Below are 374,948 nucleotides of genomic sequence, written 5' to 3' on the forward strand. Positions count from 1 at the left end.
TATTTAACTTAGTTGTTAATTGAGATACATGACAGATCAAATTAGCTCGACGTTTGCTGCATTGGCTGATCCGACCCGGCGGGCGATTCTTGCTCGGCTGGCGATGGGAGAGACCTCGGTTACGGAGATTGCGGCTCCGTTCGAGATGAGTATGCCGGCGATCTCACGGCACCTGAAGGTGCTGGAGAAGGCTGGGTTGATCACGCGCGGACGAGAGGCGCAGTGGCGGCCCTGCAAGCTGAAGGCGGAGCCTTTGAAGCAGGCGTCGGACTGGCTGGAGGAGTACCGCAACTTCTGGGAGCAGAGTTTCGATCGATTGGACGAGTATCTGAAGACCCTACAGAAAAAGGAGAAGCGAGATGCCGGAAAGAAGAATGGGAGTGGTAGAAAAAAGCGCTGAGCGGGAAGCTGCGGGGCGGGGACTGGAAGACGCCTCTGAGCGGGAGATTGTGTTGTCGCGTGTGTTCGACGCGCCGCGCGAGATGGTGTGGGAGGCCTGGACGGATCCGAAGCAGGTTGCGTTGTGGTGGGGGCCGAAGGGCTTTACGACCACGATCGAAGAGATGGATGTGCGGCCGGGCGGCGTGTGGAAGCAGGTGATGCATGGTCCTGATGGCGCAGATTATCCGAACAAATGTGTGTTCCTGGACGTAGTGCCGTATGAGCGGCTGGCGTACACGTTGCGCGGCGGCAGAGCGGGCTCGCCAGAGGTGCAGTTTGAAAAAGCGGTGATCTTTGAAGACAACGGAGAAGACGACGGGGGAGGAACGCGGGTGACGATGCGTCTAACCTTTGCCTCGGTTGAGGCTCGGGATCAGAATGTGCGTGACTACGGCTCGATTGAGGGCGCCAAGCAGGCCTTCGAAAGGCTGGCGGAGTATTTGGCGGGCCGGTTTGCGGGACGACAGTGACGGCATAGATACAGGGCTTTGAAAACACAGGGAGGAATTCGATGAGCACAGCGACGGTATCTCAAACGGTGAGAGCTCAACAGGAGCTGCAGATTACACGGGTCTTCGACGCGCCACGCGAGCTGGTGTGGAAGGCGTGGACTGATCCGGATCAGATGAAACTGTGGTTTGGGCCGCGGGACTTTGTGGCTCGCAACCTGACGGCGGAGGCGCGGCCGGGCGGGAGGTGGCGTAACTGTCTGCATAGCGACGGCTTTGATACGGGAGACGGGGAGAAGCGGAGGCTGGATCTGTGGCAGGGCGGGGAATACCTGGAGCTGGTTGAGCCGGAGAGGCTGGTCTTCACGTTTCACTGGGAGGAGGGCACGGGTCTTCCGGAGCACGATACTGTGATTTCGATCACGTTTGAGGAAAAAAATGGGCAGACGACGATGAACTTCCACCAGACTTTCTTCGTAACTGAAGAAGATCGCGATGGGCATATGAAGGGCTGGAATAGCAGCTTCGATAAGCTCAATGATCTTTTGCGCGAGGTGAGTTATGGCGGTTGAAGGAGGAGTCATGGAAGCGGGGCTGCTTGAGGTCTGTCTTACGCGGAGAGTGGCGGCCCCGCCGGAGCTGGTGTTTGCGGCGTGGATCGATCGGGAGCAACTGGCGAAGTGGTGGGGGCCGAAGTGCTTCACCAACCGGGTGTACCAGGTGGATGCACGGGTCGGCGGCGCGATTTTGATCGATATGCAATCGCCGGAGGGAGTGGTGTATCCGATGACGGGGCGGTTTGTGACGATCGATCGGCCGCACAGGCTGGTGTTTGTGACGGCGGCGATTGATGAGCATGGCAAGCCGATGTTCGAGGTGAAGAACACGGTGACCTTTACCGCAGCGCGCGGCGGAACGGAGATCTCGCTGGTCGCTCGGGTGATCAAGACCACGTCTGCTGCTGCGCCGAAGCACCTTGCGGGAATGTCGGAGGGCTGGTGTCAGAGCCTGGATCGTCTGTCGGATCTGGTTGTGTTGGTTTAGCTGGGTTTGGTGGGTGTGACGAGCTTCAGACTTCTCTTAGAATGCGTGTGTAGTTAGGCGCGTTTGAAGGGAGGGCTGGGGCTCCTCTTTGTTTGCGATTCGGGGTTTGTTGCTCAGGGTTTGTGTTCAGGCTGCGAGGGCGGCGTCCAGGGTTGGGTCGATGGGAAGAATGGCGTCGGTGCAGGTTATCTTGAGGACGTCGAGGACGCGTTCGGTGGGGGCGACGAGTCGAAGTTCGCCGCTATGGGTCTTCATCTTGCCGTAGAGGATCATGAGGAGACCGAGTCCGGCGCTGTCGAGGAACTCGACGCCTGAGAGTTCGAGGATGAGTTTGTGGACGCCTTTGTCGGCGACGTCGGTGATTCTGGATTCGACCTCGCGCAGGCGCAGGCCGAGGGTCATGCGTCCGGTGAGACGGAAGACGGCGGTCTTTGTGTCGGCGCGGTCCAGCTCGGCTTCGAGGATCATGTGGTGGGTGTCTCCTAAGTGCTTGCAAGCATATCGCAGGTTCGATTGCAGGCTTTTGCGCAGGGATTTAGACGCGGAGGCTGTTTGCGTCAGGCGTGAGCTTCAGGGTCTTCAAAAGGAGAGAGTGTGGGTTGCGCCTGGGTCTTCGATGGGAGTGAAACCCATTCTTTCGTAGAGGCGTGCTGCGCTGGCGTTTTCGGCGCGGAGACGTACGTGGCGGAAGCTCTTTTGGGCTTGTTCGACGAGGGTGGAGACGAGGGCTCGGCCTACTCCCTGGTTGCGCCATGCGGAGCGGACATAGACGCGACGGATGCGGCCTGTGTGTGGTTCGGGGGTGAAGGGGTCGATGGTGAGCCCGCCGACTGCGACGAGTTGGCCGTGGTCGAGGTGACCGCAGAGGACTTCGCCTGTAGCCTGGAAGCGATTAGCTCCGCTGGCCCACTCGTCAACGAGGGTGTCGATGAAGCCGTAGCCGTCTTTTCTTGCTTCGGCGTGTAGCTCTTCCAGGCCTGCTATGGGTAGCTTGATTTTTTGAATCAGGATCATTTGGTGATTGTAAGAGCGAGGATTGGTGCTGGTTTTAGGTGTTGTGCTTTTGCGTGAATGACGAAAGAGCAGGCAACGGCAAAGGCAAATACAACGGCAAAAGCAAATACGGGGGTCTCTCCACTGCGCTGTTCGCGATGAGGCTGTGAACAGCTTCGGTCGAGATGACGCTGCTCAAGAGACTTAGGCAGTATCGACCTGTAGAGCTGTGGCAAAAGCCGTCCGCTCCGGACGAAATGACAGATCTTCGGTCGTACTCTATGTCGATACTGCCTAGGTTTGCATCTGTTTTGCGATGCGCTCGATGGCGTGGTGGGCGGAGAGGACTGCGCCCTCCTGCCAGGCGACGAGGTGAGAGAGGTAGTCTCCAGCGAAGTAGGTCTTGCCCTCAGGTTTTTCAAGCTGTGCGTAGGCCGGGGCGCTGCTGGGGAGGAAGTTGTTCGCGAGGCAGCCGAGGGAGTATGGGATCCTGGACCATGCGACGTAGATCGGTTTGGTGAGCAGGTGGGAGCGGCCTGGGTGAAGGGTCTCAACAGCCTGACGGGAGGCTTCGAACTTTGCTTCGATGGTGGGGAGTGCGCCGAAGGGTGAGGGCTTGCCGGTGGCAGGGCCGCCTAAGCCGCCTATGATCTCCTGCTCGGAGCCGAAGCCAGCGACCAGGACGCCAGTGGGGGAGAAGAGTTTGTCGGTGGGGTACCAGACGAGGTCGACCTTGTCTTTGAGGAAGGAGATGCCGCCGTAGATGTTGTTCTCTTTCTCCCAGAAGCGCGGAGACTGCCAGGCGATTTTATAGAGCGGGACCATTTGCATGCCTGTGAATGCCTGTTGGGTTTCGGGCGAGAAGTTGTTCTTCGTTTTGGCGAGGATTGGCAGGGGCAGGGTGCAGATGCAGAAGTCGGCGGTGATGGTTTGGGGTGTGCCGGATCTGGTGTAGGCGACGGTGACGCTTTGGTCGGACGTGGTGATCTCGACGACGGGAGATTCGTAGTGGATGATGTCGCCGAGAGATTTTGCGAAGCCGTATGCGATGCGATCCATGCCGCCGATGGGTTGGAACATGGTGGCCTGCCAGTCGATCTGCTCTTCGTAGAACTCGCCGGTGGACATGTCGGCGGCGAGGAGCTCGGAGAAGTTGAGTGGCTTGTGCAGAACGGATTTGGCAGGGCCTGCGCCAGGGCCTGTGATGAAGCCTGCGCGGGTGGTGCCGGTGTAGCGGCCATCCTCGCCGAGGTCGCCGAAGTTTTCGAGGAAGTCGCGGAGGCGCCCGATGTCTTCTTTGGAGAGCTCGTGGTCGAGGGTGTGTTGGTTGATGGCTTTGGTGAGGAGCTCGGCGAGGTAGCCGCGGGTGTCGTAGACGACCTGGCGCTGCTGGACGGGTTCGCCGTGGTTGAGCTTGGGAGATTGCATGAGGGCGGAGCGGGAGGAGTTGACTTCGACTTCGAGGGGGACGCCGAGTTCGTGACAGTAGCCGAGGATGTGGGTATGGATGGAGGGGATGCGTGCGGGGCCAGCGTTGAGATAGCCGCCGTCCTGCCAGTCGCAGGTTTGCGTGGTGCCGTCGGTGAACTCGACTTTGGTGCCTTCGCGGACGGTCCAATTGCGTCCTCCGGGGCGATTGCGGGCTTCGAGGATGGTGCAGTCGAAGCCGGCTTTGCGGAGCTCGTAGGCGGCGGTCATGCCGGCGATGCCTGCGCCGAGGATGATGACTTTTTTGCCTTTGCCGAAGTCGGCGGCGAGTTGCGGAAGTGGAGACTGGCCGACGGCGGGCATGAGGCCGAGCGCCTGCATGGTGGTGAATGCGGCGGAGTAGCCGCCGATCTGGGCGATGCGCTGAAGGAAGACACGTCGGGTCAGGCTCATTACGATGGCTCCGAGGGCTCTTGAGTTGGGAGGGACTTTTTTCAGTTTGAGGGGCAGGAGTGATCTTTGCAAGAGGAAAGATGAGTGATGGTGGGACGGAATGATGGCGGTGAGACTGTTTCTTGCTGCGGTCCTTGCTCCGATTGCGACGATAGAGGCTGACGCGCGATTGGTGATGGCACTCTCTGCGTGCCGCACGCTATCAAAAGCGATGTAAGTTTGCAGGATTTGGAACCATGCGTGGTACGGGCGGTGGAAAACGGGGGTCGTGCGTTGGGCAGGGAGATGGGAGAATTAAACAACTTTCAAGGAGTCCTGCTGCCATGTCGAATCTGCCCAACGATCCTCACGATCCCAACGGTCTTAATGGTCCTCACGATCTCCGTATTCACTATCACGATGAGATACCGCATGGCGCGAGGATCAAGGTGATCGGCGTGGGTGGTGGCGGGAACAACGCTGTGAATCGAATGATTGCGGCGAATGTGGTGGGAGTGGAGTTTATTGCGGCGAATACGGATGTGCAGGCGCTGCAGGTTTCGAATGCTCCGGTGAAGCTGCAGCTGGGCGTGAAGCTGACGAGTGGGCTGGGCGCGGGTGCGAATCCGGATGTGGGACGGCGCGCTGCGCTTGAAGATTCGGACAAGATCATTGAGGCGCTTGAGGGCGCGGATATGGTGTTTGTGACCGCGGGGCTGGGTGGCGGGACGGGGACCGGGGCTGCTCCGGTGATTGCGAGCCTGGCGAGTGAGATGGGAGCGCTGACGGTGGCGGTGGTGACGCGGCCGTTTGCGTTTGAAGGCAAGCGGCGGATGCAGCAGGCAGAGCGCGGGATGCAGGAGCTGCTGGAGTCGGTCGATACCGTGATCGTGATTCCGAATGAGAAGCTGCTGGCGGTGGCGAAGGATGCTGGATTTTTTGAGAGCTTCCGGATTGCGGATGATGTGCTGCGGCAGGGCGTGCAGGGGATCTCGGACATCATTACGATTCCTGGCGTGATCAATCGCGACTTCGCCGACGTGAAGACGACGATGGCGGGGATGGGCTATGCGGTGATGGGGACGGGTGTGCGGTCTGGCGCGAATCGTGCGGTGGAGGCTGCGATGGCTGCGATGGCTTCGCCGCTGCTGGAGGCGGGAGCGATCGATGGGGCGCGGGGGATTCTGATCAACATCACGGGGTCGAGCAGCTTGAAGCTGAGCGAGGTGAATGAGGCTTCGAGCATCATTCAGAATGCGGCGCATGAGGATGCGAACATCATCTTCGGTGCGGTGCAGGATGAGTCGATGGGTGACGAGGTGAAGATCACCGTGATTGCGACGGGCTTCAAGCAGCAGGAGATGCCGCAGCGGCGGGAGCGCATGCTGGCCGAGGCGACGCTGCCGACGATGCGGTATGACGTGCCGATACAGCCTCGTGTGGTGTCTCCTCGACCTGCGGGTACGAGATTTGCCAGTGAGATGGAGCCGGCAAAGGAGACGGCCCGGCCGGTGCATGAGCACGAGGTGAAGGAGCCGGTTGTGAAGATGGAGACGGGTGCTTCGGCGGAGTTGGTTCCGGTGCCGGCGTCGGTGTTTGATGACGACTTTTTCCGGGCTCCTGCAGCTCGCGGGGAGAGAGCGGCTGAGGTGAATCGGGTGGAGGTTGGGCATGTTGAGCGGGCGAGAGATACTCACTTTTCGGCGCCGGTGCGAGTCCAACAGGAGGATGTGCGCAGTGTGACGGGCGATGCGGGGGAGTCCTCGGTTCGGATTCCGGCGTTTGGGAGCGCGGCTGTGGCGGCTGCGGATCCTGCGGAGCCGGATGAGCTTGATATTCCTGCGTTTCTGCGACGCGGGAACTGACAGTACCACTGATTTCGTGGGGAGTAGCACGAATGGGGGACAGTGCTATTTTAGGAATTAGTGTTGAATTAGTGTTTTATTAGATGAATTGTGGATCGATGGCAGTTCGATTGCAGTCAAATCAATAAGAGGGATCCGCCTGTGTCGAGATCATTAAAGGTTTTTGGCGCACTCCTCTTCGGCCTGGTTCTTGGTGCTGGAGTGGGTGCTAACGCTGCGACGACTACAACTGGGAAGACCAGACGGCACTCCGCTGGGACGGCTCGAGTTGCGACTACGGTAAAGGCTCGTTCGGGGGCTTCGCACGCGGGGTCGGCACACTCGGGTTCTACTTCCAGGGGTACGGCGCACGTCATTGCAACGCATGGGGTTGTGAGGCGTCATCGAGGAGCCCGGCCGACTCTGGCTGTGCGGCGGACACGGTATCAGGAACACTTTTCGGCGAGTTCGTATGCCGACAATCTGACGCTGGGCGATGTGGTGGACGGCGAGGATCCTCTGGTTCGCGCGGCGGCGATTGAGGCGCTGGGCAATATGAATGGCACGGCGATCGCGATCGATCCTTCTACGGGACGGATTCTGGCGATGGTGAACCAGAAGCTGGCGCTGTCGAGGGGGGCTGAACCCTGCTCGACGATCAAGCTGACGGTGGCCTTGGCGGCGCTCGAGGAGGGGATCGTTCGCAACGACACTCCGGTGAACCTGGGCGGGCGCTATCACATGACCATGACAGATGCTCTGGCGCACTCGAATAACCTTTATTTTGAGACGCTTGGACGGCAGCTTGGGTTTGAGCGGGTGAAGCACTATGCCAATGAGTTTGGGCTTGGCGAGCTGGCTGGTTATCATATTCAGGGCGAGCAGCTGGGGACTTATCCGGATGAGGTGCTACCGGCGTCGTTGGGTGGAGTGGGGAGGATGTGCTCGTTTGGTGAGAGCGTTTCGATGACTCCGCTGCAGCTGGGGGCGTTGGTTTCGGCGATTGCGAATGGCGGAACGCTTTATTATCTGCAACATCCTGAAACTGCGGTGGATGTGGCTACGTTTGAGCCTAAGGTGAAGCGGGTTTTGGATATTGCTCCGCTGATTCCTGAGATTTCGGTTGGAATGGAGGGAGCGGTGCAGTATGGAACGGCACGGTCTCTGCGGGCTAACTTCAGCCAGTTTCCGGTGATGGGCAAGACGGGGACCTGCTCGAATAATGGCACTCGATTCGGGTGGTTTGGGTCGTTTGCGGATACTCCCAAGGGCCGGATTGTTACTGTGTTTTTTCTCGAAGGCGGACGTCCTACCTTTGGGCCTAAGGCTGCTGAGTTGACCGGGGAGTTTTACCGGGCGCTGTGGAATAAGGATTATTTTTTGCAGAAGCAGACGGTTGAAAGCAGCGGTGTTATGGGCGGTTCTGAGTAGGGGTTGTGGCGGAACGTGGTGAAAAAGCGCTGGTAAGAACGTGGTGGCAGCTTGGTGTTTTGGTGGTGAAAGCGTGGTGTTTGGCAGCGTCTTTTTGCATTGCTAAAAAAGTGCCACTTTTTTTGGATTTATTTTCATATTCGTCCCCTTTTTGGGGCTGAATCTTTCCTTCAATTTGTGAGCTGAATCTTTCATCCTTTTTTTGGAGTTGAATTCTGATTGGCCCGACTTCCCTGAGGTTGGGCTTTGCTGTTCGTCTTCCTGTTTGGATGGGGTGAAAGAGGGGGTGGGGGCGTCTTGGCTTCGGCGGGAGAATCGCGTAGAAGGGAAAGATGAAGATTCTTACGGCGACGGAGATGCAGGCGGTGGATCAGTGGACTGCTGCTGAGTTTGGGGTTTCGCTGGATAGGTTGATGGAAGCGGCCGGGGGCGCGGTGGGGCAGTTCTGTCTGCGGCAGTATCCGGCGGCGATGAGGGTGGTGGCGTTGTGCGGGCGGGGGAACAACGGCGGGGATGGTTTTGTTGCGGCGCGGGTGCTGGCGCAGGCGGGCCGTTCGGTTCGTGTGGTGCTGCTGGGACGGGCGGATGAGGTGAAGGGAGAGGCCGCTCCGGCGCTCAAGAGGCTGCGGGAGGAGTTTTCGTCTGTTGCGGTGGATGAGGTGGTGGATGAGGCTGGGTTGGCGGCTTGCTCAGGCGCGGTGAACGAGGCGGAGCTGTTGCTGGATGCGGTGGTGGGGACGGGATTCAAGCCTCCGCTGCGTGGGCTTGCGGCTTTGTTGCGGGAGATGGTGGAGAAACTGGCGACGCCGGTGGTGGCGGTGGATCTGCCTTCGGGGTGGGATGCGAATTCGATGGCGCAGACGGCGGAGGGGGCGTTTCGGGCTGACGCTGTGGTGACGTTTACCGCGCCGAAGATCGCGCATGTGTTTGGTCATCTGACGCGCAATGAGAGGACCGGCGGAGTGTTTGGGCCGGTGGTGGTTGCGGGGATCGGGTCGCCTGAGGATGCGGTGGTTTCGGCGAGCGGGTTTACCTGGGCGGGTTCGTCGAAGTCGGTGGCGGAGAGGCCGCGGGATGTGAACTCGAATAAGGGAAGGTTCGGGCATGTGCTGGTGGTGGGGGGGAGCTACGGGAAGGCGGGGGCTCCGGCGATGGCGTCGCTGGCGTGTCTGCGGAGTGGGGCGGGACTGGTGACGGCTGCGGTGCCGAAGAGCATTCTGGATACGGTGACTCGGATTGCGCCGGAGTTGATGATGGTGCCGCTGGCGGAGGGGACCAAGGGTGCGGTTTCGTTCAAGAATCTGGATGGCGCGAAGCTGGATGCGCTGGTGACGAAGATCTCGGTGGTGGCGGTGGGGCCGGGGCTGTCGACCGAGGGGGATGCGCCGGCGTTTGCGCGGCAGATCGTGGAGAAGACGATGGTGCCGGTGGTGATCGATGCGGATGCGCTGAATGCTTTCGAGGGAAAGACGGATCTGCTGAATGGCGAGGGGCGGGTGATGGTGCTGACGCCGCATCCGGGAGAGATGGCCCGGCTGGCGGGGATGACGGTGAAAGAGGTGGAGGCGGATCGGGTTGGCCTGGCGCGGAGGTTTGCGACGAAGCATAAGCTGACGCTGGTGCTGAAGGGGTGGCGAACGCTGATTGCGCATCCGGATGGCTCGATTGCGGTGAATACGAGTGGGAATCCGGCGATGGCGAAGGGTGGGAGCGGGGATATTCTGACGGGGATTGTGGCGGCGATGCTGGCGCAGTTTCCTGGCGATGTGGCTCGCGCGGTGGAGGCGGCGGTTTATCTGCATGGGCTGGCGGCGGACTTTGCGGCGCATGCGATGGACGAGCATACTGTACTTGCAACCGATACGGTTACACATCTTTCGGATGCGTTTCGCTATCGGCTGACGGATGCGGATGGGCTGGTCTGGATCTGCGGGTTGCGGGGTCGTTGATTCTCGATGTGAGATAATTTTCGCCGGTCAAAGTTGGTTTTTTTAGGGTCAGTTGAAACGGCAGAAGCAAGACGAGTGCGGGGGCTTCGACTGCGTTGTTCACAAAAGCGTGAGCAACTTCGCTTAGGATGAGAACGTATTTTTTTGCGATGCTGGGGTGGGTGACAGCGTATTTTGCACGGATACCGATGTGGATTTGGCGGTGACTCATGATGCTGGCAAATGTTCTGACGTTCGTGTTGATCGTGCTCACGGGTGCGGCGTCGTCGGTACCGGCGGTAGAGAACGTGATTCACGTGGACGTGGAGGGCTTGCGCAGCAGTAAGGGGCAGGTGATGTGTGCCCTCTATTCGTCGGCGGAAGGCTTTCCTAAGAACGGCGACAAAGCTCTGGCCCATACGAGTTCCCCGGTTTCAAATGGTAATGGGGTGTGTGATTTCAGAGGCATCCTGCCGGGCAGGTATGCGATTGCGGTTTACCACGATGAAAACTCCAACGGCAGACTGGACACCAATTTTGTAGGTATGCCGCGGGAAGGAGTGGGAGCTTCTAACAATGCAAAGGGGCACTTTGGACCGCCAAAGTTCGATGACGCCGCATTCGGCTTCACAGGCGGCCGCGTGGAGCTGAAGATTGCTGTGACCTACCTTTAGGACGACCTCCTGATAACGGTATTTGCTGGCCGAGTGGTTCGGCTTCCCCAAGAAAGGCCACGGAGGTGAGAGCTGCATGTGGAACTTCAAGTCGCTTTGAGCGGTTTCAGGTCTATACTTTCGCCGTGGTGCGGAGGGTTCGGATGCGTGTTCGGTCGTTGAGGCTGCTCCCTTTGGTTGTGTTGTTGGTGGTGGTTGCGCTGGTTGTGCCTTCTTTTGTGCTTGCTCAGAGTGCGATCAATCCGGCGCCTCCGGTGGTTCACATACAGGATGGCGGAACGAGTGGGAGGATGGAGAGTATCTTCATCCCGCCGCTGACGGGTGCTCCGTTCAGCATGATGCTGGTGACGGAGTGGTCGCGACCTCTGGGAAATGGAGGCTCGTTCACGCTGGTCAACAAGAGACGGATTGTGCGGGATGGACGAGGGCGGATCTACCAGGAACGCTGGCTGCTGGTGCCGAAGGGGAGCAAGATCGAGTCGCGCATGGACGTCATTCAGATCACCGATCCGAAGGAGCACACGTGGTTGAACTGCGGCGTCGATGAAAAAATCTGCGAGGTGCGGCCCTACGGGTTGGTGCCGGACATGGTCTACAAGCTGGCGATGGGGACTAGTGGGCCGTTGCCGGACGGGCAGGGGTTTCGTCAACATGACGATCTGGGGCTTAGCAATTCGAACGGAGTGGACACGATCGGGTATCGGGAGACGACGACGCTGAACCCTGGGGTGCTGGGGAACGATCTGCCGATGGTGAGCACGCGGGAGTTCTGGTACTCGGCCAAGCTTGGCATCAACCTGATCTCGAAGGTCGACGATCCGTCGAGCGGGAGGCAATCGTTCTCGGCGACGGAGTTGACTACGTCGGAGCCGGATCCGAGGTACTTTGTGGTGCCTGAGGGGTACAAGGTGGTGGATCGGCGGAAGGGGGAGGAGAAGCCAAATTAGCAGGTTCCCTCTGGTGAGAAGATGATGGGAGAGGGCGAGCGCGTGAGTTTGGAGTTGCGGGAGAAGAAGCGGTTCAAGACGCGGAGTGAGGCGGGGACGCTGGCGATGGGGGAGCGGGTGGCGGAGATGTTGCTGCCGGCGCCGAAGATGTTTGTGCTGCGGGGGGATCTGGGGGCGGGGAAGACGACGCTGGTGAAGGGGATCGCCGCGGCGCTGGGGGCGGCGGCAGAGGACGATGTGACGAGTCCCACTTTTACGCTGGTGCATGAGTATGCGGGGAAGAAGGTGCGGCTGTTTCATCTGGATCTTTATCGGCTGGAGACGGAGCGGGAGTTGTTGACGCTGGGGCTGGAGGAGATGGCGGAGGAGCCGGATGCGCTGGTGCTGGTGGAGTGGGGGGAGAAGTTTCCGAGCGTGGTGGCGCGGGCGGATGGGGAGATTGCGATTGAACATGCGGGTGGGGATGAGCGGATGTTTTATGTTCGGGTGAAGGCGTAGGGATGTGGTTTACTGGGTGAGTTTTGGATTGGAGGCCGGACGAGGCGTACTGCGATTGGTTTGTTTGAAGTCGTTTTGCGGATTTGGATTAGTGAGGATTTGTAACTAACGAGAGGTCTGCATGCGTAGAGTTTTGAGGATTGTGTTGGCAGTATGTGTGATTGCGGGAGTGGCGCACGGAAGCATGGGTTTTGCGATGCAGGAACATGCTCCGCAAGCGCAACAGGATGCGGTGCAGCTTGCGGCTCGTGAGGCGGAAGCGTGGCTGGCGAAGATGGATGGCGGCAAGTATGCGGAGTGCTGGACGGAGGCTTCGGAGGTGGTGAAGAACGCGGTCACGATGGAGAAGTTTGAGTCTTCGATGAAGACGGTGCGTGAGCCGATGGGAAAGCTGGAGAGCAGGAAGCTGCAGAGTGCGTCGTATACGACGTTGCTGCCGGGAGTTCCGCCTGGGGAGTATGTGGTGATTCTGTACGAGACGAGTTTTGAGCATAAGGCTACGGCGCAGGAGACGATGATCATGACCCGCGAGAAGGATAAGATCTGGCGGGTGGCTGGGTACTACATCAAGTAGGTTTGGAGTTAACGACTTTTCTGTCGTGACCTCTTGGGTGCCAGGGTCTGTCGTGTATTTTGGCTATTGCTCGGTGAGACTACGACGTAAAGGCGCCATCGTCCTTGCTGCGATGCGATAAAAGGCGTGGATGTTTTGAGCCGATGAAAATTCACAAACCTGTGCAATCCAGCGTCTGGTCCGGCGCGTTCTGAAGATGTCGGAACCGCCAGGATCTGCTGTCTCGCCTTTGCTCGCAGGCATCTCTACCCTTCCCGATTCCGGTCGACCGGGCCCTCGTTCAATTCACGTTCAATTTCAAAAACTGAAGTTTGGCAGGTAGCAGTGTGTTTGATGGCCCGGGGAGGGCCAGCTTATGAGTGGAATCAATGTTGGTAAATCGGCAGCGGGTCTGCTGCCACGTCGTTCCTTTGTCACCCGGGCTGGGCTCTTTGGCCTGTCCGCAACCGCAGCGGCGTTTCTTCCGGGTACCACGCTTCATGCAGCGACTCCTGGTCTGGACAATCAGAGTGGCGATACGGCGCAGGAGATCTTTACTGCGGCTTTGATTGCCGAGGATCTGGCATCGACGTTCTATTACAACGGTCTGGTGGGTCCGGTGATTATGGATCCGAACCTTGCCGGACCGGGCGGAACGGCCACGCACGTGGTGGCGGCCGGAAACCTGGGCAACGTTGAATACTTTCGCGCTGCGTTGAGCGAAGAGATTCAGCATGCCGACCTGCTTCGGTCTCTGATTGGGAAGACGGTTTCGACGACCGATCCGGTGCAGACGTTTTATTTTCCGACGGGAACGTTCGATACGCTTGCTCCCTTTATCGCTGTTTTGAATGCCCTGGAGAATGCTTTTATTGCTGCGTACCTACTGGCTACGATCGAGTTTGCCCAGATGGCGTCTGATACGAGAGGTGGTCTGGTGATTGAGCGTGATGCCAGCGGAGCTGCTTATACGGCGCGGGACCTGGAGTACTTTGCGCAGGTGGCTGCCTCGATCATGGGAGTGGAGGCGGAGCATCGCGTGCTGGGCAGGGTTGTGATGAATCAGAATCCGGCTAACAATACGAACTACGAACGTACAGACCTACTGACTGCGGTCTATAACGGGAAGAGGTCTGCGGTGGTTGCCCTGACGCCGTTCTTGGCGCCTGGTGAAGGGTTGACGGCGTATTCGTTGCAAACGGCGCTGACAAACGCACCGAGCGTTTATAAGAATGTACCTGGTGGACCGCCAAAGCCGCCTTCTTACCCTGCGGGACACTGATCGCGGTTCTGTTTGATGATTGATTACAGATGGGGTGCGGCTTCGGCCGTGCCCTGTTTTGTTTTTTTGGTCGAGGCGTGACGAAGTGGTCGCGCCTCCCTATGTTTCGTTTCTTCGGTTGTTTAATTTCTGCGGTAGCGGATAGTGTTTTCTTCTTTGCCGGGGCCTTCGAGGGTGAAGCCGCAGTGCTCGAGGATGCGGATGGAGCCGGTGAGGTGGGGAAAGGTGTGGGCGAAGATTCTGTTTGCGGAGCCGGTGGTTTCGATCCAGTGGATCATGGCTTTGGTCGCTTCGAGGGCGTAGCCGTGGAGACGGAACTCGGGGAGGATGGCGTAGCCGATCTCGGCGGCGTGGGGATCGTCGGGCCAGCGGAAGCCGCCGACAGAGCCGATGAGGGTTGCGGGTTGGATGGCGGTGGCTGGGAGGAGGATGTAGCGGTGCCAGCCGATGTCGGTTGGGTCTTCGGCGAAGCGCTGCTGGAGGAGTTGGAGGACGTGCGGCTCCCAGTCGGCGTGGGGCCACTCGGAGGTGATGCGGCAGTGGAGGATTTCGCCTAGTTTGCCGTCGGAGTTTTGCTCGGAGGTGAGGGACTCGGGGGTGATGGGGACTAGTTGGAGGCGGGGCGTTGTGATGTTGGGTGTGGCTTTGTTTGACGATGGGCCTGATGCTGGCATTGGAGTTTCTCCTGAACGATCTTGCGTGGCTGGATGGCATGGGATGGCGCTGCCCGGGGGGGCCGAGGCGTCGCTGCAGCTCGCTGGATGGTTCAGGCAATCATAGGCAGGAACAGCGTATCACTTGATTTGGTGGATTGGCTTAGGAGTCAGAGTGGCGGAGCGGCCGGTTAGGCGGTAGATGGCGCACTCCTCGTCGCCGGTGGAGCCGTACTCTTTTTGCTGGGCGATGGCGGCGAGGTCGGCGGCGTGGTCTTCGGGGGACATGGCTACGGGGCCAAGGAAGAGGCGGGTGAAGGCGGGGAGGCGGTCGAGGACGGCGCGGCACTCGGAGTTGACGTAGAGGAGGTCGAAGGCTGGAGCGGGGGTGCCGCGGCGGGGGGTGAACTGGGCTTCGATGCGGCGGAGGAGGAGCTTGAGGACGGGGGCTTCGAAGGGATGGAAGAGGAAGGCTAGGGTGGGAGTTCGGGGGAAGTCGAAGGTGAGGGCGTCTTGCTCGAGGAGGCGAATGGGCGCTAGGGGTGGGGCGGTGGAGTCGGCGGCGTTGGTGGCGCGCCAGTGTTCGAGGTTGAGTTGGGCGGTGTCGGCCAGGGTGGGGTTGAGCTCGATGCCGATGATTTGGTGGAAGGGGAGTTCGCTGGCGACGAGCATGGCGCGGCCTTTGCCGGCACCGATGTCGACGAAGGAGTAGTGGTGGATGGGATGGGGCGGGTTGGTGTCGCGCCAGAGGTTGATGAGGGTGCGGAGGATGCTGGGGGCGACGCCGTAGTAGGCGGTGACGTGGGCGTCGTTGGGGTGGCCGGTGGTGAGGTTGCCGGCGGCGATGAGGCCGCTGGTTTCGACGCCGTGGATCTGGTCGAAGGGATGCTGCGGTGGAGTGGGCGCGGGCATGACAAGCGGGGACTTTGATTTGCGTGGGGGCATGGTTTAGCGGATCTGGACCAGGTGCGGGTTGCCGTCGAGGCCAAGGGTCTTGCGGCCGGCGGGAGTGATGTTGAGGGGGGACCAGATGGGCGTGTCGAGGAGGGTGATAGTGGTGCGGCTGATAGCTTCGAGACCAGCGAGGCGGTTGGAGATCTGTGCGCTGAGTTGGGCGATGGCGGCTTCTTCGGTTTGGGTGGGAGTGACGGAGATTTCTATGATGTGTTTTTGCGGGACGCCTGGGATGGTTGCGCCGGGAGCTTCGACGTCGGGGGTGATGGCGATGGAGTGGATGAGGCCGAGGTCGACGATGTTGCAGGGCAGGACGGGGTCGTAGCAGTCGCGGAGAGCTTGGAGGATGTCGGTCTGGGTGAGCATCTGTTTCGATGATAGCGTTCCCCTGGATAGTGGGTCAGATTGAACTCCAGGGCAACCAGGGTTACCTATAAACCCGTTTTCAGGGGAGTTTCTGCGGCAGAGCTTGTCTAGTCGTCTTCGCCGAGGGAGTTAGTGGCGCGATTCCGGAGAAATCGAAAAAGCCATACGGAAAACAGACACTAACGCAACAACTGCCATCCATGCGTATGCCCAGCCAGTCGCTATGGTGAGCTTGTCCTGCCAAAACACAGAGTAGCCAAACCCCGTCATGAAGACTGAGGCACACAGCGCGAAGACTTTAATCCTACGTGTATCGCAGCCGACGGCGCTCATGAAGCCCCAAGACATCGCGGCAAACAAGGCCGCTCCGAGACCTGGAACGAGAACCCTTTCGCCGACGCTCAAGCTCATGGAGACGATCCTACACTCCGTGCTGTTCCCCGAAAGTCGGCTTTTCGGCAACACCGAAATGGAACTTGCAATGCACTAACGGGGGGCTATCTCTGAACCGTTGTTTCACGTCTCGAGTTCAGCCACCAGTACAGCGGAAGACTGAATGCCATGCCTCCCAACAGCGATAGCAAAATAAACCAGTACCACCTGATGGGTCCGATGGGACGCACTGCAAACAAGTAGGCAAGAACTCCCATAGCAAGAAAGGCGTCAAGCATGAAGGATGAAGCTAGTAGATTGTGGGCAACTCCGCCGCAACCGTTTGGGTCGTGAAGCCATGCGGAGAGAAACATATTGTTCGGAACCACTAGCCCGAAGAGAGCGACCGCAAGTAGTAGCCACCGCTGGTTCATTGATTTCTTGACCTCCCGTTTCGCGATTGCCCTACCTTCCCCCATCTGGCATTGCCTGTCAAACCCTTATTGCCGTGAAACGGCGTATGGGTGCTGGGTCCCCGAAAGTCCAGTTATCGGCAACTTCGGTCCTTCACTCTAAACCGCCCTACTTCCGTTCCCTGTGCGCACCCTGCGGAGATACGAGTTGAAGTGCTAGAGTGGCGGGATGAAGATAGTGAAGAGTGGTGAAAGAGGAAGCAGGAAGGGGCCGGGGGAGTGGTTTACCGGCGATGTTTGGGTGGATGGGATTGTGGAGGCGGCTGCGCCCTCGCGGTTGCAGGCGGCTCGGGTGACGTTTTCTCCGGGGGCGCGGACGGCTTGGCATACGCATCCGGTGGTGCAGGTGCTCGAGGTGATTTCTGGTTTGGGCTGGGTGCAGTTGGAGGGGCAGGCTGCGCAGGTGATTCAGCCTGGAGATGTGGTGGTGATTGAGGCGGGGGAGAATCATTGGCATGGCGCACAGGCTGGGCGCACGATGGTGCATCTGGCGATGCAGCAGGCGGATGATTCGGGAAGTACGGTTGCTTGGGGCGCTAAGGTGACCGACGAGGAGTATGCTGCGGCGGGGTGATTGGTGCCCGTTGGTAATTGCAAACTGTCCTGCCGGACGGGCCCACTGCGCGTGGGGCGGTCACTTCGTGACTTGTATACCTTGTCGGAGTTTTCGGAGTGACTTAGTTTTTTCGTTCGACTAGATATTGGGCTAGCGATTTGAGGGGGGCGGCGGCGGTGCCGAAGGGGGCTAGCGCGGCGAAGGCGTCGGCGATGAGCTCTTCGGCGTCGTGGAGGGATTGGTCGATGCCGAAGACGGCGGGCCAGGTGGCTTTGATGCTGGCGGTGTCTTTGCCTGCGGTCTTGCCGAGCTCCTCGGAGCTTTGCGTCATGTCGAGGACGTCGTCGACGATCTGGAAGGCCAGGCCGGCCTTTTCGCCGAAGGTGCGGAGGCGTGCGGTGGTGTCGGCATAGGGAGCGTAGGCGGTACGGCCTGGTTTCGGTCCGATGAAGTTTTCGTCACGAGAGTAGCTGCTGGTCGAGCGATGACGCAGGCTCAGGCCATAGAGACCGCCGGAGACGATGCTGGCGGTGATGAGAGCGCCAGTCTTGGAGCGGTGGATCGCTTCGACGAGTGCTGCTGTGGGTGGGGTGCCTTCGGCTTCGATGTCCATGACTTGACCGCCAATCATACCGGGAGGGAGTTTGGTATCCAGGTCGCCAACGTGGCCAACGCCGGTGCCGATGGCGAGGGTGATCTCGCGAAGGATGGCGATTGTGGCTGGGGATGGGATGGGAAGGGCGGCGATGGTTTGGAAGGCGAGGGTCTGGAGGGCGTCGCCGGCGAGGATGGCGGTGGCTTCGCCGAAGACGACATGGCAGGTAGGCTGGCCGCGGCGGAGGTCGTCGTTGTCGAGGGCGGGCAGGTCGTCGTGGATGAGGGAGTAGGTGTGGATCATTTCGAGCGCGGCGCCGAGGTCGGCGATTCCCTCGGGATAGGCATCGGTGCATGCGGCGAGGCGGGCTGCTTCCATGCAGAGGATGGGACGGAGACGCTTGCCGCCGGCGAAGGTGCTGTGCCGCATGGCGCGGTGGATGGAGTGGGGGAGAGTGTCGGTTGCGGGGAGGAGGCGTTCGAGGGCGGAGTCGGTGAGTTGGGCGCCGGAGAGGAGCAGGTCTTTTACCGTGGGTTGCATCGGGTTAGATGATAAATCAGCGACAGGGTGTAGGGTGCAGGGCTTAGGGTTCAGGGTTCAGGGAAATCCGACCCATCGTACGAACGGCCCCAAAACATCCCGCATGCCGACACCCTAAGCGCTACGCCCTAAGCCCTACACCTTATCCCTGCGGCGGAGGGTGATGAGGAGAGTGGCGAGGGCCAGGAAGGAGATGATGTTGCCGAGGGTTTGGTCTGCGGTGCGGGCGTAGGTGATTGCGATGAGGGAGGGGCCGGCGGGGATGGGGATGGCGATGAGGCCGTCGTCGCGCTGGTCGCGCGTGGTGATGAGGGAACCGTTGTCGGTGATGCGCCAGGCGGGGTAGTCGCGGAGGTTAAGGATGAGGTCTTCGGGGATGGGTGGGTTGAGGGTAAGGGGAGTGGGCGCGGGTGCGGGTTGGGTTTGGGTGGGGGCTTTGGCGTTGGGGTCGGCGGAGAGCCAGTAGGCGGGGTCGCTTTGGGCGAGGGAGTCGTTGTCGGCGGTGGTGGGGGTGTACTCGTCGGTGGGGTCGGTGCCGTGGTTGGAGTGGAAGAGAGCTTCGCGGGCGGTGGGGGTGTCCTCTTCGTCGCAGGGTTGGTGGAAGAGGGCGTAAGCCGGGTAGGTGAGAGCTGCGGCGAGGGCGATGGTGAGTGCGGTGCTGGCTGTGGGTTTGAGGTTCAGGCGAGTGATGGCCAGGGCGACGGCGAGGCTCATGGCTGCGGCGAGGATTGCGAGGAGACGCCAGGGGAATTGGAGGAAGGCTAGCTCGGGGGCGTGGTTCCAGAGGATGGTGGTGAGTGGGGTTAGGAGGAGGGCGATGGCTGCGGTGAGGATGGCGAGGGATGCGAGGAGGGTTTTGCGGATGTGGATGAAATGCGGGGGTCTCTCCACTTCGCTGCGCTCCGGTCGAGATGACGCATCTTTTTTCTGTTCAGCGGATTTTTGTTCCTTGGACAATCCATCTTTTGTTTCTTTACTGAAGTTGCTTGCGGAGTTGGGGCGAAGGTAGCTGGTAACGATAGCTGCGAGCGTGAGCGCAAGTAGGAGGATGGCGATGAGGGAGGCGGTGTGGAGGACTTGATCGTGGAGGGCGTCGCCGGTGTGGTGGAAGAGGAAGTTGTCCTGGATGCGCATGTTGGGGATGATGGCCATCGCGATCTGGATGTAGCGGCGTTCGTAGGCGGCGGGGAGGAGGTAGAAGGCGGCGAGGGCGAGGCCGAGGGTGGTGCCTGCGATGGCGTTGAGGGCTAGCCGGACCGGTGTTTGGGAAGGGGCTGCAGTTGGGTTGGCATGGGCGGGAGCGGTCGCGCCTTCGCGCGATGCCCACCTTAGGCGCAAAAGACGCGTCGAAGATGGGGCACCCGGAGTTGTCCAGATCTCAGAAGCGAGAGATGGGGCACCCGGAGTTGGGAGGCTCGAAGTTGGGAGGGCCAGACCACTGGATTGGGTTGGGAGGAGTTGGCGCGAGACGATTCGGATGATGGCGAGGAGGGCGAGGGCGTAGCAGCTCATGACGGCGGCGGGGGCGTTGGTGAGCCAGAGGAGTGCTACGGGGATGGCGATGTGGGGGATGGTGACGCGCTGGCGCAGGATGGCGTGGAGGAGGAGGGGGATGAAGGCGGCGGCGAGGAGTTCGGCGTAGGCGGTGCGCTCGTAGGCGGTGAAGAGCATGTAGGGATTCACCGTGTAGAGGATTGCCGCGAGGAGAGCGGCGGGGGGTGGGGTGAACTCTCGGGCGAGTCGGTGGAGGGCGAGGCCGCTGGCGGTGAGGGCCAGCCAGGTGTAGAGGATCGGCGTTGCGGTGATGGGGAAGAGGAGGGTGAGGATTGCGCCGAGGGTCCAGGAGAGTGGCGGGTAGAAGACGAAGCGGGGTTCGCCGGCGTTGTAGGCCGCGGTGTAGGCCCAGTGAGGGTGGAGGTTGCCGTGGGTGAACTGGCGGGCGGGCTCCATCCAGTTGAGGAGATGGAAGTCGAAGTCGTGGCCGCAGGAGCAGCCGTTTATGAGGAGGGGGATGATGGCGAGGAACGCGGCTAGTGGGATGAGGAGGTAGGGGAGCCGGTCGCGCTGCATGGAGTGAGGTTATCGCAGACGCGATTTTAATGGAGGGATTTGGACATCTCAAATTGGATCAGAGTTGGATTTGGAGGATAGGGTTCGGTGCGGCCGGTTGGGGTGAAGCCGAGGTGTTCGTAAAAGGCGATGGCGGCAAGGTTTTTGCTGGTGACCATGAGTTGAAGGGAGTGGGCTCCGCTGCGGCGCGCCCAGGCTTCGATGGCGTCGACCAGGAGGCGGCCGGTGCTGGTGCGGCGCTGCTCGGGTGCGACCCACACGGACATGAGTTCGGCGTGCTGCGGGTTTTGTTCTTTGAGGAAGGAGACGGCGATGCCGCAGTAGTCGTCGTGGTTGTGTGCGAGGTAGCCGATGGAGCGCGGCGTGCAGAGATTGGCGGTGCGTTGCTGCCAGTCGGCGTCGGTGAATTGAGATTCTCGGGCGTAGGTGCTGCCGAAGGCGGCAGGTATGTCGTGGAGGGCGCGGAGGCGGACTGCTTTGTAGCTCGAGGCAAGAGGCGGAGTGATCTGGTGGAGAGTGGCCATGTTGATGAATGGGATTTTGATGGATGGTTTAATGGGCGCCGGCGGGTGGTTTGCCTGGTTTTACTTTTTTCAGGAACCAGACGATGCCTACACAGAAGAAGCAGAGGAGAGAGAGCCAGCGGAAGACATCGACGAAGGCCCAGTTGGTGGCTTGGCGGCCTAGTTGCTGGTAGAGCGCGGCCTGGGCGGGATCGGCGGCGTTCGCCTTTCCGAAGGGGTTGGTCAGGAACTGGGTCATGCCGCCGAGTGCGTTCTGAAACTGCTGGCCGGTGCGAGGGACCGAGTTGATGATCTCGTTTTGGTGGACGTCGGTGCGGCGGGTTAGCAGGGTGGAGGCGATGGAGATGCCGATGGAGCCGCCTACGTTGCGCATGAGATTGAAGAGGCCGCTGGCGTTGCCGATCTGTTTCGCTTCGAGCGTGCCGTAGGCGGCGGTGCTGATGGGGACGAAGACAAAGCTGAGACCGAAGCCGGTGATGAGGATGGGGAGGAGCAGGGTGGTGGGGGAGATGTCGAGTGTGACGTTGCCGAAGTAGAGGGTGGTGAGGCCGAAGGTGAAGAAGCCGAAGGTGAGAAGGTATCGTGGGTCTACTTTGTTGGAGAGGTAGCCGATGATGGGCATGCCGCAGACGGCTCCGATGCCTCGGGGGGCGACGACCAGGCCGGCGGTGAAGGCGGTGTAGCCGAGGAGTTCCTGATAGAAGAGCGGCAGGACGGTGACGGTGGAGTAGATGCCGACGCCGAACATGAAGATGAGAATGCAGCCGAGGAGGAAGTTTCGGTCTTTGAGGACTTTTAGATCGACGATGGTGTCTTTGTCGCGCCAGCAGTGCCAGCAGAAGTAGATGAAGGAGGTGACTAGGAAGAAGACGGCCCAGCGGATCCAGAGAGCGCCGAACCAGTCATCCTCCTGGCCTTTGTCGAGGACGACCTGGAGGCAGCCGGTCCAGACGACGAGGGCAGCGAAGCCGTAGCGGTCGAAGGCAGCGACCTTGGCCTTGCTGATGTAGGGCGGGTCGTGGACGAAGCGGGTGATCATGAGGATGGCGAGGATGCCGATGGGGATGTTGATGTAGAAGGCGTAGCGCCAGGAGTAGGTGTCGGTGAGCCAGCCGCCGAGGGTGGGGCCGAGGACGGGGGCGACGACGACACCGAAGGCGAAGACGGCCATGGCGGCTCCGCGTTTTGAGGGCGGGAAGGATTCGAGGAGAATGGCCTGGGAGAGTGGCTGGAGCGCGCCTCCGCCGGCGCCTTGAACGATGCGGGCCAGGAGCATGATGCCGAGGGTGGGGGCTGCTCCACAGGCGAAGCTGGCGATGGTGAAGATGACGATGCAGGAGAGGAGAAAGCGTTTGCGGCCGAAGCGGAGGGAGAACCAGTTGCTGGCGGGGAGGACGATGGCGTTGGCGACAAGATAGCTGGTGAGGACCCAGGTGGCTTCGTCGTTTGAGGCGGAGAGGGAGCCGGCGATGTAGGGCAGGGCGACCGAGGCGATGGCGGTGTCGAGCACCTCCATGAAGGTGGCGAGCATGACGGAGGCGGCGATCAGCCACGGATTGACGCCTTTGGTGACTTCCGCGGATTGATCGGGTGGTGCGGTCGCAGCCGAGGCCATGGTCTTCCGATGGGTTCCCTTTGACGGAGTGATTGTCTCCTAAATAGAGGCAAGAAAGGAACTAATGGATGCATTTGGGCGGGAGCGGTGCGGTTAGCGACGCAAAAAGGCGGCAGGCCCGTTGGATGGAGCCTGTCGCGCTTGGTTGGTTGTGGTTTCCGGCGATCGGACTGCCGGGTCGGTGTCGATGGGTCTTAGGAGGGGTTGCGGCCGCTCGGGCCCATCGACTGGGAGACTGTATGGAAGGATCCGCCCTGGAGCCTGCGGGTGGAAGGCGAGTGACGCAGCGGGGGGACCTGAACGGAGTCGAGACTCTTGGGAAGGTGGGTGGACCAGGTGTAGGTGGTCGAGGAGATATTGGTAGGGGTGGCGTCTTCGGTGGCGTTGCAACCGGAGAGGAGACCGGCGAGGAGGCCAGCCAGGCCCAGGGAGGCGACTTTCAGGAGGCGACGTGCGGTGCGGCGGGCAGTAGATGAAGGCATGAGCAACGCTCCAAGTGATACAGAATTGAGGGAAGCGTAAGCCGGGGCATCAAGGGCGACAATGACACCTTCGGGGTAGCGGTGGGAGAGAGGAAAAGGGTCGATTTGGTGACCTGCGTGTTTGATTTATCGGTGGCGGTTGAGGGGGAGGAGAGGCGTCAGGGCGATTTTTTTTGTCTGGATGGGGGTCCTTTGGTAACGGAGAGGGAGGGGTAAACCTTTCTAAACGAATGGGTAAGGGTTCTGCATCCTGATGGTGGCTGGGTACATCAGAATAGTTGACACTAAGTGACTCAAGATGAGATTCTAGAGAAGTCAAAATTTTGATGGGCTGTGAGCCCGGAAATGGGGATGTGGGATGGCAAAGATTATTGGAATTGACCTGGGAACGACGAACTCGTGCGTTGCGGTGATGGAGGGTGGCGAGCCGAAGGTGATCCCGAATGAAGAGGGTGGCCGGACTACGCCATCAGTGGTTGCGTTTACCAAGAGCGGGGAGCGGCTGGTGGGCCAGGTGGCCAAGCGGCAGGCGATTACGAACCCGGAGAACACGATCTATTCGATCAAGCGGTTTATGGGTCGCCGGTTGAACGAGGTTGGCGATGAGATGAAGATGGTGCCGTACAAGGTGGTGGCGAAGGGCGACAACATCGTCATTGTGGCACAGGGCAAGGAGTACACGCCGCCTGAGATCTCGGCGATGATTCTGCAGAAGTTGAAGAAAGCATCGGAGGACTACCTCGGGACTTCGGTGACGGAGGCTGTGATTACGGTTCCGGCTTACTTCAACGATGCACAGCGTCAGGCGACGAAAGATGCGGGCAGGATTGCCGGGCTTGACGTGAAGCGCATTGTGAACGAGCCGACGGCGGCTGCGCTGGCGTATGGGCTGGATAAGAAGAAGGACGAGACGATTGCGGTCTATGACTTCGGCGGCGGAACGTTCGATATCTCGATCCTAGAGGTTGGCGAAGGCGTGATTGAGGTGAAGTCGACCAATGGCGATACGCATCTTGGCGGCGACAATCTCGACCAGCGCATTGTGGATTGGCTGATTGCGGAGTTCAAGTCGGAGACTGGGCTTGATCTGCACTCGAAGGGCAACGAGATGGCGCTGCAGCGGCTGAAGGATGCTGCGGAGCGGGCGAAGATCGAGTTGTCGACGGCGCAGGAGACGGAGATTAATCTGCCGTTTATTACTGCCGATGCGAGTGGGCCGAAGCACCTGGTGCGGAAGTTGACGCGTGCGAAGCTGGAGTCGCTGGTCGATGATCTGCTGCAGCGGTCGATTGGACCTTGCAAGCAGGCGATGAAGGACGCCGGTGTGGATGCGAGCAAGATCGACGAGGTGGTTCTCGTCGGTGGACAGACTCGTATGCCGAAGATTCAGCAGCTGGTGAAGGATCTGTTCGGCAAGGAGCCGCATAAGGGTGTGAACCCGGATGAAGTCGTGGCGATCGGCGCGGCGGTTCAGGCTGGCGTGCTGGCGGGCGAGGTGAAGGATCTGTTGCTGCTCGACGTGACTCCGCTGACGTTGTCGATTGAGACGATGGGCGGTGTGGCGACGGCGATGATCAACCGGAATACGACGATTCCGACGAAGAAGACGGAGACGTTCTCGACGGCGGCGGACTCGCAGACTGAGGTTGAGGTGCATGTGCTGCAGGGAGAACGGCCGATGGCGTCGCAGAACCGGACACTGGGCAAGTTCAAGCTGGCTGGAATTCCTCCGGCTCCGCGTGGCGTGCCGCAGATCGAGGTTACGTTTGACATCGACGCCAACGGCATTCTGAATGTGACGGCGAAGGACAATGCGACGGGAAAAGACCAGAAGATTACGATTACCAGTTCGTCGGGCCTGAGCAAGGAAGAGGTTGAGCGGATGGCGAAGGATGCCGAGGCTCATGCTGCGGAAGACAAAGAGCAGCGCGATGCGGTTGAGGCTCGGAATGGGCTGGATTCGCTGGTCTACAACATTGAGAAGATGTTGAAGGATGCCGGCGATAAGGTTCAGGCATCAGATAAGAGCGAGGTTGAGACGGCGCTGGCCGAGGCGAAGACGACTCTGGCGGGTACGCCGAGTGCGACAGAGCTGAATGCTGCGAAGGATCGTCTAACGACGGTGAGCCACAAGCTGGCTGAGGCGATGTACAAGGCCTCTGCGGCTTCAGCACCGACCGATGGTGCGACAGGCGCGACCGAAGCTCATGAGGAGCCGAAGAAGGATGAAGGCGTGATTGATGCTGAGTACGTCGACGTCGATGAAAAGAAGTAAGTGTAAATCCATAGAAGTTGTATGGACGTAAGAATAAGAGGGGCGTTCCTATAAGGGTGCCCCTCTTATTTTCAAGTTCGGGGTGTGGTGATGGACGTGTAGAGTGCGACTTATCACCCGGAAAGGTGTTTGAAGTGAGCAGGAGTGATGGGCAGGACCGATACGCAGAATTGCTTTGGCTGGAGAACCTGGAACTCAATCGATTGCTTGGAGGGAAGACCATGACCGAGACGATGTGGAAGTGCGACCAGGTTCGAGCAGGCCGGCTGTACAACCGGATGATGTTCGACACCAAGGAAGAAGCAGTGCAGTTCGCCCAGCGGATGCAGCAGATGGAGCCTGACCAGATGTTTTCGATTGAAGCGATCGAGGCGAAGCAGGTCTGGAACTGATGCTTTGGAACTGACTCTTTGATAGTGGCTTGAGTTTTGATTTGCAGACGGTGGCGACGGTAGTGCTGATTGATCAGCGCCGTCGCCATTGTTTTTCTGTTGTGCAGATTGTTCCACTCCGTGTCTAGTCAATGGGGATACTTCCTTCAGAAACGAACGATTCGATTGATAGAAGAGGTCACGAGAATGCCTGAGGGAAATGAGATTCATCGCTGGGCGGAGCGGCATGCTGCAGCGTTTGCCGGGAAGAACGTTCGGGTGGATGGGCCGCAGGGGCGGTTTACTGACGCGGAGATGATTGATGGCAGGAAGCTGCGGCGGGTGCTGGCTGTGGGGAAGCATCTGGGATATGACTTCGGGAAGGATCTAATTCTGCATGTGCATCTTGGACTGCAGGGGGACTTTACGGAGGGCTCGGGGCCGCTGCCTGAGGTGCGTGGCGCGCTGCGGTTGCGGATGTGGAATGAGGCGGCGGTGAAGAAGCCTGCGGTGCCGGGGGTGAGTAAGCGGCATGCGTGGTACTCGGAGGATGATGGGACGGGTCATATTGAGGCGGCGAAGGTGGCCTGGGTGGAGTTGCGCGGGCCGATGGACTGCTCGATCTACTCGCAGGCGAAGTGGGATGCGCTGCTGGAGCGGCTGGGGCCTGATCCGCTGAATGGAGATGGGCCGGAGAAGATGATTGCGAGGGTTGCTAAGAGTAAGAAGGCGATTGGGGAGTTGTTGATGGATCAGTCGGTGGCGGCGGGAGTGGGGAATATCTTTCGCGCGGAGTTGCTGTTTCGGGCGAGGCTGAATCCGTTTACGCCGGGGAGGGAGGTAGAGGAGAGCACGCTGCGGTCGATATGGAAGGAGGCGGGCGTGTTGATGAAGGCTGGGATGGTTGACCGGAGGATTGTGACGACGAAGCCGAAGGATCGGCCTCATAAGCGTGGGCCGGTGCTGAAGGAAGAGGCGCATTATGTGTATCGGCGGCAGGGGCGGCCCTGCTGGATCAGCGGGACGAAGATTTTGACGAAGGTAATGGCGGGGCGGAACTTGTTCTGGTGTCCGGTCTGCCAGGCGGGCCCGGATTCACAGGCTGAGTAAGGTTTAGAGATGCGCGTGAGGCGCATTGGTAAGAGAATGGAAGAAGATTATGGCGACGACACAGACCAAGGACTACTACGGCACGCTGGGCGTGAAGAAGACGGCGACTACAGATGAGATTCGCAAGGCATTTCGCAAGGCTGCCCGGAAGTATCACCCGGACGTGAATCCGAATGACAAAAAGGCTGAGGAGAAGTTCAAGGAGATCTCCGAGGCGAACGATGTTCTGAGCGACGAGAAGAAGCGGAAGATCTACGACCAGTTTGGGTTCTACTCGGACAATATCGACCCGGCTGCGGCGGAGGCTGCGGCACGTGGCGGCTATGGCGGGGGTGCGTCTTCGGGCGGCGGGTATGGCGGTGCGCAGCGTGGGCCGCGTGGTGGGCAGGAGGTTCCGTTCGACTTTGGCGGGTTCGATTTTTCGGACTTTCAGAGTGGACGCGCGGCACAGCAGCAGGAGCCGGGTGGTGGGTTTGGCGGGAGCTTCAAGGACATCTTCAGCGGGATGTTCAATGGAGGAAAGCAGGCTGCGCGCGGACCGCAGCCGGGGACTGATCTTGAGTACCAGGTGAGTGTGGACTTCTGGACGGCGGTGCGCGGCGGCGTGGCGCGGCTGGAGATTCAGCGGCAGGAGGTGTGCCCGACGTGCAAGGGGAAGTCGACGACGGGCGGGAGTGTGGAGTGTCCGGAGTGCCATGGGTCGGGGCAGGTGACGCAGATGGGCGGACGGATGAAGTTCAATATTCAATGCCCGCGGTGCGGCGGGTCGGGGAAGGTGCAGAACTCGTGCCCGACCTGCGATGGCGAGGGCGTGGTGACGAAGCGGGAGCCGCTGGAGTTTCGTATCAAGGCAGGGACTCGCGATGGGCAGAGGATTCGGCTGGCGGGGAAGGGCAATGCCGGGATCAACGGCGGGCCTGCCGGGGATCTGTTTTTGATTATCAAGGCGGGGACGAATCCGGTGTTTACGCGGAGTGCGGATGACATATATGTAACCGTTCCGGTTACGATGACGGAGGCCGCACTGGGAGCTAAGATCGACGTGCCGACGATCGATTCTCATGAGGGCGGAGCGAGGACGCAGCTGAAGATTCCGCCGGGGACGCAGACGGGACAGAAGCTGCGGCTGCGGGAGAAGGGCGTGCCTTCGGCTTCGCGGGAGGGTGTGCGCGGGGATGAGATTGTCGAGGTGAAGATTGTGGTGCCGAAGGTGCAGGATGAGCGGAGCAAGGAGATTCTGCGCGAGTTGGCGAAGCTGAATCCGGAGGATCCTCGGGAAGATTTGTTTGCGAAAGCATAAAATCGCCTTCGCCGTGCATCGAACCATTCATTGAGAAATGTTCGGACGTACATGGTTTGTTTGCACTGATTCTGGTGCAGCGTGATGAAATCTCTTCAGTTCGGAGGTGATTCCATGTGGCATCTGGCGAAGGCGCTGATGTTTCCCGGTCTCCTGTTCTCCATGATGATGGCCTGCGCGGTGTGGGTGCAGGCGCAGAGTGGATCGCGACCGACGGCTGAGGAGATTGTTGGCCGGATGCTGGTGAAGAACGGCGAGCGGCTGGCGGCTCTGGAGCACTACAAGACGGATCGCACCTATCATCTGGAGTACGACGGAACCGGCGGGAAGCACCACGCGGAGATGGTGGTGCGGGCAGAGTATGTGGCTCCAAGGCGGAAGTACTTTACGGTGCTGTCGGAGTCGGGTTCGAAGGTATTGTGCAAGGAGGTGCTGCACAGACTGGTGGAGAGGGAGGAGCAGACGGCGGCGAAGACGGATTGGCAGCGGTCGCTGTTTTCGACCGACACCTACAAGGTGGAGCTGGTGGGGCAGGAGCAACTGGCTGGCGTGAACACGTGGGTGCTGAAGGTGGAACCGAAGGTGTCGAGCAAGGTGGCCTATCGGGGGAAGGTGTGGGTGAGTATGGATGACTTTGCCATGGTGCGTGTGAAGGGCGAGCCGGTGAAGAGTCCTTCGTGGATGATTGACAGCGCGGCGTTCGACACGTGGTACAAGCGGCGGGGGGATGTGTGGGTTCCGGCGAAGAATGTTTCAACGACACATGTGCGGATTGGCGGTGAGGCGAAGGTGACGATCGACTACGGGAGCTATGATGTGCTGGCGGCGAGGCAGATCGTGACGGGAGACGACACGTACGGGAAGAGATGCCAGTCTCGAGTGGGGGAAAACGGCTTGCGGCTAGTCTGACGCGTTAGTTTGTATGGAGTCTCGGGGGGCGAGGCCGACGATCGGGAGTTTTTCTAGTTGCAGGTGAGATGCTGTTCCGGAGGGGCGTGGAGTTTGTTTGACTTGCGTGTGCTGTGAAGCGCTAGACTTCGGGTAGAGCCTCTGATCGGGGCTGTGATTTCAGGGGTTGGGACTATGGCTACAAAGCGGAAGACCAAGGGCGCGTACATGATCTCGTCTGTGGCGGAGATGTACGAGATTCATCCGCAGACGCTGCGGCTGTATGAGCGGGAGGGGTTGCTGCGGCCGTCGCGGAGTGAAGGGAATACGCGGCTGTATACGGATGAGGATCTGGAGCGGCTGGAGTTTATCTTGAACCTGGCACGGGATCTGGGGGTGAATATCGCCGGGATTGCGATTGTGCTGCAGATGCGCGAACGGATGGAGGAGATGAACCGGCAGATGCAGGGGTTCGTCGACTATGTGCGGACGGAGATGCTGACGCGGATGCAGCAACAGCAGGTGCCTGGGACTGGGTTGGTTCCTATGCGGCGGCAGGTGGTGGTGCCGGGGCGGAAGGATAAGAAGGGCATCTGAGATAGCCCGATCGAGTGTTACAGCCTAGTGGTGCTGCAGGGGGCCCAGGCGAACCAGGACTCCGCCGGGGTTGATACGATAGCGCTCGCCGCGGTAGATGATCTCTCGTCCAAAGTAGCTGGCGGCCCAGCTGTAGAAGCCGAGGAGATCGCAGAGGGGGTAGAGCCAGAAGAAGATGAGCGAGAGCTTGTCGCGCATGATGACGAAGCCGATAAGCAGGGCCTGGAGCCAGCGATTGGCGAGCGCGGCAAAGAGGAGCCAGAGGCCGAGGGTGGGCCGTCCGATGGCGAGGGCGGAGAGAAGGCCGAGGACGCCGAAGGGCATGGCGTAGGTGAGGCCGGTGCCGAGGTGTCCGGCGGGCCGGGTGCCGCGGGTATTTTTCATCCAGCTGATCTGATGGTGCAATCCGGACAGGATGCTTCCGTAGTTGATGAAGTGATCGACGATGGCTGTGGAGAGGATTACTTTGTAGCCCTTCTCTGCGATGCGGTTGCCGAGCCAGAAGTCGTCGGCGAGCAGATCTCCCATGTCTTTGAGGCCGCCTATCTCGTCGATGAGGGCCTTTCGGGTGAGGAGCGTCGGCCCGAGTCCGAACTTGATGTCTTCGAGCAGATTTGCGGTGAGGACGCCGCTGGAGAACTCGACGGTCTGGGTGAGCGCAGTGAGGAGGGAGGTGCTTCGTCCCGGCTTGCCGCGGAAGGTGCAGGTGACCAGACCGACGGCGGGGTCGGCGAGAGGCTGCAGGATGTCGTGCAGGTAGGAGGGGCTGACGCGGACGTCGCTGTCGGAGAAGAGGATGATCTCGTGTTTGGCCGCATCGACCAGGAGCGCCATGGAGAAGGTCTTGGGGTTCTGCCAGAGCGGCTCGCCTGAGGCTATGAAGCGCGCCGGGATGGATGGGAATCGGCGGGCTACCTCCTGAGCGCAGAGGATTCCTGGGTCGGACAGCGATCTGGCGCAGAAGATGAGTTCGAAGTCGGGATGGTTGAGCTTGAAGAAGCTTTCGAGATTTTGCTCGAGTCCCATTTCCTTGCCGTGTAGTGGCTTGAGGATGCTTACCGGAGGGGCGTAGCTGCCTTGATCGTTGCGGCGGGAGCGAAACTTCAGGCCGCCTATGAGGGCCAGAAGGAAAGATACTCCGGAGGTCAGGGTGCCGAGTATGCCGAGGATGAGGGCGACTCGGGCGATCAGGAGCAGGGTGGAGAGCATGGCTTTTGTAAGGATATCGGCTCGTGTCCTGTTGTGCCACTGCGGGGGATTCGCGGCGCATGGCCTTATGGGGTTTTGTTGGAGGAACAGTTATCGGTTGGAGAGGATAAATTTACCGCCCTCTGTCGCGAGGAGATGAACGGGGGCGAAGCGTGCGAGGTCGGCGGCGCGTTGTTTGCTGAAGGTGAGGAGGAAGATGCGCTGGGGGCCTGGCCAGGCCTGGCGGAGACTGTCGTCGGTGCCGAAGATGGGGGGAGCGTCGGGCCAGAAGGAGCCGTACCAGGGGCCATAGATGCGCCCGTTGACGAGACCTGCCTGCTGGCCGGTGTAGAAGAGGAGGGAGGAGCCGGAGGAGAGCCAGCCGTCGATGATGACGCGGTCGCCGGGGTGGAGTTGCTGTTTGACGGTGAGGGCGAGGTTCTTCGATCCGAGGACGGGGTAGAAGCGGACGAGGCCCTCGTGAGCGGCGAGGAGGGAGACGGTCATGGCGGTGGCCAGGACGAGATTTGCGGCGTAGGTGAAGGAGCGGCGGCGCAGGAGATAGCTGACGAGGCCGACGCCAAGCATGCTGAGGGCAACGGCGGTGAGAGGGCCGCGGAAGAGTCCCATGGCGTCTCCGGTGAGGTCGAAGAGGTGGCCGAGGGAGAGGTTGTAGAAGTCGGGGTTGGAGTTGAGCAGAGATGCTAGGTCGGTGCCGGGGGCGGGGTGCGGTGCGGTGAGTGCGAAGTAGGCGCAGACCATCGCGATGGCGGTGGAGAGGGGGAGGAGGAGGCAGAGATGCCAGCGGAGGGCGCTGCTGGCTGCTTCGAGTTTGGTGGAGGTGAGACTTTGAGACTGGTCGGCTCGAGCGAGGAGACCGCCGGCCATAAGGCACAGAGCGGGGATCGCGGGGATCGAGTAGTACTCCTGGCGGCTGGAGAGGGAGAAGAAGCCCATGACGAGGAGGCTCCAGAGAAGAAGGCAGAGCGATGCTTCGTGCTCGCGTGCGCGGGGGAGGGCGCTTGTGGCGATGCTGGAGGTGCGGTGGCGGAGGGTTCGGATGTGGTCGGCGATGGCTCCGGGGAGGAAGACGGTCCAGGGCATGATCCAGATGGCGAGGTAGATCCAGAAGAGCAGGACGGGGGTTTGACCGTAATCGTGGGGGATGCGTTTGGAGAGGAAGCGGGCGATGTGCTCGTTGTAGAGATAGAACCAGGCCCAGCCTGCTTTGGCGGGGAGACCGAGACCTGGGGGCATGGAGATGGCTGGGTTTCGGAGGGCGGCGAGGATATGCCAGGGGGCGGCTATGGCCAGGAAGACCAGGGTGCTGGGGATGAGGTGGAGCTTCGGGAGGAGGTGGAGTTGTCTGGTGATGGCAAGGTAGAGGAGGACGAAGGCTATGGGGAAGACCAGGCCTATGAGTCCTTTGGTCAGGACGTTTAAGGCCATGACTGCGGCGAAGGCGAGGCAGGGGAGGAGAGCGGAGGAGCTTACATTCCCACCCTTTGCAAAGTGCGCGAAGGATGGGGCACCCGGGCTTTCGTGGCTGGGGGAGGAGAGCGGATCGCGCTGCCGCGCGATTACCCACTGATCGCGATGAGACTGCGATGAATGGGGCACCCGGTTTTGTGGCTTGGTTTGAGAGCGCAGGCGGTCGAGGGCTATGAGGAAGAGGTGGACGGCGAGGGTCATCCAGAGCGCGATGAGGATGTCCGGGATGTAGAAGCGCGTGTAGAGGTAGGGGCCGATGCTGGTGGCGAGGGCGATGGCGGCGTAGAAGGCTCCGCGATCGGGTTTTTCGGCGGGAGAGACTGTTGCGAAGAGACGAATGCCAAGGGCGTAGACGGCGAGGAGAAGCACGAGGACGGCGAGAGCGAGTGGGAGGCGGGCGGCCCAGTCGTGAATGCCGAAGAGGCGCATGGAGCCGGCGGCCATCCAGTACATGAGGGGAGGCTTGTCGAAGAAACGAACGCCGTCGATGTAGGGGGTGACGTAGTCGTGGCGCTGGAGCATCTCGCGGGCGATCTCGATGTAGATGGAGTCGACGTCGTCGAGGAGGCCGGGGGTGAAGAGGCCGCCGATCTGGAGGATGAGCCAGAGAAAGAAGATGACAGCGAGGGAGACGGGATTCCAAGGGCGGCGCGATGTGGCGTTTTGGGGAGAGGTCTCGTGCACTGGGGTTTCTTCGTCGAGTTTTAGTTGGTTCTGCATGTTCGGTTTATGGCTTTCGCCAGGTATCCCGGGGATGCGATCGATCTGCGATAAGGAAGTTTCCTCGTTGGTTCGGATCAGGGAGTCCTGCCTGGGTTGTCCAAGGGACGGTCGGTGAAGAGCGCTTTGCCGGAGCTTTCGAAGAGGAGGACTTTGTGGTTGCCCAGGAGTTGGTCGACGGCGTCGCGTCTCTCCAGGGGGACGAAGAGAAGTTTGCGTTCGCCCTGGCCCCAGATCGTCAGGAGATCCTCTGGGGTGAGGAAGACAGGAGGCGCGTCGGGGAAGGTGCCGCCGAAGAGCATGGAGGAGGAGCGGCCATTGACGAGATAGACCTGACGGCCGAGGTAGAAGGTGATGGAGGAGCCGTAGGACTGATCGCCGTAGAAGATGACTTTGTTGTCGCGGGAGATGGAGTGGTCGGTTTCGAGCTGCTGGATGGTGTCGGCGAAGCTCTTTGAAGAGAGCATGGGGGCGAAGCGGGCGAAGGCGATGTGGGCTGCGATGAAGAAGGTGGCCGCGGTGAGGGCTACGGCTACGGTTGCCGCGAGGTGACGGCGCTGGGAGCGAAGAAGCCACGCGATGGCAGGACCGATGAGGAAGGCGATGGCGGCCAGGGTTGCGGGAAGGCGCAGGGCTGCGAAGCTGGGGCCGGTGAGATCGAAGATGCCGGACATGGAGAGGGTGTAGTCGCCGACGCCGCGATGGGCGAGGAGATCCCCGATGTCGGGAACGAAGGGGAGGTGGCGGGAGGTCCAGAGGCCGTAGAGGAGGGTGATGGCAATGGCGACGCCGAGGACGGTGAAGGTGGCGTGGCCAACGGTGATCCAGCGGCGGGAGCCTGAGTCGGTGGAGTAGATCTGCTCGGCGTGCGCGAGGGCGACGGCGAGGAGGAGGATCATGGAGAGGTAGGTGGGGAAGGTGTAGTACTCCTGGTTGGTGGAGACAGAGAAGAAGACCAGGACGAGCGAGGCGAAGATGCTGAGAAGGAGCGTGCTGCGTTGGGCGAGGGTGTTGACGCGGAGCAGCGGGCTGCCGGAGGGAGAGTTCGATTGGCGGCGGCGAAGACCGTGGAGCAGGAAGAGGATGAGCGCTAAAAAGAGCGTGAAGATGTAGGGGATTTTGAAGGCGTTTTGCAGGATAAGGCCGACTACGACGACTGCGTAGGGCTGCCAGTAGAAGGTTCTTGCTTCGTCGACTGGTGCGGGGTTCGAGGCTCGGTAGCGCTGGAAGGCGAGGTAGGCCTGGCGGCAGAGGGTTCCGCAGAAGAGCGACCAGGGGAAGAGCCAGACGAGATGAAGGCTCCAGAAGAGGTAGCCGGGGAGTTTGTTGTAGTCCTTGGGGTAGCGGCGGCCGAGGAAACGGAGGACGTGCTCGTTGATGAAGTAGAACCAGAAGAAGCCGTGGCCGTTCATGCCTCCCGTGTTGCGCAGGCCGGCGAGGATGTGCCAGGGAGCCGCGATGATGAGGAAGAGCAGGATGCCGGTGAAGGGCTTGAGGCTGCGCCAGTTTTTGTATTCGCCGCTGAGAGCGAGGTAGACGATGGCTGCGCCGAAGAAAAAGACCAGGGCTACGAGTCCTTTGGTGAGGACGGCGAGAGCGAGGGCCGTCCACATGGCGTAGGCGTAGGTGACTGTCGAAAGGGATGCGGGGGACTTTGCACTCTGTGTTGTGGTTGAGGTAAGGGATCGGAGGAGGCAGAAGAGGGCGATGGCGAGGAAGAAGGAGAGCAGGACTTCGGGAATGTAGTAGCGAGTGAAGAGGAAGACGCCGACGGTAGTGAGGGTTGCGAGGCCGGTGTAGAAGGCGGTGCGGGCGTTGAAGGCTCGATAGGCCCAGTAGTAGCCGAGCAGTGCCAGGAGAAGGACGCCGATGGCCTGAGGGAGATGCGCAGCAAAGCTGTTGTAGCCGAAGAGGCGAAAGCTGAGGGCACCGAGCCAGTAGGGGAGCGGCGCCTTTTCGAGGTAGCGGATGCCGTCGACGCGGAGGGTGACGAGGTCGCCGGAGAGGGCCATGTGACGGGCTGCGCTGGCGTGGGTGGCGTCGGCGTCGTCGAGCAGCGGGGGAGTGAAGAGGGCGGCGAAGAAGATGATGAGCCAGAGGCCGGTGAGAACGAGGAGGGCCGTGGAGCGACGGGGGGTGCAGGAGTCGAGGGACGCCTTGGTGTCGGCGGTTGTTTCCAGTAAGGTTTCTTTGATCATGATTTGGGTGCTCTCTAAGCATAAATGGCGGAGAGGGCATGTGCCCGGCGTCGAGGAGCGGATTCGGAGAATCGGCTGCGGGATGTAATCTGCTGATGGTGGGATTTTTGCTCCCTGAGGTGATTTCAGAACCATGCCTACGTTTGCCGCGATCGATATTGGGTCGAACTCTTGCCGATTGAAGATTGCTACTGTTCAGATGCATCGATTGAAGACTCTGCACGAGGACCGCGAAGTGACGCGGCTGGGGGAGAGTGTCTTTCAGACAGGAGTGATCTCTCCTGAAGCCATGGCGTCGACGATTCGCGCGCTGAAGCGCTTCCATAAAGCGGTGCAGCTGCATGTGGTGGATAAGGTTCGTGTGGTGGCGACGAGTGCGATGCGGGATGCGCGCAATGCCGCGGCGTTTACAGAGTGGGTGAAGGCGACGACGGGATGGAATGTTGAGGTGATCTCGGGGCTCGAAGAAGGGCGGCTGATTCATCTGGGGGTGGTGACGCATGAGGTTGGGGCGCGGGGGCGGTGCTTGTTGATCGACCTGGGTGGCGGGAGCTGCGAGGTGACGCTGTCGGATGGCGGCCGGAACAAGTCGATGGTCAGTATGCCGCTTGGAGCGGTGAGGCTGCAGGAGGAGTTTCTGCGGACCGATCCTCCGTCGAAGGAGGATGTTGCGCGGTTGAAGCAGTTTATCGACCGCGAGTTGAAGCGGGCGGAGAAGAAGCTGGGGACGCCGAGGGTTGGGTTGGTGATTGCGACCTCGGGGACAGCGTCGGCGCTGGCGGAGGCGAGTGGGCACGTTCGCAAGGGCAGGGTGGTGAAGAAGACGCTGGCGAAGAAGCGGCTGGAGCGCGTGGGTGCGCTGACTGCGGACACTCCTGATGTGCGAAGGCTGGCGGATCGGCTGGCGAAGATGAACAACGCCGAGCGGGAGGCGGTTCCGGGGATTGGGCCGCGGAGGTCGGAGATCATTATTGGCGGGTCGCTGGTGTATGCGAGCCTGCTGGAGAAGATGGGGTTGAAGGGCTTTCGCTACTCGCCGCTGGGGTTGCGGGATGGGATGCTGGCGCAGATGCTGGCGGAGGTGGATCTGCGGACCTCAGTACACCAGAAGATCGAGAGCGAGCGGTGGGCTGGCGTGCTGGAGGTTTGCGAGAGGTACGGGATTGAGCAGCGGCAGGTGGAGCCGGTGAGGCAGCATGTGGTGGAGTTGTTCGACGCGCTGGCGCGGGTGCATGAGCTGCCGGAGGAGTACAGGCTGTGGCTTGAGGCGGCGGCGATGATGCAGGATGTCGGCAAGTTTATGAACCACCAGGGACACTATCGGCATACGCAGTACATCATTGCGAACTCGGAGATCTTTGGATTTTCGCCGGAGCAGCGAATGATCGTGAGCGCCGTTGCGCGGTACATGGGGAAGAGCCGGCCGGATGCGCTGGACCGGCCGATGCGGTGGATCCCTGTGGAAGAGCACATGAACGTGACGCGGGCTGTGGTTCTGCTGCGGCTGGCGGTGGCGTTGAATCAGGACCGGGCCAGCGCCGTGCTCCAGATGAAGACGCATGTGTACCCGAAGCGGGTACTGCTGGAGTTGGTGCCAGGTCGCGGCGGCGCGGAGCTGGAGGCGTGGTCGCTGAAGAAAGAGGCGGCTTACTTCCGCGAGGTCTTTCGGCGGGAGCTCTTCGTCGAGGTGGCGTAGAGGGCGCGGACGGTGCGAGGGTCCAGCAGGGCCTGCAGGGTCGCCGGGCCTCGGGTGAGGACGACGCGGGCGATGGAGCCTTTGCGGAGCCGGATCCTGGCTTCGGGGTTGGTGGCGGGCACGAGAAGAGATCCCAGGAAGGTGGAGAGGTTAGGGTTATGGCCGACTACGAGGATGTTTTCGTAGCTGGCGAACTCACGCAGAAGCTTTTGGAAGTCTTTGACGGTGGCGGAGGGGGCAAGTGATTCGGATTGCAGGATCTGGGCCTCGTAGCCGGTCTCGGTGCCGATCAAGGCGGCGGTCTGGAGGCTGCGCTTGAGTGGGCTCGAGACGATGAGGTCGAACTGGATGTTCAGTGCGTTTAGCACGTAGGCGAGCTGTAGGCTGTGCTTCTTGCCCTCTTTGTCGAGGGGACGTTTGACATCGAGGAGTGGGTTTTTTCGACGAAGACCGGCGCTGGCGTGGCGAAGGATATACAAATTCATAATCTATTCACATTTTACCGCAGGGTTGTTTCTGGAAGATGGCCGGGCGGTGAAGGTGTGGTGAGATGCCATGCTACTGCGGTGGTTTGGTTGGATCGTGATGGAAGACTCCCGGGTCGGGTTCGTCCAGTGAAGGGGAGGGCGGTTCCGGGTTTGGGATGGGGTCAAGGGTTTGGGCAAGGGGTTGGGATGGCTGCCGAGTTTCGTGGGTCGGGATGGGCGTCGGGGATGGGATGGGTTGACTGGGGTGCAGCGGGGCTATGGGATTTACCTTGCCTACGACGGGAACGATCGGCAGGGTGGCAGGGTGGAAGAGGGGGTTTTGGAGGGCGAGGGAGGTTTCGGCTCCGCGCTGCCAGAAACGGGTGAAGAGGAGGAGGAAGAGTCCTAGCTGGGCTAGCACGACGGTGGGCCAGACTCTCGGCTGCGCGAGCATGTGCATGGAGGTACGAGCGGTGAGGATGACGGTGGCCGCTCCGAGAAGGGTGAGGAAGAGAAAGATCGGCCAGGCTTGAGAGAAGTTGGCGCGGAGGGTTCGCCAGGCGGGGGCGAGGGCGCGACGCACGCGGCGGTCGGGCTTACGGTTATGTCGCAGGTGTTGACCTAGCTGGACGGTGTAGACCTCGACGAGATCGAAGTAGAGACGCAGGATGGAGGCTACGAGGAAGATAAGAACGTAACCGACTAAGGTCGCTAAGAAGGCGTGGCGTCCGACAGCGTGCTTATCCACGTGTTCGGCCCACTTGCCCTGAAGAAATACGAGAGGGCCAAGGATGAGCGCCGAGATGAGGACGGTAAGGAGGGTGATGCGGACGAATCTCCAGAAGTGGAGCAGGCCTTGGTGGAGGAGAGTGCTGAGGCGGGCAGGAGTTTTGGTCTGGTAGCAGAAGAGCGTTCCCGGGATTAGCAGGAAATAGACGAGCAGGTAGAGGGGGATGGACGAAAACGATCCGGTGGTGCCGCCGGAGGGGCCGTCGTGCAGGCGGAGTACAGCTTCAGCTGCCGGGCCGAGGTCGAAGCCGCCTACGAGTCTTTGTGCGGCGAGCGAGTGATCCATGATTGCGCTGAGCTGGCTATGAAGACGAACCGTGAAGACCAGTGCGAGGGCAAGGTTGAAGATGTAGGCCCAGAGAACCGCAGGGAATCGGCGTAGGGTGAGGAAGAGGCCGTGAAGGAAGATGTTGCGACGTTCGATCATGTAAGGAACTCCGGATTTGTTACTGCGGGCCTTCAGGGTTGGTCAGACGATCAATTTAAAAACCAGCGCTCGCACGATCCTTCACACGATCCAGGAGGCGAGTTGGGCCAGGAGTTGTTGAAGGCTAACCCAGAGGTTGGAGAGCTTGCGGGCGGGGATGTTATTGGTTGCGGTGGTGTAGCTGTTGTTGAAGAAGTCTTTGTCGAGCAGCACGGTGTGGTCGGGATCGATCTCGACGGAGAGGATCTTGGCGTTGCGGGTGTAGGTGAATCTGGTCCAGCGGTCAAGACCGTCCCAGTGTTCGCGCAGGCGGGTGCCATCGTCGAAGGCGAACTCTGCGGTGACGGGGAGGACAAAGTCGCCCTTGCGACGCAGGTAGGCGGTGGAGAGGTACTGGATCTGCTTTTTGTCTTTCGGTTCAGGAAGCCACCACTTGAGTGGATCGGAGGAGACTTGATCGACGGCGTAGTCGAGCACCTGGGTTCCGTAGACGGCCTGGTGGAAGTACGGGCGCAGGCTTGAGATGGGTATGACCTGAGAGTTGGCTGGAGCGTTGAAGACGGCGTCGAGACCCGTCTGCGGAATGAACGGGGATGTGTCCGGTTGGGGCACCGTTTGAGCCGCGCGATTGATGACTGTGCCTCCGAGGGCGGTTGCGCGACCGTTTTTGATGGCGACTTCTTCGATGGTGCGGAGGAAGTCTTCGGTGGTGGGATGGGTGAAGCGGTAGCGCAGGAAGTAGGTGCGCATGGCTTCGTCCATCGTGTCGCGACCAATTATCCCTTCGAGGGTGGCGAGGAGTGTCGCCGATTTGCCGTAGGTGATGCCGCCGTAGGAGTTGAAGTCCCGAAACTTGAAGGCCCAGCGAGTGACGGGATCGAAGTCGGGCTCGAAGGTGTATTCGAGTCGAATATTTTCATAGTCGCCGGCGCTGGCGTAGGAGCGGTCGAGGACGGAGGTGTTGGGGCCGAGGATTGCACCGAGAACATTGACTTCGGTGTAGGAGTTGATGCCTTCGTCGAGCCAGGCATCTTCGAACTCGTTGGTGGCGACCATGCCGTACCAGTATTGGTGGCCGAACTCGTGCTCGGCGGCGATTTCGGTGATGTGGGTTGGCTCGTACCAGGAGGTGTCGCCGGTGAAGAGGGTGGGGTACTCCATGCCGCCGATCTCGGAGCCGGGTTCGGGGTCGATGACGGTGACGATCTTGTAGGGGTACGGGCCGTAGCGCTGGTCGAACTGGGCGAGGGTCTTCTGAATGATGTCGAGATAGCGGGGGCCGGCTTTGGGATGTGCGGCGAGTGCGAGGACGTGGATCTTTACGGGTCCGAGGGAGGAGAGATAGTTGCCGTCGGTGATGGTGAAGTTCGGGCTGGCGGCCCAGGCGAAGTCGCCGATGTCTTCGCCGTAGAAGCTGAGGGTTTTGGTGTTGTTGGGGTTGATGACTTCGCCGGTGGGAACGCCGCTGGCGCCGACGAGGTAGCGGCGGGGAAGGGTGAGGGAGACGCGGAAGGTGGCGAAGTCGGAGAAGAACTCGGTGGTGGAGTGGTACTGATGGCAGTTCCAGGCACCGTGCCAGAAGACGCCTGGCTTGGGGTACCACTGTCCGCCCATGATGAAGTCTCGCTTCCAGCCATTGCGTGCGACGGAGAGAGGGAAGACGTCGTGGAAGGCGAGGCGGAAGGTGATGGAGTCGTTGGGAGCGAGGGGATGGGGGAGAGTGAGTTCGGCTACGGTGTGGTCTTCGGCGTTGTTGTCGTCGGGGGCGATGAAGTGCATGGCTGCCGTGAGGTCGCCGTAGCCGTCGGCCTCGATGTGGGAGATGGTGATGCTGCCAAGTTTTTCGGAGGGATAGCCGCTCTCGTCTACTGAGTCGCGAACACCGCCGGTGAAGTGGGTTTCGCGGGTGAAGGTGGACTCGGGACGGAAGGCGTTGAGGTAGAGATGGAAGGGTATGGAGGTGAGGGTTTGGCCGGTGAGGTTTTTGTAGGTGAGGGTCTCGGTGGCGTCGAGAGTTTTCTTGCCGGTGTCGAGTTTGGCGTCGATGTTGTAGGCGACGACGCGGGTGGAGAGCGGCTTGCCGTCGGGGGAATTGGTGGCGATGCTGGGCTGCTGAGTTGTCTGAGCATGAAGGGCGAGGGGGAGGAGAAGCACGGCGGCGACGGGGAATGAGTGGAGGCGCGGCATACGGGGATTGTAGGGCGGCTTTGAGTCTCGAGAGGAAAAAGTTTGTATTGTCTCTAGATGGATCTATCGCGCCGCAGAGTGGAACTGCCATAGTTCAGTGACCAGAAGGCCAGCGAGCAGATGCTGACGGGCGATTCGGGTGAGTCCGGCCTGTTTAAGCGGAGTGGCGTGGTTGGGGAGCTTTGTGGTGCGGAGGTTGGTGAGGATGCGGAAGGCGAGATAGAGGCTGCGGACGAGGATCTTCGCTGGAAGACGCATCAAGCCGCTGGGAATGTGGAAGTCGGAGATGAGCCAGAGAGCTTCCGACGAGAGGTTTGGGGCGATGTGGTGGATGAGGGTTTCGAGGTCGGGTTGGGTGAGGCAGTCGAGGAAGAAGTGAGTGACGACGAGGTCGTATGGACCGTCGGTAGGACAGGTTAGCGCGCTGGTTTGGTGCGTGGTGAAGCGTTTGGATACGTTGGGGGCGAGTGCTTCGCAGCGTTGACGGAGGAGCTGCAGCATGGTGGCGCTGGTGTCGACTGCATCGGCGTGGAGGTGAGGGTTTTGCGTGAGGAGTTCGGCGAGGAAGCGGCCGTCGCCGTCACCGAGGATGAGCGCTCGCCTTTGCTGGAGGAGATTGGGGAGGAAGTGAAGGCGGCAGTGCTCGAGGGCGCGGCCGAGGGTGAGGTATTCCAGCCAGCGATAGGGGCGTGCGATGAGATCGAAGCTGGGTTGAGTGAGCATTATGGGTGCAGGAAGGGGAGTAGAAGGAGAGGAGTAGTGAGGGCCAGATCGGCGAGGCTTCGGAGGGTGAGGCGTGCTGTTTGATGGCGGCGGCGGTGGAGAAGGAGAAGGGATGCGGCTGAGGCGGCGATCGCGCATGGAATTGGCCATGGAGCTTGACGGTCTGGAGTTTGACGGCCGAGGAGGGAGATGGCGGCGCTGAGGAAGATAAGACCGATGGTGAGAGGCGGGAGGTTGCGAAGGGCCAGGCGAGTTAGTGCGTGTGCCGGAAGATTTGAGTAAGGCGGGGTGCCGTGCTCCCAGGCGTAGATGAAGAGGCAGTTGAGGCTGCACAGGGCTGCGAAGAGAATCGCAAGCGGGAGCAGGGAGATGCGAAGGTCGGGACGGCGGGCGACGGTGGGAATGAAGGTGGCCGCGGCGAAGAAGAGGCCGACTGCGATCTCTTTTGGGAGACGGTGGGCGCTGCTGGTGACGTGAATGAGGATGAAGTAACCGACGAGCATACCGCCCAGGATGAGGTAGAGGTGGATGGCCGCGGATTCGAGATGGGGGAGAAGGATTGTGAGTGTGATGGAGGCTGTCATGATGCCGGCAAGGAATGAGCGGCGATGGCGATTGTGAAAGTAGTGACGTGCTTCGAGGTCTCCGTTGGTTATGGCTCCGATGAAGCGGACATCGAGAAGACGGTCGGCGACGTAGAGCATCCAGACCGCGAGAAACATGGCAGCGACGCTGACGGTTGGCAGGCGAAGGTGATTGGCGGAGGCGACGAACCAGATCCAGAGAGAAGCAATGGTTGGGGCGTCCAGCGAGAGCAGATGCCAGAGAGCCAGGGGCGATGTGTGTGCGGAGATTCTTTGACCTGGTGAGACTGGAGACGCTACCGCCATATCTCTATAATGCGATATTTTTCCGGACCTCATTGGATAGGAGTATGGTTTTGGCCATGCAAATACGCCTTGTGTGCAACGTTGCGCTTCTCGCGCTGATGATGAGTCCGGCAGCCGGTAACGGTGTGTCCCCAAAGCCTGTGATGGGAGATGCATCCACTCTGACGAGGGAGCAGGCTTCTGGCGGATTGAAGGAGGCGCTGTCGCGTGGAGTGACCAGGGCGGTATCTGAGACCGGCAGGCCTGGAGGGTTTGAAAACAATCCGCTGATCAAGATCACGATGCCTGAGAAGCTGCGCACGGTGGAGAAGGGTTTGCGCGCGATTGGGATGGGCGCGAAGGTGGATGAGTTCGAACACAGCATGAACGCTGCGGCGGAAGAGGCGGCACCGGCGGCGAAGTCGATCTTTATGGATGCGCTGAAGGCGATGAGCTTTGCAGACGCAAAGCAGATTGTGATGGGCGGCAATACGGCTGGGACTGATTACTTCAAGCGCACGACGTCGTCGCAGGTATCGGAGGCCTTTAAGCCCATCATCGAAAGGGAGATGGCGAAGACCGGCGTGACGGAGAAGTCTAACTCGATGATGGGATCCGCGCCTCAGATGCCGTTCGGGAAGTCACCATCGGTTGATATCAACGGTGATGTTTTGGAGAAGAGCGTCGATGGGATGTTCACGATGATGGGTCAGGAAAAGGCGAAGATCCGGACGAATCCATCCGCTCAGGTGACTCCGTTGCTGAAGAGTGTGTTCGGCAAGTTTTGAGATAAGGCGAACGTTGCGAGATGGTCAGACTGCGGTTTCGACCGGGTGGGTCTGGGTTGGTCCTGGTTGGTCTGGTCGGGTCTCGGAGGCGCCGGATACCCATAGGCTAGGATCGATGTCGGGGAAGATGCTGTCGCGGAGTTCGATCTCGGCGAGGCGGGTTTGCTCGGCTTCGGTGAGGGCGCCGGTTGATTCGAAGCTCTGCCAGATGGCTTTGAGTTCATTGAACTGATCGTTATGGGTGAGGAAGCGAATTTCGGCGTAGTCGCGAGCGGCTCCGGTGGTGATGAGAAACTGCCAGTCGGAGGATTCGAGGAGGAGGAGTTCTCGGCAGAGCTGTTGCATGATGCGAAGGCCCAGGGCTGAGGTGCGCCAGAGGCCTGCGGTGCAGACGTCGCGGGTGTAGATCTCGGCCGGGTAGATGTGGCTGTAGGTCCAGCTTGTCTCCGGGTTGAGCCAGACCTGATTGTTGCCTTCGGATCCCCAGGAGCCTTCGGGCATGGCGATGAAGCCGGCGCGCGGGTACTGGTCAAGGTAGTCGGCGCAACTGATGAGCTGAATTCCCGACTCGTATTCGTGAAGATTGCGGGCGACGGCTTCGAGCCAGAGGGGACCCTCAAACCACCAGTGGCCGAAGAGTTCGGCGTCGAAGGGGGAGCAGAGGATGGGTGGGGTGGTGTCGTTGAAGCCGGATTTGAGGGCCTCGTAGACGAGGTGGACGAAGTGGCTGGCGTGAGCTTTAGTGTGTTCGGCGGCCTGGAGCGGGTAGTAGGGCTGTTTATCGTTCATGTCGACCCTGGAGCCGGTGACGCGCCAGTAGCGATGACCGCCTGGCCATCGCTTCTTGTGGAAGTCGAGGTAGAGGCTGTCGCCGGGGTAGCCGGTGTCTCCGGACCAGACCTGGAGGCCGGTGCGGGGATCGCGGGGAAAGATGGTCGTGGCGTGATGCTTGTCGTAGGGACCGTCGACGTAGTACGGCTGATAGAGGGAACGATGCGGCTGGTGGGTCTGGCGATCCTCCTCGGGGCTTTGCGGCTCGTGGTCGCCGGGTCGATCGTAAGGGGAGGAGGTGCGGCGGGACTCTTCGACGAGGTGGGTGTCGACGAAGAAGAATTCCAGGCCCGCCTCGGAGAGAGCTTGCTCGACGCCGATGCGATTGAAGGTTGGAGGAGTGGGGCTGCCGTCGGCGTTAGAGACGGGATAGCTCCAGGGGCCGGCGGGCCGGTAGCCACACTCGGGCGCCCAGATGCCGCGGGGAGCTTTGCCGATGTGGCGGATGTGGGTGTCGACGGCGGTGCGGATCTGGGCTCGGACGCTCTCGTCGGTACCGAGCAGAGGCATGTATCCGTGAGTGGCGCCGCAGGTGATGATGTCGATGAGGCCGGTGTCGTTGAAGTGGCGAAAGGCGGCGATGAGATCGCGATCAAAGTGTTTGAAGTCTTCGAGTGCCTGCGAAAAGAAACGCTGCCAGAAGCGGGCAGTCTCTGCGAGATGGCCGTCGCCGGACTGCAGGAAGAACGCTTCGTCTTCGCGGGCGGCGACGATCTTGCGGGTGAGGTAGTGGGGAAACTCGGCGAGGAAGACAGGATGAGAGAGCTGCTCTAAAAGAATGGGCGAGAGATTGAGGTTGCAGTTGAAGCGGATGTGGTCGCGCTCGAGATTTTTGAGAACCCGGAGGAGCGGGAGGTAGGTCTCGGCGGCTGCTTCGTGGAGCCACTCGAGGCCATGGGGCCAGGTGCCGTGATTGACGACATAGGGTAGATGCGCATGCAGGGTGAAGGTGAGAAACCCTGCAGGGCGGGACGCATTGTCAAACGATGTCTTAGTCAAGACGGGACACCTCTGAGGCAGTGTTATTGGTTAAAAACAGTATCGCGACGATCGCGTCGGCTGGCTGCAGCTTGGTTGACACCTGTTATGCCTATGCGTCTCGGGCGATGGGGCGACACTCCGCGTTGATCTGCCGCCCCTGTTCTAAACCGTTAGATGCAAAGTTTTGTCTACTGTGGCGGCTGGTCTGCGGGCCTCGATTGCAGGTCCGGATTGGAGGTTGTGCTTTCGGTATTTTTTGTCGGAACCGAGAGGGACAAGGTGTTCGTCAGGCGGAAACGGATGAGACTTTCAGAAGGGATTTGAACCTGCTCCCCACGGGTGATGGTGTTGGCACCTGCCCCGACGCCGCCACCTGCAGCTGCCCCGATGGCTGCTCCTTTGCCGCCGCCGAGGATGCCGCCAAGGATAGCACCAACAGCTGCCCCACCGCCGACCTTTTCGGCAGTGTTTTTGCCGCGGCCTTTACCTTCCACGCTGTAAGGCTCGGTGGTGACTGCGAGCTTTTCGCCACGGCGGTTGATGCTGGTGAGTTCAACGGTGAGTAAGGAGTTGCCTTTGTAATGAGCTGCTTCCTGTACGGCAGAGACTCGGCCGGAGACGGGTGTTCCCTGACGGATGACGACGAGGCCGTCGATGATAACGTCAGTCGCGACGGTGCCGGAGAAGCTGTCGCCTTGCTGGGTGGTCGCGCTATCGAGCGTCTGGGTGACGCGGACGGGGATCGTTGTATCCGGTGGCACGGTGATGTTACGGAACGCAGGAGGAGGTGGTGGCGGTGGAGGAGGCGGAGGGAGAAGTTCCTGCGGGGGTGGCGGGGCTACTGCTGCCTGTTGGACAGGCGCTTCAACGGGTGCGGACTCGTGGACGACTGGGGCCGGCTTTGGCTTGGGTGTCGGCTTGGGAGCGGGAAGCTTCTTTGGGGCTACGGGTGAAGGCGGGGGCGGCGGAACGGCTGCGGCGGTGACGGCCGGTGTGGGAGCCTGCACGGCGAGATTATTGACTACGGTCTTGATGCCGGCGACTTGAGAGGCGTCTGCCGCTGCGAGCGATCGCGCTGCTTCGCTGCTGACGTTGCCGGTGAGGGTGGCTACACCGCTCTGGACCGTCGACTGGATGGATTCAGCGCTGAGGGCGCCGTCGCTGGAGATCCGGCTTTGCAGGGTTGCGGTCAGGCTGGCGTCGTCGGTAGGTGCAGGGGGCGCGGAACCTTTGCATCCAGAAAAGCCAAGAGTGACGGCTAAAATCGTAGCGGCCAGAAGAGCGAATGTGGCGGAGAGATGGCGGTTGGCGTACATGAAACCCCTTTCGTGCGTCGAGTGACTTGCACTGCGAACACTGTAAATCACTGAACAGCTATCCGATGCAACGTCTCGGATCGAAGTTTCTAGTGAATGGCGGTTTCCTCAACTTTGCGGAGAGGGCGTCTTCTAAGGATTAGACGAGTCCGTTCCTGAAAGATATCGAAAAAATATCCGGGTTGTGTCTGGCGGAGGGAGACAGAGCCAGTGAGGGTCTTGGCAAATGATTCGCGGTGACGACGGGAGCGCGCAACCTAATTGGAGGACGGGGCATCTCCCTAAGCAAGGCATTGAGATCGTGCGACGGTTGGGCGGATGAGGCGGGGTATTTTTCGGACCGGATATGAGATCCGATGGATTAGAAATCTGCAAGTTGAGTTATAAAGGGCGGAGAGGCAGATTCCGCACCTGAAGCCTGAAAGAGGAGAATGAGCATGTCAGATAACGACAACGAGAGTGGAGTAAGTGGATTGGGTTGGTTCCTGGCGGGACTGGGGATTGGTGCTCTGGTGGGGGTGTTGTATGCCCCGAAGGCTGGGAAAGAGACGCGCGAAGATCTGGTCGCGAGCGCTCTGGATGCCAAGGATAAGGCAGCGGTTCTGGCACAGCAGGCGCAGGATCGCGCGGCTGTTTTGGCCTCACAAGGAAAGCAACAGATGGGCGAGTACGTCGATCGTGGCAAGGAGTACTATGACCGCGGCCGAACGCAATGGGCTCAGTATGTTGAGAAGGGCAAGGGATTGGTGCAGGAGCATCAGGACAAGGTGTCTGCTGCGATTGATGCGGGCAAAGAAGCATATACAAGTACGACGAGCGAATCTCACTCGTAAAACGGTTGTCTGTTAGTTGTTTCTGATAGTCTGGGCCCGGTCGACCCTTGCTGGCGACCGGGCCTTATGATTGTTATCTCGTAACTTGAGGGATTGAGAGACGTTATGGAAGCGATGCGGATCGTGATGTCAGGAATGTGGCTGCAGGACCCGGACTCGCTTTCGTCGGGGAATTCGAAGCTGCTGATGGTCTTCGTTGCGATGGTCGCGGTTGCGCTGATCGTCCAGGCGATCGCTCTGATTGCGATGGCAGTCGGCGCGGCGAAGGCGAGGAAGCGCGGGCTTGAGATTGTGGAAGAGCTTCGCACGAAGGTGATGCCGATTCTGGATAGTTCTCATGGATTCATGCAGGACACTGCGCCGAAGATTAAGATCATCACGGAGAACTTTGTTGAGACGAGTCATGTGATTCGTACCAAAGCGCAGGAGTTTGATTCGACTGCGAGCGATTTGAATTCGAAGACGCGGGCGCAGGTGGCACGGGTGGATGGGATGGTGACTTCGGTTCTGAATACTACCTCGGACATCTCGGAGACGGTGCAGCGGGGATTCAAGATTCCGGTTCGGGAGTTTTCGGGGCTGATGAATGGGCTGAAGGCTGGGCTGGACGTTCTGGTGGGACGGACGAAGGGGTCCGGGGGTGGGCGGTCGGGGCGGCGCGACTCCGATCCGGGGTGGTAGCGGTGGTATAGCGATTTTGGTGGTAGCTCTCTGAATTTTTGTCAGGTGATCCAGCCACCCCCGACTACCTCGTCTTCCTGATAGAAGACGGCGGACTGGCCGGGGGTGATTGCACGTTGGGGCTCGTCGAAGAGGGCGTGGACCGTTTGGTCGTCGACGCGGCTGAGCGTGGCCATGGCCGGGGTGTGGCGATGGCGGATCTTGATGCTGACTCGGATGGCGTCGCCCGCGGCCAGGCTGGGGATGGAGATCCAGTTGAGGCGGTTGGCGAAGAGATCGCGGGAGAGGAGATCTTCGTCGGAGCCTACGGTGACCTGGTGGGAGTCGGGGTGGATGGCGAGGACATAGAGTGGGTTCGGCGAGGTGAGGCCGAGGCCCTTGCGCTGACCGACGGTGAAGCTCTGGATGCCCTCGTGGTGGCCGATGACCTCGCCGGTGGTGGTGACTAGGTCGCCGGAGGTGTTGGGGAGTTCTTCGCCCTGCTCGTCGAGGTAGGCCTTGAGGAAGGTGTTGTAGTCGCCGCCGGGGATGAAGCAGATCTCCTGGGAGTCGGACTTCTGGGCGACCGCGAGGCCTGCGTCGGCGGCCATCTGGCGGACGGCGGGCTTTTGCATCTCGCCGAGGGGGAAGATGGTGCGGCTGAGCTGCTCCTGGGTGAGGCCGAAGAGGAAGTAGGTCTGGTCCTTGGACTTGTCTTCGGGGCGGGAGAGGATCCAACGTCCGCGTGCTTCGTCGAAGCGGTTGCGGGCGTAGTGGCCAGTGGCGATGCGGTCGGCGCCGATCTGGCGGGCGGTGGTGAGGAGCTGGTCGAACTTGAGGTGGTTGTTGCAGAGGGTGCAGGGGATGGGGGTGCGGCCGGCGAGGTACTCGCTGACGAAGGGCTTGACGACGTCGGCTTCGAATCGGGCTTGCTGGTTGATGAGGTAGTAGGGGATGTCGAGCTGCTCGGCGACGTGGCGGGCGTCGTAGACGTCGTCGATGGAGCAGCAGCGGCCCTGGACGGCCTCGGGCATGCCCTCGTGTCCGGCGAGGCGGCGCTGGTTCCAGAGCTGGAGGGTGAGGCCGACGAGGTCGTGGCCCTGAGCGCGCAGGAGGGCAGCTACGGCGGAGGAGTCGACTCCTCCGGACATGGCGACCGCTATCGTGTTGTTGGGCTCAGTGGGCATGGCTCTGTTCTATTTTCTCATCTCTCACTTTGCCAGAAGGAGATACCCCTCCCCCGTAGCAAAAGTGTGCAAAGTCTTCAAAAGATGGAGCTTAGGTCCGAACCGACTGATCCGGTTTCGTGGTTAAGTCCAATTTTTCGTGGTTCCCAGCGGCAAAGTATTCATTCTAAATAAGAAAGCTGAACCTTGGTTTGGCTCGGCTTTCTTCTCGATGTGAGAACCCTACTCCTTTAAGTATAGCGGTTCGATGAAACTGATACGCCACGCGATTTCGCTGGATTGGCGCGGGTTTTGGTGGGTTGGGGGCTTGACAGGTTTTGGTGGGCTTAGTTGAGGTTGATGCTGGTCGCCGAAGACCATGGATAGACTTCGGCAGTGGGGACGAGGTTGGCGCGGACGGGATTCTGGTGAATGTAGGTTCGACGGACTTCAAACTCGGTTCGGTCGCGGATGCGGTGGTCGGTGAAGCCTCGCTGCCAGACGGGTTGGGAGGAGGAGAGGCGATGGGAGAAGCCTCCTTTGATCAGGCTTACGGCGCGCTCGAGGGTGATGGCTTGCGGGGTGAGGAGGAGGTGAATGTGATCGGGCATGATGACGAAGGCGTGGAGTTTGTAGTGACCTTCGGAGCGGTAGTGCTGGAGGGTTTCGAGGAAAAGTTTGGCGTGGAGGTCGACTTGGAAGAGGCGGCGGCGGTTGTGGGTGGCGCTGGTGATGAAGTAGGTGCCGGGGCGGGAGGTGCGGGGCGGGATCGCCATGGGGTGATTGTAATGGCGGGTACCTCAGGGGCTAAAGAGGGTGATGAAAAATACCCCTCCGAACGAAAGGCCGACCTCAGCGGCTAAAGCCGCAATGCAGCCAAAGCTCTTGCGGCACGGCTGAAGCCGTGCCCTTAACAATACGGTTAATGCACGGTTGGTAGGGTGGCACGGTTGGTGGGTGGTGGGGGCGAGATCGGATAGAGGTGGGTTGGTTGGTGGACTGCGCTCTCAGCGCGGAGCGCAGTCCACGGATAACTACTATTTTGCGGTGGCGGTGGGGGTTGGGTAGATGGCCTGGAGGGTGAGGATCTCGTAGGGTTTGATGGGGACGGTGACGACGTCTCCGGTGAGGGGGAGGTGGTCGCCTTCGGGTTTTTCCATCATGTTGGACTCGATGGCGTAGGTGGCTCCGTGGGGGATGTGGAGTTTTACTTCGGATGCGGTGCCGGCCCACTCGTACATGCGGAAGACAAGGGCGTCGGAGTCTTCGGCTTTTTTTATCGCGGTGAGGGTTACGTTGGGGTTTTCGATGCTGGCGAAGGAGTGTTCGGCGGGGAGGGTTCCGGTGTGGGCGAAGACCTGCTGGGCTTTGAGTGGGTCGTTGAGCTCGTAGCCGCGGCGGACGGTCTGCGCTTGCTTCCAGGTGCCGGTGTGGGGGTAGAGGGCGTAGACGAAGTGCTGGTGGCCGCGGTCGGCTTCGGCGTCAGGCCAGGTGGGGGAGCGGAGGAGGGTGATGCGGAGGGTGTTGCCGACGGCGTCGTAGCCGTACTTGGAGTCGTTGAGGATTGAGAGGCCCTGGTGGTCGTCGCCTAGGTCGGCCCAGCGCATGGCGGGGACTTCGAACTGGGCCTTCTCCCAGGAGTTGTTGCGGGTGGTGGGGCGCTCGATGGAGCCGTAGGGGATCTCGTAGGTGGCTTTACCGCTGGTGGCGGCTAGGGGGAAGGCGGCTTTGAGGAGGACGTGGGTCTCGTGCCAGTCGATGTCGTTAGTGATGCGGACGGTGTCGGCTCCGGCGTCGAGGGAGATGTCTTGAACAAATTTTGAGGACTGCCAATGACGGGTGATGCGTACGCTTTCGCCCTGTTGGCCGTCTCCAATTAGTTGGATCGAATCGACCCGGCTGATGGGTGTCATCGTGCCGTCAAGAGTCCCCGGGTCGATGTTCCAGGCGTCATATTGCTTGGGGGTGTCTTTGAAGGTCTGGAGCTGGTTGCCACAACCGTTGGGAGCGATGAATTCTTTATCGTCGTGCAATAGCCTTTTAATGCAGCCAGTGCTCTTGTCAATCTCCACTGACAAGTTGTCATTCCCCAAAATAATCGAATTGTCAGGAGGGCGCTGTCTCCAAGCTAGTTGACCTCGGATCGAGGTCTCTGCGATGGGCTGTTCTCCATTCACTCCGCTTGCGTTCAAAACTTTGTAGCCCTGAGAAGGCACATTGGACGACCGAACAAGAACTTTGAAGGTATTTGTTGCGTCGTCGTGGTGGAGTACCGTGATCGGCAAGACTCGATTCTGCTCGTCTTTCAATGAAATTGAATCGGAGTGCTCGGGGAGCTGAACCGTAGCTTCGAACGTTTCTGAGCGGGGCCATGCAAGTGTGTTTGTGACGAGAATCGGTACGCCAGATGTGACGCGGGTATCGATGCGGGCGGCGAGGGTGTTGAGGGAGTTGTCGGCGATCTCTTTGTCCGCGTGGAAGACTTCGGTGTAGTCGCGTTGGGCGTCTTTGTAGATGATGGCGATGCCGGAGCCTGCGGCCAGGTCGTGGAACTGGTTGAAGGTGATTTTTTTCCAGTTTTCGTTTAGTTCATCGGCGGGGTATGCGCGCCCGTCTAGCCAAGCTAGGGAGGCTAGTTTTTCGGCGTCGAGGGTGGCTACTTCGCTGGTGCGCATGTTGCGTTTGTGCGCGGCTTGCGTGGTGTAGATGCCGCGGTGGTACTCGAAGTAGAGCTCGTCTTTCCAGGTGGGGATGCCGAGGGCTCCGTTGGCGGCTGGTGGGGCGGTGTAGCCTTTCGCGATGGAGTCGTAGTCCCAGGTGGGGGAGGTTGGGTTGAGGTTCTTTTCTACGTTGGTGAAGTAGTTTTGCGCGGTGTGGTAGCGCATGGTGGGGACGGCGTCGTGATCTTTGGAGCCTGCGGCGATCCAGTGGTCGGCCTGGTCGAGCATGGCGCGGGTGGGGCCGCCGCCGTGGTCGCCGATGCCGTAGAGGTCGAGCATCTCGGTGGTGCCGGGGTTGCGGTCGGCGGACTCGGCGAAGTCGGCGGAGATGCGGGTGGGGTTGACGTTGTCGTGGACGTAGTCGGTGGGGAAGTAGGTGAGGACTTTGCTGCCGTCGGGCGACTCCCACCAGAAGAGGCGGAAGGGGAGCTGGTTGGTGTCGTTCCAGTGCATCTTCTGGGTGACGAAGTAGTCGAGGCCGGAGCGCTTGTAGATCTGGGGGAGCTGCCAGTTGTAGCCGAAGGAGTCGGGGTTCCAGCCGATGCGGGCAGTGACGCCGTACTGCTGCTGGAAGTAGCGCTGGCCGAGGAGGAGTTGGCGGACCTGCGATTCGCCGTCGGGGAGGTTGAGGTCGGGCTCGACCCACATGCCGCCGACGATCTCCCAACGGCCTTCTTTGACGCGCTGCTTGATTTGCTCGTTCAGAGCGGGATATTTTTCGGCCATCCACTCGGTGTACTGCGCGGCGGATTGGGAGAAGGTGTAGTCGGGGTACTCGTTCATGAGCTGGAGCGCGGTGGTGAAGGTGCGCTTGACGACGTCGATGGTTTCGCTGCGGGGCCAGAGCCAGGCGGCGTCGATGTGGGAGTTTCCGGCGAGGTCGATTTTGGCTTCGGCGAGGACGGGATGGAGGGTGGTGAGGATCTCTTGCGCGTTGCGGAGGGATCTGTCGAAGGCGGCCTGGTCGGCGGAGGCGAGGGCGTTGGTGTCGATGGCGGCTACGGCTTCTTCAACTTTGGGGAGGAGGTCTGGGCGCGGGGTGGGGAGCGCGGGGAGGAGGTTGGCGGCGGCGATGCACTGGATGCGGATGTCGTCTGGGGATGGGCGGGCGTTGGCGCCGGTGGCGTTGGGATTTGGCTCGATGGTGAGGCGGACGCCGGAGAAGTTCTTGTCGTCGACGGTCTGGAGGAGTTTGACGGCTACGAGGATCTTGTCGCCGGGGTGGGCGGGTTCGAAGAGGACGATGGGTTCGAGGTCTTCGCCGAGGGCGACACGCTTGCCGTTGAAGTAGATGATCTCGGGGACGGCACCGTTGGCGTCGGAGCGGAACTGGAAGGAGATGCGGGCGCCGGTGATGTCGTAGCCGTTGAGGGTCCTGGGGACTTCGATCTGGCGGCGATACCAGACGGCCTCGTGGGGGGCTTTGGATTTGGGCTGGACGAGGGTCCAGGAGGAGTCGTCGAGGGTGGGAGATTCGCCGTGGGGGATGTCGCCTACGTGGAAGCGCCAGTCGCCTGCGGGGAGGGAGTTGAGGGTCTCGAGGGTGTGGAGCTTGGCTGCGGCTGCGGGTGAGAGGTTTTTCTGTTCGCGGACTGGAGTGAAAGATTGGGCGAGGAGGGGGGTGCAGGAGAGCAGGAGGGCGAGCGAGAGCCGGCTAAGACGCATAAAGGCAAGGGTAGCAAATGCATGCGGGAACTCACAACGGAGTCGTCGTGTGATTTGGTCCGCGAGAGCTCTGATCGGCGGGCTCTGATCGGCGGGCTGATGGTGTTGGGCGGATCAGACGGTCAGGTCGTGGATTGGGGCGTCGGGGGCGTTGGCTTTGACGGACTCGATGCCGGCGTCGCGCGCGGTGGTGGTGGTGTAGGTTTCGCTGGTGCCGATGACCTGATGGTTGGCGGCTTTGAGGTTGAACATGGGCTGGCCGTTCTTGGCTTCTTTACGCTCGTAGTGAGCATCGATGGGGGCGTTCTTCCTGACCGACTCGATGCCATTTTCGGCGGAGGACTTGCCGACGTACATCTCGCTGGCCAGGATGATCTGGCCGTTGCCGGCCTTGAGGTGGAAGTAGAACTCGCCGTCTTTTGCCTTCTTGATCTCGAACGTGCCTGCCATGAATTCTCCTTGAGAGGGAAGCGTTGGTGTCGTTTGCGAGGGCCGGATTTTTGCTGATTCGGATTGTAGCTCGTGTTTGAGCCGGGGGTTGAGAATTTATTGCAGAGGGGTGGTGGGTGGACGAGGGCGCTGGTAGTCTTTCGTGCATGATGAATCTGCGAGTTAGAGCGGCGGCGGTCTTTGGACTAGGTTTTGTAACGATGGGTGCGGCGTGGGCGCAGAACTCGCTGCCGACGGCTACGGCGACGGGGATCGATGCGGCGGCGGCAGAGGTGCTGAAGGCTACCGGGGTGCCGAGTGCTTCGGTGGCGGTGGTGCAGGGCGGGAAGATCGCTTATGTGAAGGCGTATGGGAAGGCTCGGCTGGAGCCGGTGATGCTGGCGGAGCCGGGGATGCAGTACTCGATCGGGTCGGTGAGCAAACAGTTTACTGCGGCGATTATTTTGCTGCTGGTGCAGGATGGCGGGGTGAAGCTGGACGATCCGGTGGGGAAGTATCTGCCGGAGCTGACGCGGGCGAGCGATGTGACGGTGCGGCAGGTGCTGTCGATGACCTCGGGGTACCAGGACTTCTGGCCGGAGGACTATGTGATGACGTCGATGATGCAGCCGGCGACGCCGCAGCACATTCTGGATGTGTGGGCGAAGAAGCCGCTGGACTTCGAGCCGGGGACCAAGTGGCAGTACTCGAATACGAACTATGTGATTGCGGGACGGATCGCGGAGATTGTCGCGGGGAAGCCGCTGATCGAGCAGTTGCAGGAGCGGATCTTCAAGCCGTTGAAGATGACAGGGGTGTTGAACTCGGACGCGAGCAGGCTGCCGGCGAATGACCCGACGGGGTACTACCAGCATGCGCTGGGGCCGCTGCGGCCGGCTCCGCAGGAGGGTGCGGGGTGGATGTTTGCGGCGGGAGAGTTGGCGATGCCTGCGAGCGATCTGGCGCAGTGGAATATCAGTTTGATGAATCGAACTCTGCTGGCGCCGGCTTCCTATGACGAGATGTTTACTGAGGTGAAGCTGAAGGATGGCAGCGGCACTCACTATGGGCTTGGCGTGCAGGTGAGCGCGCGGGATGGGCATCGTGTGATCTCTCATAGCGGCGAGGTGTCGGGGTTTGTCTCGCAGAATTCGGTGTTTCCTGACGATAAGGTTGCGGTGACGGTGCTGACGAATGAAGATGCTTCGAGCGCTGCCGGCGCATTGGCGCGGAAGATCGCTCCACTGGTGCTGGGCGGGAGTGCTGCGGCGAGTGCGTCGGATGGAACGGCGGCCGCAGAGAGGCGGGCGCTTGCGATCTTTACGGGGCTGCAGGAGGGTAAGCTGGACCGGTCGCAGTTGACGGCGTTTTGCGATGCGTACTTTACCGAGGAGGCGGTGGGGGACTTTGCCGGCAGCCTGAAGCCGCTGGGGGTGCCAGGCAGCTTCAAGCAGATGGATGAGGAGTTGCGCGGCGGGATGACGTTTCGGTCTTTCAGTGTGAGCTTTCCGGATCGGCAGTTGCGGGTTACGACCTATGAGGAGCCGGATGGGAAGCTGGAGCAGTACCTGGTGATTCCTTCGGGGAGCTAGAGGGTTTGAGGTGGGGCTGTGGCTGCAGAGGGCGAAGAAAAGATACCCTCCGAAACGAAAGGCTGACCTCAGCGGCTGAAGCTGCACCCAAAGCTCTAGCGGCACGGAGACCCAAGGCTAAAGCCTTGGGCTACCAGCCGTGCCCTTAAGCAAAACGGACTTTTCAGCAGCCTCTGCATCAAAGCGGTGATGGCAGAACAGATCCTTGCCGCGTGACAAACAGATTCTTGCTGGATGACAACCTTGCCGGATGACAAACTGACAGGCAGAGGACGTGTCGGTGATGATGCTCCGGTATCCGTTGAGTGACGCCGCGCAATAAAGGATAATAGTGCGTGGTGATGAGGCGTATGGTTGCCGCAGGGCTTTTCGTCGTCCCTCTTTGTTTTATTTTGCCTTTTGTGGCTTTCTCCCTTGAGTCAATACTTAGGACGGTGGATCAGACATGGAACTGTGGACGGAGTATGAAGGAAGAACGATCGATGGAGCGTTTCCTCTAACCAAACTGATACGGCCTGAAGGCCGGAGCGCGTTCTTTTCGACGTCGAATGGTGTGGGTGGGCCGACGGTGATACGGCTGATCGAGTCGCACTTCGATGATGAAGAGATCCTGGTGCGGTGGCGCGGGATTCAGGCGTTGAATCATCCCAATCTGGTGAAGCTGATTCAGTTTGGCAGGGTGATGCTGGATGAGACGTCGCTGGTCTACGCGGTGATGGAGCCGGTGGACGCGAACATGGCTGAGATCGTGGCGGAGCGGCGGTTGACGGTGCAGGAGACCAGGCAGATTGCGACGAGCCTGGCGTCGGCGCTTGAGTCGCTGCACACGAATGGTTTTGTGCATGAGCATATCGAGCCGGCGAATGTGCTGGCGGTTGGTGAGTCGATCAAGCTGCGGAGCGACTGTATTCGCGAGACTCCCGAGGGACAGGAGGGGAGTGAGCTGAAGCAGAAGGACGCACATGATTTCGCGGTGGTGCTGCTGCGGGCGTTGACGCAGAAGAAGACGCTGGAGGAGGCAAAGCGCGAACTGCCGCTGGATGCTCCGTTCGATGAAATGATCAGGAAGGGAATCAGCGGGGAGTGGGGGATTCCGGAGATGGTTAGGGCGTTGCGGCCGGACACGGAGATTCGGGTGGAGGCGCGGCCGGTTGCGGTGAGGGAGTCTCGGCCGGAGAAGGTGGCGGAGATGCCGGTGGAGCTGCCGACTTATTCGACAAATCGTGTGCGGGTTGCGGAGGAGAAGTCAGGCGGGATTGAAGGACGACGGCTGGTGATTGGCGTGGGAGCGATGGTGTTGCTGCTGCTGATCGCGCTCTTCATGCATGGCCGGTGGTCGAAGTCCAGTGGAGCGGTGCAGGCGAATGCGGTAGTGCCTGCGATTGCGACGGAGGCGAGTGATGCGGCTCCTGCGCCTGCTCTGGAGACGCCTTCGGCTGAGGCTGGTTCTGCTGGGGTGGCTGCTGCTGCTCCTGCTACGGCTGCGCCGGAGGCTTCTGTGACTGCGCCGGCTAGTGTTGGGGTGGGGCAGTGGCGGGTGGTGGCGTTTACGTATAACCGCGAGGCTCAGGCTCAGCAGAAGGTGGAGAGTCTTAGGGCGATGCATCCGGATCTGCGGCCAGAGGTGTTTACGCCAAGTGGGCACTCGCCGTACCTTGTGGTCGTTGGTGGGACGATGAGCCGGGATGAGGCGTTTGCTTTTATCAGGAAGGGACGCGCTGAAGGGCTGCCTCACGACAGCTACGCTCAGAACTATCGTCGATAGTGGCGTTGTCCTGCCGGACGGGCCCACTTCGCGTGGGGCGGTCACTTCGTGACGCGTATACCTTGTTTTGGTGGGATTGGTGGTGTGGGCCTCCCGTTGGTCGGAATGGGAGTTTGGGACGGCTAGTCGTTCATATTTTGCTGGGCTCGCAGGAAGGCAAAGTGGCTGACGTGCACCCAGCCGCGGAAGGGCAGGTTGACGTCGGCGATGGCGAGGAGAACGAGGGTGATGAGGAGGGTGAAACAGAAGACCTGAACCGCGTGGAGGGCTCGATTGGCGGACCCGAAGAGGGAGGCGGAGAGGACGGTGACGAGTCCGCCGACGAGGAGGACTCCCCAGAAGATGGTGGGGAGGCGGTAGACACTCTGGAGAAGGCGGGTTCGGCGATGCTCGGTGAGTGCACTGAGTTCGGTGAGCGCGTGATCTTCGGCGATGAGCTCGGAGGGGGTAGCGGCTTTGACGGACATGAGGGTCTTCCACATGTCGCGATTGAGAAGGTGGCTCTCTTCGGGGAGTTTGCTTTGAAACATCTCTGGCCAGTCGTGGTTGATGACGGCGTCGGCGTAGTCGCGGGCCTGCTGCTCGAGGAGTATTCGTTGCGGCGTGGGCAGGCCTTCGGCGATGTGATAGACGTTGCGCAGGGAGTTGGCTTCGAGGTCGGCGTTGAGGTTGGCTTCTCCGAAGTTGGTCCAGACGGTGTAGAGCATGAAGCCGAGGATAACCGCGTAGGTGGTGCCGAGGATGCCGAGTTGCCAGCCGATGAGGTCGTTGTGTACGGTGCGCCGTTCGCGTGGCCAGATGCGGTTGAGAAGCGCCAGGAAGAGCATGGAGCAGGTCATTGTGACGATGAGGATGACGATGTTTTGGATGAGGGTCAGCATGAAGGGCGAGCATCTCCGCGTGATGGATTCCAAGCTTACCCCAGCCTGCTTGCAGGCCACAGCAAAAAAGCGCCGCTCTTGAGGGAGAGCGGCGCTTTTATTTTTGTTTTGCTGTGTGCTGTGGCGACTATTCGGTGGAGTCTTTTTCTTTTTCTTTCTTTTCGGCAGGGATGGGTTCGGATTTGGCTAGTGGTTTGGTGATGTCGTCGAGGTAAGCGGGGGTGCCGTCTACGCGGACCAGTTGTGGGTAGCGGGCGCCGTCATGGTAGTCGATGTCGGCGGTGGTGACGAAGGCGTCGCTCTGGAGGATGAAGTGGATGGGCTCGGAGGTTCCTTTTGCCTGCTTGATTGCGGTCTTGAGGGCGTCGGCGGAGTAGACGTTGCCGTTGATGGCGATGATCTTCTCTCCGGGGAAGAACTTCGCCTTGTCGGCGGGGCTGTTCCAGCGGATGTCGGCGATGTTGCCTTCAGCGGAGACGCGGAGGCCGAGGGAGTACCAGACGTTGACGGAGCTGCCGCGACGGCTGCCGGAGTTGGCGAGGGTGCGTTCGGATTTTGTGGGTTCATCGGTGAAGACGAGTTTGTAGCCGCCGCGTTCGATGCCGGCTAGGTCAGCGCGCGGGTTTATGTTGTCGATGCGCTCGTGGATGAAGGTGGCCCAGTCGTATTTGTAGACCTGGTTGAGGTCGGCGATGAGTTCGTCGCGGTTGTAGGTGACGATGCTGGGGCCGGTGTTGCCGCCTTTGCCGAGGAAGAGGTGCAGGAAGTCGGTGAGGGATTTCTTGTTGTCGGTCTTTTGGCGGATGAGGGTGTCGGCGTCGAGCCAGAAGAGCTCGCCCTCCTGGTAGTAATCCTGTCCGCGCTTCCAGTTGGACCAGGCGGGGTTGCCGCCGCGGAGGATGCTGGCGGAGATGGCGGTGTCTTCGGTTGAGCGCCACTCGCGGCCGGGCTTGTAATCGAGATTGGCGGCGGAGAGGGCGAGCATGTCGCGGTACTGCTCCTGCGACTTGAGGCCGGAGCGGGCGGCGAGGACGTTGCCGAGGTATTGGGTCATGCCCTCGTAGACCCAGAGGAGCGAGCCCTGCTGCATCTTCTCGAAGTCGTCCTGATAGAGGTTGAAGGGGCGGCGGTACTTGCCGTTCCAGGAGTGGGTGAACTCGTGGGAGAGGAGGTCGGATTCGCCGAGTTGATGGGAGGGGTCGGAGAAGCCTTTTTCGCCTACGCCGTTGTCGGAGGACTGGCCGTGCTCGAGGCCTTCGCCGCCGGCTACGTCGGAGAGGGTGAGGAGGAAGTGGTAGACGTTGTAGTGGCGGGAGTCGTAGGCTGCGCCGGTCTCGCGGACGAGGTTGTTGAGTTCGGCGAGGAGGGCGGGGCGGAGGTTGGAGTCTTCTGGGGAGTCGGAGACTACGTCGATGTAGTGCCTGGGTGTGACCTCGGGTGCGAGGGCGAACTCGTGGAAGTACTGGCCGGTGATGACGGGGGAGTCTTCGAGTTGCTCGACGGTGGTGGGGGCGTAGGTAGTGACCACCGGTGGCCCCGGACTGAACGGACCAGACAATCCGTTCTGGGACGTGCTCGCGATGGTGAGGGCGGTGCCAATGCCCCAGCCTGCGGGAACTATGACGGAGGGCTGGATGGCGATGTCTTTTACGGGAGTCTTCGCGGGGTAGAGGAGGAGTTTTTCCCATTCGAGGACGGCTAGCTTGTCGGTGACGCGGGCGGTGACGATGCAGTCGAGATGGGCGTGCAGGGTGGTGACGCCGGCGGGGACTGTGACGTGGAACTCGTAGAGGTCTTCGTCGTCGCGACGCCAGGGAAGGACTGTTTTCGTTCCGCCTGGACCATTGACGGTGAAGACGACTCCGGTGATGTCATCGACCGGGCCGGTGGGGCGGTGGTTGCCGGGGATCCACTTGGGGGTGGTGAGAGAGACGGGGCCGGGCTGGACGGGGATGTCGACTTCGGCGTGGTAGAGCTTGCGGGGAGCTTCGGACAGGTCGGCGGTGATCTGGATGGGAGTCTGCTGGGCTTGCAGAAGGGCAGGGGTTCCGAGGGTGAGCAGGGCCAGGGGCAGGAGGGTGCGGCGGACGATCATGAACGGGAGTTTTCCTCTCGAAGTGAGGTGAAGATTTTAGATATTACGTGTAGACGGATCAGGAGAACGAAAGGATGCAGGCTGATTTTTGGGGCCTCGGTAGACGCTTCTCATCACTAAGGGCCTGAAGGCTGTGGATCGGCGAAAGATAGAAGCAAAGGGCGAAATGCGGGGGTTTCTCCACTCCGCCGCGCGATGAGACTGCGCGGCTCCGGTCGAAATGACGATTTGGGGGAGTTTTGAGACATGCTCTCAGAATGCGTCTCCGGTTCGTTCGATGTTCAGGAGTTGAGGGCGGATTCGATGGCGGCGACTACGGTGGGGTCGTCGGGCAGGACTTCGGGAGAGAAGCGGGCGGCGACTCGGCCGTTGCGGTCGATGAGGAACTTTTCGAAGTTCCAGAGGATGCCGGGTTCGGGGTTGGTGGTGGCCCCGTGCTGCTGGAGGAAGCCGTTGAGGTTTTCGCGGAAGGCTTCGCGGCCGGGGCTGGTGGCCTTTGGCTGGGCGGCGATGAGGGACTGATAGAGGGGATGGGTGTTGGGGCCGGTGACGGTGACCTTGGAGAACATGGGGAAGTCGACGCCGAAGGTGGAGCGGCAAAAGGTCTGGATGTCGTCGTTGGAGCCTGGCTCCTGGCCGCCGAAGTCGTTGGCAGGGAAGCCGCAGACGACGAGGCCGGAGTCTTTGAAGCGGGCGTAGATCTTTTCGAGGGCGTCGTACTGGGGGGTGAGACCGCACTTGGAGGCGACGTTGACGATGAGGAGGACTTTACCGCGATAGTCGGCGAGGGAGGTGCCTTCGCCGGTAATTTTGTGGACGGGGATGTCGTAGAGAGCGGCTGCGGACATGGATTCTCCTGAAAGCTTTAGTGAGTTGATTATAGGTGCGCTGGGTCCTGCCGGACGGGCGCCCTGCGCGGGCCGCGGTCACTTCGTGACTTGTATACCTTGTTTTGGGGGATCAACTGCGTGGGGCCTCCCGCTGGTCGGCACGGAATGATGGGCGGGAGCGATCTTGCGGGCACGGTCTTTATGAGATCTTTACAAATTTTTGCAGGGACTGACAGGTTAAATGCAGAGATTGAGTGAGTTGAGTTGACAGAGGCGGTACGATCTAAATCGTATGTCACTTACAGATTCGATTATTGGACGACCGCTTGCGACGAGTGAGGAGCGGGCAGAGCACATTGGTGTAGCTGCAGGAATCCCTATCTTTGGCCTGGATGGGCTGACGAGCGCGGCGTACGGACCAGAGGCGGCGATGACGCTGCTGATTCCGTTGGGGATTGGCGGGGTGGAGTATGGCTGGCGGATTATCGGGGCTATCCTGATTTTGCTGGCGATTGTGTACTTCAGCTACAGGCAGACGATTGCGGCGTATCCGGGTGGGGGTGGGAGCTATACGGTTGCCTCGGAGAATCTGGGGGAGAAGCCTGGGCTGCTGGCTGCTGCGGCGCTGATGATCGACTATATTTTGACGGCGGCGGTGGGGATCTCGGCGGGCGTGACGGCGTTGACGTCGGCGGTGCCGAGTCTACAGCCGCATACGCTGATGATCTGTCTGATCATCCTGGTGATTCTCGCGCTGGTCAATATGCGCGGCGTGAAGGATACGGGGACGGCATTCATGCTGCCTACGTTCCTTTTTGTCAGTACGCTGCTCGCGTTGATTGTGGTTGGGATGTGGAAGACGATTCACGCTGGTGGGCATCCGATGGCGATGGCTCCAATCCCTGCTGCGCTGCCGGCGACGGTGGGGACGCTGGGAACGTGGATGCTGCTGAAGGCGTTTGCGAGTGGATGCGCGGCGATGACCGGGGTGGAGGCGGTGTCGAATGGCGTGATGGCATTCGGCGAGCCGAGAGTGCAGCGAGCGCAGCGGACGCTGACGGTGATCATCGGCATACTGATGGTGCTGTTGTTTGGGATTGCGTATCTGGCAAAGACTTACCGGATTATGCCGATGGATCCGGATGCGGCGCAGTTTCAGAGTCTGCTTAGTTTGCTGGTGACTGCGGTCTTTGGGCGCGGGTGGTTTTATTTTCTGACGATGGGTAGCGTGTTGCTGGCGCTGGCATTGAGTGCGAACACGGCGTTCGCGGACTTCCCGCGTCTGACGCGGGCGATTGCGTTGCATGACTATCTGCCGCATGTGTTTATTCTGCGCGGGCGGCGGCTTCTGTACTCACACGGGATCTATGCGCTGACGGCATTTACGGCGGTGATTCTGATTCTGTTTGGCGGTGTGACGGACCGGCTGATTCCGTTGTATGCGATTGGAGCGTTTCTGGCTTTCACGCTCTCGCAGGCGGGAATGGTGGTGCATTGGAAGAAGGGCGAGGCGCATCCGGGACGGGGCTGGCACATGTTTGTGAACGGCATTGGCGCGGTGGCGACGGGGCTTACGACGATCGTCGTGCTGGTGGCGAAGTTCCGGGCGGGCGCGTGGGTGACGGCGCTGCTGGTGCCGGTGCTGATCGGGATTATGTGGGTGGTGAAGCGGCACTACTCGCGGGTGCGACGGGAGATGGCGGATATGACGCCGTTGAACCTGGTGAATCTGCAGGAGCCTATTGTGGTGATACCGATGGCGCGATGGGACCGGATTACAGAGAAGGCGATGCGGTTCGGGCTGCTCCTTTCGAAAGAGATCAAGGTGGTGCATGTGCACTCGGATGATGAGGAGGGCAGCCTGGAGGAGATCTGGGAGGAGCACGTGATGGCGCCGATCAAGAAAGAGGGGCTGCAGGAGCCGGAGCTGGTGACGATTCTTTCGAATTACCGGTTTATTGTCAATCCGCTGATGGACTACATTTTGACGCTGGAGGAGAAGAATCCCGGGCGGAAGGTGGCGGTGCTGCTGCCGGAGCTGGTGGTGCGGCACTGGTGGGAGAATGCGCTGCATAATCAGCGGGTTCAGCTGCTGAAGCTGCTGCTGCTGGTGAAGGGGAATCAGCGGATTGTGGTGGTTAATATTCCGTGGTACCTGTGAGGGTGTTTTTGCTGGGGTTTTTGGGAAAAACAGTGTTTTGGTTGTGGTGTTTTGATGGTGAAGATGTGGTGAGATGCGCGGTGGAACGTGGTGTTTCGCCGCGTGTTTTTCTGTGATGAAGATACGCCAGGTTTTTTGGATTTTATTTTTGTGGGGTAGGCCGCCTCTTTGGGAGGCGGATTTTGTTTTGGTCGGGTTAGGCAGGGATCAGGGTGGCGGGGGTCTTGCGCCAGGTGGGGCTCAGGTCGCGGAGGCGGGCTACGGCGGTGGGGATCAGGGTGAGGGCCTGGTCGATCTCTTCGGCGGTGGTGAGGCGGGAGAGGGAGAAGCGGATGCTGGCGCGGGCGCGGGCGGGGGAGAGTCCCATGGCGGTGAGGACGTGGGAGGGTTCGGTGGCGCCGGACTGGCAGGCGGAGCCTCCGCTGACGGAGAGGCCCTTGAGGTCGAGGGCGATGACGAGGGCTTCGGCTTCGATGTGGTCGAAGTAGAGGTTGGTGGTGTTGGAGACGCGGGGGGCTCCGGCTCCGTTGACGCCGCACTCCTCTACCTGGGAGAGGATGCTTTGTTCGAGGCGGTCGCGTAGGGCGGTGAGGTGGGTGGGGCTGTCGGCTTGGCTGGGGAGAGCGGTCGGGCTTGCGCCCGATGCCCACACATCAGAATCGATGTATGGGGCACCCGGATTTGTGGGGGTGCCCGGATTTTTGTTGGTACTCGGATTTTCTGTGGTGCTCGGGGTTTGGGCGAGCCAGGCCTGGGCTAGTTCGGCGGCTTTGCCGAGCGCGACGATGCCGGCTACGTTTTCGGTTCCGGCGCGGCGCTGGCGCTCGTGGGAGCCGCCGTGGAGCATGGGGGCGAGGCGGACGCTGCGTCGGACGAAGAGGGCTCCGATGCCTTTGGGGGCGTAGATCTTGTGGCCGGAGAGGGTGAGGAGGTCAACGTCCTTGAGCGGGCCTTTGGGGCTGAGGTCGAGGGGGAGACGGCCTACGACCTGGACGGCGTCGGTGTGGAAGAGCGCGCCGGCGGCGTGGGCGATGGCGGCCAGCGCGGCGATGGGCTGGATGACGCCGGTCTCGTTGTTGGCGAACATGACGCTGACGAGCCTGGTGTTGGGGCGGATGGCGGCCAGTAAGGCGGCTGGTTCGATGAGGCCTTGCGGGGTGCTGGGGAGGAAGGTGACTTCGATCTCCCGGCTGAGGGCTCCTACCTTCTTTTTTGCGAGGGACTGTTCGAGGGATTGGGCAGCGCGGAGGATGGCGTCGTGCTCGATGCTGGTGGTGATGAGGTGGGCGGGTTCGCCGAGGAGCTTGGCGTTTTCGAGGGTGCCGAAGAGGGCGAGGTTGTCGCTCTCGGTGCCGCCGGAGGTGAAGACGATCTCGGAGGAGCGGCAGTGGAGGAGGCGGGCGACACTGTCGCGGGCGTGGTCGACGGCGGCGCGGGCGAACTGGCCCTGCTGGTGAATGGAGCTGGCGTTGCCGTAGTGCTCGAGGAAGAAGGGGCGCATGGCCTCGAAGACCTCGGGGAGGAGAGGCGTGGTGGCGTTGGCGTCCATGTAGATTCGGCGCATGATTTTATTTTACTGTGTGTTACTCCGGGTCCAGTTTTGGGACCGATAAATCGAGCGTAGAGCAGTATGATGACCCATCGGCTCCGCACTTGCGACTCAGCATATGACTTAGAAGATTGCCACATCCCAGAAGGAGCGGCAGGCGTGCGCAATCGTTCCGGCGGAGTACGTTTTTAGATAGATTCAACAGACCACAATGTCCGAGGAGATCTAATGAAGATTGCAGTTTTGATGTTGCTTTCGTGTTTGACGTTCGGTGTGAATAGAGACTGTGCTGCGGCTGACCTGGACAAGTCGGCTGAGAACGCGGCTTTGATTCGGGCGCACCATGAGGCTATGAATCGCGGCGATTGGAAGAATGCGTCGACCTACTATGCTGAGGATACGAAGAACTTTGGAACGCCGGGTGGACGTCAGCGCCTGAGAATGGTTTATGAAGACATTTGGACGACGTTCCCTGACTTTCGTCTCGACATCATTGATCTGGTAGCGAAGGACGATGTGGTCGTTGTTCGTTGCCGCGAGAGCGGCACTCACCTTGGCGTCCAGAGGCGATCAGTAAACGGAGGCTTATTGATTGGAGTGCCTCCCACCCATAAACACTTCGAGGTCGAGGTGATGCATTGGTACAAGATTCGCGATGGCAAGATCGTCGATCATTACGGAGCTCGGGATGACGTTGGCATGATGGAGCAGCTTGGGTTATTGGCTGAGCCACAGCCTAAACCTTAGGAAACGGTATAGTTCCGCGGCTGTCGTGATCGCCATTCCGATTCTCAAATAACCGAGTCAATCCTCTGGGGAGGGAAGCGTCTCGGTCTGTGCGTTCGCCCGTTCGAAGGTGAGGTTGACGGAGCGATTTCCGATCGGTCTTGTGCGGTGACGAACGCCTCGCTTGACGGTAATCATGTGGCCTGGCAAGAGCTCGAGGGTCTGGTCATCAAAATCAATGAAGAGGCCACCTTCCAATGCAAGAAAACTCTCGTCGGAGTCGGGATGGCAGTGCCAGTGATAGGACTCGGTCATGACGCTTATGCGAACTTCATGATCGTTGACGTTAGCGATGGAATGGTTGTTGTAGCTCTCCGCTGTTGCTGATTCGGCCGAAAGACTGATGACTTCGAAGGAAGGATTTTGCATGTATTGCTCCATGCTCTTGTTTCGCGATTGTACCCTGCTGCAGATAGCTCTTCCGTCTTGCATGAAGTGGATGGAATGGGTAGTAATAGCGATATGGAAGAGCAAGAAAGACGGCTGGTTATGGACGAGTTGGCTTCGAGTGAAGCGAGGCTGTTGGAGTTGGTGCGTGGATTGTCGGAGGAGCAGTGGAGCTTTCGGGAGACGCCTGAGCGTTGGTCGATCGCGGAGAATGTCGAACATCTTGTTGTGTTCGAGGGCTTCATCCGGGGGATGATCGCGAAGACGCTGGAGGGGGCGGCGGAGCCGGAGAAGAGTGGGCTGGCCGCTGCGAAAGAACACCTGGTTCTTGGGGTGGGGAAGGACCGAAGTACGAAGCTCAAGGCTCGGGCGGCGGCGTCTCCGGTGGGCCGCTGGACGGACAGGCTCGAGTTGATGGCGGAGCTGCGGGGGGCGCGGGCGGAGACTGTTGCGTTTGCGGCGGAGACGGAGGCTGATCTGCATGGTCACTTCTTTCCGCATATCGCGTTTGGAGATCTTGACTGCTATCAGTGGCTGGTGCTGGTGGGCCGGCACAGCGACCGGCATGCGTTACAGATTGAGGAGATCAAGGCTCATGTGGGGTTTCCTGCTTCGTAGTCCTGCCGGACGGGCCTCCTACGCTTGGCCACCCCACAAACGAAGACCTGTTTGCGGGGACCCCGGTTCGCGCGTCACTTCGTGAGTTGTATACCGCTTCGCCCGGCACTCCCGTTGGTCGTGAACTAAGATTCCGACCAACGGTGTGCGTGAATTTGTTTGTGACATACGCGGGGACGAAACCTGATAGGCTTAGCGCGCGGCTCTGCGACTGCGGTCGCGACGTTGCCAATAAAATTGGAGGATGATGATGAAGCGGATGGTTGTGGTGTTGGCGCTGGCTGGTTGTTGTGTGACGGGCGTGCAGGCGCAGATGGATGCGAAGGGGCCGAAGATTGCGGCGGGAACGATGATTGAGCCGGCGAAGAGCTTCGATGGGATGCTGAGTGATTTTGAGAAGGAGTTTGTGCCGCTGGCCGAGGCGATGCCGGCGGAGAAGTACGACTTTGCCCCGAGTGCTGCGATCTTTGTGGCGGGGCAGGGAAGCGAATATGCGACGGTGAGCACGTTTCGGCAGATGGTGCTGCATGTGGCGTCGGCGAACTATTACTACGGCAGCATGGTGGGTGGGATGAAGCCGGATGTGGATGTAAAGGCGCTGGCCGATATCAAGAACAAGGATGCGGCAGTGGCGGCGCTGAAGACTTCATTCGTGTTTGCGCATAAGGCGGTTGCGACATTGACTGCGCAGAATGCGTTTGAGAGCGTGAAGGGGACCAATACGCGGGCGAGCCTGGCGGGGGGATTGGTGGCGCATGCGTCGGACCACTATGGACAGCTGGTGGAGTATCTGCGGATGAATGGGATTGTGCCGCCGGCTAGCAGGAAGTAGTTTTTTTGAACGGGAGTGATAGAGACGACGGGAACAAAGAGCAGCCTTTGCGGGCTGCTCTTTTTCTGTGAGGCTCTTCGTTTTCTGCGGGACTATTCGCCTAGCATGATGCGCTGGATGTGATGGGCGCGGCCGGTGGCTCCGTCGCAGTTGATGAGGGCGGCGCACATCTTTGGGTTGCCCTTGGCGGGTTCGAACTTGCCGGGCATGCCGGTGAGGAATCGGGCGAGGACTAGCTCTTTTTCTACGCCGATGACGGAGTCGTAGGGGCCGGACATACCGACGTCGGTCTGGTAGGCAGTGCCGTTGGGGAGGATGCGCTCGTCGGCGGTGGGGATGTGGGTGTGGGTGCCGAGGAGGGCGGTGATGCGGCCGTCGAGATACCAGCCTAGGGCTACTTTTTCGCTGGTGGCCTCGCCGTGGAGGTCGAGGAGGATGACTTTGGCGGTGATCTTGCTGAGGAGTTCGTCGGCTTTGCGGAAGGGGTCGTCGCAGGAGGACATGAAGACGCGGCACTGGAGGTTCATGACGGCGTAGGTCTGGCCGGTGGGGAGCTCGCCCTGGTAGAGGCCGAAGCCGGGGGTGCCGACGGCGTAGTTGGCGGGGCGGAGGACGCGGCGGCCGCGGACGTGGGAGTCGGCGGGGACGGTCATGTACTCGAAGATCTCGCGCTTGTCCCAGATGTGGTTGCCGGTGGTGATGACGTGGGCGCCGAGGTCGAAGAGCTCTTCTGCGATGGAGGGGGTGATGCCGAAGCCGCCGGCGGCGTTCTCTCCATTGATGACGAGGAGGTCGACGGCGTTGGTTTCGAGGACGTGGGGGAGGTGTTCGCGGACGATGTGGCGGCCGGCGGAGCCGAAGACGTCGCCGACAAAAAGGATGTTCACTGAAGAAGTTTACATGGGGTGGGGTGGAGAATTTTTCGCGGATGGGGGATGAGTCGGCGAATCCTCGGCTGGGTGTGGTAGCTTTTTTGAATGGCACAGAGCGGGCGGTTTCAGTTGAGCGTGCGAATTTTGGCGGTGCTGGCGAGCGAGCCGGGGGCAATGCATACATCGTCAGCGATTGCAGAGGAGCTGAAAGAGAGCGCCGTGATGGTGCGGAGGTCTTTTCTGCTGCTGCATAAGGCGGGGTTGATTGAACAGAAGAAGGGGCCGCACGGGGGCGCGAAGCTGAAGCTTCCGGCCAAGCAGATCGGTTTGGGGGATGTGTTTGAGGCGTCGGCCGGGGATTGGCTGAGCATCGAGGATAAGGCTGTGGGCGCGTGGATCAAGAAGGTGCGCGGGGATGCGGTGGCGGCGATGAATGAGCACTCGCTGGCTGGGGTGGTGAAGCGGATGAAGAAGACGAAGTAGTCGTTTCGAACTTGGAGAGAGCCTCGGTGGGAGCCGGGGCTTTTCTGCGTTTGTTGGTTATTTTTTTCGTTCGTTGCTTGTGTTTATATGTCCTGAACGCTGAGGGTGCGGGGATCGGTGACTCGCTGCATGAGGGCGGCTGCGATGAGCATGCAGAGGCCACCGGCGATGATGGCGTAGATGCGGTTGTTGTGGAGAAAGTGAGTCATGATCCAGCCGAAGAAGAGCGAGGCCAGGATTTCGGGCGTGACGACGAAGAAGTTGAAGATGCCCATGTAGACACCGGTGCGCTCCGGGGGGAGGGTGGCGGCGAGCATTGCGTAGGGCATGGAGAGTGTGCTGGCCCAGGCGATGCCTACGCCGAGCATGGTGAAGAGCAGCATGTACTTGTTGTGCATGACGACGACGGAGATGAGGCCGATGGCTCCGCAGAGGAGGCAGGCGGTGTGGGTCTTTTTTCTCCCGATTTTTTTGGCGAGCCAGGGCAGGGCGAAGGAGAAGGCGAAGCAGACGGCAGAGTAGGCTGCGAAGCAGATGCCTCCCCACTCGATGCCTTCTTTGTAGAGGGGTGAGGCGGGGTCTGTCGCGCCGAAGACGTTGTGGGCGACGGCGACGGGGAAGTAGAGCCACATGCAGAAGAGACCGAGCCAGGTGAAGAGCTGGACGGGACCGAGCCTGCGCATGGTCTCCGGAGTGTGGGCGATTGCGGAGAGGATCTCCTTTGCGCCGGCGATCAGGCCGGCTTTCTCTTTTTTGGCGCGGCGAAATGCTTCCATGTTCTCGGGGGGATATTCGGGCGTGGTGAAGATGGTCCATAAGACCGCGCCGAGATAGGCCACCGCGCCGATGTAGAACGAGATGCGGACGGTGGTGGGGACGGCGCGGGTGTCGCCGACGACCTGGGTCATGTGGAAGACGTTGGTGAGGAGCCAGGGAAGTGCGGAGGCGATGACGGCGCCGAGGCCGATGAAGAGGCTCTGCATGGCGAATCCGCGAGTGCGCTGTCCTTCGGGGAGGATGTCGGCGACGAAGGCGCGGAAGGGCTCCATGCTGACGTTGATGGAGGCATCGAGGATCCAGAGCATGCCTGCCGCCATCCAGAGGCTGGAGCAGTTGGGCATGAAGAGGAGCATGAGGGAGCTGAGGATGGCTCCGACGAGGAAGTAGGGGCGGCGGCGGCCAAGAGGGCCCCAGGTGTGGTCGCTGGCGTTTCCGATGATGGGCTGGATGAGCAGGCCGGTGAGGGGAGCGGCGAGCCAGAGGATGGGGATTTGATCGGCGCGGGCTCCGAGGTACTCGTAGATGGCGCTCATGTTGGCCATCTGGAGGCCCCAGCCGAACTGAATGCCGAGGAAGCCGAAGCTCATATTCCAGATCTGCCAGAAGCTGCGTTCAGGCTTTCTCATGGAGGTCCTCGCAGGTTCTTCAAGGTGCAGCGCAGCGAGAGGTGGGTTCTGCGCTTGCTGGACGGGAGCAGACGGATGAGACGAGATGTCAGGGCGTGGGCTCACAGCGGGGAAGCATAGCAGCCAGAGGGCGGGAGAAGCTATGCGTTTTAATTGCGAGGCTTCGCGGGAGCAGTTTGGAGTACGGGCGGAGAGGCCGGGGGGGCTTGATATGTGGAGTTAGTCGTTGCGGATGTCGAGCGAGCCCATGCCTACGTTGATCTGGAGTGAGCCTGCGCCGGTGCCTGCGTAGTCTTTGCTGACGACGATGTGGCCGTCGTGGCCGCCGGGGCGGTGGTCGTGGAGAGAGCCCATGCCTACGTTGACTTCCATCTTGGAGTAGTTCTTGTCTTTGTCGACGATGAGTTGCATGTGACCCATGCCTACGTTGATCTCGCGGTTGCCGGCACTGCCGATTGCGTTGAAGTCGAGGTCGCCGTAGCCGAGGTTGATCTCATTTTCGGAGTTCTGACCCATGGGTAGGGTGACGGTTACGGTTGCGTGGGCGGCTTTGGGGAAGTTGAGATTGATGACGCCTTTGTCTGGCTGGACGCGGATGGTCTGGATATAGTCGGCGACGGTGTAGCTGCCTGATTGGGTGTCGAGGTTGACGGTGAGCTTGATCTCTTTGGCGTCGGGCCGAGTGTTGATGCGCAGGTCGGCGCGGCAGATGTGGAGCTTTAATTTCCCACTGGGGGCGAAGGGACGAGTGAGTTCGAGGTGGTGGGGGTGGAGGATGTCAGAGGGGGCGCTGATGTAGTCGTGCGTGGTGATGGGCTTGTCGAACTCGGTGCAGTTCATGGAGTCGGAGTGGGAGTTCGATTGCGTGTCAGTCTGAGCCGCGTGCGCCGTGAGTGTGGTTGCAAGGATCAGTGCGAGGGCGTAGCAGAGTGATTTGCGCACGATAGGCTCCTGTCGCTGAGAGATGTTATTTCGGCTGAGGCTAGATACGGTGGGGGAGTGGTTTGGTTCCCGGTCTCAGGGTTTGGGGCGGAGTTGCTGGAGGAGGGCTTGGGCGGTGGGCTGGGTGTTGAGGATGTCGGTGGGGGTGAGCCAGGCGCGGCGGAGCTGGGTGATGCCGTAACGCATCTGGTCGAGCTCTTCGGTGGCGTGGGCGTCGGTGTTGATGACGATCTTGCAGTTGTGTTTTTTGGCGAGGCGGAGGTGGAGGTCGTTGAGGTCGGCGCGGGCGGGGCTGGCATTGTGTTCGACGGCTACGCCTTTTTGTGCGGCGGATTTTAAGATGGTGTCGATATTGATGGCGTAGGCTTCGCGGCCGAGGACCTTGCGGCCGGTGGGATGGCCGAGGATGCGGACGTGTGGGTTCTCGATGGCGCGGAGGACGCGGGCGGTCATCTCTTCTGCGGGTTGATTGAAGTGGGAGTGGATGCTGGCTACGACGATGTCCATCTGGGCGAGGGTGGAGTCGTCGAGGTCGAGGGCTCCGTCGGCGAGGATGTCTACTTCGATGCCGGGGAGGATGCGGAAGGGCGAGGGGGTAGGGTGTAGGGAATAGGGAGTAGCAGACGACTTGTTGCCGGCGGCAAACTCCTCGGCGAACTCGGCGTCGATCTCGCGGATGCGCTTGATGTGGGCGAGGGCCCTCGTGTCGTCGAGGCCGTTGGTCATGGCGAGGTTTTTGCTGTGGTCGGTGATGGCGATGTAGGCGAGGCCGCGGGCGAGGGCGGCTTCGGCCATCTGGCGGATGGTGTCGCGGCCGTCGGTGGCCTCGGTGTGCATGTGGAGGTCGCCGCGAATGTCGGCGAGGGTGATGAGCTGCGGGAGCGTGTGGGTTGCGGCGGCTTCGAGCTCGCCGCCGTTCTCGCGGAGCTCGGGTGGGATGTAGTCGAGGTCGAGGGCGTTGTAGATCTCGGCTTCAGATGCGGCGGCTACGATGACGTTGTCTTCGAGACGCAGGAGTGCGTACTCGCTGAGGGTGAGGCCGCGTTTGATGGCGCGCTGGCGCAGGGCTACGTTGTGCATCTTGCTGCCGGTGAAGTATTGGAGAGCGGCGCCGTAGCTGGCGCGGGGGAGGAGGCGGACGTCGACCTGGAGATTGTTGCGGAGGGTGAAGGAGACTTTGTTCTGACCTTTGGCGATGAGCTTGTCGATGAGGGGAAGAGCGGCGACGTGCTCGACGGCCGCAGAGACGACGTCGGGTTCGCAGGCGGGGCCGGTGGCGAGGAGGTCGAGGTCGCCTACGGTCTCGCGGCCGCGGCGGAGGGAGCCTGCGGGGATAATCTCGTCGATGCCGGGGAAGGCTCGGATGAGGTTGATGATGGTGTCGGCGTGCTGCTGGGCCTTGTCGATGCGGAAGCGGCTGGAGTTTTTGCGGTGGTCTTCGATGCCTTTGAGGAGCTTGGTGACGAACTTTTCGCCCATGCGGGGGAGCTTGGTGAGATGGCCGGCTTTGGCGGCTGCTTCGAGGCCGTCGATGTCGCATACCTGGCAGGCAGACCAGACGAGCGCTACCGTTTTGGGGCCCATGCCGGGGAGGCGGAGGAGTTCGAGCATGGTGGGTTTGTACTTTTGCAGGAGCTCTTCGCGGAGAGGCATGGTGCCGGTGGTGAGGAGGGCCTGGATGTTGGCGACCATGCCTTTGCCGATGCCGGCGATGGCGAGAAGCTGCTTGGGGTCGTCGGCGATGGTGGAGAGCTGCGTGGTTTGCTGCTCGACGGCTTCGGCGGCGCGGCGGTAGGAGCGGATGCGGAAGGGGTCGGCGGAGTCGATCTCGAGGAGGGAGGCGGTTTCGTCGAGGAGGCGGGCGATCGAGATATTGTCCATGGGAGAGCGTCAGAGGCGCGTGCGGCCACTGAGGTCAGTATGCAACAGATTTGGGAGGAGGCTTACAGGGATCGAGCAGGGCTGGTCGTGCGAGCCACTGCACCGACCTGAAAGGAAGAGACCACTACTGACTTTGACTCGCTTGACTCTGACTCGCTTCTTTGAGACGAGCTACCTGATCGGCCTGAGGCCCCTTGGTGCCCTGGATGATGTCGAACTCTACCTCGTCCCCCTCTTTGAGGCTCTTGTAGCCCTCACGTTGGATGGAGCTGTAGTGGACGAAGACGTCGGCCCCGCCGTCGCGACCCAGGAAGCCGTAGCCTTTTGCGTTGTTAAACCACTTCACCGTGCCCTTGTATTGTGCCACTGGAGCGACTCCCTTTCTTTGGTTCTGTACTATGGTGCGCCGCGAACTGAAAGCGTTTCAACGGTAGCGCCATCTGGAAGATGTGACGCAAAGAGGGGAGGAGGAGTTTTCCGGAGGGGTAATTGTCGTTGGGGTTTTTTGAGAGAGGCAGGCGTGTCTGGTTACGAACTTGCACCCAAGTAATGTGGATAGGAGTGGAGGGTGAGTTCGTGTGTGAGGCTTTGATGGGATATGAAAGAGTGTAAAAACCTCTAAATAAATATGCGTCATGTCTGGTGGAGGCTTGACAGAACGCTTGCTTGCGGGAGGTGTTTTTTAGAGGCGGCCAGCGCGACGAGCTGAGTCGTAAAGCATGAGACCGATGAGGGTTTTGCCGTCGTGGATCTTATTGGCGGCGATGAGGGCGAGGGCTTCGGAGAGGGGGAGGCGGAAGACCTCGATGTTTTCGTCGGGCTCGGGGGCGGAGGCGCCCTGGCGGAGGTCGCGGGCGAGGTAGATCTGCATCCACTCGCCGAGGAAGCCGGGGCTGGCGAAGTATTTGGTGAGGAGGGTCCAGCGTTTGGCGCGGTAGCCGGTCTCTTCGATCATCTCGCGCTTGGCGGCGGCGAGGGTGGCTTCGTTGGCGTCGACGCGGCCGGCGGGGAGCTCGATGAGGAACTGCCCGGCGGCGTGGCGGAACTGACGGATAAGAATGATCTCGGGGTCGGAGGGGTTCTTTGACTCGTCGACGGCGAGGATGACGACGGAGCCGTTGTGGCGGATGACGTCGCGGGTGTGGACGAAGCCGCTGGGCTCTTCGACCTTGTCGGTGAAGACGGAGAAGACTTTGCCTTTGTAGGTGAGTTTGGAGGAGATGAGTTTGGGCTTGGCGAACCTGGATGTGGGCTTGATGCCGGACGCGGGTTTGATGGTGGTTGCTGCTGTTGGTTTTGCGGCTTGGGTCTGGGGGGCGCTCGGCTTGGTTATCTGCTTTCTTTTTGCGGCCATGAGGCTAAAGTATCATCCTGCATCTAGACTTGGGTGACGGGCATCCAACCGAATGCGCGGAAAAAATGTTGTGGGCTGCGTGTTGCCCTAGGGAACGAGGCTGAGGACAGGTCTGCATGAGCGTTGAGTGTTTTCCGATCACGGTGTTGCCGCATGTGTCGCAGATCTATCGCGACTATCTTGCGATGGCGGAGAGCGCCGGGGACTCTGCGATTCGGCGGTGGTATGGTGCAGAGCCGTTTACGGGGAGATGGATCGGAAGGGGCGAGCCGGTGAAGGATGCCGGAGCGTTGGCGGATCTGTTGGAGAAGCAGGCGGTTGAGTTTGGTGCGGGGGACGCCGCGAAGGCGAATATTGCGAAGTTGCGCGCAGGGGCGCGGGCGGTGGTGACGGGGCAGCAGGTGGTGCTGTTCGGTGGGCCGCTGTTGACGATTTTGAAGGCGGCTACGGCGGTGGCGCGGGCGAAGGAGGCTACGAAGGCAACGGGCGTCGAGCATGTGCCGGTGTTCTGGATGGCGACGGAGGACCATGATCTGGAAGAGGTAGATCAGGTTTCCCTGCTGACGAAGAGTTCGGTGGAGACGCTGCGCGCTGGGTTGAAGGTGGCGAGGGCGGTGCCGGTGGGTGGGGTGGTTCCGGGGCCTGAGCTGGAGGCGGTGCTGGAGCGGGCGAGTGAGCTGCTGGAGTTCGCTCCGGTGAGCGAGTGGCTGCGAGAGTGTTATGGGCCTGAGGGCGGGAGGCGGCCTTCGTTGGCGCTGGCCTTCGGGCGATTGATGGCGAAGATCTTTGCGGAGCAGGGGCTGGTGGTGATGGATGCGGCGTCGCGGGAGTTTCATGCGCTGGGGGCGAGCACGCTGCGCTATGCGATCGAACATGCGGCGGAGTTGCAGGATGCTTTGATTGCTCGGGGTGAGGAGCTGGTGGCGCGTGGGTATCATGCGCAGGTGCTGGTGGCCGAGGGCGGGTCGATGTTGTTTCTGCTGGATGAGGCGACGGGAGAGCGGGTGGCTCTGCGGCGCAGTGCGTCGGTTGATGGGGATGCTCAGTGGAAGGCTGGGGGGCGGAGTTATTCGACGGCGGAGTTGATTGCGATTCTGGAGACGACGCCGGAGAGGTTGAGCCCGAATGCGCTGCTGCGGCCGGTGTTTCAGGATACGTTGCTGCCGACGGCGGCCTATGTGGGTGGGCCGGCGGAGATCGCTTACTTTGCGCAGAGTGCGGTTTTGTATGAAGCGATCTTCGGAATGGGTCGGATCACGCCGGTGCTCCCGCGGTTGAGCGCGACGCTGCTGGAGCCGGCGATTGCGACCGTGATGGATAAGGATGAGGTCCAGTTGCCGGATGCGATGACGACGGCGGAGGCGCTGGCGCAGAGGCTGGGTGCGCGGGCGATGCCGATTGAGGGGAAGCGCAAGATTGCGGCTGTTGGGAATGCGGTGGAGACAGAGTTGAATGCGCTGACGGAGTACCTTGCGGGGATGGATGAGTCGCTGGGGCGGTCGGCGGAGGTTTCGGGTTCGAAGATGCGGTACCAGATGAACAGGCTGCGGAGGATGGCGGCTACGTTTGAGCTGCAGAAGGAGGCGAGTCTGCGGAAGCATGCGGAGGCAATTGTGCTGAATGTGTTTCCGGGGGGGCATCCGCAGGAGAGGGTGGTGGCGGGAGTTTGGTTTATGGCGCGGTATGGGGATGGGTTGGTGGAGAAGTTGGTGGGGGTGGCGGGGAATCAGTGTCCGGGGCATGTGGTGGTGCGGCTTTGATGGATTTTTTTGAAGCCTTGTCGGTGAACTGCAGGAAAGCATACCCCAGGGGCTAAAGCCCGGTATCTTTGGTGGGCTGAGAGACCCAAGGCTGAAGCCGTGGGGTACCCAGATGCGAAGACGTCAGCTTGACAGACACTGTCGGTAGACCGGTTCTGTCGATCGAGCGAGAGACAGAATGCTAACGGGTTTTTGTTGGCGGTTTTAGAATGGGTGGGTGAGGTGTTGCGATGGGATTGAGTGATCAGCCGTTTGAGGTGATGTGTCCGGATTGTGGGGCGATGTTGAAGGTGGATCCGGTGACGCGATCGGTGATTGCGCATACGTCTGCTCCGAAAAAGAAGATGTTCGAGGACTTTGGCGAGGCGGCGAAGGCGTTGCGCGAGGCGGATGCGCGGAGGGATTCGATCTTTCAGCAGAGCGTGGATGCGCAGAAGAACAAGGATGATGTGATGGCGAAGAAGTTTGCCGAGGCGGTGAAGAAGGCGAAGGAGACTCCGCTGACGGATCGGCCGTTGAGGGATTTTGATCTGGATTAATTTTAGAAGACTACGAAGGAGAAGTTTCAACGATTGCTTCGCGAGATCACGCCGTCGTCGACTCTGATCCTTAGAACCTCGTTCCATTGATTGCGATAGATCAACTGTTGGCCATCAGATGAGAATGAAAGGATTGCGCCGGCAAACCATTCGGGAGTGGCGTCAGTAAAGATAAACAAACCTCTTCCATCAGGATCAACCTGTTTTGGAGTCCAAAGATCGGTGATCTGATAGCTACGGATGAGTTGCCCCTTGTGGTCATTTCTCTGATAAATCTCAAGCACTGGTTGTCCAGGGATAGGCGCAGTGACAGCTATGAGAATGAGCGATTTTCCATCATCGCTGATCATCGGCCAGAAAATCCGCTTTCCTTCGAGCCCTTCAAGGGTGACCTCCCAACTCCATGCTGAATCTGACCAGAACTTTACAGGAGAGGTTAGGCGGTCTTTGCTATTGATGAAACTCTCCGTTTCCATGATTTTGTAGGTGGTCCGTCGAATTCTTCGAAGTTTATCGTTTGGGTTCTCGTATTCCCATTCAGCCACAACGAGAAACCGTCCATTTACCGAGGAAGAGGCGTGGACATTAGGCGGCAAGGCGCTGGCGAAGATCTTGTGCGATTTGCTTGAGACGGAGATCGCGGCAAGCAAGAAAAGGATGGACGTCCAGCGGTAAAAGCTCATCGTAGTTCACCTCGAGGCAACGGTGGCAGTAATGCAATTTACACTAGAGAAATGCCACCAATCTTAAATGCGCAGGGTTTGACTAAGGCCTTTGGCGCTACGCCTTTGTTTCGTGAGATCAGTTTTACTGTTTCGGATGGAGATCGCATTGGGCTGATTGGGCCTAATGGCGCGGGGAAGTCTACGCTGTTGAAGGTGCTGGCGGGGGATGAAGACGCCGATGCCGGTGACGTTGCGGTGCGGAAGCGGGCTCGGGTGGGATACGTGGCGCAGGAGTCGGTGTTTGCGCCAGGGGTGACGGTGCGTGAGGTGCTGGAGGCTGCGCTGGTGCGGGCGAAGGTGTCCGAAGGAGAACATGAAGGACGGCTGCGGGAGACTTCGGGGCGGACGGGGTTTCCGAGTCTTGATGCGGAGGCGGCGCGGCTGAGCGGTGGGTGGCGGAAGCGGCTGGCGATTGCGGAGGCGGTGGTGACGCATCCGGATGTGCTGCTGCTGGATGAGCCGACGAACCATCTGGATTTAGCCGGGATTGCGTGGCTGGAGGAGCTGCTGAATGAGGGTAGTTTTGCTTGTGTGCTTATCAGCCATGATCGTTATTTTCTTGAGAATGTTGCGACAGAGATAGTCGAACTGAATCGCGTGTATGCCGAGGGGCTACTGCGGGTGAAGGGGAGTTACTCGAAGTTTATTGAGGGCAAGCAGGCGTATATGGAGGCGCAGAGCAAGCTGCAGGATGCGCTGAAGAATCGCGTGAAGATTGAGGTGGACTGGCTGCGGCGCGGACCGAAGGCGAGGAGTACGAAGGCCAAGGCGCGGATCGATAATGCGCAGGATCTGATTGGGCAGTTGAAGGAAGTGAATTCGCGAGTGCAGACTTCTAGCGCGGGGATTGATTTTTCGGCGACGGATCGGCAGACGAAGAGGCTGGTGGAGTTGGAGGATGTCTCGGTTGTGCTGGGGGATCGGAAGATTGTGGAGGGGTTGAATTTTCTGGTGACCTCCGGGATGCGCGTGGGTCTGGTGGGGCCGAATGGGAGCGGAAAGACTACGCTGCTGCGGTTGCTGACTGGTGAGCTGGAGCCTTCGCAGGGGACGATCAAGAAGGCGGCTTCGCTGAAGATTGTCTACTTCAGCCAGATGCGTGAGCTGGAGGAGGGCGTGACGCTGCGACGGGCGCTGGCTCCGGATTCGGACTCGGTTGTTTATCAGGGACGCGTGGTGCATGTGGCGAGTTATGCTACGAAGTTTTTGTTTACGAGTGAGCAGCTGAACCAGCCGGTAGAGAGGCTGAGTGGCGGCGAGCGGGCTCGTGTATTGATCGCGAAGTTGATGTTGGAGCCTGCGGATTTGCTGCTGCTGGATGAGCCGACGAACGATCTGGATATTGCGACGCTGGAGATTCTGGAGGAGAGTTTGCTCGAGTACACGGGCGCGTTGGTATTAGTGACCCATGATCGTTACATGTTGGATCGGGTATCGACGATTGTGCTGGGGCTGGATGGGCGGGGTGGTTCGGAGATGTTTGCGGACTACTCGCAGTGGGAGCAGTGGCGGGGTGTGAAGGTGGAGGAGGCGATCGCTCCGGGGGCTGCGGGGGTTGCGGTTTTGCCGGCGGCTGCAACGAGCGCTTCGAATGGGGCTTCGAATTCGGGTGGGAAGAAGAAGCTTTCTTATCTGGAGGCTCGTGAGTACGCGGGGATTGAGGCAGCGGTGGAGGCGGCGGAGGATCGGCTGCAGAAGGCTCGGGAGATGATTGAAGATCCGGCGGTGGCAGTAGATGCGGGGCGGTTGACGGCCGCGCTGGCGGAGATGGAGGCGGCGCAGGAGGAAGCAGATGGGTTGTATGCGCGGTGGGCAGAGTTGACGGAGAAGGTTGGGTAGGTCTTCCTTGTTGCGGGTATGTTGGTTGGTGGAGGAGAGCGGTCGGGCTTCGCCCGATGCCCATACATCAAGTTCGATGTATGGGGCACCCGGCTTCGTCGACGGTGGGGCTTTAGTGGATAGGCGTTAGTGTTGCGCGAGGACTCGGCGGTTGGATTCTGATTGCACTTTGTCCAGGTCGTGGTGGAGGAGTTGATTGTGCTCGACCATGAGCTCGCCACCGACGTAGACGCTGTCGATGTCGCGTTCGGCTGCGATGAGGACGAGGTTGGCGTAGGGGTCTTCGAGGGAGACGCCGAGACGCTTCGGGTTGATGAGGAGGAGGTCGGCGAACTTGCCGGGTTCGAGGGAGCCTAGTTTGTCTTTGACGTTGAGGACGTCGGCTGAGCCCATGGTGTGGAGCCAGAGGACCTGGTAGGGGCTCATGATGGTGGCGTCTTCGTACTTGTCGTGGATGGCGTAGAGGCCGGTGCGCATGTTTTCGAAGGGGTCGGCGAGGTCGGCGCTGGCTTCGCCATCGACGCCCATGCCGACGCGGATGCCCATCTTGAGGTACTTCGGTATATCGGCGACACCTGAGGCGAGGCGGCCGTTCGAGAGCGGGTTCCACGACATGGAGGCTCCGGCCTGAGAGGTCTGCTGGAGGATGAAGTCGTCGGTGTGAATGAAGTGGCCGAAGATGAGCTGGTTGGTGAGCAGGCCGCTGTCCATGAGCCAGCGGAATTTGGAACGCTGTTCGCCTTGGTCGTCGGGCGCTTCAATGTAGTGGGTTTGGTTGCCGAGGTGGAACTCCTTCATCATGGCGGCTTCCATGACGGACTGCTGGTAGGTGTTGTTGAAGGCGGTCATGCCGCTGATCATGACGCTGAGGAAGCGGGGGTCGGGTGGTTGATTGGCGGTCCAGTCGAGGAAGGTCTTGAGGCGTGTGCGGGCCTGGTCGATGGTGATGGCGGGAGACATGCGGTCGGGGCCGTAGCTGTGCACGAAGCGGATGCCGGACTCGGCTGCCCCGCGGAACTGGGCTTCTTCGAACTGATTGTTCAACTCGGCGGTTTTGGCTCGGCCACCGTAGGTGAAGTTGTAGGCGGTGGTGATGCCGTGCTCGAGGTGGTCGAGCGAGCCGAGGAGAGCGAACCAGTACATATCTTCCGGGGAGGCTTTGGAGGCGTGGACTCCGTAGAGATCGTCGATCCAGCCGGGCAGGGTCTTGTCGGCGGCGAGACCTCGGTAGGCTGCCTGCCAGAGGTGGCTGTGCGCGGAGATGAAGCCGGGGATCATGAGGTCGCCGTGGGCGTCGATGATCTTGTCGGCGTGGAGAGTTGCGGGCGGTTCTCCGGCGGCGACGGCCAGGATGGTGCCGTCTGGTGCGATGGAGAGATAGCCGTTGATGGGTTCGCGCTGGTTGGCGGCCATGGTCATGATGCGGGCGTTGCGGATGATGAGTTTGGGATTCGCGGCGAATGCGGGGGAGATGAGGATTGTGACGAGGACGAGTGTCCGGCGAAGGAGGACTGGAAGATGAGGGGGCATGGTTGTGTTTAGCGTGGATGGATTGTCAAGTCAATTGGAAAGTGCTGCGTGGCGGGGGGTGGGTTGTTTGCGAGTGTGCGGTATGCTGCTGGAACTATGAAAAAACTTCTTTGTGGGCTTGTCGGTGGGCTTGTCGGTGGGCTTGGATGCGGGTTGGTTGCTGGTTTTGCGGCGTCGGCGATTTGCTTGGCGCAGGATGCGGCGCCAGCTAAGCATGTGGTGGTGCTGCATGCGGCTCGGATGCTGGATGTGGCTGCGGGGAAGTTGGTGGCTCCGGGTGAGGTGCTGGTGGAAGGAGAGAGGATTGTTGCGGTGGGTCCGCAGGTGGAGCGGCCTGCTGGCGCGGAGATGATTGATTTGGGGGACGCGACGTTGATGCCGGGGTTGATTGATGCGCATGTGCATCTGTTTCTGCATCCGGGGGCGGAAGATCTGCAGACGGTGCAGGAGAGTGTGCCGGAGCGGACTTTGATCGCGGCGGGCGCGGCGAAGGCGGATCTGATGGCGGGGTTTACCGCTGAGCGCGATATGGGCACCGAAGGCGCGGGCTGTGCGGACGTTGCGGTGCGGAATGCGATCAACTCCGGGTTGATTCCGGGGCCGCGGATGCGGATGAGCTGCAATGCGATTGATTTGACGGGTGGGCATGAGGATGCGATCGGGTATAACCCGGCGCAGAGGGTGCTCTCGAATGCGGACTATGCGGATTCGAGTGAGGAGATTGTGAAGGTGATGCGGGAGCAGCGGAAGGGTGGGGCGGACTTTACGAAGGTGTATGAGACGGGCAGGGATTTGTTTCATGATGGCGGGTTTGAGACACCGTATCAGTACACGGAGGCGGAGCTTGCAGCGGCGGTGAAAGAGGCCGAGCGGACGGGCGGTGGTGCGGGTTCTGGGCGTGGGGTTGCAGTGCATGCCACGGGGGAGCCGGGGACGGGGTTTGCGGTGGCGGCGGGCGTGGCTTCGGTGGATCATGCGTATCAGTTGAGCGATGCGACGATGAAGGCGATGAAGGAGAAGCAGATTTATGCAGTGCCGACGTTTGCGATTGCGGAGTACTTTGCGGAACATGCGGCTACTCCGGCGCGGGCGGAGTGGGATCGCACGGAGCAGACCTACCATGCGGCGGAGTTCAAGAAGCAGCTGGCGGCGGGAGTGCCGATGGTGGTGGGGAGCGATGTGGGGCCGTTTCCGCATGGGACTCAGGCGCGTGAGCTGGAGTTGATGGTGGAGTTTGGCATGAAGCCGGCTGCGGTGTTGCAGGCGGATCTGTTGAATGGTGCGAGGCTACTGGGTTGGGCGGGAAAGATTGGGGAGTTGAAGGCTGGATACTTTGCGGACGTGATCGCGGTGCCGGGAGATCCGCTGGTGGATATTTCGGCGACTACGAAGGTTTCGTTTGTGATGAAGAACGGGGTGGTTTACAAGCGGCCTTGAGGTGCAGCCTGAGGGCTTGCTCTCAGGCTGACCACTGCTCGTCGGCGGAGGGGCCGTAGAGTGCGGGGACGGGGATGTCGTTGAGGCGGAGATAGACGCCTAGCTGCGCGGTGTGGTGGATGAGGTGGTTGAAACACATCTGGCGGAAGGTGAGCGAGCGGGGTTTGTTCGAGATGATCTGGTCGCCGTAGCTGAACTTCCAGAGTTTGGCGAGGTCTTCGTCGGAGGATGCGGCGATGGCCTTGCGGCAGGCGGCGGCGCTCTCGTCCAGGTTTTGCAATGCATTTGCGGTGGTGGTGAACTCGAGCGGGACGTGGGGACGTTTTGGGGCGGCCATGTCCATGTCGTCGTCGAGGATGATGTAGGAGCCGAAGAGGGGCAGGGTGGCGCAGTGCATGGCGAGCTTGCCGAGGACCATGGACTTGTCGTGACACTTCCAGTCGTTCTTGCCTTCGGGGACGCGCTCGAGGGTGCGGCGGGTGTTGGAGATCTCGGTGTCGAAGTCCTGGAGGAGAATTTCAGCGATGGTCATGTTGGCTCCTTTTTGATGACGAGTGAAGGATACTCGAAAAGAGTGGAGTGGAAGATGAAAAGCAAAGGCGAAATGCGGGGGTCTCTCCACTGCGCAACTCACGATAAGACTGTGAGCTGCTTCGGTCGAGATGACGGTGGTGTTATTTGGGAGGAAGCTAGAGGCCGGTGATGTTGAAGCCGCAGTCTACGAAGGTGATTTCGCCGGTGATGCCGCTGGCGAGGGGGCTCGAGAGGAAGAGGGCAGTGTTGCCGACTTCTAAGGCGTCGACGTTGCGATGGAGTGGGGCGCGCTGTTCGACTGCGGTGAGGATGCTGGTGAAGTCGCTGATGCCGCGGGCGGCGAGGGTCTTGATGGGGCCGGCGGAGATGGCGTTGACACGGATTTTTTTTGCTCCGAGATCGGAGGCGAGGTAGCGGACGGCGGCTTCGAGTCCGGCCTTGGCGACACCCATGATGTTGTAGTTGGGGAAGACTTTTTCTGCGCCGTAGTAGGTGAGGGTGAGGATGGAGCTGCCTTCGGCCATGAGAGGCTCGGCGGCGCGGGCGAGGGCGATGAGGGAGTAGACGCTGATGTCGTGCGCGATGCGGAAGTCTTCGCGGGTGGTGTTGAGGACGTTGTTCTTGATGTTCGGGGCAAAACCGATGGAGTGGACGAGGATGTCGATCTTGCCGTAGGCGGATTTGAGCTGGTTGATGACACCGTCGATGTCGGCGTCGATGGAGACGTCGCAGCGGAAGGTCTTGGTTCCGGGCAGATCGGCGGCGAGCTCTTCGGCTTCGCGCTGGAGGCGCTCGTTCTGGTAGCAGATGGCGAGGGTGGCGCCGGCTTCAAAGAGCTTCTGGGCTACGCCCCAGGCGATGCTGCGTTTGTTGGCGAGGCCGAAGACGACGGCTACTTTGCCTTTGAGGTCAATCATGATGCTCGGTGATCCTTTCGAGACGGCTTGGGCGGTGGATGCGCGGCCCAACAGAAAGGATAGCAGGATGAGAGCTGCGCGAGAGGACAGCTGATTCTTCTATAGTGGAGGCGCTGGTTGAGGAGGATATTTTGATGTCGGAGTTTTCGCGCAGGCGGTTTTTGCAGACGGGGAGCGGGTTGGCTATGGCGGCGGCGTTGCCGGGTGTGTCGCCCGGTGCGGTGGTGCTTGGGCAGGAGCAGGCGCAGCCGGTGGCGAATGGGGACCGGGTACGGTTTGCAAGCATTGGGGTGGGGATTCAGGGGTCCCAGCTGCTCAGGAACGCGGTGAGTCTGCCGCAGGCGCAGTGCGTTGCCGCGTGCGATCTGTATGACGGGCGACATACGCTTGCGAAGGAGATTGCTGGACCGAACATCAAGACGACGCGACGGTATCAGGAGATTCTGGAGGACAAGAATATCGAGGCGGTGATTGTTGCGGTGCCGGATCACTGGCATAAGCAGATCACGGTGGATGCGATTCGTGCCGGGAAGGACGTGCACTGCGAGAAGCCGATGTCGCACACCATCGCTGAGGGCGAGGAGATGGTGGAGGTGGTGAAGGGGAGCAAGAACTTTGTGCAAGTGGGTTCGCAGAGGGTGAGTTCGAAGGTGTTTGCGAAGGCGAAGGAGTTGTATGACTCGGGCGCGATTGGCGAGGTGCACCAGGTGGAGTTGCAACTGGGGAGGAACTCGCCGGGTGGGGCGTGGGTGTATCCGCCGCCGCTGGATCTGTCGCCGGAGACGCTGGACTGGGCGACGTGGGAGGGGACTGCGCCTAAGAAGGCGTTCGATCCGATTGCGTTTGCGCGGTGGCGTGCGTTCCATGAGTACGGGACGGGGATGGCGGGAGACCTGATGGTGCATCTGCTGAGCGGTATGCAATTTGTAACTGGAATTAATGCAATTCCTGATCGGGCTTATTCGATTGGGGGGATATATCGCTGGAAGGATGGGCGGAATATGCCGGACCTAATGGTGACGGAGTTTGAGTATGGCGATGTTGCGGTTACGGTGCGGCTGACGCTGGGGACGGAGACGCCGGAGGTGACGCGGGTGATGGGGCCGAAGGGCGTGATCGAGATTTCGAACAGCAATACGGTTACGTTGATTCCTCAGCTGGGGGTGGATCGGTCGCCGGCGTATGGGATCAATGGGTTTCCGGCGGCGATGCATGCGCAGTATGAGAAGCAGTGGCATGCGGAGCACGATGCGTTTCTGGCGGAGCATCCGCTGGATGACACGATGATGTGGAAGGGGCCGTCGTGGGATGATCTGCGGCCGCACCTGGCGACGTTCTTCGATGCGGTGCGGTCGCGGAAGCCGGTGGCGGAGGATGTGGTGTTTGGACACCATGCGGCGGCGGCCTGCCATATGGCGAATGCTTCTTATTTTGAGAAGAAGGTGATTCTGAAGAAGGCTTAGGCAGTGAGCCGGATAGCAGTCGGCGTGGACGAGAGCTATTGCTGCAGGAGGTTGCTGCGACTTGGGGGGAGGATGACGCGCTCGGAACCGGCTTCGGCATCTGTCCCGTGAAGGAGGATGCGGCAGCAGTTCCGGCCGGCATTTTTGGCGTTGTAGAGGGCCTTGTCGGCGCGGGCGAGGAATGGGCCCGCGAGTTCGCCTGGAGCGGCCTGGGTGAGGCCGATGCTGATGGTGAGCGAAAGTTCTGCGCCGGGGCTGGAGAGCTCGCGTACCGACTGTTTGATCCGGGAGGAGACGATGAGGGCGTCGGCAGAGGAGGTGTTGGGAAAGATGAGGAGAAATTCGTCGCCGCCGAAGCGGCCGAGGGAGTCATAGGCGCGCATACGGCTGGAGATGGCGGAGACGACGTCGCGGAGGGCGGTGTCGCCGGCTGCGTGTCCGGCGTAGTCGTTGATGGTTTTGAAGTGGTCGATGTCGATGAGGGCTATGGACAGGTTGTGGCCGCCGCGCTCGGCGCGCTTGAGTTCGGTGTCGAGTCTTTGCTCAATGCCACGGCGGTTGAGGACGCCGGAGAGCAGGTCCCGTTCCGACTCATCTTTGACCAGGGTGAGGAGGTCGCCGCAGAGCATGAGCAGGAAGGAGAGGCCAATGAGGAAGGCAAAGGAGACGCTGAACAGGACGGAGACGGTTTGCAGAAAATTTCGCTGTGCCGGGTTTGGCGGGGCGGCGTAGATCAGCAGGAAGATGACGCGATTCAAGGCGAAGATGGCATAGGCTGCCATGAGAAAGGCGAAGATCTTCAGGAAGATCCTGTCGGTTGAGTGCCGGAGTATTTCGAGTGCGATAACTCCGCGCACCAGAAAAAAACTGACGGCAATGATGTAGGAGAGGGTCCTGGTGTGGTCGTGCGATAGGACCAGATAGAAGATCAGGGCAGACGTGATATAGGTGAGGGCCCAGGCGTAGCGAATCGTGCGAGGACTCTTAAAGAAGTGGAGGACGCCAGTGTAGAACAGGACGAATGCAGAGAGCAGGAGGCAATGGGCGAGACCAATCGAGAAGAAAGCCGGTATGGAGCCGGACAGCAGGAGAAGGATGTTGGAGATAGTTGCCGCAAAGAAGGCAAGGGCGACGGCGCCTGCGCCGCGCAGATAAGGATAGATGGACTTCATGCAGAAAAAGACGATCGCATATACCAGCGTCAAAACGATCTGACAGCCGAGAAGAGTGCCGACATCTATCGATGCGATAAAGGACATTCCTTGCAGCCTTGTGTGGGGATTGTAAGCGCAGAGATGTCAGAAGCAAAAGAACCTTAGGTGATTCAGGAAGTAATTTACCGCAACTCGAATCAGGAGGCGGTGAGCCAGTCGTACTGGGCGTCGGTGAGTGGGACGACGGAGAGGCGAAACTGGCGGAACATGATGGAGTCTTTGAAGACGGCGGCAGTGCGGATGGCGTCGAGGGATTTTTCTGTTTTGAGGCGCTTGACGGGCTGGATGCGGACCTGGGGATTTTTGGGGTCGGTGGCGTCGACGGAGACGACCTTCGCTGTGCCTACGGCTGCTTTGCCGACGACGGAGTGGTAGATGACGAGCTTGTCGCCCTTCTTCATGCCGCGCAGGTTGAGGAGGGCCTGGTTGTTGGAGATGCCGTCCCAGGTGGTCTCGCCGTCGCGCTCGAGGTCTTCGAAGGAGTATTTGGTGGGTTCGGTTTTGAGCAGGTAGGGCATAGGGACAGGGTATAGGGAGTAGGGGGTAGGGTGTAGAAAAATCGGTTGCCGGTGGCTTCAGTTTTTGTCGCGGTGGTTTAGCCGCCCAGGTCGACTAGGTTGACTTCGGTGACGGGTTGGCCGAGGAAGTTGGAGCCGAGGCGCTGGAATTTTTCTATGGAGTCGGTGGCGTAGAAGGTGCAGGCGGGTTTGACGGTGGGGGTGAGGTTGGGGAAATGGTGGGCGACGAGCGTGGCGGTGGCTCGGGCGGTGGCGTCGGCGGAGTCGATGATGGTGAGGGGGTGGCCTATGGCGTCGAGGATGCGGTGGATGGCGGGCTCGATGAGGGGGTAGTGGGTGCAGCCGAGGAGGAGGGTCTGCGTCGCGGGTGCGGCGGCGAGGGCTTCGGTGAGGTAGATCTTTAGGACTTCGTCGGTGACGGGGTGGTTGGTCCAGCCCTCTTCGACGAGGGGGACGAGGAGTGGGCAGGCTTTTTCGCTGGCTTCGAGGCCGAGGGCGCTGAGGGCGTGGGTGTAGGCGTGGGATTGGACTGTGGCTTGAGTGGCGAGGACGAGGACGTGGTTGGGTTGAGTGAGTTGAGTCGTTGACGGTGAAGAAGCGGGTTTCTCCACTCCCCCTTCGACGCGCTTCGCTTGCTCAGGGTACGGTCGAAATGACGAATCTTTTGATTGGGTCGAGGAGGCATCACGCTGCGGTCGAAATAACGAGTCTTGATGCGACGATGCATGGGTTGCGAGGGCTGCCTGGGCTCCGGGTTCTACTACGCCGATGACGGGGATGGGCAGGGCTTGCTGGATGTCGGGGAGGGCGAGGGCGGTGGCGGTGTTGCAGGCGATGACGAGGAGGTCGGCGCCTTGCTCGTGGAGGAACTTTGCGCTGGAGACGGCGTAGCGGGCTACGGTTTCGCGGGACTTGGAGCCGTAGGGGAGGCGTGCCGTGTCGCCTAGGAAGATGTAATGGGCGTGCGGGATGAGCGGGAGGAGGGCGCGGAGGACGGTGAGGCCGCCGAAGCCTGAGTCGAAGACGCCGATGGTGAGGGATTTTGCGGTGTTTGGATTGGCTGCGGTGCTGTCGGTCATGGCTGTTTTGTTATTGCTGAAGTTCTTTTCGTTTTTGTTGAAGGTTGTTTCTGTTGCTCAGGCTGCTTGTTTGGTGAAGGCTCTTGTTATTGTTTTGGCGGAAAGGTTCGGAAGGTTGTGAATGATTGGTGGTCTTCGGGATCCTTCGCTGCGCTCAGGATGACGGTAAGAACAAAAGCAAGGGCGGAGGTTGAGCTATTTATGTTTAAAGGCTCTTTCTTTTATAGCTGAGGAGTTTCGGTGGGTGGGGCTGGGTGGGAGGTGGTGTCGACCGCGGGGTAGGTGCGGAGGAGGTCGGCGTGGCCGGCGAGGGTGTCGTGGGGCTGGCCGTCGACCAGGAAGCGGACTCCGGTGATCTGGGGGAGCGCAGAGTGGAGGGTGCCGACGATCGATTGCACGGTGAGGGCTTCGACCTGGATGCCCGAGGGGTGATTGTCTACGAAGGAGCTGTGGAGGTTGACGATGGCTAACTGGTTGGGTTGCGATGGGTCGGATGAAGGCTTGTTCGGTTTGTTCGGCTTGTTGTTCTGGTTGGTCTCGCGGGGAGCCAGGAGGAAGACGTCGTCGACGGCGGGGCCGCTTTGGAGGGGGTGTTTGGAGGTGGGGAGGGAGTAGGTTGCGAGGAGGTGCTCGAGGAGCGTGCGGGCGCGGAGGGTGGGGGCCTGGGGCAGGGCGAAGGATTCGGTGGTGGGGGTGATGGAGGCGTCGTCGTCGCTGGCGAGGTAGAGCGTGATGTCTTCGGTGGTGGTGGCGGTGGGGGCGGCGATGGGGGTGGCGTTGTTGAGGGCGGCGAGGCGCTTGTGGGCCTGCTCGCAGCCGCGGAGGAGAAAGGCCGACATGAGGAGGATGCCGCCGAAGAGGCTCCAGAAGAGGATGCGCTGGTAGCGGGGGATCATCGGGCGGCTCCGAGCTGGTTCCGGCGCCAGCTGGTGAGGCCGGTGATGATGGCTTCGGCGATCTGCTGCTGGTAGTTGGCGTCGGTGACCGGGGTGACTTCGCCGTCGGCGGGGGTGAGAGGCGCGATCTCTATGGCGACGGCGGGGCAGGTGAGGTTGTCGAGTGGGCGGAGGGAGGCGCGGCTGAGGAGGACGGGCAGGCGGGAGTGAAGGAGGGCGAGGCCGAGGGCGTTGGCGAGGGCGAGGCTCTGGGGGATGGAGGCGGATTGGGCGGTGTCCCAGGGGATGACGTGGCGGGTGTCGGTGTCGTCGTGGGGCGGGGGGACGTCGGAGGTGATGATGTGGACGCCGTTGCCGCTGGCGGTGGCGTGGAGGACGATGCAGGCGGTGGGGTGGGAGTGGTTGGCGATCTCGGCGCGCTGGTCGGTGGGGAAGGGGACGGTGGGGTCGGTGTCGCGGGTGGCGATGACGGAGAAGCCAGCGGTGGAGAGGACGGTGCGGAGGCGGGTGGCGAAGGCGAGGGTGAGGGATTTTTCGGGGAGGCTGTCGGAGAGCCGCGCGCCGGGGTCGGGGCCGCCGTGGGCGGGGTCGAGGAAGATGGTGGTGCGGGGGATGGGCTGCTGGGCGTAGGCGGCCAGGCTCGTGATGAGAACGAGGGATAGGCACGCGGCGAATTGCTTTAGGGGGAGGGTCAAAGGGTTTGAGTGTTGCGGGTTTGATTGTAAATGGATGGGTTTGGCGGATGGCGCTAACAGTGCCAATCCTGATTCAAACTGCGGCAGGAGCAGTCTCAGAGAACCAGCGCATTCCAGATGGAAGGGAGGAGGCGGCGAAATCGATGTGAACGACTCGCCGATGCCCGGGTATTCGAGAAGGAGATGAAGCATGAAGCAAAAGAGGCCGCATTAGCAACGCTCCGCCAAGTTTCGCGCTGCAAACAGCTTCGTGCGAGATATCTCGAATGGATTGGATTTGGTCCTCGGGAATTCGACCGCGTTTATGCGAACCGGGAATGACGCGCAACGCTCCGTTTTCTTCGCCACAATCGTCGAGATGAAGCCGGACAGAGAGCATGCACTCCAGAATTGAGGCTGGCGGTTGAACATGAAGTACTTCGGCCTTTACGGACCACGGTCCAAAACCTTCGGTTTCGACCTTGTCTTGAACTGCAATCGTCACATCCTGATGCCACGGTACTTTCCAGTTTGCATCTGGGATTTTGTCGAAGAGGATACCTCTGACTGGAAAGAACTCCGATCCCAGAATAGGTTCGACCAACTCGCGGACAGCGGGTGAATGAGCGACGTTCCGGATTTCAGAGGATGCGTCTAAAAGGTTTCGGATGGCAAAGACTCCTCCGCGCTTTCTTACAGGTCCGTCTTGCCCGATTCTTTCGAGCGAAAGCAGCAGCTTCTCCACCTCACCCGGGGAGAGGACGGCCTCTCGAATGGCAAATCCGTTCGCATCGACTTCAGCTTTGAGATCAGTCTGGTTCATGTCTGCTTCGCTGGTTAGTCGAGGGCGTAGATGGCGAGGCCGCTTAGGAGTTTGGGGTAGAAGTCGGTGGATTTCTGGGGCATGACGTCGCCGGAGAGGGAGATGTCGCGGAGCTGGTCGAGGGTGATGGGTTTGATGAGGAAGGCGATGTCGGCGTCGCCGCTGGCGACGAGCGCGGTGGCTTCGTCGGCCTCGCGGATGTAGCGGACGTTGCCGAGACGGGTGATGGTGTCCTGATCGAGGCCGAGGAGCTTGTCGAGGATGATGCTGTGGAGTTGGACGACGTCGAGCTGGGCCTGACGGGGGGAGATGCCTTTGAGGGCGGCTGCGATGACGTCGGGCTTGGGGGTGAGGAGGTAGTTGCCGTCGCCGGTGGCGGCGAGGAAGGCGGTGCCGGGGGTGGCGTTGAGCGCGGCTAGGTCGGGTGTGGGGAGCTCTTTGACGTTGAAGAAGGCGCTGGCTTTGGTGACGAAGTCGGGTGAGCTGAAGCTGGTCAGGCCGTGGACGACGCGGTGGGTGGGCAGGATGGTGATGCCGGGGGCGTCCATGTTGACGAAGGTCATCATCATGGCGGCTTCGGGGAAGGCGGGGACGGGTAGGGTGGAGCGGGTGTCGCCGTCGGCGATGACGGAGGGGGAGCTGTCTTCGTCGCCGGGGATGGCCTGCTTGAAGGGGAGTTTGAGCTGGGCGGAGCGCTCCTTGGCGTAGGCGACGGAGGTCTCGTAGCGGTGGTGGCCGTCGGCGATGATGAGCTTCTTGTCGGCCATGGCGGTGAGGAGGAGATTGATGGTGTTGGGGTCGGTGATCTTCCAGACGCGATGGACGACGTTGTACTCGTCGGTGATGGCGAGGTCGGCTGGGGCGGTGTCGGGGCCGATCATGCCGCTGAAGTCTTTGCCGGGGCCGCTGGCGCCGAAGATGAGCTTTTCGGCGGTGAAGGCGGGGTCGGAGTAGAGCATGTAGATCTGCTCGCAGTAGGCGCGGGTGGCCTTGAAGAGGGCGAGGCGGTCGGACTTGTGCTTGGGGAAGGTCTGTTCGTGGCGGTAGACGACCTTGTCGGCGTAGTCGTAGAGGTGGCCGAGGGCGATGAAGCCGCGGCGTTCGCGGGTTTCGGGGGTGCCGGGGACTTCGCAGGGCACTGTGTAAGTTTGGGAGTAGCCGTAGACGGCTGGCTCGGACTCTTCGGCGAGGACGCGGTCGCGACGCCACTCGCGGAGGGTTTCGGCGGCGCGGGTGTAGACGTTGCGGGCCTGTTCGCCGTGGGGGAGGAAGTCCTGCGCTTCGGTGTCGCCGGGCTCGTGTTTGCCGAGGATGACGCGGATTAGGTTGTAGGGGCTGGCTTCGTAGTAGTGCTGCTGCATGGCCGGGGTGATCTTGTCGTAGGGCTGGGTGACAACGTCTTCCATGTTGACGCGGGCGGGGTCGTAACGGAGGGCGCGGAAGGGGTAAAGACGGGCCATGCTTTGAGGGTTCTCCAGAGTTGGAATATGAGGTGATTGTACGGGTTGGACGTGAAGAGAGGGTAAGAAGGGGCGGGATAAATCCGGATGCGTACGTAGAACGTTGACGAGACAGTACCGGCGCGCAGGCTGTGATGAATTGATGACAAAAGGGGTTGACACGGGGTCTATTATCTTCAGAACGCAGCATCTGATGGACTTGGCGGGCTGTGGGTTGGGTGATTGGTAAAAGGCTCCACAGATGGTGCGACAACTGAGTGGTCGCGAGGATTGCATAGGTGCCGAGATGGAGATCAACAGACGGGACGGGGTAGTTGCGGGGGACGACGGGGGAAGAGATTGGATGGCGGGTCGCCTGAGAGGGCGTCGGGCCGGGTGGGGGCTTGTGGTGTTGCTGGGCCTGAGTCTGTGGGGTGCAACGAGGAGTGGAGTTTGCTACGCGCAGGAGCAGGAGAATCCGCTGGATGTGGTTCATACGCCTGCGCCGCCTGCTGCGCCGAAGACTCCTGAGGAGAAGAAGCCGGTGATTGAAGGTGCGGCGAATGCGGCTGCGCTGGGAACCTCGAGGCGGGATGCGCGGATTCGGGTGGATGTAAACCTGGTTCTGATTCCGGCGACGGTGACCGATCCGATGAATCGTCTGGTGACGGGGTTGGAGCGGGAGAACTTCGAGGTCTTCGACAATAATGTGGGACAGGTGATCAAGAGCTTCTCGACGCAGGATGCGCCGGTGACGATTGGGATCATCTTCGATTTGAGCGGGAGCATGTCGTCTAAGTTTGTACGGGCGCGGAAGGCGTTGAGTGAGTTTTTGAGGACGTCCAATCCGCAGGACGAGTTTTTCGTGGTGGGGTTCAACGATCGTCCTGCGGTGATTGTGGACTACACGTCGGATGTGGATGACGTGGAGGCGCGGATGGTGATGTTGAAGCCGGAGAATCGGACGGCGCTGATCGATGCGATCTATCTTGGTGTGGATAAGCTGAAGCAGGCGAAGTTTGAACGGAAGGCGTTGCTGATTATCTCGGATGGCGGAGATAATCGAAGCCGTTATACGGAGGGCGAGTTGCGGCGTGTGGTGCGGGAGAGCGATGTGCAGATCTACTCGATCGGGATCTTCGATCAGTATGCGCCGACGACCGAGGAGCAGCTGGGGCCGATCCTGCTGACGGATATCTGCGATATGACTGGAGGAAGGATGTTCCGGGTGTCGGAGATGGGGGATCTGGGAGATATTGCTTCGCGGATCAGCGCGGAGCTGAGAAATGAATATGTGATCGGGTACAGGCCGTCGGAGGTGAAGCAGGATGGGAACTGGCGTAAATTGAAGATACGACTCGTTCCGCCGCCAGGGCTTCCGAACCTGACGGTACATAATCGCCAGGGGTACTATGCACCTTCGCAGTAGACGTTTTCAGCCGGGGATGGCCGCCGCAGGATGGTTGTTGCTGATGGCCGGTGGGGCGTCGGCGGGATGGGCTCAGCGGCCCGCATCTCCGCAGACAACTTCGCAGCCACCCGCGAAACAACAACCCGCTTCGCAACAGCCTTCTCTGACGGTGGATCGCGATCCTGTGGCTTCGCCTGATCCTGATCTGCCGGCGCAGAGTCAGACTGGCGCGCCCCAGGGAGTGGCGGCCGGAACGATTGCGCGCGAGAACGGCAAGTACACGCTGCGGCAGGATGCTTACGAGGTGCGGCTGAATGCGACGGTGCTGGATGGAAGCGGTCGGTCGGTTCAGACGCTGGATAGAGATGCGTTTCATATCTATGAAGATGGAGTTCCGCAGACGATCAACTCGTTTCGTCATGAGGACCTGCCGGTGTCGCTGGGACTGCTGATCGACAGCTCGGGGTCGATGTATGACAAGCGTCAGGCGGTGGATAAGGCGTCGCTTGATTTTGTGAAGCTGTCGAATCCCGAGGATGAAGAGTTCCTGGTGGACTTCTCGTGGGAGGCGTTCATCGATCAGGACTTTACGAACAATATCGACAAGCTGCAGCAGGGGCTGGGATATATCAAGTCGAGCGGTGGCACGGCGATCTACGATGCGCTGGTGGCTTCGGCGGATTATCTGGCGAAGAACGCGAAGCATCCGAAGCAGGTGCTGCTGGTGATTACAGATGGCGAAGACAATGCTTCGAGCGCGACGCTGGAGCAGACGATTCGCAGGATTCAGGATCTCGATGGGCCGGTGATCTATTGTGTGGGGCTGCTGTTTGGCGAGGATACGGATAAACGCGAGTCGCGACATGCGCGCAGGGTGTTGGAGACGCTGGCGGAGCAGACGGGTGGGGCGGCGTATTTTCCGAAGTCGGTGAATCAGGTGGACGAGATCGCTGCGGAGGTGGCGAAGGATATTCGCACGCAGTACACGATCTCGTATCACTCGACGAAGTCGCCGACGCTGGGCGGGTATCGCGAGGTGCATGTGGAGGCTAAGTCCAAGAGCTTTGGCCGGCTGTCGGTGCGGACGCGGACGGGGTATTATCCGAGGGTGGTGGCGGACGCGAGCAAAGGTGGGAGCGCCGGCTTTAGTGATCCCGGAAAGAAGAACTGAGGCGTAGGATCGCTGATGGAGTTGCGGGCGATTGCCACAGGACGCCTCCGTCTGTCAGATTGAAGTCTGTCAGATTGATCTGACGATCGATTTTTGCTTGTGAAGGATTGGGTTGATGAAGGTTGTTGAGAGCATCTTGGAGTTAGTGGGGCAGACGCCTATGGTTCGTCTGCGCCGGCTTGAACAGGGAAGTGGCAGTGACGGCTGCGGAGAGATCTGGGCGAAGCTCGAGTACTTGAATCCTGGTGGAAGCATCAAGGATAGAGCGGCGCTTGGGATTGTGCTGGACGCTGAGCGGCGGGGCGTGTTGCAGCCTGGTGGCACGATTGTGGAGGCGACGGCTGGGAATACCGGCGTTGGGCTTGCGCTGATCGGAGTCAATCGCGGATACAAGGTGATGCTGTACGTGCCGGAGCAGTTTGCCGAGGAGAAGTGCAAGCTGATGCGCGGGCTTGGTGCGACGGTGGAGCGAACGCCTGAGGCCGAGGGGATGGCGGGGGCGATTCGACGGGCGTTGCAGTTCGAGAAAGAGACGCCGGGGGCGTTTGCTGCGCTGCAGTTTGAGAATCCGGCGAACCCTGACTTTCATGAGGAGACGACGGCGGTGGAGATTTGGGAGCAGATGGAAGGGCGGGTGGATGCGTGGGTCTCGGGGGTGGGATCGGCGGGGACGTTTACTGGAGTGGCTCGATTCTTCAAGAAGAAGCGTGCGGCGATTTTGACGGTAGCGGTGGAGCCGCAGGGGAGTGTGCTGGAGGGCGGCGAGCCGGGACCGCATAAGGTGGAGGGGATTGGGGTTTCGTTTATTCCTGCGACGTTTGACCGCTCTGTGTGCGATCGCGTGATGATGGTGATGGACGAGCCGGCGTTGAAGATGGTGAGACGACTGGCTGCGGAAGAGGGTGTGTTTGCAGGGTCGAGCGCAGGGGCGATGCTGTGCGCGGCGGTGGATGTGGCGCGGGAGCTTGGAGCGGGGAAGAGAGTGGTTACGGTGATTCCTGATTCGGCGGAGCGCTATTTGTCGAAGGCGCTGCTGGACTAATTTTTAGATTTGAATAAATTGTGATAATTGAGGTTACAAATGACAGAAGCGAAGAAGAGAGCTGGGTTTGCAACGCGAGCGATTCACGATGGGCAGGCTCCGGACGAGTTGACGGGCGCGGTGAATGTGCCGATTTATCTGACCTCGACGTATCAGCAGGAGGAGATCGGGAAGAACAAGGGGCATGAGTACGCGCGGCTGACGAATCCGACACGGGATGCATTGGAGGAGAGCCTGTGCTCGCTCGAAGGCGGGACGAGTGCTCATGTGTTCGGCAGCGGGATGGCGGCGATTACGGCGCTGTGCACGATGATGAAGTCGGGCGACCACGTGGTCTGCTCGGATAATGTGTACGGTGGGACGGGGCGGCTGTTCGACAAGGTACTGACGAACTATGGGCTGACGTTTACCTATGTCGACACGAGCGTGGCTGAGAATGTTGCGGCTGCGATTACTCCGGCAACGAAACTGGTGCATATCGAGACGCCGACGAATCCGATGATGTCTCTGACGGATATTGGCGCGGTAGCGAGGATCTGCCATGCGAAGGGTGTGGAGTTGAGCGTGGACAACACGTTTCTGTCGCCCTATCTGCAGCAGCCGATCGCATTGGGCGCCGATATCGTGATGCACTCGACGACGAAGTTTTTGAATGGCCACTCGGATGGACTGGGTGGCGTGTTGATCTGCACCAAGCCGGAGCATGCGGATACGTTTCGGTTTGTGCAGAAGTGTACGGGTGGAATCCTGTCGCCGTTTGAGAGCTATCTGCTGCTGCGCGGAGTGAAGACGCTGGCTGTGCGGATGAAGCAGCATGATGCAAATGGCCGCGTGGTTGCTGAGTTTTTGAAGGGTCATGCAAAGGTGCAGCAGGTGTTTTATCCCGGGCTGGTGGAACATCCGCAGCATGAACTGGCGAAGCGGCAACAGCATGGTTTCGGGTCGATGATCTCGATGGAACTGGGGTCGCTGGAGAAGGCCAACAGGTTTGCCAAGGGGCTGAGGCTTGGTCTGCTGGCAGAGTCCCTCGGAGGAGTTGAGACGCTGATCTGTCATCCGGCGACTATGACGCATGCTGCGGTGGGGGCCGAGGGGCGTGCGCGCCTGGGGATCACGGATGGATTGATGCGTGTGTCGGTGGGGATCGAGGATGTGGAGGATATTGTCGCGGATTTGGGACAGGCGCTGGATAAGATCTGACGATTGTGTCCTGCCGGGCGGGCCTCCTGCGCGGAGGGCGGTCACTTCGTGACGCGTATACCGGTCTGGGCAGGCTGAGCGACATAGGCCTCCCGTTGGTCGGAATCATTTTTCTTCGCGACCAACGGGAGCGCCACGCGAAGCAGTACACATGTTACGAAGTGACCGCCCCCACGCGCAGTGGGCCCATCCGGCGGGCCATTTGTTGCACGTGCCAGAGTATGCATGGATGTGATACATGTATTAGCGCAGGTTATAACGCGCTGGAGGGTTCATGTTTGGGTTGACGGATGAGCAGAAGCAGTTACAGAGTGCGGTACGAGCCTTTGCTGAGGGCGAGATTGCACCCCACGTTTCGGAGTGGGATGAAAAGAGCGAGTTTCCGCATGAGGTGGTGAAGAAGCTTGGAGAGATGGGTTTGCTGGGCGTGATCTTTCCCGAGTCGCTGGGCGGTGCGGGGATGGGCTACGTGGAGTACGTGCTGGCGATTGAGGAGCTCTCGCGGGTGGACGGGAGTGTCGGAATTATCGTCGCGGCGCACAATTCGCTCTGTACGAATCACATCATGCTGGGTGGTAACGATGAGCAGAGGAAGCGGTGGATTCCGAAGCTGGCGAGCGGGCAGTGGCTTGGTGCATGGGGTTTGACGGAGCCAGGATCGGGTTCGGATGCGGGTGGTGCGCGCACTACGGCGGTGAAGCAGGGAGACAAGTGGGTGCTGAACGGGAGTAAGACGTTCATCACCAACGGGACTTATGCGAACTGCGCTGTGGTGCTCGCGGTGACGGATAAGGAGAAGGGAACACGTGGCGGGATCTCGGCGTTTGTGGTGGAGCGCGGGACTAAGGGGTTCAGGTCGGGGCGCAAGGAGAACAAGCTGGGCTTGCGAGCGAGCGATACGGCAGAGCTGATCTTCGAGGACTGCGAGGTTCCGGCGGAGAACCTGGTTGGCAAAGAGGGAGACGGGTTCAAAGATGCGATGCGCGTGCTGGATGGAGGGAGAATTTCAATTGCTGCGCTGAGTCTTGGGATGGCACGGGGTGCGCTCGATGCGGCGATGAAGTATGCGCAGGAGAGACGACAGTTCGGGAAGGCGATCAGCGAGTTTCAGGCGATTCAGTTCAAGCTGGCAGATATGGCGACGCAGCTGGACGCGGCGTGGTTGTTGACGATGCGTGCGGCGCAGATGAAGGACGCAGGCAAGAAGGTGACGCTGGAGTCGGCGATGGCAAAGCTGTATGCGAGCGAGGCGGCGTGCAGGATCTGCGACGAGGGGGTGCAGATTCATGGAGGATATGGGTTCATCAAGGATTATCCGGCGGAGAAGTTCTACCGCGATGTGAGGCTGTGTCCCATCGGCGAGGGGACGAGCGAGATTCAACGGATGGTGATTGCGCGCGAGCTGCTTGGGAAGAGTCCCAGCCGCGGCTAGCGCGGGTTACTGTGTGTCGGTTAGATCTGAAGTCTTAGCTTCCATTTCGTTAGAAGGGCAGCGAGCGCCAGGATCAATGCGGTAAAGATCATGCATCTCAGTACGCCCGCGAAGCCGGAGTTAGCGTGCTCGGCAAAGTATGTAAAGCCACACGCGGACGCGATGAAGAAGTAAAAGTCAGGGAGCAGATAGGTGAGGAGTGTGTTCTCGCCGGCTGGGCGCGTGAATGCAGCCCAGCGCACTGCTCGCCGGACATCGCAGACCCAGTAGAGCAGCGTGAATAGTAGGACGCTGCAGCCGATGCTGTAGAGACACCAGGTTGGAGTGGCGCGGATCTTCGAGATGCCTAGTGGAGTAAGGAGCCATCCGCCTAGGAGCGTGATGCCGCCGAATGAGATGGCGGCGATCGATTTTTGTCGAAGGGTGGTCGGCCGGAGGCTGCGGCTATCTACAAAGATGCCCGAGGTGACGACACCTGCCAATGCGATTGAAGCCATGGCTCCGTTACCGAACGGCCAGACGTAGAGGGGAATATGGCCCGGGAATGGGATCCACTTTGCCGTTGATGCGACGCAGAGGGCCGTCATAGCGATAAACCATGCGAGGGGTGCCCAGCGCCATCGGCGAGTTGCGATGTATAGGATTGAGACGGCGAAGTAGGTGTATCCGAGCAATCCCAAGATCTCTGGATAAGAGGTACTGATCCATGCGGCGTGTCCGTCGGGCATCGCTCTGCGGAAGATGGCAAACATTGCGACCATCAATACCAGGCCGGAAAAGCGCAGGATGCGAAATAGAGTTTTGTGGCGTTCGGAGCGGCTGTATACGTTCCAATAAAGTACGGCACCGATGAGGGCGAGGATGGTCCATAGCATTGGATCGATCCCCATCAGCGAACGGCTCCCAACCTCTGCGTTTGCGAGAATGAGGCCGAGGACGATCAAGGCAATGGTGCGCAGGATCACATGGAGCGAGAGAGCAGGCAGCGATGGGTTTTTACGAATGCGATGTTCGAGGGCGATAGGAATTGTCATCCCCAGGATGAATAAGAAAGCTGGGAACACCATATCGACGTAGGTCATGGCGTCGACCTTTGCGGGGGCGTGATAGTTCCACCAGGGAAGGCCTTTGACTGCGGCCAATTCGTTAACAAAGATCATGAGGGTCATCGTGAGTCCGCGAAAGATGTCGATGGATGCGACGCGGCTGGCACGGGTTGAACTGGTCACGCTCGTCAGGGGCAGTTCTATCGTCGAATTCATTTGGACTCCGTTGCCGTGGCGGGATGATACTGAAGACCGGTATCGATCGAATCTAAGAGAGCGTTGGCAGAATCGCCGGAGTACTCCCAGAACATGACGCCGGCTAGTTTGTGATCAAGCCCGTACTCACATTTCTTTTTTAGCGATTCAGGGTCTTCATACGATATGAAGGTCTGTGTGTCCGGATTGTAGAGATAGGGAGCAGAAGCTTGAGCATCCCAGTACCGGATGTAACCGCTGCTCTGCAAGCTGATTAGAGAGCTGTACGGGAGATAGGTGTTGGGCGCTTCCTTGCCCGGCTGAAAGAGTCCGTGGTTTTGATTGGGAACCTGAGTCCAGCTCTTTCCATAGAAGGGCACGCCAAGCACTAGTTTTTTCGCCGGCACGCCGGCACTCTCATACTCGTGAATCGTACGGTCGGCGGAGATTTTCTTTGGATCGGCCGGATTGGTGAAGAGCGGCGCGTGGTGTCCGGTGGTTTTATCCCAACTCGGAACGTAGTAGTCGTAGGACATCAGGTTGACGGTGTCCACGTACTTTTGCACTTTGGCCATTTCGGTGTGTTCGAGGAACTCTGTTGACGCGCCTGTTGCGATAGATGTCACAAGGTGACGATGAAGCTTCTTCTCTTCGTGGTTGAATCGTGCCCTCAACTCTTTGAGTAGAAGGGTGTAGTTTTGCTTGTCCTCGGGGCGAAACCGATGATTGTCGCCGGACATCCCGGGATACTCCCAATCGATGTCCAGGCCATCGAGATCGTATTTTTCTATGAATTGAACGGTGCTTTCGATGAAGATCTTTCTGCGTTGTTTCGTAAGAGCCATATCGGAGAAGTTGCCCGACCATGCCCATCCACCAATCGAAACCAATACGGTTAGAGACGGGTTGGCGTGCTTGAGTGCATTGAGGGCAGCGAAGTTTTCAGCGTCGTGCGCGAAGCCCTCGACGATTTTGCCATTCTGTAGATCGGCAAAGGCGTAGTTGATGCGCGTCAATTTTTCTGCTGAGACTTCTCCGGGCGCGATGATTCTGTCTTTTGGAAAGATGTACGCGATGATCTCCTGCTTTGGTGCAGGAGATGCTGCAGCGTGTGAAGGGACAGGAGCGCACATAGATAGCGTCAGAATAATTAATCCCTGCGAGAGACTATGACATACTCTGAGTTTGGAAAAACTGTTGCGAACCTTCATGAATTTTATCCCAGATTGCTAACTAGTTAGTGAATTGAACCGACGACATTGGAGATAACCTGGATGAGGATTTTGTCAGATCAGACACCAAATAAAAAGGACGGCGAAGTTCTTTCGCCGCCCTTTTTATGAAATCGCCACCTCGACGTTAGAAGACGAACTTCAGTGCGAGTTGGATGTTACGGGGTTCGTTGACTGCGGTTGTGATTTGTCCGAACGAATTGCCTGGGGTGGCGTTGTTGCTCGGCGGAGAGAGACTGACCATGTTGAAGGCGTTCAGGAAGTCGCTGCGGAACTCGAGGTGGCTTCCTTCAGTGATTGCGAAGTCCTTCGAGAGAGACAGGTCAACCTGCTGGTAACTCGGGGCGCGTTCCGATCCAACGGCGGCGCTGCCGAAGCTGAATGCACTCTGTGCACTGTACGCGCAGACTCCATTGTCGGTGTCGTTGGCGCAGGGCTGCGCAGAAGGATCCGTTCCGAACCAGTTATGTGAGGTTCTTCCAACTACCTTCATAGAGCGAAGGTGATTGGCACGAGCTGCTCTTGCGTTGACTGAGGTGGAATACAGGGCGTTCGAGCTTACCGTGATCGGGAAGCCGGTGTGGAAGCTCATAACCGTGCTGAACTTCCAGCCTCCGATAGCTTCGTCGGCTAAGCGGTTAATGTTGCTGGCGAACTGGCGTCCGCGACCGAAGGGCAGCTCGTAGTACCCGGAGACAGAGATGTTGTGGCGGGCATCGAAGAACTCCGGACCATAGTCGGCGCGTCCGCTGTATGCATCCTGCCAGTAGGCACTCTGTGAGTCGCCCGCGCCGCCACTAGCACCGTAGTAGCCAAGGTTGTTGCTCAGGCCCTTGCTGTAGGTCCAGTTGGCGAGGAACTCGAGGCCGTGGCTGAGGCGACGACGTCCGGTTACTTGAAGTGAGTTGTAGTTCATCACAGCTTCAGACTCTGTGAAGCTGATGTTTGTGATCTGGCTGAGTGCCGGATTCAGAAGGGACAGAGTCGTAATGGGTAGAGCGCAAGTAAGGCAGGCGCGCTGGTTGCCTTCGCGCGGATCCACCAGATGGTTTCCGTTCTGTCCGAGGTAGGCAACTGTGAGCGAAGTAAAGCTGTCGAGCTGATACTCCGAGGTGAGGTTGAACTGCTGGATGAGAGCTGGTTTTAGATTCTTCTGCCATGCGCGAACGTTGCCGGCGTAGACAGAGGGATTAGCTGGCCTATAGAAGCCTTGGGTGATTGCCAATTGACCGCCATTGGCGCAAGGAAGACCGACCGTGCACGACGCGTCGACGAAGAAGGGTGGATTGAGAGTCAAGCGAAGATTTGCTCCTGTTCCTTCTAGGAAGTTCGTGATGCCGTATCCACCTCGAAGAACGAATTTTTCGTGGAGCGCCTCTGGCGACCAGGCGAAGCCGAGCCTGGGCATGAACCCTGCCCAGTATGCGTTGTAGAGGGCGCGGGGTGCGCCATTGACGCCAGCATTCGTGATCGCACCAGTTGTTAGGTTGATGTTTGCCTGCTTGTTGTTGACTTCGGTATAGGGCTGGTCATACTCCCAGCGGAGACCGAGGTTGACAGTGAGGTTGGAGCTGAGCTTGTAGTCGTCCTGCACGAAGGCAGCGTCGCGATATTGGCGCTGACCCCAGCGGCCGGTTAGAGCGCCCTGGCCCTCGTTTGTAACGCTGTCATGCAGAAAGTCGTCGACGGAACTGTTGAAGTTGAAGAATCCGAGCGTGCCGTCGTTGCCGGAGTAGTAGCGATTCTCCTGGTAGCGCAGAACCTGCACACCGAACTTTATCGTTTGCTTACCATGCTGCCAGGTAAGGTTGTCGCCGTACGTGTAGGCATTCACGATGCTGTCGCTGTCGATACCGCCATAGGCGCCATTCCCGTCCTGGGTTGATGGTGCACCGATGTCATCGACAGTGCCGGAGTTTGGCCCGTTCCCGATTACAAGAGTGCTGAAACCAGGGACGAGCTGGGTTCCTGGTATGCCGAGCTTCGAGTTGCCGGTGACTCCCCAATTTCCAGAGACATCGGTAGGTGTTTGGATATAACGTGTCCGGCCGTAACCCGCACGAGCTTCGTTGACGATGCTAGGAGAGAAGACATGGGTCCAGTTCACGATGAAGCCAGTGTAGGGATCGTTGTTATTGGTGGGGATATCCGTGGGCAGAGCGACTTTGGAGAAGCCATCGTGTTCCCGTCCGATTGAGAAGCGGCCGGAGAGAGTGTCGCTATTCGTTGCGCGCCAGTCGATCTTTGCGTCCCCTTGATCGTTTACCGTGGCTTGACCGGAAGAGCCAACATAGTTCACAGACGAACTTGCTGCTGGAGTCTTGTTCGGCAGCGGGTAGATCTCGGGATGTGCGAAGAGGTAAATCGCTGCCGGATTGGTGATGTCGGTGCGAGCGCGGTCCGCGGCGGTGACGACCGTACGCTGCTCGACCGTGTCGCTATGCTGGCGTGCGCCCTGAAAGTCGACGAAGAAGAAAAGCTTATCTTTGATGACTGGACCGCCGAGGGTTCCACCAAAGATTGCACGATTGATCGGAGGCCGTGATCCTGCGTTCCATGGGGATGCATTCAGGTTCTGGTTCTCACCGAAGAAGAAGGCGTTGCCGTGAAACTGATTCGTTCCGCTCTTGGTGACCATGACCACCTGGCCACCGTTTGCGTTGCCGTACTCAGCGGTCGAGTTGCCTGTGATGATACGAACCTCGCCGAGCGCGTCGACGTTGGGGCTGTAGCCGATGTAGTTGTCGATTGCTTCGTTGATATCGGCGCCGTCTAGCGTGTAGTTGTTGCCCTGCTCACGATTGCCATTGACGAAGAATCCACCGTTGTATTGTCCTCGTCCGACGTTATCGAGAGCCTGCGGATTGGGTGAGATAGCTCCTGCTACCAGCAGTGTGAGCGAAGAAAAGTTGCGGCCCTGCAGAGGCAGCTCTGTCGCTGCAGCTGCTGTGATGGTGTCGCCGGTAGTTGCGTTCTCGGTGTTCAGGATGGGGGCGGTGTCCGTGACGACGACGTTGCTGTTGGTTCCGCCGACCTTCAAGGCTACGTTTACCCTAGCTTCCTGATCGACCTCAAGCGAAAAGACAGTCGTGCTTTGAGGAGAGAAGCTGGTGGACTCTACGCTGATCTTGTATTGTCCGATCTGCAAAAAATGGAGCGAGTAGATGCCGCTTGGATTGGTCACGGTCGGAGTGGCTACGCCCGTCAGGACGTTGGTAGCGGTTACCTTAGCACCCGCCACGACGGCTCCGGTTGGATCGGTCACGGTGCCAGTAATGGAACCGGTAATGGTCTGCGTGAAAGCTGGTAGACAGGTCACGATGACCAGCGCTAACGCTGAAAGACAACGGAAGCTGAACTTGAGTCCTTTGTGCATTGCGTTCCTCCAAAGTAATTTCCGAGTGAGTTGCTTGTGCCTATGCGAGGTTTCGCGGTCGGCTTGTTCTGGCCCATCATGCTTGTCACTAAAGATCGTATGTATTCCTTGGGGCAGGACTTAAGGGGTTCAGATTGTGTAAATGGTCCTACTTCGAAATGGCCGCGTTCGTCAGGTTTTGGTCTCTTGTGAAGGCTGCCACTTGCATTTCGTGAGAAAGCAGAAAGTGTTGTTTTTGATCTGTGAATCAAAAAAACGAAATTTGTTCAAAAATTGAAATGTACGGATGACAGATCGTATAGACAACTGTACTGAAGTGCAAGAGAAATTTTGAGAGAGGTTTGGAATTCGCTGAAATGAGCTCCATGCGGGTGGAATGTTTCGCCTATATTTCGAAGATTCCTAGAAGATTCTTGACCCAAATGGCAGAAAACTAGACCCGGTGTTTCGTAACGGCTTCGGTAAATGGCAGATTCGAAACTAATTCCATTCGCAGGCCCGGTTACTCGATCGTGGTTGTCGGGACACGGATGGAGGCGCGGTAACGGTTACCGCAATAACGAGAACACGCTACTTCAATTGGTATCTCTGCCGTCGTCATGATGACTCGGGAGATCGACAGCATAATCGCGTTCTTCGGGATGGACAGCAGCTCCGACTCTTCCCTGGTTGCCGGCGAGGCCTCAAGAACTTCATCTGCCCAGGCAGCGCGAACGCCGTACTTGTCGCGAAGCACCTTGTAAAGCGACTCGGACGAGAAATCGGTTCGTTCGAGTCCGGGGTAGTGCTGCAAGGGGATATGTGAATCTTCAAGCGCCATTGGAGTTCCATCCGCGATGCGCAGACGGCGGAGTTGCAGGATCGCCGAACCCTCTTCCACTCGAAGCTGTTCCGGGAGAGCTCCTGTTGCGAGCAGGATGTTTTGCTCGAGGAGTCTTGAACTTGGCATCATCCCACGCCGCTTCATGTCCTCGGTGAACCCCCTGAGGTGCATGATGTTCTTCTCCAGCTTGGGCCGGGTGACGTAGGTGCCTCGTCCTTTTTGACTGAGTGCGTAGCCTCGGCTCTTCAGGTTGTGCAGAGCCTGCCGCGCCGTCATTCGGCTTACCTGGTACGAACGCGCCAGCTCGTACTCCGAGGGGAGGCAATCGCCAACCAGCAGCTCGCCTGCTTGAATCTTTTCGATCAAAGCCTGTTGAATCTGGTAGTACAAGGGGATGAACCCGTCTTTATCTAACGGCAGTGGGTGCGACGAGAATTGGGCCTCGGTTTTTTCCACGATGTCTTCTGGCCTGCTTTTTTTTGCGTTTTTTTCTGGTTTAGAGATTAGTCGATGAGTATAGTCGTCCAGACAGGTTGAAAGTAAAGAGAAATCTGAGATTGCGGATCGCAACTCGCTGGGCGCTTGAATTTTGTCCCATAGTTTCGAGGAGAAGGAAGATTAAACATTCGAAGATTAGCCATTCATGGATAGGCTTTTTGTCCGGTTGCTTTGTCGGGTTGTTCCCTCTGACGGCGATGGGACAGCTAAACGTTGTGGTCGACCAGGTTGGCTATGAGACGCGGGCGCCCAAAAGCGCAATCGTGGTCGGGACCGGGCGGGATCATCCAGAGAGGTTTTCGCTGGTCGATACGGTAAGCGGCAAGGCTGTGTTGACTGGAAGCCTGGTTCCCAATGGCCAGGTTGATTCGTGGGGCGGCCGCGTCTTCTGGACGGCAGATTTTTCTTCGTGGCGGGTCGTTGGTCACTACGCTGTTCAGATTCAGTCGGCCGCCGGCGAAGTGCGTTCCTGTTCGTTCGATATCGATCACGATCTTCTCGAACGTAGTACGCTCTCAAATGTTGTCTACTACTTCAAAGGACAACGTGCGAGCGGCTTGATGGATCGGGCTGATCGTCATCTTCCACTACCCTCGGGCCAGCCAGGTTTTGTGGATGTTCATGGCGGCTGGTACGACGCGACCGGCGACTATGGAATCCACCTTTCACATCAAAATCCTACCTCCTACTTCAACCCTCAGCAGGTGCCGCTGGTGGCCTGGAGTCTGTTGAAGAGCTATCGGATTCTCGAAACGCGCCATGACGATAACTTCAGCGAGTACTTGCATCGAATGCTGGATGAGGGACTCTTTGGCGCGGATTTTCTGGTGCGAATGAAACGGCCGGGCGGTTCTTTCTTCGAGAGCATCAACGCTCCAGGAAAGGATAAGCTGCCGCAGGATCGTGTCATCGGCAACCCCAACTGGCGAACGCAGATCAAGAAGAGTGCTTCGGACTCGACCGAGCGCATACAGACTGCCGAAGGACCGCATGCTTACGAGGCGAGCTTTCGTGCAGGAGGAGGCATGGCCATCGCCGCTTTGGCGTTTGCCAGTACCATGCCGGTCGATGGAGATCTGCCTCGCACTGAATATCTTCGCGCGGCAGAGGAGGCGTTTCAATTTCTCGATGCGCACAATAGCGAGTTGCTGAATGACGGGAAGGAGAATATCCTGGACGACTATTGCGCGTTGATGGCGGCTACTGAGCTATATCGCGCAACTAAACAGGAGGCCTATCGACTGGTAGCGGATAGGCGAGCATTGCATCTGATGGAGCGACTTGCGACAGCTGAGGGTCGTCGTAATTTCTGGCGAGCCGATGATGGCTCGCGGCCTTACTTCCATCCATCCGACGCAGGTCTGCCGGTGGTCAGCTTGCTCGAATACGCGCAGATTGCGACGCCTGCCTCACAGCGGCGTGTCCGCGATGCGGTGGAACGGTCGCTCCGTTTCGAGCTCTCTGCAACTTCGGAGGTGAACAACCCGTTTGGATACGCCAGACAGTTAGTGCGGATGGGAGACGGTCGGGTCCGCACTGCATTCTTCTTTCCTCATGACACGGAGGCAGCGCCATGGTGGCAGGGCGAAGATGCTCGTCTGGCCTCGCTGGCAGCCGCTGCGCGCATGGCAGCTCCGCTCTTTGCTGAGGACCCAGGTTTCCAATCACAACTCCAGGAGTATGCGTGGAACCAGTTGCACTGGATACTCGGGCGAAATCCGTTTGACGCCAGCATGTTGATGGGAAGCGGTCATGGGAACGCGCCGTATATGTTCTTCCATTCTTATAGGTACACCAGCGCTCCGGGTTCGATCCTCAACGGTATTACTGCGGCTGCCGACGATGAAGACGGCATCGCTTTCAACGAGGGATATGCGGTGACGGGCAAGGACGAAGACTGGCGTTGGACCGAGCAATGGCTTCCGCATGCTGCCTGGTATTTATATGCCGTCAGCCTTCCACACTCTTGATCCCGTTCGCCGTCGATGCCTGATCTCCTCTCATCGTGAAGCTAAGGAGTTTCAGGAACTTTAGACTTCGTGGCTTAGCCTTAGCGCGAACGCTTGAAGTTCTTCGAACCGTGCGATCGTATTATGAGAATATTCCCCGTAGCGAGGATCATTCAGCATCGCTGGCGGTAGGAGAGTAGTCGCGGGAACCATTACGGGGACCGTCTTTTTCACAACCCCTACGGCTAGCTCATCAATAGACTCCGCTAGTCTTCGGCGCATTTCGATGAGGTCAGGTTCAGTGAGAAAATCTTTGTCTTCTTCACTGTAGAGAACCGCGAACTGATTCCAAAAGAGCGTTCCTGCAGTGAGAGAGGTTCGTAGAATCATCTCGCTTGAGCGAACATGGAGTTCCCGGTCTACACCGAATTCGTAATCTACCGCGTCGTTCATGGATCGAAGCGCTACGACTGTCTTGCCGACCTGATCGCGCAGGGCATCGGCTTGTTGAAACAGATCTTTGCGATCGGGACCAGGTTCGATGAGACGGAGGAAACTCGCAATGGTCTTGAGAACGCCTGCAAGGCTCCGACGCATGACAGTGACCGTGCGCACTGGCCAGATCTGATCGAAGACAAACCACATGACCAGAAGTGCGAGGAGAATGCCCATAAGACGGTCACGCGCGGGTGCGAGTTCGGTGGGAGCACTAAAATCTTCAAACGCCACAACGTAAAACGAAAACGCCATCTGTAAGCCTACATAGTTGAACCTTGGTCCAGCGGCGGTCCAGGCTGCGATAAATGCGACGAATCCAATGAGTATGACCAGCGAGGTGATCGAATCCATATGTGGAAAGACAAGAGAGATCGCTCCAAGACCAAGGAGGAGACCGCCAACGATCGAACCCAGGAGACGGAAGAGGAGTCTTTGTTTTATTGCGCCGCTGCTGCTCAGGCCAGTGACCATAACGGTAATCACTGCAGTCGAGATTCCGGGCCAATCCACGGCGTTATAGACGATATAACAGACTGTTGCGCAGAGGCTGATCTTCAGCCCAAATGCGATCGTGTCGCTTCTGCCGACCGCTCCTGGAATAAAAAATGGCGCTTTTGTTACGGGCATCGCAACCAACTCTTTGTTGCCCATTTCGGCGGAGTCGGAAGGCATTGTCAGAAGAGTATGAAGGAGTGCTTCGACTCGATCCAGCAACGTCACACTGTTCTCGGGCATGAATCGCAGACGCTTTTCGACCTGTGGAATGAAAACGGGGATCAATTCGCGGCACTGTTCCGCGATAGTTCCGCAGCGCCGTCTTAGCTCCGGACTATCTTCCTTAGTATTTTGCAGGCCGAAAGCGGCGGAGACATCCATGATCTGAGCGATCATCGTGACGCGCAAGCGTGTTCCCGGAGGAAGGGTCCCGGCATCGAGATCTCGTTCCGCGATTTTGTTGTATAGCTCCAGCATTCCAGTTGAACCGGCTAATGCGAGGCGAGAGACAGGAATCGCTGCTGTGGATCGCTCCTCTGGCGTACCACCTTGAGCGTATACAGTGAACATCTTCTCCAGCGCCTGGTATCGGATTTTGCGCTGTGCTTCTAACTTCTTCGCGGGGTCGCGATCACCGAAGAGGTACTCCACCAGAACGGCAGAGCCAATCGCGACTGCAAGCGTCGCAATCAGCCAGAGCGAGCTTTTGACCAATCTGTCCGCAGGCGCATGCTTCTCCCAATTCCCGATCACAGTACAGAAGATTAGCCCCCAGGTCGATCCGAGAGTCGGAAAGTTGGTAGAGGCAACGAGCACTCCCGCAATGAAAGTAACGATTGCGACGCTCAGTACGCGGGCCATCGGATCGTTGTCACTAAGAATGACAACCCCGAGCTCAACTGCAATCGCAAGGGTAACGGTGAGCAACGAAATCAGACCGGTCCGAAAAGAAATTGTGGGACTGTCGCGACCGACGAGGAAGATGAAATACATGCCGATGTAAATCGACGGCATCTGCCAGACCTGCGTGAGGATCAGAGTGATTATGCTCGCAAGTACGATACGGAGAGAGCTGTTGAGCCGCCCAGGCGTGGGCTGTAAATCCTCCCAGAACTTTCGCCCTAGAGACGAGATTGTCCCGAAGAAAGATGTCTCCACCATCTGCTATCTCACAACCGTCACTGCGGTAGCGCCGATGCGAAACAGATCCGGATCGGGATCCTTCACCCGAACGCGAACAGGGAACCGGGTGGAGAGATGAACCCAGTTCAAGGTGCGCTCGATGTTGGGTAGTCCGCCGGTTACGCTTCCATCTTCTGGAAAGACGCCATATCCGATGCTCTCGACAACGCCATTGAATCGTCGGTCAGGATGCCCCATCAGATAAACATCCACATGCGATCCGATGCCAATGTTCTTCACCTTCGCCTCACGATAGTTTGCGACAACCCACCAGGTCCGGGTGTCTATTAGCGTGAACAGAGGGGTGCCGGGACGCGCGTACTCGCCCACAGAGATATTCATGTTAGTGACATAGGCATTGAAGGGAGCGACAACGCGGCAGCGCTCAAGATCGAGTCTTGCACTGTCGACCTTGGATGCCCTTCCCGGTCGCTCGGACATCAGCGTGTCAACCGTGTCGATAGTATGGATGGCCTGACCCAGCTTCGCCTGGGACTCGGCCGCCGCGGAGTCCGCTTCTTGTTGACGCAGGATCGATTGGGCGAGCTGAGCTTGTGACTGTTCGAGCGCAGCCTGTGCTTCGTCGTAGTTTCCTTGTGCTACGCGTACCGCGGTATTGGCCTGATCGATCTGCTCCACGGTTACATATTGTTTTTTCAGCAGGGGTTCGATGCGATGCAGGTCATTGGTAGCCAGCTTCAACTGAGCCTCCGTAGCCGCGACCGTCGCTTGAGCCCGGGAGACGGTGGCCTTTGCCACATCGATGCTGCTGCCTGCAGTTTTGACACCGGTTCTGGAGCTGTGGACACTCGCAAGGGCAGCATCGGCGGCACTGCTCTGGGCGGCGATTCTTCGTTTCGCATCGATGATCTGCTGCTCAAGTGCCTCCTGATCGGATAACGCCTGCTGTAAGGCGTACTCATAGGGACGAGGATCGATAAAAAACAGGAGGTCGCCTTTCTTCACGAACGCGTTGTCTTTTACCGGCAGTTCGACCAATCTGCCGCTTACTTCTGGAGCGATCTCGATGTAGTTCGCTCTCACGCTGGCATCGTCAGTTCGTGGATGGAGATCGGTTTGCAGGATGACAACTACCAGAGCGACAATTGCGGACGCAACAACACCGATAGCGATTCTGCGGCCAATCTGCTTGCGGTTGAGAGCTTCGGGTGTCTGTTCCATTTGTCCTCCCCTACCGGAAAAAAATCAGCCAAAGCAGGCTTGTGAGCAGTACGACGACACTGGGGTAAAAGAGCGCGACCGGCCCAACCTCAGAGTCCAACTTGAATCGAACCAGGAAGTGACGTACGACGAACGCGAGGACTACCGCGATGGACAGACAGAGCATCCAGACCGGAAAAAAGGAACCGATAATGTCAATGGAAGGCGCGTGATCGCAGCCAGAGCATAGCAGGCATAGAGCGAAGAGGCAGGCTGGGGGCTTTCTTCTCATGGTCATCACTTCTGGCCATCCTGTGTATGTATTTTCGTTGCGGCTGGCTTGGTTCTCAGCAGGTTTCCGGTTACAAACTCGAGATCGACTGCTTCCAGAAGCAACTGAGAGCGTGCCGAGACACCGGAGAGTCGAGCCTGTGCCAACTGTCTTTCGGCAGTGACGACATCGATCAAATTCTTCACCCCATATTGATAAGCTTCGAGCGAAGCGGAGTAGGAGGTGCCTGCGGAGTTGAGCAGGGCGAGTGCTGCCTGCTCCTTTCTCAGCGCAGTACGAAACGCGATAAATGCCGTCCAGACTTCGCGCGTTGCCTGATCGTGTTTCGCCGTCAGTACGTCCTGTGCCTCGCGTCTCTTTGATTCGGCAATAGCCACTCCGTTTTTGCGAGCTCCGCCGTCGAAGATCCGCCACTCGACTCCCAACTCCGCCGACCAGGTAGATACGTTTGCATGGCCAAGCTCACCATCGTCCGCCGTCGGCCACACTGCGGTCTGCGCGGCAGATCCCGATAGAACGATCTTTGGACGATACTCCGCCTTGGCGGCCCTCACCCGATCGTCAGCCGCGCGAATCTCCGCAGCTTGAGCCATCAGGTCTGGACGATCCGACAAGGCTCGATCGATAAGTTCGTCGATGGAAAGGGTAAGCGATTCGGGCAGCGAGGCATCTTTCTGCGCATCGATGGTGATGTCCGGAGAGGGTTCGACGCCTATTGCTTCGGTAAGCGTTACTCGCGAGATCTTTTCATCGCCGTCCGCAGACTCCAGATCAAACACAGCCTGCGAGGTCTCGGCGCGGGCGTTGAGCACGTCCGGCAAGGTGGAGCGCCCATTTGCCAACTGATCTTCGGCAGCATCCTGTGTGGTCTGCGCGGTCTTAAGCGTCTCCTGCGCTGCCTGCAGCCGCTCCTGAGCGGTGAGCAGCTTGTAGTATTCGCTGGCAACCTGATAAGCGACCTCCTGATTCGCCTGAATGAAGTTGGCGCCGGCGGCTAGTTTTTCGGCTTTCGCGCCGTCGACCGTGGCCTCTCGTTTGCCGAAGTCGAAGAGCAGATACTGCAACGTGATCTCGGGCTGGACCAGGGGAATCTCAACCGTCGAATATCCGCGCGGTAACAGCGACTCCGGAAACGGGGAGATCGTTCGTTGGTCCGCGAATACTGCAAGGCCAGCCAGCACCGGGTAGTAGGCGCTCTTCTCGATGCCGAGCTGTTCCGCCTTCTGCTTGGCTTGCTCCCACACGATTCGGGTGCGCGGGTTATTCCGTTCTGCAATATCGATCAACTCGGCAAGCGTGTAGACCCGGTTAGGATCGAGGGTCGCAACTTTTCCGGACGGAATGGCATGAGCGGCACACTCCGCTGCAGACCGTGGTGTCGATGCCGTTCCCGCACACTGCGTCAGCCCTCTTTGTGGTGTCCAGGGACACATCAACGAAAACAAAAACGCCAGCCTGAGAACAGATTTAGAAAGAAGGTGTGTCGTGTCTTTCATCTGAGAATGGTCAAGTCTACCAGTTCGTTCCCGACAGAGAGATTGTAATTCCAATCAGGATAAGAGGAAGAGACTGCGCGAGACGCCGACCAGGACGCCGACCGGGGGAGGACCCATTCAACGACTCATCCCAGCGACCGGCGCAGCACAGTTCTGGCTCGCAGTAATCGTGATTTTGTGGCGGCTACGGAGATTCCCGCGATCTCTGCGATCTCTTTGATGGAAGAATCGTGTACTTGCTGAATTTCCACGATGGTGCGAAGCGCTGGTCTCAGCCGATGGATGGCGCGCTTTAGATGGTGCTCTCTCTCAGATCTCGCATAGTGCTCTTCCGTATTGATCCGTCGATCCGCCACCTCCCAATGCTGCCACGACTCGCCCTCCGCTCCTCCGTCCATCGAGATCTCCGGATGCGCGCGCTTTCGGCGCAAGATCATCAACGCAGAGTTGATGGCAATTCGCGTCAGCCACGTGGAAAAGCTCGACCTGCCGTCGAAGTTCTTCAGGTGAACAAAAGCCTTCAGGAAAGCGTCTTGAAGTGCGTCTTCTGCGTCCTGGCGATTTCTTGTGATCCGATACATCGTGCTGAAGGTTTTCTTTGAGTGGCGACTCCAGAGCTCGGAGAAGGCCAGATGCTCGCCGGTCTTCGCCGCGGCGACCAGCATCTCATCATTCGAGGTCTCGAGGATAGCTTGCACGCTGATGGTGCCTGTTGAAAAGTATGAGTCCATTGGAGGGCCTTTCTGGAATGGATTCCATTTGGTTGAAAATTGAGATCAAACTCCGTATCAAATAGAAGACTGGCAAATACAAGACTGGCTATGCTCTGAATTCAGATATTGAAAGAAGTTGCTCAAGGCATGTTCGAATTGTTTCTAAGATTCAGGGGTATCAAGTAACGTGCGCGGCACTTGGTATCAAGAGATCACCGCAATCAATTGATTTCGATTCGCGAAGGAGATTGGCTTCTTTGAGGCTTGCACCTTCGCGAAATGGCTGCTCAAGACTTCTCTAAGCTAAGGCGGAAACCAAAGGCTCGGTAGACTAAATCGTGCGTCTCTTGGGACACTCTTTCGAGGGGGAGAAGGATTTCCCCCAGGGGGATACTCTGCTCGTTATGAAGACTGTGTCTGTCTGCTACCCAACTATTGGTTTAGTCGCCGCTCGTGGTTTTGTCGGAGGACGAAACCACCAGCCGTCTTCCGAACATGCGCGCATCCAGGGAATAGGCTCCTGGCCCTAACAGCCCGAGAGAAGCAGCAACCAGAATGGATGAGATGAGAGGAATGAAGGCGAGTTCCTTCATGTCGAGCAGCATCGCTACACCAATCAGGCAGCATGCGATGGAAGACACGGGAGTGAATAGCCCAAGACAGATTGAGACACCAAGCAAACCCACGCCGGTGGACACCCAAATGTGAGCGGCTGGGTTTCCCTGGGGCATTACTTGTGTGAAAAGCGTTGCAGCCACAGAGACACGCAGAAGAATCAAAGCAACGCCCGCCGCTCCCGTCGGGAACATCGAAAAGAGTCTCTGCACGGTGGTGAGCATAGCCGGTCCGCGGAAGACAGGCAAACCCGAAGAGAGGGTAGAAAGAGTAATACTTTTGGGGGGGTGACTTCCTTTTGCTCGTCGGGTTCTGTCCTCGCAGGTTGCGGAGAATTTTAGTGAGACCGATTTGAAGTTTGATATGACTACAACTCATAAGCGGAGATAGAATGAGTGACGTCCACCACCGAATGAAATCGGCGATGCCCCGGGAGCTCTGCATCTGTGCTGTTCTGCGGACGATCCGATCGGGCCAGAAGGATCGCAATGAGTGAGATACGTACCATCAGAGTCCTGACGGTCGACGATCATCCCCTTCTCCGCACCGGAATCTCGGGCGCTATCAACGCGCAGTCCGATATGTCCGTCGTAGCCGAAGCTGCGGATGGCGAAGAGGCGATTGCATCGTTTCGACTGCATCGCCCGGATGTAACCCTGATGGACATACGGATGCCCAAGACGAATGGTATCGACGCAATCTCAACCATTCGTAAGGAGTTTCCTAACGCCCGCATCGTCGTCCTGACCACCTACGGAGGCGATATTCAGGCTCTTCGTGCCTTCAAGGCTGGAGCAGTCGGTTATCTGCTGAAGAGTATGTTGCGTACCGAGCTGATCGACACCATACGGCTCGCTCATGCGGGCATGAGACGGATCCCGCCCGAGATAGCCCAGGAGCTGGCAGAGCACGCCGGCGACGAGATCCTCACCACGCGAGAGATCGAGGTGCTGCGCGATGTCGCCAAGGGAAGTTCCAACAAAGTGATTGCATCGCGGCTTTCCATCTCCGAGCACACGGTCAAGGGACACCTCAAAAACATTCTTGCCAAGCTGGACGCAAGTGACCGGACGCACGCGGTGATGATCGCTCTCAAGCGCGGCTTTCTCGACATCTGATCTCGGTTCGGAAGCCGGTAGACACGGTAGGAATGGGTGTCTTGATCACGAATCTAGAGAGTTGTTCTGGCTGATATAGCAGTGGTGTGCGCGACGGGTCGACCCGCGCAAATTTCAACCAGCGTCCCCCATCGTTCTCATGGATCGAGCGTCTTTCTATCACATTCGATTTGCCTTATCCTCCAAGGCAGCTACCGAAACCGGGCCAACTGCAGTCAAAAAATTGACGCGGGAATAGCAACCAAACGGTAGACTTCATATTAGACATGACGAGGGTGTCATGTTGTTCCAGAGAGATGCGCTTTTACGGCTGATTCAAGCGTCGCTCAGATCGCGTGTATCGGATGATCTCTAAAATAGAAGAATCAACGCTTGATCCTATGGGGGATAACGAGTTTACGCGATGAGTTCAATCAGTTTCAGGCACCCTGCCCCTCTGCTGTTCTGCTTCGGCGCCTGTCTCCTGGCAGGTTGCAGCGCAAAGCCGTCTGACCCCAAAAGCGAAGCACCACCGGCCGCCGTCGTACAACCCGATGCCGACCCAAATCTGATTCATGTTGATCATCCCGATCAGTTCACGCTGACTGCGGCGACCGACTACGCTGCCACCTCCACTATCCAGGTCACTGGCACGGTAAATCCCGACATCTCTCGCACTATTCCGGTTATCTCTATAGCATCCGGCCGTGTCGTCGAGGTGCACGCCCGCATTGGCGACTATGTAAAAAAAGGCCAGCTCCTGATGGATGTTCAGAGCACCGACGTCTCTGGCGCTTTTGGCTCTTACCTGAAGGCCGTGAACGACGAACGTCTTGCGAAGGTTCAGCTCGACCGGGCGAAGATCCTCAACGACAAAGGCGCCATTCCAAATAGTCAGGTTGAGATTGCCCAGAACGCCGAAGAAGACGCGAAGGCCGCCCTCTCCGCCTCCGAAGAGCAGCTTCGTGTCCTTGGCGTCGACAAGAACCACCCCGCCGCAACGGTCAAGGTCTACGCTCCCTCCTCCGGCTTCATCATCGCCCAAAATGTCACCAACGCCGCGGCAGCCGGAGTCACCTACGCCGGCTCCGCCAATGCCTTCACCATTGCAGACCTGTCGCATGTATGGATCATCTGCGACGTCTACGAGAATGATCTCCCCACGGTGCGTCTCGGTCAGAAGGCAGACATCCGCCTCACCGCCTACCCTGACCGCGTCCTCACCGGCGTAGTCAGCGACATCGGAGCTGTTCTCGATCCGCAGATTCGCACGGCGAAGATTCGCATTCAGGTGGAAAATCCCAACACGTTGATGCGCGTCGGCATGTTTGCCACCGCCTCCATCCACGGCAAGACCCTGCAGACTCACGTGCAGGTCCCTGCGACAGCAGTGCTCCATCTGCATGACCGCGACTGGGTCTACACCCCCGCTGGGGACGGTAAGTTCCGCCGGGTGCTGGTACGTGGCGGCGGGTCGCTGCCGGGCAATATGCAGGAGATCGTCTCCGGCCTTAACGCGGGCCAGCAGGTCGTCACCAACGCCCTCGCGCTGCAGAACACGGCGGATCAGTAATGATTCGAGGTCTCGTCGACTTTGCACTGAATAACCGTTGGCTGGTTCTCGGTCTCGCCATTCTGCTATTTGGCTGGGGCATCGTCTCCTTTCACAACCTGCCGGTGGAGGCCTATCCCGACGTAGCCAACAATTATGTTCAGGTCATCACTCAGTGGCCGGGGCGCGCCGCCGAAGAGATCGAACAACAGGTCACCATCCCGCTCGAAATCCAGATGGCCGGCATCCCCCATATGACCCATCTGCGGTCAACCTCGCTCGCCGGCATCTCCAGCCTCACCCTCATCTTCGACGACGAATCCGTCAATGACTGGAATCGTGAAAAGGTGCTCGAGCGGCTCTCTCAGGTCACACTCCCCCCTGGCCTTCAGCCGCAAATAGGCACCGACTGGAGTCCCGTCGGACAAATCTATTGGTACACCCTGCGTAGCACCAATCCTCTCTACGACAACATGGACCTGAAGTCGCTTCAGGACTGGACCATCGAGAAGCAGCTCAAATCGGTACCCGGCGTAGTCGACGTCTCCAGCTTCGGCGGCATGACGCGCGAGTACCAGGTCCGCGTCGACCCCGACAAGCTCGTTGCATACGGCCTCAGCATCGGACAGGTTGAGCAGCAACTCGCCGCCAACAATACCAACGCCGGCGGCAGCTTCATCGAACAAGGCCAGCAGCAGATCAACGTCCGCGAGGTTGGCCTCTACAGAAACACCCACGACATCGAGGAGACTGTCCTCAAGACGCAATCCGGGACTCCCCTCCGCGTCAAAGACATCGCGACCGTTGCTCAAGGTCCAAAGATCCGTCTCGGTCAGATCGGCAAATCATGCCGATTCTCCGGCACGCCGGCGCCAGAACCGCCTAACTCTTCCAGCGCCAGCGATCCATGTATCGACCACGCCGGCAAAGCGCAGAACGACCACGCCGACAAAGCGCAGAGCGACCATGCGATCAACCGCGAAGACGGCAAGATCATCGACGATCCCGACGTCGTCGAAGGAATCGTAGCGCTGCAAAAAGGTGACGACTCCCAGTTTGCCCTGGCAGGAATTCACAAGAAGGTCGACGAACTTAACACCCGCATCCTTCCACCGGGTGTAAAACTGATACCCTTCCTGGACCGCAGCGACCTTCTCCACTACACCACCCACACGGTGCTGCATAACCTCACCGAAGGCATCATCCTTGTCATCATCATTCTCTTCCTCTTTCTAGGCAACGTTCGCGGCGCTCTCATCGTCTCGCTGACGATTCCGTTCGCTCTGCTGTTTGCCTCCATCTGTCTCGACCTCCGCCACATCCCCGCTAACCTGCTCTCTCTCGGCGCACTCGACTTCGGCATGGTCGTCGACGGCGCGGTCGTGATGGTGGAGAACATCGTCCGCCACCTTAGCCATCAGCGCAAAGACTCTCTCTCGCCCGCTGAGCAGATCCGCGAGGCAGCTCACGAAGTACAGCGCCCGGTCTTCTACGCCATTGGCATCATCATCACTGCGTACCTGCCCATCTTCACGCTGCAGGCCGTCGAGGGCAGACTCTTCCGCCCCATGGCCTGGACAGTAGCCTTCGCTCTTCTCGGCGCTCTCATCTTCTCCATCATCATCGCGCCTGTCCTCTCGAGTCTCCTGTTCCCCAAGGGCGCATCGGAGTGGCAGAATCCCGTCATGGCGTGGCTCACCGACCGCTACCGCCACGCCGCGCGCTGGGCCATCGAACACCGTTGGGTCACGTTGGGTGGAGCGGGTTTTGCTCTCCTCCTCACTCTGTTCCTCGGCCTGAGCGGCGTCATCGGCTCCGAGTTCTTACCCCACCTCGACGAGGGCGCCATCTGGGTTCGCGGCACTCTTGCTCCCAGCACCGGTCCCACCGAAAGCCTGCGCATCATGAATCAGGCTCGCATCGTCCTCTCTTCGTTTCCCGAGGTCACCAAGGTTGTCAGCCAGACAGGTCGCCCCGACGACGGCACCGATGTCACCGGCTTCTTCAACACCGAATACTTTGTCGACCTCAAACCCAAAGCCGACTGGCGCCACCCCTTCCATCAGAACAAGGACGAGTTGATCGGTGCCATGGACCGCGAGCTGGACAAGATCCCCGGCGTCATCTGGAACTTCTCTCAGCCCATCTCCGACAACGTCGAAGAGGCCGTCAGCGGCGTCAAGGGAGAGCTGGCCGTCAAGATATACGGAGATGATCTTAAGAACCTCGAACAGCTGGGCGATCAGATCATCTCCATCATGAGCAAGATCCAGGGCGTTCAGGACCTTGGGCTCTTTCGCGTCATCGGTCAGCCCAACCTCAACTACTCTGTCAACCGCGCCGCGGCCGCTCGCTACGGCATCAACGTAGCCGATATTCAAGATGCGATTCAGACAGCCGTGGGCGGAAACGCGGTAAGCCAGGTGTTGCAGGGCGAAGCGCGCTACGACCTCGTCGTGCGCTATCCTCCGCAGTATCGCGACACCCAGGATGCGATCGACAAGATCCGTCTGCTCTCTCCCTCCGGTGAGCGCGTCTCGCTGGCGCAGTTGACCACGGTGAAGATGGAGGATGGCGCTGAGACTATCTCACGCGAGGCAGGCCAGCGCTTTGTCGCGATCAAATACAGCGTGCGTGATCGCGACCTCGGCAGCACCGTGGAAGAGGCCATCAGCAAGGTCAACGAACAGGTCAAGCTGCCCCCGGGCTATAAGACGGACTGGGCCGGCGAATATGAGAGCCAGAAGCGCTCCTCGCGTCGTCTGATGCTGGTCCTCCCGATCACCATTCTGCTCATCTTCGTCATCCTCTACTCCATGTTCCACTCCGGCAAATGGGCGGGGCTCATCCTCATCAACGTCTCGATGGCCCCGGTCGGCGGTCTGCTCGCTCTGCTCTTCACCCATACCAACTTCAGCGTCTCGTCGGGCGTCGGTTTTCTGGCACTCTTCGGCGTCTCGGTTCAGACCGGCGTCATCATGCTCGAGTACATCAATCAGATGCGGGTTCGCGGCCACTCCATTGAAGAGTCCGCTATCGAAGGAGCCGTACTCCGCCTGCGTCCCATCATGATGACCATGCTCGTTGCCACGCTTGGTCTTCTGCCCGCTGCAACCTCTCACGGCATCGGGTCGGACTCGCAGCGTCCCTTTGCCATGGTCATCGTCGGCGGTCTCATCGGCGCGCTGTGCATCAGCGTCTTCCTTCTGCCCACGTTGTACGTCTGGATTGCAAGACCCGACGATGTCCTCCCCAGCCCAGAGACGGAGTTTGAGAACTAATGCAGTCTAAGCGAGCAGGCAAGTCTTCCATAATCACCACGCAGGCCAAAGGAGGTTCGGAGAGCTACATGACGAAGAAAAAACATCGAATCCTCCTCGCTGCCTCCTGTCTTCTGCTCGTGCCGTGTGTCTCGCTCTCGCAGACTCAACCGTCCAGCTCTGCTCCCGCCGCCATCACCATGCAGCAGGCGGTGGATATTGCGCGGATGAAAAATCCCAACCTGCTCTCCTCACAGCAAAACCTGCTCTCCGTCAAAGCCCAGGAGATTCAGGCTGGAGTTAGAGCCAATCCCTACTTCGGATTTACTGGATCAAACGTAACGCTTCCTGCAGAGGGAGCCTCTAATCCATATGCCTATAGCTTGCAGGTTTCGAGGCTCTTCGAGCGCGGCGAAAAGCGCCGCTGGCGACTCGACAGCGCCCGCTCCACAACTGCACAGACGGACGCCCAATACCATCTTCAGGAGCAACAGACGGTCCTCTCCGTCCGACAGGCTTTCACCAGCTTTGTCATCGCGAAAGCCGCCAAAAAAATAGCCGACGACAACCTAGCCGACTTCAGACATGAACTCGATATCGGCCGCGAGCGCTATAAGGCCGGTGATATCGCCAAGCTCGACTTCGAACGGCTCGATCTACAGCTTGCTCAATTCGAAACCGACGAATCAACCGCCATCACTAACGCGCAGCAGGCCAGTATTCAACTCCAGGCACTCCTCGGTTATGACCGCCTCCGTCCAGACTTCGACGTGATTGGGGATGTCGTGCCCCCCGTGGTCTCCGACACCATGGAGAGCCTTGAGCAGAAGGCTCTCGCCGCCCGCCCGGACCTTCACGCCGCGCACCTTGGTGTCGCCGTGGCCGATGCCAACGTCAAGCTTGCCTACGCCAATGGGACTACAGATCCAACCCTCGAAGGAGAATACGATCGCAGCGGCACCTACAACTCGGCAGGTTTTTCACTTAACATCCCGATTCGCATCTTTGACCGTAATCAAGGCAACAAAGAGACGAGCAAGTATGTTGCCCAGGCCAGCCGCTTCACAGAGCTAGCCACCCGCAATCAGGTCTTCGCAGACGTCGATCAGGCATGGTCTGGATACATCAACGCCAGAGTGCTCTCTGATCGCTACAACGGCCACTACCTCGACGAAGCGAAGGACGTTCTCGACATCGCCCAGTTCAGTTACCAGCACGGCGGCCTTGCCCTGATCGACTATCTGGACGCCCTGCGCGAATCGCGCTCCGTCACAGCCGACGCTCTCAACGCCTACTCCCAGACCTGGATGGCAATCCACCAGCTAAGCTTTGCCACCGCCACAGAAGTAATCCCATAGGCCGGGAACCAAAAATAAAGTTGAAGTAGGTGGCGTATTTTTGAAGGTCCACAAAAGTGGATGTCGAAAGACCACGTTTACCACGCATCTCACCACAATCACACCACGTTCTTACCACGATTTTTCACTACGATTCTGCGAAAACCCCTGCAAAAACAGGGCTAACACCACAGCAGAATTCAATCTGCAGCCGGGTCAAAAAACAGCGCGTCGGGTCAAAATGCGAAGAGGAGATGGTGGAGGCGGTGGGAGTCGAACCCACGTCCGAAAAAACTTCCAACAGAGAGCTTTCATGCTTTTTCCGTATCATTTTTGTCTCGTCATCGGCGCTTAGAACGGACGAAGATGCGACGACGACCAGTCTGATTGATCTCGTCCGACCCGCTCAGACGGAGCAGGGAAGACCAGCCTACTGTGCGACGATCGGTACAGGCCCGTAGGCGAAGCTTGAGCGATCGGCTACTTATTTAATTAAGCAGCAAGAGCGAACTGAGGTTCGGCACTTATAGTTTTGTGAGCGATTACGGGTGTCCACACCCCGGCATGCCTCTCTGCCACAAGCAATCCCGTCGAAGCCGTGACGCCCCCATCTGGAGCTGGCACCAACATTGCATTGGGCGCTACAAAGAACTAGCTCGATTATAACTCTCTGCGCCTGGCTTCACGCGAAGGCCAGGATTACCGCGCCAATCGTGATCAGAAGCGACCGATCTTGTGTGGTATCAGGTGCTGATGCTCGCCGAGATTTATGCTAGCAGCCAAGACGACTACGACTACATGGTTGCGTTGACGAGGTCGACATCCTGCCACTCGCCGCGCTCGATGCCGGCGCGAATCTTTGCCGGGGTCTGGCCTTTTTTCGTCTGCTCGTAGGCGTAGATGGCTTCCTTCATGCAGGTGGAACAGGCGGCCCCGTGGGTGCCTTCGAAGCAGCTGTGGAGGCTGTTGTGATGCATCACCTTGTCGCAGTGGCAGTAGCAGGGTTGCTGGTGCAGAACTGCGGGGATGGCGGCGGCCATCTTGTAGACGGTGACCTGATAGGGATGCGTGAAGTAGGGCCCGGTCAGCTGATCGCCGCTAAGCACGGGAGGAAGAGGCTTTGCCGGTGCCGATGCGTTGTAGGCCGGGACGTCTTCCGATGGGTTTGACCACTGGGCTGAGGCTGCCATGGTGGCCAGACCTAATGCGATGCATCCGAGGATCCGCTTCATGTCGATATTCTAGATCAATCTCTCTTGTTCTCCTGCTCTTGTTCTCTTGTGAATCAGTTGCCTGCATCTTCTCTCTGTCATCCAAGTTGGATCTGTGGGGAATGAGTCGGATTCGTTGATTCTTTGAGGGCTCCCACCCCCCTCCCCCCTGGGGGGGTATTTTGGACGGAAATGGTTTATTTTCTTTGCTTTACAGGCAGTGTGTGTCTGTAAAGCATTCCATCTAAATGGGTTGCGGCTAAAATATTTCACTGCAATGGTTTACGGCCACATTGAGGCCTATTCTCAGAATCGAGAGTTGGGGCACACGTGTTTTTGGCAGTGTTTTGCCGCTCAAGCCATCTAAACTGCTTCAGAGTTAATTATAAGGATTCGACCATAACTCATGCGCCACGGCTATCTTATTGTTTTGGATAGGGTTACACCGGCTTGGGGCTTGACAGGAAAGGAGGGCCATTTTGTCCTTTTGGGCCTGATTGGAACGCGGCGACAAAACATCAGGTGGCGGCAAACACCGCAAGCTGTGGCAGATAGTTCTTTCGATCGGGGAGAAGCTCGTCTGGCAAAAAGCGCGGATAGAGGTGGCGCAAGAGCGACGTGGGCGTGAGTTGAAGGTCCTTTGGGACAAAAAAATGCGGCACGAACGGTGTTTTGCTCGTGCCGGGAGGCCAGTGACGCAACTTGTGTCAGCCTTGCTTCGATGGTGCTGGCTGAGATATCTCACGGGCGGAAGACTCACGCCGCGTTGAAATGAAGATACCACAATATGGAGGAAAAGAAAGGAAAATATGTTCCATCATAGAAATTTGATGGTTTTGTGGCCGGTTTTTTTGCTAGGTCGTCTCGGTTTGTTGGAATAAGACACCTGTAATCATTGGTTTATAAAAAAATTCTACTTTTTCCACATATTTTCCTCAATGAAAAATACGGGTTCAAATTCTCTCTATGAAATACAGTTTTTAGCTGGGCTGAGTGACTTTCGCGTCAAGGTAGGGAATAAGCGGAGATAAAGGAAAATAAGTGGGTCTTGACGGATACCGCAGAATGAAATCGGTTCGCTGCAACGGAGAGATGTGGCCGCAATCCACTGCGTCGCGCGATAAGGCTGCGCGACTTCGGTCGAGATGACGAGTCGTGTGGGAGGCTCCTCTATTGCAGCACTCTCTACGAGAAGCTGTCCTGCCGGACGGGCCCACTGCGCGTGGGGCGGCCACTTTGTGGCGTGTGGACCTTGTTGTGGTTAGGGAACGATGCTGATCCTCCCGTTGGTCGGAAGAGATGACGCCCGACCAGCGGGAGGCCCTATGCTGCTGGCGCTGCCCAGACCGGTATACGTATCACGAAGTGACCGCCCCACGCGCAGTGGGCCCGTCCGGCAGGACAGTCTCTGTTTTATGCGGGAGGAAACTCTTTGCTGAGCTGGCTGGCCATGGAGGCGTCACGCTGGGTGATTCCGGCGGCATCGTGAGAGACCAGCCCTAGGACTACCTGGTTGTAGCGGATGTCGATATCGGGGTGGTGGTTTGCGGACTCTGCCAGAACAGCGACTCGGTTGACGAAGGCCATCGCTTCGAGAAAGTCCTTGAAGGTCCACTCGCGCACCAGCTTGCCGCCCTTTAGATGCCACTCGGGGTGGGCCTTGAGAACGGCTTCGATCTCGGCTGCATTCATGGCTTTCTTCATGGGGAAATCACCTCGCCCTGCCAGTTGCGATCTTAGCTACGATCCTGGCTACGATTCCAGTTGCGATCCTAGCTGCGTTGCTTGTCCGGCGCAACCGGGAGAGCGCTGCTGCCTGGCGAAGAGGGGGAGGAGAATCGTAGTTCGGTTGCGGTGCGCAGTTGGGACCAGGTCTCGGCGGGCAGGCCGAGGAAGACCTCGACGATCTGCGGGTCGAACTGGGTTCCGGCACAACGGGTGATCTCTTCTCGGGCCTGGGCGAAGGTTGTTCCCTTGCGGTAGGGGCGGTCGGAGGTCATGGCGTCGAGGGTGTCGGCGATGGCGAAGATGCGGGCGCCGAGGGGGATCTCCTCGCCGCGCAGGCCGCGTGGATAGCCGCCGCCGTCGAACTGCTCCTGATGGGCGTAGACGATCTCGGCAGCCTCGCGGAGGAAGGAGATTTTGCGGACCATCTCGTAGCCGCGCTCGCAGTGCTGCTTCATGATGGCGGTCTCATCGGGGGTGAGGCGGCCGGGCTTGAGGAGGATGGCGTCGGGCGTGGCGATCTTGCCGATGTCGTGGAGGAAGGCTCCGCGGGCGATGATTCGCAGGTCTTCGGATTCGAGGCCCATGGCGTGGGCGAGCGCGTTGGTGTAGGCGGTGACGCGGCGGGAGTGGCCCTCGGTCTCCTGGTCGCGCAGATCAAGCGCATCGCCCATGGCTTCGAGGGTGATGTCGTAGCTGCGCTCGAGGTCCTGCATGGTGGAGCGGAGGCGACCGGTTCTGGCGGTGACGATGGCTTCGAGGTTGTGGCGGTAGAGGGTGTTCTGTTTGCGGAGGCGGCCGTGCTCGATGGCGCGCAGGACGACGCTTTCGAGGTCGGTGCGCTCGAAGGGTTTGAGGAGATAGTCGACGGCGCCGCGGCGGAAGGCGCTGGTGACGACGTAGATGTCGTTGATGGCAGAGAACATGACGACGGGGATGCCGGGGTGGTCGGTGCAGAGGTGGTCGAGCAGGGTGAGGCCGTCGGTGACTGGCATCATAACGTCGGAGAGGACGAGGTCGTAGTCGGGGTCCTGCTGGAGGCGGGTGATGGCGGCTTCGGCGCCTTCGGCGGTGGTGACGGAGTAGCCGCTGCGTGAGAGGAGAGCTGCGGCGACCGATCGTACGGGCTCTTCGTCGTCAACTACAAGGATTCGTTCCTGCGTCATGGATGGATACTTTCGCGTAGGGACGCTGCAGTCTTCTGAATTTAGATGCGAGCGGCTTCTCTTGTGTCCTTATCGGCGGCTTGAGCTCCTGGATGAGGCTCGGGGTGGGGAAGCTTTGCTGGAAAAAATCCTGATACGGGCCATGGGGTGGTTTTCTTGTGTTTGTGGGTGTTTTTTGAGGGGGTTTTGGGAAAAGGCACGAGTTTGGTGTGGTGATTTGGTGGTGAGATTGTGGTGGTTTGCATGGTGGATCGTGGTGTTTGGTGTGCACTTTGAGCGGTGCGAAAAATACGCCACGATCTTCGGATTTATTTTGTCCTTGTATGATTTTGAATGGATTTTGACAGGTGGAACAGGGAGGGACTTATGAAGACGCTTTTACTTCTGGTGGTGATGTGCACTACCGCACTGCATGCTCAGATGGAGGGGCTTTGGGAGGGCTACGACGGCGAGTGGGCTCATGTCTCGCGGCAGCTGGTGGCGCTGGCGGAGGCCACGCCGGCGGACAAGTTTGCGTGGCGTCCTGCGCCTGGGGTGAGGTCGACGAGCGAGGTGTATATGCATATCGCTCTGGCTAACTTTTATCTGCTGAGTGTGACTGGTCCACCGATGCCGTCAGACATCAAGTCCGAGGATATGGAGAAGACTGTGACCTCGAAGGCGGACGTGATTGCTTTTCTGAAGCGGTCGCTGGAGGCGGTGAAGACGGCGCGTGCGCAGTTGAAGCCGGGGGATCTTCAACGGAAGGTCACGATCATGAAGAAAGAGGTGACGGTGGATGGGATGTATCTGCGCATTCTGGTTCACGATAATGAACATATGGGGCAGCTGATCGCCTATGCGCGGATGTCGGGTGTGGTGCCTCCGTGGTCGGAGCCGGCTCATAAATAAGCTCACAAATGATCGGGATGGCTTTTTTGAAGGTGCTGTTTAAAGACTGTGTCCTGCCGGACGGGCCCACTACGCGTGGGGCGGGCGTTCGCACGCCTTTTTAGAGCTTCGCGTGGTCCTCCCGTTGGTCGGAATCAACATCCCTTCGCGACCAACGGGAGCGCCAACCGAAGGGGTATACACGTCACGAAGTGACCGCGCTCCGCGCAGGAGGCCCGTCCGGCAGGACAGTTTCTCAGTTGGTGTTTTGTTTGGCGGCGGTTTTGCGGGCGGCTACCCAGCCGGGTTTGGTGGTCTGGCGGCTGCGGCCCAGGGCTAGTGCGCCCTCGGGGACCTCTTCGGTGATGCAGCTGCCGGCGGCTATGTAAGAGCCTGCGCCGATGGTGACAGGGGCGACGAGGGTGGAGTCGGAGCCGATGAAGGCGCCGTCGCCGATGATGGTGGGGTGCTTGTGGACGCCGTCGTAGTTGCAGGTGATGGCTCCGGCGCCGATGTTGACGCCGTCGCCGATGACGGCGTCGCCGAGGTAGCTGAGGTGGTTGGCCTTGGAGCCTCTGCCGATGATGGTCTTTTTGGTTTCGACGAAGTTGCCGATGTGGGCTGCTTCGCCGATGCGGCTCTCGGGACGAAGGCGGGCGTAGGGGCCGAGGATGGCTTTGTCGGCGATCTCGGAGCTGTCGAAGATGCAGCCCTGGTGGACCATGACGTTGTCGCCGATGGTGGTGTTGGTGATGACGGAGTAGGAGCGGATGCGGGAGTCGCTGCCGATGTGGGTGGTGCCGAGGAGCTGGACGTAGGGCTCGATGACGGTGTCGGGGCCGATGGTGACGGTGGAGTCGATGACGCAGGTGTCGGGGCGGAAGATGGTGACGCCCTGGGCCATGAGACGGTGGGCGGTGGCGAGGCGCATGGCGGCGTCGAGGTGCATCATCTCGGCGATGGTGTTGGCTCCGAGGACCTCGTCGACCGAGTCGGCTTTGATGGCTACGACGCGTTTGCCTTCGGCGACGAGCATGGCGGCGATGTCGGTGAGGTAGAACTCGCCGTGGGCGTTGTTGGTGGTGAGGGCGTCGAGGCGGGCGAAGAGGGCTGCGGTCTCGAAGCAGTAGATGCCGGAGTTTATTTCGGGTGCGGTGAGCTGGTCGGGGCGGAGGGATTTTTGTTCGACGATGGCGGTGACGTCTGGGTGCGCGGCATCCTTGCGAATGACGCGGCCGTAGCCGGTGGGGTCGGCTGGGACGGCGGTGAGGATGGTCATGGCGGCGTGCTCGCGGAGGTGGGTGTCGCGGAGGGCGGCGATGGTCTCGGGGCGGATGAGGGGGACGTCGCCGGAGAGGACCAGGAGATGCTGCGGGATGGGCCTGCCGGAGAGCTTGAAGTCGGCCTTGAGCATCTGGAGGGCGTGGCCGGTGCCGCGCTGCTCGGGCTGGAGGACGAACTGGACGCCGGTGGAGGCTACGGCGGTGCGCACGCGGTCGGCTTCGTGGCCGATGATGCAGAAGATGTGGTCGGCTCGCACGACGGTTTGGGCGGCGGCGATGACGTGGAGGAGGAGGGCGCGGCCGCCGATCTCGTGGAGGACTTTGGGGTGCTTGCTCTTGAGGCGGGTGCCTTTGCCGGCGGCCATGATGGCGATGGCGAATTCGTTAGAGTCCATAGAGGACTATGGTCTCATGGAGGGTCTGTTGCCGGAAGATGTTGGGTTGTCTGGTAGTGGGTCAGTTTGAAATCCGGGGGAACCAAGTTACCTCTAACCCCGTTTTCTGCAACTACGGTGATCATCACTACCGAGAAGCCGACTTCTCGTTCCCGATCCCGCGGTGTACCGTCACCGCTCTAAGGCGCACTCACCTATGGTTTCTGGATTCAACTGTAGGAATAGATTATGCGGACACACCGTTAGGAGGCGTCTAAATATACCAGTGGCTACTAAGAAGAAACCGCCGGTGATGACGGAGTGCGAGGTGAAGGTGCGTGGGCGTTGGCTCCCATGCACCCTCTACGAAGCCCTCACAGAACGCGATGAGATCATGCGCTGCAAATATTGCCACGGCCCGGTGCAAGCGCTCAAAGAGTCCAGCAACGGAGCCCGAGCCCACATTGAACACCTGCAAAGACACCCCGGCTGCCGGTTCCCGGTTAGCACGTTCAGCGGAGTCGAATCGGAACATCCCCTCGCGTTGAAGTAAGGCGAAGCGCCATGAGGTAGTTGCTACCGGTGACTGCGCTAAACACGCTTATGGTCACCCTCAGCCCGGAGACAATAAGCCGACTTATGAGGCCTGACTTCACGAAATAGCGACGTAGAGGTCGTAAGCTAGAATTCCGACAACGACCTTAACTTGTGAGCGTATCTACGGGGAGAGCGTTTATGAGAGTCCCGCAACAGCGACCGTTATCGATCTTCCTGTTTTTTCTTGGTGTCTTTAGCGGATGCACCTACGCCCTCGACGTTCACAGCCATCGCTTAACGTCGACACTCGCGCAGTTCATTGTGTGGTGTCCTGGCGCCGCTGCACTGTGCACCTGCCTGCTGCTTCGCATCCCTCTCGGAACTCTGGGCTGGAGTTGGCCGGCACGACGCTTTCTCAGGCTCGCGTATTTTCTGCCGCTGCTCTACGCCACGCCGGTGTACCTGCTCACCTGGCTGGTCGTTCGCGGCTCCTTCACCCTCAAGAGCTTCGAAGCCTCGATGGTAGAGCCTTATGGATTGGCCCGCTGGCCCGCCTTCGGGACGTTTGGCGTGGCGCTGCCGCTGTTGTTTACCGTCGGCGTTGTCTTCGAAGCGGTGTGGTCGCTCGGCGAGGAACTCGGATGGCGCGGGTTCCTGTTTCCCCGGCTGCAGCAGCGGTTCGGCTTCCATGGCGCCTGCTTGATCTCAGGGTTGATCTGGGCCGTGTGGCACTTTCCGGAACTCCTCTGGACCGACTTCAGGCCGGTCACAAAGCCCATCTTCTTCCTCGCCTGCTTCACGATCATGGTGACCGCGAACGCCTACCTCATGGGCTACCTTAGACTGCGCTCGGGCAGCCTGTGGCCCTGTGTTCTTCTACACGCCACCCACAACACGTTTATTCAGAGCCTATTTGATCCGCTGACGGCTCCTGTCGGTTGGGCAAAGTACATCACCACAGAATTCGGGGTTGGGTTAGCGGTCACCGTCGTCGTAGCAGCAACAGTCCTCGTTTCGCGTGGCCGTCTACGTGAAGGCTTTTCCCCTGCCGCGACAGATGAGCCACGATAGTTAAAGGGATCAGTCCTGAGAAACGCGCTTCTGTTTACCGGTACGGCTGGCATTCCTGCGATGTCATGTTTTCGGAGACTTCGGTCATGCACTCCAACCTGATCCACTCTATGCCAATTGCTGCTTTGCTCTAATACTTTGCCCTAAGGCGCGAGGTGTTGAGGGCGCAGCTCGGTGTCGAGGTCGTGGCCCATTTTTGTGACGAGGGGTAGCAGGGCCTGGATGTCGGCGAGGGTGGTGCGGAAGTTGACGATGCAGACGCGCAGAGCGAACTTTCCGTTGATGACGGCGTTGGAGAGATAAACTTCGCCGCTGTTTTGTAGACGAGTGAGGAGCTCTCGATTGAGATCGTTGAGGTAGGTCTGGGTTCTCTCGTCGCGAAGGGTGAGGCCGGGTGGGGCGTAGCGAAAGGTGGTGATGCTGAGCGAGTGGGTGAGGGCTTCGAGGGCGGGGTGTTGCTTGACCAGTTGAAAGAGCGTTTGGGCGAGGCTGATGTCGTCGGAGAGCATCTGGATGTAGCCTTCGCGGCCGGCCTGCTGCAGGGCGAGCCAGACTTTGAGTGCTCGAAAGCCGCGCGAGTTCTGCGGGCCGAGATCGAAGTAGTTGATGGCCTCGGTTCCGAAGTGATAGTAGGGCGGGTGATAGGCGAAGGCGTCGCGGAGCTTGTCGGGATTGCGGACGAGGGCGCAGCCAGCTTCAAGGGGCGCGTACAACCACTTGTGCGGATCGACTGCGATGGAGTCTGCGAGTTTGAGCGCGGAGAGAGCGCTGGGAGCGTCGGGCAGGAGAGCGGCGAGAGCACCGTAGGCGCCGTCGACGTGAAACCAGAGATCGAACTCGCGACAGATGGCAGCGAGTTCGGGCAGCGGGTCGATGGCGCCGGTGCTGACGGAGCCGGCGGTTCCGATGACGAGGAAGGGTCGCTCGCCTGCGGCGAGGTCGCGGCGGATCTGCTCTCTGAGTTCGGTTGCGTCCATCTGAAGTTGATCGTTGGTGGAGATCCAGCGGATGGCGTCGGTGCCGAGGCCGGAGAGGTCGGCGGACTTTTGGATCCAGGTGTGAGTCTCCTTCGAACAGTAGAGGCGGAGGGGGACGCCGTTTAGTCCTGCGGTGCGGAGATCCCAGTTCGCCTTGGCCTGACGCGCGGCGAGGAAGCAGACGTGATTGGCCATGTTGCCGCCGCTGACGAAGATGCCTCCGCAGTCGGTGGGGTAGTGAAGGAGGTCGGCGATCCAGCGGATGGTCTGGGCTTCGATCTCGCTGGCGACGGGAGAGAGGAGCCAGGCTCCTACGTTGGGGTTGACTGCGGCGGCGAGGAGGTCGCCGAGGGCTCCGATGGGTGCGGCGGAGGAGGTGATGTATCCCCAGAAGCGGGGATGGCCGTTGAAGAGAGAGTGCTCGAAGAGGAGGCTGGCGGCTCGGTTGAGTAGGAGCGCGGGCTCTTGGCCACGGTCGCTGAGGGGACGATCTGCTTGAAGGGCTTGCCGGACTACGGTTGGGGATTCTGCGGGGGTGACGCGCTGATGGGGTAGCGTGTCCAGAAACGCGGCGATCTGGTCGATGAGTTGATGGCCGGCCTCTCGGAACTGCTGAGAGTCCATCGTCAGGGGAGAGACGCGCTTTGACTCGCTGTTGTGCTTCGCGTTGCTGACGTGCTTCGCCTCGCTGTTGTCATCAGGCATGAGGGGAACCTCACGGGAATGGTACTAAAATCTCTGGCCGCGAGGTGGGTGCTCGATTTTGGAGTGGGCTATTTGGAGCGCCATTTGGTGGTGAGTTGTTTGTCGGAGAGGGCTTTGATGAAGACGCCGCCGACTACGCTGCGGGCCTGGAAGCCTACTTGTTTGCCGGTTTTGGTGTCGTACCAGTCGGTGAGGGGGACGCGGGTTGGGGTTTCGTTGGTCCAGCGGTAGATGGGGTCGACGATGGCGTTGAACTGGTCGGAGTTGGAGGCGAGGGTTGCGGTCCAGAGGGACCAGTCGAGCTTGGTGTAGTCGGCGCGGCTGTCGAGTGGGAGGCCGTAGAGGTTGAGCCTGGTGAGGTAGAAGGCCACCTCGCTGTCGCGGACGCTGTTGGGGAAGAGGTTGTAGTCGAGGAGCTTGTCCCAGACGAGGTTGTACTTCTGGCTCCAGGTATTGGGGCTGTTGAAGGCGAGCTTGTAGTGGTCGCCTTCTTTGGCCATGGTGATCCACTTTGCGGCCATCTCCTTTGCGGTGGATTGATATTGTTTTGCGACGGCCTCTTGCTTGAGGAGATGGGCTAGGTCGGCGTAGGCGGCGAGGGCGTCGATGGCTTTGAGGGAGAGGTTGGCGTTGTGGGCGACGTGGCCGGCGAAGTCGTCGGTGGTGAGCTGGGTTTCGGGGTCGAGGCCGTGGAGGTTGAGGTACTCGGCCCACTTGGTGAGCTGGGGCCAGTAGCGCTGGGCGAGTTGGGGAGAGCCTTCGGCGCGGGCGACGGCGTCGACGAGGATGAGCATGTTGCCGCTCTCTTCGACGGGCATCTGGTCTTCTTCGGTTTTTTCGCCGCCGCCGTAGACCTGTCCGTTGGCGAGTGGGTATTGGCCGAGATCGTGGGGGGAGAAGGGGAACTTCCAGCGGGCTAGTGAGGAATATTCGAGGACGGGGAGAAGCTGGGCTTCGAGGAGCTTCGGGTTGAAGAAGAGGAAGAAGGGGGCGGAGGGGTAGAGGACGTCGACGGTGGCGATGCAGCCGTTGGAGAAGTTCTCCTTGGCGAAGAGCATGGGGTCGCCGTTGGCGTCGGCTACGAGCTTGTGCGCGGCGATGGCCTGGCGGTAGGAGAGGATGGCGATGTAGGCGTAGTGCTCGCCACCAACTTTGATGAGGTCGGCGGTGAGTTCTTTGTCGAAGGCTTCGCCGCGGGCTTCGAGGGCGGGGTATTGCTCTTCGGCGAGATCGAGCATCTGCTCTACGGGCATGTTGTTGCGCTGCCAGTAGGAGCGGAGATTGCGCTGGAGATATTGGATGGCGTAGTCGTCGGTGTAGGAGAGGAGGATGTGGCGGGTGACGGGCTGAGTGGTGACGGAGCCGAAGTCGATGGTGGTTGCGAGGGCGGAGGCGGAGTGGTTGGCGCGCTCGGGCATGTCCATTGCGTCGGTGGTGGGGAGTTGGCCGGTGGCGGCGAAGGCGGTGGCTGCGTGTGGTGCGAGGTAGGTTTTGTAGTTGGCGTCCTTCGGGACGGCTAGATGGAAGTAGCCCCAGTCGATGCGGAGATCGTCGCCGGAGCGGTTGAGGATCTTCTGGTCTTGCGAGCCGCTGGAGAGGACGTTGAGGGTGGAGGTTTGATTGCGGAAGGAGTTGATCTGCTGGCTGCGGTCGTTGACGGCTATGACGGGATCTACGTCCAGGAGGACAGAGACTTGATGTGGTGTGGCGTCGGTGGATTCGGCTGTCCAGCTGAGGTAGGTTACGGGGCGCGAGAGGACGTCGAGGTCGCTGAGGATGGCGGGGCTGAAGAAGACGAGGTGGAGGGTGACGCCGTTCTGGCGGAACTCGTAGGTGGTGTGGGTTGGGGTAATGGTGTGCGCTGTTTGCTGCGCGGCGGGGACGGCGTCGGGGGTGTGGCCGAGGAAACGGAAGGGCTTGCCGTCGATGCGGACGATGCCAGTGATGGGCTGCGGGGCGCCGGTCCAGTGGGTGGTGTCGGAGTCGGTGAGGTTGTCGGTGGTGGACCAGAGGCTGAAGTAGGGGTCGTGCGTGATGAGCGGCGTTGCTGGAGGGCGTTGCTGGGATGCGAGAGGGAGAGTGGTGAGAAGCAACGAGGCAGCACTTAGCAGGAACGCGCGCGAGTTTTTTATGACGAACCTCCGGGACGATGACGCTTTTCAAGGATAGCGCCATCGTGGTCCTTGGAGGGGCTGTTGCTAAGAACTCGATTAGGAACTGCTTGCTTTTGTCCTGCCGGACGGGCCCACTGCGCGCGGGGCGGTCACTTCGTGACTTGTATACCGCTTCGCTTGGTGCTCCCGTTGGTCGCAAGATGGAGTTTGGTTATTCGGCTGGCTTGCCGTTGGGTGGGGGTGGGATCGTGATGTCGAGATTCTTTACGGTGCCTAGTCCTAGTGTGGCTAGCGACGGTGTGATTTGCGACTCGTTGCCTACTACTATGACGGCGAGTTTGTTGGTGTCGATGTACTTGTTGGCTACGCGGGAGACGTCGGCGGAGGTGACTTTTTCGATGCCGGATTTGTACTTCTCGAGCGTGTCGGCAGGGTAGCCGTAGAAGGCGAGGGTGACTTGCTCGCCTAGCGTTTTGTCGGGCGAGTCGTAGTGGAAGACGAAGGAGTTGAGGACCTGATCTTTGGCCTTGCTGAGCTCGGCAGGGGTGGGTGGTTCGGTCTTGAGGCGGTTGATCTCTGCGAGGAGAGCCTTGGTTGCGGCTACGGTGGTGGCGCTCTTGGTGGCGGCTTCTACGACGAAGATGCCGGGGTGATCGTAGGAGGCGCCGTAGTTGCCTTCGACGGAGTAGGCGAGGCCGAGTTTGGTGCGGACGTCCTGGACGACGCGGGAGCCGAAGCCGCCGGAGAAGACCTGGTTCATGACGGAGAGGGCGTAGTAGTCAGGGTTGCTGCGCTCGGTGCCGAGGCCGACGATGATGACGTTGGATTGGTTGACGTCATCTTTGGAGACGAAGTTGACGTTGGGTTTGGGGTCGGTGAAGGTGGCTTTGAAGGATTGGAAGCGCTGGCCGCGAGGGATGGGGGCGAAGGCGGCGCGGAGTTTGGCTTCCATGGCGACGGGGTCGAAGTCGCCTGAGAGGGCGACGATGAGGTTGCTGCCGACGACGGTGTGGGTGTGCCAGGCGTTGAGGTCGTCGAGGGTGACGGCGTCGACGGTGGCGTATTCGAGCTCGCGGGCGTAGGGGTTGTGGGGGCCGTAGGCGATCTTTGCGGCTTCGCGGGAGGCGATGCCGTTGGCGTCGTCGTTGCGGCGGGCGATGCCGGTTTCGAGCTGCTGCCGGGCGAGCTGGAGCTTGTCGTCTTTGAAGGTGGGGTGGAGGAGGAGGTCGATGGCGGAGGCGAAGACGGTGTCGAAGTCGGCTTTGAGGCTGGTCCAGGCCATGGAGGTGGAGGCGGTGCCGCCGCTGGTTTCGATGGAGGCGGCTTTGGCTTCGAGGACGTCGTCGAGCGCGTCGCCGTCGATGGTGGCCGTGCCGCTGGTGCGCCAGGTTTGGCCGTAGAGGGAGGTGAGGCCGACTTTGGCGTTGGGCTCGTCGCGGCTGCCTCCGCGGATGAGGATGGTGCCGTTGATGAAGGGGAGTTCGTGGTCTTCCTGGAGGAAGAGGACTACTCCGTTTTCGAGTTCGATGCGGTGGGGTTGGGCGGGTTTGAAGGCGGGAAGCGGGGGGATGGGGATCTGCTTCCACGGCTGGACTTGTGTGGGGGCTGCTGCTGGTGCGGTTTGGGCAGAGGCAGCGAGGGTAGTCAGCAGCAACGAAGAGACGACGACGGTGAAGGCTAGCTTTGAAAGTCTGTCGAAGAACTGAGGGCTGGCTGCTAATTTTCGCCGACGTGGATTGAGAGCCGGCAACGACAGGAGCAAAGACGAAATACGGGGGTCTCTCCACTGCGCCGCGCGATGAGGCCGCGCGGCTTCGGTCGAGATGACGATTTTTTGCTGGGGTAATGAAAGAAATTTCAATGGTGTGCGGTGAGGCTGTGCGACTTCGGTCGCGAGGAACTTTAGGGTCGGCACTGTTCTCTGTTTATGGGGAGTCTTGTGTGAGAGGACTGGTGCGGTTGCAAAGGCAACAGCAGATTCTTCCGCTACGCTGCGGAATGACAACCAAAAAAGACGGTTCACTGTGCGCCTCCGGCGGTTGGTTGGGCCTGAGGGGCTTTGTGTTGGGGTGGGACGAATTCGATTCGTGCGCTGGTTCGGTTGCTGTCGGTGAAGATCTTGTTGGCGACGCGGCGGATGTCGGCTTTGTTGACGGCGTCGATCTTATGGAGCTGGTTGAAGAGCTCGCGCCAGTCGCCGAAGCGGGTTTGGTACTCGGCCAGTTCGTGGGCGAGGCCTTCGTTGTCGGCGAGGCCGCGGAGGAGGTCGGCGCGGGAGCGGGTCTTGAAGCGTTCGAGCTCGGCGTCGGTGACGTCTTCGTTCTTGAGGCGGTCGAGTTCTTTGTGAATTGCGGCGCGCATCTCGTCGGGCGTGTGGCCGGGGAGGGGGACGGCGTAGACGGCGAAGAGGCCGGGGTACTTGTCGCCGGGGAAGCCGCTGAAGCCTTGCGCCTCGGCAGCGATGGAGTGGTCGCGGACGAGAGAGCGATAGAGGCGGGCGGTGCGGCCGTTGGAGAAGATGTCGGAGATGGCGTCGTAGGCGGAGTCGTCGGGGTCGAGGTAGTCGGGGCGGTGGTAGCCCTCGATGTAGAAGGGCTGGGTGGCTTCGCGGATGATGACGGATTTTTCGGCGACCTGGGGCGGCTCGACGGTGGTCATGGGCTCGGGTCGTGGGGCGGCGGGGATGGGGGCGAAGTAGCGCTCGAGGACGGGCATGGTCTCGGAGGCTTTGAGGTCGCCTACGACGGCGATGACGATGTTGGCGGGGACGTAGTATTTTTCGTGGAAGGTGGTGGCTTCGGTGGCGGAGACCTGGCTGATCTCGCTCTCCCAACCTACGCCTGGGCGGCGATAGGGGTGGGCGACGTAGGCGCTGGCGAGGAACTCTTCGACCATGCGGCCGACGGGGGAGGAGTCAACGCGTGTGCGGCGCTCTTCCTGGACGACGTTGCGCTCCTTGTAGAACTCGCGCTCGACGGGATGGGCGATGCGCTGGCTTTCGAGGTAGGCCCAGAGCTCGAGGCGGTTGGAGGGCATGCTCCAGAAGTACTGGGTGGAGTCTTCGGTGGTGTTGGCGTTGATGCCAACGGCTCCATTCTCTTCGGCGATCTGGGAGAACTGGTTGGGGATGACGTACTTCTGCGCTTCGGCCTGGGCGTCCTGGAAGGCTTTGAGGAGCTGGGCAAGCTTTTCGGTGTTCTGGCCTACGCGTTTGCGGTACTCCGCGTCGTAGGCTGCGTAGGCGATCTCGACTTTGGCGAGGGCGATCTTTTCGGCGGGGTAGTCGGTGGTGCCGATCTCGGTGGTGCCCTTGAAGGCCATGTGCTCGAACATGTGGGCGATGCCGCTGGCGCCGTCGGGATCGTCGGCGGAGCCTGCGTCGACGAGGGTGTAGAAGCTGAAGACGGGGGCTTCGGGGCGCTCGCAGAGGATGAGGGTGAGGCCGTTGGGCAGAACTTTGACGGTGGTGCGCTTTTCGAAGCTTGCGAGGTCCTGCGCTTTTGCTGTGACGGCTAGAGCGATGGCACATGCGAGGACCATCGCGATTGGGGCGATGCTACTTTTTACCTTTACCAAAAGCCCTCCGCAGACTTTGTGAGTCAAGAGTCCACTATATCGAAGCCCGGGGCCGGGCTCTATTGCCTGGGGCCGAATAAGGCGTTCCAAGTTTGACGTATGAGACGCCAGATTCGCTTCAGGAGGGTTTCGGCCTCGGCCTTGATTGTGGTGACGATGGCGGAGAGGAACTGCTCGCGGGTCCAGTTGTTGCGGGCGGCGCTGGGGCCTCGGCGCAGACATCGGGCTGCGGCTTCGGCCCAGGAGCCGGACTGGACGGCGGCGATGAGATGGGGGAAGTCTTTGAAGAGGCCGGCGGGGCCGAGGTTGTAGGTCATGTCGAGGAGGGCGAGCTTTACGGGGTCGGGGAGGGTGTCGTAGTGGGGGAGGTGGGTGCGGAGGTCGGTTTCGAAGCCGTGGAGGACGGCGGTTAGTTTCGCGTCGATGGTCTGCTGGGGGAGTTCGAGGCTGCTGGGGGATTTGTAGAAGGTGGCGGCTCGGGCCTGAGGGAGGGAGTTGACGCGGGTGTACTCGGCGGCGATCTCTTGCGGTGTGGCGGGGTGGGAGCCGAGGACGAAGGGGAGGGATTCAGCGGCTTTGGCGTCGGGGAGCATGAGGCCGACGCCGACGGTGACTTTGCCGACTGTGTCGCGGTACATCCACGGGATGCAGCCTTCGAACTCTTTTAGTTTTGTTAGCGATTGCTCTATGTAGGTCGCCACGATTTTCAGGCTAGCATGGGTGGCTTGAATTGCGATTTTGCGAAGGCGAAGGCGGAAGACAAATACGGGGATCCTTCGCTTCGCTGAGGATGACGACATCGGTGGGTGGCGGTTTACGTGATGTTGCAGAAGGCTGTGGGTAGTTTGTCGGCGGTGACGGCTACTATGGAGTTGCTGTTGTTGCGGAGGAGGGTGATTTCGGCGCGGCCGTTGGACATCTCTACGACCCGTGAGGCTTTCGTGGTGCCGCGGTTGTCGATGAGGGTGCCGAGGCCGGCGATGGTGAAGCGCAGACGCGTGCGGGCGTCGAGACAGAGGATGCCTTTTGTGTCGTAGAGTTTTGCTTCTACTGTGACTGCCTCTTTGCCGTCGATTTGGCTACGCGATTTTTCGGTGAGCTTTAGTTCGGTGGGGGTGCCCCAGGTTTCGGTCTGGTAGAGGAAGGTGATCTCGTCGGTGACGGTTTTGCCGTTTTTGGTGGCTACTACGCGCAATGTGTTTTTGCCGGTGGCGAAGGGAGTCATCCAGCGGAGGCCGGCGGCGGGGAAGTCCTGGCTGTTACGGTGCTTTGTGCCGCCGGATTTGCCGTTGACGAAGAGTTCGGCGGTGTCGCAGTTGGAGTAGACCTTGACCATCTTCTGTTCGCCTTCTGCGCCCCAGCGAATGGGCCAGGTGTGGCCGTAGATGTGGGCCATGGGGGACTCGGTCCAGTAGGACTGGAAGACGAAGTAGCTCTCCTTCTTCGTCATGTCGCGCTCGATGAGGCCCTTCTGGTTGATGCGGGGGATGGGGTTCTCTACGCGGAGGGGAGTGGTGAAGTCCTTGAAGATCCACTGGGCAGAGCCGGTGAGCCAGGGGAGGGTCTCCTGGGTTTTGAGGTACCAGTCGAAGAGGTTGCAGGCGTAGGTCTCGGACCAGTCGCCGTCTTTGGAGACGCGGGTCTGGCCGCCCGTGAGGAGGTAATCCATGCCGCGCTCATCTGTGCCTTTACCGGTTACAATTTTGCCGAGGACTTTGTCGGGGTCTTCGGAGTGGCGGCCGGCGTGGCTGTCGGCGCCCCACTCGGCGTGGAAGAGATGGTTGACGCGGTCGCGTTCGGTCTCGAGGGTCTTCTGATACTCGGTGTAGGCTCCGCGATACCAGCCGGCCCAGATGGAGGGCGAGTAGACGTCGGGGATGTCGCGGGCGAAGTCGCAGCGGCGGATGGTGGTGAGGCGGGAGGGGTCGAGTTGGTGGGAGAGGGTGTTGAGCTGCTGCAGGTAGTCGCGGATGGCCTGCTGATTGACTTCGGGGTATTCGGTGGGCCAGTCGTCTTCGTTGCCGAGGCCCCAGAGGAGGATGCTGGGGTGGTTGTAGTGCTGGGCGATCATGTTGCGGAGGGTGCGGCGACCCATCTCCTGGAAGATGTCGTTGCCGATGCCGGCGCGGCACCAGGGGATCTCCTCCCAGACGAGGATGCCGAGGCGGTCGCAGTGCTCGAGGACGCGGCGGGACTGCTGGTAGTGGGCGAGACGGATGAAGTTGACGCCCATGTCCTTGATGAGCTGCATCTCCTGGTCGATGAGGTCGTCGGGCATGGCGGCGGCGTAGCCTGCGTGGTCTTCGTGACGATGGGTACCGCGGAGGAGGAGACGCTCGCCGTTGAGTCTGAAGGGGCCGTGGGGGACGAACTCGGTGTGGCGAATGCCAAAAGTCTCGCGCGCGGTGTAGTCGGCGTCTGGGGTGTGGAGGGTGATGCGGCACTCGTAGAGCTGTGGGTCGGTGGGGCTCCATAGCTGGGGCTTTGCGAGGGTGAAGGTGGTGAGTTCGGCTGTGTCCTGCCAGGGTGGGAGCTTGTGGGCTGATTGATGGACTGAGGTGCCTTTTGCGTCGACGACTTCGAGGGAGAGATTGATTGTTGTAGTGGAAGCGGATGGATTGTGCAGGGAGCCGAGGATCGTGATCTTCGCGGGGCTTTGTGGTGTGGGTAGATCGGTGCGGATGTGGATCGTTTCGAGGGAGACAGCTGGGACGTAGACGAGATTTACGTGACGGTACAGGCCTCCGTAGAGGCTGAAGTCGCTGAAGTCGGAGGGCATGCGGTCCTGATCGCGGGAGTTGTCGCAGAGGACGGAGATGGGGACGCCTGAGGGTTTCTTTGTCTTTGATTTTGCCTGGGCTGCGGTGGGATCTGTTGCCTGGGACGCGTCGGGTAGTAGGTCGGTGATGTCGAAGACGAACTCGTCGTAGCCTCCGGTGTGTTTTCCCGCTGATTTTTCTCCTACATAGACAGTGGTGGTCTGGCCGGCTCCTTCGAAGTGAAGGAGGGTTCGTCCATTTGTGAAGGGATTGGCGATGGGGACGTGGGTGCGATACCAGCCGTTGCCACGATAGTAGGGGACGTCGGGGTCGCAGCCGTCGTAGGCGTTGAAGCAGTGGGGCATGGCGATGGGCTGCCAGACGGCGACCTCTTCGCTGTGCCATGCCTCCCATGGGCTGCCGAGAGAGCCCTGGAGGAACTCCCATCCTTCGCTGAGGCGACGCAAGTGGGGTGGGTTGGCGTTGGAGTTGGCGGGGTTGCCGAGGGTGGCGATGGAGGCTTGTAGCGGGAGAGCAGGGAGCCACGAGGCTGCGACTGCGGTCGCGCTAGTCTTCAGGAAGTTTCGTCGCGAGTACATCGTGGTTGTGGCTCTCCTCTTGGACGCCTGACATACGTTTTAATGGAAATTCCGGGCTATTTGTATCGTTTGCGAAACAATAATTCAAAGTATCTACAAAATGGTTGACCTCCAGTGATATAAAGACTCGTCGCGAAAGATGTCAAGCAAACGGCGGCTCGCGATGGATAGGAACGACAGTGCGGCGTTCGAGTTTGCCCACTTGATATGGTTTGATATGGATTCGCCCATTGATTTTATGAGACACGAAAGCTAAACAATGCCCACCACGCAATCGACTCGATTTACCTTTACCCGCAGGCAGAGCGCGTCGAACAAAACGCCACGCCAGATCAACCGGAACCTTGTCTTCAATCTGGTTCGCACACGGCAGCCGCTCTCGCGTGCCGATCTTGCTCGCGTCTCGGGCTTGCAGAGGAGCACGGTGTCGCTGATTGTGGAGGACCTGATTAAGGAGCGGTGGATTCTGGAGGGCTCGACGGGGCGGCCACCGCGGGGACGCAGGCCGACGTTTCTGGAGCTGAATCATCAACGTGTAGTGATTGCGCTGGATATTCATCCGTCGCAGACGACGGTTGCGGTGACCGATCTTGGCGGCAAGATTGTGGCGCAGAATGTGGTGGAGTTGCCGGAGGATCCGAAGAAGGCGATTCAGCCGATTATTGCGGCGATTCGCAAGCTGATGGCGGCGCATAGCGATAAGTCGTTTGACGGGATTGGGATCAGCCTGCCGGGACGCGCCGATCCGTTGAGGGATGAGCCGATCTTTGCGCCGAACCTGAAGTGGCCGATCTCGAGTATCAAGTCGCGGATTCAGAAGGCTACGGGGCTGCGGGTTGAGATGGATAACGTTGCGAATGCGTGCGCGCTGTCGGAGGTGTGGTTCGGCGATAGCGATGGCCTGCATGATCTGGTGGTGGTGAACGTCTCGGAGGGCATTGGGACGGGGATCTTTGCGAATGGACAGGTGTTGCGTGGGGCGAACGGCATGGCGGGAGAGTTTGGCCATGTGCAGATGGAGATGAACGGGCCGCGGTGTGGCTGCGGGGGACGAGGGTGCTGGGAGACGGTCAGCTCGAATCGCGCTGGGCTGCGCTACTACGAGGAGATGAGTGGGGCGAGTGCGCCGCCTACGTTTGCGGCGCTGGTGAAGATGGCGCAGTCGCATGATGTGCATGCGGTCAAGGCGCTGGAGAAGATGTCTTTGTTTCTTGGGCGGGGGCTGAGGATGATTGCGAATGCGCTGGCACCGAGCGAGATTGTGGTGGTTGGGGATATTACGGCTGCGTGGTATCTGTTCGGGCCGATTGTTGAGGCGGAGCTGAAACAGAATGCTCTTTCGAAGGCGCCGCGGCTGCGGCCGGCGTTTGAAGGAAATACGGCGCGGCTGCGCAGTGCGGTGGCGCTGGTGATGAATGGGAGCCTGGTTTAGGATGACGATGTTTCTTTCGGATTTTGGGGTGCTTCGGTTGCGGGGTACTGGTGGGGTTTCGCGGGCTCGATTGGTGGCAAGAACTTCGTGTGGCCTTGTTCTGGGTGCACTTGTCAGTGCTGGTTCGATGAGTGTGTTTGCGCAGAGTGCTCCGGTGGCTCCTGCGGCGAAGGTTGTACCGGTGGACGGGAACGCGGCGGGAGATGCGCCGGATGATCCGGGGCCGCTGGCGACGGGACTCTCGGCGGAGTTGAAGCCGAAGGCGATCGATGCGGCGATAAAGAAGGTTGCGGACTGGCAGGTTGTTTACGCAGAGCCGCACTTCAATAAGCAGTGGACGTTTGCGGCGCTCTACGATGGGCTGCTGGCGGCTTCGAAGACGACCGGCGATCCGAAGTATCGCGATGCGGTGCTGCATCTGGCGGAGCGATCGGAGTGGACGCTGCTCGATGCGCGGTTTCCTCACGCCGATGATCAGGCTCTGGGGCAGGCTTATCTGGATCTCTATCGCGACGATACGCAGCCGGTGCGGATGGCGGATACGAAGGCGATTATGGATCGTCTGATTGTGCGGGAGGATGATCCTGACAAGCTGCTGTGGTGGTGGTGCGATGCGCTGTTCATGTCGCCTCCTGTGCTTTCGCGGATGTATGCGATTACGAAGGACCGGAAGTATCTGGACTATATGGATCGTGAGTGGTGGCGTACGTCGGGGAGCCTCTACAGCCCGGAGGAGCATCTTTACTTTCGCGACAGCCGGTACTTCACGAAGAAACAGGAGAACGGCAAGCCGATCTTCTGGTCGCGCGGCAATGGCTGGGTGATGGGTGCGCTGGTGAATGTGCTGCGGATTATGCCGGCGGACTATCCTTCGCGGCCGAAGTACGTGGCGCAGTTTCGCGAGATGGCGGAGAGGCTAGCGGCGATTCAGAGTCCGGATGGCTTGTGGCGGTCGGGGCTGCTGGATCCGGAGTCTTACGATCTGCCGGAGGTGTCGGGGTCGGCGTTCTTTACGTATGCGATGGCGTATGGGATCAATGAGAAGATTCTTGATCGCAAGACTTACCTTCCGGTGGTGGAGAGGTCGTGGAAGGGAATGCTGGGGCACATCTATGCGGATGGGCGGCTGGGTTCGATTCAGCCGATTGATGGGCAGCCGGGCAAGTTCAAGCCTTCGGCGAGCTATGTGTATGGTGTGGGCGGGTTCCTGATGGCGGGCTCGGAGATGCATCGGCTGGCTGCATCGAAGCGCTAGGCGGTATTGGACAGTAGCGGCAGGGTGGAAAGGGACGAGCGGTTTGGGCGGGACGGAGTTCGTCGGGATCCTTCGCTCCGCTCAGGATGACAGCAAAAGCATGACTTCCGTGAGAGCTGGAGTTGTCGCAGTGGCTGGCCTGGTGGTAAGGGATTGGCTCGTGAAGGCACTAGCTTCCAGATGTTGGCTACCTCTTTGCAATGAATGATTTACCAAATTGAAAGACTGTTTACTTGACGGACTGAATGGTCATTCAGTATGCTTCGCATCGTTCGGGTATTCCTGCCCGCCGGAGCCTTTGACCATGCCTTCCAGCACTATCGAAGCACCCACGCCGCAGAGTTCGGCAAAGCCTAGCCCGTCCCGGGATCACAGACAGATCAACAAGGTTGCTGTGCTTGGCGCGGGGACCATGGGGTCGCGTATCGCGGCGCACATTGCCAATGCTGGGTTGCCGGTGGTTCTGCTGGATATTGTTCCGCCGGGCATCGACGCTGGTGCTCCGAAGCAGGAGCGGAACAAGTTTGTGCTGGCGGCGATGGATGGGTTGAAGAAGTCGAAGCCTGCGGCATTTTATGCGGTGGAGAGTGCGCGGCTGATCACGATTGGCAACTTCGAGGACGATCTGGCTTTGATTGCGGATTGCGACTGGATCATCGAGGTGGTGGCGGAGAATCTTGAGATCAAGCGGGCGCTGCTGGAGAAGGTGCAGCAACATCGGCGCAAGGACTCGATACTTACTAGCAATACGAGCGGGTTGCCGATTCACAAGATCGTGGAAGGGATGCCGATGGAGCTGCGGCGCCATTGGTTTGGGACGCACTTCTTCAATCCGCCGCGGTATATGCGGCTGCTTGAGGTGATTCAGACTCCGGATACGGACCCGGCGGATATTGCGGCGGTGGAACACTTCTGCGATCTGCGGCTGGGGAAGGCGATTGTTCACTCGCACGATACGCCGAACTTTATTGCGAATCGTATCGGCACGTTTTCGATGGGAAATGCGATTCGGTTGATGCAGGGGCAGGGGCTGACGATTGAAGAGGTCGATACGTTGACCGGCTCTGCGCTGGGCTGGCCGAAGACGGGGACGTTCCGGTTGGGCGATATGGTTGGCGTGGATGTGCTGGCGCATGTGGCGACGAACTTTTCCGCGCAGGCGGCGAAGATCAAGGATGAGCGTGCCGAGGTTACGCTGGCGCCATTCATCGGCACGATGCTCGAGAGGAAGTGGCTCGGGGATAAGACGAAGCAGGGCTTTTACAAGAAGGAAGGCAAAGACGCGGAGGGGCGCGATCTGCGGCATGTTCTGGACTGGCAGACGCTGGACTATAAGCCGAGCACGCGGCCGAAGTTTCAGGCGATCGAGATGGCGAAGAATGTGGAGTCGACGCCTGCTCGAATTGCGCAGCTGTTGCATGCGGATGCGACGAAGGATAAGGCGGCTGCGTTTTACTGGCCGCTGCTGACGGAGCTGTTTACGTACAGTGCGAACCGGGTGCCGGAGATTGCGGACAACATCGTTGAGATCGACCAGGCGATGAAGACGGGGTTCAACTGGGAGCTTGGTCCGTTTGAGATGTTCGATGCTGCGGGTGTGCGCGCTACGACGGAGAAGATGCGCGCTGCGGGTGCGCCGGTTTCGGCGAACGTGGAGAAGCTGCTGGCTTATGCGGAGAAGCATGGGGAGTCGAATCCTACGTGGTACAAGGATGATGCTTCGGTCGCTTCGGGACGGTTGTTCTTCGATCCTGTCAGCGGGGAGTACAAGCCGGTTGTGACGGCGGAGGGAGTGACCTCGCTGGGGGTGATCAAGAAGGCGAATGGGGTGGTGAAAAAGAATCCGGGCGCGTCCGTCATCGATCTGGGGGATGGTGTGGCTGCGATTGAGTTGCACTCGAAGATGAACGCGCTGGGCGATGACATCGTGAATCTGATTACGCAGACGCTGAAGCCTTCGAGCGATATTGTTGGCGACTTCGAGGCTTTTGTTATCACGGGGGACTCTGCGAATTTTTCGGTTGGCGCGAACCTGATGCAACTTCTTCTGGGGATTCAGGAGGAGGAGTGGGACGAGGTGGAGATGGCGGTGCGCGCGTTCCAGAATATGACGCAGGCGATCAAGTTCTGTTCGCGGCCGTTGGTGGTTGCGCCCTATGGAATGTGCCTGGGCGGGGGCGTGGAGATTTCGCTTCATGGGGCTGCGCGTCAGCCGCACTCGGAGTTGTATATGGGTCTGGTGGAGGCTGGGGTGGGGTTGATTCCTGGCGGCGGCGGCTGCAAGGAGATGACGATTCGGTCGGTGGAGGCGGGGTCGAGCATTCGTCCGGATGCTCGTGGTGAGGGCGTGGAAATCTTTGAGGCGCTGAAGAAGAACTTCGAGACGATTGCGATGGCGAAGGTCTCGACCAGTGCAGCGGAGGCTCGTTCGTTTGGATTCTTCAAGCCGTCGGACAGCATTACGATGAATCGCGAACGGCTGTTGACGGATGCGAAGACGAAGGCTCGCGCGATCGCCGATGCTGGTTACAGTGCGCCTGCGCCGCGTACCGACATCGCGGCTGCTGGGGAGAATGCGCTGGCTACGCTGAAGTTGGCGGTGTGGACGATGCGGGAGGGGCAGTACATCTCCGATCATGATGCGAAGATTGCGAACTGGGTCGCGTATGCGCTGTGCGGGGGCAAGGTTACGCCGGGGACGCCGGTGACGGAGCAGTATCTGCTGGATCTGGAGCGCGAGGCTTTTCTGTCGTTGTGTGGAGAGAAGAAGACGCAGGAGCGAATTGCGTTTACGTTGAAGACGGGCAAGCCTTTGCGGAATTAGCAGTTCCTGTTCGCTGCTGGGTTTGCAAGTTAACGATAGGTTTATCTACTTATAGATAGGTTCATCTATAGGTTTATATACGGTCTTCGGAGTAGATTCGGAGACAGAAGTCGGGAGTTAGTGGTTATGAAAGACGTCATTATCGCCTCTGCTGTTCGGACCGCCGTTGGGAAGGCTCCTCGCGGCACTCTTCGTAGCACGCGGCCGGATGATCTGGCTGCCTTTGCAATCTCTGGTGCGTTGGAACGTATTCCGCAGCTTGATAAGGCGGAGATTGAGGATGTGATTCTGGGCTGTGCGATGCCTGAGGCAGAGCAGGGGATGAATGTGGCGAAGGTTGCCAGCTTCCGTGCGGGGTTGCCGGTTACGACTGCGGGGATGACGATCAATCGCTATTGCGCTTCGGGGTTGCAGTCGATTGCGCTGGCTGCGGACAGGATTCGCGGCGGGTCTGCGGATTGCATTGTTGCGGGTGGCACGGAGAGCATGTCGTATGTGCCGTTCGGCGGCAACAAGATCTCGGTGAACCCGTGGCTGGTAGAGAACTATCCGGGGTCGTATATGTCGATGGGGCTGACTGCGGAGCGGGTGGCGACTCACTATGGGATCACTCGCGAGCAGATGGATCAGTTTTCGTATGAGAGCCATCAGAAGGCTCTGGCTGCGATTGCGGCTGGGAAGTTCGAGGATGAGATTGTTTCGGTGACGGTTACAAATACTGTGCCAAATGGGAAGAAGGCGAAGACGACCGAGTCGATGTTCAAGCAGGATGAGGGGCCGCGTGCCGATACGTCGCTTGAGGCGCTGGCGAAGCTGAAGCCAGTGTTTCATGCGAAGGGAACGGTGACAGCGGGAAACTCCAGCCAGACGTCGGATGGAGCGGCGGCGGCGGTGGTGATGTCGGCCGACCGTGCGGCGCAGCTTGGCATCAAGCCGATGGGTAAGTTTCTTGCGTTCGCTTACGCGGGGTGTGATCCGGAGGAGATGGGGATTGGGCCGATCCATGCGATTCCCAAGGTGTTGAAGATGGCTGGGCTTTCGGTTGAGGATATTGATCTCTTTGAGTTGAACGAGGCGTTTGCGGCACAGTCGCTGGCGGTGTTGAAGGTGCTGGGCATCGATCCGGCGAAGGTGAATGTGAATGGCGGCGCGATTGCGCTTGGGCATCCGCTTGGTTGCACCGGGGCAAAGTTGACGGCTACGCTGCTGCGGGAGATGGCTCGGCGGAAGGTGAAGTATGGGATTGTGACGATGTGTGTTGGGGGCGGGATGGGAGCGGCTGGTATCTATGAGGCTATGAATTAGAGAATGCGTACGTACTCCAAGTCGGATCGAAGAGCCTGGAACCGATTGCGTCCAGCGGGCCGGAGTGATTGGCGTCAGATTCGAGTGGTGAGTGGATATGTAGCTGTGATTGCGGTGGTTGTCGCAGTAGGTTTCTTTGTCAAACACCGGCACCATCAAGAGATTCAACAACACTGGAAGTGCGCCACAGCTATCGTCGAAGAGGTTCACTCCGAAGAGATACGGACCGTGAGCTATGCCAAAGGTGGCAGAACGGCGCTCTACCAAGTTTCAATTCTGGCGAAGTATGTCTCGGACGGCGTAGAGCATGAACGGTGGATTACCGTGGAACAACCGCCGGTATCGCTGGCAGAAGCCCAGCTGCAGACGTTTCGCTGGAAGGGGCAACATTGTGTTGTTCGATGGAAGGCAGCCGCACCTGAAGATTTGATCGCTGAAGTGGAATAGTTCGCAACTTTGAGCGCAGAAGCTACAGAAGGAGTAACACCATGGCAACGATGACGACCCCCGACCTGACCTCCGCTACCCGCATCGCCGGTGGCAGCTTTCTCATCAGCGACCCGACGCCTGCGGATTGCTTCTTTCCGGAGGATTTTACCGACGAGCATAAACAGATTGCGGAGACGACGGCGAACTTTGCGGTCAACGAGATTATGCCTGCGTCCGACTCGATTGAGGCGAAGGACTTTTCGGTTACGAGGCGCCTGCTGAAGGAGGCTGCGGAGCTTGGGCTGACCGCGGTTGATATTCCTGAGGAGTACGGCGGCCTGGAGATGGATAAGGCTACGTCGGCTATCGTGGCGGAGAATATCTCGAAACAGGCGAGCTTTTCGGTGGCGTTCTCGGCGCATACCGGTATAGGTACCCTGCCGCTGGTCTGGTACGGCAACGCGGAGCAGAAGAAGAAGTATCTGCCGAAGATTGCTTCGGGCGAGATTGTGTCGGCGTATGCGCTGTCGGAGTCGACGAGTGGTTCGGATGCGGTGAATGCGAAGACGAAGGCGGTGCTGTCCGCGGATGGGAAGACTTACACGCTGAATGGCGAGAAGATGTGGATCTCGAATGCGGGGTTTGCAGACCTGTTTACGGTCTTTGCGAAGTGTGCGATTCCGGATGGTCCGGATGCAGGGAAGGAAAAGCTTACGGCGTTTCTGATCGAGCGTGGAACGCCTGGTTTTACGCAGGGGAAGGAGGAGCACAAGCTGGGGATTCGCGGCAGCTCCACGTGCCCGCTGATTTTGACCGACTGCGTGATTCCTGCCGGAAATCTCCTGGGGGAGGTGGGGAAGGGCCACCATATTGCGTTCAACATTCTGAATGTGGGGCGGTACAAGTTGGGCAATGCCGCGATTGGCGGCGCTCGGATGGCGCTGAACAATGGGATTCGATATGCGATTGATCGGAAGGCGTTCGGCAAGTCGATCTCGGAGTTCGGGTTGATCCAGGAGAAGATTGCGAACTGCGCTACCGGCATCTTTGTGGGCGGGGCGGTCTGTTATCGCACGGTGGGGCTGATCGATAAGGCTCTGGCGGGTGTGGATAAGAACGATACGAAGGAGATTCAGAAGCGTATTGAGGACTACGCCGTCGAGTGCTCGATTGTGAAGGTGTGGGCGAGCGAGATGCTGGATATGGTGGTCGATGAGACGCTGCAGATCTTCGCGGGCTATGGCTACGTTGAGGAGTTTCCGGCGGAGCGGGCGTATCGCGATGCCCGGATTAATCGGATCTTCGAGGGGACCAATGAGATCAATCGGTTGATCATTACCGGATGGCTGATGAAGTCGGCTATGAGCGGGAAGCTGGCGCTGATGCCGGCGATCAAGAAGCTGATGGATGAGGTGATGTCGGGGCCGAGCGAGAAGGTGGAGCGTGAAGGTCCGCTGGGTGAGGAGCGCAACCTGCTGGCGAACGCGAAGAAGCTGACGTTGTTTGTCGCAGGGGCTGCGACGCAGAAGTATATGACGCAGATCGCGGACGAGCAGGAGGTGATGGGGGCGATCTCGGACATGATCATCGAGGTGTTCGCGATGGAGAGTGCGATTCTGCGCGCGGAGAAGATTGCGGAAGGGCAGTCGGCGGAGGCTTCGGCTATGCCTGTCTCGATGGCGCAGATCTATGCCGACAAGGCGATGGCTACGGTTGAGCTGTCGGCGCGGAAGGTGATTGCGGCGGTGGCGGAGGGGGATATGCTGCGGACTCAGCTTACGATTCTTCGCCGGCTGTCGAAGCACGACTCGGCGGATACGATCAAGCTGCGTCGGCAGGTGGCTCAGCACGTTCTGAAGGCTGGAAGATACTGCATTTAGAGATATGTAATGGAAGAGAAGGACCAGCCGATTGATTCTTCGGCTGGTCGTTTTTTGTGTTGGGGATGAGGGGGTCGCAATCGGGATGAGGAGCGATTGGACGTCCGCGGCAGGCTGGCGGCGGCTCTCGGCTTCAGCTTTTCTTCCTGAAATGGCACAATCGAAGAGACGAAATAATCTCTTTCCCTCTGTAAACGCAACATTTTCTTTTATCGTCTGTCTAAGCAAGTACCTCAGCCCCATTCTGGTTCGTCGGGCCAGTCGATCTTAGTGTGTGGAGCAGCAGGCCACCCCGTAACCCCGGTAGTAAGGTAGAAGAATATTCCAATGCGCAGCCGCCTTCTCTCTCATCTGATCGCCCCCGTCGCCCTCTTTGCCTTCGCGTTTAGCCCTTTTGCTCAGGCAGTAGTCCAGAACCGAATTGCTAGTGCTGCCAACGACGGAGTTCGCACGCCTGTGTCAGGCACAGTTGTGAGTCGGGCGCAGCGTGCGACTGACCTGGGTACTGCTCCAGCCGATAAGAAGCTGGAATCGATGTCGCTGCGCTTCAGTATGACGCCGGCTCAACAGGCCGATCTGACTCTGCTACTTGCGAATCAGTTGAACCCCAGTTCGGCGAGTTATCACCAGTGGCTGACGCCGGAGCAGTTTGGGGCGCGGTTTGGGCTCAGCAGCGCGGACGTTGCGAAGGTCTCCGCCTGGCTTACGAGTCAGGGATTCACGATCACCCGGACGGCCCGCAGCTCTACCTTTATCTCTTTTTCAGGCACGGTTGCGCAGGCACAGCAAGCGTTCGGGACCTCGATTCACAATCTTTCGCTCAATGGGGAAGCTCATTTTTCGAATGTCGCCGATCCGGTCCTTCCGTCTGCCATTGCGGGGGTTGTAACTTCGATTGTTGGGCTTAATGACTTCAAGGCGAAACCTCACTCGCTGGCGCGGAATGTTCCTTCGATTGATCCATCGCAGCCCCACTACACGCAGACTGTGAGCGGAGTTACAAGTCATTACATTTCGCCGGCTGATTTCTACACAATTTACGACGAAAATCCTCTTCTTACAGCTTCCACGCCGATCAATGGCACGGGCGTGACGATTGCTGTGATGGGAAATACGGATATTAATTCAGGCAATGTTCTTCCGGACGCGAATGTGGCCCAGTTTCGTACGGCGGCTGGTTTGCCCGCGATCAATCTCAAGCTGCAGTCTGCTATTCCTGCTGGCGGCTCTGATGCCGGGGTTTCGGCGAGCGATGTTGATGAAGCCCATCTCGATGTGGAGTGGTCTAGTGCGGCCGCTCCCGGAGCTACGATTCTTTATGTTTACAGCAGCAATAACATCTTTGCGGATTCTCTGACTTACGCCATCGACAACAAGGTCGCTCCGATTATCACGATCAGCTACGGCTTGTGCGAGAGCGGGTGGGGGACCGCTATGCTGGCGAGCTACAACAGTCTGCTGGCGCAGGCGAACGCGCAGGGGCAGACTGTAGTTAGTTCCTCTGGCGATGCCGGTGCTACCGACTGCGATGTGACCGGTCTTGCGACAGAGGGGCTTAACGTTGACTTTCCTTCCAGCTCTCCCTATGTCACCTCTGCAGGCGGGACGATGTTCAGCGGGGATGTGAATGATTCAGCCCAATACTGGAATAGCAATAATGCCAGCGACGGTGGCTCAGCGATCTCATACATTCCGGAACAGCCCTGGAACGAAACCTCGGGGTCGGGGGGACTCACCGCGGGGGGTGCAGGGGGTGGCGGTGTCAGCGCTTTCTTTTCAAAACCAGGGTGGCAGACAGGCTTAGGTGTCCCCAACGACTCTTCCCGGGATCTTCCTGATATTTCTCTCAATGCGGCGGCTCTGCATGATGGTTACCTGGTCTGCAGCTCCGGGGACGGACAAGGGGAGACTCCCTGTGTCAATGGCTTCCTCTCCTCTAACGGTCAACCGAACGTGTTTGGCGGGACCTCGTTTGTTGCGCCCTCCTTCGCCGGAATTCTTGCCCTTGTCGAACAGCAGCTCGGTTCCGCGGCGACCGGCGGACTTGGAAATATTGGACCGACCCTCTATGGCTTTTTGAATGGCCCAACCTACAGTACCGTCTTCCATGACACGATTGCCGGAAGCAACACGGTCACTTGCACGCAAGGAACGCCGGACTGCCCGAACGGAGGAGCGATTGGCTACTTCGCAACAACTGGCTATGACTTGGCTATGGGCCTAGGCAGCTTCGATGTCAATAAACTCGTTACTGGTTGGAGCGGAGTTAAGCCAGTCGGAACGGGTGCCGGAAGCGGTATTGGGACGAGCATCAGTACGACGGCGCTTACCACCAGCGCTTCTCTCTGTGCTGTGTCGGCGGGCACTCTTGCGCTTAGTGTCGCTGTGACAGGAACTGCCTCTGGTCCAACGCCAACAGGTTCGGTTCAGTTTTTTGTCGATAATGCAGCTGTGGCAGGTGACACTGTCACCCTGTCCGGCGGAACCGCGAGCTACAGTCTTGTTACGTCTTCGCTCTCTTCCGGAGGTCACAATATCAGTGCGGTCTACTCCGGCGATAGCAACTACGCGGGTTCCAAAGGGACACTCCTTGGACCAAACAACAACGCGAACTTTTATCCAAACGGGCCGATCGCTTCGGTCGATATTGTCTCTTCTACATCTTCGGGTAAACCCGATTTCTCGTTCGCCCCTGCGACTTGTGGTGCGTCGACGTCGGTACAGCCGGGGGCTACGGCAGCGGGGGTTACCTTTACGATCACGCCGGTCAATGGATTTACGGGCTCGGTCAGTCTGACTGCGAGCAACAATGATGGAATGGTCGCGACGCCTAGTTTCTCGGTGTCGCCAGTTTCGATCACTACTTCGGCTGGCGTAACCACTTCGTTTGTCGTTGTAGCTTCCGCGCCGACGACAACCGCAAAGTCAATCCGGCCTGGACTGAGGCCTTCTGGTCGAGGCCCTGCGGGTAGGATGCCATGGTATGCGGCTGGCTCTGGCGCTACTCTTGCTGGGTTGTGTCTCCTAATGTTGCCACGTCGTCGCCGCTGGGGTGCTCTGCTTGCCGCTGTGATTACGATTTCGGCTCTGACAGCGGTCGGATGCGGATCCAACACCTCGACCACTGGTGGAGGCAGTGGGACTACACCTCCTGCTGGGACGACAAATGCTTCCCAGGGTATCTATACGTTCACGGTTACCGCAATAAGCGGCACCTTGGTGCATAGCGCACAGATTTCATACGTCGTACCTTAATAGGAGCGGTTGTGATTTCCTGGCCGCGCCCCTCGAAGGGGTGGCCTTTCTATTATTTAGAGATGTTTTCGAAGCTCGTCAGACGTCACGGGTGTTTCGGGACAGGATTGGCTGCTGGCAGTATGACCCTTATCGACTCAGGAGTTGACCGCGGCTTGCTGCCACTGGCGGTTCGACCATCCAGACCGCTCTCATCAACTTCGCGATTCAATCGCACGGCTCAAGCTCAATAGCTACCGCATCAGACCATGGCGCATCAGTGGGTTGTGACCTTTTCGTGTTTCGTCGCTTCGGGAACCTTCTCCTCCGCGCCCTCGGCAATTCGCATCAAATAGTTTTGCGCGCTGAACGGAGCTCCTGTCGTCGGTGCCCGTTCATACTCACCATCCGACTGCAGGAGCCGTGCTTTTGTGTTGTCCGCCAGATAGGCGGCTAGAATCTCTTCGCGAAGTCGCTTGTGAATGTCTGGCTGGGTTATCGGAAAGACTACCTCGCATCGCTCAATAAGATTTCGGGGCATCCAGTCAGCGCTTCCACAGTAGATCTCTTCCTTGCCGCCGTTTGCGAAGCAGAAGATGCGGCTGTGTTCTAGAAAGCGTCCGACGATGCTTCGCACTCGGATTCTCTCGCTCACGCCCTTGACGCCAGGCCTCAGGGAACACATGCCGCGGACGATCAGGTCGATCTCTACGCCAGCGTTTGAAGCCGCGTACAGGGCCTCTACCGTTCGCCGATCGAGCAGGCCGTTCATCTTGGCGATGATCGACGCAGGACGGCTAGCCTTGGCATGTGCCGCCTCTCTTTCGATGAGGGCAACCAAGCCATCCGCGAGTGTCAACGGTGCTACCAACAGCGGTTTATAGGCTTCCGACTCGGTTTCGGCGGTGAGGTAGTTGAAGACCTTCTGTACCTCACTCGTCAGCTCCGGCTTCGAGGTCAGGAGGCTGATATCGGTATAAAAGCGCGCGGTGACCGGGTTGTAGTTTCCTGTCCCAAGGTGTACGTACCGCCGCACCACGCCGTCCGGATCGCGGCGTACCAGAAGAGACAGCTTGCAGTGGGTCTTCAATCCGAAGATGCCGTGAAAGACACCGACACCTGCGTCCTCAAGCTCTCGCGCCCATCGGATGTTGGAGTCTTCGTCGAAGCGCGCCATCAGCTCAACGACGACGGTCACCTCTTTACTCTGTCCAGCCTCGGTGAGAGCCGTGAAGATCGGCGAATCTTTGCTTGTGCGATAGAGTGTCTGCTTCATCGAGATCACACTGGGATCCTGCGCTCCGGCCTCGATGAACTCCTCCACGGTCTTGTACGAGTCGAAGGGATGATGCAGCATCACATCTCGTTTTCGCATCTCGTCGAAGATATCGGTGGACTTTGCGCTGAGTTTGAACTCCTTCGCAACGAAAGCCGGATACTTCAGCTGGGGCCGCTTCACTTCGGAGTAGAGATTCATCAGGCGCGACAGATTCACTGGTCCGTCCGTCCTGAATACCTGCTCCGGCTCGAGCTCGAAGTTGATCCGCAGCCGCTCGACGATCTCTTCGACCGCTGAGCTTTCAATCTCCATTCGGACGGCGTCGCCCTTTCGCCGATTATGTAACTCAGCGCGAACACTTTCCAGCACGGAGCGGGATTCCTCCTCCTGCATGTAGAGATTGCTGTTGCGGGTGACGCGAAATGCCGATCGGGACAGGACCTCGTATCCGCGGAACATCCGCTCTACTTGAGACTCCACCAGTTCATGCAACAGGATGAAATCGCAGTTGCCGTCTGTACTCTTAAGCGGGACCAGACGCGGAAGGGCGCGAGGAACGGTCACGACACCCAAGGCCGTCGCCGCCTTTACTCCGCGTCGTTTGTGTTTCAGCAGGAGACCGATGCAGAGTGCCTTGTTGAGCACCCTGGGAAAAGGATGAGAAGGATCGATGGTCACCGGCGTCAGCAAGGGGTCGACTTCGTCCTCGTAGAAGTCCAGCGCCTGCTTTCGTGCTGCGTCGCTCAACTGGCTCCAGCGCAGTACGCGAATCTTTGCGGCATGCATCGCTGGCAGGAGCTGTTCATTCCAGCATTGGTACTGTGCCACTACGAATTGATGAATCCGCTCCATCAATCCGTCGAGCCGTTCCTGCGGGGTGAGTCCGCCCTCGTCTGGCGGCTGTGCGAGATTGTAACCATCCTCGATCCGCTGAAGGAAGCCGGCGACCCTGATCTCCACGAACTCATCGAGGTTGCTGGCGGTAATCGCGAGGAACTTTACCCGTTCCAACAGCGGGTTGGTCTCGTCCTGCGCTTCTTCGAGCACGCGCTGGTTGAACCGCATCCAGGACTCGTCGCGGCTAAAAAAGAGATTTTCGACCACCTTCGCAGTGGTTTTCCTGGCGCTGGCTGGGCTTCCGGTAGCTCGCTTCGTAGCAGTCATAGAGGTCTAAAAGATTACCGCAACAGCGTGAATCCTAAGTATGAACAAGCGTGAAATATCGGCGGCGTCGCTTAGGGGCGGTCGCCAGCGCCGCAAAAGGCCGGAAAACAAATCCTGGCCACCGTAAAATATTTGTTGGCCTTATCCGTCTACACCTGTAGATGACTGACGTTCCGGGCAATTGGAGCATTATCGAGCAAGACCGGCTGATCTCTCAGGCGTTGGAGAGAGACCGGCCCAGGCTGCGCAGCTTCATCCGCAAGCATGTCGCCGACACGGGCGAGGCGGAGGACATTCTTCAGGACGTCTTCTACGAACTCCTTGAGGCCTATCGCCTGATGAAGCCCGTAGAGCATGTGACTGCTTGGCTCTTTCGCGTGGCTCGTAATCGGATGGTCGATCTCTTCCGCAGGAATAAGCCTGCCTCGCTCAACAGTCCGGCGTCGGCTGAAGAGGATGGCGGCACGCTGGAAGACCTGCTTCCTTCGGCCGATGCCGGGCCAGAGGCGGTTTATGCAAGGAGTTTACTGCTCGAAGCATTGGAAGAAGCTCTTGAAGAGTTGCCGGAGGCGCAGCGTGAGGTTTTCATTGCACATGAGTTGCAGGGGCAGAGCTTCAAAGAGATATCCGCCGAAACCGGTCTCAGCGTCAACACGCTGCTCTCGCGAAAGCACTATGCCGTTACACATCTGCGCCAAAGGCTGCAGCTGATCTACGAAGATTTTGTTAAGAAATAAGGAGTCATACATGGGGCATCATCCAGCAATTAAAGCAGTAAAGATCGCACTGTTCGCCGTGGTTGCCAGCGTCGTGCTGGGCTTTGTGGTCAAGAGTTTATGGAATGCACTTATGCCGCCGATCTTCGGATGGCACATGATCACGTTCTGGCAAGGGCTTGGCCTGTTTGTGCTCAGCAAGGTTCTCTTTGGCGGTTTTCATCGTCACGGCGGAGGCCGAAACCGATGGAGACAGGGTATGAAAGATCGCTGGGATCGTATGACTCCAGAGGACCGCGAGAAGTTTCGCAAGGGGATGCGTTGCGGCCGTGCACCCTTCGCCTCGCATGCGGAGACGCAGATATGAACGAGATGGAAACAAGCCGCATCGAGACTGGAGAAGAGATGGAGCCTGGCGGACGTATGAAGTCTTCTTCCTCGATCTATAGTCGACCATCCGCTGACTTCAATGACCGTGTTGGCGAGCTCGAGATGGAGAACGCTCGTCTTCATCGGCTGGTCGCAGAGCTTTTGATCAAGAACCAGCAGCTCCGCAGATCGGACTAACCGGCGCGCAGGCGTTACTTCGACGAAGAACGTGAACCCATAGGTGCGCATGCGGACTCAAGGTACCGCTTAGTGGATGTTCACTTTCTGCTTCGAATGTCTGTATAGTTTCAAGAAGATCGCATTTATGCAGCCGTTCAACACAGGTCCGTCGCAGTTTTGAACAGGTTACCTCTCGAACGCTGCAAAGATACTATAGAGATGTTGTAGCCATCATGACTCAAGCAGCGTGCCTATTTGACACTACCCTGACTCTTATAGGATTCGCCTCATGGGGCGGGGTCCGAGAGTGAGATGCCGTGTCTTTTATGAATCGCTTTTCCTGAACCGATACTCTATCCAGTAAAAGGTTTGTTCAAACTCAAGGAGACATATGCAAGTTAGAAAACTAAGATCTTTCATTTTGGCGTCTGCGCTCGCCGTATCCACTTCAGCCAGCTTTGCCCTCGCTCAGGATAGCGCCGGTCACGATCTGAAGGCTGCGGGAACCGACACCAAAGACGCAACCAAAGATACAGGCCACGCCATCGCCAAGGGATCCGAGAAGACCGCCTCCGGCACGAAGAAGGTCTACCACAAGACCGTCAGCGGGACGAAGACAGCGGCCGATAAGACAGCTGATGGAACCAAGACCGTTGGCAAAGATATCGGTCATGGCACCAAGGCTGCGGCCAAGGACACGGCCCACGGAACCGAGAAGGTCGGCGATAAGATCGCGGGTAAGCCTACTCCGCAGTAGTATCCCACGCGGCTATAGAGCTACCTCTTTGAGCCTCTGCTTTGTTGGCGGGGGTCAGAGAGGTGCGTCTCAATTTGCTCTATATCTTCCATCTGAGATCCGCTTCGGCCACACTACCGTTGTTGCCAGCGCTACGAGAGCTACCCAGTAGAGATCCGCTCCCAGCAGATGCAGAATCTGCATCCATACGGGAGCCAGCAGCAGGACGTCCGCGAGTCCGAGCGCGAACTGGAAGCAGAGGAGAGACAGCACAACTCCGGCGACGCGTCCTGCACCTGCGCGTCTGGCCTGCGCCACGAGCCAGAGCACGAATGCTGCTGCAATCACAGCGCTGACCGGGTGTACGCCTCGCAGCCGCAGGAGCCAGGGCGAGTTTGGTGCAAAGTCCTGAGCGAACGCCGCGCGCAACGAAGAAGCAGGGAACAAGGTATCTCCCAATGCCGCGAGCGACCCGCTAACGCCGACGATCAGCGTGGCCCCAAGCCCCAGGAGTGCCCACAGTTTTCTTGCTCCGCTTCCGCTGAGTTCAGTCCATCGCTGTCCTGTCCCGAGAAGCCGGGCAGTAAGGGTCAACGCGGCGAGAAGCAGCAGAGTATTGCTGAGGTGAATGGAGAGCACCACCACTCGCCCCATAGACTGATTGCCGGTCACGTACCCCAGCTTCACCAGCAGCGCACCGAGGAACGCCTCGTTCAACAGCAAGACCATGGACACGACGGCGAGAGTTCGTGCTGCCTGCCCTTTGAGGGTTCCGCGAAACGTCCAGATCAGTAGCCCAACGACGAGAAATGTCGAACCGCCGGTCATGCACCGATGGGTGAACTCAATGATGGTGTCGATGCGCGGCGACAGCGGAATCACTTGTCCATTGCAGAGCGGCCAGTGGTTTCCACATCCGGCGCCAGACCCGGTGGCCCGAACCAGTGCTCCCCAGAGGATCACCAACACGTTATAGCCGACCACGACCCAGGCAAACCGCACCAGCGCTCGAGAGGTCTCGAGCCTCGTCGTTGTCGAACCGTCCGGCGTCTTTACCGCTCCAGCCGTAGCCATATCACTATTCTACCCAGCTTTGACTCCGCTGTTTTCAAAGCGTGGCGCTGCGCTTCTTTGCCGGGGAGGAGATAGGACTAGCCGTTTGCCAACTCCTTCGCCCGCTGGGTCGCTCGCTTTACTGCTTTGATCAGAGTTACGCGGAGGCCACCCTCTTCGAGTTCCAGAATGCCGTCTACCGTACATCCGGCGGGGGTGGTCACGGCGTCCTTGAGTAGCGCAGGATGATATCCCGTCTCGAGCACCATCCTGGCGGAGCCTAGTGTCGTCTGTGCCGCGAGCAGCGTCGCTACATCGCGCGGCAGCCCTACGTTCACGCCGGCTTCGGCGAGGGCCTCGATAATGATGTAGAGGAATGCCGGCCCCGAGCCTGAGAGGCCAGTGACCGCATCCATGTGCTTCTCATCGACGACGACCGTTCGGCCGACCGTCTGGAAGATCTTCTGCGCTACCGCCATCTGCTCCGCCGAGACGAAACGGCCGCTGCAGAGAGCCGTAATACCCGCAGCCAGCATCGCTGGGGTGTTCGGCATCGCGCGGATCACAGCAAGTTCGCATCCTGCGCCCTCTTCGATACTTCGAGTCTTTACAGAGGCCGCAAACGACAGCACGGTCTTCTTCGGAGTCAGCGCCGGCCTGATCTCTTCGATCAGCGCAGGGACTTGTGTGGGTTTTACTCCGAGCAGAATCACATCTGCCTGCTGCGCTGCTGCAAGATTATCTGTCGTCACCTCGACGCCAAACTGCGCCGACAATGCCTGCGCTCGCTCGGCATGCTGGACCGTAGCAAAGATCTGCTCCGGTGCAAGCAGGTTGTTCTTCAAGAAGGCCTGCAGCAGAATGCCGCCCATCTTCCCTGCGCCCAATACTGCGACCCGCAACCCCGGCATTACCGGAGCCGAAACCATCACTTCATAGCTCTCGCTCATCCCCAAAGGCTATCAGAGTGGGCTTTTTCTACGCAGCTACTTCTTCTGCGCAGCGATCCAGGCATCGACGCGCTGCTCCAGTACGTCCATCGGCAGTGCGCCGGAGTCGAGTACCTCATCGTGAAACGCCTTGATGTCGAACTTCGGGCCCAGCGCCGTCTTCGCGCGCTCCCGCAGCTCGAGGATCTTCAACTGCCCCATCTTGTAGCCCAGCGCCTGCGCCGGCCATGCAATGTAGCGATCGACCTCAGCCTGGATGTTGGTCTCGTCGATGGCGGAGTGATCGTGGAAGTAGCCGACCATCTGCTGGCGCGTCCAGTGCTCGGAGTGCACGCCGGTGTCGACGACCAGCCGGATCGCGCGCCAGATGTCGGCTTCGAGCCTTCCGTAGTCGCTGTAGGGGTCCTTGTAGAACCCGACGTCCTTGCCGAGCCGTTCGCTATAGAGGCCCCAGCCTTCGGTGTAGGCCGTGTAGTAGGTGTACTTTCTAAACTCCGGAATGCCGGTAAGCTCCTGCGCGATTGAGATCTGAAGATGGTGTCCGGGAATCCCTTCGTGATAGGAGACTGCTTCGACGGGGGCCAGCGAGCGCTCCGAGAAGTTGTACTCGTTCACATAGACCCGGCCGGGCCTGCTGCCATCGGGCGTGCCATTGTCGTAGTAGGCAGCTGACTGATCTTTTTCCATGTACACGGGTACGGGGACGATCTCCAATGGAGCCCTCGGGAGACGGCCGAACAGATCAGGCAGCTTCGGCTTCATGCCGGCGATGTACCCTTTGTAGTCCTCGATCAGGGCTTCGGGAGAGGCTGGATGTTCCTTCGGATTTGTCTTGAGCGCTGCGCTGAAGCTCTTGATGTCAGAGAAGCCAAGGCTCTTCACGATGGCCAGCATCTCGGTCTCGTCGCGCTTCACCTCGTCGAGTCCGATCTGATGGATCTCCGCGGCGGACTTGCTCAACGTGGTGCTCTGTCGAATGCGAAAGGTATAGTAAGCCTCACCATCCGGCAGCGCGGAGGCACCAATCTCTTTGCGAGATTTCGGAATGTACTCGGCCTTCAGGAATCCGGCAAAGCGTTTGTAGGATGGCAGGACGTCGGTGGAGATAGCATCAAGCATCTCCGATGAAATCCGCTTCTGCTCTGCCTCGCTTACCGTCTTGGGGAATTTCTTGAGAGGCTGCGCAAACGGGCTCTCCTCCGGCTTCTGATTCGCCAAGGCCAGAGTCTGCACCAGCACCTTCTCCATCAGATACTGCACCTGAACGCGGCCTTCGTCGGCTCCAAGCTGCATGTTGGTCATGATCTGCGAGAAGGCATTGGGAACTTTTTTGAGCCGCGTGATGTAGTCGTCGTAGTCTTTGACCGAGTCGAATTGAAGCCGGTCTGGAAGCTGCGGAAGCTCGGTGTGGAAGCCGTAGAACTGATTGACAGGCATCTCCCACTCTTTGAACTTCGCCGCCTCCTGTTGCTCGATCAACTGACGCAGCATCAGATCCGCCGAGAGCTTTTCCTGGTCTGTGAGGCCGGTGGTATCGATCTCCGAGAGCTTCTGAATGTGGTCGCGTCCACGGGCTAAGGCCGCGTTCAATGCCTGGGTCGAGTAGTCCGTCAGTTGGTCGTTGTAGCGTTTATCGCCGATCGAGGAAGCAAACTCGGGCGAGCGCTTGAGCCGGTCCTCCCAGATCTGGGTGAAGAGCGCGGATAACGCTTTGCTCGGCGCGGCAGCGGATGTGGCGACTGGCGCCGTGGCTGTCGACTGACCCTGCACCACCTTTGGCGTTACGCAGAAACAACAAACTAGTACCCACCCGCTCGCGCGGCTTCGCCACAATCTCGTCATACTTTGTCCTCAACCTGACCTTCAGTCTATCGTGGCGAGGATGAGGCTTTATTGCAAGATTGTCGAAGCGGAGGCGTCCAGCATCCGGTAGAGCGTCGAGCGGCTGATTCCCAGCATCTCCGCCGCGCGTACCTTGTTGCCGCCACAGCCCTTCAACACGCGCAGCACATGCTGCTCGATCACATCCTGCAGCCTTGCGCTCGTTGCCGTCCCATCTGGTATGGATGCTGGCGTACTCTCCTCGGCGAGCATCGGCAGATGATGCGATTCGAGCCTATCGCCCTCAACCTGCGACAGGCTGCTCCGCACAACACCCTTCAGCTCGCTTACATTTCCCGGCCAGTTGTAGCTCAGCATTCGCTCCATTGCTTCGTCAGAGACTGCTGGCACCTTTCTCTCGTAGAGCGGTGCGAGCTGAGACATAAAAAACTTCGTCAGATCCGGAATGTCTTCTCTACGGTCCCGCAGTGGCGGCAGGGTAATTTCAACCATGGCGAATCGCTGGTAGAGCTCCGGTTGGAATCTGCCGGCGGAGGCTAATATCTTGAGGTTTTCGCTGGTCGCGGCGATCATTCGCAGGTCGTGCCTGCGGGCTTCGAGGTGACTCTGGGTCACGTCGTGCCGGCGTAACAGACGCAGCAGACGAAGCTGGGTCTGGAGCGGCATCTCGTGGATTCCATCGAGAAAGAGGGTTCCACGCTGCGCCATTCTGGTTAGACAACCGATAGCATCTGCGGGGTGCGCGCTCCAGTCGTTCTCCTTCAGATGTCCGGCGATTGCCTCTTCAAGAGCGGCTCCATGACAGACCACGAACGGGCCATCGGCGGCGTGGCTCATTCCGTGGAGCGCACGAGCCACCTGTTCCTTTCCCGTTCCGGCCTCACCATGTACGAGCACTGTTCGGAAGTGTGGGCCGATCCGCCGCACCTGCAACCGCAGCCTGCGCATCTCCGCACTGGAACCCACGATCTCGAGACCACTCCCCTCGGGCCAGGGCTCTTCGACAGGCTCAGGAGAAGGATCAAGGATGGTGGTAGATCGTGTGATCGACATGGCTGTTTCTTACATCGGCAGAATCTATCTTCCGTTCAGCCCGCAGACATGAAAAACCGGAGACCGCCCCATGCAGCAGCGAGTCTCCGGCCTTGGATTTCAACAACTTCCCGATTAGGCGGTGGTTGGGGCGCAGTAGGTGTCAAAGGCGCGCTGAAGCTCCTGCGCAATCGCCGGGGCGGTCGAGGTCTCGATCGCCGAACGTTGCATGAGGTAGACGAGCTGGCCGTCGCGCAGGATCGCAATGGCGGGCGAGGTGGGCGGATGTCCCCCGAAGTAGCTGCGTGCCTTCTCGGTGGCTTCGCGGTCCTGGCCTGCGAAGACCGTTACGGAGTGATCAGGCTTCGCGGTGTGCTGCATCGCCAGACGAACTCCTGGACGCATCTTGCCGGCTGCACAGCCGCAGATGGAGTTGACCACCACCATCGTTGTTCCCGGCTTTGCAACTGCGGCATCCACCTCGGCCGCACTGCGGGCCTCCGTCAAGCCTGCGCGCGTCAGCTCCTCGCGCATTGGAATCACCATAATCTCTGGATACATAACATTCTCCCTTTAACCCATTTTGCTCGCGGGTAAAAGCCGCGCTGTTTCGATTCTACGTTCTACTTGTGACACTTGCACCCTCACCCCCCAGCAAAAGTACGCAAAGTGTTAGAAATAAAACAGATAGCTCCGGACTTCGAGTAGACCTTTTTAGCCGAGAAGGTACCAGCGCCAGGCGAACTACCTTTTCAAGGGATGAGGTTTGTCAAATTCCAGTGGCCGGGCGATGTTGTACTCTCAAGCGGTGCTGCGTCCCATGATCGACTTACGCGAGTTCGTTCCGCTTGCCCCCTACACCACGCTTCAGATAGGTGGTCCGGCCCGCTTCTTTGTAGAGGCGGCGAGCGAGGCTGAGGTGGTGGAGGCAACCTTGTTCGCGCGGGATCGAGGGCTGCCGCTATTCGTTCTGGGCGGCGGAAGCAATGTGCTGGTAAGCGATGCGGGATTTGAAGGCGTGGTGATGCGGGTTGGCGTACCGATTTCCAGACGGGAGCTGCAGGAAGGCGAGAGTGTTCTTCTCGAAGCCGGCGCAGGCGAGAGCTGGGACGATGTTGTGCTCTACGCCGTCGATCGCGGGTATGCCGGCATCGAGTGCCTGGCGGGCATTCCCGGCGATGTCGGCGGCACTCCGGTCCAGAACGTCGGCGCCTACGGGCAGGAGGTCGCCGAAACCATCGTCAAGGTTCGTGCCTACGATCTCCAGACCCAAAGCTTTGTGGATCTGGATCACACAGCCTGCCGCTTCGGCTACCGGCGCAGCCTCTTCAACACGGAGCAGCGCGGCCGATACATCGTAACGGCTGTGACCTATAGATTGCGGCCCGGGGGAGAGGCCGCACTGCGGTACGCCGATCTCTCGCGATACTTCGCGACCACGCTCGACGCAGGGGAGAAGCCCACGCTTCGCCAGGTTTACGATGCAGTCCGTTCGATCCGCGAGCAGAAGGGAATGCTGGTGGGACAGGGGGGAGCGGATGGGAGAAGCGCCGGCTCGTTCTTCAAGAATCCCGTGGTCCCCTCTGCCGTTGTTTCGCAGGTCGCTCTCGGCGCCGGTTGCAGGCCCGATGAGGTTCCGCAGTATCCGGCGGGTGATGGCTTGGTGAAGCTGCCTGCGGCGTGGCTGGTGGAGCGTGCCGGGTTTCACAAAGGCTTTGCCATGGGGCGCGCAGCGATCTCCTCCCGCCATACCCTCGCTCTGGTGAACCTGGGCGGCGCGACGGCTGCCGAACTGATTGCTCTTCGCGACGCGGTGGTGGAGGGGGTAGAGGGGAGATTCGGTGTCCACCTTGAACAGGAGCCGGTGCAGCCCTGAGAGTAATTAGGGCTCGCGAAGCTGCTCGATCAACCGCCGCCGTTCCTCCGCCAGCACGTCTGCCACCGGCCCCTGCCTCAGGACTCTGCCCTCCGCGATCCTGATCACCTCAGCTCCAAGTTGAAACGCTTCTCCTACGTCGTGGGTTACTGAGAGTACCGGCGTCTTCCATCGCATCAGGCACTCTCGTAAGCCGTCGACAAGTTGATCTCGCATTGTGTAGTCGAGTCCTGAGAACGGCTCGTCGAGCAACATCAATGCGGCTCCGGCGCCTTCGTAGGTGATCGCAGAGACGACTGCACGTGCCACCGACACCCGCTGGCTTTCGCCTCCACTGAGCTGGTGAGGTCTTCGATCGGCGAGTTCCTGGATGCGAAACAGGCTCATGATCTCATCGACGATCTTGATCTCGTCGACCGTCTTGCCGGCTTCGGGCCTCGCACTTCGCGCCATGCCGTAGATCACGTTCGAATGCACGGTCATGTTTGGAAATAGCCGGGCAGTCTGCGCTGCGGTTCTGACCGGGCGAAGGTGCGGGGGAACGAACACGCCTGAGGCTCGATCGACCAAGACGCTTTCTCCCTGCATGATCGAACCTGAATCAGGGCGCACAAAGCCGGCAATGGCCCTGAGTACGGTCGTCTTGCCACTCCCGGACGGCCCAAACAGGACCGTCCAGGGTTTGGTCAACGCAAAGCTGGCATCGAGCGAGATGGTTCCGACTCGATGTTCAATACTGACCGTGAGCATCTGCTTCGACGATTCCCCCGGCAAACTATCGGACCTATCGGATGACGCCAGCCTATCGGACAATGTCAGCCTGCCTTCCGTCGACCTTCCGCATCGAGGGGAGAAGATAGATTGTCAGTAGCGCCACTGTCGCAAAACCGATCAGCACGAGCGCCGTGCGGTTGGCGGCCGCATAGTTTCCGTCCTGCACGAGGTCGTAGAGCGAGATGGACAGGGTCCGCGTGGCTCCGGGGATGTTGCCGCCGAGCATGAGCACCACGCCGAACTCGCCTACGGTGTGGGTGAACGCCAGGACTGCGCTGGTGAGCAGGGAAGCGCGCGCCATGGGGAGCACTACTGTTGCGAATACCTTTGCTGGGTTTGCACCCAGTCCCGCCGCGGCTTCTATGAAGCCTCGATCGACCGCCTGAAAACCGGCTACCAGCGGCTGTACGGCAAACGGCAGGCTGTAGAGTATTGACCCTACCAGGAGGCCGCCGAAACTGAACGCCAACGGATGCCCGAAGACTCGCATCAGAAGCCTTCCCGGAGCGGTGAGCGGTCCCATGGCGATTAACAGGTAGAACCCGAGCACGGTTGGCGGGAGTACCAAGGGCAGGGCCACTATCGACTGTACGAAGGCGCGGCCTGCCCCATGTCCTGCGGCGATCCACCATGCCAGCGGCAGAGCTACTACCAGCAGAATCGCCGTCGTCCCCACCGCCAGCCGCAACGTTAACCACAGCGCTTCAAAATCCATACAGCGTCAGTCTATGACAAGCTGTCCTGCCGGACGGGGCCCACTGCGCGTGGGGCGGGCGTTCGCACGCCTTTTTACTGCTTCGCGTTGGTCCTCCCGAGGGTCGGAATGAGCGTCATTCGCGACCATCGGGAGCGCCGGGCGAAGCGGTACACGCGTCACGAAGTGACCGCCCTCCGCGCAGGAGGTCCCGTCCGGCAGGACAGCTTTCCTACTGCACTGGACGCAGACCGACCTGCGGAAGGTCTCCCTGGACCGCCGGAGAGAGCAGCCAGTTCAAAAAGAGGTGCGCCTCTGCCTTGTGCTCGGACTTTGTCATGATGACCGCGCACTGCCGTATCTCCGGGTACTGCGAGGTGGGCACCAGAATGTAGGTTCCAATCTCTTTGAAGTGTTGAGTGCTGGCTGCTGTCAGCGAGATCAACCCCAGCTGCGCGTTGCCGGACTCCACAAACTGCGCCGTCTGCGAGATATTCTCCCCCACAACAAAATGAGGAGACAACTTGTCGTAGAGCTTCATCCTGCGGAGCGCCGCGGCCGCCGCTCTCCCGTAGGGCGCGTGCAGCTCATTTGCGATGGCAATTGTTTTCACGCGGGGATCAGACAGTGTGTCCAGGGTGAGCGGCAACAGGCCGGAGTCTTTACGCGTCCACAACACCAGCGTGCCCTTCGCGTATGGCGTTGGCTGGGCACCATCGGCCAGTCCAGCCATCACAATCTTCTCTGGAAATACATAGTCGGCGGCCAGGAAGATATCAAACGGAGCGCCGTTCAGGATCTGCGTGACGAGCGTCGATGACGATCCGAAGCTGACGAGCAGCTTGATTCCGGTTTCATGCTCGTATCTTTGCGCCAGCGCCGGCATGACGGGTTGAAGGTCTGCCGCGGCAGCCACCCGAAGCTCCTTCTGCCCCAGGGCACTTTGGCCGTTCAACGTTAAGCCAAGACACAGACCAAGGCACACCAAAGCCGCAGACGCAGGGCGGCCTTTACGATAGGCTAGAAGCAACCATGAAAGTAGCAACACATCACCTTAGATGCACCGAATGCGCGACCGTCATCGGCAAGGATGAGGTTAGCAGCAACTTTCGCTGCCCGCTGTGCAACGGTCTCTATGAGGTGGTGTATCCGTGGACCAACGCTGCTGCGGGTCCCGACAGCCGGCTTCCTAATCCCAGCGCCCTTCGCTGGCTGTGGCAGGAGCGGCGTTCGTCAACGATGGCGGTTGACCAGTCCGGCGTCTGGCGCTTCCGCGATCTGCTGCCTATCGTCGACGATCTGGAGAAGGTTGTTACGCTTCGCGAGGGCAATACTCCTTTCTACGATCTTCCTCGGTGTGCGAAGGCCGCGGGGATCGACTGGCTACTCGCCAAGCACCAGGGCATGAATCCTACGGGGTCGTTCAAGGACACGGGGATGACGGCGGCATTGTCGGTCGCCGCGCAGAGCGGCTTCGAGTGGGTCGCCTGCGCCTCGACCGGCAATACCTCAGCCGCTATGGCTGCCTACGCCGCGCGGGCGGGCCTGCGCAGCATCGTCTTCATCCCCGAGGGCAAGATCGCCTGGGGCAAGCTCTCGCAGTCGATGGACTACGGCGCTCTTACGATCCAGCTCAAGACGGACTTCGACGGCTGCGTCAAGATTCTTGGCGAACTCGTGAAGCAGTTTCCGATCTACCTGCTCAACTCCGTCAACCCGTACCGCCTTGAAGGGCAGAAGACGCCTGCCTTCGAGCTGGTCGAACAGATGGAGTGGCAGGTTCCGGAGCACGTCATCGTCCCGGGTGGGAACCTCGCCAACTCCTCCGCTCTGGCTAAGGGCTTCGCCGAGATGCGTGAGCTTGGTCTGATACAGCGCACTCCGAAGATCAGCATCATTCAGGCCGAGGGGGCCAATCCTCTTTATCGCAGCCTGCTGGAGAACGGCGGAGAGCGCATGACTCCGGTTGTGGCTAACACCCGCGCCACCGCGATTCGCATCGGTAACCCGGCCTCGTGGCGGAAGGCGGTCAACGCCCTGAAGACCACCGGCGGCTGGTGCGAGCAGGTTACTGAGCAGGAGATTGCCTTGGCCAAGGCCGAGATTGGGGCCGAGGGTGTTGGCTGTGAGCCGGCCTCGGCCGTCACTCTTGCCGGGCTCAAAAAGCTGGTGGCGCAGGGCAAGATTTCCACAGAGGAGCGGGTTGTCCTCATCCTCACTGGGCATACTCTCAAAGACTCCGCTTATACCATCGACTATCACCGTAACGAATTGTTCTCAGATGCTGAAAATGCTGAATTTAGCGTTGAGGAGCAAACTCGACATGCGACCTTGAGAAAGCCTCCGATCGTCCTTGAAGCGGACACCAGTTTGGTTCTCCGGACCCTCGAATCCCACATGAACCAGCCGCAGCCAGCATGAGTCAAAGCACCGCAAAAGACCCAGGCAAACCGTACCACCTGCGTCTGCCTGCTACTTCGGCGAATCTGGGTCCCGGGTTTGACGCGCTCGGACTGGCCATGGCGCTTTATCTCACCATCGACGCCAGAGTCGCCGATGCCTTTTATATCGAGGCTACCGGCCGCGACGCCGATCAATGCGCCAGGCTCGAAGACAATCTCATCCTGACGACCTACGTCGACGTTCTGGCGGTCGCCGGAGTTCTGGCTCCACGTCTTCACCTTCAGATCCACAATGAGATTCCTCTGGGGATGGGTTGCGGTTCGAGCGCCTCGGCGCTGCTGGCCGGCGTCTTCCTGGCGAATCACTTCGGCAAACTGGGCTGGGCGGGCCAACAGATCCTCGAAGAGGCCTGTCTCCGCGAAGGCCATCCCGACAATGTCGCTGCGTGTTATCTCGGCGGGATGACCGCTTCTTTGATGAGTAAAAACTCATTATTAACAGCTACTTGTGGAGAAAAGCTAGCCTGGGGCTTGAATCTTGCGTTACCCTCTGCCAGTCTTGCCACGGAAAAGGCTCGCGCCCTGCTTCCTCCTGCTTACTCCCGAGAAGACGTGGTGGCCAATATTCAGTCGACCGCGCTACTGGTGGCTGCCTTTGCCCAGGGGCGAGGCGAGCTTCTCCGAACTGCGATGCAGGACCGCATCCATCAGCCGTACCGCATGAAGGCCTGCCCGCTGCTTCCGTTGCTGCTGCCGCTGGCGGACGATCCGGCGATCGTGAGTTCGAAGATCCTGAGTCCGAAGATTCTGGGCGTCGCTCTCAGTGGAGCGGGTCCGTCTGTTCTGATCATCACCGAGGATGCCAGGCCTGCGGCCCTTCCAGCGATCATTCGGCAAGTCGCTGGCGATCCGTCACTCGAAGTCCTACAAACGACGATCTCTGGGGGAGCACTTGGGGGAGCACTTGAAGGCTGACACCCATCCCTATCTCACAGAAGGGATTAGGCCGACGCCGAGTAACATTTCAGTAATGGTAATTTTGTTACCTAAGAGTTCTTTACGAAACGGCGAAAGCCTCGTACTTTAGCCGAGTGGGCAGTTCTGGGGAGGGCTGCTACGCCGCCCGTTGACCTCTTGACAGAGGTCCGGGCGTTTACTCTTTAAGTGGTATTTTGCTTGCTGAAACTCCCGGTTCAAAATTGCATCTACTATAGAGAAGACTGCGCTGCACCGGATGGGTGTAAAAGTGCAGAGCATTCTGGAGGAAGATAAATGGCAGGACAGTTCATCACCGAAGTAAATGATGCAACTTTTGAAAAAGATGTTCTTCAGTCGACAGAGCCTGTTCTCGTCGATTTTTGGGCCGCATGGTGCGGGCCCTGTCGCGCTCTCGCGCCGGTTGTCGACGAGGTTGCCACGCACTATCAGGGCAAGCTCAAGGTCATGAAGATGGACGTTGACTCCAACACTGCAACCCCGATGCGTTATGGCATCCGCGGAATTCCCGCCCTGCTCATCTTCAAGGATGGCAAGGTCGCCGAGCAGATTGTTGGCTTCGTTCCCAAGGACACCATCGACAAGTCCGTGAATAAGGTTCTGGCGTAAGTTTGAAGCAATGCCAAGGGACGGCCCGTAGAGTTCAACTCGCGGGCCGTTTCGTTTGGGCGGAGGGCTGCGTCAGCTTTCGGCCTTCGAAATCAGCCCTGATAAACTCAAGCCTTAATGCTCGAGTGGATGCTCTTCCGCATAATCATGGTGGCCTTTTTCATCCTGGCCAGCAGCTTCTTCGTGGCTGCGGAGTTCGCCCTGGTCAGCGTCCGCGAGACTCGCATCCAGCAGCTGATTGCGCTGGGGCGTCCCGGCGCACGTACGGTCCTCAAGCTCAAACATTCGATCGATGAGTTCCTTCCAGCGGTCCAGCTTGGCGTTACCGTCGCTGGTCTGGCTCTCGGGTGGATCGGCGAACCCGCCGTCGCCGAGATCATTCTCAATCTCCTGGGTGGCCCCCTGCATCGGCTGCCCGCTCATGCGGTTCTGTATGCTCACACTGCGGCGGTCATCGTCGCTTTTTCGCTGATCACTTATTTTGAGGTCTTGCTTGGCGAACTTGTTCCCAAGTCGCTCGCCTTGCAGCGAACCGAACGCATCGCCCTGGCCGTAGCCGGGCCCATGGACGTCTTTATCCGGCTCACCCGGCCTATCGTGAAGCTGATGAACTCCTCCGCGGCGCTCGTGCTCAGGCTCTTTCGCGCCCCCCTGCGCGGCGAAGGCGCGGTCCACTCGCCCGAAGAGCTGAAGCTTATCGCCACGGCCACGCGTCGCATGGGTCTGCTTCCCGTCTTTCAGGAAGAGATTATTCATCGCGCCATCGAGCTCAACCACGTCACCGTCCGCGAGATCATGACGCCTCGCGGCAGCATCTTTTCCCTCTCTGCGGACCTGCCGCTGCAGCAGGCCTCGGCCCGCATCGTTGAGGAGCAGCACTCCCGCGTCCCCGTCTACGATCCCGCCAGCGGCCCTGAGCACATCATCGGCATCGTCTACTCGAAGGACATCTCGCGACTGATGCACTTCCGTACCGTCGCTCTCTCGCTCGGCGGCAAAGGCGAGTCCGGCCTCACTCTTCGTCAGGTGATGCGCGAGTTGACTGTCGTTCCGGAGACTAAACTTGCGATCGAACTTCTGCAGGAGTTTCAGGAGCGCCGCCGCCACATTGCCATCGTCGTCGACGAGTTCGGCTCGACTGTCGGCCTGGTCACGGCTGAAGACGTTCTCGAGCAGATCGTCGGCGAACTGGAAGATGAGTTTGACATCAGCAAATCGCCTCTGCTCAGCACCACTGGCGCCATGGTGCTCGACGGCAGCACCACCCTCCGCGATCTCGGCAACCAACTCCACTGGACGTTCCCGCGCGAGCCCGGTGTTGAAACTCTGGCCGGTTTCCTCCTTGCGAACCTGGGCCACATTCCGACCACTGGCGAGAGCGTCGAGCACGGAGGCCGCCGCTATGAAGTTGCCGAGATGGCGGGCCGCCGTATCAGCCGCGTCATCGTTGAGGACGTAGCTCCGCCGCTGAACCGGATCGAAGACGAAGCCGACAGCAGGGAAGCCATCCAGTGACTCTGAATCGCGCGGCCATCTGGCGACCACTCCGCCGTATCCTCCTCACCCTTCCGGTCCTGTGGGTGGTGGTTTCGGTGGTCTTCCTCCTCATCCACCTCGTTCCCGGCGACCCGATCGTCCAGATGCTTGGCGAAGGCGCCACTGCTTCCGACATCGACGCACTCCGCCACGCTTATGGTCTCGACGCCCCACTTGGCCAGCAGTACGCCCACTACTGGCATGGCATTCTGCACGCCGACCTTGGCCAATCCCTGCGGCTGCACGACTCGGTCGTCCACCTCGTTCTACAGCGCTATCCGTATACCCTGGCTCTCACCGCCGCGGCGCTGCTGATCGGTATAGCGCTCTCTATCCCGGCTGGTATTGCCTCGGCTCTCCATCGCAGCCGCTGGCAGGACCGCGTTCTCGGCGTGGCGTCACTCGTCGGCCTCTCCTTCCCAAACTTCGCTCTGGGGCCAATCCTTATCCTTGTCTTTTCTATTCAGTTTGGCTGGCTTCCGGTTTCGGGAGCGGGCACGGGGGACGCCACCAGCTTCGTCCTCCACCTCATCCTGCCCGCTATCACGCTCGGTCTCTCGCTGGCCGCGATCCTCACTCGGATGGTCCGTACGGCTATGCTGGAAGAGCTGAACCAGGACTACATCCGCACGGCCCGCGCCAAGGGCCTTACCCAGAACGCTGTCGTCTACCGCCACGCTCTACGCAACGCTCTGATCCCGGTTTTGACGGTTATTGGGCTGCAGTTCGGCAGTCTTCTTGCGGGTGCCATCGTAACCGAAACAATCTTCAGTTGGCCCGGGATCGGCCGGCTCACCCTGTCGGCCATCTCCAACCGCGACTATGCTCTTGTTCAAGGCTGCATTCTCGCGGTCGGGCTAACTTATGTTGTAGTGAATCTCCTGACCGACATCGCCTACACTGTAGCCAATCCGCGCATGCGCGCCGAGTAACCGCGCCCAGAGAAGGAAGCATGAAAACCAGCCCCCTCGTTCGCTGCACCGCTGCTGCTCTGATGATCGTCGCTACAACCATCGCCTCCGCGGCGCAGACCAAATCTTCGGGGTCCGAGCCCGTTCCGCCTATGCTTCGTCCGAAGCCTCCGGCGGTCGAGCCCACCATGCCCCCCGCGCATCCCTTTCATGATGCGCGCTATGGAGTTACCTTTACTGTTCCGGCGGCCTGGGAGCTTAACCGCAAAGACTCCGAGGTCAGCACCTTCAACCTCGATGCCCGGTCCGTCGCTCACACTACCCAGTTGCGCGCCGTTGCCAGCATCAGCTTCAACCCGCACCCCAACTCCACCTTCAGCGGAGCCTTCTTCTACTTCAGCGTCACGCCGCACCTCAGCTCTGCCGAGTGCAGCGCGCAGGCCACCGTGCGCGATCCTCACACCATTTCCAGCGCACAGATCGGGGGCCTACCATTCACCCATGGCTACGACGAGCACGGCGGAATCTGCACCGAATCTCGCGACGAGATCTATACGACCGCGCGCAACAACGCGTGCTATCGCTTCGACGCCGTCATCAACACCTTCTGCGGCGGGGATGTCAGCGGGGTGCAGGACATCTCGCCACGGGAATTAGATGCCGTGCGCCATCGCATGCAGAAGATTCTTGACTCCGTCCACTTCGACACCAACTAGCGAACTCGTCCAAAGGTGTGAAACCCGTCAAGGGCGACGCCGTTCCTTGGAAGGGATAAACTGTTCGTGAACTAGGCTCGACCTGAGGACTCCGCGATGAAGAAGAATCTGCCCACTACTCCTGACCGCCGCACCTTTCTCAAGACCGGAGGCGTTGCCGCCGCAGCCCTTCTCACCAAGGGCGCCATCGCCGCCGAAACCGCGCGTACGTTGCCACCGCTCCCAGCCAATGTGAATACTCGTACGGCGATGCCCACTCGCAATCTCGGCAAGACCGGCTACAAAGTGGGCATCTTCTCGCTTGGGGGGCAGGCTGCCTTGGAGAAGCACGAAAACTTCGACGTCGCAGTCCCCATCATCGAGCGTGCGCTCGACCTTGGCGTCAACTACATCGACACCTCCTCCATCTACGGCGGCCCTGAACGTTGGAGCGAGCAGTACGTCGGCCGCGTCATGAAGACCCGGCGCAACGAGGCCTTCCTCGCCACCAAAACGAAGGAGCGCACCCGCGACGGCTCCCTGCGGATGATCGAGAAGTCGCTCCAACTCCTCAACACCGATCACGTCGACCTCTGGCAGCTTCATGATGTCGGGCTTCCCGAGGACGTCGACGCGATCTTCGCGAAAGGGGGTGCGATGGAAGCGCTGCTCGAGATGCAGGACCAGAAGGTCGTCCGCTACCTCGGCGTCACCGGCCACTATCGCCCCGAAGCTCTCATCGATGCGGTCAATCGCCACGACTTCGACACCATCCTGATGGCTATGAACGCCGCCGACACCCACATCCACAGCTTCACCGACAAGCTCCTCCCGCTGGTGGTTGAGAAGCAGATGGGCATCATCGGCATGAAGGTCCCCTCGCGCGGTCGTCTCCTTGCTTCCTGGACGCCGCCCTCGCTCGACGCCCAGCGCCACTCGTGGGAGGGCTCTGCTATCGCCCATCGCCCCGGCGTGATGACTATGCGCGACGCCATGCACTTCACCCTCACGCATCCAGTGAGCACCGTCATTATCGGTTGCGACAACATTCCTCAGCTGGAAGAGAATGTAAAGATTGCCCAGGACTTTACGCCGCTCTCGAACTCTCAGATGGCCGCGCTCAACGAGCTGGCCGCCCCAGTCGCCGAGCAATCCCTCTTCTTCCGCTTCACCGACCGCAGCAAAGGCTGATATCTGACCATCCCGACCGCAGGTTCACTTTGGAATGTCACGGAACGAGCCTGCTTTGAATTTGCCTTGCGCCGCCTGCCATCTCCAGATCCGTCTCTCTGCCCGATGGGGAATGCTGTTTTGCGACGTGATGCGAGTTTCCTCGATAACGCGGCTTGAGATTTGGAGGAAGGAACTATTCTGCTCGACTGGAGGAGACCCGCAAGTGAAGTCTCGCGAGTCATAGTCGAGGGTCGAGAGGACCTCGTGCATCCGGCCGTTGAGGAGGGTATAGAGGGTCGCCGTATCTTCCATTTCGCCAGAACCATGGCCTGTGTTGGCGTGCTCTACGAAGACGGCGGTCTCGCCGTGAGCGAGCGATAGCAGGCGGTAGGTTGGCGTTTCGTGGAAGCAGTCTAGTGCGACGTGGTCGACAGTATGCCAGGCATTGGTGTCAGCATCTTCAAGAAGGTATAGGAAAGCCTGATTCTGTATGCCGCATGGCAGTGAGACGATGCCGTAGAGTTTCCTTGAATGTGTGTGAAGCGGTTGGATCTGGATGTCGTGTGAAAAGCGTGGCGAGGTGGCGGCCTCCGCGATGTCTGCATCAATACCTAGACGCTTCAAAAGATCTAATCTTGGCGCAGGATCGGCAACCAGAAGTGCATCATCCATTGTCTCCAGTTTGTCGATCGGGATGCTGCCACTGATTCCTACACGGAGGTATTGGCCGAATCCAGGGAAACCCAGTAGGGAAAAAGAGGCTAGGCCGAGAGCAAGCTGCAGGAGACGCAAGGATTTCATCGCGCTACTTTGGCAGAGTCTGAGGTCCGCTGCAAATGAATTTTTCTGTGGCGTATCGCATGAAGCGCGAACCGCATCTCTTCACCCCACCACCAACTCTCTCACGCTTGCCTCAACTCCGTCCTCCGCGGTCACAAATCCCACCGTCACTGGAAGTGAAAATCTTCGTGGGCCTGCGCTTCCTGGATTGAAATAGATCACTCCGTCCTTGACCTCGACTTTTGCCTTATGCGAGTGCCCGCTCACTACCATCGCTACGCCGGCGGCCCTTGGGTTGATGTCCAGATCGTGCAGCGAGTGGACCAGATAAAACAGCGCCCCGCCTAACTCCACCACATCGGTAGCGGGTAGCTCTGCGCAGGCTCCGGCTACGTCCACATTCCCGCGAATCGCCGTAACTGGAGCGATCTCGCGCAGGGCATCGAGAATCGCAATATCCCCTACATCGCCGGCGTGCAGGATATGCTCGACGTCGCGCAGTGCAGCCAGAGCCTCCGGTCGCAACAACCCGTGCGTATCGGAGATCACTCCAATCAACATTGCCTCTAAAAACCCCGTTTGCCTCTGCTCTCGTTTTTAATTAGTAATTTTCCGTGTAATCCGCGGTCAGCCTTACGCCAGCTTCAAACTTTGCAGCGAGGCATACTCCCGGCTCAACTTCGGATCGTGGCTTCGGTCAGGATCGATCCGCAGCTCGAGCGTCGTAATACCGCTCAGGTTCTCCGCGTAGTCCTCAATCTCTTCGGTCGAGCCATTCGGACTGAACGTCCATTGCTGACGCACGATCTCCTTCAGCTCGGTGCCCGCGCCCGCGAACAACGCAAACTCCTGCGATCGTTCCGAGGTTCGATCCACAAAGTGCAGCTGTAGCCGCTTGATCGTGAGCGGCTCATCAAAGTGCAGGCGGATCAATTGTGGCCCGGTGGTCGCAGCTCTCCAGCCCGTCGTTGACTTCCTGCCCAACGCATGTTCAATCGGGAACTTCTCATCCTCGGAGCTGATCTCGACCCGCGCAATCCGCTCCAGGTCGCGCCATAGATCGCTGATGGGAGTTGCTGTTGCCGTCGACGGTGAAACGATACTCTTACGCATTGGTATTGCCTTTCCGTTCCAAGGCCAAGCATATCCGATAACCAGCTGCGATGCCGCGCATGGGAGACGCCCCCCAAGGCGTAACGGTGATAAGAGCGATAAAAAGAGATAAACCACAGCCAAGCTAAAAACAGATCAGCCGCCGGATCAATCAGCCTTTATCGCTTTGATCACCGTTACGCCTTCAACTCGCGCCGGCGTCAAAGCCCCGCACTCATCCGCGTCCGAGGGTCGAGATAGTCCCGCAGGGCATCGCCGATGAAGTTGAACGAGAGCACGCAGAGCATCACCGCCATGGCCGGAAAGAACACCAGGTGGGGCGAGTCGAACAGGTGCGACCGCGCATCATTCAGCATCGATCCCCAACTCGCTGTCGGTGGCGGAACACCCAACCCTAGAAAGCTCAGCGTAGCCTCGGCCAGTACGGCCCCCGCCATCCCGATCGCAGCCTGCACGATCAGTGGCTGCAGGATGTTCGGCAGAATATGCCGCGTCATGATGCGAAGATCCGTCGCGCCAAGAGCTCGCGCTGCCTCGACAAACTCGCGCTCCTTTACGGCCATGACCTGCGCCCGCACCAGTCGCGCGTATCCCACCCAACCCGAGATCGCCAGCGCCAGAATCACATTGCCCAACCCCGGCCCCATGAACGCGACAAACGCAATCGCCAGCAGAATCCCGGGCAGCGCCAGAAATGCGTTGGTCACGTAGATGTTCACGACCGTGTCCGTCCACCCGCCGTAGAACCCAGCCAGTCCGCCTGCGACCAGCCCCACCGCCAGCGAGAGCCCCACTACGCTTACGGCTACTACCAGCGATATTCTCGCTCCAAATAACGTCCGCGAGAGAATGTCCCGGCCCAGTTGGTCTGTGCCAAACCAGTGCGCCCACGACGGACCCATCAGTCGTCCTGTCAGATCCAACTGGGCTGGATCCCACGGCGCCAGCCAGGGAGCAAAGACGGCGCACGCCACAAAGACGATCAGCAGCGCGAGCCCTATTGCCGCCAGCGGCTGTCTCCTGATCATTTGCACGAGCGGTCGTCTGGTAGCTCCGGGAACAATGCCGGCGTTTGCAACAGAAGTCTGCACGACCTAAATCCTACATGCTGACTGGGCTGGCTCGCGTAACGGCAAGCTAGGACGCGAACAGCTTTGTAAGACTCGTAAGCTTCACCAACTCCTGGATGCGTGGCGACAGATTCTGCAGCTTCAACGTGCAATACCCTTCGTTGATTGCCGAGACCTTCAACCCCACGAGCGTTCCCAACCCCAGACTATCCAGAAACGTCACGTCCTCGAGGTCGATCACGATCATGCCGCCTTGTGGTATCAACGGCTTCACGATATCTTTTACCTCACCAGCCGTCTGGTTAATCAAACGGCCATGGCACCGGACCGTCGTAACCTTGACTCCGTTTTCGGTCGAATTCTCTACTTCACAATGAAACGGAACCTCTGATGGATTGGTCACATTAGCTCCCCGGGTATGGATTATCCTGAAATTTACTCCTCCTTCCATTCGACTTTCGTTAAATTCCGGTTACGACCTGGGCCGGACAGCCTCGTGTTTTTGGCTGAAGACGCTGGGCATAACTCTGGCATTTGCAACAGATGTCCTGCTGCCATAGATTCCACATCCGCAATAGCCCTAACGGGGTTTTGAAGCTAACTGAAGGAGCATGTAGGGTTAAAGAATGAAGGAACTCCGTCGTCTCGCCATAGCAGTTCCCGCCGCCCTCCTCGTCCTCTGCCTCGCGGCAGCGTGGTGGACGCGTGGCGCCATGGTTCACATGCCTTTCCTCAAAGCCAACGGCAGTTCTGCCGGCGGGCAAAATCTGGTCGACCAGCGTCCGTGGCAGACTATCGAGTCGCTCGCTCCCCTCGCTGTCTCCTCCGAAGAGCAATCCTTCGCGCACGAGGCGGCCCGGCTGGCTGATCACGAGGTTGATCAGGCCTTTGCTCTCGCCCTTCGCCAGGCTGCCTTCCAGACTCGCACACTCACCGGCGACGCTCTTGTGCTTCAGGAAAAAGTTGCCCAGGTCCAGTCGCTCGTCAAGGAAGACCTGGGCAAGGTGGAGGTTCTTACCGCCTCTCTCAAACAGCCCAACGGCACGACTGCCGACTCCGATGACCTCGATATAGCCAAGGCTCAGCTCCAGCTGGATAACGATGAACTCTCCGACCTCACCGAACAACTCGCCCGGGTCAGCGGCGACCAGCGCGGCCAGATCCAGCAGGAGCTCACCGCCCGTGAAGCGGCGATGAAGAAGTACGACGCGGCCCAGGGAAACACCGGCGGTCAGATCGCCGTTCTCTCCGCGCGCCGTTATGGCACGCTCTACGGTCGCGTCGCTGCCTGGTTCGATCAGCGCAGCCGCATGAATCTCATTCGCCAGGCTACAGCCGAGACCGATGCCGGCATCGCCACTCTTACTGCAAGGCATGCAGAGTTCGAAAAGAAAGCCTCAGCGGCTGCAGCCAGCATCAATGCATCCAATGTCAGTGCATCGAGCATCAATGCATCGAGCGCCCAACCCAGCATCGCCCCGCCGGACGCCGTAAAGAGCCGTGTAGCCCGTATGGCCCAGGCTCACGCCTTCTCACAGATGCATAGCATCGTGGAGGATCAGCTCCAGACTCAGCGGCAGCTCTCCGCCGTCTACGGCAAATGGCTCGCGCAGGTAGAGCTTCAGCACTCCATCGTCACCCACCTTGCGCTACAGTCACTCTCCGTTATTGCCTTTTTCATCCTCTGCGGAGTTCTGCTCGCCACTCTGGCGGGTAAGCTTCTCGACCGCTCGCGCATGGAGCTGCGCCGCCTCCACACCCTGCGCACCATCATCGTCCTTGGCATCCAGCTCGTCACACTTCTCCTGGTCCTGCTCGTTATCTTCGGCGCACCCAGCCAGGTCCCCACCATCCTCGGCCTCGGGGCCGCAGGTCTCACCGTCGTCTTTCAGGACTTCATCCTCGCCTTCTTCGGCTGGTTCATCCTTATGGGCAAAAATGGCATCCGGGTCGGGGACTGGGTCGAGATCAACGGCGTAGGCGGCGAGGTCGTCGAGATCGGCCTCTTCCGCACCGCACTCCTCGAGACCGGCAACTGGACCGACAAGGGCCATCCCACTGGACGCCGCGTCACCTTCATCAATAACTTTGCCATCTCGGGACAATACTTCAACTTCTCGACCACCGGCCAATGGATGTGGGACGAGATCACCGTCAACATTCCACCCGGCGTCGATTCCTACAAGACCATCGAAGCCATCCACAACACGGTTCTGAAGCAAACCGAACGCGACGCCAAGCTCGCCGAACAGGAGTGGCAGACCGCCACGCGTCAGAACGGCCTTAGCCAGTTCAAGGCCACACCCTCGGTCGATATGCGCCCCGCGGCTTCCGGCGTGGATATCGTCGTTCGCTATGTTATTCGCGCTGGGGACCGCTTCGATGTGCGCAACCGCCTCTATCAGTCCGTCATCGATCTACTGCACAAGCCGGCGAACGCGGCACTCACTCCATCGACTACTGATCAACAGGAGCTGACGAAGGTCTGATCACAGATTGCCTGCCCAGTCCGTCGACTTGAACCAGTACTTCCGCCGTGTCTCGATCCATTGATCCGCATTTCGCGCGGCGATCCAGGAGTTGAGGTAGTTGACGAAGTCCATATCCCCGCGCCGCACGGCGAAGGCTGCGGGAAACGTTCCCAGCGGGGCCACAGACGGCACCGTTACGGCATCAGGATAGAGCTTCGCCAGGATATCCAACCGCGGACTGTCCGCAACCGCCGCAGCAAGCTTGCCCGCGACCAGATCGCTGAACAGCGCGCTGTCCTCCGTGTAGGTCTGAATCGAAGCCTTCGGAAACGCTAACGCTGCCAGATCCTCCGATGTCGTCCCCTCCACCACTGCAATCGTAACGCCCTTTTTGTTGAAGTCTTCCATCGTCTTCAACTCGCTGCCCATCTTTTTGCTGGTGGCAATTGTTACGTCGGTCACGTTGTAAGGCTGACTGAAGTTCACCACGAGTGCTCGCCGCGCCTCAATCGAAAAACCTGCAACGATAATGTCGAAACGATTCGCTTCGAGATCCGGAATCAAATAACGAAACTCATCCGGATGAAACTCCACCTGCACTCCCATGTCGCGTGCGAGCTTTTTTGCCACATCGATCTCGAATCCCACCAGGTTGCCGTCTTTATCGTGCATCGCCCATGGAACAATCTCCGAGACGCCCACACGCAGCTTGCCGCTCTTTTTGATCTCAGCCAGCATATCGACGGTACTGCGTGCGGGAACCTCAATCTCTTTGGACGTGGAGGGGATAGCGGGCGAAGGAGGGGATGCCGGTGTCTCCTGTGCCTGCGCCACCAGCGCGCATGACAGCAGCACGACCAAACCAGCCATCCGTTGCATCGATGCGAAAATTGCTGCGCTCTTCATTGCGTCAAGTCCCCCATCCTTGCAATGTGTCGAAATCTACCGCCGCCCTGATTGCAGCGCTTCTGCTCGTAAAACCTGGGTCTATCGCGGCGGCCGCCGACCGTTGTTGTTGTAGCCATCCGTGTATCCAGCGGCGAAGTCCTTCTCATACTTTATCGGGTAGCGTTCGCTCCACCACTGGTAAGAGTCCCGCCGTCCGTTATCAGCGTCCTGCCGTCCCATGCGATATCCGTCGTTGTAGTAGTTCGTCCGCTCACGGTCCCCACCGTTATCGTTGTCCTTGGCTGCAGCGACCGCTGCCCCAAGGATCAGCGCACCCAGAATTCCGCCTGCAATTGCGGCGCCGGCATTGTCATCGCCACGCGAGCGTCCACGGCCATAGACGAACTGCGCTCGACACCCGCGGTCCACCCAGATGCCGCGCGGATCATAACCCCAGCTGTAGCCTAGATCGCATCGCGAACCCGAGATCTGCCGTGTCAGTTGAACCTGGTTTTGCGTGTCGGCGCGGCAGTACCGGTATCCCCCATCGTCGCTCGAACAGGTAAGCCCCCCAGTCTGGGCCATTGTTAAGACAGAAGTGGAAACAATGAGGAGAGCGGCGACTGCACGAGAGACCCCCATCGGGTGTTCCTCCGAGAAGTGCGTAAACATCGTGTCAAATGCGAGACGATGCTACATCAGATTCGAGTCATCTCTGCAAACTCTTTTCAGAGAAATCGAAACAGAGATAAAAAATGCGTACGAATTAGCCGAGTCTATGAGGTAAATGTCGCATCTCCCAACCTAAATCTTCGAAAAGTCAATCCCTCCGGTTAGGATTTATTTCTCATGGCAACTCGCTACCCCTCCCAGCTATACTTGGTACTTGGAAGCAAAGCGGAAAATGCGCTGCCAGAGTGTTCCGCCGGATAACCTGAACTACTTCAATAGCTTCTAACTTATGACCCAAGGAGTCTCTCCCTATATGAAGCTCAAAGGACAGAAAGCAGTCGTCTGTGGTGCCGGTGGATTTATCGGCGGCCACCTCGTTCAAAGCCTGATCGCCAATGGCGTCGACGTTGTACGCGCGGTCGACATCAAGCCGCTCGATGAGTGGTATCAGGTATCCAAAGGCGTCGAAAGCCTCTCCCTCGACCTCAAAGACAAGGACAGCTGCCTTACGGCTGCAGCCGGCACCAACGTTGTTTTCCAGCTTGCCGCCGACATGGGCGGGATGGGCTTCATCGAAAACAACAAGGCCCTCTGCATGCTCTCGGTCCTCACCAACACTCACATGCTGATGGCCGCGCGCGAAAAGGGAGTTGAGCGCTTCTTCTACTCCTCCTCCGCCTGCGTCTACAACGGTGAAAAGCAGACCAACCCCGACGTCGTCGCACTCAAGGAAGAAGACGCGTATCCTGCGTTGCCCGAAGACGGCTATGGCTGGGAGAAGCTCTTCTCCGAGCGCATGTGCCGCCACTTCGAAGAAGACTATGGTTTGCAGACTCGCGTTGCCCGTTACCACAACGTCTATGGTCCGCTGGGTACCTGGACTGGCGGCCGCGAAAAGGCTCCTGCCGCAGTCTGCCGCAAGGTCATCGAGGCTAAGCACTCCGGCAAGCACGAGATCGAGATCTGGGGCGATGGTAAGCAGACTCGCTCCTTCATGTACATCGACGACTGCACCAAGGGCACGCAGATGATCGCTGAGAGCGAGATTCACGAGCCTCTCAACCTCGGCTCCGACGAGCTCGTCACCATCAACCAACTCGTCGATATCGCTGAAGACATTGCCGGCATCAAGCTCAAGCGCAACTACAATCTCGGCGCGCCAAAGGGCGTCAACGGCCGCAACAGTGATAACACGCTCATCCAGGAAAAGATGAACTGGGCACCGTCGATCAAGCTTCGCGACGGCCTTGCAAAGACCTATGCCTGGATCGAAGAAGAAATTCTGTCCAGTAAACCCCTAGCAGCCGCCACACGGTAGTTGAGTCTACAGCAAAAACCAGCGGCCCCTCGCGCAGGCAACTCTGCTCCAGGGGCCGCTTTACTTCCAGCATCGCCCTTGCGCGAATCACACACTGGGCAACCCCTTGTATTCTTGGCTAAGATGGTGGACTACAAAGACAGAACTGCTGGAGGTTCGTAAATGAAGAAGACTCTAATAGCGCTATTTCTCGCCCTGATCGTCAGCCCACTTCAGGCGCATGCACAGGATGACGCGAAGAAACTCACGCCGAAACCGCCGGCAAATCCCTCACAGGTATTGTTGGAGGCCTGGAACGACATCGGGCGAAAGTTAGCCGCGATGGCAGAAGATTTTCCTGAAGACAAATATGATTTCAAGCCCGTTCCTGTCGAGCGAAGTTTTGCGGAGCAGCTGCTGCACGCGGCGAACGCGAACTACTTTTTCATCAACCCACTCGTCGGGAAGAAGGTACCTGAGGGTGATCCGAAACGGGATCAGTACAAAAGCAAGGCTGAAGTGGTTGCCTTCGTGAAGAAATCCTTCGCAGACGGCGCTGCGCTCATAAAGCAAAAGGGCGATTCGGGTATGAGCGATCTGATGTTGGACCCCTTCTCCAAGGATCAACAAGTTCGTATGTCGGATCAGGCGTGGGGTTTCATCGAACACTCGGGCGAACACTACGGCCAGCTCGTCGTCTACTACCGCGTGGCCGGCCTGGTCCCTCCAGAATCACGCCCCAAAAAGTAACCAACCTGCTGCCAACTGGGGAGTGACAAGCTCTGTACTCCTCAGTGAGAGACCGTGCAGGTCCAACGGGTATGTTTTTTGTGACTCCATCCGAGAGTGTCAGATGAGACATCCTCGTGGTCGCCCACCCGCACATACGCCATACGGAGAACACCCGTCTTCGAATAAGATAAGAACCAAACACACCTCTTCATGTCGGCAACCTCCCAAACCCATCGCATCCTCGGCATCGACTTCTTCGACGGCTCCGCAAAAGAAGCCATCGACATCATGCGCACCAAAGGCGGACTCCTCGTCGTCCCCGCAGCTCCGGCCCTCAAAGACCTCGATCGCAGCCCTGACTATCGCGACGCCCTGCTTAATGCCGACCTCGCCATCACCGACTCCGCCTTTATGGTACTCATCTGGAACCGCCTGCAACCCGTCCCCATCAGGCGCCTCTCCGGCCTCGAGTATCTTCGCGAACTTCTCCTGGAATCCGATGTTCGCAAACCTGGTAACGCTCTTTGGATCATGGCAAGCCCGGTCAGCGCCAAACGCAATCTCGACTGGCTTGCGGGGCAGGGAATCGTCATTCCTGAAGACAACGTCTACATGGCCCCGATGTATGGGAATGCTCCCATCGACGATCCTGCTCTACTCGAACGACTCAACCGTCTTCGGCCAGAGCACGTCATTGTCACGATTGGCGGCGGAACCCAGGAGCGTCTGGGCCTCTACCTCAAACGCAACCTGGCCTATCGGCCCGCTATCCACTGCATTGGCGCGGCCATCGCGTTCCTCAGCGGCGACCAGGTCCACATCCCCGTCTGGGCCGACAAGTTCTATCTGGGCTGGCTGTTTCGCTCACTGGCTGAACCGAAGCGCTATATTCCGCGTTACTGGGACGCGCGCAAGCTCTTAGCTATTATGCTCCGGAACCGCAGCCGCCTACCCGCCCTCAAGGGTTAGGGGCTCTGTTGCATTATCTTAGGCCGTGTATGGTGAGAGGTGAGTCGAGGAGTCCAGCAGATATCCATCGTCAAGCGCGGCCGATTTCCGGTTGAGATCATCCTGGTATGCGTGCGGTGGTATTTACAAGTAGGGCATCACCTATCGCGATCTTGCGGAGATGATGCAAGAGCGCGGAGGGCTCCTATCCCAAGGCGATTCACTGCCTGCAGCGCGAAGACAAGTTGCCACAGGACACGAAGCACTGCAGGTCGAAATATCTAAAACAACATCATTGAGGCAGACCACGGTGGCTTCAGGCGGGTGATTCGTCCCACCCGCGGTTTTTCAGACGATAAGAACAGCGTCTGCCACCATCAAGGGATTTGAAGTCATGGGGATGATCCGCCGCCATTGCCTCCTCTGCAAGCCCAAGGTCGCCGGCGAAATTCAATTCATCAACACACGCTGTTCGATGTTGTTGCCTGATGTGCAACATCGGTAAGAGCGAGTTGCGTGTCAGGCGCTAGTAGTTTGGGCGACGGATTTTTTCTCGCCCGCATCCCACTTTAAGATTTTGAGATCGAGTACAAAGATTGCATACATTACCGGCACCTGAAGCTTGGTAACCACGGTTGCGACCAGGAGCCCGCCTATCTGCGCGTAGCAGAGTGGCTTCCAAAGCGGGCCACCGTGCATCGCGAGGGGCACGAGTGCCAGCACAGTTGCGAACACGGTGATCAGCACGGGACGAAGGCGGAGGATGCCTGCGTCGATCAGAGCGAGCTCGAAGTCGTCTCCGGCAATGCGCCGCTCTTCAATGAAGTCGAAGAGAACGATGGAGTGGCTGACGATTACGCCGACGAGGCTGGCGACGCCAAGGAATGCCATGAACCCGAAGGGTTCACCCATGATCCATAGCGCGGCGAAGGCGCCGATCATGCCGTAGGGCGCGGCGGCCAAGACCAGCACGGGTTTGATGGCGTTCTTGAATTGGAACACGAGGGCCATGAAGACTAACGCAACTGAGATCACCATGACCATGGCGAGGTTGCGGAAGCCGTTCTTTGTCTTGTCGTATTCGCCTCCAATCTGAATTTTGTAGCCGGGCGGTAGCGATGCTTCGAGCTCGCGCAACTTTGGCATGGCGACTTTCAAGACTTCGGAGCTCAAATGTCCCGCGATAGGAAAGCTGCGCACATTGATGGTGCGGAACTGCTCGAGACGGACGATGCGGCCGGTCACCAGATCGTGGTTGATATCTGAAATCTGCGCGAGCTGAATCTTGTTGTTGTCCTGCGAGCCATAGATGTAGAGGTCTTGAATGTCCGAGAGCTGTGCACGCTCGTTCATACGCAGGCGAGCTATGATCGGGATCTGTTTCTGGCCTTCCTGCAGGACGCCGACCGTCGTCCCGCTGATGCCTGCGGTCGAAGAGTTCGCTACGTCCATATTGGTGATCCCGGCCAGGTTGGCGCGGTCCGGATCGATTGTAAGGGCGATCTGCGCGTTCGGCTGTTCCCATTCGTTGCGGGTGCGCTCCGCAATTGGGATCGAACGCAAGATGTCTTCCACTTTGGATGCGAAAGCCTGCAGCTTGCGACTGTCTTCGATCTCCTGTTGCGCGCTCAGGTCCGCGGTACTGGAGACGCGAATTTCGATGGGATAGTCCATGGGATTTGTCAGCAACTGACGCGCATCCAGATGCGCTCCCGGAATGGAGGAGGTGAGTACGGGCTGGAGCTTTCTGATGAACTCCGGCGTCATCTCTTTGTCGCGGAGTTCAATCAGGATCTGTGCATAGTTCAATTGCTGGCCTTGTGGAGAGGCGGAAAACCAGAAACGAGGACCTCCTCCGCCAACGAAGGTGGTGACATAACGAAGCAGATCGTGCTGTTTCAACTGATGCTCGTGCTCTTTGGTGAAGCGTGCGGCTTGCTCGCGAATGATCTGCTCCGCCTTAAGTGCGGTCGCGTTAGTGGTTCCGATGTTCGCATCGTTCGGCAACCAGACGTCGATGTAAGACCAGTACTGCACATCCTCTGGGAAAAAGGAAGTACTAAGCCTCGAAAAGATGAAGATCCCGGCGGCAAGGAACACGAGGGAGGCGAAGAAGAACTTCCAACGATGCTCGATGGAGTATTTCGCGACACGCGCGTAGGCGCCGAAGAAGCCGTGCTTGCGCTGCTCCTCGAGAGATTTCTCGGCCGACTTTTCCGGACGCAGCAGGTAATACCCGAGCACTGGAAGAAACGTCATCGAAACGAGACGCGATGCGACCAGCGCGACCGTCATGACGATGGGAAGGCTGAAGAGAAATTCACCGGTGCTGCCAGTGATCATGAGGAAGGGCAGGTACGCCACTATGTTTGTGACGGTTGCGTACACGATTGCGGTGGCAAGCTTGGTAGGGCCAAGCCATGCAGCTATGAGGCTTGGATGGCCTTCGGCGAGTGCGTGTTTAATGGAGTCGCCAGCTATCACAGGGTCATCGACCAATAGCCCAAGCGCGATGATGAGAGTGGCTACTGAAACTTGCTGGATATCAATACCGATGAGATACAGAGCCCCAAAGGTCATGGCCAGAGTGATGGGAATGGCAATGGCCATCAGCAGCGCGGAGCGCCACTCCCAGAAGCCAATCCAAGACACCAGAACGACAAGGACGACGGCCTCATAGAGCGAATCCATAAAGAGGCTAATGTTTTCCTCTACCTGCAACGGCTGATCGGACGTGCGGGCGAAGATCAGATCTTCGGGAAGATATTGCTTTACCGCGGCGAGCTTGTCGGACACGCTGCGGCCAAAGGCGTCGATCTGTTCGCCGTCTTTCACCTGAACCGCAATAGTGATGGCTCGACTGCGGTGCCACTGGCCTTGCTTGTCCGCCCAAGTGAGATAGTTTAGATAGCGCGCGGGACTCTGATAGGCGCGAGAGATATTCACTAAATCGCGAAGGTAGACGGGGCTCTGCGCAGCGGATGAGGAAGATCCGACGATAACATCGCCGATTTGACGCGGGTCAGTGAACTTTCCTGAAGGATCGATTTGAATGCTGGAGGGGCCGACCTCAAGCTGGCCACCAGGCAGCGTCGTGTTGCGAGCGCCCAATATGTCCTTAAGGTTGGAGGGAGTCATGCCGTATTGGGCTAGCCTCTCCTGCGAATAATCGAGATAGATCTGTTCGGGCAGCACACCCTTGCGCTCGATCTTGGCCACCTCGTGGGCCCCCTGCAGTGTTCTGCTTATCAGGTCGGTGAAGTCATCGAGCTCGCGATACGAATACCTGTCGCCTGCCACCGCTGAGAGTCGCGTCTCTGCGTCGTCGGGATTGCGGATGAAGACAGCGGGCCACGCATCGGGATGGATTTCGGAGCGGTGCAGCTTCTCCAATACCAATTGGTCTCCGCCTTTGCGTAGTTCTTCGTCAGTCAGGAGAGTGCCGACATCAACGCCGATAAAGCCGCTGCCTTCGAAGAAGCGAGGATCGGAGATCATTCTCGTCTGTACAGCAGACTGGATGAACGAGACAAAAGAGTCGCGCATCAAGGAGGCGGAGATAGAGAGCGGGAATGCGTTCACGATGGTCACCCTCGGCTGCGGGGACTTTCGTGGTTCAGCAGCACGCGTTTTCACGATCGCGCTGCGAATGGATCTCGCCCGCAACGCGACCTCGACCTCATTCGCCGGGGGGCTGGCCACGGTGAGCATTAGAGCTGCAGTGTCGCCGAAGTCGCTGTTGAACTGAATGGGGCCTGCACCCTGCGGCAAGCTGCTGTTGAGCGCGTTCAGCTTCAGATTCATGTCGGTGAACTGCTTTTTGGGATCGCTCACCTGGTCGTCGAGTTGAACGTAGACCATCGAGAGATTCGGAAAGCTGAAGGAGCGAATGCTGAAGTCAGAGGCAGATGGCGGCTTGAGGAAGGAGTTCTGCGCCATGGTCTGCTCAACCTGCCGGGTGACGAGTTGTTCGACCTCCTGCGCGGTTGCGCCGGGCCATTGTGTGTACGCGACGGCTACACGCACGGGAATCTTCGGGTCTTTGCGTTTGGTCATGTGCTGGAAGCCGTACCAGCCCCACAAGCAGAGCGCGATAAGAATGACCAGCGAGAGTTGCCGGTTCTCCACGAAGAAGCGCGCCGTATTGTGTGTATGAGCGATGTATTCGGCTTCAGACTTGTGGCTCATCGCATTCGTGTACCCCTGATTCCTGTTCCAACTCGATGTGCTAACTACGGAATGACGCGGACCTTGTCCCCGTTCCTGATCAGTGTGACGCCTGTGGTTATGACTCTCTCTCCAGAGGTGAGTCCTCCCTTTACGACGATCATGTTTCCAGAGGTATCGCCGAGATCCACCGATTGCAAGCGCGCCGACACGAGATCTCCACTGCCGTCTGCGACCATGACGGCGAAACCATTTGAATGCGCGGGATCGCGGATGACTGCGGCCAACGGCACTACCAGGGCGGACTGTTGCAGTCTCCCGCCATCGAGGCTGAGCGAGGCAATCATGCCAGACTTCAATTCATCTTTCGGATTTGGGATTGTGACTTCGACGGAGAATACGCGGCTCTTCTGATCGGCAGCCGGAGAGATCGCACTGACGCGGCCATCTACCGTGTGCGATAGTGCGTCGGTGGAGATGACCAGGTGCTGGCCCAGTCTGACGCGGCTGATGAAGATATCGGGTACTCCGAAGACTGCCTTCACTGAGCTGGTATCGGCCAGAGTGAATCCATTGGTGGTTGGGCCGACGAGGCTTCCGAGATCGATGCTGCGCTTTATCAGCCAGCCGTTGAAAGGGGCTCGCAGGGAGCAATAGGCGAGAGCCACCTTCGCTTCACTAACCTGTGCGTGCGCGCCGGAGACCGAGGCATTGGTGCTGTCCATCTGTGCTTTGGCGGAATCGTAGTCGGGCTTGGTGGCGCTTTGCGTCGAGTAGAGGGAGGAGACACGATCGAAGCTGAGCTTGGCTTTTTCTTGTTCAGCTTGGCCGCGCGCTAGTTGAGCCTCGGCCTGCTGAAGTTTATCGATGTAGTCCTGCTGGCTGACCACGGCAAGCACTGTTCCCTGTGCGATGCGGTCACCCTGATCGACATTTCTGATGCCGCCGCTTGGGTTTTTAACTTGATGGATGCGCTCGACGTAGCCATTCGACTTGAACGACAGGTCCACCTGTGCGTACGGAACGATGTTGGCGGAGTATTTTGTGCCGGTGTCGGCGGATATTGATTGCGCTACTGCCGTATGCACGGGCAGCAGAGGTGCTGCCGCGGGAGTCTCCTGCTTGCAGGCGGTGACAAGGAGAGAGAGATAGCTCGCAAGAGCTGCAATTCTGAGGCGACTCGGCAAGGCATAGGGAGTCATTGGTTTACTCTTCTCCCAGAGCTTTCTCGAACTCTGCTTTTGCGTTCCAGAACGCCAACAGGCTCTCTTCATATTCGTGATCGGCGTTTGCAACTGTGGCCTCCTGCTTCAAAACATCGCGCAGCAGCACGGCCACCTGCTTGAATTGGTCATTCACTTCGCGCAACTTCTCCTTCGCTGCCTCGCGGGCAGCCTGCGCAACCTCCAGCATGGAACGGCTCTCGGCCAGTTTGCGAAAGGTGTTATCGACATCCAGTAGCACTTGAGAGCGCGTCTGGTCCAGTTGGTATTGACTCTGCTGCACCTGGATGTCCTTTCCCTTCACATTGTCTTTCCGCCGACCCCACTCGTATGGCTCCCAAGTCATCTTCAAACCGACAGAGAGAATGTTTTGTGGAAGAATCTGTGTGTTGATCGGAGTGAGGTATTCGAGTTGCGCGCCGATACCTGGAATAAAGTCGGCCTTTGCGAGGCTGCGGTCGTAGCCGGCCTTCTCGACGTTGATCTTTGCCTCTTTGAGCTCGGGTCGCTGCTCGAGCGCTGTCTTTCTGGCAGCTTTCAGATCCATCTCGTCGGTTGAGGCTGGTGGGACAGGCTGAGTGCGAAAGGGCGTATCGAGATCGCGCCCCAGAAGGTCGTTGAAGTGTTCTTTCTGGGTCTGCAGATCGTCGCGAAGCGTGATGAGCTGGTGTCTTGCCTGGGCCAGTTGCGCTTTGACTTGCAGGCTGTCGGATTTCAAGACGGACTCTTTATTCAGGTAGTCCGTGGTGACGCGATCGGTCTCCTCATATTCCTTTATCAACGCCTGCTCCGACTCGAGAGCGCTCTCGGATTGAACGATAGCGTAGTAGCCCTGCTTTACATCTACCACGGTGGTCTGCCTCTTCTGCTGGTATTTCTCTCCTGCGAGATCGACGGAGAGTTCCTTCTCTCGAACCGCGAGATGTATCTGGTACAGCTGCGAGATTGGCTGAGCCACCGTTACGATGGCGTAGCCGGTCAATCCGCTTGAGAGCGGAATCTTTCGGTCTGTCGATGGAACCGGCTGATTATCTACAGTTCCGAAGATGCCTTTCTGAAAGGTGAAGCTGGGAGAGTTGATATTTCCTGAAGCAAGTAGCTCCGTTTTGATTTCGGGGAATCGATGAGTCTTGGCCTCGGCAACCTCCCATGCGGACTTTGCAATGTCCAACCGTGCAATCTGGGTTGGCCTGTTGTTCCCTAATGCGATCTGAATCGCGTCAACGAGTGCGAGCTCCTGCGGTTGATCAGTAGTCTGACCCACGCCAGAGACGCTCCACAGAGAGACCAGAGTGGCGGAGAAACAGCCGAGGAATCTTGCGCGCGTTGCTCGTCTCATTGCAATTGGGTGATCGGTGATTGAGAAGGGCTCCAAAGCCCGCACGCAATTCGACTACAATCCTTGTCTCCTCAAGCCGCCGCCACTGCCTCCCTTACCTCCAAGATTGTTTAGGTCGTCGAGAACCGCTTGCTTATCCTCAGGCCGGAACGAGCCAGCGTTCATCGTCTCCTCGATCTGCGACTTGGCCGTCTTCATCGCTCTGAACTTTTCCAGCATGCCTCCTCCGCTGGTCTTGATGGACTCCAGAGAGTTCAGGCTCTCCTGAAGCTGCTGCACCTGTGGAGGAGTCGGTTCTCCATGCATGACCGCGGCAAAGATATCTTTACCGAGTTTCTTTCCTGGCGTGTCAGGTTCGGCAGAGGGCTCCGGTTGTTTCGTGGCCATCATGAGCTGAAAGTCCTGCCGCAGGGTGGTCCGGTCGGGCTCCTTAACCGAAGCCATGGTCGCTCTGATTTTGGTGACAGCTGAGTAAGGCGTCATCAGGTCGACGGGTGCACCCGGTTGTCGTTCCGATTTTGCCTCTTTTAGGATCGCGAGGTTCTCCTTTATCTCCTTCAGCTGAGCGACAGTGATGCTTTCATTCATCACTGCAGCTTTTAGGTCTTCCTGGAACTTCTCCTTATCAGGGTTAGGCTCATCCTGGGCTTTGACGAATACCGAAGATGAAACAATCGAAGTCACCATTAGGATGGCGGTGAAAATGATTGCCTTACGCTGGCTTTTCATAGATCCTGCTTTCTGAAATTTCTGTGCATTGAGAGCAACAGGAGTACCGAGGTGCGGGAAGTACAGTCTGTTTCCGCCGTCTTGAACGAATGCAAGCGATCGGCGACGGATGGCACGATCCGCTCCTTCACTTTGCTCCTGCTCAACGTTGCCTGCGCGAACCACCACGTGCGCCGCCGCTGGCCCCTCCACGGTTTTGCGATTGTTCAAGTTGATCGCCGCGCGAGCGAGATCGTGAATCATTCTGCAGTTGACCCATGGTGCCGGGCGAGGTCGAACTGCCTGGAGAAGTCTGTGTCGGAGACCGACCAGATTGGTTCTGGCTGGCTCGTCCCGCACTACGAGAGTTCGTCTGATCGGACCCTTTGCCGCCCGCCGATGCGGTGTTTCCTGCTTGCGAGCCAAGAGTTGAAGATTGAGGCTGGTTGGGGCTAGTGGAGTTCTGCTTCTGCTGCCGGGTTTGGTTTGCGTCCGTGGACGGATCTACCGGAGTCCAGCTGCCGTTGTCATACTTGCTCCAGTTGCCGCTGGAGTCCTTCTTGTAGACGTTGCCGTCGGCTCCGGCATAGACGTTGTTGTTATTCGCATCCTTTGCAACAAAACCGCTGTTTCCGTTGGCACCCGAATAGCCGGCACCGGCGCTGCCTTTGGAGGTTTGAAAGGATCCTGCCGTTCCGTTGCTGTTGGTTACATGCTGTGCCTGGGCCCAGTTGTCGCCGTTGGTAACTACCGAACTTCCCCACTGGCTATATTGATTGTGGCCCTGCGAGGTCGCAGCCGAGGTCCCGGTCCAGGGGTTATAGGTCTGGGCGTAGGTATGGCCGCCGTAGGCATTTTGAGTCGTAACGGCATGCCCATAAGTTCCGGTGGTTGGGTTGTACCAGGCTGCTGAACCAGCTGAACCATATGGCCCGTACACGGCCCGCCCTACACCATAGGCTCCGGTGTAGGGACTGTATACGGCGGCTACTCCGTAGCTATAGGGATAGGGATAGTAGATGGGGTGTGGTCCCCAGTAAACATAGGGAGGGTAGTAGTAGCCTGTGCCGTATACAACGGTAGCCCCTACGGCCGCCCCTATGACAAAGACACCGAGATAGCCGCTCGAGTAGCTTGTCTGCACGGTCGTCGGTGTCGGGTTTGAAACCACGACATAAGTCACGTTGTACATGGGAGAGCTTGGCGGAATCGTATAGATGACCTGCGGCACTGAATCCGCGGTCTTCCATGGGCCAGTAGGACTCCGGGAGATAAACCAGACACCTTGAAAACAAAGGTAGTAGAGATCGCCGACTCGGATTACTTTGTCAGGCGTATTCACTGCGTAAGAGAGGGGTGTGGCTTCGATCTTGTTGAACTGGGGCGGCCCAGCATAGGAGACCTTGACCTGGACCTCCGCAGCAGCGCGATTCACGACTGCCGTGGTGGGCACTTGCGACAGCAACACGGCATCACTGGCCTCCTGCGTTCCGGGCACGGAGACAAGCACATCGTGAGCTGGGCTGCTCCTTGGGATCATCGTGAAGTCGGCGGGTAGCGAGTCACCGGCATAGGTCCATGGGCCTGCCAGGCTAGCCGCGCGAAACCATCGTCCAGAGATCAAGACGTAGATCTGACCGTTGGGCTGATGAAGGAACACCTTGTTCTCTGTATTCGTCGCATAGCGGAGACCGGTGCCGGGAATCTTTGAGTAAATAGGTTTGCCCTTGAAGGCGATCAGCTCGGCTGGCTTTTCCGTAAACAAAACCTGAGGAGTAACCTGACCGCTGGAGACTGGCGGCACGGCTTTCAAAACGTCATCCCAGTTCTGGTGAGCAGGCAGTTTGCCTATCTCTGGTGGCAGCTTTACGGTTGTAGTCCATGGCCCATGCAGATCTTTGGCTTTGAGCCAGGTCTTGCCGCTTAGTAAGTAGTAGTCAGATTTATCGAAGAAAAGGTCCCAATTAGTGTTGACGACGTATTCCAAGGTTGTGCCTTGAATGGGAGCCAATACCGGTTTTCCGTCGACCAGTAGCACAATCGCTGGCGCTGTGGAGACGAGAATCACAGGCGCCTGCGTGTTGGTAGCAACCGTCCTTACCGGCTCGTTCACCTTCTCGAGACTGGCGATCATGCGAGGCAGTCCGATTGTGAACGTTATGGTTGGATAGAGCTGGTGGGCGCGCTGCTTCATCTCAGTTTCCTGCGCTGCGTTGAGCGAAGGAAAGCGAGCGTCGAGCACTACGATGTCGTTTACGTAGACTGTCTGCGCGCTTACGTTGGCGAGAGTATCAGCGCGCCAGGAGATAACTCCCAGGACAGGCTTTTGCCCTTTATCTGTGACCGAAATCGCTGTATCCGCGACCATTGTGCGATATTTCTGCCAGGCTTTGAGTTGCGGCTGGTAGACAACGAGGTGCACACCATTCCGGTCAAAGACACGTGGCCAGGAAGGAATAGAAGCTGAAGAACCGATGGGTTTGCTACTTGTTGCAGAGGACCTCTGGACCAAGGAGGAGGAGATTGCCCCGCCCAGAACACAGATCGTCATCGCAAGAACTATATAGCCTTTAGGTTCTTTCAAAAATGGCCTACTTTGATCTTCGAAGTGGGTAGAACTTGGCCCATTTTTGTGCGAGACCGATTGTAACTCGATAATTTATATTTTCACGGTATTTTTTTGAATAAGCTGGCAGGAAAAGTAACTGTGGTAAGGAGTTACCACAATAGTGTGCAAAAATCGGAAAGGCAGAGAGTCAATAAATTATTTGCAGGGAAAAAGATCAAGTCGTAGAATCGGCGCGTTCGCAAAACATAATGCGCATCCGGGCCCCTAAATACCACCAAGATACCTTGGCAATCTTTACCTGAGGCCCAAATGAAACTCATGCGATGGCTTTCTACACTCGTCCTTTTGTTCGTGTCTTTCAATGTTGTCGCTCAGGTTCCACCCGCGCAAAATTCTGTTACGCCGCAGAAGCTGCCGACTTTTTCCTTTACAAAAGACATGACCATCTATGTGAGCGACTTTGAGCTGGACGCTGAGAATGTTCAGGTAGATAAGGGATCGGCAATAAATCAAGTGCGACCAGGGATTCTGGAAAGACCGTCGAAGAAAGAGCAACGGGACCCAGAGGCCCAGGCAAAAAAGCTGGTCGATACGATGTCGAAGAGCATCGTCAGTGATCTCCAAAAGGCTGGCTACAAGGCTCAAAGATTGGCAGCGGATGATCCGAAGCCTTCGACGGGCGCGTGGGTGCATGGAGTGTTTACCCAGGTGGATGAAGGGAGTCGTATTCATCGCGCGATAATTGGCTTTGGATCCGGTAAGGCAACAATGGAACTATTTGTAACCCTAACCGATCTGGCAAGCCCCCAGAAACCGCTCTACGAAGCTTCTGAAGATCGCGCAAGCAAAAACAGACCCGGTGCCGTAATCACGCTGAATCCTTATGTAGCCGCAGCTAAGTTTGTCATGGAAAAGAATGCGCCGGAAAAAACTGTTAAAAGTACCGCCGCAGCAATTTCAAGGGAAGTGACTCTGCATCTGCAACCGAATCCGATATCATCTGGCCTACCAACTGCCGCAAACCAGCAATGATACGGGCTCTGTTGCATTAACCGGGGTACACGCAACTCGCTCTTACCGATGTTGCACATCAGGCAGCAACATCGAACAGCTTGTTGATGAATTGAATTTCGCCGGGGACCTTGGGCTTGCAGAGGAGGCAATGGCGGCGGCGGATCATCCGCATGACTTCAAATCCCTTGATGGTGGCAGACGCTGTTCTCATTGTCTGAAAACCGCGGGTGGAGGAGTGTTGACACCACTGTAGAATAGTGTTTCTTCCCGGTCACGTTAGTTTCCAGAACACATCGCAAGGATCACTTTGAAACGTTCACACCTCCAAATGCACTAACAATAGAGAGATTCCCGAATTCTTAGCCTGGGTGCATGTCTTGGTGAAGGAGAATTCCGTTGCTAGGTGAAGTTGGCAGGCCTGAAGTTTAGATGCTCCCGCTTGCGCTCATTTCTGAAGATAGGAGTGACAATATATGCCCCTCACACTTCTGCATCGTCTCCAGTCTTGCCGGTCCGTCCGCCTGCTGACTCTATGCCTGCTCGCTTTCGCGCCTTCGATGCTGAAGGCTCAGTCGGTGATTCAAGGCACTAACTGGTTTCCAATCGGTCCGGCGGACTACCAAAATGGACAGACGAACGACGACAGTCGCGTCCATGCGAGCGGCCGGGCGTCCGTGATCGCGGTAAATCCGGCGAACTCGAATGACGTCTGGTTGGGAACGGCTGGCGGTGGTGTGTGGCATTCCACCAACGGCGGCGTCAATTGGCTGCCAATGTCCGACAACGAGGCATCTCTCGCCATCGGTTCGATCGCCCTAGATGGCTGCAGTGCCAACGGCTGCGCGGTGATCTACCTGGGTACTGGGGAAAACGGCATCCGGCGTGACACCTACTACGGCATGGGGCTGCTCATCGGATCGACTTCAGGCGGCGAGTTTTCGACATTCGGTTGGAATCTTATGGGCGCCGACATTTTCAAGTACGCTTCGATTACCAACGTCGTTCTTGATCCCTCGACGTCGGGGGGCAGCAAGGGCATCTACGTTTCCGTGTCGAGCGGCGTTACCGCTTCCGCGACCGAATCGACCGTAACGGCGCCCGCGCCGCCGCAAGGCTATGGCATCTACAAGTCGTCCAATCTGGGGTCGAGTTGGACCCACCTTACCGTTCCCGGATCGGGGACGGCCCGTTCCACCGATCTGGTGATGGATCCGCAAAGCAACACGACCCTGTATGCCGGCTTCCTGGGAAAGGGTATCTTCAAGACCACGGATGGAGGCACGCACTGGTGTCCGTTGAACGCCGGCATTGCGCTGCCTCCGGGATGCGTAGCAGCCACCGGACTGCCCAACCCGGCGACAACCAAGTTCGACAGCGTGCGCCTGGCGATTCGTCATCCCAGCGCCGCAACCCCGGCTGTCCTTTATGCCGTTCTCGGTAATTGTCCCGATCCCATCGGCAATGGGCCGGTCTTCGGAGGCTATTGCGGTTCACCTCTCTATCAGACCACAGATGGAGGAGTAACCTGGACTCAGGTCAACGCCGCGGTACCGACCGGTTTCAGCCGTTATCACCAGGCGCTGACCATCGACCCAAGCAATGCAGGGACGGTCTATTTCGGCGGACTCGTCATAAACAAGTCCATCGATAATGGCCAAACATTCAATGAAATGGGCGCCAACGTCCACCCTGACCACCATGACCTAGTTTTTCCCGATCCCTCTAACTTAAGCCGCATATACGATGCGAGCGACGGTGGTTTCTCGTTTTCCAACGACGGCGGGAATACGTGGTCCAGCGGGAACAGCGATCTGCAGATCAGCGAATTTCAGTCGCTTTCTTTCTCGCCGTTGACGGCTCGAATTATCGGAGGCACACAGGACAACGGAACCGAAATGTGGGTGGGCACCCGTCTCTGGAACCACGCCGATGACGGAGACTCGGCCTCGACCGTTATGGACCGGGATGACCTTATGACGATGTTCGATGTTTACGTCAGCGTAGATCCGCGCGTGTCAACGGACGGCGGCAGTTGTTGCGACTGGTCAAGCATTGTGAACGGGCTAAATACTTCCGAGCCGGCCTCTTTTTACGCCCCGATCGTAGAGGGCGTCGCAGCCCCGCATAATCTTTATTTCGGCAGCAACCGGTTGTACCAGAGCACCAACAAAGGCAACACTTGGGTCCCGGTGAGTCCCGTCCTGGGTGGTACGACTCCGGTCTATCCGGATATCGGCGTTTCCAACGTAATTACGGCGATAGCGGTGGCGCCGAGCAACGGCAATCGCATCTACGTTGGCTTCTACGACGGACAAATGTTCGTCACGAACAGCGCTTGCACCACAGCGGCCTGCTGGACCGCGATCGGCGGCCCCGCCAAGGGCCTTCCCAACGCGCCCATTACGCGTATCGCGGTGGATCCGAACAACGCCGATGTCGCGTACGCCACGTACTCGGGCTTCAGCGCTGGCTCCCACTTGTACAAGACAACCAGCGGCGGCGGCGGTTGGATACCGGCGAATACGGGACTGCCCGGCATTCCCACCAACACCGTCACTGTGGAAAACAGCACGACTCTGTGGGCAGGAACGGATGACGGCGTTTATTTGAGCACAAACTCAGGTGGCAGCTGGATCAAATATGGAACCGGACTGCCGCATGTGCCGGTGTATGAGATCGCCCTTGACACCCTTCGTGGCCGCCTTTACGCGGGCACGCACGGGCGCGGCGCCTTCATCATTACCCAGCCGCTGCTCAGCAATTTTGAGGGCTGGGTAAATAACGACATCTGGGATATCCCGGTGTTCGGCAGCGGCTTTGTTGGCACGTTGGCAAATCCAGTGGGTTCCACCTGCACCATGCAAATCATTCAGCAAAATGGCGCGGTCTGCGCTTCATCTACGACCGATGACATGGGCGGAACCATCTCGTTCGACGGCTCGGGCAGCATCGTAACCAGCAAAGGGGGCTTCTATAATGGGAGAGACGTAGCGTGGGCTTGCTTCAACGGAAGCTGCATCGGCGGCAAGACGATCGCGCAATGCAATCCACCTGGCAATCCAATCACCAGCGTGACGGTGAGCTGCGGCGGGCAGGTTGGCATTGACCACATTCTAGGTTGTCCCGCGCAGGCGAATCCACCGAGCAGCGTTCTCGGACTTTCCGGTATGCCGGCCGGCGGGCCGGCCCCACCAGGCCCCGGCCCAGCACCGGCAACGCAAGGATCGGAACCGCTCCCTGCCGCTAATTTTGACGTGATTCCCGCGGTGCAGGGAAGGAACGGCGTGCAGGCCCTATGCACTGCGAACGTCGCCCTGCAACCGGGAACTAAAACCGATGCAGCGCTCGTAAAAACGCGCGACGCCGTAAATTCCACCCCATCGTGCCAACAAAGCGGGGTGAAGGCTGAGGTTCGCGGGATACCACCTGAGCCGCAACGGGGAGAAGACCTCCAAGGCAGCCCGCCGAATTTGAGGCTGCACGCGCCGACGTCGGTGGGAGGGCAATTATTTACAGCCATCCATGCCGCCGCCGGTTCAGCGACAAACACGTGTTTCGATGTGTCGGGAATTGGCTCGCCGTTGCGGAATCAGGTCGCGGTCATGAAGGTCGATTTGGAGACGGCGCCCGGTGGCGCGGCGGGTGGTGATGTTACCGTGCGTGAGAGTTCCAGTCTCGGTTCATGTACCACCAAGGTACACACCGATCCTGGGGAGAGCGCGGCCCAGATTGCCAGTGACCTGGCCAAGGCTTTCCAGGCACCTGGCGTGCCTGGGCCGGCGGAGTGTCCGGCAAGTCAGAATCCTCGTGACATCACACCCGATGGAACGTCGATTATCAGCGTGCTGGCGTCGGAATTGCGAGTCTGCAACAGCGACCGCAACATGGGCATCCTAATCGGCCCCAAGGAACTGCCCAACGTAAAGACGCGCGCTCTGCAATACTCGGCCAAGTTCGTATGCGGACCTGTGGAAAAGGAAAAGGACCACGATTGGTTCGGCAAGAAAGACAAGAAGGACTACGACGATAAGGACAAAAAAGACCACGACAAAGCTAAGGATAAGAAGGATTACGACAAAGATGACGAGCGCGGCCGCGGTGGAGACCAGATGGCCAGCGGAAGGTACTACACCGTCATCAACGTCCACAATCCAACGGAGAGACCGGCGGCAATCCGGATGAAGTTCGCTGTGGCGCTGGCGGACGGAAAACCGGGCCCGATTTCGCGTTACTTAGAAGTCCAGCTCGGACCCGATCAGGTTATTTCCATCAACTGCGCCCAGATTCACCGGTGGCTTGAGACCAACGAGGAGTTCTTGGATGGATTTGCGGTCCTCGAGAGTGACGTCGAACTCGACGTGGTCGCTGTGTACACCGGGGCCGGGGAACACGGAGACGTACAAACTCTGCACACCGAACGTGTGCCGGCTCGCTTGCAGCAATAGGAGGACTGTTCACGTGACTACATTCAGTCATCGGGGACGAGGGATCGCGGGTTCCAGTATCGCGATCCTTGCCTGGGCGTTGGGTCCCACGCTCGCATGGCCGGCCCATGCGCCGGGCACGCAGAACGTTGTAATTTTATGGAACCAAGCCGCACTCGCCGCCATACAGGACACCAGGACTTCGGCCCCGGTGGCCGCGCGGGCCATGGCCATCATCCACACCTGCATGTTCGACGCTTGGGCGGCCTACGATGACGTTTCAGTCGGAACCAGACTAGGCGGCAGCCTGCGCCGTCCGCTGATCGAGCGCACTGCAGTTAACAAAGAAAAGGCGGTGAGCTTCGCCGCATACCGCGCCTTGGAGGATCTGTTTCCAGGTCAGAGGACCAGCAACATGGATCCTCTCATGGAGGCTTTGGGGTTCGACTATTCCGAGGCTTCGGAGGATATCGGCACGCCCAGCGGCATCGGCAGTATTGCTTGTCAGGCGGTGCTGGAGTTTCGACATCGCGACGGGGCGAACCAACTCGGCGACCGGCATCCCGGAGCGTATTCCGACTATACCGGCTTCACTCCGACCAATACGGCTGAGGTATTGAAAGATCAGAACCGTTGGCAACCACTGATGGTCAATGGTATTCCGCAGAGATGGCTCTTGCCGCAGTGGGCGATGGTCACGCCTTTTGCCTTGACTTCAGCAGCTCAATTTCGCGATGTCGTGTTGGCGCAGGGGCCCGCGCGATATCCCTCTCCCGGTTATTGGAAACAGGCCCTCGATGTGGTGGACTTAAGCGCCCATCTAGGGGATAGGGAAAAGGTGATAGCTGAGTATTGGGCCGATGGTTCCTCCACCGTAACTCCACCCGGCCACTGGGTCGTGTTTGCACAGCACCTTTCCCAGAGAGACCACCATAGCCTTGATCAGGACGTTAAGCTCTTTTTCATTTTGGCGAACGCTCTTATGGACGCAGGCATCGCCGCCTGGGACGCGAAGCGCTGCACCGATTTTATTCGCCCCATCACGGTGGTTCGCGCGCTCCTGAGCACCAGAGAGATCCAGGCCTGGGCCGGACCTGGACTGGGGGTAAGAACGGTGTACGGTAAAGACTTCAGGACCTACTTGCCCACGCCGCCCTTCTCCAGCTATGTATCAGGCCATAGTGCATTCAGCGCTGCGGGCGCGGAAATTCTGAAACGATTTACCGGCAGCGACCAATTCGGGGAGTCCTTCACGGTTGGGGCAGGAACGTCTTTAATTGAGCGGGGGCTCACACCGACGGTCCCGATCACACTCTCGTGGCCTACGTTTTCAGATGCAGCCGACCAGGCGGGTATGTCGCGACGTTATGGTGGTATCCATTACGAGGAAGACGATCTGGCCGGTCGGGCGCTTGGGCGCGCTGTGGCCAAGGAAGCATGGAACAAAGCGATGGCTTACATCGACGGTGCAGCCACTGGAACCAACTGATCTTGATTGCGGTTGTCGAGATCAAGGAGATGATCTATGATTTCGCGCCTCGCTCAGCCACGCTGTTTACTATGCACAATAATCAGAACCTTCCATCCAGTTACGAGGGGGGTATTCTGCAAACCAGAATCTTCGGCACGCTGCTATTTCTATCTTTCATCCATACGTTGCTCGGACAGAACTCCAGCGGCAGTTTGTGGGTTTGTGCAGGACGCTTCCAGGGTAAGAATCGCTGCGGCAAAGGTCGAGGCACAACTTGCCGGAACGGCTCAGACGCGTCGCGTCAGCTCCGATTCGCGCGGTGAATTCAGTATCGAGGAACTTACGCCGGGGTCTTGGCATGTGCCGTCGATGCGACTGGCTTCGCAACTGCTGGGGCGGATTTATCCATAGCCGTGAGCACGATCCGCGATGTGACGGCGACAATGGCGCCATCCCAGGTGCGGCAGACGATCGGCGTCCGTGCGCTTGGTTCCTCGATCACTGAGCAGCCGATCGACTTATCCAGCAACGTGCACCAGGCGATCGTGACGAGCCAGGACCTTGAGGGATTACCGAAAGGAAATTTATGTACGTTAAGGCCAGCAGCAGCCTTTCTACGGTCGCCAGGCTCGGAATGGACTAAAAGTCAAAGCCGCCCTTCAGTGCGGCAGTCACCCTCTTGTCCGTTGTTTCCTGAATGCCTACAACCCGCCCGGAACACGGCAAATCGGCGCCAGGGCGGCAGGATGAGTGCATCGGGCAGTTCGCAACAGTTGAGAACAGAAGACGCCAACATTGGTGAAACACTGGCCACTTGCAATTTGGCGGGAGCTCACATGACCAAGAGCTAAGACTGTCCTTAGTCTTTCTTGATCTTATATGTGGCTCGATCCTCAAGTTCGTGTAGACGCCGTTCCAGGAATCGCCGCGCAGGTTCCTGCCAGGCAAGGCTTAGAGCTCTTTTATAGGACGCTACCGCTTCCGGTGTTTTGCGCAAACGCTGGCGCAGGTCGGCGCGCACGGAATGGGCAAGATAGTAATTCTGCAAGTCACCGCGCTCCAAGATTCGGTCGACGATTGCGAGCCCTGTCGCCGGCCCATCGCGCATGGCGACCGCAACCGCACGGTTGAGTTCAATCACCGGCGAAGGATTTGCACGAAGAAGCACATCGTAGAGTCCGACAATCTGCGCCCAGTCGGTGGAAATAGACTCTTTTGCCTGCGCATGCACTGCCGCGATGGCCGCCTGCAATGTGTACGGCCCGACGCAGCGCGTTGCCAATGAGCTTTTTATCAGCCCTCTTCCTTCATTAATAAGCTTCTCGTTCCAGAGTGAACGGTCCTGCTCTTCAAGGAGGACGATCTCACCATCAGGCGTAACGCGGGTGGCGCGGCGCGATTCCTGGAGAAGCATCAACGCCAGCAATCCGAGCGTCTCCGCCTCGGGCAGCAGGTCCACGAGCAGGCGCCCAAGGCGGATCGCTTCCTCTGACAGATCGGCCCGCGTCAGTGATGCCCCTGCTGATGCGGCGTAGCCCTCGGTAAAGATTAGGTAGATCACTTGGAGCACCGAGTCCAATCGATCGGACAGATCAACCCGTTCAGGCACTTCGTAGGGAATTTTCGCATCGCGGATCTTCGCCTTGGCGCGGACGATCCGCTTTGCGATTGTCGGCGCACTCATAAGGAATGCCCGCGCAATCTCTTCCGTCGTAAGACCGCAGACTTCGCGCAAGGTCAGGGATATTTGCGCATCCCGCGGCAGCGCTGGGTGGCAACAAATGAAAATAAGTCGCAACCGGTCATCTTCGAGGAGTTGATCGTCCCACTGTGCTGGGTCGAACGCCTCCAATTGAAGGTGTTCCGCAGCATCCTCCAGCGATGCATGAAAGCGGCCGCGCCGACGCATCTTGTCGATGGCTTTGAATCGCCCTGTTGACACCAGCCATGCTCGCGGATTGGCGGGAACCCCAGCTTGCGCCCACTTTTCCATCGCCGCCATGAAAGCGTCGTGAAGCGATTCCTCCGCAAGATCGAAATCCCCGAGCACCCGGATAAGCGACGCAAGGATGCGTCGCGAATCTGTGCTGTAGATCGCTTTGACTATCTCTCGCACCTGGGCGGGTGTTTCTCCTGCCATACTTCGTGGTCCCTCGCTCACCTATGGGCCCGGCACGGAACTACCACGCCTGAGCACAATACAGCATGGTCATTCTGAAGCATATTGCAAAATGAGGTCTGCCACCGCCTCCGGCTTTTCCTCCACTACATAGTGGACACTGCCTTTGATAATCGCCGTCCTTACATTTGCACACCCGTGCGTTCGCATAACTTCGGCGATCCTGGGCAAGAACCGAGCGAAAACGTCCCACTCTCCGGCTCCCAGCACGAACGGCATTGGAATTGGAGCGCGTTGTTCAGCATTGAATTTGGCGTTCTCCAGGAAGGCGCGGTAGAACTCGAATGCTGTCTTGAGGTGATCCGGATCGCGATAAGCATTGGCATAGTGGACCACGGTCTCGTCACTGAAGGGCTTGGCTGAGAAGAAATAGCTAAAATAGCTCTGCTGACGGCCGGCAACAAGCTTCTCCGGCAGGTCCGTCTGGTGAAATAGTACGTGCCACATTACAGGCAGAGCTTCGATTTCATTCCAGGGATCGAGACCCGGAAGTGCAACATCCAGGATCATCACTCCGCGGGCACCCTGCGGGTAACGTCGAGCAAAGGCGTAAGCGACCATGCCTCCGATATCGTGGCCGACAACATAGACATGTTCGAGATGAAGATTCTCAGCCAACTCGTGTATGTCCTTTGCAAGATTGGCTGCGTCGTAGCCATCTGAAGTGGCCGCCGATTCGCCGACACCGCGTAGATCAACCGCTACCACCGTGAACCGGCTCACGAGTTGCGGCATGACTTTGCGAAACTCATACCAATCTTCAGGAAACCCGTGAATCAGGATCACCGGGGGCCCTGTTCCGCCACGGACGAAGTGCAGAGATGTGCCGTTCACCTTCACAAGCCCCGCTGTGAACGCATTTCCTAGCTGTTCTACAACCTTATCCTCTGTCGGGTTCAGGTTTGCTTGCCCAAGAACGTTTGTTGCTAGAGTCAGTCCAACCAGTCCCGCTAATCTTATGAGCTTGAAATTCATGGATTCGTCTCCGGTATTAGGTGAAAGTGGTCTTGCTCTATACGCCGAACTGTCTCAGGTGATGATCGAGATGCTTGTACATCAGTTCCGCCCACTCCTCCGGGGTTAGCCGGCCAAAAAAACTATGCGGATGCACCGTGCACCCCTTCGGTCCCGCCACTACAAAACGATCAATCAATCTGCCCAACCGCTCTCGTTCCGTTCCCAGGTCCCGTCGATCCTGTACCAAGAGATCCCTCGACGTCGGCGAACCCCGGCGCATAAGTCTGTCATTTCCAAGCGCCATCGGCTTCACCACCCGTCCCATGATCCGTGCCAGCAGCATTCGCGGCGGAATCCGATCTCCAACCGCCAACTCCATGCTTCCCGCACAGTGCGCCATCGCCTGGCCTGGGGTCATCGTGCCCCACTCACGCTGGCAATCCGGCTGCAATCGCGCCAGTCTCTCCTTGATCTGTTCTACCGCTCTCGCTTCAAATAAACTCCTCATACAGAAGGGTCCTCTCTCACAGTGGGTAATCGCCATTGATGTGCGTGTGTCCTGCCGAAGTTCGGGTCCACGTTCTGCCGCCCGACTCTCAGAAGACGGTCGACGGCAATGTACGCAGACCATTACCGTCCTGGCTTGTCTTTCCAATATTCAAGCGTGGGGTTTTCGATGACTGGACGCACCTCGACCCCTCCCAGACGAGCCGGCGGAATTCGGGAAGCGATCTGAATGGCCTCATTCAGGTCTCGGGCCTCGATGAGGATAAACCCGCCAATTTGTTCGTTGGTCTCAACAAACGGGCCGTCCGTGACCGTCACCTTTCCACTCCGCACGCGCACGGTACTGGCCGCATGGACGTCTTCAAGAGGATAGGCGGTAATAAAGTGACCCGTCGTCTGCAATTCGTCGTTGAAAGAAATAGCCTCATCAATCAGAGCCAAGGACTCGCGCTCCGACAGGGCATTCCGCTTCTTCTCGTCATAGAAGACCAAACATAGATATTTCATGGCACTCCCCTTCAGGCATTTGCATCGTTCATCAGATAGTCGTATCAGTTTCCTGGAATTGGACACATTTGGTTGCAGAGTCCTGAAAATATTTATCTCCGGCAGCCACGAATAACCGAAGAGATCAAGAGGCAGTTACTGAAGCGTAATACACCAAATTCCGAAGCGTTGAATTTTGAATCTATCATCGACCTTGCGCGATGGGCCTGCGACTAGTGCGCTGCAGACAAGCCTGATACGAATCTCGACATAGAACTGGGGGCCGTGCGTCTCACCCCAAAGCTCTCTTTACAGCCTCAAGCATCAACCAGCGCATCCCCATGCGAACGACTTGGCGGCGACGGAATCAACACCGGAGGCTTTCGGTTCAACGCTCCGGACTCCGACTTCGAAACAAACTACGTCGGCAGGATCGACTACGATCTCGCCAGCAAGATCAGAATCTTCGGCCGGCCGTTGTTTTCGTAAGCGTTGTTGTACTTAATGGTTGAAACGTTAATCACCCAGCCGGGAGTCGGGGCAACGTTTTACGGGAACTGTTGAACTGCCTTCGCCGTGGGGCGACTCGCAACGATATTCCGGCGTTGCTAAGGGATTGCTCTGAGATTTTGGAACTCTTCGTCGTGGAGTTACCGTAACTTCCCCTATTTTGCGGGAATACACGGCAAGGCGGATGGGGTAGGTTCTTGGTAGTAGTCATTCCAGAGACCCCAATACTGCTTCTTCCGTTCGAACAACTCTAGCTGGACGGCCACCAGTAGTAGCTTACTTGTCACGGCACCATGAGGCGGAAATTGAAACCGGATTTCAGTATCGGTTTTTGTGTTCGGGTTGATGCTCTTGCCGCCGTTATCGATGTGGGGTCTCCATTGGCCAGCCCCATGCCGTGAATCACTAATTCTGCAGGGAATCCTGACTATCTACGACGTATAAAGGTCCTAGCCGGATGATACGCGGTATGTCAGAGCTGAAGGGCAAGTTCGATATTGCTCCCGCCAAGGTATCGGTTACCGTCTGCAAATCTTTGGTGGAAGTCGAGAGGGATTCGTTCAATAGGGCCATGCTCGACTTTACCTCCTGTTGTCCCGTCGGAGCATTCTCAACGAGTCGGCATATGCCGTACGGAAACTACCGATTGCATTGAGCGCTGCTTGGCTGATTCCATTGCGACTCCGCGCCCTTGCGCTCCGGCGTTGTAAACAACATTATTTGCCTTCTGTTCTTCTTCGGAGGCGCAGCCGTACGCGGTCCAAACCTTGTCGCGCTGGCTGAGAACGATCTCTGCGGCACAAGCGATAACGAATGTTCATGGCCCGTGGCTACCAATGCGAGACCGATTCTGAGTCGTGCTCAACGCAGCCGCAGTTGGCGGGCGCTGCCTCACTTCTTCGGGAACGGCAGCGGCACCCCTTGCGATTTCTTCTCGACTCATTGTTTGGTTGCGGGAGAGAGCTGCCTCAACGGCCGTGGCCAGCCGAAATATGGCATCGCGCTGCCGCAATTTGCTTGGTGCGATTCGAAGCCATACTGGACGAAGCGTTGAATCGCGACTAGAATTCCGCCAATCCGGTCCAGCTTGTGAGCAGCGTGTGCATCCCGAATAGAAGGACGCCCAACATGCGAATCAGGTTCTTTGGTATTCTGCCGTTCATATTTTGCGCCGCGGCTCTAAATGCACAGAACTCTAGCGGTAGCATGCGCGGAGTTGTTCAGGACTCAGCTAAAGCGCGCGTCTCCGCCGCGACCATTGATGTCGAATGGTCAGGCTCTTCGCAGACCAGGCATGCCACCTCCGATTCTCAGGGAGAATTTCGCGTCGAAGACCTGACTCCTGGTTCTTGGCATGTGAGCGTCTATGCGCCCAGTTTTGCGAACGCCACGGCAGATGTCTCTGTTGCCGCGAGCACGACCCGAGACATTCTAGTTACCCTGCAGCCTTCGACAGTGCAACAGGCAGTTGGTGTCCGGGCGCAAAGCTCTTCGATTTCGACGCAACCTATCGACCTGTCCAGCAACGTTCATCAGAGTGTTGTTACTACGCAAGATTTGGAAGGATTGCCGCTTCCAGCAAGAAGTTTTGCCAACATAGCTTATCTCGCTCCTGGGACCGAACCGGTGGAACCGTCCGACCCTACAAAAGCACGAATCACAGCGGTTTCGACCGGCGGCAGCTCTGGCCTGAACAACGAGCTTACCGTCGATGGTGGCGACAACTCGGACGACTATATTGGCGGTTTCCTACAGAACTTTTCCCCGGACGCCATTCAAGAGTTTGCAATACGCACGGCCCAAGAGGACGCCGATACCGGAGGTACTACCGCCGGCTCAATTGTGACTACAACCAAGAGTGGCACCAACGAATGGCATGGTATTGCGGCATTCTATGAGCGAGCGGCTGCGTTGAACGCTCGGTATCCGATTGAGAATCCTGCTCCGAATCCAAAGCAGCCTTTTTCCCGTCAGAATTACGTTGGAACTCTCGGAGGTCCGATTGAACCGGGCAAACTTTGGTTCTTTACGGCTTTTGAAAGTGTGCAGGAGAATGCCAGCATAGCCTACAGTCCAACGAGCGCTACTCAATTCGATGCGCTCTCGTCTTTGGCTTCCGAAGGGCTGATTCCTGAGGTTCCTTCTATCACGGTGCCTGATAACGTCCGCATACCGTTCCGCGATTATTTCGGCTCGCTCCGTCTTGACTGGACGCAGTCGGCAAAGTCCCAGTGGTTTCTGAGGGGATCAACCGATACTTACACCACACATAATGACCTTGTGCAGCAGGCCACGCTGCCTTCTACGGGTTTGCTTACACACAACAACTACTTCAGCCTGTTGATCAGCACCCAATACACTTTCACTCCAACCCTGGTAGGGAAACTGGTACTCAACGCTAGCGGATTGCACCTCACTCAATCCCGTAACTCGGATCTTGGCTTTGCTCTCGCCTTTCCTGTCAGCTCGACCGCGCTCACCGTTTCCGGTTTTGAAACCTATGGTGACAACCAATTCGCCACGCCAATTACGTTCTTCCCTTCCGAGCGCAACCAGGAGAAGTATCAGATTCGATATGACGTGAGCAGCGCTCGAGGCCGCCACGCGATGAAGTTCGGAGTTAACTTCATCCACGAGCCTGTGCTCGGCGGTGCGTTTCCAAATAGCACAGAGACTCTGTTTCAGCTCCCACAGAATCCCACTTACTACCTAAGCAACCCGTCTCAGTTCAGCACCGACCTGCTAGCCGGAGCTACAACCTCCAACTTGGGTGGTAGCTTCTCACAAAACGTCCAGCGTTTAGCGCTTTACGCGCAGGATTCCTGGAGAGTCTCGCCGAGCCTAACCTTCAACTACGGCCTTCGCTATTCGACGAGCTTTGGACTCTTCAATGGATCGGGGCACAGTCAGACAAACAATCCCGGATACATCACCCTCGCGGCGCTGGGTATTCCGCTCGTCGCGAGCGCCCCGCATGACGATCGCAAACAGATTGCACCTCGGTTAGGTTTCGCCTATTCGCCCGGCAGTAGCCGAATGACGGTTCTTCGGGGTGGTTTCGGACTGTACTTTAGTGATCTGGCTCAGACTGGTTGGGCAACTGCATTGCAGGCCGTAAATATGCCACCAGGCCCTTGCGTCGATCCGGTTCAAAACCAGGACAGTTCGCAAAACGCAGGATGTGTCCCGGGGAGCGCCTCCGGAGGGACAGCAAACTTGATTGATTCTGGTTATAAAACCCCTTACGCAATCCACATTTCCGGTGGCGTCCAACATGCGTTTAACGCGAACTGGTCGTTAAGCGCCGACTACATCCACGAACAAGGAAATCATGCCTACCGCGCCTACAGCTACACCGGGGGTATTAACCTCTTCACACCGGAACTTCCAGTTACAGATCCAAACCAGGCGACTTACGTCCCAAATGTGAATGTCTTCCACTCCGACAATCGATCTAGCTATAACGGACTCATGGTGCATTTACAGGGCAACGTGACGCGCCGGTTCAATCTCATTGCGAACTACACTTTATCGAAGGCGCAGACCTGGGGCTGCGTCCTTGGGGAACTTTTTGACTATGTCAACGGCGTATGCAATCCTCTGAACTCTTTTGGCCCCGGTGACTATGGCCCTTCGGGGGAAGATGTCCGTCAGCGCTTTGTTATCGCTGGAACCTTGCAGGCACCGGCAGGCTTTCAGATCAGCGCTTTGTCGCAGGGTGAAAGCGCGCGTCCTTTCACCATCACCACGGCGGACAACAGTATGCGCATTGCGATCAATGGACTGCCTACGTCGCTTGACCAGTTCCGCGGCACTCCCTATCTTCAAACCGACCTGCGCGTAAGCCGTCCGGTATCGCTCAGGGATAGTTGGACAATCATGCCATTTGCGGAGTTCTTCAATCTCTTCAATCGCAATAACCCGGGTGCGAATTATGTGACCAATATCGCGTCACTTCCAGTGCCATCGGCGCAGGCGCAGGCCGGCAATATTACCGATATTTGTACCAACGCGGCCTGTACCTCCACTGAACCTATTACCAGCCCAAATCAATTGCGTCTGGCAGGCGGCGCGCTTGGAGACTTCTTTGGACCGGGCACCACCGTCGGAATCCCCTTCGCGGCACAACTAGGTGTGAGAGTCACATTCTAGCTAAGATGACCTACATCCTCGTCTCTGACAGGAGTCTCCTTCATGACGGTTCGCTCTCTCTCGCTCTCAGCTTGCGACGGTTCGATCCCGTCTCTGTTTTCGAACCAGGTTGCCGCCAAACCCACAAGCCTGCACACCTCGAAGAACCTCCGTCCCGACTATGACCAAAGCTCCGTAGATGCGGTGACCGAATGGCGCTTCAAGACTGCTTTGGAGAACGGGAAATCTCTACCTGCGAACCAGCATCGAGATCACCTACTCTATTCAGCCGTAAAAACAAGGCGAGGCCACTGATGATCAGTCGCATCGCAAACATCTAAATCGCAGCTGTGGAATTGCTCCGCGCTTCCTGGGATTGGTAGATCCCTTACGTTTTTCCGTTCCATTGCAACTCAGACCCCATACTCATGCAGCGCAGTAGTGCGATCCGGCGGTAGTCACAACATGCAGTCGTAGTCCGTCGATCCCGAGCTGCTTAAGCGACTTTTCTGTTCAGTTGCTCCCCAATACCCGAGGTCGAGAATCTTGGCGGGATCGGCGAAGGTGAATTTGCGGGGCAGACACGGTTCTCTCGGGCAACGCAAAGTATGTAGGTGACGGCTCCACAAACGAAGGAGCGGTTGAGGGGCAAGATTATCGAGAGCGTGAACTATGGCCATGAGAATGGAATCGACAGCAAAGAGATTCGCGAGTGGAAGTGACCGGTAACTTGAGACAGGAACGACGAAAGGCCCCGCCCCCGCGATGGAGGATGGGGCTTTTCTGTTGTTCGAGCTAGAAGAGGATCTTCAAGGCGAATTCAACATTGAGAGGCTCGCCCGGCCCGATGGTGGGGTTGCCGAGATAGGGTCCAAGTGTGGAGCCGATTGCCCCGACCTGGCCAGTCGATGGAAAACCTACCGGTGCCAGATTCGTGGTGTTGAACAGGTTGTAGATATTTGCCTTGAACTGAGCTCTTACTCTTTCAGTGATCGCTGTCGTCTTGATGACAGAGAGGTCGAACGCCTTATAGCCGGGATTGTAGTTCTGTCCGCGGCGTGTTGGGGAGTAGGTTCCGGGCGCGGGGTCAACAAAGGCAGCGGGATTGAACCATTGAACCGAGCCGTTGACGATGGCGTGGGAGACGCCGGCTGTGGGATGAGCAATCACCTGTACCGCCCGGTCCGCAAACTCCCCGTTTCCACTGACATTCGAACTAGCAGTAACGGTGTAAGGTGTGCCGCCGTGGAAGGAGAATCCGGAGTTCAACTCCCAGCCGTGAGTGAGCCGCTCTGGCCCGCGGAAGGTTGGGATTGCGTAGTTGAAGTACCCTGTAAAAGTGTTGCGAACGTCGAAGTCGGAGTTTCCGTACTCTCCTTTTTCATTGGTGGGGTCTTGCGGGACATAAGGCAGAGCGCCGGTCTCATAGTCGAGCGAATGCGACCAAGTGTAGGCCAACTGCGCGGTTAGACCGTGCCATCCCTGGAGGCGCAGGCTTGATTGAAGCGAGTGATATATGGAGCCGAGGTTGCTTCGGGCTGCGTCGATCACGCCGAATGCTGGAAACTGGGTGTTGTAGGGGCGGGTGAGCTGCTGGGGATTGACGCTGCAAGAACCTCCGGGAAGGACATCTGGGGGTGGGCAAGGGTTGTAGGCGCTTCCCAGAGCAGCGGCGTTGATGTCGAACAAGCCCATAAGATGAGTTCCCTTTGAGCCAACGTACCCTATCTGGGCAATGACAGAGTTTGTGAGGCTGCGCTGAATATTCAGGTCAAATATCTGCACATTGGCGGGCTTGAAGTTCTTGTCAAAGGTGGAGATGGTGATGCTACCCGGCCCAGCATCGGCAAGGATGCTTGAGGGATTGAAGGCAGGAAAGATGTCAACTCCTGACTGAACCACCTGGTTGAGCCCCTGTGCGTTCACGACCTGATCACTGCCTGCGGGATTCTGGCCTGGCCCGAAGACGGCGATGTTCTGCGCGCCGTTATTCTGCAAGATCGATTTCATATAGACCGAGTCGTAGTAAAAGCCGTAGCCACCGTGAAGGACCGTACTGCCGGTGCTATCCAGTTGATAGGCAAACCCGAATCGCGGGCTTACACCGCTCCAAAATTTGGGATAGACGTTTGCCACGCCCTGCCCTGCGACTGAAAGACCGGTTGCGCTCGATGGGTCGAAGATCGAGAGGTTGGGATAGTCAGAGTGCACAGGACCTTCATAGTCGTAGCGCAAGCCGTAGTTGAAGTTGAAGCGTTTTGTGATTTGCCAGGCATCCTGAGCGTAGAGGGCAAACGTGTTCACGAAAACCTGTCGCTTCGGATTGCCCTGAACGATGCTCGAAGACGTTGGATTCAAGCATCCCGCCAGGAAGTCTGCAAGGAAAAAGACATTGGATGTCGTGTTCAGATTAGCTCCGGGAGCTACTCCAAGGTTCGTTGTAGCTAATGCAGAGCACGGTGTCTGCGCCACTCCGTCGACAAAGTTTGTCGCGTAGTTCCATGGGCCCTGAGAGCCGTCGAAGTAGATGGTTCCGCGCTGTCCAGTCTGATAGAAGTCGTCAACCTGAGCTTGGCGGATCTCACCGCCGAAATGGAGCTGATGCGCCCCTTTGGTCCAGGTTAAATCGTCGTCAAGGTGGCCGGTGATGTCATTCCTTCCCGAAGGCGCAGTGACACCGGTCGGATCGAATCCGGTGTTGCCAGCGGAAAGGCCATTACTGCTGCTGGTGGGACCGATGACCAAGTGGGGGGAGCCCGGCAGAGCCGGATCGGTGACACCTGTGTTGAAGCCGAGGCCGATGGGATCGAACCCTGTATCGGCATCGCCAAACACCTGGTTGAAATAGCTGACTCCCACAGCGAGCTGATTGGCCATTGAAGTGGTAATAATGCGGTTGTAGATCAAAGAGTAGTTTTGAACGTGGATGGGTGCGTTCTCGAAGTACGGTGTCAGGTCGGAGGAGGTTGGCGCGGTCTGCGTGCCTTGACCCACGTACCACCTGGCGGAGAGATGGTCTTTGTCGGAGAGCTTGTAATCCACCTTGATAACGCCGTTGAAACTATGCCCGGTAAGATTGCCTGAGGCCTGGTAGTTTTCCGGATTGGCAGGTCCGGTGAGTGCAGCGGCTGGCCAGAGGCCCCGGAGAGTGTCGTTTCCATTGAGCAAATTTACCGACACGGTGTTATGGGGTACGCCGTAATAATCGAGGAGTGCATATGCAGCGCTCTGATAGGCAGCCGATGGTTCGGTGGCGTGATTTTCAGCGCCGATCAAAAAGTTCTGATGTTCACCGGACAGGAAGAAGAAGAACTTGTCCCTGAGAATCGGGCCGCCAACTGAGAAGCCGTAGTTTTGATTCCGCGATGCAGCCTTGCTGGTTAAGAAGGGATTCTGCCGCTCAAAGAACTCGTTATGGTTGAAGTAGTAGGCCGTGCCATGAAGCTGGTTGGTGCCGGATTTGATGGTGAGGTTTGCTGTTCCGCCCGGATTGCGCCCAAGCTCGGTCGCGCCCGTGGTCACAAAGGAGAAGTTTTCAATTGCATCGATGGGAAAGATCACGCCCGCTATCGCAGAGACTCCGCCCTGGTTGACTGCGGGAATGTTCCACCAAAGATCGTTGTTGTCCGTGCCTTCGATCTGCCAATTTACCGCGTTGGACCTGGTTCCGTTCACACTGGCATAGAGTGCACCGCCGCCAGTGGACAATCCAGCAAATCCTGTGGTTTGAGCGAGCATTTGCGTAAAGTCGCGCCCGCTATTGGGCAGATTCTGCACAACCGTTTCCGGAAGAACTGTAGCCTGCACATCCGTCTCAGTATCGAGCGCCAATGCGGCAGCTGTCACCTCCACAGTCTGGCCAGTTGAAGAGAGGGTTAGCTTCGCGGAGAGCGTGTAACTCGGGCCGGCAACGACCTGCACCTTGTCGTACTTCGCGGTCGCGAAACCGGCAGAACTGATGGTGACTGTGTAGCTGCCCAAAGGCAGATTCGAAAAGTTGAATTCGCCCGAGCTTGAGGACACGGTGTTGTAGGTAAGACTCGTAGCTGTGTCTACGGCAGACACAGCTGCACCGACGACGGCCGCGTCGGTGGAGTCAGTGACGGCGCCTCCAATGCCACCGCGGTAGATCTGGGCGTTGAGCGAAGGCAGGGATGTGATGGTGAGGAAGATGACGGCGAGGCTGTAGAGAACAGCCTGCAGGAGACGTGTTCGTAGTCGTTTCATATGACCTCCAAAGGAAAGCAAAGGATTCGCTGGTCGCCTTGAAGGGTTTTTTATACTGAACGAAAAAGAAGCCAGCTTCGTGGCGGTAGCTGCGGTGCTTCAATGTATTCCAAAAACCGAACGGCTAATAGAAGTGTGGCGCATCTAAAGAAAGATAAGGCGATAAACCTAATCGTCCTCTGCAAACATTGCAACATTATTTTGGAAGTATCACGGAAACCTCAAAAAACGATTGCTGCGTACGTGAAGGGTTCCGGCCTACGAACTCATGCATTTTCAAGAGGATAGAAGGGGCTGCTTCCGGATTCGAAGAAGACTTCAGCCTGAATGGGCGGTGCCTTCGCGCGGTAGGGTCGGTGCGTAGGACAACACCCCGTTCCACCGTGTTAGCGCTTTCTTCACCGAAGAAAAACGCGACGAATTTCAGAGTAGAGTTGCGCGGGTCAAACCAACGAATCCACGGCAATGGGGAACGATGACCGTCGCGCAGATGCTGCATCACCTTAATTTGTCCTGTGGCGGCTCGCTTGGTTTTTATGATCTTCCCGACGAGAGCTACCTAGTATCTCGCACAGTGTTTCGATGGATTCTCGTAGATTGGTTTCCAGAGCAACCATTTGGGTTGAGCCTGCCGAAGCGATTCAAGATCCCACCCGGCGCAACGTTTGACTTCGATTTCGAAAAGGCGCAACTGCTCAAACTTCTGGACATTGCTTGGAATGCAAGACGACCGAGCGATTGGCAGCCCCACCCGATCTCGATTCAGTTCTCACAGGGAAAGCCGGTTGCCGTTGGATCTTCGCTGAAGAGCTGAACTAAAAGCGGACGACATGATTTGATCGTCTTAAACTATTACTCTTCTGAGTGCTCCGAGGTGGGATTCTTCAGAAGGTCTCCCACCGACTTCAGGATTTCGTGTGAAATCGTCTCATCCGATACGGCGCGGGCCAGCGACATCGCTCCGACGAGGGCGCTGAAAGTCAAGATCGCTCTCGATCTTGCCGCGCGCTTGTCCTTGCCTGGCAGCAACCCGGCAATCAACTCAAGGTCATTCCTGACTTGTTGAGAGGTAAGCGCGCGAGTTCGCTCATCGCTGCGAGCGATCTCCGGCGCAAGTGCGCTGAAGGCACAGCCCGTACCTGGATTCTTGCGGTGCACATCGCTCAGGTAGTCGTCGATCAGCTTCGCAAAGGAAAGCGACTGCCCGCTGGATTCAGCAGCTTCCTTTTGGCGCTGCCAGACACCGAATGCATCGCTGACTGCCTCGGCCACCAGTTCGTCACGCGAGTCGAAGTGCTTGTAGAAGCCTCCCACCGTCAAGCCGGCTTCCTTCATCAACTCCGCAATTCCGAATCCTGCAAGGCCCTTTTCGCGGAATCTCTTTGAGGCAATGGCAACGATGCGCTTGTGAGTTTTCTCCTTTTGGGCCTGGGAATAGCCCATATGAACCTCCTCCAAAATAATCTGCGACCAAATCAGGATTACGAATCTAATCCTGCAATGAGGATTATAACGATAATCCACGGTGCTCGACGAAGGCCAAGGGCTCAACCAATTCGCGACCTTCTGGTGGTCTCGATCGACGTTAACAATTTCCGGGTTGTGCCCTAGCGGGCGCAGACCCAGAAGTGACTTGGGAAAAGGGAGAACCAATATGCGTGCAATGAGAGCGGAGCAATTTAGTGGCTATGAAGCGTTGAAGCTCGTCGAGCTTCCCAAACCTGCGGCCACAGACGGGAAAGTATTGGTGCGAATCACGGCGGCTGGCGTCACGCCGCTCGACCATACAATTCTCTTCGGTAATTTTCACATCCCGGAGCAGCCGCTAGTCCTGGGCAACGAAGGAGCGGGCGTCGTGGAGGAGGGAGGCGGAGCGGACTTTCCCGCGGGCTCACGCGTGATGTTCTGGGGCGCGTATGGCGCTTTGGAGGACGGAACCTACCGTGAGTGGATTGCCGTCCGAAAGGAAGATCTTTGTCTGATACCTGATGGTGTCGACGATATAAGCGCCGCAGGCATTCCAGTCGCGTATCTCACCGCGCAAGTGGCTCTTACCGTCGCCGGTTTTCGTCCCGGTAAAACCGTGCTGGCACCGGCGATCGGGGGATCAGTCGGCAACGCGGTGACGCAATTGGCGCGCGCTCTGGGAGCAAAACACGCCATATCGAGCACGACCAACCATGCGAAATCCGAGCAAGCGAAGGCGCTCGGATTCGATGAAGTCATCGATACTTCCTTGGAGAAGTTAGGTGACGGCGTGCGTCGTATCACCGACGGCTACGGCGCAGATATTGTGATCGATGGGATCGGCGGTGAAGTCTTGAGCGAGGCGCTCAAAGCGCTCGCGTTGGGAGGAAGCCTCACAACACTGGGATATTCCGCAAGCCGTAAGACAACCATTGACGTGACAGATCTCATCGTGCCGCAAGCCAGCATCCGGAGTCTCAATATGTTTCGTCAGCCGCAGGCGACCGTTACGGACGCGTGGAACGCAATTGTGTCTCTCCTTCAATCCGGTGCGATCAAACCGATCGTGGCGAAGACGTTCCCTCTGGCCGAAGCGGCTGAGGCTCTGCGCTATCTCGTTGAGGGCCGCCCCTTCGGTAGGGTAGTTCTTACAGTCTGACGACAATTGATAGGGGGAAACATAACAGGTATCCCGCTCTGCAATCAGCGAAGGGTTCGCACTACGCGCAGGCGTGGTGCGAACACAAGTTGTCAAATCAACCCAACTACGCTCGGACGAGCTTACTCAGAGAGAGGAATCAATGACAACAATAAACGCGATTCGGCTGGCTTCTCTGGTCACGGAAATCAATGTCCTGGTCGCGAGTGGCTTTTCTATCGCGGCGATCATCCGTCCGCAATACCTGGTCCCTGCCGAATCCGTTCCAACGGAGGCGTCGTTGCTATTGGCGATGTACGCGGCGGCGCGCACAATTCCTCTGGCTTTGTTCGCATTGGGGGCGATCTACAAGCAGGCGACGCCTGCGTTGCTGATCCTGGGTGCGCTCGCCGGCGCCATGCAATTGCTGGATGCCGGAATCGGTCTGTTTGAGCATGATCTTGGGAGATGCGCTGGGCCGCTCTTTATCGCCGTCCTCCAATTCTTCGTGGTGTATCTGCTTCACAGATCCGTGCGGATCACGCCGCAAGCCAAGCGCGGATAAACGCACGCTACGGCCCGGCACTTCCAAGTTCGCCCCAGTTGCGCGGTGAAGCTGATGCAGCGCATCACTCGACCGTGATCAGCCATGCCTGGGCGAGTGGAGCGTGCGCCGGTGGTTGTAGCGTTCGATGAACGCTCGATCTGGCGTTCGAGGTCGCCGGGTATGAAGTAGTTCTCCAGCAGCACGCGGTTCTTCAGTGTCTGGTGCCAGCGTCGTTGCATTGGGTTCGATGCGGCGAGGGTACCTTCTCATGCGTCTGGCCGAGGATTAAGGCGGCGCTTGCTAAGGAGGATGAGTTCATTTCCAAGGCTGCGCAAGCGGAGAGAAACCAAACACGACCGTCTATCGCTATCCAGGTCAGAATCATGACTTCTCTCGGCATAATGGAACACACACTACAACGCCGCTGCGGCAGCCCTTGCCAACGGGACGGACACGGGAGTTCCTGCATCAATATCTATGGTGACCTTCGGTCGCCGTAGATGCATTTCACCGTCTGGAGCAAGTGACCTTCTCAGTCAGCAAGCGAGGCGACATGTACCTGCGCAAGATCCTCATCCATGGCACACGAGCGGCCGTCGTGCGCATCAAGCGAGACCGGGCACCCATCTGAGCCTGTCTCGATGCATTCGATTCAAGAGCTTCCCCTTGCTGTCGCGCTGCGGACCATACATTCACGGGACGAATCGTTCGATTAAAGACTGCGAAGGGCCGTCATGAAGTTTTCGATCTTGCGGGTCGACGACGCTTTGCCGGATTTGAGGTTGCGCTCAATGCACAACCCAGAAAAAAAGGACAGGACCATCTCCGCAATTGCGGAAGGAGCCATCTTGGGTTTTTCGACTTCGATATTCATGGCGAGGAGGCGCTGCACTAGCGCCAGATTGTCGTTCACGACCCCATACGCCTCATTCGGAAGGATAGCCAGCTCTCGCATGGAGTTGATAGAAAAGCACCCCTGCTGTTCCCCCTTGTTGAGAGGCCCGTTCTTGAGAAAACTTTCGACATTATTCCAGCCGAGAGGCTCCTTAGTGAGAAGCCCCCTCTTTCCCTGGCTCTCAATGTAGTACCGAAGGCACGCCACAAAAAGATCTTCCTTGTTTCGGAACTCCGTATACAGCCCTGACTTGTTCACGCCTGTGGCTCGTTCCAGGTCCTGCAGGCTTGTGTCCGCGAACCCGTGCTTCCAGAAGACAGGCATTGCCCTCTGCAGCACTTCCTCTCGGCTAAAGTTCTTCGGACGCCCCATCTATATATTATCCGATAAAGAACCAAATAGTTCAATATCTCTGCATCCTCGGAGCATCTCCGTCATCAGTATAGAACTGAGTGGTTCACAATCTTCTGATCGGGCAGTGTCGTAGTCAGTTGAATCAGTGGCGTGGTGAATCTTTCCTCGGAAAGCAAAGGAGATCTATGTCTACGTTGGCAAACAAAGTGGCACTCGTTACCGGCGGGTCCCGAGGCATTGGCGCAGCGATTGCAAAGCGTCTGGCTGCAGATGGAGCAAGCGTGGTCATCACATACGCGAAGGACGCAGGCGCGGCTTCCGCCGTGGTCAAAGCGATTGAACTTGGTGGCGGAAAAGCGATCGCGATCCAGGCGGATGCAGCCGACGTTAAAGCCGTCAAGAGTGCTGTCGAGAAGGCCGTTGCGACTTTCGGCCAGCTGGATGTGCTGGTGAACAATGCCGGCACGGCCATTCCGAAGCCGTTTGAGGAGACGACGCAGGAGGAGATGGATCGCGTGATCGACATTAACATCCGCGGCGTATTCGCCACCACACAGGCGGCGCTGAAGCACATGAAGGACGGTGGCCGCATCATCATGATCGGATCGGCGGTGGGAGAGCGTGCCGTTGCGCCCGGACTCGTGCCCTACGCCGCCACGAAGGGAGCCGTCAAGATGTTCACGCAGGCGTTATCCAGAGAGGTCGGGAGCCGGGGCATCACGGTCAACAACGTCCAGCCGGGTCCGATCGACACGGATCTGAATCCAGCCTCGGGCGATTGGGCGGTACCGCAGAAGGCAGCCACAGCACTCAATCGCTATGGGCACGTTGAGGAGATCGCCGCAATGGTGGCGTTCGTCGCCGGTCCTGAATCCCCATACATCACCGGGGCGAATCTGACCGTGGATGGCGGAATGAATGCCTGAGACAGTGCATCTGCAAGGTTATTGGCCGAAAAAACAATCCATCCGCGATGTGAAAGGGCGAGAGAGAGGGCAATGACCACACTTGAAAATAAGACAGCGCTTGTGACTGGCGCATCGAGAGGAATTGGCCGCGCAACGGCGTTGGCGCTTGCTGAGGCTGGGGCGCACGTCCTGGTTCATTATGGCCGGTCAAAACAGGAAGCAGAGTCTCTGGTTGCCGAAATCCAGAGGAAAGGCGGACACGCAGATGCAATCTCAGCGGACCTGGGAACCCCGGACGGTGCCGCACTGCTCGCCAAACAGGTGCACTCCATTATCGGCGATCGATTGGATGTGCTTGTGCTCAACGCTGGAATCAGCAAGTCGGCGCGCATCGCAGATTACACGGTAGAGGATTTTGACAACCTCTTTGCCGCAAACGTCCGAGGCCCGTTCTTCCTGGTGCAGCAACTACTGCCCGTTCTAGGTGAGGGTTCAAGTATTGTTGCTATCTCCTCTGCGGTAGCTCGTACAGTGGTTGGCAAACCCGGCATGGAAAATCCGTCGATTCTTGCTTACGCCTCTACGAAAGGGGCACTTGAGACTCTGGTCAAGAACTGGGCAGCTATTCTAGGGCCGCGCGGCATACGCGTTAACGCTGTCGCTCCTGGCGTCATCGATACGGATATGTCGAATTTTACGAAGACGGAAGCAGGCCGCGAGGTCACGCTTGGAATGCAGGCATTGAAGCGAATCGGCAAGCCAGAGGATATTGCAGACGCAGTCGCTTTTATGGCATCCGACGGGGCGCGCTGGATCACGGGTGCCAGTATTCCCGTCGATGGCGGTTCGAAGCTTTAACTGGCAACGTGAGGAACGTAATGGATACAAAGTCGAGCAAAGGCAAAGAGGTCAAGATTCCTAGCCCGGATCATCCCATCACGATTTCACAAGCTGCCGGCAAGGTCCGCGTAACAGTCGCTGGACAGACAGTGGCTGAATCGACACGAGCTCTTCGACTGGAGGAGAAGGGATATCCACCCGTCTACTACGTGCCGCGAAGCGATGCGGATATGTCATTGCTCGTTCGAACAACGCATTACACCTACTGTCCGTACAAGGGTGACTGTACGTACTACAGCATTCCCATCGGCGGAACGAAATCGGAATATGCCGTTTGGACGTACGAAAAACCTTATGAGGCAGTCGTCAGCATTAAAGATCATCTGGCGTTCTATCCCACGCGGGTCGATGCAATCGAAGTGATTTCTCAAACACGTCCAATCGATCTATGCAGGAGTTCATGTGATGTCGAACCAGCGCTTTTCATACCATATCGAATGGGAGACCTCGATCTTCCTAACCGCATTGTCATGGCGCCTCTCACTCGGATGCGTGCGCAATCGCATGATCATGTGCCGACGGCCCTGCAGGCAGAGTATTACGCGCAACCTGCTTCCGCCGGACTGATCATCGTAGAGGCCACCGCGATTAGCCCGGAAGGTTTTGGCTGAGCCGATACGCCAGGACTGTGGACGGAGGAGCAGTTCCGCCGCGGATGGCGACGCGTTACGGATGCCGTCCATGCAGCCGGCGGCCGCATCATTGCACAACTCTGGCACACCGGGGCGATCTCACATCCAGAACTACTGGTCGGCGCGCAGCCCGTCTCCGCATCGAACGTCGATCCAGGCCAGATCTCGGTGACGCGGACGGGACGGAAGCCGACCGTAACACCCGGCCTCTGACGAAGCAGGAGATTCAAGCGGACTTCGCGCGAGCTGCGCGAAACGCGCTGGACGCCGGCTTCGATGGTGTCCAGATCCTTGCGAACTATCTCTATCTGATCTCGCGGTTTCTGAATGCCACCACCAATCTGCGCAAAGACGAGTACGGCGGAAGCCTGGAAAGTCGGTTGCGTTTTCTTTTCGAGATTGTCGAGTCGGTCATGGGTGAGGTCGAAGCACAACAGGTTGGAGTCAAGATCAGCCCCATGCACGAAGGCGGTGCATCAGGCCAACGACGAGACCCTGCCAGTCACCGAATACGCAATTCAGAAGCATACGCCGCGCTGGTGCTCGAGACTACAACCTGTGAGGCGCCTGGAGAGGCGGTGGTTTAGGCAGCAAGGACTGCATTTCAGATCGCAGGCGCAGCTCTGTCTTTGAGATTCAGGCGATGCAGGGCAAATTGACCTTTGCGAATACGGTGGAGCAGTTCGACGCCGGTGATTGTGATGGCGGCGTAGTCGAAGTTCTTGAAGCCGAGCATGGGCCTGGTTCGGGACTTGATACCCCGATAATCCTGTTCGATCAGATTGTTCAAGTATTTCGACGATCGCAGTTTGGTCCGCTTCCATGCCTCGTCTTCGTTTGGAATTTCACGCACTGCTCGATGCGAAGCGGCATAGCCGTCAAGCGTGATGCTGACAGGTGCGCGCAGCTGCGTGCGAAGCGCTTTGCGGAAAAAGGCCTTGGCCGCTGCTACATCCCGCTTCGGACTCAGTCGGAAGTCGACGATGTTGCCATCCCGGTCGACGGCGCGATACAGGTAGACCCAACGGCCACGGACCTTCAGATACGTCTCGTCAACACGCCACGAGCGACCGCTCCTGCGTGCATAGCCATTCCAGCGCTTCTCGAACTCCGGAACATATCTCTGTACCCAGCGCATGATCGTGGTATGCGCAATATCCAACCCGCGTTCGGCCATCATCGCGACTAGATCACGGAGGCTGAGTTTGTAGCGGAGATACCAGCGCACGCACAAGACGATGATCTCGCGATCAAAATGTCGCCCCGCAAATAGCTCCTTCATCCCCTTCAGCTCGCCCATCTACCGGTCCTCGATGCCTCAATCCACTACTCTAATCGGTTCCAGCATGCTGTTTGCACCAGAGCCGCTGAGACTAACCCGAATCGCGTCCCCGTTTCATTGACAGTGGTGTCGCTGACTGAGATCAGCACCCGACCGCACTCGCCTTGTCAGTTCTGACCTTGAGCACTCCGCCGGTCTCCTTCATCGCCTCGATACCATTCAGCATGAGGTTCATCAGTACCTGCTGCAGTCGCACCCGTCCCCGTGATTTTGGGGAGATCGGCGGTCTGGTCCGTACGAATCGAAACGGCATACTTGTTGGCTTCGCTCCGCAGCAGCAGGACCATTTTGCTGATGATTTCGCCCACGTCGGCCGGCTCTCGCTGTGGAGGCGTCTTCTTATACAACGACTGCAAACCTGTCTTACGCCGGTCGTAGAGGCGGGTCGTAGAAACGTTAGCATGCCCCAACCACTCCTGCACCTTGGCTACGTCCGGACCATTGGCAAGCGTCTTCGTCGCGGACGTTGCCGCATTGAATGGACGCAGGTGCCAACGCCTCTGCGCTGATGCCCGTTTCCTTCGCATACTTGATGACGACGTTCCGATAGACCGATCCGATCGAGATGCCGCGCCAGCGTGCCGGTTCATGTTCCGAGGGATCTACAAACTGCGCTAACTTTCCTTTCTGAAGCGCTCCCAGAAACGAATTCACGTTTCACAAACAAAAGGCGGGATTGTCCCTAAATTCCGACCACATCGTTCTCACCCTCTGCGGAGGATTTTAATCAGGAAGCAATCCATGACAAAAGCAAAAGAAGGGCGAGCAGCCAGCTATACGCAACGGGCAGTAGATCTCCAGGCTCAATACAATGCATTGGAGGTTGCGCGACGAAAACTCGCACGCAGGACAGGGCGGCGGCTCATCAAAGAGGAAGGTTCCATTGCGAAGGCAATTGCCACTCTCACAAACCCGGTCGTTGCCCAAGAAACGCGCACCGTTCCGCTTGTCGTCGGTCTAACTCGAGCCCAAGCGCGAGAAGAGGCGTTCAAATACATTTCCAGACGCTGGTCTACACTCACGCCGCCTTGCCCCTCCTGTCGGATGGGAAACGGCTTTCCAAAACGTTCCTGGCCCACTCGGGAATGGGCTGAGGAGGTTTGGGGAAGATAGCACGATGTCAACATATTGCGTTCTACGCGTGTCCCGTGCAGCCAGGCTTCTGGCATCTCGGCCACCACAGCAGGAAAACCCAAAGGCATAAGCAGCTACGGTCGAGCGTCGAGCTAACCCGACCCGAGATCGAGGAGGGCCGTGACAATCAATCACAAATCCGCGACGAGCAGTCGAACGTTGCCGAACAGAAGAGTTTGCAAGGAGGGTTTTTGACTGAAAATGTAATCGATAATCTGAACGGCCTGAACGAGATCAACCAGTTTGACGACTGGAGCGTGCGTCCGATCGCCCGTAAGTTGGGAATCCCAACCTCCTCGTCACCTTTCAGGTGATGCGAAGGACGTTGGGTACGGATGCAGAAACATGGACGTTGAAAGACGCTCAGGTCATATTGCGGCATGCCAGCATCTCGACAACCGGTGACGTGTATGTCCAGACGATTGAGCAGAGTGTTCTGCAAGCTGTGAACTCGCGCACGGCTGCAGTGCTCGAGGGCTGGACGGTACCGGTTGAGAGTATGGGTGTCGCAGGGCGGAACTTGAGAGGCATCGCAGCAAATTCGGTGAAGTTCGGCGAAGTCGAGAGAGGAGAACGCTGTAAGTAATTGATTTTATGGCTCCTGAGGTAGGACTCGAACCTACAACCCTTCGGTTAACAGCCGAATGCTCTGCCATTGAGCTACTCAGGAACATCTTTGGAGTGCGAGAAAACTCCCGCGCCTCTTCAGTTATAACAAATCGGGGTGGAGGGGTCAAAAGCTACCTTGATGGCGGTGTCGACAGAGCGTCAACATAGTGGCATCGAGCGTTTATAGCGGAGAGAGCTTGTGGAGTTGATCGGCACGTTGGACTGTTCCACTACTTTAACCCACTTCAGCGATTAGCCTCGCAATTTGCGAGTGTGGAGGAACCGCAACAGGCGGCGTAGTCGTTGCTGCCGCGTCTGCTTACGGGTAGAGCAGAACTGCGATGTTGTAGGCAGTGAAGGGGCCGTTGCGGTTTACGGAGCAGGCCCCGACTACGGCCTGGTGGTATTTGCCGGAGGCCAGTTTGCTTTTGAGCTGGCTGGGAATCTCGTTCAAACTTCCGGCGGTGTAGCGCATGATGTACCAGGGTTGGCGAGAACCCGCGTAACCAGAGGACATTGTGCAGGTTTGACGGGCCTCTGCGGTGGTTTCGGCGACGCGCATTCCTGACTGTGCGATCACGCTGGCGACGGTGCGCTCCTGCTGGTTAAGCGACAGGGTTTGAACGGTGCTGGCGAAGTCTTCTACTGCGTAGAGCTGGTGATCGCGGGTGACGATGGCGATTCCTATGGAGTCTACGTTGGGATCTAGAAGATTGGCGCGGTGGCCGGGCGAGTGCATCCAGAGATTGTGGATGATGACGGAGGTGGGGGCTTCGGCTACGTTTTCTGTGATGAGGCTGAAGTGTGCGCCAGCATTGGCTCCGCGGGCCGCGAGTGCGGGTTCGCCGTCGAACTGGTGGGAGATTTCGGCGTGGTCGGCCATCTCGCGGGCGTGGACCTGGGAGGCCTCGGCGAGGACGGGGTCGAAGCGAAGTGGCTGAAGTCCTTGATTGATGCGATCCTGGTTGGCGGCGGCGAGGAGGTATTGCTCGGCTACGGTGAGATTTGCTGAGGATTCGAAGGTCTGGGCCGGGAGGAGGTGCGCCGCCGAGAGCAGCAGGGTGGCCAGCGCGAAGTGGCGGAGGCGAGATTTCTGCAATGAAATCATAGACTTGACGCACGCTGCTGGGGAGGCTGGCATGAAGGTCATTCTAGGTTTGGGGTGCCGCTCTAGGTAATACAACTTTCTGGTCAGCATTCGAGGTTCTCTGCTGTGTCTATCGGTTGGGATGCGGGGAGGGTGAGGAAACGACGCTTGAAGTTGCAAACTTTAGTACTAAAAAACTTCAGCAGGGAAAACCTCACTTTTGCAGGGGGTTTTGCAGATTTCGACTGTTTTACGGTGGTGAAATCGTGGTGAAGTTGTGGTGGATTGCGTGGTAGATGTGGTGTTTTGGACGTGTGTTTTGCGGCGTCGGAAAACACGCCATGCTTTTCAAGTTTATTTTCAACTTGTTAGCCGGAGGGGTGTCTTTTTGGGATTGGAATCAGGGTAGTCAGGGGACGGCACCGGCAAACAGCAGGTTTCTCCATTGCACGGGACAAAAGACCGTCCCGCACCGGTCGAAAAGACAGATCTTCGGTCGTACTTTGTGTCGGTACCGCTCGGGGTCTGGGGGTTTGAAGTATTGGCGTATTCTGCATATGGAATGGCGTGTCCTGCGTAGCGTCGAATCGTTGGCCGGTTTACCTTTGAACCCATGTACAACGCAAAAGCATTCTCTGCTGCAAGTGCGACATCGCCGCTCGCCCCCACCACGATCGCGCGGCGCGATCCAACCGAAACCGATGTGCGGATTGAGATTCTCTTCTGCGGGATCTGTCACTCCGATCTTCATCAGGTTCGCAACGAGTGGAGCGGCGTTATGCCGACTGTCTACCCCTGCGTGCCGGGTCATGAGATCGTCGGCCGCGTTACCAAGACTGGTTCGGCGGTCACGAAGTTCAAGGTGGGCGATCTTGCCGCGGTCGGCTGCATGGTCGACTCCGACGGGACCTGCCCGGATTGCCGCGAGGGCTTCGAGCAGTTTTGCCCGAACATGACCCTTACCTATAACTTTCCCGACAAGCACACGGGTGGTGTGACCTATGGCGGCTACTCGGACAGCGTGGTGGTGGATCAGCGCTTCGTGCTCAAGGTTCCTTCGAACCTCAATTTGGCCGGAGTCGCGCCTCTGCTCTGCGCGGGCATTACGACCTATTCGCCTCTGCACCACTGGGGCGTGACCAAGGGCAAGAAGGTCGGGATCGTGGGGCTTGGCGGACTAGGCCACATGGGGGTGAAGTTTGCGCACGCGCTGGGAGCGCATGTTGTGCTGTTTACGACGTCGCCGGGCAAGAAGGATGATGCGATCCGCCTAGGCGCGGATGAGGTTGTCGTCTCGCGGAATGCCGATGAGATGGCCAAGCACGCGGGCAGCTTCGACTTTATCCTCGACGCGGTCTCGGCGGACCACGACATCAACGCGTTGCTTGGGCTGCTTCGCCGCGACGGCAACCTGTGCCTGGTCGGCGCTCCGGAGAAGCCACTTGCTGTGTCTGCCTTCAACCTGCTGTTTGGACGCCGCAGCCTCTCGGGTTCGCCGATTGGCGGAATCGCCGAGACCCAGGAGATGCTGGACTTCTGCGGCAAACACAACATCACTGCCGATGTGGAGGTGATTCCGATTCAGAAGGTCAACGAGGCTTATGAAAGACTGCTGAAGTCGGACGTGAAGTATCGCTTCTCGATCGACATGGCCTCCTTGAAATCATAACCATGAGCAAACGCTTTCGGATTCCCGGCCGGCTGGCAACACGTTTACACGAGTTGGGAGTCGGTGCGTCTGCGGTGCTTCAGAGTGCGGGATTGGCTCCGGGGCTACTCGATCAACCGCGCATCGTCGTAACGACCGAAGAGCTGTTCGCCTTGTGGCGGGGAGTGGGCGTGAATAGCCCGAACCCCGCCATTGGCCTCGAACTTGGCACCGAGACCAAGGCGGAACACTTCGATCCGATTGCGCTTGCGGCTCTCTCTACGGCCAGCTTCGGCGAAGCTATGGAGCAGATGGCCCGCTACAAACAACTCTCGTGTCCTGAGGAGATCATCCACGAGATGGATGACAGCGAGTGGAGCATTCAGTTTCGCTGGCTGCTCGCCGATAGCGTTGAGCCTGCGGTGCTCACCGATCTCTGTTTTGCGTGGGTGCTGTGCATTGCGCGGCATGGGACTGGGACTCGGATCTCTCCGCTGCGGCTTGAGCTTGCGCGCCAGCCGACGCATGCAAAGATCTTTGAGCGGCACTTCGGCTGTCCGATTGTGTTTGGCGCTGTTCGTAATGCGATCATCTTCCGTAGCTCGGATGCGGCTCTGCCGTTTGTGACGAGCAATGCCGAGCTTTTGGCTATGCTTGCACCGCAGTTTGATGAAGAGTTGAAGCAGCATAAGGGCGAGGAGAGTTTCCCTGAGAGGGTCCGGGCTGCGATCCAGAGAAAGCTTGCTGGGAGACGGCCGAAGATGCAGGAGATCGCGCGCGAACTGCACATCAGCTCGCGCACGTTGCAGCGACGGTTGCAGGATGCGGGGTATAGCTTTCAGCAGGTTCTTGAGGAGGCTCGGCATCAGCTGGCGCGGCACTATCTTAATAACTCTCTGCTTGAGCTGAATGAGACTGCTTATCTTCTGGGGTATGAGGACTCGAACTCTTTTGTGCGGGCTTTTCGGATGTGGGAGGGAACTCCTCCTGCGCATTGGCGGGGGGCGCAGAGGGAGAAGGTCCTGCCGGACGGGCGCCCTGCGCGGGCGGCGGTCACTTCGTGACTTGTGTACCGCTTCGCTTGGTGCTCCCGTTGGTCGCAGGTTAGATCGTGCCGACCAGCGGGAGGCCCTTTGTTGATGACGGTGACACGACCGGTATACCCGTCACGAAGTGACCGCGCTCCGCGCAGGAGGCCCGTCCGGCAGGACAACTTCGTTGCGGCGGCCTCGCTGGAGACGATGCAGATAGAGATAGATGACAGGGGTGACGTAGAGGGTGAGGGACTGTGAGAGCAGAAGTCCGCCGACGACTGCGATACCGAGAGGACGACGCGCTTCTCCCCCGATGCCCTGACCCCATGCAATAGGAGCCGCACCCAGCAGTGCCGCCATCGTGGTCATCATGATGGGACGGAAGCGCTGAAGACAGCCTTGATAGATAGCCTGCTCAGGCGGGAGTGCGTGGTTGCGCTCGGCGTCGAGAGCGAAGTCGACGATCATGATGGCGTTCTTTTTGACGATGCCGATGAGCAGGATGATGCCGAGGAAGGAGTAGAGGTTGAGATCCTGGCCAAAGATGAGCAGCGTGAGGAGTGCGCCGATGGCCGCGGCGGCCAGGCCGGAGAGGATGGTGATGGGGTGGATGAAGCTCTCGTAGAGAACGCCCAGGACGAGATAGATGACCATGACGGCGATGATGAGCAGGAGGCCGAGGCCTTTGAGGGAGCTCTGAAACTGCGCGGCTGTGCCCTGGAAGGTGAAGTTCATGCTGGCGGGGAGGCCCATCTGCGTGGCGGCGCGCAGCACGGCGCGGGTGGCGGCGTCGAGCGAGATGCCGGGCTTGAGATCGAAGTGAAAGGTGACGGCGGGAAACTGGCCGAGGTGATTGACGGTGAGAGGCGCGACGGTCTGGCTGAGCGTGGTTAGGGCGGAGAGGGGGACGAGGTGATTGGTGGTGGATGCGAGATAGATGCTGCCCATTGCTTGCGGGTCGCGTTGATACTCGCGGGCGACTTCGAGGATGACGTCGTACTGCTGGGAGGCGACGGTGATGGTGTTGGCGCGGCGATTTCCGTAGGCGTCGTAGAGGGTGTTGGCGATCTTTTCGGGGTCGATGTTGAGGGACATGGCGAGGTCGCGGCGGATGTCGACGTTGACGCGGGGGGCGCTCATCTGGAGGTCGGTGGAGACGTTGGTGAGTTCGGGAAGGGAGTCGAGTTTGTCTTTGAGGCGCGGCGCCCAACGGTAGAGCTCGTCTGCGTCAGGGCTTTGGAGGGCGGCGGAGTATTGGGATCGGGATTCGGTCTGGCCGAGGTCGACGAAGTCCGGCTGGCGGAGGTAGACCTTGAGGCCGGGGATGCGGTCGAGCTTCTTCTGAAGGTCGGCGATGATGGTTTTGACGTTGGGGCGGTGGCGGTCTCGACGGAGATTGATCCAGAGCCAGCCTTCGTTCTGGGCGTAGATGCCGGAGAGGTTGCTGTCCATCCATGGAATTGCTGCTAGCGCTTTGTTGACTTGCTCGGCGTTGGAGATCGTCTGGGCGAAGGAGCTGTCCTGCGGGGCTTCGATGTGTCCGGAGATGCCGCCGGTGTCGACGGCTGGCATGAAGCTTTTGGGGACGATGGCGAAGAGGATGGCGGTGATGGCTGTCATCGCGATGCTGGCGGCGATGGTGGCGCGGGGGTGACGGAGGACTCGATCGAGGGAATGGCGGTAGGCGCGCTCGAGTGCGGAGTAGAGGCGCTCGGTGCGGCGATGGAACCAGTTGTCTGCGTGGGTGCGCTCGCTGAGGAAGCGGCTGGAGAGCATGGGGGTGAGGGTGAGCGCGGAGAGGCCGGAGAGCAGGATGGAGACTGAGATGGTGACGGCGAACTCGCGAAGGAGTCGGCCGAGGACTCCGTTGAGGAAGAGGATGGGAAGGAAGACGGCGACGAGGGAGAGGGTCATGGAGAGGATGGTGAAGGCGACTTCGGCGGCTCCGTCGAGCGCGGCGGTGAGCGGGGATTTGCCCATCTCGCGATGGCGGACGATGTTCTCGAGCATGACGATGGCGTCGTCGACGATGAAGCCTACGGAGAGGGTGATGGCCATCATGGAGAACATGTCGATGGTGTAGTGGAGAAGGCGCATGGCGATGAAGGAGCCGAGGATGGAGACGGGGATGGTGGCGCTGGCGATGAGGGTGGAGGAGACGGTGCCGAGGAAGGCGAAGATGACGAAGACGACGAGAACGATGGTGAGGATGAGGGTGTGGTTGACTTCGGAGATAGAGTCGCGGACGATGTCGGCGTCGTCGGAGACTCGGCCGAAGGTTACGCCGGGAGGTAAGACGCTGCGGAGGTTTTGGACTGCGGCTTTGACTTGATCGGCGACCTCGACGGTGTTTGCGCCGGGCTGCTTCCGCACTGCGAGGATGACGCCGCGCCGACCGTTGATCCAGAAGGTATGCTTATCGTTGCTGGAGCTGTTGAAGACCTGGGCGACCTGGCTGAGGCGTAGCGGGACTCCGTTGCGGTAGGCGATGACGAGGTCGGAGAACTGGTCGGCGGTGGTGAGCTGGCTGTTGGCCTGGAGGGAGTAGTCTCTGGCCTCGCCGTAGAGGGTGCCGGTGGGCAGGCTTGCGCTGTTGGTGGTGAGGGCGGTGCGGAGTTGCTCGAGATCGAGGCCATAGGCGGCGAGGCGTGCGGGGTCGGCTTGGACGCGGATGGCAGGACGCTCGGGGCCGTAGACCTCGACCTGCGAGACGCCGTTGACCATGGAGATCTGCTTGGAGACGATCTGGGTGGCGTAGCGGGAGAACTCCTCGAAGGACATGGTCTGGGAGTGCATCTCGAGCCAGATGATGGGGTCGTCGGCGGGGTTGACTTTGGAGTAGGAGGGTGGTTCGGGCATGCCGGGAGGGAGGCTGCCGGTGGCGCGGGAGATGGCGGCCTGAACGTCCTGCGCGGCTGCGTCGACGCTGCGGTTGAGGGCGAATTGCAGGGTGATGTCGGTGTCGCCGACGGAGCTGGAGGAGGTCATGTTTTCGATGCCGGGGATGCGCGAGAACTCACTCTCGAGTGGGGTGGCGACGGTCGAGGCCATGGAGTCGGGGTTGGCGCCGGGGATCGAGGCGGAGACGTGGATGGTGGGGTACTCGACCTCGGGCAGGTTGCTGACGGGAAGGGAGAGGTAGCTGAGCAAGCCGAAGCCTGCGATGGCGGAGATGAGCAGCGTTGTGGTGATGGCGCGACGGATGAAGAACTCGGTAAAGCGCATGGAGGGAACCTCGTCGGCAGATGTGGCTCAGGGTGCGCCGTTGCGCACGGTGTTGTTGGTGAGGGAATCATGCGGGGACGAGCTGGAGGGTACGTCGATGGGAGAGACCCTCGCGCCGGGGGTGAGGCGCAGCTGGCCTTCGGTGACGATCATGTCTCCAGGGCGGAGGCCGCTGCCTAGAACTGCAACTTCGCTGGCTGCCTGCGGGGAGGGTGGGGGCCGATACGTACGCAGCACGGTGACGGGGACCATGGTTGCGACGCTTGCTTGAATGCGCCACGCGTACTTTCCCTCGAGGCCCTGCTGGATGGCGGACTGCGGAACGACGAGCTGGTTGGCGTCAACCCGCAGACGGAGGCGGACGTTGACGAACTCGCCGGGCCAGAGTGCTCCGTCGGTGTTGGGGAATGTGGCCTTGAGCCGGATGGTGCCGGTAGCGGGATCGACGGTGTTGTCGATGAAGTCGAGACGGCCTTTGCCTAGAGGTACGTCACCAGGGCCGGCCTCGACTTCGAGGGGGCCGAGGGAGCTGAGGCGCTGTACTTCGGCGAGGGCTTGCTCTGGAACGCCGAAGGTGACGCGGATGGGCGCGAGCTGAAGGAGGGTGACGAGCGTTGTGTCGTTTTCGCGAATCACGTTGCCGGCTTTGACCATGGCGGCACCGGCACGGCCTGCGATGGGAGCGACGACCTGGGCGAAGCTGAGCTGCAGTTGTGTCTGGGCGAGGCGAGCGCGGTCGGCGTTGATGGCCCCGGCGGCGGCGGCGATTGCGGACTTGTCGGCCTGGAGGCTGGCGCGCGTGGTGTCGCTTGCGGTGACGGCTTGCTTAACACTCTGGCCGGAGAGGACGCCGAGCTCGCCTAACTTGACGGCGGTGTCCGCCTCGGACTGGCTCTGCTTCTGCGAGGCCGCATCTCGCGCGGCGATGGCGGTCGCTTGTTGCTCCATTGCGATGTCACGAGAGAGCTCGGCTTGCTGTTGTGCCTGCTGGCGGCTTAACGTGTCGCGGTCGATGGTGAAGAGTAGCTGGCCCTTGGTAACGTTTTGTCCTTCTGTGAAGGCGACCTCTTTGATCTGCCCGGCTACGCGCGGCTTGACCTCGACACTCTCGACGGCCTCGACGTTGCCAACTGCTGCGATCTCGAGCGGCACATCCTGCGATACGGCACGGGCGATGTGAACGGGGACGCCCTCGGGAGGAGAGGTATTGGCATGGGCCACGACACGGGAGCAGGACGCGAGGGGAATGCAGATTAATGTGCAGAGAAGCGCGAGGGTTTTGTTCGCCTGCATAGCGGTAGTACCTCAGTGTCAGGATGAGCCTCGGGGGCGGCGCCTGAAAACCGATATGCAGCCGGATACGCTAAAGCTGCAGGGAGGATGGCAGGACGCGCGGTGGAGTATGTCGCTGCTGGCTTCGCTGGCTTTGAGATAGATGCGGGGGAGAGCTTCAGGTATTGGGATAGTGAGTCAGTTTGATGTGAACGACTCAACTTGCCGAAGAGCCGATTTTCCGGGCACCTCTAGCGAAAGGGCCTTTTCATTCTTGTCCAGCATGCGGATGATGATTCGACTTGGCGAAATGGAATCGAACGAGGGCGTGGAGATGCCTTGGAATGCCGGAAATATTCTCAGGATCAACTCGACTCAGGTCCAACGCTACGAACGATATTTACGATTGATTTGGGAGTGGCACATGAAGATCCTCTGCATCGGCATGGCGTTGCAGTATTGGCTGTTCCACCCACTTCCACGACAAAGCAGCGTAGCAAAGCGTCACCGCAAGGGCCACGGCTGCGGAGGCCAAAGAGTGACGGGTAAACTGTCGTATAAACACGAGTGCGGCGAGATGAATTAGATAGACGGAATAGCTGATACGTCCGAGATACACCATTGGTCTGGTTCGTAGAAAGTTAACGCAACGACCGCTCAATATCCAGATAAACCCAGCTGCGTAGCCCACGAGGATGAGTTCGTACAGCCAGACATTAACTAATGCTGTGTCTGCGCCAGGTTGGAACCAGGGATGCATGGAGAGCATGCACAGCGCAAACACTATTATTGCGGCCAACCATGATCCTTTTATTCCCCATCGAAATATGGCTGCCGGGTAGTGACGCCAAACCATTGCGATCAATGCACCTGCAGCCAGGAGATCCATTCGAAAAGGCAACGCAGTATAGATTAGCCAATGACGCGTGAAATAGGCGGTTGCAAACCAGCGAAGCAGCGGCGCGGCAAGAATCAGCACCCCTGACAGCCATGCGAGCGCCCTCTCACTCAGCAGATAAACCAGAATAGGCCATATAAGGTAGAACTGCTCTTCCACTGCGAGCGACCATAGAACCCCATGCCCGTAAGGCACCGGTGGCGCAAAGGCAGGCATGTTCATCAAGAAGAAGTACAAGTACCAGCGGTGCGTCCAGGCCCATCCAAACAACACGGACGTAACGATAAGAAACAAGATGTAGGGCGGAAGGATTCTTTGCGCTCTCCGCTTATAGAAAGCGACGATGTACGTGCGCCAGGTATTTTGACTACGCAAGTCCAGTAGAACCCCCGTGATCAAAAAACCGGAGAGAATGAAGAACAGATCAACCCCACTCCACAGCAACTGCGAGCGAACTGCGTGACTCATGAATACCATCAGTACAGCAATGGCTCTGAGCCCATCCAGTTGCGTGATGCGCTTACCGTCTGGCATTTTGCCAGAAGCGGATTGGGTCACTTGCATTCTTGTCATTCTTCGTTGGTCTTCGTGAGCATATCGCTCTTCAACGGCCCATTTTGCCATCCTAGTGCGGATGTTGCGAAATTAAGCCAGCTTGCTGAATCTCTCTGCACCGGGCTTTCGAAGTATGAATGCTATAGCCAAATCTATCGCGTGAATACGGGTTCAATTGTCATGGATTTGTCATCGCAGTATCACTGAGCGAGCGATTCTGAGTTCGATCAGCCAAGGGGCATGGGAGACTCGTCGGCGATCCTCCGCCAATGAACCCCTCGCGAATGCCAGGTCCAGTCCAATTCGCTTCTTTGGGGGCGATAGTGTCATTCACGCAAAACGGAGTTTTCGGCAACTTCGTTTGTTCCGGACTCGAAACTGTCTCACTACCGGCATTTGCCTCGTGCTGGAGAGGGGAGCGAGATGTAACATGGTTGCCTGCAAGAATGAGGGCTTTGGCTGCAAAGATGTTGGAGCCGCGGGGGAGACGATAGATCCTGATTCTTGCACGCTCTCGCTTAGGGAAGTGCGGCGTAGATTTGACGTGGAAAGAACCTTTCAGGATTAGAGAAAGGATGTGCGCATGAACACTCTCACCACTTCTCCGGAGTACCGGCAGGCTCCAGCGATCTTGCAGGAGAAGACAGCCGAGGAAGGCGCTGCACCTGCAAGCAGGCATCTCAACGGCTACCTGTTGATCCTGTCGCTGGCGGCAGTACTGGCGCTCGCTACTGCAGCGGAGTGTGGGTCGGTGATGCATCCGGCCTCGCTGGTTTATGGCGCAGTTCTGTGGGGTTGGTGGGGAACGATTGCGTGCGTACTGTGGAAGCTGGCGCCGCGCTTACCGATTGTCTCCAGCCTTTCCGTGAAGACGATTGTGCTGCACGCGGTTGCGGGATCGATGCTTGCGCTGGTTCATCTGCTGATGCTGTGGGGTATCGGTTTTCCGCTCGGCTGGGGTCCGGGGGAAGAACGCCTGATGTGGGGGGTCCTGTTCAACGTCAACCGGTTCGGCATCGAGCTCCTGCTCTATGGGTTCATTATCGGGGTTACGGGAATCGTTCAATACAAGTTGCGGGCGCAGGACGATGCGATGCGATCGCTCGAGCTTCAGAAGCAGCTCTCTTCGGCTCACCTGCGTGCGCTGCAGATGCAGCTTGAGCCTCACTTTCTCTTCAACACGCTGAACGCAATTACGACGCTGGTGGAGCTTGGGAGACAGCGGGAGGCGGTGGAGATGCTGTCTCATCTGAATGCGATTCTGAAGAGCACGTTGAAGCGGACGACACCGGAGAAGGTTCCGCTCTCGCAGGAGCTGGAGATGATCGATAACTATCTGGCGATCGAGCAGATTCGATTCGCGGATCGGCTGAAGGTCGAGATCAAGGTCGATCCTGGGGCGCTGGACAGCCTGGTGCCGTGTTTTTTGCTTCAGCCAATTGTTGAGAACGCGATTCGGCATGGGATTGCGCATTGTGTGAGTGAGGGCGTGGTGGAGGCCTCTGCGCGACGCGACGGTGGGAGTCTGCATCTGAAGGTGCGCGATACGGGAGCCGAAGCCGGTACGCAGACGCAGGAGGGACACGGGATTGGGCTGAAGAATACGCGGGAGCGATTGCTGCACTTTTACCAGAACGAATTTGCGATGAGGGCACAGCCGCTGGAGGATGGCGGCTTCGAGGTTGCGATCACCATTCCCTACGAGCCGCAAGCCCTATGAAGCTGAAGACGCTGATTGCCGATGACGAACCACTGGCGCGGGAACGCCTGCGTTTTCTGCTTGCCGGGGATGATGAGGTGGAGGTTGTAGGCGAGTGCAGGAACGGCAGTGAGGTGTTGGCTTCGCTGAAGGCGCTGCGGGTCGACGTTTTGTTTCTGGATATTCAGATGCCAGGCAGGGGAGGGTTTGAGGTGATCGAGCAGGTGGGCGCGGCGCAGATGCCGGTGACGGTATTTGTAACCGCTCATGATCAGTATGCGCTGCGCGCGTTTGGGGTGCATGCGCTTGATTACCTGACGAAGCCTGTGGAACCGGAGCGGCTGAAGGCTGCGCTGGCTCAGGTGAAGAAGCGTATTGTTTCGAATACAGCGTTGTTGAACCAGGAGCGGTTGAAGCAGGTTCTGGCTGAACTGGAGACGGGAGACGCTGGTACGAAGGAGTATCCGAAGAGGCTGCTGGTGCCGAATGGGGCGAAGGATACGGTGGTGAATGTTCAGGAGATCGAGTGGATTGAGGCGCAGGATTACTACTCGTGCCTGCATGTGGGGGCGAAGAGTTTTATGCTGCGGGAGACGGTGAAGCAACTGGCTAACATGCTTGACCCGAATCGCTTCGTGCGAATTCACCGGTCTACGATTGTGAACATGGACTATGTGCGCGAGGTGGCGCGGGAGGGGCGTGGTGAGGGGGCGGTGATTCTGACGCGGGGGCAAAGGCTGAAGATGAGCAAGACTGGCTGGCAGAATCTGGTGGTGGCGAGCCGCAGGCTTTGAATCTGGGCGTGGGCGGTGCTGTCAGGCGGAGCTATCAGATGCGGCTCAGCGCGGGTGGTCTGGCGGGCGTCGGCGCACTACACTAGAAGGATGAGCCAGACTGCCGCTTCGATTGCGACGATGTTTTCCGAGATTGCGGGTAAGGTTACCGAGGGCTCCCGGATTGGGCGGGATGAGGCGCGGTGGCTTTGGAACAACGCGTCCGATGAGGAGTTGCGTTTGCTTGCCGCCGTGGTGCGCGGGCGATTTCACGCTCCGGCTTCGTGCACGTACATGGTGATGCGGATCATCAACTATACGAATGTGTGTGTGGCGCAGTGCGACTACTGCGCGTTCTACCGGCTGCCTGGGCAGGAGGGCGGGTATGTGTTGAGCCATGAAGACGTGTTTGCGAAGCTGGACGAACTGCTGGCGCTGGGAGGGGATCTGGCGGCGTTCAATGGCGGGTTCAATCCGCATCTGCCGCTGAGTTATTACTGCGAGTTGTTTGCTGCGATTCGCGCGCGGTATGGCGATGCGCTGGAGTTTTATGCGCTAACGATTGCGGAGTTTATGTATCTGGCGGATCATGCGAAGCTGAGCTACCCGGCGGCGGCGGAGCGGTTGAAGGATGCAGGCGTGCGGTGGATCACTGGCGGCGGGTCGGAGATTTTGACTGAGGAGTTTCGCGCGCGGCACTCGAAGTTCAAGTACACCGTGGCGCAGTACTTTGAGGCGCAGCGGGCGATTGTTGAAGCAGGGTTGAAGACGACGGCGACGATGGTGATCGGATTTGACGAGAGCCTGGAGGAGCGGCTGGAACATCTCGAGCGCACGCGGCTGTTTCAGGATGAGACCGGTGGGCTGGCGAGTTTTCTGTGTTGGACGTTCAAGCCTTACTTTACGCAGATTGGTGGGATTGAAATTACGACGGCGGAGTATCTGCGGCACCTGGCGTTGTGTCGGATTTATCTGGATAATATTCCGCGAATTCGTAGTTCGGTACTTACTCAGAATGAGCAGGCACTGGGTGGGTTGAACTATGGTGCGGATGACTTTGATCTGCCGATCGAAGATGAAGTGACGCAGAAAGCAGGGGCGACGATCAGCCTGGACTTTGAGCGAATCTTGAACTATGCGCGGGAGCTTGGGTATACGCCGAAGTATCGGCATGTCTCGCTGGGTCAGCCGCCTTGGGTTGATGAAGCTTAGCCTGGAGATTTGATGGTGGAGTGTGAGCCGTACCTCTGGTGTCTTTCGAGGTACGGCTTTTTTGTTAGCGTCCGACGACGATGACTGAGAAGGTGCCGGGGATTGGAGTGGGGCGAAACTGTAACTCTTCGGAGACGGTGCCAGTGTTCTGGCCGAACTTGGAGGTTACAAGGTATGCCTTGTCGTCCTTCTGACTGACGACCATCGTTCTCGCGCCGGGTTGAGTGTTTACCTGCTGAATACGGGAGTATTTAGCGAGCCCGTCGCGGCGAAAGATGGAGAGCGTGCCGGTGGCATCGGCGACGAAGAGCAGGTTGTGCCGGGCATCGAAGTCGATGTCACCGGCGTTCGGTGGAGCATCTCCGATAGGGGTGACGTGGCCGGTCTCTGTGTCGACTGAGATTAGCTTGTGATCTTCGCAGGCTGTGAAAAGTTGATGGTGAGCGCTGTCGCTGACTAAGCCGCTTGGACCAGTGCAGGGCGCCAGTTGCCACGACGATGTGATCTTCTTTGAGGCGGCGTCGATGCGGGTGATCTGACCGAGGGCTGGGAGCGCGACGAAGACGGCTCCTTTTCCGTCGCCGATCGCGGAGCCGGGGCGGCTATTGAGGGGGATTGTTGCGATGACCTGGTTGGTTGCGGCGTCGATGACGGTCGCGCTGTGGCTATGCGAGTTGAAAGCGAGGACGGAGTTTGAAACGGGGTCGAAGACGATGGAGGCGGGGACGGCGCCGGTGGAGATGGAGGCGACTACTTTGAGGCTGGAGCGGTCAAAGACGCGGACGAAACCGGCTGTTCCATCGGTTACGTCGGTGACGTAGCCGTATTTGCCGGAGCTATCGAGCGCGATGTCGCGGATGTTTTTCATGTCCTCCACTTCACCGAGGAGCTTGCCGGTGTCGGTGTCCACGACCATCACGCGATTGGTTCGAGGAATGTAGAGACGGTGAGCCGGGGCGTCGAGAACGAGGAAGCCCCATCCTCCTTTGCCGCCGAGGTTCCACTGGTTCTGCACGTGGAACTTTGGTAAGGCGGTTGGGCTTGCAGCGTGGAGGAGATGCGTGAAGGGGGCAGTCGCAATTCCCGCGAGGAGGAGGGTTGAGGGGAGGACTTTTGAGATTAATTTCTGTACGCGGAGATTCTTCATTTTTTATTATGACCAGTGTTCTTAAGAAATTACTTCGACGGCCAGCATGGGCTGACCGTCGAAGGGTGGATCTTGAAACGTGCTGCGGTTATTTGGTGGAGAATTGGAAGTCATCCGTCAGATCGCCAATTGCAGGGCTGTTCGTCGGGACGTAGGGGCTGTTTGCTTTCTGGATCGGGTTCGGCAGATTGTCGCGGCTGCGGTCGGAGATGGTGGGCAGGCCCCAGTTCTTCTCGATGTACTTCATGAGGGAGACGTGATCGCCATACTCGTGCGAGACGTGTCCGCCGGTGGAGTACTTCGAGACAACGATGAGGGGAATGCGGGTACCGTCGCCGAAGAAGTCGACGGGTTGGATGTAGCCGGAGTCGTAGTATCCGCCACCCTCGTCGAAGGTGACGAAGATGGCAGTGTCGGCCCAGAGGGTCGGGTTGGCTTTGACTCCGTCGATGATCTTCTTGGTGAAGCCTTCGAAGAGGTCGAGCTTGGAAGACGCCGGGTGACCATCGTTTATGCCGCTGGGCTTGACGATGGAGACTGGCGGCAGGTTGCCGGTGTCGATGTCCTCATAGAGCTCAGTCGTGTCCGCGATGTAGGTTTGGCGGGCGGCCTGAGTTCCCATGAACTGGGTCTGGTACTGGAACGGGTTGCAGATGTTGCAGTACGCATCGAAGGAGTTCGACTCGGTGGGATCGGTTACGTAGAGATCCCAGTTCTCGCCGAAGTATTTGAAGGGAACCTTGTGAGCAACGAGGTCGTCGCCGATGCTCTTCTGGCTGGTGGGAGGAATGGTGAAGGGCGAGTACTGCGAAGTGAGGGTGCCGTCGCCGTTGTAGCCGGGGTTATAGTTGTTGACGAGGTAGTAGTCGCCCTTGACGCAGTTCGGTTTTACAGGATTCTTGAGGGACTGGAGGTAGTTGGTGACAGCCGGAACGCCTGGCTGGTTGATGTCTCCGCAGTTGACGTAGCTGCCGCCGCCGTAACCGTCCTGGTCGTAGAAGTCGTTGGTTGCGACCTGGGGGTTGGGGTTTTCGATTTGGTTGGTTGGCGGCTTGGTGGCAACGCCCTTGGTGTTCGTGTAGAAGATGGCATCGCCGAAGCCAAACATGATGTGATTGGCACCGGTGCCGCCCATTACCGACTGGTGGAAGTTGTCGCTGATGGTGTAGTCATCGGCAAGCTTCTTGAAGTACGGAGCGTCGCCCTGGGCCATGTTGTAGAAGCCCATGGAGGTGGCGCCTTCGCCGGTGGTGGTTTCGTTGAAGTTGGCTGGCTGCTTGGCTCCGTTGCCGCCGGTGCCGACGGAGACTTCAACCCAGGGAAAGAGGTCGTTCAAGCAACCGCTGGCGTTGTCTTCGGTGGCGTAGTCGGCGTTGCAGTCGACCTGCTGCCACATCTGGAAGAAGCGGTGAACGGGGCTGTTGGTGTAGGCGTCGTACGGCAACTTGGATCCACTGAGCTGAAAGACACCTTCGCGCAGGTTGGTGTCGTTCGTAATGCGAGTGTCGGGCTTGCCGCCGGCGATACCAGTCGCACCGGTGAGCAGGAATTTGTCATAACCAGCCGCGAGACCGGTGTCGGCAAGTTCTGCGACCTTCAGGGTTGTGAAAGGTGCGCTGGTGGCGCTTTGCTTTTCAGGTCCGCCAGCGAGAGCCGCGGGAAGGGTGCTGTAGATGCTCTTTTCCTGTGGGCTGTTGGAATACTTTCCGTTATCAGCGGTGGTGCTATCGACGGCCGAGAACTGAGCGGAGAGGGAGTAGTTTGGACCGGGCTTGCCGTTGGCGTTGACGATGCCCTTGGAGAGGAGGTTCGAGACGGTCTCTCCTGCCTTCGGCTTGTAGGTGGCGTAGACGTGATCGAAGGTACGGTTTTCACCGATGATGATGATGACGTGCTTGATGGGGGTCTTTGTTTCGGGGACGGCAGTTTGGGCGTAGGCGGATTGTGGCAGTCCCGCAAACACTTGCAGCGCAATCAACATCATCGCGCCGCACTTCAAGGTCCCGTTAGGGGCGCTGACAGTACGTTTCAAAGTGATACCTCCGAAGAACTGAGAGAACGGATTGACCCGTTGGGGAATACAACCTCAGTGGGATAACCGTAGAGGCTTCGGCATGGTTGATGTGTCACATCAAAATGAAATGATCAATAATTACGGTTACGTTATGGGTGAGATTTCGTCGCGAGAAAAATGTTTTTGAATGTAATAACTTATTACCACTCTATTTACATTCGAGTTTGCCGCAGCGTGTGACGCTTGAGTTACACGATCACCTTGTACGGCCTCATCATCTCGTTGTCTTCATGCTCCAGGATGTGGCAGTGCCAGACGTAGAGGAGCTCGTCGCCTGGAGAGACCGGCGCTTCGTGGGGAAGATCGAAGCGCATGATGACGCGGGTGACATAGCCTGGGTAGGACTTGATCGTATCTTTGTGGGCGGGGCGCTCGTTGCTCTCCGGCGCCATTGGCCTTCCTGTGAAGACGAGCTTGCCGGTCTGCTGATAGGTTGGCACATCGAAGGTCTGGCGATTCAAGACCTGGAAGCGCACGAGATGAATGTGCAGTGGATGAACGTCGCCGGTGATGTTGACGAAGGACCAGATCTCTGTCGAACCTGCCTTTGGATCTTCGGTGATGGGTTCGTGCCAGCGTGCGTTGCCGAGAAGGCCGATGATGACGTAGCCGTCGGAGGGGCGCTCTTTTTCTGAGACGAGGAGGAGACGCTCGCGGGTCGCATAGGTGGGAACGAGCGGCTCGAACGGGACGAGCGCTTCGGGGACGACGCTGGTGTCCGGGCTGGAGAGCGGCTTTGTCACTTTGAAGAGCATGACGTCTTCGGCGAGGTACTGGCCGCCCATCGTGTAGGGTGCGGGGGCGTCGTTTATCAGCGAGAAGGATTTGCCTTCAGAGCCGGAGAAGTCGATGACGATATCGAAGCGCTCGGCGGGCCCGATGAGGAGGTAGTGGAGTTCGAGGGGGGCAGGGAGGAGGCCGCCGTCGGTGCCGATCTGCTGGAAGGACGGGACGTCGAAGGAGTCGTTCTGGATCTTTCCGGTGGCGTCGGAGTTGAAGAGGCGCAGGTGATAGAAGCGTGCGTTCGCGGCGTTGACGATTCGGAAGCGATACTTGCGCGGCTCAACCTCGAGGGATGGGGTGACTTTTCCGTTGACGCAGTTGTAGTCGCCGTAGAACTCCTGGATCCAGATGGGGTGTTCCTTCGGGCCGTTGACAACTTTTGGATAGTAGAGGGAGCCGTCGTGGTGGAAGAGGCGGTCCTGCAGCATGAGGGGGATTTCGTAGTCGCCTTGAGGGAGGTTGAGAGCTTTTTCCGCTTCGTCGCGAATGAGATAGAAGCCTGCTAATCCGGCGTAGACATTCAGCCGCGTGATGCCGAGGCAGTGATCGTGATACCAGAGGGTGGTGGAGGGTTGGCAGTTGGGATAGGCCGAGGGGCGGGGGTTGAACTTCGCGCCGTGCGGCCCATGTTCGCCTTGCGCTGTGAACCAGGCTTCGGGGTAGCCGTCGTCGTCGGGCATTGCGCAGGCGCCGTGGAGATGCGCAACGTTGCGGACTGCGGGTAGAGACGATTCCGCGCCGTGGATGGAATGATCGATGGGGAGGAGATGCGTTGTGGGAAGCTTGCTGATCCAGTTGATGCTGAGGGGCTGGCCGCTCTGGGCTTCGATGGTTGGGCCGGGCCAGGAGCTGTTGTATCCCCAAAGGGTCGTCGGCGGGAGATCTCGGTGCACCTTTTGCTGAAACTGGTGCATTTCGATGTCGATGACTTCGTTTGGTTTTCCTGTGGCGCGGATAACCGGCGGGATCGGCAGCGGATCGACGTAGCGGGTGAGTTTGACTCCGCTGCGGACCTGGGCGGGCGAGGCCATTGCCTGTTGCATCGCGGGCACGGTTCTGCTGAGGGTGAGGCCGGCGGCGGAGGTGAGACCGCGTTGGAGTAGGCGGCGTCTGCTCAGCATCGTGCGGGGCCAGGATCGTATGGATTTTTTGCGAGGGAAGAGTCCATTAATTCCGGTTCAATCTGCTTTTGTCCAATGTGGCTGCAAAGAAAGACACTAGTCTGATCCTGTTACGGCAAGATGAAGGTCTCCGGAGCTGGGCTAAGGGAAATAGAATGAAGGAGCATGCCGAAAGCGACACTTTCCGTAGCCATCATCACTCTGAATGAAGAAGCCAACCTCGCGCGGACACTCTCCAGCGTGCGGTTTGCGGACGAGGTGGTTGTGGTGGACTCGGGCTCGACCGATCGTACTCTGGAGATCGCGGAGTTGTTTGGGGCGAAGATTTTTGCGGAGCCGTGGAAGGGATTTGCGAGACAGAAGAACTCTGCGATCGAAAAGTGTGTGGGGACGTGGGTTCTTTCCTTGGATGCGGATGAAGAGCTGACGGCGGAGCTGCAGAGGGAGATTGGGCGGATGCTCGAGGTGGACAGCGAGATGCGACCACAGGTGGACGGTTATCGGCTTCGGCTGCGGCATGTCTTTCTGGGGCGCTGGATGCGTCATGGAGGCTACTATCCGGATCTCAAGTTGCGCTTGTTTCGCCGTTTGACGAGCGCTGGTGCGGCCGGGTTTACTGATCGGCCGGTGCATGAGTCGGTGCAGGTTGCGGGAAGGGTTGAGACGATGAAGAATGATTTTCTCCATCATGGCTATCCCGATCTGAATATCTATCTGGAACACATGAATCGCTATAGCAGTCTTGGCGGAAAGATTGTTGCGGCAAAGGGGAAGGTCAGCCGTTCGTGGGTGGCTTTCTGCTGGAACGTTGTTTTGGTTCCGATCCTTACATTCGTCTGGAACTTTGGGTTTCGTCTGGGGTTTTTGGATGGGCGCGAAGGGTTGCTACTCCATCTTTATCATTCGGCTTACGTCAGCTGGAAGTATGCCAAGGCGTGGCTTATCGGACGTCATGCTGACTCCCTTTGAGACGCCCGTGTGGCGGATTGGAAGAGGTAGACGGTGAGGATGGTCATGAGGGGTTCGAGCGGGTGGCGAAAGCGGGCCTGGACTGTGACGAAGTAATAGGTGAGCGGTAGAAGTGCGAAGGCCCATGCAAAGAGGGTGGCTCCCGGGATTCGCTGCTTGAGCGCTAGAAAGAGGCCTAGAAGTGCGGCGAGGCTGACGAAGCTGTAGTTCAGGACGCGGAAGGCTTCGTTGAGGACTCCCTTTTCGACGGGCTTGGGAACGCTGATCCAGTAAAAGTAGAGTCGTTTGAGAGCGAGTTCGAAGAAGCGCAGTTTGTGGGTGCGGATATGTTCGCGCGCGAGCTTTCCTTCGCTTTGGACGTAGGCGTACTCTCCCATGTTTTTGTATCGGAGGTACTCCGGGCAGACGTCACAGATGGGCACTCTGGTGCCGACGGTGAAGCCGTTGTAGGAGTCAAGAACGGAGTCGTGCAGCTCTGCGCCGAGATTGCCGCGAATCGGAATGAAGGCGTGAAAGACTCTCTCGTTGCGCACCATCCACGGCAGGAGACAGGCGAGAAAGATAATTGCTGCGATGATCGCTTTGCCTATTGCGGGGCCGAGCGCCGATGGTTGCTTTGCTGCGCCGAGGAGCATCCAGATGCCGCACACGGGGAGGAAGAGAAGGATCGTGGAGTTCAGCAGCGCGATCATGCCCCAGAAGAGGCCGAAGAGGCACCAGCGGAGGGTTGTTTGAGGATTCGGTTCCGGGGTGTCTTCTCCTATGCTGCGAACACGCAGGGCGATCACGATAACGGCGGAGAAGAGAAAGGCTGTGAGGGCCATGTCCCAGACCCAATGGACGGCATATTGCAAGGCGGCGGGGTAGAGCGCCCAAAGCCAGGCTGACCAGAGGGCGATCTTGCGGGCTCGTCCGGTGGGTTGAAAGCATCTTGAGGCGATCTCGAATATGAGAAGAGCCGTTGCTGCGGAGAAGATGCTGTTGAGGGTGAGGATCACCCAGGCGGACTTCGCCGTATAGATGCCGAAGAGCTTGAAGACGCTGGCAAGGAGCAGTGGGTAGAGTGGCGGTACCCAGGCGGTGGGGCCGGAGTGGCCTGTGAATGGGTCGGCGTAGCCAAAGCCGGTGGTGAGTGCGCGGGCGATGCGGCCCATCTCCCACCCGAATTGCAGGTGGTCCTCCGATGGGCGGATGCGATAGGTGTGGGCGAGGGTGATGTAGAGGACGCGGAGAAGTATGCCGGCCCAGAAGATATACCGCGGTGCTCGGAAGGGGTGGGACTGTTCCTGCGTCTGTGAGGTTGGCATCCGCTAATTCCTGCGTCTAGCTGCGACCGGCGCGGGGTTGAGCGATGACGAGTCCGCGAGGAGTCGGTAAAAAGACGACGGAGAGCAGACCCTCGGACTCCATCGACTTCGCCGCGTCACGGACGACCTTGTGGTGCGAGCTGGCGTCGTGCATGAGGATGAGGCCGTTGGGGTTGATCTGCGGAAGGAAGCGCTTGACCTCCTGCTCGCGGATTGGCATGTCGGAGTCGGAGAAGAAGAGATCGATTGTGCCGTCGATCTTCATCTCAAGGCTGGACTGGTTGCGGAGTTCGATCCAGGGCTTGAGCGGGGACGCTTCTAAGCGTTCTTTGGCGCGAGCGTAGACGAGCGGGTCAAACTCGCAGCTGATGACTTTGCCGAAGCCGTTGCGCTCGAGGCCCTTTGCGATCCATTCGGTTGAGACGCCGAGGAAAGATCCGGTTTCAACGACGAGCGTAGGCTTGATGGTTGTAACCAGCGTCGCGAGGAATTCGAGGACTTCGAGTTCCGCGGTCATGGAGTCGATCATGCTCCAGTGCTCGGGTTGTGGGCACTCGGGCGTGGCGCGGTGGGACTCGGACTGGAGCGTACCGGCGGCGCGATCATGCTGGAGCATGACCTTATGTTCCTGCTTTATCTTCTTGCTGAATAAACCCATGCAAAACTCCCTGATCTTCCATTATGCGGGATTAGCAGGCATAACGAGCAATGACAAAGGCTCAGGCGATTCGCGAACAGGGAGCCCATGACGGCAACGTCGACTTTTCGTCTCGGCGGCCCGACCGATATCTGATTTTGGCCTACATTAGAGCAATCCTTTGCCGTATGAGAAAAATGTAGATAATGGCCAGCGAGCGGTCAGGCGGAGTTTTCGACTTCCGTGGTTCTTCCCGAGTGAAGGAATAGAACAAGCAAGCCAGGAGACGACGCTGCATGAGCAAGACGTTCGCGGGGCAACTGATATCAGAAGCAGTGGCTATGTTCCTCATTATTGCGTTCGGCGATTCGGTCGCGGCAATGTACACGCTGTACAGTCCAAGCCCCTACCAGCAGGCCTATTGGGGAGTGTGCATCGCATGGGGGCTGGCGGTAACGATCGCTATCTATACGACGGGCTCGGTGAGTGGTTGCCACGGAAATCCAGCCGTTACGCTGGCGCTTGCGGTATATCGAGGGTTTTCCTGGGGCAAGGTGCTTCCGTATTGCCTTGCGCAGGTGACGGGCGCCTTTCTGGGGGCGGGGATCGTCTATACGCTGTTCTCGCCGCTGATCGACAACTTCAATCTGACGAACCACCTTACTCGAGCTGCGGGAGGGGCTGCGGGGGTCTTCTTTACTCATCCGGGCCTGGCGATCACACCCATGCACGCCTTTGGCGATGAGATTATCCTCACTGCGTTTCTGATCTTTGGCATCTTTGCGATTACCGAGCAGTACAACGAGATGGCTCCCGGTGCGAATGCGGGGGCGCTCATGATCGGATTTCTGGTGGCGTTGATTGGGGCGTCGATGGGTTATCTGGAGGCGTGGGCGCTGAACCCTGCGCGTGATTTTGGACCACGGCTGTTCTGTTTTCTCGCAGGCTGGGGTGCTTCTGCGCTTCCTTCGCCGCAGAGCTATTGGTGGATTCCCATTGTTGCTCCGTTGCTCGGCGGACTGGTGGGCGGTGGAACTTATCAACTTCTGATTCTGCCTTTTTTGCCAGCGCGACAGAAGGCGCTCGATGCAGCGAAGACGTAGTGCTCGAGAGGAAGAATATTCTTTCAAGTTACGGACATCCAAGGAGACAAGATGAAGTATGTACTCTCACTCGATCAGGGAACGACGAGCTCTCGCGCGATCCTCTTCGACCACGACGGGCAGATTGCGGGGACTGCATCGCGTGAGTTCCCGCAGATCTATCCGAGCAGTGGCTGGGTAGAACATGACCCCTTCGACATTCTGACCTCACAGTTGAGCTCTGCGATTGAGGTGATGGGTAAAGCTCGAGTACGCCCAAGAGATGTCATCGCTCTGGGGATCACCAACCAGCGGGAGACTACGATCGTCTGGGATCGCGAGACGGGGAAGCCGGTCTATAACGCGATTGTCTGGCAGGACAGCCGTACCGGCGGCATGATGAAGAGGCTCGCCGATGATGGGGCTGAGGAGACGGTCCGTCAAAAGACAGGACTCTTGCTGAGCCCTTACTTTTCTGCGAGCAAAGTCGCATGGATCTTGGAGAATGTTGAAGGAGTGCGCGCTCGTGCCGAGGCAGGAAAACTCGCCTTCGGCACCGTCGACAGCTGGCTGGTTTGGAATTTGACCAGTGGCAAACGTCATGTCACGGATCGGACCAACGCTTCACGTACGCTTCTCTACAACATCGTTGAAGACAGGTGGGACGACGACCTGCTGAAGCTCTTCAATATTCCCAAGAGCCTTTTGCCTGAAGTTGTGTGGTCCAACGAGAAGGTGGGACAGGTGACGACCACACTTGGGCTGGGCGAGGTGGAGATTGCAGGCATTGCCGGGGATCAGCAATCGGCCTTGTTTGGGCAGCTTTGCGTCTCTCCTGGTGACGCTAAGAATACCTACGGTACGGGTTGTTTTCTGTTGCAGAATATTGGCGGTAAGTTCACGCTTTCGAGCCATCGCCTGATTACAACGCTTGCCTGCAGCACGGACCGGACGCTTGCTTATGCACTCGAAGGCAGCATTTTTATAGGCGGCGCTGTGGTGCAGTGGCTTCGGGACAACATGAAGTTTTTTCGGAAGTCCTCGGAGGTGGAGGCGGTTGCGGCCTCTGTGCCTGACTCGGATGGTGTGGTCTTTGTGCCTGCATTTACGGGCCTTGGAGCGCCCTACTGGGATGCGCAGGCAAGAGGGCTGATCATAGGCCTGCAACGCGGAACACAGATCGCTCACATAGCGAGAGCGGCCGTCGAGAGCATCGCGTTTCAGGTGGCGGACGTTCTTCGTGTGATGGATTCGGATACAAAGAATCCCTTTACGGAGCTTCGCGTGGATGGGGGAGCCGCAGCCAATGATGGCCTGATGCAGTTTCAGGCGGACCTTCTGGGCGTGCCGGTTCGCCGTCCTGCTGTGCTGGAGACGACTGCTCTTGGTACCGCTTATCTGGCGGGTCTCTCCAGCGGATTCTGGGATAGCATCGATGAGCTGAAGCTGCATCGCAAGGCTGACACACTCTTCGAACCAAGGACGGATAAGAAGCATATGCAGAAGCTGCAGGACAACTGGAGAGAGGCTGTCGAGCGTTCTCGCCACTGGAACAAGGAGAGCAGATGAATCGCGATGAGATGTTAGCCCGTGTACGCAACCGCAAAGAACCCTGGGACATTGTGGTGATCGGCGGAGGAGCCACAGGCGCCGGGGTTGCCGTTGATGCGGCATCGCGAGGGTATGATGTTCTGCTTTTGGAGCGGGAAGACTTTGGCAAAGGAACCTCCAGCCGCGCTACGAAGCTTGTTCATGGAGGTGTCCGTTACCTTGAGCAGGGAAATGTCTCGCTTGTGATGGAGGCACTGAAGGAGCGCGGGATCCTGCTGCGGAACGCTCCTCACATCGTGAAAGATCTGAAGTTCATCGTTCCCAACTACTCCTGGTGGGAGGCGCCGTTCTATGGGATTGGGATGAAGGTCTATGACTTCCTCGCAGGGAAGTACAGCTTTGGCTCGTCCAAGGTGCTTTCCCTGGAAGAGACGTTGCAGCTTCTGCCCACGATTCGCAGGGACGGTCTGCGGGGCGGGGTGATGTACCACGACGGGCAGTTTGACGACACGCGTCTCCTGATCAATCTGATGACGACTGCCGCGGAGCATGGTGCGACTCTTTTGAACTATGCGGGTGTCGTTGAGTTGAAGAAGGATGAGTCGGGCTTTGTGCAGGGGGTGGTGGCGGTAGATGGTGAAAGCGGGGAGAAGTTTGAGATTGAGGCGCGTTCCGTGGTGAATGCGACAGGCATCTTCACCGATGAGATTCGCCGGCTGGCGGAGCCCGGGGTCGAACAGATGATGGCTCCCAGTCAAGGTATTCATCTTATGTTCGACCGCTCCTTCCTGGTGGGCGACACGGCTTTGCTTGTACCCCAAACCGACGATGGACGCGTACTGTTTGCCGTTCCCTGGCACAACCGCACTCTGGTCGGTACTACGGATACGCCCATCGAGACGATATCGTACGAGCCGCTACCTTTTGAGGAGGAGATCGACTTTGTGCTTGAGACGGCGGGCCGTTATCTGAGCCACAAGCCGACTCGGGAAGATATTCTCAGCGTCTATGTCGGCATTCGCCCGCTGGTAAAGGCTGCAGGAGCCAGCGACGGAAAGACTTCGTCGCTGTCGCGCGACTATACGATTCATATCGACCACTCCGGTCTGCTCACTATTGTCGGTGGGAAGTGGACAACCTATCGACATATGGCCGAAGACACAGTGGACCATGCCATGACTCTCGGAAGACTGGACGAAAAGCCATGTGTTACAGCGACCATGCACATTCATGGCTATCATCAGCATCCCGAGGAGTTTGGTAGTTTGTCCGTTTATGGCTCAGATGCACCGGCAATTCTGGAACTATCCAAAGAAAGCCCTGAACTTGCCGGACTCCTTCATCCTGATCTGCCTTATACAGCGGCAGAGGTTGTGTGGGCCGCACGAAATGAGATGTCTCGCACGTTGGACGATGCTCTGGCACGACGCACTCGTGCGCTGCTGTTGAACGCGCGTGCTGCAATAGCGATAGCACCTGCGGTCGCGTCTCTACTTGCTAAAGAACTCGGCAAGGATGCGGCGTGGGCCGAGGAGCAGGTGAGAATCTTTGGGGCGTTGGCAGCCCAGTACATACCACAGGGGACGAAATATCCGGCCGCGCCGCCTGTGGTGTGAGTCCGGTGATTTCGTGTAGAGCCAATCACGTGCTATCGCTTCAGGTATGCGATCAAGTCCCGCCGTTCTTCAGCCTTGGGAAGCTCATTTTGTTATCCGGTATCATCAAATCCGGATTGCTCAGCCGCCTCTCCAGCGTCGCTCGCTCCAGGTCAGCCCGGATCCCTTTAGTCCGGCTGAGTACTTAAATCCGGCCATGCTCCCGCTTTCCTGCCAAACCCGCCTGCGAGCCGGGTCCTTCGCGATCCACTTCCATCGCATGACACCCTGTGCAACGTCTCTCAAACAGAGCCCTGCCGCGTGCAGCATCGTCCGCTCCCTCCGAAGCTGCTTCGCTCTTGCCCTCACTCTTTCCGAGCATCGAAAGTGTAAGCACATCGGCCTTGGAAAGGGCTGCATCCCAATGCAGTAACCGATACTGCAGGGGAGGCATCTCTCCACTCTTTGCCTCTTGGACAATCTTCGACATCAGCACATCTTGCCGGTCCGGGGGTACCTCTTCCCATTGCGACAGGTCCATCTTTTTACGCGCCTCAACGATATCCCGTTCGATCAGCCATGATCCGGGAGCGATCCGCGCATACATCGGCCACCGCGTCTCGCTTGAAGGGCAGTCCGCGCACTTGGTTATCAAGACTACCTTGCTGCTCGAACGACGCATTGAACGAGCGGCAGAAGTCGCGCATAAGGTTTTTCGATCAATCGCGGACGGAAGTAATTCGCAGGGTGAAGGGCGAGATGGTGAAAGCAGTGAACGCTAAAAAACGACGCGATGAAGACAATATCAAACTGAGTTGGGTATGTTGCGCGATGTGGCCACGATCATGCTTGAGAAGGGGATGCGGCCTGAAGAGGTCTACCTCATCCCGCCTGAGAATGTTCACTTATCTAAAGACTATTTGTTCAACCCCTTCGGAAAGACGAAGGCCGCGAAGCGACGCATCGCACTCACCGCACGAGTCAAAAGCATTCTCGAAAGACGCATCAACGAACGTGGAGGCAAGTACCTGTTCGCGCACGATGGTGACCCTGACAAGCCTGTGCCAAAGGTCAATAACGCACATGATCGCGCAGTGAAGAAAAGTGGGGTTGCCGCACTAACCCTTTATACGTATAGGCATACGTTCGCGACTGCGCAGTCGAGTCTGGTATCGACCTTGTGACACTCGCTGCGATTCTTCGTCACTCGAAGATCAACATGGTTCTTCGCTACGCGCACCCAACACAAGAAAACCAGACGAAGGCAATGAACAAAATTGAACAGTACGTCGCAGAGCAGAGAGTTCGCAGAGCGAAATGCTGCGACAGTTTCACAGGCTATTCAGTGATTAGCTCGATTCTTGGGGTGGGCACTACAGTTGTGACTACAGTGCCTAAATAACAAAAGCCCCGTGAGGGGCTAAGTTGTTGAATAATTTGGAGGCGCGGGTCGGGATCGAACCGACGCATAAAGGTTTTGCAGACCTCTCCCTTACCACTTGGGTACCGCGCCTCGGGTGGGCTATGTGATTCTGCCCTGCTGGATTGTAGGAGAAGTGTACCGCAGGCAGGATGTTATTGGAGCGGGAGACCGGGGTCGAACCGGCGACATCTTCCTTGGCAAGGAAGCACTCTACCACTGAGCTACTCCCGCTCTACAGATTCAAGTATAGCGGCCATGTTCAGTATGGTCAACGCGCTGTGAGATGTCGTCGTAAAGTGCGATTCAGTTTTCTGAGCGACAGAAGAGGCAGGAATCTGCATCTCATTTGTTGACGGGCGCGGACTTAGCGAGGGCGCCAGTCCGACATGAGGCAGATGACGCAGCCATTACTACAGAACGTGGGGCAGATGCAGCATTGGCAGGCGCTGCTTGATTCTGCCGGAGAGGGGATATGGGGTCTCGACCTTGAGGGGAATTGTACGTTCGTGAATCTTATGGCGGTGAATTGCTTTGGCTTCGCGAGCGAGGAGATGCTGGGCAACAATATGCACGAACTTGTTCATCATCACTATCCTGACGGGCGCCATTTTCCCGGTTCCGAGTGCCCGATCTATGACGTGGTGCGGAAGAGTAAAACTCTGAGGCGACTGACGGACACGATGTTCCGGAAGGATGGAAGCAGCTTCGTTGCGGAGCTTTCCGCGCAGCCGGTGATTGTTGAGGGGTCTGTTGTGGGCGTCGTGGTGACATTTCGGGAGGTAACCGAACTGCAACAACAGCAGGAAAACCTCCATAGAGCCTATGAGATGGCGGAACAGAAGACGGCTGAGTTGGATGCTGTCATTGAAAGCATGCCGCATGGGGTTTATATAGCGACTTCCAATGCAAAGCTCCGCTCCAATCACGTTGCCAAGATGATGAGCGGCGGAACGTTTCCGCCAGAGTTGAAGACGCTGGAGACGGCGCTGGCTGGGCAATGGTCCACAGAGACGGTAAGCACGTCGAATCGGTGGATTCGCAGTGTGGCAGCGCCGATTTTCCTGAATGGAAAGATACTTGGCGGCGTAGCCGTGAATACTGATGTCACGCAGGCACGGCTGCAGGACGAGGCGCTGAGGAAGTCAGAGAAGCTGGCAGCTGTGGGGCAATTGGCTTCGTCCATTGCCCATGAGATCAATAATCCACTCGAGTCGATTACGAACCTGCTGTATCTGATTCGACAATCGGAGTCGATGGAAGATACGCAGCACTATGCGGCTCTGGCTCAAGGGGAGTTGGCTCGGGTCACTGAAATCACGTTGCAGACCTTGCGGTTCAACCGACAACATAGCAAGCCGACCGAGGTGGATATGGCGGAGCTATTGCGTACGGTGATGGCTCTGTATACGGGGCGGACTCTGGTTCGGAACATTGAGATTGAATTGAAGTTGGTGGCGACCCCAAGGGTGAGGGTGCTCGAAGGAGAGATCCGCCAGGTGATCAATAATCTGGTCAGGAATGCGCTCGACGCGATGAGTAAAGGAGGGAGGCTAACGATAAGGTTGCATCCGCAACGGGATGGTCTAAGTGGCGCTCGCGGGGTGCGTTTGACGGTCGCGGATATTGGAGAGGGGATTCGGCCTGAGATGCAGGAGCATCTTTTTGAGGCGTTCCAGACGACGAAGGAGCTTACCGGAACAGGGCTTGGGCTCTGGGTGAGTAAGGGGATCGTCGAGAAGCACGGCGGCCGAATCCGGGCAAGAACACGACGTGGCGAGAGGCATGGCACTGTGTTTTCGGTTTGGTTGCCGGTGGAGAGCAGTCCTAACCTGGTGGCTCAGGTAAATTGATTGCGATTCTAGGACCTACGGTGAGGTTGGATCGGCGACGGGTGATGTGGGGCGTGAGGAGGAGGAGGAGTTCGCTGGAGCTGGTGTCCGTCAGACGATCTGCGGTAAGGGTTTGAAAGCCGGGTAGCTCACTCAATACAGGATACCCGTCGATACTGGCAGATTCGCTTCTGGTGAGGCTGCTGACCATGAGTGCAGTGTCTCCGTCGTCGAGGGTTACGTCGGAGGCGAACTGCTGGCTGTTGAGGATTGGGATGTTATCCACCGTGCCGCCGCTTAGTGCTTCAATCTTTAGATCGATGTGCATTTTGATTGCGCCTGACTTTTGCACGGTTGGTGTTGCCTTTAGAGTCAGGCCGAGATCTTCATACTGAATCTGGGGAATGGTCACTGCTGTGCCAGCGGCGGAGTTGAGCAGGCTGGAGACCGAGACTCCGTTGATGGTGGCGTTGGAGGGTACGGAGGAGTTGCTGATTCCAGAGGAGTAGGTTGCGGTGGTGATGGGGTAGCGCTCTCCGACCCTGAAGGTGGCGGACTGACGGTCGCCGACCCGGATCTGAATGTCGTTGAGGGCACGGGTGTCGCTTGCGGTTAGCGAGAGACTGAAGGCGGCGAACTGATTTGTGGTGACGCCGGTCTGAGTGAGGCCTCCGCCGAAGAAGCCGACGGTATTGGAGAGCAAGGTGCTTTGGACGAGACCAGAGGCGATGAGCGCGAGAGCAATGGTGATGTTGCTCGACCCGGCCGGGATAAGACCCTGAGCGATGGCCTGGTTAACGAGGCTTTGATTGGAGCTGACGATACTTTGCGCCGCTGAAGCTACGCTGTAGATGCCGACCTGTTGCGGAAGCTGTGCGCCGATGGTGCGTTGATTGGTCTTGTCGACGGAGTAGAGTTGAAGGTCGATCATGACTTCACTGCCGCCGTCGATGAGATCGGCGAGGGTGAGGTTGATATACGTCAGGGTCTCCTGGGGGGCACGGAGGACGAGGGTGCCGGAGGCCTTCCCGACGGTAACTTCTTTGACGTCGAAGATATTTTTTACAAGGGTGCCGAGGTTGTCCATCTCTTCGTTGGTCATGCCGGGGATGTAGATCGTCTCCTGCAACTGACGCTCGAGACGCTGGCGGTTCTCCAGGGTGTCTTTGGCTATGAAGACGCTTTTGGCGTCCAGAGGTACGGCGAATAGATGGGTGATGTTCAGGAGAACGGGGACCGTCTGTTGGTAAGACGAGTCGTCGAGATCGAAGCGCAGATCTTGTCTCTGGACCGATTCATCAAATACTGGACGGATACCGTAACCTGACACGACCTGGCGGATAACGTCTTGCACATCGGAGTGAAGGTGGAAGCTCTTCTGACCGGGATTCGGCTCAAGGGTGACAGGACCGGCGATGGCAGGGCCTTCGCGGATCCAGGGTTCGATCTCCGGGTGGAACGCCTTCGGGAGTTCGCCGTTGTCGACTTGTGAGCCTACGATCTTATTCTCGGGGTCTAGGAGACGGGCTTCGGCCAGGAGTGTTTCGGCCTTTTCATGCTGCCCGAGGAGACGCGCTTTCCCAGCCTGCTGTATCAGATCGGAGACGTGGCGCTGGTGCGTGAGGTTTAGCGCCAAGACGTAGTCATGGTTGGAGGAGCTGAGGGTGGTTGCTTCACGGAATTTCAACTCAGCGCCCGTTAGATCGTTATGATCCAATAGTCGCGCACCAGAGAGGTAGGCGTCTTCAGCAGCCCGAACGTTTCGTTTGGAGACAGTTTCGGAGGCGCTGGCGTTTGGGCCCGGATTGGACTGGGCCAGGGTGGGGAGGGAGACTGTACCGATAATGGCGAGCGCGGCGGTGTATTTTGCAAATGCGGCCGCGCGAGCTTGGAGGGTGGGTCTCATCGACTGCTGATTAGACGGACGCGGTAGTTAACGGGCGCTGGCAATATTTTGAATGTGCGGGCGCTCGCTTCTGGGGGGGCGACGCATGCCGTTGCGGATCTGCGCGGTGTCCATGTCGAGCTCAGCGAGGGTACGGCTCAGGGTGTTGCGGTGCATACCGAGCTCGTCGGCGGCCTTGCACTGGTTTCCCTTGTGGTGCGCCAATACTTCGAGGATGTAGCGCTTCTTGAACTGACGTACGGCCTCCGAGTAGGGGATGCCGGCGCTGTGCATCTGAGTGATCAAGCCGTCCATTTCGCGCTTCAAGGTTATTCCTCGCTGGCGGCTCCTTAGTGGAACCGCACTCTCATTGTGCCTCTACCGTAGCGGTTTGATCCAATTGGGCGCGTTGTGCTTGAGTTGGGCGGCGCCATCCAGAATCCGTTGCTGAAGGTCGTGAGGTACAACGAAGGATACCGCATGCGCCCCCGCAAGGAAATAGGAAGATAGCTGCGAATTTTTAATCCAGGGGGGATGGGGGGAGAAGGCGGCGATCGCCATCAGAATGGCCACTCCGAGCAGGCAACCACGGGCGAAACCGAAGACTGCGCCGAGGATACGGTCGAAGAAGCCGAGCCCGATGGCATGGGCGGTGCGATTGAGGGCTCTGCCGAGTAGCGCGCTGAGCACCATGACTCCTATGACGAGAAGGAAAAAGGAGACCATCTCTGCGATGGATGGTGTGGCGATGAGACGCTGAAGATAGATCGCCAGGCGATTGTAGTTCCAACTGGCGATCAGGATTCCCACGATCAGGCCGCCCAGGGAGAAGAGCTCCCGGATAATGCCTCGGAAGAAGGCCACGATGGTGGAGTAGGCAAGGATCGCTATCAGGAACCAGTCGAAGAGGTTCATGCGGCTTACAGGTTTGTACGGCCAGTGAGCAGGCGATAGGCTTCGAGATACTTCTCGCCGGTACGTAGGACCACCTCACGGGGTAGCGCGGGCGCGGGAGCCTGCTTGTTCCAGTGGATCGATTCGAGATAGTCGCGGACGTATTGTTTGTCGAAAGAAGGTTGCGGCCCACCGGGGTTGTAGGAGCCTGCTGGCCAGTAGCGTGAGGAGTCGGGAGTCAGTACCTCGTCGGCAAGAACGATCTGTTCGTTTCCTGATTCGTCGGCGACGAGACCGAATTCAAACTTGGTGTCGGCGAGGATCAGCCCTTGGCGGCCTGCATGTTCGGTTGCTTTCTCATAGATTTTGAGCGTAAGTGAGCGCAGGGCATCGGCATAGGCCGCGCCAATCGTCTTCTCTACCACTTCGTAGGAGATGTTTTCATCGTGACCGCCGGAGTGAATCTTTGCAGCCGGGGTAAAGATTGGATCAGGCAGGCGGTCCGACTCTCGAAGGCCGGCAGGTAGTTTGATGCCGCAGATAGAGCCGGTTTGCTGATAGTCCTTCCAGCCGGATCCGGAGAGATAGCCGCGGACGACACACTCGACGGGGAACATCTTTGCTCGCTTGACGAGCATGCTGCGGCCCTCCAGCTGGTCAAGGAATGGCTGGAGTTCGGGGGGGAATTGTGTAGCGTCGGCGGTGATCAGGTGGTTTGGGACGATCGGTTTGAGGAGATCGAACCAGAAAAGCGACAGTCGGGTGAGAATCCTCCCCTTGAACGGAATGCCACTGCCGAGAACATGATCGAAGGCGGATATGCGGTCGCTGGCTACGAAGAGGAGTCGGTCGGCGGAGAGGGCGTAGATGTCACGAACCTTGCCACGGGCTGTGAGGGGAAGTGATCCGAGATCGGTTTGAATCAAGGCTTCTGACATAGGCTTGACGGTACCACCTTTGTGTTTTGCAAATCAGACTGGAATAGACAGTAAAAGCCTAGAGCAGCGGGAGTAACTTGTCGACCGTTCCTGGGGCCTGCGACGGCCAACGGGGGCACCGGCCGAGGACGCTTCCTGTATCAGGAAAGGGGATAGCGAAGGCAGCGGTTGAGTTGCATTCACGATCACTGAAAGGGATGGTCCGGGCTTTACGACGGAGAAATGGTGCGAAGGGAGGACGATAAGAGACGATAACGTCAGCGCCTCTATTGCCGCTGCCGGGATCGCCCCATGGTTTGACTTCGTAGAACAGGTTGTTTCCGACGGGCACCGTCTTGTAAGACGTGGGGTCGAAGAGGTCGCCGAGCGGGAGCAGGATACTCGCCCCAAAGACCGGAATCAACAGGATTGTCGCGCTAAGGTATGTCAGCCATCTTGGAGAGAGCCGGGTGAAGAGGAGAACCAGAAGCTCGTAGGCTGCGACAGCTAACCAATTAATGAGGACGTTCAACCTGTCGGAGGTCGTTCCCCATCTGGAAGCAGCGAAGAACGCATGAAGCAAGAACAGAATGATGGAAATCGTGAAGATGGTGAACCTGAGACGAGGTGGGATACGTTCCCAAAAGATCCGCACTAGAAGCATCGCCCCTGACAACAAAATAAGGACGGCAGTTGTGAGCGGTATGTTCATGCAGTCTTTAGATTAGCTGCTTTCGCGGATGAGATGGGGCAAGAGCTTAACGGGTGAAAAAAAGCTGGAGCGAGTGGTGAATCGCTCCAGCTGCGCAAAGGTTAGGGCATTACGCTACGGCGCGACGGTTGTCGGGGGCTTCGCGGCGATTGAGGTTGACGCTGACGATCTTCGAAACGCCGGGCTCCTGCATCGTGACTCCGTAGATAACGTCCGCCTGGGACATCGTGCGTTTGCTGTGGGTGATGACGACGAATTGTGTGGTCGCGCTCATTTCGTGAATGAGCTTTGCGAAGCGGCCAACGTTGGTTTCGTCGAGCGGAGCATCGACTTCGTCGAGGATGCAGAAGGGGGCCGGCTGGAATTGGAAGATTCCGACGAGCAGGGAGAGAGCGGTAAGAGCTTTTTCTCCTCCGGAGAGCAGAAGAATGTTCTGTAGCTTTTTGCCTGGGGGCGAGGCGACGATGTCGATTCCGCTTTCGTTGGAGTTTTCGGCATCGGTGAGCTTCATGAACGCCTGGCCGCCACCGAAGAGCTTGGTGAAGGTGACGGAGAAGTTGTCGTTGATGACTTTGAAGGCTTCGTCGAATTTGAGACGGGAGACGTCGTCGATCTCTTTGATCGAGGCCTGAGTATTTTCGATGGAGTCGAGCAGATCCTTGCGCTGGGTCTCCAGGAAGCTATGCCGGGTGACAGTTTCGTTGTACTCGTCGAGAGCCATCATGTTGACCGGACCCATGGCTTCGAGCTTTTGTTTGAGGGTGCGTGACTCTTCTTCCTGCACGTGGAGGTCGTCGCCCTCAATGCGGGCGATGGTGTGGTCTTCGCGGAGGGTGATGGCTTCAACGCCGAGGTCGTTGAGGCAGGTAGCGTCGATGTGCTCAATGTCGGAGGCGAGCTTTGCGGCACGGGCGGTAAGAGCAGCGCGCTGTTCGCGTAGCGCCTCGGTTTCATGACGAAGCGTGCGGAGACGGGCATCGAGTTCGGCCATGGAAGCACGGAGCGTGTGGGCCTCTTCGGTAAGCCGTGCGCCCTGAGCGACAGCGTTGGCGCGTACCTCTGAGAGCTCGGCTTGCTGGACGGTGAGGGCGGCTGTCTCTTCTTCGCGGCGGAGTTTTTCTGCTCCGGCCGAGTCGAGCTGTTGATCGAGCTGTTGGATTCGCTGGTTCTGGCCGTTATGGAGTCGGGTAGTCTGCTCGAAGTTCGCGGCGGCGTTGCGGCGGCGTTCTTCGAGGCCGGCAAGTGCGGCGGAGGCTGCTGCTGCGCCCTGCTGAAGCTCTTCGCGGCGGCCGCGCAGCTCTTCAAGTTGTTCCTGAAGAGCGGTGAGGTTGGCCTCAAGCGTGTTGCGTTCATTGTCGAAGGCGGTTGCCTCCTGCTGGCGGCGCGAGATCAAATCTGCTTTCTGGTTGCGGGCCTCGCGATTGCGTTCGTTGGTCAGAGCCCAGTCCTGCAGGCGGCGCTCGATGCGGGCGACCTCCGACTCCATCTGGCGCAGGGCCGCTCCGGAGTTGGCCGACTCACGCTCGGCGTCACGACGCTCGTGGGTCTTGCCTTCGATGGCGGACTGGAGGGCGGCGATCTGATGCTGCAGCTCGATGGTGTTGCGATCGGTCTGAACTAGTTCCTGTTCCGCCTTTTCGAGCTTTTGCTGGACCTCGGCTAGTTCGCGTTTGAGGGCCAGCGGACCCTGGGTGCGGGGGCGGCCACCTGTAACGGTGACGTTATGGAAGGTCTCACCGGACGGAGAGAGAAAGAATGCCTGGGGGTTCGAGAGCGCGAGAGAGCGTGCGGAGTAGGAGTCTGGAGCTACGAAGCCCTCGCGGAGCTTGGGCAGAATGACCTCGAGGGATTTCCCGAAACCATCAAGAACGCGGATGCACTCTTTCAGCGGAACGACACCTTCGATTCCGTCGATGTTGGTCTGAGCGATGCTGGGCATGCCATCGGCAAATGCGAAGTTTGCCTGGGAGTCGTTGGGATGTACGAGGAAGGTGGCGCGTCCGGTGACGTCGGTCTGGAGGAGATGCATGCCTGCGTTAGCCGCGTCCCAGGATTTGACGACGACATAATTAAGCTCGTCGCGGAGGAATTCATCGACGACATTTTCATACTTGCCGTTGACTTCCAGGAAGTCGGCGAGAGTGCCCACCGCTGCCATGCCATCGGCATTCTGTTTGTAGGCGTCAGTTTTGAAGAGACTCCGAACGGTATCGGTGGAGTAGCTGTGCTCGCGGATAAGCGCTTCGAGGGACGTGTAACGGCCGGCAAGGGTTGCTGCTTCGCCTCGCAACTGGTCGCCGCGGCGCTTGGACAGAGACTCCTCGTTGCGGCTGGCTTCAACCTGGAGGCGAAGTTCGGTGATCTCGGCTTCGAGACGCTTGAGGCGTTCGGTCACCGACTCGAAGGACATCTTGACCTGACCACGCTGCAGGCCCAGAGTTTCGAGTTCCTGTCTGGCTATTTCGGACTCGGAGAGGAGGCGTTCCGCTTCGCGGTCCAGGCCAGCGAGAGCCGCGGCCGCCTGAGCCTCTTCGTTGCGAGTCTGAGCAATACGCTGAACCAGCTGCATGGTGGAGCGGCGGTTTTGTTCGGCCTGCTGCTCTGCTGAAGCGACGGCACGGGCTGCTTCCTGCGCCTGCGCTTGATGGCTTTGTGCGGCCTCGCGGGAGCTCGTCGACTCGGCTGTGGCGTTGTTGAGGAAGCTCCGATGTTCTTCAAGCTCGGCGGTAAGGCTTGCAAGTTGTTCGCGGGCCTGGGCGAGATCGTCGGAGCCTGTCGCGAGCCGGTTGGTGAGTTCCGTGATGCGGTCGGCGTTCGAGGCGGAGCGGGCAGAGATGCGCTCGAGTTCGACGGCAGACTGGTTTGCCTGAGTTCCGGCTTCGCGGATCTGCTGATCGAGACTGTAGCCCGAGTTGACGCCCTCGGTGTGCTCGGCGTCCATCGCTTCGACGGTTGCAGCCTGAGCGTCTATCTGAGTTGCAAGAGCAGTGATCTTTTCCGTTGTAGCAGCCTGCTCGATATCCAGCTGCGACATGCGACTGGCAAGTACAACGCGGAGGCGGGTGCGGAGTTCATCGCGCAGCGCCCCGTAACGCTCCGCCTTGGCAGCCTGGCGCTTTAGGGTTGTCATCTGCCGGGTGACTTCGTCGAAGATGTCGTTGACACGGGCAAGGTTCTGGCGCGCGGATTCCAGGCGCAGCTCGGCGAGGCGTTTCTTTGTCTTGAAACGGGTGATGCCCGCGGCTTCTTCGATGATGGAGCGACGGTCGTGGGGTTTGGCGGAGAGGAGTTGGCCGATGCGCTCCTGGCCGATGATGGCGTAGGATTCGCCGCCGAGGCCCGTGCCCATGAAGATGTCCTGAATGTCTCGCAGGCGGCAGATCTTGCCGTTGAGCAGATATTCGCTGTCGCCGGAGCGGAAGAGGCGACGGGTGATGGTGAGTTCGCCGGCACGGATGGGGGCGCGGCCGAACTTTCGGCGACGAATCTTCAGGACAACGTTGTTCGGATTAGCGAGTTCTGCTGCAGCGTCGGCTTCGGCAGGGGGAGGAACCATGTGAGGACCTTTGGCCTCTCCTTCGATGACTGTGCCGGGCTGGGCTTCGGCGACGGCCTCTTCGGTCTCTTCTGCGCGCTGCTGGCGAAGGGTGGTCTCGTCCCAGTCGGTGGGGAGGCTCTCGTCGATGACGATTTCGGGGTCGTCCTGAAGGCTGGCTCCGTCGTAGACCTCGGGGTCGACGAGGGTGAGTGAGACCTCCGCCATACCTGTGGGCTTCCGGTCGCGGGTACCGGCGAAGATGACGTCCTCCATCTTGATGCCGCGAAGGCTCTTGGCAGACTGCTCGCCCAGAACCCAGGTAATGGCGTCGGAGATGTTGGACTTGCCGCACCCGTTGGGGCCGACAATGGCGGCGATCCCTTCACCGGAGAGCTGAACCTCGGTGCGATCACAGAAGGATTTGAAGCCGAGTATCTGGACTTTTTTGAGCTTGAGCAAGTGCACCTCTGCGGGGCGGACGGCAAGTTATCTGGAACTCGCCCCTGTCGATAGGACTGCTTCAACTGTAGCTGCGGTTGGGTGCGGAATCAACGGGTACAACACCACCTGTTGTGGATAAGACGGACTAAACACCATAAATAGGTGGCATGAGCAAAACGAGTCACGCAACAGGCAGTAATAACCTCTTTATCCCCGGTTTGGGATGTTGATGGAATGGTAATCGAGTCATTTTGCTTGAGATTTAATGCGGCATAGACGCAGGCGAAAGGGTTCAACGCGTAGGTTCGCTGGAGTATCAAAGCGGACGTTTCAGACAAAGGAGATTTATGGCACACGATGCGCACAAGAAAGCAGCGGAACATCACGAGCACGCAGCAAAGGCACATCACGCCGCAGCCGAGCACCATGCAAAAGGCGATCACGAGGCCGCCCATGAGCACGCGGTGAAGGCGCATGAGCACTCCACTCAGGCGCACGCTCATTCGACCGAAGCTCACCAGAAGTCTGTGGCACATCAGTAACTTACTGCGGGAGAGCAGGACGCCCTGACTGACGAGCGTTGGTCAGGGCGTCCCTTTTCCTGATGCAGGTTGTCTGCAATCAATTCATTGGGTGTGGTTGTTCGTGTATAACACTTTAATTGCAGCTAAAGGTTGGGCAGGCTTGCGTTTTGAGCAACGGCGTTTCTATAATCCGCATCATCATCCCGAGATGCCAAGAACACTTCAACCGCCTGGCCGAAGGGTTAGGCATGGCGAGGACAACGACTGAGCACTATGATCGGTCTCTGCTTCGTCTTATATCCAAGTGCCCCCGGAAGCATCGGTGACATAGACATATTTGAAAGAAAGATTTATTGAGGAGTGTGGAATGAAGAAGGTAGTCGTTGCGTCTCTCCTGGTGGTCGCTAGCATGGCAAGTGTTGCGGGACCCCTTTTAGCACAAACCCAGGTCAGTCTTGGTTCCAACGCGCAGGCCGCGAGCGGCGGCGTACAGCTATCGCCTGCCGAGTACAAAGCCTACAACGATGCGATCAGCCAGGCCACGCCCCAGACCAAAGCACCTGCGATCGAAGCTTATCTGACGGCATATCCGCAGTCCCCGGTGAAGGCCTCCGTGCTGGAGCAGCTGATGCTGGCGTACGCTGCGTTTGATCCGGCTAAGACGCTGGATGCAGCGGATCGGCTATTGCAGGTGGATCCCAACAATCTGCGCGCCCTCACCTTCGAGGTTTACTTCCGGAAACAGCAGGGTGATCAGGCGACCGATCCCACGGCAAAGCAGACGGCGCTCGATTCGGCTGCGTCCTTTGCACAGAAGGGGCTCGCGGTTACCACCAAACCGGCAGATATGAGCGATGCAGACTTCGCCAAAGTCAAAGATGCCGCGACTCCGGTGTTCTATGGCGCGATTGGTGCGGCTGCTTTGAATAAGAAAGATACCGCTACCGCGATCACGAACTACAAGGCTGAACTGGCCAGTGTCCCGGTTGCCCAGACCCAAACCCCCGGTGTGCTCTTGCAGGACACCTTTATTCTGGGGCAAGCCTACTATCAGTCAACTCCCCCGGACTATGTGAACTGCACCTGGTACACGTCGCGCGCCGCGGCCTTTGCTCCAGAGCCATACAAGAGCCAGATGATGCCTCTGGCGAAGTTCTGCTACAAGAAATACCACGGTGCCGACGATGGCTACGATGCAGTGACGGCTGCGGTGCAGACGAACCTAAATCCACCGGCTGACTTCAAAATTAAGCCAGCTCCATCGCCTGCCGATATCGTCGCAGGAGTTATCTTGAGCACTCCCGATCTTTCCACACTCGCCATCAGTGACAAGGAGTTCATTCTGGCGAATGGCAAGCCTGAGGATGCTGCAAAAGTATGGGACACGATGAAGGGTAAGTCAGTCCAATTTCCGGATTCGACTGTGATCGCTGTCTCCGACACTGCTCTGCAAGTTGCGGTCTCTGACGATGCAGTGCAATCCAAGACCGCGGACTTTACCTTCCAGCTGGCCGCTCCGTTGAAGACGCCACCTGCGGTGGGAGCGAAAGTTACCGTGAGCGGCACTTACGCCTCATTTACGCCCAGCCCAATCTTGATTACGATGAGCGATGGGGCGGTGGTCGAGCCGAAGAAGACTCCGGCCAAAGCGCCAGTGCATCATCCAGCTCATCACTAAACTACTGGAAACTACAACAAAAAGGCAGCCCTTGCGGGCTGCCTTTTTACATGTGTAAGAGAGTCTCGCATCTTAGAACGCACGATGGTTATGCGAAGTGGTTCCAGGTGTATGGTTAGCGCTTTTCGATGGGGATGTAGGTCGCTGGGTAGGCCGGGCCGGTGTAGTCGGCGCGTGGGCGTATGAGGCGGTTGTCGTCGTGCTGTTCTATGACGTGGGCGGCCCAGCCGGAGATACGGCTGATGGCGAAGATGGGAGTGAAGAGATCGATGTCGATACCGAGGGTGGTGTAGGTAGAAGCAGAGTAGAAGTCGACGTTGGCGTTGAGTTTCTTTTCCTGCTTTACGAAGAGCTCGATCTTGCGGGACAAGTCGAACCACTTGGTGTTGCCTGCGGCTTTGCCCAACTCCTCGGACATGCGGCGGAGATGGGTCGCTCGGGGATCTTCGGTATGGTAGACGCGATGGCCGAAGCCTGAGATCTTCTTCTTTTCGGCGAACATCTGTTTGACGTACTCGACGGGATCGGCCCCAGCCTTGTCGATGGCGTAGAGGAGCCTCATGGTGGCCTCGTTGGCTCCTCCGTGGAGGGGGCCTTTGAGGGCGCCGATGGCACCGGTAATGGCGGAGTGGATGTCTGCGAGGGTAGCCGCTATGACACGCGCAGCGAAGGTGCTGGCGTTAAGCTCGTGGTCGGCATGAAGGATAAGGGCGATGTCGAAGGCACGGGTCGCGGTGTCTGAGGGCTTTTCGCCGTTGAGCATCCAAAGAAAGTTTGCGGCGTGAGAGAGAGACTTGTCGGCTTCGACGAGGGACTTGCCCTTGCGGATGCGGTCGAAGAGAGCGACGATCATCGGGATCTGTGCTGTTAGGCGAAAGGATTTGCGGACGTTCGCGTCATGGGTGCAGTCAGCCTCGTCTGCGTCGTAGATGCTGAGAAGAGAGACGGCGGTGCGGAGGACCTGCATCGGTGTGGCGTTGGCCGGGACGCTGCGAAGGAAGTCGACGATCTTCGAATTGAGTTCTCGTGCAACGGAAAGATGGCCGGTAAACTCTGCGAGTTCGGCGGTGGAGGGAAGCTTGCCGAACCAGAGGAGGTAGGTGGTCTCCTCGAAGCTGGAGAACTGAGCGAGTTCGTGAATATCAATGCCGCGATAGGAGAGAACGCCGGCGTCTCCGTCGATCCAGCAGATAGCAGACGTGGTGGCGACAATGCCTTCCAGGCCTTTCGGTGCGACAGCGGTAGACATAAGGCGCTTCTCCAGGAGCGAATTTGATGCGGGCCCAAACTAAGTACATCTGGTTATAGCGCAGCGATGAAACGGTTGTCACGACCGATTGGGCGAATATCGGTAACGCTGTGCGAACTAGGGCGATGGGAGCAGAGAGAGGGATCGCGCTGGAGAGAAAGGTGAGAGGTCTACGGAAGGTATTCCGCCGACGATGAACTCTGCCATCACGCGTGCGGTGGCAGGCGCGAGGAGGATCCCGTTCCGATAGTGGCCTGTGGCAATGAAATGATTCGGTTGACCTGGGAGAACTCCGAGAAGGGGGAGGCCGTCGGAAGTTGCGGGGCGTAGGCCAGACCAGGCCTCGAGTTGGTGGGCCCTGGCGATGGCGGGAAGGAGAGCGGCGGCGAGGGAGCGGAGACGATCGATGTCGGCCGGATGGACGGCCTTGTCGAAGCCGATATCTTCGACGGTTGCTCCGATGATGGCGCGCCCGGTGGCGGGGCCGGCTGTGCGAGGGACGATATAGATGTCGGGGGTGCGGAGGACGAAGTGTAGTGGGAGCGATGGAGGCAACGAGACGGAAAACATCTGGCCCTTCCTTGGAGCCACCGGAATATTTGGCAGGCGCGAGGTAGCGGCCGCCCAGGCCCCTGTACAGTTGACGAACTGGGCAGCATGGATTGTGCCCTTGGGAGTGGTGATCTCAACGGCGTTGTCGATGGAGTGAGTAGAAAGGACGGCAGTGTGCGGTTGGAGGTTGATGGTAGTGGCGCGGACGGCGGCGAGAAGCGCTGAGGCGAGTTGACGGGGGTCGAGGCTGTGCTCGTCGAGAAGGACGAATCGATGGTCGCTGGGAGTGAGAGCAGGTAGGAGATGAGCGAGATCTTCGCAGGTGAGTTCGCTGTCTGCAATGGCGGTGTCGGGCGGAACGGACTGCAAGGTAGTGTGGGTCTGAAAGGGGATGCGGAGGCCGGAGAGAGTGTGGATGCGGTCGAGGAAGTCGGGGTAGAGCGAGAGGCTGAGGGAGGCAAGAGACAGGAGCTGGGGCGGGTTGTCAGGATCGTGGGCGGCCAGCATGCCCGCGGCCGCAGTGGATGATTCGGCGAGCGGAGCGCCCTGGTCAAACACCGTGACACGGTAGCCGCGGTCGTGGAGTTCAAGGGCGAGGGAGAGGCCGATGATTCCGGCTCCAGCGATGCATAGGTCGGGGTGGTGCATGGAATTAGTTTAGTTGGCTTTGAGGAGAGGTTATAGTTTGGGTGTGTCTGTTTTACGCGGATGAGTAGCTTGTGAGCTATGGGTTCGCGATGCGTCAAAGGAAGTGAAGCTTAGGGAAGAAGCTAGGAGAGAGTGATGAGCGAAGAGTACGTGGAGCAGAGGTCGATCTCGGGAGCATTGCTTGGAGTGGTGGCGGTCGCGTTGTTGGCGGCGCTTGGTGGACTAGTGTGGTGCTACGGCCTGCAGAATCATCTTGCTGCGGCGGAACAGAAGATCGTGGCAGCGGACCAGAAGAACGCTGAACTGACGGAAAAGCTGGAGGCGACCAACGCACGGCTCCGAGCGACGAGCGAAACGCTGGGGCAGAGCGTAGGTGTTGCACAGAAACAGATTGAGCTGCGGACTCAGAGCATCATCGCGCAACAGAGGGTTGCGACGGCCAAGCTGGAGGAGGAGGCGGCGAAAAACTCCAAGCAGATTGGCGCGGTGTCGACCGATGTTGCGAGCGTGAAGACGGATGTAGGCGGCGTGAAGACTGACGTTGCCACGACGAAGTCTGATCTGGAGGCGACCAAGACGCAGCTGAATCGGGTCGTCGGCGATGCGGGGGTGATGAGTGGGTTGATCGCAACGAATCACGACGAGCTGGAGATACTGAAACACAAAGGGGATCGGAACTACCTGGAGTTCACGCTGCAGAAGGGCGCGAAGCCCACGCTGTTGTCGACGATCAAGCTGCAGTTGAAGAAGGCGGACGAGAAGCATTCGCGCTACACGTTGAATGTGAGCTCGGACGACCGGACGATCGAGAAGAAGGATAAAGGGCTGGATGAGCCTGTGCAGTTTTATAACGGCAAGGATCCGGTGCTGTATGAGCTGGTGGTGAATGTGATTGAGAAGAACAAGGTGTCTGGTTATCTGTCGACGCCGAAGAACGCTGCGAAGGCGACTGCAACCCAATAACGACGGGCCCTTTCAGATGCGGAAAGGGGACGCTTATCGCGTCCCCCTTTCTGTTTGCCTTGGTTGGATTACTTTTTGGTTGCCTTTTTTGCTGCCTTCTTCGCTGGTGCCTTTTTTGCGGCTTTCTTAGTTGCCATGTGCCTATTCTCCCTAGTGATTAGACATTGACTCTACTACTAGCTGCATTGCAGCTAACGAAGGTATAGATTTACGAAATTTCACTGTCAAGCAAAAAATGAAGGAGAGGCAAATTCTTTTTTGCATGGGGAGTTCGAAACGACGTGACGTTCTGTGCCGGACATTCGTTCCAGAGCCGCGCGGAGCGATGGCGGCTCGCGAATCTTGAGAGATTAGGCGTTTGGGTAGAATACGACCTTTGTGTGATCGGAGTGACGAAGAGAAATACAAAAGTTGTCATGCAAACGGCGGCTCTTTGAATCTTTGTTAGAGGCGCACGGATTCGAGGACATGCACATGGCGAGGACAAGGAGGCATGGTATTGTGAACGACGCTTTGTCTTTCATTGCGGGACACAAAGATTACCGGTTGGTGCGAGTCCAGCCAGAGGAGTAGAGTTTTCCTCGAGGTATTCGATCGATGAAGGATGTTGTGATTGTTGCTGCGGTGCGGACGCCGGTGGGTAAGTTTCAAGGGGCGTTTGCGGAGATGACGGCGGTAGAGCTTGGTGCGATCGCGGTCCGCGAGGCGGTGAAGCGGGCTGGGGTTGATGCGGCGAGCGTGGATGAGTGTTTGATGGGATGCGTGCTTCCTGCGGGGCTGGGACAGAACCCGGCGCGACAGGCGGCGTTACAGGGCGGGCTGCCGGATACGGTTTCGGCGATGACGATCAATATGGTGTGCGGGTCGGGTTTGAAGGCCGTGGCCCTGGCGGCGCAGGCGGTGATGGCTGGCGATGCCGAAGTTGTGGTGGCTGGGGGGATGGAGTCGATGTCCAACGCACCTTATCTGCTGCCGCAGGGACGGAAGGGATTCCGTATGGGTGACTCGGTCGTGGTGGATTCGATGGTGAAGGATGGGTTGTGGTGCGCTTGTGAGGACTATCACATGGGCATCACGGGGGAGAACGTTGCGGAGAAGCATTCGATTACCCGAGAAGAGCAGGATGCTTATGCGCTGGCTTCGCATCGCAATGCGAGTGCCGCCTGGAAGGAGGGGCGGTTCGACGCGGAGGTGGTGCCGGTGAGCGTGTCGGGGAAGAAGGGTGCAGTCACCGTGGTGTCGCGGGATGAGAGTGTGCGGGAGGACGCTTCGGCGGAGGCGCTTGCTGCCTTGAAGCCGGCCTTCAGGAAGGATGGGACTGTGACAGCAGGAAATGCTCCAGGAGTAAATGATGCGGCTGCGGCGGTGGTGGTGATGTCGGCAGAGCGGGCGAAGGAGCTGGGGTTGAAGCCGATGGTGACTATCAAGGCGCAGGCTACGAGCGGAGTTGCCCCGAAGTGGGTAATGCTCGCTCCGGTAACTGGAGTCCGGAGAGTATTGGAGAAAGCTGGGTGGAAGCGGGATGACGTGGATTTGTTCGAGTTGAATGAGGCGTTCAGTGTTCAAGCCCTGGGGGTGATGAGAGAGTTAGGGCTGGATGCCAGGAAAGTGAATGTGAATGGCGGGGCGGTGGCGATTGGACATCCTATTGGAGCGAGCGGTGCGCGAGTGCTGGTGACGCTGATCTACGAGATGATGCGACGGGACGCGAAGAAAGGGGTAGCGGCACTCTGTCTGGGCGGAGGGAATTCGGTAGCGCTGGCAGTAGGACGAGAATAGAGTTTCATTACCAATAATTTCACTAGGAGGACAACTGTAGTTCGTGAAACAAACATCTTATGCGCCTATCTATAGGTCTCTAGATGGGTGATGTGAAACCCGGGCCCCTGCAATTCGATTCCTGATTTTGACTCAAAAATATCTAACTTTGGTCTAAAAAGGAGAGTTTATGGCGGGTTCTATCGTGGAAAGCCTCATGGGACTGTTGGGTCCTCAGGTTCTTGGTCCAGTGGCTTCGCAGCTTGGAGAGTCTACTGACACTGTCCAACGTGGTCTCCAGACTGGGTCTGCCGCTATGCTCGCGGGTCTTGTCGCGAAGGTCGGCCAACCTGGATTTTTGGGACAGATATTTAGCCTTATTACAAACCCCGCGAATGGTCCAAGCGCTCTTTCAGGCCTTACGTCGAATCTGGGATCGTTGGCCTCGGGCGCTACGTCCTCCCCCGTAGCAAATCTTGGCAGCCAGTTTCTATCAAGCATCTTCGGCTCCAATATGTCGTCAGTGACCGATTCGATCGGCCGATCGGTAGGTGTTTCGAGCGGCAAGGCAGGATCTCTCCTGGCTATGGCTGCTCCTCTGGTACTTGGAGTTTTAGGGCAGCATGTTCGTCAAAATAATTTGAGTGCCGCCGACCTTGGTTCGACGTTGAAGGCCGAGGCTCCAAGCTTCCAGCGGTTCCTGCCTGCAGGACTCGGTAGCCTGATGGGCGGCGCTTCGAATCTCGCTTCGAATCTAACAGCAGCGGTCCCGGCGAAGGTTGCTACTGGCAATCGTTGGTTGTGGCCTGTTGTTCTGCTGGCTGCATTGTTGCTTTGTCTGTTTTGGTTCTTCAATCGAACCAAGGCACCAGTCAGTGACGCGGTGCAACCTGCTTCGATTGCGGCTGCCAATGCAGGCTCCTCCGCTACTTCGGCTCTTGGGGATTTTTTCAAGACAAAGCTGCCGGATGGAGTCGAATTGAATATTCCCCAATTAGGTATTGAGAGCAAGCTGATCAGTTTCCTTGGGGACTCTTCCAAACCGGTAGATACAACGACGTGGTTTAATTTTGACCGTCTGCTGTTCGACACCGGCAAGGCTACTTTGCAGCCATCTTCACAGGAGCAGCTAAACAATGTTGCTGCGATTCTAAAAGCTTATCCCCACGTCCATGTGAAGCTTGGTGGCTATACCGACAACACTGGAAACGCGGCAGCGAATGTCGCTCTCTCCGGTGCGCGTGCGAAGAACGTGATGGATGCTTTGGTGGCAGCAGGGGTCGATCCTTCGCGGCTGCAGTCCAAGGGCTATGGGGATGAGCATCCAGTTGGCGACAACGCCACTGAGGAGGGACGGGCTCAGAATCGCCGTATAGCAATGCTGGTGACGCAAAAGTAGCAGTGCTGTTGGAGTGAATGTTGTAAGGGGGCCGATGCAGAGGTTGCATCGGCTTTCTTATTTGGGAGAACGAAGGCTGTTATGTCCGAAGGCGCAGGCTAGCCAAATATTAGTCGAGCGACATCACTAGCACTCAATGATGTTGAGGGCGAGACCGGCAAGCGAGGTTTCTTTGTATCGGGATTGCATGTCGAGGCCGGTCTGATACATGGTGGCGATGACCTGATCGAGTGAAAGTTTGTGGTCGCCGGTTTCGTGCATGGCCATGCGGCAGGCGTTGATGGCTTTGACTGCACCCATGCCGTTGCGCTCGATGCAGGGAATCTGGACAAGGCCGCCAATGGGATCGCAGGTCATGCCGAGGTTGTGCTCCATTGCGATTTCTGCTGCATGTTCGATCTGGGCATTCGTGCCATTGAGTGCAGCGACCAGCCCGCCCGCGGCCATGCTGCAAGCTACCCCGACCTCTCCCTGACAGCCTACTTCGGCGCCTGAGATGCTGGCGTTCTCTTTGTACAAAATACCGATGGCAGCAGCGGTAAGAAAGTAGCGGAGGATGCCCTCTTCCTTCTCTGCTTCGGTCCCTTCAATAAAGCGCATGTAGTAGTTGCCGATGGCAGGAATCACTCCGGCAGCTCCATTCGTGGGAGCGGTTACCACTCTGCCGCCGGCGGCGTTCTCTTCGTTGACAGCCATGGCGTAAACGGTAACCCAGTCGATGGGCGCGAGTGGGTCTTTGGAGCCGATCGTGTTAAGGCGCTCTGCGAGACGATGGGCGCGACGGCGAACGTTGAGTCCCCCTGGGAGGATACCTTCGGTAGCGATACCGCGTTCGGTGCACTGCTGCATGGTTTGCCAGAGGACGAGGATACTTGCGCGAATCTTTCGTTCGGCTGAAAGATTGATCTGCAATGAAGCGGATATTGTCTGCGGGCGAGTAATAGAGATTGCCGGGTCGTTTAGTAGCGCGACTTCGTTGGCGAGCATGAGGTGCGCAATGGTGAGGTTGTGTTGTTTCGCCGAGGCGAGGAGGTCGGCGGAGCTACGGAAGGGATAGGGGACTTTCCGGGTGCTGGTTGTGCTTTCGGCGGTGCGCTCGGCCTCAGAGACGATGAAGCCGCCGCCGATGGAGTAGAAGACCTCTTCAACCAACTTTGCGCCCGTGCTGTCGAAGGCGGTGAAGCGCATGCCGTTGGGGTGAGAGTGGACGGCGGGATCGGGGTACATCTGGTTGCGGCGGAAGTTGAGGTCTTCGGCTTCGTGGAAGGGGATGGTTTTGCTTCCGCCGAGAGCGAGGGTGTTGGTGTTGCGAATGGCGGCGATCTTGGTTTCGACGGTGTAGGGGTCGACGGTGTCGGGCGCTTCGCCGAGGAGGCCGAGGAGGATGGCGCGGTCGGTTCCGTGGCCGATGCCGGTGAGGGCGAGCGATCCGTAGAGGTCGACGTTGACCCTTGCGGTCTGTTCGAGGAGGTTTTTTTCGGTGAGTTCGCGGGTGAAGCGGAGGGCGGCGCGCATGGGGCCGACGGTGTGGGAGCTTGAGGGGCCGATACCGATTTTGAAGAGCTCGAAGAGGCTGGTGTTCACAGAGGTTATTGTAGGGGGCTGCGGTTGGCTTTGGCCGGAGGTAGGGACCTGGGGGATTTTAGCTGCGGCTCCCGGGTGCTCGAGGGCGAGGTGGCGGAAGGGGGCTATGCGTGATTTTGTTGCCATCTTCGTCCTCTTCTGCTCCTTCTGCCCTGGGGGGGACCCCCCATATTACCCGCGCGTAAACATCCTCGTTTCAATGATTTACAGCTGGTGGTGGTCCGTAAAAATGTGCAAACAAAGAAGTTACCTGCAGAATATTCCAAACAAACGAGTTAGCGTGTGATGCGGTCTGGAACCTTTGCTTTCTCCCCTTATTTAAGAGTATAGCCAAGCGGATCTAACTAAAGTGCCAAGTGGATCTCCTTGTGATTCATGGGTTTAGATGGGCTTTGGGCTTGACATGCGATCTTTGGGATGGATTTGAAGAAAATTATTTTTGGAGTGGCGTCGGGGGTAAGTTCAAACCTAGAACGGCTCTTGAGCGTCGATCCACTCTTCAGGCCGAACCTCGAACTCCCATTCAGCTTGGTGAAGCGCCTCGTCGAGAGTCTCGTGAAAGGTATCGGTTCCAAGATTGTCTTCGCAAATATGCATTAGGAAATATCCTGGCTCGTCGGCGTATTGTGTGATTGCGAGTGACGTGAATGGAGGAAAAGGCCTTAAACCCTTCTCATCGGAAAGAGTATGTTCGTGCGTCCCGGCTTGAGATGATGCTCTTTCAACTTGACCTTCTTGATGGCTACCATGTTCATGCCAGCCATATTCTCACGTGTCCGCTGATTCGAGGGGGCGCTTTGAACGCGGGTGCTATACTCGGCAAAATCTTCCGCCCCTAAGGGTTCATCGGCTTATTCATGCTTTTCAAGGCTCGCAGTGCTGCAGTGTATGGGATTGACGCCCACATCATCGATGTAGAAGTCGATTTTTCCAACATCAAGTTAGACCAGGAACAGTTTCACACGGTGGGATTACCGGATGCGGCTGTGCGGGAGAGCCGTGACCGGGTGCGTTCTGCGATCAAGAACTCTGGTTTCGAGATTCCGCCGACGCGGATCACGATCAACCTGGCGCCCGCAGACCTCAAGAAAGAGGGTTCGGGGTTCGACCTGCCCATTGCAATCGGAATCCTGGGAGCCTATGGCTCACTGCACATCAAGGATCTGAGCGATTACTTGCTGGTGGGAGAGTTGGGTCTGGATGGCAGTCTGCGGGCAGTGCAGGGGATGCTGCCGATTGCGGTGGCTGCGCGCGCCAAAGGGATTCCGAACCTCATTATTCCGGCGAGTAATGCGCGGGAGGCGGCGGTCGTTGAGGGTGTCAACGTTTATCCGGTGAAGTCGCTGCTGGAGGTGCGAGAGCTGTTGAACTCGGCGGTGATGGGTGGCATCAAGGCGACTCCGCTCAAGGTGGAGACGACCGATCTTCTGAACGAGATGCAGCACTTTCCCTTCGACTTCAAAGACGTGCGTGGACAGCAGGTGGCGAAGCGTGCGCTCGAGGTGGCGGCCGCAGGTGGGCATAACATTTTGATGATTGGGCCGCCGGGCTCGGGCAAGACCATGCTGGCCAAGCGGCTGCCGTCTATTCTGGCTCCGCTCAGATTCGAAGAGGCGCTGGAGACGACGAAGATTCACTCGGTGGCGGGGGTTTTGGACTCTGAGCAGGGATTGGTGGCGCATCGGCCGTTTCGTTCGCCACACCATACGATCTCGGACGCCGGTTTGATTGGCGGTGGGATGATGCCGCGGCCGGGTGAGGTGTCGCTGGCCCACAACGGGCTGCTCTTTCTGGATGAGCTGCCGGAGTTTCCGCGAAACGTGCTGGAGGTGCTGCGGCAGCCGTTGGAGGATGGCCATGTAACGATTGCCCGGGCGGCCATGAGCCTGAGTTTTCCGGCGCGGTTCATGCTTGCAGCAGCCATGAATCCTTGCCCTTGTGGATATTTCAACGACAAGTCCCGGGAGTGTATGTGTACGCCGCCGATGATCCAGCGGTATGTTTCGAAGGTCTCCGGGCCGTTGCTGGACCGGATTGATATTCATATCGAGGTTCCCGCGGTGCAATATAAGGAGTTGCGGGGCGGCGCGGCGGCGGAGGGGTCGGAGCATATTCGGGCTCGCGTGCTGGCGGCGAGAGGGCGGCAACATGAGCGATTTGGTGCGGCTGCGGAGAGGACGAAAGGAACGGCAAAGGCGGCATCGCGGCAGATATTTTCTAATTCGCAGATGAATACGCAGCAGATACGTTCCTATTGCGAGTTGTCGTCCGATGCCGAACGACTGCTCGAACGGGCGATGCAGCAACAGGGGTTAAGTGCCCGGGCACATGACCGTATCTTGAAGGTAGCAAGGACGATAGCGGATCTGGGCGGCGAGCAGGATATAGCGGTGAAGCACATCGCCGAGGCTATTCAATACCGCACTTTGGACCGAAGCTATTGGTCATAGACATGGAGGCGAAGAAAATCGCCGATAATTCTTTGTGATGGGACAAATGTATCCCGTTTCTGGGATTTCTTTATTCCGGGGTTACCGAAAAAAGTATTGACCTAGGGCGTCGAACAGTTTACTTTCCTTGAAGTCGTAGTTGCTCTGGGCCGGCCAGACTTTGAAGGACAGACCGGGTACTCTGCGATGATTTATGACTTGCCAGATTTTCTGGCGAGGCTCCTGTTTCACACCTGGGCGCGGCGAGCGCTGAATCCTACGGAAGAGACAGATTCGGCAAGGAACGCTATTTAGCAAGCTGGGCAGTTTGTTCGGCTAGCAAACGCAATATGTCAGATATCATGAAAGTTGAGATTTCTGATGAATTTGCGGAGTCCCCGGACGGATTTTTGCGTCTAATGTATGAGGCTATTCACGGCAGCGGTCCTCGAAGATTGTTTGCCACATTTGAATGATTTCGAGCGAGTTAGCGCTAACTAGACGCTTCCGCTTCGGAAATTGAAAGGGAGAAAACTATGCGCTCGGATCTTATTTTTGGAGCTCTCACGCACGTGAACAACCGCTACGAGCTTTGTCAACTGGCGTCGAAGGCGACGCGTAAGCTGCACAAGCCAAATACGCGGTTGCAGGACACGACTAACGAAGTTCTGGACCGCTTCAAGGACACCATCCCCATGGATGAGTCTGGCGAAGCTGTCGTAGAAAAGGTACAATTGCAAGAGCGCCGCGCGGCTTAACGCGCGGCTGTTTCACCTCGTAACTCTACTTTCAAATAAAATCCCCTTATCCGCTCTACCACCCACCCGCATTCCAAGCTTCATCAACCGGCCTTCCGCACGACCCCCTCGTCAAGCAGATCCCGCCTCAGTTCCAAACAATCCCTCCTAAAATTCAAATTTCCAGGTAAAACATGACTATTTCCGAGTTAAAAGAACACAATATCGCGGAGCTGGGTAAACTGGCACGCGGTCTCGACATCGCCGGAACCAGCGGTCTCCGCAAGCAAGACCTCATCTTCAAGATTCTGCAGGCGCAGAGCGAAAAAGAGGGCCATATCTTTGCGGAAGGCGTGCTTGAAATCCTGCCCGATGGTTACGGCTTCCTCCGCTCTCCTGATTACAACTACCTGCCTGGTCCTGACGACATCTACGTTTCTCCCTCGCAGATTCGCAAGTTTGACCTAAAGACAGGGGACACGATCAGCGGCAATGTCCGTCCGCCGCACGAGGGTGAGAAGTACTTCGCTCTCGTCAAGATCGAGGCGATCAACTTCGAGTCGCCGGAAGAGACGCGAAATAAGATTCTGTTCGACAACCTCACGCCTTTGTACGCCCAGGAGCGGGTGAAGATGGAGACGGTTCGCGAGCATATCTCGGGCCGCGTGATGGATCTGTTGACGCCGGTGGGCAAGGGGCAGCGCGGGTTGATTGTGGCTCCGCCACGTACTGGTAAGACGATGTTGCTGCAGTCGATTGCGAACAGCATTACGGCCAATCATCCGGAGGTGGTGCTGATCGTGTTGCTGATTGATGAGCGGCCGGAAGAAGTGACCGATATGCAGCGTTCGGTGAAGGGCGAGGTGATCTCTTCGACCTTCGATGAGCCGGCGGCGCGACACGTACAGGTTGCCGAGATGGTGATCGAGAAGGCTAAGCGGCTGGTGGAGCACAAGCGCGATGTGGTGATCCTGCTGGACTCGATTACTCGTCTGGCGCGTGCTTACAACACGATCGTTCCGCCTTCGGGCAAGGTGCTCTCAGGCGGTGTGGACTCGAATGCGCTGCAGAGGCCGAAGCGCTTCTTCGGTGCGGCTCGCAACATCGAGGAGGGCGGTTCGCTGACGATCATTGCGACTGCGCTCGTTGATACGGGCTCGCGCATGGATGAGGTGATCTTCGAGGAGTTCAAGGGAACCGGCAACATGGAAGTGATTCTGGATCGCAAGCTGGTGGATAAGCGTGTGTTTCCGGCGATCGACATTCAGCGTTCCGGGACGCGTAAGGAAGAGCTGCTGATACCGAAGGAGGATCTGCAGCGAACCTGGATTCTGCGGAAGGTGCTCAATCCGCTGTCGCCTGTTGAAGCGATGGAGCTACTGACCGATAAGCTGGCGAAGACCCGGAATAATCAGGAGTTTCTACACAACATGAGCTCGATCTAACTTCGAGATAGTGAGTGCAAGAAGCGCGGCCTGTTGGCCGCGCTTTTTCTTTGTGCTCGATGCGCTCTGATGTTTGCAGGTGGGTTAGTCGAGGGACCAGTCTCTTCTGCGGTCAGCTAGTAGCCGTTGGCGATCAGGAACTTCTCGGTGAGTGTGAATTTTTCTGCGGAGTGCTGGCGTTCGGCGTACTTGCTCAGGACGTCTACCTCGATGTTGAGGGGGGCGCCGGGGGTGAGGGTGTGGAGGCTGGTGGCGGCGTAGGTGTGAGGGATGATGGCCGCCTCTACCACGTTGTCCACGATGGAGGCTACGGTGAGGCTGATGCCTTCAATGGTGATGGAGCCCTGGGGGACGACGTAGCGCGTGAGAGTGTCGGGGAGCTGGATGCGGAGACGCCAGTCTGTATCGGGCTGGTTGGGCGTGATGGGGGTGAGGGAGATGAGGGTCGCGGTTCCGTCGACGTGGCCCTGAACGACGTGGCCTCCCAGCGGCGAGCCCGCTGGTGTGGGGAGCTCGAGGTTGAGGATAGCGTCGGGCCGCAGGTGGGTGAGGGTGGTGCGGGCGATGGTCTCGGCAGCGAGGTCGGCGGAGAAGCGCGGGGGGAAGGCGTTCGGCTCGATACTGAGGGCGGTGAGGCAGACGCCGTTGACTGCGATGCTGTCGCCGGTGTTGAGGCGAGCGGTGAGCGTGGGCGAGGCGATGGTGATGCGGGTCGCTCCTGCGGTTGGGGTGATGGCTAGAAGCTTGCCGGTGGTTTCGATCAGGCCAGTGAACATAAGTACAGGGTACAGGGAGTAGGGAATAGGGAGTAGAGGGCCTAGGGCCTGGGCTGGAGTATGGGCCAGGGGTCGTGGAGGTAGCCGGTCACGCAGGCGTCGGTGCCGTAGTTAGCGCGGGTGATGCGATGGAGTGACTCTTCAAAGAGGTATGGGGAGCCTATGCCCTGGGCGAAGGGGATCGCCTGGTCGCCTAGCTCGGTCTCGGCGTAGAGGAGGACGGCTTTGTCGACCAGGTTTTGCTGGAGGAAGGCGCCGTTCAAGTGGGAGCCGCACTCGAGCAGGAGGCTGAGGATGTTGCGCTCGGCTAGTGTGGAGAGGACCGAGGGGAGGCTGAGATGGCCATTGTGGCCAGGGATTGTCTCGACGTGGGCTCCCAGATTCGTGAGCGCGGAGATTTTGGTCTCGGGAGCTGTTTTGCCGCAGAGGATGAGCAGATCGGGGTAGCCGGAGGTGTGGCCGTCGTCGACAGAGCGGACCAGCTGCGAGGAGAGCGGGATTCGCAGGTGTGTGTCAAGGATGACGCGGAGGAGTGGGCGGCGGCGGGGCAGCTTATTGGGTCCGAAGAGGCCACTGCGGTCGGTTAGTTGTGGATCGTCGGCGAGGACAGTGCCTATGCCGGTGAGGACTGCGTCGGCGGCGTGGCGGAGGAGTTGGACCTCGTAGCGGGCGGCGGGGCCGGTGAGCCAGTGGGGCTGGTTGGGGAAGCGGGAGGCTGGCGGGGGTGCGAGCTTGCCGTCGACCGAGAGCGCGGCCTTGAGGGTGACGAAGGGGGTGCGGTGCTGGATGAAGTGGGCGAAGGCGTCGTTGAGGTCGCGGGCCTGCTGCTGGAGGAGTCCGACGACGACCTCGATGCCTGCGGCGCGGAGTTTGGCTAGTCCCTGACCGCTGACCTGGGGGTTGGGGTCCTGGGTGGCGACGACGCAGCGACTGATGCCGGCGGCGATGAGGGCATCGGCGCAGGGGCCGGTGCGGCCGTGGTGGCTGCAGGGTTCGAGGGTGACGTAGGCGGTGGCTCCGGTGGTGGAGAAGCCGCGCTGGGCGGCTTGTTTGAGGGCTACGATCTCGGCGTGGTCGCGGTTGGCGTAGAGGTGGGCGCCTTCGCCGATGACCATAGGGGCGCCTCCGCCGACTGGCGTCCGGGTGAGGATGCAGCCTACCTGCGGGTTGGGCGAGGCCAGACCGATGGACTCGGCGGCGAGCTTGAGGGCTCGCTGCATCAAGGCTTCATCCAGTGCGGCGCGAGTTGTTGCGGATAGTTCCATTCGTTCCTGATACTGTTCCCGCTTGAGTTTTCTGCTACAGGGCTGTGGGGGTACCCCCCCCATATTACCCGCGTGTAAGTACCTTTATTTTAATAGACTTGCGAAGGGGTGGCTCTCCGTAAAAACTTCTATCTAAAGGACTTTCTTGCAGATTCCTGCATTCAAAGGGGTTAGCTCGTTAATCGAGAAAGGGCTCCGAAACTCGGAACCCTTTTCTCTTTCTCTACAAGTATAGCGGATTGGGCGTAACTGATACGTCACGCGAATCTCTTTGTCTGGCGCGGGTTTTGATGGGTTGGGGGCTTGACAGGGTTTTGATCGTCAGCGGCTTAGGGCTTACTTCGAGTCTTTGTAAATGTTGAAGGCGAATTTGGTTCTGGGTGGATTTTTATGGAAGGGAGCGGGAAGGTGCAACAGCAGATTCGGAGTTCCCTCAAGCCCTGAACTCTCATTCGGTCTGTCGCAGAATCATCCATTTCTGACAATCCGACTTCCGGACCCGTGTGGCCTTTGTTATCGATGAATTCTGGGTTCTTACAGCAGAGACAGCACGCACTGTCGGATGTCGATGGAGTCGTTACTCTCCTGGCGGATGCTCTTCGACGAACTGCTCCAGAGATGCTGCCTTGACTTTGCGAAGATCGGGGCGACCGGTATCTGAGAGTCCGGTGGAAATGAGAAATCTCGCAGCCATGTCTTGATAGAAAGGCGTGGCCTCGCCAAATTCGCCACCACCGAAGTAGCCGCAGCTGTCGCAGTCGGGGCAGGTAGCATCGTCGCGGTCGACATCGGAACAGATTGTCGTCCAATGGTGCTGCATGGCACCGGCGACGATGGCGGCTCGTGCGCCAAACTCCTTCCCCAGCAACTCCGGCGCTGCAGCTTTTTCATACCATGCAAGGAAGTGCTGGCGGTCGATGTGGAGTATCCGAGGAGGCAAGTACGCAAGCGCATCTGGTGATGGCGTTTCGCTGGACAGGAGTATCAGATATTCGACGTCGTCGAATGCAGGGTTTTCGTGGTGGCCGTGCTTGAAATAATTTTTCCATTGTGTCTCCACTTCGGCCCAGAGCCAGCGTCGTTTGTGAAAGACCCGGTAGTCTGGCCCGCGGTTGAAAGGGCCTTCGACCTTGGTAAACCCGAGGCGAGTGAATTCTTCTTTCAGGTATTGCTGAGCCCATCGTTCCTGTAGCGCATCCTCATTGACCTGTTCCGCAGGAGAGGGTTGTGGGCGGAGTTCTACCAACCCATCCCGCCTCTTGGCAGACAGGGACTGCCACTGCATCAAGGTTTCCCAAGCACAAAACTCTTCGTCTAGCAGACTCATATGATCTCGATGTATATCCGTCCCCGAGTATACGGGCCCTGAAGCGTCTTGCCAGGTTGATACCGGCAAACGCGCTTCTGTTGATTTTGGCGGGCGTAAGGGCGAGGCTCGCAGGAGCTTGAAAGCTACCTGAGCGCTGAACCTCGATCTATTTAAACGGAAGATGCCCTCGCACCTTGATTGGGCGTAGACCATAGCGACGCCGTTTCAGCTACAATCCTCGAACTTGAAAAAAGCAGTTTGCTTTGTTGCTGAAGACTCGGATGTTATGCGGTTGGAGTTGTGTAAGACGTTCGGTCGGCATGAGGCAACTGGATTGTAGACAGGCATTCGGGGGAGCTTCTTCTTGCTCTCCTGTTGGCGGCAAAAGAACACGGTTCAGTCAGAGAGAGAAGGAATATCGGGCTATGTCTTTGAAGAAGAGCAAGTATCGGACCAAGTATCTTGCAGTCGCTTTTTGTCTGGGTGCATTGAGCGTTGTGTCTGTTGCCTCGTGGGCGCAGGCGGTTCCGGCGGAGAAGGCGGATGAGGCCAGGGTGGACCGGCTGCTGAAGCAGATGACGCTGGAAGAGAAGATGAACCTGATTCGCGGTGGGCTCGAGGATCCTTCTGTTTATCAGGGACAGGCGGGATATCTACCGGGAGTTCCGCGGCTGCATGTTCCTTCGCTGCGGATGGCCGATGGGCCGCCGGGCCTGTTGACGAGGGTGGCAGGGCAGGCCGAGACGGCGACGATGGGTGTTGCTGCGACCTTCAGCGCGAAGGATGCGGAGGCCAATGGCGCGGTGATTGGGCGTGAGGCGCGGTCGCTGGGCATCGATGTGGTGCTGCAACCGTTTATCAATATCGACCGCGATATTACGTTTGCGCGCGCGTACAACACGTTTGGCGAAGACCCGATGCTGAGTGGCGCGATGGGCGCGGCGGAGGTTCGCGGGGCGCAGGCGCAGGGCGTGATGGCGATGGCGAAGCACTATGTGGGGTACGACTCGAATGCGTACAACATCTTTATCGATCAGCAGACGCTGCATGAGGTTTATGCGGCTCCGTTTGTGGATGCGATTGGCGCAGGCGTGTCGTCGGTGATGTGCTCTTATAACCGCATCAATGGGCCGTTTGCTTGCGGCAATAGCGATACGTTGAAGACGATTTTGAAGGAGGAGATGGGGTTCAAGGGGTTTGTGACCTCGGACTGGGGCGGCGTGCATAGCGTTCTGTTTCTGAACGAAGGGCTGGATATGGAGATGCCTGGAGCGGCGGAGGCGGATAGTCCGTTCAAGGCGTTCATTAACAATTATTTTGTGACGGCGCCGCCTGACACTACGCCGGTGAAGCCTCTCGACCCGGAGGCTCTGGCGGGGATTCTTGGCGGGCCTATTCCTGAGGAGCCGCAGGCGAATGGGCTGGACCTGGGCGGGTTTCCGCGCGATAACGACAAGACGACGATGCGGGAGGCTCTGAAGAACGGCACGGTGACCGAGGCTACGATTACGGCTGCTGCTCGGCGGGTGCTGTATGAGATCGATCGGTTCGGCTATCTGGATGGGAAGCAGAAGCATACGGTGACGGCGCAGAATGTGGAAGAGAATGCTGCGGTGATTCGCAAGACTGCCGAAGATGCGGCGGTGTTGTTGAAGAATGAACATGCGCTTCCTCTGGGGAACGACGACTTGCAGTCGCTGGCGCTGATTGGGCCGGGCGCGGGGCAGGTTGCGGCGATTGGGACGTTCGGCGAGCGGAGTCCGGGGCTTACGGAGAGACAGATTAGTCCGATGGTGGCGCTGAAGAAGGGCTTTCCGGAGGCCAACATCATGTATGCGGTGGACGACGATATGACTGGTGTGCCGGTGCCTGCGTCCACGCTGTCGCATGATGGCAAGCCGGGACTGCTGCGTACTGAGAGCAGAGGCAGCAAGGTAGTGGATGCGCAGCTGGACTTTACGCATAGCAACGGCAGGACGTTGCCTGCGAACGAGACGGTGACGTGGAAGGGAACGCTAACGGTGCCGAGCGCGGGGGAGTACTGGATGTACCTGCAGGTACTGGGTGCGCGTGGAAGGTTGATGATCGATGGCAAGCGTATTGGACAGACGGGTGCGGCGAAGGGCACGGTGCATGGCGATGTGCAGTATGCGACGCAGGATAATGGATTTCCGACGACCGATGGGCTGGACAATGTTCGGCGTGCGGTGCAGCTGACGGCGGGGCCGCACTCGATTACGGTGATGGCGAGCAGCGATACTTCGAATAAGCCGGAGCAGATTCGGTTGAACTGGACGACGCCGGAGCTGCGGGAGAGCAATCACAGGGCTGCTATCGACGCGGCGAAGAAGGCGCATACGGCGGTGGTGTTTGTGTGGACGCGAGGGAAGCCTGACTTCGCGCTGCCGGGGGAGCAGGACAAGCTCGTGGATGAGATTGCGGCCGTGAATCCGAACACGATTGTGGTGATGAATGTGAGCCAGCCGGTGGCGATGCCGTGGCTGGGCAAGGTGAAGGGCGTGCTGCAGATGTGGTGGCCGGGGGATGAAGGCGGATGGGCTACGGCTGATGTTCTGCTGGGCAAGGTGAGTCCGGCTGGGCGGCTGCCGTTTACGTGGGCGAAGCAGCTGACGGACTATGCGGCGAATGATCCGGCGCATCCGGAGCGGTCGGATAAGGGTGTGGATGGGAAGACGACGTACTCCGAGGGCGTGGATGTTGGGTATCGCTGGTTCGATAAGCAGAAGATCGAGCCGCTGTTTCCGTTTGGGTTCGGGCTCTCGTATACGAGCTTTGCGTACTCGGATCTGAAGGTGGCGAAGGCTGCGGATAACGGACTGGATGTTTCAGTGCGGGTGAAGAATACAGGTGTGGTTGCAGGTGATGAAGTACCGCAGGTGTACCTGGATGCTCCGGAGCAGCAACCCGATGGTGTGCAGTTTGCGCCGAAGACGCTGGCGGCGTTTGATCGCGTGACGCTGGCTCCGGGTGAGAGCAAGGATGTGACGATGCATGTGTCGCCGCGTGCGCTGGAGTACTGGTCGGTTGCGGAGAAGAAGTGGGTTCGGTCGGATGCGCGGCGGGTGCGGGTGGGGTCGTCTTCGCGGGATTTGAAGCTGGCTGCGGAGAGGTAGCGCTACGGCCTGTTCGGCGGGACTGCTAAATGCTTGTCCTGCCGGACGGGCCTCCTGCGCGGAGGGCGGTCACTTCGTGACGTGTATACCTTTTATGGCTTTGATTTTCTGCTTGGGTCCTCCCGTTGGTCGGAGAGGACTGCTTAGTCGAGCAGGGAATCGACGAAGCTGGCGCTGTCGAAGGGGATGATGTCTTCGAGCTTTTCGCCTATGCCTGCGTAGACGACTGGGAGTTTCAGTTCGGTTGCTATGGCCAGGACGATGCCGCCCTTGGCTGTGCCGTCGAGTTTCGTGAGGACGATGCCGGTGACGTGGGCGGCTTCTGTGAAGAGACGGGCCTGGGTCAAACCATTTTGACCTGTCGTTGCGTCCATGACCAGGAGGGTCTGGTGCGGGGCGCCGGGCACCAACTTCTCTGCCGTCCGGCGCATCTTGTCTAGCTCCTTCATCAGGTCGGTCTTGGTGTGGAGGCGGCCAGCGGTGTCGACGATGAGGATCTGTGTGTTGCGGGCTTTGGCGGCGGCGCAGGCGTCGTAGAGGGCGGCGGAGGGGTCGCCGCCTTGTTTGGTCTTGATGATCTGAACGTCGGAGCGCTGGGCCCAGACTTCGAGCTGTTCGATCGCGGCGGCGCGGAAGGTGTCGGCGGCGCAGAGCAGGACGGTGCGGCCCTGCGCGGTGAAGTGCGCGGCCAGCTTGCCCGTGGTGGTGGTCTTGCCGGTGCCGTTGACCCCGACCATCATGATGACCTCGGGCGGCGTGGCGGGGTGGGTGATGGGGCGGGCTACGTTGTCGAGGACCTGCTTGAGTTCGGCTTTGAGGAGACGCTTGAGGTCGTCGCCGCCCTGGATGCCGACGCGGAGGGCGCGCTGGCGAAGGTTTTCCATGACGAGGGCGGTGGTGGGGGCGCCGAGGTCGGCGGCGAGCAGGAGAGGCTCGAGGTTGACCAGGGTGGTCTCATCGACCTCGCGGGTGAGGGCGATGACGGAGCTGATGGACTCGGAGAAGCTCTCGCGGGTGCGGGTGACCGCCTGCTTCATGCGGTCGAAGAGTCCGCGCTTTGACTCCTGCGGCTCTGGAGCTACTGCGGTGGGCTGGTCGGGCTGCTGGTCGGATTTGTCGCGTTTGCCGAAGAGAGAAAAAGCCATGCTGTTGTTAGTTTAGCAATGTTGGACGTATGGCCGAATCGCCAGTGTTCAATACTCTTTAGCGCAAGGTCAAAGTAGGCGTATTTTGCTACTGGTCGATTGAGCAAGTACGAAATACAGGGATCCTTCCCCATTCGACTACGATCAGGGTCAGGATGACGACTTCAAAAAAGTACAGATAGTAAGGGAGATGAAAAGCGTCTGCCTCGGAGTCGCTTTGGATCGTTGACTTTTGCGGTGGCGGGCTTATCGTTGATGATGACGAATCGTTGACGATTATGACGAAGGCGGAGCTTTACGGGTTCCTCGCAGGTCACACGCTGGGGGTGGTGGGAAGCATCTCGGCGGAGGGTGCGCCCCAGTCTGCGCTTGTGGGGATAGCAGTGACGGAAGATCTTGAGATTGTCTTCGATACTCTGAACAGCACACGCAAGTACAGGAACCTTACTTCGAATCCAAAGGCCTCCCTGGTGGTGGGATGGGAGGGAGAGAAGACGGTGCAGTTGGAAGGTGAGGCGTTTTTGCCGGTGGGCGAGGAGCTGATGCGGTACAAGAGTGTCTACTTCTCCGCGTGGCCGGATGGGGTGAGTCGTCAGAGCTGGCCGGGGCTGGTGTACTTTGTTGTCCGTCCGCGATGGATTCGGTTCAGCGACTTTGATCAGCGACCTCCGTTGATCGAGGAGATGGTGTTTGATTTGAGTAAAAAGCGGTTTCCGCGTGGAGAGGACAAGCGATCGCAGAGGTAAAGACGAAATACAGCGATCTCTCCACTGCGTCGTCGCGCGATGAGAGTGCGCGACTTCGGTTCGAGGTGACGAATAAATAAGTTCTATAGATGTTACAAATTCCTTATATTCCCACAGCGGAACCACCTTAGACGTGCTGAGCCGGGTGGGTGTGGGCGACCGCTAGTGCTTTAGGGAGTTCTGGTAGACGCGGAGGCGGACGCAGCAGGCCTGGAGCAGAGGTGTTTCGAGGTGGTGGGCGTGGCCGTGGTCGAGCAGGTCGCCGAGGATGGTGTCGGCTTCGACGGGAGCGCCTTTTTGCAGATCGCGATACAGGGACGAGGTGAACTGCGAGTCTTTCATGGTGGCTTGTTTGCGAATGTTTTCGAGCAGCGGTTGCGGGGTGGGGAAGCCGCAGGCTTTGCCGATGGCGGCACACTCGTCGAGCGCCTGAAGCGCGGTCTGTTCGCCGTCGGGGACTCGGTTGATCTCACCGATGGGACCGCCGAGCAGACAGGTGATGAGGCCGAGAGAGGCGATGATGACCCACTTGTCCCACATGGCTTGGGTGATGTTGAGGGAGAGCTCCGTGTCGAAGCTTGCGTCGCGGAGTGCTTTGTCGAGTGCGCGAATGCGCTCGGTGAGTTCTCCGCTGCGCTCGGTGATCCCTCCGCTGCGCTCGCCGTAGATGAGCTTTTGCATGGGGGTGATCTGCACGATGCGGCTCTGCTCGTCGAGATCTGTGGAGACCATGCAGACGCCGCCGAGGACGGCCTTGTCGCCGAAGCTGTGGACGAGCGAGTCGATGTGGCGCATGCCGTTGAGGACGGGATAGATCATCGTGTCCGGGCCGACGGCGGGCTTCATGTCTTTGATCGCCTGATCGAGTGGCTGGGCTTTTACGCTAAGAAAGATGAGGTCGTACGGATTGGCGATCTCGCTGCTTGTAACGGTCTTCGGTTTGAGGGTGACGTCGCCGTGCGGGCTTAGGATGCGGAGGCCGTCGCGTTGGAGCTGCTGCGCTCGAGCGGGTCTGACGAGGAAGGTGACGTCGCGGCCGGCCTGCACGAGACGTGCTCCGAAGTAACCTCCTACAGCACCAGCACCGACGACGAGAATCTTCATGCTTGTTCCTTGTAGTTTTCGAGACAGCGTGTTCAGGCCAGAGTGTGTCTCAGCTTAGTCTGATCGCGTCGGCCGGGTTGATCGATGGGCCGGCTGGCATGACCTGCGAGGTTGGGTGCGGTTCCTTTGGGTTGGGGATGGCTTTGGTCTGTCTTGTCTTGATGAAGATGATGGCCGCGACCATGATGACGAGAATTGCCACGGCGAAGGCGATGACGACGGGAAGGAAGGAGGAGTCGCTGGTTCGTTCTTCAGGATGGGGGTCGCTGTTGGAGGGTTGCGGTTGGCTCATGAGGTGTTGGATGCATTGACTGGCAGTTGGATTTGCATGGCTGACGCGATTCGGGTGCGTGACGGTGCGGTTAGTTCGGTGCCGGGGTGGAAGTGGAGGTTGGAGCGGGTTCAGTGTGGGCCGGAGACGGCCACAGTGTGGGGCGCACGAGCAGGAGGAGATAGAGGAAGAGGATTGCAATGAGGACGAGGCCGCCGATGAAGATGTGCGGACGGAATCCCATGTAGGTCTTGTGTCGGGGAAGGTCCGGGGGAGGGATGTGTCCGTGCTCGTGATCGTGCTCGTGATCATGCTCGTGATCATGCATGCGTACCAGCTTAGGCGCAAAACGGCGTGCGTGCCAGCTGCGGATGAAGATATGGCTGGCGTCCTGCCGGACGGGCCGCCTGCGCTTGCCACCCCACGAACGAAGACCTGTTCGTGGGGACCCCGATTCGTGCGGTCACTTCGTGACTTGTATAACTTTTCTCGGCGGGCTGGTAGCTTCGGTCCTCCCGCTGGTCGGAAGGAGAATTAGGCTTGCACATCTGCAGAGGCTATTCGTCGCGGCCTGGGCGGGCCATCAGTTCGCGGATGGCCTCTTTGGGGCTCTTGTTGTGGTGGAGGATGGCGTCGACCTGCTGGGTGATGGGCATCTCGACGGCGTAGCGTGCGGCGAGGCCGAGGGCGGCGGCGGTGCTGCGGACGCCTTCTGCGACTTTGCCGTTGAGGCCGGCGATGATCTCGGGAAGCTGGCGGCCGCGGCCGAGTTCGATGCCGACGGCGCGGTTGCGCGAGAGAGAGCCGGTGCAGGTGAGGATGAGGTCGCCTGCGCCGGAGAGGCCTGCGAGGGTTTGACGGCGGCCGCCGCAGGCTACGGCGAGGCGGGTCATCTCGGCGATGCCTCGCGTGATGAGGGCGGCGGAGGAGTTGTGGCCGAGGTTGAGGCCGTTGGCGACGCCGGCGGCGAGGGCGATGACGTTTTTGAGCGAGCCGCCGAGTTCGACGCCGGGGACGTCCTCGTTGGTGTAGACGCGCAGGCTGGGCGAGGTGAAGTCGCGCTGGATGGTCTGGGCGACGGTGGGGACTTCGGAGGCGACGACGACTGCGGTGGGCATGCCGGCGGCGACCTCCTGCGCGAAGGAGGGGCCGCTGAGGACGGCGAAGGGGTTCCGCGTGACCGAGGCGACGACCTGCGACATGCGGAGGAAGCTGGTCTCTTCGATGCCTTTGCTGGCGCTGAGGATGATCTGATCGCGGGTGAGTAGGGGAGCGATGTGGGTGAGGACGCCGCGAAGGTGTTGCGAGGGGGTGACGCAGAGGAGGATGTTGGCCTCGAAGATGGCGCGTGGGAGGTCGGAGGTGACGTGGATGTCGACGGGCAGGGTGAAGCCGGGGAGGTAGAGCAGATTTTCGCCGGCGTCGCTGAGCTGATCGGCGAGGGCGGGGGAGTGAGACCAGAGGAGGATCTGGTGTCCTCCGCGACGGGCGAGGGAGAGGGCGAGGGCGGTACCCCAGGCACCTGCACCCAGGACGGCGATTCGGCTCATGCTACTCTCCCTTTTTCTTGCCGAAGCGGCTCTCGGTGCCGCTAAGGAGGCGGCGAATGTTCTGGTGGTGCTTGACGATGACGAGAAGCGGAATGAAGATGAGGCCGGCGATGACGAGGGGAGTTCGTTGCGGCAGGAAGTAGAGGCCGAAGAGCGGGAAGGTGGCGGAGCCGATCATCGAAGCGAGAGAGACGTAGCGGGTGAGGAGGAAGACGACCAGAAAGATGCCGAAGGTGCAGGCTGCAGTGGCGGGGCTGAGGGCGAGGATGACGCCGAGAGCGCTGGCGACGCCTTTACCGCCGCGGAAGCCGAGCCAGATGGGGAAGACGTGTCCGAGGATGGCGGCGACGGCGGTGATGACGGCGAGGTCGTAGTTGCCGGGCGCGAGATGCAGGGCGATTTTTACTGCGAGGAAGGATTTGCCGGCATCGAGCAGGAGCGTGGCGATGCCGAGGCCTTTGGCTCCGCTACGGGCGACGTTGGTGGCGCCGATGTTTCCGCTGCCGGTGGCGCGGATGTCTTCGTGGCGAAAGATTTTTACGAGCAGATAGCCGAAGGGGATGGACCCAAGGAGGTAGGCGAGCGGAATGGAGAGGAGCCAGGGGTTCATTGTCGTCCGAATGAGTTTAGCAAGTGCAGATGAGAATGGTCTTACGGCGTGTGGGTGCGGCTCGAGTGTGAGCTCAGGCTAGAGGATGTGGTGGCGGATCAGCTCGAGGGCGTTCTGGCTGGCCCACCAGCGGATCATCTCGCGGTCGCCGCGGAGATTGAGCTCTTTGACCTGGGTGTTCTGGGCGCTGGCGAGTGCGATGTAGACGAGGCCGATGGGTTTTTCGGCGTCGGGGCCGGGAGCGCCGGGACCGGGGCCTGCGATGCAGGTGATGGAGATGCCGAGTGAGGCTCCCGTGCGAGTGCGAATACCTTCGGCAAGGGCGCGCGCTACTTCGGGGGAGACGGGGCCCTTGGTGGCGACGAGTTCGGAGGGAACGCCGGCAAAGGTGGTCTTGAGTGCGTCGCTGTAGACGACTGCGCCGCCGAGGAAGTAACGCGAGCTGCCGGCGATGGCGGTGAGCCGCTGGGCGAGGAGGCCGCCGGTGCAGCTTTCCGCGGTGGCGAGGGTGAGGTCGCGAAGGCCGAGGTTGAGGAGCACGACCTCTTCGAGGGATTCGCCGTGCGAGGAGAAGATCGAGTCTTCCATCTCGGCTTCGATCTTTTCGGTGAGCTCGTCGACGCGTTGCTGGGCTTCGGCGAGGGTGGGTTTGGCGCAGAGGAAGTGGAGCTGGATCTCGCCTGAGCCGGCGAGGATGGTGGTCTCGACGTCGGGGTATTGCTGGTAGATGGGGGCGGTTCTGGCGTCGACGTGCGACTCGGGGATGAGGGCCATGCGGAGGAGGCGCTTGGCGAGATGGCGCGGGGGGAGAGCGGCGGCGAGGCGGGGTTTGACTTCGGTGTCGAAGAGAGGCTTTAGCTCTCTGGGTGGGCCGGGGAGGAGGATGACGATCTTGCGGATAGGCTGGCCGCTGGCGTCGAGGACGGTGATGTCGAGGAACTGGCCTGGGGCGCTGCCGGTGGGGTTGTCGAGGACGGTGGCGCCGTCGAGCACGTCGGACTGTTTGGCGTTGTTGGGCGGCATGACCATCTGGCGGGCGGCGAAGCGCTTGTAGAGCTGGGTGAGGATGGCGGGGTCGGAGCGCAGCGTGAGGTTGAGTGCGGCGGCGACGGCTTCGCGGGTGAGGTCGTCTTCGGTGGGGCCGAGGCCGCCGGAGAAGACGACGATGTCGGCGCGTGCGATGGCGATGGAGGCGGCGCTGGTGAGGTGGGAGAGATTGTCGCCGACGATGGTCTTGAAGGCGACCTGGACGCCGAGGTCGTTGAGGCCGTCGGTGAGGTAGAGGGAGTTGGTGTCCTGACGGTGGGGCGTGAGCATCTCGGAGCCGACAGCGATGATTTCAGCGATCATGAGGGGTGGTGGGCCTTCCAGGCTTTGCGTGTGGCTCGGTGAATTCTGTCAATGATGATATGGGTTGACGCGTGAGTTTTGTGGAGATTCAGTACAGGCGCTTGCTTTCGAGGAAGCTTTCGGGCGTGCCGTCGGCGGGGTCTACGAAGTGGACGTCGCTGGGATCGCGGCGCGGGGTGTCGACGGCGAGGACGACGAATGGCTCTTCGAGGATCTCAGGAATGCCGTGGACGGTGCCCTGTTTGAAGAAGATGAGCTGGCCGGAGCCGACCTCGAAGGGTGGGGCTTCGCCGAGGAAGAACTTTGCGCGGCCGGAGAGAACGGAGAGGTATTCGTCGCAGGTGGCGTGATAGTGCGCCGTGACTGGGCGGTAGACGCGAAAGACACGGGCGCTGGCGTGCGGCTCGTCGGTGAGGCGAGTGTCGATCAGCATGGTGTCGGCGCGATCTGGAAAGTTGGCGGCGATCTTCTGGATGTCGAAGACGGCAGAGACGGCGGCTGCAGAGGCGGCGACTGCGGTGTCTTCGGGTGAGGCGTGGTCGGTGTTGTTCGGCATGAGGTAACTCCCCCTATGCATAAGATGACGCACGGGGCCTGACGCAGCGGGTAATTCACTCGCGGCTAATTATGCTTATGCGAGGTTGTTCTCTGGCTGATGTCCGTTGAGTTCCGTGGCTGGGGGTCGCCCTCCCTGGACGGGCAGGAAGAGGGAGAAGACGGTGCCGCATCGTGGGGTGATGGTGCGCGAGCGAACGCGCAGGCTGCCGCCGTGCTTTTCGACGAGTTCGCGCGAGACCCACAGGCCGAGGCCGGTGCCGGTCTCTTTTTTCGTGGTGAAGAAGGGTTCGAAGACGCTGTTGATGTGCTCGGGGAGGATGCCTTGTCCTGTGTCGGCGATGGTGATGCGAACGCCTGGACGCCTGGAGTCCCGGGGATCGGTGGCCGCGCTTGCTTCGAGGCGGATGGTGTCTCCCTTAGAGCATGCGTCGAGGCCGTTGGCGATGAGATTGGAGAGGATCTGGCGAAGCTCTCCTGCGGTGCCCAGAACCTCACGCTCGGTGGTGGTGTTGACAAGGAGAGTTACGCCGAGAGCTGCGGCGCGGGGGTGGTAGAAGTCGCTGACCTCGTGGACGACGGTGGCGGGCTTGAAGTGCTCGGCGAGGGAGGTCTCGCGATAGAAGCCGAGCGACTGGCGGGTGATGTGGGCGATGCGGGTAAGTTCGCTCTCTGCCTGCGAGAGGAGGTGGCGAATCTCGTCGAGTTCGTCGGAGCGGCGGGCGATGTAGACGAGGTTGGTGAGGCCTTCGAGAGGATTGTTGACCTCGTGCGCCATCGAGGCGGCGAGACGGCCGGCGGCGGCGAGTTTTTCGGCACGCATGAGCGCGCCCTCGGACATGCGGCGCTCGGTGATGTCGCGGAAGACGAGGACGATGCCGATGATCTTACCGGAGCTGTCGCGAATCGGTGCGCCGCTGTCGTCGATACAGATCTCGGTACCCTCTTTGGAGACAAGGTAGGTATGGTTGGCCAGGCCGACGACGGTGCCGAGGCGACGCACCTTGTCGACTGGATTTTCGACTTCGGCGCGAGTGTCCTCGTTGAAGATGGGGAAGACGGTGTGCAGCGAGACCCCGTGGGACTCTTCTTCCTTCCAGCCGGTGAGCCGTTCCGCGACAAGGTTCATGAAGACGATATTGCCCGCGGTGTCGCAGGCGATGACGGCGTCTCCGATACTTCGGATGGTGGTGTTGAGCCACTGCTCGCGTGCGTAGGATTCGTCGCCGCGTTGCTCGATCTCTTTGATCTGCTGGTTGTAGGCGGCGGTGAGCAGGCGGAAGATTCTTCGCGTCTCCCACGCGAGAAGAGCAGCGATGAGCGCGGCGGTGAGGACAAGGATGATCCTGGCGTTTCGAGTGACCAGGGTATTTTCGGCGGAACGGACGGCGCGACGCTCGATGACGATGTTCAGGAACTCCTCCATCTGGGCGCGTAGATTGTCCATCTCCTGCTTGCGCTCGAGAAGATCCTGATCGAGGACGGCTGTCTCTTTCGGGAAGGAATCGATCTCGTGATAGGCGGTGAGCTCCCACTGCTTGTGGTCGGCCTGAAGACGGTGCAGCCGGGCGACTTGATCGGGGCGGTGAACCAGGGAGTAGAGGGTGTCGAACTCGGGCTCGATCTGCAGGTCGGCGGAGTGTAACGGCTCGAGGAAGACGGGATTGCGGGTGAGGAGAAATCCACGCAGGCCAGTCTCCTCATCGAGGATGAATCTGATCAGCCGGTTGCCGTGGAGAATGACCACGTCGGCGCGGTCGATGGCGTCTGCGCTCTCTTCGACACGTTGCAGCCCGTATCCAAGGACCAGAGCGAGAATGGTAAGTGCTGCAATGGGTAGAGCGAGGAGCCGAAATAAGAGCCTGTTGTAAAGCCGCGATTCCAAAGTATTTTCCTCACGCACGCCTTGCACATCCCAGATCGTGTCCAGAGTAGAGGATTCCTGGTCAGTACCGATTTTACCGATGCGGGGTCGATCTGGCGACAGGATCGAGGGCGACGCTTCACCCACTCAATAATGGAAGCAGTGGTTGCTGCGCGTAACGGTATGAGGACAAGCTAGATGAGTCTGCGTCCTTCGACGTCCATGGTTACGTGGTAGAGAGCGTCGCGGGTGGCGAGCGTCGCATTGCCGTCCTCGAGGAACGCAAGGCCTACGAGGTTGCTGCCGGAGACGACGAGAGTGGCCTGATGGTGGCGGTCGATGCGGATAATGCCACGCTGTCCGTGGAGGCTGGCGGCGACGTAGAGGTTGTCGTCCACGTCGATGGCCATGCCCTGGGCGCGGCCGAGTCCCTGGAAGAAGACGGTCGCGTTGCCGTCGCGGTCGATGGCGTGGATGACCTGGTTGGAGGAGGTGGTGGGTCCGGTGACGAAGAGAGTTCCGGCGTCGTTGAAGGCTAGATGGTAGGCGGCGATGCTGGGTTCGAGTGTGGCGTAGACGAAGATCTCGCCGCTGGTGCCGTCGATGCTGGCGCGGCTGATCTTGAAGATGGTGCCGGAGCGGTCGCCGACGAAGAGGTTGCCGTCGCGGTCGAAGGCGATGCCGGTGGCGATGCCCATGCCTTCGGCGTAGGTGGAGATGGCGCCGTCGGGGGAGATGCGATAGACGGTGCCCTCGGCGCGGGAGCTGGCGTAGAGGTAGCCGTCGGGACCGAAGGCGAGGCCGGTGGCGTTCATGAGGTCGCGGACGAAGGGCCGGATCTGGAAGTCGCGTTGGATTTGGAAGATCGACACGGGAACGGCCTGGCCGCGCGAGCCGGAGACGGTGGCGTAGACGTTGCCGTCGGCGTCGACCGCGGGGTTGGCGACGGGGTGGAGATTTTCCGCCATGGGCACCGCGACGCGCACGGTCAGCGGGTTGCTGGACTGGCCGCTGCGATGCAGGATCAGGTCGCCGGTGATGGTTCCTTCGGGAACGCGGATGGTGGCGCGGGTGGGACGGCTAAGCAGAAGTGGAGCTGAGATGTCGCCGATGGTCGCTCGCGGGACGAGGGTGTCGTGGGGTTCGAGGTGTGCGCCGTGAACCTCGATCTCGCCGCCGGGCATGGCCGCGAGAGGCTTGACGCGGTCCAGATGCGGTGCGGGTGTGTCGGACTTGTCGGGGGTCAGGAGCGAACGAAGTGTGGTCATGGCTGTTTTAGCGTAGACCGGCGTGGGTAGGAGTGCAAGGTGTCCTGCCGGACGGGGTTTCTAAAAAAAGAGGTGAATGAGCTGCGCGATGGCGAGAGCGAAGAGGCCGGCACCTACGTCGTCGAGCATGATGCCGGTACCGCCGGGCAGGCGCTCGAGCTGGCGGATGGGCGGCGGCTTGAGGATATCGAAGAAGCGAAAGAGTAGAAGCGAGATCGCGGCGTGTTGCCAGTCGGCGGGGATGGCGATGAGGGCGATGAGCTGGCCGGCGACCTCGTCGATGACGACGTGGCCGGGATCTTCGCGGCCGGACTCGTGGGCGACGATGGTGGCGGCGGGGATGCCGATGAGCGTGGCGAGGATCGCGGCGATGGTTGTGCCGATCGCGAGCGCGACTGGAGCCGGATGGAGGAGGTGGGCCGCAGCGTACCAGAGCAGGACGGCGGAGATGCTGCCGTAGGTGCCGGGGCCGGGCTTCAGCAGGCCTGTTCCGAAGAAGGTGCCGATGGCCCACGCCCAGAGGGTCTTCTTTTCGGAAGGCGGATGGGTCTGGATGTTGGAGTTCGCCACTAGTTCACGTCGTCGTCGTTCTGGCGATTGTGTTTGTTGGAGCGGGCGAGCTCTTCGAGAAGATCGGGGTCCTGGATGGGCGTGGAGATCTTGTAGTCACCGCTGGCCCATTTGCCGAGATCGATGCGGCGGCAGCGGTCGGAGCAGAAGGGGAAGTCTTCGCCGGTGGCAAGGACAATGTTGCGGCAGGTGGGGCAGCGGAGGGTCTTGATCTTTGCAGCGGGAGATTTGTTCGACATAGCAACTCTATTTTAACTCCTATGGGTGGATGCGAACTGCGCATCTAAAGTTTCAGGTGGGCGAGACACTGTTTCAGATGGAGAGACTGGGATGCTGGGAGCGCTTCGTTACTGCACGAATCTATCTGCAGGCCGGGCAGGGGGGCTCCTCCTGGCGAGTTTGCTCCTTCTCGGTGTGCCGCCGAGTGCTTCAGGGAGTGCGCAGCGAAGTGTATCGGTATCGACTCTGGAACCTCTGGCGGCAGGGGTGACGTTGCCGGTGCGGCTGGGTAGAACGCTGCGTGCGGGGAAGACACGCGTTGGATCGACGGTGGTTGCTAAGACGACGCAGCGAGTTCCAGTGACGGAGGGGACCTACCTCGATCGCGGCGCGGAGTTGGAGGGCAAGGTCGTCGCATCGATGGCGGGAGATGGGACGGCTGGCTTGCCATCGGTTCTGTCGATCGTGTTCACCAGCTTGCGATATCACAAGCAGACGATTGGGATGAAGACTAGAGCGATTGCGATTGCAAACTTCGTGCAGGTGGGCGATACGTTCTTGCCGGTGCAGGGTGGCTCGGACCGTGGGAATTCGAGCGAGGCGAGTTGGACGACGACGCAGGTGGGGGGCGACCAGGTGGTCCGGTCGGGCTGGGTGGGGTCTGTGGTCGGGAGCGGATTGCGGACGGTTGGACGAGCTGACTACTACGGCGTCTACAGTCTGCCTGCGGGTGCGACGGGATCTTCTGTGCCGCGAGCGATGGGGGTCTTTTCGACTACGGCTTCGGGGCTGTACGGCTTTGAGAACGGCACTTCGTTGAGCTCGTCCCGGGGAACGATTACGTTGAGCAGAGTCGGCAAGAGGCTTGAGATGCGGGATGGAGACAATCTGCTGCTGGAGGTTGTCGCTTCTTCGCGATAGTTTGGCCACGCAGGAAAACTATCCTGCGTGAAGCTCGACGTCTTCTATGTCTACCTGATGATAGAGCTTTGCCTGAAGGCGCCGCGCGAGCTCGAGTTCGACCTCGGTGGTCAGGTTGATCTTGACCCGGTTGTTGAGGAGAACGAGTTCGAGCGAACGGATGACCAGCGATTGCTGATCGAAGATCTGAACCAGTCGCATGAGAACTCTTGGTCTTGAGGCGGCGGTGATTTGAAATGTCCATCTCATGCTTACTCCTCTTGGATTGGTTGTGAGGAAAAAGAGAAAAGCCGCCAGAGCTTTCGCTGTGGCGGCTTCGAACTTCAGAGAGACTGAAGCTCTACGGCGCGCCACGCGTGGTAATCAGCGAGCTAATGACGGGGATGGACAGGATGCAGCAGGCAAGCAGAGGCAGAGTGCCTTGCTGGGTCGAGCGCCGTAGCTGCAGAGTGAGAGTCACTGTGTTTGTAATTCTATCTTGAGCGGCGACGGATGCCGATGATTTATTCGAGGATGCGGGCGACTACGTCGTAGTCGTGGGACTCGGTGATCTCGGCGCGGTAGAAGGTGCCGTGGACGAGGGTTTCGTGGGGGCCGAAGTCGTTGATGAAGACCTTGCCGTCGATCTCGGGGGCGTGGAGCGAGGTGCGGCCCTCCCAGAGAAGTTCGGTCTCTTCCGACTCGCCTTCGACGAGGAGGTCGATCTCGCGGCCTACCCACTCGGCTTTGGATTTGGTGCTGATTTTTTGTTGCAGCTTCATCAGCTTGCGACGGCGGGCCTGGATGGTGCGGTTGGGGACCTTTGTTTCGTCGGGAAGGTCAAAGGCCTTGGCGCCCTCTTCGTCGGAGTAGGTGAAGACGCCGAGCCAGTCGATCTGGGCTCTCTTCACGAACTCTGCGAGTTCGTTGAAGTCCTCATCCGTTTCGCCGGGGAAGCCCACGATGAAGCTGGTGCGGATGACGATGCCGGGGACGATGCGGCGGGCCTTGGCGATGAGGTCGAGGAAGATCTGCGCGTTGCCGCCGCGCTTCATCGTTTTGAGGACGCTGGCGCTGGCGTGCTGCAGAGGGACGTCGAGGTACTTTGAGATGGTGTCGTGCTTCGCCATCGTCTCGAGCAGACGCGTGGTGACCTTGTTGGGATAGGTGTAGAGGAAGCGCAGCCAGCGCAGGCCGGGGAGCACGGCGAGGGCGTCGAGCAGCGTTGCAAGGCCGTCGGTGAAGCCGAGGTCTTCGCCGTAGCAGGTGGTGTCCTGGCCGATGAGGGTGATCTCGCGGACGCCCTGCTTGATGAGGTTTTCGGCCTCGGCGATGATCGACGACATGCGGCGCGAGCGGAACTTGCCGCGAAGCTGCGGGATGATGCAGAAGCTGCAGGGGTGATCGCAACCTTCGGCGATCTTGATGTAGGCCGACGCGCGCGGTGTGGTGAGGATGCGCGGGGTGGCGTCGTTGTAGAGATACTCGGGCAGCGCTGCGGCGGCACCGTCCCATGACTCGCGGGAGAAGCGCCCCTGCTGCTGGCGGAGGTCGCCTTCGGGACGGCTGGTGTTGCCGGGGTCTATGCCGACTGGCAGGTGCGCGATGTGGTCGCCGGTGTGGTTCAGCGGCTCGTCGCCGTGGGTCGTGCCTGTTTCGGCGAGAGACTGGACGATGCGAAGTTGCGGCGCGATCTCTCGGTCGTGTTCGGGGTCGGCGAGGGGGCGCGAGTGTTGGGAGACGGCGCTGGGGGCACGGTCGATCAGATTCTGTCCAGCCTGCTGCATGCTGGTCGCTTCGAGCTGCGCGACTTCGCCGTCGGTCTGGGACATGCCGATGGCGTGGGTGTGGATGGTCGCCTCGGGCGTGCCCTGCGGGAGGATGTTGAAGGGCGAGTTGGCCTGCGCGTGGCCGCTGGGCGTGAGGCCTGCTGCGGCGAGGATGGCTTCGAGCTCGCCGGTGCCGACGACTGCGTCCACTTCGGGGATGTTCTTCTGGATCTCGTCGCGGTAACGCTCGACCAGGCAGCCGGCGACGACGATGCGCTGGGCCTTTCCACCATTTTGCTGCTTGTGCTGGACCATCTCGAGGATGGTGTTGACCGACTCCTGCTTGGCCGAGTCGATGAAGCTGCAGGTGTTGATGACGATGATCTCGGCGTCTTCGGCGCGGGGAGTGAGCTCGGCTCCGTTGTGGTGGAGCAGGCCCATCATGACTTCGGAGTCGACGAGGTTTTTGGGACAGCCGAGGGAGACGAAGCCCACCTTGGGGCGGGGCGCAGCAGCCTGGAGAGGTTCGGCTTCGATGGTTGCCAGATTGGTCACAGTCTTATAGTTTAGCAACTTTACCTGCTTCCTGTGCTCTCTGTGCGGGTATCTCCCACCCTGCGTTTTAGTGTCAAAGTCTTCATTCTTTTAGGGTTATGCGCGTACCTGGTGTTCACTGTTGAGGTAAAGTATTGATTTTATTGCGCGCCTCGTTGCAAAGTCTTCATTCTGCTTGGGTTGTGTCGTCTTCGGATCTTTCCTTTGATCTGCGAAAAAGCCCCAGGAATCTGTCCGGGGCTTTTTCTCCTTCTTCTTATGATAGTTGTTGGCGTGGAACTAATGTGCCACGCGGATCTGCTTCCTTATGAGTTGGATAGCGTCGAATGGGGCTTGACAGCGTGGATTGTGGCGTAAAACGCGTCTGGTTTGGAAGATAAATCTTCTCGAAGACTTTGTCCTGCCGGACGGGCCCGCTACGCGCGGCGCGGTCACTTCGTGACTTGTATACCGGTCTTGATCGGTTCGCTGCATGGGGCCTCCCGTTAGTCGACGTGAGATTTCTCTTCCCGAGCATCGCTCGGGCCTCGGGTCGCTAATTTGCCTAGACAAGGTGTACGCGTCACGAAGTGACCGCACTCCGCGCAGGAGGCCCGTCCGGCAGGATAGTTTTCAGGCGAGGCCGTTGCGGGCGATGACTTCGCGGTAGAAGTGGGCGCTTTCCTTGGGCGTGCGCTTCTGCGTTGCGAAGTCTACATAGTGGATGCCGAAGCGGTAGGCGTAGCCGTCGGCCCACTCGAAGTTGTCCATCAGGCTCCAGAGGAAGTAGCCACGGACGGGAACGCCCTCGGAGACTCCGCGATGAAGCTGCGTGAGGTAGTTGCGGAGGTACATGACGCGGTCGGAGTCGTAGACGTGGCCATCGGGCGTGAGGACGTCGGTTGAAGAGGCTCCGTTTTCGGTGATGTAGATCTCCTTGATGTTCCAGAGCTGCGCGGCGAGCTTCGGTCCCCAGTAGAGCGCCTCGGGGCCGACGTGGAGCCAGGGGCTCATCATGTGCGGGTAGGAGTCGGGCGAGGGGATGCGGGCGAAGCCGGCGGGGGAGTCGTCGGCGCGGATGTAGGTGGGGGTGTAGATGTTGAGGCCGACGAAGTCGACGGGTGTGCCGATGGCCTTCATGTCGGCGTCGGTGAACTTGGGCGCGTCGGCTCCGGCGTGCGCGAGGTAGGCGTCGGTATAGCGGCCTTCCATGATGACGGTGAGATATCCGGCGTTGACCTCGCGCATGGCTTTGGCGGTGGCGGCGATGTGCTCCGGCGTTTCGATGATGGGGACGCAGGCGCTGATGTTTTCTGCGAGGCCGACCCTGGTGCCGGGCTTAGCGTGGGCGCGGATGGCCTGTACTCCGAGGCCGTGGGCGAGCACCGCGTGATGCCGAACCTGGTTGACGCCGGCGGGTGGAAGCTTGAGGCCGGGAGCGTGACGGCCGGTGGCGTATCCGTTGACAAAGGAGCTCATCTCGTTGAGGGTCATGAAGTACTTGACGCGGTCGGAGAGATGCCCGGCGACGTAGCCGGCGTAGTTGGCGAAGGCCTCGGAGGTGTCGCGCGACTGCCAGCCGCCCTTGTCTTCGAGCGCCTGCGGGAGATCCCAGTGGTAGAGCGTGCAGTAGGGCTGGATGTCGGCTGCGAGCAGCTCGTCGATGAGGCGGTTGTAGAAGTCGAGGCCCTTGGGATTGGGCGTGCCTGTGCCTTGCGGAAAGACGCGCGGCCATGCAACGGAGAAGCGGTAGGTCTTGAGCCCGAGCGCCTTCATCAGCTGCACGTCTTCCTTGTAGCGATGGTAGTGGTCGTTGGCGACGTCGCCGGTGTCTCCGTTTTTGACCTTGCCTGGAAGGTGGGAGAAGGTGTCCCAGATGGAGGGGCCGCGGCCGTCTTCGTTGACGGCGCCTTCGACCTGATAGGAGGCGGTGGCAGAGCCCCAGAGGAAGCCTTGGGGGAAGGTTCGCGCAGCAGGTGCGGAGGGAGTGACTTCGGCCGAGGCTGGGGTGGCGATGGTTGTAAGTGCGGTGGGGGCGAGTGCGGCGGATCCAAGCAGACGGGCGAAGGTGCGGCGGCTAAATCGATTGAGCAAAATAAACCCTCGTGATATGCCAAAAATTGTAGCTGCTTCAAACAAGAGATGACAACGACCGCGGGCGAAAAGATCTGCTGAAAGATACTCCGCGAAGTTTTGCACCAGAGGGAGATAGCCGCGTGAGCACAGTTCGGGTTTGAAGTGCTAAACTAGCTCATGTGCCGGGTCCTACGCGACGTAATCCCGCCAACCCCGCCAGGTCCGGAAGGAAGCAACGGTAACGGGTCATTACGGGCGCAGTAGGTCGCCCGGTGCACTATCCTCGCCTCCCACTACTTTCGCCGCAGGCTCCAACAATGGCGCAGTAGGTCGCCCGGTGCACTATCCCTCCTCCTCTTTTCCCGCTCAGCACATTTTGTTGATTCACCCATCTCCCCAGGGTGAGTGTGTCTTTTTTGGGTCGCTGCGCGTCAAGGAACTCGTCAAGGGAGCGTGACACGCGTAGGCTTCTCAGAGAGAATGGTCCAACGGTGAACGACGGTTCATTTGAAACGGTTTGTCTTTATTGCTTTGACACTAGATGAGGTGAGAGTTTGAGTTTGACGTTGAAACCGCAGACGCGGGTACGCGCGAAGATCAGTTCGGTAGGGACCTATGTTCCGCCGCGTTTGTTGACCAATGCAGATCTGGAAAAGATGGTCGCAACCAACGATCAATGGATTGTCGAGCGGACGGGAATTCGCGAGCGGCACATCGTGGATGCAGGGGTTGCGACCAGCGATCTGGCGGTGGAGGCGGCGAAGAAGTGTCTCGCGGCTCGCGGCATCGAGGCCAGTGAGCTGGAGGTGATCATCGTGGCCACGGTGACGCCTGATATGTTTTTTCCGGCGACTGCCTGCCTGGTGCAGGACAAGCTCGGCGTAAAGGGCGCATGGGGGTTCGATCTTTCGGCAGCCTGCTCGGGATTTCCCTATGCGTTGCAGGTGGGGGCGAAGCTGGTCGAGAGCGGGATGCACAAGAAGGTGATGGTGATTGGAGCGGATGTGATGAGCTCGATTATCGACTACACCGACCGCGCGACCTGCGTGATCTTCGGCGACGGCGCCGGCGCGGTGTTGCTCGAGCCCTGCGAAGAGGGAGAGATCGGGCTGGTCGACTACTGGCACGAGATCGACGGCTCTGGTGCGGCGGCGTTGAATATGCCCGGTGGCGGCAGTTTGAATCCGCCGACAGCCGAGACGGTCGCAGCGAAGATGCACTACGTGCACCAGGACGGGCAGGCGGTGTACAAGTTTGCGGTGCGCAAGATGGCGGAGGCTGCGGAGATCATCCTGTCGCGCAACGGCGTGGAAGGGAAGGACCTTGGCTGCTTCATCCCGCACCAGGCGAATAAGCGGATTATTCTTTCGACGGCGGAGCGGCTGGGCATGCCGGAGGAGTCGGTGATTATTAACATCGATCGATATGGCAACACCACGGCGGCTACGATTCCGATGGCCATGCAGACGGCGCTCGAAGAGAAGCGGTTGAAGAAGGGCGATCTGGTTCTGCTGGCGAGCGTTGGAGCTGGCTTTACCGTGGGAGCTACTTTGTTGCGGTGGGAGTTCTAAGGCACAGGTTCTAAAAGATTTCGAGCGCGTGAGGCCAAGATGCTTCACCCGTTTTCTTTTAGCCTCAGATTTTCGTCCGCCCAGATTTTGAGGATTTTTCTTGCTTATTGTATCTTTTAGATATATATCTTGGAGCTATGAAAATGGAAGGCGGGTCGACTCCCAATGCTTTGCTTGGACTTCTGAGCCTGAGGCCGATGTCCGGATACGACATTCGTCAGATGGTCGCTCAATCGATCGGGCACTTCTGGAGCGAGAGCTATGGGCAGATCTATCCAGGATTGAAGCGGCTGGCGGCAGCGGGTCTGGTCGAGAAGAAGACCGAGCGCAACAAAGGAAAGCCGGATCGGAACCTGTATTCGCTTACAGCAGAGGGACGCGAGCGACTGCACGAGTGGTTGAAGATTCCGGTCTCGGATGAGGTAGCGAGGAACGAGTTGCTGCTGAAACTCTTCTTTGGAGCGCATGTCTCGACGAGCGTCAATCGGGACCATGTGGCCTCGAATATGGAGTTTCATCAGCGGGCGCTGAAGGTGTACACCGCCACGGCGAAGCAGCTGCGGAAGGAAGAGGCGAACGATCCTAATCTGTCCTACTGGTTGATGACGCTGAACTACGGACGGCACTACAGCGTAGCGATGTTGAAGTGGTGCAGGGAGACGCTCGCGGAGTTGGATGAGATAGAGAGTAAGGGAAAAAGGAGGCGGTGATGCATGCACTCGATCCGTTGTGGGTAAAGATCTTTCTTGCGATTCATATTGCTGCGGGCGCATCGTCGTTTCTGCTTGCTCCCGTTGCACTGGCTACTGCAAAGGGTGGCAAGCAGCATAAACGCTGGGGGAAGGTCTATCTGTGGTCGATGGGGGTGGTCGCGGCGACGGCGATCCCGATGGCGTTCTTCTTCCCGGTGCGATTTCTGGCCCTGGTGGCGGTGTTCAGCTTCTACTTTGCGTTTTCGGGATTTCGCGTTCTGCGATTGAAGGAGCTGGCGCGCGGCGGAGGCGCGGAGCCTATCGACTGGATTGCGGGCGTCGTTACCTTTGCGACGAGTGCGCTGCTGGCCTGGCTGTCGTGGTTCCGTCCCGCATCCATGGAGGTGATTCCGCTGGTGGGCGTGGTGTTCGGATTCATCGGAATGAGAGGCGCGGCGACGCAGTTGCTCTCGTTCGTGCGCAAGCCGAAGGAAAAGATGTTCTGGTGGTACACGCATCTCGGAAATTTTATCGGGAGTTACATTGCGGCGTGGTCGGCCTTCAGCGTGGTCACGTTAACGCGGGTTATTGGCAATCACTGGTACGTTTGGCTGTGGCCGACGATGATCGGTGTGCCTGCAATTATTCTGATCACGGCATACTACCAGCGTAAGTTCTCACCGCGGGTGAAGGCTGTGGCGTAAGGAATTGGGCTTAGGCGGTGGTGTTGGAGGGCTTGGCGAGGCGTCGAGAGCGTGGGTGGACCGCACGTGAGGTCTTGTAGAGCTTCCAGAAGGCGAAGGTGCAGCTTGCGAGAATCCCGGTCCAGATCACGATGAGAACTGGGGTCGCATACTTGTCGGAGAGACTGTTCCAGAGTCGGAGGATGTGCCGTCCGTAGTGAATGCCTAGCCAGGCGGCGAGGGCGTGACGAAGGGCGCGGCTGATGATGAAGGTGTTGAGGAACTTCTTGCGCGACATCTTCAGCGCGCCAGCCGCAAGGACGAAGGGGCTTAGCGGCATCGGCGGCGGCAGAATCGCCGGCAGGGCAACGGAGAGAATGGCGTGGTTTTCCATCCATTCGCGGACACGCTTGAAGATCTTGGGAGGCACGCGTTTTTCAACAAAAGCCATCCCGCCTGACTGGCCTACCTGGTAGCTGAACCATCCGCCGAGCCCGGAGCCTATCGTTGCGAGCAGGATCAAGAGAAACCAGCTTTGATGCTGCGCGGAAAGCACGATGATCATGATGTCGGTGATGCCGGGCAGAGGCAGCGGAACGAAGGAGCTGTCGACGATCGAGACCAGGAAGACGCCGAAGAGGCCGAAGCTGAAGAGCAGATGGAGGAATGGACTGCGCGCGCGGTGTGCTGCGGCAGCCGTCTGCGCGGCGGCGGCGAGACTCTTGTATAGGATCGTGGCAGCTTCGCGCAGGCTCATAGAGATTAAGACGCGACCCAGGGAGGAGAAGTCGCTGAAATTCTGAAGATTGGTGGAGCGGCGAGTATAACAGAGGGTTTACAGGAGGCGGAGATCGGGCAGCGCGGGGAGAACATCGACCTCCGCGGCGTATTGCCGAAAGAGTTTAATGGCGTGCATGCAATCCGTATTCAGAACGTAGTGGATGTTGCTGGAGAGATAGTGACGAATGACAGCGGGGCTCAGTTCGATCCGCGGGGCCCACTCTTTGACCAGATCTTCGATGTGCAGAAGGCCGTGATTGCGCGAGGCTTCAAGGTCTTCGACCAGTTGAGCGGCGGAGAGGCGTGGTTCCCCGAGAGACTCTGGCCGCACGGCCCACACCGCGGCGACCCAGGGGACATTCGTCCGGATGTGCCATTCGTGGGCGAGATCGAACCACTGGCAGGGGCCAACCTCCGCTTCGATCTGCTCGCGGCGTTCGAGGGCGAGCAGCGCTGGATCGCCGATCAAAATGGCAGCATCAGCCTGTTGCAGCATCGCAATGGGATCGGCTGAAGCGGGCAGGAAGGCCGGATGGTTGCTGGCGAACTTGCGGAAGAGGATCTCGGCGTAGGCGAGCGAGCTGCGGGAGGCGGTGTCGGCCGAGACCGTCTTCACCGTGCTGAACGTGTTAGGAGATTTGACGATGAGCTGAATGGAACGAACTTCATTTAGCGAAGCGATGGTGCAGCCCGGGACGACGGCAAGCTCTGGCGTGAGCGCTGCGATCGGGATAAGGCCAAGGTCGGCGCGGCCTGCGAGAAGTTCGGCGGCACACTGCGAGGGCTGGGTGTAGTGCAGCGAATAGCGCTGTGCCAGCTCTTGCGCGAGCGGTGCGTGTTCGAAGTCCCACATCAGCGGTGCGGGGTTGAGAAAGTTGATGGCAGCGACGCGAAGCATGGAAGATGAAGACGAAGTGTTCAAAGGACTAGTTTATTGGATGTGGAGGAGGCGTGCTCGATGCAGAGGCGAGTCGTGGGTTTTTATCAGGATGAACAGCAGCACTGGGCGGCCCGGCTGGACTGCGGACATGGGCAGCATGTGCGGCACGATCCGCCGTGGATGCTGCGCGAGTGGGTGACGACGGAAGAGGGCAGGGCGGCGCGAATCGGGAGTTTGATGGAGTGCAAGCAGTGCGATGAGGAGGAAAGATAGCCATCTGGTAGTAGGATTCTCACGACGCAACCAGGTCAATCGGGAAGGGAGCAAAAAGAATGGATGGATTGTTGAAGGTCGGTCGCCTCTTCTTTGCCGCCGCGCTGGTGTTCTTTGGTGTGGAGCACTTCATCTACGTCGGCGGGTTGAAGGGGCCGATCCCTGGCCCTCCGTGGATTCCGGGGCCGCACCCGGTGGCTGTGCTGGCCGGCGCTGCGCTGATCGCGGTTGCAGTCTGCATCGTGACTGAAAAACTGGCGCGGCTGGCGACTGTGCTTTTGGGTGTTGCTCTGTTTTTATACGTCCTGTTTCTGCAGCTCCCCAGGTTCATCGCGCAGCCGCATAGCCCCGATCCCTGGACCAGCGGCTTCGAGCTTCTGGCTTTGATGGGTGGCGCCTTCGTGCTGGCTCGGATCGAGACTCCGGACGGACTCAGGTTCGAGCCAACAAACAAGGCCTTGTCGCATTTAGCCACCTTCGGGCGCGTTGCGTTTGCCATCGCGCTGGTGGTCTTCGCCGTGCAGCATTTTCTGTATGCGAAGTTTGTGGCGACTATTGTCCCCGCATGGATTCCCGCGCGCCTCTTCTGGTCCTACTTTGTCGGAGTGGCGTTTGTCGCAGCTGCTCTGGCGATCGTCACCAGGCAGATGGCGCGAACCGCGTCAGTCTTGTTGGGTATGATGTTTTTTATCTGGGTCGTTATTCTTCACGTGCCCCGCGTCGCAGCCAACCCGCGCAATGGGGACGAGGTCACTAGCCTGCTAGTTGCATTGGCGATGAGCGGTGCGTCTTTTATTCTTGCCGAGAGCTTCGCCTCCGACCCTGTCGCCTGAGATGCGATACAGTGACGGTGAGCCTCTGTCGGTCGGCGATGTTTGGAGTCGCAGACTAGAGAGGCCCGCGAAGCATACGACGAAGAGGACCATGAATGGCTTTGGCGCAGCAGGATGCAACAGTGGTGAAGGACCAGGCACGATTGGCATGGGTGGCGTTGACGCTGACGCCGGGAATGGGCCCCACAAGAATCTGGAAGGCGATGAATCGGCTGGGCGCTGCGGAGCGTGTGCTTGAGGCTTCGCTGACCGAGTTGGAAGGCGCGGGGATGTCGGCGCAGTCTGCGCAGTTTGTCTTTGAGGGCAAAGCCAAAGCCGCAGCGGAAGATGAGTTGAAGCGTGTGGCTGAAGCCGGCGGCAGCATATTAACGCCGGAAGATGAGGCCTACCCTGAACGGCTGCGCGAGATCTATGATCCACCGTCGACGCTCTGGATACGCGGCGATGTCTCTCTGCTGGCACGGCCGGGCATTGCGGTGGTTGGAACGCGTCAGCCTTCGCCCTACGGAGCAGGGATGGCGGAGCTGCTCTCACGCGATCTTGCGAATCGCCGGATGGTGATTCTGAGCGGTATGGCTCGCGGAGTCGACACTGCGGCGCACAAGGGTGCGATCGAGGCAGGAGGAAAAACGGTCGCGGTCTGGGGCACGGGCATCGATGTCATCTATCCCAAGGAGAACAAGAAGCTGGCCGAGCAGATCGTCGCCACCGGCGGAACGATCGTGAGCGAATATCCCCTCGGAACATTTCCCGCGCCGCAAAACTTTCCTATCCGCAACCGGATTCTGAGCGGAATGAGCGTCGGCGTGCTGGTCATCGAAGCGGCTGAGTACAGCGGAACCAGAATTACGGCGCGGTGTGCGATGGAGCAGAATCGCGATGTATACGCCGTCCCGGGCAACGTGACGAACAAGAACGCATGGGGGCCTAACACCCTGATAAAACAGGGGGCTAAGCTGACCGCGACCTGGGAGGATATCTGGGAGGATCTGCCCTCCGAGATCAGGCTGGCTTTGGAGGACGAGCAGGCGGCGGCTGGGGGAGGCTCTGAATCGAAACCGGCGGGGGCTGCATCTCTATTTAACGATACGCCGCTTCCCGAGCACGAAAGGATCGTCTTCGAGCGGTTGCGGCACGACGAGTCGACGCAACTGGACGAGCTGATCGAACAGTTGGAGGCGGAGTTGGGATCCGCAGAGATCTTCACCGCGCTGTTCGAGCTGGAGCTTCGAGGGCGCGTTCGGCAACTGCCAGGAAAAAATTATGTGCGGACGTTTTGAGTCGCAGTGGCAAGGTTGATTCCTGCGGCAAAGCGGATGCCGCAAAGATAAACGTAAGCTCAGGGTTTCGTTTGACTTGGCGGGTTATCCACAGCGTGGGTCGGCTCGTCGACTGTAGTTGCTGTGCTATGACCTTCTCAGTTCGATTTCGTCAGTTGAGCAATCATGATGAGATGACGCGTTTGCGGAACTCGTGTTAGGTTCGCAATGGAATAAGGAAGTGTGGAACGTTTTGCCTCGGTAATGCGTTCTGGTGGATGAAGGGAACAAATGGGTAAATCATTAGTTATCGTCGAATCGCCGGCGAAGGCGAAGACGATTGGGAAGTATCTCGGCAGTGACTACGTGGTGGAGGCCTCGATCGGCCACATCATGGATCTGCCGAAGAACGACATCGGCGTGGAGCTGAAGAGACGGACGTTCGAGCCGACGCTGATTGTGTCTCCGGGGAAAGAGAAGGTGGTGGATCGGCTGAAGAAACTGGCGTCGAAGGCGGACATGGTCTACCTTGCGCCAGACCCGGATCGCGAAGGCGAGGCGATCGCCGCGCACCTCTCTATTCAGTTGCTGCCGATGATGAAGGACAAGTCGAAGGTTCGGCGTGTCACCTTTAATGAGATCACCAAAAAAGCTGTGCAGGCTGCGTTTTTGCATGCTCGGGATATTGATGAGGATCTTGTGGACGCGCAACAGACGCGTCGCGTGCTGGATCGGCTGGTGGGTTACCAGGTCTCTCCGCTGCTTTGGGACAAGGTTCGGCGCGGGCTCTCCGCAGGACGTGTGCAGACCGTCGCACTGCGGCTGATCGTCGAGCGCGAGCAGGAGATCAATGACTTCAATCCAGTCGAGTACTGGACCATCGATGCGCAGCTTGAGCCGACTGCGAACAAGCAGAGCTTCACGGCACGATTCGTCGGTGTCAACGGTGTTCCTGCGCGTGTTGCCAACGGAAAAGATGAAGAGGGCAAAGAGCTCTTTCTGTCGAACGCGCTGCCCGATCAAGAGGCTGTCGATGAGGTTGTCAGCGAACTGAAGGTCGCAAAGTGGAGCGTTCGCTCGGTTGAGAAGAAGGAGCGCAGAAGCAATCCGAAGGCTCCATTTACGACGAGTAAGTTGCAGCAGGATGCGGCTGGCCGTCTCGGTTTCAACGTGCGGCGCACGATGGGCGTGGCGCAGCGTTTATATGAGGGCGTGGAGATTGGCGCAGAGGGCACAGTCGGTCTTATTACCTACATGCGTACCGACTCGACCCGCGTCAGCGCAGATGCGATTGCAGAGGCTCGCGAGTTCATCGGCAAGCTCGGCGCGAAGTATCTGCCTGCAACTCCGAACGAGTATGTCGGCAAAAAGCAGCAGGTGGAGGCGCAGGGCGCTCACGAGGCCATTCGTCCCACAAGTGTGAAGTACACCCCGGACTCGATCCGGAAGTATCTGAGCGACGAGCAGTACCGACTCTACAAGCTGATCTGGCAGCGTTTTGTTTCGAGCCAGATGACGCCTGCGGTCTTCGACCAGACGACCGTAGATATTGTTGCGCAGGCAAAGCTTGGCTATGACTTCCGCGTGACCGGCAGTGTGTTGAAGTTTGAGGGACACCTGAAGTTCGAAGAGGAAGAGAAGCGCGCGCGCCAGTCAGCCAAAGATAAAGCAGCGAAGGAAGAGGCGAGCGCGAAGTCGACCGCAGATGCTGATGCCGCTGCGCAGGCCGGGACCGAGGAAGAGGATGAAGCTGAGCGAAGGTTGCCGGAGTTGAGCAACGGCGAGGCTCTGCGTCTGCAAAAACTCGATCCGCTGCAGAAGTTTACCCAGCCGCCGCCGCGCTTCAACGAAGCGAGTCTGGTGAAGACCCTTGAAGAGAAGGGAATCGGCCGGCCTTCCACCTACGCCTCCATCATTAATACGATTCAGGATCGCGACTATGTGAAGAAGATCCAGTCGAAGTTTGTGCCGACCGAGATTGGCACCGTCGTTACGAAGCTACTGGTGAAGAACTTCCCCTACATCTTCGATACGGCCTACACCGCGACGCTTGAAGGCGAACTTGACGCCGTCGAAGATGGGACGGAGCGTTGGACAGATCTGTTGAGCGGGTTCTACGACCACTTCGAGAAGGAGTTGAACGTCGCCAGCGACAAGATGGAAGACGTCAAGCGGATGGAGCAGAAGACCGACGAGATCTGCGACAACTGCGGCAGTCCTCTTATTCTGAAGTGGGGCAAGTTCGGCAGCTTCTACTCCTGCAGCAACTTCACCAAGGTAAAGCCGATGACGATTGCGGCTGGTCCGTGGAAGAAGGATCCCAAAGCTGTAACGAAAAAGGTTACAAGTGCGTTTGCCTTCCCGCTGATCGTGAAGGCGACGACGGAAGACGTGGTCGAGTACTCCAAGGAGGTCGGCGACGCGAAGGAGATGGCGTCGGCCATCGCTGAAGCTGCCGAGCAAGGGAAGAAAGTTACGGTCGAGCCGATAAGCTGCGACTTCACCAAGGAGAACTTCGCCGCGAAGCCTGACCTCAGCGCACCCGGAGCCGACGAGGCGCCCGAAGAGGAGGCCTGCGACAACTGCGGACGCACGATGGTGCTGCGCAATGGTCCCTGGGGCCCGTTCATGGCCTGCCCCGGCTACAACGAAGATCCACCCTGCAAGACGATTCGCAAACTGAATCAGAAGGTGCAGCAGAAGCCGCCGGTCCAGCTCGCAGAGTCCTGCCCGAAGTGCGGCAAACCACTGCTGCTCCGCAACGGTCAGTACGGCGAGTTCATCAGTTGCAGCGGCTATCCTAAGTGCAAGTACATCAAGCAGGAGCTGCTCGACGTAAAGTGCCCGAAGGATGGCGGCGATATCGCCGTGCGCAAGACCAAGCGAGGCGATCTCTTCTATGGCTGCGTGAACTATCCCAAGTGCGACTTCGCTTCGAACCTGAAGCTGGTCAACCAGACCTGCCCGAAGTGCGACAGCGCTTATGTTCTCGAGGTGGTCAACGACAAGGGTACCTACCTGGTCTGCCCGAACAACCGCGAGGCCCTGCCCAAGCGCCGCAAGAAGAAGGGCGCACCCGAGGAAGAGCCGACGACTCCGCCCTGCACCTACGAGAAGAAGATCGCAGGGCCGGCTCCCGTGCCCGTCATCGAGCGGCCCGACCCGGAGAAGACCCGGGCCGTTGTCGAGAGCGTAGCTTAACCATAGACAAGGGAACGACATGGCCACAGCAGCAGACGCTGAGTTGATCTTGAAGCTGTACGAGATGCGCCGGGAGGAGACTCTGCGCAAGGCGCGGCGGTTTCTCGTCTTCGAGTTTGATCCGAAGACCTTGGAGGAGCTGCGCGTCGTCTCGAGAGATGTCAAAGCGGAGCACAACCCTTCGTGGCGGCAGGCGCTGAGCTACTGGGAGATGGCGGCGTCGCTCGTCCTGCGCGGCGCACTCGACCCGGATCTGTTTCTGGACACGAACAACGAGGGGATTCTCCTCTACGCCAAGTTCCACCACTTCCACGCCGAAACGGAGAAGGAGAGTGGCAACCGGTTCATGGCGCAGACCGCTGCTCTGATCGACGCCTACCCCGCTGCCAGATCCCGTTACGAGGGGTTTCTCAAGAATTTTGGGTTGCCCACACCCTCCGTCTGAGCCAGGACCTGAGCCACGACGGATGACCCGAAGACTTTCCCTTTTTGCATCGTTTCTGTTACAAATGCATCACGGCTCCAAGGTCTCCCGAATGCTCCCGGCGCGGGTTTTCTGGCTCAGCTCGTGTACGTAACTCGTTGAAAAGAATGCAGGTAGTGGATTATGGCGAAGGCAGTTTGGAACGGCCAGACGCTGGCCGAAAGCGAAACCTATGAGACCGTCGAGGGAAACATCTACTTCCCCGAAGAGTCGGTAAAACGAGAGTTTTTGAAGCCCAGTTCGACCACCTCCAGTTGCCCCTGGAAGGGTCAGGCCCGCTACTACACCATCGTGGTGGACGGCCAGGACAACCCCGACGCGGCGTGGTACTACCCGGATCCCAAGCCGGCCGCGCGCAACGTAAAGCACCACATAGCCTTCTGGCGTGGCGTCGAAATCACAAAATAGCTAAAGCTGAACACGCAATGGGGAGGGTCAAGCGACTCTCCCCATTGGTTTTAGTAAGCCTGCAGGCGATCAAGCGGCATCCGGACCTGGAAACAGGTAGCTCCCGGCTTCGACTCCACCGTAACAAACCCGGAGTGCTTGTTGACGATCCGCTGAACCGTGTCGAGTCCCAGTCCAAGCCCACGGCCCGGTGCTTTGGTGGTGAAGAACGGCTCAAAGATCCGCGACCGAATCGCCGGGTCGATCCCCGGGCCTGAGTCCCAAACCTCCACCAGCGCCATCTGGCCGCCGCCCTTTGTCAGCAACCGCAGCGTCCCCATGTCGTTCATCGCGTCCAGCGCATTTTCGATCAGCGCCGTCCAAACCTGGTTCAGCTCGCTGCCATAAGCGCTCACCGTCTCCAGATTCGGATCGAACTCCAGCTCCACCTTGACGTTTCGCAGCCTCGAGTTGAACATAACCAGCGTATTTTCAAGCGACTGTGCCAGGTCGACATCCTGGATCGGCGCCTGGTCCATGTACGAGTAGTCCTTGATCGCGCTGATCAGGTCGAAGATCCGTACCGTGGAGTCGACCACCGTCTCCGCCATCCGCTCAACACGCAGCGAACTGGCCACCGTCGCCACCGCGACCGGAAGCACCTCCGGCCCCACAATCTCCGCCAGCTCATCGAGCAGGTCAAACGCCAGCGTCGTCTCCGAGAGCGCCGGCGCGATCGTCCACGGATTCGGCACGTTGTGGGCGTTCAGCCACTGCACCAGCATCTCCTCGCGGTCCGTGTTCGCCAGCGGATTCTGCGAGCCCTTGGGCAGGTTGGTGTAGGCAGACATACGCGCCCGTGCATTCGCGATCCAGGCTTTATACTTCTGCGTCGTCTCGTCCGGCAGGCACAGGTTGCCAAGTTTGTACTTCTGCTCGCCATACTCCTTCAGCTCCCCGAACAGGCTGGCGGCAGAGCGTTGAGCGGCCGAGGCGGGGTTGTTCAGCTCGTGCGACAGGTTCGCAGCCAGCTTGCCCAGCGCATTCAGCTTCTCCGACTGCTGCTCCATACGGGTAACCTCCCGTACGCGATCCAGCAGAGCCGAGACACAGCGCTGCCCCATCGACGGAATCGCAACCAGCATCTCCGGAAACAGCGATTCGTGAATATCGATGGCCCACACCGGACCCACCGAGTATCCCTCGCCGCCATAGTTCTTCATGCGCGAGAAGGGAAGCTTGCCCGTCATCGAGCCCGCCCGGCCAATAAACAGCGGTGCGTTCGTGAAGCGCCGCCGCACCTGAACCTCGCCCTTCAGCAGGAAGTTCATATTGCAGGCCGGTTCACCCTCGCGAAACACGATCGACCGGTCCGGGCCCATACGCTCGGTGCCTTTAGTCGCGAGCCAGGTGTACTCCTCCTCGGTCAGACCGTCGAGCGGAGTGATCGTGCGAAGTGCCGCAACAATATCCGCAACCGGCGACGGCTGAGCCGGCGAAGCTGCATCCTGATCTACCGCAGGAGCCGGAAGTGTTGGGAGGAGGCTTTCATAGTTGTCCACAGTAGCCATGCCTGGAACTCCTTCTGTCACGCAAACGTCTGAATCGGTTCAGCAGATCTTCCTCTCCATGTTACAGAGGTTCGGCTTCGCAGTCGTTTCTCTGCTCCTGAATTTCAAGCAGAGTCTTAGCCGGACGACGCGACAGTTACGGATTTGAGGATCATCTGAGATTAAAACGGAGGAAGCGACACCAGATTGGATGCCGCCCCCTGCCTTTCGATTGGTAAATCTTTGGTTCGTAAATCAATGTCCTGCCGGACGGGCCTCCTGCGCTTAGTCACCCCACAAACGAAGACCTGTTTGTGGGGACCCCGATTCGGCGGGCGTTCGCACGCCTTTTTAGAGCTTCGCGTGGTCCTCCCGTTGGTCGGAATCATCTTCGTTCGCGACCAACGGGAGCGCCAAGCGAAGCGGTATACAAGTCACGAAGTGACCGCCCTCCCGCGCAGGGAGCCCGTCCGGCAGGACAGATTCTTAGACGTACGGACTCACGCTTTGTGAACCTGCCCATCTTTTACCACGACCGGGTCGAGAAACGGCATGGACTTCCTCAGCTCAGCCCCAACCTTTTCAATCTGGAGAGCGGCCTCCTGCTTGCGGATACGGGTAAACTCATGGCGGCCCGTCTCGTTCTCCGCGATAAACCGCTTCGCAAAGCTGCCGTCCTGAATATCGTTCAGCAGACCCTTCATCGCCTTCTTTACCTCCGGCGTCACGATGCGTGGTCCGGCCACATAGTCGCCCCACTCCGCGGTGTCCGAGATGGAGTGGCGCATATACTCCAGCCCGCCCCGGTACATCAGGTCGACGATCAGCTTCAGCTCATGCAGCACCTCGAAGTACGCAAGCTCAGGCTGGTAGCCGGCCTCGACGAGGGTCTCGAACCCCGCCTTCACCAACGCACTGGTGCCGCCGCACAGCACCGCCTGCTCGCCGAAGAGGTCGGTCTCGGTCTCCTCGGTAAACGTGGTCTCAAGCACACCCGCGCGGGTGCAGCCGATGCCCTTGGCGTAGCTCAGCGCCAGCGCCAGCGCATGTCCGCTCGCATCCTGCTCCACCGCGACGAGGCCCGGAATGCCGCCGCCCTCGGTGAACACCTCGCGAACGCGATGGCCAGGGCCCTTCGGCGCAACCAGCGAGACGTCCGCCGTCGCAGGAGGCGTGATGGTGCGGAAGCGGATGTTGAAGCCATGCGCAAACATCAGCGTCACGTTCGGCTTCATGTTCGGCTCAATCTCTGCGTGGTAGACCTTCGCCGCCGTCTGGTCCGGCGTCAGGTTCATGATGACGTCAGCCCACTTCGAAACCTCGGCGACGGTATCGACCTGAAGCCCGGCCTTGCGCGCGCGATCCGCATTGGGCGAGTCCTTGCGCAGCCCCACGCGAACGTCAACGCCCGAGTCCTTCAGGTTCAGCGCGTGCGCATGGCCCTGCGAGCCATAGCCGATGATGGCAACTTTCTTTGCCTGGATAAGAGAGAGGTCTGCGTCTGCGTCGTGGTATGCCTTTGCCATTGTGTCCCTTTCGAGTCTGTCAGTCTTCTGTTTTGTTTGGGTGGGAATGTCGGTTGTGGTGCGTGAACTTCAGCTCGCGCCGCGTGGTAATACGACGATAGATACGGTCACCGGCGGGGAGGAGCGCAAACATCATTAGGATAATGCCGGTGCCGATTACGCCCGCTGAAAAGACCGTCTGGTGATACCGTGCGTTCGTGAAAGAAAAGACGCCGCCTCGCAGATACGCGACTCCCATTGCACTGGACAGCAAGCCAGTTGCAAAAACGGCTAGTCTCGCTTGAAAGTTAGAGAGTTTTTTTCGCTGGCTTGGCTGGCGTTTCGGCATCAGATCTCATCTTCCGCAAACTTAGCCATTGTGTCCTTTTCCCTTTTTTCTATTTTGATTATTGGTTAGGGTTTTGTGAAGTCTTGAACGTCGTGAGCTATGCTGCGGCTCGTCGAGTTGAGGTCGCGTCGTAATCCGGCGGTAGATCCAATCGCCGACCGGTAAAAACGCAAAGAGAATAAGGAGAGCGCCAGCGCCAATCGCTCCGCCTGCATAAACGGTTTGAAGATATCCGTTTCTCCAGACGAAAATGCCTTTATGGATCTGATTCACACCCATGAGGATGCACGCGCCGCCGCCAGCCACCAAAAACAATCTGGGTATCAGAGAGGTTTTTGCCTTGGTCTGCTTCTTCGGTTTGTTATTGAACCGGATCACCCCTCGCCCTCTGCAAACTCATTCGGCAGAATCTCGTCCGCGTGTGGCTTTTCATGGAACAACTTCTCATCGTGGTGGTCAGGATCAGGCGTGCCGAGCGCCTTCAGCACGCGGCTGGTGTGATGCCCTCGCCGCATCGCCATGCGCCCCGTGCGCGAGACCTCAAGGATCGTGTAGCCGCTCTCGGTGAGCACCTGGATCAGCCCTTCAATCTTGCTGGCCGCGCCCGTCATCTCGAGCATCACCGACTCGGGCGCAAGATCGACCACACGCGCCCGGAAGACGTTGGCAAGCTCGAAGATCTGCGAGCGAGTCTTCGGCCCGGCTGCGATCTTGACCAGGCAAAGCTCGCGGATGACGGCGTCGGCACGCCCCACCTCATCCACGTCCACCGTGATCTCAAGCTTGTAGAGCGAAGCGCGAATGCGATGCGCGGCATGGTCCGGCGCCTCGCAGACGATCGTCATACGCGAGACATCGGCCCGCTCGCTCTCCCCCACCGTCAGCGAGACGATGTTGATGTTGAGACGGCGAAACAGCGAGGCGACACGCGTCAGCACGCCGGGTTTGTCTTGGACCAGAGCTACAAAAGTGTGGAGCATAAGTGCCTTTCAAACGAGTACGGCGTTTAGTTTGGACTGTGGGGCATGGAGTCGACAGGCGGTGCAGGGTACTGCCGAAGATAGGTCTTGGGCACCTCGTAGAGGATCAGTTCGCCGGGTTTTGCCTTCGGGCTCGCGCTGCTGCAAAGATTGCCCGTTGTGACTCCAGTGCTGAGAATCGCGGCGACGGAGTAGTTGGTGTAGAGCTCGCTCCGCGGCCTGCAGTCCGCATACATATTCGAGAGGATCCGCATAATCGTCGCCTTCTTCGGATCCACCAGGATGATCCCGTTCTTGTCGGTCCCCATGGCAACCGACCCGATCTGATCCACGCGAAGAGCCACATTCAACCTCTCATCGTGGACAGGCTCATTGGTGAGCGCATTGATCACCCGGATGCGAACCTGACCCGGCGGTGGCGGCGGTGTGGTCGGAGCAGCCTCAGCCGACGCACCAGCTTGAGCCGGGGCACTAGCTTGAGCCGACGGAGCAGCCTGAACTGGCACAGCAGATTGAGCCAACGCAGCAGCCGCAGACAACGCGATGCCCAGAAGCGGCCAGGCCACGCATCCGACGACTCCGAACTTTCTACTCGCTCCAGCTCCGAATCGACTTGGCATCGGCAATCCCTCTCTCAAAAGATCAAAACCGCGCTACGGACAAAAATAAACTTCAAAAACCTGGCGTATTTTTCGACGGTCAAAAACACGCTGCTAACGCACCACGTTTACCACGCATTTCACCACGTTCTCACCATCAAAAAACCACGTTCAGAACACCGTTTTTTTCAAAACACCCCTCAAAAACAAGGGAAAAACGACGATCTTCGCTCCCGCACCACAGCCAGAATTTTTTCTGCGGAAAGACGAAAAAATTATTCATCCTCCGCCGTTTCCAGAAGCGGATCATTCGCCGGCCGCCGCACCATCTCGTGAAGCGCCGCCCCGGGAGCGATCATCGGATAAACCCCATCCTCTTTCTCAACCTGGAAGTTGATCAGAAACGCTTTGCCGCTGGTGCGCGCTTTCGTAACGGTCGGAGTCACATGCTTTCGTTCGCTAACATGCGCCCCATCAATACCATGCGCGCCAGCCAGCTTCACAAAGTCAGGCGACAGGATCGGGGAAGCCGCATAGTTCTTCTCATAAAACGCCTCCTGCCACTGCCGAACCATGCCCAGAAACCCGTTGTTGATCACCGCAATATTGATCGCCAAACCCTCTTGAACAATGGTCGAAAGCTCAGCAGCAGTCATCTGAAAACCGCCGTCGCCCGCGATCACCCAGACATCTTTCTCAGGACAAGCGACCTTCGCCCCAATCGCCGCCGGAAGCGCAAACCCCATGGTGCCAAGGCCTCCGCTGGTGATCAGCGAGCGAGGCGCATCGTGCTTGTAATACTGCGCCTCCCACATCTGGTGCTGCCCGACATCTGTAACGATGATGGTTCGATCGGCGCGGCCCGCGGCGTGTGCTTCACGCCAGATGTCGTTGATGACATGGGCTGCATAAAGATGGCCATTGTCGGGCAGATTGATGATGTCGCGAACGGCAGCGTCGCCCTTCATGGCGTTGATCTCGCAGAGCCAGTCGGTGGTTGCACATGGCACGTTTCCTGCCGCTCCGCCGCCTTGACGGGAGCCGCCCGGACTGCCGGACGCGGGAAGCTTGCCAGTAACTCCATCGCCGAATCGGATCGTGCCCTTGTCGCGATCGAGTGTGTAGCCAGTGGAGTCGAGAAGCGGGAGCAGGAGTTCGAGAACCTCTTTGAGATCGCCGATGAGGGCTACGTCCGCGCGGACGTTCTTGTTGATCTCGGAGGGGTCAATCTCGATGTGAATCTTCTTCGCGTTTGGCGCGTAGTGTGCGAGGTTGCCGGTGACGCGGTCATCGAAGCGCATACCGAAGGCGAGCAACAGATCGGCTTGCTGGATCGCGTTATTGACCCACGATTCGCCGTGCATTCCCATCATCCCGAGCGAGAGCGGATGATACGTGGGGAAGGCTCCAAGCCCAAGCAGCGTGCTGGCAACGGGGATCTGCTGGCGTTCAGCGAAGGCGAGAACCTGCGCTTCCGCGCCCGAGTGCGTGATGCCGTGGCCGGCGAGGATGACAGGCCGCTTGGCATGCTGAATCAGCTCGATCGCCTGTTGGATGGAGGAGGACTCGGCGCGCAGCATCGGGTGAGGGCGGTAGGACGCGGGTGCAGCAGACTCAAAGTTGAAGGTGGCGGTGTTCTGCTGTGCATCCTTGGTGATGTCGACGAGCACAGGACCAGGGCGGCCGCTGGTCGCAACCTGAAAGGCTTCACGCAAGGTCGGCGCGATTTCTTCAGAGCGCGTGACGAGGTAGTTGTGCTTCGTGATCGGCAGAGTGATGCCGGTGATGTCGACTTCCTGAAAGGCGTCGGAGCCAAGGACTTTGCTGCCTACCTGTCCGGTGATGCAGACGATGGGGATGGAGTCGAGCATGGCGGTTGCGATGCCGGTGACGAGATTCGTCGCGCCGGGGCCGCTGGTGGCAATACACACACCGACCTTCCCCGAAGCACGAGCGTAGCCGTCAGCCATGTGCGATGCGCCCTGCTCGTGTCGCACGAGGATGTGGTGAATCGGGAACTTGCGCAGCGCGTCATAGGCAGGGAGGATGGCTCCGCCGGGGTAGCCGAAGACCTTGTCCACGCCTTCGCCAACGAGCGTGGCCCAGATGATTTCGGCTCCGGTGAGTTGGGGGTGTTGATTTTTCATGATCGCCTCCATCGTTTCTATAACGGTCAGTCGTGGATTTTTGTGTACTGCAAGCCCGTGTCATCGTTCAAAACGCCGAAAGTTGTTCCGAACTTTCGTTTGTAGAAGTTCACGGTGTAGCTTTTGTATGTGTCTCTGGGTTGATCTTCTTGAACATTGATGTAAGGAGATAACGTGACAGCAATAGCGTGTCCACCATCGGCGTTTTGTTCAGACCAGCGTCCTTGCAGGGTCTTCGGAGTTGTTCCGGTCTCTGAAACGCTCTGCTCAAAACTGCCATCGCGGTTTATAACCAATGACGCGGTTCCCCAAGTTGGTTTTGCTGAATAGCTGCCATTGAGTTCACCTAGTGAGGGCAATCTAGTAAAGACGAGATAATAACCAGCAGCAACGGCGTTTGACGCCGCGAATGGCAAGATCGCGAGGAATGGCAGAACCGCCAGCAAGATTACTGCGACTGCGCCATAAAGAACGTATTTGCCCTTGCGTGTCATGGTTTGACTAAGTGGTCACTGCTCCTTCACTGGCGCTGCTTACGGTGTTGACGTACTTAGCGAAGACGCCGCGTTTGAAGCGGGGTTCGGGGGCCTTCCATGTGGTGAGGCGTTTGGCGATCTCGGCTTCAGGGACGTTGAGGGTTAGTTTGCGGTTGGGGATGTCGAAGGTGATGGTGTCGCCTTCGTGGACGGCGGCGATGGGGCCTCCAAGCTGGGCTTCGGGTGCTACGTGGCCGACCATGAGGCCGCGTGTGGCTCCGGAGAAGCGCCCGTCGGTGAGAAGAGCTACTGTTTCGCTGAGCTCCGGGATGCCCTTGATGGCGGCGGTGACGGCGAGCATCTCGCGCATGCCTGGGCCTCCGCGTGGGCCTTCGTAACGGATGACGCAGACGTCGTTGGGGTTGATCTTGCCGGCTTCAACCGCGGCGTGGCACTCGTCTTCGGACTCAAACACGCGCGCGACGCCTTGATGAAAGAGGCGCTCGTGGCCAGCGACTTTGACGACGCAGCCCTCGGGCGCGAGGTTGCCCTTGAGGATGACGAGGCCGCCGGTGGCTTTGAGTGGGTGGTCTGTGGGATAGATGACGGCCTGGTTCGGTGTTTCGACTGCTGCTGCGGCCTCTTCGGCTAGAGTCTTGCCGGTGACGGTGATCTGGCTGCCGTCGATGAGGCCTGCGTCGAGGAGGCGCTTGGCGAGGAGACGGCTGCCGCCTGCATTTTGATAGTCCGTGGCAGCGTACTTGCCGCCGGGGGAGAGGTCGCAGATGTGCGGTGTGCGGTCGCTGATGGCGTTGAAGTCGTCGATGGTGAAGGGGATGTTGAACTCGCGTGCGATGGCGAGCAGATGGAGGACCGCATTCGTCGAGCCACCAGACGCGCACGCGGAGACGTAGGCGTTCTCGATGGCTTTGCGCGTGACAATCTTCGACGGGCGGAGGTCGTTCTTTGCGAGCTCCATGACGAGGCGTCCGGCTTCGCGGCTGGCTGCGGCTTTATCGGGCGACATGGCGGGGACGCCGGTGATCTGGATGGGAGAGATGCCGAGGAACTCGCCGGCCATGGCCATGGTGTTGGCGGTGAACTGTCCGCCGCAGGCTCCGGGGCCGGGACAGGCGGCGGCTTCGAGGGCTTCGAGTTCGTCGTCGGTGATCTTGCCGGCGGCGTGTGAGCCCATGCCTTCGAAGACCTGCAGGATTGTGATCTCTTTGATGGTGCCGTCGGGTTGGGGGAGCTTGCCGGGGGCGATGGAGCCGCCGTAGAGCATGAGGCCGGGGATGTCGAGGCGGGCTAGGGCCATGATGGCGGCGGGCATGTTCTTGTCGCAGCCGGCGATGCAGACGAGGCCGTCGAAGGAGTTGGCGCGGGTGACGAGTTCGATGGAGTCGGCGATGACCTCGCGGGAGACGAGCGAGGCCTTCATGCCCTGGGTGCCCATGGTGATGCCGTCGTGGACGGTGATGGTGTTGAACTCCATGGGAGTGCCGCCGGCGTCGCGAATGCCTTGCTTGACGGCTGCGGCGACGTCGCGGAGATGGAAGTTGCAGGGGCCGACCTCCGTCCAGGTGTTGGCGATGCCGATGATGGGCTTGTGCAGATCTTCTTTGCTGAAGCCTACGCTGCGCAGGTAAGAGCGTGCGGCGGCGCGGGATGGGCCTTCTGTGAGGACTTTCGAATATCTCTTTGCCGGATTGAGTTCGTTGCTCAAAGTCATAGCCTTTCAGGAAAGCGAGTCAGCGGGTTAGCGAGTCAGCGCGAATCAAGCAGTGGCAGGTCGGGGTTTCAGCCAGAACTCGGCATCATGTTTGTTTTCGAAGGTGTCGAGTTCAGATTCGTGGCGCAAGGTGAGGCCGATGTCGTCGAGGCCGTTCAGCAGGCAGTATTTGCGGAAGGGGTCGATATCGAAGTGTGCGCTGAAGCCTTCGTCGTCGGTAATGGTCTGGGCTTCGAGGTTGATGGTGATCTTATGCGCGGGATTTTTTTCTGAACGGTGCATCAGGGTTTCCACGTCGGACTCGGGGAGGCGGACGAGGACCATGCCGTTCTTTCCTGCGTTGGAGAAGAAGATATCGGCGAAGCTGGGAGCGATGACGGCGAGGAAGCCGAAGTCGGTGAGGGCCCAGGCGGCGTGCTCGCGGGAGCTGCCGCAGCCGAAGTTTTTCCCGGCGATGAGGATCTTCGCGCCCTTGTGATTATTTTTGTTGAGGACGAAGGTCTGGTCGGGCTGGCCAGAGTTGGGGCCGTCCTGAATGCGGCGCCAGTCGTAGAAGAGGAAGTCGCCGTAGCCGGTGCGTTCGATGCGCTTGAGGAACTGCTTGGGAATGATCTGGTCGGTGTCGACGTTGGGGCGGTCGAGAGGGACGGCGTGGCTGGTGAGAACGTTGATGGGATGCATTAGTTTGGTTCTCCGGCGGCCCGTTGCGTTTTCAGCAGACGGGCGAGGGTGATGAAGGTGAGTAAAGCGAGAACAAATGGGCCATAGGTCTTCGAGGCGTCGTGCGCATAGATACCGACGAAGCCGTCGAAGAGCTGGATGAGGCCCATAACGAATGCGAGAGCTGCGAGAGCGGGCGTCGACCGCAGATTGATGGCAGCAAGAATGGCAAACGGCACGGCTACGCTGCGCGAGGCAGCGTAGAGTGCAGTAGTCTCCCACGGATTGTGAGCGAAGACCGCTGCCAAAGAAAAGCCAGCGCTGACAAGGGCACTAACACCGGTGATTGTGGCGCACCACCAGAATGCACGGCTTTGATTCTGGGAGATCATCGCGAGGAGCCTTCCGTTCGGTTCCAGTCGCGGATGTCTGTGAAATGGCCGACGATAGCGGCAGCGGCGGCCATCTCGGGTGAGACGAGGTGGGTACGGCCACCGCGGCCCTGGCGGCCTTCGAAGTTGCGATTGGAGGTCGAGGCGCAGCGCTCGCCGGGTGCGAGGATGTCGGGATTCATGCCGAGACACATGCTGCAGCCTGGTTCGCGCCATTCGAAGCCGGCGGTTTTGAAGATCGCGTCGAGACCCTCGGATTCGGCCTGGCGTTTGACGGCCTGCGAGCCGGGAACGACCATCGCGCGTACGGTCGATGCAATGTGATGTCCATCGACGATCTTCGCGGCGGCTCGAAGGTCCTCAATGCGCGCGTTGGTGCACGAGCCGAGAAAAACTGCGTCGATCTTGATCTGTTCTATTGGAGTGCCAGGCTTCAGGTCCATGTATTCGAGGGCGCGTTCGAAGGCTTTTTGGTCGGCCTCGCTGGCGGTGGGGTCGGGCAGGGGAACGGTCGATTTGACGCCGGTGACCATGCCGGGTGAGGTGCCCCAGCTTACGGTTGGGGTGATGTCGATGGCGGCGATGGTGAGTTCGCGATCGAAGATTGCTCCTGTGTCGGTTACAAGTTGGGACCAGTGCTGGACGGCTTCGTCCCACGCTGCCCCGGTCGGCGAGAAGCGGCGGCCCTTGAGATAGGCGAAGGTGGTGGCGTCGGGGGCGATCATTCCGGCGCGAGCACCGGCTTCGATGCTCATGTTGCAGATGGTCATGCGGCCTTCCATCGAGAGGGCGCGAATGGCGGAGCCGGCGTATTCGACGACGTAGCCGGTAGCGCCGGCGGTGCCGATCTCTCCGATGATGTGGAGGACGATGTCTTTGGCGGTGACGCCGTGGGGCAGTGTGCCTTCGACGTTGATGCGGAAGGTCTTTGGCTTGTCCTGTGGGAGAGTCTGGGTGGCCATGACGTGCTCGACTTCGCTGGTGCCGATACCGAAGGCAAGAGCGCCGAACGCGCCGTGGGTGCTGGTGTGCGAGTCGCCGCAGACGATGGTCATTCCGGGCTTGGTGAGGCCAAGCTCTGGGCCGATGATGTGGACGATGCCTTGCTCGGGCGACTGGACGTCGTAGAGTTCGACTCCGAAGTCGGCGCAGTTTTTGCGCAACGCCTCGATCTGCTTAGAGGCGATCTGGTCGACGATATGCAGGCGGTCCTCGATGCTGCTGGTGGGGACGTTGTGGTCTACCGTGGCGACGGTGCGGTCGGGGCGGCGCAGCTTGCGGCCTGCCATGCGGAGACCGTCGAAGGCCTGGGGGCTGGTGACCTCGTGGACGAGATGCAGGTCGATGTAGAGGATGCTGGGTTCACCCTGCGGCTCGGCGACGAGGTGCTGCTGCCATACTTTTTCGAAGAGTGTTTTGGGAGTATTCGACACTGTTATTTGGGGTGTGCTCATGGTTGTGCTTTCTGGTCATCCTGGGACTTGATGAAATCCTGGGGCTTGGTGAATGTGTTGGCTCCGATGGCTGCCGGCTGAATCTGATGAGGCGTGCCGTCGGGGTCGACGAGAATGGCGCGAGTGATCTGTTGAATGACGGTGCTGCCGGAGGGCGGTTGGGCGGTCCAGCGCGCGACGCTGTGAGTGAGCGCCGGGGGGATGTGGTCTGGGTCGATGGGATGGTTGGCGAAGACCCAGAGAGTGTACTCGGCGCCGGGTTCGCTTGGGGTTCTGCTGTCCTTGATCCAGTCGATGGCGGCGAAGGCAATGAGAGGATGGGGGAGGCCAAGGTCGACCCAGAGGAGGCCGCGCGCCGGGTTGAAGCGGAAGACACAGCCGGTGATCGAGAGATAACGGTTGTCGTCGGCGAGAACTTTGTCGGGGACTGATAGGAAGTCGAGTGCGGTCTCGTCGAGTGGTTTGTAGCCGGTCTTGGGACTGCCCCAGAAGGTTTGTGGAGCAGTGAGATATTGGGCCAGGAATGGCCGAAAGCGGGTATCGAGGACCAGTTGGGTCTCACGGCCGTCGGCTGGTGGGGGGCCGTATTGCCATAGCCATTCGACGTTTTCTTTTGGCTGCTTCTTGTCTCGCTTGATTTGTGGGGAAGAGATCTGCGCGTGCGCGGCCGGAGCTGCGAAGAGCAGCAGAGTGGCGGCGAGTTGGATGGCATGGCGCATCTTCATTTTGCTTAGCGACTGCGTCTGGGTTGATTGAACTGCCTTTGACTGAGCCACAGCAGACCGTTGACCAGAGGAAACATGATGATCGCCGTGATGAGGAGCGCCATCGGTGGTGCTCCCCGCAGCCAGCGATAGACCAACGCTACGGTGATTGCGAGGTTTGCCAGGGCCGTCTTGAATCTCAAACTCATGTCCTTTAGACGGCGTGCATGGCCTGCCGGCGGTCGATGGACTCGGCCAGGGCCTGGTGTACGAGCTTGCCCATCTCCTGCGTGCTGACTGGAGTTTGGCCGGGTTGCTGCCCGCGGGCGATGTCGGCGGTGCGGTAGCCGGCGTTGAGAACCTTGTTGACCGCTGCTTCGACGGCCTTGGCATCCTGCTCGAGATTGGCGGAGTGGCGGAGGACCATCGCGGCGGTAAGGATAGCGCCGAGTGGATTGGCTTTGCCGGTGCCGGCGATGTCGGGCGCGCTGCCGTGAACGGGCTCGTAGAGATTGACCGCGCCGCCGATGGTTGCCGACGGCAGCATGCCGAGGGAGCCGGTGATGACGCCAGCTTCGTCGGAGAGGATGTCGCCGAAGAGATTTTCGGTGAGTACGACGTCGAAGTTTCGGGGGATGTTCATGATGTGCATCGCCATCGAGTCGACGAGCTGGTGCTCCAGCGTCACGGCGGGATAGTCCTTTGCGACTTCGGTGACGGTGGCTCGCCAAAGCTGTGATACCTCGAGGACGTTGGCCTTGTCGACGGAGGTGACCTTCTGGCGGCGGTTGCTGGCGAGTTCGAAGGCTACGCGGGCTACACGTACGACCTCGTCGCGGGTGTAGCGCATGGTGTTGATGGCCTCGTTGCTCTCGCGGTCCCACCAGCGTGGGGCGCCGAAGTAGAGTCCGCCGAGGAGTTCGCGCACGAAGAGGATGTCGACGTCTTTGGTGACTTCGGGCCGCAGCGGGGAGCTTTCGCTGAGCGCGGTGTAGGCGATGGATGGACGCAGATTTGCGAAGCCTCCGAGAGCCTGTCGGATCTGTAGAAGACCAGCTTCGGGACGCTTGTCGGGAGGGAGCGCGTTGAACTTGTTGTCGCCAACGGCGCCGAGGAGGACGGCATCGCACTCCAGGGCAGCGTCGAGCGTGGCCGTGGGCAGGGGAGAACCGGTCTCAGTGATGGCGGTGCCGCCTATGAGACCTTCGACGAAGGTGAACTCATGTCCGCCCAGTTCAGCTACAGCGCGAAGAATATTTGTGGCTTGATGGGTTACTTCGGGGCCGATGCCGTCGCCGGCGAGAACTGCAATTTTGAGTCGCATGACGCTCTTTCCTTTTGCGTAGATCTAGTGCGTGGTAACGGAGGACTTGTCCGAATGCAGAAGACCGAGCAGATCCTGGTCGTAGATGGATTTTTTGCGGTCGGCGAGTTCGGTGAAGCGATGGTAGACGTCGTCAAGCTGCGTGCGTGTGAGCGAGTGTCCGAGTTCGGTGAGGCGTTGCTCGAGGAGGCGGCGGCCGCTGTGTTTGCCGAGCACCATGTTGGTTGCGGGGACGCCGACGGACTCGGGCGTCATGATCTCGTAGGTGAGCGGGTTGGCCATCATGCCGTGCTGGTGAATGCCGGACTCGTGCGCGAAGGCGTTGGCGCCTACGACGGCCTTATTGGGCGAGCAGCCGAAGCTGATGAATTCGGCGAGCATCTGGCTGGTGGGATAGAGCTGATTGAGTTTGATGTTGTTGGTGTAGGGCAGCTTGTCGCGGCGAACCATGAGGGCTGCGGCGATCTCTTCGAGTGCGGCGTTGCCGGCGCGCTCGCCGACGCCGTTGATGGTGCACTCGGCCTGACGGGCTCCAGCCTGAATGCCCGCGAGGGTGTTGGCGACGGCCATGCCCAGGTCGTTGTGGCAGTGGGTGGAGAGAATGACGTTGTCTTTGCCATCAGGACCAACGATGCCGGGGACCTTTGCGAAGAGCATTCGGAAGGTGGCGGCGTACTCGTCGGGCGTGGTGTAGCCGACGGTGTCGGGGATGTTGATGGTGGTGGCTCCGGCCTGAACGGCCACGGTCACGATCTCGACGAGAAAGTCCGGGTCGGTGCGCGTGGCATCCTCGGCGGAGAACTCGACGTCGTCGGCGAAAGTGCGGGCGAGACGGACGGACTCCGCCGCTTGATGGAGTGCCTCGGCGCGAGTGATCTTCAGCTTGGCTTCAAGGTGGAGGTCGGAGGAGGCGAGGAAGGTGTGGATGCGAGCCTTCTCGGCGGGCTCGATGGAACGGGCGGCGGCTTCGATGTCTTCGCGTTTGCAGCGGGCGAGGGAGGCGATGCGGGGGCCACGAACTTCGCGGGCGATCATGCGAATGGAGTCGGAGTCGCCCTGGCTGGCGATGGCGAAACCGGCCTCGAGGACGTCGACGCCGAGGTTTGCCAGCTGGTGGGCCATGCGCAACTTTTCGTCGTGGTGCATGGTGCAGCCGGGGGACTGTTCGCCGTCGCGGAGGGTGGTGTCGAAGAAGACGATTTGATTATGCGAGGACATTGGATTTGGCACTCTCGATCTGGACGTTATCATAATGCATGCTTATGATGGTTTGCAGGTTTATCAGAAATTCTAATTGAGACATTCAAGCGATAGATCTCGGCTGCACGGAGGTAAGGATTGGACTTAGTCCAGATGGAGACGTTTCTGGCGGTGGCAGAAGAGCGTAGTTTCTCGCGAGCGGCAGCACGCCTCCATCGTACTCAGCCAGCGGTGAGTCAGGCAATCGCCAAACTGGAGGGGGAGTTGGGAGAGGTGCTGTTTGAGCGCTCTTCGAGAGATGGAACGCTGACCGACGCGGGGGAGGTTTTGCGGGAGTATGCCTCTAAGTTGCTGAATCTGCGGAATGAGGCGGCGGGAGCGTTGACGGAGTTGCGGGAGCTTCACCGGGGCAGGCTGAACCTGGCGGCGAACGAGTACACCTGCCTTTATCTGCTGCCGCTGCTTGATGAGTTTCGGAGGCAGAACCCCAGGATCAAACTGGCGGTGCAGCGAACGCTGGCCAGCAGGATCTCGGACGAGGTGCTGATGCACTCTGTGGAGCTGGGAGTGCTCTCTTTTCGCCCGGACGACACCCAGGTGAAGTCGATGGTTGTGTACCGGGATGAGCTGGCTTTTGTGGTGAATCCGCGACATCCCCTGGCCGGGGCAGGGAAGGTGTCGATCCGGCAGCTTGGGGGGCAAAACTTTATTGCGCATAACATTCCGTCGCCGCAGCGGCAGAAGGTTATTCAGGCGTTCAAACGGCATAAGACTCCGTTGCAGATGGGGGTGGAGTTGCCATCGTTGGAGGCGATCAAGCGATTTGTCGAGATGGGGAATGGCGTGGCTCTGGTGCCGGGGCTGACGGTGCGTACCGAGCTTGAGAGCGGGGCGCTGGTGCGGGTTCAGGTGCCGGAGCTGCAGATAGAGCGCAAGCTGAGGCTGGTGTATCGCAGGCAGGCTAGCCTGTCGCATGCTGCGCTGGCCTTTCTCAACGTGGTGGAGGCCTATGCGGCGGCGCATGGCGATCCCTACTGCTTTCAGGCCGAACGGGGAGTGTAAATGGGGCTGTGAATTTTGCGAGACGGCGGAACCTTTGCAAAAAAAGAGCGTCTGTACGAGTAGATTGACCACCGGAGAAGCTCTTCCGGCAGATGCAGTATGAGAGTGAGAATCCGATGACGACACTATTTCGTAAACCAGTATTGCAAGTAGCTCTTCTGGCGCTATGCACCACGATGTTGAGCGCACTTCCCACGATGGCACAGGACCCGGCTCCGCCGCCCGCGCAGGATCAGGCGGGCCCACCGAATGGCGGCCATCGGGGGGCAGGTCAACGGGAGGAGCATCAGGTTGAATTCCTGACGAAGAAGCTCAACCTGACTCCTGATCAGGTGACCCAGGTGAAGGCGATCGACGACGATTCACGAACTCAGATGATGGCTTTGCGTCAGGACACCACGACTCCTCAGGCTGACAAGCGGGCGAAGATGATGGACATCCGCAAAGCCTCGCAGGCCAAGATACGCGCGATGTTGACCGACGATCAGAAGACGAAGTATGACGCTCTGCAGGCTCAGATGAAGGAGCGTAGAGAGAGTCGCGAGGGTGGACAGGGAGCGACTCCTCCTCCTCAGCCGCAATAAGGTGTCAGGCGAAAGGTGGGAATAGGGCCGGAGAGATGCAGATCCTCCGGCCCTTCTTGCGTCGGTAGTACAACTTCGGGCAGCGGTGCGGTTACAATGAAGAACAGTGATTACGGCGTGCCATAACTTTTGAAGCGCGTTGCCTGCGGGACAGCGTAGGAAGTTATGGGCGAATTCGAAGGGATCCAGCGAAGAATGAAGAAGACGATGTTGTTGTTGGGGGTGCTGACGCTATCTGCGGCAGCCGGTTATGCGCAGGAGAGCCGGCAGGACGTGAGCGTAAGCGGAAGCGCTGCGTTTGCCCCACAGATTACCGGGAACAGCGTGCAGAAAAACACAAGCACGACTATTGGACTGGTTGCCAGCTACCGCTATCTACTGACGCCGCGGAGCGGACTTGAAGTTAACTACGGATACCAACAAAACACGCAGTATTATCAGGTCTTCGGGAAGGCCAACGGCGGCATCCATACCCTGCAGCAGGAGTTCAGTGCCGCATATGTATTCAACCTGAACTTCAAGCACTTTAACCCGTTTCTTGAAGCTGGTCCGGGTGTAATGTTCTTCTCGCCGTTCAAGGATGCGGGATCGACCAACCTGGACGCTAAGCGGAATACAAATATCGGTGCTCTCTTTGGCGGCGGTGTAGCGTATGAGCTAAGCCCAAGCTTCGACATTCGGGCGGAGTATCGTGCTTTCCTGGTGAAGACTCCAACCTTCAGCCTTCCGGGCAATATCTTCAATACCAATCGCTATGAGGTTATCTCGACTCCTTCGATCGGCATTGCGTATCACTTCTAACAATTAGCAGCTTTAACAGGAGAAGCCCCGGCGTTGACCGGGGCTTCTCCTGTTTTGGCTTACGTGCGTCTGATCAAGAATCTTCTACCGGAAGCGATAGGCCGCACCCAGCGTGAGGATGTTGGGGGTAAGACTGGAGCCCGCGAAGCCAAACCATTGCTGGTATTCCCAGTCGGCGCGAACGTAGAGGTAGGGTTTTACCTTGTAATCGGTGCCAATACCGGCAGCTATAAGGTTATAGGCGAGGTTTGGGCGGAATCCGTCCGGGGTGACAGGGAAGTTGAATACGCCGCGCCCGTAGAGGACCTTGCCGTAAGGAACGAACCGGCGATATTCGCGAAAGTAACGGCCGCCGACCTCATAGGTCTTCTCATAGAGATCGTTCTGATCTTTGACGAAATGGAACTCGCCCGTTACCCCTATGTGAGGGAGAAAGTCGAAGTCAAAGTAGGCAGCGCCACCATTGAACCGATTTCCGTAGTCGGAGTCCGCGGTGGAGAAGCCGCCGCCGATCTTGAGATCTCCTGCGCGAGTTGCCGTAGGATTGGCCTGCGCGCTTAGCATGGATGCGGCCCCCAACAGGCCCAGGAAAAGAACAACCTTTGTCAGCACGTGCACTCCTGTCGAACAGCGTATTCCTTACCGCAGGCTGAATAGCGTAGCGACAGGACATTGAGGTAAAGCAACAACTTCATCATGAGACAAGCTCTCCGGCTAGCGCAAAGTATAAGCAACACCAAACGTGTAGGCGATAGGGGAAAGGCCATTGGGTTCAAAGCTGGGCCACTTCTGGAACTCAACATCGAAAGCGCGTACGTTGATGTGCCGAGTTACTCGCACATCCAGGCCGGCACCGGGCGCATATTGGAAATAGGTAAACGTTGCCGGCGTGTTAAAGCTGCCAGACTGGAAGCCGAAGCGGCCGACACCGAACAGGGCTTTGACGTAGGGCTCAAAGCGTTTGTGATGCCATTTGTAGCGCGGGCCCAGGAGGTAAGAGTTCTCGCTGATATCGCCGGGCGTGATGACCGAAATGTGAATGTCGCCTTCGACTCCCAGGTGTTGACCGATATCGTAGTTGCCGTAGATGGAGATTCCCTTAATATAATGCTGCGTATAGTCGGGGCTTATGAATGTTCCTGCGGCACCGATCTGTATCGCGGCAGTGCGAGAGGCGGTCGGGACGGCTTGCGCATGCGACCAGTGAGTCAGACTAAGGACGCAGGTGAAACAGCCAATAAGAATATGCCGCTTCAACAGTGTGCCTCCTTATCAAACAAAATTTGATGTATGCGCCGTGGCCTGGGAGCGGGCCCGAGACAGGAAAAGCGCGGACGGTCTGAATGACCAGGGTCCATCCACGCTCTCGGGTTTAGTTTTGTTGTGCGTTGGTTGGTGGAGGAGTGGCAGCCGGTGCTGCTGCGGCTGGTGCTGCGGTGTTGTCGGCAGGAGCTGCGGTCGCCGGTTGTGCGGCTGGAGCGGCTGCAGGTTCTGCGGGTGCCTTGTAGTAGCTAAGTTTCAAGTAGACCGGCTCAACCTCAAAAGGCATTTTATCGGCTGCTGTTAGGAGAGGCTCGAAGGCCGAGTGCAGGACGAATACCTGATCGGTCCAGGGGTCGAAGCGGAGGAAGCTGGCCAATGGCATTGCTGCCTGTTGTTTCAGATCCTTCATGTCCAGTTTGGGGCCCTTAGCCGTGATGGCCTGCATCCAGAAGGTAGGATCTGTGTCGCTCTTGACGAGACCGTCGCCGATCATCGGCTCGTTGAGCGCTTTCAAATTCTTAACTCGCTGTTGCAGTTGCTGGAGGTAAAGGCTGAAGTACTGCTGTCCGCCCTCGAGTTCCTTCGCATTGAGCAACTCCATCGCTTTCTTTGCTGCTGCCGCGTTGTCGGCGTCGGTGTGGTGCATCGGGATGCGGTTGAAGACCGTCGTAGAAGGGAAGAGCAGACGATCGTTGAAGGCATACTTGGTGTCGAGACGGTGAGCGAGAATGATGTGTGCAATCTGGAAGGCCAGGATCGCATTGAGGTTGCCCATCTGCTGCGCGCCGTCCTGAGTTACAACGCCAGTGGTATCGAGCAAGCTCTTTGAGATAACGATGGTATTGCCAATTGCGAGAGACTCCAGCGGTTCGGTCAGCAGTGTTCGGCAGCGTATCGGCCTGGAGAGTGTGATGTTGTTGTACGCCAGAATGTTGCCAGCAAGTGCTTCAAGAGTTTTGTCGAACTCGCTCGGCGCATCGAGCAAGCCAGCCTGGAAGAGACGCTCGACGATATTGTCCTCTGCCTGTTGGACCCAGGCGCGCTGGGCACCAAGAGGGCTGACGTCTTGTGCCTCGTTGCTGACGTCGGTTGCACCGACGACGTCCATCGAGGTGTTTTCGCTCTCTGGTGGCGGGACCTTCAGCACATAACCCCAGATGTGGTTAATGGCTTTGAACTTGAGAGTGCGGGAGACGCTCTTAGGATCGCTCTCTTCCACATAGAAGGAGGTCGGGAGCCAGAGATCGGGCTGGACGTTGGTCCGCCAGCTGTCAAAGTGATAGAACTCCTTCTGATCTTCCTGGGTACCGGCGAAGTCACCGTTGAAGCGAACCACGTTTCCGCTTCGCGCCTCGATCCAGATGCGGCCGAAGAAGCGACCGAAGGACTTCTTGCCTTCAATCGGGGTTACGTCGAAGACCGCCGTCGGAGTGTTGCCGAGGAAGTCGTTGCGTACGTAGCCGAAGGTGTAATGCTGACGATCGAAGCTGTTGGAGTCCATCAGCAGCATCTGCACGAAGCCGGACTCGTGGAAGTTCAGGTGCAGGCTGTTGCCGAGGCCACCGACGAAAGAGACGGAGTGCTTGAAGAAGCCAAGTTTGCCGTCGTTGCTGGAGCCCTTTGAGGTCTCCTTGTTGACCGCATAAGAGTTGTCGCCGATGACGCTTTTGAAGTCGACGCGGCTGAGGAAGTGCTCATCAGATTCTGGAACCTGACCCAGAAGGGGATCCGGCTTCATCGTCTGGATGTAGGTCTCCACGAGAGGAGCCCGCTCTTTGACCGTCTTGACGATGACCTTTTCACGGGCAATCGCCTTGTCGATCAGCGCGTTCTGCGCAGCGGTCGGCTTGCGTGTAGTGGAGAGGTCCTCATCCATCTTCTTCTTTTTGCCAGGATGTAGGATGCCTGCTCCAGCGGGGAGAGTGGTTGCGACTAGAAGTGCCAGCAGCAGACCGGCGGTAGACTGTTTCCCGAGAATCATGATTTACGGCTCCTACGGTGACCCCTGGGGTCAGCCTGATTATGGACTAGATGCTATTTCATGCTGCGACAACGTAACAAAAAATGTTTCTTATCCGGCGAGTTGGAAAGCTACATTGACAACACCTTCCCAATCGATCGGATGCCCCGATGCGTCTGTTGCGGGTTGAAAGCGGGTGGCCTGTACGGCGTGAATGGCAGAGTCGCCAAGGCCGTGGCCGAGATCGCTGGTTACGCCAAGAACCTGGACAGCGCCTGAGGAAGAGACACGGAGCCTGACTGTGACGACGCCTTCAATATGAAGATTGCGTGCCTCTTCGGTGTACGCTGGCTTAGGTTTGAAGAGAACTTTGGGTGCAGACTTGGCTGTTGCTGTGGACGGACCTGCAGGCTTCGGCATTGGCGGAGGGGTGTTCTGGCCGAGATTGACGACGCCGGCGGTGCGACCTGGGGCATTCATTGGTCCGGTGCCGCCAGTGACTCCAAGCTTGACGCCGACAACACCAGCCGAGGCGTTGTCTCTGCCGTGCATATTCTGACTGCCGGGTGAACCGGAACCAAGATTGACAACTGTTGATTGCGCGCCCATGCCGTTATTTGAAGCTGGCATCCCAGACATTCCCTTGTTGCCAAGGTTGATAGCTGTTGTAGAAGGGCGATTCGATGGTGCGATTGGGTTGGTCTGCGAGCCGAGGGCGACAGCAGTGGGATGGGGAGAGTTGTTGATCAACGCAGCGGGCTGGGCCTGGGCGAGGCTGACGACCTTGGGAGCCGGCGGAGGCTGAACCAGCTTGGGAGGTGCAGGAAGAACGACCGGCATCGGCTGCGCCATCTTGATCTCAGGCGGCTTGGGGACATCGGGCAGCTTTACGTCGGGCAGCTTGATTTTTGGAGGCTCGACCTTGACCACTGGGGGGGGCGGAAGTTTTGGCGGCTTGATCTTGATCGGAGGCGGCTCATCGGGCTTCTTCATCGGAATCGGCTCGGTCAACTCCGTGAGTTTGTGCCTGGTGTCGATCGTCTTCTTCGCCGCCGCGCCGATGATGATGGCGCAGAGCGCAAGCACAACGTTCAGAGCGATGGAGGTGAAGAGCGAGGACTTGCTCTGGTTGCCGTCGTTCAGGACGCCGAAGTGTGCGAATTGCATATTCTGCGGTGTGGGATCATCACTGCGAAGCGGCTTTGCCATAAAAGTCCTTGAAGTGCCTCGTAGATCGAGGGCGGGAGAGTTACACCAGTACTGTCATGGAAACAGAACCGATGCGAAGGAGGAATAACTCCGAGGTGCTATGCCGGAGCGCCATAGGGTGATTCGAACCTTGTTTTGACTCAATGCAACTTTTGACATCACCAAGGGGAGTTTGGAACGCTGTGTCGGCCCGACTTAACAGACGCAAGCGACGAAGGAAAAGGTTGTAGCAGGCGCCGTGCTTCGGGGAGGTGTCTCTTCTTTTCAGGGCCGGGGCTCTGCTCTTCTCTTACTGCAAGTATAGTGCCGTAAGCGTAAGTGATTGACACTGGCACTTTTGTGGTATCCAAGAAGGGTACTAGGAGACGAATGAATGAAGATTCTGATAACAGGCGGAGCGGGTTATATCGGCGGTACGGTAGCGCGGATTTTGCTGGCTGAAGGCCATGCCATCACAGTGTTCGATAACCTTTGTCATAGCAAGCGCTCGGCGGTTGCTGAAAACACCACATTTATCGAGGGCGATATAGCGGATCGGCCTCTGATCGAAAAGACTCTCCGCGAGGGGCGTTTTGATGGGGTGATGAACTTCGCGGCCTTGATTGAAGCCGGCGAAAGCATGAAGCGTCCCGAGATCTATTTCAGAAACAATACTGCGGCAACCTTGACCCTTCTTGAGGCGATGCTGGCTACGGGACACGACCGACTGGTCTTCAGTTCCACCGCTGCCTGTTATGGGGAGCCCGAGAAGACGCCGATTCTCGAGGACGCCAAACTGCAGCCCACCAATCCCTATGGCGAGAGCAAGTTGCTTGTAGAGCATATGCTTCGATGGATGAACCTCATCCACGGGTTCAAGTACGCAAGCCTGCGCTACTTCAACGTTGCTGGAGCCGTTGAGGGGTACGGGGAGGCGCATGAACCTGAGTCGCACCTGATTCCGCTGATTCTCGATGTGGCGCTTGGGAGGCGGGCGAACATTAAAATCTTCGGGCGTGACTACCCGACCAAGGATGGAACCTGCATCCGCGATTACATTCATGTTCGCGATCTGGCCGAGGCGCATCTCCTGGCCCTGAAAGCGCTCAGTGACTCGAACAGCAAGCTGATCTACAACATTGGCAATGGACAGGGATTCAGCGTTCTTGAGGTCATTGAATCGGCGCGTCGGGTTACGGGCAGGCCCATTGCTGTCGAGGAGTGCGAACGCAGACTGGGCGATCCGGCAGTTCTCGTGGCAGGTTCGGCGAAGATCAAGGCTGAATTGGGGTGGACGCCTGAGTACGCAGAGTTGGATCGGATTATGGCCAGCGCCTGGGAGTGGCATCAGAAGCGGTATGCGTAGCAATGTTTCGAGCGGGCGGCGAGCGTGGAGTTGCGCGCCGCCGTCCCGCTTTTTGATGTTGCGATGGGGTAGGAGGAGAACACTTTGATCGAGAGCATGTTTCATCTGCATCTGCCGCTGCTGGAGAAGATTCTCAGGCCGGCGATTGTCTACGTGTTCCTTATCGGCTTTTTGCGGTTGTTCGGCAAGCGGGAGCTCGCGCAGTTGAACCCATTCGATTTGGTGGTGCTACTGAGCCTCTCGAACACTGTGCAGAACGCCATGATTGGCGATGACAACTCAGTATCCGGGGGGATCATCGGCGCGTTTTCGCTGCTGACAATTAATTGGGTGCTGTCGCGCCTTCTCTTCAATATGCCGAAGCTGAACCAGGCCTTCGAAGGGTCTCCGTCGGTGTTGATTCGTCATGGAGTGGTCGATTGGGAGGAAGCCAAACGTGAAGCGCTCACGGAGCTTGAGCTGCGATCTGTGCTCCACAAGCAGGGATTCAACGACTTCAGCGAGGTGGAGAAGTGTGTTCTTGAGCCGAACGGAAACTTCTATCTCGAGGGGATCAAGTCGATGAGTGATGATGCGCAACGGGCGGAGTTGAGAAAGGCAATCGAGGAGTTGCATCTCGAGGTTAAGCAGATGCGTAACGAACTGGCGGGGCGGGGAGCGTTGCCGATTTGAGTCAGGGGACTTTCTCTCATCGATGGTTTGCGATGATTAGGAGTTTGCTGAGTGCTTCTCAAGCGCTTTTGTGTAGCGCGCCGGTGGGGTTGGAAGTTGGGAGTCGCGTACGGCCGCGCGGTATCCTCCCATGTAAATCGAGTACATTACCGCCAGCGCACAACCCACCCCGAAAGCGAAGCCAAGAAAGAAGCCGATTAATGATGGCCAGTAAAAATTCACGATAGTTGGAGTCTACAGCGGCCAGCCATTTAGGGTTCAGTACAAACCAGCGTTCGACAACGGAAGTGTGCGATGCAAACATGGCAGCGAATCACCTCACTCTCCCTTCTTTGCTCCGCTGTCGGAGCCGATTCTCCGTACCGGGTTACGGCGATGACTGACGCTGCAGTCGCATTGTGCAACAAAGAACTGACGCCGATTGAGTGGGGCATTGAGTTGGTTTCGGCGTCAGCTTGTGTGATTTGGTTCGCTAAGGGATGGTGAAGTTATGCTCGAGTTACTTTGCTGGAACAGTGGGCGTGGGAGTGGAGGCAGCGAAGATCTTCAGGGCGTTTTTTACGGTGTAGTCAAGCCCCCATGCTGTGGGGATGATGACGATGATCCAAGCCGCTGCGATTAGAAGTGGGGAGGATTTTTTGACGTTCGTGGAATCTGCCATGAGAGGACTCCTGAGTCTGGTAACGGGCGGATGCTGCGAGGGCCTCCGCCGGTGAGGTTAGTGGGCAGCCCCGGCGGGGACGACGACGTTCTGGTCTTTCAGCCAATACTTCTCGGCGACCGGCCGCACCATCAGGTTTGCCAGAAAGCCGACGACCAGCAGACCGCACATGATATGCAGGATGAGCGGGTAGGCTTCCTGCTTGTTCATGTGGTTTTCGACATAGTGGTCGAGGATGCCGTTGACGATGAGCGGGCCGATAATTCCGGCAGCCGACCACGCGGTGAGCAGACGTCCGTGGATGGCAGAGACGTTGTAGCCTCCGAAGAGATCCTTCAGGTAAGCCGGAATGGTGGCGAAGCCTCCGCCGTACATCGAAATGACGAGCGCGGCGATTGCGACAAAGAGCGGAATCGAGTCGATCTTGTCCTGCCGTGAGAAGGGAAGAAAGAAGTAGAGAATGGCGCCGAGTGTGAAAAAAGTGAAGTAGGTTCCTTTGCGCCCGATGAAGTCCGAGACCGAAGCCCAGAGAAATCGGCCGGCCATGTTGAAGATGCTCAGAATCCCTACGAAACCGACGGCGGCTGCGGGGCTGATCTGGCCCTTGAAGAGATCCTGAATCATGGGCGCTGCCTGCTCCAGGATGCCGATGCCGGCTGTGACGTTGACGAACAGCATGACCCAGAGCAACCAGAACTGTGGCGTCTTCCAGGCCTCGGTGACGGCGACGTTATGACTCGAAATCAGCGCGGAGTGGTTGACCGACGGCACCCATCCGTCAGGCTTCCAGCCGGTTGGCGGGACGCGTATGGTGAAGACGCCGAACATCATGAAGATGAAGTAAAGGACGCCCATGGTGACCATGGTGTAGGGAATTGAGGGCTGGCCGGCGGCTTTGAAGTGAGCCATCAGATTGCTGGCAAGTGGTCCGCCGATCATTGCGCCGCCGCCGAAGCCCATGATGGCGAGGCCAGTAGCCAGGCCCGGACGGTCAGGGAACCACTTGATCAGCGTGGATACCGGGGAGATATATCCCAATCCAAGACCGATTCCACCGACGACGCCATATCCCAGATAGATCAAAGCTAGTTGATGCGTGCTGGCTCCAAGCGAGGCGATGATGAAGCCTGCGCCGAAGCAGATTGCGGCATAGAACATGGCACGACGAGGGCCGGCCTTCTCGAGCCACGCCCCGAACAGTGCGGCCGAGATACCCAGGAAGGCGATCGCGATTGAGAAGATATAGCCGACTTCCTTGAGATTCCAGGCGGAGCCATCGGCTGCGTGCAGAGCCAGGAGAGGATTCTTGAAGACGGAGAAGGAGTAAACCTGCCCGATGGAGAGATGGATTGCAAGGGCTGCGGGTGGGACCAGCCATCGGCTGTATCCTGCGGGGGCTACAGAGCGGTCACGATCGAGAAAAGCCAGGGCCATTGAGAACCTCAGGAGTTGATAGGTCGTACATCGTCGAACAAAAGGCAACTACGAGCGGCAAATTTCATGAATGTCTAGATGCGCAAACCACCATACATGATTCGAATGGCATCGATATCATCAAAATGTAACAGCGGGTTGCTCGGGTTGAGTTGTATAGGGTACCTTCACCTTGCTGGACGAAATCATGGAGGATTGTGCGGGAGATGTCTGAAGAGAGTACGGATCTGGATTCAAGTCTGCGAGAGAACCGCGTATTTCCGCCGCCGCCGGAGTTTGCCGCGAAGGCTCATGTAAAGAGTCTTGAGCAGTACGAGGCGATGTACAGGCACAGCGTGGATCACCCGGAGGAGTTCTGGGCCGAAGCCGCTCACGAGCTTGAATGGTTCACGCCGTGGACCAGGGTGATGGACGGCGAAGGGGCACATGCAAAGTGGTTTGTCGGGGGCAAACTCAACCTCTCACATAACTGTGTCGATCGTCATGCTCTGGGAGACCGCAAGGATAAAGTCGCGTTGTTGTGGGAAGGCGAGCCGGGCGAGGTCCGCAAGCTAACGTTTGGGGAGTTGCATGAGCAGGTGCAGCGCTTCGCAAATGTCTTGAAGTCGCTGGGGATCCGACGGGGCGACCGAGTTGCGATCTACATGGGTATGGCACCAGAGCTTGCGATTGCGTTGCTTGCCTGCGCGCGAATTGGTGCGGTGCACTCTGTGATCTTTGGCGGCTTTGCGGCTCATGCTATTTCGGACCGCGTCAATGACTCCGGCTGCGTCGCCATCATTACGCAGGACACGAGCTATCGTCGTGGTTCCGAGGTGCAGTTGAAAGCAATTGTCGATGAGGCGCTGGAGAAGTGTTCCACGGTCAAGCATGTCGTCGTCTTCCGCCGCTCGGGCTCTGCGGTCAAGATGCAGCCTGGCCGCGATCTGTGGTGGCACGAGGAGATGGAAAAAGCTTCGGCGGAGTGCGCTGCGGAGTGGATGGACTCAGAGGACCCGCTGTATCTGCTCTACACCTCCGGAACTACCGGCAAGCCGAAAGGTTTGCTGCATACTACCGGCGGCTACGCTGTCCAGACCTGTCTCACCAGCAAATACATCTTCGATCTCCGCGATGATGATGTGTACTGGTGCACCGCAGACATTGGCTGGGTTACAGGGCATAGCTATGTTGTCTATGGCCCACTGCAGAACGGCGCGACCGTAATGATGTATGAGGGCGCACCCAACTGGCCGGAGTGCGACCGTTTCTGGAAGATCATCGACGACCACAAGGTAACTGTGTTCTACACTGCTCCGACGGCGATTCGGGCCTTCACAAAGTGGGGGAACGAATGGGTAAAGAAGCACTCTCTTGACTCTCTGCGGCTGTTGGGCACGGTAGGCGAGCCTATCAATCCCGAGTCGTGGATGTGGTACCACCGCATGATCGGCAAGGAGCGCTGCCCCATCGTTGACACCTACTGGCAGACCGAAACTGGGGCCATCATGATCGCTCCAGTTCCCGGGGCTGTGGCAACCAAGCCGGGCTCAGCCACAAGACCATTTTTTGGAATTATTCCCGAGGTGGTTACAAAAGAAGGCAAACCTGTTCCCGATGGCCACGGGGGACTTCTGGTTGTACGCAAGCCCTGGCCTTCCATGGCTCGAACCATCTATGGCGATCAGGCACGCTACGAGGTGGCTTACTGGAGCGAGGTTCCGGGCAGCTACTTTACCGGCGACGGCGCGCGCCGCGATGCGGATGGGTACTTCTGGTTGATGGGACGCGTCGATGATGTCATCAACGTCAGCGGCCATCGACTAGGCACGATGGAGGTAGAGTCGGCGCTCGTCGCCCATCCGAAGGTTGCGGAGGCGGCTGCGGTCGGCAGGCCCCACGAGATGAAGGGGCAGGCGATTGCCGTATTTGTCACGCTGGAAGGTGGTCACGAGCCCAGTGAGGAGCTGCGGCAGGAGTTGCGTCAATGGGTCGCGAAAGAGATCGGCGCGCTGGCCCGGCCGGACGATCTGACCTTCACCCAGGCTCTGCCGAAGACACGCAGTGGGAAGATTATGCGGCGTTTGCTGCGCGAACTCGCAACCACCGGCGAGGTGAAGGGCGATACCACTACGCTTGAAGACTTCACCGTGATCGCGAAGCTGCGCGAGGGCGATGAGTGACGGGCCTCTAACGCAGGTTGGTGCTGGGTTTGGTGGGGAGAGTGAAGTGGAAGATGGTGCCTTGGTCGGGCGCGCTGGTGGCCCAGATGCGTCCGCGGTGCTGGTTGATGATGCTGCGACAGATTGCGAGGCCGAGGCCTGTGCCACCCATCGCGCGTGAGTCCGAGGCATCGCCTTGCTGAAAGCGGTCGAAGATGTGTTCGAGCTTATCGGCGGGGATGCCTCGACCCTGATCGCGAACCTCGATCAGCGCTTCATTCTCGTCGAGATTGCGCGCTGTAAGGTGGATCTCGCTGCCCTCGGGGGAGAACTTGATCGCGTTTGAGATGAGATTGTTCAGTGTCTGCAGAATGCGGTCGGGATCGGCCCAGACGTTGACGCCATGGGCGGCGAAGAAGATGCGGATGTTCGGGCGAGGAGAGCGTGTCTGTTGAACGCCGGCGGCTCGTCGCAGCAGATCTTCGGCGCTGCACATTGTCGAATGCAGTTCTGTCTTACCGCTGCTGATGCGCTCGAGATCGAGAATATCGTTTACCAGACGCACGAGCCGGTCGGAGTTGCTGATGGCGATCTCGAGCATCTGCTGGGTCTTCTCCGGTCGACTGGTGAGCGCACCTCCGGCGAGCAGGCCAAGCGCTCCACGAAGCGAGGTAAGCGGTGTGCGAAGCTCGTGGGAGACCGTGGAGATGAACTCGTCTTTCATGCGGTCGAGGGCGCGGCGCTCTGTTGTATCGGTGAATGCGACAACGACACCTAGAGCTTTGAGTCCGTTCGAGTCGGGAGACTGCGAGTCGATCTGCGGTCTCGCGACATACTCCACCGGGAAGCAGCTGCCGTCTTTGCGCCAGAAGATCTCGTTCGAGATGCGGACGGTTGCGAAGTTGGTGAGGCTCTTACGGATCGGTGAGTCGGCGGAGGCGTAAGGCGCGCCGTCTGCGCGTGTGTGGTGGATCAGCTGATGCATGTTGCGGCCCAGCATCTCCTCCTGCTTGTAGCCGAGCATCTGAGCTGCGGCGGAGTTGACGACCGTCACCTTGCCTTCGAGATCGATGCCGTAGATACCGTCGCCGACCGACTCAAGGATGGAGTCGGATTGCCGTGTGAGAGTGCGAAGCCTGCCTTCTGCGCGAACCTGCTCGCTGATGTCAACGCCGAAGCCGAGAACGTATGGTGCGCGTCCGGGCACGACGATCAGCTTGTTCCGGTAAGCGACCACGCGCATATCTCCGTCGCTGTGGGAGAGGTGGAGGAGGCCCTGTGCTTCTCCCGTCTCGCCTATCTTCTTCAGGTAGGCGGGCATCGCGGCCTTTCTGTCGGGCACGATAAATTCCTCGAGATTGTGCCCGTTCATCTCCTCGATCGTGCGTCCCAGCGTCTCGGCGCCGTGGGTGTTGATGGACAGAAGTGTTCCGCGCAGGTCGTGGGTGCAGACCATACCCAGCGACCCTTCGACGAGTTGGCGGTAACGCGCTTCACTCTCGCGCAGGGTGGCTTCGGCAGCGCGTTGCGTGGTCACGTCGATGCCGGTTGCAATGATGAACGCAACCTGACCCTGCGTGTCGGTCAGTGCGGTCGCGGACCACGCGATGCGTCGTATGCTGCCGTCACGGTTGAGCCATTGATTCTCGTACGCGGCAGGGAAGTGACCGGAGCGTAGACGTTCGAAGGTCTCAATGGCTTCGGGAATCTCCTGGCGCGGGATCAGCTTGTCCCACGCGTAGCGGCCCACAAGGGTGGGGAAGTCGTAACCCGACGCGTTCTCGCACGCGCGATTGAAACGGACGATTCGACCGGCCGGATCGAATACGGCGACCAGTGCGCCTACGGTATCGAGAACCGCCGAGACGAAGTTTCGCTCCACGGTGAGAGCGGACTCTACGCGCTGGCGTGAACGAGCTGCGCGGTCCATCTGTCGGATGCGGCCGTTGAGCTCCAGACGTGTGATGACCTGGCGGCTGAGGACGCTGAGCGCCGAGGACTGAGCCGTGGTCAGCATGCGGGGATGACGGTCCAGCACGAGCAAGGCTCCAATACTTACTCCGCCGGGAGTTGTCAGTGGTGCGCCTGCGTAAAACCGGTAGAGACCGCCCTCGATAAGAATGCCATCGGGAGCGTAGTCGGGGTCGTTGCGTGCGTCGGAGATCTCGTAGACTGTGTCGCCGAGGATAGTGGTCTCGCAGGGCAGGCTGCCGAGCGCAACGTCCTGCGAGTCGATGCCAAAACGGGAGCGTAGCCAGATGCGATCCGAACCGATCAACGAGATAGCGGCGACTGGTGTGTCACAGATCTGGGCAGCCAGGTTTGTCAGGTCGTCCAGGATGGGATCGGGCGCAGAGTTGAGCACCTCATATTGGTTGAGGGCCTCGATTCGCAACGCTTCGTCTTTGACCAGGAGAGCATTCATTTCAACAGTTCGATCGTAGGGTATGTGCAAAGGGTTGCGCACTCCTACTTTTGTTGCAGCAATGATTTACGGCTTTGGAAGGGTGCAACACTCCCCCGTTGCAGGTGGCTCGTCGGCACTCGCGTCCAGGGCGACTTTCCACGTGCCGTTGGGTAACTTCCTCCATACGGTGAAGTAGCGGCCCGAGATCACTACGGGCTCGCCATTTTTGTCTTTACTACGGCCTTCATAGTGTCCCCAGGTAAATCCCATGTCGTTGGAAGGGCCCATCTGGGCACCCTGCGGAGTCCAGCTCAGCTGATAAGTCTTTGGGTCCCATTGGGCCTGTGCGGCGATAGCGGTGCGGCCAAGAATTGCCGGCTTCCCGTTGTTGAGAGTCACTCCGTCTTCTGCGAACCAGCTGCCGAAGGCTTTGCCACCGCCTTCGGCAACCGCCTGCGAAAAGCGGCCTTCTAGTTCGAGCAATACCAGAGCCCCAGGCGTAAGTGTCGGTTGGGACAGCGGGTTGGAGACGATCCCGGGACTCTGTGCCAGGGAGTCGAAACCGGAGGTGGCAATGATCGCTGATCCGGCAGTGCTTTGAGCGAGCAAAGGAGAAATCAAGGGAGAAGATGCGATAGCGCAAAACAAGATGCTGTTGAAGGTTACGCGTAGCATAGTGTGTATGCTACCAGCGCTCGAAAAGGGTATGGAGAGCATTTGCTTTCTGTTGAAGACTGGTATTCTTCGCACCTGATGTTAAAGACGAACTTTGAGCGCTTTCTGTTGCTTGCGTCTGCGATTTTCCTCTCTGCCGGAATCTCGCTGGGGTTGATTCGTGGTCCCGTCGTTCACCATGCGGGAGTCACCCTGCGATGTGTCGCCATCGTGCTCCTGGCTCTGTTTGCACTCCAGCGCCGCTCCCTTACGCCGTGGATCTTTGTTGCGATGGTGGCGGGGGCCGAGCTCGGCTTCGATGCGCCCGCGCTGGCGATCAGCCTCCGCGTCTTCAGCGACATCTTTTTGCGGCTGATCAAGACCATCGTCGCGCCGCTGATTCTCGCGACATTGGTGACCGGCATCACCGGTCATGGTGACCTCAAGAGCGTGGGCCGGATGGGGATCAAGAGCCTGATCTACTTCGAAGTCGTCACTACGCTGGCGCTGGTCATCGGTCTTGCGGCGATCAACCTGAGCCATGCCGGAGTGGGTCTCTCTCTGCCTCCGGCTACCTTCAGCGAGACGATCGCATCGCCACCGCCTACTCACTGGCAGGATTTTCTGCTCCACGTCTTTCCGGAGAATATCGCCAAGTCCGTCGCCGAAGGTCAGATCCTCCAGGTGGCTGTCTTCGCGGTTTTTTTCGGGATCGCGCTGGCAAGCCTCGATGAGAAGAAACGTACTCCGGTTTTGCATCTGTTCGAGAGCTTAAGCGAGGTCATGTTCAAGTTCACCAATGTTGTCATGTACTTTGCGCCCATCGGAGTAGGAGCAGCGATGGCCTTCACCGTCGGCCAGATGGGCCTTGGAGTGCTGGTGAATTTAGGTAAACTTCTCCTGACGCTGTACGGCGCGTTGGTAGGCTTCGGCCTTCTCGTTTTGCTGCCGGCGGCACTGCTCTTCCGTGTGCCCGTTCGGCGATTCCTCGCGGCTGTTGCGGAGCCTGCGACGATTGCCTTCGCCACCTCCACCAGCGAGGCGGCCCTTCCACGCGCGATGGAGTCGATGGAGGCTCTTGGCGTCCCTCGCCGAATTGTCGCGTTCGTCATCCCTGCGGGCTACAGCTTCAACCTGGACGGCTCGACGCTTTATCTTGCGGTTGCCAGTATCTTCGTGGCGCAGGCAGCGGGAGTTCATCTTTCGCTTGGCCAGCAACTTCTAATGATGGTGACTCTCATGCTGACCAGCAAAGGAGTCGCGGGTGTTCCGCGTGCAACGCTGGTCATCCTGCTTGCGACGGCGGCCACCTTCCGCCTGCCTACCGAGCCGATCTTTGTCATCCTCGGCATCGACGCGATTGCCGATATGGCCCGCACGGCCGTCAATGTTGTTGGAAACTGCCTCGCCAGTGTCGTAGTAGCCAAGTGGGAGGGAGAGTTCGGCACTGAGCCGATCTCGCCAGTGGTTTTGGAAGGTATGGCCGAGTGACCGGATCCTGAAATCCAAAGAGCCTGAACTCCAAAGTAAAACAGCAGGTGCCGAAGCACCCGCTACGCTTGCAGAGAAGCCTTTGCCGTGATTACATCGCTGGAGGGTGATGCGGATCGATGTGTTCCTTGTCGACTGCCTTTTTCGCGGCTACAGGTCTGGACTTCACCGCGCCGTTCGGGTTGACCGAGTCACGCAGTTCCTTCGACGGCTTGAAGAAGGGAACCCGTTTCGCCGGAACATCGACTTTGGCTCCAGTCTTAGGGTTTCGGCCCGTTCGGGCATTTCGCTGACGGGTCCGGAAGCTTCCGAAGCCGCGAATCTCGATCTTGTCACCGGTTTTCAAAGCTCCGATGACAGCATCGAAGAGCGTATCGACGATAACCTCCCCGTCACGGCGGGTCAGGTCTCCAAGGGCGGTCACTTTATCAACAAGGTCGGCTTTAGTCATAGTGGGTTCCTTTCGTACTGGGGGGAGGGCGATAGGGGCCGGGGAAAGCAATCCGTTGTTGTTGATTGTAGACGGGATGGAGGCTAAAAGGTTGTGCAAGAAGTCAAAAGAATGAGTGCAGTGAACATTGGCCATATGATGCAAAATCCGGCCTTCCGGTCGAAGGATCAACAAAAAAGAGCCCCATTATTTCGGGGCTCTGTCGTGTCCTGACAGTATCTTAGCGAGGTAAAGACTGAAGGACCGTACCTTACTTCCACATAAAGTAAAAACCGGGAGCATGGTTCAGCATTTGGCTGGGGTTCGGGAACAGGTCTTCGCCGTCGTCGGCGAGCAGTGCAAACAGCCCTCGTTTATTTTTTGCCGGGCGCACCACATTTGGTTCCCCGGAGATTCCTGCCTCCCTGGCAGTCTCCATGAGAGCCACTCGGTAGCCGCCGACCTTGTCGATCAAGCCAAGTGGAAGTGATTGCTGCCCCGTCCACACCTGGCCGGTCGCCAGCGGTTTGATCTTCTCGTCCGAGGTATGACGCCCCGTCGCGACGTCATGCACAAACTGCGTGTACATGTTGTCTACCAGAGACTGAAAGTAGGCCTGTTCCTTGGGAGTGAGGTCGCGGCTCGGGTCGCCTGCGTCCTTCAACTCTCCGGCGTGGATGACCACGTTCTTCAACTTGGCCCAGCGCAGCAGGTCACCGTAGTTGGTCCATTCCATGATCACTCCAATTGATCCGACAACCGAGGCATCGTTGGCATAAATCCTGTCGCAGGCGCTGGCGATGTAATACGCCCCTGACGCGCCCACCGACTCGATCGAGGCGATGACTTTCTTATGGTTCTCCTGCCGTACCCGGAGGACCTCGTGGTAGATCTCCTGCGAGGCAGCGGCACCGCCGCCGGGCGAGTTGATGTGGAGAAGAATGGCCTTTACCGACGAGTCATCCCCAAACTTGCGCAGCTGACTGTCGATGGTTTCAGGAGACAGGATCGCACCCGAGATGTCGATTACGGCGATGCTGTTCGAAGCTAATCCCAGGCCAGCCGAACTTCCGGTGACCGAACGTGCCGTGATCCAGACCATGAACGTGACGAGTAGAAATACTGCGGCCAGGGAGCCGGCGATGATCCCGATGTAAAACCACGCGGAGCGTTGGCGCGGAGGCGGGAAGCCTTGTCGTGGCGGATAAGGATAGGCGGGAGGATAGGCAGGAGTTTGTGTGTAGGGAAACGATGGCGGCGGCGGTGGGGGTGTTGAAAAGTCTTCCGGCATGCTGTGGAGTTTAGCAGGAGACTCGATGGCGGTGGAGTCGCGGTTCGAGCACCGAGGAGGAGGGAGAAATGCAGGCAAAGTGAAAAATAGAGCCAAAGGAGGCAGTTCACGCGTCAAACATTGCAGTATGATAAATCGCGGCACCCTCCGCATATCTCTTTGCAATCAGTAATTGAAAGAAAGTCTGGCGATCGCTATGGCACATCCACAGTTGAGTATCGTAATTCCGGCATACAACGAGAGCGCTCGTATCGAGCATGCTCTGGATAGGGTGCTGTCGTGTGTCGCGGAACAGGGTTGGGATGCGGAGGTGCTGGTCGTCGACGACGGTTCAACCGATGATACCGCTGCCATAGTGCAACGTTGGATGACGGAGCATCCGCGGCTTCACCTAGTGCAGAATCCCGGCAATCGCGGCAAAGGCTACTCTGTGCGTAATGGCCTTCTCCAGGCCGCAGGTGAGATAGTCATGTTCACGGACGCTGATCTCTCGGCTCCGATGGAAGAGGCCGAACGCCTTATCGCCGCTCTGAACGATGGGGCAGATGTGGCAATCGGCTCCCGCTGGCTGGACCGGACCCGTCAGACGATCCACCAACCGCTCTACCGGCAGTTCTTCGGCCGCTGTTTCAATTGGGTCACTCGTACCGTCATGGGCCTGCCATTCAAAGACACGCAGTGCGGTTTCAAGGCGTTCAAGCGCTCCGCAGCTCAGGTCATCTTTCGGCTGCAGACCATCGAACGCTGGGGCTTTGACCCCGAGATCCTGTTCATCGCCCGCAAGCTGAAGTATGTCATCCGCGAGGTCCCGGTTACGTGGGGTCATGACGAACGCAGCCGCATGAGCTACCTGAAAGACGGCATCAAGATGTTGGAAGACATGGCACGCATTCGCGGTAACTTCATGGCCGGCCGGTATGACAAGGCCATCGCCGCTATGAAGGACACCAGCGCGATGGTGACTCCCCAGGTAGAGCAGGTTGTCAAGGTCAGCAGCGCTGAAGTCCGCTAGATCCCCTATGTGAGTGCTTCGTTCGAGGGTTATTGCTCAGTGCGGTCGATCGGGGTGAAATCAAACCCGACAAAAAAGCGCTATCACGCACGTTTTGGCGTACGGAGCTTTTGGGATTTCTCTAAGTTGTTGATTTTATGGTGGGCACAGCAGGATTCGAACCTACGACTTCCACCGTGTGAATCGACTATTTCATTGTCTTTCAAGCACTTACAGGACTCCGGTGCTGCCTACCTAAGCTCCTGTAAGTTCGTCGACGCTCAAGAATCGGCGTATCGCACAACGTATCGCGTTAGCCGAAGCTAAGGGAAGGCGGCCGCGTAACAGTTTGAACGATGACGAAAAGCGCGTTTTCCGTTACTAATCCTCTAACCGACCTCAGCCCAATCTCAATAAGAGTGCGTTGGCCTGAAGTCATCAATCCAGCGGGAGCAGGCAGATCGCTACCGCAAGCTGACTTATAAGGACCGCGCTATGCGGACCTTTCGGTCATTCACTTCGCACCCAATAGGATGGGTTCAGTTTCAAGGAGCTTCAAGGACTTCACCATTTCTGCAGTACCGCTTTTGTACTTTTTAAAATGCGGAGATTGGAGATGTGTTTCATAAGCGGCCGCGTTCGCGTAGATCTCGAACAGCCTGATCTGTGTCGGGTGATCCTTTACGGACGCTGCATTACAGCGTCAAGACGCCCGGTTCGACGCGAATGGAGGTCGCGATCTCTTCGCGAAGCGCGGCCTTGTACGGCTCGAGGTTAGCAGGATCGATCTCTAACTCCGCAAGACGCACCACGCGGTCCTGGCCAGCTTCCGCAGACAAAGACAACTCCTTCAGAAGCAATGGTCCTACGAACAGGGCGGTACTGACCATTGCGAGTGTCTTAGCTCTCATCCTAATCTCCTTCGAGCCTTATACGATGAGCGGTTCAGCGTGGCGAGATTTCAACTATAGCTAACTGCATCGGCCAACATCTCTGAAGTGCGTAGGTGTACCAGTTCTAACGCATCACATAGCCGCCATCGACTGAGATCGACTGGCCGGTAACGTAGCTGGCTGCATCGCTGCAAAGCCAGAGAACGGCATCCGCAATCTCCTCCGGGCGCCCCATTCGCGCCATCGGAACGAGAGTCTTCAGCATCTTGTCCAGCTCTTCTCCCTGACCTTCGGCGATCATCTTGTCGGACATGGGCGTTTGAATCATGCCGGGGCAGACGTCGTTGACGCGGATTCCACGCGTCGCGTATTCGAGAGCCGCACTCTTCGTAAACCCGATGACGCCGTGCTTCGCGGCATGGTAGGTTCCGCGCTGGTTGCCGCCGATAAGACCTCCGAGCGAAGAACAGTTCACGATCGCTCCGCTGCCTTGTTTGCGCATCTGCTGGAGCTCGAACTTCATGCAACTCCATACGCCGCGCAGGTTGATGCTCATGACGCGGTCGTAGTCGTCCCGCGGGGAGTCAGCGGTTTCGGCGAGAACGTTCTGAATGCCTGCGTTGTTATAAGCGGCATCGAGCTGTCCAAACTTCGCAACGGTCTGCTTTACCATGGCCTCGACCTGTGCGTCATCCGAGACGTCACAGCGAACGGCCAATGTTTTATGGCCTTTGCTTGCGAGATCTTTAGCTGCGGTCTGGACTTCCTTTTCATTCCAGTCGGCCAGCACTACGGACGCTCCCGCTTCGGCGAAGGCCTTCGCCGTCGCAAGGCCGAGCCCCGACGCAGCACCCGTAACGAGCGCGACTTTGTTTTCAAATGTAATGTTCATTCGTTTCTCCGTGTTTTGATTGAGCGTTAGTTTGCGTTAGCGATCGATAAGCTTCGCGTGGGTTGCGGGGTAGCGTTCGCCTTCGACCTTGATTGCCGAGGAGGCTGCTTCGAGCGTGTGCACATCTTCCGTAGTGAGTTCGATGGATGCAGCGCCGAGATTTTCTTCGAGCCGCGATAGCTTGGTTGTGCCGGGAATTGGGGCTATCCACGGCTTCTTTGCGAGGAGCCACGCAAGGGCGATTTGTGCAGGTGTGGATTTCTTCTGCTCCGCGAACTTGGTGACTACGTCGACGAGTGCCTGATTGGCCTTGCGGTTTTCCTCGCTGAAGCGCGGGACGACGGCTCGGAAATCTGTGCTGTCGAACTTGGTGGATGCGTCGATCTTGCCGGTAAGGAAGCCTTTGCCGAGCGGGCTGAAGGGAACGAAGCCGATGCCGAGCTCTTCGAGTGTAGGCATGACGGACTGTTCGGGCTCGCGCCAGAAGAATGAGTACTCGCTTTGCAACGCGGTGACGGGCTGCACAGCATGGGCGCGGCGGATGGTCTTTGCACCTGCTTCTGAGAGGCCGAAGTGTTTGACCTTGCCTGCTTGAATGAGTTCCTTGACGGCGCCGGCGGTGTCTTCGATGGGAGTGTTGGGGTCCACGCGATGCTGATAGAGGAGGTCGATGGTGTCGGTCTGCAGGCGTTTGAGCGAGGTTTCGACGACTTGCTTGATGTGGTCGGGGCGGCTGTTGGTCGCGGTCCATTTACCGTCATTATTGGGATCGGGCTCAAAGCCGAACTTGGTGGCAATGACGACGTCTTTGCGGAAGGGAGCAAGGGCTTCGCCGACGACTTCTTCGTTAACATACGGGCCATAGACTTCGGCGGTGTCGAAGAAGGTGACGCCGCGCTCCACGGCGGCGCGGATAAGCTTCATGGCTTCGGACTTTTCCGTAGCGGGGCCGAGGCCGAAGCTCAAGCCCATGCAGCCGAGGCCGAGTGCTGAGACTTCGAGGCCGCTCTTTCCTAATGTACGCTTTTGCATAATTTCTCCTTGTTCGGTCGCGCACTGTTCGTACATCTCCAATTTTAGGGACAGATCTTCTATGAGACTAGAGGGTATCTGGTTCAAAGAGTTATGAGTAGAATGCATGAATCATGAAGAACGACTTGGGAGAGCTTTCAGCGTTTGCAACGGTGGCGGAAGAGCGGAGCTTTACACGCGCCACAGCACGCCTGGGTATTTCACAATCCGCGCTTAGCCATTCCATTCGCGGCCTTGAGAAGAGGTTGGGACTTCAATTGCTGGCGCGAACAACGCGAAGTGTCTCTCCGACTGCGGCGGGCACGACGCTTCTCCGGGAACTGACGCCCGCATTGGAGCGGATTGAGCGAGCGCTTGCGAATACCCGGAAGCAGAAGGAAACTCCATCGGGTCGGATACGGCTTGTCATCCCGAGGACAGCGACTAAGGCGATGATTTTGCCGAGGCTGGCTCAGTTTGGTTCAAGTCCTGAAAGAATGGTGCCCATCATTCCCGGGATATTTCCTCTACTATCCCAGTCGTCGGAATCAACCTGCTGCGTTTGCCGCGCTTATTGATTCCCTTCGACCAGATTGTTAATGCGTTCCCTCCACCTATTCCCGAATGGTCGGCAACTCGAGAGGCATGTGTTCCCTCCTGGAAGAGCGACAAATCGCCAAGTCACTCTTTGAGAACCAATCGACCAATAAGTCGGGTTGTTGTGCGTGCGGCACAATATTTTTCGTTGTGATCCGTTAACACACTTAGCGGCTTGGTTTGAGGCGCTGAGGAGCTATTCATGTCTACAATAGGATGGCACAACGAGCTACGGAATCCATCAGGCCGACGTATCGGCTAGACTCCGTAGATTCACCAGCATCATCCACTCTTTCGAAGACTTACTTGGCTAGCTCGATGGGGGCCTTGCCTGAAATCGCCAAGCGAGGTTAACTTCCGGTTTGGACGTGACTCGGGAGTAGGCTCTCCAGGCCATCTGTCCGACAAGCCGACTTTTCGTCCAAGTGGAAAGTCACGCACTGGAACTTAGTAAACACTACGGCGTTTTCCGATACTAATACTGGAGCTGGCACCTAACTTCTGCTCAATGGGTGCGTTGCTGTCGCCCCTTCGAAGTGGAATCCATGTGCACACGATGCTGACAAGTGGGTTGTCATCGAATGAGATGGCGATTGGGGACTTCGCGTCAAACTGACGCGGCTAGATTAGGTGCACTATTTTCCAACGCTATCCTTCCGCATCGAAGTGACCAAACGCGTTAGTTCGTTGGCCGCATACGGTCGAAGCAATAATCCATCTTCGATAGACATATATTGGAGAGCAGGTATATCAGCGGCTGGCCATGCCGCTCCCCAGGCGACGTTCGGAACTCTGCTCTCGCAAATCCTGTCCATGCAGATTGCATAGCATCGGCGATTATTTGATCCGTTTCGTCATACTGGCCGTCAGTGGTGAGATTTCCAAACACATATCGGATTTCTGCTGTGTGCAGAGCCAAATTCCTGCTGGCCCGCTCTCCGGGCGAGACTCGAGCAAAGTTGTAGTAGTAGAAAGGGCGACGGAGCGCGGCAAAACGGGGGGCTGTCTGGAATGAAGGTTCCCTGAAGACGATCTCGGTAATCAACCAGTCGAGGCATTCATAGGGTGTCTTACCGGACCGCCGGAGGATATCCGTAACCTGCGGACCATGCGGGCCGCAGAGCAACGTTGTGATTTTTTCGACACCTTTCCGGCTATAAATTCCGCCGGGTTTGAGGAAGTTGAGGAGCGCTATCGCTATATTTTGGGGAAAAGGCAGTTGCGGTCCACCGGGTTTGACGAAATAGCGCGCTTCATTCTCCGTGCATCCAAACATGATCGGTACATCATCGCCCCAGCCGGGAAAGCTATCTGCATCTACTAGCTCATCCGGCACTGAGACCCGCATGAGATCAGCGGGTGTATGGACCCCAACCCCACTGACACCGCACAAAGCTTGAGATGCCTTGCGCAAGACATCTGTGGAGGTCTTGCGCAGATCATTCATCGTCTTCGCACCGACCATTTGTATCAGACGCTCGTAGCTAGTGAATCCATGTTGGAATCCTCCATCAATTGCTACCGTCGACCGTAGGCTTTCAAGAAAGCCGAGACCGCTATCTCTACCCATTCCTCAATATCTGCGTCCGTTTTAAGTAGTGGGGACAAACCCAATGTTGATCGAATCACTAGACCGCCGGAGAGCGAACCTAGCAGCTGCTCCGTCGCGAATTCAACATTGGGGATCTTGAGAGCGCCCTTCTGCACCTGCTCGGATAGGTATGTCTTTAAGATCTTTCTTCCTCTGCCCGGACCCATCTCGAAGAAGCCCAATGCCAGGTCGGGAAACAACTCAACTTCGGCAATCATCATGCGTAGAAGTCTCTGATAGTCGGAATTAACATAGGTGTCTACGATCGTTCTGCCAAATCTCCTAAGAACATCCCCTGGTTTCCCCCCATCAGTAAAGAAGGGCGAGACCGGGGACAGGAGTTCCTGCGCACGCGATTTCATCAAGCCCGTATTTCGCGCCTGGAAACCCTTGCTCTGCAACTGGGCTTGGGCATGCAGGGCATGCGAAGCCCTGAGTTCCAGGCAGCCTCGCGCAAGGTCACATCTGCGACAGATAATGTCAAAAACAACACCGGCGTCGGCCTATCGGGAATAGACGCTGGGGTTGGTGCGAGTTCGCCCCTTTTGACCTCACCAGGGAACCGGTATAGAGTCTTAAACCAATTCAAAATGCGGAGCGCCCCCTATGACATGGCAAGGTGGAAAAAGAGGGCGAGAAGTCGGGCCCATATCGCCCTTCGCACGATTGAAACCGCTGGCTGCAGATCAGGATGACCCCGAAAAGGGTTTGAACAAGCTGGCACAAGCACTCACAGGTTTTGGAAAGCCGATGCTGCTACACGTTCGCCTGGTTACGGGTAACGAAGGAGAACGTGTGGAACACTGGGAGATAAAGGCCGGCTCCAAGGATGCAAAGGTGCAGCGGAAGGAATCCAAGAAACCTGACGTGATTCTTGTGATGCGTCCGGAGACGTGGACCCAAATCGCGCAAGGGCTACTTGCGCCTTACGATGCTCTCTTCGCCGGAAAGCTAAGAGTGGGTGGCGATTTTGAGATGGCGAAAGACATCACAAAACATCTGACCGACCCCAGGGCCACGTATGTATCGCCTTGCTGACAAGGAGTCCGAGAGATGGCAGAGACGATTGGAACGATCACCAATATCCACGTGCACAGTTATTTGCCCGACGCGGTTAATGCTTTTGACGTCTGTAAGCTGACCGTGCTTGAAACGACCACGAACCACAGCTGGCTGTTCTACCTGTGGAATGCGCGTGACGACGACACTCCAGTGCATCGTGTGACTCAGAGTCAACGACTGGCACTGGCCAGGGAGGCAGCTTTCCGGAAGCTGACGGTGCATGTCTTTGCTGAGAACGACTCAGGCCTGGTGGACGGAATACAGGTGGATATGTCATGACCATGCGGTGATAAGGACGGCACATCCATGATCACGATCAGAGACGTAGGACCGACGCGCAATACGTTTGGATACTCGACGGGACACTCTGCGAGTGGACGGATGACGTGTCTCGACGGGTCTGCAGATGGCAGCCGCTTGTATGCGGGAAGTTTTGCCGGGGTGTGGCGGTCGGACGACGGCGGACAGAACTGGTTTCAGCTGACATGGCCGCAGCCTCCGTTCGGAACGGTGCAGGGCGAGATTCCGGGGGCTTTGTTTGCTCCGCATGTATTCGACCTGGCGATATCGCCTGCGGACCCGAACATCGTGCTGGCGTCAGCGCTGGACAGTCAGTTCGCGGATGGGAGAGATGGGATCTACCGGACCACAGACGGAGGGGTGACGTGGACGCTGGTTCACAAGACTTCCTTTCCTGCCAATGTCGCGTTTGCTCCCGATGACGGGTCGCTGGCTTATGCTGCAATGGGGTTCGATGGGATAGGTTTGAGTTCCAACGGGGGAGCTACGTGGTCGATAAAAGCTGTTCACGCGTGGCATGTCGCGATTGCGCCACTGGAGGCGAATGGGACGAGACGTATTTATACGGTTGGAGACAGCATCATCTCGTATTCCACGGATGGTGGAACGACGTGGACGCAAGATGCGGGAGTTTCGACTATCAATCTTGTGCGTAATGCCTTGAGTACTTTTCGCAAGTTCTGCGATCCGACTGACGGGGGGCTTGGAGGATTCGGCGGCTCGACGGATATCTCGTTTTTGGCCGGAGCGGGTGGGAGGGTTCTGGCGATTGAACCGGGGAATCCGACGAGAGTGTATATGGCGACGGAGGGAGCGGCCAATGGTCCGAGCTTTTATTATGGGAAGGTGGCCGATGGAACGATTTGCAACACGGTCTGCGAACGACTGGCGGGAGAGGCGAGCCTGTGGGTTGGTGACTTCAGCCAGTTCAGCGCAACGAATCCGATGGCGCAGTGGGTTCAGCTTCAGGGACCACCGGTTTACTTTGGGACGACCTCTCCGAGTGGCGTAGCTATCGTTCGGACGAAGAAGACCAGCAGCGGGTTTCTATTGTTCTTTTCGGATTGCAGCCATGTGCATGTGTCGGCGGGAACTCCGACGACGGTGACTTCGTGGCATCGGCTGGACGGCGAAGATGCTTCGGTGGCAAGACAGGCGAATCCCCATCACGGCAACGTTGTTTTCGTGCATCCGGACCCGCACGGAATTGCTTTCACATCTGACTTTGAGGTCACGATTACGCCGGCGACGGGTGTGGATTTTCCGTACAACCAGTGCAGCGTTCTCGACCAATACATCGGCGGGACGATATGGATGGCGAATGACGGAGGGGTGCACTGGTGCGCGGACGGGGGAAAGAATGCGAACAGTTGGAATTGGCCGCTGGGTTTAGAGACGCTCGATCCGGTGAATATTGCGGGGCTGTTCGGCATTGGGAATACTCCGGCACTTTATTTTGGCTGTGGCGACAATGAAGATTTTTTCAGCCGCAACGGCGGGGTGAATTGGGGCGATCCAGGGTCGGGGTGCGGAGATTGCGATACGTGGTTCAGTGACACAGCGACGGCGGATCGAGTGATTCAGTTTTTGCCAAAACGGCAGCCAGATGATCCGAGCGTGGTGGGATGCATCGGGGTTATTGTGAGCGGGGATTCGTCGCAGTATCCCGATGCGAGCGATACCGGTAGCAAGACGTTTCCTCCATCGACGCAGCTCGTTGCGGTGGGTCCGCCGCCGAAGTTAGTGGCGTATGCATCTTCAGGGCGGGTGCTGCGGGGTTATCGGCCGGTTATAAAGACGCTGGCGACGGAGGCGGCGCTGGCGGACGGAGATTATCTATTCATCAACCAGGATTTGAATACAAGGGTCTCGACTCTGCTGCGGACGAACTCGATCCGTTCGATTAAGCTGATGAGCGATTGGCTCGACACGACAAAGGCTGCGGCGGTGGGTCCGGCGTTGCCGATGGGCGTGGATCTTGTGCAGACAAGCGGCGGGCATTTTACGACGGTGTTCTATGTTGGAGACGGTACCGGCAAAGTTGGAGACGGTACGGGCAATGTGTGGAAGCTGGATTCCAGTTCCAACACATGGAAGCAGATCGTTCCGAATCTTACCGCGCCGACGCCAGTGGGCTCCGCCCTGAGATGGTTTGCGGATCCGTATGATCCGAATGGGATTTATGTGCTCGATTCGAATGGGGTAAAGGTATCGGTGGATGGAGGTCTGAGCTGGTTCAGCGACGCCTTGTTGACAAACGCACTGACGGCGGGAGGAATGCTGACGATTTCGGCGTCGCTTCTGCAGGATATGCAGTTCTCTAGGGGAGAGCGTCAGACGCGGTTTGTGTTCGGAGCGGCGGGCGTCTCGTGCACCATGGATTTCGGGATCTCATGGTTTCCAGTCCTGAATTCGATTGCGCTGCCGGGCCGGCCGGAGTCGGGATTCTTCGATCCGATTTCGGACCTGACGGACCGAGCAGTGTACGTGGAGTGCGAAGGGCGCAGTGTGTTGCGCATCGGCGGGCTACCTGAACTGCCTCCGTTCCAGCCGCCGCCGGTCTTCGATCTGATGCAGTTCGCCGCACTTGATTATTGATCATGAAATCTAGTCGCGGCGCTGACGAGCGCTGGCGCTCGTTTGAAGAGAGGTGCCCAGGTCGTACCCCCGTCCCGCGTGAGCCAGACTCCGCCCCACGCCGTGCCGATGTAAATGATGTTTGTGTTGACGGGAATTGCGGTGACCTGACTATTGGCGACCTCACCAATGAGCCGGGCAGTCGATACCATTGGCCGCGGGCGCGCGCGTACAGTTCCGGCGTTGCCGGCAGACCTCCTCGGGATCATCGAACTACTCTCGCCCTTTGCCTTCGGAACGGTCGTCGCCGCGATTGTCATGTACTTTAACCATTGACTTCCCCCCCCTCGGTTTTTTCTGCATTCGGAAGTCACCTCTCAGTTGCTAGGCTGATCGAACAAGCCGAAGATGTTTCCTCCAAGTGCGTCCGGCAAATCCAAACATTAAGACAGATACTGTGGCCCACAATAGGGCAACTCCCCACTCTGCGGAGCCATCTCCGGCATCAGGCGCTAAGCCGAACAGCACCTCCATCCAGTCAGGCAAAAGAATGGTGAGCGAGAGCAGTGCCGCGCTCATCAGTCCCAAGACAATTTCCACCCAAATCCTCTTGGGTAATCGGTTCCGCACGGGCCGCGTTCCTGGTTCGCAAACCGGTTGCATCAGAAGGCGATTATGATCGCCGGAAAGACAAGAGGTCTTTTTCTGCAGCAATAGCTTCATGTCGACTCCTTTTTTGCTCAGGTTGGGGGGATTATCTGTGAGCCTAGAAAAGGAACGACAGGATGATACACCTCTGCCAAATTGGACTACAACAGCGGGCCTTAGAAAGGAGGCCTTAGTGCTTTTTTTAATTGTCGGTCTCCGGTTTCTTGCTGTCGGCTGGCGCGTCGTCCCCCGCAGTGTCGTTTTTTTTCAATAAATTTAAGATACCGACCTTTCGCGCCAGTTAGCAGCGCGCCCCCTCCCGATCGAAGTTTTATCCAAACTGATGTAGTCATCAGCGGATCACGCTGCGGCCATCTTGCGGGGCAGCCTCACAAGACGGATTAGTTATCATCAGCTCCACTATCTTCGCTTTACTCCAGATGGTCGGCAAATTGGAAGTTGGTGACTTATTCTCACTGAGTGATAAATCGCCAATGCACTCAACAAAGAGCCGATTAGTACAATAGGTCGGCCAGTGTTTACAAATCCAGTCCACGTGGACGTAAAACCGGCTTTCCTCCAACGTCGCACACTCATTGACAAGTGGACGACTTGCCGACCACACAGACAATTGGATTACTTCCGAGTGGGCAAACAATTCGGAAGTTACATCCGGCTGCTATGCGCCGAACCGTTCCACTGCTTTCTCGTTCCAAACCACGCCTGTTCCGACAACCCCGTCGACAACGGCCATTCCACTTGCGATCTGCAGCGGTTCGGCAAGAACCAGATTCCACCAGTCTGCGTACTCGAGGAAATGGGCCGTTGGGGTTGCACACATGAGCTGTGCGCTAATCTCGGGCCAGAGATGATTCGAAAGCGGGATGCCGGAAGCCTCCCCGAGGGCCGCAGCACGAACCCATCCCGTCACACCGCCAATTTTCATCACATCCGGCATCATGTAATCTGAAGCGCGCGCTTCGATTGCCTGACACATTTCATGCGATCCCCACCAGTTCTCCCCACACTGGATCGGGGTCTTGATCTCACGTGCTACCAGCGCATGACCTTGGTAGTCATGTGCCAAGACTGGCTCTTCCACCCAAGTGAGCCCTTCCTCATCAAGCACTCGGAGCCGCCGTACTGCTTCTGGTGGCGTAAGCGACTGGTTATAGTCCACCATGATTGCCATCTCACTACCGGTGGCCTTCCGCATCGCCCGCACTACTTCAAGATCTTCCTCTACTGTTGCATAGCCGATTTTCGCTTTCACTCCTTTGAAGCCACGCTTTGCCCAAGCTTCGGCCCCCTGCGCCGAACCTGCGACGCCGTCGTACCCCACCGCTCCATATGCGGGAATCGGCTTTTCAGTAGCGCCGAGCAATCGCACGAGGGAGGTGTTGTGGCTTCGCGCCAGAGCGTCCCACAGCGCCATGTCGATGGCAGCAACCGCCATGGCAATGAGTCCTTGCAGACCGAGAAGCCGAAAACGCTTTGCAAACTTATCCGCGATCTCAGCCGGCGCGAGAGGCTCATCCTTTACGAATGACTCAAGATTTTTGATCAGATCAGCAGTTGGCTTCAAGGCAGCAACGGCATATGTGAAAATCATGCTGTGCCCGACTGTGCCGTTGTCCGCAAAGATGTCGGTCAAAACTAGCGGAGATTCGGAGATTGTTCCACTCGCCGTCTTATGTGGCTGCGCCATCGGCACGCGCACGGCACGAACGCGAAACTCGCGAATCTTCGGATAGGCCATAAATCGCCAAGATTATACCTTCCACGGTTAGAAGCGAACAATTTCGCTCTGGCACAAGACATATTGTGAAGATTTGCCAGTTGACGAGTGACCGGCAAAACGAATTAATCCACTTGGCCGAGAAACCGGCTTTCCGGCACGGTGATTGCTGCCAATCGACTCGTTACCGCCTTTTCGATGCGCGCTAAAATCGCCAATGCACTCATCGAGGCACCCACGCTTCTCTAGGCAATCGGCAACGGTTCGACCGCATATCCACATAGCAGGCATTATTTCCACAAAAAATGAGAATAAGAACCGATGACTTTCAGGCAGATCGCGAGTATCTTACGAATCAACGGAGGAGAAATCTTCCAGTAGGAGAGAGTAGACAAGGACCATCGGGAGAACCAGCAACGGGGCTCACGAAGCATTCAGGAAACTGTCTGCTTATGGATGGAATTCGAGAAAGCTCTTGCAGCGAATGTGATGACGGACGAGTATTGGAAACGCGAGCTTCGCTCACAGGACCAAATCATTCTGAAATCGCAATCAGTTGCGATCTGGGTGCCGAACCGGGTCTTCGAAAAATCGGAAAGCAGGGGCGAGATCTCGAAAGAGAATTCGCCCCTTCGCTTTTATGAACCTTTAGTGAGCGAACTGAATGGTTCGACGAGTAAGTTGGCCTGTTTTCGCCATCCGACCATTGTTCACTGAAACTGAAAACGGGCGCGTAGCTAACGGCCACTCAATTCAGAAGTTCTCCATCGTTTGGCTTGGATCGGTTCGGTCAGCAACCGAAACAGATGGGGGTTGGAGTCCCGTAGGAAAATTTCAACCGACGACGAAAATGTTCCGCTCCCGTGTGCCGACTACTACTTGAGGTCGTAGGCCAGCAGGGCTTCCTTCTTGCCCATGCCGTTGCAGTCTTCGTTATTGGCGGCGAAGTGGGAAGGTGGTTCAGGAGCTGATGCGCCACGCGAACTTCCAGGCGACGATGAATGTCTATACGAGGGCAATCACAGCGGCGAAGCGAGATGCGCAGAGCCGGGTCGTAGATGTTCTCATGGACCGCCCTAAGCCGGCAAAAGTGAGGAGAACCAACGTACTTTCAACGTATCGCGCTTTCGCTCGTTTTTCTCTAAGTTGTTGATTTTATGGTGGGCACAGCAGGATTCGAACCTACGACTTCCACCCTGTGAAGGTGGGGTCGAACCAGACGGCTGCACATTCTAAAGGGCTTATTAGCCGGCATAGTCGGTAAAAACCGGCATTCCGGGCTCTGTTTGGCATCAATTTGGCATCAATTTGCCAACCAGTGGGCGTGGGCTGACCGTGGGGGTTCAGCCCGCCTTTCTCATAAGCGAGAGACTGCTTTGAGAGTTCCTTCGGATAGTAGATTTTCCAGTTCGGGTCAAAGTCTGTTGCGTAATGGAGATAGAACTTGAAGCGCATAGGCACCTCCTTGAGTGAAATACAGGTTCTAGAAGATAATTTCCAATTTCCAAACTGGAAATTTATGCATGCCCATTAGTTGGCTGATCGAGTCCGCCTCAAATCCTCTGCCAGAAGAATTGCGTCCGCGATTTCTCGCATCGATTTTCGCCGTTGACGGCTCTCCTTTTGCATCATTTGATAAGCATCTTCCTCGTTCAAAGATAGATCACGCTGCAAGACGCTCTTTGCGCGGTCCACAGCCTTACGCGTCTCCAGCCTGGAGGTCAGTTGTGTATTTTCCGTCTCCAGCCTCGCTCGTTCAATCTCCGCACCCACTAGAAAACCTAACGTCGAAAGCAGCCTTACCTGCTCATTAGTGTGGCGGTAAGACATACGGTGCTGCAGATTGATCACCCCTACCACTCGTCCTGCACAGAGAATAGGCGTACACAACATGGCCTCAAAGTGGTCTTCAGGAATATTCTTGAATGCCTTGAACCGCGGATCACTCGAAGCAGCCGAAGCGATCGCCACAGGCTGCCGGTGCTTCGCTACCCATCCCGTTACCCCTTGCCCCACCTGCACACCAATGTGATCGATCAAGTCCGCGTGAGGATTTTTCGATGCACGCAACATCAGGTTCTCGCCCTCCAGCACATAGAGAAAGCACGAGTCACACGGAATCACACTCGCAATAAAGTCGACGATACGATCCAGCACCAGATGCAGAGAGTCCGCTGCCGCCATGCGGCTGCTGATCTCATGCAAAAAGTCCATCTCTGCCAGGCCATCACGAAACCCAGCCATGGTTGAGGTAGACTCAGCCACACGTCGCACTCCTGCCGGTCGCACTTGTTTCGCACCATCTACCCCGGCAGGCTGCGAGACGACAGGCCCCATCTCGCCATTGCGCTTCTTCTCCAGCAAACTGCTGCAGTATTGCGCCGCTTCATTCACCAGGAAACCCATCTTCGGGCGCGATGGCTCGAAGTCCGGCTCGATCCCGTAGTGCGCCAGTTCTTCCGAAGTAGTAGGTCCGATTGAGAGCACTACGGTCTTCCGCAGTGTCTCACGCAGCTGCTCGTGTACTCCCATTTGTTCCGCAACCCGAAAGAGATGGATGATCTGTACTGCGGTCATGAACAGCACAACGTCCACCATCCCGTTCAAGATCCCCAGCACGCACTCTCGCAGAGGTTGCAGGTCTTCCGGCAAAGCCCACTGATACACCGGCACCTTCGTCAGTTCGCGAGTGCGACTGCTCAGTTCAGCCAGCAGCTCCGGATTTGAGGCGCCATACTCCTGCACTACCACACGCATCTCACCCAGGGAATCACCAAACGTTCCCTCGATCGCCTGCAGAAGTTCACGCCAGGTGCTTGGCTCTTCCGATGTGACATCCACCGCAACCTTCAGGTCACGAAGCACGGAGCTTGGCTTCGCACCACGCGCGGCAATCTTCACCTTCCGTAGTGCCGCAAGAAACTCATCTCTGTCATATCGGGTTTGAACGATCTCCAGCATCGCACGTACACCGACGCCCGTCATGAAGAGGATCAGGTCGTAGTTGCCCTCAAGCAGCTTCCCAGCAAACTCCAGCACATGCTCGTTCGATTCCAACCCTACTTCACGCATCGACGGCACAACAATCGGCTCGCCGCCGTATGTGCGGATCAGCTTCTCGACCTCTTTCGCTCGACGAGATTCGAGCGAAAGTACGCGAAGTCCGTTGAAGCTCGCATGCGCCACGTTTCCTCCATTGCCAGCCTTATCAAGGTCGTGGCCTTTCATCCCTCATCGGGACATCGTCCGCAGACTGCGATGTCCGTTCAAGTACATCTATTCCGAGCGGAAGACCATCTTCTGATAATAGACGCGGTTGTCAACAGGAGCCTAGCTGCACACATGCTCGGTTCACACCGGCTGCCTCAAAACACAATGCGTCCAGTCAAAACCAGCCCGTGGTTGTAGGTGTGGAAGCTGGATGTCGCAATCTGCATCCCGGTTCCCAGCACTAACCCCAATCTGTCCTTCGGGTCTTTGCGAAACTTGATCTTGCTTATCATAAGTCCAGGCGTCATAAACACCTGACTCTTACCATCATTGGTGCTGCCGCCGTGATAGTAGCTTGCATTCGCTTCCACCTCTGGCCAGAAATACTTTCCTACCTTGTACTGCGCGGTCGTATTCCACTGGATCGTTCTGCCAATCTGTGGCACGGAACTCGTCGGCAGCACTACACCCAGGGCGGACTGTACGTCGAAGTTGCCAAAGCCTTTGCCGAGCACACCCGTGGGAGTTATCGTCGACACCGCAGTCCCATTTTTGTAGCTTCCCGTAGGCACAGAGAACGTTACCTGCACGAGCGTCGAGTAGTTTCCCTGTTCCACATTTGCCGCAAACGGTCTATATTTCGCGATCACCGAGAAGTCTCCAGCGCCATCCGCCGCCTTCGGCGTATTGTGCTGGATGTACGGCGGCAGATTGATGTCGAACTCTGTCCGCGCAAACGGAATGAGGTTTACACCCTTGCCGTTGTCGTAGTTCCACGTAAGAGTGTGAGTAGACGTGTATTGACGTAAAAAATCCGTCCGCGCCAACTGCACAATCGTCGAAGGAGAGCCTACCACTGGCACGGGCCACGCCGGCTGCGCTGCGGAGGTTGCACGTACTCGGTCCTCCCAGGCATGAAAGAAGTTCGACTGTGCCAGGACGGTTGAAGGGAACAGCGAGCAAAGAAGTATAAGCAGAACAGCAGGCTTCATCAGGAGTCTCCACGAATCGTTTGGCGCTCCGAAAGACACAAATGCACATGAGAGCGCCAGTGCGTATCCATGCTTCGACGCAGGAAAGGGGTGTCATCAGCCCACGCCGCAGCGCAACACTCACTGCGGGTCTTAGGCCTATGCAAAAAATTGAGTTGAGCATGAATAGACGCTTAGGAAGGGCTCACCAGCTTGGGTGGTTCCCGAACGCTTGATATCTCTGTGACACATCAAGGTGTCATAGTGTGATGAGGATGTGCGTATTGTGGCACGGACACGCGATTCAATCAAGGCACATCTGTAACATCCCCATCATCTTGCTTCATTCTCGCGATTCATACTTGCACTTAGGCCTGTTTCACGCTAATCTCTGCTCATCGGCGATTCCGTCCGGATCGCTCGATACAATTGTCGGCACCAGGACGTGTCCGGCGCAACACCTACTCCAAGTTCATCCCAAGCTCCACGAAGAGCCCTGATCGTAATCCGCAGCTTTCCCCTAAGGGATCATCTGCTGCGATTCATTCTGGCTTGCGTCCGCTTGTCTGTACCGAGTCTTCTTGCAGACCTGCAGCTCGCACAAGCACACCGTTGTCCTGCGCACACGGCTTGTCGCTTCAAGAGGATCTTCGGTATGAGCAGCAACACCGTTATCAATTCGGCAGAGTTTACCAGCGAGCAGAAGGAATATCTTCAGGGTTTCTTCGCAGGCATCGGTCAGCGCGGGTTCAGTCCTTTTGTCGGTCATACCGCCGAGGGGTTAATCACCAACGATCCAGCATCTGGCCTACCTAACCAAGCCATCGAATCTGAACCACTGTGGTTCAACGCTCCCGTCTCCGATCTCTCCAGAGAAGAGCGTTGGAAGTTCGAGCAGGATCCATTCACCATCTGGGAGAAGCTTCTCCAATACTCCAATCAGAACCAGCCCCCAACTGAGGACGACCGCTTCCGCATCAAGTACTTCGGCCTCTTCTACGTCGCCCCCGCGCAGGACTCCTTCATGCTCCGCCTTCGCGTTCCCGGTGGCATCCTCACCACTCATCAGCTACGCGGGCTTGCCAAGATGGCGCAGGACTGGGGCTCCGGCCGCGCCGACCTCACCACCCGCAGCAATCTTCAGATTCGAGAGTTCCAGCCCAAAGATATCGTCCGTGTCCTCAATCGCGTTCAGTCGCTGGGCATGACCTCGCGTGGTGCCGGCGCTGACAACATCCGCAACATCACCGCGTCTCCCACTACCGGTCTCGATTCCCAGGAACTGCTCGACGTCGCCCCTCTCGCCGATGCCCTTCAGGCCTACATTTCGAACTCTCCCGACATGTATGAGCTGCCGCGCAAGTTCAACGTCGCTTTCGATAATGGCGGCACAATCTCCGTCGTCGCTGACACCAACGACATAGGCTTCGTGGCCGTCGAAGTCGGCGAAGGTCGCAGCGTTCCTGCCGGCATCTACTTCCGCGTCCTGCTATCTGGCATCACTGGCCATCGTCAATTCGCTGCAGACTGTGGCATCCTCCTGCGTCCCGACCAGGCAGTCTCCGTGGCCGCAGCAATGATTCGTGTCTTCACACAACACGGCGATCGCACCAACCGCAAAAAAGCTCGGCTCAAATACCTTATCGACGCCTGGGGCGTTGAAAGATTCCTCAGCGAGACTGAAAAACTCCTCGCCTTTCCCCTCATTCATATCCCTGCCGGAGAATGCGAGCCACGTCGTCCAATCGATCGCACCGCGCACATCGGTATCCACTCGCAATCGCAGCCCGACCTCAACTACATCGGTCTCTCCATCCCAGTGGGCCGCCTGCCAGTTGCGCAGATGCGCTCCATTGCCGACATTGCAGACCGCTTCGGCTCAGGCGAGGTTCGCCTCACGGTTTGGCAAAACCTTCTCATCCCCAACATTCCTACACACCAACTCGCGACTGCACAGCAGGACCTCACCATCGCTGGCCTCAACTACAAAGCGGGCACCGTCCTCAGCGGTACAGTAGCCTGCACTGGCAACCAAGGCTGCCGCTTCTCCGCATCCGACACCAAGACCCACGCCGTCTCCCTCGCCAACCTCCTCGACGAGCGCTTCCCCATCCTCGACCAGCCCATCAACCTCCATGTCACCGGTTGCCATCACTCCTGTGCTCAGCACTACATCGGTGACCTCGGCCTTATGGGGGCTAAAGTCGGCGACGACGAGGGATACCAGGTTGTCATCGGTGGCGGTGCCGATCAGGACCAGGGCCTGGCCCGCGAGCTCATCCCAGTCATCCGCTTCGCTGAGCTTCCACCCAAAATGGAGAGTCTCTTCGCGGCCTACACCCAGCTTCGCAACTCAGAAGAATCGTTCCTTACCTTCACCCGTCGCCACAGCATCGCCGAACTCCAATCGTTCTGCAACCTGCAGGAAAACTCCTAACCATGCAGATACCTCCCTACATTCCCGACAATGCACCCTTCACGCCCGAACAGCGCAACTGGCTCAACGGATTCCTCGCCGGCCTTTATTCCACCGCTGGCCCTGTCGCAGACCCGCCGCCTGCCCTCAAAATAGCCGTACTCTACGCCTCGCAGTCCGGTACCGCCGAAAGCCTTGCGCGCAAAGTCACCAAAGATCTCAAAGAGAAAGGCCACATCGTCTCACTCATCTCCCTTGAAGGCTATACTCCCGCCGCGCTCTTCGCAGAGCGTTACGCCATCCTCGTCGCAAGTACTTACGGCGAAGGTGACGCACCCGATGCTGTCCAGCCCTTCTATGAGCAACTCTGTCTTGAACACTTCCCCTGTTGCGGAAATCTCAACTATGCGGTCCTTGCGCTTGGCGACTCCAGCTATGAGCACTTCTGCAAATTCGGCAAGGATCTCGACAACAAACTAGCCGCTCTCGGTGGTGTACGTCTTGCTGACCGAGTTGACTGTGACGTCGATCTCGACGCCTCTTTTGCTCAATGGAAGACCGCTGTCTACGCCTGCCTCGACGAAACGATCGCGGCTCACCCCGCCCGCACTATGCGCTCTTCCTCGGCCGTCTCTGTAACGCCTGTCATCCCGGCGGCCTCCAGCGACACCGACGAACTCCCACCCACTCCTGCCCACAACCGGACCAACCCCTATCTCGCCCCTCTCGTCGACAAGCGTCCCCTTACCCACGAAGTATCAAGCAAGCTCACCTTGCATCTCGCTTTCAACATCAGCGACTCCTCTGTCACCTACGAAGCCGGCGACGCCTGTGGAGTCATTCCCCAGAATGATCTGCACTCGGTCGGAGAGATCCTTCACAGGCTCAATTTCAGCAGCCAGGTTCCTGTTCAGCTTCCCAGGTCTGGAACCACTACCCTTCACGACGCTCTCCTCAACCATCTCCAGATCACCCGCCTCACTCGAAAGATGATCGAGGCCTATGTCACCATCGGAAAACAGACCGCTCAGTGTCACACACTCTCTGCTCTCCTCGCCCCGGAGCAGCAAGCCCACCTCGAAAAGTACACCTACGACCGCGGTCTCATCGATCTACTCCATGACTACCCCAACATCCTGCACGATCCCGCCGATCTCGTCGCTATGCTGCCCAACCTCAGCCCCCGTCTCTACTCCATCTCCTCCAGCCCATATGCCCACGTTGGCGAGATCCACACAACCGTCGCTGTCGTCCGCTATCATTCGCACAACCGCGACCGCGGCGGCGTCTGTTCCACCCTTCTTGCCGATCGCGTCCCGACCGGCGACCGTCTGCCTATCTACATTCAGCCTAATAAAAAGTTTCGCCTGCCGAAAGATACAGACGCCCCCGTCATCATGATCGGTCCAGGCACCGGGATCGCGCCGTTCCGTAGCTTCCTGCACCAACGCCGCGTCCTTGGCCACACCGGACGCAATTGGCTCTTCTTCGGAGAGCGCAGCGCCACCACAGACTTCCTCTACCAGGACGAACTCCAGTCCATGTGCTCGGACGGGCATCTCACCCGCCTCGATCTCGCCTTCTCTCGTGATCAGGACCGCAAGATTTATGTCCAGGACCGCATGCTTGAGCAGGCCGCTACCTTCTACGCGTGGCTGGAAGAAGGTGCCAGCATCTATGTCTGTGGGGACGCCTCCCGAATGGCCAAAGACGTTGAATCTACCCTGCACGCCATCGTCGAACAGCAGGCCGCCCTGTCCCGCGAGGGCGCCACCGAATACATCAGCCAACTCAAAGATCAGAACCGCTATCACCGCGACGTCTACTAGCCCGCGCTCTATCAGTTCACGAGGAAGCCGATGCCACTCCCGCTCCACGAACTCGCGCACACCGACCCTACGAACTCCATCGTGCGCTTGACGGAGAACGGTCTCGAATTCTTTTCCCTCGCTACACCACAAGTCGAAGTTAAGACCACGCTCATCCCGGACCGTCCTCTCGAGCCTGGCGAGCAGTACCGCTTCCACTTCGATATGACCAAGTGCATCGGCTGCCGCTCCTGCGAGGTCGCCTGCAACGAGCAGAACAACACCCCCGCCGATCTTCGCTGGCGGCGCGTCGGAGAGATCGAAGGCGGTACCTATCCCAACACCGACCGCTTCTATCTCTCGATGGGCTGCAACCATTGCCTCAGTGCCGACTGCATCAAGGGCTGCCCCGTTGATGCGTACACCAAGGACCCCCTCACCGGAATCGTCCTCCACTCCGCAGACGCCTGCATCGGCTGTCAGTACTGCGTCTGGAACTGCCCCTACTCCGTCCCTCAGTTCAATCCCGAGCGTGGCGTCGTCGGCAAGTGCGACATGTGCCACGGGCGCCTCACCGACGGACTCGAACCCGCCTGCGTCAACGCCTGCCCTGAGGCTGCAATCGAAATTGAGATCGTCAATCAACTCGAATGGCGCAGCGACTACGCCGCCGGCAATGCACCCGGCATGCCCAACGCAGGCGTCACCATCTCCACGACACGCATCACCCTCCCCGAGAACGCTCAGGCCACTCTCGAACGAGTCGACATCGAGACCCTCCGCCCCGAACATCCCCACTGGTCTCTCGTCTGGATGACCTCGCTCATCCAACTCTCCGTCGGAACCCTCGTTGCCGCACTCCTCTCCCACCACGACGCTCCCATCGCTCTCACGCTGATCCTAGCCCTCACCGCATTCACGCTGAACATCTCCATCCTTCACCTCGGCCGCCCCGCCTATGCCTGGCGAGCACTCAAGATGTGGCGTCGCTCCTGGCTCTCACGCGAAGTTCTTCTCTTCGGCCTTTTTTTCATCACCCTCACCGCCCTCACAGCAGTCACATGGCTCAGTACGCTGCATCTCGCCCCGGATATGGCGCTGATTCTACTGGCGCTGAAAGTTCTCGCATCAACCTTCGGGATTGCAGGCATCCTCGCTAGTGCCTACATCTACCTCGTCCCCGCGCGACCCGCTTGGAACACTCCCCACACTCCCCTTGACTTCGCCCTCAGCTCCGCCGCTCTCGGTTCTGCCGCCGCGCCAATTCTCATCAACACAACAAATTTCCTCAGAGCATTCCACGCCTTCACTCCCTCATCCTCTGCGAACTTTCCCCTCTGGCCCCTTATCCTCTCCTCCGCTCTGTGGGGCCTGAATCATATCGTCCGCACCATCCGACTCCACCACGCATCTGTATACGAGCGCCGCGCCACTGCCACCCTCCTCAATACCCACGACCTCCGCGGTATCTTCCTTGTATCCTTCGCCTTCATGGGCCTGGCAATTCTGCTCTCGCTCGCAGGCATGCCCCTGTTCGCTCTCCCGGCAGCACTCGCCGGAGTTATCTCAGCTCGCTATCTCTTCTTCGTCTCGGTTGTACCCCTCAATATGGCGCTCACCTTCGTCAGGAGCGTCCACGCATGAGCTCCCTCTTCACCCGATTCAAACGTCTCGTCGGCATCGATATCCGCAGCGACAAGTACACCTACGCCAAAGATCCCGACTTCGGCTACACCGCAACCTCACGCATTCCCGAAAAGTGGGTCAAGACTACCTGCGGCTACTGCTCCGTCGGCTGCGGCATGCTGCTCGGTGTGCGCGACCACAAGGCCGTCGCCGTCCGCGGCAATCCCGACCATCCCGTCAACCGTGGCAAACTATGCCCAAAGGGCCTCTCCGAGCATCACATTCTCGCTGCTCCCGGCCGCGCCAAACAGCCTCTGCTCCGAAAGAATGGTGTGCTCACTTCCGTCTCTTGGGACGAAGCCCTCGACACCATGGTCGAACGTTTCCGCGATATCCAGAAGCGTCACGGCAATGACTCGCTCGGCGTCGTCGGAACCGGCCAACTTCTCACCGAAGAGTTCTACACCCTCGGCAAACTCGTCCAGCTCGGCCTGCGCACTCGCAATCACGATGGAAACACCACCCTCTGCATGGCCTCCGCCGTCTCCGGCTACAAGCTTTCCTTCGGCTCCGACGGCCCGCCCGGTTCCTACGCAGACATGGAGTCCGCCGATGTCATTCTCCTCATAGGCGCCAACATCGCCGACAACCACCCCATCCTCTGCCACCGCGTCGACCGTGGCCCTGGCACCAAACCACGCAGGCTGATTGTCGTCGACCCGCGCGTCACCAAAACCGCGATGATGGCCGACCTCCACCTCCCCGTAAAACCGCGCTCCGATATCGCTCTGATCAATGGCATTGCTCACATCCTCATTCGCGAGGGATTGATCAACTACGACTACATCGAGCAGCACACCAACGGATTCGAAGAGTTCGCAAACTTTGTCTCCGCCTTCACACCAACGCACGTCGCCCTCATCACCGGCCTCACCGAGACCCAAATCACCGAGACCGCTCTCCTCTACGGCCGCGCCAAATCCGCCTTCATCGGCTGGACAATGGGTGTCAACCACTCGACGCAAGGCGCAGTCACCGTTGCAGCGATCAACAACCTCGCCCTGATCACCGGCAATATCGGTCGCACCGGCGCTGCCCCTTTCTCCATCACCGGCCAATGCAACGCCATGGGCACTCGCGAGGCTGGCTTCACCTCATCCCTCCCCGGCTATCGCAAGTTCGACAACCCCCAGGATCGCGAAGCCCTCGCCCGCATCTGGAACATCCCCGTCGACCGCATCCCCACTGCCCGCGGCTTAGCCTACCCCGACATCATCGAAGCTGCCGTGCAGGGAAAGATCAAGGCCCTTTGGTTCATCGCAACCAACCCCGCTGTCTCCTTCCCTAACTACAAGCTTCTCGAACAAGCCCTCCGCTCCGTCGAGTTCCTCGTCGTCCAGGACGGCTTCCACCCCACCTCCACAAGCGAATTCGCTCATCTCGTCCTGCCCGCCGCTATCTGGGGCGAAAAAGAAGGCACCTACACGAACTCTGAGCGTCGCATCTCTAAGGCCAACCCTGCCGTCCCCCCTCCCGGCGAAGCCCGCCCCGACTTCGACATCTTTTTAGACATTGCTGATCGTTTAGGAGTTAAAGCCGAGCTCTACCCAAACTGGACGTCCCCGCACGACGCTTACCAGGAATGGCAACGAGTCTCCGCTGGCCGTATGTGCGACTATTCCAACTTCTCGTGGCAACAGATCGATGACGCCAACGGCCTGCAATGGGGCGGCGAATCTCTCTACCGCGACGGCATCTTTCCCACCACAGACGGTCGCGCTATCCTCCACAACGTGCCCTGCGATCCATTCAAGGAGCAGCCCGACGCCGAGTTCAGCTTCATCCTCAATACCGGCCGCACCGTCGAACACTGGCACACCCGCACCAAGACCGCCGAAGTCGATCTTCTCAACAACATGGTCCCCAACGCTTGGCTCGAGATGAACCCACTCGATGCCGCCAACCTCGAACTCAAACCACATGACCGCGTCACCGTCCGCAGTCGCCGCGGTGCTGTTGCCGACCTCGAACTCCGCATCACCGGGATCGTCGCCCCCGGCCAGGTATTCATGCCCTTCCACTTCGCCGAGACCAACTCCAACATCGTCACCCTCGGCGACTTCGACCCCATCTCTCGAGAACCCAACTTCAAACAATGTGCCGTCCGAATCGAACGCACCCCAATGCGAGACCGCCGATCTCCGCGCCGGAAATAAGCACACCTACAAGACCACGTTTAGCCACCAGAATCCCCACAAAATACCACGATGGAGAGACCCAAACCATGGCAAATATGAAAACCTTCCTCAAGTCGGGCCATCCCCCAACTCTCTTTGCAGCCTTTCTTTACTTCGACTTCTCCTTCGCCGTCTGGGTTCTCAACGGAGCCATGGGCCCCTTCATCTCCGAACAATTCCACCTCTCCCCCGCACAGATCGGCCTGATGGTCTCCGTCCCCACTCTAGCCGGGGCTTTCATGCGTTTTCCACTCGGCGTCCTCTCCCAATACATTGGGCGTAAAAGAGCCGCGATTGTCGAGATGTCCGCTATCGTCCTCGCCCTCATCTACGGCTTCCTCTTCGTCAAGTCCTACAACGACGTCCTCGCCATGGGTGTCCTCCTCGGTATCGCAGGTGCAAGCTTTGGAGTAGCTCTCTCTCTCGGCTCAGGCTGGTTTCCCAAGCAGTACAAAGGTCTCGCGATGGGCATTGCAGGAGCTGGCAACAGCGGTACCGCTCTAGCCGCTCTCTTCGCACCGCGTCTCGCCATGCACTTCGGCTGGCAGCCCGTCTACGGATTTGCGGCAGCCATGATGCTTCTGCCGCTCCTCGTCATGGTCATCTTCGCCAAAGAGCCGCCCGACATCGAGCACCAGACTCTCCGTCAACATCTCTCCTGCCTCTTCGAATCCGACGGCTGGATCTTCAACCTCATCTACATCATCACCTTCGGGGGATTCCTCGGACTCGCCACCTTTCTGCCCTCCTTCTACTACTCGCAGTTCCACGTCACTAAAGTCCAGGCCGGCAGCCTCACCGTACTCGCAACTCTAACCGGCTCACTCACCCGCGTTCTCGGCGGCTGGTTCGCCGATCGCATGGGCGGAATTACTACGCTCTCCGTCGTCTTCCTCATAGCTGTCGCCGGACTCTTCGGCTTGATGACCACACCACCACTCATCGCCACCACCTTGCTCTTCATGCTCTGTTTTGCCGCGCTCGGGGCGGGCAATGGGGCAACCTTCCAACTGGTCCCTCTTCGCTGGCCACTTACCACCGCGGTCGCCGGTGGCATGATCGGCGAGATCGGGGCTCTGGGCGGCGGTATCCTCCCCAACTTGCTCGGACAATCCAAACAACACACTGGCTCCTACCGCGCAGGCTTCCTGCTCTATGCCGTCCTCGCAGTTGGGGTACTTCTCGTCATACGGATCGTTGCCCGCTCCTGGACCCGTTCCTGGATAGCTCCCGGCGGTCGCGCCATCGATGCTGCGCCTATCGATAGCGCTGTTTTGATCGTTGGATCAGGACGCAGTGAAGAAATTCCTGCTTGAGTCGATGAAGTTATCAATATTGCCATTGCCCGCGCCAGATACCGCTCAGCCGGCACAGCGCCAATCTCGCCCCGGCTCGAGGCTTGCTGGAGCGCCTACCCCAAAGCTCTGAAGATAGGATATCGGCGAGATGACTCTTGCAGCGTAATGTGCAAAGCAAGCGCTGACCTAGGCAGCAAACTCTGATTAGACTTCATGTTGGCTGGTCCCTGCATCTATTTTTGGTTTGACTAGTCTCGCCGTCGAAGCCAGTCTGCCATTGCGCCCAGCAAAGCCGTGTTCTCAAAGTGAGACGATATTTTCAGAACACCTGCCAGCCCAAGTGGTCCTGATCGCATTGCGGGCAAGAAAGTCTCCGAGCTGCGAGAAATGGAGCCGCCTAAAATGATTGCATCGGGTGCGAAGGGCAGAAGATAGATCTCGATAGCCAGACGGAGCTCTTTTCCAAAGGCCAACATCGTATCAGCCGCGACAGCATCGAAGTTGGACTTCACCGCAATCTCTTTTACCGATCGATATCGCCCGCTGCGATCTTCATGCAGTTTCATGATGCCACGGGTGGAAATAAATTCTTCGACTGTGCGGCCCTTCCAAGGGAGAGCATAAAGATCGCAATTGTTGGGAAGAATTTCAGCTGCGGGCACCGCTCGTCCATCTATCGCAAATGAGGCGCCGATCCTCGCAGACCGATGGCATCGACCTGCCGGAACTTCACGGCATCTCCGGCGATGTTGGCGAGAACCGCGACCGTCTTTTCGATTTCCTTAAGAAGCAGAGAATTGCACTCACCTATACGGAGAAGATTGCACCTGCACTCGGCATGAGCTACGGCGGACGTATCGCCATCCTGCCCGGACAGTCCAAGGCCGAGGAGTTCTCCACGCTGGTACATGAGTCGGCGCATGAGATGTTACACAAGGCCGAACGCCGAACGGCGACCACCAAGGTAGTCCGCGAGACGGAGGCGGAGGCGATTGCATTTGTGATTGTGAGGGCTGTCGGCCTCGAAACCGGAACCGCCTCGGCGGACTATATCCAGTTGTACCACGTCAATGCCTCGTTGCTGGCCGAGATCTTGGAGGTCATCCAGCAGGCCTCCGCCGTCATCCTTGCCGCATTGGAATCGTCCGCAACCGCAGAGACGATGCCCGATGCAGAACTGGCGAGGGTGGCGTAATGCAAACCATCCTCGACATCCTCAGGAAGGCGGTGGTTGGCAAGTGCGGTACGACTTATGCGCGTGCCACAGATACGGTTTGCGGAAACCAAGGTTTCTGAAGCGGAGTGGAACATCGGGATCGCATGGCTCCGCCAGGGGTCAGCAGACCATGTTGATGGAAAATGTTATACACATGGCCCGCAGGTCTTTCTTTCATCCACAATCAAATGATTTGTCTGGCTTTGTATGCTTCGCGGATGTATAGGAATGCGACTCTCGATTGTCGGTGACAGCGCTTAGCGTAAATCGACCTGCGTGGATGCGAAGAGGAAGCCGAAACGATCATTTACCGGTTCCATCGCAAGCGCTTGGAATCTCGACTGGCGACTTCAGGCCGGATGCACTCTTCCAAAGCCATAACGGCTGGAAGAGTGCATTGGCGATTTGTCATCAACCGAGAAATAGATCGGTAACTTCCGTATCGCCGACTAACTGGGATCTGGCTAGATCACCGACGGGCGGGAACACCCTCGGTGAGCGAAATGCCCTACCTACTTTAGTGATGCGCGCCATGTTAACTGGATCGACGCTACTTCAGGCTCATTGGTTCTCGACAAGAACCGTATCGTTCCAACGCCATAACTAGTCCAGATTGATCCAGACCGACTTGGACTCACTGACTGCGTTCAGCGTATTCAGACATTTATCGCGGCCGATACCTGACTGCTTGAAGCCGCCCCAGGGTTGCGTCATATCTCCCAGGTCGTAACAGTTCACCCACACAACGCCGGCCTCTAGGTCGCGAGCTACTTTGTGCGCGGTGGTAACGTCCGATGTCCACACACTCGCCGACAAGCCATAAATGCTGTCATTGGCGATGGCGACAGCTTCATCGATTGTCCCAAACGGCAGCACGGCGGCCACCGGCCCAAAGACCTCCTCACGCGCGATTCGCATCCTATTGTTCACCCCAGTGAACAACGTGGGTTCAACATAGGCTCCGTGGGTATTGGTCGATGCCTCGGTAGGAGCTCGGTATTGACTGTGATGCGCGGCGCTCTTCGTTAACGGGAACATTCCTTACGCTTCAACGGCGCGAACACTAGGGAATTGTTGACTTTTGGTAACAGGCCGATGCACTCATTGACGATGTTCTGAGCGTTCGCTCTCAATGCTGTTGATGGGCTCTAATCGGAAACTGCCCTGCTTTCCTCGACTGCTAACGGCTGAGCCGCCAGGAGTGCCTGACGAGCAAGGTCTCTGTAGGTTTCTCGTAACTCCGCAGGCTTGTGGATCACGATGCGCCGTCCCATGCTGAGCAGCATGGCGGCGAAAAGCTTTAGACGATCACGCCCGCAGCGCAGGCGCGTACCATCCTGATCCTTCTCGGTGGTCACTCTCCAAGGTGCAAACGTGCGTTCGGCTTCCTCGATGGACATGTCGATCCAGACGTCGATCTGGTAGTCCGATTGGATGAAAGGCATGCGCTGATTCAGGTAGCTTCGCGGGTCGAATTTGGCGGGACGCTTGAAGGTTGCTTGACGGACCTCGAGGTCCATCACGCGATCGAGACGGAAGGTGCGGAGAGCCTTGCGCGAGAGGCAGTAGCCGATCAGATACCATCGCCCATCGGTGTGCAAAACCGCATAAGGCTTAATTTCGCGGCGCGAACGGGCGTCGGTATGAGATCGATAGGAAAAGCGTATGCGGCGGCAGGCGCGTATCGCCGAGGCCGCCTGGATGAGGGAATCGGCGGAGGTAGAAACGACCCAGGGGCCGGGTTCGACGGCGACCACATCTTCAACGGTCAGAATACTTTCGCGCAACGCGTCGGGCAGGACGCGCCCCAGCTTAGCGAGGGCGCCTTCGGTGGCAGGTGCAAATGCGGACAGGCCAAGCTGACGCAAAGCGCGAAGCCCTAGCGAGAGCGCGAATGCTTCCTCGTTTGTGAATAGCAGCGGCGGGAGGCGAAAGCCAGGCCGCAGGCGGTACGACCCTCCGACGCCGCGGGAGGATTCAATGGGAATGCTGAGATCCCTGAGGCGAACGACGTAGCGCTGAATAGTGCGAAGGTCCACTTCCAGGCGTTCGGCCAGTTCTGTTCCGGTCACATGGTCGCGAGCTTGCAGAATCTCGAGGACGGTGAGGACGCGCATGATTGGGTCGTACATAGAAATCTGATTATTCACCAAAATTACGACAGAAGTTGTCGGGAATCCTGCTTAGTCTTGAACACAGCCCAAATGGGGCGCGAGGAGAAGGAACGTGGCTACTGAGACGACACAAGTGAACGTGCTGACGGCAGAGGATGTTTTGAAAAACTGGCAGGGGCACAGGAGAGTGACGCGGAGGACGATTGAAGCTTTCCCGGAAGATAAGCTGTTTCAGTTTTCCGTGGGCGGAATGCGGCCCTTCTCGGAGATGGCGTGGGAGTTCATCCGCATGGCTGTGCCGATCGTGGACGGCGTCACCACTGGCAAGTGGGAGGAGTACAAGGGGTCAAAGCCGGAGACCAAAAGTGAGCTTCTGCGGCTATGGGACGTGCAGACCGCAGCCTTGGACGAGAAGTTCTGGAAGATTCCACCTCACCGGTTTAGCGAGGTGGACAAAGCTTTTGGCCAATGGGAGATGCCGGGGCAGGCGACGATCCAGTATGCGATCGACAATGAGATCCACCATCGCGGCCAAGGATACGTGTATCTGCGGGCGCTGGGAATTGCACCACCTCATTTCTGGGAACGCGACTGATCGCGTCCCTCAGCCAAAAAGCGCGTTTGCAGATCTACTGTCTGGAAACGCGCATTGGCGATTTGGCACTCACCGACGTCGATCTATCTGTGTGGGCATTCATTGAAGGCCGTGGGGCCGATTGGCGGGTGCCTTTCGAGTCTTAGCAAGAAAGCTGAGCCGGAAATGCCTTTCACGCTGGTGAAATTAAGCACTTAAATGCCGCACGCGACTAGTCAAGATGAAAGACTTCTGTCATCGGTGCCCACCATTCATCTTCCACTCGTGACGCCAGAGGGGTCTGCATCGGATTCATGATTGACCACCACTCCTGCGTCTTGGGGTGGGCGGCCATTTTCCGCATGTCCGCACTAAAATCTTCGCCGGTATATTCGAAGTAGCTAAAAAGGACGCCATCGCGCAAAAAGATAGAATAATTGCGGATATTACATTCCGTGATCTTGCTGAGCACTTCGGGCCAGACTGACCGGTGATGTTGCTTGTATGCAATCTCGGCTTCAGGCCTGAGACGTATAGTCATTCCATAGCGGCGCATTAGGTTGTCCATTTATTAGAGGCATCCGTGAGATCGGTTCAAGTGATTAATGATCGCATTGATTGACGGTCCGGATCAGCCTCCTATAGGCTATTTTAAGCACTCATAGTCACCTATGCGCAAACTTGTTGAATCAAGCGACAACGAGACATTGGTGAAACACTCACTGGCGGAACGGCTGCGCGGGGAAATTATAGCTGGCAGGTTGCGACCAGGAGTACGGATAGTGGAAGGTACCTGGGCGCAGAAGTTCGGCGTGGCGCAGGGCTCGATTCGTGAAGCGATCAATATTTTAGCCCAAGAAGGATTCGTAGTTAAGGCCCCGGGGCGCAGCGCACGAGTGGTGAATTTGAGCGAAGAGGACGTACTGGAGCTATACGCGCTACGTGGTGCGCTTGAGGGGTTGGCCGCGAGGCTTGCGGCTGAGAAGAAGCCAGATATCTCCAAACTGGAACGTGCAATCAATACGATGCGGCAGGCCGCCAAGAAGAACCGATGCCAGGATCTGCTGGATGGAGATTTGGAATTCCATCTAGAGCTTTGCGGTCTATCAGGAAATTCTCACTTGCTGGAACATGCGCGCAGGATACTCCTGCCGTTTTTTGCGTTTGTACGGATCAGGGTCCTAGCGAGTGGGCAGAGCACGTCGGCGTGGGACAGAGACCTTGAGGCGCATCAGCGAATTATCGACCTCTTGCGAGAGGGCGAGGGTGATGTCATCGAGCAATACGTTCGAAGGGTAATGACACGATTCGGGATGACTGCTTATGACAATTGGGAGAAGGGACCTCCGGCATCGAAGAAGCGTTCGAAGCGCTAAGAACGGAGTACCGCAGCGTAGCAAGCCGTATGCGGTTAGAAGTGTGCGCAGTAGTGGCAGGTAAGACAAGTGTTCAACGCCAGACAGTGGCTTGCGGAGAAGAGATGATGGCAGCTTGCTCGATAGGTCGCATTTCAACATTCGATGC

312 protein-coding genes, 3 tRNA genes, 2 other RNA genes and 2 pseudogenes are annotated in these 374,948 nt (G+C 58.6%); 137 read left to right on the forward strand and 182 right to left on the reverse strand.

The annotated features are described in order from the left end of the window. The first annotated feature begins 28 nt into the window (after positions 1–28). The 4 genes from HDF09_RS11995 to HDF09_RS12010 are packed head-to-tail and all read left to right on the forward strand — an operon-like array spanning position 29 to position 1,934. Positions 29–400 carry an ArsR/SmtB family transcription factor gene (locus HDF09_RS11995; RefSeq protein ID WP_183766533.1) on the forward strand — a complete coding sequence of 124 codons (372 nt, stop codon included), beginning with the start codon at positions 29–31 and terminating at the stop codon, positions 398–400. Beyond that, positions 360–911, forward strand: a complete 552-nt coding sequence (locus tag HDF09_RS12000; RefSeq protein ID WP_260181238.1) for an SRPBCC family protein — start codon at positions 360–362, stop codon at positions 909–911. The genes HDF09_RS11995 and HDF09_RS12000 overlap by 41 nt, the downstream gene beginning before the upstream one ends. A 41-nt stretch (positions 912–952) precedes the next feature. After that, the gene (locus tag HDF09_RS12005) at positions 953–1,462 is read left to right on the forward strand and encodes an SRPBCC domain-containing protein (RefSeq protein ID WP_183766539.1); all 510 of its coding nucleotides are present in this window, start codon (positions 953–955) and stop codon (positions 1,460–1,462) included. Further along, entirely contained in the window at positions 1,452–1,934 is a 483-nt protein-coding gene (locus HDF09_RS12010; RefSeq protein WP_183766541.1) for an SRPBCC family protein, read from the forward strand. Before HDF09_RS12005 ends, HDF09_RS12010 begins: the two co-directional genes overlap by 11 nt. Before the next feature lie 126 nt (positions 1,935–2,060). Here the strand turns inward: HDF09_RS12010 and HDF09_RS12015 are convergent, their stop codons facing one another. The 3 genes from HDF09_RS12015 to HDF09_RS12025 form a co-directional block, all read right to left on the reverse strand. Continuing rightward, the gene (locus HDF09_RS12015) at positions 2,061–2,402 is read right to left on the reverse strand and encodes an STAS domain-containing protein (RefSeq protein WP_183766543.1); all 342 of its coding nucleotides are present in this window, start codon (positions 2,400–2,402) and stop codon (positions 2,061–2,063) included. A gap of 111 nt (positions 2,403–2,513) precedes the next feature. Continuing rightward, the gene (locus tag HDF09_RS12020; protein WP_183766545.1) at positions 2,514–2,948 is read right to left on the reverse strand and encodes a GNAT family N-acetyltransferase; all 435 of its coding nucleotides are present in this window, start codon (positions 2,946–2,948) and stop codon (positions 2,514–2,516) included. A gap of 273 nt (positions 2,949–3,221) precedes the next feature. Beyond that, the gene (locus HDF09_RS12025) at positions 3,222–4,808 is read right to left on the reverse strand and encodes a flavin monoamine oxidase family protein (RefSeq protein ID WP_183766547.1); all 1,587 of its coding nucleotides are present in this window, start codon (positions 4,806–4,808) and stop codon (positions 3,222–3,224) included. Positions 4,809–5,131: 323 nt separating this feature from the next. On the opposite strand from HDF09_RS12025, the gene ftsZ reads away from it, so the two are divergent. The 8 genes from ftsZ to HDF09_RS12065 all read left to right on the forward strand — a co-directional run bounded on the left by ftsZ (position 5,132) and on the right by HDF09_RS12065 (position 13,944). Continuing rightward, the gene (ftsZ, locus tag HDF09_RS12030) at positions 5,132–6,652 is read left to right on the forward strand and encodes a cell division protein FtsZ (RefSeq protein ID WP_183766548.1); all 1,521 of its coding nucleotides are present in this window, start codon (positions 5,132–5,134) and stop codon (positions 6,650–6,652) included. Positions 6,653–6,793: 141 nt separating this feature from the next. Further along, the gene (locus tag HDF09_RS12035; RefSeq protein WP_311719373.1) at positions 6,794–8,062 is read left to right on the forward strand and encodes a penicillin-binding transpeptidase domain-containing protein; all 1,269 of its coding nucleotides are present in this window, start codon (positions 6,794–6,796) and stop codon (positions 8,060–8,062) included. Between the two features lie 332 nt (positions 8,063–8,394). Next, the gene (locus HDF09_RS12040; RefSeq protein WP_183766550.1) at positions 8,395–10,011 is read left to right on the forward strand and encodes an NAD(P)H-hydrate dehydratase; all 1,617 of its coding nucleotides are present in this window, start codon (positions 8,395–8,397) and stop codon (positions 10,009–10,011) included. 209 nt (positions 10,012–10,220) lie between these two features. Continuing rightward, positions 10,221–10,664 (forward strand): DUF2141 domain-containing protein, encoded by a 444-nt coding sequence (locus HDF09_RS12045; protein ID WP_183766552.1) that lies wholly within the window; start codon positions 10,221–10,223, stop codon positions 10,662–10,664. 143 nt (positions 10,665–10,807) lie between these two features. Beyond that, complete coding sequence (locus HDF09_RS12050) at positions 10,808–11,611, forward strand: hypothetical protein (protein ID WP_183766554.1); 804 nt, start codon at positions 10,808–10,810, stop codon at positions 11,609–11,611. Positions 11,612–11,632: 21 nt separating this feature from the next. Further along, positions 11,633–12,109: a tRNA (adenosine(37)-N6)-threonylcarbamoyltransferase complex ATPase subunit type 1 TsaE gene (gene tsaE, locus HDF09_RS12055; protein WP_260181239.1), complete on the forward strand. Its 477-nt coding sequence runs from the start codon at positions 11,633–11,635 to the stop codon at positions 12,107–12,109. A 121-nt stretch (positions 12,110–12,230) separates the two neighbouring features. Then, on the forward strand, positions 12,231–12,683 hold the full coding sequence (locus tag HDF09_RS12060; protein WP_183766556.1) for a DUF4019 domain-containing protein: 453 nt from the start codon (positions 12,231–12,233) through the stop codon (positions 12,681–12,683). Positions 12,684–13,038: 355 nt separating this feature from the next. Beyond that, the gene (locus tag HDF09_RS12065; protein WP_183766558.1) at positions 13,039–13,944 is read left to right on the forward strand and encodes a ferritin family protein; all 906 of its coding nucleotides are present in this window, start codon (positions 13,039–13,041) and stop codon (positions 13,942–13,944) included. 122 nt (positions 13,945–14,066) lie between these two features. Here HDF09_RS12065 and HDF09_RS12070 read toward each other — a convergent pair whose 3' ends face one another. From HDF09_RS12070 to HDF09_RS12085, 4 genes are all read right to left on the reverse strand, one after another. Beyond that, positions 14,067–14,618, reverse strand: a complete 552-nt coding sequence (locus tag HDF09_RS12070) for a GNAT family N-acetyltransferase (RefSeq protein ID WP_183766560.1) — start codon at positions 14,616–14,618, stop codon at positions 14,067–14,069. 120 nt (positions 14,619–14,738) lie between these two features. Continuing rightward, complete coding sequence (locus tag HDF09_RS12075; protein WP_260181240.1) at positions 14,739–15,509, reverse strand: class I SAM-dependent methyltransferase; 771 nt, start codon at positions 15,507–15,509, stop codon at positions 14,739–14,741. Between the two features lie 36 nt (positions 15,510–15,545). Then, positions 15,546–15,917, reverse strand: a complete 372-nt coding sequence (locus tag HDF09_RS12080; RefSeq protein WP_183766569.1) for a metal-sulfur cluster assembly factor — start codon at positions 15,915–15,917, stop codon at positions 15,546–15,548. 129 nt (positions 15,918–16,046) lie between these two features. Next, positions 16,047–16,328 (reverse strand): hypothetical protein, encoded by a 282-nt coding sequence (locus HDF09_RS12085; RefSeq protein WP_183766571.1) that lies wholly within the window; start codon positions 16,326–16,328, stop codon positions 16,047–16,049. Between the two features lie 603 nt (positions 16,329–16,931). Here HDF09_RS12085 and HDF09_RS12090 point away from each other — a divergent pair. Next, a complete protein-coding gene (locus HDF09_RS12090) occupies positions 16,932–17,336 on the forward strand; it encodes a (R)-mandelonitrile lyase (protein ID WP_183766573.1) in 405 nt (134 codons plus the stop codon). Between the two features lie 103 nt (positions 17,337–17,439). Here HDF09_RS12090 and HDF09_RS12095 read toward each other — a convergent pair whose 3' ends face one another. From HDF09_RS12095 to HDF09_RS12115, 5 genes are all read right to left on the reverse strand, one after another. Further along, on the reverse strand, positions 17,440–18,453 hold the full coding sequence (locus HDF09_RS12095) for a polyprenyl synthetase family protein (protein WP_183766575.1): 1,014 nt from the start codon (positions 18,451–18,453) through the stop codon (positions 17,440–17,442). Positions 18,454–18,588: 135 nt separating this feature from the next. Next, positions 18,589–20,523 carry a 6-pyruvoyl-tetrahydropterin synthase-related protein gene (locus HDF09_RS12100; RefSeq protein WP_183766577.1) on the reverse strand — a complete coding sequence of 645 codons (1,935 nt, stop codon included), beginning with the start codon at positions 20,521–20,523 and terminating at the stop codon, positions 18,589–18,591. A 26-nt stretch (positions 20,524–20,549) separates the two neighbouring features. Beyond that, positions 20,550–21,047, reverse strand: a complete 498-nt coding sequence (locus HDF09_RS12105; RefSeq protein WP_183766579.1) for a GNAT family N-acetyltransferase — start codon at positions 21,045–21,047, stop codon at positions 20,550–20,552. Positions 21,048–21,075: 28 nt separating this feature from the next. Then, on the reverse strand, positions 21,076–22,662 hold the full coding sequence (locus HDF09_RS12110; RefSeq protein WP_183766581.1) for a DHA2 family efflux MFS transporter permease subunit: 1,587 nt from the start codon (positions 22,660–22,662) through the stop codon (positions 21,076–21,078). Between the two features lie 194 nt (positions 22,663–22,856). Next, entirely contained in the window at positions 22,857–23,144 is a 288-nt protein-coding gene (locus tag HDF09_RS12115) for a hypothetical protein (protein WP_183766583.1), read from the reverse strand. A 358-nt stretch (positions 23,145–23,502) separates the two neighbouring features. Here HDF09_RS12115 and dnaK point away from each other — a divergent pair, with 358 nt between their 5' ends. The 6 genes from dnaK to HDF09_RS12145 all read left to right on the forward strand — a co-directional run bounded on the left by dnaK (position 23,503) and on the right by HDF09_RS12145 (position 29,685). After that, a complete protein-coding gene (dnaK, locus tag HDF09_RS12120; RefSeq protein WP_183766591.1) occupies positions 23,503–25,419 on the forward strand; it encodes a molecular chaperone DnaK in 1,917 nt (638 codons plus the stop codon). A gap of 221 nt (positions 25,420–25,640) precedes the next feature. Then, positions 25,641–25,811 carry a hypothetical protein gene (locus tag HDF09_RS12125; RefSeq protein ID WP_183766593.1) on the forward strand — a complete coding sequence of 57 codons (171 nt, stop codon included), beginning with the start codon at positions 25,641–25,643 and terminating at the stop codon, positions 25,809–25,811. Between the two features lie 186 nt (positions 25,812–25,997). Next, on the forward strand, positions 25,998–26,900 hold the full coding sequence (locus tag HDF09_RS12130; RefSeq protein WP_183766595.1) for an Fpg/Nei family DNA glycosylase: 903 nt from the start codon (positions 25,998–26,000) through the stop codon (positions 26,898–26,900). A 49-nt stretch (positions 26,901–26,949) separates the two neighbouring features. Next, the gene (locus HDF09_RS12135) at positions 26,950–28,200 is read left to right on the forward strand and encodes a DnaJ C-terminal domain-containing protein (RefSeq protein ID WP_183766597.1); all 1,251 of its coding nucleotides are present in this window, start codon (positions 26,950–26,952) and stop codon (positions 28,198–28,200) included. A 114-nt stretch (positions 28,201–28,314) separates the two neighbouring features. Then, the gene (locus HDF09_RS12140) at positions 28,315–29,109 is read left to right on the forward strand and encodes a LolA-like protein (RefSeq protein ID WP_183766599.1); all 795 of its coding nucleotides are present in this window, start codon (positions 28,315–28,317) and stop codon (positions 29,107–29,109) included. Between the two features lie 174 nt (positions 29,110–29,283). Next, positions 29,284–29,685, forward strand: a complete 402-nt coding sequence (locus HDF09_RS12145) for a MerR family transcriptional regulator (RefSeq protein WP_183766601.1) — start codon at positions 29,284–29,286, stop codon at positions 29,683–29,685. A gap of 24 nt (positions 29,686–29,709) precedes the next feature. On the opposite strand, the gene HDF09_RS12150 is transcribed toward HDF09_RS12145, so the two are convergent. The 3 genes from HDF09_RS12150 to HDF09_RS12160 all read right to left on the reverse strand — a co-directional run bounded on the left by HDF09_RS12150 (position 29,710) and on the right by HDF09_RS12160 (position 35,282). Beyond that, complete coding sequence (locus tag HDF09_RS12150) at positions 29,710–30,894, reverse strand: glycosyltransferase (RefSeq protein ID WP_183766603.1); 1,185 nt, start codon at positions 30,892–30,894, stop codon at positions 29,710–29,712. Between the two features lie 90 nt (positions 30,895–30,984). Then, entirely contained in the window at positions 30,985–33,084 is a 2,100-nt protein-coding gene (locus HDF09_RS20790) for an ArnT family glycosyltransferase (protein WP_406704593.1), read from the reverse strand. A gap of 77 nt (positions 33,085–33,161) precedes the next feature. Beyond that, positions 33,162–35,282 (reverse strand): ArnT family glycosyltransferase, encoded by a 2,121-nt coding sequence (locus tag HDF09_RS12160; protein ID WP_183766605.1) that lies wholly within the window; start codon positions 35,280–35,282, stop codon positions 33,162–33,164. Between the two features lie 133 nt (positions 35,283–35,415). Here HDF09_RS12160 and HDF09_RS12165 point away from each other — a divergent pair, with 133 nt between their 5' ends. After that, positions 35,416–36,978 (forward strand): Ppx/GppA phosphatase family protein, encoded by a 1,563-nt coding sequence (locus tag HDF09_RS12165; protein ID WP_183766607.1) that lies wholly within the window; start codon positions 35,416–35,418, stop codon positions 36,976–36,978. Here the strand turns inward: HDF09_RS12165 and HDF09_RS12170 are convergent. The 5 genes from HDF09_RS12170 to HDF09_RS12190 form a co-directional block, all read right to left on the reverse strand. Next, positions 36,930–37,463 (reverse strand): SixA phosphatase family protein, encoded by a 534-nt coding sequence (locus tag HDF09_RS12170; RefSeq protein WP_183766609.1) that lies wholly within the window; start codon positions 37,461–37,463, stop codon positions 36,930–36,932. The two genes, HDF09_RS12165 and HDF09_RS12170, sit on opposite strands and share 49 nt — an antisense overlap. 73 nt (positions 37,464–37,536) lie before the next feature. After that, on the reverse strand, positions 37,537–38,661 hold the full coding sequence (locus tag HDF09_RS12175) for a hypothetical protein (RefSeq protein ID WP_183766611.1): 1,125 nt from the start codon (positions 38,659–38,661) through the stop codon (positions 37,537–37,539). An 81-nt stretch (positions 38,662–38,742) separates the two neighbouring features. Further along, positions 38,743–40,848 (reverse strand): M1 family metallopeptidase, encoded by a 2,106-nt coding sequence (locus HDF09_RS12180; protein ID WP_183766613.1) that lies wholly within the window; start codon positions 40,846–40,848, stop codon positions 38,743–38,745. Between the two features lie 63 nt (positions 40,849–40,911). Further along, the gene (locus HDF09_RS12185) at positions 40,912–41,571 is read right to left on the reverse strand and encodes a class I SAM-dependent methyltransferase (RefSeq protein ID WP_183766615.1); all 660 of its coding nucleotides are present in this window, start codon (positions 41,569–41,571) and stop codon (positions 40,912–40,914) included. Next, on the reverse strand, positions 41,571–42,461 hold the full coding sequence (locus tag HDF09_RS12190; RefSeq protein ID WP_183766616.1) for a hypothetical protein: 891 nt from the start codon (positions 42,459–42,461) through the stop codon (positions 41,571–41,573). The genes HDF09_RS12185 and HDF09_RS12190 overlap by 1 nt, the downstream gene beginning before the upstream one ends. 56 nt (positions 42,462–42,517) lie before the next feature. Here HDF09_RS12190 and HDF09_RS12195 point away from each other — a divergent pair, with 56 nt between their 5' ends. Next, positions 42,518–43,228, forward strand: coding sequence for a DUF4197 domain-containing protein (locus HDF09_RS12195; RefSeq protein WP_183766618.1), 711 nt, complete (start codon positions 42,518–42,520; stop codon positions 43,226–43,228). Between the two features lie 24 nt (positions 43,229–43,252). Here HDF09_RS12195 and HDF09_RS12200 read toward each other — a convergent pair whose 3' ends face one another. Together HDF09_RS12200 and HDF09_RS12205 are read right to left on the reverse strand one after the other, a co-directional pair. Further along, entirely contained in the window at positions 43,253–45,058 is a 1,806-nt protein-coding gene (locus tag HDF09_RS12200; protein ID WP_183766620.1) for a glycoside hydrolase family 57 protein, read from the reverse strand. Between the two features lie 170 nt (positions 45,059–45,228). Further along, positions 45,229–46,356, reverse strand: a complete 1,128-nt coding sequence (locus tag HDF09_RS12205) for a BON domain-containing protein (RefSeq protein ID WP_183766622.1) — start codon at positions 46,354–46,356, stop codon at positions 45,229–45,231. 437 nt (positions 46,357–46,793) lie between these two features. Here HDF09_RS12205 and HDF09_RS12210 point away from each other — a divergent pair, with 437 nt between their 5' ends. Both HDF09_RS12210 and HDF09_RS12215 read left to right on the forward strand, forming a co-directional pair. After that, positions 46,794–47,189 carry a YtxH domain-containing protein gene (locus HDF09_RS12210; protein WP_183766624.1) on the forward strand — a complete coding sequence of 132 codons (396 nt, stop codon included), beginning with the start codon at positions 46,794–46,796 and terminating at the stop codon, positions 47,187–47,189. 105 nt (positions 47,190–47,294) lie between these two features. Beyond that, positions 47,295–47,870 (forward strand): hypothetical protein, encoded by a 576-nt coding sequence (locus tag HDF09_RS12215; RefSeq protein ID WP_183766626.1) that lies wholly within the window; start codon positions 47,295–47,297, stop codon positions 47,868–47,870. Between the two features lie 41 nt (positions 47,871–47,911). Here HDF09_RS12215 and mnmA read toward each other — a convergent pair whose 3' ends face one another. The 4 genes from mnmA to HDF09_RS12235 all read right to left on the reverse strand — a co-directional run bounded on the left by mnmA (position 47,912) and on the right by HDF09_RS12235 (position 53,850). Next, the gene (mnmA, locus tag HDF09_RS12220; RefSeq protein WP_183766628.1) at positions 47,912–49,036 is read right to left on the reverse strand and encodes a tRNA 2-thiouridine(34) synthase MnmA; all 1,125 of its coding nucleotides are present in this window, start codon (positions 49,034–49,036) and stop codon (positions 47,912–47,914) included. Between the two features lie 326 nt (positions 49,037–49,362). Next, positions 49,363–49,791 (reverse strand): REP-associated tyrosine transposase, encoded by a 429-nt coding sequence (locus HDF09_RS12225; protein WP_183766630.1) that lies wholly within the window; start codon positions 49,789–49,791, stop codon positions 49,363–49,365. Between the two features lie 261 nt (positions 49,792–50,052). Next, positions 50,053–53,400 carry an alpha-mannosidase gene (locus HDF09_RS12230; RefSeq protein ID WP_183766632.1) on the reverse strand — a complete coding sequence of 1,116 codons (3,348 nt, stop codon included), beginning with the start codon at positions 53,398–53,400 and terminating at the stop codon, positions 50,053–50,055. A 114-nt stretch (positions 53,401–53,514) separates the two neighbouring features. Continuing rightward, positions 53,515–53,850, reverse strand: a complete 336-nt coding sequence (locus HDF09_RS12235; protein ID WP_183766634.1) for a YegP family protein — start codon at positions 53,848–53,850, stop codon at positions 53,515–53,517. A 146-nt stretch (positions 53,851–53,996) separates the two neighbouring features. Between HDF09_RS12235 and HDF09_RS12240 the strand changes: the two genes are divergently transcribed. Beyond that, the gene (locus tag HDF09_RS12240; RefSeq protein WP_260181245.1) at positions 53,997–55,421 is read left to right on the forward strand and encodes a serine hydrolase domain-containing protein; all 1,425 of its coding nucleotides are present in this window, start codon (positions 53,997–53,999) and stop codon (positions 55,419–55,421) included. Positions 55,422–55,866: 445 nt separating this feature from the next. Further along, a complete protein-coding gene (locus HDF09_RS12245) occupies positions 55,867–57,186 on the forward strand; it encodes a protein kinase domain-containing protein (protein WP_183766636.1) in 1,320 nt (439 codons plus the stop codon). 122 nt (positions 57,187–57,308) lie between these two features. Here the strand turns inward: HDF09_RS12245 and HDF09_RS12250 are convergent, their stop codons facing one another. The 3 genes from HDF09_RS12250 to HDF09_RS12260 all read right to left on the reverse strand — a co-directional run bounded on the left by HDF09_RS12250 (position 57,309) and on the right by HDF09_RS12260 (position 61,010). Next, a complete protein-coding gene (locus tag HDF09_RS12250) occupies positions 57,309–58,067 on the reverse strand; it encodes a bestrophin-like domain (protein WP_183766638.1) in 759 nt (252 codons plus the stop codon). A 127-nt stretch (positions 58,068–58,194) separates the two neighbouring features. Next, positions 58,195–60,162 (reverse strand): M61 family metallopeptidase, encoded by a 1,968-nt coding sequence (locus HDF09_RS12255; protein ID WP_183766639.1) that lies wholly within the window; start codon positions 60,160–60,162, stop codon positions 58,195–58,197. Between the two features lie 281 nt (positions 60,163–60,443). Next, complete coding sequence (locus HDF09_RS12260) at positions 60,444–61,010, reverse strand: glutathione peroxidase (protein WP_183766641.1); 567 nt, start codon at positions 61,008–61,010, stop codon at positions 60,444–60,446. Between the two features lie 274 nt (positions 61,011–61,284). Between HDF09_RS12260 and HDF09_RS12265 the strand changes: the two genes are divergently transcribed. After that, the gene (locus HDF09_RS12265; RefSeq protein WP_183766643.1) at positions 61,285–63,153 is read left to right on the forward strand and encodes an APC family permease; all 1,869 of its coding nucleotides are present in this window, start codon (positions 61,285–61,287) and stop codon (positions 63,151–63,153) included. A gap of 196 nt (positions 63,154–63,349) precedes the next feature. Here HDF09_RS12265 and HDF09_RS12270 read toward each other — a convergent pair whose 3' ends face one another. Then, positions 63,350–64,717, reverse strand: coding sequence for a cysteine desulfurase family protein (locus HDF09_RS12270; protein ID WP_183766645.1), 1,368 nt, complete (start codon positions 64,715–64,717; stop codon positions 63,350–63,352). Positions 64,718–64,930: 213 nt separating this feature from the next. Between HDF09_RS12270 and HDF09_RS12275 the strand changes: the two genes are divergently transcribed. Continuing rightward, entirely contained in the window at positions 64,931–65,449 is a 519-nt protein-coding gene (locus HDF09_RS12275; protein WP_183766647.1) for an ester cyclase, read from the forward strand. A gap of 57 nt (positions 65,450–65,506) precedes the next feature. Here HDF09_RS12275 and HDF09_RS12280 read toward each other — a convergent pair whose 3' ends face one another. Beyond that, the gene (locus HDF09_RS12280; protein ID WP_183766649.1) at positions 65,507–65,857 is read right to left on the reverse strand and encodes a cupin domain-containing protein; all 351 of its coding nucleotides are present in this window, start codon (positions 65,855–65,857) and stop codon (positions 65,507–65,509) included. A 75-nt stretch (positions 65,858–65,932) separates the two neighbouring features. Between HDF09_RS12280 and HDF09_RS12285 the strand changes: the two genes are divergently transcribed. Continuing rightward, positions 65,933–66,493, forward strand: a complete 561-nt coding sequence (locus HDF09_RS12285; protein ID WP_183766651.1) for a DinB family protein — start codon at positions 65,933–65,935, stop codon at positions 66,491–66,493. Positions 66,494–66,743: 250 nt separating this feature from the next. Beyond that, a complete protein-coding gene (locus tag HDF09_RS12290) occupies positions 66,744–67,325 on the forward strand; it encodes a DinB family protein (RefSeq protein WP_260181250.1) in 582 nt (193 codons plus the stop codon). Between the two features lie 92 nt (positions 67,326–67,417). Here the strand turns inward: HDF09_RS12290 and HDF09_RS12295 are convergent, their stop codons facing one another. Continuing rightward, positions 67,418–68,212, reverse strand: a complete 795-nt coding sequence (locus HDF09_RS12295) for a TIGR00282 family metallophosphoesterase (RefSeq protein WP_183766655.1) — start codon at positions 68,210–68,212, stop codon at positions 67,418–67,420. A 90-nt stretch (positions 68,213–68,302) separates the two neighbouring features. Here HDF09_RS12295 and HDF09_RS12300 point away from each other — a divergent pair, with 90 nt between their 5' ends. Next, positions 68,303–68,680: an RrF2 family transcriptional regulator gene (locus tag HDF09_RS12300; RefSeq protein WP_183766657.1), complete on the forward strand. Its 378-nt coding sequence runs from the start codon at positions 68,303–68,305 to the stop codon at positions 68,678–68,680. An 83-nt stretch (positions 68,681–68,763) separates the two neighbouring features. Here HDF09_RS12300 and HDF09_RS12305 read toward each other — a convergent pair whose 3' ends face one another. The 5 genes from HDF09_RS12305 to HDF09_RS12325 form a co-directional block, all read right to left on the reverse strand. Next, the gene (locus HDF09_RS12305; RefSeq protein WP_183766659.1) at positions 68,764–70,086 is read right to left on the reverse strand and encodes an MFS transporter; all 1,323 of its coding nucleotides are present in this window, start codon (positions 70,084–70,086) and stop codon (positions 68,764–68,766) included. A 219-nt stretch (positions 70,087–70,305) separates the two neighbouring features. Next, positions 70,306–71,028 carry a hypothetical protein gene (locus tag HDF09_RS12310; RefSeq protein WP_183766661.1) on the reverse strand — a complete coding sequence of 241 codons (723 nt, stop codon included), beginning with the start codon at positions 71,026–71,028 and terminating at the stop codon, positions 70,306–70,308. 75 nt (positions 71,029–71,103) lie between these two features. After that, positions 71,104–72,909 carry a DNA polymerase/3'-5' exonuclease PolX gene (locus tag HDF09_RS12315; RefSeq protein WP_183766663.1) on the reverse strand — a complete coding sequence of 602 codons (1,806 nt, stop codon included), beginning with the start codon at positions 72,907–72,909 and terminating at the stop codon, positions 71,104–71,106. 124 nt (positions 72,910–73,033) lie between these two features. Further along, positions 73,034–73,276: a cold shock domain-containing protein gene (locus HDF09_RS12320; RefSeq protein ID WP_183766665.1), complete on the reverse strand. Its 243-nt coding sequence runs from the start codon at positions 73,274–73,276 to the stop codon at positions 73,034–73,036. Between the two features lie 315 nt (positions 73,277–73,591). Continuing rightward, positions 73,592–74,263 carry an NUDIX hydrolase gene (locus HDF09_RS12325; RefSeq protein WP_183766667.1) on the reverse strand — a complete coding sequence of 224 codons (672 nt, stop codon included), beginning with the start codon at positions 74,261–74,263 and terminating at the stop codon, positions 73,592–73,594. Positions 74,264–74,379: 116 nt separating this feature from the next. Here HDF09_RS12325 and bshC point away from each other — a divergent pair, with 116 nt between their 5' ends. After that, complete coding sequence (bshC, locus tag HDF09_RS12330) at positions 74,380–76,023, forward strand: bacillithiol biosynthesis cysteine-adding enzyme BshC (protein ID WP_183766669.1); 1,644 nt, start codon at positions 74,380–74,382, stop codon at positions 76,021–76,023. A gap of 230 nt (positions 76,024–76,253) precedes the next feature. Then, positions 76,254–76,562, forward strand: coding sequence for a hypothetical protein (locus HDF09_RS12335; RefSeq protein ID WP_183766671.1), 309 nt, complete (start codon positions 76,254–76,256; stop codon positions 76,560–76,562). Positions 76,563–76,588: 26 nt separating this feature from the next. Here HDF09_RS12335 and HDF09_RS12340 read toward each other — a convergent pair whose 3' ends face one another. Beyond that, positions 76,589–77,245 carry a hypothetical protein gene (locus HDF09_RS12340; protein WP_183766673.1) on the reverse strand — a complete coding sequence of 219 codons (657 nt, stop codon included), beginning with the start codon at positions 77,243–77,245 and terminating at the stop codon, positions 76,589–76,591. 51 nt (positions 77,246–77,296) lie between these two features. On the opposite strand from HDF09_RS12340, the gene HDF09_RS12345 reads away from it, so the two are divergent. Beyond that, positions 77,297–79,126 (forward strand): ABC-F family ATP-binding cassette domain-containing protein, encoded by a 1,830-nt coding sequence (locus HDF09_RS12345; RefSeq protein ID WP_183766675.1) that lies wholly within the window; start codon positions 77,297–77,299, stop codon positions 79,124–79,126. Positions 79,127–79,252: 126 nt separating this feature from the next. On the opposite strand, the gene HDF09_RS12350 is transcribed toward HDF09_RS12345, so the two are convergent. Beyond that, positions 79,253–80,656, reverse strand: a complete 1,404-nt coding sequence (locus HDF09_RS12350; protein WP_183766677.1) for an amidohydrolase family protein — start codon at positions 80,654–80,656, stop codon at positions 79,253–79,255. Between the two features lie 96 nt (positions 80,657–80,752). Here HDF09_RS12350 and HDF09_RS12355 point away from each other — a divergent pair, with 96 nt between their 5' ends. After that, positions 80,753–82,093 (forward strand): metal-dependent hydrolase family protein, encoded by a 1,341-nt coding sequence (locus HDF09_RS12355; protein WP_183766679.1) that lies wholly within the window; start codon positions 80,753–80,755, stop codon positions 82,091–82,093. Between the two features lie 22 nt (positions 82,094–82,115). On the opposite strand, the gene HDF09_RS12360 is transcribed toward HDF09_RS12355, so the two are convergent. Further along, positions 82,116–82,625 carry a DinB family protein gene (locus tag HDF09_RS12360; RefSeq protein ID WP_183766681.1) on the reverse strand — a complete coding sequence of 170 codons (510 nt, stop codon included), beginning with the start codon at positions 82,623–82,625 and terminating at the stop codon, positions 82,116–82,118. 157 nt (positions 82,626–82,782) lie between these two features. After that, the gene (locus HDF09_RS12365; protein ID WP_183766683.1) at positions 82,783–83,544 is read right to left on the reverse strand and encodes an enoyl-ACP reductase FabI; all 762 of its coding nucleotides are present in this window, start codon (positions 83,542–83,544) and stop codon (positions 82,783–82,785) included. 134 nt (positions 83,545–83,678) lie between these two features. Here HDF09_RS12365 and HDF09_RS12370 point away from each other — a divergent pair, with 134 nt between their 5' ends. Beyond that, the gene (locus HDF09_RS12370; protein ID WP_221270124.1) at positions 83,679–85,007 is read left to right on the forward strand and encodes a Gfo/Idh/MocA family oxidoreductase; all 1,329 of its coding nucleotides are present in this window, start codon (positions 83,679–83,681) and stop codon (positions 85,005–85,007) included. 35 nt (positions 85,008–85,042) lie between these two features. Here the strand turns inward: HDF09_RS12370 and HDF09_RS12375 are convergent, their stop codons facing one another. The 7 genes from HDF09_RS12375 to HDF09_RS12405 all read right to left on the reverse strand — a co-directional run bounded on the left by HDF09_RS12375 (position 85,043) and on the right by HDF09_RS12405 (position 91,671). Further along, the gene (locus tag HDF09_RS12375; protein WP_183766687.1) at positions 85,043–86,266 is read right to left on the reverse strand and encodes a GGDEF domain-containing protein; all 1,224 of its coding nucleotides are present in this window, start codon (positions 86,264–86,266) and stop codon (positions 85,043–85,045) included. 92 nt (positions 86,267–86,358) lie between these two features. After that, positions 86,359–86,739, reverse strand: coding sequence for an EVE domain-containing protein (locus HDF09_RS12380; RefSeq protein ID WP_183766689.1), 381 nt, complete (start codon positions 86,737–86,739; stop codon positions 86,359–86,361). A 77-nt stretch (positions 86,740–86,816) separates the two neighbouring features. Then, on the reverse strand, positions 86,817–87,818 hold the full coding sequence (locus HDF09_RS12385) for a glutamate racemase (RefSeq protein WP_260181258.1): 1,002 nt from the start codon (positions 87,816–87,818) through the stop codon (positions 86,817–86,819). Positions 87,819–88,039: 221 nt separating this feature from the next. Continuing rightward, a complete protein-coding gene (locus tag HDF09_RS12390) occupies positions 88,040–88,714 on the reverse strand; it encodes a GerMN domain-containing protein (RefSeq protein ID WP_183766692.1) in 675 nt (224 codons plus the stop codon). Continuing rightward, positions 88,711–89,409 (reverse strand): N-acetylmuramoyl-L-alanine amidase family protein, encoded by a 699-nt coding sequence (locus HDF09_RS12395; protein ID WP_183766694.1) that lies wholly within the window; start codon positions 89,407–89,409, stop codon positions 88,711–88,713. Before HDF09_RS12395 ends, HDF09_RS12390 begins: the two co-directional genes overlap by 4 nt. A 73-nt stretch (positions 89,410–89,482) precedes the next feature. Continuing rightward, positions 89,483–90,211: a phytanoyl-CoA dioxygenase family protein gene (locus HDF09_RS12400; protein WP_183766696.1), complete on the reverse strand. Its 729-nt coding sequence runs from the start codon at positions 90,209–90,211 to the stop codon at positions 89,483–89,485. Between the two features lie 14 nt (positions 90,212–90,225). After that, entirely contained in the window at positions 90,226–91,671 is a 1,446-nt protein-coding gene (locus HDF09_RS12405; RefSeq protein WP_183766698.1) for a DUF1015 domain-containing protein, read from the reverse strand. Between the two features lie 343 nt (positions 91,672–92,014). On the opposite strand from HDF09_RS12405, the gene HDF09_RS12410 reads away from it, so the two are divergent. The 5 genes from HDF09_RS12410 to HDF09_RS12430 all read left to right on the forward strand — a co-directional run bounded on the left by HDF09_RS12410 (position 92,015) and on the right by HDF09_RS12430 (position 97,906). Beyond that, entirely contained in the window at positions 92,015–93,079 is a 1,065-nt protein-coding gene (locus tag HDF09_RS12410) for a VWA domain-containing protein (RefSeq protein WP_183766700.1), read from the forward strand. Next, on the forward strand, positions 93,063–94,232 hold the full coding sequence (locus tag HDF09_RS12415) for a VWA domain-containing protein (RefSeq protein ID WP_260181261.1): 1,170 nt from the start codon (positions 93,063–93,065) through the stop codon (positions 94,230–94,232). The genes HDF09_RS12410 and HDF09_RS12415 overlap by 17 nt, the downstream gene beginning before the upstream one ends. A gap of 115 nt (positions 94,233–94,347) precedes the next feature. Beyond that, complete coding sequence (cysK, locus tag HDF09_RS12420; protein ID WP_183766702.1) at positions 94,348–95,274, forward strand: cysteine synthase A; 927 nt, start codon at positions 94,348–94,350, stop codon at positions 95,272–95,274. Between the two features lie 39 nt (positions 95,275–95,313). Next, positions 95,314–96,474 carry a trans-sulfuration enzyme family protein gene (locus HDF09_RS12425; protein WP_183766704.1) on the forward strand — a complete coding sequence of 387 codons (1,161 nt, stop codon included), beginning with the start codon at positions 95,314–95,316 and terminating at the stop codon, positions 96,472–96,474. A 274-nt stretch (positions 96,475–96,748) separates the two neighbouring features. Next, a complete protein-coding gene (locus tag HDF09_RS12430; protein ID WP_183766707.1) occupies positions 96,749–97,906 on the forward strand; it encodes an acyl-CoA dehydrogenase in 1,158 nt (385 codons plus the stop codon). Between the two features lie 20 nt (positions 97,907–97,926). Here the strand turns inward: HDF09_RS12430 and HDF09_RS12435 are convergent, their stop codons facing one another. The 4 genes from HDF09_RS12435 to HDF09_RS12450 form a co-directional block, all read right to left on the reverse strand. Next, positions 97,927–99,168: a DUF5009 domain-containing protein gene (locus tag HDF09_RS12435; RefSeq protein WP_183766709.1), complete on the reverse strand. Its 1,242-nt coding sequence runs from the start codon at positions 99,166–99,168 to the stop codon at positions 97,927–97,929. Continuing rightward, the gene (locus HDF09_RS12440; protein ID WP_311719402.1) at positions 99,165–100,358 is read right to left on the reverse strand and encodes a glycoside hydrolase family 18 protein; all 1,194 of its coding nucleotides are present in this window, start codon (positions 100,356–100,358) and stop codon (positions 99,165–99,167) included. The genes HDF09_RS12435 and HDF09_RS12440 overlap by 4 nt, the downstream gene beginning before the upstream one ends. Positions 100,359–100,506: 148 nt before the next feature. Then, on the reverse strand, positions 100,507–103,755 hold the full coding sequence (locus HDF09_RS12445) for a TonB-dependent receptor (protein WP_183766713.1): 3,249 nt from the start codon (positions 103,753–103,755) through the stop codon (positions 100,507–100,509). 502 nt (positions 103,756–104,257) lie between these two features. Continuing rightward, positions 104,258–105,034: a GntR family transcriptional regulator gene (locus tag HDF09_RS12450; RefSeq protein WP_183766715.1), complete on the reverse strand. Its 777-nt coding sequence runs from the start codon at positions 105,032–105,034 to the stop codon at positions 104,258–104,260. Positions 105,035–105,234: 200 nt separating this feature from the next. Between HDF09_RS12450 and HDF09_RS12455 the strand changes: the two genes are divergently transcribed. Continuing rightward, on the forward strand, positions 105,235–107,046 hold the full coding sequence (locus HDF09_RS12455; RefSeq protein ID WP_260181264.1) for a glycoside hydrolase family 9 protein: 1,812 nt from the start codon (positions 105,235–105,237) through the stop codon (positions 107,044–107,046). Between the two features lie 60 nt (positions 107,047–107,106). On the opposite strand, the gene HDF09_RS12460 is transcribed toward HDF09_RS12455, so the two are convergent. From HDF09_RS12460 to HDF09_RS12485, 6 genes are all read right to left on the reverse strand, one after another. Continuing rightward, positions 107,107–109,011, reverse strand: coding sequence for an FUSC family protein (locus HDF09_RS12460; RefSeq protein WP_406704613.1), 1,905 nt, complete (start codon positions 109,009–109,011; stop codon positions 107,107–107,109). 171 nt (positions 109,012–109,182) lie between these two features. Next, the gene (locus HDF09_RS12465; RefSeq protein ID WP_183766719.1) at positions 109,183–110,382 is read right to left on the reverse strand and encodes an HlyD family efflux transporter periplasmic adaptor subunit; all 1,200 of its coding nucleotides are present in this window, start codon (positions 110,380–110,382) and stop codon (positions 109,183–109,185) included. 10 nt (positions 110,383–110,392) lie between these two features. Then, positions 110,393–110,659, reverse strand: a complete 267-nt coding sequence (locus HDF09_RS12470) for a YtcA family lipoprotein (RefSeq protein WP_311719405.1) — start codon at positions 110,657–110,659, stop codon at positions 110,393–110,395. Beyond that, positions 110,659–112,149, reverse strand: a complete 1,491-nt coding sequence (locus HDF09_RS12475; protein WP_183766721.1) for a TolC family protein — start codon at positions 112,147–112,149, stop codon at positions 110,659–110,661. Before HDF09_RS12475 ends, HDF09_RS12470 begins: the two co-directional genes overlap by 1 nt. Before the next feature lie 125 nt (positions 112,150–112,274). Further along, entirely contained in the window at positions 112,275–112,880 is a 606-nt protein-coding gene (locus HDF09_RS12480) for an RNA polymerase sigma factor (protein WP_183766723.1), read from the reverse strand. A 422-nt stretch (positions 112,881–113,302) separates the two neighbouring features. Next, positions 113,303–113,701 carry a hypothetical protein gene (locus tag HDF09_RS12485; protein WP_221270125.1) on the reverse strand — a complete coding sequence of 133 codons (399 nt, stop codon included), beginning with the start codon at positions 113,699–113,701 and terminating at the stop codon, positions 113,303–113,305. 264 nt (positions 113,702–113,965) lie between these two features. On the opposite strand from HDF09_RS12485, the gene HDF09_RS12490 reads away from it, so the two are divergent. The 4 genes from HDF09_RS12490 (at position 113,966) to HDF09_RS12510 (ending at position 120,744) form a co-directional block, all read left to right on the forward strand. Then, complete coding sequence (locus HDF09_RS12490; protein ID WP_183766724.1) at positions 113,966–114,595, forward strand: response regulator; 630 nt, start codon at positions 113,966–113,968, stop codon at positions 114,593–114,595. Positions 114,596–114,998: 403 nt separating this feature from the next. Next, positions 114,999–116,147 carry an efflux RND transporter periplasmic adaptor subunit gene (locus HDF09_RS12495; protein WP_221270126.1) on the forward strand — a complete coding sequence of 383 codons (1,149 nt, stop codon included), beginning with the start codon at positions 114,999–115,001 and terminating at the stop codon, positions 116,145–116,147. Next, entirely contained in the window at positions 116,147–119,407 is a 3,261-nt protein-coding gene (locus HDF09_RS12505; RefSeq protein WP_260181266.1) for an efflux RND transporter permease subunit, read from the forward strand. The genes HDF09_RS12495 and HDF09_RS12505 overlap by 1 nt, the downstream gene beginning before the upstream one ends. A gap of 68 nt (positions 119,408–119,475) precedes the next feature. Continuing rightward, positions 119,476–120,744: a TolC family protein gene (locus HDF09_RS12510; RefSeq protein ID WP_260181267.1), complete on the forward strand. Its 1,269-nt coding sequence runs from the start codon at positions 119,476–119,478 to the stop codon at positions 120,742–120,744. A 234-nt stretch (positions 120,745–120,978) separates the two neighbouring features. Here HDF09_RS12510 and ssrA read toward each other — a convergent pair. The 4 genes from ssrA to HDF09_RS12530 form a co-directional block, all read right to left on the reverse strand. Further along, positions 120,979–121,332, reverse strand: a transfer-messenger RNA (tmRNA) gene (gene ssrA, locus HDF09_RS12515). A 185-nt stretch (positions 121,333–121,517) separates the two neighbouring features. Then, positions 121,518–121,955: a CYCXC family (seleno)protein gene (locus HDF09_RS12520; RefSeq protein WP_260181269.1), complete on the reverse strand. Its 438-nt coding sequence runs from the start codon at positions 121,953–121,955 to the stop codon at positions 121,518–121,520. Between the two features lie 1,392 nt (positions 121,956–123,347). Then, entirely contained in the window at positions 123,348–123,638 is a 291-nt protein-coding gene (locus HDF09_RS12525) for a 4a-hydroxytetrahydrobiopterin dehydratase (RefSeq protein WP_183766726.1), read from the reverse strand. 68 nt (positions 123,639–123,706) lie between these two features. Continuing rightward, positions 123,707–124,825 carry an HD domain-containing phosphohydrolase gene (locus HDF09_RS12530; protein ID WP_183766728.1) on the reverse strand — a complete coding sequence of 373 codons (1,119 nt, stop codon included), beginning with the start codon at positions 124,823–124,825 and terminating at the stop codon, positions 123,707–123,709. Positions 124,826–125,191: 366 nt separating this feature from the next. Here HDF09_RS12530 and HDF09_RS12535 point away from each other — a divergent pair, with 366 nt between their 5' ends. After that, positions 125,192–125,716, forward strand: a complete 525-nt coding sequence (locus HDF09_RS12535) for a DinB family protein (RefSeq protein ID WP_183766730.1) — start codon at positions 125,192–125,194, stop codon at positions 125,714–125,716. A 235-nt stretch (positions 125,717–125,951) separates the two neighbouring features. Here HDF09_RS12535 and glmU read toward each other — a convergent pair whose 3' ends face one another. Beyond that, on the reverse strand, positions 125,952–127,373 hold the full coding sequence (gene glmU, locus HDF09_RS12540) for a bifunctional UDP-N-acetylglucosamine diphosphorylase/glucosamine-1-phosphate N-acetyltransferase GlmU (protein ID WP_183766732.1): 1,422 nt from the start codon (positions 127,371–127,373) through the stop codon (positions 125,952–125,954). A gap of 265 nt (positions 127,374–127,638) precedes the next feature. Between glmU and HDF09_RS12545 the strand changes: the two genes are divergently transcribed. Both HDF09_RS12545 and HDF09_RS12550 read left to right on the forward strand, forming a co-directional pair. After that, positions 127,639–127,905: a hypothetical protein gene (locus HDF09_RS12545; RefSeq protein WP_183766734.1), complete on the forward strand. Its 267-nt coding sequence runs from the start codon at positions 127,639–127,641 to the stop codon at positions 127,903–127,905. 182 nt (positions 127,906–128,087) lie between these two features. After that, positions 128,088–128,960, forward strand: coding sequence for a CPBP family intramembrane glutamic endopeptidase (locus HDF09_RS12550; RefSeq protein WP_183766736.1), 873 nt, complete (start codon positions 128,088–128,090; stop codon positions 128,958–128,960). A 143-nt stretch (positions 128,961–129,103) separates the two neighbouring features. Here HDF09_RS12550 and HDF09_RS12555 read toward each other — a convergent pair whose 3' ends face one another. The 6 genes from HDF09_RS12555 to HDF09_RS12580 all read right to left on the reverse strand — a co-directional run bounded on the left by HDF09_RS12555 (position 129,104) and on the right by HDF09_RS12580 (position 139,690). Then, on the reverse strand, positions 129,104–130,642 hold the full coding sequence (locus tag HDF09_RS12555; protein ID WP_183766738.1) for a pyridoxal phosphate-dependent decarboxylase family protein: 1,539 nt from the start codon (positions 130,640–130,642) through the stop codon (positions 129,104–129,106). Between the two features lie 68 nt (positions 130,643–130,710). Further along, positions 130,711–132,735 carry a glutaminase family protein gene (locus tag HDF09_RS12560; RefSeq protein ID WP_183766740.1) on the reverse strand — a complete coding sequence of 675 codons (2,025 nt, stop codon included), beginning with the start codon at positions 132,733–132,735 and terminating at the stop codon, positions 130,711–130,713. Positions 132,736–132,967: 232 nt separating this feature from the next. Next, positions 132,968–134,671, reverse strand: coding sequence for a M16 family metallopeptidase (locus HDF09_RS12565; protein WP_311719414.1), 1,704 nt, complete (start codon positions 134,669–134,671; stop codon positions 132,968–132,970). Between the two features lie 104 nt (positions 134,672–134,775). Continuing rightward, positions 134,776–136,332, reverse strand: coding sequence for a M16 family metallopeptidase (locus tag HDF09_RS12570; protein ID WP_260181273.1), 1,557 nt, complete (start codon positions 136,330–136,332; stop codon positions 134,776–134,778). A 59-nt stretch (positions 136,333–136,391) separates the two neighbouring features. Further along, the gene (locus tag HDF09_RS12575) at positions 136,392–137,033 is read right to left on the reverse strand and encodes a lysozyme family protein (protein ID WP_183766742.1); all 642 of its coding nucleotides are present in this window, start codon (positions 137,031–137,033) and stop codon (positions 136,392–136,394) included. A 113-nt stretch (positions 137,034–137,146) separates the two neighbouring features. Beyond that, positions 137,147–139,690, reverse strand: coding sequence for a glycoside hydrolase family 2 TIM barrel-domain containing protein (locus HDF09_RS12580; RefSeq protein WP_183766744.1), 2,544 nt, complete (start codon positions 139,688–139,690; stop codon positions 137,147–137,149). 259 nt (positions 139,691–139,949) lie between these two features. Between HDF09_RS12580 and HDF09_RS12585 the strand changes: the two genes are divergently transcribed. The 7 genes from HDF09_RS12585 to HDF09_RS12615 all read left to right on the forward strand — a co-directional run bounded on the left by HDF09_RS12585 (position 139,950) and on the right by HDF09_RS12615 (position 152,070). Then, positions 139,950–141,122 (forward strand): ROK family transcriptional regulator, encoded by a 1,173-nt coding sequence (locus tag HDF09_RS12585; RefSeq protein WP_183766746.1) that lies wholly within the window; start codon positions 139,950–139,952, stop codon positions 141,120–141,122. A gap of 1 nt (position 141,123) precedes the next feature. After that, positions 141,124–142,377, forward strand: coding sequence for a glycoside hydrolase family 88/105 protein (locus HDF09_RS12590; RefSeq protein WP_260181275.1), 1,254 nt, complete (start codon positions 141,124–141,126; stop codon positions 142,375–142,377). A 304-nt stretch (positions 142,378–142,681) separates the two neighbouring features. Next, positions 142,682–145,201, forward strand: coding sequence for a 3-hydroxyacyl-CoA dehydrogenase/enoyl-CoA hydratase family protein (locus HDF09_RS12595; protein ID WP_183766748.1), 2,520 nt, complete (start codon positions 142,682–142,684; stop codon positions 145,199–145,201). Positions 145,202–145,327: 126 nt separating this feature from the next. Next, complete coding sequence (locus HDF09_RS12600; protein ID WP_183766750.1) at positions 145,328–146,506, forward strand: thiolase family protein; 1,179 nt, start codon at positions 145,328–145,330, stop codon at positions 146,504–146,506. A 105-nt stretch (positions 146,507–146,611) separates the two neighbouring features. Beyond that, positions 146,612–146,953: a hypothetical protein gene (locus HDF09_RS12605; RefSeq protein ID WP_183766752.1), complete on the forward strand. Its 342-nt coding sequence runs from the start codon at positions 146,612–146,614 to the stop codon at positions 146,951–146,953. 41 nt (positions 146,954–146,994) lie between these two features. Further along, positions 146,995–148,815 carry an acyl-CoA dehydrogenase family protein gene (locus HDF09_RS12610; protein WP_183766754.1) on the forward strand — a complete coding sequence of 607 codons (1,821 nt, stop codon included), beginning with the start codon at positions 146,995–146,997 and terminating at the stop codon, positions 148,813–148,815. A 327-nt stretch (positions 148,816–149,142) separates the two neighbouring features. Continuing rightward, the gene (locus HDF09_RS12615; RefSeq protein ID WP_183766756.1) at positions 149,143–152,070 is read left to right on the forward strand and encodes a protease pro-enzyme activation domain-containing protein; all 2,928 of its coding nucleotides are present in this window, start codon (positions 149,143–149,145) and stop codon (positions 152,068–152,070) included. Positions 152,071–152,326: 256 nt separating this feature from the next. Here the strand turns inward: HDF09_RS12615 and ppk1 are convergent, their stop codons facing one another. Further along, the gene (gene ppk1 / locus HDF09_RS12620) at positions 152,327–154,492 is read right to left on the reverse strand and encodes a polyphosphate kinase 1 (RefSeq protein WP_183766758.1); all 2,166 of its coding nucleotides are present in this window, start codon (positions 154,490–154,492) and stop codon (positions 152,327–152,329) included. A 161-nt stretch (positions 154,493–154,653) separates the two neighbouring features. On the opposite strand from ppk1, the gene HDF09_RS12625 reads away from it, so the two are divergent. From HDF09_RS12625 to HDF09_RS12640, 4 genes are all read left to right on the forward strand, one after another. Beyond that, positions 154,654–155,229: an RNA polymerase sigma factor gene (locus HDF09_RS12625; RefSeq protein ID WP_183766760.1), complete on the forward strand. Its 576-nt coding sequence runs from the start codon at positions 154,654–154,656 to the stop codon at positions 155,227–155,229. 10 nt (positions 155,230–155,239) lie between these two features. Continuing rightward, positions 155,240–155,575: a hypothetical protein gene (locus HDF09_RS12630; protein ID WP_183766762.1), complete on the forward strand. Its 336-nt coding sequence runs from the start codon at positions 155,240–155,242 to the stop codon at positions 155,573–155,575. Beyond that, entirely contained in the window at positions 155,572–155,775 is a 204-nt protein-coding gene (locus HDF09_RS12635) for a hypothetical protein (protein ID WP_183766764.1), read from the forward strand. Before HDF09_RS12630 ends, HDF09_RS12635 begins: the two co-directional genes overlap by 4 nt. A 403-nt stretch (positions 155,776–156,178) precedes the next feature. Next, the gene (locus HDF09_RS12640) at positions 156,179–156,514 is read left to right on the forward strand and encodes a hypothetical protein (RefSeq protein WP_183766766.1); all 336 of its coding nucleotides are present in this window, start codon (positions 156,179–156,181) and stop codon (positions 156,512–156,514) included. 69 nt (positions 156,515–156,583) lie between these two features. On the opposite strand, the gene HDF09_RS12645 is transcribed toward HDF09_RS12640, so the two are convergent. The 5 genes from HDF09_RS12645 to HDF09_RS12665 all read right to left on the reverse strand — a co-directional run bounded on the left by HDF09_RS12645 (position 156,584) and on the right by HDF09_RS12665 (position 161,931). Further along, positions 156,584–157,567, reverse strand: a complete 984-nt coding sequence (locus HDF09_RS12645) for a COX15/CtaA family protein (protein ID WP_183766768.1) — start codon at positions 157,565–157,567, stop codon at positions 156,584–156,586. 77 nt (positions 157,568–157,644) lie between these two features. Further along, positions 157,645–158,496 (reverse strand): pyrroline-5-carboxylate reductase, encoded by an 852-nt coding sequence (gene proC / locus HDF09_RS12650; protein WP_183766769.1) that lies wholly within the window; start codon positions 158,494–158,496, stop codon positions 157,645–157,647. Between the two features lie 36 nt (positions 158,497–158,532). Then, on the reverse strand, positions 158,533–160,338 hold the full coding sequence (locus tag HDF09_RS12655) for a DUF885 domain-containing protein (RefSeq protein ID WP_183766772.1): 1,806 nt from the start codon (positions 160,336–160,338) through the stop codon (positions 158,533–158,535). A 48-nt stretch (positions 160,339–160,386) separates the two neighbouring features. Continuing rightward, entirely contained in the window at positions 160,387–161,391 is a 1,005-nt protein-coding gene (locus HDF09_RS12660; RefSeq protein WP_183766774.1) for a sigma 54-interacting transcriptional regulator, read from the reverse strand. A 114-nt stretch (positions 161,392–161,505) separates the two neighbouring features. Beyond that, positions 161,506–161,931: a BrxA/BrxB family bacilliredoxin gene (locus HDF09_RS12665; protein WP_183766776.1), complete on the reverse strand. Its 426-nt coding sequence runs from the start codon at positions 161,929–161,931 to the stop codon at positions 161,506–161,508. Positions 161,932–162,136: 205 nt separating this feature from the next. Here HDF09_RS12665 and HDF09_RS12670 point away from each other — a divergent pair, with 205 nt between their 5' ends. Further along, positions 162,137–163,246, forward strand: coding sequence for a UDP-N-acetylmuramate dehydrogenase (locus tag HDF09_RS12670; RefSeq protein ID WP_260181279.1), 1,110 nt, complete (start codon positions 162,137–162,139; stop codon positions 163,244–163,246). Positions 163,247–163,252: 6 nt separating this feature from the next. Here HDF09_RS12670 and HDF09_RS12675 read toward each other — a convergent pair whose 3' ends face one another. The 3 genes from HDF09_RS12675 to modA all read right to left on the reverse strand — a co-directional run bounded on the left by HDF09_RS12675 (position 163,253) and on the right by modA (position 165,630). Next, positions 163,253–163,996, reverse strand: a complete 744-nt coding sequence (locus HDF09_RS12675) for an ATP-binding cassette domain-containing protein (RefSeq protein ID WP_183766784.1) — start codon at positions 163,994–163,996, stop codon at positions 163,253–163,255. A gap of 52 nt (positions 163,997–164,048) precedes the next feature. Further along, positions 164,049–164,735, reverse strand: coding sequence for a molybdate ABC transporter permease subunit (gene modB, locus HDF09_RS12680; protein WP_183766793.1), 687 nt, complete (start codon positions 164,733–164,735; stop codon positions 164,049–164,051). 211 nt (positions 164,736–164,946) lie between these two features. After that, positions 164,947–165,630 (reverse strand): molybdate ABC transporter substrate-binding protein, encoded by a 684-nt coding sequence (modA, locus tag HDF09_RS12685; RefSeq protein WP_311719424.1) that lies wholly within the window; start codon positions 165,628–165,630, stop codon positions 164,947–164,949. A 116-nt stretch (positions 165,631–165,746) separates the two neighbouring features. On the opposite strand from modA, the gene thrC reads away from it, so the two are divergent. From thrC to HDF09_RS12720, 7 genes are all read left to right on the forward strand, one after another. After that, the gene (gene thrC / locus HDF09_RS12690) at positions 165,747–167,135 is read left to right on the forward strand and encodes a threonine synthase (protein ID WP_183766797.1); all 1,389 of its coding nucleotides are present in this window, start codon (positions 165,747–165,749) and stop codon (positions 167,133–167,135) included. Beyond that, positions 167,132–168,091 carry a homoserine kinase gene (gene thrB, locus HDF09_RS12695; protein ID WP_183766799.1) on the forward strand — a complete coding sequence of 320 codons (960 nt, stop codon included), beginning with the start codon at positions 167,132–167,134 and terminating at the stop codon, positions 168,089–168,091. The genes thrC and thrB overlap by 4 nt, the downstream gene beginning before the upstream one ends. Before the next feature lie 297 nt (positions 168,092–168,388). Beyond that, positions 168,389–168,721, forward strand: coding sequence for a thioredoxin (gene trxA / locus HDF09_RS12700; protein WP_179582394.1), 333 nt, complete (start codon positions 168,389–168,391; stop codon positions 168,719–168,721). A 117-nt stretch (positions 168,722–168,838) separates the two neighbouring features. Beyond that, the gene (locus HDF09_RS12705; RefSeq protein WP_183766801.1) at positions 168,839–170,236 is read left to right on the forward strand and encodes a hemolysin family protein; all 1,398 of its coding nucleotides are present in this window, start codon (positions 168,839–168,841) and stop codon (positions 170,234–170,236) included. Next, positions 170,233–171,189: an ABC transporter permease gene (locus tag HDF09_RS12710; protein ID WP_311719429.1), complete on the forward strand. Its 957-nt coding sequence runs from the start codon at positions 170,233–170,235 to the stop codon at positions 171,187–171,189. Before HDF09_RS12705 ends, HDF09_RS12710 begins: the two co-directional genes overlap by 4 nt. Before the next feature lie 20 nt (positions 171,190–171,209). After that, positions 171,210–171,884 carry a hypothetical protein gene (locus tag HDF09_RS12715; RefSeq protein ID WP_183766803.1) on the forward strand — a complete coding sequence of 225 codons (675 nt, stop codon included), beginning with the start codon at positions 171,210–171,212 and terminating at the stop codon, positions 171,882–171,884. A gap of 96 nt (positions 171,885–171,980) precedes the next feature. Further along, positions 171,981–173,054, forward strand: a complete 1,074-nt coding sequence (locus tag HDF09_RS12720) for an aldo/keto reductase (protein WP_183766806.1) — start codon at positions 171,981–171,983, stop codon at positions 173,052–173,054. A 24-nt stretch (positions 173,055–173,078) separates the two neighbouring features. On the opposite strand, the gene HDF09_RS12725 is transcribed toward HDF09_RS12720, so the two are convergent. The 5 genes from HDF09_RS12725 to HDF09_RS12745 all read right to left on the reverse strand — a co-directional run bounded on the left by HDF09_RS12725 (position 173,079) and on the right by HDF09_RS12745 (position 176,402). Beyond that, on the reverse strand, positions 173,079–173,708 hold the full coding sequence (locus HDF09_RS12725; protein WP_221270127.1) for a hypothetical protein: 630 nt from the start codon (positions 173,706–173,708) through the stop codon (positions 173,079–173,081). A gap of 210 nt (positions 173,709–173,918) precedes the next feature. Continuing rightward, complete coding sequence (locus HDF09_RS12730; protein ID WP_183766810.1) at positions 173,919–174,377, reverse strand: metallophosphoesterase family protein; 459 nt, start codon at positions 174,375–174,377, stop codon at positions 173,919–173,921. Positions 174,378–174,449: 72 nt separating this feature from the next. Beyond that, positions 174,450–174,929, reverse strand: a complete 480-nt coding sequence (locus HDF09_RS12735) for a hypothetical protein (protein ID WP_183766812.1) — start codon at positions 174,927–174,929, stop codon at positions 174,450–174,452. 200 nt (positions 174,930–175,129) lie between these two features. Then, a complete protein-coding gene (locus HDF09_RS12740; protein WP_183766814.1) occupies positions 175,130–175,957 on the reverse strand; it encodes an ABC transporter permease in 828 nt (275 codons plus the stop codon). Positions 175,958–176,066: 109 nt separating this feature from the next. Beyond that, a complete protein-coding gene (locus tag HDF09_RS12745; RefSeq protein WP_183766817.1) occupies positions 176,067–176,402 on the reverse strand; it encodes an STAS domain-containing protein in 336 nt (111 codons plus the stop codon). A 223-nt stretch (positions 176,403–176,625) separates the two neighbouring features. Between HDF09_RS12745 and HDF09_RS12750 the strand changes: the two genes are divergently transcribed. Then, entirely contained in the window at positions 176,626–178,488 is a 1,863-nt protein-coding gene (locus HDF09_RS12750) for a mechanosensitive ion channel family protein (protein WP_183766819.1), read from the forward strand. Here the strand turns inward: HDF09_RS12750 and HDF09_RS12755 are convergent, their stop codons facing one another. Both HDF09_RS12755 and HDF09_RS12760 read right to left on the reverse strand, forming a co-directional pair. Continuing rightward, the gene (locus tag HDF09_RS12755) at positions 178,489–179,340 is read right to left on the reverse strand and encodes a transporter substrate-binding domain-containing protein (protein ID WP_183766821.1); all 852 of its coding nucleotides are present in this window, start codon (positions 179,338–179,340) and stop codon (positions 178,489–178,491) included. Positions 179,341–179,457: 117 nt separating this feature from the next. After that, the gene (locus HDF09_RS12760; protein ID WP_183766823.1) at positions 179,458–180,000 is read right to left on the reverse strand and encodes a DUF3011 domain-containing protein; all 543 of its coding nucleotides are present in this window, start codon (positions 179,998–180,000) and stop codon (positions 179,458–179,460) included. Between the two features lie 343 nt (positions 180,001–180,343). Between HDF09_RS12760 and HDF09_RS12765 the strand changes: the two genes are divergently transcribed. From HDF09_RS12765 to HDF09_RS12775, 3 genes are all read left to right on the forward strand, one after another. Further along, the gene (locus tag HDF09_RS12765) at positions 180,344–181,348 is read left to right on the forward strand and encodes an NAD-dependent epimerase/dehydratase family protein (protein ID WP_183766825.1); all 1,005 of its coding nucleotides are present in this window, start codon (positions 180,344–180,346) and stop codon (positions 181,346–181,348) included. Between the two features lie 162 nt (positions 181,349–181,510). Next, positions 181,511–182,077 (forward strand): DinB family protein, encoded by a 567-nt coding sequence (locus tag HDF09_RS12770; protein WP_183766827.1) that lies wholly within the window; start codon positions 181,511–181,513, stop codon positions 182,075–182,077. 192 nt (positions 182,078–182,269) lie between these two features. Further along, positions 182,270–183,028: a WecB/TagA/CpsF family glycosyltransferase gene (locus HDF09_RS12775; RefSeq protein ID WP_183766829.1), complete on the forward strand. Its 759-nt coding sequence runs from the start codon at positions 182,270–182,272 to the stop codon at positions 183,026–183,028. A gap of 498 nt (positions 183,029–183,526) precedes the next feature. Here the strand turns inward: HDF09_RS12775 and HDF09_RS12780 are convergent, their stop codons facing one another. The 5 genes from HDF09_RS12780 to HDF09_RS12800 all read right to left on the reverse strand — a co-directional run bounded on the left by HDF09_RS12780 (position 183,527) and on the right by HDF09_RS12800 (position 192,866). After that, positions 183,527–187,195 carry an efflux RND transporter permease subunit gene (locus HDF09_RS12780; protein WP_183766831.1) on the reverse strand — a complete coding sequence of 1,223 codons (3,669 nt, stop codon included), beginning with the start codon at positions 187,193–187,195 and terminating at the stop codon, positions 183,527–183,529. Between the two features lie 44 nt (positions 187,196–187,239). Next, the gene (locus HDF09_RS12785; RefSeq protein ID WP_183766833.1) at positions 187,240–188,376 is read right to left on the reverse strand and encodes an efflux RND transporter periplasmic adaptor subunit; all 1,137 of its coding nucleotides are present in this window, start codon (positions 188,374–188,376) and stop codon (positions 187,240–187,242) included. A 4-nt stretch (positions 188,377–188,380) separates the two neighbouring features. After that, positions 188,381–189,661, reverse strand: coding sequence for a TolC family protein (locus tag HDF09_RS12790; RefSeq protein WP_311719437.1), 1,281 nt, complete (start codon positions 189,659–189,661; stop codon positions 188,381–188,383). A gap of 129 nt (positions 189,662–189,790) precedes the next feature. Beyond that, entirely contained in the window at positions 189,791–190,675 is an 885-nt protein-coding gene (locus tag HDF09_RS12795; RefSeq protein ID WP_260181283.1) for a hypothetical protein, read from the reverse strand. After that, a complete protein-coding gene (locus HDF09_RS12800; protein WP_183766837.1) occupies positions 190,608–192,866 on the reverse strand; it encodes a hypothetical protein in 2,259 nt (752 codons plus the stop codon). Before HDF09_RS12800 ends, HDF09_RS12795 begins: the two co-directional genes overlap by 68 nt. A 456-nt stretch (positions 192,867–193,322) precedes the next feature. Here HDF09_RS12800 and HDF09_RS12805 point away from each other — a divergent pair, with 456 nt between their 5' ends. Continuing rightward, positions 193,323–194,045 carry a DUF4410 domain-containing protein gene (locus tag HDF09_RS12805; protein ID WP_183766839.1) on the forward strand — a complete coding sequence of 241 codons (723 nt, stop codon included), beginning with the start codon at positions 193,323–193,325 and terminating at the stop codon, positions 194,043–194,045. A 58-nt stretch (positions 194,046–194,103) separates the two neighbouring features. Here HDF09_RS12805 and HDF09_RS20510 read toward each other — a convergent pair whose 3' ends face one another. Next, positions 194,104–194,238, reverse strand: coding sequence for a transposase (locus HDF09_RS20510; RefSeq protein WP_221270128.1), 135 nt, complete (start codon positions 194,236–194,238; stop codon positions 194,104–194,106). 262 nt (positions 194,239–194,500) lie between these two features. Between HDF09_RS20510 and HDF09_RS12810 the strand changes: the two genes are divergently transcribed. From HDF09_RS12810 to HDF09_RS21360, 3 genes are all read left to right on the forward strand, one after another. After that, positions 194,501–198,472 (forward strand): WD40/YVTN/BNR-like repeat-containing protein, encoded by a 3,972-nt coding sequence (locus tag HDF09_RS12810; protein ID WP_183766841.1) that lies wholly within the window; start codon positions 194,501–194,503, stop codon positions 198,470–198,472. 205 nt (positions 198,473–198,677) lie between these two features. Then, on the forward strand, positions 198,678–199,940 hold the full coding sequence (locus HDF09_RS12815) for a vanadium-dependent haloperoxidase (protein WP_183766843.1): 1,263 nt from the start codon (positions 198,678–198,680) through the stop codon (positions 199,938–199,940). Between the two features lie 36 nt (positions 199,941–199,976). After that, a complete protein-coding gene (locus HDF09_RS21360; protein WP_406704641.1) occupies positions 199,977–200,333 on the forward strand; it encodes a carboxypeptidase-like regulatory domain-containing protein in 357 nt (118 codons plus the stop codon). A 448-nt stretch (positions 200,334–200,781) separates the two neighbouring features. Here the strand turns inward: HDF09_RS21360 and HDF09_RS12820 are convergent, their stop codons facing one another. The 4 genes from HDF09_RS12820 to HDF09_RS12835 form a co-directional block, all read right to left on the reverse strand. Continuing rightward, entirely contained in the window at positions 200,782–202,062 is a 1,281-nt protein-coding gene (locus HDF09_RS12820) for an RNA polymerase sigma factor (RefSeq protein WP_183766845.1), read from the reverse strand. Between the two features lie 69 nt (positions 202,063–202,131). After that, positions 202,132–203,076, reverse strand: coding sequence for an alpha/beta fold hydrolase (locus tag HDF09_RS12825; RefSeq protein WP_183766847.1), 945 nt, complete (start codon positions 203,074–203,076; stop codon positions 202,132–202,134). A gap of 37 nt (positions 203,077–203,113) precedes the next feature. Next, positions 203,114–203,566, reverse strand: a complete 453-nt coding sequence (locus HDF09_RS12830; protein WP_183766849.1) for a DUF1569 domain-containing protein — start codon at positions 203,564–203,566, stop codon at positions 203,114–203,116. Positions 203,567–203,688: 122 nt separating this feature from the next. After that, a complete protein-coding gene (locus HDF09_RS12835) occupies positions 203,689–204,072 on the reverse strand; it encodes a YciI family protein (RefSeq protein ID WP_183766851.1) in 384 nt (127 codons plus the stop codon). A gap of 264 nt (positions 204,073–204,336) precedes the next feature. On the opposite strand from HDF09_RS12835, the gene HDF09_RS12840 reads away from it, so the two are divergent. Beyond that, complete coding sequence (locus tag HDF09_RS12840) at positions 204,337–204,540, forward strand: hypothetical protein (protein ID WP_183766853.1); 204 nt, start codon at positions 204,337–204,339, stop codon at positions 204,538–204,540. Between the two features lie 1,227 nt (positions 204,541–205,767). After that, a complete protein-coding gene (locus tag HDF09_RS12845; protein WP_183766855.1) occupies positions 205,768–208,713 on the forward strand; it encodes a TonB-dependent receptor in 2,946 nt (981 codons plus the stop codon). Positions 208,714–209,487: 774 nt separating this feature from the next. On the opposite strand, the gene HDF09_RS12850 is transcribed toward HDF09_RS12845, so the two are convergent. Then, on the reverse strand, positions 209,488–212,919 hold the full coding sequence (locus HDF09_RS12850; protein WP_183766857.1) for a TonB-dependent receptor: 3,432 nt from the start codon (positions 212,917–212,919) through the stop codon (positions 209,488–209,490). 475 nt (positions 212,920–213,394) lie between these two features. Here HDF09_RS12850 and HDF09_RS12855 point away from each other — a divergent pair, with 475 nt between their 5' ends. Further along, on the forward strand, positions 213,395–213,733 hold the full coding sequence (locus tag HDF09_RS12855) for a hypothetical protein (RefSeq protein WP_183766859.1): 339 nt from the start codon (positions 213,395–213,397) through the stop codon (positions 213,731–213,733). A 38-nt stretch (positions 213,734–213,771) separates the two neighbouring features. Here the strand turns inward: HDF09_RS12855 and HDF09_RS12860 are convergent, their stop codons facing one another. Next, complete coding sequence (locus HDF09_RS12860) at positions 213,772–214,470, reverse strand: TetR/AcrR family transcriptional regulator (protein ID WP_260181284.1); 699 nt, start codon at positions 214,468–214,470, stop codon at positions 213,772–213,774. 103 nt (positions 214,471–214,573) lie between these two features. Here HDF09_RS12860 and HDF09_RS12865 point away from each other — a divergent pair, with 103 nt between their 5' ends. Beyond that, positions 214,574–215,545 (forward strand): quinone oxidoreductase family protein, encoded by a 972-nt coding sequence (locus HDF09_RS12865; RefSeq protein ID WP_183766861.1) that lies wholly within the window; start codon positions 214,574–214,576, stop codon positions 215,543–215,545. A gap of 142 nt (positions 215,546–215,687) precedes the next feature. Next, positions 215,688–216,089 carry a hypothetical protein gene (locus HDF09_RS12870; RefSeq protein ID WP_183766863.1) on the forward strand — a complete coding sequence of 134 codons (402 nt, stop codon included), beginning with the start codon at positions 215,688–215,690 and terminating at the stop codon, positions 216,087–216,089. A 694-nt stretch (positions 216,090–216,783) separates the two neighbouring features. On the opposite strand, the gene HDF09_RS12875 is transcribed toward HDF09_RS12870, so the two are convergent. Beyond that, positions 216,784–217,290 (reverse strand): TetR/AcrR family transcriptional regulator, encoded by a 507-nt coding sequence (locus tag HDF09_RS12875; protein ID WP_260181285.1) that lies wholly within the window; start codon positions 217,288–217,290, stop codon positions 216,784–216,786. Between the two features lie 215 nt (positions 217,291–217,505). On the opposite strand from HDF09_RS12875, the gene HDF09_RS12880 reads away from it, so the two are divergent. The 4 genes and pseudogenes from HDF09_RS12880 (at position 217,506) to HDF09_RS12895 (ending at position 220,347) form a co-directional block, all read left to right on the forward strand. Then, on the forward strand, positions 217,506–218,246 hold the full coding sequence (locus tag HDF09_RS12880; RefSeq protein ID WP_183766867.1) for an SDR family NAD(P)-dependent oxidoreductase: 741 nt from the start codon (positions 217,506–217,508) through the stop codon (positions 218,244–218,246). Positions 218,247–218,318: 72 nt separating this feature from the next. Continuing rightward, positions 218,319–219,086, forward strand: a complete 768-nt coding sequence (locus tag HDF09_RS12885) for an SDR family NAD(P)-dependent oxidoreductase (RefSeq protein ID WP_183766869.1) — start codon at positions 218,319–218,321, stop codon at positions 219,084–219,086. Between the two features lie 20 nt (positions 219,087–219,106). Continuing rightward, a pseudogene (locus tag HDF09_RS12890) lies at positions 219,107–219,973 on the forward strand (DUF427 domain-containing protein). Beyond that, positions 219,970–220,347 (forward strand): oxidoreductase, encoded by a 378-nt coding sequence (locus HDF09_RS12895; RefSeq protein ID WP_260181308.1) that lies wholly within the window; start codon positions 219,970–219,972, stop codon positions 220,345–220,347. Before HDF09_RS12890 ends, HDF09_RS12895 begins: the two are co-directional and overlap by 4 nt. 17 nt (positions 220,348–220,364) lie before the next feature. On the opposite strand, the gene HDF09_RS12900 is transcribed toward HDF09_RS12895, so the two are convergent. The 4 genes from HDF09_RS12900 to HDF09_RS12915 form a co-directional block, all read right to left on the reverse strand. Next, a complete protein-coding gene (locus HDF09_RS12900; protein WP_406704692.1) occupies positions 220,365–221,042 on the reverse strand; it encodes an IS6 family transposase in 678 nt (225 codons plus the stop codon). Between the two features lie 167 nt (positions 221,043–221,209). Continuing rightward, positions 221,210–221,629 carry a hypothetical protein gene (locus tag HDF09_RS12905; RefSeq protein WP_183766876.1) on the reverse strand — a complete coding sequence of 140 codons (420 nt, stop codon included), beginning with the start codon at positions 221,627–221,629 and terminating at the stop codon, positions 221,210–221,212. Between the two features lie 1,202 nt (positions 221,630–222,831). Next, positions 222,832–222,906 (reverse strand) — tRNA-Asn (locus HDF09_RS12910). Between the two features lie 258 nt (positions 222,907–223,164). Further along, positions 223,165–223,953 carry a CAP domain-containing protein gene (locus HDF09_RS12915; RefSeq protein WP_183766878.1) on the reverse strand — a complete coding sequence of 263 codons (789 nt, stop codon included), beginning with the start codon at positions 223,951–223,953 and terminating at the stop codon, positions 223,165–223,167. Between the two features lie 592 nt (positions 223,954–224,545). Between HDF09_RS12915 and HDF09_RS12920 the strand changes: the two genes are divergently transcribed. Further along, complete coding sequence (locus HDF09_RS12920) at positions 224,546–225,601, forward strand: NAD(P)-dependent alcohol dehydrogenase (protein WP_183766880.1); 1,056 nt, start codon at positions 224,546–224,548, stop codon at positions 225,599–225,601. A 2-nt stretch (positions 225,602–225,603) separates the two neighbouring features. Continuing rightward, positions 225,604–226,644, forward strand: a complete 1,041-nt coding sequence (locus HDF09_RS12925) for an AraC family transcriptional regulator (RefSeq protein ID WP_183766882.1) — start codon at positions 225,604–225,606, stop codon at positions 226,642–226,644. Between the two features lie 102 nt (positions 226,645–226,746). Here the strand turns inward: HDF09_RS12925 and HDF09_RS12930 are convergent, their stop codons facing one another. The 3 genes from HDF09_RS12930 to HDF09_RS12940 all read right to left on the reverse strand — a co-directional run bounded on the left by HDF09_RS12930 (position 226,747) and on the right by HDF09_RS12940 (position 232,573). Next, positions 226,747–229,839 carry an efflux RND transporter permease subunit gene (locus HDF09_RS12930; protein WP_183766884.1) on the reverse strand — a complete coding sequence of 1,031 codons (3,093 nt, stop codon included), beginning with the start codon at positions 229,837–229,839 and terminating at the stop codon, positions 226,747–226,749. A gap of 27 nt (positions 229,840–229,866) precedes the next feature. Continuing rightward, entirely contained in the window at positions 229,867–231,132 is a 1,266-nt protein-coding gene (locus HDF09_RS12935) for an efflux RND transporter periplasmic adaptor subunit (protein WP_183766886.1), read from the reverse strand. Between the two features lie 379 nt (positions 231,133–231,511). Then, a complete protein-coding gene (locus HDF09_RS12940; RefSeq protein WP_183766888.1) occupies positions 231,512–232,573 on the reverse strand; it encodes an acyltransferase family protein in 1,062 nt (353 codons plus the stop codon). A 574-nt stretch (positions 232,574–233,147) separates the two neighbouring features. Between HDF09_RS12940 and HDF09_RS12945 the strand changes: the two genes are divergently transcribed. The 3 genes from HDF09_RS12945 (at position 233,148) to HDF09_RS12955 (ending at position 236,248) form a co-directional block, all read left to right on the forward strand. Beyond that, on the forward strand, positions 233,148–234,284 hold the full coding sequence (locus HDF09_RS12945; protein ID WP_183766890.1) for a sensor histidine kinase: 1,137 nt from the start codon (positions 233,148–233,150) through the stop codon (positions 234,282–234,284). After that, complete coding sequence (locus tag HDF09_RS12950; protein WP_183766892.1) at positions 234,281–235,057, forward strand: LytR/AlgR family response regulator transcription factor; 777 nt, start codon at positions 234,281–234,283, stop codon at positions 235,055–235,057. The genes HDF09_RS12945 and HDF09_RS12950 overlap by 4 nt, the downstream gene beginning before the upstream one ends. Positions 235,058–235,147: 90 nt before the next feature. Continuing rightward, positions 235,148–236,248 carry a radical SAM protein gene (locus HDF09_RS12955; protein WP_183766894.1) on the forward strand — a complete coding sequence of 367 codons (1,101 nt, stop codon included), beginning with the start codon at positions 235,148–235,150 and terminating at the stop codon, positions 236,246–236,248. A gap of 64 nt (positions 236,249–236,312) precedes the next feature. Here the strand turns inward: HDF09_RS12955 and HDF09_RS12960 are convergent, their stop codons facing one another. The 3 genes from HDF09_RS12960 to HDF09_RS12970 form a co-directional block, all read right to left on the reverse strand. Next, complete coding sequence (locus tag HDF09_RS12960; protein ID WP_183766896.1) at positions 236,313–237,395, reverse strand: YncE family protein; 1,083 nt, start codon at positions 237,393–237,395, stop codon at positions 236,313–236,315. Between the two features lie 88 nt (positions 237,396–237,483). Beyond that, positions 237,484–239,427, reverse strand: a complete 1,944-nt coding sequence (locus HDF09_RS12965) for an alkaline phosphatase family protein (protein WP_260181286.1) — start codon at positions 239,425–239,427, stop codon at positions 237,484–237,486. Between the two features lie 230 nt (positions 239,428–239,657). After that, on the reverse strand, positions 239,658–241,373 hold the full coding sequence (locus HDF09_RS12970; RefSeq protein ID WP_183766903.1) for a multicopper oxidase family protein: 1,716 nt from the start codon (positions 241,371–241,373) through the stop codon (positions 239,658–239,660). Between the two features lie 165 nt (positions 241,374–241,538). On the opposite strand from HDF09_RS12970, the gene HDF09_RS12975 reads away from it, so the two are divergent. Beyond that, complete coding sequence (locus HDF09_RS12975) at positions 241,539–242,342, forward strand: glycosyltransferase family 2 protein (protein WP_183766905.1); 804 nt, start codon at positions 241,539–241,541, stop codon at positions 242,340–242,342. Here HDF09_RS12975 and HDF09_RS12980 read toward each other — a convergent pair. Then, positions 242,324–243,649 (reverse strand): ArnT family glycosyltransferase, encoded by a 1,326-nt coding sequence (locus HDF09_RS12980; RefSeq protein WP_221270129.1) that lies wholly within the window; start codon positions 243,647–243,649, stop codon positions 242,324–242,326. The two genes, HDF09_RS12975 and HDF09_RS12980, sit on opposite strands and share 19 nt — an antisense overlap. Before the next feature lie 16 nt (positions 243,650–243,665). Next, complete coding sequence (locus HDF09_RS12985) at positions 243,666–244,307, reverse strand: O-methyltransferase (RefSeq protein ID WP_183766907.1); 642 nt, start codon at positions 244,305–244,307, stop codon at positions 243,666–243,668. A gap of 275 nt (positions 244,308–244,582) precedes the next feature. Between HDF09_RS12985 and HDF09_RS12990 the strand changes: the two genes are divergently transcribed. From HDF09_RS12990 to HDF09_RS13000, 3 genes are read left to right on the forward strand one after another with little or no spacing between them, the layout of a single operon-like run. Continuing rightward, a complete protein-coding gene (locus HDF09_RS12990; RefSeq protein ID WP_183766909.1) occupies positions 244,583–245,389 on the forward strand; it encodes an MIP/aquaporin family protein in 807 nt (268 codons plus the stop codon). A gap of 51 nt (positions 245,390–245,440) precedes the next feature. Then, positions 245,441–246,937 (forward strand): glycerol kinase GlpK, encoded by a 1,497-nt coding sequence (glpK, locus tag HDF09_RS12995; protein WP_183766911.1) that lies wholly within the window; start codon positions 245,441–245,443, stop codon positions 246,935–246,937. Next, on the forward strand, positions 246,934–248,535 hold the full coding sequence (locus HDF09_RS13000; protein WP_183766912.1) for a glycerol-3-phosphate dehydrogenase/oxidase: 1,602 nt from the start codon (positions 246,934–246,936) through the stop codon (positions 248,533–248,535). The genes glpK and HDF09_RS13000 overlap by 4 nt, the downstream gene beginning before the upstream one ends. Before the next feature lie 184 nt (positions 248,536–248,719). On the opposite strand, the gene HDF09_RS13005 is transcribed toward HDF09_RS13000, so the two are convergent. Beyond that, positions 248,720–249,196: a heme-binding domain-containing protein gene (locus HDF09_RS13005; RefSeq protein WP_260181287.1), complete on the reverse strand. Its 477-nt coding sequence runs from the start codon at positions 249,194–249,196 to the stop codon at positions 248,720–248,722. A gap of 139 nt (positions 249,197–249,335) precedes the next feature. On the opposite strand from HDF09_RS13005, the gene HDF09_RS13010 reads away from it, so the two are divergent. Then, positions 249,336–249,698, forward strand: coding sequence for a tyrosine-type recombinase/integrase (locus HDF09_RS13010; RefSeq protein WP_183766914.1), 363 nt, complete (start codon positions 249,336–249,338; stop codon positions 249,696–249,698). A gap of 254 nt (positions 249,699–249,952) precedes the next feature. Here the strand turns inward: HDF09_RS13010 and HDF09_RS13015 are convergent. Both HDF09_RS13015 and HDF09_RS13020 read right to left on the reverse strand, forming a co-directional pair. Beyond that, a tRNA-Cys gene (locus HDF09_RS13015) sits at positions 249,953–250,027 on the reverse strand. A 66-nt stretch (positions 250,028–250,093) separates the two neighbouring features. Then, positions 250,094–250,168, reverse strand: a tRNA-Gly gene (locus tag HDF09_RS13020). A gap of 164 nt (positions 250,169–250,332) precedes the next feature. Between HDF09_RS13020 and HDF09_RS13025 the strand changes: the two genes are divergently transcribed. Further along, positions 250,333–251,787 carry a PAS domain-containing sensor histidine kinase gene (locus tag HDF09_RS13025; protein WP_260181288.1) on the forward strand — a complete coding sequence of 485 codons (1,455 nt, stop codon included), beginning with the start codon at positions 250,333–250,335 and terminating at the stop codon, positions 251,785–251,787. Here HDF09_RS13025 and HDF09_RS13030 read toward each other — a convergent pair. The 6 genes from HDF09_RS13030 to smc all read right to left on the reverse strand — a co-directional run bounded on the left by HDF09_RS13030 (position 251,762) and on the right by smc (position 260,171). After that, on the reverse strand, positions 251,762–253,672 hold the full coding sequence (locus HDF09_RS13030) for a type II secretion system protein GspD (protein ID WP_183766918.1): 1,911 nt from the start codon (positions 253,670–253,672) through the stop codon (positions 251,762–251,764). The two genes, HDF09_RS13025 and HDF09_RS13030, sit on opposite strands and share 26 nt — an antisense overlap. Before the next feature lie 27 nt (positions 253,673–253,699). Then, entirely contained in the window at positions 253,700–253,978 is a 279-nt protein-coding gene (locus HDF09_RS13035) for a helix-turn-helix domain-containing protein (protein ID WP_179582483.1), read from the reverse strand. 51 nt (positions 253,979–254,029) lie between these two features. Beyond that, the gene (locus HDF09_RS13040) at positions 254,030–254,566 is read right to left on the reverse strand and encodes a CvpA family protein (protein ID WP_183766920.1); all 537 of its coding nucleotides are present in this window, start codon (positions 254,564–254,566) and stop codon (positions 254,030–254,032) included. Between the two features lie 5 nt (positions 254,567–254,571). Continuing rightward, positions 254,572–255,483, reverse strand: a complete 912-nt coding sequence (locus HDF09_RS13045) for a phosphoribosylaminoimidazolesuccinocarboxamide synthase (protein ID WP_183766922.1) — start codon at positions 255,481–255,483, stop codon at positions 254,572–254,574. 58 nt (positions 255,484–255,541) lie between these two features. Further along, a complete protein-coding gene (locus tag HDF09_RS13050; RefSeq protein WP_183766924.1) occupies positions 255,542–256,174 on the reverse strand; it encodes a hypothetical protein in 633 nt (210 codons plus the stop codon). 109 nt (positions 256,175–256,283) lie between these two features. Next, positions 256,284–260,171, reverse strand: coding sequence for a chromosome segregation protein SMC (gene smc, locus HDF09_RS13055; protein WP_183766932.1), 3,888 nt, complete (start codon positions 260,169–260,171; stop codon positions 256,284–256,286). Positions 260,172–260,500: 329 nt separating this feature from the next. On the opposite strand from smc, the gene HDF09_RS13060 reads away from it, so the two are divergent. Then, positions 260,501–260,695, forward strand: coding sequence for a hypothetical protein (locus HDF09_RS13060; protein ID WP_183766934.1), 195 nt, complete (start codon positions 260,501–260,503; stop codon positions 260,693–260,695). Positions 260,696–261,044: 349 nt separating this feature from the next. Further along, entirely contained in the window at positions 261,045–262,355 is a 1,311-nt protein-coding gene (locus HDF09_RS13065) for a tetratricopeptide repeat protein (protein WP_183766936.1), read from the forward strand. 115 nt (positions 262,356–262,470) lie between these two features. Here HDF09_RS13065 and HDF09_RS13070 read toward each other — a convergent pair whose 3' ends face one another. Next, positions 262,471–263,604: a citrate synthase gene (locus HDF09_RS13070; protein WP_183766938.1), complete on the reverse strand. Its 1,134-nt coding sequence runs from the start codon at positions 263,602–263,604 to the stop codon at positions 262,471–262,473. Between the two features lie 117 nt (positions 263,605–263,721). Further along, positions 263,722–264,804, reverse strand: coding sequence for an NAD(P)/FAD-dependent oxidoreductase (locus tag HDF09_RS13075; protein WP_183766939.1), 1,083 nt, complete (start codon positions 264,802–264,804; stop codon positions 263,722–263,724). Positions 264,805–264,939: 135 nt separating this feature from the next. Here HDF09_RS13075 and HDF09_RS13080 point away from each other — a divergent pair, with 135 nt between their 5' ends. The 3 genes from HDF09_RS13080 to HDF09_RS13090 all read left to right on the forward strand — a co-directional run bounded on the left by HDF09_RS13080 (position 264,940) and on the right by HDF09_RS13090 (position 268,924). Further along, positions 264,940–265,767, forward strand: a complete 828-nt coding sequence (locus tag HDF09_RS13080) for a TolC family protein (RefSeq protein WP_183766940.1) — start codon at positions 264,940–264,942, stop codon at positions 265,765–265,767. Between the two features lie 597 nt (positions 265,768–266,364). After that, the gene (locus tag HDF09_RS13085; RefSeq protein ID WP_183766941.1) at positions 266,365–267,546 is read left to right on the forward strand and encodes an acetyl-CoA C-acetyltransferase; all 1,182 of its coding nucleotides are present in this window, start codon (positions 266,365–266,367) and stop codon (positions 267,544–267,546) included. Positions 267,547–267,715: 169 nt separating this feature from the next. Next, positions 267,716–268,924, forward strand: coding sequence for an OmpA family protein (locus tag HDF09_RS13090; protein ID WP_221270130.1), 1,209 nt, complete (start codon positions 267,716–267,718; stop codon positions 268,922–268,924). A 126-nt stretch (positions 268,925–269,050) separates the two neighbouring features. On the opposite strand, the gene HDF09_RS13095 is transcribed toward HDF09_RS13090, so the two are convergent. Both HDF09_RS13095 and HDF09_RS20800 read right to left on the reverse strand, forming a co-directional pair. Then, positions 269,051–270,508 (reverse strand): L-serine ammonia-lyase, encoded by a 1,458-nt coding sequence (locus tag HDF09_RS13095; RefSeq protein WP_311719497.1) that lies wholly within the window; start codon positions 270,506–270,508, stop codon positions 269,051–269,053. Between the two features lie 468 nt (positions 270,509–270,976). Further along, the gene (locus tag HDF09_RS20800; protein ID WP_260181289.1) at positions 270,977–271,105 is read right to left on the reverse strand and encodes a hypothetical protein; all 129 of its coding nucleotides are present in this window, start codon (positions 271,103–271,105) and stop codon (positions 270,977–270,979) included. A 260-nt stretch (positions 271,106–271,365) separates the two neighbouring features. Between HDF09_RS20800 and HDF09_RS13100 the strand changes: the two genes are divergently transcribed. From HDF09_RS13100 to rho, 3 genes are all read left to right on the forward strand, one after another. Continuing rightward, the gene (locus tag HDF09_RS13100; protein ID WP_183766943.1) at positions 271,366–272,958 is read left to right on the forward strand and encodes a YifB family Mg chelatase-like AAA ATPase; all 1,593 of its coding nucleotides are present in this window, start codon (positions 271,366–271,368) and stop codon (positions 272,956–272,958) included. A 515-nt stretch (positions 272,959–273,473) separates the two neighbouring features. Then, the gene (locus tag HDF09_RS13105) at positions 273,474–273,695 is read left to right on the forward strand and encodes a DNA-directed RNA polymerase subunit omega (protein WP_179582507.1); all 222 of its coding nucleotides are present in this window, start codon (positions 273,474–273,476) and stop codon (positions 273,693–273,695) included. Positions 273,696–273,868: 173 nt separating this feature from the next. Further along, the gene (gene rho / locus HDF09_RS13110) at positions 273,869–275,119 is read left to right on the forward strand and encodes a transcription termination factor Rho (RefSeq protein ID WP_174336882.1); all 1,251 of its coding nucleotides are present in this window, start codon (positions 273,869–273,871) and stop codon (positions 275,117–275,119) included. Between the two features lie 116 nt (positions 275,120–275,235). Here the strand turns inward: rho and HDF09_RS13115 are convergent, their stop codons facing one another. The 3 genes from HDF09_RS13115 to HDF09_RS13125 form a co-directional block, all read right to left on the reverse strand. Further along, positions 275,236–275,895: a riboflavin synthase gene (locus HDF09_RS13115; protein ID WP_183766944.1), complete on the reverse strand. Its 660-nt coding sequence runs from the start codon at positions 275,893–275,895 to the stop codon at positions 275,236–275,238. Positions 275,896–275,936: 41 nt separating this feature from the next. Beyond that, positions 275,937–277,160 (reverse strand): bifunctional diaminohydroxyphosphoribosylaminopyrimidine deaminase/5-amino-6-(5-phosphoribosylamino)uracil reductase RibD, encoded by a 1,224-nt coding sequence (ribD, locus tag HDF09_RS13120; RefSeq protein ID WP_183766945.1) that lies wholly within the window; start codon positions 277,158–277,160, stop codon positions 275,937–275,939. Between the two features lie 577 nt (positions 277,161–277,737). Next, the gene (locus HDF09_RS13125; protein WP_183766947.1) at positions 277,738–278,406 is read right to left on the reverse strand and encodes a hypothetical protein; all 669 of its coding nucleotides are present in this window, start codon (positions 278,404–278,406) and stop codon (positions 277,738–277,740) included. 488 nt (positions 278,407–278,894) lie between these two features. Here HDF09_RS13125 and HDF09_RS13130 point away from each other — a divergent pair, with 488 nt between their 5' ends. Further along, complete coding sequence (locus tag HDF09_RS13130; protein ID WP_183766949.1) at positions 278,895–281,603, forward strand: beta-glucosidase; 2,709 nt, start codon at positions 278,895–278,897, stop codon at positions 281,601–281,603. Between the two features lie 143 nt (positions 281,604–281,746). Here HDF09_RS13130 and ftsY read toward each other — a convergent pair whose 3' ends face one another. After that, entirely contained in the window at positions 281,747–282,748 is a 1,002-nt protein-coding gene (gene ftsY, locus HDF09_RS13135) for a signal recognition particle-docking protein FtsY (RefSeq protein ID WP_183766951.1), read from the reverse strand. 278 nt (positions 282,749–283,026) lie between these two features. Here ftsY and HDF09_RS13140 point away from each other — a divergent pair, with 278 nt between their 5' ends. Beyond that, on the forward strand, positions 283,027–283,494 hold the full coding sequence (locus HDF09_RS13140) for a pyridoxamine 5'-phosphate oxidase family protein (protein WP_183767206.1): 468 nt from the start codon (positions 283,027–283,029) through the stop codon (positions 283,492–283,494). A 162-nt stretch (positions 283,495–283,656) separates the two neighbouring features. On the opposite strand, the gene HDF09_RS13145 is transcribed toward HDF09_RS13140, so the two are convergent. The 11 genes from HDF09_RS13145 to HDF09_RS13195 all read right to left on the reverse strand — a co-directional run bounded on the left by HDF09_RS13145 (position 283,657) and on the right by HDF09_RS13195 (position 292,875). Then, on the reverse strand, positions 283,657–284,598 hold the full coding sequence (locus HDF09_RS13145) for a ketopantoate reductase family protein (protein ID WP_183766953.1): 942 nt from the start codon (positions 284,596–284,598) through the stop codon (positions 283,657–283,659). Between the two features lie 49 nt (positions 284,599–284,647). Further along, positions 284,648–284,890 carry a hypothetical protein gene (locus HDF09_RS13150; protein WP_183766955.1) on the reverse strand — a complete coding sequence of 81 codons (243 nt, stop codon included), beginning with the start codon at positions 284,888–284,890 and terminating at the stop codon, positions 284,648–284,650. Between the two features lie 70 nt (positions 284,891–284,960). Then, positions 284,961–285,113, reverse strand: coding sequence for a hypothetical protein (locus HDF09_RS20515; RefSeq protein ID WP_221270131.1), 153 nt, complete (start codon positions 285,111–285,113; stop codon positions 284,961–284,963). 313 nt (positions 285,114–285,426) lie between these two features. Then, positions 285,427–286,419: an NAD(P)H-dependent glycerol-3-phosphate dehydrogenase gene (locus tag HDF09_RS13160; RefSeq protein ID WP_183766959.1), complete on the reverse strand. Its 993-nt coding sequence runs from the start codon at positions 286,417–286,419 to the stop codon at positions 285,427–285,429. Position 286,420: 1 nt separating this feature from the next. Continuing rightward, positions 286,421–287,029 carry a glycerol-3-phosphate 1-O-acyltransferase PlsY gene (gene plsY / locus HDF09_RS13165; protein WP_183766961.1) on the reverse strand — a complete coding sequence of 203 codons (609 nt, stop codon included), beginning with the start codon at positions 287,027–287,029 and terminating at the stop codon, positions 286,421–286,423. 78 nt (positions 287,030–287,107) lie between these two features. Then, positions 287,108–288,379, reverse strand: a complete 1,272-nt coding sequence (locus HDF09_RS13170; RefSeq protein ID WP_183766963.1) for a competence/damage-inducible protein A — start codon at positions 288,377–288,379, stop codon at positions 287,108–287,110. Positions 288,380–288,467: 88 nt separating this feature from the next. Continuing rightward, positions 288,468–288,935 (reverse strand): cupin domain-containing protein, encoded by a 468-nt coding sequence (locus HDF09_RS13175; protein ID WP_183766964.1) that lies wholly within the window; start codon positions 288,933–288,935, stop codon positions 288,468–288,470. Positions 288,936–289,010: 75 nt separating this feature from the next. After that, positions 289,011–290,819, reverse strand: coding sequence for an ATP-binding protein (locus tag HDF09_RS13180; protein WP_183766966.1), 1,809 nt, complete (start codon positions 290,817–290,819; stop codon positions 289,011–289,013). 173 nt (positions 290,820–290,992) lie between these two features. Then, positions 290,993–292,066 (reverse strand): Vgb family protein, encoded by a 1,074-nt coding sequence (locus HDF09_RS13185; RefSeq protein ID WP_183766968.1) that lies wholly within the window; start codon positions 292,064–292,066, stop codon positions 290,993–290,995. A gap of 60 nt (positions 292,067–292,126) precedes the next feature. Further along, complete coding sequence (locus HDF09_RS13190; protein WP_183766970.1) at positions 292,127–292,636, reverse strand: phosphatidylglycerophosphatase A family protein; 510 nt, start codon at positions 292,634–292,636, stop codon at positions 292,127–292,129. Beyond that, complete coding sequence (locus HDF09_RS13195) at positions 292,636–292,875, reverse strand: DNA gyrase inhibitor YacG (RefSeq protein WP_183766972.1); 240 nt, start codon at positions 292,873–292,875, stop codon at positions 292,636–292,638. Before HDF09_RS13195 ends, HDF09_RS13190 begins: the two co-directional genes overlap by 1 nt. Positions 292,876–292,966: 91 nt before the next feature. Here HDF09_RS13195 and HDF09_RS13200 point away from each other — a divergent pair, with 91 nt between their 5' ends. Continuing rightward, positions 292,967–293,776 carry a hypothetical protein gene (locus HDF09_RS13200; RefSeq protein WP_183766974.1) on the forward strand — a complete coding sequence of 270 codons (810 nt, stop codon included), beginning with the start codon at positions 292,967–292,969 and terminating at the stop codon, positions 293,774–293,776. A gap of 18 nt (positions 293,777–293,794) precedes the next feature. Here the strand turns inward: HDF09_RS13200 and HDF09_RS13205 are convergent, their stop codons facing one another. The 3 genes from HDF09_RS13205 to HDF09_RS13215 form a co-directional block, all read right to left on the reverse strand. Beyond that, positions 293,795–294,025 carry a hypothetical protein gene (locus HDF09_RS13205; protein ID WP_183766976.1) on the reverse strand — a complete coding sequence of 77 codons (231 nt, stop codon included), beginning with the start codon at positions 294,023–294,025 and terminating at the stop codon, positions 293,795–293,797. A 254-nt stretch (positions 294,026–294,279) separates the two neighbouring features. Further along, a complete protein-coding gene (gene rimO / locus HDF09_RS13210) occupies positions 294,280–296,079 on the reverse strand; it encodes a 30S ribosomal protein S12 methylthiotransferase RimO (RefSeq protein WP_311719499.1) in 1,800 nt (599 codons plus the stop codon). A 612-nt stretch (positions 296,080–296,691) separates the two neighbouring features. Beyond that, positions 296,692–298,152 carry a GH1 family beta-glucosidase gene (locus HDF09_RS13215; protein WP_183766978.1) on the reverse strand — a complete coding sequence of 487 codons (1,461 nt, stop codon included), beginning with the start codon at positions 298,150–298,152 and terminating at the stop codon, positions 296,692–296,694. Between the two features lie 162 nt (positions 298,153–298,314). Here HDF09_RS13215 and ffs point away from each other — a divergent pair. The 4 genes from ffs to HDF09_RS13235 all read left to right on the forward strand — a co-directional run bounded on the left by ffs (position 298,315) and on the right by HDF09_RS13235 (position 301,101). Next, positions 298,315–298,412, forward strand: an RNA gene (gene ffs / locus HDF09_RS13220) — signal recognition particle sRNA small type. Positions 298,413–298,688: 276 nt separating this feature from the next. Further along, entirely contained in the window at positions 298,689–299,705 is a 1,017-nt protein-coding gene (locus HDF09_RS13225) for a beta-ketoacyl-ACP synthase III (protein ID WP_183766980.1), read from the forward strand. Between the two features lie 137 nt (positions 299,706–299,842). Continuing rightward, positions 299,843–300,415 (forward strand): PadR family transcriptional regulator, encoded by a 573-nt coding sequence (locus HDF09_RS13230; protein WP_260181291.1) that lies wholly within the window; start codon positions 299,843–299,845, stop codon positions 300,413–300,415. Beyond that, the gene (locus tag HDF09_RS13235) at positions 300,415–301,101 is read left to right on the forward strand and encodes a DUF2306 domain-containing protein (protein ID WP_183766982.1); all 687 of its coding nucleotides are present in this window, start codon (positions 300,415–300,417) and stop codon (positions 301,099–301,101) included. The genes HDF09_RS13230 and HDF09_RS13235 overlap by 1 nt, the downstream gene beginning before the upstream one ends. A gap of 10 nt (positions 301,102–301,111) precedes the next feature. On the opposite strand, the gene HDF09_RS13240 is transcribed toward HDF09_RS13235, so the two are convergent. Together HDF09_RS13240 and HDF09_RS13245 are read right to left on the reverse strand one after the other, a co-directional pair. Continuing rightward, a complete protein-coding gene (locus HDF09_RS13240; RefSeq protein WP_183766984.1) occupies positions 301,112–301,837 on the reverse strand; it encodes a YqaA family protein in 726 nt (241 codons plus the stop codon). Positions 301,838–301,915: 78 nt separating this feature from the next. Next, positions 301,916–302,758, reverse strand: a complete 843-nt coding sequence (locus HDF09_RS13245; RefSeq protein WP_183766986.1) for a menaquinone biosynthesis protein — start codon at positions 302,756–302,758, stop codon at positions 301,916–301,918. Between the two features lie 60 nt (positions 302,759–302,818). Here HDF09_RS13245 and HDF09_RS13250 point away from each other — a divergent pair, with 60 nt between their 5' ends. From HDF09_RS13250 to HDF09_RS13275, 6 genes are all read left to right on the forward strand, one after another. After that, positions 302,819–303,013 (forward strand): DUF3565 domain-containing protein, encoded by a 195-nt coding sequence (locus HDF09_RS13250; RefSeq protein ID WP_183766988.1) that lies wholly within the window; start codon positions 302,819–302,821, stop codon positions 303,011–303,013. 59 nt (positions 303,014–303,072) lie between these two features. Beyond that, positions 303,073–303,846, forward strand: a complete 774-nt coding sequence (locus tag HDF09_RS13255; protein WP_183766990.1) for a DoxX family protein — start codon at positions 303,073–303,075, stop codon at positions 303,844–303,846. Positions 303,847–303,941: 95 nt separating this feature from the next. After that, on the forward strand, positions 303,942–305,126 hold the full coding sequence (gene dprA / locus HDF09_RS13260; protein WP_183766997.1) for a DNA-processing protein DprA: 1,185 nt from the start codon (positions 303,942–303,944) through the stop codon (positions 305,124–305,126). Between the two features lie 270 nt (positions 305,127–305,396). Beyond that, positions 305,397–308,306 carry a type I DNA topoisomerase gene (gene topA / locus HDF09_RS13265; RefSeq protein ID WP_183766999.1) on the forward strand — a complete coding sequence of 970 codons (2,910 nt, stop codon included), beginning with the start codon at positions 305,397–305,399 and terminating at the stop codon, positions 308,304–308,306. Positions 308,307–308,325: 19 nt separating this feature from the next. Next, positions 308,326–308,751 carry a DUF4760 domain-containing protein gene (locus HDF09_RS13270; protein WP_183767001.1) on the forward strand — a complete coding sequence of 142 codons (426 nt, stop codon included), beginning with the start codon at positions 308,326–308,328 and terminating at the stop codon, positions 308,749–308,751. A gap of 162 nt (positions 308,752–308,913) precedes the next feature. Next, positions 308,914–309,198 carry a DUF427 domain-containing protein gene (locus HDF09_RS13275; RefSeq protein ID WP_183767003.1) on the forward strand — a complete coding sequence of 95 codons (285 nt, stop codon included), beginning with the start codon at positions 308,914–308,916 and terminating at the stop codon, positions 309,196–309,198. A gap of 50 nt (positions 309,199–309,248) precedes the next feature. On the opposite strand, the gene HDF09_RS13280 is transcribed toward HDF09_RS13275, so the two are convergent. From HDF09_RS13280 to HDF09_RS13360, 16 genes are all read right to left on the reverse strand, one after another. Beyond that, a complete protein-coding gene (locus HDF09_RS13280; protein ID WP_183767005.1) occupies positions 309,249–310,748 on the reverse strand; it encodes an ATP-binding protein in 1,500 nt (499 codons plus the stop codon). 479 nt (positions 310,749–311,227) lie between these two features. Continuing rightward, a complete protein-coding gene (gene ilvC / locus HDF09_RS13285) occupies positions 311,228–312,253 on the reverse strand; it encodes a ketol-acid reductoisomerase (protein ID WP_183767007.1) in 1,026 nt (341 codons plus the stop codon). Positions 312,254–312,272: 19 nt separating this feature from the next. Continuing rightward, positions 312,273–312,581 (reverse strand): hypothetical protein, encoded by a 309-nt coding sequence (locus HDF09_RS13290; RefSeq protein WP_183767009.1) that lies wholly within the window; start codon positions 312,579–312,581, stop codon positions 312,273–312,275. A gap of 21 nt (positions 312,582–312,602) precedes the next feature. Next, a complete protein-coding gene (locus HDF09_RS13295; protein ID WP_183767011.1) occupies positions 312,603–312,959 on the reverse strand; it encodes a hypothetical protein in 357 nt (118 codons plus the stop codon). Continuing rightward, positions 312,956–313,561 (reverse strand): acetolactate synthase small subunit, encoded by a 606-nt coding sequence (gene ilvN, locus HDF09_RS13300; protein ID WP_183767019.1) that lies wholly within the window; start codon positions 313,559–313,561, stop codon positions 312,956–312,958. Before ilvN ends, HDF09_RS13295 begins: the two co-directional genes overlap by 4 nt. Positions 313,562–313,587: 26 nt before the next feature. Continuing rightward, entirely contained in the window at positions 313,588–314,127 is a 540-nt protein-coding gene (locus HDF09_RS13305; RefSeq protein WP_183767021.1) for a hypothetical protein, read from the reverse strand. 308 nt (positions 314,128–314,435) lie between these two features. Then, a complete protein-coding gene (locus tag HDF09_RS20805) occupies positions 314,436–316,307 on the reverse strand; it encodes a thiamine pyrophosphate-dependent enzyme (protein ID WP_260181292.1) in 1,872 nt (623 codons plus the stop codon). Between the two features lie 26 nt (positions 316,308–316,333). Further along, the gene (locus HDF09_RS13320; protein WP_183767023.1) at positions 316,334–316,801 is read right to left on the reverse strand and encodes a hypothetical protein; all 468 of its coding nucleotides are present in this window, start codon (positions 316,799–316,801) and stop codon (positions 316,334–316,336) included. Between the two features lie 7 nt (positions 316,802–316,808). Next, positions 316,809–318,515 carry a dihydroxy-acid dehydratase gene (gene ilvD / locus HDF09_RS13325; RefSeq protein ID WP_183767025.1) on the reverse strand — a complete coding sequence of 569 codons (1,707 nt, stop codon included), beginning with the start codon at positions 318,513–318,515 and terminating at the stop codon, positions 316,809–316,811. A 45-nt stretch (positions 318,516–318,560) separates the two neighbouring features. Further along, a complete protein-coding gene (gene leuD, locus HDF09_RS13330; protein WP_183767027.1) occupies positions 318,561–319,196 on the reverse strand; it encodes a 3-isopropylmalate dehydratase small subunit in 636 nt (211 codons plus the stop codon). After that, positions 319,196–319,567: a hypothetical protein gene (locus tag HDF09_RS13335; RefSeq protein ID WP_183767030.1), complete on the reverse strand. Its 372-nt coding sequence runs from the start codon at positions 319,565–319,567 to the stop codon at positions 319,196–319,198. The genes leuD and HDF09_RS13335 overlap by 1 nt, the downstream gene beginning before the upstream one ends. After that, positions 319,564–321,021, reverse strand: a complete 1,458-nt coding sequence (gene leuC / locus HDF09_RS13340) for a 3-isopropylmalate dehydratase large subunit (protein ID WP_183767032.1) — start codon at positions 321,019–321,021, stop codon at positions 319,564–319,566. Before leuC ends, HDF09_RS13335 begins: the two co-directional genes overlap by 4 nt. Then, positions 321,018–321,740 carry a hypothetical protein gene (locus HDF09_RS13345; protein WP_260181293.1) on the reverse strand — a complete coding sequence of 241 codons (723 nt, stop codon included), beginning with the start codon at positions 321,738–321,740 and terminating at the stop codon, positions 321,018–321,020. The genes leuC and HDF09_RS13345 overlap by 4 nt, the downstream gene beginning before the upstream one ends. Before the next feature lie 11 nt (positions 321,741–321,751). Next, the gene (locus HDF09_RS13350) at positions 321,752–321,928 is read right to left on the reverse strand and encodes a hypothetical protein (RefSeq protein WP_221270132.1); all 177 of its coding nucleotides are present in this window, start codon (positions 321,926–321,928) and stop codon (positions 321,752–321,754) included. Positions 321,929–321,939: 11 nt separating this feature from the next. Next, positions 321,940–323,049: a 3-isopropylmalate dehydrogenase gene (gene leuB, locus HDF09_RS13355; protein ID WP_183767039.1), complete on the reverse strand. Its 1,110-nt coding sequence runs from the start codon at positions 323,047–323,049 to the stop codon at positions 321,940–321,942. Positions 323,050–323,073: 24 nt separating this feature from the next. Further along, positions 323,074–324,267 (reverse strand): 2-isopropylmalate synthase, encoded by a 1,194-nt coding sequence (locus HDF09_RS13360; RefSeq protein WP_183767041.1) that lies wholly within the window; start codon positions 324,265–324,267, stop codon positions 323,074–323,076. Between the two features lie 120 nt (positions 324,268–324,387). Between HDF09_RS13360 and HDF09_RS13365 the strand changes: the two genes are divergently transcribed. The 3 genes from HDF09_RS13365 (at position 324,388) to HDF09_RS13375 (ending at position 326,696) form a co-directional block, all read left to right on the forward strand. Then, complete coding sequence (locus HDF09_RS13365) at positions 324,388–325,311, forward strand: LysR family transcriptional regulator (RefSeq protein ID WP_183767043.1); 924 nt, start codon at positions 324,388–324,390, stop codon at positions 325,309–325,311. A 116-nt stretch (positions 325,312–325,427) separates the two neighbouring features. Then, on the forward strand, positions 325,428–325,895 hold the full coding sequence (locus tag HDF09_RS13370; RefSeq protein WP_183767045.1) for a Spy/CpxP family protein refolding chaperone: 468 nt from the start codon (positions 325,428–325,430) through the stop codon (positions 325,893–325,895). A gap of 195 nt (positions 325,896–326,090) precedes the next feature. Further along, positions 326,091–326,696, forward strand: a complete 606-nt coding sequence (locus HDF09_RS13375; protein WP_183767047.1) for an acyloxyacyl hydrolase — start codon at positions 326,091–326,093, stop codon at positions 326,694–326,696. 84 nt (positions 326,697–326,780) lie between these two features. On the opposite strand, the gene HDF09_RS13380 is transcribed toward HDF09_RS13375, so the two are convergent. From HDF09_RS13380 to HDF09_RS13395, 4 genes are all read right to left on the reverse strand, one after another. Further along, positions 326,781–327,308: an outer membrane beta-barrel protein gene (locus HDF09_RS13380; RefSeq protein WP_183767049.1), complete on the reverse strand. Its 528-nt coding sequence runs from the start codon at positions 327,306–327,308 to the stop codon at positions 326,781–326,783. A gap of 102 nt (positions 327,309–327,410) precedes the next feature. Further along, positions 327,411–327,953: an outer membrane beta-barrel protein gene (locus HDF09_RS13385; protein ID WP_183767051.1), complete on the reverse strand. Its 543-nt coding sequence runs from the start codon at positions 327,951–327,953 to the stop codon at positions 327,411–327,413. 115 nt (positions 327,954–328,068) lie between these two features. Then, a complete protein-coding gene (locus HDF09_RS13390) occupies positions 328,069–329,940 on the reverse strand; it encodes a hypothetical protein (RefSeq protein ID WP_183767053.1) in 1,872 nt (623 codons plus the stop codon). A gap of 90 nt (positions 329,941–330,030) precedes the next feature. Beyond that, positions 330,031–331,128 carry an energy transducer TonB gene (locus HDF09_RS13395; protein WP_183767055.1) on the reverse strand — a complete coding sequence of 366 codons (1,098 nt, stop codon included), beginning with the start codon at positions 331,126–331,128 and terminating at the stop codon, positions 330,031–330,033. A gap of 373 nt (positions 331,129–331,501) precedes the next feature. Between HDF09_RS13395 and galE the strand changes: the two genes are divergently transcribed. Both galE and HDF09_RS13405 read left to right on the forward strand, forming a co-directional pair. Continuing rightward, the gene (gene galE, locus HDF09_RS13400) at positions 331,502–332,473 is read left to right on the forward strand and encodes a UDP-glucose 4-epimerase GalE (RefSeq protein WP_183767058.1); all 972 of its coding nucleotides are present in this window, start codon (positions 331,502–331,504) and stop codon (positions 332,471–332,473) included. A gap of 84 nt (positions 332,474–332,557) precedes the next feature. Next, positions 332,558–333,145: a DUF421 domain-containing protein gene (locus tag HDF09_RS13405; protein WP_183767060.1), complete on the forward strand. Its 588-nt coding sequence runs from the start codon at positions 332,558–332,560 to the stop codon at positions 333,143–333,145. Between the two features lie 499 nt (positions 333,146–333,644). Here HDF09_RS13405 and HDF09_RS13410 read toward each other — a convergent pair whose 3' ends face one another. Continuing rightward, a complete protein-coding gene (locus tag HDF09_RS13410) occupies positions 333,645–333,806 on the reverse strand; it encodes an MFS transporter small subunit (RefSeq protein ID WP_183767062.1) in 162 nt (53 codons plus the stop codon). A 57-nt stretch (positions 333,807–333,863) separates the two neighbouring features. Beyond that, on the reverse strand, positions 333,864–335,240 hold the full coding sequence (locus HDF09_RS13415) for an L-lactate MFS transporter (RefSeq protein WP_183767065.1): 1,377 nt from the start codon (positions 335,238–335,240) through the stop codon (positions 333,864–333,866). 206 nt (positions 335,241–335,446) lie between these two features. On the opposite strand from HDF09_RS13415, the gene acs reads away from it, so the two are divergent. After that, positions 335,447–337,402: an acetate--CoA ligase gene (gene acs / locus HDF09_RS13420; RefSeq protein ID WP_183767067.1), complete on the forward strand. Its 1,956-nt coding sequence runs from the start codon at positions 335,447–335,449 to the stop codon at positions 337,400–337,402. A gap of 7 nt (positions 337,403–337,409) precedes the next feature. Here the strand turns inward: acs and HDF09_RS13425 are convergent, their stop codons facing one another. Beyond that, a complete protein-coding gene (locus HDF09_RS13425) occupies positions 337,410–339,806 on the reverse strand; it encodes a PAS domain S-box protein (RefSeq protein ID WP_183767069.1) in 2,397 nt (798 codons plus the stop codon). Positions 339,807–339,872: 66 nt separating this feature from the next. Next, entirely contained in the window at positions 339,873–340,397 is a 525-nt protein-coding gene (locus HDF09_RS13430; RefSeq protein WP_260181294.1) for a YybH family protein, read from the reverse strand. 144 nt (positions 340,398–340,541) lie between these two features. Here HDF09_RS13430 and HDF09_RS13435 point away from each other — a divergent pair, with 144 nt between their 5' ends. After that, positions 340,542–341,933: a dicarboxylate/amino acid:cation symporter gene (locus tag HDF09_RS13435; RefSeq protein WP_183767219.1), complete on the forward strand. Its 1,392-nt coding sequence runs from the start codon at positions 340,542–340,544 to the stop codon at positions 341,931–341,933. 91 nt (positions 341,934–342,024) lie between these two features. Here the strand turns inward: HDF09_RS13435 and HDF09_RS13440 are convergent, their stop codons facing one another. Both HDF09_RS13440 and sppA read right to left on the reverse strand, forming a co-directional pair. Continuing rightward, positions 342,025–342,384 carry an HU family DNA-binding protein gene (locus tag HDF09_RS13440; protein ID WP_183767073.1) on the reverse strand — a complete coding sequence of 120 codons (360 nt, stop codon included), beginning with the start codon at positions 342,382–342,384 and terminating at the stop codon, positions 342,025–342,027. Positions 342,385–342,634: 250 nt separating this feature from the next. Then, positions 342,635–343,654: a signal peptide peptidase SppA gene (gene sppA / locus HDF09_RS13445; protein WP_183767075.1), complete on the reverse strand. Its 1,020-nt coding sequence runs from the start codon at positions 343,652–343,654 to the stop codon at positions 342,635–342,637. Between the two features lie 196 nt (positions 343,655–343,850). On the opposite strand from sppA, the gene HDF09_RS13450 reads away from it, so the two are divergent. After that, positions 343,851–344,666 carry a dolichyl-phosphate beta-glucosyltransferase gene (locus tag HDF09_RS13450; RefSeq protein ID WP_183767077.1) on the forward strand — a complete coding sequence of 272 codons (816 nt, stop codon included), beginning with the start codon at positions 343,851–343,853 and terminating at the stop codon, positions 344,664–344,666. A 493-nt stretch (positions 344,667–345,159) separates the two neighbouring features. On the opposite strand, the gene HDF09_RS21365 is transcribed toward HDF09_RS13450, so the two are convergent. From HDF09_RS21365 to HDF09_RS13465, 4 genes are all read right to left on the reverse strand, one after another. Further along, positions 345,160–345,309 carry a putative quinol monooxygenase gene (locus HDF09_RS21365; RefSeq protein ID WP_406704696.1) on the reverse strand — a complete coding sequence of 50 codons (150 nt, stop codon included), beginning with the start codon at positions 345,307–345,309 and terminating at the stop codon, positions 345,160–345,162. A gap of 31 nt (positions 345,310–345,340) precedes the next feature. Further along, entirely contained in the window at positions 345,341–345,556 is a 216-nt protein-coding gene (locus HDF09_RS20810) for a hypothetical protein (protein WP_260181295.1), read from the reverse strand. Positions 345,557–345,662: 106 nt separating this feature from the next. Continuing rightward, positions 345,663–346,430, reverse strand: coding sequence for an SDR family NAD(P)-dependent oxidoreductase (locus HDF09_RS13460; protein WP_183767079.1), 768 nt, complete (start codon positions 346,428–346,430; stop codon positions 345,663–345,665). Between the two features lie 36 nt (positions 346,431–346,466). Then, the gene (locus tag HDF09_RS13465) at positions 346,467–347,462 is read right to left on the reverse strand and encodes an aldo/keto reductase (RefSeq protein ID WP_183767081.1); all 996 of its coding nucleotides are present in this window, start codon (positions 347,460–347,462) and stop codon (positions 346,467–346,469) included. 113 nt (positions 347,463–347,575) lie between these two features. On the opposite strand from HDF09_RS13465, the gene HDF09_RS21370 reads away from it, so the two are divergent. Continuing rightward, positions 347,576–348,019, forward strand: a complete 444-nt coding sequence (locus HDF09_RS21370; RefSeq protein ID WP_183767083.1) for a LysR family transcriptional regulator — start codon at positions 347,576–347,578, stop codon at positions 348,017–348,019. Positions 348,020–348,717: 698 nt separating this feature from the next. Here the strand turns inward: HDF09_RS21370 and HDF09_RS13475 are convergent. Together HDF09_RS13475 and HDF09_RS13480 are read right to left on the reverse strand one after the other, a co-directional pair. Next, positions 348,718–349,608 (reverse strand): carboxylesterase family protein, encoded by an 891-nt coding sequence (locus tag HDF09_RS13475; RefSeq protein ID WP_311719477.1) that lies wholly within the window; start codon positions 349,606–349,608, stop codon positions 348,718–348,720. Beyond that, the gene (locus tag HDF09_RS13480; protein ID WP_183767087.1) at positions 349,557–349,991 is read right to left on the reverse strand and encodes a TetR/AcrR family transcriptional regulator C-terminal domain-containing protein; all 435 of its coding nucleotides are present in this window, start codon (positions 349,989–349,991) and stop codon (positions 349,557–349,559) included. The genes HDF09_RS13475 and HDF09_RS13480 overlap by 52 nt, the downstream gene beginning before the upstream one ends. Positions 349,992–350,235: 244 nt before the next feature. Here HDF09_RS13480 and HDF09_RS13485 point away from each other — a divergent pair, with 244 nt between their 5' ends. Genes HDF09_RS13485 through HDF09_RS13495 form a run of 3 tightly spaced genes read left to right on the forward strand, consistent with a single transcriptional unit; the run spans position 350,236 to position 353,589 of the window. After that, positions 350,236–350,667 (forward strand): SCP2 sterol-binding domain-containing protein, encoded by a 432-nt coding sequence (locus tag HDF09_RS13485; RefSeq protein WP_183767089.1) that lies wholly within the window; start codon positions 350,236–350,238, stop codon positions 350,665–350,667. 15 nt (positions 350,668–350,682) lie between these two features. Beyond that, positions 350,683–350,970, forward strand: coding sequence for a hypothetical protein (locus tag HDF09_RS13490; RefSeq protein WP_183767091.1), 288 nt, complete (start codon positions 350,683–350,685; stop codon positions 350,968–350,970). 27 nt (positions 350,971–350,997) lie between these two features. Continuing rightward, positions 350,998–353,589 carry a WD40/YVTN/BNR-like repeat-containing protein gene (locus tag HDF09_RS13495; protein WP_183767093.1) on the forward strand — a complete coding sequence of 864 codons (2,592 nt, stop codon included), beginning with the start codon at positions 350,998–351,000 and terminating at the stop codon, positions 353,587–353,589. 1,306 nt (positions 353,590–354,895) lie between these two features. Here HDF09_RS13495 and HDF09_RS13500 read toward each other — a convergent pair. Further along, positions 354,896–355,975, reverse strand: coding sequence for an enolase C-terminal domain-like protein (locus HDF09_RS13500; protein ID WP_183767095.1), 1,080 nt, complete (start codon positions 355,973–355,975; stop codon positions 354,896–354,898). Between the two features lie 435 nt (positions 355,976–356,410). Between HDF09_RS13500 and HDF09_RS13505 the strand changes: the two genes are divergently transcribed. Continuing rightward, complete coding sequence (locus HDF09_RS13505; RefSeq protein ID WP_183767097.1) at positions 356,411–356,671, forward strand: hypothetical protein; 261 nt, start codon at positions 356,411–356,413, stop codon at positions 356,669–356,671. An 813-nt stretch (positions 356,672–357,484) separates the two neighbouring features. On the opposite strand, the gene HDF09_RS13510 is transcribed toward HDF09_RS13505, so the two are convergent. Both HDF09_RS13510 and HDF09_RS13515 read right to left on the reverse strand, forming a co-directional pair. Then, complete coding sequence (locus HDF09_RS13510; protein WP_221270133.1) at positions 357,485–359,182, reverse strand: uroporphyrinogen-III synthase; 1,698 nt, start codon at positions 359,180–359,182, stop codon at positions 357,485–357,487. 137 nt (positions 359,183–359,319) lie between these two features. Further along, positions 359,320–360,156, reverse strand: coding sequence for a transporter (locus HDF09_RS13515; RefSeq protein WP_183767099.1), 837 nt, complete (start codon positions 360,154–360,156; stop codon positions 359,320–359,322). Between the two features lie 634 nt (positions 360,157–360,790). Here HDF09_RS13515 and HDF09_RS13520 point away from each other — a divergent pair. The 5 genes from HDF09_RS13520 (at position 360,791) to HDF09_RS13540 (ending at position 369,538) form a co-directional block, all read left to right on the forward strand. After that, entirely contained in the window at positions 360,791–362,572 is a 1,782-nt protein-coding gene (locus tag HDF09_RS13520; RefSeq protein ID WP_183767101.1) for a NirA family protein, read from the forward strand. A 2-nt stretch (positions 362,573–362,574) separates the two neighbouring features. Beyond that, entirely contained in the window at positions 362,575–364,380 is a 1,806-nt protein-coding gene (locus HDF09_RS13525; protein ID WP_183767103.1) for a diflavin oxidoreductase, read from the forward strand. A 30-nt stretch (positions 364,381–364,410) separates the two neighbouring features. After that, positions 364,411–366,003, forward strand: a complete 1,593-nt coding sequence (locus HDF09_RS13530) for a DmsC/YnfH family molybdoenzyme membrane anchor subunit (protein WP_183767105.1) — start codon at positions 364,411–364,413, stop codon at positions 366,001–366,003. Further along, positions 366,000–368,201 (forward strand): molybdopterin oxidoreductase family protein, encoded by a 2,202-nt coding sequence (locus HDF09_RS13535; protein WP_183767107.1) that lies wholly within the window; start codon positions 366,000–366,002, stop codon positions 368,199–368,201. Before HDF09_RS13530 ends, HDF09_RS13535 begins: the two co-directional genes overlap by 4 nt. A 68-nt stretch (positions 368,202–368,269) precedes the next feature. Beyond that, positions 368,270–369,538 (forward strand): nitrate/nitrite transporter, encoded by a 1,269-nt coding sequence (locus HDF09_RS13540; protein WP_183767109.1) that lies wholly within the window; start codon positions 368,270–368,272, stop codon positions 369,536–369,538. A gap of 230 nt (positions 369,539–369,768) precedes the next feature. On the opposite strand, the gene HDF09_RS13545 is transcribed toward HDF09_RS13540, so the two are convergent. Continuing rightward, positions 369,769–370,182, reverse strand: a complete 414-nt coding sequence (locus HDF09_RS13545; RefSeq protein ID WP_183767111.1) for an ROK family protein — start codon at positions 370,180–370,182, stop codon at positions 369,769–369,771. Positions 370,183–370,217: 35 nt separating this feature from the next. Between HDF09_RS13545 and HDF09_RS13550 the strand changes: the two are divergent. After that, positions 370,218–370,715, forward strand: a pseudogene (locus HDF09_RS13550) (DUF1738 domain-containing protein); the annotation flags it as partial. A gap of 624 nt (positions 370,716–371,339) precedes the next feature. Here the strand turns inward: HDF09_RS13550 and HDF09_RS13555 are convergent. Further along, positions 371,340–371,774 (reverse strand): aldehyde dehydrogenase family protein, encoded by a 435-nt coding sequence (locus tag HDF09_RS13555; protein ID WP_183767113.1) that lies wholly within the window; start codon positions 371,772–371,774, stop codon positions 371,340–371,342. Positions 371,775–371,884: 110 nt separating this feature from the next. After that, a complete protein-coding gene (locus tag HDF09_RS13560) occupies positions 371,885–372,868 on the reverse strand; it encodes a helix-turn-helix transcriptional regulator (RefSeq protein ID WP_183767115.1) in 984 nt (327 codons plus the stop codon). Between the two features lie 94 nt (positions 372,869–372,962). Between HDF09_RS13560 and HDF09_RS13565 the strand changes: the two genes are divergently transcribed. Continuing rightward, complete coding sequence (locus HDF09_RS13565) at positions 372,963–373,445, forward strand: DinB family protein (RefSeq protein ID WP_311719485.1); 483 nt, start codon at positions 372,963–372,965, stop codon at positions 373,443–373,445. 211 nt (positions 373,446–373,656) lie between these two features. Here HDF09_RS13565 and HDF09_RS13570 read toward each other — a convergent pair whose 3' ends face one another. Then, positions 373,657–373,992 carry an L-rhamnose mutarotase gene (locus HDF09_RS13570; protein ID WP_260181297.1) on the reverse strand — a complete coding sequence of 112 codons (336 nt, stop codon included), beginning with the start codon at positions 373,990–373,992 and terminating at the stop codon, positions 373,657–373,659. 103 nt (positions 373,993–374,095) lie between these two features. Between HDF09_RS13570 and HDF09_RS13575 the strand changes: the two genes are divergently transcribed. Further along, positions 374,096–374,800, forward strand: a complete 705-nt coding sequence (locus HDF09_RS13575) for a GntR family transcriptional regulator (protein ID WP_260181298.1) — start codon at positions 374,096–374,098, stop codon at positions 374,798–374,800. Positions 374,801–374,948 lie beyond the last annotated feature (148 nt).

It is taken from the genome of Edaphobacter lichenicola, assembly GCF_014201315.1.
GTDB lineage: Bacteria > Acidobacteriota > Terriglobia > Terriglobales > Acidobacteriaceae > Edaphobacter > Edaphobacter lichenicola_B.

Bases quoted from the DNA above. Each gene is read 5' to 3' on its own strand.
- HDF09_RS12385 (WP_260181258.1), bottom strand. From the start codon at position 87,818: ATGACCGACAGCACCGCAGCCAATCCAAACACCGCAAAATCCCTCACC.
- HDF09_RS12845 (WP_183766855.1), top strand. From the start codon at position 205,768: ATGCGCGGAGTTGTTCAGGACTCAGCTAAAGCGCGCGTCTCCGCCGCG.
- leuC (WP_183767032.1), bottom strand. From the start codon at position 321,021: ATGAGCACACCCCAAATAACAGTGTCGAATACTCCCAAAACACTCTTC.
- HDF09_RS12810 (WP_183766841.1), top strand. From the start codon at position 194,501: ATGCCCCTCACACTTCTGCATCGTCTCCAGTCTTGCCGGTCCGTCCGC.
- HDF09_RS13075 (WP_183766939.1), bottom strand. From the start codon at position 264,804: ATGCACCACCCCGACCTATGCATCGCTGGAGCCGGAATCATCGGCCTC.
- HDF09_RS13520 (WP_183767101.1), top strand. From the start codon at position 360,791: ATGAGCAGCAACACCGTTATCAATTCGGCAGAGTTTACCAGCGAGCAG.
- HDF09_RS11995 (WP_183766533.1), top strand. From the start codon at position 29: ATGACAGATCAAATTAGCTCGACGTTTGCTGCATTGGCTGATCCGACC.
- HDF09_RS13200 (WP_183766974.1), top strand. From the start codon at position 292,967: ATGCTGGGAGCGCTTCGTTACTGCACGAATCTATCTGCAGGCCGGGCA.
- HDF09_RS21370 (WP_183767083.1), top strand. From the start codon at position 347,576: ATGAAGAACGACTTGGGAGAGCTTTCAGCGTTTGCAACGGTGGCGGAA.
- HDF09_RS12445 (WP_183766713.1), bottom strand. From the start codon at position 103,755: ATGCACAAAGGACTCAAGTTCAGCTTCCGTTGTCTTTCAGCGTTAGCG.
- HDF09_RS12175 (WP_183766611.1), bottom strand. From the start codon at position 38,661: ATGATCGAACGTCGCAACATCTTCCTTCACGGCCTCTTCCTCACCCTA.
- HDF09_RS12185 (WP_183766615.1), bottom strand. From the start codon at position 41,571: ATGCTCACTCAACCCAGCTTCGATCTCATCGCACGCCCCTATCGCTGG.
- HDF09_RS13160 (WP_183766959.1), bottom strand. From the start codon at position 286,419: ATGAGCCGAATCGCCGTCCTGGGTGCAGGTGCCTGGGGTACCGCCCTC.
- HDF09_RS12160 (WP_183766605.1), bottom strand. From the start codon at position 35,282: ATGATCAAAGAAACCTTACTGGAAACAACCGCCGACACCAAGGCGTCC.
- HDF09_RS12750 (WP_183766819.1), top strand. From the start codon at position 176,626: ATGAAGGAACTCCGTCGTCTCGCCATAGCAGTTCCCGCCGCCCTCCTC.
- HDF09_RS12955 (WP_183766894.1), top strand. From the start codon at position 235,148: ATGAGCCAGACTGCCGCTTCGATTGCGACGATGTTTTCCGAGATTGCG.
- HDF09_RS12535 (WP_183766730.1), top strand. From the start codon at position 125,192: ATGAAGACGCTTTTACTTCTGGTGGTGATGTGCACTACCGCACTGCAT.
- HDF09_RS12390 (WP_183766692.1), bottom strand. From the start codon at position 88,714: ATGATCCCCCGCTACCAGCGCATCCTCTTCTGGAGCCTCTTCGGCGGC.
- HDF09_RS12355 (WP_183766679.1), top strand. From the start codon at position 80,753: ATGAAAAAACTTCTTTGTGGGCTTGTCGGTGGGCTTGTCGGTGGGCTT.
- HDF09_RS12520 (WP_260181269.1), bottom strand. From the start codon at position 121,955: ATGAAGCGGATCCTCGGATGCATCGCATTAGGTCTGGCCACCATGGCA.
- HDF09_RS13280 (WP_183767005.1), bottom strand. From the start codon at position 310,748: ATGGCTACTGTGGACAACTATGAAAGCCTCCTCCCAACACTTCCGGCT.
- HDF09_RS13235 (WP_183766982.1), top strand. From the start codon at position 300,415: ATGCATGCACTCGATCCGTTGTGGGTAAAGATCTTTCTTGCGATTCAT.
- HDF09_RS12830 (WP_183766849.1), bottom strand. From the start codon at position 203,566: ATGAGGAGTTTATTTGAAGCGAGAGCGGTAGAACAGATCAAGGAGAGA.
- HDF09_RS12085 (WP_183766571.1), bottom strand. From the start codon at position 16,328: ATGAGCTTGAGCGTCGGCGAAAGGGTTCTCGTTCCAGGTCTCGGAGCG.
- HDF09_RS12000 (WP_260181238.1), top strand. From the start codon at position 360: ATGCCGGAAAGAAGAATGGGAGTGGTAGAAAAAAGCGCTGAGCGGGAA.
- HDF09_RS12825 (WP_183766847.1), bottom strand. From the start codon at position 203,076: ATGAATTTCAAGCTCATAAGATTAGCGGGACTGGTTGGACTGACTCTA.
- HDF09_RS13090 (WP_221270130.1), top strand. From the start codon at position 267,716: ATGGCGGGTTCTATCGTGGAAAGCCTCATGGGACTGTTGGGTCCTCAG.
- HDF09_RS13085 (WP_183766941.1), top strand. From the start codon at position 266,365: ATGAAGGATGTTGTGATTGTTGCTGCGGTGCGGACGCCGGTGGGTAAG.
- HDF09_RS12230 (WP_183766632.1), bottom strand. From the start codon at position 53,400: ATGCGTCTTAGCCGGCTCTCGCTCGCCCTCCTGCTCTCCTGCACCCCC.
- HDF09_RS12945 (WP_183766890.1), top strand. From the start codon at position 233,148: ATGAACACTCTCACCACTTCTCCGGAGTACCGGCAGGCTCCAGCGATC.
- ftsZ (WP_183766548.1), top strand. From the start codon at position 5,132: ATGTCGAATCTGCCCAACGATCCTCACGATCCCAACGGTCTTAATGGT.
- HDF09_RS12530 (WP_183766728.1), bottom strand. From the start codon at position 124,825: ATGACGCAGGAACGAATCCTTGTAGTTGACGACGAAGAGCCCGTACGA.
- glpK (WP_183766911.1), top strand. From the start codon at position 245,441: ATGAAGTATGTACTCTCACTCGATCAGGGAACGACGAGCTCTCGCGCG.
- HDF09_RS12870 (WP_183766863.1), top strand. From the start codon at position 215,688: ATGACAACAATAAACGCGATTCGGCTGGCTTCTCTGGTCACGGAAATC.
- HDF09_RS13530 (WP_183767105.1), top strand. From the start codon at position 364,411: ATGCCACTCCCGCTCCACGAACTCGCGCACACCGACCCTACGAACTCC.
- HDF09_RS12465 (WP_183766719.1), bottom strand. From the start codon at position 110,382: ATGGAACAGACACCCGAAGCTCTCAACCGCAAGCAGATTGGCCGCAGA.
- rho (WP_174336882.1), top strand. From the start codon at position 273,869: ATGACTATTTCCGAGTTAAAAGAACACAATATCGCGGAGCTGGGTAAA.
- HDF09_RS20810 (WP_260181295.1), bottom strand. From the start codon at position 345,556: ATGAGAGCTAAGACACTCGCAATGGTCAGTACCGCCCTGTTCGTAGGA.
- HDF09_RS12060 (WP_183766556.1), top strand. From the start codon at position 12,231: ATGCGTAGAGTTTTGAGGATTGTGTTGGCAGTATGTGTGATTGCGGGA.
- HDF09_RS12975 (WP_183766905.1), top strand. From the start codon at position 241,539: ATGCCGAAAGCGACACTTTCCGTAGCCATCATCACTCTGAATGAAGAA.
- HDF09_RS13485 (WP_183767089.1), top strand. From the start codon at position 350,236: ATGACATGGCAAGGTGGAAAAAGAGGGCGAGAAGTCGGGCCCATATCG.
- HDF09_RS13245 (WP_183766986.1), bottom strand. From the start codon at position 302,758: ATGCTTCGCGTCGCTGCCATCAACTTTCTCAACCCCGCACCGCTGATG.
- HDF09_RS20805 (WP_260181292.1), bottom strand. From the start codon at position 316,307: ATGAAAAATCAACACCCCCAACTCACCGGAGCCGAAATCATCTGGGCC.
- HDF09_RS12875 (WP_260181285.1), bottom strand. From the start codon at position 217,290: ATGCCTGTCTTCTGGAAGCACGGGTTCGCGGACACAAGCCTGCAGGAC.
- HDF09_RS12915 (WP_183766878.1), bottom strand. From the start codon at position 223,953: ATGATTTCATTGCAGAAATCTCGCCTCCGCCACTTCGCGCTGGCCACC.
- HDF09_RS12615 (WP_183766756.1), top strand. From the start codon at position 149,143: ATGCGCAGCCGCCTTCTCTCTCATCTGATCGCCCCCGTCGCCCTCTTT.
- HDF09_RS13535 (WP_183767107.1), top strand. From the start codon at position 366,000: ATGAGCTCCCTCTTCACCCGATTCAAACGTCTCGTCGGCATCGATATC.
- HDF09_RS12255 (WP_183766639.1), bottom strand. From the start codon at position 60,162: ATGATCGTCCGCCGCACCCTCCTGCCCCTGGCCCTGCTCACCCTCGGA.
- HDF09_RS12170 (WP_183766609.1), bottom strand. From the start codon at position 37,463: ATGAATTTGTATATCCTTCGCCACGCCAGCGCCGGTCTTCGTCGAAAA.
- HDF09_RS12260 (WP_183766641.1), bottom strand. From the start codon at position 61,010: ATGTCCGCAGCCGCTCTCTACGACATCCCCGTCCACAAAATTACCGGC.
- HDF09_RS12960 (WP_183766896.1), bottom strand. From the start codon at position 237,395: ATGAAGAATCTCCGCGTACAGAAATTAATCTCAAAAGTCCTCCCCTCA.
- ppk1 (WP_183766758.1), bottom strand. From the start codon at position 154,492: ATGACTGCTACGAAGCGAGCTACCGGAAGCCCAGCCAGCGCCAGGAAA.
- HDF09_RS12865 (WP_183766861.1), top strand. From the start codon at position 214,574: ATGCGTGCAATGAGAGCGGAGCAATTTAGTGGCTATGAAGCGTTGAAG.
- HDF09_RS13540 (WP_183767109.1), top strand. From the start codon at position 368,270: ATGGCAAATATGAAAACCTTCCTCAAGTCGGGCCATCCCCCAACTCTC.
- HDF09_RS13560 (WP_183767115.1), bottom strand. From the start codon at position 372,868: ATGTACGACCCAATCATGCGCGTCCTCACCGTCCTCGAGATTCTGCAA.
- HDF09_RS12195 (WP_183766618.1), top strand. From the start codon at position 42,518: ATGCAAATACGCCTTGTGTGCAACGTTGCGCTTCTCGCGCTGATGATG.
- HDF09_RS13415 (WP_183767065.1), bottom strand. From the start codon at position 335,240: ATGGCCCTGGCTTTTCTCGATCGTGACCGCTCTGTAGCCCCCGCAGGA.
- HDF09_RS12580 (WP_183766744.1), bottom strand. From the start codon at position 139,690: ATGTACTCGCGACGAAACTTCCTGAAGACTAGCGCGACCGCAGTCGCA.
- HDF09_RS12315 (WP_183766663.1), bottom strand. From the start codon at position 72,909: ATGGACAATATCTCGATCGCCCGCCTCCTCGACGAAACCGCCTCCCTC.
- HDF09_RS12730 (WP_183766810.1), bottom strand. From the start codon at position 174,377: ATGTTGATTGGAGTGATCTCCGATACGCACGGGTTGTTGCGACCGGAG.
- HDF09_RS12925 (WP_183766882.1), top strand. From the start codon at position 225,604: ATGAGCAAACGCTTTCGGATTCCCGGCCGGCTGGCAACACGTTTACAC.
- HDF09_RS12045 (WP_183766552.1), top strand. From the start codon at position 10,221: ATGATGCTGGCAAATGTTCTGACGTTCGTGTTGATCGTGCTCACGGGT.
- HDF09_RS12025 (WP_183766547.1), bottom strand. From the start codon at position 4,808: ATGAGCCTGACCCGACGTGTCTTCCTTCAGCGCATCGCCCAGATCGGC.
- HDF09_RS12655 (WP_183766772.1), bottom strand. From the start codon at position 160,338: ATGACGAGATTGTGGCGAAGCCGCGCGAGCGGGTGGGTACTAGTTTGT.
- HDF09_RS12950 (WP_183766892.1), top strand. From the start codon at position 234,281: ATGAAGCTGAAGACGCTGATTGCCGATGACGAACCACTGGCGCGGGAA.
- HDF09_RS12900 (WP_406704692.1), bottom strand. From the start codon at position 221,042: ATGAAGGAGCTATTTGCGGGGCGACATTTTGATCGCGAGATCATCGTC.
- HDF09_RS12815 (WP_183766843.1), top strand. From the start codon at position 198,678: ATGGCCATCATCCACACCTGCATGTTCGACGCTTGGGCGGCCTACGAT.
- HDF09_RS12930 (WP_183766884.1), bottom strand. From the start codon at position 229,839: ATGCGCTTTACCGAGTTCTTCATCCGTCGCGCCATCACCACAACGCTG.
- HDF09_RS13320 (WP_183767023.1), bottom strand. From the start codon at position 316,801: ATGACACGCAAGGGCAAATACGTTCTTTATGGCGCAGTCGCAGTAATC.
- HDF09_RS12290 (WP_260181250.1), top strand. From the start codon at position 66,744: ATGAAGCGGATGGTTGTGGTGTTGGCGCTGGCTGGTTGTTGTGTGACG.
- HDF09_RS12510 (WP_260181267.1), top strand. From the start codon at position 119,476: ATGACGAAGAAAAAACATCGAATCCTCCTCGCTGCCTCCTGTCTTCTG.
- HDF09_RS13185 (WP_183766968.1), bottom strand. From the start codon at position 292,066: ATGACCACACTTCGTTCGCTCCTGACCCCCGACAAGTCCGACACACCC.
- HDF09_RS13425 (WP_183767069.1), bottom strand. From the start codon at position 339,806: ATGAATGCTCTCCTGGTCAAAGACGAAGCGTTGCGAATCGAGGCCCTC.
- HDF09_RS12475 (WP_183766721.1), bottom strand. From the start codon at position 112,149: ATGAAAGACACGACACACCTTCTTTCTAAATCTGTTCTCAGGCTGGCG.
- thrC (WP_183766797.1), top strand. From the start codon at position 165,747: ATGAAAGTAGCAACACATCACCTTAGATGCACCGAATGCGCGACCGTC.
- HDF09_RS12985 (WP_183766907.1), bottom strand. From the start codon at position 244,307: ATGGGTTTATTCAGCAAGAAGATAAAGCAGGAACATAAGGTCATGCTC.
- HDF09_RS12365 (WP_183766683.1), bottom strand. From the start codon at position 83,544: ATGATTGACCTCAAAGGCAAAGTAGCCGTCGTCTTCGGCCTCGCCAAC.
- HDF09_RS13575 (WP_260181298.1), top strand. From the start codon at position 374,096: ATGCGCAAACTTGTTGAATCAAGCGACAACGAGACATTGGTGAAACAC.
- HDF09_RS12020 (WP_183766545.1), bottom strand. From the start codon at position 2,948: ATGATCCTGATTCAAAAAATCAAGCTACCCATAGCAGGCCTGGAAGAG.
- HDF09_RS12660 (WP_183766774.1), bottom strand. From the start codon at position 161,391: ATGTCGATCACACGATCTACCACCATCCTTGATCCTTCTCCTGAGCCT.
- HDF09_RS12665 (WP_183766776.1), bottom strand. From the start codon at position 161,931: ATGTATCCAGAGATTATGGTGATTCCAATGCGCGAGGAGCTGACGCGC.
- plsY (WP_183766961.1), bottom strand. From the start codon at position 287,029: ATGAACCCCTGGCTCCTCTCCATTCCGCTCGCCTACCTCCTTGGGTCC.
- HDF09_RS13150 (WP_183766955.1), bottom strand. From the start codon at position 284,890: ATGAGCCAACCGCAACCCTCCAACAGCGACCCCCATCCTGAAGAACGA.
- HDF09_RS13500 (WP_183767095.1), bottom strand. From the start codon at position 355,975: ATGGCCTATCCGAAGATTCGCGAGTTTCGCGTTCGTGCCGTGCGCGTG.
- HDF09_RS12005 (WP_183766539.1), top strand. From the start codon at position 953: ATGAGCACAGCGACGGTATCTCAAACGGTGAGAGCTCAACAGGAGCTG.
- HDF09_RS12065 (WP_183766558.1), top strand. From the start codon at position 13,039: ATGAGTGGAATCAATGTTGGTAAATCGGCAGCGGGTCTGCTGCCACGT.
- trxA (WP_179582394.1), top strand. From the start codon at position 168,389: ATGGCAGGACAGTTCATCACCGAAGTAAATGATGCAACTTTTGAAAAA.
- HDF09_RS12970 (WP_183766903.1), bottom strand. From the start codon at position 241,373: ATGCTGAGCAGACGCCGCCTACTCCAACGCGGTCTCACCTCCGCCGCC.
- topA (WP_183766999.1), top strand. From the start codon at position 305,397: ATGGGTAAATCATTAGTTATCGTCGAATCGCCGGCGAAGGCGAAGACG.
- HDF09_RS13465 (WP_183767081.1), bottom strand. From the start codon at position 347,462: ATGCAAAAGCGTACATTAGGAAAGAGCGGCCTCGAAGTCTCAGCACTC.
- HDF09_RS20515 (WP_221270131.1), bottom strand. From the start codon at position 285,113: ATGGGATTCCGTCCGCACATCTTCATCGGCGGCCTCGTCCTCATTGCA.
- HDF09_RS13570 (WP_260181297.1), bottom strand. From the start codon at position 373,992: ATGGACAACCTAATGCGCCGCTATGGAATGACTATACGTCTCAGGCCT.
- HDF09_RS13070 (WP_183766938.1), bottom strand. From the start codon at position 263,604: ATGTCTACCGCTGTCGCACCGAAAGGCCTGGAAGGCATTGTCGCCACC.
- HDF09_RS13050 (WP_183766924.1), bottom strand. From the start codon at position 256,174: ATGAACATACCGCTCACAACTGCCGTCCTTATTTTGTTGTCAGGGGCG.
- HDF09_RS12705 (WP_183766801.1), top strand. From the start codon at position 168,839: ATGCTCGAGTGGATGCTCTTCCGCATAATCATGGTGGCCTTTTTCATC.
- HDF09_RS12555 (WP_183766738.1), bottom strand. From the start codon at position 130,642: ATGCCTGATGACAACAGCGAGGCGAAGCACGTCAGCAACGCGAAGCAC.
- HDF09_RS13360 (WP_183767041.1), bottom strand. From the start codon at position 324,267: ATGTCCTCGCATAATCAAATCGTCTTCTTCGACACCACCCTCCGCGAC.
- HDF09_RS12210 (WP_183766624.1), top strand. From the start codon at position 46,794: ATGTCAGATAACGACAACGAGAGTGGAGTAAGTGGATTGGGTTGGTTC.
- leuB (WP_183767039.1), bottom strand. From the start codon at position 323,049: ATGCGACTCAAAATTGCAGTTCTCGCCGGCGACGGCATCGGCCCCGAA.
- HDF09_RS12070 (WP_183766560.1), bottom strand. From the start codon at position 14,618: ATGCCAGCATCAGGCCCATCGTCAAACAAAGCCACACCCAACATCACA.
- HDF09_RS12775 (WP_183766829.1), top strand. From the start codon at position 182,270: ATGTCGGCAACCTCCCAAACCCATCGCATCCTCGGCATCGACTTCTTC.
- HDF09_RS12015 (WP_183766543.1), bottom strand. From the start codon at position 2,402: ATGATCCTCGAAGCCGAGCTGGACCGCGCCGACACAAAGACCGCCGTC.
- HDF09_RS12105 (WP_183766579.1), bottom strand. From the start codon at position 21,047: ATGGCCACTCTCCACCAGATCACTCCGCCTCTTGCCTCGAGCTACAAA.
- HDF09_RS12265 (WP_183766643.1), top strand. From the start codon at position 61,285: ATGTCACTTACAGATTCGATTATTGGACGACCGCTTGCGACGAGTGAG.
- HDF09_RS12805 (WP_183766839.1), top strand. From the start codon at position 193,323: ATGAAACTCATGCGATGGCTTTCTACACTCGTCCTTTTGTTCGTGTCT.
- HDF09_RS12630 (WP_183766762.1), top strand. From the start codon at position 155,240: ATGGGGCATCATCCAGCAATTAAAGCAGTAAAGATCGCACTGTTCGCC.
- HDF09_RS12380 (WP_183766689.1), bottom strand. From the start codon at position 86,739: ATGCCCTACCTGCTCAAAACCGAACCCACCAAATACTCCTTCGAAGAC.
- leuD (WP_183767027.1), bottom strand. From the start codon at position 319,196: ATGCATCCCATCAACGTTCTCACCAGCCACGCCGTCCCTCTCGACCGC.
- HDF09_RS12280 (WP_183766649.1), bottom strand. From the start codon at position 65,857: ATGCAAAATCCTTCCTTCGAAGTCATCAGTCTTTCGGCCGAATCAGCA.
- HDF09_RS20790 (WP_406704593.1), bottom strand. From the start codon at position 33,084: ATGCAGAACCAACTAAAACTCGACGAAGAAACCCCAGTGCACGAGACC.
- HDF09_RS12785 (WP_183766833.1), bottom strand. From the start codon at position 188,376: ATGACTCCCTATGCCTTGCCGAGTCGCCTCAGAATTGCAGCTCTTGCG.
- proC (WP_183766769.1), bottom strand. From the start codon at position 158,496: ATGAGCGAGAGCTATGAAGTGATGGTTTCGGCTCCGGTAATGCCGGGG.
- HDF09_RS12470 (WP_311719405.1), bottom strand. From the start codon at position 110,659: ATGACCATGAGAAGAAAGCCCCCAGCCTGCCTCTTCGCTCTATGCCTG.
- HDF09_RS13100 (WP_183766943.1), top strand. From the start codon at position 271,366: ATGCTTTTCAAGGCTCGCAGTGCTGCAGTGTATGGGATTGACGCCCAC.
- HDF09_RS20800 (WP_260181289.1), bottom strand. From the start codon at position 271,105: ATGCATATTTGCGAAGACAATCTTGGAACCGATACCTTTCACGAGACT.
- HDF09_RS12325 (WP_183766667.1), bottom strand. From the start codon at position 74,263: ATGGCCGCAAAAAGAAAGCAGATAACCAAGCCGAGCGCCCCCCAGACC.
- HDF09_RS12425 (WP_183766704.1), top strand. From the start codon at position 95,314: ATGACAGAAGCGAAGAAGAGAGCTGGGTTTGCAACGCGAGCGATTCAC.
- HDF09_RS12480 (WP_183766723.1), bottom strand. From the start codon at position 112,880: ATGGACTCATACTTTTCAACAGGCACCATCAGCGTGCAAGCTATCCTC.
- HDF09_RS12150 (WP_183766603.1), bottom strand. From the start codon at position 30,894: ATGCTCTCCACCCTGCTCCTGATCGCCCGAGTCGCCCTCATCCTCGGC.
- HDF09_RS13030 (WP_183766918.1), bottom strand. From the start codon at position 253,672: ATGAGACCCACCCTCCAAGCTCGCGCGGCCGCATTTGCAAAATACACC.
- HDF09_RS12370 (WP_221270124.1), top strand. From the start codon at position 83,679: ATGTCGGAGTTTTCGCGCAGGCGGTTTTTGCAGACGGGGAGCGGGTTG.
- HDF09_RS13335 (WP_183767030.1), bottom strand. From the start codon at position 319,567: ATGATCTCCCAGAATCAAAGCCGTGCATTCTGGTGGTGCGCCACAATC.
- HDF09_RS12490 (WP_183766724.1), top strand. From the start codon at position 113,966: ATGAGTGAGATACGTACCATCAGAGTCCTGACGGTCGACGATCATCCC.
- ftsY (WP_183766951.1), bottom strand. From the start codon at position 282,748: ATGGCTTTTTCTCTCTTCGGCAAACGCGACAAATCCGACCAGCAGCCC.
- HDF09_RS12180 (WP_183766613.1), bottom strand. From the start codon at position 40,848: ATGCCGCGCCTCCACTCATTCCCCGTCGCCGCCGTGCTTCTCCTCCCC.
- HDF09_RS13060 (WP_183766934.1), top strand. From the start codon at position 260,501: ATGGCACACGATGCGCACAAGAAAGCAGCGGAACATCACGAGCACGCA.
- HDF09_RS13275 (WP_183767003.1), top strand. From the start codon at position 308,914: ATGGCGAAGGCAGTTTGGAACGGCCAGACGCTGGCCGAAAGCGAAACC.
- HDF09_RS13480 (WP_183767087.1), bottom strand. From the start codon at position 349,991: ATGAAATCGCGTGCGCAGGAACTCCTGTCCCCGGTCTCGCCCTTCTTT.
- HDF09_RS12340 (WP_183766673.1), bottom strand. From the start codon at position 77,245: ATGAGCTTTTACCGCTGGACGTCCATCCTTTTCTTGCTTGCCGCGATC.
- HDF09_RS12820 (WP_183766845.1), bottom strand. From the start codon at position 202,062: ATGGCAGGAGAAACACCCGCCCAGGTGCGAGAGATAGTCAAAGCGATC.
- HDF09_RS13435 (WP_183767219.1), top strand. From the start codon at position 340,542: ATGTTAAAGACGAACTTTGAGCGCTTTCTGTTGCTTGCGTCTGCGATT.
- HDF09_RS12940 (WP_183766888.1), bottom strand. From the start codon at position 232,573: ATGCAAGTGACCCAATCCGCTTCTGGCAAAATGCCAGACGGTAAGCGC.
- HDF09_RS13005 (WP_260181287.1), bottom strand. From the start codon at position 249,196: ATGCGTCGTTCGAGCAGCAAGGTAGTCTTGATAACCAAGTGCGCGGAC.
- HDF09_RS13460 (WP_183767079.1), bottom strand. From the start codon at position 346,430: ATGAACATTACATTTGAAAACAAAGTCGCGCTCGTTACGGGTGCTGCG.
- HDF09_RS12360 (WP_183766681.1), bottom strand. From the start codon at position 82,625: ATGACCATCGCTGAAATTCTCCTCCAGGACTTCGACACCGAGATCTCC.
- HDF09_RS12850 (WP_183766857.1), bottom strand. From the start codon at position 212,919: ATGAAACGACTACGAACACGTCTCCTGCAGGCTGTTCTCTACAGCCTC.
- HDF09_RS13205 (WP_183766976.1), bottom strand. From the start codon at position 294,025: ATGAGATGGACATTTCAAATCACCGCCGCCTCAAGACCAAGAGTTCTC.
- HDF09_RS12770 (WP_183766827.1), top strand. From the start codon at position 181,511: ATGAAGAAGACTCTAATAGCGCTATTTCTCGCCCTGATCGTCAGCCCA.
- HDF09_RS13115 (WP_183766944.1), bottom strand. From the start codon at position 275,895: ATGTTCACTGGCCTGATCGAAACCACCGGCAAGCTTCTAGCCATCACC.
- HDF09_RS12780 (WP_183766831.1), bottom strand. From the start codon at position 187,195: ATGAGCCACAAGTCTGAAGCCGAATACATCGCTCATACACACAATACG.
- HDF09_RS12400 (WP_183766696.1), bottom strand. From the start codon at position 90,211: ATGAACCAGACTGATCTCAAAGCTGAAGTCGATGCGAACGGATTTGCC.
- HDF09_RS12275 (WP_183766647.1), top strand. From the start codon at position 64,931: ATGAAGATTGCAGTTTTGATGTTGCTTTCGTGTTTGACGTTCGGTGTG.
- HDF09_RS13145 (WP_183766953.1), bottom strand. From the start codon at position 284,598: ATGAAGATTCTCGTCGTCGGTGCTGGTGCTGTAGGAGGTTACTTCGGA.
- HDF09_RS13045 (WP_183766922.1), bottom strand. From the start codon at position 255,483: ATGTCAGAAGCCTTGATTCAAACCGATCTCGGATCACTTCCCCTCACA.
- HDF09_RS13140 (WP_183767206.1), top strand. From the start codon at position 283,027: ATGACGAAGGCGGAGCTTTACGGGTTCCTCGCAGGTCACACGCTGGGG.
- HDF09_RS12270 (WP_183766645.1), bottom strand. From the start codon at position 64,717: ATGCGCCGAATCTACATGGACGCCAACGCCACCACGCCTCTCCTCCCC.
- HDF09_RS12345 (WP_183766675.1), top strand. From the start codon at position 77,297: ATGCCACCAATCTTAAATGCGCAGGGTTTGACTAAGGCCTTTGGCGCT.
- HDF09_RS13490 (WP_183767091.1), top strand. From the start codon at position 350,683: ATGGCAGAGACGATTGGAACGATCACCAATATCCACGTGCACAGTTAT.
- HDF09_RS12410 (WP_183766700.1), top strand. From the start codon at position 92,015: ATGGCGGGTCGCCTGAGAGGGCGTCGGGCCGGGTGGGGGCTTGTGGTG.
- HDF09_RS12765 (WP_183766825.1), top strand. From the start codon at position 180,344: ATGAAGCTCAAAGGACAGAAAGCAGTCGTCTGTGGTGCCGGTGGATTT.
- HDF09_RS13345 (WP_260181293.1), bottom strand. From the start codon at position 321,740: ATGCGCCATGCCATCCAACTCGCCGCCACTCTGCTGCTCTTCGCAGCT.
- HDF09_RS12140 (WP_183766599.1), top strand. From the start codon at position 28,315: ATGTGGCATCTGGCGAAGGCGCTGATGTTTCCCGGTCTCCTGTTCTCC.
- HDF09_RS13290 (WP_183767009.1), bottom strand. From the start codon at position 312,581: ATGCCGAAACGCCAGCCAAGCCAGCGAAAAAAACTCTCTAACTTTCAA.
- HDF09_RS13395 (WP_183767055.1), bottom strand. From the start codon at position 331,128: ATGGCAAAGCCGCTTCGCAGTGATGATCCCACACCGCAGAATATGCAA.
- HDF09_RS12415 (WP_260181261.1), top strand. From the start codon at position 93,063: ATGCACCTTCGCAGTAGACGTTTTCAGCCGGGGATGGCCGCCGCAGGA.
- HDF09_RS12050 (WP_183766554.1), top strand. From the start codon at position 10,808: ATGCGTGTTCGGTCGTTGAGGCTGCTCCCTTTGGTTGTGTTGTTGGTG.
- HDF09_RS12460 (WP_406704613.1), bottom strand. From the start codon at position 109,011: ATGTATTTCATCTTCCTCGTCGGTCGCGACAGTCCCACAATTTCTTTT.
- HDF09_RS12550 (WP_183766736.1), top strand. From the start codon at position 128,088: ATGAGAGTCCCGCAACAGCGACCGTTATCGATCTTCCTGTTTTTTCTT.
- ilvD (WP_183767025.1), bottom strand. From the start codon at position 318,515: ATGACTTTGAGCAACGAACTCAATCCGGCAAAGAGATATTCGAAAGTC.
- HDF09_RS12100 (WP_183766577.1), bottom strand. From the start codon at position 20,523: ATGCAGCGCGACCGGCTCCCCTACCTCCTCATCCCACTAGCCGCGTTC.
- HDF09_RS13025 (WP_260181288.1), top strand. From the start codon at position 250,333: ATGACGCAGCCATTACTACAGAACGTGGGGCAGATGCAGCATTGGCAG.
- HDF09_RS13495 (WP_183767093.1), top strand. From the start codon at position 350,998: ATGATCACGATCAGAGACGTAGGACCGACGCGCAATACGTTTGGATAC.
- HDF09_RS12905 (WP_183766876.1), bottom strand. From the start codon at position 221,629: ATGCGAAGGAAACGGGCATCAGCGCAGAGGCGTTGGCACCTGCGTCCA.
- HDF09_RS12835 (WP_183766851.1), bottom strand. From the start codon at position 204,072: ATGAAATATCTATGTTTGGTCTTCTATGACGAGAAGAAGCGGAATGCC.
- HDF09_RS13175 (WP_183766964.1), bottom strand. From the start codon at position 288,935: ATGCCGAACAACACCGACCACGCCTCACCCGAAGACACCGCAGTCGCC.
- HDF09_RS12240 (WP_260181245.1), top strand. From the start codon at position 53,997: ATGATGAATCTGCGAGTTAGAGCGGCGGCGGTCTTTGGACTAGGTTTT.
- dprA (WP_183766997.1), top strand. From the start codon at position 303,942: ATGGCTTTGGCGCAGCAGGATGCAACAGTGGTGAAGGACCAGGCACGA.
- ribD (WP_183766945.1), bottom strand. From the start codon at position 277,160: ATGGAACTATCCGCAACAACTCGCGCCGCACTGGATGAAGCCTTGATG.
- HDF09_RS12110 (WP_183766581.1), bottom strand. From the start codon at position 22,662: ATGGCCTCGGCTGCGACCGCACCACCCGATCAATCCGCGGAAGTCACC.
- modB (WP_183766793.1), bottom strand. From the start codon at position 164,735: ATGGATTTTGAAGCGCTGTGGTTAACGTTGCGGCTGGCGGTGGGGACG.
- HDF09_RS12880 (WP_183766867.1), top strand. From the start codon at position 217,506: ATGTCTACGTTGGCAAACAAAGTGGCACTCGTTACCGGCGGGTCCCGA.
- HDF09_RS13370 (WP_183767045.1), top strand. From the start codon at position 325,428: ATGACGACACTATTTCGTAAACCAGTATTGCAAGTAGCTCTTCTGGCG.
- HDF09_RS13450 (WP_183767077.1), top strand. From the start codon at position 343,851: ATGGCACATCCACAGTTGAGTATCGTAATTCCGGCATACAACGAGAGC.
- HDF09_RS12215 (WP_183766626.1), top strand. From the start codon at position 47,295: ATGGAAGCGATGCGGATCGTGATGTCAGGAATGTGGCTGCAGGACCCG.
- HDF09_RS12980 (WP_221270129.1), bottom strand. From the start codon at position 243,649: ATGCCAACCTCACAGACGCAGGAACAGTCCCACCCCTTCCGAGCACCG.
- HDF09_RS12190 (WP_183766616.1), bottom strand. From the start codon at position 42,461: ATGGCGGTAGCGTCTCCAGTCTCACCAGGTCAAAGAATCTCCGCACAC.
- HDF09_RS13170 (WP_183766963.1), bottom strand. From the start codon at position 288,379: ATGATCGCTGAAATCATCGCTGTCGGCTCCGAGATGCTCACGCCCCAC.
- HDF09_RS13010 (WP_183766914.1), top strand. From the start codon at position 249,336: ATGTTGCGCGATGTGGCCACGATCATGCTTGAGAAGGGGATGCGGCCT.
- HDF09_RS12920 (WP_183766880.1), top strand. From the start codon at position 224,546: ATGTACAACGCAAAAGCATTCTCTGCTGCAAGTGCGACATCGCCGCTC.
- HDF09_RS12080 (WP_183766569.1), bottom strand. From the start codon at position 15,917: ATGCTCACCCAGACCGACATCCTCCAAGCTCTCCGCGACTGCTACGAC.
- HDF09_RS13555 (WP_183767113.1), bottom strand. From the start codon at position 371,774: ATGTTCCCGTTAACGAAGAGCGCCGCGCATCACAGTCAATACCGAGCT.
- HDF09_RS12635 (WP_183766764.1), top strand. From the start codon at position 155,572: ATGAACGAGATGGAAACAAGCCGCATCGAGACTGGAGAAGAGATGGAG.
- tsaE (WP_260181239.1), top strand. From the start codon at position 11,633: ATGATGGGAGAGGGCGAGCGCGTGAGTTTGGAGTTGCGGGAGAAGAAG.
- HDF09_RS13475 (WP_311719477.1), bottom strand. From the start codon at position 349,608: ATGGGTAGAGATAGCGGTCTCGGCTTTCTTGAAAGCCTACGGTCGACG.
- HDF09_RS13510 (WP_221270133.1), bottom strand. From the start codon at position 359,182: ATGAAAGGCCACGACCTTGATAAGGCTGGCAATGGAGGAAACGTGGCG.
- HDF09_RS13240 (WP_183766984.1), bottom strand. From the start codon at position 301,837: ATGAGCCTGCGCGAAGCTGCCACGATCCTATACAAGAGTCTCGCCGCC.
- HDF09_RS13195 (WP_183766972.1), bottom strand. From the start codon at position 292,875: ATGTCGAACAAATCTCCCGCTGCAAAGATCAAGACCCTCCGCTGCCCC.
- HDF09_RS12300 (WP_183766657.1), top strand. From the start codon at position 68,303: ATGGCACAGAGCGGGCGGTTTCAGTTGAGCGTGCGAATTTTGGCGGTG.
- HDF09_RS12245 (WP_183766636.1), top strand. From the start codon at position 55,867: ATGGAACTGTGGACGGAGTATGAAGGAAGAACGATCGATGGAGCGTTT.
- HDF09_RS12075 (WP_260181240.1), bottom strand. From the start codon at position 15,509: ATGCCCGCGCCCACTCCACCGCAGCATCCCTTCGACCAGATCCACGGC.
- HDF09_RS12250 (WP_183766638.1), bottom strand. From the start codon at position 58,067: ATGCTGACCCTCATCCAAAACATCGTCATCCTCATCGTCACAATGACC.
- HDF09_RS12720 (WP_183766806.1), top strand. From the start codon at position 171,981: ATGAAGAAGAATCTGCCCACTACTCCTGACCGCCGCACCTTTCTCAAG.
- HDF09_RS13065 (WP_183766936.1), top strand. From the start codon at position 261,045: ATGAAGAAGGTAGTCGTTGCGTCTCTCCTGGTGGTCGCTAGCATGGCA.
- HDF09_RS12525 (WP_183766726.1), bottom strand. From the start codon at position 123,638: ATGAAGAAAGCCATGAATGCAGCCGAGATCGAAGCCGTTCTCAAGGCC.
- HDF09_RS12595 (WP_183766748.1), top strand. From the start codon at position 142,682: ATGCCTTCCAGCACTATCGAAGCACCCACGCCGCAGAGTTCGGCAAAG.
- HDF09_RS13390 (WP_183767053.1), bottom strand. From the start codon at position 329,940: ATGATTCTCGGGAAACAGTCTACCGCCGGTCTGCTGCTGGCACTTCTA.
- cysK (WP_183766702.1), top strand. From the start codon at position 94,348: ATGAAGGTTGTTGAGAGCATCTTGGAGTTAGTGGGGCAGACGCCTATG.
- HDF09_RS13375 (WP_183767047.1), top strand. From the start codon at position 326,091: ATGAAGAAGACGATGTTGTTGTTGGGGGTGCTGACGCTATCTGCGGCA.
- HDF09_RS12585 (WP_183766746.1), top strand. From the start codon at position 139,950: ATGCCCACCACGCAATCGACTCGATTTACCTTTACCCGCAGGCAGAGC.
- ilvN (WP_183767019.1), bottom strand. From the start codon at position 313,561: ATGCTCCACACTTTTGTAGCTCTGGTCCAAGACAAACCCGGCGTGCTG.
- HDF09_RS12645 (WP_183766768.1), bottom strand. From the start codon at position 157,567: ATGGCTACGGCTGGAGCGGTAAAGACGCCGGACGGTTCGACAACGACG.
- HDF09_RS12885 (WP_183766869.1), top strand. From the start codon at position 218,319: ATGACCACACTTGAAAATAAGACAGCGCTTGTGACTGGCGCATCGAGA.
- HDF09_RS12740 (WP_183766814.1), bottom strand. From the start codon at position 175,957: ATGATCAGGAGACAGCCGCTGGCGGCAATAGGGCTCGCGCTGCTGATC.
- HDF09_RS13410 (WP_183767062.1), bottom strand. From the start codon at position 333,806: ATGGCAGATTCCACGAACGTCAAAAAATCCTCCCCACTTCTAATCGCA.
- HDF09_RS12090 (WP_183766573.1), top strand. From the start codon at position 16,932: ATGAAGATAGTGAAGAGTGGTGAAAGAGGAAGCAGGAAGGGGCCGGGG.
- HDF09_RS12285 (WP_183766651.1), top strand. From the start codon at position 65,933: ATGGGTAGTAATAGCGATATGGAAGAGCAAGAAAGACGGCTGGTTATG.
- HDF09_RS12505 (WP_260181266.1), top strand. From the start codon at position 116,147: ATGATTCGAGGTCTCGTCGACTTTGCACTGAATAACCGTTGGCTGGTT.
- bshC (WP_183766669.1), top strand. From the start codon at position 74,380: ATGAGCGTTGAGTGTTTTCCGATCACGGTGTTGCCGCATGTGTCGCAG.
- HDF09_RS12115 (WP_183766583.1), bottom strand. From the start codon at position 23,144: ATGCCTTCATCTACTGCCCGCCGCACCGCACGTCGCCTCCTGAAAGTC.
- HDF09_RS12440 (WP_311719402.1), bottom strand. From the start codon at position 100,358: ATGAAGGTTCGCAACAGTTTTTCCAAACTCAGAGTATGTCATAGTCTC.
- HDF09_RS12145 (WP_183766601.1), top strand. From the start codon at position 29,284: ATGGCTACAAAGCGGAAGACCAAGGGCGCGTACATGATCTCGTCTGTG.
- HDF09_RS12040 (WP_183766550.1), top strand. From the start codon at position 8,395: ATGAAGATTCTTACGGCGACGGAGATGCAGGCGGTGGATCAGTGGACT.
- HDF09_RS12130 (WP_183766595.1), top strand. From the start codon at position 25,998: ATGCCTGAGGGAAATGAGATTCATCGCTGGGCGGAGCGGCATGCTGCA.
- HDF09_RS12935 (WP_183766886.1), bottom strand. From the start codon at position 231,132: ATGCAGGCGAACAAAACCCTCGCGCTTCTCTGCACATTAATCTGCATT.
- HDF09_RS12675 (WP_183766784.1), bottom strand. From the start codon at position 163,996: ATGCTCACGGTCAGTATTGAACATCGAGTCGGAACCATCTCGCTCGAT.
- HDF09_RS12610 (WP_183766754.1), top strand. From the start codon at position 146,995: ATGGCAACGATGACGACCCCCGACCTGACCTCCGCTACCCGCATCGCC.
- HDF09_RS13230 (WP_260181291.1), top strand. From the start codon at position 299,843: ATGAAAATGGAAGGCGGGTCGACTCCCAATGCTTTGCTTGGACTTCTG.
- HDF09_RS12335 (WP_183766671.1), top strand. From the start codon at position 76,254: ATGGGATTGAGTGATCAGCCGTTTGAGGTGATGTGTCCGGATTGTGGG.
- HDF09_RS13000 (WP_183766912.1), top strand. From the start codon at position 246,934: ATGAATCGCGATGAGATGTTAGCCCGTGTACGCAACCGCAAAGAACCC.
- glmU (WP_183766732.1), bottom strand. From the start codon at position 127,373: ATGGACTCTAACGAATTCGCCATCGCCATCATGGCCGCCGGCAAAGGC.
- HDF09_RS12095 (WP_183766575.1), bottom strand. From the start codon at position 18,453: ATGCAACCCACGGTAAAAGACCTGCTCCTCTCCGGCGCCCAACTCACC.
- HDF09_RS12235 (WP_183766634.1), bottom strand. From the start codon at position 53,850: ATGGCAGGCACGTTCGAGATCAAGAAGGCAAAAGACGGCGAGTTCTAC.
- galE (WP_183767058.1), top strand. From the start codon at position 331,502: ATGAAGATTCTGATAACAGGCGGAGCGGGTTATATCGGCGGTACGGTA.
- HDF09_RS12625 (WP_183766760.1), top strand. From the start codon at position 154,654: ATGACTGACGTTCCGGGCAATTGGAGCATTATCGAGCAAGACCGGCTG.
- HDF09_RS12485 (WP_221270125.1), bottom strand. From the start codon at position 113,701: ATGCTCACCACCGTGCAGAGACTCTTTTCGATGTTCCCGACGGGAGCG.
- HDF09_RS12350 (WP_183766677.1), bottom strand. From the start codon at position 80,656: ATGCCCCCTCATCTTCCAGTCCTCCTTCGCCGGACACTCGTCCTCGTC.
- acs (WP_183767067.1), top strand. From the start codon at position 335,447: ATGTCTGAAGAGAGTACGGATCTGGATTCAAGTCTGCGAGAGAACCGC.
- mnmA (WP_183766628.1), bottom strand. From the start codon at position 49,036: ATGCCCACTGAGCCCAACAACACGATAGCGGTCGCCATGTCCGGAGGA.
- HDF09_RS12600 (WP_183766750.1), top strand. From the start codon at position 145,328: ATGAAAGACGTCATTATCGCCTCTGCTGTTCGGACCGCCGTTGGGAAG.
- HDF09_RS20510 (WP_221270128.1), bottom strand. From the start codon at position 194,238: ATGAGAACAGCGTCTGCCACCATCAAGGGATTTGAAGTCATGCGGATG.
- HDF09_RS13270 (WP_183767001.1), top strand. From the start codon at position 308,326: ATGGCCACAGCAGCAGACGCTGAGTTGATCTTGAAGCTGTACGAGATG.
- HDF09_RS12715 (WP_183766803.1), top strand. From the start codon at position 171,210: ATGAAAACCAGCCCCCTCGTTCGCTGCACCGCTGCTGCTCTGATGATC.
- HDF09_RS12010 (WP_183766541.1), top strand. From the start codon at position 1,452: ATGGCGGTTGAAGGAGGAGTCATGGAAGCGGGGCTGCTTGAGGTCTGT.
- HDF09_RS13525 (WP_183767103.1), top strand. From the start codon at position 362,575: ATGCAGATACCTCCCTACATTCCCGACAATGCACCCTTCACGCCCGAA.
- HDF09_RS13505 (WP_183767097.1), top strand. From the start codon at position 356,411: ATGGAATTCGAGAAAGCTCTTGCAGCGAATGTGATGACGGACGAGTAT.
- HDF09_RS13080 (WP_183766940.1), top strand. From the start codon at position 264,940: ATGAGCGAAGAGTACGTGGAGCAGAGGTCGATCTCGGGAGCATTGCTT.
- HDF09_RS12225 (WP_183766630.1), bottom strand. From the start codon at position 49,791: ATGGCGATCCCGCCCCGCACCTCCCGCCCCGGCACCTACTTCATCACC.
- HDF09_RS12165 (WP_183766607.1), top strand. From the start codon at position 35,416: ATGCCTACGTTTGCCGCGATCGATATTGGGTCGAACTCTTGCCGATTG.
- HDF09_RS13250 (WP_183766988.1), top strand. From the start codon at position 302,819: ATGCAGAGGCGAGTCGTGGGTTTTTATCAGGATGAACAGCAGCACTGG.
- HDF09_RS12760 (WP_183766823.1), bottom strand. From the start codon at position 180,000: ATGGGGGTCTCTCGTGCAGTCGCCGCTCTCCTCATTGTTTCCACTTCT.
- HDF09_RS12990 (WP_183766909.1), top strand. From the start codon at position 244,583: ATGAGCAAGACGTTCGCGGGGCAACTGATATCAGAAGCAGTGGCTATG.
- HDF09_RS12495 (WP_221270126.1), top strand. From the start codon at position 114,999: ATGAGTTCAATCAGTTTCAGGCACCCTGCCCCTCTGCTGTTCTGCTTC.
- HDF09_RS12430 (WP_183766707.1), top strand. From the start codon at position 96,749: ATGTTTGGGTTGACGGATGAGCAGAAGCAGTTACAGAGTGCGGTACGA.
- HDF09_RS12435 (WP_183766709.1), bottom strand. From the start codon at position 99,168: ATGAATTCGACGATAGAACTGCCCCTGACGAGCGTGACCAGTTCAACC.
- HDF09_RS13105 (WP_179582507.1), top strand. From the start codon at position 273,474: ATGCGCTCGGATCTTATTTTTGGAGCTCTCACGCACGTGAACAACCGC.
- HDF09_RS12375 (WP_183766687.1), bottom strand. From the start codon at position 86,266: ATGTCCTTTATCGCATCGATAGATGTCGGCACTCTTCTCGGCTGTCAG.
- HDF09_RS12125 (WP_183766593.1), top strand. From the start codon at position 25,641: ATGACCGAGACGATGTGGAAGTGCGACCAGGTTCGAGCAGGCCGGCTG.
- dnaK (WP_183766591.1), top strand. From the start codon at position 23,503: ATGGCAAAGATTATTGGAATTGACCTGGGAACGACGAACTCGTGCGTT.
- HDF09_RS12205 (WP_183766622.1), bottom strand. From the start codon at position 46,356: ATGTACGCCAACCGCCATCTCTCCGCCACATTCGCTCTTCTGGCCGCT.
- HDF09_RS13255 (WP_183766990.1), top strand. From the start codon at position 303,073: ATGGATGGATTGTTGAAGGTCGGTCGCCTCTTCTTTGCCGCCGCGCTG.
- HDF09_RS13440 (WP_183767073.1), bottom strand. From the start codon at position 342,384: ATGACTAAAGCCGACCTTGTTGATAAAGTGACCGCCCTTGGAGACCTG.
- HDF09_RS12135 (WP_183766597.1), top strand. From the start codon at position 26,950: ATGGCGACGACACAGACCAAGGACTACTACGGCACGCTGGGCGTGAAG.
- HDF09_RS12590 (WP_260181275.1), top strand. From the start codon at position 141,124: ATGACGATGTTTCTTTCGGATTTTGGGGTGCTTCGGTTGCGGGGTACT.
- HDF09_RS12735 (WP_183766812.1), bottom strand. From the start codon at position 174,929: ATGCGTAAGAGTATCGTTTCACCGTCGACGGCAACAGCAACTCCCATC.
- ilvC (WP_183767007.1), bottom strand. From the start codon at position 312,253: ATGGCAAAGGCATACCACGACGCAGACGCAGACCTCTCTCTTATCCAG.
- HDF09_RS12305 (WP_183766659.1), bottom strand. From the start codon at position 70,086: ATGAGAAAGCCTGAACGCAGCTTCTGGCAGATCTGGAATATGAGCTTC.
- sppA (WP_183767075.1), bottom strand. From the start codon at position 343,654: ATGCCGGAAGACTTTTCAACACCCCCACCGCCGCCGCCATCGTTTCCC.
- HDF09_RS12405 (WP_183766698.1), bottom strand. From the start codon at position 91,671: ATGGCCCGTCTTTACCCCTTCCGCGCCCTCCGTTACGACCCCGCCCGC.
- HDF09_RS13130 (WP_183766949.1), top strand. From the start codon at position 278,895: ATGTCTTTGAAGAAGAGCAAGTATCGGACCAAGTATCTTGCAGTCGCT.
- HDF09_RS21360 (WP_406704641.1), top strand. From the start codon at position 199,977: ATGATTTCGCGCCTCGCTCAGCCACGCTGTTTACTATGCACAATAATC.
- HDF09_RS13040 (WP_183766920.1), bottom strand. From the start codon at position 254,566: ATGAACCTCTTCGACTGGTTCCTGATAGCGATCCTTGCCTACTCCACC.
- HDF09_RS12755 (WP_183766821.1), bottom strand. From the start codon at position 179,340: ATGGCTGGTTTGGTCGTGCTGCTGTCATGCGCGCTGGTGGCGCAGGCA.
- thrB (WP_183766799.1), top strand. From the start codon at position 167,132: ATGAGTCAAAGCACCGCAAAAGACCCAGGCAAACCGTACCACCTGCGT.
- HDF09_RS13515 (WP_183767099.1), bottom strand. From the start codon at position 360,156: ATGAAGCCTGCTGTTCTGCTTATACTTCTTTGCTCGCTGTTCCCTTCA.
- HDF09_RS12855 (WP_183766859.1), top strand. From the start codon at position 213,395: ATGACCGTCGCGCAGATGCTGCATCACCTTAATTTGTCCTGTGGCGGC.
- HDF09_RS12725 (WP_221270127.1), bottom strand. From the start codon at position 173,708: ATGGATGATGCACTTCTGGTTGCCGATCCTGCGCCAAGATTAGATCTT.